Annotated in this window: 339 protein-coding genes, 2 tRNA genes, 11 pseudogenes and 1 riboswitch; of the genes and pseudogenes, 155 read left to right on the forward strand and 197 right to left on the reverse strand. The window is 32.7% G+C overall.

Going from position 1 to position 392,610, the window contains the following annotated elements; translation table 11 throughout:
• Positions 1 to 522: 522 nt before the first annotated feature.
• From LQ673_RS04130 to LQ673_RS04140, 3 genes are all read right to left on the reverse strand, one after another.
• On the reverse strand, positions 523 to 1,461 hold the full coding sequence (locus tag LQ673_RS04130; protein WP_025907316.1) for a mechanosensitive ion channel: 939 nt from the start codon (positions 1,459 to 1,461) through the stop codon (positions 523 to 525).
• Between the two features lie 196 nt (positions 1,462 to 1,657).
• The gene (locus LQ673_RS04135) at positions 1,658 to 2,143 is read right to left on the reverse strand and encodes a GNAT family N-acetyltransferase (RefSeq protein WP_037590176.1); all 486 of its coding nucleotides are present in this window, start codon (positions 2,141 to 2,143) and stop codon (positions 1,658 to 1,660) included.
• Between the two features lie 112 nt (positions 2,144 to 2,255).
• Positions 2,256 to 2,585, reverse strand: a complete 330-nt coding sequence (locus LQ673_RS04140; protein ID WP_025907313.1) for a DUF4889 domain-containing protein — start codon at positions 2,583 to 2,585, stop codon at positions 2,256 to 2,258.
• Between the two features lie 191 nt (positions 2,586 to 2,776).
• Here LQ673_RS04140 and LQ673_RS04145 point away from each other — a divergent pair, with 191 nt between their 5' ends.
• The gene (locus LQ673_RS04145; RefSeq protein WP_159315980.1) at positions 2,777 to 3,667 is read left to right on the forward strand and encodes a fructose bisphosphate aldolase; all 891 of its coding nucleotides are present in this window, start codon (positions 2,777 to 2,779) and stop codon (positions 3,665 to 3,667) included.
• A gap of 76 nt (positions 3,668 to 3,743) precedes the next feature.
• Here the strand turns inward: LQ673_RS04145 and LQ673_RS04150 are convergent, their stop codons facing one another.
• Positions 3,744 to 5,195, reverse strand: coding sequence for a SulP family inorganic anion transporter (locus tag LQ673_RS04150; protein WP_239705851.1), 1,452 nt, complete (start codon positions 5,193 to 5,195; stop codon positions 3,744 to 3,746).
• 94 nt (positions 5,196 to 5,289) lie between these two features.
• On the opposite strand from LQ673_RS04150, the gene LQ673_RS04155 reads away from it, so the two are divergent.
• Positions 5,290 to 5,832: a recombinase family protein gene (locus tag LQ673_RS04155; RefSeq protein ID WP_191836303.1), complete on the forward strand. Its 543-nt coding sequence runs from the start codon at positions 5,290 to 5,292 to the stop codon at positions 5,830 to 5,832.
• A 535-nt stretch (positions 5,833 to 6,367) separates the two neighbouring features.
• Here LQ673_RS04155 and betA read toward each other — a convergent pair.
• Together betA and betB are read right to left on the reverse strand one after the other, a co-directional pair.
• Positions 6,368 to 8,050 carry a choline dehydrogenase gene (betA, locus tag LQ673_RS04160; protein ID WP_159315997.1) on the reverse strand — a complete coding sequence of 561 codons (1,683 nt, stop codon included), beginning with the start codon at positions 8,048 to 8,050 and terminating at the stop codon, positions 6,368 to 6,370.
• Positions 8,051 to 8,089: 39 nt separating this feature from the next.
• On the reverse strand, positions 8,090 to 9,580 hold the full coding sequence (gene betB, locus LQ673_RS04165; RefSeq protein WP_191836302.1) for a betaine-aldehyde dehydrogenase: 1,491 nt from the start codon (positions 9,578 to 9,580) through the stop codon (positions 8,090 to 8,092).
• A gap of 208 nt (positions 9,581 to 9,788) precedes the next feature.
• On the opposite strand from betB, the gene cudC reads away from it, so the two are divergent.
• Complete coding sequence (gene cudC, locus LQ673_RS04170; protein WP_037590187.1) at positions 9,789 to 10,343, forward strand: choline uptake/conversion transcriptional regulator CudC; 555 nt, start codon at positions 9,789 to 9,791, stop codon at positions 10,341 to 10,343.
• 507 nt (positions 10,344 to 10,850) lie between these two features.
• Here cudC and cysC read toward each other — a convergent pair.
• The 16 genes from cysC to LQ673_RS04250 all read right to left on the reverse strand — a co-directional run bounded on the left by cysC (position 10,851) and on the right by LQ673_RS04250 (position 28,053).
• Positions 10,851 to 11,450 (reverse strand): adenylyl-sulfate kinase, encoded by a 600-nt coding sequence (gene cysC, locus LQ673_RS04175; protein WP_037590188.1) that lies wholly within the window; start codon positions 11,448 to 11,450, stop codon positions 10,851 to 10,853.
• 19 nt (positions 11,451 to 11,469) lie between these two features.
• Positions 11,470 to 12,648 (reverse strand): sulfate adenylyltransferase, encoded by a 1,179-nt coding sequence (sat, locus tag LQ673_RS04180; protein WP_159316000.1) that lies wholly within the window; start codon positions 12,646 to 12,648, stop codon positions 11,470 to 11,472.
• Positions 12,649 to 12,663: 15 nt separating this feature from the next.
• Positions 12,664 to 13,572: a sulfite exporter TauE/SafE family protein gene (locus tag LQ673_RS04185; RefSeq protein WP_025907279.1), complete on the reverse strand. Its 909-nt coding sequence runs from the start codon at positions 13,570 to 13,572 to the stop codon at positions 12,664 to 12,666.
• 21 nt (positions 13,573 to 13,593) lie between these two features.
• Positions 13,594 to 14,208 carry an NAD(P)-binding protein gene (locus LQ673_RS04190; protein WP_191836301.1) on the reverse strand — a complete coding sequence of 205 codons (615 nt, stop codon included), beginning with the start codon at positions 14,206 to 14,208 and terminating at the stop codon, positions 13,594 to 13,596.
• A gap of 25 nt (positions 14,209 to 14,233) precedes the next feature.
• On the reverse strand, positions 14,234 to 14,974 hold the full coding sequence (locus tag LQ673_RS04195; protein WP_191836300.1) for a sirohydrochlorin chelatase: 741 nt from the start codon (positions 14,972 to 14,974) through the stop codon (positions 14,234 to 14,236).
• Positions 14,975 to 14,989: 15 nt separating this feature from the next.
• Positions 14,990 to 15,760 (reverse strand): uroporphyrinogen-III C-methyltransferase, encoded by a 771-nt coding sequence (cobA, locus tag LQ673_RS04200; protein WP_191836299.1) that lies wholly within the window; start codon positions 15,758 to 15,760, stop codon positions 14,990 to 14,992.
• 20 nt (positions 15,761 to 15,780) lie between these two features.
• Entirely contained in the window at positions 15,781 to 17,484 is a 1,704-nt protein-coding gene (cysI, locus tag LQ673_RS04205) for an assimilatory sulfite reductase (NADPH) hemoprotein subunit (RefSeq protein ID WP_374199839.1), read from the reverse strand.
• Between the two features lie 14 nt (positions 17,485 to 17,498).
• Entirely contained in the window at positions 17,499 to 19,319 is a 1,821-nt protein-coding gene (locus LQ673_RS04210) for an assimilatory sulfite reductase (NADPH) flavoprotein subunit (RefSeq protein WP_126477974.1), read from the reverse strand.
• A 102-nt stretch (positions 19,320 to 19,421) separates the two neighbouring features.
• Positions 19,422 to 20,153 (reverse strand): phosphoadenylyl-sulfate reductase, encoded by a 732-nt coding sequence (locus LQ673_RS04215; RefSeq protein WP_037590199.1) that lies wholly within the window; start codon positions 20,151 to 20,153, stop codon positions 19,422 to 19,424.
• 657 nt (positions 20,154 to 20,810) lie between these two features.
• The gene (locus tag LQ673_RS04220; RefSeq protein ID WP_126477972.1) at positions 20,811 to 22,433 is read right to left on the reverse strand and encodes a BCCT family transporter; all 1,623 of its coding nucleotides are present in this window, start codon (positions 22,431 to 22,433) and stop codon (positions 20,811 to 20,813) included.
• Between the two features lie 339 nt (positions 22,434 to 22,772).
• Positions 22,773 to 23,462: an LrgB family protein gene (locus LQ673_RS04225; RefSeq protein ID WP_037590201.1), complete on the reverse strand. Its 690-nt coding sequence runs from the start codon at positions 23,460 to 23,462 to the stop codon at positions 22,773 to 22,775.
• A complete protein-coding gene (locus LQ673_RS04230) occupies positions 23,459 to 23,794 on the reverse strand; it encodes a CidA/LrgA family protein (protein WP_191836305.1) in 336 nt (111 codons plus the stop codon). Before LQ673_RS04230 ends, LQ673_RS04225 begins: the two co-directional genes overlap by 4 nt.
• A 196-nt stretch (positions 23,795 to 23,990) precedes the next feature.
• A complete protein-coding gene (gene cidR, locus LQ673_RS04235) occupies positions 23,991 to 24,887 on the reverse strand; it encodes a cidABC operon transcriptional activator CidR (protein WP_191836298.1) in 897 nt (298 codons plus the stop codon).
• A gap of 35 nt (positions 24,888 to 24,922) precedes the next feature.
• Entirely contained in the window at positions 24,923 to 26,257 is a 1,335-nt protein-coding gene (locus LQ673_RS04240) for a sodium-dependent transporter (RefSeq protein WP_191836297.1), read from the reverse strand.
• Positions 26,258 to 26,327: 70 nt separating this feature from the next.
• Entirely contained in the window at positions 26,328 to 27,473 is a 1,146-nt protein-coding gene (locus tag LQ673_RS04245; RefSeq protein WP_410250517.1) for an FAD-dependent oxidoreductase, read from the reverse strand.
• A 16-nt stretch (positions 27,474 to 27,489) separates the two neighbouring features.
• Entirely contained in the window at positions 27,490 to 28,053 is a 564-nt protein-coding gene (locus tag LQ673_RS04250; protein WP_103361078.1) for a PadR family transcriptional regulator, read from the reverse strand.
• A gap of 214 nt (positions 28,054 to 28,267) precedes the next feature.
• On the opposite strand from LQ673_RS04250, the gene scdA reads away from it, so the two are divergent.
• From scdA to LQ673_RS04270, 4 genes are all read left to right on the forward strand, one after another.
• Positions 28,268 to 28,951 (forward strand): iron-sulfur cluster repair di-iron protein ScdA, encoded by a 684-nt coding sequence (gene scdA, locus LQ673_RS04255; RefSeq protein WP_159316013.1) that lies wholly within the window; start codon positions 28,268 to 28,270, stop codon positions 28,949 to 28,951.
• Positions 28,952 to 28,976: 25 nt separating this feature from the next.
• On the forward strand, positions 28,977 to 29,732 hold the full coding sequence (locus LQ673_RS04260; protein WP_191836295.1) for a class I SAM-dependent methyltransferase: 756 nt from the start codon (positions 28,977 to 28,979) through the stop codon (positions 29,730 to 29,732).
• Positions 29,733 to 29,790: 58 nt separating this feature from the next.
• The gene (locus tag LQ673_RS04265) at positions 29,791 to 30,228 is read left to right on the forward strand and encodes a VOC family protein (RefSeq protein ID WP_191836294.1); all 438 of its coding nucleotides are present in this window, start codon (positions 29,791 to 29,793) and stop codon (positions 30,226 to 30,228) included.
• Between the two features lie 111 nt (positions 30,229 to 30,339).
• Complete coding sequence (locus tag LQ673_RS04270) at positions 30,340 to 31,206, forward strand: nuclease-related domain-containing protein (RefSeq protein ID WP_191836293.1); 867 nt, start codon at positions 30,340 to 30,342, stop codon at positions 31,204 to 31,206.
• A gap of 869 nt (positions 31,207 to 32,075) precedes the next feature.
• On the opposite strand, the gene LQ673_RS04275 is transcribed toward LQ673_RS04270, so the two are convergent.
• The 9 genes from LQ673_RS04275 to LQ673_RS04315 form a co-directional block, all read right to left on the reverse strand.
• Positions 32,076 to 33,044: a sugar phosphate isomerase/epimerase family protein gene (locus LQ673_RS04275; protein WP_191836076.1), complete on the reverse strand. Its 969-nt coding sequence runs from the start codon at positions 33,042 to 33,044 to the stop codon at positions 32,076 to 32,078.
• Positions 33,045 to 33,056: 12 nt separating this feature from the next.
• Positions 33,057 to 34,097 (reverse strand): Gfo/Idh/MocA family protein, encoded by a 1,041-nt coding sequence (locus tag LQ673_RS04280; protein WP_239705852.1) that lies wholly within the window; start codon positions 34,095 to 34,097, stop codon positions 33,057 to 33,059.
• 17 nt (positions 34,098 to 34,114) lie between these two features.
• On the reverse strand, positions 34,115 to 34,831 hold the full coding sequence (locus tag LQ673_RS04285; protein WP_196308199.1) for a ThuA domain-containing protein: 717 nt from the start codon (positions 34,829 to 34,831) through the stop codon (positions 34,115 to 34,117).
• A 15-nt stretch (positions 34,832 to 34,846) separates the two neighbouring features.
• A complete protein-coding gene (locus LQ673_RS04290; RefSeq protein ID WP_129407440.1) occupies positions 34,847 to 35,923 on the reverse strand; it encodes a Gfo/Idh/MocA family protein in 1,077 nt (358 codons plus the stop codon).
• A 237-nt stretch (positions 35,924 to 36,160) separates the two neighbouring features.
• Positions 36,161 to 37,813, reverse strand: coding sequence for a Na/Pi cotransporter family protein (locus LQ673_RS04295; protein WP_037589238.1), 1,653 nt, complete (start codon positions 37,811 to 37,813; stop codon positions 36,161 to 36,163).
• Between the two features lie 151 nt (positions 37,814 to 37,964).
• On the reverse strand, positions 37,965 to 38,330 hold the full coding sequence (locus LQ673_RS04300; protein WP_037589237.1) for a Na-translocating system protein MpsC family protein: 366 nt from the start codon (positions 38,328 to 38,330) through the stop codon (positions 37,965 to 37,967).
• 29 nt (positions 38,331 to 38,359) lie between these two features.
• A complete protein-coding gene (locus tag LQ673_RS04305) occupies positions 38,360 to 38,842 on the reverse strand; it encodes a carbonic anhydrase (protein WP_107590451.1) in 483 nt (160 codons plus the stop codon).
• A gap of 51 nt (positions 38,843 to 38,893) precedes the next feature.
• Positions 38,894 to 41,443, reverse strand: coding sequence for a DUF2309 domain-containing protein (locus LQ673_RS04310; protein ID WP_239705853.1), 2,550 nt, complete (start codon positions 41,441 to 41,443; stop codon positions 38,894 to 38,896).
• On the reverse strand, positions 41,427 to 42,956 hold the full coding sequence (locus LQ673_RS04315; RefSeq protein ID WP_196308196.1) for an NADH dehydrogenase subunit 5: 1,530 nt from the start codon (positions 42,954 to 42,956) through the stop codon (positions 41,427 to 41,429). Before LQ673_RS04315 ends, LQ673_RS04310 begins: the two co-directional genes overlap by 17 nt.
• Positions 42,957 to 43,343: 387 nt before the next feature.
• Here LQ673_RS04315 and mbcS point away from each other — a divergent pair, with 387 nt between their 5' ends.
• Positions 43,344 to 44,930, forward strand: coding sequence for an acyl-CoA synthetase MbcS (gene mbcS, locus LQ673_RS04320; RefSeq protein ID WP_196308195.1), 1,587 nt, complete (start codon positions 43,344 to 43,346; stop codon positions 44,928 to 44,930).
• Positions 44,931 to 45,673: 743 nt separating this feature from the next.
• Here mbcS and LQ673_RS04325 read toward each other — a convergent pair.
• The 11 genes from LQ673_RS04325 to opp4A all read right to left on the reverse strand — a co-directional run bounded on the left by LQ673_RS04325 (position 45,674) and on the right by opp4A (position 61,893).
• Entirely contained in the window at positions 45,674 to 46,861 is a 1,188-nt protein-coding gene (locus LQ673_RS04325; RefSeq protein WP_107576754.1) for a thiolase family protein, read from the reverse strand.
• Positions 46,862 to 46,892: 31 nt separating this feature from the next.
• A complete protein-coding gene (gene fadB, locus LQ673_RS04330; protein ID WP_196308336.1) occupies positions 46,893 to 49,151 on the reverse strand; it encodes a 3-hydroxyacyl-CoA dehydrogenase/crotonase FadB in 2,259 nt (752 codons plus the stop codon).
• 54 nt (positions 49,152 to 49,205) lie between these two features.
• Positions 49,206 to 50,411 carry an acyl-CoA dehydrogenase FadE gene (gene fadE, locus LQ673_RS04335; RefSeq protein WP_037589231.1) on the reverse strand — a complete coding sequence of 402 codons (1,206 nt, stop codon included), beginning with the start codon at positions 50,409 to 50,411 and terminating at the stop codon, positions 49,206 to 49,208.
• Between the two features lie 81 nt (positions 50,412 to 50,492).
• Positions 50,493 to 51,992, reverse strand: a complete 1,500-nt coding sequence (fadD, locus tag LQ673_RS04340; RefSeq protein ID WP_239705854.1) for a long-chain-fatty-acid--CoA ligase FadD — start codon at positions 51,990 to 51,992, stop codon at positions 50,493 to 50,495.
• Between the two features lie 14 nt (positions 51,993 to 52,006).
• Positions 52,007 to 53,584, reverse strand: coding sequence for a fatty acid degradation protein FadX (fadX, locus tag LQ673_RS04345; RefSeq protein WP_239705855.1), 1,578 nt, complete (start codon positions 53,582 to 53,584; stop codon positions 52,007 to 52,009).
• An 889-nt stretch (positions 53,585 to 54,473) separates the two neighbouring features.
• Entirely contained in the window at positions 54,474 to 55,958 is a 1,485-nt protein-coding gene (mqo, locus tag LQ673_RS04350) for a malate dehydrogenase (quinone) (protein ID WP_025907630.1), read from the reverse strand.
• A 217-nt stretch (positions 55,959 to 56,175) separates the two neighbouring features.
• The gene (opp4C, locus tag LQ673_RS04355; protein ID WP_037589228.1) at positions 56,176 to 57,069 is read right to left on the reverse strand and encodes an oligopeptide ABC transporter permease; all 894 of its coding nucleotides are present in this window, start codon (positions 57,067 to 57,069) and stop codon (positions 56,176 to 56,178) included.
• Positions 57,070 to 57,080: 11 nt separating this feature from the next.
• The gene (gene opp4B / locus LQ673_RS04360; RefSeq protein WP_239705856.1) at positions 57,081 to 58,043 is read right to left on the reverse strand and encodes an oligopeptide ABC transporter permease; all 963 of its coding nucleotides are present in this window, start codon (positions 58,041 to 58,043) and stop codon (positions 57,081 to 57,083) included.
• Positions 58,024 to 59,028, reverse strand: coding sequence for an ABC transporter ATP-binding protein (locus LQ673_RS04365; RefSeq protein ID WP_037589226.1), 1,005 nt, complete (start codon positions 59,026 to 59,028; stop codon positions 58,024 to 58,026). The genes opp4B and LQ673_RS04365 overlap by 20 nt, the downstream gene beginning before the upstream one ends.
• Complete coding sequence (locus LQ673_RS04370; RefSeq protein WP_196308347.1) at positions 59,021 to 60,031, reverse strand: ABC transporter ATP-binding protein; 1,011 nt, start codon at positions 60,029 to 60,031, stop codon at positions 59,021 to 59,023. The genes LQ673_RS04365 and LQ673_RS04370 overlap by 8 nt, the downstream gene beginning before the upstream one ends.
• A gap of 128 nt (positions 60,032 to 60,159) precedes the next feature.
• On the reverse strand, positions 60,160 to 61,893 hold the full coding sequence (gene opp4A, locus LQ673_RS04375; protein WP_037589224.1) for an oligopeptide ABC transporter substrate-binding protein: 1,734 nt from the start codon (positions 61,891 to 61,893) through the stop codon (positions 60,160 to 60,162).
• A gap of 257 nt (positions 61,894 to 62,150) precedes the next feature.
• Between opp4A and LQ673_RS04380 the strand changes: the two genes are divergently transcribed.
• Positions 62,151 to 62,453, forward strand: a complete 303-nt coding sequence (locus tag LQ673_RS04380; RefSeq protein ID WP_239705857.1) for a hypothetical protein — start codon at positions 62,151 to 62,153, stop codon at positions 62,451 to 62,453.
• Between the two features lie 741 nt (positions 62,454 to 63,194).
• Positions 63,195 to 64,997 (forward strand): acyltransferase family protein, encoded by a 1,803-nt coding sequence (locus LQ673_RS04385; RefSeq protein ID WP_196308454.1) that lies wholly within the window; start codon positions 63,195 to 63,197, stop codon positions 64,995 to 64,997.
• Between the two features lie 185 nt (positions 64,998 to 65,182).
• On the opposite strand, the gene LQ673_RS04390 is transcribed toward LQ673_RS04385, so the two are convergent.
• The 5 genes from LQ673_RS04390 to LQ673_RS04410 all read right to left on the reverse strand — a co-directional run bounded on the left by LQ673_RS04390 (position 65,183) and on the right by LQ673_RS04410 (position 69,515).
• Positions 65,183 to 66,148, reverse strand: coding sequence for an LLM class flavin-dependent oxidoreductase (locus LQ673_RS04390; protein WP_196308455.1), 966 nt, complete (start codon positions 66,146 to 66,148; stop codon positions 65,183 to 65,185).
• 5 nt (positions 66,149 to 66,153) lie between these two features.
• Positions 66,154 to 66,450, reverse strand: a complete 297-nt coding sequence (locus tag LQ673_RS04395) for a DUF3219 family protein (protein ID WP_159316029.1) — start codon at positions 66,448 to 66,450, stop codon at positions 66,154 to 66,156.
• Between the two features lie 134 nt (positions 66,451 to 66,584).
• Positions 66,585 to 66,785: a hypothetical protein gene (locus LQ673_RS04400; protein ID WP_126477634.1), complete on the reverse strand. Its 201-nt coding sequence runs from the start codon at positions 66,783 to 66,785 to the stop codon at positions 66,585 to 66,587.
• 147 nt (positions 66,786 to 66,932) lie between these two features.
• Positions 66,933 to 67,274 carry a transcriptional regulator, SarA/Rot family gene (locus LQ673_RS04405; protein ID WP_037589219.1) on the reverse strand — a complete coding sequence of 114 codons (342 nt, stop codon included), beginning with the start codon at positions 67,272 to 67,274 and terminating at the stop codon, positions 66,933 to 66,935.
• Positions 67,275 to 67,613: 339 nt separating this feature from the next.
• Positions 67,614 to 69,515: a YSIRK-type signal peptide-containing protein gene (locus LQ673_RS04410; RefSeq protein WP_239745003.1), complete on the reverse strand. Its 1,902-nt coding sequence runs from the start codon at positions 69,513 to 69,515 to the stop codon at positions 67,614 to 67,616.
• 517 nt (positions 69,516 to 70,032) lie between these two features.
• On the opposite strand from LQ673_RS04410, the gene LQ673_RS04415 reads away from it, so the two are divergent.
• The 3 genes and pseudogenes from LQ673_RS04415 to LQ673_RS14865 all read left to right on the forward strand — a co-directional run.
• Positions 70,033 to 71,904, forward strand: coding sequence for a BglG family transcription antiterminator (locus LQ673_RS04415; protein ID WP_239705521.1), 1,872 nt, complete (start codon positions 70,033 to 70,035; stop codon positions 71,902 to 71,904).
• 79 nt (positions 71,905 to 71,983) lie between these two features.
• A pseudogene (locus LQ673_RS04420) lies at positions 71,984 to 73,439 on the forward strand (PTS fructose transporter subunit IIC); the annotation flags it as partial.
• 71 nt (positions 73,440 to 73,510) lie between these two features.
• Positions 73,511 to 73,945 (forward strand): annotated as a pseudogene (locus tag LQ673_RS14865) (PTS sugar transporter subunit IIA); the annotation flags it as partial.
• A 52-nt stretch (positions 73,946 to 73,997) separates the two neighbouring features.
• On the opposite strand, the gene LQ673_RS04425 reads toward LQ673_RS14865, so the two are convergent.
• The gene (locus LQ673_RS04425) at positions 73,998 to 75,146 is read right to left on the reverse strand and encodes an NAD(P)-binding domain-containing protein (protein ID WP_196308037.1); all 1,149 of its coding nucleotides are present in this window, start codon (positions 75,144 to 75,146) and stop codon (positions 73,998 to 74,000) included.
• Positions 75,147 to 75,281: 135 nt separating this feature from the next.
• Positions 75,282 to 75,383: riboswitch (TPP riboswitch) on the forward strand.
• 109 nt (positions 75,384 to 75,492) lie between these two features.
• Between LQ673_RS04425 and LQ673_RS04430 the strand changes: the two genes are divergently transcribed.
• Positions 75,493 to 76,245: a 3-oxoacyl-ACP reductase gene (locus LQ673_RS04430; RefSeq protein WP_196308036.1), complete on the forward strand. Its 753-nt coding sequence runs from the start codon at positions 75,493 to 75,495 to the stop codon at positions 76,243 to 76,245.
• 30 nt (positions 76,246 to 76,275) lie between these two features.
• Entirely contained in the window at positions 76,276 to 77,583 is a 1,308-nt protein-coding gene (locus LQ673_RS04435; protein WP_196308035.1) for an NtaA/DmoA family FMN-dependent monooxygenase, read from the forward strand.
• Here LQ673_RS04435 and LQ673_RS04440 read toward each other — a convergent pair.
• The gene (locus tag LQ673_RS04440) at positions 77,580 to 78,503 is read right to left on the reverse strand and encodes an AEC family transporter (protein ID WP_025907587.1); all 924 of its coding nucleotides are present in this window, start codon (positions 78,501 to 78,503) and stop codon (positions 77,580 to 77,582) included. The genes LQ673_RS04435 and LQ673_RS04440 overlap by 4 nt on opposite strands.
• 1,042 nt (positions 78,504 to 79,545) lie before the next feature.
• Between LQ673_RS04440 and LQ673_RS04445 the strand changes: the two genes are divergently transcribed.
• Positions 79,546 to 80,790: a Glu/Leu/Phe/Val family dehydrogenase gene (locus LQ673_RS04445; protein ID WP_107576772.1), complete on the forward strand. Its 1,245-nt coding sequence runs from the start codon at positions 79,546 to 79,548 to the stop codon at positions 80,788 to 80,790.
• 187 nt (positions 80,791 to 80,977) lie between these two features.
• On the opposite strand, the gene LQ673_RS04450 is transcribed toward LQ673_RS04445, so the two are convergent.
• The gene (locus LQ673_RS04450) at positions 80,978 to 81,889 is read right to left on the reverse strand and encodes an osmoprotectant ABC transporter substrate-binding protein (RefSeq protein WP_285369635.1); all 912 of its coding nucleotides are present in this window, start codon (positions 81,887 to 81,889) and stop codon (positions 80,978 to 80,980) included.
• 200 nt (positions 81,890 to 82,089) lie between these two features.
• Between LQ673_RS04450 and fni the strand changes: the two genes are divergently transcribed.
• The 5 genes from fni to LQ673_RS04475 all read left to right on the forward strand — a co-directional run bounded on the left by fni (position 82,090) and on the right by LQ673_RS04475 (position 87,428).
• Positions 82,090 to 83,136, forward strand: a complete 1,047-nt coding sequence (fni, locus tag LQ673_RS04455) for a type 2 isopentenyl-diphosphate Delta-isomerase (protein ID WP_239745005.1) — start codon at positions 82,090 to 82,092, stop codon at positions 83,134 to 83,136.
• Between the two features lie 198 nt (positions 83,137 to 83,334).
• Positions 83,335 to 84,309, forward strand: a complete 975-nt coding sequence (locus LQ673_RS04460) for an SMP-30/gluconolactonase/LRE family protein (RefSeq protein WP_037589209.1) — start codon at positions 83,335 to 83,337, stop codon at positions 84,307 to 84,309.
• Positions 84,310 to 84,426: 117 nt separating this feature from the next.
• A complete protein-coding gene (gene mvk / locus LQ673_RS04465) occupies positions 84,427 to 85,350 on the forward strand; it encodes a mevalonate kinase (RefSeq protein ID WP_025907576.1) in 924 nt (307 codons plus the stop codon).
• A 5-nt stretch (positions 85,351 to 85,355) separates the two neighbouring features.
• Positions 85,356 to 86,339 (forward strand): diphosphomevalonate decarboxylase, encoded by a 984-nt coding sequence (gene mvaD, locus LQ673_RS04470; RefSeq protein ID WP_126477642.1) that lies wholly within the window; start codon positions 85,356 to 85,358, stop codon positions 86,337 to 86,339.
• A gap of 12 nt (positions 86,340 to 86,351) precedes the next feature.
• A complete protein-coding gene (locus LQ673_RS04475) occupies positions 86,352 to 87,428 on the forward strand; it encodes a phosphomevalonate kinase (protein ID WP_037589206.1) in 1,077 nt (358 codons plus the stop codon).
• 911 nt (positions 87,429 to 88,339) lie between these two features.
• Here the strand turns inward: LQ673_RS04475 and LQ673_RS04480 are convergent.
• Complete coding sequence (locus LQ673_RS04480; protein WP_239705527.1) at positions 88,340 to 88,810, reverse strand: peptide-methionine (S)-S-oxide reductase; 471 nt, start codon at positions 88,808 to 88,810, stop codon at positions 88,340 to 88,342.
• A gap of 25 nt (positions 88,811 to 88,835) precedes the next feature.
• Positions 88,836 to 89,660: a class I SAM-dependent methyltransferase gene (locus tag LQ673_RS04485; protein WP_239705530.1), complete on the reverse strand. Its 825-nt coding sequence runs from the start codon at positions 89,658 to 89,660 to the stop codon at positions 88,836 to 88,838.
• Positions 89,661 to 89,831: 171 nt separating this feature from the next.
• Between LQ673_RS04485 and LQ673_RS04490 the strand changes: the two genes are divergently transcribed.
• The 4 genes from LQ673_RS04490 (at position 89,832) to trhO (ending at position 92,615) form a co-directional block, all read left to right on the forward strand.
• The gene (locus tag LQ673_RS04490; RefSeq protein WP_196307684.1) at positions 89,832 to 90,323 is read left to right on the forward strand and encodes a GNAT family N-acetyltransferase; all 492 of its coding nucleotides are present in this window, start codon (positions 89,832 to 89,834) and stop codon (positions 90,321 to 90,323) included.
• A gap of 96 nt (positions 90,324 to 90,419) precedes the next feature.
• Positions 90,420 to 90,752 carry an SPIN family peroxidase inhibitor gene (gene spn, locus LQ673_RS04495; RefSeq protein WP_126476562.1) on the forward strand — a complete coding sequence of 111 codons (333 nt, stop codon included), beginning with the start codon at positions 90,420 to 90,422 and terminating at the stop codon, positions 90,750 to 90,752.
• A gap of 199 nt (positions 90,753 to 90,951) precedes the next feature.
• Complete coding sequence (locus tag LQ673_RS04500; protein WP_037589193.1) at positions 90,952 to 91,428, forward strand: MarR family winged helix-turn-helix transcriptional regulator; 477 nt, start codon at positions 90,952 to 90,954, stop codon at positions 91,426 to 91,428.
• A gap of 239 nt (positions 91,429 to 91,667) precedes the next feature.
• Positions 91,668 to 92,615 (forward strand): oxygen-dependent tRNA uridine(34) hydroxylase TrhO, encoded by a 948-nt coding sequence (gene trhO / locus LQ673_RS04505; protein ID WP_037589192.1) that lies wholly within the window; start codon positions 91,668 to 91,670, stop codon positions 92,613 to 92,615.
• 149 nt (positions 92,616 to 92,764) lie between these two features.
• Here the strand turns inward: trhO and LQ673_RS04510 are convergent, their stop codons facing one another.
• The 7 genes from LQ673_RS04510 to LQ673_RS04540 all read right to left on the reverse strand — a co-directional run bounded on the left by LQ673_RS04510 (position 92,765) and on the right by LQ673_RS04540 (position 102,167).
• Positions 92,765 to 94,333, reverse strand: a complete 1,569-nt coding sequence (locus LQ673_RS04510; protein ID WP_239705532.1) for a hypothetical protein — start codon at positions 94,331 to 94,333, stop codon at positions 92,765 to 92,767.
• 173 nt (positions 94,334 to 94,506) lie between these two features.
• On the reverse strand, positions 94,507 to 95,814 hold the full coding sequence (locus LQ673_RS04515) for a CitMHS family transporter (RefSeq protein ID WP_037589187.1): 1,308 nt from the start codon (positions 95,812 to 95,814) through the stop codon (positions 94,507 to 94,509).
• Between the two features lie 150 nt (positions 95,815 to 95,964).
• Positions 95,965 to 97,209, reverse strand: a complete 1,245-nt coding sequence (locus LQ673_RS04520; RefSeq protein WP_196307686.1) for a peptidoglycan bridge formation glycyltransferase FemA/FemB family protein — start codon at positions 97,207 to 97,209, stop codon at positions 95,965 to 95,967.
• A 168-nt stretch (positions 97,210 to 97,377) separates the two neighbouring features.
• Entirely contained in the window at positions 97,378 to 97,890 is a 513-nt protein-coding gene (locus LQ673_RS04525; RefSeq protein ID WP_196307687.1) for a YfiT family bacillithiol transferase, read from the reverse strand.
• A 150-nt stretch (positions 97,891 to 98,040) separates the two neighbouring features.
• Positions 98,041 to 100,377 (reverse strand): immune inhibitor A domain-containing protein, encoded by a 2,337-nt coding sequence (locus LQ673_RS04530; RefSeq protein WP_239705728.1) that lies wholly within the window; start codon positions 100,375 to 100,377, stop codon positions 98,041 to 98,043.
• Positions 100,378 to 100,555: 178 nt separating this feature from the next.
• Complete coding sequence (locus tag LQ673_RS04535) at positions 100,556 to 101,074, reverse strand: transcription repressor NadR (RefSeq protein ID WP_037589185.1); 519 nt, start codon at positions 101,072 to 101,074, stop codon at positions 100,556 to 100,558.
• A gap of 1 nt (position 101,075) precedes the next feature.
• Positions 101,076 to 102,167 (reverse strand): cysteine desulfurase family protein, encoded by a 1,092-nt coding sequence (locus LQ673_RS04540; protein WP_196307688.1) that lies wholly within the window; start codon positions 102,165 to 102,167, stop codon positions 101,076 to 101,078.
• Between the two features lie 87 nt (positions 102,168 to 102,254).
• On the opposite strand from LQ673_RS04540, the gene LQ673_RS04545 reads away from it, so the two are divergent.
• Genes LQ673_RS04545 through nadA form a run of 3 tightly spaced genes read left to right on the forward strand, consistent with a single transcriptional unit; the run spans position 102,255 to position 105,714 of the window.
• On the forward strand, positions 102,255 to 103,829 hold the full coding sequence (locus LQ673_RS04545; protein ID WP_196307689.1) for an L-aspartate oxidase: 1,575 nt from the start codon (positions 102,255 to 102,257) through the stop codon (positions 103,827 to 103,829).
• The gene (gene nadC, locus LQ673_RS04550) at positions 103,780 to 104,613 is read left to right on the forward strand and encodes a carboxylating nicotinate-nucleotide diphosphorylase (RefSeq protein WP_196307690.1); all 834 of its coding nucleotides are present in this window, start codon (positions 103,780 to 103,782) and stop codon (positions 104,611 to 104,613) included. The genes LQ673_RS04545 and nadC overlap by 50 nt, the downstream gene beginning before the upstream one ends.
• Positions 104,614 to 105,714: a quinolinate synthase NadA gene (gene nadA / locus LQ673_RS04555; RefSeq protein ID WP_196307691.1), complete on the forward strand. Its 1,101-nt coding sequence runs from the start codon at positions 104,614 to 104,616 to the stop codon at positions 105,712 to 105,714.
• A 49-nt stretch (positions 105,715 to 105,763) separates the two neighbouring features.
• On the opposite strand, the gene fadH is transcribed toward nadA, so the two are convergent.
• The 4 genes from fadH to LQ673_RS04575 form a co-directional block, all read right to left on the reverse strand.
• Positions 105,764 to 106,528, reverse strand: a complete 765-nt coding sequence (gene fadH, locus LQ673_RS04560) for a 2,4-dienoyl-CoA reductase (protein ID WP_239705534.1) — start codon at positions 106,526 to 106,528, stop codon at positions 105,764 to 105,766.
• Between the two features lie 185 nt (positions 106,529 to 106,713).
• Entirely contained in the window at positions 106,714 to 107,619 is a 906-nt protein-coding gene (locus tag LQ673_RS04565; protein WP_410250515.1) for a hypothetical protein, read from the reverse strand.
• 160 nt (positions 107,620 to 107,779) lie between these two features.
• Positions 107,780 to 108,853: a YkvI family membrane protein gene (locus LQ673_RS04570; RefSeq protein ID WP_126476572.1), complete on the reverse strand. Its 1,074-nt coding sequence runs from the start codon at positions 108,851 to 108,853 to the stop codon at positions 107,780 to 107,782.
• 12 nt (positions 108,854 to 108,865) lie between these two features.
• Positions 108,866 to 110,203 (reverse strand): aspartate aminotransferase family protein, encoded by a 1,338-nt coding sequence (locus LQ673_RS04575; RefSeq protein WP_037589175.1) that lies wholly within the window; start codon positions 110,201 to 110,203, stop codon positions 108,866 to 108,868.
• Between the two features lie 618 nt (positions 110,204 to 110,821).
• Here LQ673_RS04575 and mecA1 point away from each other — a divergent pair.
• Positions 110,822 to 112,822 (forward strand): PBP2a family beta-lactam-resistant peptidoglycan transpeptidase MecA1, encoded by a 2,001-nt coding sequence (gene mecA1 / locus LQ673_RS04580; RefSeq protein ID WP_196307693.1) that lies wholly within the window; start codon positions 110,822 to 110,824, stop codon positions 112,820 to 112,822.
• A gap of 49 nt (positions 112,823 to 112,871) precedes the next feature.
• Here mecA1 and LQ673_RS04585 read toward each other — a convergent pair whose 3' ends face one another.
• A complete protein-coding gene (locus LQ673_RS04585) occupies positions 112,872 to 113,057 on the reverse strand; it encodes a hypothetical protein (protein ID WP_037589173.1) in 186 nt (61 codons plus the stop codon).
• Positions 113,058 to 113,252: 195 nt separating this feature from the next.
• On the opposite strand from LQ673_RS04585, the gene LQ673_RS04590 reads away from it, so the two are divergent.
• The 3 genes from LQ673_RS04590 to uhpT all read left to right on the forward strand — a co-directional run bounded on the left by LQ673_RS04590 (position 113,253) and on the right by uhpT (position 116,602).
• A complete protein-coding gene (locus tag LQ673_RS04590) occupies positions 113,253 to 113,690 on the forward strand; it encodes a MarR family transcriptional regulator (RefSeq protein ID WP_037589172.1) in 438 nt (145 codons plus the stop codon).
• A 20-nt stretch (positions 113,691 to 113,710) separates the two neighbouring features.
• The gene (locus LQ673_RS04595; RefSeq protein WP_196307694.1) at positions 113,711 to 115,054 is read left to right on the forward strand and encodes a dihydrolipoyl dehydrogenase family protein; all 1,344 of its coding nucleotides are present in this window, start codon (positions 113,711 to 113,713) and stop codon (positions 115,052 to 115,054) included.
• Positions 115,055 to 115,222: 168 nt separating this feature from the next.
• On the forward strand, positions 115,223 to 116,602 hold the full coding sequence (gene uhpT / locus LQ673_RS04600; RefSeq protein WP_037589170.1) for a hexose-6-phosphate:phosphate antiporter: 1,380 nt from the start codon (positions 115,223 to 115,225) through the stop codon (positions 116,600 to 116,602).
• 34 nt (positions 116,603 to 116,636) lie between these two features.
• On the opposite strand, the gene LQ673_RS04605 is transcribed toward uhpT, so the two are convergent.
• The 4 genes from LQ673_RS04605 to LQ673_RS04620 form a co-directional block, all read right to left on the reverse strand.
• Positions 116,637 to 117,371 (reverse strand): response regulator transcription factor, encoded by a 735-nt coding sequence (locus tag LQ673_RS04605; RefSeq protein ID WP_037589169.1) that lies wholly within the window; start codon positions 117,369 to 117,371, stop codon positions 116,637 to 116,639.
• 5 nt (positions 117,372 to 117,376) lie between these two features.
• Positions 117,377 to 118,918 carry a sensor histidine kinase gene (locus LQ673_RS04610; RefSeq protein WP_196307695.1) on the reverse strand — a complete coding sequence of 514 codons (1,542 nt, stop codon included), beginning with the start codon at positions 118,916 to 118,918 and terminating at the stop codon, positions 117,377 to 117,379.
• Positions 118,915 to 119,868: an extracellular solute-binding protein gene (locus LQ673_RS04615; protein ID WP_196307696.1), complete on the reverse strand. Its 954-nt coding sequence runs from the start codon at positions 119,866 to 119,868 to the stop codon at positions 118,915 to 118,917. The genes LQ673_RS04610 and LQ673_RS04615 overlap by 4 nt, the downstream gene beginning before the upstream one ends.
• 162 nt (positions 119,869 to 120,030) lie before the next feature.
• Positions 120,031 to 120,774, reverse strand: coding sequence for a glycerophosphoryl diester phosphodiesterase (locus LQ673_RS04620; protein WP_126476579.1), 744 nt, complete (start codon positions 120,772 to 120,774; stop codon positions 120,031 to 120,033).
• Positions 120,775 to 120,936: 162 nt separating this feature from the next.
• Here LQ673_RS04620 and LQ673_RS04625 point away from each other — a divergent pair, with 162 nt between their 5' ends.
• Positions 120,937 to 122,334: an MFS transporter gene (locus LQ673_RS04625; RefSeq protein ID WP_196307697.1), complete on the forward strand. Its 1,398-nt coding sequence runs from the start codon at positions 120,937 to 120,939 to the stop codon at positions 122,332 to 122,334.
• Between the two features lie 45 nt (positions 122,335 to 122,379).
• On the opposite strand, the gene LQ673_RS04630 is transcribed toward LQ673_RS04625, so the two are convergent.
• Positions 122,380 to 123,549 (reverse strand): hydroxymethylglutaryl-CoA synthase, encoded by a 1,170-nt coding sequence (locus LQ673_RS04630; protein WP_196307698.1) that lies wholly within the window; start codon positions 123,547 to 123,549, stop codon positions 122,380 to 122,382.
• 102 nt (positions 123,550 to 123,651) lie between these two features.
• On the opposite strand from LQ673_RS04630, the gene LQ673_RS04635 reads away from it, so the two are divergent.
• From LQ673_RS04635 to brnQ, 3 genes are all read left to right on the forward strand, one after another.
• Positions 123,652 to 124,809: a thiolase family protein gene (locus LQ673_RS04635; RefSeq protein WP_196307699.1), complete on the forward strand. Its 1,158-nt coding sequence runs from the start codon at positions 123,652 to 123,654 to the stop codon at positions 124,807 to 124,809.
• The gene (locus tag LQ673_RS04640; protein ID WP_196307700.1) at positions 124,809 to 126,086 is read left to right on the forward strand and encodes a hydroxymethylglutaryl-CoA reductase, degradative; all 1,278 of its coding nucleotides are present in this window, start codon (positions 124,809 to 124,811) and stop codon (positions 126,084 to 126,086) included. The genes LQ673_RS04635 and LQ673_RS04640 overlap by 1 nt, the downstream gene beginning before the upstream one ends.
• Before the next feature lie 499 nt (positions 126,087 to 126,585).
• Complete coding sequence (brnQ, locus tag LQ673_RS04645; protein WP_196308364.1) at positions 126,586 to 127,944, forward strand: branched-chain amino acid transport system II carrier protein; 1,359 nt, start codon at positions 126,586 to 126,588, stop codon at positions 127,942 to 127,944.
• 57 nt (positions 127,945 to 128,001) lie between these two features.
• Here brnQ and LQ673_RS04650 read toward each other — a convergent pair whose 3' ends face one another.
• The 4 genes from LQ673_RS04650 to pgaC are packed head-to-tail and all read right to left on the reverse strand — an operon-like array spanning position 128,002 to position 131,401.
• Positions 128,002 to 129,042, reverse strand: coding sequence for an acyltransferase family protein (locus LQ673_RS04650; RefSeq protein ID WP_196308363.1), 1,041 nt, complete (start codon positions 129,040 to 129,042; stop codon positions 128,002 to 128,004).
• The gene (gene icaB, locus LQ673_RS04655) at positions 129,035 to 129,901 is read right to left on the reverse strand and encodes an intercellular adhesin biosynthesis polysaccharide N-deacetylase (protein WP_239705543.1); all 867 of its coding nucleotides are present in this window, start codon (positions 129,899 to 129,901) and stop codon (positions 129,035 to 129,037) included. The genes LQ673_RS04650 and icaB overlap by 8 nt, the downstream gene beginning before the upstream one ends.
• Complete coding sequence (icaD, locus tag LQ673_RS04660; protein WP_078099638.1) at positions 129,888 to 130,205, reverse strand: intracellular adhesion protein IcaD; 318 nt, start codon at positions 130,203 to 130,205, stop codon at positions 129,888 to 129,890. Before icaD ends, icaB begins: the two co-directional genes overlap by 14 nt.
• A complete protein-coding gene (gene pgaC / locus LQ673_RS04665) occupies positions 130,169 to 131,401 on the reverse strand; it encodes a poly-beta-1,6-N-acetyl-D-glucosamine synthase (RefSeq protein WP_037589158.1) in 1,233 nt (410 codons plus the stop codon). The genes icaD and pgaC overlap by 37 nt, the downstream gene beginning before the upstream one ends.
• 161 nt (positions 131,402 to 131,562) lie before the next feature.
• On the opposite strand from pgaC, the gene LQ673_RS04670 reads away from it, so the two are divergent.
• Together LQ673_RS04670 and LQ673_RS04675 are read left to right on the forward strand one after the other, a co-directional pair.
• Positions 131,563 to 132,135 carry a TetR/AcrR family transcriptional regulator gene (locus LQ673_RS04670; protein ID WP_239705544.1) on the forward strand — a complete coding sequence of 191 codons (573 nt, stop codon included), beginning with the start codon at positions 131,563 to 131,565 and terminating at the stop codon, positions 132,133 to 132,135.
• A gap of 263 nt (positions 132,136 to 132,398) precedes the next feature.
• The gene (locus LQ673_RS04675) at positions 132,399 to 132,566 is read left to right on the forward strand and encodes a hypothetical protein (RefSeq protein WP_185805772.1); all 168 of its coding nucleotides are present in this window, start codon (positions 132,399 to 132,401) and stop codon (positions 132,564 to 132,566) included.
• 151 nt (positions 132,567 to 132,717) lie between these two features.
• On the opposite strand, the gene LQ673_RS04680 is transcribed toward LQ673_RS04675, so the two are convergent.
• The gene (locus tag LQ673_RS04680) at positions 132,718 to 133,209 is read right to left on the reverse strand and encodes a TspO/MBR family protein (RefSeq protein ID WP_126476588.1); all 492 of its coding nucleotides are present in this window, start codon (positions 133,207 to 133,209) and stop codon (positions 132,718 to 132,720) included.
• Positions 133,210 to 133,302: 93 nt separating this feature from the next.
• Here LQ673_RS04680 and LQ673_RS04685 point away from each other — a divergent pair, with 93 nt between their 5' ends.
• Positions 133,303 to 133,923 (forward strand): NAD(P)-dependent oxidoreductase, encoded by a 621-nt coding sequence (locus LQ673_RS04685; RefSeq protein ID WP_206166599.1) that lies wholly within the window; start codon positions 133,303 to 133,305, stop codon positions 133,921 to 133,923.
• Positions 133,924 to 134,471: 548 nt separating this feature from the next.
• The gene (locus LQ673_RS04690; RefSeq protein WP_239745008.1) at positions 134,472 to 136,283 is read left to right on the forward strand and encodes a trypsin-like serine protease; all 1,812 of its coding nucleotides are present in this window, start codon (positions 134,472 to 134,474) and stop codon (positions 136,281 to 136,283) included.
• Between the two features lie 42 nt (positions 136,284 to 136,325).
• Here LQ673_RS04690 and LQ673_RS04695 read toward each other — a convergent pair whose 3' ends face one another.
• Positions 136,326 to 137,714 (reverse strand): DHA2 family efflux MFS transporter permease subunit, encoded by a 1,389-nt coding sequence (locus tag LQ673_RS04695; protein WP_239739836.1) that lies wholly within the window; start codon positions 137,712 to 137,714, stop codon positions 136,326 to 136,328.
• Between the two features lie 178 nt (positions 137,715 to 137,892).
• Complete coding sequence (locus LQ673_RS04700) at positions 137,893 to 138,351, reverse strand: MarR family transcriptional regulator (protein ID WP_206166597.1); 459 nt, start codon at positions 138,349 to 138,351, stop codon at positions 137,893 to 137,895.
• A gap of 274 nt (positions 138,352 to 138,625) precedes the next feature.
• Here LQ673_RS04700 and LQ673_RS04705 point away from each other — a divergent pair, with 274 nt between their 5' ends.
• The 8 genes from LQ673_RS04705 to LQ673_RS04740 all read left to right on the forward strand — a co-directional run bounded on the left by LQ673_RS04705 (position 138,626) and on the right by LQ673_RS04740 (position 147,152).
• Positions 138,626 to 140,188: an IucA/IucC family protein gene (locus tag LQ673_RS04705; RefSeq protein WP_239705561.1), complete on the forward strand. Its 1,563-nt coding sequence runs from the start codon at positions 138,626 to 138,628 to the stop codon at positions 140,186 to 140,188.
• 1 nt (position 140,189) lies between these two features.
• Positions 140,190 to 141,209 carry an IucA/IucC family protein gene (locus LQ673_RS04710; protein ID WP_239705571.1) on the forward strand — a complete coding sequence of 340 codons (1,020 nt, stop codon included), beginning with the start codon at positions 140,190 to 140,192 and terminating at the stop codon, positions 141,207 to 141,209.
• Positions 141,210 to 141,266: 57 nt separating this feature from the next.
• Positions 141,267 to 141,875 (forward strand): ferric iron reductase, encoded by a 609-nt coding sequence (locus LQ673_RS04715; RefSeq protein WP_239705581.1) that lies wholly within the window; start codon positions 141,267 to 141,269, stop codon positions 141,873 to 141,875.
• Positions 141,856 to 143,025, forward strand: coding sequence for an MFS transporter (locus tag LQ673_RS04720; RefSeq protein WP_239705583.1), 1,170 nt, complete (start codon positions 141,856 to 141,858; stop codon positions 143,023 to 143,025). The genes LQ673_RS04715 and LQ673_RS04720 overlap by 20 nt, the downstream gene beginning before the upstream one ends.
• Entirely contained in the window at positions 143,012 to 144,136 is a 1,125-nt protein-coding gene (locus tag LQ673_RS04725; protein ID WP_239705585.1) for an alanine racemase, read from the forward strand. The genes LQ673_RS04720 and LQ673_RS04725 overlap by 14 nt, the downstream gene beginning before the upstream one ends.
• Positions 144,137 to 144,254: 118 nt before the next feature.
• Positions 144,255 to 145,184 carry an ABC transporter substrate-binding protein gene (locus LQ673_RS04730; RefSeq protein ID WP_239705588.1) on the forward strand — a complete coding sequence of 310 codons (930 nt, stop codon included), beginning with the start codon at positions 144,255 to 144,257 and terminating at the stop codon, positions 145,182 to 145,184.
• A complete protein-coding gene (locus LQ673_RS04735) occupies positions 145,174 to 146,172 on the forward strand; it encodes a FecCD family ABC transporter permease (protein ID WP_239705591.1) in 999 nt (332 codons plus the stop codon). The genes LQ673_RS04730 and LQ673_RS04735 overlap by 11 nt, the downstream gene beginning before the upstream one ends.
• A complete protein-coding gene (locus LQ673_RS04740) occupies positions 146,169 to 147,152 on the forward strand; it encodes a FecCD family ABC transporter permease (RefSeq protein WP_239705594.1) in 984 nt (327 codons plus the stop codon). The genes LQ673_RS04735 and LQ673_RS04740 overlap by 4 nt, the downstream gene beginning before the upstream one ends.
• Before the next feature lie 645 nt (positions 147,153 to 147,797).
• Here LQ673_RS04740 and LQ673_RS04745 read toward each other — a convergent pair.
• The 6 genes from LQ673_RS04745 to dcuS all read right to left on the reverse strand — a co-directional run bounded on the left by LQ673_RS04745 (position 147,798) and on the right by dcuS (position 154,163).
• A complete protein-coding gene (locus LQ673_RS04745; RefSeq protein WP_239705597.1) occupies positions 147,798 to 148,334 on the reverse strand; it encodes a putative immunity protein in 537 nt (178 codons plus the stop codon).
• Positions 148,335 to 148,422: 88 nt separating this feature from the next.
• Positions 148,423 to 149,022 carry a hypothetical protein gene (locus LQ673_RS04750; protein WP_239705599.1) on the reverse strand — a complete coding sequence of 200 codons (600 nt, stop codon included), beginning with the start codon at positions 149,020 to 149,022 and terminating at the stop codon, positions 148,423 to 148,425.
• A 138-nt stretch (positions 149,023 to 149,160) separates the two neighbouring features.
• Entirely contained in the window at positions 149,161 to 150,342 is a 1,182-nt protein-coding gene (locus tag LQ673_RS04755) for an NAD(P)-dependent malic enzyme (protein ID WP_239705601.1), read from the reverse strand.
• 27 nt (positions 150,343 to 150,369) lie between these two features.
• Positions 150,370 to 151,713, reverse strand: a complete 1,344-nt coding sequence (locus LQ673_RS04760) for a 2-hydroxycarboxylate transporter family protein (protein WP_239705603.1) — start codon at positions 151,711 to 151,713, stop codon at positions 150,370 to 150,372.
• 135 nt (positions 151,714 to 151,848) lie between these two features.
• On the reverse strand, positions 151,849 to 152,562 hold the full coding sequence (locus LQ673_RS04765; RefSeq protein WP_239705606.1) for a response regulator: 714 nt from the start codon (positions 152,560 to 152,562) through the stop codon (positions 151,849 to 151,851).
• Positions 152,556 to 154,163 carry a DcuS/MalK family sensor histidine kinase gene (dcuS, locus tag LQ673_RS04770; RefSeq protein ID WP_239705608.1) on the reverse strand — a complete coding sequence of 536 codons (1,608 nt, stop codon included), beginning with the start codon at positions 154,161 to 154,163 and terminating at the stop codon, positions 152,556 to 152,558. Before dcuS ends, LQ673_RS04765 begins: the two co-directional genes overlap by 7 nt.
• Positions 154,164 to 154,359: 196 nt before the next feature.
• Between dcuS and LQ673_RS04775 the strand changes: the two genes are divergently transcribed.
• Positions 154,360 to 154,752: a (deoxy)nucleoside triphosphate pyrophosphohydrolase gene (locus tag LQ673_RS04775; protein WP_025905399.1), complete on the forward strand. Its 393-nt coding sequence runs from the start codon at positions 154,360 to 154,362 to the stop codon at positions 154,750 to 154,752.
• A gap of 2 nt (positions 154,753 to 154,754) precedes the next feature.
• On the forward strand, positions 154,755 to 157,637 hold the full coding sequence (locus LQ673_RS04780; RefSeq protein WP_239705610.1) for a DEAD/DEAH box helicase: 2,883 nt from the start codon (positions 154,755 to 154,757) through the stop codon (positions 157,635 to 157,637).
• A gap of 135 nt (positions 157,638 to 157,772) precedes the next feature.
• On the opposite strand, the gene LQ673_RS04785 is transcribed toward LQ673_RS04780, so the two are convergent.
• The 5 genes from LQ673_RS04785 to LQ673_RS04805 all read right to left on the reverse strand — a co-directional run bounded on the left by LQ673_RS04785 (position 157,773) and on the right by LQ673_RS04805 (position 165,821).
• Entirely contained in the window at positions 157,773 to 159,821 is a 2,049-nt protein-coding gene (locus LQ673_RS04785) for an AlwI family type II restriction endonuclease (RefSeq protein ID WP_239705612.1), read from the reverse strand.
• Between the two features lie 165 nt (positions 159,822 to 159,986).
• Positions 159,987 to 162,113 (reverse strand): Dam family site-specific DNA-(adenine-N6)-methyltransferase, encoded by a 2,127-nt coding sequence (locus LQ673_RS04790; RefSeq protein ID WP_239705614.1) that lies wholly within the window; start codon positions 162,111 to 162,113, stop codon positions 159,987 to 159,989.
• Positions 162,114 to 162,309: 196 nt separating this feature from the next.
• Entirely contained in the window at positions 162,310 to 164,112 is a 1,803-nt protein-coding gene (locus LQ673_RS04795; protein ID WP_239705616.1) for an AAA family ATPase, read from the reverse strand.
• Between the two features lie 269 nt (positions 164,113 to 164,381).
• Entirely contained in the window at positions 164,382 to 165,194 is an 813-nt protein-coding gene (locus LQ673_RS04800) for a CBS domain-containing protein (RefSeq protein ID WP_239705629.1), read from the reverse strand.
• Positions 165,195 to 165,347: 153 nt separating this feature from the next.
• Entirely contained in the window at positions 165,348 to 165,821 is a 474-nt protein-coding gene (locus LQ673_RS04805; RefSeq protein WP_239705630.1) for a GNAT family N-acetyltransferase, read from the reverse strand.
• Between the two features lie 242 nt (positions 165,822 to 166,063).
• Between LQ673_RS04805 and LQ673_RS04810 the strand changes: the two genes are divergently transcribed.
• Positions 166,064 to 166,174: a putative holin-like toxin gene (locus tag LQ673_RS04810; protein ID WP_239705633.1), complete on the forward strand. Its 111-nt coding sequence runs from the start codon at positions 166,064 to 166,066 to the stop codon at positions 166,172 to 166,174.
• 538 nt (positions 166,175 to 166,712) lie between these two features.
• On the opposite strand, the gene LQ673_RS04815 is transcribed toward LQ673_RS04810, so the two are convergent.
• The gene (locus LQ673_RS04815; protein WP_204253195.1) at positions 166,713 to 167,624 is read right to left on the reverse strand and encodes a LysR family transcriptional regulator; all 912 of its coding nucleotides are present in this window, start codon (positions 167,622 to 167,624) and stop codon (positions 166,713 to 166,715) included.
• A 182-nt stretch (positions 167,625 to 167,806) separates the two neighbouring features.
• On the opposite strand from LQ673_RS04815, the gene LQ673_RS04820 reads away from it, so the two are divergent.
• The 4 genes from LQ673_RS04820 (at position 167,807) to LQ673_RS04835 (ending at position 171,471) form a co-directional block, all read left to right on the forward strand.
• Positions 167,807 to 169,126, forward strand: a complete 1,320-nt coding sequence (locus LQ673_RS04820) for a GntP family permease (RefSeq protein WP_239705635.1) — start codon at positions 167,807 to 167,809, stop codon at positions 169,124 to 169,126.
• A gap of 17 nt (positions 169,127 to 169,143) precedes the next feature.
• Positions 169,144 to 169,899, forward strand: coding sequence for an SDR family NAD(P)-dependent oxidoreductase (locus LQ673_RS04825; RefSeq protein WP_037589131.1), 756 nt, complete (start codon positions 169,144 to 169,146; stop codon positions 169,897 to 169,899).
• A gap of 36 nt (positions 169,900 to 169,935) precedes the next feature.
• Positions 169,936 to 170,358 (forward strand): lipocalin-like domain-containing protein, encoded by a 423-nt coding sequence (locus LQ673_RS04830; protein WP_037589130.1) that lies wholly within the window; start codon positions 169,936 to 169,938, stop codon positions 170,356 to 170,358.
• Between the two features lie 699 nt (positions 170,359 to 171,057).
• Positions 171,058 to 171,471 carry a DUF7679 family protein gene (locus tag LQ673_RS04835; RefSeq protein ID WP_285387146.1) on the forward strand — a complete coding sequence of 138 codons (414 nt, stop codon included), beginning with the start codon at positions 171,058 to 171,060 and terminating at the stop codon, positions 171,469 to 171,471.
• A 45-nt stretch (positions 171,472 to 171,516) separates the two neighbouring features.
• On the opposite strand, the gene LQ673_RS04840 is transcribed toward LQ673_RS04835, so the two are convergent.
• From LQ673_RS04840 to LQ673_RS04880, 7 genes are all read right to left on the reverse strand, one after another.
• Positions 171,517 to 173,334, reverse strand: coding sequence for a solute:sodium symporter family transporter (locus LQ673_RS04840; RefSeq protein ID WP_239705651.1), 1,818 nt, complete (start codon positions 173,332 to 173,334; stop codon positions 171,517 to 171,519).
• Positions 173,335 to 173,386: 52 nt separating this feature from the next.
• On the reverse strand, positions 173,387 to 174,694 hold the full coding sequence (locus LQ673_RS04845; protein ID WP_239705653.1) for an LLM class flavin-dependent oxidoreductase: 1,308 nt from the start codon (positions 174,692 to 174,694) through the stop codon (positions 173,387 to 173,389).
• A gap of 370 nt (positions 174,695 to 175,064) precedes the next feature.
• Positions 175,065 to 175,613 (reverse strand): TetR/AcrR family transcriptional regulator, encoded by a 549-nt coding sequence (locus tag LQ673_RS14785; RefSeq protein WP_204253184.1) that lies wholly within the window; start codon positions 175,611 to 175,613, stop codon positions 175,065 to 175,067.
• A gap of 32 nt (positions 175,614 to 175,645) precedes the next feature.
• A complete protein-coding gene (locus LQ673_RS04855; protein WP_239705656.1) occupies positions 175,646 to 177,982 on the reverse strand; it encodes an MMPL family transporter in 2,337 nt (778 codons plus the stop codon).
• Positions 177,983 to 178,189: 207 nt separating this feature from the next.
• The gene (gene gtfB, locus LQ673_RS04860; RefSeq protein ID WP_239705659.1) at positions 178,190 to 179,509 is read right to left on the reverse strand and encodes an accessory Sec system glycosylation chaperone GtfB; all 1,320 of its coding nucleotides are present in this window, start codon (positions 179,507 to 179,509) and stop codon (positions 178,190 to 178,192) included.
• Positions 179,502 to 181,007: an accessory Sec system glycosyltransferase GtfA gene (gtfA, locus tag LQ673_RS04865; RefSeq protein ID WP_239705662.1), complete on the reverse strand. Its 1,506-nt coding sequence runs from the start codon at positions 181,005 to 181,007 to the stop codon at positions 179,502 to 179,504. Before gtfA ends, gtfB begins: the two co-directional genes overlap by 8 nt.
• Positions 181,008 to 181,150: 143 nt before the next feature.
• Positions 181,151 to 185,362 (reverse strand): MucBP domain-containing protein, encoded by a 4,212-nt coding sequence (locus LQ673_RS04880; RefSeq protein ID WP_275584071.1) that lies wholly within the window; start codon positions 185,360 to 185,362, stop codon positions 181,151 to 181,153.
• Positions 185,363 to 185,689: 327 nt separating this feature from the next.
• Between LQ673_RS04880 and LQ673_RS04885 the strand changes: the two genes are divergently transcribed.
• From LQ673_RS04885 to LQ673_RS04895, 3 genes are all read left to right on the forward strand, one after another.
• The gene (locus LQ673_RS04885) at positions 185,690 to 186,433 is read left to right on the forward strand and encodes an amidohydrolase family protein (RefSeq protein ID WP_239705669.1); all 744 of its coding nucleotides are present in this window, start codon (positions 185,690 to 185,692) and stop codon (positions 186,431 to 186,433) included.
• A 660-nt stretch (positions 186,434 to 187,093) separates the two neighbouring features.
• Entirely contained in the window at positions 187,094 to 188,245 is a 1,152-nt protein-coding gene (locus tag LQ673_RS04890) for an ArgE/DapE family deacylase (protein WP_239705670.1), read from the forward strand.
• A gap of 24 nt (positions 188,246 to 188,269) precedes the next feature.
• Complete coding sequence (locus LQ673_RS04895; RefSeq protein ID WP_239705671.1) at positions 188,270 to 188,998, forward strand: NAD-dependent protein deacylase; 729 nt, start codon at positions 188,270 to 188,272, stop codon at positions 188,996 to 188,998.
• Positions 188,999 to 189,513: 515 nt separating this feature from the next.
• Here the strand turns inward: LQ673_RS04895 and LQ673_RS04900 are convergent.
• Positions 189,514 to 190,785, reverse strand: a complete 1,272-nt coding sequence (locus tag LQ673_RS04900; RefSeq protein ID WP_239705672.1) for an SLC13 family permease — start codon at positions 190,783 to 190,785, stop codon at positions 189,514 to 189,516.
• Positions 190,786 to 190,803: 18 nt separating this feature from the next.
• Complete coding sequence (purB, locus tag LQ673_RS04905) at positions 190,804 to 192,162, reverse strand: adenylosuccinate lyase (protein ID WP_037590262.1); 1,359 nt, start codon at positions 192,160 to 192,162, stop codon at positions 190,804 to 190,806.
• Positions 192,163 to 192,343: 181 nt separating this feature from the next.
• On the opposite strand from purB, the gene LQ673_RS04910 reads away from it, so the two are divergent.
• Positions 192,344 to 193,345: a LacI family DNA-binding transcriptional regulator gene (locus LQ673_RS04910; protein WP_037590263.1), complete on the forward strand. Its 1,002-nt coding sequence runs from the start codon at positions 192,344 to 192,346 to the stop codon at positions 193,343 to 193,345.
• Between the two features lie 115 nt (positions 193,346 to 193,460).
• Here LQ673_RS04910 and LQ673_RS04915 read toward each other — a convergent pair whose 3' ends face one another.
• Together LQ673_RS04915 and LQ673_RS04920 are read right to left on the reverse strand one after the other, a co-directional pair.
• On the reverse strand, positions 193,461 to 194,951 hold the full coding sequence (locus LQ673_RS04915) for an MFS transporter (protein WP_239705673.1): 1,491 nt from the start codon (positions 194,949 to 194,951) through the stop codon (positions 193,461 to 193,463).
• Between the two features lie 500 nt (positions 194,952 to 195,451).
• The gene (locus LQ673_RS04920) at positions 195,452 to 196,390 is read right to left on the reverse strand and encodes a TDT family transporter (protein ID WP_196307742.1); all 939 of its coding nucleotides are present in this window, start codon (positions 196,388 to 196,390) and stop codon (positions 195,452 to 195,454) included.
• Positions 196,391 to 196,611: 221 nt separating this feature from the next.
• On the opposite strand from LQ673_RS04920, the gene LQ673_RS04925 reads away from it, so the two are divergent.
• Positions 196,612 to 197,838: a pyridoxal-phosphate-dependent aminotransferase family protein gene (locus tag LQ673_RS04925; RefSeq protein ID WP_126477163.1), complete on the forward strand. Its 1,227-nt coding sequence runs from the start codon at positions 196,612 to 196,614 to the stop codon at positions 197,836 to 197,838.
• Positions 197,839 to 197,916: 78 nt separating this feature from the next.
• Here the strand turns inward: LQ673_RS04925 and LQ673_RS04930 are convergent, their stop codons facing one another.
• Both LQ673_RS04930 and LQ673_RS04935 read right to left on the reverse strand, forming a co-directional pair.
• Positions 197,917 to 199,131 (reverse strand): CynX/NimT family MFS transporter, encoded by a 1,215-nt coding sequence (locus LQ673_RS04930; RefSeq protein ID WP_126477162.1) that lies wholly within the window; start codon positions 199,129 to 199,131, stop codon positions 197,917 to 197,919.
• A gap of 523 nt (positions 199,132 to 199,654) precedes the next feature.
• Positions 199,655 to 200,992, reverse strand: a complete 1,338-nt coding sequence (locus LQ673_RS04935) for a trypsin-like serine peptidase (protein ID WP_196307741.1) — start codon at positions 200,990 to 200,992, stop codon at positions 199,655 to 199,657.
• Positions 200,993 to 201,256: 264 nt separating this feature from the next.
• On the opposite strand from LQ673_RS04935, the gene LQ673_RS04940 reads away from it, so the two are divergent.
• Genes LQ673_RS04940 through cobA (LQ673_RS04960) form a run of 5 tightly spaced genes read left to right on the forward strand, consistent with a single transcriptional unit; the run spans position 201,257 to position 206,098 of the window.
• Positions 201,257 to 201,997, forward strand: coding sequence for a sirohydrochlorin chelatase (locus tag LQ673_RS04940; protein ID WP_196307740.1), 741 nt, complete (start codon positions 201,257 to 201,259; stop codon positions 201,995 to 201,997).
• On the forward strand, positions 201,978 to 202,439 hold the full coding sequence (locus tag LQ673_RS04945) for a precorrin-2 dehydrogenase/sirohydrochlorin ferrochelatase family protein (RefSeq protein ID WP_196307739.1): 462 nt from the start codon (positions 201,978 to 201,980) through the stop codon (positions 202,437 to 202,439). The genes LQ673_RS04940 and LQ673_RS04945 overlap by 20 nt, the downstream gene beginning before the upstream one ends.
• Positions 202,432 to 204,837: a nitrite reductase large subunit NirB gene (gene nirB, locus LQ673_RS04950; protein ID WP_196307738.1), complete on the forward strand. Its 2,406-nt coding sequence runs from the start codon at positions 202,432 to 202,434 to the stop codon at positions 204,835 to 204,837. Before LQ673_RS04945 ends, nirB begins: the two co-directional genes overlap by 8 nt.
• Positions 204,838 to 204,839: 2 nt before the next feature.
• The gene (nirD, locus tag LQ673_RS04955) at positions 204,840 to 205,157 is read left to right on the forward strand and encodes a nitrite reductase small subunit NirD (RefSeq protein WP_037590293.1); all 318 of its coding nucleotides are present in this window, start codon (positions 204,840 to 204,842) and stop codon (positions 205,155 to 205,157) included.
• On the forward strand, positions 205,148 to 206,098 hold the full coding sequence (gene cobA, locus LQ673_RS04960; RefSeq protein WP_196307737.1) for a uroporphyrinogen-III C-methyltransferase: 951 nt from the start codon (positions 205,148 to 205,150) through the stop codon (positions 206,096 to 206,098). Before nirD ends, cobA (LQ673_RS04960) begins: the two co-directional genes overlap by 10 nt.
• 314 nt (positions 206,099 to 206,412) lie before the next feature.
• Here cobA (LQ673_RS04960) and LQ673_RS04965 read toward each other — a convergent pair whose 3' ends face one another.
• The 8 genes from LQ673_RS04965 to LQ673_RS05000 form a co-directional block, all read right to left on the reverse strand.
• Positions 206,413 to 207,855 carry an ABC transporter ATP-binding protein gene (locus tag LQ673_RS04965; RefSeq protein ID WP_196307736.1) on the reverse strand — a complete coding sequence of 481 codons (1,443 nt, stop codon included), beginning with the start codon at positions 207,853 to 207,855 and terminating at the stop codon, positions 206,413 to 206,415.
• Positions 207,856 to 207,859: 4 nt separating this feature from the next.
• Positions 207,860 to 208,594 carry an energy-coupling factor transporter transmembrane component T gene (locus LQ673_RS04970; protein ID WP_239705674.1) on the reverse strand — a complete coding sequence of 245 codons (735 nt, stop codon included), beginning with the start codon at positions 208,592 to 208,594 and terminating at the stop codon, positions 207,860 to 207,862.
• Positions 208,591 to 209,169: an MptD family putative ECF transporter S component gene (locus LQ673_RS04975; protein WP_196307735.1), complete on the reverse strand. Its 579-nt coding sequence runs from the start codon at positions 209,167 to 209,169 to the stop codon at positions 208,591 to 208,593. Before LQ673_RS04975 ends, LQ673_RS04970 begins: the two co-directional genes overlap by 4 nt.
• Before the next feature lie 76 nt (positions 209,170 to 209,245).
• Entirely contained in the window at positions 209,246 to 210,988 is a 1,743-nt protein-coding gene (locus tag LQ673_RS04980) for an ABC transporter ATP-binding protein (protein WP_196307734.1), read from the reverse strand.
• Positions 210,985 to 212,802, reverse strand: coding sequence for an ABC transporter ATP-binding protein (locus tag LQ673_RS04985; RefSeq protein WP_239705675.1), 1,818 nt, complete (start codon positions 212,800 to 212,802; stop codon positions 210,985 to 210,987). The genes LQ673_RS04980 and LQ673_RS04985 overlap by 4 nt, the downstream gene beginning before the upstream one ends.
• A gap of 347 nt (positions 212,803 to 213,149) precedes the next feature.
• Positions 213,150 to 213,908: an SDR family NAD(P)-dependent oxidoreductase gene (locus LQ673_RS04990; protein WP_126477139.1), complete on the reverse strand. Its 759-nt coding sequence runs from the start codon at positions 213,906 to 213,908 to the stop codon at positions 213,150 to 213,152.
• A 164-nt stretch (positions 213,909 to 214,072) separates the two neighbouring features.
• Positions 214,073 to 215,080, reverse strand: coding sequence for a YheC/YheD family protein (locus tag LQ673_RS04995; protein WP_239705676.1), 1,008 nt, complete (start codon positions 215,078 to 215,080; stop codon positions 214,073 to 214,075).
• Positions 215,081 to 215,095: 15 nt separating this feature from the next.
• Entirely contained in the window at positions 215,096 to 216,871 is a 1,776-nt protein-coding gene (locus LQ673_RS05000; protein WP_239705677.1) for a CapA family protein, read from the reverse strand.
• Between the two features lie 452 nt (positions 216,872 to 217,323).
• Between LQ673_RS05000 and LQ673_RS05005 the strand changes: the two genes are divergently transcribed.
• The 14 genes from LQ673_RS05005 (at position 217,324) to LQ673_RS05070 (ending at position 227,667) form a co-directional block, all read left to right on the forward strand.
• Positions 217,324 to 218,193, forward strand: a complete 870-nt coding sequence (locus LQ673_RS05005; protein ID WP_196307731.1) for a hypothetical protein — start codon at positions 217,324 to 217,326, stop codon at positions 218,191 to 218,193.
• Positions 218,194 to 218,196: 3 nt separating this feature from the next.
• Positions 218,197 to 218,538, forward strand: a complete 342-nt coding sequence (locus LQ673_RS05010; protein ID WP_239705678.1) for a hypothetical protein — start codon at positions 218,197 to 218,199, stop codon at positions 218,536 to 218,538.
• A 15-nt stretch (positions 218,539 to 218,553) separates the two neighbouring features.
• A complete protein-coding gene (locus LQ673_RS05015; protein WP_224658848.1) occupies positions 218,554 to 219,096 on the forward strand; it encodes a hypothetical protein in 543 nt (180 codons plus the stop codon).
• A gap of 2 nt (positions 219,097 to 219,098) precedes the next feature.
• A complete protein-coding gene (locus LQ673_RS05020) occupies positions 219,099 to 219,494 on the forward strand; it encodes a hypothetical protein (RefSeq protein WP_196307729.1) in 396 nt (131 codons plus the stop codon).
• An 81-nt stretch (positions 219,495 to 219,575) separates the two neighbouring features.
• Positions 219,576 to 220,205: a hypothetical protein gene (locus LQ673_RS05025; RefSeq protein WP_239745010.1), complete on the forward strand. Its 630-nt coding sequence runs from the start codon at positions 219,576 to 219,578 to the stop codon at positions 220,203 to 220,205.
• Positions 220,206 to 220,442: 237 nt separating this feature from the next.
• Positions 220,443 to 221,411 carry a hypothetical protein gene (locus LQ673_RS05030; protein WP_239705680.1) on the forward strand — a complete coding sequence of 323 codons (969 nt, stop codon included), beginning with the start codon at positions 220,443 to 220,445 and terminating at the stop codon, positions 221,409 to 221,411.
• A gap of 280 nt (positions 221,412 to 221,691) precedes the next feature.
• Complete coding sequence (locus LQ673_RS05035; protein ID WP_196307744.1) at positions 221,692 to 221,883, forward strand: hypothetical protein; 192 nt, start codon at positions 221,692 to 221,694, stop codon at positions 221,881 to 221,883.
• A gap of 671 nt (positions 221,884 to 222,554) precedes the next feature.
• Positions 222,555 to 222,845, forward strand: coding sequence for an LptF/LptG permease family protein (locus LQ673_RS05040; RefSeq protein ID WP_204188515.1), 291 nt, complete (start codon positions 222,555 to 222,557; stop codon positions 222,843 to 222,845).
• A gap of 19 nt (positions 222,846 to 222,864) precedes the next feature.
• Positions 222,865 to 223,449 (forward strand): hypothetical protein, encoded by a 585-nt coding sequence (locus tag LQ673_RS05045; protein WP_204188516.1) that lies wholly within the window; start codon positions 222,865 to 222,867, stop codon positions 223,447 to 223,449.
• Between the two features lie 16 nt (positions 223,450 to 223,465).
• Positions 223,466 to 224,377, forward strand: coding sequence for a hypothetical protein (locus tag LQ673_RS05050; protein ID WP_239705681.1), 912 nt, complete (start codon positions 223,466 to 223,468; stop codon positions 224,375 to 224,377).
• 401 nt (positions 224,378 to 224,778) lie between these two features.
• On the forward strand, positions 224,779 to 225,138 hold the full coding sequence (locus LQ673_RS05055; protein WP_196307723.1) for a hypothetical protein: 360 nt from the start codon (positions 224,779 to 224,781) through the stop codon (positions 225,136 to 225,138).
• Positions 225,139 to 225,288: 150 nt separating this feature from the next.
• Positions 225,289 to 225,762 carry a GNAT family N-acetyltransferase gene (locus LQ673_RS05060; protein ID WP_196307722.1) on the forward strand — a complete coding sequence of 158 codons (474 nt, stop codon included), beginning with the start codon at positions 225,289 to 225,291 and terminating at the stop codon, positions 225,760 to 225,762.
• Between the two features lie 169 nt (positions 225,763 to 225,931).
• A complete protein-coding gene (locus tag LQ673_RS05065) occupies positions 225,932 to 226,786 on the forward strand; it encodes an ABC transporter permease family protein (protein ID WP_239705682.1) in 855 nt (284 codons plus the stop codon).
• Positions 226,783 to 227,667 (forward strand): ABC transporter permease subunit, encoded by an 885-nt coding sequence (locus LQ673_RS05070; RefSeq protein ID WP_239705683.1) that lies wholly within the window; start codon positions 226,783 to 226,785, stop codon positions 227,665 to 227,667. The genes LQ673_RS05065 and LQ673_RS05070 overlap by 4 nt, the downstream gene beginning before the upstream one ends.
• A gap of 64 nt (positions 227,668 to 227,731) precedes the next feature.
• Here the strand turns inward: LQ673_RS05070 and relB are convergent, their stop codons facing one another.
• From relB to LQ673_RS05130, 12 genes are all read right to left on the reverse strand, one after another.
• Positions 227,732 to 227,962 (reverse strand): type II toxin-antitoxin system RelB family antitoxin, encoded by a 231-nt coding sequence (relB, locus tag LQ673_RS05075; protein WP_239705684.1) that lies wholly within the window; start codon positions 227,960 to 227,962, stop codon positions 227,732 to 227,734.
• 92 nt (positions 227,963 to 228,054) lie between these two features.
• Positions 228,055 to 228,321: a Txe/YoeB family addiction module toxin gene (locus LQ673_RS05080; protein WP_206180012.1), complete on the reverse strand. Its 267-nt coding sequence runs from the start codon at positions 228,319 to 228,321 to the stop codon at positions 228,055 to 228,057.
• Positions 228,314 to 228,568 carry a type II toxin-antitoxin system Phd/YefM family antitoxin gene (locus LQ673_RS05085; protein WP_196307717.1) on the reverse strand — a complete coding sequence of 85 codons (255 nt, stop codon included), beginning with the start codon at positions 228,566 to 228,568 and terminating at the stop codon, positions 228,314 to 228,316. Before LQ673_RS05085 ends, LQ673_RS05080 begins: the two co-directional genes overlap by 8 nt.
• Positions 228,569 to 228,789: 221 nt before the next feature.
• Positions 228,790 to 229,419: an ABC transporter ATP-binding protein gene (locus LQ673_RS05090; protein WP_239705685.1), complete on the reverse strand. Its 630-nt coding sequence runs from the start codon at positions 229,417 to 229,419 to the stop codon at positions 228,790 to 228,792.
• Positions 229,412 to 230,179, reverse strand: coding sequence for an ATP-binding cassette domain-containing protein (locus LQ673_RS05095; RefSeq protein WP_239705730.1), 768 nt, complete (start codon positions 230,177 to 230,179; stop codon positions 229,412 to 229,414). Before LQ673_RS05095 ends, LQ673_RS05090 begins: the two co-directional genes overlap by 8 nt.
• A complete protein-coding gene (locus LQ673_RS05100) occupies positions 230,146 to 230,913 on the reverse strand; it encodes an ABC transporter permease (protein ID WP_239705686.1) in 768 nt (255 codons plus the stop codon). Before LQ673_RS05100 ends, LQ673_RS05095 begins: the two co-directional genes overlap by 34 nt.
• On the reverse strand, positions 230,910 to 231,860 hold the full coding sequence (locus LQ673_RS05105; RefSeq protein WP_239745020.1) for an ABC transporter permease: 951 nt from the start codon (positions 231,858 to 231,860) through the stop codon (positions 230,910 to 230,912). The genes LQ673_RS05100 and LQ673_RS05105 overlap by 4 nt, the downstream gene beginning before the upstream one ends.
• A complete protein-coding gene (locus LQ673_RS05110; protein ID WP_239705687.1) occupies positions 231,860 to 233,416 on the reverse strand; it encodes an ABC transporter substrate-binding protein in 1,557 nt (518 codons plus the stop codon). Before LQ673_RS05110 ends, LQ673_RS05105 begins: the two co-directional genes overlap by 1 nt.
• Positions 233,416 to 234,105 carry a class I SAM-dependent methyltransferase gene (locus LQ673_RS05115; RefSeq protein WP_239705688.1) on the reverse strand — a complete coding sequence of 230 codons (690 nt, stop codon included), beginning with the start codon at positions 234,103 to 234,105 and terminating at the stop codon, positions 233,416 to 233,418. The genes LQ673_RS05110 and LQ673_RS05115 overlap by 1 nt, the downstream gene beginning before the upstream one ends.
• 478 nt (positions 234,106 to 234,583) lie before the next feature.
• Positions 234,584 to 235,279, reverse strand: coding sequence for a type 1 glutamine amidotransferase domain-containing protein (locus tag LQ673_RS05120; RefSeq protein ID WP_239705689.1), 696 nt, complete (start codon positions 235,277 to 235,279; stop codon positions 234,584 to 234,586).
• Position 235,280: 1 nt separating this feature from the next.
• Positions 235,281 to 236,204: an NAD-dependent epimerase/dehydratase family protein gene (locus tag LQ673_RS05125; RefSeq protein ID WP_239705690.1), complete on the reverse strand. Its 924-nt coding sequence runs from the start codon at positions 236,202 to 236,204 to the stop codon at positions 235,281 to 235,283.
• A gap of 69 nt (positions 236,205 to 236,273) precedes the next feature.
• Positions 236,274 to 236,591: an ArsR/SmtB family transcription factor gene (locus tag LQ673_RS05130; protein WP_037589651.1), complete on the reverse strand. Its 318-nt coding sequence runs from the start codon at positions 236,589 to 236,591 to the stop codon at positions 236,274 to 236,276.
• 137 nt (positions 236,592 to 236,728) lie between these two features.
• Between LQ673_RS05130 and bla the strand changes: the two genes are divergently transcribed.
• Positions 236,729 to 237,583, forward strand: a complete 855-nt coding sequence (bla, locus tag LQ673_RS05135) for a BlaZ-like penicillin-hydrolyzing class A beta-lactamase (RefSeq protein ID WP_239705691.1) — start codon at positions 236,729 to 236,731, stop codon at positions 237,581 to 237,583.
• Positions 237,584 to 237,741: 158 nt separating this feature from the next.
• Here the strand turns inward: bla and LQ673_RS05140 are convergent, their stop codons facing one another.
• From LQ673_RS05140 to LQ673_RS05185, 10 genes and pseudogenes are all read right to left on the reverse strand, one after another.
• Positions 237,742 to 238,281 carry a hypothetical protein gene (locus tag LQ673_RS05140; protein ID WP_239705692.1) on the reverse strand — a complete coding sequence of 180 codons (540 nt, stop codon included), beginning with the start codon at positions 238,279 to 238,281 and terminating at the stop codon, positions 237,742 to 237,744.
• Positions 238,282 to 238,435: 154 nt separating this feature from the next.
• On the reverse strand, positions 238,436 to 239,920 hold the full coding sequence (locus tag LQ673_RS05145) for an ATP-binding protein (RefSeq protein ID WP_239705693.1): 1,485 nt from the start codon (positions 239,918 to 239,920) through the stop codon (positions 238,436 to 238,438).
• Positions 239,921 to 240,035: 115 nt separating this feature from the next.
• Positions 240,036 to 241,226 carry a restriction endonuclease subunit S gene (locus tag LQ673_RS05150; protein WP_239705694.1) on the reverse strand — a complete coding sequence of 397 codons (1,191 nt, stop codon included), beginning with the start codon at positions 241,224 to 241,226 and terminating at the stop codon, positions 240,036 to 240,038.
• A pseudogene (locus LQ673_RS05155) lies at positions 241,219 to 242,774 on the reverse strand (type I restriction-modification system subunit M). Before LQ673_RS05155 ends, LQ673_RS05150 begins: the two are co-directional and overlap by 8 nt.
• Before the next feature lie 110 nt (positions 242,775 to 242,884).
• Complete coding sequence (locus LQ673_RS05160; protein ID WP_239705695.1) at positions 242,885 to 245,677, reverse strand: type I restriction endonuclease subunit R; 2,793 nt, start codon at positions 245,675 to 245,677, stop codon at positions 242,885 to 242,887.
• Between the two features lie 260 nt (positions 245,678 to 245,937).
• Positions 245,938 to 247,068, reverse strand: coding sequence for a hypothetical protein (locus LQ673_RS05165; RefSeq protein WP_239705696.1), 1,131 nt, complete (start codon positions 247,066 to 247,068; stop codon positions 245,938 to 245,940).
• Positions 247,069 to 247,272: 204 nt separating this feature from the next.
• On the reverse strand, positions 247,273 to 247,500 hold the full coding sequence (locus LQ673_RS05170; RefSeq protein WP_204188534.1) for a MerR family transcriptional regulator: 228 nt from the start codon (positions 247,498 to 247,500) through the stop codon (positions 247,273 to 247,275).
• Between the two features lie 83 nt (positions 247,501 to 247,583).
• Positions 247,584 to 248,453: an alpha/beta hydrolase gene (locus LQ673_RS05175; protein ID WP_239705697.1), complete on the reverse strand. Its 870-nt coding sequence runs from the start codon at positions 248,451 to 248,453 to the stop codon at positions 247,584 to 247,586.
• A gap of 78 nt (positions 248,454 to 248,531) precedes the next feature.
• Positions 248,532 to 249,149 (reverse strand): DUF6036 family nucleotidyltransferase, encoded by a 618-nt coding sequence (locus LQ673_RS05180; RefSeq protein WP_239705698.1) that lies wholly within the window; start codon positions 249,147 to 249,149, stop codon positions 248,532 to 248,534.
• Between the two features lie 2 nt (positions 249,150 to 249,151).
• The gene (locus tag LQ673_RS05185) at positions 249,152 to 249,328 is read right to left on the reverse strand and encodes a hypothetical protein (RefSeq protein WP_239705699.1); all 177 of its coding nucleotides are present in this window, start codon (positions 249,326 to 249,328) and stop codon (positions 249,152 to 249,154) included.
• Positions 249,329 to 249,545: 217 nt separating this feature from the next.
• Between LQ673_RS05185 and LQ673_RS05190 the strand changes: the two genes are divergently transcribed.
• Positions 249,546 to 249,746 carry a hypothetical protein gene (locus tag LQ673_RS05190; protein WP_239705700.1) on the forward strand — a complete coding sequence of 67 codons (201 nt, stop codon included), beginning with the start codon at positions 249,546 to 249,548 and terminating at the stop codon, positions 249,744 to 249,746.
• A gap of 81 nt (positions 249,747 to 249,827) precedes the next feature.
• Here LQ673_RS05190 and LQ673_RS05195 read toward each other — a convergent pair whose 3' ends face one another.
• Positions 249,828 to 251,225 (reverse strand): MDR family MFS transporter, encoded by a 1,398-nt coding sequence (locus LQ673_RS05195; RefSeq protein ID WP_239705701.1) that lies wholly within the window; start codon positions 251,223 to 251,225, stop codon positions 249,828 to 249,830.
• 220 nt (positions 251,226 to 251,445) lie between these two features.
• Between LQ673_RS05195 and LQ673_RS05200 the strand changes: the two genes are divergently transcribed.
• A complete protein-coding gene (locus LQ673_RS05200; protein WP_196307560.1) occupies positions 251,446 to 252,426 on the forward strand; it encodes a tRNA dihydrouridine synthase in 981 nt (326 codons plus the stop codon).
• A gap of 58 nt (positions 252,427 to 252,484) precedes the next feature.
• Here LQ673_RS05200 and LQ673_RS05205 read toward each other — a convergent pair whose 3' ends face one another.
• Positions 252,485 to 253,525, reverse strand: coding sequence for an NAD(P)-dependent alcohol dehydrogenase (locus tag LQ673_RS05205; protein ID WP_239705732.1), 1,041 nt, complete (start codon positions 253,523 to 253,525; stop codon positions 252,485 to 252,487).
• Between the two features lie 308 nt (positions 253,526 to 253,833).
• Between LQ673_RS05205 and LQ673_RS05210 the strand changes: the two genes are divergently transcribed.
• Positions 253,834 to 255,693, forward strand: a complete 1,860-nt coding sequence (locus LQ673_RS05210; protein WP_239745012.1) for a fibronectin-binding protein FnbA — start codon at positions 253,834 to 253,836, stop codon at positions 255,691 to 255,693.
• 81 nt (positions 255,694 to 255,774) lie between these two features.
• Here LQ673_RS05210 and LQ673_RS05215 read toward each other — a convergent pair whose 3' ends face one another.
• Complete coding sequence (locus LQ673_RS05215) at positions 255,775 to 256,608, reverse strand: trypsin-like serine peptidase (protein WP_196307558.1); 834 nt, start codon at positions 256,606 to 256,608, stop codon at positions 255,775 to 255,777.
• Positions 256,609 to 256,751: 143 nt separating this feature from the next.
• Entirely contained in the window at positions 256,752 to 257,261 is a 510-nt protein-coding gene (locus LQ673_RS05220; RefSeq protein ID WP_239705703.1) for a phage tail protein, read from the reverse strand.
• A 347-nt stretch (positions 257,262 to 257,608) separates the two neighbouring features.
• Between LQ673_RS05220 and LQ673_RS05225 the strand changes: the two genes are divergently transcribed.
• A complete protein-coding gene (locus tag LQ673_RS05225; RefSeq protein WP_239705704.1) occupies positions 257,609 to 260,638 on the forward strand; it encodes a YhgE/Pip domain-containing protein in 3,030 nt (1,009 codons plus the stop codon).
• A gap of 74 nt (positions 260,639 to 260,712) precedes the next feature.
• Here LQ673_RS05225 and LQ673_RS05230 read toward each other — a convergent pair whose 3' ends face one another.
• Positions 260,713 to 261,123, reverse strand: a complete 411-nt coding sequence (locus LQ673_RS05230; protein WP_239705705.1) for a carboxymuconolactone decarboxylase family protein — start codon at positions 261,121 to 261,123, stop codon at positions 260,713 to 260,715.
• Positions 261,124 to 261,255: 132 nt separating this feature from the next.
• Positions 261,256 to 262,137 (reverse strand): LysR family transcriptional regulator, encoded by an 882-nt coding sequence (locus tag LQ673_RS05235; RefSeq protein ID WP_107577492.1) that lies wholly within the window; start codon positions 262,135 to 262,137, stop codon positions 261,256 to 261,258.
• A 116-nt stretch (positions 262,138 to 262,253) separates the two neighbouring features.
• Here LQ673_RS05235 and LQ673_RS05240 point away from each other — a divergent pair, with 116 nt between their 5' ends.
• Complete coding sequence (locus LQ673_RS05240) at positions 262,254 to 263,030, forward strand: 3-hydroxybutyrate dehydrogenase (RefSeq protein ID WP_204977073.1); 777 nt, start codon at positions 262,254 to 262,256, stop codon at positions 263,028 to 263,030.
• Between the two features lie 53 nt (positions 263,031 to 263,083).
• Here LQ673_RS05240 and LQ673_RS05245 read toward each other — a convergent pair whose 3' ends face one another.
• The gene (locus LQ673_RS05245; protein ID WP_239705706.1) at positions 263,084 to 263,608 is read right to left on the reverse strand and encodes a TetR/AcrR family transcriptional regulator; all 525 of its coding nucleotides are present in this window, start codon (positions 263,606 to 263,608) and stop codon (positions 263,084 to 263,086) included.
• Positions 263,609 to 263,730: 122 nt separating this feature from the next.
• Between LQ673_RS05245 and LQ673_RS05250 the strand changes: the two genes are divergently transcribed.
• On the forward strand, positions 263,731 to 264,201 hold the full coding sequence (locus LQ673_RS05250; RefSeq protein WP_239705707.1) for a carboxymuconolactone decarboxylase family protein: 471 nt from the start codon (positions 263,731 to 263,733) through the stop codon (positions 264,199 to 264,201).
• A gap of 214 nt (positions 264,202 to 264,415) precedes the next feature.
• Here the strand turns inward: LQ673_RS05250 and LQ673_RS05255 are convergent, their stop codons facing one another.
• Positions 264,416 to 264,769, reverse strand: coding sequence for an 8-oxo-dGTP diphosphatase (locus tag LQ673_RS05255; protein WP_206180511.1), 354 nt, complete (start codon positions 264,767 to 264,769; stop codon positions 264,416 to 264,418).
• Between the two features lie 113 nt (positions 264,770 to 264,882).
• Between LQ673_RS05255 and LQ673_RS05260 the strand changes: the two genes are divergently transcribed.
• Positions 264,883 to 266,187, forward strand: a complete 1,305-nt coding sequence (locus LQ673_RS05260; RefSeq protein WP_239705708.1) for a TrkH family potassium uptake protein — start codon at positions 264,883 to 264,885, stop codon at positions 266,185 to 266,187.
• A 56-nt stretch (positions 266,188 to 266,243) separates the two neighbouring features.
• Here the strand turns inward: LQ673_RS05260 and LQ673_RS05265 are convergent, their stop codons facing one another.
• Together LQ673_RS05265 and LQ673_RS05270 are read right to left on the reverse strand one after the other, a co-directional pair.
• Positions 266,244 to 266,741, reverse strand: a complete 498-nt coding sequence (locus LQ673_RS05265) for an SRPBCC family protein (protein WP_239705709.1) — start codon at positions 266,739 to 266,741, stop codon at positions 266,244 to 266,246.
• Positions 266,742 to 266,848: 107 nt separating this feature from the next.
• Positions 266,849 to 267,187 (reverse strand): winged helix-turn-helix transcriptional regulator, encoded by a 339-nt coding sequence (locus LQ673_RS05270; RefSeq protein WP_196307551.1) that lies wholly within the window; start codon positions 267,185 to 267,187, stop codon positions 266,849 to 266,851.
• Between the two features lie 219 nt (positions 267,188 to 267,406).
• Between LQ673_RS05270 and LQ673_RS05275 the strand changes: the two genes are divergently transcribed.
• Complete coding sequence (locus LQ673_RS05275; protein WP_232152089.1) at positions 267,407 to 267,847, forward strand: antibiotic biosynthesis monooxygenase family protein; 441 nt, start codon at positions 267,407 to 267,409, stop codon at positions 267,845 to 267,847.
• 52 nt (positions 267,848 to 267,899) lie between these two features.
• Positions 267,900 to 268,058, forward strand: a complete 159-nt coding sequence (locus LQ673_RS05280; RefSeq protein ID WP_232180884.1) for a hypothetical protein — start codon at positions 267,900 to 267,902, stop codon at positions 268,056 to 268,058.
• Positions 268,059 to 268,096: 38 nt separating this feature from the next.
• Here the strand turns inward: LQ673_RS05280 and LQ673_RS05285 are convergent, their stop codons facing one another.
• Positions 268,097 to 269,479, reverse strand: coding sequence for a cryptochrome/photolyase family protein (locus LQ673_RS05285; protein WP_232193991.1), 1,383 nt, complete (start codon positions 269,477 to 269,479; stop codon positions 268,097 to 268,099).
• Between the two features lie 183 nt (positions 269,480 to 269,662).
• Between LQ673_RS05285 and LQ673_RS05290 the strand changes: the two genes are divergently transcribed.
• Positions 269,663 to 270,088, forward strand: coding sequence for a pyridoxamine 5'-phosphate oxidase family protein (locus LQ673_RS05290; protein WP_025907133.1), 426 nt, complete (start codon positions 269,663 to 269,665; stop codon positions 270,086 to 270,088).
• A 48-nt stretch (positions 270,089 to 270,136) separates the two neighbouring features.
• Here the strand turns inward: LQ673_RS05290 and LQ673_RS05295 are convergent, their stop codons facing one another.
• The 7 genes from LQ673_RS05295 to LQ673_RS05325 all read right to left on the reverse strand — a co-directional run bounded on the left by LQ673_RS05295 (position 270,137) and on the right by LQ673_RS05325 (position 278,195).
• Positions 270,137 to 271,642 (reverse strand): phytoene desaturase family protein, encoded by a 1,506-nt coding sequence (locus tag LQ673_RS05295; RefSeq protein WP_025907135.1) that lies wholly within the window; start codon positions 271,640 to 271,642, stop codon positions 270,137 to 270,139.
• Positions 271,639 to 272,520, reverse strand: a complete 882-nt coding sequence (locus tag LQ673_RS05300) for a phytoene/squalene synthase family protein (protein ID WP_239705710.1) — start codon at positions 272,518 to 272,520, stop codon at positions 271,639 to 271,641. Before LQ673_RS05300 ends, LQ673_RS05295 begins: the two co-directional genes overlap by 4 nt.
• Before the next feature lie 55 nt (positions 272,521 to 272,575).
• The gene (locus LQ673_RS05305; protein WP_058611749.1) at positions 272,576 to 273,619 is read right to left on the reverse strand and encodes a glycosyltransferase family 2 protein; all 1,044 of its coding nucleotides are present in this window, start codon (positions 273,617 to 273,619) and stop codon (positions 272,576 to 272,578) included.
• 60 nt (positions 273,620 to 273,679) lie between these two features.
• Positions 273,680 to 275,176: a phytoene desaturase family protein gene (locus LQ673_RS05310; RefSeq protein ID WP_239705711.1), complete on the reverse strand. Its 1,497-nt coding sequence runs from the start codon at positions 275,174 to 275,176 to the stop codon at positions 273,680 to 273,682.
• A complete protein-coding gene (locus tag LQ673_RS05315) occupies positions 275,177 to 275,650 on the reverse strand; it encodes a glycosyl-4,4'-diaponeurosporenoate acyltransferase CrtO family protein (RefSeq protein ID WP_037560298.1) in 474 nt (157 codons plus the stop codon).
• Positions 275,651 to 275,654: 4 nt separating this feature from the next.
• Entirely contained in the window at positions 275,655 to 276,155 is a 501-nt protein-coding gene (locus LQ673_RS05320; RefSeq protein ID WP_025907145.1) for a TspO/MBR family protein, read from the reverse strand.
• A gap of 645 nt (positions 276,156 to 276,800) precedes the next feature.
• The gene (locus LQ673_RS05325) at positions 276,801 to 278,195 is read right to left on the reverse strand and encodes an NAD(P)H-binding protein (RefSeq protein WP_058611747.1); all 1,395 of its coding nucleotides are present in this window, start codon (positions 278,193 to 278,195) and stop codon (positions 276,801 to 276,803) included.
• 678 nt (positions 278,196 to 278,873) lie between these two features.
• Between LQ673_RS05325 and LQ673_RS05330 the strand changes: the two genes are divergently transcribed.
• The 4 genes and pseudogenes from LQ673_RS05330 (at position 278,874) to LQ673_RS05345 (ending at position 282,455) form a co-directional block, all read left to right on the forward strand.
• Positions 278,874 to 279,188 carry an ArsR/SmtB family transcription factor gene (locus LQ673_RS05330; protein ID WP_058611746.1) on the forward strand — a complete coding sequence of 105 codons (315 nt, stop codon included), beginning with the start codon at positions 278,874 to 278,876 and terminating at the stop codon, positions 279,186 to 279,188.
• On the forward strand, positions 279,188 to 280,477 hold the full coding sequence (gene arsB / locus LQ673_RS05335) for an arsenite efflux transporter membrane subunit ArsB (protein ID WP_239705712.1): 1,290 nt from the start codon (positions 279,188 to 279,190) through the stop codon (positions 280,475 to 280,477). The genes LQ673_RS05330 and arsB overlap by 1 nt, the downstream gene beginning before the upstream one ends.
• A 21-nt stretch (positions 280,478 to 280,498) precedes the next feature.
• Positions 280,499 to 280,891 (forward strand): arsenate reductase (thioredoxin), encoded by a 393-nt coding sequence (gene arsC, locus LQ673_RS05340; RefSeq protein ID WP_285369629.1) that lies wholly within the window; start codon positions 280,499 to 280,501, stop codon positions 280,889 to 280,891.
• Positions 280,892 to 281,219: 328 nt separating this feature from the next.
• A pseudogene (locus LQ673_RS05345) lies at positions 281,220 to 282,455 on the forward strand (IS256 family transposase).
• A gap of 106 nt (positions 282,456 to 282,561) precedes the next feature.
• On the opposite strand, the gene LQ673_RS05350 reads toward LQ673_RS05345, so the two are convergent.
• The 4 genes from LQ673_RS05350 to chrA all read right to left on the reverse strand — a co-directional run bounded on the left by LQ673_RS05350 (position 282,562) and on the right by chrA (position 286,902).
• The gene (locus LQ673_RS05350; protein ID WP_204201141.1) at positions 282,562 to 283,713 is read right to left on the reverse strand and encodes a zinc-dependent alcohol dehydrogenase; all 1,152 of its coding nucleotides are present in this window, start codon (positions 283,711 to 283,713) and stop codon (positions 282,562 to 282,564) included.
• A 182-nt stretch (positions 283,714 to 283,895) separates the two neighbouring features.
• Complete coding sequence (locus LQ673_RS05355; protein WP_239705714.1) at positions 283,896 to 284,411, reverse strand: type 1 glutamine amidotransferase domain-containing protein; 516 nt, start codon at positions 284,409 to 284,411, stop codon at positions 283,896 to 283,898.
• Positions 284,412 to 284,592: 181 nt separating this feature from the next.
• Positions 284,593 to 285,630, reverse strand: a complete 1,038-nt coding sequence (locus LQ673_RS05360; RefSeq protein WP_037590606.1) for a 2,3-butanediol dehydrogenase — start codon at positions 285,628 to 285,630, stop codon at positions 284,593 to 284,595.
• Between the two features lie 108 nt (positions 285,631 to 285,738).
• Positions 285,739 to 286,902 carry a chromate efflux transporter gene (gene chrA / locus LQ673_RS05365; protein WP_239705715.1) on the reverse strand — a complete coding sequence of 388 codons (1,164 nt, stop codon included), beginning with the start codon at positions 286,900 to 286,902 and terminating at the stop codon, positions 285,739 to 285,741.
• Positions 286,903 to 287,162: 260 nt separating this feature from the next.
• On the opposite strand from chrA, the gene LQ673_RS05370 reads away from it, so the two are divergent.
• Together LQ673_RS05370 and LQ673_RS14790 are read left to right on the forward strand one after the other, a co-directional pair.
• On the forward strand, positions 287,163 to 287,702 hold the full coding sequence (locus tag LQ673_RS05370) for a hypothetical protein (RefSeq protein WP_239705716.1): 540 nt from the start codon (positions 287,163 to 287,165) through the stop codon (positions 287,700 to 287,702).
• A 78-nt stretch (positions 287,703 to 287,780) separates the two neighbouring features.
• Positions 287,781 to 287,915: a hypothetical protein gene (locus LQ673_RS14790; protein WP_275584074.1), complete on the forward strand. Its 135-nt coding sequence runs from the start codon at positions 287,781 to 287,783 to the stop codon at positions 287,913 to 287,915.
• A gap of 885 nt (positions 287,916 to 288,800) precedes the next feature.
• Here LQ673_RS14790 and LQ673_RS05375 read toward each other — a convergent pair.
• The 15 genes and pseudogenes from LQ673_RS05375 to LQ673_RS05445 form a co-directional block, all read right to left on the reverse strand.
• Positions 288,801 to 288,998 (reverse strand): annotated as a pseudogene (locus LQ673_RS05375) (protein rep); the annotation flags it as partial.
• A 379-nt stretch (positions 288,999 to 289,377) separates the two neighbouring features.
• Positions 289,378 to 289,866 (reverse strand): hypothetical protein, encoded by a 489-nt coding sequence (locus tag LQ673_RS05380; RefSeq protein WP_232180870.1) that lies wholly within the window; start codon positions 289,864 to 289,866, stop codon positions 289,378 to 289,380.
• Between the two features lie 15 nt (positions 289,867 to 289,881).
• Positions 289,882 to 290,169: a hypothetical protein gene (locus LQ673_RS05385; RefSeq protein WP_239705717.1), complete on the reverse strand. Its 288-nt coding sequence runs from the start codon at positions 290,167 to 290,169 to the stop codon at positions 289,882 to 289,884.
• Positions 290,170 to 290,193: 24 nt separating this feature from the next.
• Positions 290,194 to 291,009: a WYL domain-containing protein gene (locus tag LQ673_RS05390; protein WP_239705718.1), complete on the reverse strand. Its 816-nt coding sequence runs from the start codon at positions 291,007 to 291,009 to the stop codon at positions 290,194 to 290,196.
• A gap of 277 nt (positions 291,010 to 291,286) precedes the next feature.
• Positions 291,287 to 291,577, reverse strand: a complete 291-nt coding sequence (locus LQ673_RS05395; protein WP_239705719.1) for a JAB domain-containing protein — start codon at positions 291,575 to 291,577, stop codon at positions 291,287 to 291,289.
• 5 nt (positions 291,578 to 291,582) lie between these two features.
• The gene (locus LQ673_RS05400; protein WP_239705720.1) at positions 291,583 to 291,732 is read right to left on the reverse strand and encodes a hypothetical protein; all 150 of its coding nucleotides are present in this window, start codon (positions 291,730 to 291,732) and stop codon (positions 291,583 to 291,585) included.
• Positions 291,725 to 291,931 (reverse strand): hypothetical protein, encoded by a 207-nt coding sequence (locus LQ673_RS05405; protein ID WP_107386527.1) that lies wholly within the window; start codon positions 291,929 to 291,931, stop codon positions 291,725 to 291,727. Before LQ673_RS05405 ends, LQ673_RS05400 begins: the two co-directional genes overlap by 8 nt.
• Before the next feature lies 1 nt (position 291,932).
• Positions 291,933 to 292,454 carry a DUF1643 domain-containing protein gene (locus LQ673_RS05410; protein WP_239705721.1) on the reverse strand — a complete coding sequence of 174 codons (522 nt, stop codon included), beginning with the start codon at positions 292,452 to 292,454 and terminating at the stop codon, positions 291,933 to 291,935.
• 20 nt (positions 292,455 to 292,474) lie between these two features.
• Positions 292,475 to 292,786, reverse strand: coding sequence for a DUF960 family protein (locus LQ673_RS05415; RefSeq protein ID WP_239705722.1), 312 nt, complete (start codon positions 292,784 to 292,786; stop codon positions 292,475 to 292,477).
• Between the two features lie 84 nt (positions 292,787 to 292,870).
• Positions 292,871 to 293,221 carry an SAUGI family uracil-DNA glycosylase inhibitor gene (locus LQ673_RS05420; protein ID WP_239705723.1) on the reverse strand — a complete coding sequence of 117 codons (351 nt, stop codon included), beginning with the start codon at positions 293,219 to 293,221 and terminating at the stop codon, positions 292,871 to 292,873.
• Positions 293,222 to 293,326: 105 nt separating this feature from the next.
• Positions 293,327 to 295,003 (reverse strand): cassette chromosome recombinase CcrC, encoded by a 1,677-nt coding sequence (gene ccrC / locus LQ673_RS05425; RefSeq protein WP_239705724.1) that lies wholly within the window; start codon positions 295,001 to 295,003, stop codon positions 293,327 to 293,329.
• A 273-nt stretch (positions 295,004 to 295,276) separates the two neighbouring features.
• Positions 295,277 to 296,953 (reverse strand): cassette chromosome replicative helicase, encoded by a 1,677-nt coding sequence (gene cch1, locus LQ673_RS05430; protein ID WP_239705725.1) that lies wholly within the window; start codon positions 296,951 to 296,953, stop codon positions 295,277 to 295,279.
• Between the two features lie 42 nt (positions 296,954 to 296,995).
• Positions 296,996 to 297,247, reverse strand: coding sequence for a hypothetical protein (locus tag LQ673_RS05435; RefSeq protein ID WP_233664265.1), 252 nt, complete (start codon positions 297,245 to 297,247; stop codon positions 296,996 to 296,998).
• A gap of 5 nt (positions 297,248 to 297,252) precedes the next feature.
• Positions 297,253 to 297,573 carry a hypothetical protein gene (locus tag LQ673_RS05440; protein WP_239745013.1) on the reverse strand — a complete coding sequence of 107 codons (321 nt, stop codon included), beginning with the start codon at positions 297,571 to 297,573 and terminating at the stop codon, positions 297,253 to 297,255.
• Positions 297,574 to 297,594: 21 nt separating this feature from the next.
• Entirely contained in the window at positions 297,595 to 297,951 is a 357-nt protein-coding gene (locus LQ673_RS05445; RefSeq protein ID WP_107590411.1) for a hypothetical protein, read from the reverse strand.
• Between the two features lie 145 nt (positions 297,952 to 298,096).
• Between LQ673_RS05445 and LQ673_RS05450 the strand changes: the two genes are divergently transcribed.
• The 4 genes from LQ673_RS05450 to LQ673_RS05465 all read left to right on the forward strand — a co-directional run bounded on the left by LQ673_RS05450 (position 298,097) and on the right by LQ673_RS05465 (position 302,481).
• Positions 298,097 to 299,665, forward strand: a complete 1,569-nt coding sequence (locus tag LQ673_RS05450; RefSeq protein WP_239705727.1) for a hypothetical protein — start codon at positions 298,097 to 298,099, stop codon at positions 299,663 to 299,665.
• Positions 299,666 to 300,038: 373 nt separating this feature from the next.
• On the forward strand, positions 300,039 to 300,713 hold the full coding sequence (locus tag LQ673_RS05455) for an IS6-like element IS257 family transposase (RefSeq protein ID WP_239745014.1): 675 nt from the start codon (positions 300,039 to 300,041) through the stop codon (positions 300,711 to 300,713).
• A gap of 102 nt (positions 300,714 to 300,815) precedes the next feature.
• Positions 300,816 to 301,703 carry a DNA/RNA non-specific endonuclease gene (locus LQ673_RS05460; protein ID WP_239705903.1) on the forward strand — a complete coding sequence of 296 codons (888 nt, stop codon included), beginning with the start codon at positions 300,816 to 300,818 and terminating at the stop codon, positions 301,701 to 301,703.
• 424 nt (positions 301,704 to 302,127) lie between these two features.
• Positions 302,128 to 302,481 (forward strand): hypothetical protein, encoded by a 354-nt coding sequence (locus LQ673_RS05465; protein WP_239745015.1) that lies wholly within the window; start codon positions 302,128 to 302,130, stop codon positions 302,479 to 302,481.
• Between the two features lie 229 nt (positions 302,482 to 302,710).
• Here LQ673_RS05465 and LQ673_RS05470 read toward each other — a convergent pair whose 3' ends face one another.
• The 5 genes and pseudogenes from LQ673_RS05470 to LQ673_RS05490 form a co-directional block, all read right to left on the reverse strand.
• Positions 302,711 to 302,965 carry a helix-turn-helix domain-containing protein gene (locus LQ673_RS05470; protein ID WP_239705905.1) on the reverse strand — a complete coding sequence of 85 codons (255 nt, stop codon included), beginning with the start codon at positions 302,963 to 302,965 and terminating at the stop codon, positions 302,711 to 302,713.
• Between the two features lie 401 nt (positions 302,966 to 303,366).
• A pseudogene (gene isaB, locus LQ673_RS05475) lies at positions 303,367 to 303,837 on the reverse strand (immunodominant staphylococcal antigen IsaB family protein).
• A 378-nt stretch (positions 303,838 to 304,215) separates the two neighbouring features.
• A pseudogene (locus tag LQ673_RS14835) lies at positions 304,216 to 304,363 on the reverse strand (NADP-dependent oxidoreductase); the annotation flags it as partial.
• Between the two features lie 45 nt (positions 304,364 to 304,408).
• Complete coding sequence (locus LQ673_RS05485) at positions 304,409 to 305,074, reverse strand: SDR family oxidoreductase (RefSeq protein ID WP_239705906.1); 666 nt, start codon at positions 305,072 to 305,074, stop codon at positions 304,409 to 304,411.
• A 21-nt stretch (positions 305,075 to 305,095) separates the two neighbouring features.
• Entirely contained in the window at positions 305,096 to 305,779 is a 684-nt protein-coding gene (locus LQ673_RS05490; protein WP_239705907.1) for a type 1 glutamine amidotransferase domain-containing protein, read from the reverse strand.
• Positions 305,780 to 305,856: 77 nt separating this feature from the next.
• Here LQ673_RS05490 and LQ673_RS05495 point away from each other — a divergent pair, with 77 nt between their 5' ends.
• A complete protein-coding gene (locus LQ673_RS05495; RefSeq protein ID WP_239705908.1) occupies positions 305,857 to 306,204 on the forward strand; it encodes a MerR family transcriptional regulator in 348 nt (115 codons plus the stop codon).
• A gap of 508 nt (positions 306,205 to 306,712) precedes the next feature.
• On the opposite strand, the gene LQ673_RS05500 is transcribed toward LQ673_RS05495, so the two are convergent.
• The 3 genes from LQ673_RS05500 to LQ673_RS05510 form a co-directional block, all read right to left on the reverse strand.
• On the reverse strand, positions 306,713 to 308,329 hold the full coding sequence (locus tag LQ673_RS05500) for a poly(glycerol-phosphate) alpha-glucosyltransferase (protein ID WP_071562374.1): 1,617 nt from the start codon (positions 308,327 to 308,329) through the stop codon (positions 306,713 to 306,715).
• Between the two features lie 141 nt (positions 308,330 to 308,470).
• Positions 308,471 to 311,518 (reverse strand): SdrD B-like domain-containing protein, encoded by a 3,048-nt coding sequence (locus LQ673_RS05505; protein ID WP_239745016.1) that lies wholly within the window; start codon positions 311,516 to 311,518, stop codon positions 308,471 to 308,473.
• A 1,399-nt stretch (positions 311,519 to 312,917) separates the two neighbouring features.
• Positions 312,918 to 313,967 carry an ACP synthase gene (locus LQ673_RS05510; protein ID WP_164961584.1) on the reverse strand — a complete coding sequence of 350 codons (1,050 nt, stop codon included), beginning with the start codon at positions 313,965 to 313,967 and terminating at the stop codon, positions 312,918 to 312,920.
• Between the two features lie 136 nt (positions 313,968 to 314,103).
• On the opposite strand from LQ673_RS05510, the gene ssb (LQ673_RS05515) reads away from it, so the two are divergent.
• The 16 genes and pseudogenes from ssb (LQ673_RS05515) (at position 314,104) to LQ673_RS05585 (ending at position 328,188) form a co-directional block, all read left to right on the forward strand.
• The gene (gene ssb / locus LQ673_RS05515) at positions 314,104 to 314,388 is read left to right on the forward strand and encodes a cassette chromosome ssDNA-binding protein (protein ID WP_206181276.1); all 285 of its coding nucleotides are present in this window, start codon (positions 314,104 to 314,106) and stop codon (positions 314,386 to 314,388) included.
• Positions 314,388 to 316,175 carry a cassette chromosome replicative helicase gene (gene cch1 / locus LQ673_RS05520; RefSeq protein WP_239705861.1) on the forward strand — a complete coding sequence of 596 codons (1,788 nt, stop codon included), beginning with the start codon at positions 314,388 to 314,390 and terminating at the stop codon, positions 316,173 to 316,175. Before ssb (LQ673_RS05515) ends, cch1 (LQ673_RS05520) begins: the two co-directional genes overlap by 1 nt.
• Before the next feature lie 89 nt (positions 316,176 to 316,264).
• The gene (locus LQ673_RS05525; protein WP_001791132.1) at positions 316,265 to 316,540 is read left to right on the forward strand and encodes a hypothetical protein; all 276 of its coding nucleotides are present in this window, start codon (positions 316,265 to 316,267) and stop codon (positions 316,538 to 316,540) included.
• 192 nt (positions 316,541 to 316,732) lie between these two features.
• Entirely contained in the window at positions 316,733 to 318,079 is a 1,347-nt protein-coding gene (ccrA, locus tag LQ673_RS05530; protein ID WP_000816499.1) for a cassette chromosome recombinase CcrA, read from the forward strand.
• A gap of 20 nt (positions 318,080 to 318,099) precedes the next feature.
• A complete protein-coding gene (gene ccrB / locus LQ673_RS05535; RefSeq protein WP_001186596.1) occupies positions 318,100 to 319,728 on the forward strand; it encodes a cassette chromosome recombinase CcrB in 1,629 nt (542 codons plus the stop codon).
• A gap of 470 nt (positions 319,729 to 320,198) precedes the next feature.
• The gene (locus LQ673_RS05540) at positions 320,199 to 320,549 is read left to right on the forward strand and encodes an SAUGI family uracil-DNA glycosylase inhibitor (RefSeq protein WP_239705862.1); all 351 of its coding nucleotides are present in this window, start codon (positions 320,199 to 320,201) and stop codon (positions 320,547 to 320,549) included.
• Positions 320,550 to 320,633: 84 nt separating this feature from the next.
• Positions 320,634 to 320,945 (forward strand): DUF960 family protein, encoded by a 312-nt coding sequence (locus tag LQ673_RS05545; protein WP_000833212.1) that lies wholly within the window; start codon positions 320,634 to 320,636, stop codon positions 320,943 to 320,945.
• A gap of 18 nt (positions 320,946 to 320,963) precedes the next feature.
• Entirely contained in the window at positions 320,964 to 321,485 is a 522-nt protein-coding gene (locus LQ673_RS05550; protein WP_000836008.1) for a DUF1643 domain-containing protein, read from the forward strand.
• A gap of 1 nt (position 321,486) precedes the next feature.
• Positions 321,487 to 321,693: a hypothetical protein gene (locus tag LQ673_RS05555; protein ID WP_001077283.1), complete on the forward strand. Its 207-nt coding sequence runs from the start codon at positions 321,487 to 321,489 to the stop codon at positions 321,691 to 321,693.
• A complete protein-coding gene (locus LQ673_RS05560) occupies positions 321,686 to 322,009 on the forward strand; it encodes a JAB domain-containing protein (protein WP_000088091.1) in 324 nt (107 codons plus the stop codon). Before LQ673_RS05555 ends, LQ673_RS05560 begins: the two co-directional genes overlap by 8 nt.
• 118 nt (positions 322,010 to 322,127) lie before the next feature.
• Positions 322,128 to 322,208 (forward strand): annotated as a pseudogene (locus tag LQ673_RS14870) (site-specific integrase); the annotation flags it as partial.
• Entirely contained in the window at positions 322,204 to 324,096 is a 1,893-nt protein-coding gene (locus tag LQ673_RS05565; RefSeq protein WP_002485298.1) for a site-specific integrase, read from the forward strand. The pseudogene LQ673_RS14870 and the gene LQ673_RS05565, both read left to right, overlap by 5 nt.
• A gap of 6 nt (positions 324,097 to 324,102) precedes the next feature.
• Positions 324,103 to 324,480: a DUF6262 family protein gene (locus tag LQ673_RS05570; protein WP_001041908.1), complete on the forward strand. Its 378-nt coding sequence runs from the start codon at positions 324,103 to 324,105 to the stop codon at positions 324,478 to 324,480.
• Between the two features lie 237 nt (positions 324,481 to 324,717).
• Positions 324,718 to 325,083, forward strand: coding sequence for an ArsR/SmtB family transcription factor (locus LQ673_RS05575; RefSeq protein ID WP_000159127.1), 366 nt, complete (start codon positions 324,718 to 324,720; stop codon positions 325,081 to 325,083).
• Complete coding sequence (locus LQ673_RS05580) at positions 325,076 to 327,490, forward strand: cadmium-translocating P-type ATPase CadA (RefSeq protein ID WP_000378485.1); 2,415 nt, start codon at positions 325,076 to 325,078, stop codon at positions 327,488 to 327,490. The genes LQ673_RS05575 and LQ673_RS05580 overlap by 8 nt, the downstream gene beginning before the upstream one ends.
• An 80-nt stretch (positions 327,491 to 327,570) precedes the next feature.
• Complete coding sequence (locus LQ673_RS05585) at positions 327,571 to 328,188, forward strand: CadD family cadmium resistance transporter (protein ID WP_239705863.1); 618 nt, start codon at positions 327,571 to 327,573, stop codon at positions 328,186 to 328,188.
• A 273-nt stretch (positions 328,189 to 328,461) separates the two neighbouring features.
• On the opposite strand, the pseudogene LQ673_RS05595 reads toward LQ673_RS05585, so the two are convergent.
• A pseudogene (locus LQ673_RS05595) lies at positions 328,462 to 329,100 on the reverse strand (sulfite exporter TauE/SafE family protein); the annotation flags it as partial.
• A complete protein-coding gene (gene cstR / locus LQ673_RS05600; protein ID WP_000220507.1) occupies positions 329,100 to 329,360 on the reverse strand; it encodes a persulfide-sensing transcriptional repressor CstR in 261 nt (86 codons plus the stop codon). The pseudogene LQ673_RS05595 and the gene cstR, both read right to left, overlap by 1 nt.
• A 135-nt stretch (positions 329,361 to 329,495) precedes the next feature.
• On the opposite strand from cstR, the gene LQ673_RS05605 reads away from it, so the two are divergent.
• Together LQ673_RS05605 and cstB are read left to right on the forward strand one after the other, a co-directional pair.
• Positions 329,496 to 330,560, forward strand: coding sequence for a DsrE/DsrF/DrsH-like family protein (locus LQ673_RS05605; RefSeq protein WP_000438836.1), 1,065 nt, complete (start codon positions 329,496 to 329,498; stop codon positions 330,558 to 330,560).
• Positions 330,561 to 330,592: 32 nt separating this feature from the next.
• Positions 330,593 to 331,927: pseudogene (gene cstB, locus LQ673_RS05610) on the forward strand (persulfide dioxygenase-sulfurtransferase CstB).
• A gap of 113 nt (positions 331,928 to 332,040) precedes the next feature.
• Here cstB and LQ673_RS05615 read toward each other — a convergent pair.
• Complete coding sequence (locus tag LQ673_RS05615) at positions 332,041 to 333,189, reverse strand: ROK family transcriptional regulator (RefSeq protein ID WP_000427807.1); 1,149 nt, start codon at positions 333,187 to 333,189, stop codon at positions 332,041 to 332,043.
• 319 nt (positions 333,190 to 333,508) lie between these two features.
• Between LQ673_RS05615 and psm-mec the strand changes: the two genes are divergently transcribed.
• The gene (gene psm-mec / locus LQ673_RS05620) at positions 333,509 to 333,577 is read left to right on the forward strand and encodes a phenol-soluble modulin PSM-mec (RefSeq protein ID WP_014532405.1); all 69 of its coding nucleotides are present in this window, start codon (positions 333,509 to 333,511) and stop codon (positions 333,575 to 333,577) included.
• A gap of 84 nt (positions 333,578 to 333,661) precedes the next feature.
• Here psm-mec and mecI read toward each other — a convergent pair whose 3' ends face one another.
• Positions 333,662 to 334,033 carry a mecA-type methicillin resistance repressor MecI gene (mecI, locus tag LQ673_RS05625; protein WP_000369214.1) on the reverse strand — a complete coding sequence of 124 codons (372 nt, stop codon included), beginning with the start codon at positions 334,031 to 334,033 and terminating at the stop codon, positions 333,662 to 333,664.
• A complete protein-coding gene (gene mecR1, locus LQ673_RS05630) occupies positions 334,033 to 335,790 on the reverse strand; it encodes a beta-lactam sensor/signal transducer MecR1 (protein WP_000952923.1) in 1,758 nt (585 codons plus the stop codon). The genes mecI and mecR1 overlap by 1 nt, the downstream gene beginning before the upstream one ends.
• Before the next feature lie 96 nt (positions 335,791 to 335,886).
• Here mecR1 and mecA point away from each other — a divergent pair, with 96 nt between their 5' ends.
• Complete coding sequence (mecA, locus tag LQ673_RS05635; RefSeq protein ID WP_063852655.1) at positions 335,887 to 337,896, forward strand: PBP2a family beta-lactam-resistant peptidoglycan transpeptidase MecA; 2,010 nt, start codon at positions 335,887 to 335,889, stop codon at positions 337,894 to 337,896.
• 45 nt (positions 337,897 to 337,941) lie between these two features.
• Here mecA and LQ673_RS05640 read toward each other — a convergent pair.
• A pseudogene (locus LQ673_RS05640) lies at positions 337,942 to 338,154 on the reverse strand (MaoC/PaaZ C-terminal domain-containing protein); the annotation flags it as partial.
• Positions 338,155 to 338,522: 368 nt separating this feature from the next.
• Between LQ673_RS05640 and LQ673_RS05645 the strand changes: the two are divergent.
• The 20 genes from LQ673_RS05645 (at position 338,523) to LQ673_RS05745 (ending at position 360,368) form a co-directional block, all read left to right on the forward strand.
• Positions 338,523 to 339,713 carry an IS256-like element ISLgar5 family transposase gene (locus LQ673_RS05645; RefSeq protein ID WP_000997694.1) on the forward strand — a complete coding sequence of 397 codons (1,191 nt, stop codon included), beginning with the start codon at positions 338,523 to 338,525 and terminating at the stop codon, positions 339,711 to 339,713.
• A gap of 133 nt (positions 339,714 to 339,846) precedes the next feature.
• Positions 339,847 to 342,036 (forward strand): ATP-dependent nuclease, encoded by a 2,190-nt coding sequence (locus LQ673_RS05650; protein ID WP_000470931.1) that lies wholly within the window; start codon positions 339,847 to 339,849, stop codon positions 342,034 to 342,036.
• Positions 342,033 to 343,826, forward strand: coding sequence for an ATP-dependent helicase (locus LQ673_RS05655; protein ID WP_000181735.1), 1,794 nt, complete (start codon positions 342,033 to 342,035; stop codon positions 343,824 to 343,826). The genes LQ673_RS05650 and LQ673_RS05655 overlap by 4 nt, the downstream gene beginning before the upstream one ends.
• Before the next feature lie 199 nt (positions 343,827 to 344,025).
• Positions 344,026 to 344,340 (forward strand): YdcP family protein, encoded by a 315-nt coding sequence (locus LQ673_RS05660; protein ID WP_000421279.1) that lies wholly within the window; start codon positions 344,026 to 344,028, stop codon positions 344,338 to 344,340.
• 20 nt (positions 344,341 to 344,360) lie between these two features.
• Positions 344,361 to 344,738, forward strand: a complete 378-nt coding sequence (locus LQ673_RS05665) for a YdcP family protein (protein WP_001234191.1) — start codon at positions 344,361 to 344,363, stop codon at positions 344,736 to 344,738.
• A gap of 9 nt (positions 344,739 to 344,747) precedes the next feature.
• Positions 344,748 to 345,521 (forward strand): Mom family adenine methylcarbamoylation protein, encoded by a 774-nt coding sequence (locus tag LQ673_RS05670; protein WP_000185761.1) that lies wholly within the window; start codon positions 344,748 to 344,750, stop codon positions 345,519 to 345,521.
• A gap of 21 nt (positions 345,522 to 345,542) precedes the next feature.
• Positions 345,543 to 346,946 carry an FtsK/SpoIIIE domain-containing protein gene (locus tag LQ673_RS05675; protein ID WP_001130244.1) on the forward strand — a complete coding sequence of 468 codons (1,404 nt, stop codon included), beginning with the start codon at positions 345,543 to 345,545 and terminating at the stop codon, positions 346,944 to 346,946.
• Positions 346,947 to 347,127: 181 nt separating this feature from the next.
• Complete coding sequence (gene mobT / locus LQ673_RS05680) at positions 347,128 to 348,312, forward strand: MobT family relaxase (protein ID WP_000426689.1); 1,185 nt, start codon at positions 347,128 to 347,130, stop codon at positions 348,310 to 348,312.
• Between the two features lie 283 nt (positions 348,313 to 348,595).
• Positions 348,596 to 348,817: a hypothetical protein gene (locus LQ673_RS05690; protein ID WP_001009054.1), complete on the forward strand. Its 222-nt coding sequence runs from the start codon at positions 348,596 to 348,598 to the stop codon at positions 348,815 to 348,817.
• A 59-nt stretch (positions 348,818 to 348,876) separates the two neighbouring features.
• Positions 348,877 to 349,638: an abortive infection family protein gene (locus LQ673_RS05695; RefSeq protein ID WP_001565981.1), complete on the forward strand. Its 762-nt coding sequence runs from the start codon at positions 348,877 to 348,879 to the stop codon at positions 349,636 to 349,638.
• A gap of 60 nt (positions 349,639 to 349,698) precedes the next feature.
• Positions 349,699 to 350,199, forward strand: a complete 501-nt coding sequence (locus LQ673_RS05700) for an antirestriction protein ArdA (RefSeq protein WP_000425404.1) — start codon at positions 349,699 to 349,701, stop codon at positions 350,197 to 350,199.
• A gap of 55 nt (positions 350,200 to 350,254) precedes the next feature.
• Positions 350,255 to 350,893 (forward strand): DUF6037 family protein, encoded by a 639-nt coding sequence (locus LQ673_RS05705; protein WP_000248477.1) that lies wholly within the window; start codon positions 350,255 to 350,257, stop codon positions 350,891 to 350,893.
• A 71-nt stretch (positions 350,894 to 350,964) separates the two neighbouring features.
• Positions 350,965 to 351,360 carry a conjugal transfer protein gene (locus LQ673_RS05710; protein WP_000723887.1) on the forward strand — a complete coding sequence of 132 codons (396 nt, stop codon included), beginning with the start codon at positions 350,965 to 350,967 and terminating at the stop codon, positions 351,358 to 351,360.
• Positions 351,344 to 353,797, forward strand: a complete 2,454-nt coding sequence (gene tcpF / locus LQ673_RS05715) for a conjugal transfer ATPase TcpF (protein ID WP_239705864.1) — start codon at positions 351,344 to 351,346, stop codon at positions 353,795 to 353,797. The genes LQ673_RS05710 and tcpF overlap by 17 nt, the downstream gene beginning before the upstream one ends.
• Positions 353,794 to 355,821, forward strand: a complete 2,028-nt coding sequence (locus tag LQ673_RS05720; RefSeq protein ID WP_239705865.1) for a CD3337/EF1877 family mobilome membrane protein — start codon at positions 353,794 to 353,796, stop codon at positions 355,819 to 355,821. The genes tcpF and LQ673_RS05720 overlap by 4 nt, the downstream gene beginning before the upstream one ends.
• Positions 355,818 to 356,840 (forward strand): bifunctional lytic transglycosylase/C40 family peptidase, encoded by a 1,023-nt coding sequence (locus tag LQ673_RS05725; protein WP_000768373.1) that lies wholly within the window; start codon positions 355,818 to 355,820, stop codon positions 356,838 to 356,840. The genes LQ673_RS05720 and LQ673_RS05725 overlap by 4 nt, the downstream gene beginning before the upstream one ends.
• Before the next feature lie 16 nt (positions 356,841 to 356,856).
• On the forward strand, positions 356,857 to 357,786 hold the full coding sequence (locus LQ673_RS05730) for a conjugal transfer protein (RefSeq protein WP_000584387.1): 930 nt from the start codon (positions 356,857 to 356,859) through the stop codon (positions 357,784 to 357,786).
• A 274-nt stretch (positions 357,787 to 358,060) separates the two neighbouring features.
• Positions 358,061 to 358,147: a tetracycline resistance determinant leader peptide gene (locus LQ673_RS05735; RefSeq protein ID WP_011058339.1), complete on the forward strand. Its 87-nt coding sequence runs from the start codon at positions 358,061 to 358,063 to the stop codon at positions 358,145 to 358,147.
• 15 nt (positions 358,148 to 358,162) lie between these two features.
• Positions 358,163 to 360,082 (forward strand): tetracycline resistance ribosomal protection protein Tet(M), encoded by a 1,920-nt coding sequence (tet(M), locus tag LQ673_RS05740; RefSeq protein WP_000691737.1) that lies wholly within the window; start codon positions 358,163 to 358,165, stop codon positions 360,080 to 360,082.
• A 118-nt stretch (positions 360,083 to 360,200) separates the two neighbouring features.
• Positions 360,201 to 360,368 carry a cysteine-rich KTR domain-containing protein gene (locus LQ673_RS05745; protein ID WP_001803271.1) on the forward strand — a complete coding sequence of 56 codons (168 nt, stop codon included), beginning with the start codon at positions 360,201 to 360,203 and terminating at the stop codon, positions 360,366 to 360,368.
• A gap of 57 nt (positions 360,369 to 360,425) precedes the next feature.
• On the opposite strand, the gene LQ673_RS05750 is transcribed toward LQ673_RS05745, so the two are convergent.
• A complete protein-coding gene (locus LQ673_RS05750; protein WP_239705868.1) occupies positions 360,426 to 360,791 on the reverse strand; it encodes a helix-turn-helix domain-containing protein in 366 nt (121 codons plus the stop codon).
• Positions 360,792 to 360,880: 89 nt separating this feature from the next.
• Here LQ673_RS05750 and LQ673_RS05755 point away from each other — a divergent pair, with 89 nt between their 5' ends.
• Entirely contained in the window at positions 360,881 to 361,882 is a 1,002-nt protein-coding gene (locus LQ673_RS05755; protein WP_239705866.1) for an IS30 family transposase, read from the forward strand.
• A gap of 55 nt (positions 361,883 to 361,937) precedes the next feature.
• Here the strand turns inward: LQ673_RS05755 and LQ673_RS05760 are convergent, their stop codons facing one another.
• From LQ673_RS05760 to LQ673_RS05770, 3 genes are all read right to left on the reverse strand, one after another.
• Positions 361,938 to 363,290 carry an IS1182 family transposase gene (locus LQ673_RS05760; protein WP_239745017.1) on the reverse strand — a complete coding sequence of 451 codons (1,353 nt, stop codon included), beginning with the start codon at positions 363,288 to 363,290 and terminating at the stop codon, positions 361,938 to 361,940.
• A gap of 640 nt (positions 363,291 to 363,930) precedes the next feature.
• A protein-coding gene (locus LQ673_RS05765) for an IS3 family transposase (RefSeq protein WP_239705796.1) occupies positions 363,931 to 365,072 on the reverse strand; the annotation gives its coding sequence in 2 pieces (ribosomal slippage) (positions 363,931 to 364,802 and positions 364,802 to 365,072; 1,143 coding nt in all).
• A gap of 180 nt (positions 365,073 to 365,252) precedes the next feature.
• Entirely contained in the window at positions 365,253 to 366,416 is a 1,164-nt protein-coding gene (locus tag LQ673_RS05770; protein ID WP_239705797.1) for an AlbA family DNA-binding domain-containing protein, read from the reverse strand.
• Between the two features lie 109 nt (positions 366,417 to 366,525).
• Here LQ673_RS05770 and LQ673_RS05775 point away from each other — a divergent pair, with 109 nt between their 5' ends.
• The 10 genes from LQ673_RS05775 to LQ673_RS05820 all read left to right on the forward strand — a co-directional run bounded on the left by LQ673_RS05775 (position 366,526) and on the right by LQ673_RS05820 (position 376,512).
• Positions 366,526 to 368,064 (forward strand): hypothetical protein, encoded by a 1,539-nt coding sequence (locus LQ673_RS05775; protein WP_204186964.1) that lies wholly within the window; start codon positions 366,526 to 366,528, stop codon positions 368,062 to 368,064.
• Between the two features lie 202 nt (positions 368,065 to 368,266).
• On the forward strand, positions 368,267 to 368,503 hold the full coding sequence (ssb, locus tag LQ673_RS05780) for a cassette chromosome ssDNA-binding protein (RefSeq protein WP_070373490.1): 237 nt from the start codon (positions 368,267 to 368,269) through the stop codon (positions 368,501 to 368,503).
• Position 368,504: 1 nt separating this feature from the next.
• Positions 368,505 to 370,292, forward strand: coding sequence for a cassette chromosome replicative helicase (gene cch1 / locus LQ673_RS05785; RefSeq protein ID WP_070373489.1), 1,788 nt, complete (start codon positions 368,505 to 368,507; stop codon positions 370,290 to 370,292).
• Between the two features lie 89 nt (positions 370,293 to 370,381).
• Positions 370,382 to 370,660: a recombinase family protein gene (locus tag LQ673_RS05790; protein ID WP_070373498.1), complete on the forward strand. Its 279-nt coding sequence runs from the start codon at positions 370,382 to 370,384 to the stop codon at positions 370,658 to 370,660.
• Positions 370,661 to 370,848: 188 nt separating this feature from the next.
• Positions 370,849 to 372,198: a cassette chromosome recombinase CcrA gene (gene ccrA, locus LQ673_RS05795; RefSeq protein WP_210124230.1), complete on the forward strand. Its 1,350-nt coding sequence runs from the start codon at positions 370,849 to 370,851 to the stop codon at positions 372,196 to 372,198.
• A 21-nt stretch (positions 372,199 to 372,219) separates the two neighbouring features.
• The gene (gene ccrB / locus LQ673_RS05800) at positions 372,220 to 373,848 is read left to right on the forward strand and encodes a cassette chromosome recombinase CcrB (RefSeq protein ID WP_198054455.1); all 1,629 of its coding nucleotides are present in this window, start codon (positions 372,220 to 372,222) and stop codon (positions 373,846 to 373,848) included.
• A gap of 87 nt (positions 373,849 to 373,935) precedes the next feature.
• Positions 373,936 to 374,670: a glucose 1-dehydrogenase gene (locus LQ673_RS05805; RefSeq protein ID WP_044291471.1), complete on the forward strand. Its 735-nt coding sequence runs from the start codon at positions 373,936 to 373,938 to the stop codon at positions 374,668 to 374,670.
• 566 nt (positions 374,671 to 375,236) lie between these two features.
• A complete protein-coding gene (locus LQ673_RS05810; RefSeq protein WP_204168848.1) occupies positions 375,237 to 375,587 on the forward strand; it encodes an SAUGI family uracil-DNA glycosylase inhibitor in 351 nt (116 codons plus the stop codon).
• 84 nt (positions 375,588 to 375,671) lie between these two features.
• Positions 375,672 to 375,980: a DUF960 family protein gene (locus tag LQ673_RS05815; RefSeq protein WP_204168849.1), complete on the forward strand. Its 309-nt coding sequence runs from the start codon at positions 375,672 to 375,674 to the stop codon at positions 375,978 to 375,980.
• A gap of 19 nt (positions 375,981 to 375,999) precedes the next feature.
• Positions 376,000 to 376,512: a DUF1643 domain-containing protein gene (locus LQ673_RS05820; protein ID WP_113342713.1), complete on the forward strand. Its 513-nt coding sequence runs from the start codon at positions 376,000 to 376,002 to the stop codon at positions 376,510 to 376,512.
• Between the two features lie 195 nt (positions 376,513 to 376,707).
• On the opposite strand, the gene LQ673_RS05825 is transcribed toward LQ673_RS05820, so the two are convergent.
• Genes LQ673_RS05825 through LQ673_RS05835 form a run of 3 tightly spaced genes read right to left on the reverse strand, consistent with a single transcriptional unit; the run spans position 376,708 to position 382,625 of the window.
• Positions 376,708 to 379,830, reverse strand: coding sequence for a type I restriction endonuclease subunit R (locus tag LQ673_RS05825; protein WP_239705798.1), 3,123 nt, complete (start codon positions 379,828 to 379,830; stop codon positions 376,708 to 376,710).
• Positions 379,814 to 381,121, reverse strand: coding sequence for a restriction endonuclease subunit S (locus LQ673_RS05830; RefSeq protein ID WP_239705799.1), 1,308 nt, complete (start codon positions 381,119 to 381,121; stop codon positions 379,814 to 379,816). The genes LQ673_RS05825 and LQ673_RS05830 overlap by 17 nt, the downstream gene beginning before the upstream one ends.
• Positions 381,111 to 382,625: a class I SAM-dependent DNA methyltransferase gene (locus LQ673_RS05835; RefSeq protein ID WP_065381411.1), complete on the reverse strand. Its 1,515-nt coding sequence runs from the start codon at positions 382,623 to 382,625 to the stop codon at positions 381,111 to 381,113. The genes LQ673_RS05830 and LQ673_RS05835 overlap by 11 nt, the downstream gene beginning before the upstream one ends.
• Positions 382,626 to 382,809: 184 nt before the next feature.
• Between LQ673_RS05835 and LQ673_RS05840 the strand changes: the two genes are divergently transcribed.
• Entirely contained in the window at positions 382,810 to 383,784 is a 975-nt protein-coding gene (locus LQ673_RS05840; protein ID WP_239745018.1) for a nucleotidyltransferase domain-containing protein, read from the forward strand.
• Positions 383,777 to 384,325: a Cap15 family cyclic dinucleotide receptor domain-containing protein gene (locus tag LQ673_RS05845; protein ID WP_065381409.1), complete on the forward strand. Its 549-nt coding sequence runs from the start codon at positions 383,777 to 383,779 to the stop codon at positions 384,323 to 384,325. Before LQ673_RS05840 ends, LQ673_RS05845 begins: the two co-directional genes overlap by 8 nt.
• A gap of 184 nt (positions 384,326 to 384,509) precedes the next feature.
• Here the strand turns inward: LQ673_RS05845 and rlmH are convergent, their stop codons facing one another.
• The 8 genes from rlmH to LQ673_RS05885 all read right to left on the reverse strand — a co-directional run bounded on the left by rlmH (position 384,510) and on the right by LQ673_RS05885 (position 391,097).
• Complete coding sequence (gene rlmH / locus LQ673_RS05850) at positions 384,510 to 384,989, reverse strand: 23S rRNA (pseudouridine(1915)-N(3))-methyltransferase RlmH (protein ID WP_239705801.1); 480 nt, start codon at positions 384,987 to 384,989, stop codon at positions 384,510 to 384,512.
• Between the two features lie 293 nt (positions 384,990 to 385,282).
• On the reverse strand, positions 385,283 to 386,065 hold the full coding sequence (locus LQ673_RS05855) for an MBL fold metallo-hydrolase (RefSeq protein ID WP_025906269.1): 783 nt from the start codon (positions 386,063 to 386,065) through the stop codon (positions 385,283 to 385,285).
• Positions 386,066 to 386,105: 40 nt separating this feature from the next.
• Positions 386,106 to 386,897, reverse strand: coding sequence for a two-component system regulatory protein YycI (locus LQ673_RS05860; protein WP_204188935.1), 792 nt, complete (start codon positions 386,895 to 386,897; stop codon positions 386,106 to 386,108).
• Entirely contained in the window at positions 386,897 to 388,237 is a 1,341-nt protein-coding gene (locus tag LQ673_RS05865) for a YycH family regulatory protein (protein WP_239745019.1), read from the reverse strand. The genes LQ673_RS05860 and LQ673_RS05865 overlap by 1 nt, the downstream gene beginning before the upstream one ends.
• Complete coding sequence (gene walK / locus LQ673_RS05870) at positions 388,212 to 390,053, reverse strand: cell wall metabolism sensor histidine kinase WalK (RefSeq protein ID WP_037589684.1); 1,842 nt, start codon at positions 390,051 to 390,053, stop codon at positions 388,212 to 388,214. Before walK ends, LQ673_RS05865 begins: the two co-directional genes overlap by 26 nt.
• A gap of 9 nt (positions 390,054 to 390,062) precedes the next feature.
• Positions 390,063 to 390,764, reverse strand: a complete 702-nt coding sequence (gene yycF / locus LQ673_RS05875) for a response regulator YycF (protein ID WP_025906262.1) — start codon at positions 390,762 to 390,764, stop codon at positions 390,063 to 390,065.
• A gap of 167 nt (positions 390,765 to 390,931) precedes the next feature.
• Positions 390,932 to 391,004, reverse strand: a tRNA-Asp gene (locus tag LQ673_RS05880).
• Between the two features lie 18 nt (positions 391,005 to 391,022).
• Positions 391,023 to 391,097: transfer RNA gene (locus tag LQ673_RS05885), tRNA-Glu, on the reverse strand.
• A gap of 107 nt (positions 391,098 to 391,204) precedes the next feature.
• Between LQ673_RS05885 and LQ673_RS05890 the strand changes: the two genes are divergently transcribed.
• Entirely contained in the window at positions 391,205 to 392,089 is an 885-nt protein-coding gene (locus LQ673_RS05890) for a YitT family protein (RefSeq protein WP_025906261.1), read from the forward strand.
• Positions 392,090 to 392,610 lie beyond the last annotated feature (521 nt).

The raw sequence follows: 392,610 nt of genomic DNA on the forward strand, positions 1-392,610 counted from the left end.
TTTATTCAGCACTTAAGCCAAGACTTGAGCTATCTCTTGGCTTTATTCAGCACTTAAGCCATGACTTCAGCTTTCTCTTGGCTTTATTCAGCACTTAAGCCATGACTTCAGCTTTCTCTTGGCTTTATTCAGGCGTTAAGCCATGACTTGAGCTATCTCTTAGCTTTATTCAGGACTTAAGCCATGACTTCAGCCATCTCTTGGCTTTATTCACTACTTAAGCCAAGACTTTGACGATCTCTTGGCTTTATTCAGGACTTAAGCTATGACTTCAACGATCTCTTGGCTTTATTCAGGACTTAAGCCAAGACTTGGACTATCTCTTGGCTTTATTCAGGACTTAAGCCACGACTTGGACTATCTCTTGGCTTTATTCAGGACTTAAGCCACGACTTGGACTATCTCTTGGCTTTATTCACTACTTAAGCCATGACTTGACTCATCGCTTACCTTCACTCACCCATTATATATATCCACAAAAAAAGCTGAGACACGGATGTCTCAGCTTTTTCGAATCATCTTTTATTTGTCATTTGATTCAGCTTTACGTTCAATTTTTGATAATGTTTTTTCTGCAAATGACTTACCACCGATACCGAATGAGATAGCAAATGCTACTGCTACAGCACCTAAGATTAGTAAGAATGCTACATTAACAATGCTTTGAGCAAAGTTTAATTGATCTAATGTCATAAATACTGAAACGATGATTACTAAATATTTAACGATTTCAGATACGAATACGTTACCTGTAGATTTTTTAATTAATTTAGATAGTAAGTTACCACCAATGAAACCAATTAATAAGATAATTGCTGCTGAAATTACTAATGGTAAGTATCCAATAATTGCTTCACCAATTGTATTTAACACTTCTAAATTAACTGTATTTAATGATTCAACAACAAAGAATAAACCAATGATTGTTGAAATTACCCAGCCTGCAGCTGAAGGAATATCAATACTTTCTTTATTCTCACCAAAGTTTACATAGTGATTATATTTACTAACATTTAAATTTGTTAATAAGTTTTTAACTAATGTACCCAATACTTTTGCGATAAATAAACCAACAACTAATATAACAATCGCAACAATAATTCTAGGTAAGAAGTCTAATACACTACCCATCATGTTCTTAATTGGTGTTGATACAGAAGTCATATTTAATGCATCAAACACTGATGGTAAGAATAGTAAGAATATAATGAAGTAAGCTAATTTACCAAATGTCTGAATTAAGCCTTCAGACCCTGATTTGCCACTTCCTGATTCAGTTAGCCCCTTTTTCTCTAGCCATTTTTCAAAACCAACTGCGTTTAAACCTTTCACAATAACTGTTTTAACAATTACTGCAATTAACCAAGCGACAATTAATAAGATAATTGCACTAATTAAGTTTGGTATGAATGCTATAATGCTATCTAAAGCATTTAAGAATGAATCTGTTATTTTACTCATATTTAATTCCTCCTTTCTTGATATGTTACCCTAGTATAATAATACTAATCATATTTTTTAGAATAATTTTTGATTTGTTTAAAAATCTATTCTGAAAACCTAAATAAATTGAATAAGTAATTAATATTTCTAAAAAAATAAACGAGCAGATGACCAAACATCTGCCCGTTTCACGTAAAACACAATTCCATATGTATCATATTCTTTTCATCATTCTTACTTCTTTTAATTCTTTACTAACATCGCTTATTTCAGATTTACCATCTTTTTTAAAGCCATGTTTTTCATAAAATTTAATCGTAGGATGATTATCTTCAAAAACCCAAAGACTTAATTCATCATATTTATCCTTCATTTGTTTTTCCGCTTCTTGCATCAAACGTGTGCCTATTCCTTGGTGTTGATATGCTTCAAGTAAGTAAATGACCATAATTTCACCACATGTATCACTTGTATCTTCATCTTTGTCATTACCATACATTAGAAATCCAATCACTTCTCCATCAACCTCTGCAACTATACACGGCGCATTAAATTTATGGTGTCTTTCAATATATGACGCTAACGTTAATTGATCCAAATAACTATCTGGAACAATTCCTCTATATGTCGTTAACCAAGACTCATAATGAACCTTAGCAATCGCTTCAACATCTGATTCTTGTTTATTTCTGATTAACATCACTTTAACCACCCACATTCTATAGAAGTTAAATGTAATTTTACTATATGTATCTATTAAATAAAATAGTAAAAGTCCGAGACATTAGCATTTGCCTCAGACTTTATATTTCTTACATTTCCATATCATGTATTTTCATCATTAAACCATGTGGTATGTCATCATGTTTGACGACTTCTTTTTTATAAAATGTTTTGCCGTTATCGTTTGAAATTAATTTTACAAAATCACCTTTTTTAGGTTTGAAATCACTTGTTGATTCGATTTTGATATTTTCCGTAACTTCATTATTTTTCTCACTGACTACTTTTTCTGCAGTTGTACTATTCTCCATATACCCGTAGTATGTACTTTTTTGCGTTGAAAATAATAATAAAGCTGCGACTGCTAAAGCTACAATAGCTAAGCCACCTATTAATAATATTGCTGATTTTTTATTCATTGAGAATCCTCCCTAATGTACATCATAATGCGTATAAGCTTTTTATGAAATAATCATGCGTCAATCTTCTTAAATTCGACATATTTATTGAGCATTTTCTCTCTTAAAAAAACCATTAAAAGTTGAATAACTTGCGATAAATGGTAAAAATCATCATACTATAAGTGAAAATATCTAAAGGAGTGGAAAAAATGAACCAAGAACAATTTGAAAAAATAAAAAATGGTAAAGGTTTTATAGCTGCACTAGATCAAAGTGGTGGTAGTACTCCAAAAGCTCTTAAAGATTATGGTATTGATGAAAATCAATATAGCAATGAAGATGAAATGTTTACACTTGTTCATGAAATGAGAACTCGTATCGTAACATCTCCAGCCTTTACTTCTGAAAAAATATTAGGTGCTATTTTATTTGAACAAACGATGGATCGTGAAGTTGAAGGTCAATATACTTCTGACTACTTAGCTTCAAAAGGTATCGTTCCTTTCTTAAAAGTAGACAAAGGTTTAGCAGATGAAGAAAATGGCGTTCAGTTAATGAAAGTCATTCCTGGTTTAGATGAGTTATTACAACGTGCAAAAGAACGTAATGTATTCGGTACAAAAATGCGTTCAAATATTCTTGAAGCAAATCAAGAAGCTATTGCTAAAGTTGTAGAACAACAATTTGAAATTGGTAAACAAATTATCGAAGCAGGATTAGTTCCAATTATCGAACCAGAAGTGAACATTAATGCTAAAGATAAAGAAGAAATTGAAGATATCTTAAAAGAAGAAATCGCGAAAGAATTAGATAAATTAAACGACGATCAATACGTTATGTTGAAATTAACAATTCCAACAAAAGCAAACCAATATAAATCATTAATCGAACACCCTAACGTTGTTCGTGTCGTTGCATTATCAGGCGGTTACTCAAGAGAAAAAGCAAATGAATTACTTAAAGAAAATGACGGACTTATCGCAAGTTTCTCACGTGCATTAGTAACTGACCTATTCGCTGGACAATCAGCAGAAGAATTTAATAGCGGACTACAAGACGCAGTAGATTCAATCTATGACGCATCAGTCAATAAAAATTAATAACAAAACAAAAGGCTTGGACAATTTATTAGTGTCCGAGCCTTTTTTGTATTGGGGTTAAATAAAATTTCCAATCTTATGTTAAATGTGTTTCATTGAGCTGACTTAGTTCGGAAATAATTTTCCTACTATCTGTATTTAATTGTTTAACAAATACTGTATTGTTTTTATCTTCGAATTTTTTCACCATTGAATCGATTGCATTGACTGCTGAGTCATCCCATAAATGTGCGTGTGTAAAGTCTAATTCAATCTGACTATTTTCAATTGAAAAGTCTAGCTGATTCATCATTGAATCTATTGAAACAAAGAATATTTGTCCGGTGAATGCATATTTATAAAAATGATTTTCTATTGTTTGATGAACATGAACATTTGATATTTTAGTAGCAAAGAATAAAGAACTAAATATAACACCGACAATAACGCCTATTGCTAAGTTATGTGTAAATAACACGATGATCACTGTCAAAATCATAACGACAGCATCTGTTCTTGGCGCTTGCTTAACGTACTTAAATGATTTCCAATCAAATGTACTAATAGATACCATCACCATAATACCCGCTAAAATTGGCATAGGGATTTGTACAACTATATCTCCTAATAATAGGATGAGAATGATTAAGAAGACACCCGCTGTAAATGTTGATAATCTACTTGTTGCACCTGATTTTACATTGATGACAGATTGACCAATCATGGCACAGCCACCCATTCCTCCAAATAGCCCAGTGATAATATTGGCAATACCTTGACCTCTAGATTCTTTATTTTTATTACTATGAGAATCTGTTGCTTCATCGACAATTTTAGCCGTTAATAAACTTTCTACTAATCCTACAATTGCCATTGATAAAGAATACGGCAAAATGATAGTTAATGTCTCTAAGTTAAAAGGAACTTGTGGTATTAAGAAATTCGGAAATGCTCTCGTTATCGTACCTAAATCGCCAACTGTTCTTACGTTAGAACCTGTTACCATATATAGCGTTGTTAATAAAATAATTGCGATAAGTGGTGCAGGAATGGCTTTGAAATATTTTGGTACAATATAAACAATAAGTAATGTAATAGCTATATAAATATATGTACTTATTGAAATACCAAATATATGCTCAAGTTGAGACATAAAAATCATAATCGCTAAGGCATTTACAAATCCAATCATGACTGACCTTGGTATAAACTTCATGAGTCTACCAATTTTGAGAATTCCTAATAATAACTGTATAATACCCATGAGTATCGTTGCTGCAAATAAATAATCGACACCGTGTTCTCTAACTAAAGGTGTTACAATAAGCGCAACAGCTCCTGCAGCTCCAGATATCATAGCAGGTCTACCACCTACTATTGAAGTTGTCGTAGCAATAATAAAAGCAGCGTACAATCCTACCATTGGATCTACTCCTGCAATTATAGAAAATGCAATGGCTTCAGGAATAAGTACTAGCGCTACAACAATACCAGCTAGTAAATTTTTCCCTGGATTAGAAAGCCATTCTTCTATATAAGATTTAAACATTATACATACTCCTATTTTATATATTTTCAATAGTGCTATTATAAACAAAAGAGTTTCATATGTATACATTTATGAAACTATTGAGGTGAAATTTATGAATTATGGTTATATTAGACCAATCGAATTATATGATACAGTCGCTGAACAACATTCAAAGTTAAGCAAATTTTCGTTAACAATTATTGAAGAATCTCATGCACAAACTGAAATCAGAAAAGAATTAAATACTTTATTTTATAGTAAATTACAAAGCGGGGATAAATTATACATAACTGATTTATGTATTCTTGCAGATACCTCATACCAATTAGAAGAACTCATTACAATTGCCCAGGAAATCAATGTGGACATTCATATTATTAATGCTCAAATAACAATTAGTCAGCACGAACAAATGAATTTTAATAAATTTTTAAATCTACTTAATCAGTTTCAAAGCGATATGATTAAGTTCAGAACTAAGTCTGGTATCGCAAAAGCCAAAACAGAAGGTAAGACTATCGGAAGACCAAAGCGAAATGATCTTAATTTAAAAAATGCCATCGAGATGTACCATTCTAAGAAATATACTTTAGAAGAAATTAAAGAAGCGACAAACATTAGCAGAGCAACATTATATAGACACTTAAATAAATAACAATTAGGACAGAATTCGGGGAAATGTCCGTAAGCGGTGCTGTTAGAGACACAATTCGGAATAATGTCCCTTAGACACACTGTTAGGGACACAATTCTGAGTAATGTCCCTTAGACACGCTGTTAGAGACACAATTCGGAATAATGTCCTTTAGACATGCTGTTAGAGACACAATTCGGAATAATGTCCTTTAGACATGCTGTTAGAGACACAATTCGGAATAATGTCCCTTAGATACTCATCTCTTATTACCACTTTTCGGAATTATGGTCGTTAGCGACTTCTTATTACCATTATTCGGAATTATGGTAGTTAGAGCTTTCTTATTACCACTATTCCGAATTATGGTAGTTAGCGTGTTCTTATTACCACTTTTCAGAATTATGGCAGTTAGAGCTTTCTTATTACCACTATTCCGAATTATGGTAGTTAGCGCGTTCTTATTACCACTATTCAGAATTATGGTAGCTAGCGCATCCCCATATAACAACTAAAGGCTGAGACAATTTCTGTCTCAGCCTTCTTATTTTTCCTATTATTTCACAACACCTGCGTCTTTAGGGTGGACGCCGTGTTTATAGTAATCTATTTCTTCTGGTTCTAATGGTTTTTTACCACGAATGATGTCTGCTGCTTTTTCTGCTAGCATCAATACTGGTGCATGTATATTACCGTTTGTTGTACGTGGCATTGCTGATGCATCAACTACTCTCAAGTTCTCCATACCGTGTACTTTCATTGTTAATGGGTCAACTACAGCCATTGGATCTGATGCTGGTCCCATTTTCGCACTACATGATGGGTGAAGTGCTGTTTCTGCATCTTTTTTAACCCACTCTAAAATTTCTTCATCTGTTTGTACTGAAGGTCCTGGAGATATTTCTCCATCGTTGTATGGTGCTAAAGCTGGTTGTTTCAAGATATTTCTTGCAACTCTAATTGCTTCTACCCATTCTTGTTCGTCTTCTTTTGTAGATAAATAATTAAAGACAAATTTAGGTTTTTCAAATGGATCTTTAGATTTAATCTTCAAGCTACCTCTAGAGTTAGAATACATTGGTCCGATATGTACTTGGAAACCATGTTTTGTATCTGCTTTTTGACCATCATAACGTACTGCTAATGGTAAGAAGTGGAACATTAAGTTTGGATAATCAACTTTATCATTAGATCTTACAAATCCTCCACCTTCAAAGTGGTTACTTGCTGCTGGTCCTTTTCTACCGAAGATCCATTGTAATCCGATAAAAGGCATTCTAAATTTATTTAAACTTGGCTGCTCAGATACTGGTTTAGAAGATGCATGTTGTACATATACTTCTAAGTGGTCTTCAAAGTTTTCACCTACACCTGGCAAGTGTACACGTGTCTCTATACCTAATGAATTTAAATGTTCAGAGTCACCAATTCCAGAAAGTTGAAGTAATTGTGGCGTATTGAACGCACCACCTGATAGAATAACTTCTCCTGCAGCAACTGTATGTGTCTTACCATTTTTCTTGAATGTTACACCCGTTGCTCGTCTACCTTCATAATTGATTTCTGTAACAAAAGCTCTTGTTTGAACAGTTAAGTTCTTACGTTTCATAGCTGGTCTTAAATAAGCAATTGATGCTGAAACACGTCGACCATTATGAATTTGGCTATCAAATGGTCCAAATCCTTCTTGTCTAAAACCATTTACATCAGGTGTCTTATTGTATCCAGCTTGAACACCCGCTTCAAAGAAAGCTTGGAATAATGGATTTGTTGCTGGTCCTCTTCTCAATTTAATCGGACCATTGTGACCACGATATTGATCTGATTTATCTGCTCCAAAAGTTTTTTCTAATCGTTTAAAGTATGGTAAACAATTCGCAAACTTCCATGTTTCCATGCCTTCAGGTTCTCCCCAACCTTCATAGTCCATTGGGTTTCCTCGTTGATAAATCATACCATTGATTGAACTTGAACCACCGAGTACTTTACCTCTTGTATGTGCTACTTTTCTACCGCCCATATGAGGTTCGCCATCTGTTTCATATTTCCAGTCATAGAAACGATTACCCGATGGATACATAAGTGCTGCTGGCATTTGAATTAACAAATCCCATGGATAGTCACTTCTACCCGCTTCTAATACTAATACGGTCTTATCTTTATCTTCACTTAAACGATTACCTAATACAGATCCGGCACTTCCGCCTCCAATAATTATATAATCATAAGATTGCTTCATCTCAAAATCCTCCTATATACTCGTTCTTCTTTGTTGTATTTATTTACTAAACCAATTCACTGGCTCAGGTTGAATATTTGTATAAATATGTTTAGAAATTAAATATTCTTCTAATCCTTCTTTACCTAACTCTCTACCAATACCAGATTGTTTATATCCACCCCATGGTGCTTGTGCAAAATATGGATGGAAGTCATTAATCCAAACTGTACCCATTTTCAATTTATTAGCCACACGATTAGCTTTAGCGATATCTTGTGTAAATACGCCGCCCGCGAGTCCATAAATAGAATCATTTGCTAATTCAATCGCTTCTTGTTCATTAGAGAATCCTTCAATTGTTACGACAGGTCCAAATACTTCTTCTTGTACAATTCTCATAGATGTATCACAGTTTGTAATGACAGTTGGTTCAAAGAAGAAACCATCTTGTAAGTCTGCTCTGTCTGGTCGTTTACCACCAGCAGCAATTGTCGTACCTTCTTCTTTCGCAACTTCTATATATTTTTCAACTTTATCGCGGTGTTCTCCTGAAATTAATGGTCCCATCTCAGTTGTTTCATCAAAACCATTACCGATTTTAATTTTATTAACACGTTCAACTAAAGCTTTTTCAAATTTATCTTTAATATCGTTATGGACGATAATTCGAGATCCAGCTGAACAAACTTGACCGGCATGGAAATAGCCACCATTTAATGCTTGATCAATCGCTAAATCAAAATCTGCATCATCGAAAATAATATTCGGATTCTTGCCACCTAGTTCTAAAGCAATATTCGTTACATTGTCTGCTGCACGTTTCATAATATGCTTACCTGTTTGAATACCACCTGTAAATGAAACGAGATCGACTTCTTTATGAGATGCTAATACTTCACCAACTTCAGAACCTTTACCTAGTACAAGGTTGATGACACCGTTAGGAAATCCAACTTGTTCCATTAATTCAAATACACGAATTGTAGTTAATGGCGTAATTTCACTTGGTTTCATAACTAACGAACAACCTGTTACAAGAGCAGGTGCTATTTTCCATGAAGCTTGAAGTAACGGATAATTCCACGGCGTAATTTGCGTTACAACGCCTACAGGTTCTTTTACTAATTTACTTTCTGAATGAGGTATTGGGGAATCAATAATTTCACCACCATCATGTCCTGCTAAACCTGCAAAATACATAAATACATTATGAATATCATCCATATCTGCATATGATTCTTCTAATGTCTTACCAGTATCTAATGTTTCAAGTTCCGCTAGTTCTTCTTTATGTTCTTTAATTAAATCTGCAATTTCTCTAACTTTACGACTTCTATTTTCAGTCGTCTCACCTGACCATTCACCAGCTTCAAATGACTGTCTAGCTGCTAAAATTGCTTTTTCAGCATCTTCTTCTGTACCTTCTGCTACTGAAATCACAACTTCTTGATTATATGGATTCACAATGTCGCGAGTCGCTTTATTAGAAGCTTCTACCCACTCACCATTTATAAATTGACGTCTAGATAAATGCTCTATATATCCCATTCAAAATACCTCCGTTAACTTTGTTAAATTTTTATTTAACGAACTTTACAGATTTTATGTTAGCATAGAATTATGAAAGGCGTCAAATTTCCAAAGTTCATTTATGATTTGTTTTTAATAGGTATTTCAAATAGACAAGTAATGGAAAAGCAACTACAATGTAAAAGGATTCATGGTACAATTAAGGTAACTATTGGAGGTGTATGTAGTGGTACGTTCAGATAACTACAAAAAACAACTAGACCAAGCTAAAGACATCGTGATTAACGGTATTGGAGAAACGATGGATTTATATGGTATTAATCGAAGTGTTGGAAATTTATACGGGACGATGGTATTTGAAGGTAGTATGACACTAGATGAAATGCGTGAGCAACTTCAAATGAGCAAACCAAGCATGAGTGCTGGTGTTAAGAAACTACAAGAATTTGATATCGTCAAACAACAATTTACAAGAGGAAGTAGAAAACAACATTTCATCGCTGAAAAAGACTTCTTTATCTTCTTTAATAACTTTTTCTCAAGAAAATGGGATCGAGAAATTTCTATTAATATGGATTCTGTTAAAGACGCAGAAATCTTGCTACAAAAAATCATAGACGCAGATGATGTCGATGAAGAAACTAAAGAAGAAGCAATCGCCATTCATACACAATTAGAAGAATCAAAAGTATATTATGAATGGTTAGCAAATATCAGTAACGCTATTAAAACTGGAGAGATATATAAGTATTTCCCAATACCAAGTCAAGAAGACAAATAAACAAAAGCGCGAGGTAGCAATGCATACCCCGCGCTTTTGTTATTTTTAGTTGGCACCAGTATTTACACCTTTGGCCAAAACTGCTAATAACGGTATCAGTATTTGCACCTTTGGACAGAACTGCTAATAACAGTATCAGTATTTGCACCTTTGGCCAGAACTGCTAATAACGGTATCAGTATTTGCACTTTTAGCCAGAACTGCTAATAACAGTATCAGTATTTGCACCTTTGCCCAGAACTGCTAATAACAGTATCAGTATTTGCACCTTTGGCCAAAACTGCTAATAACGGTATCAGTATTTGCACCTTTGACCAGAACTGCTAATAACGACTGCTTTATTTACAAAACTCGTAAAAATTGTAAATACTGACGCTCTTATGAACACTTCTCACTAAACTTGTTCGTAACAACACCCTTATGAACACTTCTCAACAAACTTGTTCGTAAGCACTCCACCACAATACAAAAAGCTCACAACACTAGCTAGCGTTGTGAGCTTCTTCTTTATAAATATTGATTTTCTTTTAAGTATGCAACGATTTTCTCTACAGATTCTTCTACACTTTCGTTTTCTGTATCGATGACAATTTCAGGGTTTGATGGTTCTTCATATGGAGCATTTATGCCAGTGAATTCTTTGATTTCACCGCTTCTTGCTTTCTTATACAGTCCTTTTGGATCTCTTGATTCACACTCGTCTAAACTACATTTAGTGAAGACTTCGATGAATTCACCGTCTTCAAGTATTTCTCTAACTGTATTACGGTCTTCTTCATATGGTGAGATGAATGCTGTCATTGTAACAACACCAGCATCTACCATTAATTTACCGACTTCACCGATACGACGGATATTTTCTTTTCGATCTTCTGGACTGAATCCAAGGTTTTGGTTTAATCCATGACGAATGTTATCTCCATCTAAACGATATGACGTGATATTTTGTTCAAATAATGCTTTTTCTAATGCTACAGATATTGTTGATTTACCTGATCCTGATAATCCAGTAAACCAAATTACAACACTTTTATGACCGTTACGTTCTTGTCTTTGTGCTTTTGTTACTTCAGAATCATGCCATGTAATATTTGTTGACGCGCTCATTATTCCACTCCTAAAGAAATTAATTTTGTCTTAAACCTTTAATTAATACTTCTGCTACTTCTGGTCTTGAGAATTCTTTTGGTAATTGTTCACCGTTACGAAGTTTCTCTCTCACTTTTGTTCCACTTAAATGAACATGATTTGATTTATCATGAGGACATGTCTTAGCTGTTGTCATGTTGTCACAAACCGTACAGAAGAATGCATGTTCAAATTTAAAGATTTGAATGCCAATTTCATCTTCATATTGTGAAATTAATTCTTGTGCGTCATATGTACCATAGTAATCACCTACACCTGCATGGTCACGACCGACGATAAAGTGTGTACAGCCATAATTCTTACGTACTAATGCATGTAAAATGGCTTCACGTGGGCCAGCATATCTCATTGCTGCTGGATAAATAACAAGACGTGTTCTTTCTTCAGGATAATAATGTTTCAAGATAACTTGATAACTTTCCATTCTTATTTCAGCTGAAATATCATCAGACTTCGTTTCACCAACTAAAGGATTTAATAATAATCCATCAACTGATTCAAGTGCTATTTTTTGAATATATTCATGCGCACGATGAACTGGGTTTCTCGTTTGGAAACCTACAACTGTTTTCCATCCTAATTCTTTAAATAATTCACGTGTTTCACTTGGATCTAAATGGAAATCACTAAATTCATCATGTTTTGGTCGATCAACTAATTGAATTGGACCAGCTAAATAAACATTACCTTTTTCATATACACGTTTCACACCTGGGTGATCTACATCTGTTGTGCCGTATACATTTTGAGCTTCTTTAGCTTTATCATACGTATATTTCTCTTCAAGCTTTAACACACCATATAAATGATTGTCTTCTCCATATAAAGCGATATCTGAACCTATTTCATAGTTGTTTGCTTCTTCTTCAGTAACAGGTAATGTAATTGGAATACTCCATACAAGTCCATTTTCTAGACGTAGATTTTCAACGACACTGATATAATCTTTCTCCCCTAAAAATCCTGTCAGTGGACTGAAACCACCAATTGCAATTAATTCTAAATCTGATAGACTCCAAGGATTTAATGTTAATTTAGGATATGATTGTGCCGCTTCAATAAGTTCTGCTCTTTCTTGACCTGTTACTTGGCGATTAATTAATTCTCCACCATGAGCTTCGATTGTTTCTTTAGTCTTTTGAGTTGCTGATACCATCAATATTCACTCCTATTAATTAATTTGATCTACTTCTTTTGATTTTTGATTTTGAATATTAAAAGGAAATTTATTATGTTGGTAGAGTGTGAATAGTACTAGACCTAACCAAGCAAGGATAATAACACCTTTTATAATATTGACTGTTGCTTCACTGCTAATTAAAGTACCTAATAAAACGCTACTATTTGTAAATATGATTAGACCACCGACAAGTACTGCTAGAACATACACTGGTAAAGTCTTCACTAACCATGCTGAGAACGGTGCTGCTACGACGCCACCAAATGCTAACGCAACGACAAGCAAAATGTTGATTTGACTCCAACCTAAGAAGATAATAAATCCTAATGAAGTTGAAATTGTTACAAAGAACTCACTCGCTGAAACTGTTCCGATAACATATCTTGGTTCAATTTTATTTCTTGATAGTAATAATGGTGTATTAACTGGACCCCAGCCACCACCACCAATTGCATCTAAGAATCCTGCAATTGCACCTTGTGGAACAAGTAATAAAGCTGAAAATCTGCCGTCTTTCACTTGCTGGTTTTGTTGTTTTTTAAATACAAATTGATAAATAATATAAATTCCCATTGATAATAAGAATAATGCGATGAATGGTTTAATAAAATCACTGTGCAAGTTACTCAATACACCTGCACCGATAAATCCAGTTATCGCACCTGGTAAAGCAAGCTTTAAAATGATGGACTTATCAACATTTTTAAACTTTAAGTGTGAAAGTCCGGATGCTGCTGTTGTGGCCACTTCTGAAAAATGAATGGTTGCAGATGCGATTGCTGGTGCCACTCCAAAAGTTAATAGTAATGATGAAGAGGTTGCACCAAATCCCATCCCAAGAGAACCGTCTATAAGTTGTGCTAAAAAACCTACTAATGCAAATATCGTTAACTTTCGCATAAGCTACTCCTCTCTGGCTTTCTATTTAAGTTGTCGTTTCAACCAATTGATGAATTTATTTTGCTCATCCGTATCAAAATATTGATGAGACAAAATGGTCTCTAATAATTGGTTTTTTTCTGTTTGATCTATTTCTAGTGATTTAATGATTGTGCGACATTCATATAAAAAATCTACATATTCTGTATAATCCACTGAATATTGTTGTTCTAAATCTTTCAAAATATTACGCACTAACTTTGGGCTTGCACCATTTGATGTGACGCTTATCTGCAACTTACCTCTATTTAATGTCCCAGGAAATATCACATTGCCATCTTGTGCATCACCGACCATGTTGATTAGACAATGTTTAGGGGCATTATCTTTAATGACATCGGTTATTTCTGGTGAGTTCGTGGCATTTATAATAAAATCAACATATTCTATATCAGATATTTCAAAGTCCTTTTTGTGCCATTTCAATTTCCCTTCAATTTCATACTGCTTTAATTTGTCAGTAAGTTCTGGTGAAATAACGTGAATCAACGCTCCACTATTTATCAGTGTGTTCACTCTGCGTTCAGCAATTTTACCGCCACCAATAACTTTGACGATTTTATCTTGTAAATCTAAATTGATTGGAATGTATGCCACAATAAATCATCCTTTAATCTGATATTTAAACTGTTTGAGTCGTTAGTGTTTCTAACACGCGATCTTTCAATGCTTCTTGTATGGATCGATGATGACCTAAATGTTCGCATACGATGATGTCGCTTTTCGTATTATGTTCCGCTACTGTTTGCTCTATATGACGCTCTAAGACACCTGTAAACCAAAGATACGGTGCAATGAATACTTGTGAATATTCTTCATGTAATGCATCTTGCAAAGCTTCTTCAAAAGATGGCTCACAAGCAGCTAAGTAACACACTTCTACATTTTTAAATGCTGTCGTTTCGTATAAGGATTGACCTATAGCTGTAATATCTATCTTCGTTTGTGGATTGTAACTGCCTCTTCCAACAACAAGTAATTTAGCATCTTCTTGAATCGCAACTTTCGTTTCTTCAATACGTTCTTTAAGAATGGCTGTTAATCTTGGTTGAACACCTAAAGGCTCTCCATAAGTAAAAGTTACTTCTGGATATTGTGTCTTAATTTCATTTATCTCTTTCGGTATATCTTTAAAATAATGACCTGCACTTAGTAACAATACGGGTATAACGGATATCTCGGTTGCACCTTTCGCTATAAGCTTTTCAACGCCTTGATGAATATCTGGTTGTGCTAATTCTAAGAAACAAATTTCTTGTAACGGTATATCAATAGACTGTTTCACTGATTCAATAAAAGAAATTGCCTCATCTGTCGCTTCTTTAATTCTGCTACCGTGACTGACATATAACACGCCTATCATTGTATCCCTCCAGTATTAATAAATAAGTTGTGGAACGTTCTGTTCTGATGCCACTTCTTCAAACCAGCTCATGCGTTCTCTCAGTTTGACGACTTCTCCAATAACAATCATTGCAGGGTTTGTAATTTGATGTGATTTCTCTACAATGTCTTCTAAAGTCCCTGTCACTGTGACTTGTTTCTGTGAAGTTCCACAATGAATTAATGCTACTGGTGTTTGAATATCTTTACCGTGTTTCACTAATAATTTTTGAATGTCAGGTAACTTCTTTACACCCATATAAATACAAAGTGTTTCTGGTCCTAGTGCTAAGTGTTTCCAATATTCATCTTCATCAACACTGTCTTTCATAACACCTGTTATAAAGGCAACAGATGAACTATAATCTCTATGTGTCACTGGAATACCAGCATAAGCTGGTGCCGCAACACCAGCAGTAATACCTGGAACTACTTCGAACGGAATATCATAGTTCTTTAATGTTTCTGCTTCCTCGCCACCACGACCAAAGATAAATGGATCGCCACCTTTAAGTCTTGTTATGGTGTAACCTTCTAGAGAAAGTTTTACGAGCAATTCATTAATTTCATCTTGAGTTAAAGAATGCTTATTCGGACTTTTACCACAATAAATCATTCTCGTGTCTTCAGTTGCATAATCTAATAATGCTTTATTAACGAGTCGGTCATATAATATGACATTAGACTGTTTAATGGCTTTAATACCTTTAACTGTTATTAAATCTGGATCGCCCGGTCCAGCACCAACCAAGAATACTTTCCCCATTCTTACACCCCATTTTCTGATTAACTATGGAAGTCTTGCCCTGATTGCACTTCTTTAATTATGCCTTTACGGATAACAAAGTCTCCAAAGTGTTCTCCATCATTTTTTTCTTTACCGTATTGAATCAGAATTGGTTTTAAGCTTTCTAAAATCTCATCTTCACCAATATTTTCTTTAAATAATTTATTTAAACGATTTCCAGTGAATCCGCCGCCAAGGTACATATTATATTTACCTGGCGCTTTACCGATAAATGCAATTTCAGCTAATGCTGGTCTTGCACATCCATTTGGACAACCTGTCATTCGAATCGTAATTTCTTCTTCATTTAAACCTGCTTCATCTAAAAGTCCTTCAATTTTATTGATCAATGTTGGAAGGTAACGTTCTGATTCAGCCATTGCTAAACCACACGTTGGAAATGCTACACATGCCATTGAATTTCTTCTAAGTCCTGTATAATGTTCACCATCTGTTATGCCATATTGATCAATAATTTTTTGAATTTGTTGTTTTTTACTTTTGGCAACATTGGCAATAATTAAGTTCTGGTTAGGCGTTAAACGGAAGTCACCTGTATGAATTTCAGCTATTTCTCTCAAGGCTGTCTTCAATTTGTAATCAGAAGTATCTTTGACACGTCCATTTTGGATAAATAATGTAAAGTGCCATTTTCCGCTTCCTTCAGTCCAACCGTATCGGTCACCATTATGTTTAAATTCAAATGGTTTCGCCTCTTCAATTTCCCAACCTAAACGTTTATTCAATTCTTCACGAATAAAATCAACACCTAGACGATCAACAGTATATTTAAATCGTGCGTTCTTTCTGTTTTCTCTATTACCATAATCACGTTGGATAGTTAAAATCTTCTCACAAACATCTACCGCTTCTTCTTTAGGGAAGTAGCCTAATAGACGTCCTACTTGAGGGTATGTCTTCGTATCACCGTGTGTCATACCCATACCGCCACCGACTGTCACATTAAATCCGACTAATTGATCATCTTCAATAACTGCAATCAATCCGATATCTTGTGAATAAACATCAATATCATTTGATGGTGGTACAGCGATACCGATTTTGAATTTTCTTGGCAAGTATGTCTTACCGTACATTGGTTCAACTTCTTCTTTTGTATCGACTATTTTTTCATCGTCTAACCAAATCTCATGATACGCACCAGTTTGAGGTGATAAATGATCACTTATTTTTGTAGCAAGTGTATCTACTTCTTTGTGCACGCCTGATTGATAAGGATTTGGATTACACATGACGTTTCTGTTAACGTCACCACATGCTGCTAATGAATCCATAACAGCATGGTGGATACTTTGCATTGAGCTTTTTAAGTTTCTTTTTAAGATGCCGTGGAATTGAAATGCTTGTCTTGTTGTCAATTTGATTGTGTTGTTAGCGTATTCTGTTGAAATATCATCCATCGCAATCCATTGATCAGCAGTAGCCGTACCACCTGGAACTCTTACTCTAATCATGAAACTATATGCTGGTTCTAACTTTTGTTTACGACGCTCATCACGAATATCCCTATCATCTTGCATATAACTACCATGGAATTTAAGTAATTTAGTATCGTCTTCAGCTATTGCTCCAGTTATTTCATCTGCTAAACCTTCTTTAATTGTTCCTCTTAAATAATTACTTCTATTCTTAATGTGTTCCATTTCATCTAATTTGTCGGATAAATTAGTTTGAGTGCTCACAATATTGCCCCCTCTTAATAAATATCTCTTTGATATCTTCTCTCTTTTTTCAATTCAGTTAAAAATGCTTCTGCTTCTTCTTCGTTATAATGTCCTTCTTTTTGAATGACATTTAAAATGGATTGATGCACATCTTTAGCCATATGTTTTTCATCTCCACATACATAGATAGCTGCACCTTCTTGAATCCATTGATAAAATTCTTTACTGTTTTCTTCAATTCTATGTTGTACATATACTTTTTCTTCTGAATCTCTCGAGAACGCGACACTTAATTTATCAAGCACGCCATCTTTCAACCAACCTTGCCATTCTGTTTGGTATAAAAAGTCTGTCGTAAAGTGTTGTTCGCCGAAGAATAACCAAGCTTTATTAGTAAGCTCTAATTCTTCTTTTTCTTGAATATATGATCTAAATGGTGCAACACCTGTACCTGGACCAATCATAATGACAGGCGTTTCACTTGTTTTAGGGAACTTAAAGTTCGGATTCTTCTTCAAGTAAATTGGTACTGTATCACCAGGTTGTAATCGTTCTGCAAATTGTACTGAGCAAACACCTTTTCTATCTCTATCATGAGAATGGTAACGAACTGCTCCAATCGTTAGATGTACTTCATCAGGTGCTGCTTGATGACTACTTGCGATTGAATATTCACGAGCTGGCAATTTTCTCAATATTTGATGTAAAGCATCTGGTTGTAAATCTTCAGGTGGAAAATCGTTTAATAAATCTATAAAATCGCGACCTTCAACGTAACCGTATATCCATCTATCTTTTTTAACCTTTTCAGATAACACGCCATTACCAAAGATATTCGCAGCTTTTGTAACGATTGGTTTAGTTAATTTAGTAATTTCGAAATGATTAGTTAATGCATCACGTAAAGTTAACGTATCTCCTGAATCATTAATTGGTACGATTTCTTCAGGATCCCAAACGAGTGTTTCAATTAACTCTGATACAATTTCAGGATCATTTTTCGGGAATATGCCGATACAATCACCTGGTTCAAATGAATCATTGAAACCTTCTAAAGAAAGTTCGATATGTCTAACTTCTTTATTTGAACCTCTACCGTTCAAGTTAATATTTTCTAAAATTTCTGCTTCGTATGGATTCGAGCGTGAATACGTTTGAGTAGCTGATAAATCTTCAGCTTCTAATTTAACGGGTTCTTCTGCTGTTTGACCTGATACTTGGCCAATTGAATTTAAAATGTCTTCCATCCATTTTTCAGCAGGTTCATCAAAGTCTAAATCACAATCTACTCTTGGATGTATTCTCTCTGCACCTAACTCTTCTAATCTCTTATCAAAATCTTTACCAGTCTGACAGAAGAATTCATACGATTCATCTCCAAGTGCTAGCACTGAGAATCTTACATCATTCAACTTAGGTGCCTTACGACTATGTAAAAACTCATGGAACGTTATTGCATTATCTGGTGGATCTCCTTCTCCATGAGTCGCTGTGATAATAAATAAGTCTTCTACTTTCTTTAAATCTTTTGTCTTAAAATCTTCCATACATGCAAGATTGACATTGAATGATTTTTCTTTTAATTTACTTTCTAACGTTTCAGCTAAACCTTGAGCATTACCAGTTTCAGAACCAAACAATACTGTAATATCTCTCTTCTTAAACTTAGGTTCACTGCTCACTGCTGTAGATTGCTCAACAACAGGCGCACTTGCTTGACCACCTTGTACGACTGACGCCGATAAGTAACCACTCAACCAAATCTTTTGTTCATTTGTAAGTGTTGCAAATACTTGATTTAACTTTTCTGACTGCTCTTGATTAAAAGGGCTATTTGTTACTGATAATTCCAAAGATGTCACCTCATCCTGTCCAATTATTTAAGTTTTAAATACTATTCTTATGGGAATAGTCTGATTTATGCTAAAAAAAGATTAATAAATCTCTTAATTAGATTACTTAGGTTTATTATTTACTGTATGCAAACCACATTCAGTTTTGTTGAAATTCGTCCATCTTCCTTCTCGTGAATCACCTGACGAAGATACTTGAGCTGTACAAGGAATACATCCAATACTTGGATAATTAAAGTCATGAAGTTCATTGTAGGTTAAATCGTGGCGTTCGATATATGCCCATACATCGTCCCAAGTCCAATAAATTAAAGGACAAACTTTTATAGATTTAAATCTTTCATCTTTATTAATAAAATCGGTATTTTGTCTACTTGGAGATTGTTCTCTTCTTAATCCTGAGACCCAAGCAGTAGCGCCCGATAATACTTCTTCTAACGGTTTAATCTTTCTGATATAACAACATTGATTCGGGTCACTTGTCCATAGTGCCGGTTCATATTGATCTGCTTGTTGCTCTAGCGTTAAATCTGGCTTTTTAAGTTCAATATTTAATGTTGGATATCTTTCTTTCACACGGTCAATCAAATCGTATGTTTCTTGAAAATGTAAGTCAGTATCTAAGAATACAATTTTGGCATCTGGCTTAACTTTTGATATTAAATCTATCAAAATCATACCCTCTGCCCCAAAACTACATGAATATACGATAGAATCTCCATAATGTTCATACGCCCATTTAATTATTTGATATGCACCTTTAGTTTCATCGTCAATATCAATATCTTTAAAAGGATCAGTGTCAAAACGTTCATATGTTAACACTTCGGTCATGATATATAACGTCCTCCTTATGCTTATTTCTACAAGCTTTTTAAGTTTAAAATCAATGTTTTTAACAGAATTTATTTTAAACAGATAAGTTTACTAAGAAATAATAAATTATGATGATTAGCATACCCGATACAACATATGATGTCAACTGTTCTTTTTAAATTTTCAGTCAATTTAATGAAGAAATTATTCACTCAAAATGATAGCCGTTGCGAACACTTCAGTGTTAGTTTGTTTTAACTGAGGGGCTTAGTTACAAAACTTCTTGGATTTGTTACTAACACCCTCCTTAGTTACAAAACTTCTTGGATTTGTTACTAACGGCACCCTTAGTTACAAAACTCCTTGAAATTGTTACTAACGGCACCCTTATTTACAAAACTCCTTGAATTTGTTACTAACGGCGCCCTTATTTACAAAACTTCTTAGAATTGTTACTAACGGTCTCCTTAGTTACAAAACTCCATAGAATTGTTACTAACGGCCTCCTTAGTTACAAAACTCCTTGAAATTGTTACTAACGGCCTCCTTAGTTACAAAACTACTCAAATTTGTAACTACTCGTGTCGTTATTCACACTTCTCACCAAAACTGCTATAAACAAAATAATGATATAAAAATTTCCAACAAAATCATGTGATTTTGTTGGAATTTTCTTTATAAGTTATCGTCTTCTTTTTCTGCTCGTACTTGAACGATTCTTAATGATCGTCGTTCAACTGCTTTTAATTTTTCAGCTCGTTCTTCTAATTTAATTCGATCTCCGCCTAGTGTCCGGATAAATGAAACCATCATCATCACAAATATAACAGTTAGTGGCACACTTGCTAATATGGATGCTGTCTTCAAGACGTCTAACGCGCGTTCTCCACCTACTAACATTAATGAAAATGGCAATAAGCATAATGCAAACGCCCAGAATAAACGATTTGCTTTTAATGGTTCGTCTATGACTTCTTTTTGAGTTGCTGCTGCTAATATATATGATCCTGAATCAAATGTTGTTGCTAAATATAAGAATGCTGAGATTAAGAATAGGACAATCATTACTTTTGGAAATGGTAATTGATGCATCACTTCTATTATAGTGGCTTCAGCGCTATGTTGATTCAAGAATTGAATGACATCAAATTGTCCTGAAATTTGTAAGAACACTGCATAGTTACCAAAGATACCAAAGAATAATACACACCCTAAAGTCCCATAAATAATTGTACCTAATACGACTTCTTTTAACGTACGACCTTTGGAAATTCTGGCAATAAATAAGCCAATAAATGGTGCATATACTAACCACCAAGACCAATAGAATATCGTCCAATCTTGAGGGAAGTTTGTTTCTTTTCTATCACCAATACCGCCAAATGGTTCTAACCATGTAGCCATTCTAAAGAAATTCTTCAACATATTTCCTAATCCTGATACAGTCGTTTCCATAATAAATATCGTTGGTCCGACAATCAGTACGATTCCTAAAATTAAGAATGTTAGCCAAACGTTAATATCGCTTAATTTTTGTATACCTTTTTTCAGACCTGTATAAGAACTAAATGCAAAGATGACCGTAATGATGAGCAAGATAATACTTCTCATAACCATATTCTCACCATCTAGTCCTGTGAGTCGCTCTATCCCTGCAGAAATCATTGGCACACCTAGTGCTAATGATGTCGCTGCACCACCTAACAATCCAAAAATAAATAAAATATCTACAATTTTGCCGAGTAATTTATCCGTTTGACCTTTTAAAATTGGTCTACATGCTTGGCTGATTTTATAGATTGGTTTCTTCTTAACAAATACTAAATAACCAATTGGCAATGCAGGTAACACATAAATCGCCCAAGCTATTGGGCCCCAATGAAACATGCCATACATTGTTGCATACTCGAGTGCTTCATCTGTCATACTACCTGCACCATACGGCGGTACTTGATAATAGTATGCCCATTCGATGACACCCCAGTATAAAATGTCTGAACCGATACCCGCACAAAACAGCATCGAAATCCAACTAAAATTATTAAATTCAGGTTTATCACTTGCTTTACCTAAAGTGACATTCCCGTATTTCCCAAACGCTATGTATAATACAAATGCAAAAACAATCAATCCAAGTAATAGATACCATGCACCTAATGAATCCGAAATAATATCATTGATACTTGTGATGACTTCTTGACTAGCTTTAGGGAATACCATCATCGGTATAACAGCGATAAGTAATACTGCAACCGTCCCATAAAATGTCCACCAGTCCATTACTTTATGTTTCTTCACTTCTGAACACTCCTCGTTGTCGATTAATGTACATCGTTAAATAATCATTTTTAATGAACACGATGATTTAAATCACAATGAAGACGATATAGAAGTTTTAATAAAAATGCAAATTACATACAATGAAAAGCATCATTACTTATGAATAAATATATATAATACGCATTTTATAATCATTATAAATATTGCTACAACGGTTGTGTTAAGTTAAAATTTAACGAACATAACAAATCTAACGTACTTTTATTATGTATTTTTATACATGTTTTATGAATATAAATTTATATAAAAAAGAAGGAAATATGACATGAATTTTGCCATATCTCCTTCTATATCTCATTAAATATAAGTGGTCATTAAATAAAGTACTGGTAACATAATCGCACTGAGTACAGCTGTTAAAATCATACCAATTGTACTAAACGCACCTGCTTCAATATTAGATTCCAAAGCTTTTGCTGTACCAAACGCATGTGAAGCATTACCATACGTTAAACCTTTTGCTAAATCACTTGTAAACTTCGCTTTACTAATATAAAAATTACCTAAAATACTACCAATTAAGCCTGTTGCTATAATAAACATTACCGTTATTGTATCTGTTCCACCCATTTGGTGAGACACTTCAATACCTACTGCTGCTGTCATCGATCTAGGTAAAATTGTGACAATCGTTGAACTCGGATATCCCATTATATATAGAACGCCATAAATGAGGACAAAGTTAACCATGATACCAGCTAATACACTTGAAATAATAATTTTGAAGTTCGCAACAATCAACTTTCTATATTTATATAACGGATAAGCTAAACTCACAACTGAACAATCTAAAAATTGATGAATCCATGAACCACCTACCATGTAGTCTTTGTAATTCATACCTAACACTAATAAAATTGTGACAATCATAATTGAAGCAATCAGTGCTGGATTGAGTATAGGATGTTTATATTTAATTTGTAGTTTCTTAGCGATGATAAAACAAGCTAATGTTAAAAGTACCATCAATAAAGATTGTATAATCATGATGCATTCTCCTTATCCGTTTTATTAATATTTAAAAACTTCTCACAAACATAACCAGATGACAGTGCTACCAAACTTGTACTCACAATGAGTAACACGACCATAATGATATAACCTGGTCCAATCTGATCTGCAATATCCATTATGCCTACAATTGAAGGCACAAAGAATAGAATCATAACATTAATTAATTTATTAGCACCGACTTCTATCCATCGTTCAGGTAAAATACCTGTTAGAAGTAATAAAAATAATAATGCTAGTCCAACAATACTACCTGCAATTGGTATATGTAATATTTCTTGAAGCCATTTACCAATTTGAGTAATCATATATATGAGAGATACTTGAAATAGTATCTTTATAAACAATTTAATCAAATGCGCTCATCCTTTTAATAAGACTTATAGACAATATTATAGGACGGTTCAAAGTATTAATAAAATACATATTATCGATTTAACATATTCCGTATTGGAATAGTTTAAACCTATCATTACTGCTCAAAGCAAGAAACAGGCTAGAACATTATGTTCCGGCCTGTTTCTTGATTAGTGATTCTTTTAGAAATAATATCCATTCTTTCGTAACTCTGTTAACATAGGCACCTTTTTTCCAAATTAATCCGAGATGCCAATATATCTTTTCACCTTCAAGTTCAATCATTGTTACATCATCACTCATTTGTTCAGCAATACTTTGTGGCACAATAGATAGACCAAGTCCTCTTTCTATCATATTGCTGATAAAGGTAAGCTGTGATATTTTAGCAACTGTCTTTGGATAGAAACCTTCTTTTCGACAGTTCTCAATAATCATATCTCTTAAATAATAGTCATCGTGAAACAAGACAAATTCTTCATCTTTTAATTCACTGATTGATACTTGACATCTTTCGGCAAGTTGATGTGATTTATTCACTACTAAAAACAATTCCTCTTTATAAAGTGGCACACTGTTATATTTAGATGAGTCTACAGGTAATGTCGTCACACCAATATCTACTTCATCTTTATTAATATAATGTTCTACCGCTTTACCGCCACCTTCAGTAACTTCGTATGTGACGTTAGAATATTTACCATGAAAATTCTCAAGACTATCTGTTATAAGATCCACTTTAATCATAGGTGATAACCCTAATCTAATGTGTCCACGTTGCACTTCAAAGATATCATTCAATTCGAGCGTCAAATGATCGAATAATGTTAAGAATTCTACCGCTTTATCGTAAAATACTTCGCCAGTATCTGTTAGTTTAATGTGTTTTTGTGAACGATCAAATAGTGTGACATCAAATTCATTTTCAAGATTTTTCACAGCTTTACTAATTGTAGATTGCGCGACAAATAAATGTTCTGCCGCTTGGGTCATACCACCATTTCTAACAATTTCCACAAAATATTTTAACTGTTTAAACTCCATTTGCTATACCTCATTTCATGAATTTCATGACAGAATTAAAGCGAACATATAAATACGATAAGTATAATAATTGGAATGATATATCTCATTAAGAACTTCCATAATTTAAACCATTTTAAAGACAGTTGATTCCCCATTTGGAATTCTCTTTTTACAATAGCTTGATCCATTCTAAACGAAATAAATATAGCAATTAGCAAACAGCCAATTGGCAATAATATATTGCTCACTAAATAATCTGTAGCATCAAATATAGACTTCCCAAAAATCGAAACATCTGCAAGAACACCATATGACAGTGATGATGGAATACAAGCGATAAATGTCAGTAATCCTAATATCCACACTATTTTCGAACGTGATCTTTTGCCTTCTTTTTCGAAAGCTGAAATGATAATTTCAAATTGACTAAATGAAGAAGTCAATGTCGCAAATAAGAATAACAGTAAAAATAACGTTAAGAATAATGAACCAAATGCCATTTGGCCAAATACATTAGGTAATACGATAAATAATAATCCAGGACCTTCAGTAGGTTCTAATGAAAAAGCAAATACAACTGGGAATATCGCCATTCCCGCTAATATAGACACGATAATATTCATAATCGATACTGACATAGCTGACGTTGGTAAGCTTTCCTTTTTACTTAAATACGAACTATAAGTAACCATACATGAGAATCCAACAGCTAACGCGAAGAATGACTGACCTAACGCATACAATACACCTTCAGCTGAGAAATCTTCAAAGTTGAAACTAAAGAAGAACGATAATCCTTCAGACGCGCCTTCTAAAGTTACTGCTCTAACAACAAGAATAATAAAGAATATAAATAATAAAGGCATTAATACATTATTGGCACGTTCAATACCTTTTTTAATACCGAAGTTTAACACAACAACATTCATTAAAATAAAGACAAACACACCGATTAATACAGTAAATGGCTCTCCTATAATTTGTTCAAAGACTTTACCGTAGTTTGTACCATCAGATATAAGATTGCCTGTTAATCCCAATGCTGTATAGATTGTAATCCAACCACCTACAACACTGTAAAAGGATAATAATAAGAAACATCCAATAACACCAAGTCTGCCCGTTATTCTCCATGGTGATTTTGGTGCTAGCGTATCATAGGCTGCAACAGCTTCTTTGTTTGTTGCACGTCCAATGATAAATTCCGAAATCAACATTGGTAAGCCAATAAATAATGTAAATATAATAAATAACAATAAGAAGGCGCCACCACCGAATTGACCTGCAACATAAGGAAACTTCCATATTGCGCCAATACCGATTGCAGCACCTGCTGATGCCATAATAAATCCTATCTTAGATGACCATTGATCTCTTTGTTTGACCATGTTATCACTCCATTCAGTTCTTCCTTAATTGAAGTATAACGTAAATTAATCATCTACACAGTAAGAATTTTTATGACATTAGTTCTACATTTGTAAATATACTGCCCATTTTTTCAGCAGCATTATCCGAAAACATTAAATCTAAATTATCTTGAGATTCTTGTGCATGTTCTTCAGAAGCTTTGTACATTTCATCTTCGTAAGCTGTTATCACATCTTCTAAATTGTCATGATTTTTAAATGCGCGTGCTAATAAATACGCATCATATAGTGCTGTATTAACACCTTCACCAGCGAATGGACTCATAACGTGAGCCGCATCACCTAACAATGTCACATTCGATTGACGATTCCATTTGAAACCAATTGGCAATTTATAAATTCTTCTAAATAAAGCTTGATCATCAGCGTATGAAATGTATTTTAAAAGCTCTTTATCCCAATCTTTAAAATCTTGTAATAAACGTGATTTTAGTTGGTCAGGAGACAAAGCTTTATACTTATCTAGATCTTTATATGGCATGCGATAAGTGACATAAACTTTAATCGATCCATCACCATTCAATTGCCCGAGTATAGCTTGATCACCGCCAAGCGCCATGATTTTACCATTCTTATTAAAAGCAGCTAAATCTGGAAATTGTTGTTTCACATCAGAAACGTTTAGTTCGACCATTGAAATACCTGTATAGCTGATTTCTTGCTCTGTTATAAATGGTCTCACTTTAGAAAATGATCCATCTGCACCGACTACAACATCAAAGATTTCACTCACATTATGATTAAAAGTGACTTTAACTTTATGATTATCTAACGTTTCGATTGCTTTAAATTCATAATGATAACGGATGTTTTCTGGATTGATTTCGTTAAGAAGCATATCGCAAAGTTCACCACGGTCAATCTCTGGTCTTCCACCTTCACCTTCTGCATCATCTTCAAAATACAATGTGCCATCTGGTCCTAGAATTTTTGTATCTTCGCCTTCAAATCTTGCCATACTTTTAAATGTTTCAATAAGACCAGCTTCTTTAATCGGCAATTGTCCGGATTCTTCGTGAATGTCTAACGAACCCCCTCTATTGCCATTAATATTGCGCTCACCTTTTTCAAATATCGTAAATGGAATCCCTTGTTTCTGTAATAACAAACCGAGCATTAAGCCACCAGGACCTCCACCTATAATTGCGACTTTATTATTTTTATTGCTATTCAACATGTTTACCTTCTTTTTAATTTTTATATAAGTTTTTTGCTTTTTCTTTTGTTTCATTTATAAATGATTCGAATTTCGCTTTTTTCTCATCATCTTCTACTGCTTCTCTTCCCGCTAACATAATTTCTTTAAATAAATCTCTAAGTTGATTTCGTGCATCTTCCATTGCTTTAATATCAACATTTTGGAATCCTTCTAATCGTTTCGTAAATTCATCTTGATCGATGTTTTCATTTAAAAATGTTTCACCCTCATCTGTAATTGTATAAACTTTTTTATTACCATCTTTAGAAATTGATACAAAGTCTCTATCTTCTAACATTTGCAAAATTGGATAAACAGAACCTGGGCTTGGTGCATAGAATCCTTTGAATCTTTCTTCTAAATCTTTAATGACTTGATAACCATGTTTTGGTTCTTCTTTTAACATTTTTAAAATAATAAATTGTAAGTTCCCTTTCTTAAAGAAACGATCTCTTCCCGGATGTCCGCCAAAACCTCTGCCAAAATCAAAGCCATCACGATTCATCATATGACCTCTGTGATTGTTAAATCTTCCCTCAAAATTTCTTCTAAACATATAATCACCTTTCTTCTTTTCGATATATCGTTATATTATCCGATATATCGAAAATAGTCAAGCGATATATCGGAATGAATTTTATCGACATCTTTTCATACCATATTTTTTACAATTTTATGTAATTTTCATGGAATTCCCTAATACTGAGAATGTTTCTCATATAATATAATTGAGATATATAGAAGGTAAATATTTTAAAGGAGGTCATTACATGATTACTAAAGAGCGTCATGTTGCTGATGTCGTAACAGATATTCCAAAGTCTGCTGATATTTTTCGTAAATACGGTATCGACTTTTGTTGTGGAGGTGATGTATCCATTGATGAAGCCGTGTCTAATAATAAAAAGGTCGATTTAGAAACATTGTTAAATCAACTCAATAGCATACCTGCCGATCAACAAAATGGCGGAATTGATATTAAATATTTAGATGCTGCTTCACTTATTCAGTACATTCAATCTCGATATCATGAAGGATTGAGAACTGAGTTCCAAAACTTAACACCTTATGTTACAAAGTTGGCTAAAGTTCACGGTCCAAGTCATCCATATTTATTAGAACTAAAGGACTTATATACTAAATTGAAGTCTGCATTATTAGAACATATTGACGAAGAAGATCATCAGTCGTTCCCTAAACTTTTAGATGTATCAGCAGGTAAACAAGTTGATCAATTAAACGAAACGATTACATCTTTAGTTGATGAACATGATGAAGCTGGACAATTATTACGAGAAATACGTGCCATCACAAACGATTACCAACCACCTTTAGAAGCATGTGGTACATGGAGACTTGTCTATCAACGTTTAGAACAATTAGAACGCGACACACATGAACATGTTCATTTAGAAAACCACGTATTATTTAAGAAATACAAACATCTACTTTAAAAACTTTTTAAAGGAATGATTCATTATGAAAAAAGAAGCTGGACATACATTTTTAGCGAAGTTAGGTAAGAAACGATTAAGACCTGGTGGAAAAATTGCGACAGATTGGCTTATTAAAAAAGGGCATTTCACGAGAGATAAATATGTATTAGAAGTTGGATGCAATATGTGTACAACAGCTATGCAAATTGCGAAAACTTACGGATGTAGAATTGAAGGTGTCGACTTAAATGCTAAAGCTTTAGAAAAAGGTATTAAAAATGTATCATCTGCAAACTTATCTCATTTAATAAATGTTCAAAAAGCTAATGCCATGAACTTACCTTTTGAAGATGAACAATTTGATATCGTATTAAATGAAGCGATGCTTACAATGTTGCCGATTAAAGCGAAAGAACAAGCATTAAAAGAATATTACCGCGTCTTGAAACCAGGTGGCATCGTATTAACACATGATATCGCCATTATTAATGTTAAATCTAAAGATGAAATTATCCATCATTTAAGTGATGCCATTAACGTTAAAGTAACCCCATTACCAACAGCAGAATGGTACAAACTTTATCAAGATGCTGGTTTCAAACAAATAGAATCGTATATTGGGGCGTTAACACTGATGACGCCAGCTGGCATGATACGAGATGAAGGTGTATTAGGTACGCTTAAAATTATAAAAAATGCCTTAAAAAAAGAAAATCGATCTATGTTCTTTAATATGTTTAGAACAATGAAACGATATAAAAAAGATATGAATTATATTGTTCATGCTGTTAGGAAATAACCGTCTCAAAAGATATAATAGTTATAATATAACTATTAACTGAATTGGAGATGTAAACATGAAATTAAATAAAATGGACCATGTAGGTATAATCGTTGAAGATTTGGAATCTGTTAAAGCATTTTTTAGTACGTTAGGATTGGAACTGATTGGAGAACAAAATATTAACGGTGAATGGATCGGTAATATTTATGGTGTAGATGCTTTAGAAGCAAGCATTGCTATGATGAAAGTTCCTCACGATGAAACAGCTATAGAACTCATACAATTTCGTGACCAATCATCAATGACCAACAAATCTATACATTTCCCAAGAAATGTAGGTGCTAGTCATTTTGCATTTTCAGTTCAAAATATTGAACAAGTTGTAGAACAATTGGCCACAACATCCTCTCAAGTGATCGGAGAAATTACGCAATTCGAAGACATCTACAAATTGTGTTATATCAAAGGTCCAGAAGGTATTTATATCGAATTAGCAGAAAAACTCAAATAAGTTATAATAAAAACATTTTGGAAATCAAGATAATCGGTTTCTAAAATGTTTTTATTTGTATTTTAGTGGAATATTATATATAATAAATGTAAAAAAATAGGAGGTTGATAGATGGAACTCACACGATATAACAAGGCAATCTTTGGTCGAATAGATGCCAATCAAGACACCCAAGAAATTTATCGACAAATCCAAGGAGAAGAAGGTGAACAAATTGTACAACAAATGTTAGATAAAGAACTTAAGTTAAATTATGTACATAACATTGAATTAAATATAAAGAACCAAATTCAACTCGATTTCCTCATTGTAGATGATGATAAGATGATTAATTTAGAAGTCAAACATTATAAAGGCGACTATTATATCATCGATAATCAAATGAAAAATAGTTACGGGAACATATTCCAAACCCCCTTTTCACAAATGAAAAGAGCCGAATATGAACTTGAATTGATTAAATCACATCTAAATATTAAACGAGATATTATATCTTATCTCGTATTTACAAACCCCACATTTACACTTCACTCTGACATACCTAATCGTAAACAGGTACTGTTACCAACAGAGTTACACAAAATTCCTAAGTTATTTAATAATTTTAAAGTAGACGAAAATAGAGCCATCCTCAATAAAATCAAAACACTTAAGCAAGATTTTTCGAAGACCTACCCTAGACATATAATTCCATTCGAACAAATCAAACCAGGCTTAAGATGCCCACATTGCCGTAAAATCAACCAAATACAATTAGATAAACGAATGCGATTCGGTCATTGTATGTATTGCTCAAGACATATACAGAGACAGTTACTCTACTTAGAAAATTTAAAAGAATTATACGTATTAAAGAATGGGCCATTTACTTTAAAAGAAGCAGAATTGTGGTGTGGTGGGGATGCGCATGCTATCAGAAGAGTGTGCAAACGTCATTTTAAGAAGAAGGGAAAACATAAAAGTTATTTTTATTTATAGAATAATGCCTTCTAAAGTAAGGAATTTGGGCTCTTCTTGGCTTTATTCCTGCTTTAAGCCAAGACTTGGGGGATCTCTTGGCTTTACTCCTGCTTTAAGCCAAGACTTGCGGGATCTCTTGGCTTTACTTCCTCTTTAAGCCAAGACTTGGGGGATTTCTTGGCTTTACTCCTGCTTTAAGCCAAGACTTGGGGGATTTCTTGGCTTTACTCCTGCTTTAAGCCAAGACTTGGGAGATCTCTTGGCTTTACTCCTGCTTTAAGCCAAGACTTGAGGGATCTCTTGGCTTTACTCCTGCTTTAAGCCAAGACTTGGGCAATCTCTTGGCTTTACTTCCTCTTTAAGCCAAGACTTGGGCAATCTCTTGGCTTTACTTCCTCTTTAAGCCAAGACTTGGGAAATCTCTTGGCTTTACTTCCTCTTTAAGCCAAGACTTGGGGGATCTCTTGGCTTTACTTCCTCTTTAAGCCAAGACTTGGGGGATCTCTTGGCTTTACTCCTGCTTTAAGCCAAGACTTGGGGAATCTCTTGGCTTTACTCCTGCTTTAAGCCAAGACTTGGGGAATCTCTTGGCTTTACTCCTGCTTTAAGCCAAGACTTGAGCCATCTCTTGGCTTTACTCCTGCTTTAAGCCAAGACTTAGACAATCTCTTGGCTTTACTTCCTCTTTAAGCCAAGACTTGGGGGATTTCTTGGCTTTACTCCTGCTTTAAGCCAAGACTTGAGCCCAAATTTATAAAATGACTGTATATTTTTGTATATTTCTAATTTTTAAAAGTGAATCTACTTATCCCCATCCCCCTAGATTCACCCCCCTCTCAAAAATAAAAACCATGGTATCAGCCCTCAAGCTGAAACCATGGTTTTCTTCATGCCCACCATATATTATCTAATGATTCGTTTATATTTACTGCTTGTAAATTATGTGCTGCTTTTTGGAATCCTTCTTCTACTGACATGATTGGGTCTTCATGTTCTATACTCACGACATAATCATATCCGTTGATTCTCAATGCGCTTATAATATCTCCCCATACTTGTGGGCTATGTCCATAACCGACTGTTCTGAATGTCCAAGCTCTTGTTTGAACTGAACTATACGGCTGCATATCTGTTAATCCGTACATATTGACATTTTCTTGGTCGATATAAGTATCTTTTGCATGAAAATGATGAATCGCACCAGCTTTACCTAAAATTTTAATGGCTGCTATCGGATCAATGCCTTGCCACCATAAATGACTCGGATCTAAGTTCGCACCAATCGCATCGTTTGTCGCTTCTCTAAGTTTTAAAAGTGTATGTGGTGTATGTACTGAGAATCCAGCGTGTAGTTCAATACCTATTTTAACGTTGTGGTCTTTAGCAAACTGCGCCGCTTCTTTCCAATAAGGTATCAACTTCTTCTCCCATTGCCACTCTAATATTTCTGAGTAAGCTGTTGGCCACGGTGTTACTGGCCAGTTTGGATGTTTAGCGTCTTCATCTGACCCCGGTATACCTGAAAATGTATTAACAACTGGGACACCTAGAATCGAAGCTAATTTCACCGATTTAATAAATGTCTCATGTGCTTGTTTAGCACGTTCTTTATCTGGTGAAACAGGATTGTCATGACAACTGAATGCACTGATTTCTAATCCGCGTTTCTTGATAGCGTCCATAAATGCTTGTCTTTTACTTTCATCTTCTAACAATTCATCTACATTACAAAAATGGTTACCCGGATTCCCACCTGTACCGATTTCGACCATTTTCAATCCAGATTCTGCAACATGATCTAACATTTCTTCAAACGTTTTATCTTGAAAAAGTACTGTAAATACACCAATTTTCATATGTAACACCCCTTATTTTATTTTAACACTCGTTCCTTGTTCACTACTTTTATAAATTGCATCTATTAATGCACTCACGCGTCTAGCTTCTTCAGGTTTCACGACCAGCGACTCTAGTCCTAAACAACAATTCACAAAGTTTAAAGTCTGACGTTCTGCAGCAATATTTTCATTATGTTCAGCATATGCTTGTTCGTTGAAAAATGTACCAAATCGAGGTTGATAAATTTCAAATGGATAAAGGTTAATACCCCCATCTACACCAGACATACTTAAGTGAATTTTATCTTCTTTAATATTCGCAGACCATGAGCATTCGAACTGCATCGTTGAACCGTCTTCAAATGTTATAAATGAAGATACATGGTCATCTACTTCAAACGTTTCATGATCAAACGTTCCCCAATCATTGATTTGATTAGGTGTCTTACTCAAACGATTGTACGTCTTACCTAATACTTCGACTGGTTTCGCATCCGTTTGTAACCATAAAGCAAGGTCTAATAAATGGCATCCATAATCAATTAGACTGCCGCCACCTTGAAGTTGTTTATTTGTAAACACACCCCAGCCCGGAACTTTTCTTCGACGCAATGCTTGTACTCTCGTTACAAGCGCATCGCCTACAACACCTTCATCAATTGCACGACGAGCTGTTATTGCAGCATCTGTAAAGCGGTAATGATAGCCTATTGCGAGCACTTTACCGGATTGATTTGCCGCTTCAATCATTGCATCACATTCTTTGCGATTCATAGCCATTGGTTTCTCACAAAATACATGTACACCTGCATTTAGCGCTGCAACTGTTATTTCTGCATGAAATTTATTTGGTGTACATATGACGACCGCATCTACACTTTTAAACATCTCCTCATATTCTGAAAAGACATTTGGAATTTGAAATTGTGATGACACTTTTTTAGCGAGTTCTTCATTAATATCTTGTACGCCAACAATTTCAACTAAGTGATTTAATTTTTGTAAAGCTGGTATATGTCTGTTTTGTGCGATACCGCCGACACCTATAACACCTAGTTTAAGTTTATCCATAAATATAATCTCCTATTTTATTTCTCACTAATTTCTTCTAAAGGTTGTGCATTACCATATTGATGTTTTGGTGTGCGATCATTTTTCGCCCACTTAACAGCATTTTTAATAACTTGTTGAATTTCTTCATTATAATAAGTAGGGTAACTTTCGTGTCCCGGTCTAAAATAAAAAATCTTTCCGTTTCCGCGCTTAAATGTTGCACCACTTCTAAACACTTCTCCACCTTCAAACCAACTAATAAATATTGTTTCATCTGGTGCCGGTATATCAAAGTGTTCGCCGTACATTTCTTCTTTTTCTAATTCAATATATTGCCCTAATCCATCTGTAATTGGATGTGTTGGATCAACTACCCAAAGTCGCTCTCTATCATCTGCTTCGCGCCATTTTAAATCACATGTCGTACCCATCAAACTTTTGAATATTTTAGAGAAATGTCCAGAATGTAACACGATAAGACCCATACCATCTAGTACACGTGCTTTTACTTTTTCGACGATTTCATCTTTCACTTCATCATGTGCTTTATGACCCCACCATAACAAAACATCAGTCTCAGCTAATACTTCATCTGTTAATCCGTGTTCTGCTTCATCTAATGTTGCTGTTTTAACGTCGTGTTCTTCACTTAAAAATTCAGCAATAACATTGTGAATACCATTAGGATAAACTGCTTTAATTTCTTCACTTTCTACTTCGTGTCTATATTCATTCCATACTGTTATGTTCATTAATAAAACCCCTTCTTAGTCAAAATATACTGCTTTACCAGTCTTAGCTGATTCATAAAGTGCTTCTAATATTTGTGTAATCACAATTGCTTGTTCTGGTTTCACAACAGGCTCTGTATCATTAAGAATGCTGTCAATCCAACTACGTGCCTCTACTTCAGCTTCATCTACTTTTTCACCTTCATAAAAATCAACGCCTTTATTTTCAAGTTCTACTTGCGTTGTATATAAAGAACCAAAGTCTTCTCCGTGGATTCTTAAGCCATCTTTCATATCGGCACCACCTTCAGTACCAGATAATGAACATTTTGCTTCATCTACTTCTAAAGAGTTTAACGCCCAACTTGATTCAAGCATGATTGTCGCACCATTTTTCATCTTAATAAAACCGAAAGCTGAGTCCTCTACTTTGAACTTTTCAGGATCCCATGGTCCCCATGCATTAGCTGCATTTTCTTTCTTACCTAACTTATGAAAAGTTGAACCCATTACTGATTCTGGTTCGTAATTATCCATCATCCATAACGTTAAATCGAGTGCATGTGTCCCAATATCAATTAAAGGACCGCCACCTTGTTGTTCTTCATCTAAGAAGACACCCCAAGTCGGCACTGCTCTACGACGAATAGCGTGTGCTTTTCCGAAATAAATATCCCCTAAGTCACCACGCTCTGTCGCTTTATGTAAATATTGACTGTCAGGTCTAAATCTATTTTGATAACCAATCGTAAGTTTCTTGCCATTACGTTTAGCCGCTTCAATCATTTCTTGCGCTTCTTCTGTCGTCTTAGCCATAGGTTTTTCACACATAACATGTTTACCTGCATCTAATGACGCAACCGTTAATTCCTTATGAGAACTGTTCGGTGTACATACATGAATGACATCAATAGCATCATCCTTTAAAAGTGATTGGTAATCTTCGTAAACTTTCGCATTCTCCGTACCGTATTCCTTAGCTGCTGCTTGTGCTTTATCAATATCAATATCACAAAAAGCAACAATGTTCACTTCGCTTATTTTTTGTAAACTCGGTAAATGCTTACCATTCGCAATACCACCACAACCAATAATTCCTACATTCAAACTCATATGTACAACCCCTTTTATGTATTTATGCGACAGTTAATAATATTAAGCAATCGCTTACATTTTTGTTTATATAACTATGTTAAAATAAAAAACAATAAACACCAACGAATAACACTTGTAAAGACACTTATATTTTACATCTGAATATATTTTCATAAGTTAAAAATATTTTCAGTATGATAAATAGAAAAATGGGACAATTAACACATGTATACATGCATAAATTGTCCCATTTATTTATATTTTCACTTCAGTTGTTTGTGTGTATGAATGCTCTCCGAGGTTAATCATAGATTCTGATATATTTCGTGAGTGGTAACCAATTCTTTCGAGGATTGATATCATGTCGATATATACAAGGCTACCTTCTGGTGAACATTCTCCAGAGCTTAATCTCTTGATATGTTTTTTACGTAAGTCATGCTCTAGTACATATGAATCTTGGCTTCGTTTCACAACTTCGTCTTTTTTTAGATTGTCATAAACGTCAAATACTTCAAACGTTTTTTCATATGAAATTTTTACGTGTTCATATAACCGTTCGATGCTTTCTTCTGCTTTTGATGAAATTTGAATATCAGCTGATTGTTTCTTCTGCAATTCTTCTAAGTATGATTCTGTTAATGTAGATACTTTCAATATTGTTCTATTAACATCATATAAAACAGATAGCCTTTCAGCATCTTTAGCTGATAGTTTCTTCTCAGATAATTTATTTAAATATTGACGTACATTATCATACATATTATCTACTGCAAGGTGTTTATCTTTATGCTTTTTAATTGCTTTTTCATCAATATTTTCAACATTATTCAACATTGAAACAGTCATTTTACCGATATTTTGAATTTCATCTTGAGCCTCTTGAAGCGCGATACTAGGTGCTCGATTAATTAAATTATTATCAAGATATTTCGGTTTATATTTTTCATTTACATCTTCACCTGGAATGATTTTCGTTACAATCCAAGCTAATGCGAAGATGAATGGTAGTTGTATAAGTGTATTTGTTACATTGAATGTTCCGTGTGCAAATGCTATAACCATTTTTGGATTTAAATTCATAGCGTGTTGAATCCATTCCATCGTCATTTCGTAGAATGGTAATATTAATAGAAATACTGCTGCACCGATAACATTAAACATAACATGCGCCATCGCAACACGCTTAGCAGCGATAGAGCCTGCTAAACTTGCTAATACAGCTGTAATCGTCGTTCCAATATTGTCACCTAATAAGATAGGTAATGCACCATGTAATGAAACTAAATCATTGGCATAGAAACCTTGTAAAATACCAATCGTTGCACTTGAACTTTGAACGATTAACGTCACAAATGTACCTGCAAGTACACCTAATATCGGAGTAGAAGACATATCTAACATAATTTGTTTAAAGCCTTCTAAATTAGCAAGTGGTTTCACCGCACCACTCATTAATTCTAGACCGTAGAATAGTGATCCAAATCCGAAGAAAATCATACCGATATTTTTAACTTTTCTTTTTTGAATGAAGAAAATTAAAAATGCACCTAATGCTAGTATTGGTAAAGCATATTCACCAATGTTAATCCCAATAATAAACGCTGTGACCGTCGTACCGATATTGGCACCCATAACAACGCCTATTGCTTGTCGCATCGTCATAAATCCAGCACTTACGAGTCCGATTGTGATAACCGTTGTTCCTGAACTACTTTGTATTAAAATTGTCACGATCATACCTGCAAGTACACCCATAATAGGATTACTTGTAAATCTATTTAATATACCTCTTAATCTGTCGCCTGCTGCTGCTTGTAAGCCATCGCCCATTTGTTTAATCCCGTATAGGAAGATACCTAAACCACCGATGAATGTAAAAATCATTTGTAATGCCGAGAGTTCCATAACACACCTCTTTAAAGTTATTGTAACCATTGTGAATAATAAACTATAATTGTTAAGCTAATGTAAATTTTTAATTAACTTTTATTAAAATTATGATTATCTTTCTATTTTTTAATTTTAAAGGATTTTCATTATCGATTTATGGCAATTATTAATTAAAAAGTTCTTCAATATTATGATGCATTTTAAAGATCATCATACGTTCACCAGTTCTTGAACTTAAATCTGTATGGAAACTTTTGACGTCTTGTTGGGTAATATCAAATATCATTTGGTATAAATGATCCATGTCTGATTCTACTAATTTTGAACGTGTACGTTTTATACTCAATAAACCTTCTTGTGTTTCACATACGCTATATTCTGCAGGTGTAAGGACACCTTGTAAATCAACAATAATCATATCTCTTAAAATATCTGTCTTAACAGATAGAGAGCCTCTACCTAGATATTCTTTTTCCCATTGCGTAATGGCTTTACTAATTTTTGATTCACATGCTCCTTTAGTCATTTCCATATTTGTCTCTCCTTAATGCTAATTTTGCTTTATGTTAAATGTTCAGCAATTGTTTCAATATTGTTTTGATTGATGGTCATACCGTTTATTGTAATACCAGATGGTATAAGTGGATGATTAGACACTTGATGAATGCTTTGTTTAATACTTTGATGAATATCACTTTCACCATTTAACCATTCATGAATATTGTCACTACTAAACTCAGGCTTACAATTTTCAAATAAGTAATCAAGTGTTTTAATTTTTTCTGTATGACTTTTGACACTTTCAGGTAATGCGATTACTTGTTTATCATCTGACTTTCTAATGATATATACATGCTCTATATCATATTCGTAAATCGCGATAATAATAGATCGCATCACATCACCATATGCATGCGCAATTTCTGCCTGAAAGCTTTGTATCGACATGACATGATTTGGGTTGAAATTTAAAGATTCAACAAGTTGGCTTTCTAGATGTGTATTTAAATCAGATAGTATGAGTATATTTTTTTCATCATTCATATTATACATCCTCTCGAGTCTTGGACATAAATTGTTGTCCTGCTCATTTATTTACCATTTATGCCATTCACCATTTTCATCTATACTTGATAGCAATAACCAATCATTTTTAACTTTCGTGTTAAGCGCAGTATTTTCTTTAAGTAATTTACGAATGTAATCATTCGGCGCTTGTATCACAACTAATAATCGAATCGGTGCATGATAATATTCCCCATCAGCTTTCATAACTGATTGCCAAGGTAAACCTGTCAGTAAATCACTACCGTTTCCTTGCATAACACCTATGCCGCTCGTCACCGTTTGTGTGATTTTATTGCCGCTTCCGTAATAGTAAGGTGCTACTGTTGAAGCATAATATTGTAAGTTAATCCATTGAGCAACTGTCGCCGGCCCACTTAAAATCGTATTTAAAATTTCACCGTCATGATCTTTCGTCCAGTCATAATTATGCAAGAACGCGCGACCATTTAATTGAGATTGCTCTGTTAATGTTCTCTTACCAATAACAAATGTTGCATTTCTAGCTAATCCCCATTCTGGTCGGATTTCACTCCAGTCACTTGCCAACTGTTCTGCTTTAGTTGTGGATTGTTCGTTTGAATGTTCCATACCTGGAATATCTTTAAGTCTTAAACGATTCGCTTCATGCCCAGCTTTAGGCAAAGCTGATTTTAATTTTTCTAAAGCACGCTCAGCTTGATTTGAAAGTTGTGGCACATATAGCCATTCTAATTGATCAGTTGTCGTGCTATGTTGAGCTGCAACAAATACGGTTTCTTCAGGAATTATAATGTGATTGCTTTTGAGACCTTCTCTAACTTCAGGCAAATTACATAAAGTCGCTAATACTTTCGCATTGAAACCACTCGCTGAACCACCACACGCGCCACAATCTAATGAAGCTGCATAAGGGTTGTTTGCACTATGACTACCGTGTCCGCATATGACCACTAACGGCGCAAAATCTTCCGTTAAATCCATTAATTTCAATGCTTCTCGTGCGTAAGTAAGCTGTTCTTGTTTCGTAAACCCAATAGGTAAATCACCAAACCGATTGGGCGCATAATCTATAGAAAGTTTCGTATCCGGTTTATTCATAAGATTTTTATTGAATCGATTGACCAAATCTCCCGTACGTTTAGGCATAAAGCTTCTCGCAATCGTTTGTACACTTAGCCATGAGCCTGTTAATTCTGGAAGTAATAGACTTGGTAATACATTTTGTTTCATTTTTTTAAATGTATAAAATATTGACGAAACACTTTTTTTCTTTTCAACGTAATGATTGGATTGATGTGCATCTTCGTATTCATAAATCTTATGTTGCGGTTTATTCATTACTGGTAAAGCATTATGTGTATGTTGATGTCCGAGTTCACACTTTTCAATTGGTAGTCCAAAGAATCCTGCAATACCAATTGTTTCGAAAGGACCTTCCATTTCTAATTGTCTTCTAAAAGGTTCCGAACGCGTATCTATACAAAAAGCGAGCTGTGCCTCGACAAATGATTTATCATCTTCATGATGGATATGAGATTGAATTTCACTTTGTAATTGTGCCTCATACGTATCTTCCCAAGCTTCTAGCAATAATTTATGTTGTGTAATGCGATCAAATTGATGTGCAAATGCTATATAATCTTCTCGTTCACCTTGAGATAATGCGAACCAATTTTCCAACGTTAAAATGCCAGTTTCAAACCAAGTTCGTACTTGAGAAATGTCTTGTTCAGTATGTTGTTGTTCTAGAGCATGTTCACTCATCAATGTCCATTCCAAAGCCAATCTTATAGCTAAATAATCCGTCAGCAAGTTTAAACGTTCGTCTTTCCAAAGCATCATACCTGCCCATCCTGGTAAAGCCAACAAGTGTATTTCAAGATATGATTGTACCTGTGCTTCTGATATACCAAGTTTGTCTAAACAGCTTTCTATTGTTTCAATAGATGTTGATGGTAGCATTTTTATTTTACGTCTCTCTGCCTTCGATAAAGCTGGATCCAAATGAGCTAACCTCTTCCAGTTTTTATAGAAACCTTTACCATCTTTATGGATTGCCCATCCTGATTGATTATCATCAAGATATAATTTACTCCACTTAATCATTTGTGCATTCAACTTATCTAAATAAGCCTGTCCAGAATATTGTTCAATACGTGTACTTAATATAACGTCATCATCTTGTTGATTATTCAGTGCAACATTTTCTAATGATTTTCTTAATTGTTGTAGATCTTGTTCAGTAAGATTTACTTTGTGAGTTCTATTAAACAATATACTTTCAGCATATTCTCTTAACATCTCTTTATTTAATGGCCTATTATCGTTCGATAGCCATACTGATAATCGTTCTTCTATATATTCCTGTTTAATTTCTCCATTTTCAATTGCAGCAAATAATAAACTTTTGTTCGGATACAAATCGACATTCTGTACCTTTTGAAACCATCTCGCGACATCTTCAAAAGTACGATCTTCTAAACCCGCCCAAGGATGTCTCGCTGCAAATATATTAATAGGAGAAAGTGGTGTTATGACACTACTTGCCTCTTTAATTGAATATGTGATGTCATTTTGTAGTTCAATTGTTTGCGTCATGTTGATAACCTCCTTTAAACGTATGATTTTTCAAATAGCGTGGATGTGTTTCAATATTTTGCACTTTCGATTCACCTAAATGTACAATCCATAAATATATAATCGTGACGATTTTAGATGAATGATTTCTTGCAACCCACAAGTTCAGTGCACTTCCTATTAACAGCAATACAATCATGATAATGACTGCAAATATAGGCGTATGATTCACATTTGTTGCGTACTGATGTAACAAATCATGGAATAAATGATGTACACCAAAGTAAGATAAACCAACAATTAATAATGCTAATAATCCAATGATTCTACCTAACTTACCCTCACCATATGCGACCAGTTGCGTCCATGAAACAGACAATGACCAAGCTAAAATAAGCGCACTAATAATTTGGTAACTACTTGTCGGATCCATTAGCCAAAAGATAATACCAATCATAATGGATAATAATCGACCAACTAGAACCCATATATATGACACACTTTCATTCATTCTTGAAGGCATATCAAAAGTTCTTACAGCAGAACCAGAACGTAAAAATAATGTCGCTTTAAATAATCCATGTAACATCAGATGAACGATAGCTGCTGAATAAACACCTAAAGCACATTGGATAAGCATAAAGCCCATCTGTCCAATCGTTGAACCTACTAACTGCCTTTTGTAATCCACATGTACTAAACTAATGCCAGCTCCCATCAATACTGAAATCGTTGCGATAATGATGAGCAATCCAATTATCCATTCATTTGTAAAAATCGGTGCAAATCTCGTTAAAATCACACCACCAACATTGACTATACCGGCATGCATAATCGCTGAAACAGGTGTTGGAGCCGCTACAGATTCTATTAACCATCTGTGAAATGGCCACTGAGCTGCTGGAATGATGACCGATATGACTAACATCAACTGAATAACCACACCTTGCCATGAATCAAATTGGTCACGATGACCATTACTAAAAATAGTAGACTGTTGCCATTCACCCGTTACATTGTATGTCAGCAAAATCGCGATTACTAAAGCAATCCAACTAATAATAAAGATCGTGCTAGTACTTTTCGCTAAACGTTTCGTAATGTGCCATTGTTTGTTTAAACCGATTAAACGCGTTAAACAAAATAACGTTAACCCCCATAATATCGCCATTAATCTTAAATCATTACTTAACCAAGCAACTGAAGCAAACACCGTTAGAAATGTAAATAATGAAAAATATTTACGATACTGTGCATCTCCATCTAAATAGCGTACAGAAAATCTTTGAATAATAAGACCTATACTCAAAATAAAGAGTGCGAGCAACCATGACAATTTATCTAAATGCCAAAATCCTATATATACATTTCCACTTGTTATACATAAGCCAATTAATGCGATAAGCACTGGTATAAATGCGATTATTAAGTGAACATTAATATATGTCTTTGCCACTTTTGGTGCTAAATATATGATGCTACTTATAAGCGCTAATCCAATTGAAATAAAAAATAATACTAATAAAGCTGTCATGTCGGTTGCTCCTTTTCTGTTAAAAGCAATAAAAAAAGCCGACAATTTAAAACAAACCTCTCGTGTAGATTTGCTTTAATTGTCGGCTTCAATCAAACTAACGCTTACCGTTATTTTAATTGCTTCCTTATTATTTATATGTAATCTTTTTGAAATTTTTAATCGTAAGTCATTGCACCGTTTTTACTTTTTCAATTAACCAATATCGATTAGCCACTTGCTAAAGTTTAGATGCTATGAAATTTTATATACTTTAATAACATATATTTATTTTCAACAAATGTCAATAGTTTGACTATTTAAAATATTCTATAGTTTCATTTATTCGTATTAATGATTATTCACTGTTAGAATAAAACAATATATTAAACAAACGAGGAGATTAACATGAATAGATCAGACTTAATAGCACCAGAAACATACAATATTGTTAATGAAATCGAAAGACATGCAGCAGATGAAACGAAAGAAGCCATTATATTCGAAGATGTCGATGGCAACGTAGAAACGATTACGTACGCTAAACTTATACAAAATTCAAATAAAGTGGGCAACATCTTTAAAGCACAAGGTCTTCAAAAAGGCGACAAAGTACTTATTATGCTGCCACGCTCCATTAAAACATATGAAGTTTACATTGCTGCACTTAAACTTGGCCTTATTATCATTCCAAGTTCAGAAATGTTAAGAACTAAAGACATACAACATCGCATTACGCATGGAGAAGTCAATGCAGTCGTAGTCATTGATCAATGTACAGGCGAATTTGAAAATATACAAGAATATGATCAACTCACTAAATTTATTGTAGGCTCTAAACAACAAGATTGGATTTCTATCGATGAAGCTATACAAACTGCAAGCTCAGAACTTACAGTCGATGAAACAAAACGTGATGATATCGCAATTTTATCATATACATCTGGAACTACTGGATTACCAAAAGCTGTTATACATACACATGGATGGGGATTTGCGCACATCCAAACAGCGCCAAAACATTGGTTAAGTATTACAGACAAAGATACTGTATGGGCAACTGCAGCACCAGGATGGCAAAAATGGATTTGGAGTCCATTCCTTTCAATATTAGGATCTGGCGCCATCGCATTTGTTTATAATGGTAAATTTAATGCAGCTAAATATTTGGACTTACTCGAAAAACATCAAATTAACGCATTATGTTGTACACCTACTGAATACCGATTAATGGCTAAACTGCCTAATCTTTCAGACTATACATTGAAACATCTACACAGTGCTGTATCAGCTGGCGAACCATTAAATAAAGAAGTCATCGAACAATTCAATCATAACTTCAACATTAAAGTAAGAGATGGATATGGCCAAACTGAGAATACATTACTTATCGCATTTTTAAAAGATACAGAAAGCAGACCAGGTGCTATGGGTAAAGCAATACCAGGTAGTTATGTAACCGTGATAGACCAAGATGGTGACCCAATAACTAACGGTGCCACAGGAGACATTGCCGTTTCATTAGATTCACCATCATTATTCCAAGGCTATTTTAAAGACGAAGAACGTACCGAAAAATCAAAACGTGGAAACTATTATGTAACTGGAGACCGCGCAAGATTAGACGAAGATGGCTACTTCTGGTTTAAAGGTAGAGAAGATGACATAATCATTAGCTCAGGTTATACAATCGGACCGTTCGAAGTAGAAGATTCACTCACTAAACATCCGAAAGTACAAGAATGCGCAGTCGTTGCTAGCCCAGATGAAATCAGAGGTAATATCGTCAAAGCATTTGTCATCTTACAAAATGATATCGTAGGCGACGAAGCACTCGTCAAAGAATTACAAACTTACGTAAAAAGTGACGTCGCACCATATAAATATCCAAGAGCAATCGAATTTGTATCCGAATTACCAAAAACAAATTCAGGCAAAATACGCCGCGTTGAATTAAGAGAAGCTGAAAAAGAAAAATATAATAAACAATCATAGGAAAAGAAGTAATGATTGGAGGGGAGCGGGACAGAAATCTAATTTGTATAAAAAGATTTCGTAGTCCCGCCCCGACAAGGATGACTAGAGTTGAATAAGCTTGAAACAAGCTTATTTCAATTCAGTCATCTACTTCCAAGATACTAAAACTGGCTGAGACATACTTTATGTCTCAGCCTCTTTTTTATTTGAGATGAGATTTGGAGAGATGTCTTGGCTTTATTCAGGATTTAAGCCACGACTTGGGCCATCTCTTGGCTTTACTCTGTACTTAAGCCACGACTTGGACCATCTCTTGGCTTTACTCTGTACTTAAGCCATGACTTGGGCCATCTCTTGGCTTTACTCTGTACTTAAGCCAAGACTTTCACTATCTCTTGGCTTTATTCTGTACTTAAGCCAAGACTTGGGCTATCTCTTGGCTTTATTCTGTACTTAAGCCACGACTTCATCCATCTCTTGGCTTTATTCTGTACTTAAGCCACGACTTTCACTATCTCTTGGCTTTATTCTGTACTTAAGCCACGACTTGGGCCATCTCTTGGCTTTACTCTGTATTTAAGCCACGACTTGGGCCATCTCTTGGCTTTACTCTGTACTTAAGCCACGACTTCACCCATCTCTTGGCTTTACTCAACCATTAAGCCAAGAATACCCCACCTCTCCCCCAAATCTCTAACACACTCACCCCCTCACACCAACAAAAAAAGCATTCGACCGTATGATCGAATGCTTTACATATATTATCTTACATATTCAAATATGCCTGCTGCTCCCATTCCGACGCCGATACACATTGTTACCATACCGTATTTGGAGTCTGGGCGTTTACTCATTTCTGACAATAGTTTACCTGTTAACATAGCACCTGTTGCACCGAGTGGGTGACCGAGCGCTATTGCACCACCGTTAACGTTTGTCTTATTAATATCTAACCCTGCTTCGTTAATAGATGCTACTGTTTGTGATGCGAATGCTTCATTGAGTTCTACTAAGTCGATATCATCTACTGATAAATTCGTTAATTCTAATACTTCTGGTATTGCATAAGCTGGTCCTATGCCCATTAATTTAGGATCTACACCTACCGCTTTAAATCCTACAAATTTAGCAATTGGTTTAACGCCTAATTCTTTTACTTTATCGCCTGACATCAATACAACAAATCCTGCTCCGTCTGTAAGTGGAGCCGATGTGCCTGCTGTAACTGTGCCGTCAGCTTTAAATACTGTTCTTAATTTAGATAATGTTTCTAAATCTGTTTCTGGACGAATGAGTTCATCTTGTTTAAATATTTCTTTCGTCACATTTGGACCGTTCTCATCGTATTTAACTTTATGCACTTCAATTGGTATAATTTCATCTTCAAACTTACCTGATTTTTGTGCTTCTGATGCTCTTTTATGACTTTCAACTGCATAAGCATCTTGTTCTTCTCTTGAAACTTTGTATTCTTCAGCAACCATTTCTGCCGTTAGTCCCATTGGATAAGAAACACCTGTATCCGCTTCTTGTAACTCCGGATTATTCGTTGGCTCATTACCACCCATTGGTACGGCACTCATTAATTCAACGCCACCTGCTACAAGCACATCTGCCTGCTCAGACATAATTTCATTTGCTGCTATCGCAATAGTTTGCAAGCCTGAAGAACAATAACGATTAACCGTTTGTCCAGGAACTTCATTTGGTAATCCAGCAAGTAATGCTATTGAACGTGCGATATTTTGACCTTGTAATCCTTCTGGAAAAGAGTTCCCCACGATAACATCTTGAACCATACTACCATCAAATGTACCACCTACACGATTGAGTACACCTTTTAATACTTGAGCTGCAACTTCATCAGGTCTTTCATGAAATAATGCACCACCTGGTTTAGCTTTACCTGCTGCAGAACGTCCGTATGCTACTATATATGCCTCTTGCATTGATATCCATCCTCTCTTATTCAACACTTCATTAGTTACGTAATGGTTTACCTTTTTCTAACATATGCGTAATACGATCATATGTTTTTTCATTTTTGAGTAGAGATAAAAAGCCTTCTCGTTCAAGCTTTTGAATATATCGTTGATTAATATACGTATTACGAGGTAAATCTCCACCTGCAAGTATATGTGCAACTTTTAAAGTAATTTCGTAATCATAATCACTAATGAAGTGACCAATTCTTTGCGCATCTAGTTCAGCTTGTGCTAAAGCTTTAAAATCTCTGCCTAGCGCTGGATATTGAGTTTTAGGTTTAGGAATATAGTTTGCTTCAGATTCATATCTCGCTTTATTTAAAGCAACTTCAACACGTCTTTCTTTGTTGAAAATGATTGTATCGATATCTCTTAAATAACCATATCTCTTAGCTTCGTATGCATTTGTAGATACTTTAGCTAAGCCTACATTCATTAATACTTTCGTAATCGATGCTTGTTTGTCATCATTTTTATGATTTGTTCTAAGCACTCTATCTGCAAACTCTGCTAATCCACCACCTGAAGGTAATAGACCTACACCAGTTTCAACTAGTCCAATATACGTTTCACTCGCAGCAACGATAAATGGTGAATGTAAGACAACTTCACAACCGCCACCTAAAGCTCTACCGTGAACTGCAGTTACAATAGGTTTAAGTGAATATTTCATTCTTCCGAAACTTTCATGTAATTTATCAATTGCTGGACCTACTAATTCATCTACTTTCTGACTTTCATGTGCTTGTTTCATTAAGAACAAGTTTGCACCGACACTGAAATTATTGCCATCTGCATATATAACCATGCTTGTATAATCTTCTTGTTCTAATAAATCAATAGATTCAATTAAGTCGTTCGCAAAGCCGTCAGATATAATATTATTTTTACTTTGAATTTTAAGTAATAATTGATCTTTGTTTGCTACTGATAAATTAGAATCTTCTCTATTCCAAACTTCACGGTCAATAAAAGCTGATGTCGGTGTGACACGCTCTATTGATTCGCCTTCTTTATAGAAGCCACCGCTTTGTTGTTCGATCCATTCAGGTAATTCACCCAGTTCTTGTTTCATTCTATCTTTAACACGGTCAAAGCCCATTAAGTCCCAAAGTTGGAACGGTCCTTTTTTCCAGTTAAATCCCCATACAAGCGCACGGTCTACATCTTTAAAGTCAGATGCAGCTTTAGGAACATTAATCGCTGAATAATAGAAATTATTTCTTAATGTTTCCCATAAGAATTTACCTGCATCATCTTCAGCATTAAAAATGACATCTAAATTGGATTTTAAGTCTTTACTAAATTTAGTAAGAATTTCGAATTTAGGCGGTTCAGGTTGTACGTACGAATCGCTTTCTATATCGTAAACAAGTCTTGTCTTTTTATCTTTTTTATAGAAACCTTGTTTCGTTTTTCTACCTAACGAGCCATTTTTCACAAGTGTATCGGCAACTTTAGTATCTTTGAAATACGGTTGCTCTTCAGGCACTTGTTGGAGTCCTCTCGTAACGGTAACGGCTATATCTAAACCAACTAAGTCAGATAAACCATATGTTCCAGTACTCGGTCTACCAATTGCTCTACCCGTTAAAGCATCTACTTCAATAATTGAAAATCCTTGTTCTTCGCCGCGATACATAATGTCATTCATCGTTTGTGTACCGACTCTGTTCGCTACAAATCCAGGCACGTCATTCGCAACGACAACACCTTTACCAAGTACTTCTTCAGCAAATACTTGTGTTCTTTCAACGATCGCATCTGACGTATTACGATTCGGAATGACCTCTACAAGTTTCATAATGCGAGGTGGATTAAAGAAATGTAATCCTAAAAATCTTTCTTTATCTTGATCACTAAATGCTTTAGATATTGCTTCAATTGGAATACCTGAAGTATTCGTTGCAAATATCGCATTATCTTTCGCAACTTGAGTAACTTGTTTCCAAACTTGATGTTTAATATCTAATTCTTCTTTAACCGCTTCAATATAAATATCAGCATCATCTTCACCTGTTAAATCATCTTGAAAATTACCGTAAGATAAATTAGATGCAAACTCTAAATCGAATAATAAAGGTCTTTTAGCATCTGTAATCACATCATATGCTTTTTTAGAAATTTTATTCGGGTCTTTTTCATCGATTACTATATCTAATAATTTTACTTTTAAACCTGCATTCACTAATAGTGCAGCAATTTGACTACCCATTGTACCTGCACCTAGAACGGTCGCTTTACTTATCGTCATAAAAAGTCCTCCAAATTCATATATTCTGAGTGTGTTTCGTCTTGCTCAGTTAGCTTAAATAAATGCTGAATCTCCAGTTAATGCACGTCCAATTAACAGTGCATTGATCTCGTGTGTACCTTCATATGTGTATACTGCTTCTGCATCTGAGAAGAATCTCGCAATATCATATTCAGCTAAAATACCGTTACCACCTGTGATACCTCGACCCATTGCTACAGATTCTCTTAATCTAAGTGAATTCATCATCTTAGCAGTTGAAGTGGCAACTTCGTCATACTCACCATTTTCTTGCATTCTAGCAAGTTGGGCACATATAGACATTGAATGTGCTAAATTTCCTTGCATCATAGCTAATTTTTCTTGGATTAATTGATATTTACTAATTTCTTTACCGAACTGTTTACGTTCTGTTACATAATCAAGCGTTGCGCGTAAAGCACCTGCTAAAGCACCCGTTGCCATATATGCAACTCCTGCACGTGTAGAATAAAGTACTTTCGCAATATCTTTAAAGCCATTTATATTTTGAAGTCTTTGATCTTCTTCAACTTCTACATTGTCTAATTTAATAATTGTATTAGGAATAATTCTTAAAGCGATTTTATTTTCAATCACTTCAATATCTACACCTGCTTGTTCTGGTCTAATAATAAAGCCTTTAGGTTTACCTGTTTCAACATCAACAGCATATACCGGAATAACATCTGCTAAATTCGCGCCGCCTATCCATTTCTTTTCACCATTTAAAATCCATTTATCGCCTTCACGTTTTGCAGTTGTTTCAAGTCCACCTGCAACATCTGATCCGTGTTCTGGTTCTGTTAACGCAAAGCATGTTCTTAATTCATGTGATTGTAATTTAGGGATGTAGTAAGCAATTTGTTCTTTACTACCACCAAATAAGAATGAATTATGTCCCAATCCTTGATGGACACCTAATAATGTCACTAAAGATACATCGAATCGTGCTACAACATAAGACATGAAAAATTGGAATAATTGACTAGGTGTCTTAGCACCTTCACGCCCTTCAAATAATAATGGGTTTTGGAAATAGTTGAGTTTACCCATATCATCGAAGAAGTCTTCTGGCACTGTTGCATTCACCCAATGTTCGTTGATTGTTGGACGATATTTTTCTTCTAATAAATCATCAAGTTGTTTTAAGAACTTCACTTCACCATCTGTTAATTGTTTCGAAATATTCAGTACATCCTCTGGAAATAATGCTTTTAATGTTTCTAATTTTGTTGACATATATATGACCTCCAAATATTATTAAAGCGCTTACATTTACATCTAAAAAAAATTTAGTATTCATGTTAGCGTCATCTTTGTTTATTGTTGAAACTTTCTCTTCATCATAGCTTTCACTTCTAACTTATCTGGTTTAGCAGTTGAAGTTAATGGCATTTTCGTTACGGATAGATAATTCTTAGGTACTTTATAACTCGCTAAGTTCTCACGCATATAAGCATCTAATTTCTCTACGAAATCTGGGTCTTGTTCATTGAGTAACACAGCAGCCGCTACAGTTTCTCCAAATTTTTCATTTTCATAACCTACGACAACACATTGTGCTACGAGTGGATGACCAGCTAGAACAATTTCAACTTCAGATGGCAAGACGTTCTCTCCACCTGTAATAATCAGTTCTTTCTTTCTATCTACGATAAATATATCGCCATCTTCATCTATACGTGCTAAATCACCTGTTAAGAAGTAGCCATCATGGAAAGATTTATCCGTTTCTTCTTGTTTTTGCCAATAACCAGGTGTAACTTGTTTACCTTTAATCGCTAATTCACCAATTTCACCTATAGGTACGTCATTAAAATCTTCATCAAATAATCTTGATTCTACGTACATGACAGGCTTCCCTATACTCATTGGCTTTTTAAGTGAATTAGTAGGTGTATTTATCATCGCTAATGGTGCTTCTGTTAAGCCATAACCATTAATAATATTTAACCCCATGCTTGCAAATTTTTTCTGAACACCAGGTAACGGTGCTGAACCACCTTGAATAAGAAAATCAATATTGTCAAAATTCTTCACATCAAAGTTAGGTGCTACTAACATGGCGTAATACATTGTTGGAATAAGCGATAAGTAATTCGGTTTATATTTAGCCATTAAATCATTGAGTTGTTCACCTTCGAAGTAACGATGTAATACGAGTGAGCCACCTGCCATCAACAATGGAATGACTAAATCATTAAATCCAAATACATGGAACATTGGTAACGAAATAATAGATGAAAATCCTGAATTCACTTTATAAGTGAGTATCGTATTAATCGCATTCGATGTGAATGAGTCATAAGTGAACATGACACCCTTTGGTAATCCTGTTGTACCACTTGTGTACATTAATGCCGCTAAATCATCACGACCTACATCTACTGTCTTGAATGGTTTATGATTTTTAGGATTTACAAGTTCATCATATTCAGGTGAATCTATATCCATGTGTAAATAGTCATCTGCAATCCCTTGTAAACTACTTAAATGACGATTTGCATAGAATATAAACTTCACACCTGAATCTTCAATAACACTTTCAATTTCGTTCGGTTTGAGTCTCCAGTTCATTGGGAAGTATACTGCGCCAATCTTAAATGAAGCGAATAGTAAGTCAATCACCGCTACATCATTTGGTGCAAATATCCCAACGACATCTCCCTTTTTAATACCTTGTTCTTCAAGATGGTTGGCTAAGTTCTCAGCACGAATATTTAAATCTTGATAAGTCCATTCTGTTCCTTTTAGTGGATCGGTAACTGCCGCCTTTTCTTCGTCATATTGCGCTCTCGTTTTAATCCAATCGTAATTCATATTAAACTACCCCCTTAATAGTTTGAACCATTGTCTTTAATACATTGTTGCAATCCTCCCCAATTTTCTTGATAAATTTGCTGATCCGTTACTTTAAGTTCTTCAGCAATTATCGGTTGAAATGCTATATTGGATAGAATATCATTCTCTAAATCTAATCCAGCTGCAATTTCAATTAATTTGACACCTTCATCGGTTAATTGGAATACAGCGCGTTCCGTTACATAATAGACCTCTTGATTTAACGACTTAGCATATGATGCATTGAAGTCCATATTATGCACTTGTTCAACAAATTTCTGAGCATGACCTTCTTTTTCAACAACTAAACCTTTATCATTCCAAGTAGTCTTACTTCCTACTACCATTGTTCCTGAGAAAATAATTTTTTGGACCGTTTGACTAATATCTATGAATCCCCCACAACCATTCATTCTATCGCCATATTTTGAAACATTGACATTACCAAACTGATCCACTTCAGCAAAGCTTAAATAAGCTACATCTATGCCTCCGCTATAAATAAAGTCCCATGTCATTTCATGTCGCATCTTCGCATCTAAATTGTAATTTAATCCGAAGTTTTGACCACTTCCTATCATTCCACCAAATACACCTGTATCTATATTCAGTTGAACTAAATCTTCAGCTTTTTCCTCAACCAATAAATTCGATAATTCATTGTTAATACCAAACCCTATACTCACAACATTACCTACATTTAAAAATTGGGCAGCTCGTCGTAAAATCACTTTACGTGTACTCAATTCATTAACTGGTTCAGGCATACTAAGCACTTTATATTCACCCGAAATAGCTGGGTCATAATAATTTTGAATGGTCTGTCTATGATGTTTTGGGTCATCATTTACACATACATAATCCACAAGCTCTCCAGGAATAAAGACTTCTGTCGGTTTAAAGCTACCATGTTGTACAATTTCTTTAACTTGTACAATAACTTTTCCGCCATTTTGATGCGCCGCTAAAGCAGCACCATAGCCCTCTCCCAAATGTGCTTCATGATGCATATAAATGTTCCCCTCGCTATCAGCGTATGTACCACGAAGCAATGCAATATCAACTTTAGGAAATTTATATTGTAAATATTCCTCATTATTAATTTCTAATAAAGAAACGATATCTTCCTTAGTCACATCATTGACTTTTCCGCCATCAAATCTAGGATCCACGGAAGTGTGTAAACCTATTTTAGAAATCATATCTGGAAATTTGGCTAACGAATTACGATAATGTGTAGCTAACAATCCTTGCGGTACAAAATATGCTTCTACATCATTATTCTTTATCGCTTCTATCGTTTTAGGTGAACCAATGATAATACTCATAATGAGCCTTTTAACCATACCTCTACTCACAAATGAATCTAAATCATAACCATCACCACGATAATCACTAATATCATTCGCAACCATAAAAGTTAAATCATTAAGATTTCCATAATCATCATGAGCTTTAACCAAATGCTTTAAGACACTCACAGGTAAATTACTCACTGATAAAGCTGCCAGTGAAATAACATCTCCACTTTTGACAATGTCTTTCAAATCTTCGAACGAAATAATTTGCATACGATTATCCCCTATCTTTCATAATTACAATCATTCCATAAAAGACCTCCCCAATAAAATGTAAGCCCTTACATTAGTAAATATAACATAGTGTAAATATGAAAGAAAAGTAAAAAGGTATACGACAATATCTTTTTAATTACAAATTCGCAATAATTGCAACTAACACTTAGTACCTCCTCACATACCGTAGCTATAATATTTTTCAAAATAATTATCTATCGTTTAGAACCTTATTATCTACTGTTACTTATTACATCTATAAAAATATAAGTTATATAAATAAAATATTAAGACTATTAAATTACTCATGCATCGTATATATACAATCATTGAAATACCAATCACCAAGCTAAAAAATCACATCTCACACTAAAATAATTTGAAATTTTATTGTTTGATAAATGAAATAATAATACACAAGCAAATAATAAGAAGGAATAGTTGGAGTGGACAATTCTAAAAGTAGGATTTCTTAAGAATTGAACGATTCATTTATACGCGCACGATATTTCTTAGTCTTCGTGCGTTACACCCTGATTTTATACCTTAGCGCACGATATCTCTCAGTCTTCGTGCGTTATGCCCTGATTTCGTACCTCAGCGCACGATATTTCTTAGTCTTCGTGCGTTATGCCCTGATTTTATACCTCAGCGCACGATATTTCTTAGTCTTCGTGCGTTACACCCTGATTTTATACCTCAGCGCACGATATCTCTCAGTCTTCGTGCGTTACACCCTGATTTCGTACCTCAGCGCACGATATCTTCCAGTCTTCGTGCGTTACACCCTGATTTTATACCTTAGCGCACGATATCTCTTAGTCTTCGTGCGTTTAAACATAAAAAAGCCATTCCGACTTAACGGAATGGCTTCTGTTGTTCAACATTATTTGTTTAATTCTAAAGCTTCTGCTGTTTGTTTACGAGTTTTCTTCAATAAAGCAGTATCTTCGATTAAAGATTCACCATATGAAGGGATGATTTCTTTAATTTTAGATTCCCATTTATCCATATATTGAGGGAAGTTCTTCTCGATTACTTCTAAAGCTACAGATACTGATGTTGATGCTCCTGGTGATTCACCTAATAAAGCAATTACAGTATGGTCTTCTGAATTTACAACTTCTGTACCGAATTGAATAAATCCACGGCCATGTTCTTCTGTATCTTTAATAACTTGTACACGTTTACCAGCGATATGAATATCCCAATCTTCGTCTTTTGCATCTGGTACAAATCGACGCAATTCTTTCATACGATCTTCTTTACGTTGTAATACTTGTTGAATTGAATATTTTACAAGTGATAAGTTTTTAACACCTGAAGATAACATTGTCACAACATTACTTGTATTAATAGATTTAAATAAATCTAAGTTAGATCCGTTTTTCAAGAATTTTGGACCGATTGCTGCGAATGGACCAAATAGTAAACTTTCTTTTCCTTGAATATAACGTCTGTCTAAGTGAGGTACAGTCATTGGTGGTGTGCCAGGTGGCTCTTTACCATAAACTTTGGCATTATGTTCACTTACAACTTTAGGGTTGTTACATACTAAGAATGCACCACTAATTGGGAATCCTCCAAGATGTCTACTTTCAGGAATTTTTGTTTTTTGTAGTAATGGAATGGCATGTCCACCTGCACCGATAAAGATATAATCAGCAACATGCGTTTCTACTTTACCAGTTTCTAAGTTACGAACTTTAACTTCCCATTTACTATTAGAAAGTTGTTTAAAGTCTACTACTTCATGACGGAAATGAACTTGTGCATTTTCGTGTTTTTCGATATTTTTAACTAATTTACGTGTTAATTCACCGAAGTTAACATCTGTACCTTCGTCAATTTTACTTGCTGCAAGGGGTTCGTTTGAATTACGACCTTTCATCATTAAAGGCATCCACTCAGCTAATACTTTATGATCTTCTGTATAAGTTAAGCCTTCAAACATTGGTAGAGATTTTAATGCATCATAACGACGTTTTAAGAAATCTACATTTCGAATACCCATTACGAAACTAATGTGAGGTAATGGTCTAATGAATTCTTGTGGATTCTCGATAGCTTTACTCTTAACTAAGTATGACCAAAATTGCTTAGAAATTTCGAATTGCTCGTTAATTTCTTTCGCTCTTTCAACATCAATTGAACCGTCCTCTTGCTCAACTGTGTAGTTTAATTCGCATAGCGCAGCATGACCTGTACCAGCATTATTTTTTTCATTTGAACTTTCAATAGCTGGTTGTTCTAATCTTTCGAATAACTTAATATTCCAATCTGGTTCAATATTTTTCAAAAAAGAACCAAATGTCGTACTTAAAATACCAGCACCAATGAGAATAACGTCTTTTGGTTGGTTATTATCCATTTTGATCACCTTTCTAAAATTTAAGATGTATTATATTCATGAATTGGGTATACATAAATATAAAAGTCTGAAAGAATTGCAACTTTCTTTAAGAGATATCTTAATTCTTTATATACCAATTCTAAATCAATATTGTGTAAAAGTAAATCATAAGGTGTGCAGGTCACATGATGTGTTGTAAAAATACATTAAAAATTTTTATCTGAGCTTTCTGTACTTAACGAACTGATTTTGGATTCAGTGCATCTTTTAAACCTTCACCTATAAAGTTAATACATAAAATCGTAACCGTAATGATGATCGCTGGCGGCATCCAAATCCATGGTTTACTTCTCAAAATATCTCCTTCTTGCGCATCAGTTAGCATATTACCCCATGTCGGAACAGTCTTATCAATACCAAATCCTAAAAAGCTTAATCCCGCTTCTGCTACAATTTGGACTGCAAATACTAATGTTGCTTGTACAATAATAACGCTCAGTATATTAGGTAATAAATGCTTTAACAAAATTTTATAAACAGGTGTTCCAATTGATTGAGCTGCTAAAAAATATTCATTTTCTTTTTCTTGCAATACTTTACCGCGAACAATACGTGCAATACCAACCCATGACAATGCAATCAGTACGATTGCAAGTATTAAAGCAGATCCATATTTGTTTTCAATTTTACCGCTAAAAGTCGCATTCAATACAACAGCGAATGGTATAAAAGGAAAGAGCATCACAAACTCTGTGAAACGCATAAGTATTGTATCAACCCATCCTCCATAATATCCTGAAAGCATGCCGACTAATATTCCAATTAACATTAATCCTACAGTCGTAACGAGACCGAAAATGAGTGAAACTCTACCAGAATACAATAATCTACTCAGTATGTCTCTACCACCTGAATCTGTCCCCAACCAATGCTCAGTTGTCATTTCACCTTTAATCATGACTAAATTTTGCAAGTTTGGATCATATGGTGCTATGAGAGGTGATATTATAGATACAAAGAATATTAAAGATAATATTAAGGTCGCAAACATAGCTGGTTTGTTACGTATAAATTTGTTTCTTGCAATTGTCAAAGGCGATTTGTTTTTGATTTTATCTTGCTTACTCATATTATCCCCCCTTAGTTACTCTTGATTCGTGGATCTACTAAACTATATGAAATATCCGAAATTAAATTGGCTAATAACCCTAAAAATGAAAAGAATAATAATAACGACATCATGAGTGGATAATCTTTACCACCAATAGATTCAATCAGCAACTTCCCAATTCCAGGATAAGAAAAGATTGATTCAGTTATAACTGCTCCACCAAATACAGATAATACGTCAGATCCAAAAAATGTAACAATCGGAATGATTGAATTTCTTAAAATATGTTTATTATAAATTTTAGATTCCGATAACCCTTTCGAACGTGCTGTACGTATATAATCTTTTCTCGATACTTCGATAATGTCATTTCGTAAGAATTGTATATAACTTGCAGTTGATAATAACCCCAATATCATTCCTGGTAAAATAGCGTGATATAACTTACTTATATAATATGCCAAACTACCTTGTTCAAGTCCTATTTCAACAGATCCTGAAAATGGAAACCAGCCTAATTGAAATGCAAATACATATATTGCAAACACACCAGCTACAAATGAAGGTATGGCTAACATAAGATAATTCAACACTTGTATACTATAATCGTATAAACTATATGGTTTCCTACCCGAAATTATGCCAAGTGGAAATGCAATCATATATGTAATGACTAAACTGATAACACCTAATAAAATCGTATTAGGCATACGTTCTTTTACTAAATCCATAACTGGTCTTTTATATCTAATTGAATCACCTAATTCTCCATGAAGTATTTTATTCCCCCATGTAAGATACTGTTTATAGAGCGGATCATTAAGTCCTAATTTTTCTCTTTGTTCTTCATAATATTTCGAACTAACATTAGGTAGCTTTTGACCAGTAAACGTATCTCCTGGTTGCATTTTAGCTAAACCAAAAATAACAATAGAAATTAAAAATAGTAATGGAACCATGAGTAATAATCTTCTAATAATTAGAGTTGTCATTTACTTTCACCTCATCTTCTAGCAGAATACATGCAGCATAATGTTCGTCTCCAACTTTACGATAGCTCGGTTTTTCAACTGAACATTCTTTTCTCACATAAGGACATCTTGTATGGAATGGACAACCTTTTGGCGGATTACTCGGTGATGGTAAATCACCTTCTAATAAAATTCTCTTCTTCCGCTTCGAAGGATCTATTTCCGGAATAGCTGAAATTAACGATTGTGTATAAGGATGTCTAGGATTTTCATATATTAAATCAGCAGGTCCTTTTTCTACGATATGTCCTAAATACATCACACATATATAATCACTTACATGTTTAACAACGCTTAAATCATGCGCAATAAATAAGTAACTCAGTCCAAATTCTTTTTGTAAGTCTGCCATGATATTTAATACTTGAGATTGTACAGATACGTCTAATGCACTTACTGGTTCATCCGCAATAATCAATTTAGGTTTTAACGCGAGCGCTCTAGCGATACCTACACGTTGCCTTTGTCCTCCAGAAAATTCATGCGCATATTTATAGTAAGCTTCTTCGTTAAGTCCAACTTTTTCTAGAAGTTCCATCACTTCTGATTTCACTTCTTCTTGAGATTTCTTGTAATAATTTCTAATTGGCTCTCCAATAATATCTCCAATCATCTGCATTGGATTCAACGAAGCATAAGGATCTTGGAATACCATTTGGAATCCTTTTCTCACTTGTCTTAAAGACTTTCCTTTTAATTTTGTAATGTCTTGATCACAAAATATAATTTCTCCAGATGTTGCCTTTTGTAATTGTAAAATGGTTCTACCAGCTGAAGATTTACCACATCCTGATTCACCAACAAGTCCGACAGTTTGTCCAGCTTTAATATTGAAAGAAATACCATCGACTGCTTTTACTTCTCCAACTTTACGCTGAAAAACACCACCTTTAATTGGGTAGTACTGTTTAAGATTTTTAACTTCTAATACATACTCATTAGACATGTAATGGACCCCCTTTTTCTGATATCGATTCATCATATAAATGACACGTTACTTTATGTTGTTCATTTATAGAGATATCTTTTAAATTTGTCGTTGCACAGGCGTCCATAGCAAATGGGCATCTATCATAAAAGTTACATCCAACACTCGGTATTTTATCTATTGAAGGTACAGAACCTTTAATCGTTTCTAATTTATCTTGTTTGATATCTAATCTTGGTATCGTTTTTAATAGTAATTTCGTATATGGATGTTTAGGATTATTAAATATTTCTTCCACTGAAGCACGTTCAACAATTTTACCTGCATACATAACTGCGACAGTATCACATATTTCTGCAATAACTCCTAAGTCATGTGAAATAAAGATAACGCCCATATCAGTTTCATCTTGAACATTCTTCAATAAATCTAATATTTGCGCTTGAACAGTTACATCTAGTGCTGTTGTAGGCTCATCTGCAATAAGTAATTTAGGGTAGCAAGAAATCGACATAGCAATCATGACTCTTTGCCTCATACCTCCAGATAATTGGTGAGGGTACTCGTTAATAACTTGCTGTGCTCTTGGTATACCTACCTTTTTCAATAGATCTATCGCTCTTTCTTTAGCTTCTTTCTTAGAAATATTTAAGTGTAATAACATCATTTCAATTAATTGATTACCTATTGTAAATACTGGATTAAGTGATGTCATCGGTTCTTGGAAAATCATAGCAAGTTCTTTTCCTCTAATATTATTTAATTGTTCATTTGTATATTGATCAATACGTTCACCCATGTATTTGATCTCGCCTGAATTAATTTTCGCAATTTTTTCAGGTAATAATTTTAAAATCGACATACTTAACACCGATTTCCCAGAACCAGATTCTCCTACAATCCCCAAGATTTCACCTTTCTCTAAAGTTAAATTAACATTAGAAATCGCATTGTAGTTCTTACCGTTTATATCAAATCCCGTACTTAAATTATGTATTTCTAATAAATGATTACCATGCATATTATCCCCCCGTTAGTTAGTAAGTCCTTCACCTTTTATAAAGGTTCAAATGTTACACTAATAGATATGATAAGAGTCTGGAACATTAGTACTCGTCCCAGACTCAAAAAATTAACGCACTAAAATATTTATTTATCTTCTTCTACAGCCCATTCGTAGATTGGATTTGCACCTTTTAATGAAACTTCATAATTTTTAACTCTTTTATTTACAGCTGTTGTATCAATTAATTCAGTAAGTGGAATTGCTGGAATTTCTTCTGCCCAGATTTTTTGCCACTCTAGATATTTCTTCTTACGCTTATCTTGGTCTTCACCTACAATTTTTACGTCTAAAGCTTCATCTAATAATTTGTCTGCTTTTTCATTTTTATACCTTGTTTCATTCCAAAGTGCTGTTGATTTATACATTTCTGATGGATCTGGGTCTGCTCCTTGAATCCAAGTACGGAAGTATACTTCCATATCTTTAGAGCCTTTCTCTAAATCATCATTATATTTACCAAATTCAACCATTTCTACTTTTGTTTTTAGACCAATTTTTTCCCAATATCCTTTAAGTGCTGCTGTACGAGGTTCAAATGTTGGGTTTGTTCCTGCATAGTGCTTAAGATTGATTTCAAACTTTTTACCATCTGGATCTTCTCTAAAGCCATCACCATCTTTATCTTTGTATCCTGCTTTATCTAATAATTTTTCTGCCTTTTTAACATCATATTTGTATTCTGTTACTTCACCTTTTTTAGCACCACTCCAGTGTGATGATGGAATTAAACCATTTAACGGTTTACCATAACCATGATAGAATGCTTTAATCCATTCATCACGATTGATCGCATATGCCATAGCTTGTCTTAATTCCTTAGATTGATATTTAGGACGTGCTTTACCGATTTCATTCTTCTCTTTATCGTAATCATTCAACACAAAACCAATAATTGCATAAGATGTTGACGGTGATTCTAATAATTTAACGTTTTCAGATTTACTATCTTTAATTTCTTTAGCAATCGGTGGTGAAACAGAAGATATATCAATTTCCCCTTTTTCTAAAGCTTGTGCAATTGAAGTTTGTTCTACAACTCTTAAATTAATTTTGTCTAACTTAGGTTCACCTTGCCAATAATCTTTATTCTTAACAAATTCTACTGATTCTCCATCAACAATATTTTTAACTTTGAAAGGACCTATACCTATAGGATTTTTACGAACTGCATCAGATTTAGCCATCTCTTTTACAGGAATATCTTTAAATACTTTTTCACTAATAAGTGATCCAGTCCATAAAGCATATAAATTGTTTGCTTTTTCTTTCTTAAATGTAATTTCTACAGTGTAGTCATCTATTTTCTTAATACCTTCTACTTTGTCTGCTTTACCAGCATGTTTCTCTTCGGCACCTTTAATAAGCTCAACACCACTATAACGTGGACCATCATAGTCTTTATTAGCTAATGTTTCTAAAGTAAAAATCCAATCGTTAATAGTAAGTGGATTGCCATCATGCCACTTAATGCCTTTTTTCATTTTGAAAGTATAAGTTAAATTGTCTCCATCTTTTTTATCCCATGACAAAATATGTGGCTTTATTTGTAAATGATCATCGAAATCAACTAATCCATCGTTGAAATAACCGATAACTTCAGAATCACCTGCTGTACCAGCAAAAATACTTTGGAAGTTACCTTCAGGTGCATCGCCGATACCAACTTTCAAAGTGCCACCTTTAGCATCACTTTTTCCAGTTTTATTTTCCATAGCTGATTCCTTTTTAGAATCCTTATCTTCCCCTTTGCCACATGCTGCTAATACAAGCATTAAACTTAAACATACTAATAAAAAAGTTTTCCAATATGGTTTCATATTTATACCCCCTTGTGTTGTTAAAGTATGTATATATAGTAAATATTTTAATTATTCTGTAAACTTTGTCAATAACTGGTAAAAATATTATAATTTAATAAATCTACAATTATTACGTATGTAAAATATTTTGTTTTTTTATCTGAGCTTTCTATTTGTAATTTCTCTCGTGTAATAATACACTATTGTTAAATAGATATTTGTCTCTTGCTTTGAATTTTGGATATTCATTATGAGTAATCAAGGAGGTTTTTCAAATGACTGTTGAAGGTAAAAAACTTATAAAAGTGAACCGGCAGAATGAACAAAGATCTTCAGAGATTTCAGTTATGATTGAAGAAGGTGGTTTAGGCGCTGATAATTACTATCAAATTATTAAGCCAAACGCGAGCCATAGAGAAACAGAAGAAAACATTTTCCAATTCGAAGATGAAGTTAGTCAAAAAAGTGATTCTGATTTAATTGACTTACTTATTGTAAATGCACAGGAACATACTGCAGAGAATTACAAAGAAGCACAAAATATTATTAAAGCTGAGTTATTGAAACGAATGTGTTAAGAGGATATACAATATGAGGCTGGACCATGGTTGATATGGTCCAGTTTTTTATATTTTACTGGCTAACGATCTTGTTTTCGAGTCTTGATTGTTAGCCCATTATTTTTTTGAGTTTTTCCGTATATGTTGCCCGCTAACGATCTTGTTTCGGTTTCTTGAACGTTACAATTTCTAACAATCTTGTTTTCGAGTCTTGATCGTTAGTCCATTATTTTTTTGAGTTTTTCCGTATATTTTACTGGCTAACGATCTTGTTTCAGTTTCTTGAACGTTAAAATTTCTAACGATCTTGTTTTTGAGTCTTGATCGTTAGCCCATTATATTTTTGAGTTTTTGCGTATAAAATGCCCACTAACGATCTTGTTTCGGTTTCTTGAACGTTAGAATTTCTAACGATCTTGTTTTCGAGTCTTGATCGTTAGCCCATTATTTTTTTGAGTTTTTCCGTATTTTTTGCCCGCTAACGATCTTGTTTCAGTTTCTTGGACGTTAGAATTTCTAACGATCTTGTTTTCGAGTCTTGATCGTTAGCCCATTATTTTTTTGAGTTTTTCCGTATATGTTGCCCGCTAACGATCTTGTTTCAGTTTCTTGAACGTTACAATTTCTAACGAGCTTGTTTTTGAGTCTTGATCGTTAGCCCCTTTCTCTCCACTATCCTTTTTTTGTATATCTTTGGTAAATTATGGTACAATATTTCTTATTGGAAATTTTTACAATTTATTGAGGAGACAATGAGAAATGAATGGTCAAATGAAAGAGATAAAGTCACATCCAATTCGTTATTTATATGGTCTAGATGGCTTAAGGGCAATTGCGGTTATAGCTATCATTATTTATCACCTTAATCCTAAGTGGTTATCGGGTGGTTTTTTAGGTGTAGATACTTTTTTTATCATTTCTGGCTATTTAATTACGAGCTTATTAATCCATGAATATCAACATACTGGCACGATTGACCTCTTACATTTTTGGAAGAAACGTATTAAAAGGTTACTGCCGGCAGTCTTATTTTTATTAAGTATTGTACTCATATATACCTTATTATTTGAACCGAGTATTATTAAAAGTGTAAAACAAGATACGTTTGCTGCTTTATTTTATGTATCAAATTGGTGGTATATTTTTCATCATGTTAGTTATTTTGATAGTTTCAAAGTGATGCCACTTAAACATTTATGGAGTCTAGCGATTGAGGAACAATTTTACGTATTTTGGCCAATTTTATTAATGATATTACTTCGCATTAAAAAGTTAAAAAGGCATTTTGTTTTAGTTGTATTTATAGCTTCTCTTATTTCATTATTGTTAATGATTTTAATTGCTGAACCGAATGTTGATAATTCAAGAGTATATTTCGGAACAGACACTAGATTACAAACTTTGCTATTAGGTGTAATACTAGCATACATATGGCCGCCTTTTAGATTGAAACAGCATATTATAACGCCGTTAAAGATTGGAATTGAAACGATAGGTTGTATTTCAATTGCGCTATTAATTTATTTTATGTTGACTGTTTCATCCAGTGACAATTGGTTATACTTTGGTGGTATTTATCTTATATCTTTAGGTTCTTTACCTGTTATCGCGAGTGCTGTTCATCCTAGCACGTTATTATCTAAAGTATTAGGTAATCGATTATTGTTATGGATTGGACAGAGATCTTATAGTTTATATTTATGGCATTACCCTGTCATAACATTTATCAATAAACATTTCGTTCAAGGGCAAATCCCTTTTTACATGATATTGATAGAAATCATATTAACGTTACTGTTAGCTGAATGTTCATATCGTTATGTTGAAGTACCTATTAGAATACACGGGCTAGCGTATTTCAAACCTGGAAAAGCTCAATTAAAATCACTTATTGCTAAGAGTAGCATTACTTTAGTATTAATTGGTCTTACGTTAACAATACTTTCAGGACATTTTGATTATTTACAACAAACGCAAAAACATCATGCCAAGACGACTTTTAAAGTTTCAAATCACGACCATAAAAATAGTTTGATCTTACCTATTCCTAAAATTAATGTTAATAGCGAACAAACCCATAATCATAAAGGGAAGCATCAAGATAAAATGTTATTTATCGGTGATTCCGTCATGGTTGATATCGGGGAAGAAATACATAAAGCATATCCAGATGCAATAATAGATGGTAAAGTCGGTCGTAATTTAAATGACGCTATTCCACTCGTTCAAGAAAAATACAGTACATTTAATAAAGCCAATCAACAAGTCGTACTTGAACTTGGTACGAATGGAGATTTTTCTTATGATGATTTGACAAAGCTCATTAAAATGTTTGGTAATGCGCATGTATATGTCGTTAATACACACGTACCAAGAGATTGGGAACAAAGTGTCAACAAGAAACTTTCAAAAGCAGCAGATTCACATAAGAATGTTCAATTAGTCAATTGGTATCAAAAAGCAAAAGACCATTCAGAATACTTCGCCTATGACGGCGTGCATTTAGAATATAAAGGCGTACAAGCACTCGTATCCGAAATAAATAAACACATCAAGTCATAATATTTGAAATTAACAAAAAACAGTCTAGAACCCTATTTTGTTCTAGACTGTTTTTTTCGTTTAGCTCGTATTGTTTCTTCTATAATTGAACCGACTATGAGACCGACTGAGATGATGATTTTTCCTATTAATAAAATCATACGAAATCACCTTTTAATATCATATTTGAGTTCTGAAACAAGTATTTATATTTGTGCTAATAATCTATAAGATTGCATTCTATCCTCATGCGTTATTGTATTTGTACTGACCATGATTTCATCACATTGATATTCAGTTCGAATTGTTTGAAGTCTTGATTGAACGGTTTCAACATCACCAATAATCATATTGTCTTTCATGTCATTAAGCATTTCTTTTTCACGATCACTTAACGCATCAAATGTTTGTACTTTTTCTTTTTTATCTTCACCTTGTGCTTTAGGTATTAAACTTTCTATAGCAAGTGCTTCCGCTTCTTGATTATTCTCAGCACATATGACAGATACCGTTACAATCACTTTAGGTGTTTCTTGATTTCTTTGTTCAAAATGTTCACGGTAACAATCCACAATTGCACGACCATTTTGATCACTCATAAAAGCACCAAACACATATGGTATGCCATTTTTAGCAGCAAGTAAAGCACTTTTCTCACTTGTTCCTAATAACCACGGTGTTGGTGGTACATCAGGTTGTGGTAACACATTTACTTTATGATATTCGTGATCTACAGGAAATTGCCCTTCCAAGAACATCAATAATTCTTCTAACAGTTCTGGAAAAGCCCACACTTGTTTCAAAAAATGCTTCGATAACGCATTAGTTGCTTCAGCTGAGCCACCGGGTGCTCTTCCTATACCTAAATCTACTCTATTTGGAAATAAAGTAGCCAAAGTATTAAACTGCTCGGCAACTTTATACGGTCTATAATGTGGTAACAAGATAGCACCCGCACCAATTCTAATACGGTTTGTATGCGCACCAATATAAGAAAGTAATACCTCTGGCGCTGAACTTGCAAGGTTGGACAAACCGTGATGTTCAGTTAGCCAATACCTTTCATAACCTAAAGCCTCTCCTAATTGCGCTAATGCCAACGAATCTTTAAAAGCATCACTCGCTGTTTGACCAGGTGCAATCGGTGATTGATCAAGTATACTCAATTTCATACCGTTCATCCCTTTTGGTCCTCTCGTATTTCTTTAAGCACAAGACGGTACACCGCAACTTGATTGTCCTCATATAAATTTGTTAAAGACGTTGAATAATTATAGATTTCACCTTTAAACTTCTTATCTTTATCCGGAACTTCAACATCAAAACGCCCTCTATATAACAAAACTGCAATATCGTGATACGCTTCACTCGTTACATTAAATTCAATTGTTACTTTATATAAACCATCTACAGTTTCGTCTTCAAAAAATGTTAATGGAATTTTCATTTCATCTAAATATATATTTTCAACCAATTACGTCACCTTCAAAGTTTATATTTATTATCTAAGTTCAGTATAATATGTCGAAAGATATAATACATGCATTCTGTTTATAGTAAGTGAGCATTATGATGAGCTCAAGTATAATTGATATGTAACTTGTAGCCTTATTTTTCTAATGCTTTTTGGTACTCATATAACGCAATAACCGTTTCAAATTTAAGCTTATTTATATCGTGTATACCTTGTCTAATTTGTTTAATAGTAGTCGCTGCAATTCCGATATCTTTATTGATTCTATATGCGCTAATATCCTTGTTGTCTATTAACTTTTGTACCGTTGATATAACTTCTTGAATTGGTTCCATTTTCATTACTCCTTATATAATTTACTTATTTTCTAACATTTATTATTTACACTAATATTACCTTATTACCCAATTAATTTAAACATCAGTTATGTGCAGAACCGCCTTTAAAAAAATAACCTCCTACCTATTAAGTAGGAGATTTATTTAAAATTTTAAATCTTTTTCGTCTAACGTTTCTTCAATAAAGTCTAACGTATCTCTTATTGCTTCTAAATCAATATCAAATAATATTATTTTTCTTTCATCTTGAACATCTCGTTTTTTCTTAAAATACCCTAATGATTCAAGATTTTTTAAAGATGATGCAATTTCAGATGAAGAAGTGTTGTACATAAGTTTCCTCAGACGTCGCACATAAATTTTTGTAGCATTCATTTCATTTATATAAAACAACGTTATAATGTCTATTTTCTTTAACTTCTTCTTATCATGTATTTGATTCAAAACATCTTTTCTATGTAATTCATATTGTATAATGCCTTTCATACTAACCTCTCCTAACCTTTAAAAGCACTCAACTAAATATATTATTGAAACTCAAATACAATAAACATATTTTTCAATTCATTAGCTGCTATGGAATATACTAATAAATGAATACTCTATAATTTAAATATATGAGCCTTTTCTACACTAAGAAAAGGCTCATTATTTTTGGATTCAATAAACATCTATCCTCAGTCCTACACTAAATAAGAAGAATAAACTTACTTCATCTTCTCTATATTTAGAAATGACCAAATCTTAAACAATATTTAGTTCTTTATCGTTCAAACTTATACAAACATCACTTTTAACTAACCTTTTAAATTACATATCTTCTTTTTATTTAGTTACTTTTCTTCTCTTGAATAAGAGGAAGCTAGCACCAAATATACCTATTAAACTACCAATTAAACCTTTATCAACATTAGCTTCACCCGTATTCGGAAGCATATGACTTTTATGATCTTTGTCACTATGCGTGTTCATATTTATTTTTCCAGAAGACATATTATTTCCATTATCATTATTTTGGTTATTCATATTTTCAGATTTAAGAGGAACCATCGTTTTATCTTTATTTCCTGGATTGTTAGCTTTAATTGGTTCCATTGGCTTCATTGGTTCCATTGGTTCCATTGGTTGTTCTGGTTGTTCCGGTTGCTCCGGTTGCTCCGGTTGTTCTGGTTGCTCCGGTTGTTCTGGCTGCTCTGGTTGTTCTGGTTGTTCTGGTTGTTCTGGTTGCTCTGGTTGTTCTGGTTGCTCTGGTTGTTCCGGTTGTTCTGGCTCTTCTGGTTGCTCTGGTTGTTCCGGTTGCTCTGGTTGTTCCGGTTGCTCTGGTTGCTCCGGTTGTTCCGGTTGTTCTGGCTCTTCTGGCTTCACAGGTTTGTTACCATTACCGTCACCTTTTTGCCAATCATATTTTAAAAGTTTTTTACCAGACCATGTAGTACCTTCTGGTGCAGTTGAATTGTTTGAAAAATAAAATTCATCCATACTTTGTTGTTGTTTAATATTATCTGCAAGTAAAACTGGGACTGCTACTGTATAACCATAACCTTGCTCTACATCCATAGAAACTGTAACTTTCCCTTTAGAGCAAACGACTTTTATGTTGTATTTATCCGCATCTTTAATTGTATTTACGAGCGTATAGTTATTTTTAGCAACACCATAGTGTAAATTTAATCCATACTTTTCGATTGCTTCACAGTTATAATATGCATCTGGATAATTTTCAGAAATGAATTCTACAGTATGTCTGCCTGACTCTTTAAATTGAGGCGTTGAATACATATGTAAAATATCACTTACTCCTTCTTTATATTCTTGAACTGGCGTAAGAGATTCTGTATATCCAGAATATGTGCTTACTTTAAGATTTAAAGTATTATTTGTTGATACAAAATTATCATTGATCAATAATCCAACTTCTCGAGAAGTGTTGTTTTCCCAAATTGGTGAAGTTGCTTTTGTAACAATATTTAAGTTTGCATTTATGTCAGTATGTGTATCAAAGTAATTATCAGCAGTAAATATTAATTTGTTGTTCTCATAATTAACATTTCCTAATAATTCCCCTTCTTTATCATAAACATCTAACATCTTTGATCCACTATACTTATTCATATAATCTGGTAGCTTTATTTCAAACTTATCTCCAGGCTTTGCATTAGGATTAAATGTCATATTTAAAGCTAGATTAATATTTGTATTGTAATCAATAGTACTTCCATTCTCAGGAGATAACATCTTAACACTAATGTCTTGAATAATTGATTGATTGTCTGTTTCTGCTGAAGTTGCAGTCATTCTATCTGTATTTTCATTACGTTCATTATTTGAATCTGTATTTGCAGTTTCATTTGGTTGAGTGATATTTGATTCCATGTTTTCTTCTGTTGTATTTGAAGTTTGATTGCTGTTTGGCTGTCTTTCTTCTGTTGTTGCTTCATTTACACTTTCTGATTCTGTATTTTTATCATCATTTTGCAAGCTTTCTTTATTTTCCGCTTCGTTAGTGTTAGTGTCTGTGTTTTCCGTCATGTTGTTTGCGTTATTTATAGGATTTTCTTCACTCATTGTACTTTCTTCGGTCATAACATTTTCAGTAGCTTGATCATTCTCAGCTGCTTGCGCTTCTTGATTGACCCCTAAAAATATTAGTACCCCTAATAATACTGATCCTGTGCCAATAGAGTACTTTCTAATACTAAACCTTTGTTTATTAATTTTCCTTTCCACCTTAACTTCCCCATCCTTTTATCAAAACGTAAAATATGAAGTTTGCTTTGTAAATGATGTAAATATACACAATAAACTTCAGAAAAATTATACAATACATTTTGTAAAATTTTCAAGTACTTTTTATATAATTTTATAAGAATTCGATATTTTATTTAATATTTACGTTACAGTTGTTTTATTTATAAATAATTGTATGAATAAAAAATGTTAACAATGTAAAAACAAATATTTCCGTATATTAATTTAGTTTTATTCAAAGAATCTTGCTTATACACTATTTATTTTTATCGCATTAATTTAGCTTTATTAATATAGTTCTTATATTATTTTCCTACTATCCTTAACTACAAAATTAACAGTATAAGATTATTTTTTTAGTTTTTTAAAATAGTTATTTAAAGTGGAATTAAAGAACACTCACAACTAATTGGACACTCTAGAATTATCGTTATTTGTCACCCATTCATTAAACGCTTACAATATAATATGAATCTAAATGTGAACTTGAAATGTGGTGGGATTATTGTTAGAAAGACATGTGAAATTAATGAGGCTATTACTTTTAAATCGTGATAGTTATTTAAACGGGACTGAAATAGCTGACTATTTGAATGTTTCAAATAGAACGGTAAGAAGCGATATTAAATATATTAATAGTGAAATTAAAGATGTCATTATCAGTATTAAAGGGCGTGGTTATCAATTAAATCACGAGTTGTATCAAACTGAAGAGATAGAATCCATATTGAATCAATATACGGAAAAGAACGGCCAAACACTCATCAAGATGGCTTATCAATTATTAATGTATAAACAATCTGTTACGCTTGAACAATTATCTGAAGACTATGCTTTAACGAAGAATGAACTCATCGATCATTTAAACCAAATTCAAGCTTGGTGTGAATCTTATGACGTTGCGATTAAACTTGTTAAAAGAAAAGGTGTTACGGTAAGTGGCAATGAAATGGATATTCGCAACGCTATTCTTCATTTAAACCAACTCTCTACAAACAATGTTAAGGTAGAGGACTTCATTTTGAATGAAATCCCAAAAGCGCATAGCGAATTAATGATGCATATTATGGAACAACATTTAGAGCATAACCATATACAAACTTCAAAAGTACATATTAAACAGTTGCTCGTACACCTAATCATTATTTTCAAAAGAATCCACGATACAACAGAACAATGGGATATTAATCAAGAGGCATTGGCCATTTCCCGGGCAATTTTAGAAGACATTAATAGACAGCTTAAATACACTTTAAGCGATGAAACAGCGAAGTTATTTTCATTTTTTATTAGCTATTATTTTGATAAATATGATCTTGGCTTCAAACAAATATTTATTCAAAGTTATATTGAACGTTTAATTTATCAAATGAATGCCAAAGTCGGTATAGATTTTATGCAAGATACTGTACTTCGTGAAAATGTTTATTCACATTTCAGCAGAACATATTTGCGTATCGTTAAGAACGTTTATATTAACAATCCGCTTACAGAGGATATTAAACAGCAATACCCGTTTGTGTTCAACGCATTATATGAAACGGTTCATTTATTGGAAGAAGATGCACAACTTAATTTAAGTGAAGATGAGATAGCCTTTTTAGCGTTACATTTTCAATCATCAATAGATCGTAATGTACAAGATCAATTTAATGTTGTCATCACTTGTTATTATGGACTGGGCATTTCTAGCTTATTAGAAGCAAAAATTCAAAAGTTAAACCATAAAATTAATATTACGGATACGATTAAACTTGAAGACGTTTCAACTTACCCATTTTCTAATACGGATATACTCGTTACAACACACGAAATTGATATGAAACATATCCCTAGTAACGTACAAGTTGTTCAAGTATCGCCTTTATTTTCAGAAGAAGATGCACATAAATTTCAAACCATTTTAAATCAAAAGCAAAACCCTGTTTTAAATAACGACGCATTATTGCCTATCGACTTTCTATCGGTACCAATCGAAACAGACATACATTCTACTGTTGATATATTCCAACATGCGGAACGTTTGCTTAATCAACAACATGCAATATCAAGTGGGTATATTGAAAGTGCATTAGAAAGAGAGAAGTTCTCATCAACTTATATAGGAAACGGCATCGCTATTCCACATGGAGACCCTACTAAAGTCTTTAAGTCACATGTACTAATGTTTAGACTCCGCCAAGATATAGCATGGAAACAACATAAAGTTCATTTAGTATTCTTCTTATCTATTGCAGACAAAGATAAACAAGTAATGAAGAAAATCATACACAGTATTGCTGCATTAACAGAACAAGATGTTAAACATCTACTAAAATTAGAAGATGAACCATTCAAACAATATATCATTGATCGTTTTAAAGAATAATTGCCACTACTAACGGCAATTATTCTTTTTTATGTTTCAGTGAATGCGTTTACAATTGAATTAAGAAGGAGCTGACGTTATGAAAATTTTAGCAATTACATCTTGTCCAAACGGGATTGCACATACTTATATGGCTCAAGAAAAATTAGAACAAGCCGCAAAAGAAATGGGCATAGATATTAAAGTAGAAACACAAGGTGGTGTCGGTGCAGAAAATGTTCTGACATCAAAAGAAATTAGAGAAGCGGATGGTATTATTATCGCTGCTGACAGACAAGTCGATTTATCAAGATTTGACGGGAAACGATTAATTAACGAAAGTGTTAGAGAAGGTATTCACAACCCTAAATTATTAATTCAACGCATCATCGATCAAGATGCACATATCCATCATGAAAAAGGTGGCAATAAACAAACGCATGATGACGAAGAACAAAAAAGTGGTCTACAAATGGTCTATCAACATTTAATGAATGGTGTCTCATTCATGGTGCCATTTATCGTAGTTGGTGGTTTATTAATGGCCATTGCTTTAACTTTAGGTGGCCATACAACACCTGAAGGGCTTAAAATTCCTGATGATTCATTCTGGAAATCTATTGAAAATATCGGTAGTTTAGCATTTAGTTTTATGGTGCCAATTCTAGCTGGTTACATTGCAGTTAGTATTGCTGATAAACCAGGTTTAGTACCAGGTATGATTGGTGGCGCAATTGCTGCTGATGGTAGCTTTTACGGAAGTGAAGCTGGTGCAGGATTCCTTGGTGGTATTGTCGCTGGTTTCTTAGCAGGATATATAGCTAAATGGATTAAAAACATTAAAATTCCTAAAGCAATGGCACCGATTATGCCAATTATCATTATTCCTATTATTTCTTCAATTATTGTAGGACTTATTTTCATATTTGTTATCGGTGCGCCGATTGCGAGTATTTTTGAAGGCTTAACAACATGGTTAAAAGGTATGCAAGGTACAAATAGTATTATCTTAGCGCTTATTATCGGAGCTATGATTGCATTCGATATGGGTGGTCCAGTAAACAAAGTTGCTTTCTTATTCGGATCAGCTTTAATTGCTGAAGGAAACTATGCCGTTATGGGTATGGTTGCAGTAGCTGTATGTACACCACCTATTGGTTTAGGTCTTGCTACTTTTATCAATAGACGTAAATTTAATAAAGGTGAAATTGAAATGGGTAAAGCATCATTTACGATGGGCTTATTCGGTATTACTGAAGGTGCTATTCCATTCGCCGCACAAGACCCATTACGTATTATTCCTGCAAATATGATTGGTGCAATGGTTGCAGCAGCTATTGCAGCTATAGGTGGCGTTGGAGATAGAGTTGCACATGGTGGTCCAATTGTAGCTGTACTTGGTGGTATCGATAAAATACTATGGTTCTTTATTGCTGTCATCATCGGAAGTAGTGTTACAATGCTTGTCACACTTTTATTAAAGAAAAAAGAAGCAACAGTTGCAACACCTGAAATGGAATCATCTAATAGCGGTATCACAACATCATTTATGGGATTAGATGAAGATGATAACGATCAAAAAGAAACAACCACTTCAAATGATGAAACTCAGAAAGAATCAGAACAAGTCTTTCACGAAAAAGTCATCACAATAGAAGACGCTGAAATGTCTCGAGATGACGCAATCGATAAACTAATTCACAATTTAAAACATCACAACTTTATAGACGATGAAAAAGCGTTAAAAGAAGCTGTATTGAAACGCGAATCAGAATCAACAACAGCAATTGGCATGAATGTAGCCATCCCGCATGCTAAATCAAACGTTGTCAAACAGCCTGTCGTAGCTGTTCTAAATAACAAACATGGTGTTGAATGGGAAAGTTTAGATGAAACACAACCTAAGATCATCTTCTTAATTGCTGTACCAAATGATAGTAGTGACACACACTTGAAGTTATTACAAAGACTGTCACGTACGCTTATGGACGATGATACTAGAGAAAAATTAATCAACGCTGAAAGCACAGAAGCTATTTATAACATTTTGAAAGAAATTTAATTTAAAAATCCTGGAACGAATTTGTTCCAGGATTTTTTTATGTCTGATATACCTAACTGCATTGCTCTATTTCGTGATACTTCTCACCTATCTTGCGTGCCGCTTCTCTTCCACCCATAATATTTCTAGCGAAAGGTCCCAATTCTAAATCAGCTAATCCACCTGATACGAATAAATTCGGCAGCCATTCTAAATGTTTGCTAATTTCAGGATACCCACATTTATTGAGTGGTGCTTTATATTCATGAATTAAACGATTTAATATTGGTTGTGTTAATAAAGTATTATCAAATCCTGTTGCCAATAATATATGGTCATAATCCATATGTTTCCCATCAACTGTTATGATTTGATGATTGTTAATATAATCTAATTCATTGAGATGTATCGTAAGTCTGCCTTTTTTCACATATTTCTTTAATCTAATGAATAACTCTTGTGGCATCGAACCTTTATGACGTTCTTTTAAGACAATATCCATCTTCTCTTCTGGATCTATTACTTTTGAAAAGCTTGCCATATTTTTAGGTCCTAACCACCCTGGATCAGCATCAAAATCATGAATTTCTAACGGCTTGTTCGTCCATAAATGCACATGCTTTTCATCATCATGATAAATTAATTTTAATGCTAAATGTGCAGCCGATATCCCACTTCCAACAACATGAGAACTTTCATTAAATTGAATATTTGCATCTTCAAAAATATGTTGTACATCTGGTGCATGCTCATACATTTTTGGAATCTTTGGCTTATGGTTACAACCAGATGCGATGATGACATTCTGTGTATATATCATCTCCCCTGATTCTAATACGACACACCAATTATCTCGATATTTCTTTATATCTACTGCAGTATCTTTAACATGACATTCATGTAATCGGTAGTATTCAACTTGTTCTGCTGTATGGTCCATAAACATATCTCTTTTCGGTCTCTTATACTTACCATAAATGCCACCTGCATAATCCATTTTCTTAAAATATTGTTTTAAATGAAAAGGATTTGGGTGAACATGGTGTACGATTGGAGATCTTAAATAAGGCATACTAATATTCTGTGTTCGATGATCAAATTGATGACAGAACACATCGTGCGGGTCAATAATTGTTAAGTCTTTATTTTTTAATCCTTTAACTTTTAATTCTAATGCTATCGTTATCGCGTGGATACCACCACCTACTATCGTCCACTTCATCTTATCACCTTTATTCTTTTTTAAATCGTAATCAGTACGTTTTATATCATAACCGATTTTACCTATCGTTTGCAACTGAACATTTATACAAACTTGACATCGATTATTAAAAACTATACATTGATAGTAATTAAATAGATGCACTAGGGGTGTTTTTTTAACTGAGATGAGTATGAACTCGAACCCTTTGAACCTGAACTAGATCGTACTAGCGTAGGAAAGTGTTTGTGAAAAGAATTTATAGGGATGACTATGCCCTTTTTATAAATATCTTTGTTTTTACACAACTTTCTTACGAGAAGGTTGTGTATTTTTTTATTTAAAATTCTATATGGGAGTGTTACATATGACAAAGACAATTTTAGTAACAGGTAGTAGTAGAGGATTAGGCGCAACAATCGCACGTACATTAGCATCTGAAGGACATCAAGTCATCATTAATTATCATAATAGTAAAGCGTTAGCAGAACAGTTAGTTGCTGAAATCGGTGCAGAACAAGCGATTGCTATTCAAGCGGATGTGACGAATCGCTCTGAAGTTGATCAGTTAATTGATGAAGGTACGAAACATTTTGGAAAAATTGATGTCGTTGTCAATAATGCCTTAGTTAACTTTAAATTTGATCCAGTAAAACAAAAAGCATTCGTCGATCTTGCATGGGAAGACTATCAACAACAAATCGATGGCACATTAAAAGCTGCATTTAATATTGTGCAAAGTGTTGCACCACAATTTATAGAAAGAAAACAAGGTGCTGTCATTAGCATCGGTACGAACTTATTCCAAAATCCTGTCGTACCTTATCATGAATATACAACGGCGAAAGCTGGTTTAATTGGTTTCACGCGTAATATCGCTGCTGAATTAGGTCAATACGGCATTACAGCCAATGTCGTTTCAGGTGGATTACTCAAAACGACCGATGCCAGCTCTGTAACAACACCTGAAGTATTCGACTTAATTGCTCAATCAACACCTCTTAAAAAAGTTACTTCACCACAAGATGTCGCAAATATGGTAAGCTTCCTTGCTTCTGATAAAGCAAGTGGTATAACTGGTCAAAATTATACTGTAGATGGCGGCTTAACAATGAACTAGAATTCTAAAAGAGAGATAAGGAGAATAGAAATGCGTAATTTAAGAAGTGATCAACTCAATATTGGTGTCTTATTATATGGCTGTGGCCACCATCAAGCTGCATGGCTTATGGAAGACTCCTCTATCGAACAGATTGGTGATATCTCTTATTATCAATCATTAGCACAACTATCAGAAAGAGGTTTATTAGATGCCGTATTCTTTGCAGATAATCAATCATTCCCTGCAAAGTCAGATAGCGAATTACCTGCATTCTGGTTAGATCCAATTGTGAATTTAACTGCTATATCACAAGTGACACAACATATTGGTCTAGTTTCAACAATATCAAGTTCATTTTCAAACCCTTATACTGCTGCTAGGCAAATTTTAACGCTCGATCATGCGACGAATGGTCGTGTTGGTTGGAACTTAGTAACATCTATGACAGATATAGAAGCTCAAAATCATAGCATGAAAGCTTTACCTCAGCATGATGCTAGATATCATAAAGCACAAGAATTTGCTGAATTGATGGACAAACTATTTACATCTTGGCATAAAGAAGACTTCGTTCATGACCGTCATAACAATAAAGTGATTAATCATGAGCATGTGCATGCTTTTCATCATTCTGGCGATTATTTCCAAGTAAATGGACCGTTATCGACACCAAGTAGCCCACAAGGCAAACCTGTCGCTATGCAAGCTGGCGCATCCAAACAAGGTATTGCGTTAGCTGTCAAACATGCAGATGCGGTTTATTCAGTATCATGGAATTTGAAACAAGCGAAAGCTTATAGAAATAAATTAAATACTGCTATTAGAGAAAGTGATACACCCGAGAAATACATTAAAGTCTTCCCAGGATTAGTCACTTATGTTGGAGAATCACGTGAAGAAGCCCTTCTTAAAAAAGAAAAGTTAGATAAAGCTTTACCAATTGAAAATGCCATCAAACAATTAAGTACGTTTGTTAGACAAGATTGTTCGAAATGGGCATTGGATGAGCCTGTCCCAGAACTGCCACCTGTAGAAGCGTTCGATGGTCCAGTAGGTAGATATGAAACAATTTTAGAAATTATAGAAGATACCAAACCTACAGTGAGAGAATTATTAGGATATCTCAATGCAGGTGGTGGGCATCTCACATTAATAGGAACACCTGAAGAAATAGTAGATGAAATGGAGCTTTGGTTTAAGTCTGGTGTTGCAGATGGCTTTAATTTAATGCCACCTACTTTACCACATAGTCTTGAAGATTTTGTAACATACATCGTTCCAGAATTACAACGACGCGGACTGTATAGAGAAGCTTATTCAAGTCAGACATTTAAAGAACTTTTAAATGTACGTTAAAAAATTAAATAAGATAAATAAATGACAACCACAACAGAAATAGAACTAAACAACGTAGACATGAAGACTAATTCTGCAGCTAAAGCTGGATAATTATCATATTCTTGCGCAATAACTGAACTGTTCACAGATGTTGGCATCGCTGAAGCAATAAATAGTGTTTGTGCGATAATGCCATCTAACCCCATGCATTTTATAATGACTAATGCGATAGCTGGTCCAACAACTAATCTTATAAAGATATAAATATAAGAAGATGACCATTTAAAATTAAGTTTAATATTGGCAATTTGAGCACCGAGAAGAATTAAAGCAATCGCAATCATAGCATCAGACAAATAACTGACAGTCGTCCACATGAACTCAGGAATTGGAATATGATTATAATTTAAAATAATAGCAAGAACGAGTGCATATATAATAGGCATCTTAAAGTAATTGAGTAATGCTTTAAGTTTACCTAATTGAACAGATTGAATTGCGAAGACACCATATGTAAACGTGAAGACATTTTGTAGCGTTAATACAATGACTTGTGCAGACATTGCAAGTGGATCACTTTTAAATACAATATCATTTAACGGTGCACCGTAGTTACCAGAGTTAAAGAAGAGCACACTGTTTGTTAAAGTCGTCTCTTTACCTTTATCTAAATTTTGCATTTTGGCGATAGCAAAAGCGACGATATATAAAGCAATTATGTATATAACGAAGAACACGATGATTAATAATAATAAATTTACTGCTAACTCAGCTTTGTAAAACTTCGCAAAAATAAATCCAGGCACAAACACATTGATATTTAATTTTGCGAGCGTACGTAAATCAAGTTTCACACGCTTTTGAAGCACATAACCTAACGCCGTCATTAGAAAAATCGGTACAACAACCGTTAGTAAAATATTGAGCATTTCAGACAAAAAGACACCCCCACGATGTATAAGATAAGTTTTTGATAGTAATATCATAACATTCTTAGAAAATTGTTGGGGGCGTCTTTTTAATATTGCAAATAATCGTGCGCTATATGTGAGAGAATAATACAGGATTTGAATCATGTTAGGGCTGGGATGTGGGATAGAATTAGGTTTTTGTGGAACTTGTGAGTTTATTTTGACTTTAACTCACATCTTCAGCTATCTCGTGTGTTTACTACCTCTTTAACTCACATCTTTGACGATCTCGTGTGTTTACTACCTCTTTAACTCACATCTTCGGCAATCTCGTGTGTTTACTACGCCTTTAACTCACATCTTCGGCAATCTCGTGTGTTTACTACGCCTTTAACTCACATCTTCGGCAATCTCGTGAGTTTACTACCTCTTTAACTCACATCTTCGGCAATCTCGTGTGTTTACTACCTCTTTAACTCACATCTTTTGCGATCTTGTGTGTTTACTACACCTTTAACTCACATCTTTTGCGATCTTGTGTGTTTACTACACCTTTAACTCATATCTTCGGCAATCTCATGAGTTTATTCCGACTTTAACTCACGTCTTATGCAATCACGTGTGTTTACTCCGACTTTAACTCACATCTTTTGCGATCTTGTGAGTTTACTGCCTCTTTAACTCACATCCCAGCCAATATTCTCATTCCACTCATTACTCAATTTATAAAATATACACTATGATTTCATGAATCTCTTTTCTACACCTCTTCATTTATATAAAAAGAAGAATCTTGGACAAAAATTCATTTGTCCAAGATTCATTCACACTAGTAAATATAATGGTTTCATTATATTTGTATATGCTCGTAATTGAATTATATCATGTCTTCCAATTACTACCAACTACTTACACTCACTACATTAAAATACAACAAATTTTATCATTATACATATTTGAATTTTTAGTAAATTCAGTTTATTTTATTGAAAACCATTTTCATTTGTATTATGATTTTATTTAATATGTTTTTTTAGACATTATTTTAATCAACAAAGGAGCGTCAATCATGAGTGAAAATAGCAATCTTGTAACTTCTACACAAAATATAATTGAACAAGCTTTATATAAATTAGGGTACGATGAAGGTCTTTTTGAATTGATTAAAGAACCTGCTAGATTTTTAAGAGTTCGTATTCCAGTTAAAATGGACGATGGATCCGTAAAAACTTTTACAGGATATCGCTCTCAACATAATAGTTCAGTGGGACCTACTAAAGGTGGCGTCCGCTTCCACCCTGATGTAGATGAAAATGAAGTAAAAGCATTATCTATGTGGATGACTTTAAAATGTGGTCTCGTTAACTTACCTTATGGTGGTGGTAAAGGAGCAATTCAATGTGACCCTCATAGTATGAGTCAAAATGAATTAGAAAGATTGTCACGTGGATATGTTAGAGCAATTGCTCAAATCGTTGGACCTACTAAAGATATCCCTGCACCAGATGTATATACAGATGCTCAAATCATGTCTTGGATGATGGATGAATATAGTATTATGCATAAAGTTAACGCGCCAAATTTCATTACTGGTAAACCCATTTCTTTAGGCGGTTCACTAGGTCGCGAACAAGCAACAGCTTTAGGTGCTGTAATTACGATTGAAGAAGCGGCTAAACGTAAGCATATTAATATCGAAGGTTCAAAAGTTGTTATACAAGGATTTGGTAATGCTGGTAGCTTTATCGCTAAAATCCTCCATGATAAAGGTGCAAAAATTGTATGTATCTCAGAAAGTCGTGGTGCTTTATATGATCCTGAAGGTTTAGATATTGATCATTTATTAGAGCTTCGTAAAGAACACGGTAGAATCACACCTTTATTTGATAACATTATTCCGAACGAAGATATATTTGGAATCGATTGTGACATTTTAGTACCAGCAGCTTTAGCAAACCAAATCACCGCACAAAATGCAGGAGACATTAAAGCGAGTATAGTAGCAGAAGCGGCTAACGGTCCTACAACACAAGAAGCAACTCGTATTCTGACAGAAAATGATGTACTTTTAATTCCGGATGTACTAGCTAGTGCTGGGGGTGTAACTGTTTCATACTTTGAATGGGTACAGAACAATCAAGGACTTTATTGGTCTGAAGAAGAAGTGAATCAGTTATTAAAAACTAAGATTGTCGAAGCTTTTGACAAAGTATATGACATTTCACAAAAGAGAAAACTAGACATGAGATTATCAGCTTACGTTGTAGGTGTTAGACGTACAGCAGAAGCAACACGATTCAGAGGATGGGCTTAATAAATAGAGTATTAATGAAAATAGTGAAAGTCTTGGCTTTACTCGGTACTTAAGCCACGACTTTAGCCATCTCTTGGCTTAACGACTCTATTAAGCCAAAAATCACCTATCTCACTTATATTTCACCCTCAATATGTATCAAAAAAGCAGGAACCTCACTTGTGGTTCCTGCTTTTTACTATATTAACTATTCAAAGTAGTGATGTGCTTTAAGGAATTTTTCTGCGATTATGGCGGGCTCTTCTTTTTGGCCGTCTGCTTGATAATTCAATTCTTGCATTTTTTCAGTGGATACTTTCCCAACCAATTTTTCTATTGATTTTTTAGCTTTTGGATTATGTTTCAAATATTCATTTGTTGCTAATGGGCTGGCGTCATATGGTGGGAAGAAGTGACGATCATCTTCTAGTGTCACTAAATCATAAGCAGCTATTCTTCCATCTGTTGTATACCCAAGTGCGGCATCAATGCTTTTATTCTTCAATGCATCATATACGAGTCCGATTTGCATTGTTCTAATATCTTTAAATTCAAATCCGTACGCTTTTGAAAAAGCTGGATAGCCGTCCCCTTTTCGTTTAATCCATGTAGGGTCACTGGCTACTCTTAGTTCGTCTTTATGCTTTGCTAAATCTGAAACTTTTTTTAAATTGTACTTTTTAGCTGTATCTTTAGTAACTGTAAATGCAAAGGTATTTTCAAATCCATATGAGTCAAAAAATGTTTGATCAAATTTCTTTTGAAAACCTGTTTTAACAGCTTTCTCAGCTTTTTTAGTATTTGTAATGGGTTCAGAGTTTAAAGCACCTACTAAATCAGTACCTGTATATCTTGTCGCAGATATTTGCGCATTATCATTTAATATCGCGTTATGTTCAATTACCGCAGAACCAAGATTATTTACAATTATCGGTTTTACTTGCCCTTTTGTATCATGCTCTATTTGTAAGCGAATCATATGCGCCATGATTTGAGACTCGCTTGTAGCAAGCGCCGTAATTTTCACTGAATCAGACGATGCGCCACCTAAGCCTGGTAAAGTACAACCGCTTAATAATAATGTACAAATTAAAATTAAAGTAAGTTTTTTAAATTTGATAACGATTCTCCTCCATTTTATGTATATTTGTATAGTATTATATTAGCATAAATTGATTGCCTTATTTTTCTACCATTTGGAAAAAGATTTTGAAGCGGAATGTATAACAATGTTTAGTTTATATTCAATTATACAACTGGTATAATGTGTATTAAGATAAAATATATCATTAAACATATAGACGCACGGAGGATAAATGAATGGACGACTCATTAAGAAGCAAAAGGAAGAATGAACATATTCAGCTGGCATTAGATACGTATTCACCAGTTAGTACTGATTTTGATAAAGTACAGCTTATACATCAATCCATTCCTTCTATTAATAAAAATCAAATTGATTTATCAGTAAAATTTCCGCATTTCACGTTTAAATACCCTATTTATATCAATGCGATGACGGGTGGAAGTGAAAGAGCAGCAACTATTAACAAAGAGTTAGCTCAAATCGCTAAAGCTTGTAACATACCTATGGCAGTAGGTTCTACACATTCAGCCCTAAAAGACCCTAACGCTGAATCAAGTTTCACAGTAGTACGTGACGAAAATCCTGAAGGTCTAATATTCAGTAATGTCGGAGCAGATATTGAATATGCAAAAGCTAAGAAATCTATAGAACTTCTAAATGCTGACGCCCTACAAATTCACGTCAATGCACCTCAAGAACTGATAATGCCTGAAGGTGATACTGAATTTGAAAATTGGCTAACAAACATTCAAGAAATTCAAGATAATATTGATATACCTGTGATCATCAAAGAAGTTGGTTTCGGTATGAGTGCTGAAACGATTCAAAAAGTTAAAGATATTGGTATTCAATATGTAGATGTTAGTGGTAGAGGCGGTACGAATTTTGCGGACATTGAAAATCAAAGAAGACCATTAAAAGATATGGCATTCTTAAATCAATGGGGACAAAGTACTGTTCAAAGCTTATTAGAAGCACAATTATTAAATGCAGATATTCACATATTAGCTAGTGGTGGCGTTAAAAACCCACTCGATGCCATTAAGTCTCTTGTACTAGGTGCAGAAGCTGTTGGCTTATCTGGATATGTTCTCAAATATTTAGATGCATATGGTGTAGAAGATACAATTGAACATATGAAACAATTTATCGAACAAATGCATGTCATTGCTAATTTATTGAATGCATCAAACTTATCTGATTTAAAATCAGTCAGCTATGTATTGTCTCCAGAATTACAGACATATGTAGAACAACGCGCGAAATCAATTAAAGCTTAATCAGAAAAACAGCTTTTCCACTTCTCGAAAAGCTGTTTTTTATATGTTTATAATAGCTTTACAACATTCATATTTTTCGCAATTTAATATTCATTTTCATTGTAAGTTAAAAGTGATAATATTAAAGATATATATTAAACACATCTTTAAAGTACATGTGTACTTTTCTATATTGTACAACTTAAAGGAGAGATTATTATGGCTGATCAACATATACCATCTTTATATTATACGGAAGCTTCAAAAAGTGCTGTCCCACTACTTGCGCATGAACAACACTTGCAAACTGTAACAGCTGAACCTTGGCTCAAAATTTCTGATGAAGGTCTTCAATTAGAAGGTTTATGCTTTGATAGAAATCATAATCTATTCTTATGCGAAGTATTTGGCGGGACCATTTTCCGCGTTGATTTACCTGAGAAAAAAGTTAATACAGTATTTAAATCTGAGAAAACTAACCCGGCTTCTGTTAAAATACATAAAGACGGACGATTATATATGTCTTATTTAGGTGACTTCAAAAGTTCTGGAGGTATTTTTGCGACTGATGCAGACGGCAAAAATCCACAAAGTATCGTTTCAGATATCGATACAGAATATTGCGTTGATGATTTAGTATTTGATAGTAAAGGTGGATTCTACTTTACTGATTTTAGAGGATACTCTACAAATCCACTTGGTGGCGTATATTATGTTTCACCTGATCATCAAACAATTACACCTATTATTCAAAATATCGCAGTAGCAAATGGGATTGCATTAAGTACAGATGAACGTGTACTATGGGTAACTGAAACAAATGCGAATAGATTGCATCGTATTTCATTAGAAGAAGACGGTGTGACAATCGAACCATTTGGTGCATCTATTCCATATCATTTTACAGGTCATGAAGGTCCTGATTCTTGTTGTATTGATAGTGACGATAACCTTTATGTTGCTATGTATGGCCAAGGTAGAGTCCTTGTCTTTAACAAAAGTGGTTACCCTATCGGACAAATATTAATGCCAGGTCGTGACCAAGGGCATATGTTAAGATCGACACATCCTGCATTTATACCAGGTACAAATCAATTAATCATTTGCGCCAATGATATAGAACGTGGTGGCGATTCTTGGTTATTTACAGCGAAAGGCTTTGCAAAAGGTCATAATAGCTATCAATTTCATTAAAAATTGTAATAATTACACATTAATTAGTTAAAGTTTTTGAATATATGGTGACAGAGCTTTATAATAATAAAGTGTTTAACAAAAATAAAATAAGAAATACTAAAGGTGATTGAAAATATGGCACAAATAGGATACGGGGAAGCAAATGGGAAAGTTATTTTAATAGGAGAACATGCTGTTACTTTTGGACAACCAGCAATAGCGATTCCATTTACAACAGGTAAAGTGAAAGTAACGATCCAGTCTCTTAACGCTGGTGATACTTCATATATTAATAGTGATGTATATGAAGGAACGTTACAATCAGCTCCTGAACATATTAAATCTGTTATTTCAAGATTTATCGATAAACATCATATCGAAGAGCCTATAAATGTTAAATTCGAAACAAATCTTCCCCCTTCAAGAGGATTAGGTTCCAGTGCTGCTATGGCTATCGCCTTTGTAAGAGCAAGTTATGATTATATAGGAGAGCCTCTTTCTGACGAATTATTAATAGAAGAAGCGAATTGGGCAGAACAAATCGCGCATGGCAAACCGAGTGGCATCGATACACAAACGATTGTCTCTAATAAACCAGTATGGTTCCAACAAGGAAAAGTAACAACTTTGAAACCACTATCCATAAACGGCTATATGGTCGTGATAGATACAGGTGTTCAAGGTTCTACTAAACAAGCAGTCGAAGATGTCCACCAATTATGTGATCATAATGAACAATATATGCAATATATAGAGCATATTGGTACGCTCGTATATGATGCTAATGAAGCAATCGAACATCATGATTTCACAAAATTAGCACACGTATTTGAACGTGCACAAGAAAATTTACGCAAGTTAACAGTTAGTCATGACAATATTGAAGCATTACTTGAAATAAGTAAATTACAAGGTGCAACTGCTGGTAAACTAACAGGCGGCGGCCGTGGTGGTAGCATGATTGTACTCGCTCAAAATCTCGACATTGCTGAAAAAATTGCAACAAGTGCTGAAAAATTCGGTGCTCATCATACTTGGATTGAAAATTTAGGAGGTTAACGAGATTGAATATGAGTGGTAAAGCCCGCGCGCACACAAATATTGCTTTAATTAAATATTGGGGAAAAGCTGATGAATCACTGATCATCCCCATGAATAATAGCTTATCCGTTACGCTTGATAAATTTTATACAGAAACAAAAGTGACATTTAGTCCTGAATATACAAAAGATATACTCGTTCTAAATGGTGAAGAAGTAAACGAAGAACAATCGAAGAAAATTTATCAGTTTATGAACCTTGTAAGAGAACGTAGTCATACTTCACACTATGCTTATATTGAAAGTGTCAATTATGTTCCTACAGCAGCAGGTCTTGCTTCATCGGCAAGCGCATTTGCAGCCCTTGCTGCAGCTTGTAACGAAGCACTTAACTTGAATATGTCTGATAAAGATTTATCAAGATTAGCTAGAAGAGGTTCAGGCTCAGCTTCTAGAAGTATTTTTGGTGGATTTGCTGAATGGGAAAAAGGTCATGACGACGAAACGTCATATGCACACGCAATCGATGCACAAGGTTGGGAAGAAGATTTATCAATGGTATTTGTTGTCATCAATAACCAATCTAAAAAAGTATCTAGTCGTTCAGGTATGTCCCATACGAGAGACACATCTCGCTTCTACCAATATTGGTTAGATCATGTTGATGAAGATATTGCATCAGTTAAAGAAGCCATACGTAATAAAGACTTCAAACATTTAGGTGAAGTCATCGAAGAAAATGGCTTACGCATGCACGCTACTAATTTAGGTGCACAGCCACCTTTCACATACTTAGTACCAGAAAGTTATGAAGTTATGGATATTGTACATCAATGTAGAAAAGCTGGATATCCGTGCTATTTTACAATGGATGCAGGTCCAAATGTTAAAATATTAGTCGAAAAGAAAAACCAGCAATTTATAATAGACGCTTTACTTAAATCTTTTAATAAAGAACAAGTTATTGCGAGTGATATTACAAACACAGGAATTGAAATTATTGAGTAAGGAAGAGATATAATGATTCAAGTCAAAGCGCCAGGAAAGCTGTATATTGCTGGAGAATATGCAGTAACAGAGCCTGGATATAAATCTGTCTTAATTGCAGTTGATCGATTTGTGACAGCAACAATTGAAGATACGAATTCATCATCAGGATTTATCCATTCTAAGACTTTACATCATGAGCCGATTACATTTACAAGAGAACAAGACAAAATCATCATTTCTGATAATGATGCTGCAGATCAGCTTAAATATATTACACAAGCTATAGAAGTATTTGAACAATTTGCTAAAAGTTCCAATGTCACATTAAGACATTATAACTTAACAATTGATAGTAACCTTGATGATGCATCTGGCCATAAATATGGTTTAGGTTCTAGTGCAGCAGTATTAGTATCTGTTATCAAAGCTCTAAACGAATTCTATAACTTACAATTATCAAATTTATTTATTTATAAGTTAGCTGTTATCGCTAATATGAAATTACAAAGTTTAAGTTCTTGCGGTGATATCGCAGTAAGTGTTTATACAGGTTGGTTAGTCTATAGTACTTTTGATCACGTTTGGGTCAAACAACAAATAGAAGAAACATCTGTAATGGACGTCCTTTATAAAAACTGGCCAGGCTTACACATCGAACCACTTCAAGCACCAGAGCATATGGAAGTATTAATCGGTTGGACAGGCTCACCCGCTTCTTCACATCATTTAGTAAGTGAAGTCAAACGCTTAAAAGCAGACCCAACAATATATACGCAGTTTTTAGATCAATCACAGAAATATGTCGAACAACTTATTAAAGCATTTAAGACAAACAATATACAAGGTGTTCAAGATACAATTAGAAAGAATCGTACTGTCATTCAATATTTAGATTCATTCGCTACAATTGATATCGAAACACCACATCTAAAAAAATTATGCGATATCGGAGAATCATACGGTGGCGCAAGTAAAACATCAGGAGCTGGCGGCGGCGACTGCGGTATCACAATTGTAGAAAACGATAGAAATAAACAAAAAATATACAATGAGTGGTCAAGCAATGGTATTAAGCCACTGAACTTTAGTATTTATCACGGACAATAAAATGAGAAAAGCTAGGACTTTGAACAAGTCCTAGCTTTTTTGTGGAATAGTATATGGGGAACCGTGGCGAATGTTGCTAGTCACGGACGTCTTGCAATATTCGAGAGCTCTATGTTGCTAGTCATGGCCGTCTTGCAATTTTCGGCGGCCCTATGTTGCTAGTTAGGGCTGTCTTGCAATATTCGGCGCCTCTATGTTGCTAGTTAGGGCTGTCTTGCAATTTTCGGCGCCCCTATGTTGCTAGTTAGGGCTTTCTTGCTATTTTCAGGGCTTCTATGTTTCTAGTCATGGCCGTCTTGCAATATTCGGCGGCCCTATGTTGCTAGTCATGGCGGTCTTGCAATATTCGGCGGCCCTATGTTGCTAGTCAGCGGCGTCTTGCAATATTCGACGCTTCTATGTTGCTAGTTATGGTCGTCTTGCAATATTCAAGGCCTCTATGTTGCTAGTTAGGGCTGTCTTGCAATATTCGGCGCCTCTATGTTGCTAGTTAGGGCTGTCTTGCAATATTCGGCGCCCCTATTTATCTAGATTGATCAGTCTTGATAAATACAATGCTCATATTTATCTTGTTTGGTCTGTCTTGATAAATACAATGCTCATATTTATCTTGTTTGGTCTGTCTTGATAAATACAACGTCTCTATTTATCTTGTTTCGCCTGTCTTGATAAATACAACGCCCCTATTTATCTTGTTTCGCCTGTCTTGATAAATACAACGCCTCTATTTATCTTGTTTGGTCTGTCTTGATAAATACGGACCTCCTATTTATCTTGTTTGATCAGTCTTGATAAATACAGACCTTCTATTTATCTTGTTTGGTCAATCTTGATAAATACAACGCCTCTATTTATCTTGTTTCACCTGTCTTGATAAATACAACTTCTCTGCCCCCATCTCACATATCTCTTTATTTATATTTATTCATCATTTCTTGGGAAATGTGGCAATAATCGTCTGGGCATTTTGCTAAACGGTCTTGGTGTTCTTCTGCGCTTCGTACATAATTCTCTAATGCTTTAACCTCAACTGCAATTCGTTCTGCATCACTTCTATTTGCTATAAATTGGCGTGCAGCTTCTAAATGATGGTCTTCTTCACTATAGACACCTGTTCGATATTTCAACCCAACGTCTTCACCTTGTTTGTTCACACTATATGGGTCTATAATTTCAAACAAGTATGCCATCAAATCTTCTACACTAACGATTGCAGGATCAAATACAGTCTTTACACATTCTGCATAACCATCGTAATCACCTTCAAGCGAACGACTACTTCCATTCGCCCTACCCGCTTCTGTCTCAATTACGCCAGGTAACGTCTTTACAAAAGCTTGTACGCCCCATAAACAACCGCCTGCTAAATATATCGTTTCCATAGCCAACTCCCACTACACTTTTATATTAAGTGTTTTTGATTATTACAATTTTATTATTAAATCGATTTTTAAGATAGACTATATACTTAAACCATTTCAAATAGCGCCATCTATGTGAATATCTATCAAAGTAATTATATTCTTTAACAACTTTCCAACTTCCTGGCAAAATATCTTTTAACTCTGCGACATTATTATAACCAAACTTAAATAATGGTTTACTAGAAAGTTTAGAGACAGATGGATGATTATTAGTATGTTTAGTCATAAACTTTGAACAAAATTCAGAAGCAATTACTAAATGATGCTTATCAAACGACTGAGCAATCTCTTTATACAAAGCTTCAACTTCTACTTTCTCAAAATACATTAACACACCTTCAAATATTATTAAAATATCACTATCTTCTTTAAAATGTTCATTACGTTTAACATCATCAATCCAAGTATAATCAAACATAGACTTATTAATCATTTTATAAAAATATGTTTCATTAAAAAATCGTCTTCTAAGATTTATACTTTCAGGTACATCAATATCAATCCATGGTATCTTGTTCAATTTCAATCGACTGAGACGCGTATCCAATCCGCATCCAATATTAATAATAAATGGATGATTAGAATCTTTAATAAAATTAATCACTATTTCATCTAAAATTTCTGTCCTAATACTAATACCAAGCTGCGTTAGCCAATCCACATATGTATCAAGCACAGGATTGTCTATTTCTTTTATTATTTTAACAGATAAAGGATCATTAATAATTGGCATATCACTTAAAGTCTCTTTTGCCTTAACAGCAATCGGTATTAGCATAGATTCTGGTATCCCTTTCAACTCCGACATATCTTATCCCCCACTAGAATTTTAAATTTATTATTACACATTGTAAAAAAATGTCAATTTAAACTTTGTTTTCTTTTGAAAAAGGTTATTTAAATTATGATAAAATACAAACAATAATTTAACAGACATAAAAGAGTTATTTTAATTTAGAAATCAAATTGGAGGTTTACTATGAAATTAATTGCATATAACGACAATTATTATGATAAAGTGCAGTCATATCAAATGGATCATTCACAACTTCAGTTTACAAAAACACCGAAAGAAAATATTGAACTGCCAGCACAAAATAAAAATAGACATTGCATATTGGGATTATCAGAAGATGACAAACTGGCTGTATTCTTCGTCTTGCATGAACATAGCGAATTTACAAAGTACTTTTCAACACCAGATGAATCCACAATTTTTGTAAGATCATTATCAACAGATAAACGCTATTTAAGACAAGGCTATGCAAAACAAAGCTTGCAACAACTCAATCATTACTTATTAGAACATATGCCACATATAAAACACATTGCACTCTTAGTAGATATTCCAAATCAAATTGCATATGAGCTATATATTAAATTAGGCTTTGTAGATACCGGCGTAGAAATAAATAACGATGGTGACTTAACAAAATTAATGGAGAAGGATTTATTCTCCCCTAATTCTTAACTCATTCTTAACTATCATTAAATAACTTTTAACTGCCTATTTTTTTGAAATTTATATATTATAATCAACTTATCAAATGATTGGAGATGGTTATATATGAAATTCAAAAAATTAATTCCTGTTACTTTATCTGCTGTTATTCTAGGTTTTGGTGCGGTTAGTGTTACTGATTCTCATCATGCTGATGCTAAAACACATTCTCAAAATGGATTAACGCTTCATGATGATACGCGATTACCTTTCCACACTGATCAAGATTTAGCTGTTCTACTTAATAAAGATACTGACACATTAACTAAACAGCAACTTATTGATTATTTTAAATTATTAGGCTTTAAAAATGTAGGACAAGTTATTAAAACGGCAGAAAAACAAAATATCGATGTTTCAGCTTTTCATAAGTACAGAAACCATAAAGGCTGGAAATAATAATATCAGAAGTTGAATTTGGGAATGATTAAATTCCCTTTCAACTTCTTTTTGTTTTTGAATAACATTAATACTCAAAAACAATTAATTGTACATAACAACTAAACATTGCCATACAATTTGAGAAATTTTACTTTTTTATTTAATCAAAGTTTGATAAAATCTTAATGCATAAATTAATTTAATGGAGGAATACAATATGGAAAATATAGAGAGACAAGAGTTATTACAAGATTTTAAAACTAAGCTTTTACGATTAAATACTAATTTTAAATTTCTATGTGGACATGTTGCTAATAACAATGGTTACTCATTAAATTACCTGAACTTATTGTATTTTATTAGTGAAAATGAAGGTATGACATTAGCTGGACTTGCTGAGTCTCAAGACATGGATAAAGGGAATTTAAGTCGTTTGTTAAATGGTCAAATTAAAGAAGGCTTCGTAGAAAAGAAAATGGACAAGGAAGACAATAGAAAGATTCATGTATTTATAACAGAAGTTGGTCGTGAAAAAATTAAAGAACTAAACAACATATGTATTAGCAATTTAGATCACTTACTAAAAATAATACCTGATGATGAATTTACAAGTTTCATTTCAACTTTAGATAAATTAGACAACCATTTCGGTAATTACGCGAAAGAAATTAAAGAAGGCGAATTACAAATTTAACTTTCTCAAAAAATAACAGTCAACACAACTCCATTTCCACCTCGAACTCACATTAAACGGTAGATAAAAACGATTTCATATTATTTTACAAAATCAAACAATTGAAAAATGCAACTTTTTTGATACAATATAATGAGGATAAAAATGTGCATTCATATCAAAATTGTTCCATATCAACTAGATACATTCAAATTGACATATCATATAAATAAAAAAAGAGAATTAGAGGAGATAAGAAAATGGATTATAGAGTACTATTGTTTTATAAATATACAACAATTACTGACCCCGAAACTTTTGCAGCAGAGCATTTAGAATTTTGTAAAGACCTTGAACTTAAAGGACGTATTTTAGTAGCAACTGAAGGTATTAACGGTACACTTTCAGGTACGAAAGCTGACACAGATAAATACATGGAACAAATGAAAGCAGACGAAAGATTTGAAGGCATTACATTCAAAATCGACGAAGCAGAAGGACATACTTTCAAAAAAATGCACGTGCGTCCAAGACCAGAAATCGTAGCGTTAGACTTAGAAGAAGATGTAGATCCTAGAGAATTAACTGGTAACTACTTATCACCAAAAGAATTTAGAGAAGCTTTATTAGAAGAAGATACAATCGTCATTGATGCAAGAAATGATTACGAATATGACTTAGGACACTTCCGCGGTGCAATTCGTCCAGATATTACAAGATTCAGAGATTTACCAGACTGGATTAAAGAGAATAAAGAACAATTTATGGATAAGAAAATTGTCACTTATTGCACAGGTGGTATCCGTTGCGAAAAATTCTCAGGCTTCTTATTAAAAGAAGGTTTCGAAGATGTTAGCCAATTAGAAGGCGGAATCGCAACTTACGGTAAAGATCCAGAAACTAAAGGTGAATTCTGGGACGGTAAAATGTACGTATTCGATGAAAGAATTAGCGTAGACGTAAACCAAGTTGAAAAAACAGTAGTCGGTAAAGAATGGTTCGACGGCACACCATGTGAAAGATACATTAACTGTAGTAACCCAGAATGTAACCGTCAATTCTTAGTTACAGAAGAAAACGAACACAAATATCTAGGTGCATGCTCACACGAATGTGCATCACACGAAAGAAACCGTTACGTAAAAGCACACAACATTAGCGAAGAAGAAAAAGCAAACCGCTTAGAAAACTTTAAAGCATTAGTATAAAATAACCGTCACTAAATAAACCCCCTTACTAGTCACGTAGTAAGGGGGTTTGGTGATGCCTATGGAAATTATGTTATGCATTTATTATATGCATCATTCCATAATTTGTAAATAAAATAGTTTATAAATAGACTTCTGTTACTTTCAAATTATTTCCCTTTTACAAACACTACTTTTCGTTTACTCCGCTTCATTTTCCCGTTTTGATCTACAAATTGATAATTTGTGAGTACAGTATTTGTCGTTTTGACCAGTTTAATATTATTAATGGTTGAAACTTTTTCTGTAATGGCAAAGAAGTTAAACATATATTTATACTTGCCTGAATCGTTTTTAAATTTCATATATCTTTTTTTATTTTTATTTACTTTATATACCGCAACGACTCTGCCATCACAAGGATGTATGCCGATAATATAATTGACCTTTTTAGCTACTTTTTCACTGATTTCTAATCGTGTAACGATTTCTTTTTTTATAGTTTTTGAAGTTGTTGAATACGTTAATGAAGCTGGTATGTTATTTTCTTTACTATCTATGCGCAACTTTACAATGAGTATGTTATAGTGCCCTAGTTCATTAATATCAATATATTGAATATCTGTATGATGTTGGATTGTATTGAAATCTCCATATATTTTTGCATTAATTTCATCGTTGTCCACTTGAAATCCATTTGTATAATTATACATTTGATTATAGGATACAACCCCTCCATAATTGACTGGACTAAATACTGTATATTGATTGAGCATTGTCTTTACAGTGATTTGTGCTTCTCTTTCTGTTATATCCGTCATAAATACGACTGGTGTGATATGTGATGAATTTTCAATATATGCCTTTGATTGTTTATGACTATTGATGACAGGAATCTTATCAATATCCTGTGTAGTCAAATTTCCTTGGTGATACCCTATGTATAAAAGCGCATTTTGTTCATTATCCAGTAGTCCATATACGTAATACTGACTAAATGCTTTAATATTCTCCATTTGCAGTAGTATTTCATTGTCTTTATCACTTTGAATGTTAAGTTTCTCAGGTACTTTAAAATTTTCATATAATGTTTCTGAAAAATCATCTTCATACTTCTGATAATATAATGAATCAAATCTCTCTAATAGCTTTATCCCGGAATTTCGTACATATACAACTGACTTTCTCGTATGCTCATATAATTCACTTGCAAGTAAATTTTGTACATAAAGTGACCTTAAAATTTTCTGTGTATATTTATCTATATCTTTTACTTCGATAAAAATTTTTCCTTCATTAATTTCTTGTTCAAATGTTACTTTATGTTTAAAGTGCTTATAATCTCCTTTAGGAATTTTGACTAATATTTTACTTCTATGATGTGGTATAGATCTAACTGATTTTAGTACAAAATAATGATGATAACTAAAATAAGTCCAAGCCGCACTTTTTAAATATTGTTTGATGCTATTCATCATACTTTCCACATCTCTATAGCGATCATAATAAACGCTATAAAGTGACTTAAGTGTCCCTTTTCTTTTATGATCACTAATACGAAATGTAATCCATTGATGTGATTCTGTATTGAGCAATGTTACATAATACGAATGCTTATTACTTGAGAATGTTAAAGATAATAATATCTCATCCGGTTTCAGCAAATTTTTAATTTCTGTTTCAAGAATTTTTGAAAATTCTTTGCTATGTGTATTAACAAAATCTTTACCGTATAACATATAAACCATCCCTCGTTTTAAACAATTATATATTAAGATTTTATTATTTCTTTATTTATATATCATAGCAAAATTTTTATATTAAATGTATGAATATTTATACTTTATTCCATAAACAAACTCAGAAATCCATAAATTAGATTTCTGAGTTTGTTCAATCTTAGATCATTCTATTAAAACGAAATAACGCCTATTATCCCAGCAACAAATATCATAAATACTGAGGAACCTATTGCCCATTTCATAACAACTTTTTGGTTTGTACCATAATCTATGCCTAACATACCTACTAATAAATAACCGGCAGCGTATAGTGGACTTAATACGTGTAATGGTTGTCCGAGTATTGAAGCTCTTGCCATTTCAGCTTTTGCGACACCGAATTGTTGGGCAGATTCTGCTAAGATTGGTAAAATACCATAATAAAATGGATCATTAGCCATAAAGTATGTGAATGGCATACTTAATATTGCGGTAATAAGTGCAAAATGATTACCCATTGATTCAGGAATAACATTTACTAATGCTTTTGCCATCTCATCTACCATTTCTGTACCATTCATAACCCCTGTGAAAATTCCAGACGCAAACACTAATCCAACAACTGCTAATACATTCCCTGCATGACGTTTAATTAATTCAGATTGCACTTCAAGGCTTGGATAATTGATTAGTAATGCAGTCGCAAAACCAATCATGAATAATACTGGAATTGGTAAGAAACCTGTAATCAATGCGATTAGTAATAATATAGTTAAAAGTGCATTAACAATAACAATTTTTGGTCTTAATAATGCTTTTTCATCTTCATCTGTACCGTTAGAATTATGCATTTCATCAAGTGTTAAACTTAAATGATTTTTAATACCGACTCTTCTTCTTTCTTTAACACCTAATACGTAAGCTGCAAATACAGCGAATAATATACCAGCTATCATTACTGGAATAATCGGTGTAAATACTTCTTCAGTCGTTAACTGTAGAGAAGAAATCGCTCTTGCAGTTGGACCACCCCATGGCGTCATATTCATAACACCAATAGATAGCAATGCTAACGTTGATAATATGTATAAGTTCATGCCCATTTTCTTATATAAAGGAAGCATAGCCGTAACTGTAATAATAAAAGTTGTCGTGCCATCTCCATCTAACGCAACTAGTGATGCTAAAGCAACTGTTCCAATTGTAATCTTAACTGGATCACCTTTAACAGCTTTCATAATTGCTTCAATAACAGGATTAAATAATCCTGCGTCAATCATAACCCCAAAGTATAAAATTGCGAATACGAGCATAATACCCGTTGGTGCCACTGTTAATAGTCCATCCACCATATATTCGCCTAATTTAGAATAGAATCCCCCAATCAGTCCAAAAACTGTTGGCACTATAATTAATGCTGCTAAAGCTGACATCTTTTTGCTCATAATAAGAATCATAAAAATGATAACCATTATAAATCCAAGTATTGCCAAATTCATGTTGTAGTACCCCCTCTATTGTATTTTATAATTGTAAGCGTTTTTATAAATATTCGCAATAGACTATTTTAAAAATTTTCAGAATATTAATAACCTTATTCTAATATACAAAAAACCGTCCAATTTTTTGGACGGCTTCTTTGCTAGATTTTACGATTTATTCAAAAGTTTATATAATTTATAAAATACTGGTCGGATAGGCTTAATAAAATCACCAATTAATTCTTCTACATGCCCATTAAATCCACTTTTGAATTTAATAACACCCGCATCTTCTGCGTTTTCTGTAAAATCACCCGTAATACCATAAAAGTTATAACGGTCTATATGGTGTTCTTTAGCAAATTTAATCATTTCCCATTGAAGTTTGTATGCTCCCATAAATCTATTAAATTTAGGATTAGATCCGCTAGATAAATAGTACACTTCATGGTCATTATAAATATAGAGTGCTGCTGCTAAATTAAGTATGTCACCTTCTATACCTCTTAAAATTTCGCTTTCTTTTATTTTTCCTTCAATACTATTTAGCTTTTTCTCATTTTCTTGCTTTCTCGTCTTATTCTTTTTAGAATTTGGACTTTCTTTTAAAGCTTCTTCGATACTTGTTCTTTCTATATTTAATTTTTCTTTCTCAAAAATCAAATTACTAATATAATCATTCAAGTCTATATAAGCAAGCTTTATACATGATTTACCTTTGTACATTTCTAGCATTTTTTTGAAATACGCTTCATCTCTAAAAGAAAAGCCGTGTTTTTCTTCTGCCATTTGAAATAAACTGTAAAATAAACTCACTTCTGAACTAGGTAACTCTCGTACTTTAACACCCATCTCTTCAGTCTTCTTAATATTTCTTCTCGTCTTATATTCCATATCATTTAAGACGTCATCTAGAGATTTATTTTTAAGATCTAATACCGAAATCCATCTAATTTGTCGTTTATCTGAATAACCTATACTATATCCTTCATGCTTGTAACCGAGTTTATCCAAATTATGAATCAAAGCCCGATTATTATTCGACTTCAAAATTTCTCCACTATGATTTCTAATATTCTCAATAACATATGGATCTACAAGTACAAATAAACAATTTCTTTTTCTTAAATATTTAGTTAAATTCTCAAAGAAAAAATTAACAAGCTCTATATTGTTGTAATCCATTACCGGACCTCTATGACTATAGAAATATTTAAAGAACTTTAAAGACTGTGCTTCTGTTAATAAACATGCAGCAATGATATTTTGCTGACTGTCTTTTACCCCAACTAAATGACAGTCGGCATTTGTAAGATTTCGATAATTATATTGTTCAGCCGATTGCGTATAATGCGAAAAATGCCCCTTCACAAATAAATCAAATTCCTCAACTTCCAAATTTACAAATTCCACAACAAATCCCCCCATAATTGTATATCTAATTACAATAATACACCAATTATGGAATTAAATGTAACTTATAATAAGATTATTCCACTTTAATATGTTTGATAAAAAAATCTAAACACAATTGTATTTTTTATAAAAAACCGCCCAAATATTATTTGGGCGGTAATGTGATTAATTATTTAAAGCTAATTTAATATGTGCTAAATGATGTTCTTCATGCCATGATAATTTCGCGATTTTAAAAGCTACTGTTGTTTCACCATTATCTTCATGAATGAATGCGCGTTTCAGCTGTTCTTCAGACAAACTTCGTCCTACTACAACAATCCGTTCGTTTATACCTTCTAACATTCTAATAGAACATTCGATAGGTAATTCATTATCTGGTAATTCAATCCATTTTTCTTGATCAAATCCAACTATTGTCGGCTTTCTATCATCGGTTAAAGCAATCTTCAAACGTTGATACATATTCAATTGAGAATCGGCTATATGATGGACAAGCTGTCTAACTGTCCAACTACCTTCTCTATACTTTTTCTTTAATGCTTCGTCGTTTAATCCATCAACAACTTTTCTTAATCGATTTGCGTAGTTACCAATCTCATCTAACCACTGATTAATATCATTCATTGTTACTTTTTCAGGTAATTCTAATTCTCCAATCGGAAATCTTACATCCACAATAATCACCCTTTTCATTAGATTAAATTCACCTTTATTATAGGTTATATTTACTATGAATGAAAATTAAACAGGTTGAGTGGTTAAGTAATTGATTAATTTTCAAAAAAACAGGAACACCCCTTGGCGTTCCTGTTATAAGATTCATATTTATTTTGTGATTTTCACTTTACCGACTGAGTTGTCTTTACTTTTTGCTGATACTTCAAATTTCAAGCCATTATTCGGTAATAATACACCTGCATCTTTTTGTCCTTGGTTTGAGTAATCTTGACTGTCATCGAATACAGGATTTTTCTTCGTTTTATTATCATGAAGTTTATAGCCGTCTTCGTTTTTCAATTTTAATTTAGGTTGGTGATCTAAACTAAATGCTGCGTCTCTAATTTGGAATTGTGTTGTTGCTGGATCATCAGCTACACCTTTTTTCTTCCAATTCAATGCATTTTGGTCAGCATCTACAACGCTTATGAAACCTTGTCCTTGGTGTGAACTTACGTTGTTATCTGAGAAACTCTTATCAACATACCAAACTGTTAAACCTTTGTTGTAAGACATTGTTCCGCCACCGCGTTTAATGTGTTGTAATCCTTTATCTGGTCCTGTAAAGTTTCTCCATTGTAATAAATAGTAGTTCTCATCATATCTATTGCCATCACTTTGTTCAAAGCCTTGTAAATCAAATTTCGCTTTATTTTCTGCATTATCACTGAAGATTTTTTGTCCATCTTCTGAAGTTACTCTAACTTTATCGACAAACCAACCTGGGTTTGTTTCAAATTTATCTGTTACATATAAGAATCTTAATTTTACTTTTTTGCCATCGTATTTTGATAAATCAAATTTAGCATTTACATATCCTTCAGACTGACCATCAATACCATTTCCTTGGTTCTGACCACTCTCTGATGGATCATCATTGTTCGTAATATTACCTGCCACGTTTTCCCAATTTTGACCATCATCTGTAGATACTTGAACATAACCATAATCAAATCCTTGTTCTATATCATACCAAGTCTTAAATTTTAACTTACTTGATTTAGCAGAACTTAAATCTAATGCTGTTTCCATTGAATATTGTGAATCATCATCTGCGCCACTCCAGTATGCTTTCTTACCTTGAAATGGCTTTTGAATTAATGTGGATTTGTCAGGGAGTTTAACTTTAATTGCATCATTGTTTGTCCCTTTAGTAGACGCTTCATCTATAAGCTCTGACGTTTCACCTTTAAATTCAGATGCGTTGATTTCATTACCTGTTTGCCAATTACCACCGTGTAATTGTTGAAGCATTTCTTTCATGTATGGATCAAATCCAGTCGGTTCAGTACCTGGAACAGTACCTGCCCAACTACCTGATGACATAATAGACCAGAATGATACGGGTTCACCTTTACCTGAATACTCAGTATCATATTCATCTGGTAATCCTAAATCATGTCCGAATTCATGAGAGAACACACCTGCTGCACCATCTTCAGGTTGAACTGTGTAATCAATTGCTGCTAATTTCCCATCAAATTGATCAAGCCCTGAATCAGTGCCTGGAATAGTATAAGGTTCGCCTTTATCATCAATATCAAGTGACCATCTATGTGACCAAATAGCATCTGTTCCTAATTTACCGCCACCTGATTCTTCACCAGGTCCTGCATGTACAATCATAATGTGATCAATGATGCCATCTTTCTCATCATAAACACCGTCACCATCAATATCATCACGATCCCATTGATCATAATCGCTTAAATTAATATCTGGATCTTTCGCTGCTTGTTCTAGCGCTTCTTTAATCAATTCTTTCGGTTTACCATCACTGCCGCTCTCATCTGGCACATTTCCACCATAATAACTTGCAGGATGTTTAGCTTTATACCAACCGTGCACTTTTCCATCTATATCATAACTACCACCAGATTGGTTTTTGTAATACTGTTTCATACTCATTAAATTCTCGCCATTTGGACCTTTATAACCATTTTCTCCAAATACCATATCTTGAAAATGCGAAACTGTATAATCATCATAGTACATATCTGTTTCATCTTTTTTAATTGAATTGTGTGGATAGTCTGGAAATTCCATCGCTAGTACTAACACTTTATCTTGTCGTACTTTACCTTTATATTTCTCTTCTTGAACATTATCAACACGTTTACCGTTGTTTTTCTTTTTATACATTTCTTTTTGATTCTTATTCATCTGTCCTTGACGCTTACCATTATTCCCCTTGTTGTACTTCTTATCAAAAAGTCCTTTATTCGGTATGTATTTTTGGTGATATTGTTCACCTTTGCCATCCATATACTCTCTGATTTTTTCATTTTTCTGTTCAGGTGTTTCGGTTGATTCAATGACGCCTTCTTTTTCTAATGTTTCGAGTAACCTGTCTTCATTTGGTGCGACACTATTTGCAGATGCTTGAGTAGCAAATGCAGGTAGTGCAATCAGAGCACTTAATGAAGCAACTGATAACTTTTTCATAAATAAATTCACTTTTAAAAATCCCCCTTATTTATCTAATCTATATACATTATATACATATTCCCATAAAATAGTAGTAAGAATTCAAAAAATTCTAATTTTTCTTTTTAATATATCTAAATAATTTACCTCCGTATAATTTTACTTTATGAAAAATTATACGGAGGTATATTGTTAGTTATTCTATAATAAAATGATGTTCTTTCAAGTCCCTTACAGCATTGTCTAAAATCTTTTCAGTGTGTGCAGAAATTGTATGTAAATGAAGGTTATCTGTTAAATGTGCTAACATTTGTCCTTCAAACTTTTCCATTTCGCTTATAAATTTAGATAAATCTTCGTACGTTTCAATCATTAGATCCGCTTTAATACTGCCATACACTGGATGATCAATCGCAACATCATCAATCATTGCCCCGTTATCCAATATTAACTTTAACTCTTCTTCCATTCGGTCATTATCATGTTGGCAAACAATGACACGTTTATATCTTTTACCGCATTGTACATTATTAACAACATAACCACGACTTGTTGAATCAATATTATAATTTTGTGATTTCAATATAGAAATATCTTTCACAATAATCTGTCTCGAAACATCGAATTGTTGACTCAGTTGTTTACCGCTAATCGGTTCATCTGAAGATTCGAGTAATTGTAAAATTTGTTCTCTTCTTTTAAAAGGGTTATTCATTTCACTGATCTCCTCTTATAGCTGTTTTTAAATGGTGCAAACAAGTATCTATGTCATTTCTAGTCGTAAATTTTCCAATAGATAAACGTATATATTGGTCATACGTTTTCTCAGGTATTGAATCTATTTTAACTTGTAAACCACTACTTAACAATGCGCCATGACCACATGCAGTGCCTGTTGAAACACATATATTTCTATTCGACAAATATTGCATAATATATTGTCCTTCATATATCGGTGTTAATACTGCAATAATATGTGGTGCTTGCGCTTTGTAAACAATTGGTGTAAACGATAAGTCACTTAATTGTTCGATGAAGTATTGTTGTAAAGTATGCATCTCGTCAATACTAGGTGACATTGATAATGCTTTTGTCATCGCGATAATACTTGGTGAATCTATTGTACCATTTTGTGTATACATTTCATGAAAATAATGTTGATTTAACGGCTTTACATATTCATGATTCATCATTAACACACCTGAACCTTTTGTACCGTGAAACTTATGACCTGAAAACGCATATGAACTGAAGCATTTTATATTAATATCATTTAATTTATGAACGGCTTGTACGCCATCAACATGTATTGGAATATTGTAATCCTGTGCAATTTGACTCAATGCTTCAACAGGTAATATGTATCCAGTCTCAGAATTAACATGTTGTGCAATGATGAGCACGACATCATCTGTCATGAAGTCAGTCGTATGTTCTAAATCTATTTCTCCATTATTGTCTAAAGGCAACATAATCATTTCAAATTTATCTTGATAAACTTCTAAAGCGGCATGTATAGATGGATGTTCATAAGGTGAAACGAGTACTTTACCACCCTCCATCTCTTTCAAAAAACTATGTATCGCAATTTCATTTGCATGAGAACCGCTTCTTGTATAAATCACTTCTTTATCTGTTGAAAAGTAATCCTTTATAAATTGTTTACACTCATCCAACAACTGTCTAGTATGTATACCACCTATATGTAAACTTTCGCTATTGTAATATGCTTCGCACTGTATATCTTGATAGACATCCATCACTTGGCTATCAATCCTCGTAGTTGATGCATTATCTAAATAAATCAATTATAATCCCCCCTTGTTATTTACGTTTCATTGTGTCAATATATTGTATATAAAATGATAACACATATGTAAAGTAAGGTGTAAACTTTGAGAAAAGTCATTGTAGTAGGTTCTGGCATCGCTGCATTAGCAGCTATACAGTCATTTAATGAGCAAACTGAAATTTATTGCATTACGAAAGACAAACTAAATCAACATAACAGTTCACTAGCACAAGGCGGGATTTGTTGTTCTCAATACGAACATGACAATGGCCATGCGCATATTGTAGATACATATAAAGCTGGCAATGAACTTGGAGATATTGATGTCATACAATCCATCATCCAACATAGTCATTGTTATATCGAGCAACTCATTCAAAATGGATTGAATTTTGATACAGTTACAAATCAACAAGATTTAGATTTCGCGATGGAAGGTGCGCACACTCGACCACGCATATTACATATTGGTGGAGATCAAACGGGTAAATATTTAACGCACCATTTGATGAATCAATTATCATCCAAGCATATTAAGATTTATGAAGAAACTGAAGTAATCGATTTGTTGAAAGATACAGAACATGCTGTTTGTGGTGTACGTGCACTTGATAAACATGGACAACAACTTGATATCATAGCCCATGATGTCATTTTGGCTACAGGTGGTTACAGCAATTTATTCCCTACGCATTCCAGTGCGTCCAGTTCAATAAGTTCAGGTCATGTTATCGCGCATCATCACGGCATTCCGTTAAGACATATGGAAATGATTCAATTTCATCCGACTTTACTCGGTAAGCCCGGACAAACATACGGTTTAGTTTCAGAAGCAGTAAGAGGTCATGGCGGTATTTTAGTCAATAGCCTTGGGGAGCATTTTATGAAAGATAAACACCCTTTAGGCAGTCTCGCCCCTAGAGATGTGACAAGTAGAACCATCTTTCAGCAACAACAACTTGGTCATCAATGCTTTATCAATATTGAAAAAGTTGAAGCATTTTCTAATAGATTTCCAACGATTTATCAAAATGTCATTGAACACTTTCCAGATGAATATGCGCATCATCTCATTCCTATTACACCTGGTGCTCACTATACAATGGGTGGCGTAAAAACAGACATTTATGGTCGAACGAACTTGAGCCACTTTTACGTTATAGGAGAAGCGAGTAATACAAATTTTCATGGTGCAAATCGTTTAGCCAGTAATTCCTTACTTGAAGCTCTTGTTATGGGACATCTTTGCGGAGAAGCTATTCATCAATCTGAAATAAGAGATATTCATGTTAGCGAATATGAGCAACGACTGATTCCTAAAATAAGTGATGAAGACTTACAAGGTCTTCGTCACCAAACATTTAAAGTGTTAGGTATAGAGCGTAATGGTCCAGACATCACAGCTTACTTAAATTCAATACAAGATTGTCTAAGCAATGCGATGACTTTAGCTGAATGGACTCAATCAGATTGGCAGAAATATATAGAAGTAAAGACTTTAGAAATGATCTCAATATCAGCTTTAAGTCGTTCAGAATCACGCGGTGTCCACTACAGATTAGATTATCCAAATACTGAACCAACACTACAACATACTGATATCGAAATACTAATGGAGGATTCAATTCATGCTAAACAAGTTATACGTCCAAGAAAAACTCAAACAATTTTACCTTGAAGATAACCATTATGGTGATTTATCTTCAAGCTTATTCGATGCCACTCAACAAGGTACATTAACACTTTTAAGTAAATCAGAAGGCATATTTTGTGGTGAAATGATCATTCAAGAAAGTTTTAAACTGATTGATGATGCTATAACGACCACTTTGTTCGTTCAAGACGGTACATTCATAGAGAAAGGTCAGAAGCTCGCTGTTATTGAAGGTAGCATTTCGACCCTCTTGACGATGGAACGCATCACTTTAAATTTAATTCAAAGAATGTCCGGTATCGCTACAGCTACACATGAAATCGTCCAAAAAGTTCACCATACAAACGTCAAAATTGTAGATACGAGAAAGACAACGCCAGGATTAGGTATGTTCGAGAAACATTCAGTACTTATTGGTGGTGGCTATAATCACCGTCGAACGCTTAATGACGGATTAATGTTAAAAGACAACCATATTAGTTTCAGTTCATCGATTCGTGAACTTGTTGCTAAAGCTAAACAACATATCGGACCAATGGATAAGATCGAAATAGAAATTGAAGATGAACAAGCTTTAGATGAAGCCATTTTATCCAATGTGAATATCATTATGTTTGATAATTGCAAACCAGAATGGATAAAAGCACATATTGCGAAAGTGCCTGAACATATACAAACTGAAGCATCCGGTAACATCAATATTAAAAATGTTGTCGATTACGCTGAAACGGGTGTCGATTATATTTCTATAGGTTCGTTATTTTATGAGCAACATGCATTAGATATCTCTGCAAAGGTGGTTATATAAATGTTTAATCTTACAATTGAGAATGCCCAATCTATTCCTGAAAAGTACATAAAAATGTCTCATCAAGAACTTGAAGACAAAATCAAATCCATTAAAGCTTCATTAGGTGATCGTTTATTTATGCCAACGCATCACTATCAAAAAAATGAAGTTGCTCAATTTGCTGATATTATGGGTGACTCTCTTGAACTTGCACGTATTTGTAAAGAGAATACAAAGGCTCAATATTTCGTCTTTAATGGTGTGCATTTTATGGCTGAAACTGCCGACATCTTGACTGACGATAATCAAGATATTTACTTACCTGATTTATCTGCAGGTTGCTCTATGGCAGATATGGCGAATATTGAACAAGCGCTTCATGGCTATGACATATTAACGAAACGTTTAGGTGATAATATTCTCCCGCTTACTTATGTGAATTCGACTGCTGCAATCAAAAAATTCGTCGGAGAAAATGGTGGTTCTTGTGTGACAAGTGGTAATGCTGACAGCGTGATTCAATGGGCTTTAGATCAAGATAAACGTATATTATTTTTACCTGATCAACATTTAGGTCGTAATACTGCTTATAAATTAGGTATTAAACTTGAGGAAATGGCTGTCTGGGATCCAATACAAAAGAAACTAGACTTCGATGGTCGTGATGATGATATTAGAATCATCTTATGGAAGGGACATTGCTCTGTTCATGAAAAGTTCTACCCCATTCACATAGATCAAGCGCGACAAAAAGACCCAGACGTGAATGTTATTGTACATCCAGAGTGTCAATTTGATATTGTACAAATGGCAGACTATGCAGGTTCAACTAAATATATAATCGACAAAATAAAAAATGCGGCGAAAGGTTCTCATTGGGTGATTGGTACTGAGATGAACCTCGTACAACGTTTAAAAGAGACTTATACAGATATTACAATTGAATCACTTAATCCACTTATGTGTTCATGCTTAACTATGAATAGAATTGACTTACCTCATCTCGCATGGTGCTTAGATAAAATCATTGCCGGAGATCGATCAAACATTATTAAAGTCGATAAAGAAACATCGCATTTTGCGAAACAATCTTTAGAACGCATGTTAAGTATCGTATAAAAAATAACCTTTCACCTACAATATAATCGAGGTGAAAGGTTATTTAATATTAAAATGGATTTCGATTGAGCCACTGACCGCCATCCATTGTGATACAATCGCCATTGATATAAGCCGCTTCATCTGAGAATAGAAATCTTGCTAATCCTGCAATTTCTTCAGGTTGGCCCATTCTACCTACAGGAACACTATCTAATGTTTGTTGTCTGGCATCTTCAGATAACGTTAACTTCTTAGCACCACCTGTATTATCAATTGGTCCAGGTGCAATGGCATTAACCGTAATTCCGTATTTAGTTCCCCATTCAACTGCTAATGTTCTCGTCATAGCAAGTACACCTGCTTTGGCACTTGCTGAATGTATCACACCAGCACCAGCTGTCCAAGAATATGTTGCTACAATATTCAATATACGTCCTTTATGACCACTCTTAATCCATTCTTTACCTACTGCTTGCGAACAATAGAAAGTCCCATTTAACACAATATCTATAACTGAATTCCAACCGTTATACGATAAATCTTCTGCTGCACAAATGAAATTTCCTGCTGCATTATTGACTAATCCGTCTACTTTACCAAATGTTTTAATTGTTTCATCAACAGTATACTGAACACGTTCTGGATCACGTACGTCCATATCAATACATAATACTTGTCCTTCTTCTTGTTCCATATCCTTTTTCGCTTCTTCAAGTCTTTCAAGTGAGCGTCCAGTTATGACAACTTTTGCACCATCTGCTGCAAATCTCGTTGCCATCGCTTTACCCATACCACTGCTACCACCCGTTACAATGATCACTTTATCCTTCATATATATTCTCCTCATATTTACTATATTAAAATACTTGTATTTAGTAAGCGCTTACATATAGTGTACAATAAGTTGCAATAAAGGACAATTAAACAGAAGTTATACGCTACATCAAGCTTTAAAAACATTTATTAGTATAATAAATAGACCTTTGAACTTTATAAGCTCAAAGGTCTTTCAATATATTAATATCCTGAACCAACTTCTTCTCCATTTTCATCATACTCAGTCACTTTACCATCATCATCTATAATATAAGAACCTGCTAAATTGCCATCTTTATCTTCAAATGAGAAGCCCCATTTACCTTCGTCTGTCTTCTCAGGTTCTTTATACGTATACTTATCTGTATCTAACAGTGAACCTTCATATGATTCTACTTTATCAATAACATTGTCACGTGTTACTTTTTCAGAACTACTGTCATCATCTGAATCAGAACCATCATTCATAGAAGTTGATCCATTAAACATTTTCACAGTTTTTGCTATTTGTTCATCAGACGCATCATAAAGCTTAACGACTTTCGGATTATTTAAAATCTTTTCAGACTCTTGTTGAGAGTACTCATCATCTTCTAACCATCTTCTATCTTGGAAATGTGAAGGTACGTTATAAATAGAAATCGTACCATCTCCATTATTCTTATACACAACTTGTCCAGCAGCAGTAGGCGAACCTGCTAAAAGATACATACCTTTAGGATATTTCACAGTATTTGCTTTATTATATGGATTCAAATACTCACCCTCAAGATTATGAAATTGAAGATCTGCATTCATTTCACTTTCATCCATATTTCGATAGCTCGGTAAAGCCGTTAACCATACTTTCGCATAATATTCATCACTATTCGTATTCTCGTTAGAAGTGTTGTTGTCTTGATTAGATTCATGATGATTACTATCATTAGATTCATCTTTATTCGAGTTATTATTTTCTGAACCATTAGACTGATTATCCTGTGATTCACTCTTTTGTGCATTTTCAGATGACTTGTCATCATTTGAATCTCCACCAATACTAATCGTACAACCACTCAACAACACAACCGACATAAGTACAAGACCAGAGAACAGTTGCTTCTTCAAAAGAATCACTCCTTTATTAATTTATAATATATTCGCTAAATAATTTAAAATAAGTTATATACATGTTCTTTACTATTGTAACAAATACGTTGTAAATTGAAATGTATACGGAGATATTTCACTTAAAAGAATGTGTTCCCAAAAGCCTTTTTATTTATGATTAAGCCTTCTTAAATTTATTAAATGCTGTATGTGCAATAATGATGACTGTAATCAATATTCCTACATATCCTACAAATGGATAAATGGTTGCAACTAATGAACCAAATGGCAATGTACCACCTAGTATAAAGATAATGCCTAATACTATTGTAACGATGATATCAAATCTATTATTGATATAGCGCATCACTTCATTTTTAACGAGCCAATACATTGGCGCAGTTGTTGAGAATATACCTAATACAATACAAATTGCGAAGAAGAGCGCAACGATTGCATGGATTGTACCACCTATATACAATACTGGCACTTCTAATTTAATGACATCATTATAATAAACGAGCATCGCAACAACCATCATAATAACCGTTAACATTAAACCAGATCCTCCACAAATTGCTGCAGCCACCGCTTCTTTTTTACTATTTGCTTCACTACCTAATTGTGTGAAAAATACTGTACCTGCTAGCATGTTATAACAGAAGAAGAGTATTGCCGATTGCCAAAAATGACTAGTCGGTTGTAAGTCTTTAGCTGCTTGAGGTAAATGATCAAATGATGGTATATTTCCAACTTGTGTAATAAACACATATCCACATATAAAGACAGTTAATACAACGATGACAGGACCGATTAAACCAATAATATCTATCAATTTATTTAAACCTAGAATAACTGTAATCATTGCTAGTATACCCATTCCTAAAAATCCTACTGAAGAAGGTAATTTAAAGTGTTCAGACACAACTGCCCCTGTGCCAGAAATCATAATCACCACAATACTAAATATGAATAATAAAGCGAAATACTCTATAATTCTTCCGAAAAAGTTACCACAATAAACTTTAAAAATATCGCCAGGCTGACTTAATTTCAACTCGTGACCTTTAACCATAATCATTGAACCTAATAAGCAAAATAGTACTGCAGAAATCAATGCACCAACTATCCCTACTGGTCCATATGACGCAAAAAATTGCATAACTTCCTGACCTGTTGCAAACCCAGAACCAATTAAATAAGCTATATATGCACCACTTAATTTAATAACATTTTTCCAACTGAATTCCATCTATATCACTCCTTACCATCCTTGGCCTTCGACCTTGTAATTGTTAAGTTGTCCTCGTTCTAATTCTTCAATTGTTTCTTCTAATATATTTAATGCTGTATTTAATTCTTCATCCGTAATCACTAATGGTGGTTGGAATCTGAGCACACTACCTGCTATAGCGATAATGACTACACCACGGTCAAAGCATCTATTACAAATTTTTAATGCGGCTTCAGAATCCTTTGTCTTGGATGATTTATCAGAAACAATATCAATTCCAATTGATAACCCTTTGCCACGTACATCTCCTACACAATCAAATCTTGTTGCCCATTCTTTCATGCGCTTCTTGGCAATTTCACCTTTTCTTTCAGTTTCTTGAATTAATTGCTCTTCTTCTAAAATTTCAATCGTGGCAAGTGCCGCCTCACAACAAACTGGATTAGCGCCAGTTGTAAATAAGTGAGCTGGCGCATCTAGTGCTTCCATAATCTCTTTTCGACCTACAATGGCTGACATCGGCATACCACCTGCAATTGATTTGCCATATGCAATAAGATCCGCTTCAATATTAAAATGTTCAATTGAACTAAACTTCCCAGTACGACCGAACCCTTGTTGAATATCATCTAAAGCAATTAAAATACCATGTTCTTTACACAAATCAGACAATGCTTCAAAATATCCTGGCACCGGCTCTAACAAACCGCCATCCCCTTGAAATGTTTCAATCATAATACAAGCTACTTCTTCTGGAGGCACATATTTTTCAAACATTTCTTTCAACGGTGCAAGATATCCTTCAACAGTCTTCGGTTCATTTTCTTTGTACATACCACGGTAATTATCCGGATAAGGAATATGATAGAACCCTGGTAATAATGGACCAATTTTACGTCTCATATTCAAAGAAATAGTTGAAGCTGTAATCGAACCATATGTAGATCCATGATATGCATTTTCAAAACTAATAATATATGGACGTCCCGTATAGCCTCTTGCAAATTTAATCATTCCATCACAAGCATCAGAACCAGTTAAACCAAACAGAACTTGTTTCTCAAAATTACCTGGAGATAATTTACATAGCTTTTCAGATAACTTTGTAAGTGGTTCATGGTGCATATACGCTGGTGTGTAATGAACCATTTTAGAAGCCTGTCTTTGAATAGCTTCAACTACTTTTTTAGGCGTATGTCCTACATTTTGTGAACTAGCACTCGATAATAAATCAATATATTTCTTTCCTTCTACATCAATCAAAGTAGAGCCATGTGCTTCTTCAATGACTAATGGATAATAAGGAATACGCCCAGCTTTAGCAAAATATTGTTTATCCCTATTCATAACATCTTGTACTTTTCCCACAAAAATTCCCCTTTCCTTAAATAAAAATTCTTATTATTTAAGCATATTACCAATTAGAAACATCAAAGTAAATAAACATTTCGGAATTTTCTGACTTTTGTGTTAAAAAAAGGAGTAAATATACAATTTCAGCCACTTTAACATTACTTTTTCTTTTGAATAGTTATGTTTCCAAACTGTTTAAATCTCTTCACATTCCCTAAGTGACGGGTTTTTGTGCATATTTGTACGTTGTTTTTTAACTGATTAACAGTTATGTATGATTTTTTGCTTTATAGGGAATTTTTAACATAAATGGGTTAAGTTTATTTATACTTAATGTATCTTAAAAGGAAAGAGGTTTTGCAAATGGATATCGCTGGTGTTATTACAAGCATTATTGATTTAATCAAGACTTGCATTCAAACTTTCGGTTAATTTCAGTTTTATTGCATTAAAAAGGCAGAGGAAATATTCAATCTTTTGATTGTTTCCTCTGCTTTTTTAAATATATAGTTGTAAAATACAAATGATTTTAGTTTAATGTTCTAATTTGAAAAGGTATTATTGATATAACTATATTCTTTCAATAGAATAAATGAAACACTCATTCTTAGTCCTAATTCTGGGAGGATTCTTATGAAAAAATTAATCATAGCCATCGTGATAGTAATCATCGCTGTTGGTTCAGGCGTATTCTTTTATGCATCTAAAGATAAGAAAATAAACGAAACAATTGATGCCATTGAAGATAAAAACGTTAAGCAAGTCTTCAAAAATAGTACTTACCAATCTAAAAACGATAATGGTGAAGTAGAAATGACAGACCGTCCTATTAAGATTTATGACAGTCTCGGTGTCAAAGATATCAACATTAAAGATCGTGATATCAAAAAGGTTTCAAAAAACAAAAAACAAGTCACAGCAAAATATGAACTTCAAACGAATTACGGCAAAATTAATCGCGACGTTAAATTAAACTTTATTAAAGAAGATAAAGATTGGAAATTGGATTGGAATCAAAGTGTCATTATTCCAGGCATGAAGAAAAATCAATCCATCAATATTGAACCATTGAAATCAGAACGAGGTAAGATTTTAGACCGAAACAATGTAGAGTTAGCCACTACAGGAACAGCACATGAAGTTGGCATTGTTCCTAATAATGTTTCGACAAATGATTATAAAGCAATCGCTGAAAAATTAGACCTTTCAGAATCGTACATTAAACAACAAACAGAACAGGACTGGGTTAAAGATGATACATTCGTCCCTCTTAAGACTGTTCAAAATATGAATCAAGATACAAAGAATTTTGTTGAGAAGTATCATCTCACAACACAAGAAACAGAAAGTCGACAATATCCGCTTGAAGAAGCAACGACGCACTTGCTTGGTTATGTTGGTCCTATTAATTCAGAAGAATTGAAGCAAAAAACATTTAAAGGTTATAAAAAAGATGCCATCGTCGGAAAAAAAGGGATCGAAAAACTTTACGATAAAGAACTTCAAAATAAAGACGGGTATCGTGTCACAATTATTGATGATAATAATAAAGTGATAGATACATTGATTAAGAAAAAGAAAAAAGATGGCAAAGATATTAAATTAACCATTGATGCCAGAGTTCAAAAAAGTATTTATAACAACATGAAAGATGACTACGGTTCAGGGACTGCTATTCATCCACAAACAGGCGAATTGTTAGCACTTGTCAGCACGCCATCTTATGATGTTTATCCATTTATGAACGGTATGAGCAATGAAGATTATAAGAAATTAACAGAAGATGATAAAGAGCCACTTCTTAATAAGTTCCAAATCACGACCTCACCAGGTTCTACTCAAAAAATATTAACAGCTATGATTGGCTTAAATAATAAGACGTTAGACGACAAAACAAGTTATAAAATTAACGGAAAAGGCTGGCAAAAAGATAAATCTTGGGGTGATTACAACGTCACAAGATATGAAGTTGTTAATGGTGATATCGACTTAAAACAAGCTATTGAATCATCGGATAATATCTTCTTTGCGAGAGTTGCACTTGAATTAGGAAGTAAAAAATTCGAAGAAGGTATGAAACGTCTAGGTGTTGGTGAAGATATCCCGAGTGATTATCCATTCTACAATGCACAAATTTCAAATAAGAACTTAGATAATGAAATATTGTTAGCTGATTCAGGTTATGGCCAAGGTGAAATATTGATTAATCCTGTTCAAATTCTTTCAATATATAGCGCATTAGAGAATAAAGGTAATGTGAATGCACCACATGTACTGAAAGATACGAAAAATAAAGTCTGGAAAAAGGACATCATTTCCCAGGAAAATATTAAATTGTTAACAGACGGTATGCAACAAGTCGTCAACAAAACACATAGAGAAGATATTTATAGATCATATGCTAACTTAGTTGGTAAATCAGGTACAGCTGAACTCAAGATGAAACAAGGTGAAACAGGACAACAAATAGGCTGGTTCATTTCATATGATAAAGATAATCCAAATATGATGATGGCTATTAATGTGAAAGATGTACAAGATAAAGGTATGGCAAGTTACAATGCCAAAATATCAGGAAAAGTGTATGACGATTTATATGATAACGGCAAGAAAACGTATCGTATTGATAAATAAACAAACAGAGCAGCATCCGTAATTGGATGCTGCTCTGTTTGTTATATCTTTAAAATATATTCATAAGAATTCTTGATATATATAGTAATGCGAGGATTAAACTACATATAAATACCATGCTCATATATTTTTTCTTTTTAGGCTTTGCTGCTTCTATTTCGTCTTTATTCTCTAGATATTCTAGCAATTCTTTCTCTATTTCCTCGTTAATATCTTTGTCATGATTTTCACTCACAACTATCCCTCCACGACTACATGTTCATCTTTAAATTTATATTATTACAATTTCTGTAAAAGGACAATCTTTACTTTTGTTATTTATAAGTTATCAACATTAGTATCTTTTTTCAATTTGTGAGCACCTTCTTTGATTAATCGCGCGCGATAGTTTAATATATAATCAATCGCACACGATAGAAAGGAGTATTTTATGGATCACAATATGAAGCTAGCCAATCAAGTATGTTTCTCAGCATATAATGTAAGTCGATTATTTGCTCAATTTTATGAAAAAGAACTTAAGTCATTTGGTTTAACTTACTCACAATATTTAGTCTTACTTTCATTATGGGAAGAAAATCCTCAAACATTACATTCGATTGGTCAGAAATTGGACCTTTCAAGCAACACGCTTACCCCACTTCTTAAAAGATTAGAACAATCAGGATGGGTTACTCGACAAAAATCAGACCAAGACAAAAGACAATTAATTGTTTCATTAACTCAAAAAGGAAAAGAACAAAAACAACCTATTTATGATGCCATCTCTAAATGTGTATCAGAAGAAATGGATTTAGAATTATACAAACAAACGAAAGACATTATGGATCAATTAGAAACAACTTTAAGAAAGCAATTAAATAAATAATATATAAAGGATGATAAACTATGAAAAAATTTGATGTTGTATTTATAGGTAGTGGCCATGCTGCATGGCATGCTGCGTTAACGTTAAAACATGCAGGCAAATCTGTAGCTATTATAGAAAAAGACACGATAGCTGGTACATGTACGAATTATGGCTGTAATGCCAAGATCTTACTTGAAGGACCTTATGAAGTGCTAGAAGAAGCTAGTCACTATCCTCAAATTATTGAATCTGACCAATTACATGTAAACTGGGAGAACTTGATGCAATATAAGAAAGCTGTCATTAATCCTCTTTCTAATACGCTTAAATCTATGTTTGAACAACAAGGTATTGAAGTGATCATGGGTGCCGGTAAATTAATAGATGCTCATACAATTGATGTTGAAGGTACACCTATTCAAGCTGAGAACATCGTCATTGCAACAGGTCAACATAGTAATAAACTTGATATAGAAGGTAGTGCATTAACACATGATAGTCGTGACTTCTTATCTTTAGATAAAATGCCAAATAGCATCACATTTATTGGTGCCGGTATCATTAGCATCGAATTCGCTTCAATCGCAATTAAATCAGGTGCTGAAGTTCACGTTATCCACCATACAGACAAACCATTAGATGGATTTAATGAAAAGCACATCGCAAAATTAATTCATAAACTTGAATCAGAAGGCGTACAATTCCATTTCAATGAAAATGTTCAATCAGTCCAACAATCTGGTAACAGTTACAACGTTACAACAGAATCAGGACTTAGCATCAACACTGAATATGTACTAGACGCAACAGGACGTAAACCAAATGTACAAAATATAGGATTAGATGAATTAGGCATTGAATATAGTGAAAAAGGCATTCAAGTTGATGATCATTTAAGAACAAACATACACAACATATATGCAAGTGGAGATGTATTAGATAAAACAATTCCTAAATTAACACCAACAGCAACATTTGAATCTAACTACATCGCGTCTCACATATTGGGCATCAATCCAAACCCTATTCAATATCCAGCAATACCATCAGTACTATACTCATTACCAAGACTTTCACAAATCGGTGTTACTGTTAAAGAAGCAGAAGATAACGAAGCATATACAATAAAAGACATACCGTTCGGTAAACAAATGGTATTTGAATATAAAAATGAAACAGAAGCAGAAATGACAATTATATTAAACGCAGACAAACAACTCGTAGGCGCAGAAATATACGCAGACGACGCAGCAAACTTAATCAACCTACTCACATTTATCGTTAACCAAAAACTAACAGCCAAAGAACTCAATCAACTCATCTTTGCATTCCCAGGCTCATCAAGCGGCGTGCTAGATTTATTAAAAGTAGCTATGATGTAGGATATAAAAAGCAGAGGTAAGACTACCGTCACTAATACGGAAGACTTACCTCTGTTTTTGTTTTGGAAAATCACTTCACTTTTTTGGATAAAATGACATTTATTCGTATATAAAGCGCTTACACAAATTGCTAAGATTTTTATATACAAAACTACACGGGGTGATTACATGCAATTTTTTGAAATTAACAAAATTCCTAACAAAGGAATTCCACTTTCAACTCAAAGAAAGTTATGGCTTCGACACTTTATGAAAGCTTTCTTTGTAGTATTCTTTACATATATGGCAATGTATTTAATTAGAAATAACTTTAAAGCTGCTCAGCCATTACTAAAAGAAGAAGTCGGTCTGACTACTTTAGAATTAGGATATATCGGGTTAGCGTTTAGTATTACATATGGGCTTGGTAAATCATTACTCGGCTATTTTATAGATGGTAAGAACACTAAGAAAGTTATTTCATTCTTACTTGTTTTAGCAGCACTTGCTGTTTTAATAATGGGCTTTACACTTAGTTACTTTGGTTCTATTTTAGGACTATTCATTGTTTTATGGGGATTAAACGGTGTGTTCCAATCAGTTGGTGGTCCAGCTAGTTATTCGACAATCTCAAGATGGGCACCACGTTCGAAAAGAGGACGTTACCTTGGATTTTGGAATACTTCACATAATATCGGTGGTGCAATAGCCGGTGGACTTGCTTTATGGGGTGCACATACATTCTTTAATGGTAGTGTTGTTGGTATGTTCATCTTCCCTTCAGTCATTGCTTTAATTATAGGTATTGCAGGTTTATTCATTGGTAAAGACGATCCTGAAGAATTAGGTTGGAATCGTGCTGAAGAAATATGGGAAGAACCAATTGAGCAAGAAAATATTGATTCAGTTCATATGTCAAAATGGGAAATTTTCAAAACTTACATATTAAAAAATCCTGTTATTTGGATTTTATGTATTTCAAACGTATTTGTTTATATAGTACGTATAGGTATAGATAACTGGGCACCTTTATACGTATCTGAGCATTTAGGATTCGGTCAATCTGATGCTATCAATACCATATTCTATTTTGAGATAGGTGCACTTGTTGCGAGTTTATTATGGGGATATGTTTCCGATTTACTAAAAGGACGTCGTGCTGTCGTAGCAGTTGGTTGTATGTTTATCATTACATTTGTAGTTATACTTTATACAAATGCTACAAGTGTTGCTATGGTTAATATCGCTTTATTTGCATTAGGTGCATTAATCTTTGGACCTCAACTATTGATTGGTGTTTCATTAACAGGATTTGTACCAAAACGAGCAATCAGCGTTGCTAACGGTATGACAGGATCATTCGCTTATTTATTCGGTGATTCAATGGCCAAAGTAGGACTTGCTGCAATTGCAGACCCTAAATCAAAAGGATTAAATGTATTTGGATACACACTTAGCGGTTGGACAGATGTCTTTATCGTCTTCTACTTCGCTTTATTCATTGGTATCATTTTATTATGTATCGTTGCATATTATGAAGAAAAGAAAATACGCTCATTAAATATTTAATATAAAAAAGGAATGGATTTTAACCCATTCCTTTTTATTTTTTCATATAATCACTTGGTGATACTTCTAAATATTTTTTGAATTGATAACTAAACACTTTATATTCTGAAAATCCTACCATGTCAGCTACTTCATAATGTTTATAATGGTGTTCTAGTAGATGAAGGGATTTAAATACTCTATATCTATTTAAGTAATCTAATATTGTAATACCTACTTCTTGTTTAAAAATCCTCATAAGATAGCTTTCACTTGCGTCAAATTGACTAAGCATTTCTTTCACTGATTGTTTATCATGATAATGTTTACGGATATATTGAATGATTTTATTTACATAATAGTCATCATAATCAACCTCTTTTAAAGGTTTGAACACTTCTATATCTACTTTTTCTTCTTGATCATCATACTTTTCATAAATCTTATTGAGTATTTGTTTTAATTCTTGTTGATTAATAGGTTTAAGTAAATAATCTGTTACTTTATGCTGAATGCCTGCTTTCATATATTCGTAATCGTCATAACTAGATAAAATAATTTTCTCACAAGAAATGTCTTTAATGTTCTCTAGTAATTGTATACCATTCATCTTAGGCATTCTAATATCAATAATTACGAGTAGTGGATGATTGAGATGTATTAATTCCAGTGCCTCTTCTCCGTCTTTTGCTAACAATACTTCATTGAAATTATAATCAGACCATTGTATAGAAGACTTCAAACCTTCTCTTATAATTCTTTCATCATCACAAATAATAACTGTATGCATAATACTCACCTACCTTTAGGAATTCTTAGAGCAATCATTGTGCCTTTATTTTCAATTGAATAAATTTTTATTTTTGATCTTAAACCATACTTCAATATTAATTTATGATTTAAATGGTTTAATCCTAAATGTGTTGTTTCATAAACAGAAAGATTTAAATTTTCTCGCGTTAATCTTAGTTGTTCTTTTGACATGCCATCCCCATCATCTTTAACAATAATAAGAAGATGATGCGCGTTTTCTCTTATTCGAATATTAATTGTTAAATCATGTTCACGTTCATTATGTTTGATCGCATTTTCTATAAATGGAAATATACACATTTTATCGATTTTCATTTCTTTAATATCAGAAGGTACATCGATTAATAATTTTATTTTGTCGTCAAATCTTACATTTTGAATAGAGATATATTTCTTTATATATAGGAGTTCATCTTTAACAAGTACATTATCAGACTTAACTCTTAATGAATATCTCAGCATTTCTGATAATTGTTGCAAAATTTCTTCCGCCTTGTTCGGAGAAGTACTTACAAGATATTGTATCGTTTGCATTGTATTGAATAAAAAATGCGGGTGAAATTGTCTTTCTATTTCTTTAAGTTGAATTTCTCTCAATGATTTTTCTGTATCTTCAATTGAATGAATTAATGCTTCATTGGATTCAAACAAATCATAAACATACTTATTAATTTCTTCTAGTTCACTTGTACGTGATAAAGGTTCATATGTACCTAGTTTTCTTTCTTTTGCGTATTTAATTCGCTTAATAATTGATTCTATATCTCGCGTTTGAACTTGAGAAATTTTACTAGAAGAAATGTAACCAAATATAGTTAAAATGACGAATGTTAACAACATAATTGATAATAATTTAAAACCGTCATTCAATATTTCATGTATATCTTTTAATAAAACAATGTGTGCATTTAACTCAGGTATATATTCACTTTTATAAACATAGCCAAATTTAGATAATGTGACTTTATAGTTTGACGGGATCTTTTCATAATTTGAATACAAGACATTATCATAACTATCTACTAATAATAAATGTTGATTATTTTTATAATGCAATTGATTCAAATAAGGTTGTTCTTCTATGTATATTGAAAGTTTATAATAACCATTGTTAAACTGTATATTTTGACTCTTTATGCGAAGTAAATTCGATAAATTTTTATCTTCATAATTATTCGTCATTTTTATATCATGATTTTCTAATATATAAATCATAGAAGCATCTTTTATGTGAATCGAGTCATTAATGAGACGACGTATTTCTGTTTTATCTTGATCATTCTTAGGATTTAAAGATTCAAATTTGTGTTTATCATTCTTAATGGCTTTTGTAACTTTTTGATTTAATGACGTGACAATATCTTTACTTTCAACTATATTATGCTTCAAACTATTCATTTCAAGTATTCTGTATACGCCTAAAAATGTTGCAAACCCTATTAATATAATTAAAAATGCCGGTAGTATAGTAGTGATAAATAAAGATTTTCTAATCATACGTTGATAAGGTTTAGTTGGTATCATTGAATCAACTCCAAAAATTGCTTTCTAGTTAGATGACTAATATCTTCATCTTTAATAACAGGTATTTCCCTGAACTTTGCTGCAACTTGCTTATTTTGATTAAAAACATCTTTTCTACCGGACTGAATTTTATACTCATCTGCAATTTTTTGTTGAACCTTTTTACTTTGTAAATAATTAATCAGTTTTTTACTTTTCGGATTAATATTTTCTTTTTTTACAAGTGCGATGCCGTCATGATTCAACATTGTACCTTCACTTGGATAAATCATTTTCAAAGGATAACCTTTATTAATATAAGCTTTAGCATCCGATTCATAACTTAAACCAGCATAATATTTACCTTTTGCTACTTCTTGAATAACTTTAGAAGATTTATCGACTTTATTTGCAGAAGACATAAAATCTTTTACGTCATCAACATCATGGTTGATACTTTCAATAGCTTTCATATGCTGATATCCCGTCGTTGTTTCTAGAGGATTAGAATAGACCACTTTACCTTTCAATTCATCTGCATGTAAGTCTTTATAACCTCTAACTTTAATATTTCCTATTAAGTCTTCGTTCACAACAATCGTAGTTGGCATTAATATGAAATCTGATACATACGGAACTTTTTGTTTAGCATATTTCATATACTTCTGATTTTTCGATTCGTATACTTCAAAATCATCTGGATGTTCAATCATTTCTGACAAAACACCACCAACCACAATATCCCCTAGTTCATCTTCATCTGATTGATGTATTTCCCTTAATAATACTTGTGTAGAACCCTGCTTTAGTTCAACTTTAACATTTTCAGTTTGCTCAAAGTCATTTAATAAAGAACGTATTAATTCTCTAGGATACGGAGAATAAACAGTTATCGTTTCTTGATGATTGTTTAATTTCTCACAGCCAGAAACAATCAATAATAAGCAAACTAAAACAAAAAAATTTTTCATACTTTTTCTCCCGTTTATTGTTTTTCATTTACTACTCTTGAAATTATTTTATCATTTGGAATAAATTATCAATATGCTTTTTTACATATTACAAACAAAAAACACTAGGTTATTCTATTTGAACAACCTAGTGTTTAAAAGATTATATTTTTATAGTCTCTCCTACTCAGACAAATGCACCATTTTATCTGCGCTGTCTGTGAATATGCCATCAACGCCCCAGTTTGCTAATTGGTTTGCGCGTGCTGGTTTGTTTACGGTCCAAACGTTTAATTCATAACCCGCTTCTTTGACCATTCTTACTTTTGCTTTTGTGAGTTTGGCATCTTCTGTATTCACTATCTTCGCATTGCAATAGTCTAACAATGTTCTCCAGTCTTCTTTGAATCCTGTTGTATGGAAGATGACGGCTCTTTTATATTCTGGCATGATTTCTTCTGCTAGTTTAACGAGTACAACGTTAAAACTTGATATGAGTACTTCTTGATTTTGATTTAAGTTTGCTAATTTTTCTTTAACTTGTTTTACCATACTTTTAGATAGGGCCAGTCCATTCGGTCCAGTGACGCCTTTTAATTCTACGTTTAAGTTCATGTTATATTCATTCGCTATTTCTATAACATCATCGAATGTTGGTAAGTGTTCATCTTTAAATTTTTCACCATACCATGATCCTGCTGATGCTTCTTTTAATTCTTCATAGTTTAATGCTGTTATTTCCCCGGACATACTTGTTGTACGGTCTAAATAGTCATCATGAATGATGATTAATTGTTCATCTTTTGTAATACCTACATCTAATTCTAGCCAATTTACGCCTTCTATTTCTGAAGCCGCTTTAAAAGATGCTATTGTATTTTCTGGAGCTTTACTAGGTAATCCTCTATGTCCATATATTGTTAACATATTACCTCTCCTTGCGTTTTTTATTTTTAATTTGTTAATTTTTTGATTCTTAGGGTATATATTTACAACAAACATCCGTAGAATCAGCATAACTGTATTATCACATTAATGGTCTGTTTATTGCCAACAAAATGTGTAACTTATTTTTAGGAGGGTATGGTTATGGCTAGTGAAACAATTACAATACATACGAAACAGGATATTATCGATTATGTGAACGAACGGAAGACGACAAAGCGTACGTCACTATTATTGATTATCGTATTAGGTACAATATTTTTAGATGCTTATGATTTAACAATATTAGGTACAGCGACTGATCAACTTACGCAAGAATTCAAACTTTCTCCAACTTACTTATCATTTATTATGACAGCAATGCCATTCGGTGCATTATTTGGTGCTGCGATTGGTGGATTTTACGCCGATAAATTAGGTCGTAAATTGATTCTATCTATCTCACTTATCTCTTTAATCATCGGGGCGATTGGTGCCGCGTTATCACCTGCACCAGCTATTTTATTATGTTTCAGATTATTAATGGGCTTTGCGATTGGTATGGATAGCCCAGTTGCTTTTACATTTATAGCAGAAATCAGTAATAAAAAAGATAAAGGCCGTAACGTCAACTATTGGCAAGTTGTTTGGTATATCGCCGTTGTATCTTCGGCACTTATCGTTATTTTGTTATATTCTCTTGGAACTGGTGCTTGGTTATGGCGTTATTCTGTAGCTCTCGGTGCATTGTTCGCAACGATTATACTCGTATTAAGATTATTTTATTTAAGCGAAAGTCCATCATGGTCAATGAAAAATAAAACTTTAACAGAAGCGAGTAAAGAACTCGAGAAGAACTACAACATCAATGTGAATATCGAGCCCAATAAAGGTGAAAATGAATCATTTAGTAAAACAGAAGTTAAAAATCCTTTACGTACGTTATTTAATAAACGCTATCGAAAAAGAACAATATTAGCGACTTCCATTGCGACATTACAAGGTATGCAGTACTACGCAATCGGGCTGTATATTCCTTTAATCGCAATTTATATTATTGGAGAGAACAAAATCGAATCTCTATCAGGTACTGCACTCATTAATATCGCGGGTATCATTGGTGGTTTAACTGGTGCATTACTCACAACAAAATACGGTGCACGTAAGTTAACAATCGCTGGGTTTAGTATTGTCGGTACAGCCATGATTATTATAGGTTTATTTTATGGACATACCTATACATGGTTAATTGCGTTAATGGTGGCATTCTTCTTATTTGGACATTCAGGTGGACCAGGAACTCAAGGGAAAGCAATTGCCGCCCTATCATACCCTACAATCCTACGAGGTAAAGGAACAGGCTTTGTAGAATCCGTAAGTAGATTTGGTAGTATGTTTGGTACATTTATTTTCCCAATTATATTAGCTAATTTAGGATTGAATAAGACAATGCTGCTATTAGCATTAGTACCTATAATTGGACTTATCATTACAACTTATATTAAGTGGGAACCAGTCGGTAAAGATGTCGAACACGAAGATCAATATATTGAAAAAGTTTAATACAAAATTCAAAAGCCTAGGACGTCTTGTCCTAGGCTTCATTCATTATTCTTCTGTTTTATATGTTCTAATGTGATCTGCGATACTGTGTAAGTATACTTTTGAATATGGGTCTTGTCTAAGTTCGCGATCGAAGTCGAATTCTTGGTTATCAAATCTATTAAAGAATGTTTCGTATTCTTCTACAGATAATTGTTCTCTTGATGCAAGCATGTCTAAGTGTTTTTCTTTATCTAGTGCTTTATCATAACCTTCTACGATTGAACCACTAAATATTTCACCTACTGCGCCTGAACCATAACTAAATAGACATACTTTTTGTCCTGCTTGGAATGTATGGTTTTGTAATAAAGAGATTAAACTTAAATACAATGAGCCTGTATAAATATTTCCTACGTCTCTATTCCATAATACAGAATCTTGATATGCATCCATTAATCTGTTTTTAATTGAATCTTCTACGTTTTCGTTTAAAATAGTCTTGAAGGCTTTTTCGCCCATTTTAGTAAATGGAACGTGGAAACAGAATGATTCAAAATCATTTACTTCATGACCTGTACGTTTAGCGTATTCATTCCATACTGTGTTGAATGATTCAATGTATGCATCTTTAGATAAAGCACCATCTACGACAGGATATTTTTCAGATGTTGGTCTCCAGAAATCATATACGTTATTAGTATATGCAACGCTATCGTCATTTAATTCTAAAATTCTAGGATTATGACTTAATAATAAAGCGACTGCTCCTGCACCTTGTGTAGGTTCGCCACCTGAATTTAATCCGTAACGTGCGATATCAGATGCAATTACAAGTACTTTCTTGTTTGGGTTGTTTGATAAGAAATCTTTAGCAAGTTGGATAGCTGCTGTAGCTGAGTAACAAGCTTCTTTCATTTCAATACAACGTGCAAATGGTTGAATATTTAATTGGTTATGAATCTCTATTGATGCTGCTTTAGAGTGATCAACGCCCGATTCAGTCGCTACGATCACCATGTCGATATCTTTTTTATCTTGTTCAGATAAAATATCTTGAGCTGCGTTAATACCCATTGATATAATATCTTGGCTCACTGGATTAACGGCCATTTTATTTTGTCCGATACCAATTTTAAATTTATTTGGATCTACTCCACGAGCATTTGCCAAATCTTCCATACTTACATAAAAACTTGGGATGTAAAAATCTAATTTATCAATACCTATTGCCATAATAATTTCCTCTCAATATGTTATTTTATATATTGAATGATATCAAACTACATTAAATATTGACAATTATTAATAAATAAATTTTTAAGGAGAACATTAAATATGAATAAAGTTGTAATCGTAAGTGCTCAAAGAACACCTGTAGGAAAATTCAGAGGAAGGTTGAGTAACTACTCTGCAGTAGAATTAGGGACTGCTGCTTTAAAATCTGCAATTAATAAAATTCAACTAGATCCTAAAGATATCGAGAATGTTATTTTCGGTAACGTTGTTCAAGCAGGTACGGGACAAAATGCTGCTAGACAAATTGCTGTAAATGCTGGTTTACCATACGAAACACCTGGTATGACAGTAAACGAAGTTTGTGGATCAGGACTTAAATCTATCATCTTAGGGAAACAACTTATTCAACTTGGTGAAGCAAATGTTGTTGCTGTTGGTGGCGTTGAAAGTATGACAAACACACCAGACCTTATTCTTAAAAAAGGCGACGCACCTGTTAAAAGTTTCATGCATGATGGTTTAACAGACGTCTTTCATAATATGGCGATGGGCCTAACTGCAGAAGCAATTGCAACTAAATATGATGTAACACGTGAAGAACAAGATGCGTTTGCTTTAAATTCACACTTAAAATCTGATAAAGCAACTAAAGCTGGTAAATTTAACGAAGAAATCGTTTCATTAGAAGATGTTAATGGTGAAACAATGACTTCAGATGAATTAATTAGACCAGAAAGTACAATGGAAGACCTTGCAACATTAAAAACTATTTTCAAAGAAGATGGTACAGTGACTGCGGGTAACGCTTCAGCTTTAAGTGACGGTGGTTCTGCTTTAATTTTAATGAGCGAATCATATGCGAAAGAACACGGCTACACAATCTTAGCAACTGTCGGACAACACGCTGAAATCGGCTGTGATCCATTATACATGGGTTATGCACCTTTCTATGCTGTAGAATCACTATTAAACAAGACTGGAAAGACAATTCAAGATATCGATTTAGTTGAGATGACAGAAGCATTCTCAGCACAAAGTATTCCTGTTAAAAAGAATCTGAACATTCCAGATGAGAAATTTAACATTTATGGTGGCGCGATTGCTTTAGGTCATCCACTAGGCTCAACTGGCTCAAGATTAGTTACAACGCTTGCACATGCCTTAAAACAAGAAGATAAGCAAACAGGTATCGCGACTGCTTGTATCGGTGGTGGCTTAGGCATAGCATTAATGATAGAAAAAGGAGTAGGACTTTAATGAAACCTTTAACGAAAGACTTCAGACATTTATCACGACCTGAGAAAATTCAACAATTAAAAGATCATGGTTGGATTAAAGAAGAATCTGAGCAAATATTACTCAATAATTCAGAAATAGATAAAGAACTTTTAGAGAATTTAATCGAAAATGTCATTGGTCAAGGTACCCTACCAGTAGGTGTCTTACCTGAAATTATAGTAGAAGATAAAGCATACGCTGTACCTATGATGGTTGAAGAGCCTTCAGTAGTCGCAGCAGCAAGTTTCGGTTCTAAACTTTTCAACAAATCTGGTGGTCTTAAAGTCGTTCAAAGTGACAATATTAAATTAGGTCAAATCGTATTTGATAATGTTACAGATACTGCTCAACTATCTAAGGATATATTAAATTTAGAATCAGATATTCACCAAGTAGCCGATCAAGTCTACCCTTCTATCCTTAAAAGAGGTGGCGGTTACCGTAAAATCGAAACGGATGAATTTCCTGAAGAAGGCATGCTTTCTTTAAAAGTTCATATCGATACTCGAGATGCAATGGGTGCTAATATTATCAATACGATTCTTGAAGGTATTGCGCATTATTTAGAAACGCAATTAAGTGATACAAACGTATTAATGAGTATCCTTTCAAACTATTCAACAACATCTGTGATTCGCATTGAAGGTAAAATTGCCGTTTCAGATTTGGATAAAGGTGATGTAAGTGGTGCAGAAGTCGCACACCGTATGGAAAGAGCATCTGTATTAGCGCACATCGACCCATATAGAGCAGTCACGCATAACAAAGGTGTTATGAATGGTATTAGCTCCGTTGTATTAGCTTCAGGCAATGATACAAGAAGCGTAGAAGCAGGTGCTCATGCTTATGCGAGTAAAGACGGACAATATAGAAGTTTAACAACTTGGAAATATGATAGAGATAACCAATTCTTAATAGGTGCTATAGAATTACCATTAACACTTGGCATTATTGGCGGAAGCATAGACCTCTTACCTATATCTAAAGTTACGTTAGACTTACTAGGCGTTAAAACAGCACAAGAATTAGCACACATTGTAGCAGCAGTCGGACTAGCACAGAACTTTTCAGCATGTCGTGCACTCGTATCAGAAGGCATACAGCAAGGTCATATGAATCTACACTATAAATCATTAGCAATTAAAATCGGTGCAAAAGGTAATGAAATCCAACTTATAACAGAAGCACTAAAAAATATGGATAAGCCAAACCTAGAAGCAGCACAAGGATTACTGTATGAGATGAGAAATAGCTAGAAATTTGGTGAGATTGGGTGGATTTCGGTGGAGTTCGGTGGGCTAACGATCTAGTTTCACTTTCTTGAACGTTAGAATTTCTAACGATCTTGTTTTTGAGTCTTGATCGTTAGATAGCTCATTTAGAGTAAAATCACTATTTCCACCTATGATTCAGTGCGCTAACGATCTTGTTTCACTTTCTTGAACGTTAGAATTTCTAACGATCTTGTTTTCGAGTCTTGATCGTTAGATATCTCATTTAGTGTAAAATCACTATATTTCACCTATGATTCAGTCCGCTAACGATCTTGTTTCACTTTCTTGAACGTTAGAATTTCTAACGATCTTGTTTTTGAGTCTTGATCGTTAGCGCCACAATAAAATCATAAAAGAGCCTAGAACAACATTCATCGTTGTTCTAGGCTCTTTCTTTGTTTATCCCGAATACCCATTTGACATCTTCTTACAATACGCATTAAGATAGTGAAGTTGATTAAAAAAATAGGAGAAATTTATCATCATGAAAAACAAACTGACTTTTAAAGAAAATATATATATTGGATCCTTACTTTTTGGCTTATTTTTTGGAGCGGGTAATTTAATCTTCCCTATTCATTTAGGTCAATTGGCGGGATCGAATGTTTTAACGGCCAATATTGGTTTCTTAATTACTGCGATTGGTTTACCGTTCTTAGGTATTATCGCAATTGGTATTTCTAAAACGAATGGAATTTTCGAGGTAACGACACGTGTGAATCGCAAATACGCTTATATCTTCACAATATTACTTTATCTTGTAATCGGACCGTTCTATGCGTTACCTAGACTTGCGACGACATCGTTTGAAATTGCATTTACACCGTTTATTTCAGATTCATCTGTCACATTATATTTATCGATATTTAGTATTTTATTCTTCTTAGTTGCTTGGTTTTTCTCAAAAAAACCTTCAAAAATTCTAGAATATATCGGTAAATTTTTAAATCCTGTATTTTTAGTCCTTTTAGGCTTATTGATTTTATTAGCGTTTATTAATCCAATTGGACAAGTATCAAATGCTAATATAAGTCCTGATTATGAAAATAGCGCGTTATTAAAAGGTTTCATTGATGGTTATAATACGTTAGATGCTTTAGCTGCACTGGCATTCGGTATTATCATCGTATCAACTATTAAAAAGTTAGGAATTACAAACCCAAATCATATTGCGAAAGAAACATTTAAATCAGGTACGATTAGCATTATTTTAATGGGTATTATTTATAGTTTATTAGCATTTATGGGTACGATGAGTTTAGGTCATTTCAAAGCGAGTGAAAATGGTGGCATAGCTTTAGCTCAAATCGCACGATATTATTTAGGTGATTACGGCATCATATTACTATCTCTAATCATTATCGTAGCTTGTTTAAAGACTGCTATAGGCTTAATCACAGCCTTTTCAGAAACATTTACTGAACTATTTCCAAAGCAAAACTATTTAATGTTTGCAACAGTTGTAAGTATTATTTCATGTATATTTGCTAATGTTGGTTTAACAAAAATCATTGAATACTCTACACCAGTATTAATGTTTTTATATCCATTAGCAATAACAATTATTTTGCTAACATTATTCAGTTCATTCTTTAATCATTCAAAAATTGTTTATCAATTTACGACATACTTTACAATGATTGCTTCATTTGTTGATGGTATTAAAGCAAGTCCTGAATTCATCGCAAATACAAGTTTTGCACATGCAGTTATCACTTTTGGCGAAAAATTCTTACCGTTCTTCACGATTGGAATGGGTTGGGTATTACCAGCCGTTGTCGGATTTATTATAGGTTTCATCGTATATCAATTTAAGAAATCATCATACAAAACAGCATAATATAAATAAAAGCAAGTTACCTCGTTTATGAGATAACTTGCTTTTTTATTTAAATATTTATTTGTTATAAGGTTGTCTGCCCATTACGTATTTAAAAATTTGAAATTCTCTTAATAAAATTCCAATCCCGAGACAACATCCCACAATAAACAGTAAAGATATTGGAATAAAGATGAATGTTTGTTCTTCAAATATACTTGTATATTGGAACATATATTCCAATATAATCGGATGTAGTAAATAAACAAAAAATGAATATCTACTAATCAATTCAACAGAACTAAACATAAATTCATCAAACTGTGTGCTAAAGTTAATTAAAATTAAAAATGCAAAAGTAATATATAATAAAATACGATAGTCCATACTACTAACCATCCAATAATCATGTTCTCCTACAAATACAAAAGCTATGTATGCAGCGATAGCTAAAAATACAATTAAAGCGATGTATTTCGATACGAAAGCTTTAATAGCTTGATAATTATGACCTACGTAAGAACCTAAAAAGTAATAAAATAACCAACCAATTATAAATGTTTCAGGACTAAATGGATAATAGTGACTTATAAATTCTCTAACAGGTCCAACATTTTGGTAGCTATACAAATAGATTGTATTGATCATAAACGAAATGATAAGACTCCATTTTGAAAAAAGTATTTTTGCGTTTATTCGATAGATAATCCAATTTAACAAGAAGAACTGAATAATGATTACAATAAAGTATCCATACCAATTACCTTGAATAACATTTTCTGTGTATTGCGTTAAGAATGAATCATTTAATTTAAGTGATTCAGAATAACTATAGAAAGCACCCATAATTAAGTATGGTAATAATATATATTTTAGCCTTGTTCTTAAATAGCCTGTTTTTAATTTATCATTATAATTTAGTGTCGTTAATAGTTGAGACAATATAATAAATGAAGGTGTCCCGATAATTAAGATCATTCTGATCCAATATAAGACTTGTAATTGTAAATTATCAGGTTCATTTGTATTTGTAAACTCGGTAAAAACATGTGTTAGTACAATTAATAAACATAAAAATGTTCTTAAATATATAAATTCAATATATCTTCCTTTACTCATGATTAAATCCTTCCCATTTCTTAACAAGCTTGTTAAAAGCGTCATCACTTACCATAACTCTTGGAATGTAAAAATTATCACTATCTGGAACAACTGCTTTTTCTTCCAATGTAAATCCATACTTGATTGATGTATCGTGATCAAGTTGTTTAATTAATTTATCGTTTGCTTGACCGTACGGATATGCGATCGCTTGTTCATTTCCATCTAGTTCATCTTTAATATAGTTCGTACTTTTATCGATATCCTGTTTAATGTTCCCCTTTTCAGCATATGATACAAATTTTGATTTTTCTTTTTTCATAGTATGCATATCATGTGTATGCGATGCAAAATCCCATAGACCACTATTCTTCATTTTGAGTAATTCTTTTTTAGGTGACATACGAATATTATGAAAATCAGGGTCCCCTACATGATCCGTTATTACAAAGCCCGTTCCTTGGACATCGTATTTTTTCATTATTGGAAAGGCATTTTCATAAATACTTTGATCCATATCATCAAAATTTAACCACACACAATTTTTAGGGAACTTACCTTTTTCTTTGTAATGAATGAATTCATCTAAAGATAAAAATTGAGCATTCTTTTCTTTTAACCATTTAATATGAGATTCGAATTGCGTGTCAGTGACACTATAAATTTTCAATTCTTTACTATTTGAGAATGCTGATAGCAATTTATCTATCCATGTGTCTTCTCGTACGCGGTGATAGTTTAATGCAAGACATCCATTTTTCTCCCCACCAAGTGTTTTTTGTTTCTTAGCAAGTGCTGCTTGATCACTAGAAATGAACATGAATAATATCAAAGCTATCATCATCGACCACTTAAGACTCATCTTAATAATTCTCATGTGGTACAGCTCTCTTTCTTCTAACGTTGAATAGAAACGTAATCATCAGATATACTGCAATAATGATTGACCCAATCACAAAATAATTAAAAATCGAGACAATATCACCTTTCTCAAGATTCAATATTACTCTTACAATTTGTATAAAATGATTGTCTATCGGTAATAACGAACCTACCATTACAAATAATACTGTTATGCAATATAGCCATAATATTGATGATGCTATAAATACGATTGACTCTCTAAAAATATTTAAATTTGATTCTACTCTTTTATGTTCCCTCTGTCTGGACTTGTCCATGTAGCAAACGCTCCTTTTTTTCTTTTAAGTGCTTTTGGAAATGCAACTACGACGACAATCGCATTGATTAACCAATAAAAAGTTGGATACCAACTTAAAAATATAAGAAATAAATTATTTTTTCTTTCATATCTACTATCAATTAATAAAGAAATAGTAAATTGAATAATGTTAATAAACGTCAGTAAGAATGCTGATATTAAGAAGATATTTAATTGATAATTATAGAAGTAGTAATCCAAGAAGTTTAATCGAAGTAGTGTGTAACATAAGATAACAACTATGCCATATACCCATATTACAGAAAGAATTTGTTCAATAAATAACAACCATAATGAAACGTTTCTTACTTTAAACATGTTCTTAAAATCTCTTAAAATCACTTCATGTCCACCTTGGGACCATCTTACCCTTTGTTTCCATAACCCCTTAAATGTTTCAGGCACAAGCATCCAACATAACGCTCTCGGTTCATATTTTATTTTGTATCCTGATAAATGAAACTTCCATGACACGGCAATATCTTCAGTAATCATGTCCGTATCCCAATATTGATTCTTCTCTAGTGCTTGTTTATTAAATAACGTAAACACACCAGATATCGTATTAACAAATCCGTTAATCGTTTGTGCTCTCTTAATACTGCCTATCATGCTTGCATATTCGATTGTTTGAATTTTCCCTAGTAAAGTAGATTTATTTCTAATACGTGGGTTCCCTGTTACTGCTCCAATTGTTGGATCATCAACCAAACTTTCCACCATATAGTACGGTGCATCATCGTCGATAATCGTATCTGCATCCACACACATCAAATATGGATATTGAGCATATTGAGCTGCAATATTTAACGCATTTGCTTTACCCCTATTTTCCTCTAAATTAATAAACTTAATTTTGTACGCTTGTTTAAGTCTTAATAATTCTGCCTTTGTATTATCCGAGCTCCCATCATTAACAGCAATAATCTCTTTGATCGGATATGAGAGGTCATTTAAATTCTTAATCGTTTCTGCAATGGTACTCGCTTCGTTGTAACAAGCGATAATAAATGAAATCCCTTCTTGTGGTTGATAATTAATATGCTTAGCTTTCAACTTTCTTTCAATAAAAACATAGTAAATCAAAGTCCCGATTATCCAAAAAATCGACATAGCAATTGGATAAACGATAAAAAATAACAATAAAAGTTCCATAATCCCTCTCCCTAACGAACGGTAGTTTGTAAAAATAGTATATCATTTTCAGAGAAAAAGGCAATGCGTAATTTATTGTGTGAAATGTAAACGTTTTTACGAGTGATTTTTAGTGTATTTTCCTGTATAGTTATTCATAGGAAGTAAAGGAGGCAAATGAAGTGAATAATACATCTGAGAAACTCATTCAAATAAGTATGAGAACCTTTTCTGAAATGGGCTATTATGGAACATCACTAAATAATATTGCCAATGAATTAGGTATTAAAAAAGCAAGTTTATATAACTATTTCAAAAGTAAAGATGAATTGTATGAACAATGTATTGAAAGATGTATGAATAAAGGTATGAAATTAATCAAAAGTATTGATACACAACCTCATAATGCTCATGAAGAACTCACAAAGTTTTTTCAAGAATATATTTATGATTCAGAGTACTTAGTAAAATTCTACATTCAATTATCATTTGCACCATCCAACTTTACAGAGATGATTTTAGAGCATAATAAAGAACTTGCAGTCGTATTTAACAGTAAATTAGTAGATATCCATAAAAATAGTGAATTCAATATAAATCGTGAAGATTTTATTCTATTTATTAATATGTTTGTATACGGATGGCTTTATAGAAAATCATTTGTACAAAATAACGTTACACCTGAGAATATCATTAAAGAATTTGATCAACATATTAAAATATTAATGAATCAGTCCAATGCTGATAATTCATAAAAACTTATAATAACGCGCCATATCAATTAGGATATGGTGTGTTTTTTTTATTGGTTAATCATTTACAAAAAGTTCCGCAAAACCAAAAAACACATTAACTTTAATTGATTTTCAAAACCATTCTTTTTGTGTATAATTTGTTTCAGAAAGTAAACAAATTAATTATTATTTTGTATTTCCAATAATTAAATTACTTTTTTTGTTATTATTTTATATTTTCTGGGTATTACATATATAGCTATACTAGAGAAAGAGGTAGAACCATGGTTAACAACAACGGGAAAGGCTATTATGAAGATATTAGTGATGATTTGTTATATGTTTCACAGTCTATTAGCCAAAAAATCTCATCTGAAGAGTTTAATTTATCAGATGAGAAAGAAATTATTAAAGGCATCCTAGAAAAGTTGGAAGCTCAATCTTCAGAATAATTCGCTATATACCGTCATAACGACTGCTCAGACAATCAAGGCAATCGTTATGATTTTATTTTTTATACAGACATATTTTAAGCGGGTACTCTATTGAGTAATCCCGCTTAAAATATATGCTTAATTGTATTTTTCCTACTAGGTGTATTCCCTATTTCTCCGTATATCTCGGGTTATCTTTATTAAGTGCCCAATTACCTGTTGTTAAATATGAGGCATAAGCAGACCAGCAAACATACGGGATTAATAATAATCCTGCTGTCTTATTCACTTTATAAAATTGAACAGTTGTTAATATGACTGCGCTCAATAATACATAACTTTCAATCAGCGCTGTGCCTCTTAATTTATATTTGAAATACAGTATTGACCATAAGTAATTTAAACCTAATTGACTATAATAAGCTGTCTGTGTTGATTTAGCTGCGCGTTCTTTCGTTATAATCGAATGTGCGATACCCATGCTTAAATATAATATCGGCCATACAATTGGGAATATATAACCCGGTGGTGAAAATGGTGGTTTTTTATTTTTAGAATAATCTTTACGTGCATTTTGAACAGCATATTTACCGATTAGTCTACCACCAACTAACGGTGCTGAAATGATACCAACGTATTTTAATATTTTACTTATTTTCATACAGAACCACCTTTTCAAAAGTTTGATGTCTAGTATATATACCCGAAATTGTCTATCATTAAAATAAGAACTTTTTTAAAAGGAGCAATACAAATGAAAATATTAATTTTAGGTGCTACAGGCAGAGTTGGACAAGAAGTATTAACACATGCACTATCGGACGGTCATGACGTAACCGTACTCGTTCGTGATAAAAATAAATTAAATGTCGATCATCAATCTGTGAGACTAATCGAAGGAAATGTATTAAATCCAAATGATATTCAAAAAGCAGCTGAAGGTAATGACATTAGTGTAAGTGCATTAAGTACAGATGGCTCCACTACATTATCAGAAGCTATGCCATTAATTATAGATACAATGTCACAACAAGGCATTAAACGCATCATTACAGTAGGTACTGCTGGTATATTACAAAGCCGAACTGACAAGAATTTATTGCGCTATCAATCAAACGAATCAAAAAGACGAACAACCCGCGCAGCAGAAGAACATCATAAAGTTTATACAATACTTAAAGATTCAGATTTAGATTGGACAATCGTATGTCCAACCTATTTACCAGATGGCGAAAGAATCGGAGAATACAGAGTCGAACGAAACTACTTACCAGAGAATGCTGTAAAAATATCTGTCCCAGACACAGCAGACTTCGTTTACAATCAAATATCGTCTGACGAATATATCCAATCACGCGTTGGAATAGGATATTGAAATAGAGTGTAAAAATGCCCCAAATGTTGCTAGATATCCTCGTCTTGCAATATTCGGAGGTTCTATGTTGCTAGTCATGCCCGTCTTGCAATATTCGGGGCTTCTATGTTGCTAGTCAGTCGTGTCTTGCAATATTCGCAGCTCCTATGTTGCTAGTCATGCTCGTCTTGCAATATTCGCAGCTCCTATGTTGCTAGTCGTGCCCGTCTTGCAATATTCACAGCTTCTATGTTGCTAGTCATACGCGTCTTGCAATATTCACGGCTTCTATGTTGCTAGACATCCTCGTCTTGCAATATTCGCGCCTTCTATGTTGCTAGACATCCTCGTCTTGCAATATTCGGGCCTCCTATGTTGCTAGTCATACGCGTCTTGCAATATTCGGGGGTTCTATGTTGCTAGTTATACCTTTCTTTCACACCTCTCCTACCTTCATTCACAAATTTGTAAAATATTTCTAAAATAATTGAGAATAATAATCATTTCGTATTGCGCTAGCATGGAAATTTTTGTATATTATGGGTATCATCCAAGAAAGGAAGTTTTACATGAATAAAAACTTTATCAACTTTAGAACGGGATTAGTAAAGTTACCTGTTATTATCGCAGGTGTATTTTTCTTATCTCATCCAACTGTCACTCATGCCAGCGAGAACAATGCATCAACTGAGTCAAACGCAGCTGTAGCTCATGAAGAAACACATACTTCAAATGAATCAAATAATATAGAGAATAAAGACAATTCAACAAATACAAATGAAGCGACAAATTCAGTTGAAGCAAACAAAGAAACAGATAGTAATGCTGCTAACGAAGCTAATAGTGAGCCAACAGCATCACCTTCTGAGCATAATGTAACTGAAAATACTACAAGTAATACAACATCAAGTACTAAAGAAGATACAACTCAACCTGCACCTACTTCAACAGAAAATAATGCAACAGCACAACCTACTCCGACAGCACTTACTGCCGAAGAAGAAAAAGAAGATGCATATTTCACAGATCCTAATTTCCGATATGATACTTCAAAAGACCCTCACTTTGATGAGGATGGTGCTTTAATTGATACTCGTAGAAAATTAGAAAACTATGAGGTCCGTAACAGAACTGCTTATATTTATGTGGAAAATGGTAATTATAAAGGTCAAATCGAAAACTTAAAACATGCTAATGGTACTGGATTAGTTATTGGAGAAAATTATATCCTAACAGCAGGTCATGTTATTTATAGTAATAATTACCCAAGAGGATATTTAACTGGTGGGTATGTTTCACCAGGTAGACATGGTGAATTTGAAAAGTTTGGTCGCTACAAAATTAAAGCAATGCATGTTATGCCACAATACATTGAATCTCCATTGCAACGTTATGATATCGGAATTATTGAAGTAGAACCACATAATGATATGCCAGAATCTATAAGTGAAATAAACCCTTATAACATTAAACCATTTAAGAAAGAAATGCTTGGTAAAAAGATAGAATCACAAGGTTATCCAGTTGATTTAAATGAAGAATCAATAGACCAATATTGGGTTGATGGTACTATCATTCAAAAACAACCTAAAGGAACAGTTGAATTATCGATGTACGGATATTCTGGACAATCTGGAAGTCCTATTATTCTTGAAGGTACTGACGATGTTATTGGTGTATTTAGTTATGATACAACAGGCAATGAATATGGAACTTTAATGACTCCTATAACACATGAAATTTATAACTGGATACAGTCTATTATTAATAAAGACGGTAAAGTAGAAGATCCAACTCAACCAGCTGAGCAACCTAAAGCGGATGAACCTACTAAGCCAGCTGAGCAACCTAAAGCGGATGAACCTACTAAACCGGCTGAGCAACATAAAGTCGACGACACTTCTAAACCGGCTGAACAACCTAAAGTAGACGATACTTCTAAACCGGCGGAACAACCTAAAGTAGACGATACTTCTAAACCGGCGGAACAACCTAAAGTAGATGAGCCTACTCAACCTGCTGAGCAACCTAAAGTAGACGAGCCTACTAAATCGGCGGAACAACCTAAAGTAGACGACACTACTAAACCGGCTGAGCAACCTAAAGTAGACGAACCTGCTAAGCCAGCTGAACAACCTAAAGTAGACGACACTAAACAAGCAGTAAAAGCTACTCAAATAAATAATACTGAAAAGAAAGTAACTGCTACTCAAGTATCTACATCTCATGCTCAGAACAAAACTCAATCAAATGCTAAGCATGATAAGAAACAATTACCAAATACAGGTGAAAATGAAGTGATAACTACAACATTATTCGGTACATTATTCGCAGTATTAGGTAGTTTATTATTCTTCAGAAAACGTAAAACTGATAAATAATAAGATATCCCCTAAGAGATGTTTCATATGAAACATCTCTTTTTATGCTTTCACACTTTTTGAAGGAATCGTCGCCCAACATATAAGCAATAATATAAATACAATTGCTGGGACTAGAAACCCAATGTGAAATGCCATTATATGATTGTGTATAGATATTGTTGCGACGACTGTAGCGATCAATGCGGAACCGAAGCTAGATCCAATATTTTCTACAATATTAATCGTAATACCTGCTTGTGGTAATTGTTCGTCTTTTAAATCTGCATAAGTATTTGTCGTAAATGGTAGTAGTATCCCACCAACACTTATACCTCGTAATAAAAGTAGCATACTCAATATAATGATTGATGTGTTGCCGTCTACAAATACAAATGGTATTGAAGCAACAATCGATAATATTAAACTTACCAATATCACTTTTTTAGCACCATAATGATCTGTTAATTTACCAATCAAAGGTCTCGCTAATAACATACCAATTCCTTGAGGCATTAATGCAATAGCCGCTTCAATCGTATTAAAACCTTTAAAATTCTGAAAGAACAGTGGGAAAATAATCATCGGTCCCATAATCGCTAAATTGGCTAGAAATAAGCCGCTACTTGAAGCTGCATAGTTACGATTTTTAAACAAATTAGTTGGTAATACGGTTTGATAATCCTGAACTCGATTGTATATCAAATAAATCATGATAAGTATAATACTCGCCAATAGCACGAGCACAGTTTCAATATTTGTAAATGAAGCTGTTTCAGTAGCATGTGTAATGCCGTAAATTAACGTAATACTGATTAAAGATAAATTAATTATGCCAAACCAATCTAGTTTCTTACCTTTATTAAAAGGTTCATATGATGGTAATCGTTTAATCATAACTGGTGTGATAATGATCATGACAATGATATTCAAATAAAATATCCATTGCCATGAGACATAATGAATAATAAACCCACCAACTACTGGACCTAATATAGGACCAAGTATCATAGGAATACTTACAATAGCCATAACTCTACCAATTTTATCTTGGCCGGTTGTCTTAACAAGCAGTGTAGCCATCAGCGTTGAAATGATACCTGCACTAAATCCTTGAATGAGTCTAAATAGAATAAAGCAAAAGATATTTGGACTTAATCCAGTTAATACTGAAATGATTCCAAACGTAACGACAGCACTAATATATACTCGTTTACCATCAAAATGGTCCATTAACCAACCAGAAAACGGCACAGCAACTGCCATAGCAAGAATATATCCCGTAACACCCCATTGAATAAAATTAAGGGATGTATCAAAGTATTTCGTTAAATCATCAATCGCAATATTAATCATTGTTGAATCGAGCATGGGCATAATAGCACCTAAAGCAATGGCCCATGCCGCTATCATTGTGCTTTTAGGAATGCGTTCTAATTGTTGAGAAGACATAAATTAACTCCTTTATATTTTGTTTCCACAGAAACATTATAAGAGTGTTTTGTTTCCTAGTCAACAAAAATGATATAAGCAGAAATTTTGTTAGAGACAGAATCCCGAATAATGTCCCTTAGAGATGCCATTCAAAAAAGCTGAGACATGGATGTCTCAGCTTTTATCTACATTCTATTCAAGCTTTTTCTTTCTCAATGACTTGATCTAAGTAGTCACTATATTTATCAAAAAATCGATTCAATGTTTCAAATTCTTCTTCTGTTATATCATCAAAGAATGGTTTGTCTCTTTCTAAAAATTGATCATGCAATGCTAAATGACTGTTATATATTCGGTTTCCTTCTGCTGTTAACTCAAAGTATATTTCTTTTTTATTGTCATCTTTTTGATATACCGTAATCGCATTTTTCTTAATGAGTTTTTTCGTTAATTTACTTATTGCGCCTCGTGTCATAAATAAGTCATCTGATATTTTTTTAACATTTGGATTTTCTATATTATGGATAGCTTCTATACAATGAACTTCTGAGGACGTATATCCAGATAAAGCTTTTTCCATTTTAGGTTTATTTAGCCAGACAATTCTATTTTGTACATGACCCATTTTTTGCATTAAAGACTTTACTTTATTCATCGCTAAATCCCCTTATATTCAATCTCATATATGATAATTCACTTTACACATACTTTTCTTCATAGTAACAGAAATGATAAAAAATCAATAGTTCATTCAATTGTCTTTATCATATTCTAATCTTTTTAGACTAACTAAAGTATTAAAATAATAATTTTATATAATTTATCGTGATTTTTTATTATTATGTTCTATCATTGACAAACCGTTCAAACCTCCTATAATTGAGAATGATTCTCACTATATAAATTATTTGAAAAGGAAGTTGATCTTTTTGGAAATCGTATATAACGAACAGATACAAGAAATACGTCAATATTTTCAAGATTTTTCTGAAGAAGAAATAACTACTTTATACGAGAAAGCATACCGTGAAATCACACGACGTATTGATCAATTATCAAATTTTGAAGATATTGATCAAGATGTCATTTATGATGATGAACGCTTAGTACACGAAATTCAAGACTCTATTCGTAATCTCACTTTGAGCTATATTCAATTCGAACGTGATCATCAACAATATGGTCACCGTTATCAAAATATTTTTGAGTTTGTTGAACAAGAGAATATATCGGATGTCTTTTTTGAACAAAGTGTTACTGAGGGACATCCTTTTCATCCCATGACTAAGACAAAATTAGGATTCTCTATTGATGATGTTATTAAGTTTTCACCAGAATTTAGACAAACGGTGAATGTCATTCCTCTATTGTGCAATAAAGATTTTATAGATGAAATTAATATCTATCAATCACCTGCATTAGAAACTTTTAAAGAGAAAGTTGATACATATTGTAAAGCACATGGCATTAAATTTGAAAACTATGCATTACTGTTTATTCATGAATGGCAATTGAAACATTTTCTGTTACCACAGTTTGAAACATGTTTCGAACAACAGTTCATGATTCCGTTATTCGATTTAGCAGTTGAAAGTAATCCATTATTATCTTTTAGAACTTTAGAAGCACAAGAATTAAATTGCATCGTTAAGACTGCTGTCAATGCACAAGCGACAAGTGCAGTAAGAAATGTGTCACCCGCTTCTATACGTAACGGTATTATTCTCAGTGATGTTGTGGAAGGCATTTATCGTTCAAATGGTTATGATAATAGCTATATTCAAAAAGATTTAGCAGGCAGTTATTTAAACATCAATCAGGCACACGCTAATAAATGTAGCTTTATGTTAAGAAGTCGTATACCTGAACAGAAAGGTGCTCACCAATTAGTAAGTGGCAGTCTGATTACTGATAGCTTTGTTTCAAGAAAACCTATACTCATTGAATGTATTGAAACAATTATGCAAACACAAGACATGTCATTTAATTCTGCAACTCAATTATTCTTAACAGAGTATACACATAATTTATTAGAAGCTACTTATAGATTATTGCTTGAAGAAGGTATTAGTTTAGAAGCACATATGCAAAATAGCACTGTCATTATTAAAGACGGCATGCCTATCTCTATTTATATAAGAGACTTTGGTGGCGTGAGATTATACGAAAGAAATATAGATATCGATGATTCAACAGGTTTGATTACTGACTCATTTGAAGATTTGTTATCTGTATTCTCTCATGCAGTCTTATACAATCATCTGTTCCAGCTTATACAAGTGTTGGCTACTTATGGCTATGACAGCACAAAAGGTTATCAAATCATTCGAAATATGATAGCCGATCATCACGTTCATAGTGCACCTGACATCAATATTTTAAAACAACCAACCTTTAACATTAAATCATTGTTAAAAATGAGAATCTTCGCTGAAGGTTACGATTATCAATATACAAATATCAATAACCCGTTATATATGGAGGCCAAATAAAATGAGTTGGACTAAAGAGGTATATCAACATACAGATAAATATGAACATCACTATATCGAGCAATGTATTCAAGACAGTATTCAAACAACATTTAAGAAATTATTAACATGCTTATATGAAGAAGTAACACCTCCTATACATCATGTAGAATCCATTAAAACAATCACTACTTTATATATTACCGATTCTATATTTATCACTTATGATAAAGCGAACCATCGCGTACAAATTACAGATGATACAACAACTCGCTTTGTTCAAGATCCACTTGAATTAATAGATTGGCTTAATCATTTTAGCGATGAACATCACGATTACCACAAATTGCGTGTTGAAATTGAAAATCATCTCATCAACCAAGCCATTAGCTTTATTCATTGTTCTTATACATCTAAAAGTGACCACCCATTATTACATAGTGAGCAATATGTGATTACAGGACATAACATTCATCCATGCGCTAAGACAAAGTTAGGATTGTCTTTCAAAGAAGTTATGCAATATTCACCTGAATATAATCATGCATTCAAATTAAACTGGTTATTCGTGAAAAAAGGCTTTCTCTATAATAATTTAGAAGCTTCTGAGATAAAAACATTGGCTAACTTTAGTGGTTATTTAGGAGAAATTCCTGAAGATTATGATTTGATACCCGTTCATCCGTTTCAATTCGAACATGTTATACCACAAGTTTATGCAGAAGAGATTCAATCTCAAAATATTATACCGCTTCAACATACTGGTGGACTCGTAAAAAGTACTTCATCATTTAGAACCGTTTGTCCTTTAGATACGATAACACCGATTATCAAATTGCCCGTCAATTCACAAATGACGTCAACAATACGTTCTATTAGTAACAACAGTATTATTAACTCTAAAAATATTGGTGAATATTTCAAATATATTTATAAGACTGACGACCGTCTTAATGAAATCAGCTTACCTGTTTTAGAATATGGCGGAATGACTTACATTCATGACGAAGTAGATAAACAGCGTAACCTGTCATTCATATAGCGAGAAAATAATACACAATATAAACCTGCTCATGCATCACTTTATACAGCGACATGTTTGTTTGAGTTAAATGAACATCACCAAAAAATTTACGTCGATATGATTGAAACAGCTCGAGCAACAGCAACGCCGATTGCTTGGTTTGACCAATATGTTTCATTACTCGTTGAAACCGTGTTAACACTTATGACGAAATACGGTGTCGGCTTAGAAGCACATCTACAAAATATGTCATTTGAATTTATGAACGGTATGCCTACACGACTGCACGTACGTGACTTTGGCGGATTACGAATTGATGCTTCTCGCGTTCCTGAATGGTTAGAACTTAGCAACGCTTTAACAAATGCAACGACTGAAGGTATGTATGAGAAAGTACAAAACACATTAATGAGTAATCACCTCAATACACTTGTGCATCATTTTAGCGAAGATTATGCATATGATCCAAACATGCTATGGCTACGTATTAACCGTACATTTAAAGCCGTATTCGAAGATTTATTATCACAAGACATAGAACATACAGAGGCAGATATTAAAGCCTTTTACAAAGAGACTATAAACGAGAAAGCGTTATTAACGATGCGCGTATCTAATAAAGATCAAGATATTTATATCCAAAAAGCCAACCCACTTCTCATTAATGATGAAGTTAAAGTTTAATCCTTATCATCGTTTTGTCAGTTCTCAGTTTATAGCTCGAACAATCGATTGGGTAGATATTATCGCATTAAATTGGATAACGTTACAAATGACCGGCAGTACTGTTTATATTGCATATATTAATTTTGCACGGTTAATGCCGCAGTTAGCTTTTGCTTTTGTAATCGGTAAAATCATCGATACAGTCAGCTCTACCAAACTCATGTACATCATCCATTGTGCAAATATGTTATGCACAGTATGTGTCGTCTATGCTTTTTGGCAAAAATGGAATATCTACCTCATCCTTTCAATTATTATGGTGCGTTCATTTTTCCAAGCAATCGATACAATTCAAAGAAATGCACTTATACAAAGTTTTGTAACACCAGACAAGCTACATAAAGCAATCAGTTTAAATGCTTTAATTTTAAATATAGCTAGATTAACTGGACCATTTATAGGTGGGATATTATTAGCTCAACTGAATTCTAATATCGTATTATCCCTACCTATTATAGGGAGTTTGATGGTTATGTTATTCAATCAAACTTTGCCAGAGGTCCATCATGAGAAGAAGACACGTCATAAAATATGGTCTTACTTAAGACAACAACCTGTTATTGTCATGCTCATGTTGTCTAGTGTCTTATCGATGCTTTTTGGATTTTCGTATACGATTATTTTGCCAAGCATTGTAGATGAACAATTTGGCAGCCGTACGATGATTTATTCACTCTTTACTGCCATGATTGCAGCTGGTTCTATTATGATTTTAGTCATGTTTATGCGCACTAAAAATATGAACACGATGAAAAGTTTGAAACGATGGGCAATGATATTTACGTTAACCATCATATTATTAATGTTTATTCATGATACATATTTATATGCAGCTGTCTTATTAATAATGGGATTGGCATCACAAGCGTTTAGAACGACCAATCGAATACTTGTTCAACAGCTTGTTGAAGCTAAATATAGAGGGTCTGTATTATCCATTTCAATGATGGACAAAGGTTTCATTCCACTTGGTGGTATATTACTAAGCTTTATCTTTGAACAGTTCAATTTACAAATTGTATATATAACAATGGTTGTTGGACTGCTCATCATGGTCATCTGTGTCATGTTTATGATAAATAAGGAGAATCAATATGGAAAGAATTAAAGAAGTGTTAACAGACAGTAATCACGATTATTATATATATGATTTAACCGAACTAAAACAGCGCATCAATTGGATTAGATCTGTCACGAAACACGATATTTTCTATGCAGTGAAAGCCAACTCTAATATAAAAATTTTAGAAACACTCGCACCTTTTGTTTCTGGATTTGAAGTTGCTTCTACTGGAGAAATTGAAAAGGTTCGATCTATTTCAAAAGAAATTCCAATCATTTACGGCGGACCTGTAAAGACGAAACAACATTTAGAATATGCTTTAGATGAACAAGTGAAATCTATTCAAGTAGAGAGCCTCTTTGAGTTAGATGCATTGCAAGCATTGCTTCAAGACAAACAACAAACAATCGAAGTGATGATTCGCATTAATTTAAGTAACATTCAATCAACAGCTAAATTAAAAATGGCTGGTGTCGCGACACAATTTGGTATGCCCTACAACGATCTAGATGAAGCCATTCAAATCTGTCACGACACAGAAGAAATTACTTTAACAGGTTTCCACTTTCATGCTATGAGCAATAATTTAGATGAGGATGCGCATGTCACATTCATAGAAAGTGCCCTTAAATTTACGCAACAATATCAATCACATTTACCGGAAGACTATGCGATTAATGTTGGTGGCGGTATAGGGATCGACTACGATGATCAAACATGTTTTGATTTTGATTATTTTGCAACACGTATCCATCACCTACCACGCTTAACTTTTGAACTTGGTCGTTTTATTACAGGTCCAATAGGTTATTATGCCGCTCATGTTTACGATATTAAATCTATGCATGATCAAACATTCGTCTTATTAAACGGTGGCACAAATCATTTTAGATTTCCAAAAGCGTGGCAACATCATCAACCTTTTGAAGTCATTCATTCGCATTCAACATCTAACAGAATAAAGTCCATTAATAATGATACGGTCGTATTAGCCGGAAAATTATGTACACCTAATGATGTATTTGGTCTCCCCTATGATATTGAAAGCATACAAACGGGTGACTGGGTCGTCTTTAAATATGCCGGAAGTTACGGATATGACATTAGCCATTTACAATTTTTATCTCATGAACTGCCAGTTATTGAGTATATTTAAATATATTTTATTTAAACTGAAAGTATATTCCAAAAATATATTGACAAAAAAAGGTAATATTTTATAATTGAAAATGAAAATCATTATCATAATTCAACTTGAGAAAGAGGTTAAAGAAATGAGAAAGCTTTTATCAGTTATAGTAGTACTTGTTGTAATGCTTGCAGCTTGTGGTAATAAACAAGAGGCGTCTTCAGACAAAGATACGCATGAAGTGAAACATGCGATGGGAACGACTAAAGTACCTAACAATCCTAAACGTGTTGTTGTATTAACTAATGAAGGTACAGAAGCACTCGTTTCAATGGGCGTTAAACCTGTTGGTGCTGCTAATTCATATGCTGGTGATCCGTGGTATAAGCATTTAGAGAAAAAGTATAAAAACATTGAACCTGTTGGTGGAGAAAGTGAAATCAACTTAGAAAAAATTGCGAAACTTAAACCAGATTTAATTATCGGTAATAAATTCAGACAAGAAGCACAATACAAGAAACTTTCTGAAATCGCACCTACTGTATTCTCTAAAGAACTACGTGGTGACTGGAAAAACAACTTTAAATTATACGCGAAAGCTGTAAATAAAGAAGATAAAGGGAATGAAGTCTTAAAGAATTACGATAATCATGTTAAAAAAGCAAAAGAAGAAATTGGAGATAAAGCAAACTCAGAAGTATCAATGGTTCGCTTTATGCCAGGTGATGTAAGAATTTATCATAAAGATACATTCTCAGGTGTTATCTTAGACGAACTTGGTATTAAACGTCCTAAAGGTCAAGATAAGAATGACTTTGCAGAAAAAGGTGTTACAAAAGAACGTATTGATGCGATGGACGGAGATTACATCTTCTACTTTACTTTCCAAGAAGATGATAAGAAAGTTTCAGCATTAGAAAAAGAATGGGTAAATGATCCAGCCTTTAAAGAATTAAATGCATCTAAAAAAGGTCATGTTTATAAAGTAGATGATGCTGTTTGGAACACTTCAGGTGGTGTATTATCTGCCAATATGATGATTGATGATTTAAAGGAAAAATTGAATGAAAAATAAATATCTTTGGTTATTCCTCCTATTTTCAGGTATGTTTGTCGTGCTATTCATATTAAGTATGATGCTTGGTTATAAACATTTTACCTTTTCAGATATATGGCAACATTATATCCATGGAGAAACAATTAAAGATCAACGTGTACTGACACAATTAAGACTACCTCGCGCAATTTTGGGCGGGGTTGTCGGTGTTTTAATGGGTATTAGTGGTGTAATGATCCAAACCATTACACGAAACCCCTTCGCAAGTCCTGGTATTATGGGTGTTAATAGTGGTGCTAGTTTAATGGTTGTAATTGCGACTGTTGGATTTGGTATGAACGGTGCATTTCAACAAACCGTTATGGCTTTTATCGGTACCATCATCATTGCAACTTTAATTATATTAGCCACAACATTACCATTTAAGCCATTCAATGCGATGGAATTAACTTTATTCGGAGCAAGTATTAGTGCTTTTTGTATGGCTATCACTCAAGGTCTACTTATTTATAATGAATCAGCTATAGAAGAATTAATATATTGGTTAAATGGTTCGGTAGCGAATAAACATATTAATATTTTAATGTACATATGGCCATTTATTATCGTTGGTTTAATCATATCTATTTACATGGCCAAGCCGCTTAATCTTTATATGCTAAGTGATGACGCATTAAAAGGACTTGGAGCTAAAATATTATCCATTAAAGTATTCACGATGATTGCTGTTGTTCTATTAAGTGGATCTGCCGTGGCATTAGCTGGTCCCATCGCCTTTATAGGACTGATTACACCTCATGTTGCGAAATTGTTATGTAAATCTCATAACCATTTTATCGTCATACCTTTATCAGGTGTTCTAGGTGGTTGTCTTCTATTATTAAGCGACATTTTAAGCAGATATTTATTAATGCCGAGAGAATTGCCAGTCGGTATTACAACAGCTCTTATTGGTGCACCAATATTCATTTATTTAATTCTTAATCGTAAGGAGTTAACAGAATGAAGAAATTTATCATACTTATTATCATGCTCATGTTAACGACTTTACTCACACTCATGTTAGGTGATAGCTTTATCGCACCTCAAAATGTATTAAGTGGCTTATTTAAACTTGGTGATCCTTATACAAACTTAGTCATTAATACTTTAAGACTGCCGAGAGTCTTATTAGCAATTGTAACGGGTGCAGCACTTGGCATTGCAGGATGTGTCTTACAATTTATTACGAAGAATCCACTAGCTTCTCCTGATGTGATTGGTATATCACAAGGTGCTAATGTTGGTTCATTAGTATTTCTCATTGTCTTAACAACAAGTACCGAAGCTTTATTATTACCAATAGCTTATCAGCCAATCTTTTCAATGCTTGGCGCGATAATTGTTACGGCATTATTATATTTTTTAGCAATGCGAAAAAGTTACAAACGAGATCGTCTCATATTAATTGGTATAAGCTTTAATATACTTTGCCAAGCAATTGTAATGTTCCTAATATTAACTTCAAATAAACGAAGTGCTCAAGCTCAAATTTGGATTACAGGATCTGTTCATCAAGCAGAATATCAACAAGTCATGATAGTAGGAAGCATCTTACTTATCGTTATGTTTGTTCTGACATATTATGCACGTTCATTTGATATTCATTACTTAGGTAGAAATTTATCATTAGCATTAGGAAATCCTTATCAACACATATCTGTCATTGCATTAATATCAATGAGTATCCTAATTGGGATATCTATGAGTTATGTAGGTGGCATACAATTTGTAGGGTTAATCGCACCACACATCGCACTTAAACTCGGTGCACATCAATTTAGAAATCGAATATTTTATAGTGCCATAATCGGCGCCATCATACTATTATTAAGTGATTTAATCGGTAGAACACTCTTCTTGCCAAAAGAAATCCCAGCAGGAATCTTTACCGCACTCATCGGCTCACCATTCTTTATGTATTTATTAATCAAGAGTAGGAAATGATATATTAATAACACAAAAAGGACTAGAAAATTTTCTAGTCCTTTTTGTTATCTATCTTGATATGACGATTCGTTGTCTCTTGGCTTTACTTAGGTCTTAAGCCATGACTTTTGCGATCTCTTGGCTTTACTTATGTCTTAAGCCATGACTTTTGCGATCTCTTGGCTTTACTCATCACTTAAGCCATGACTTTTGCGATCTCTTGGCTTTACTCAGCACTTAAGCCATGACTTGGGCGATCTCTTGGCTTTATTCAGTACTTAAGCCATGACTTGGGCGATCTCTTGGCTTTACTCATCACTTAAGCCATGACTTGGGCGATCTCTTGGCTTTACTCATCACTTAAGCCATGACTTGGGCAATCTCTTGGCTTTACTCATCACTTAAGCCATGACTTCGACGATCTCTTGGCTTTATTCAGTACTTAAGCCACGACTTTCGCAATCTCTTGGCTTTATTCATCACTTAAGCCATGACTTCGACGATCTCTTGGCTTTACTCAGGTCTTAAGCCACGACTTGGGCGATCTCTTGGCTTTACTCAGGTCTTAAGCCATGACTTGGGCGATCTCTTGGCTTTACTCACACATTAAGCCACGACTTCAGCGATCTCTTGGCTTTACTAAATCCTCAAATCAAACAATACTCATCTTGCCATGATATCTTTTGCTATATGGATTTGTTTATTTCTTTCTTCAGTCACTAACTTTAAATCATTGTTAGATATTACATTCATCACTTTAACAGCATAATCTGATGATACAATTGCATGTCCTCTCATATGTCCTGTTGCGATTGCTTGTGCGTATACACGTGCTGCAAATTTACTTTGTTCTGTTAGTGATCTTTGTGATAATTGATTCGCTAAAAATCCAGCTTGTCTGAGTTCATAAGCACTAATTTGCCCTTCTTTTCTAAGTTTTAATTTGTGTTCAGTTTCTGAAATAATTGTATATTTTTCTTCGTCATTGCCTATATCTATATCATCAATAAATCTTTTCGCATTTGTAATCGCCCACTCGACAAGTTCTTTCTGTGTCATTTCTTCTAACAATGTCTCTAAAGTTATTCGTTTTTCAATATCATCTTTAATTTTCACTTTATATTTAGAAGGTATTTCAACTTTATGCGCTTTCTTAAGCTCTCTTTCATGCTCATTCCATGCATATTCCTCTAGATCCATAACATGTCCTCCTTAGTATGACGAATGTTTATATGCTTTCAATTAAATTTATAAAAACACCAGCTACATCATCATAGCTGGCATTATATTATCTTTGTATTTGATCGGCATTTTCTATGGCTGTTATTTTACCATTCTTTGTCGTTATCAATATTGAGAAGGAATTGTTTGGGTTATCATCATATACTAACCCATCGTTATTTTCTATAGTTGGTGTTCCGTGAACGGATTTAAATGCTTCTACTGTTACATTTGTTGGTGCTACGTATATATGTTCTGCTTTATCTTTACTATTATATTTTACAGCTACGTTGCCATATTTTTCAGCGTGAGATTGTCCAGCTTCTATACGGCCATCTGACTTCCCGAATTTCTTTTCAACGGCATCTCGCGACAATCCAATACCTACTCCATAAAATCCGCTTCTTACATCAGAATTCATAAAGCCTTGGCTAAATTGAGTCGTTTGGACATCGATGCTTGGTGGATCGCCTTCTGGTTCCTCAGAATCATCACTGGATTCTTTGTCATGACTTTCCTCACTACTCGGTTCTTTATCAGCTGTTTGTTGATTACTAGAAAATTCAATACGATTATCACCAGCAATAAATTGATACGCAATGAAACCAAATACACCAACGATTAAAAGTAGTAATACTAATATCATTCCCGAAAATATCTGTTTCAAATTCCTTCCTCCGAACTGTAATTTTCATAAAAAAGTTTATAAATGTATTGTAATTCATATCAAAATGACTTTCTATAGTAACCTAAATAAAAAAAGAATAGATTTCTCTATTCTTTTTGAACTATTTCTAAATATACCTTATACCAACACTTCTGTTTTATTTTCTACGCATTGTTGGACTGATGCTGCTACTTGATCGACGACTCTTTTTTCTAATGAATTTGGTATGACATAATTCGCATTGAGTTCGTCTTTATGAATGGTTGCTGCTATGGCTTTTGCTGCTGCTATTTTCATTTCAGTTGTGATATGTTGTGTCTTGGCATCTAATACACCTCTAAATATACCCGGGAATGCTAACAGATTATTAATTTGATTTGGATAGTCTGAACGACCTGTTCCAACGATTGCTGCACCCGCTTCATACGCTTCTTCCGGATAAATTTCTGGTGTTGGATTCGCTAATGCAAAGATAATTGGATCGTTGTTCATTGATTGTACATGTTCTTTTGATAATGCTTTTGGACCTGATACGCCGATAAACACATCTGCATCTTTAATGACATCTTCTAAAGTTCCTTGGATATTATCAAGGTTTGTATATTCAGCAATTTCTCTTTGTGCATCATTCAACCATTCTTCTGATTTATTTAAGACACCTTCTAGACTGACGAGCGTAATGTTTTGATAACCCGCTTCTAACAATAATTTCGCAATCGCAATACCTGCTGAACCTGCACCATTTATAATGATTTTGGCATCTTTATCCGCTTTATCTACAACTTTAAGTGCATTGATAAGTGCTGCAAGTACGACAATCGCTGTTCCGTGTTGATCGTCATGAAATACAGGTATATCTAATTCTTCTATTAAACGCTTCTCTATTTCAAAGCAACGAGGTGCTGAAATATCTTCTAAATTGATACCTGAAAAATTAGGTTGTAACGCTTTAATGATTGAGATAATTTCTTCAGTATCTTTCGTGTCTAATGAAATTGGAAAAGCATCAACATTCGCAAGTTTTTTAAAGAGAATACTCTTACCTTCCATAACAGGAATGGCTGCTTTTGGACCGATATCACCTAAACCTAGTACTGCTGTCCCATCTGTAATAACTGCAATCATGTTACCTCTTGCAGTTAATGTATTTACTTTTGTTTCATCTTCAGCAATTGCTCTACATACTGCCGAAACACCTGGTGTATAGACAACACTTAAGTCTTCTTCTGAAGTCACATCTACTTTGCTCGTAATTTCAATTTTACCTGCGCGTTCTTGATGTAAATTTATAGATTCACCGTATTCATTACTTTCTGTCATTTTTAATTTCTCCTTATTTATTTATATTTAGCTTAATAATTTTAATAAAAGTGATGCTAAGATTACGGTAGATACACCACCGATTCTAGTAGCCACTTGTGCAAACGGCATTAATGCCATACGTTTAGATGCTGATAATATCGCAACATCTCCTGTACCACCTAAACCACTATGACAACCTGTTACGATTGCTGCATCAACAGGATACATCTTCATTAATTTTCCTACGAAATATCCAGATAACATCATGACAAATACAACTGACGCACATACGATAACGTATGCTGGAGTTACAATCTTCACAACATCTTCTAACGGAATATAAAGCATACCGAGACCGACCATTAGCGGCCAAGTTAAACTTGTTGAAATAAATTTGTATAAATTATGTGCACCATCTTCCATTTTGTGTGGCATCACTTTAAGACACTTAATTAATGTTGCAAATAAAATCATAATAACCGGTCCTGGGACACCAATGAATTTCTGACCAAGCGTACCAACAATAAAGAATGTACAAGCAATAAGTAAACCTGCACCCATTAGTGAGAAATCAATGACTTTCTCTTTCTCTTCATGAACTTCATTACCATCTTCAGATTTTACTAACTTCCCATTTCCTGAAAGATGCTTTTTCTTTTCACCTAAACGCATCATAAGTCCCGCACTAACAACTGCAAAAATATTCCCAATAACAGCTGCTGGAATCATTTGAGATACAAATGATTCTGCTGATCCACCTAAAATAGATGAATATGCAATAGATAATGGAAGTATCCCTTCACCAATACCGCCACCGATAATTGGAACAACGATATAGAAGAAAGTATGTTGTAAATCATATCCAAACAATAATCCAACTAACATACCTGCTACGACAGCTAATACTGTACCCACTATTAAAGGCACAAACATGCGTGTGAAACCTTGAATTAACATTTTTCTATTCATGCCTAAAATACTACCGACTACTAAACAAGAAATATAGAAATACAAGAAATTAGACGTCTTCATCAAAGTCGTAACGGCTTCCATTGAAGATGTATTAATCACATTTAAAAATACTAAAATAGAAGGTACAAGCAATGCTAATATAGCTGGTCCACCTATTTCTTTTAATATAGGAATTCTCTGCCCTAAATCGCCGAGCAATATTCCTAAAATCATAATGACAGCAAATCCACCAATCATATCTGCTGGTAAAGTATTATATACAGATGCTGTTAATATAATTGCAGCTAAGACAATGTATAACGGTAATGGTAATACACCAATTTTAGCTTTCATTAATTTTTCCCATAAGCTTTTTATATTATTTTGGATAGGTAACTCACTCTCGGTAACCGCTTCCAAATTGGTCTTCGTATTCATTTTTATCCCCCTTAATTGATATAAACTCATTTTATGAAAACGCAACCAAAAATTATAGCTTATGAAATTTTAATTATCTTTTTGTAATTAAAAAAACCAAACGAACCGAATCGTTTGGTTTTAAATTTAGATATATCATGACATATATCCTTGTAAATATTTTAAGTTGTCTTTGTTTAACTTGTAGAAGTATATCGGTCGGCCAATACCATATGTTAAAGACTCTTCCAGCACTTCAATATCGGTTAAGAATTTTAAATACTTTCTGACTGATACTCTTGAAATATTAACTGCTTTAGAAATATCATCTGTTGAAAATGCATGATCTTCAAAGTCATTCATCTTCTCAATGATGCTTTGTAACGTTTCTTTTGTGACACCTTTTGGCAATTTCAGTTCTGAATCATCTGTAACAACTTGTTTATTCAAGAACTCTGCATCAATATCTGCTTGTTTAATTTGCTGATTGCCTTTAAAGAAAGTCTGTCCTTGTTTGTATTTAAGTAAAGACTGCTTAAATCGTTCAAATTCAAATGGTTTAATTAAATAATCTACCGCGCCATATCTGAACGCTGTCTTAATATCTTCAGCATCAGTAGCAGCTGTTATCAGTATCGCATCTACTTGATAACCTTGCTCTCTTACATATTTCAAAAAAGTTAAGCCATTTTCTTCTGGCATGTATATATCTAACAATAATAAATCGATTGTCTTTGACTGAATGACTTCCATTGCTTCTGTTACATTCTGTGCAAAATCAACTAACGCTTCAGGATCTACTTTTTCTATAAATTGACGATTGATTTGCGCAACCATTGGGTCATCTTCAACTATAAGTATATTTAACATTTATCTTCGTCCTTTTTCGGATAGTTTATAACAACTGAGAACTGTACATTTCCTGCTTCATGCGCATCTATTGATATTTGACCATCAAGCTTTTCAACACTTTGTTGAACAAGGTGTAAACCATACCCTCTATTCTCTCCTTTAGAAGAAAAGCCTTTTTCAAATATATGTTCATCTAGTTCATGATTGAGCCCTACGCCTGAATCTATTACATCTATCATTAACTGATCTTGTTTATAGTTTAAGTGTACATCAATTGTTTTCTTTTTAAGTGATGATGATACTAATGAGTCTATACTATTATCTATTAAATTACCGATAATGGTAATCACTTCATGTGTAATATGTGAATCTTTCGGTTCTGGTATCGTAGCATGATTCACAATAGAAAGCTTGATTTGTTGTTCGCGTGCCAGACTGAGTTTACCAATTAAGAAACCAGCTAGTGCAGCATCTTTAACTTTCGATGTGATATCTCCACTTTCTTGACTACCTAGTTCTACAATTTCACGTATGTACTGTTTTAAATCATCGTAATGTTCCATCTGCAACATACCAGAAATCACATGCAATCTATTACTAAATTCATGCGATTGAGCTCTTAACGTATCTGCATACGTCCGAACACCTACCAACTGCTCTGATAATTTATGCACTTCTGTCTTATCTCTAAACGTTGATATCGCACCTACTATGTCATGATTCACAATCAATGGTACTCTATTCACCAATATCTTCACGCCATTAATATCTTGCTCTTTATCAAGTTCAGGCTTTCCAAACTCAACAATCTTAGGCAATTGTGTCGAAGCCATATAATCATTAATTGGCATACCTATAGGATCACCTTTAAGACCTGCTTTTTTAAAAATATCCATCGCGGACTTATTAACCAGATTAATTTTACCTTCTTTATCCACTGCCACAATCCCTTCATGAACAGACTGTAACATCGTATTACGTTCACCTAGAATTTTCGCGATGTGAGAAGGTTCAAGTCCTAACAAAATACGTTTAATATAAATCGATAATAAATACGCACCGATAGCACCTACAATTAAACCAATCACAGATCCAATAATAATTTTCTTATTGCCATCTGCCAAAGCTTCATACACCGTCTGCATAGGCACACCAACCGATACCGCACCAACTTGCTTACCATCAGCATATATAGGTGTAAAAGCTCGCATCGTTAAACCAAGCGTACCTCTTGCAATAGACGTACCAGGTTTACCATGTAAGACGTCCCCTTCATCGCCACCTTTAAAATGCTTACCAATCAACTTCTCATTAGGATGAGACTTTCTAATGCCATTCATATCCATCACAACAATAAAACTCACGTCCGTTGTTTTTTGAATCTTAGACGTATAATCTTGGATTTTATGATCATCGCTATCCTCAGCCAAAGACTTCTGCACAACCTCAGAACCCGCAATCGCCTTACCAATAACCTCCGCCTTCTCCTTTGTCGTACTATGAATCGTATCCTTAATCGTATTACTGATCAATAAACACGTAATTAATAAAGAAAATAACACCACAATACAAACCACAATAATCACAAGCGTACTCAACTTCAATCTTTGCTTCTTCAAAACATAACCGCCTTTAGTAAACATTACAAATGTTATTAATTATTAAGAATATATCATATTCTTAGTTTTCATATAATAAATCATTGGAAATTATCTAAAGTTGAATTTTTATGGATCGTAATTTTACATTTTATTAACCTTGAGAACAATTTTTGATAAAATATAGACAAATATCATAATTTTTGGAGGTAATATTTTGAAAAAACAAATCGAAGTTGTAGGTGCAATTATCTTTAATGATGATAAGGTACTTTGTGCACAAAGAAATGAAAATATGAGTTTACCTCTTATGTGGGAATTCCCTGGTGGTAAAATAGAAAAAGGTGAATCTGAAATAGAAGCTTTAAAACGTGAGATCAGTGAAGAGATGTTATGTGATCTTGAAGTTGGTGATAAAGTTACTTCTACTTCTTATGAATATGACTTTGGAATTGTTAACCTTCATACATATAAATGTAAATTGAAAGAAAAAATGCCTACACTTACTGAACATAAAAGTATTCAATGGCTTGATGTTAAAGATCTTGAAACTTTAGAATGGGCCCCAGCCGATATACCTGCTGTCAAAATCATTGTAGATGAGGTATAAATATGAACAATTTATTAGAAGACTTTAATCAGTCGCTACACAAAGGGTTTATAGATCGTACAATTTCACATAAAGGTAATTTCATGCCTAAATTATTGGTCAATAATAATGAAGAAAATGTACTTTCAACTATTATTAATGAACTACATAAATGTAAGACATTCACGATTTCAGTCGCTTTTATCACAGAAGGTGGATTAGCAAGTTTAAAATCGCATCTATATGATTTAGACAAAAAAGGTGTTCGAGGTAAAATTATTACTTCGAATTATTTAGGGTTCAACACGCCTAAAATGTATAAAGAACTATTAAAGCTTAAAAATGTAGATGTAAAATTAACTGGTGTTAGTGGATTTCACGCAAAAGGATATGTATTTGACCATGAACATTATTCGTCCATGATTGTCGGAAGTTCTAATTTAACTTCTAATGCTTTAAAAGTTAACTACGAACATAATATCTTGCTTTCTACTCAAAAGAATGGCGATCTCGTTTATAATGTTAAAGCTCAATTTGATGAACTATGGCATAATAGTACACCTCTTTCTGATAAATGGATTCAAGATTATGAGAAGACATATGATGCGCGTAATTTAAAAGAAGCCTATCGTATCACCGAGCAACAAAATGAAATCCAAAGAAATATTGATGAAGCAGTTAGAATCGAACCTAACATTATGCAAAAAGAAGCATTACATTCATTAGCTGAACTCAGAAAAGAGCATAAAGATAAAGCACTGATTATTTCAGCTACTGGTACAGGAAAAACAATTCTCTCTGCATTAGATGTGAGAAGTTACAATCCTAATCAATTTCTTTTTATCGTTCATAATGAAGGCATTCTAAAAAGAGCTATTCAAGAATTTAAAAAAGTACTGCCATTCGCACAAGATGAAGACTTTGGCTTACTAACAGGGAAACAAAAGAATACTAATGCTAAATATTTATTTGCAACGATTCAAACATTATCTAAAGAAGATGTTTTTAGGCAGTTTGATGAAAAATACTTTGATTATATCGTTTACGATGAAGCACATCGATCTGCTGCCTCATCATATCAAAAGGTATTCAATTACTTTACACCTGATTTTGTACTCGGGATGACCGCAACACCTGAAAGAACCGATAATTTAAATATATTTGAAATGTTCGATTACAACATTGCTTATGAAATTAGATTACAAAAAGCGCTAGAAAGTGAAATACTCTGTCCCTTCCATTATTTCGGTGTCACAGATTATGTGCTTAATGGTCAATCTACAGATGATTACAGTAGTTTAGCAGATTTAACTTCTGATGAAAGAGTTAAACATATTCTAGAAAAAACTCAATACTATGGTTATTCTGGTGATACGCTTAAAGGACTTATTTTCGTAAGTAGAAAAGACGAAGCATGGGAACTCGCTAAAAAATTAACAGCTCTTAACGTACCTTCGCTTGCATTAACTGGTGAAGATAATATGGATAAACGACAAGAAGCAATCGAACAACTAAAATCAGGAGAAATCAATTACATTATTACCGTTAACTTATTTAACGAAGGTATTGATATCGCACCTGTAAATCAGATTGTCATGTTAAGGGAGACAGAATCAAGTATTATCTTTATTCAACAGCTTGGTAGAGGTTTAAGAAAAGCGGAAAACAAAGAATATTTAACGGTTATTGATTTCATAGGTAACTATAAGAAAAACTACCTCATTCCAGTCGCATTATCTGGTGATCAATCACAAAACAAAGATAATTATAGAAGATTTATAGCGGATAATACTGCATTAACAGGTGTTTCTACTATCAACTTTGAAGAAGTAGCTAAGAAACAAATATATGATTCACTGAAACAAGTCAATTTAAGTTCAGCAGCTCACATTAAACAGGCTTTTAATGAAGTTGAACAAAGAATTGGTCGAACGCCATTATTAATGGATTTCATTAGACAGAACTCTATAGATCCTAGCGTGATATATTCTAGTGACAGTACTTATAATAACTATCATGAATTCCTAGTCAGATTCAAGAAAATTGAAGACACATTAACTAAAAATGAAAGTCTCAACTTAACGTTCTTGTCACGAGAAATTGCACCAGGCTTAAAAAATGTTGATTATACAATTTTAGAAACTATTATGAGAAGACCTCATAAAATACATGAGCTACTACCAATCGCACAACAAATTGATTCAAACGTTACAAACGATGACATTCAGACAACCTTGAAAATTTTAGACCATCGTTTCTTTAGCGTTACAATAAACAAAACGTATGGTAGCCCTATTATCAACATAATCGATGATGAGGTTAGACTGACTGATACATTTTCAGAAGCACTAGAAAAAACAGTGTTCAAAACATACGTTGATGACATTATCGAATTAGCTAAATACAATAATATGGTTCATCACGGTAACCAAAACGGCCTACTACTGTATAACAAATATACAAGAAAAGACTTCGTTAAATTACTAAACTGGAAATCTGATGAGTCTGGAACAATTAACGGCTATAAATTCGGAAATAATACTTTACCAATTTTCATTACATATCATAAACAAGATGATATTAGTGATAATACAAAGTACGAAGATGAATTCCTAAGCCCTGACGAACTCAAATGGTTTACAAGAAGTAATCGTACATTAGAATCAAAAGAAGTCCAAAAAATCTTAGCACATCAAGAAAATAAGGTAGATATGTATATCTTTGTAAAGAAAGAAGATGTGGCAGACGGGAAAGAATTTTATTACCTGGGAAAAGCCCACTATATTAAAGATTCAGCAGAACAAACAATCATGCCAAACGCTAAACAACAAAATATCGTCACAATGACATTATCTATGGAATCACCTGTAAAAGACGAAATATATAGATATATCATAGAGGCGTAGGATATGAAAAAAAGTGCAAACTCATCATGAGAATGCACTTTTTTCGTTTCAATAACATATCTAGTTAAAATTTATATGGATTTTCAAGATCTTAATAATTTCAGTATAGAGTATTTAGTAGTACATCCATTTAAATTATTCTAAATAAAACATTTTTTCAATAATAGCTGTTCTCCAGCCACTTTTTATTCTAGTTGGTTCTTTTTCAAGATTATTATTTATTATTTCTATAATCTGTTCTGCAGAAACAGAATTGTTCATTAATGAAATTAACTCTGCAATGGTAATTGGAAATATGTTTATACCTTCTATACATCCTTTATGTATAGTACCAAATAAATCAACATGTTTAAGTGCTCTAAAAATATTTGATACATTATTGTCAATTTCATTTGCGATGAGTAAAGTTTGAATAATATTATAATTATTTTCTATTGCAAAGTTTGTTGAATGTCTTATAACTGGTTCAAGTTCCCCTCTTTTTTGTGAATTAGTATCCATCAATGTAGCTTCCATAAGAATTGCTTTATCATTATATTTTATTTCTAAATCACCCATACCTCCTGGTGCATGTCGCAAAGGCAAAAAGTTACCATCTAATGTTAAATTATATGATTTTAATAAAGAAAAACTCTCATTTGAAATATGGTACCACGCAATAACAAGTAACCATTCTAAAATTGTAGGTATAGTTGCTTCCTCAGTTACTTGAGATTGAACATAATCGTCATTTCTTTTAACTATTTCTTCAAGTAGATTAATAACCTTCTGCTTAGTAAATTTATTATTAACCATTTTTTTAAAATCTCTCTCATTATTACTCTGAATAATCTCTTGCAAGTTGCTAATGTCTTCTATTTCATACTTTTTAGATACACTGGTCATTAATTCAATTAATTCATCTTTGTTTAATCCTAATATTTCTATAGTGCTTATATCTTTAAAGAATATACTATTATTATCTTTTTCATACTCACTATAATTATCTTCACCGAATAAAGAATACTTTTTACTGCCTTCTAAAATACTTAACAGTGGTGTAATTAACCAAGGATTAGCCAAATTAACCAAATTATTATCAAAATTAAACATACCTGATACATTAAATACTCTTTTACACATATCTTGATATTCCCGTATTAAGTCATATTTTTTACTTAACAAAAATGTTCTGTAAATTTCAAAAAAATCACCACTTAATAACAGGTTGTCAATGTTATTATCAATAAAATCAGAAACAGTTTCATCCTTTATGAATTTAAAAGGAGTTTTATTAAAACCAAATGCTTTTTTTATTTTCTTATGCATTGATAATTTTCTTATATCATTGAATGATTCTTCAGATGAATTTTTTGTTAAATCCAGTAATGCAATGACAAACTTATTATATAGTGGAAATGAAGCTTCTTTACTCTTACCATTACTAAAGAGCTTTTTCATGATTTCTTTAGATATCTCATTATTTTTGGCAACTTGTTTAGCTAACTCTTCTTCTTCTTCATTAATAAGATCGTCTTTAAAAACATTATAATAAAATTCATCAAATAAAACTTCACCATTTTGTACACCATTATAATCGTTGAGAATATTCTTAATTCTTTCACCTGCTACATCTGGTTTAATAGATTCAATAATCTTAAAAAAATCATTAGAAGGAACATTATTATATTTAGACAAAAACTTTAAAGCAAATCTAAAATTATAAAAATATTTATTAGATTTGTGGGAATAAATTCTTAGTTTAAGTAACTGCCTTAGATAAACAATATTATCTTGATTAATATTTAATAACTTCTCTAGTTCATCACACTTTTTATTTTCATTTAATCTATATAATTCTCCAACTTCAGTAAGATCTCTTTTATAGTTAATGAAACCAATTTTTACTATATGATTAGTATTCGTTCTACCTCTAAATCCTTTTTTAGAGCTTTCTTTGTAATCTTCTATTCTCGAGAATTTATCAAATAATTTAATATTTTCAATTTTTTCAATTTCTACTACCTTACTTATAAACATTTTATAGTAGAGCTCTTGTCCATCTAAATTCTTTTCCCAAATATTACCTTGAACCTTAAATTCATGCAATACATCTAGAATTAATTTGTTTATATCCAATACTCTCTTAACTCTGAGACTCGTGTCACCCATATTAAACAAACTCTTTGAACTACTTAATTTCATAGTATCCCAACCCAATTGTTATTTTAAAGAAAATACTAGTTTAATACCATAATAATCATATGATTATATTAATTCAATATTTTTAATATAGTTTTATAACTCAATATATTTATAATTAAAGAAATTATCATGTTACATTAGAACAAAATAAAAAAACTAACTAAATTAATAGTTAGTTATTAGTACTTCATGAGTTATTTTATTTTTGGCACTAGATTGGTAATTCGAATTATTATAATTATGATTTAAATAATGAATATTATATTTGTCTGCCCATTTTAAAAGATGTTCATTAACTATTCCTTTATGCTGAATTACATTAGATAATGCAAACTTAATTCCATTTTTATCGCATTGATCCAAATAGGTAAATAATTCTTCATCATCATTTTTACTCCACCCATTGTTTTCAGTATAAGTTGCTGTTGTTATAGAATAAGGTGGATCAGCATAAATAAATGTATTTTCAGAAAATGGAATAACATCCCTAAAATCATCAGAAGAAAAAATTATATCTTTTTCATGTAGTACCTTCATAAATTTTTTCAATTTTAAAACCATATTATCGTTAAAGTCTCTTTTACCAACAGGAAGATTAAATTCTCCTTTTTTATTAAACCTAATCTGATTATTGAATCCAAAAACACTTAATAAATATAATGCTATATTTTCAAGATGACTCCCATTAAATTCATTGGCATTATAATCAGCTCTTAATTTTGTATATCCAGGCCTATTATAATCCCCTAGCCCTTTTGAAGAATTCATTTCATAAAAATCATATCCAAAATCACTAGATTTAGATAAATGATATTTATCTATTAATTCATTTATATTCTTTAGTACATCATCAATTTCAGAAATTGATAAATATCTATACAAATTAATTAAAGGTTTCATACTATCATTAATAAGTATTTTGTTTTTGGGGTTACTATTTATGGCAACACAAGAACCACCAGCAAATAAATCTATGAAATCGTCATATGTTTCAGGGAATAAAGGAATTATTTGATTTAACAATTTATATTTCGAACCGGTATAGTTAATAGCAGAAGTAGTATATTCAATTTTCTTTTTTTTTATTTTACTATTAACTTCGCATAAATACAGTATTTCCTTATGATCTTCAATTTTGCTTTTTCCAGTTGTATAAGATTGAAATTTAGTTTCAAAAATTTTAACTTTCCCTTTTCTTTTAAGTATATTAATAATTTCTTCGTTAGATATTTTAGCATTTGATCTACCATTTCCCTTATTAGCCATGTTATTATACGAAACCAATATATACTTAGCATTAATATTTTGAATTAAATCTTCGAATGCTAGAGGTGCTTTATTTGTAGAATAATCAGATTTAGTTTTAGATCTATCTATCATTTTTCTAGCTACACCTGTAACTTCTGGTTTTTCCCATTCTACGATATTTTCCAATAGATGGTAAGCGTCACCATATTGTCTAGAATTATATGGTGTATCGATATAGACAAGTGAGGCATGAATGTTTTTTACTAACTCATTGGCGTCTGTACAATAAATTTCATTATCTCTGTTTAAATTAACTTTAGGCATCTTCAAATATATTTTATTAGTCATATCTATATTTTTTCGATATGCATCATAATGACCTACTGTATTAGCTACTTTGTCCATTGCATATATAAGTGATGTAATTAAAAAAGCTTTTTCCCTATCATTCAAACCACTCATTTTTTCTATGGCTTCACGAATAGATCCAATTTTACGAGCATTTTCCATACTGAAATATTTATCCCCAAATTCTTTAGAAACATAATTGTCTGTTCCTTCAATTTCATTTAAGTAATTTAGGCATTTCTGTACTTTAGTTTTATTTATTTTTTCATTTCCAAACCATGTTTTATATGTTACATAATTAGATTGTAAAATGTCATTAATGATAATTTTATGACCTTTATTTCTAAATAGTTCAGATACTACCCCGGTTCCTCCAAAGATATCAGCAACTGTATTTACATTCTTTGTATTATTTGACACTACCTCTTCTATAAAAGATAATAATCTTCTTTTGGACCCTAAATATCTTCTATTATATATATTTAAATCTTCTTCATTACTTTCGTTTACTTCTTGTACAGCTTTCCTTTTCTTTTCAGCAATTAATTTTTCAATTTCTAATATATTACTTTCGCTCCATATATACCATCCACGCCAGTCTTTATTTGGCATTGATATAGATTTAGTGTTAATCCAATTCATTAATGTTTGTCTTGATACATTATATCTTTCCATAATTTGTTTTGTATTTATCATATTCATTCACCTCAAACTCACCCTTAATGCATCTAATGCATCTAATTACTTTTACAATAAACCAGATGTACATCTAATTCAATAATATGTGTAAAAATAACCTTAATTTATTTAAACATTATTCCCTTTTTTAAATAGTTTTTCTTTTATAATCTTTAAAAAAGCAGTTATTCATAAAAATGAATAACTGTTTTTTTCACATTGTTATAGTCAGAAAATCTGATATCATTTCTGTAAATTCATACTTTACATCCCCATTATTATTTGTATATTTCTCCATTTCTTTAATCTGTTCAAATGTCATTTTTGGCCAAAATTTTTCTAATACTTTTGATGCTGCTACTCCAGTAATTTGGTTAATAATTTTTTTTGCATCATCAGTTTCACTAAAACTAACGCTTTGTTCAAAACAATCTTTATGTATATAATTTTCAGGCTCTCTTCTTCTAGTCAAATACGCTTTTATTCCTTCAGATTTCAACTTATTTATAATTTTTACATTTCTATTTTCATCTTGAGTTTCTTTATCTGAATCTAATAGCACACACCATGGAAGTTGAAATTGTTCAACTACTTTTATAGTTCTCCAAGCTTTTAAATTTGTACAACCTCCTGTTGGTAAAATTGCAAAACCTTTTTCTTGTAATGTATAGTCTATTGAGCCACCTTCTTTTAGCTTATTGCATAAGTGATTTATAAATATTACATCTCCTTTTCCCTCCACTAATAAAATTGCTTTGGTGTTATTAGTAAAAGGTTCCGGTAATAAACCTAATGTTTCTGCAATCTCTTCATATACTTCTTCATTGTTTGATTTTACTATTCTATGTTTCCCTTCCTTAGTTACGAATCTTAAACTTTCCAAAGGCAATAGTCCAGCTAACGAAGGTGTATGAGTTGTCAATATAACTTGAGAATTTGTATTATTTGCCAAATCCAAAAATGACTTTATCAACATTTCTTGATGTTTAGGATGTTGAGAAGTTTCTGGTTCTTCAAATGCATAAATTACATTCTGCGATGTTTCATCAATTAATTTTCTTTCGACCTCTGCTCTAAAGAAGTTTAGTAATATAAGTCTTCTGACACCGCTACCACGTTTATTAACAGAGATACCATCGTCTGCTTGAATCGTTAACTTAAATTGAGACTCAAATTTAGGATCTGTTTTAAATTCTGGAGTTAATGCAGTAGCTAGTTCACTGTCCATTTCTTGTAACTTTTCTAATGTCCTATTTGCAGTCTCTAGAGCTTTGTCTTTTACTGCTATTTTTATTTTCTCAATTTCTGACTCTAATTCTTTTAATGCTTCCTTAATAGCTATTGACATTGGGTCTACTACTTCTTTATCATTGTCCCTGCTTGATCTATCTGATTGAAATAGTGAAAAAATGGGCAAATATTTTTCTAATACTTCATAAACTTTTTTTGAATCTTCATAGTCTACTGCTACGTCTTGTGTATCTAAATCAAGGTTATCTGCTTCATTAAAAATTGCACCTCTTATACTTACATTACTATTTGCATTATATAATTCTTCTGGAACCTTCAATTCCTTAGCAGTAGTTCTAAGTTCAGACCTTTTCATATTTATTAATTTATTATATGGTGAAACAGTTGGATAATTACAAACAATATAAATCTTTGATTTAGGTTTTCCAACACTGGCTTTAAATACTTTTTTTATTTCTAAATCTCCATCAGTATTTAACAAAAATTCTTTTTTTAATGTAGTCTTTGATGTACTATCTAAAGTTATTTCATCAGGTAAATCTTCGAAAACGCATGATATTTCTATATTTTCACTATCTGCATTGATACTTAAATCTTCTTTTTCACAAACTACTAATGAATTATTAAAGAATATTTCTAATGCTTCTAGAATAGTTGATTTACCAGCATCATTTTTACCAATAAATGCTGTTATATCATTAAAATTTATTTCGGTTAAGTTTTTATATCCTCTAAAATTTCTAATTTTCATATATTTTAATTTCATAATTCCCATTCCCTCCCAAAAATTTTATATATAAATTTAATTTTCTCCATACTATGTTTGGAAAATATTTATTTTATTCAATTATACAAAATTAACTTAATCAAAACCATATATAATTATAAAAAGATTTTTGAGAAACATATATTTTGTAATTATTATGTATATTTAGTAATTGAAGATTTCTAATTCATCCTATAACTACAAAAAAGTAAGCAACTCGGTCTTTGAGTTACTTACTTGAAATTACAATATTATTTTTGATTTAAACATTATGTTTTACTATCTAGAAAAATCATTATCTCTGAAATATCTGCCGGAGTAAAAATTCCCACCAGATCTTCTTTTGATCTAAATATTTTATTACCTGATTTACTGATAAGAATATACTTGTTAATCGATTCTACATCTGCGAAACAATCAATTACTTGATATAATTCATCCTCTATATAGAGTATTTCATAGGATTTTTTATTTTCTTCTAAGTCCAAATTACTTTCTATTAAATCCGAAATTTTTTCTTCTTCGAATAAAATACCACCTGTTTCATTTTTATTAGCTATAAAATTGGTAATACCATTATCAGATATCATTCCCATAAGTTCATTACTGTTAAAAACCGGAAACTGAGATATTCTATATTTGGATATGTAATTTAACATTTCACTTAACCTAGTTTCGGGATATAAGATAATTGGTTGTATTGCTTTCTTTTCATTAATATAATTTTTTATGCTTATTGGTTTCACAAATCTTTTAAATAAAACATCCATAATTTTCATAGTATTGTCAGATGGTTCAGCAATATCGTAAAACTTATTTGTAGAATCATGAATAATTGTATTCCTTAAATTGTTAACTAGATATAATTCATCAATATATCTAGAAAGATCTCTGTATTTTTTATTTTTATATGCCTTTATTGTTTTTATGCAATCATTAAAAGTTAAGTCGTAGGTAGGTTTTCTATCTTTTCCAATATCAGCCGATAGAAAATCGCTTTTCAGCTTTTCATTTAAGACTTTATGTAATTCATTAAATGTATTTATAAATGCTTCTTGTTTCTGAGTCATTTTATTAATCATTATCCAAGCTCCTTTATATCTTTAATTTAAACATTATGTTAATTTTACACTTTTTTATTATAGTTTTAAACAATTCTACTATATTGAAAATATTATAAAATTCGTTCAAAAAGCCACCTTTAAAATCATTAAAGGTGGCTTTCCAAGTTTTCTCTACAAATATTTCTCCAACACTATCTCATCTCGAATTGGAATCCCGTTTTCTGCAAATAGTGGGATAGATGGCTTTTGCTTTCTTGCTTTTTCTACTGCATTTGGAATAACTTTTGCGATGCTATATCCTCTTTTTTGATAGAACTTCAAAGCATTTAAGTTATCATTTGTTGTTATGACTGAAATGTTTGTTATCTCCTTTTCCTCAGATATTTCTTCTAACTTTTTCAACAATTGACTTCCTATTCCTACATTCTCTCTAAAACTATCTAATGAAATAATTTCTATTTGATCATTTCTTATTATATATGTAATCACACCAATTATTTCCGCTTCATCGAATGCAACAAATCCTGGTAAATCTGATAATTGATAAGTTCCTGAAGAGACAACCATTTCATCATCACCCCAGTTATCAATAAACAAATCGATGAGTACTTGTTTATTGATGTCCTTAGTATGAATCATTTTCATTGTTTATCACCCGCTTCTTGTACTTTAACTAAATTCTATTAAATACTCTTTAATTTGTGCTATGAGCATTAAATTATTACAAAAAAATAACCATTCCCAACTATTAATCAAGTTTACGGAATGATTGATATTATCTTTATATTAATATAAGCAAGTTCAAGTGATAGTGATTAACTCTTAGTATTAAATAACTTAACGCTTATGAAAGTATCTACAAAATCTTTAGAAAGGAGCAGCCTTTTGTGATTCCAATTGTCGATGCAATTAGGCTGATAATGGATTTCGGTACTTTTATCGTTGTTATCTTAATCGGCTTAGTCATTACAATTGTGAAGTTAAACACTAAAAAATAACCACCTCTAACTTTGACCTGTTAAATGGTTACTTTTTTAATCAACAAACTAACCACCATCTCTCGAACCTGCTCAATGGCCAACGTGTTCGCGCACGTTGTTATTTTATAGTTATATTATACAATAATACATAATATTATGTCTATAACAACCAAAAAATATGTTACAAATACTGGTAATTTGGTATAATATAACAGAGCAAGTTGGATTGATGGTGGCTAATCTCTATTTAAGGGGTGATGCCTATGATGTTGGTTTTTGCTCCTGGAAAGGAGTAGAATGACTGATTATGAAATTCTAATGGTTGTCATATCAATCATTGGTTTAATATTAATTAGCAACAATCAAAAAAAGTAACCATTCCAACTTTTGACGGAGTTCTGGAATGATTACTTATTATTGTTCTAAAAACTTCAGTCACCGTCTTTCGAACGGGCTCATTGGGCAACGTGTTCGCGCACGTTGTCCTTTTTCATTTACATAATATCATAATTTGGTATATTTTGTCTATTTTCTATGTTCTTTTAGTTCTTAACACCTATCTCTCTTTAAATCGCATTATTGCTAAATTTAAAAAGACACTTGCTGCTTTTGAGATATCATAATGTTTATTATATGCAATTGCTACTGTGTTCTTATAAACGAACTCATTTAATTTGAAGTACTTTACGTTTTGATGTGATGATTTCATTTTCACACTTGCTGGCACGACTGTTATACCTAATCCTTCGTTTACTAAGTAAAGTGCATTATCTACATTAATAGTTTCTACTATTGTTTGTGGTTTCAAATCATGATCTTCAAAAAATGTATCTGTCACTCTGCGTAATGTCATATTGTTCTTAAGCAGTATAAATTTTTCTCGATTCAATTTGTTAATCGCAAATGGTAATTTATGCTCTGAAGATTGTACATATTTTGCTAATGGATTCTGGTCTGGGATGGCTAAGTACAATGCTTCTGTATATAACGTCTCGTAGTCTATTTCTTCATTATTGATTGGTAATATGGTAATGCAAATATCTATTTTATGTTCTGCAAGTAACACTTCTATTTGATTCGCGCTGTCTTCTATTAATTCAACTTCGATACCTGGATAGTTCTTTATAAATTCAGGCAAAATATTATATAAAGTATGTGATGCTAGAAATGGGTTCACCCCTATTTTTAAGCGTCCTTTTTCTAAATTGGCGATTTCTTGTAATTCATAAGCCATTTTTTGAGAGATGTTCTCCATTTCTTCTGCATAAGCTAAATAACGTTCTCCTGCGTAAGTTAATGTTAAAGGATTACTTTCTCTATCAATGAGTTTAACCCCTACTTCTGATTCTATATCTTTCAAAAATTTACTTAAATAAGGCTGTGAAACGTATAAATGTTTAGCTGCATGAGAAATGTTTCCAAATCTCACAATAGCCTCTAAATATGATTTAGCATGTAATTTGTTCATAGGTTCATGTCCCCTTTATGTCTATCTTTATAAGCGTAACCCCTTATGATACTTGCTTTCATACACCTCTATAACTAATTAGTTATCACGCTAATAACTAAACAAGTCTTTTACTTCAGGCGATTTCAGGCGAATAATAGTATATGTAATCACATAAATCGTAATTGTTATAGGGGGATTTTATGGAAACAATAGGTACGATTGGCATCATTATAGGTATCCTCTTCATTATTTATTTATCAATGAAAGGTTATTCTATTTTGGTTATAGGGCCAATAGCTTCAATCATTGTTATTCTAACAAATGGCTTACCGTTCTTTAATTCTTTAGTCGGTACCGAAGAATCGTATATGACTGGTCTCGCCGGTTTTATTATTAGTTTCTTTGGTGTATTCATTCTAGGTTCACTACTTGCGAAGTATATGGACCAAAGTGGTGCAGCACAATCTATCGCTGAAAAAATCATTAGCAAAGTTGGTACAAACAATCCATATTCTATATTAGTAGCAATCTTCTTAATTACTGCTATTTTAACATATGGTGGCATTAGCCTGTTTGTTGTTGTCTTTGTTATTGTGCCTTTAGCTAAACCATTATTCAAGCAATTAAATATCGCTTGGAACTTAATTGGGATTCCAATCATGTTAGGTTTAGGTACATTCACGATGACGATGCTCCCTGGTACACCGTCAGTACAAAACGTTGTCCCTACTAAATATTTAGGTACAACTTTAACAGCGGCACCTTTACTAGGTATTATCGGGGCAGTTGTCGCAATAGTATTTGGGTTATGGTATATGAAATATGCATTAAATAAAAGTCTTAAAAAAGGTGAAACATTCGATGACTTTAATGTCGAACAAGACGATTCTGATCAATCTAAAAATAAAACACCGAACTTTTATTTGAGTATTTTACCAATTATCGTGTTAATAGTAATCAATATTGTGGGTAGTATATTAAGAGTAGAAAATGTTATTCTGATTGGTTTAGCAGTGTCCATTATCTTATCAGCTATACTATTTTATCAATATATACCTAAACAAAAAGCAATTATTAATGATGGTGCAGTAAGTTCTATCTTACCAATGTTCTTAACCGCTTCAGCTATCGCATTTGGTACTGTTGTCACATTAGCACCAGGATTTGATGGTATTAAGACTTTCATCTTAAATATACCAGGTAATCCATTAATCAGTTTATCAATCGCATCTGCATTATTCGGTGTGATAACTGGATCTGCATCTGGTTCACTAGGTATCGTGATGCAAGCATTCGGTAAACAATATGTTGATATGGGACTCGATCCAGATGCTATTCACAGAGTAGCTACAATGTCTTCATCAATATTCACAGTTATGCCTCACACAGGCGTTGTATTAACATTCTTCGCTTTAACAGGCTTAACACACAAAAACGGCTTTAAATATTTATTCATTACAAACACAGGTGCAAACTTACTCGCACTTATCGTTGTTATTTTAGCATCAATTATTCTATAAAATTCAGGAGGTTTTACATTATGAGAAACGTAATCGTAACAGGATCAGGACAAGGTATTGGATATGCAATCGCACAAGCTTTTGATAAAGAAGGTGACCGTGTATTTATTTTTGATATGAGTAAAGAAGTAGCGGATAAAGCAGCACAATCTTTAAACAACGGTGTCGCTTATCAAGTAGACGTAACAGATGAACCAACTATTGAAAAATCAATTAAAGAAATCACTGAACAATATGGTCCAATAGATGTACTTGTTAACAATGCAGGTATTCAATTTATTTCTAAAGTAGAAGACTTCCCATTAGAAAAATGGAACCAAGTTATCGGTGTTATTCAAACAGGTACATTCTTAATGACTAAACACGTATTACCAAGCATGAAACAACAGAAAAAAGGTCGTATCGTTACAATTTCATCAGCACATGGTGAAATGGCAGACCCATTCAAATCAGCTTACGTTGCTTCTAAATTCGCTCAAATTGGATTTGCTAAAACAGTAGCACTTGAAGTTGTAGCAGATGGTATTACTTCAAACGCTGTATTACCAGGACCAGTTCGTACTGCTTTAATTGAAAATCAACTTGCACACTTAGCAGAACAAGACAATTCTACTGAACAAGAAGCAATGGAAAAATACATTACAGGTAAAATGCCAATGAACCGTTTATTAGAACCATCAGAAATTGCAGATACTGTCATATTCTTAGCATCAGACGGTGCTTCAGCAATTACTGGTGAAACAATCAGTGTATCAGGCGGTTCTAACGCATAATTTATAAATAAACAAATTATCTAAGGAAGTGTTCAAATGGCTAATTTAAAAGATCAATTAATTGGAACTTGGAAATTAGTAAGATATCAAGATGAAACTGAAAACGGAGAAATCTTTTTCCCATTAGGTAAAGATGCAACAGGATTTATCATGTATAACCCAGACGGCTATATGTCAGCACAATTAATGCAACAAGGCCGTCCAGCATATGAATCAGGAGATTTACACACAGGTACACAAGATGAAATGGCTACAGCAGCACACGGATACGTAGCATACTCAGGTAAATTTGAATTAGATGAAGAAAATTCAACAGTGTACCACACAATGGAAGTAAGTATGAACCCAACATGGTTAGGAGAAACACAACCAAGAATCTTCACATTAGAAGGCGATACACTAAGTATCATAAACGGTAACGTTCCCAACCAAAAACTCGTTTGGGAACGTGTGAAATAATTAAATAATAATGATGAGAAAACCGGGACTAGCATGCAAGTCCCGGTTTTTTTCTGTTTTGAGATGGGGGATTGGGGATGGAAGGTGGAGTGCCTGGTGGTTCTTTTTTTGGGGTGGCTGATGGATCTGGGGAGGATTGGCGGGTTGGCGGATGGAATTAGGAAAAGTGAGCGCTATGTTGCTAGATTGGGGTGTCTTGCAACATACGGAGGTTCTATGTTGCTTGTTTAGGGTGTCTTGCAACATACAGGCGTTCTATGTTGCTTGTTTGTGGTGTCTTGCAATATACGGATGTTCTATGTTGCTTGTTTAGGGTGTCTTGCAACATACGGAGCGCTTATTTATCTTGTTTGGGCAGTCTTGATAAATACAAGCCCGCTATTTATCTTGTTTCGCCAGTCTTGATAAATATAAGGTCCTGAACATTGCCAGTCACACTCCACTTGCAATATTCACACCTCCAACATTGCTAGTCAGACCTCACTTGCAATATTCAGACCTCCAACATTGCTAGTCACACTCCACTTGCAATATTCAGACCTCCAACATTGCTAGTCACACTCCACTTGCAATATTCAGACCTCCAACACCCCCATTCCGCCCTGCCCACCTTACATTCTCGTTAGACCTTCCATACATTTCTATTGTATAATTATGGTATTAATTTTCGCTCGGAGGTAATTTTCATCTGTGTCTAAAATGTATTTTTATGTAAAAGTTAAGCGCTTGGATGGACGTGTTCTGAACTATCAATTGCCTAATGATTTACAGGAAGCGATGCGTATATATCGACAAGAAAATCCGAAGACTTGGACTAAGATGTTCAAACATGCTTTAATCAACATTCCTTTAGAACCATATAGCGCAAAGAATCATTATCGACCATTAATTGGTGTCGGCTTAATTAAAAATGTATTCTATCTCAATAAACCAAAAGCACTGCGAACAAGAGGTCAGTTTCTAACATTTGATAATTGGTCAAAGAAAGGTTGGAAACACTTTTGGAGAAGCTCTGCTTTTTTAAGACACGATCATAAATTGAAGTCTAAGATTAATATCATGTATCAATACTACCAATGGAAAAAATGGTATAAGAATAAGGCTAGGACATAATGTAATGTCCCAGCCTTATTCTGTTGATCAATCCACTATCTCCTATCATTTCACCGACTGTTCTAAGCTATTCGTAATAACATTTCCTTGTTGTTCTATATTTAATTCTTCTTTGAGTTGTTTATTGTACTGCTGCTTTAAGGTTGATTCATATTTATGTGACCATTGTTTTAGACTGACGTAATACAGAACGCCCACTACTATGACGAGCGCTACGACCACTGGCCAAAACAATGGTGAAACGATATTCTCCTGTGAGGCTAATCCTATCGGCGAGAACAATACGAATGTAAAGATCATTGACCCAAATAAGACTACTGTCACTGGAATGGTATATTTCCATGGTGTCATATCTACTTTAGGATTTGGTTTGAATTGATAAGGTGTACTTAATGGCTTAATTGCTCCAATCATAATCATTAAAAGTACTTCAATGACAAACAATAATCCTTGTATGTAAATAAAGTTTATCGTCATCTCATAATGGAAAAACATCGGCAATCCCCATATGAGTAAATAGTAAACAATGACATGTGAAATAATCACGATTTTAGGTCCGATAGCTGGAATTCTTTTTGAAAATATCCCTACCAGTACGATTGCGATGATAGGTATATTGAAGAATCCTGTAAACTGACGAATGATTGTCCATAAGCCTTGTGGTGCATTCATTAACATGGGTGAAATAAAGAATGTAATAAGCGCCAAGATGACGCCGAACCATTGACTCACTCTGATCATTTGTCTATCAGTCGCTTCTTTATTGATGAGTACTTTATAAATATCGTAAACAAACAATGTTGATGCACTATTGAGCAACGCATTAAAGCTTGAGAATACTGCACCTAATAGTACAGCTAAAAAGAAACCATTTAAAAATGTCGGAAAGACATCTTTAGTTAAAGTTGGATAAGCTAAATCCATATTCTTTAATCCTGAACCGTATAAATGATATGCGATAACGCCTGGTATCATCATTAAAAATGGTACAAGAATCTTAAGAAAGCCTGTAAATAACGCACCTTTTTGACCTTCTGCTAAACTTTTCGCTCCGAGTGTTCTTTGAATCACATATTGATTCGTACCCCAGTAGAATAAATTAGCAAAAATCATACCTGTAAAAATCGAACCAAAGGGCACGTCATCTTGTTGTGATCCGATTGAATTAAGCTTTTCTGGATGTTCTGTAGCAATTGTCTTCATGCCAGCTAACATACTGCCATCACCAAGTGCAATAAATCCAAGTATCGGTACTAGTATTCCAACAATCAACAATCCGATACCATTTAATGTATCTGAAATTGCAATTGCTTTTAATCCACCAAGAACTGCATACAGCATTCCGATAATGCCGATCACCCAAACGATGATCCAGATTGATTGTTCGTACGTAATGCCAAACATATTTGGTATATCAAAAATTTGTATCACAGCTAATGAGCCTGAATACAGTACTGAAGGAATGGTAATGAAACCATAACCCACCATAAATAACACGACAATTAATAGTCTCGTTTGATGGTCAAAACGCGTATTTATAAATTCAGGAAGCGTCGTAAAGGCGCCTCCTAAATATTTGGGTAATAGAATGGTTGCTAATATAATGACTGAAAATCCAGCAGTTACTTCCCATCCCATACTTGATAAGTTATTCTGATAACCTTGTCCGTTTAATCCTATTAATTGCTCGGCAGATAAATTAGTAAGAATTAAAGCACCTGCGATAAATCCGCCGGTTAACCCTCTGCCACCTAAGAAAAATCCGCCAGAACTATTTACTGTACTCTTCGTCTTATAGTAAGAATACCAAGCGACAATACCGATAAAGAATGCACATGAAACAAGTGTAAAAGCTACATACATATTGATGACCACCTCTTCAGAAGAATAACAGCTTTAACTGTTTTAATCGTTCTTAACTATGTTGCTTTGCATAACTTAATCCAATTTTTTCTCGCAATGTTCCTTCGTTATAATCTTCTTGTACTAATCCTCTATCTTTTAATATTGGAACCACTTTATCTACAAATAATTGGAATTGTGTAGGATTGAGTGGTGCCATAATATTAAAGCCATCTGCAGCACCTTTCGTAAACCATTCTTCCATTCTATCTGCAACATCTTCAGTCGTCCCAACGATAATATGATGACCTCTTGCACCAGCTACATGTTTCATAACATCTTCAAGTGTAGAATGATGTTTCTTAGCTGTTTCTTTAATCAAATCAACACGACTTTGAATATTGTTTCCTTGATCGATTTCAACATCCTCAAATGGTGTATCTAATTCATATCCACTTAAATCTGTATCACCTAAATAAGAAGATAGTAATTCTAATCCCATTTCTTTCGGAATCAAATCTTGCAACTCATTATAATTCTTTTCCGCCGCTTCTTTCGTTTCACCAATAAACGGGAATATTCCAGGCATAATCACAACATCTTGGTGATCGCCTCTTTTTTCTTTAACTTTACGTTTTAAATTTTCAGCAAAACGCACAGCTGCATCCACATCATTTTGAGCAGTAAATACAACTTCTGCATACTTAGCCGCAAAATCAATGCCTTTCTTAGAAGAGCCAGCTTGCACAAGTAAAGGATGACCTTGAGGAGGTTGTTCAATATTTAACGGCCCTTTAACGCTGTAAAATCGTCCTTTATAATCAATTGTCTTAGGTTGATAATCAGGCAATAATCTACCTTCATCGTGTAACTTTTCAGGATTCACATCTTCCCATGAATGCCATAACTGTTTAGAAACTTCTACAAATTCATCCGCTTGCTCATACCTTAAATCATGATCCACATTATTTGTTCCATTAAAATTCGATGCAGTCGCATTAATTCCAGAAGTAACAATGTTCCAACCAGCTCTACCATTACTATAATGATCTAAAGAAGCAAAGATTCTTGCTAGATTGAACGGTTCAGAATATGTCGTTGAACCCGTTACAATTAGACCCAAATGCTTCGTTTCTCTAGCTACAATAGACATGAGTGATAAAGGTTCGAAAAATGAAAACATATCAGGATGTGTCTTCTTATCTACATACAAACTGTCTGATACAAACAAGAAATCAAACTTAGCCTTTTCCAAAATCTTTGCCTGTTCAATCGTCTTCTCTAAATTCATACCACCCTTTTTGATAGACTCAGGATGTCTACTACTCGCAACATGATGTCCAAAACCTGTTAAAAAATATCCTAATTTCATTCTTTTCATCTTTGTTCCCCCTCCATTATTTATTATTCCGATTGGATTAATAAGAAATATCTTACCATTGTCTATTTATCGAGTCAATTTACAATTTTCAAAAAATTTATTTTAGAATTAAAAAAACCTACCAACATCAAATATTGGTAGGTCTAGATAAATTCAATTTATATAAAAAGTCGAAAACTTATTTTTTCTTCTTTTTCTCTTCCATAATAGCAAGAATAATAAAGCCAACAATGAATACAGGAATGAATGCAGCAATAAACATCATTTGAAACACCTCTTATCTTAATATTCTTTATATCATGCTTATCATACCAAGAAATAAGATAAGGTCATAGTAAACAAGTGTGGTGGGATGGTAAATTAATATTTACTAAGACGCAAACATTCTAGATAAGGTGTTAAGTATGTTATCTAAATCTTTTTCATTGATTTCAATGTCTTCGGCTACGTAATTTTCTAATATAGAGAGTACTGAAGCGACATATGCTGCGATGATAATATCAATATGTGATGAATCATATATATGCCCTGATTCTTTAATATGTTGTTTGATACCTTCTGACATATTCTTTTTTAATATATTTTGTATAGATGCTTTCTTATTAGATATCACTTGAGAAAATGCATCTTTATATTTATCTACAATTTTTATCAATTCTTTTAAACATTTCTCTGGCGAGAGTGTTATATCTGTAAAAACTGCTTCATGTTCTATGATGTAATCTAAGCATGAGGACAACAAATGATATTTGTCTTCAAAATGGGCATAAAATGTTGTTCTGTGTACCATTGCTTCATCACAAATTGCCTGTACTGTTATTTCATCGAAACTTTGTTTTTCTAACAATGTGATAAGTGATGTGTGCAATAGTTTGTATGTCTTTTGTACTCTTAAATCCCATTTATTATATGATTTCATTTGTAAATCCTCCTTTTTATTCGTTCTGGCATTTATGATTTTTTAATGAGTTCTGCCAAAATTTTATTAATGCTTTCAATATTTTTACTTTGTTGTTTCAATATATCCAAAATTTCTTCTTTATTTTGTTCATCCACTTCAATATGCTGATCTATTAATGGACTATTGATATGCATATTTGTTTCGGATGTAGGTTGATGATATGTTTGATTTTGCTTAGCTGTATGTTCTAAATCACGACCTTCGATATCAATATGAGGAATCAGTTTGCTTAACCACGCTGGAACAAACCATGTTGCTTTTCCTAATAAAGTTGTAAGTGCCGGAATTAATGTTAATCGTACTATAAATGCATCAAACAATACACCTAAAGCTAATGACAGACCCATTGATTTAATAATTGGATCTTCTTGGAATACAAATGCGATAAATACTGAGAACATAATCAATGCTGCTGCAACGATAACTGGACCACTCTTTTTAATACCTAATTTTACTGCTAGTTTATTATCTTTAGTCTTATTATATTCTTCATGTATTCTCGACATTAAAAATACTTCGTAGTCCATTGCTAGTCCAAATAATAAACTGATGAGAATAACAGGTAACATCGCAAATAATGGACCTGGTGTATCAATACCAAATAGTTCTGACATGACACCATCTTGCATGATAAGTGTTGTGACACCCATACTTGCTAATAACGATAGTATAAATCCTAATACAGCTTTTAGAGGTACAAGTATAGATCTAAATACAACCATTAATAAAATGAATGCTAGTGCGACTATGACGCTCGCAAATAGTGGAATACTTTTATTGATTTTCTCTGCCATATCAATGTTGATTACACTTTGACTTGATACTTCCGTTTTGAAGTTATAATCTTTTTTAGCATCATCATTATAGTCTCTTAAATCATGTACTAATTGATTCGTCGTTTCGTCATTTGGTCCTTTTTCTGGAACGATAATTACTAAAGCATAATCTTTATTCTCGCTCATCATAGGCGGTAAGACAGTATCAACATTTTTGATGTCTTTTACATCTTTCGTTAAACTTTGTAAATCTTGTTGAAGTGCCTGCATATCATCTTTTTTATTTTTGACATTAACAAGCATCGCGATTTGACCGTTATAACCTTCACCGAATTTATCAGAAATAATGTTGTATGCTTTATGTTGTGTCGTATGGCTAGGATTCATGCCATCATCAGGAATACCTAAACGCATATCTTTTACTGGAATAATCGCTAATACAATGATGATTAAACCTACAAGAATAGCCAATAACGGCTTATTAACAACGAATTTTGACCAGAATGAATCTGCATCATTTTTATTTTGAACGTTCTGTTTATTAGGTTTAATATGCTTATGGAATATACCCACTAATACAGGTACTAACGTAATCGCTGTTAACATAGCAAATATGACGCTAATAGCTGCAACTAAACCTGTAGTCGTTAAGAAATCGATGCCTAACACTGATAAACCTAATACAGCAATTAAGACTGTAACACCTGCAAATACGACTGCACTACCAGCAGTTCCCGTTGCTAAACCGATTGCTTTTATTGTGTCAGGTTCATCTCGTTTAATTTCTTTATACCTCGAAAGAATAAACAATGCATAATCAATGCTTAAAGCTAAGCCAATCATAACAGCAAGCGTTAACGTTACATTTGGGATATCGAATGCTAATGTAAATAGCGATATAATGCTCACACTTGTACCTAATCCTATAATTGCACTGAGAATTGGTAAACCTGCAGCGATTAATGACCCAAATGTTATTAATAGCACGATAAACGCTACTGCTACACCTACTATTTCAGAAGTAGCACCTACATCTGTAGTCTTCATACCTGTTCCAGTATATTCAACTTGAACATTATATTTATCTTCTAAATCATTAAATTTATCTTGTACTTTATCTCTTGAATCATCTGATAATGCCGTTGCAGATACATCATAATAAACTTCTGCTATAGCTGTTGTCTTATCAGAACTAATTTGTTTCATTTCATATGGATCAGATATTCTATCAACTTTTTTGTCATCATCTTTAATACTCTTCAATAAATCTTGAATATCCTTTGAAATATCAGGCTTAACAATGCCCTCTTTATCCTCTGATTTTATAACGACACGAATTTGTGCCTTATCACTATCTTGATTAAAATGATCTTTAATTTTATTATTCGTATCGACTGATTTTAAATCATTCATCGTTAAATCATTATCAAACTTAGGGTTCGTAAGTAACATTGGTACTAATACTGATAAAAGTATAACCAACCAAATAGTAGCCCCCCAACCTTTATGTTTAGCCATAAAAGTCCCTATTTTATACAATACATTTGCCATAATCTTCCTCCTAATTTCGATTGTAGTTTAAACTATATTGACATAACTACAAGATAATGGAGTACTCATTTAAATAGTAGAGATAATTAAGGGCAAAATGTAAGATAAACTACATTAGAGCATGTAATGTAGTTTTAAATTTAAAAAAACAGCCAAAGCATGTGGTATGCCTTGGCTGTTACTCTCTATTCTTTATTTACACATTTATTATTCAAACAGTGCTTCAAATTCTTGCGCTTGTATTGAACTTGCATGCTTCAATTGATTTTCTCGTTTAGTATCAGCTAATGAAGGGTCCGCTTCTATCTCTTTTAACGCATTGATTAATTGATCTTTATGTTCTAACGAGAATTGATTTTCTTTCGCAATATAATCTGCATTATGCACTGTTTCTTTATATCCTAAAATCAATAACTGGTGCTCAAATGCTACTTTAATAGCATCCAGAATCTCATTACCTTTGTTAATATCTAAATAAATGTCGCATGTTTCATACAAAGTATGAATTTTCTCTTTAGTTGCTACAGGATATAGCGTGACATTATGATATTTATTAAGTTGTAGTAACTTTTGAGACATCTCAGTAATAGCAACAATATGAAATTGATATTGCGGGTGAGCTTTAACGATATCTTCAATATGTGGAATCTGATCAGAGTTCGTTAATGTGAGTACATTGCGCGCTTCTTTATGATTATTTTTAAACTCGTATACATAACCTGCTTTCGCAATTCTACTTTGATGTTCAGATTCTACAAGTTCACGTACTTTATTGTATTCCTCGTTACTTGGTACTAAAATTTTACTACCTCTTGTCTTATCAGCTAACATAAGCTTCATATTTCCCGGTAAATCATCTTTCATTTGTTCTTGCCAATACAAATAGTCGTGTCCTTCTTCTTTTAAATCATGAAGGACTGCATAAGGTATAGCTAAAGAATTGATTAAAAAGCTTTCTAAAGGCATTTCACTCATTTTCAAATAAAATATGACAAACTGTACTTTTGATTGAAAGATATACTCTTTATCGTTCCATTTCAACATAATATCATTCGTTACAAAATTCTCGCTTATAATTTCTTCATTTCGATCATTAAACCATCGTTTAACAATGCGTTTTTGATTATCATCAACCATTAATTGCGCATACTTTAACCCTTTATTATTATAATAATCAATGACTTGCGTCCTACCTTGTTTGTTCAACCATTCAATTCGCTCAACTATTCTAAAACCGTAGTTCTTCTTATAAATAATTCTACCTTTTACTTCGCCCATATTTTTAATTTCTGCTGAATTATTATTACCTTCAATTTCCCAAAATCTTGGCAATGGCACTTGGTTAAAGAATAAAGGTTTTGAAGCATGATCATCATTATTTGCGAAAAACTGATAAGGTGTTATGACATTTGAAGGTAAGAAACCATCTTCTTCAATGACAATGGTCTGTACATTCACCTTTGCGTTCTCAAATGTTTTATAAAGTCTTTGTGTTCGTATATCGAAAGATTCAAATAGATTAATCATGTAGCACCTCTTCAATTAAGTGAAACCACTTTTGTTTAATATTGTCAGTCTTGTATTGTTCAGCAAGTTCATAAGATTTCTCATGAAATGATGAAGTATCATTTTTGAAAAATTGAACAACTGCATTGGCTAAATTATCGACGATTTCTTGTTCTGATTGGTGACTTTTATCGAATGGAATTAAATAACCATTTTCATGATGACTGATAAATGTTGTGTTTCCATAATCGACATCAAATCCTATCATCCCTAAACCAGAGCCGACAGCTTCCATCAATGTTAACCCGAAACCTTCACTTGTTGAACCTGCGAAAAACAATTCATAATTCGCATATACATCTTGTAACTTCACATGTCCTAAAAGTTTGATATAGTCATTTGCTTCATTTTCATCGATTAATTTTTGAAGCATGCTTCTTTCAGCGCCTTCTCCGTATATATCAAATATCAAATCTGGAATAGATTGTTTTGCTTTGACAACGGCTTTTACTAACCAATCTATATGTTTTTCACTGGCTAATCTTGATGCCGTTATGACTGAATAAGGCTTTCTACTATCCGGTATAATCACATCATGAATACTACCAACAGGCACTGTATATATCTTTGGAAGGTTTCCGTAATATTGATTAAATTGATGACTCAGAACTGTTTTTTGTCGGTCTGTTGCTGCAATATAAAAATCAATTTCTCTTGAATGAGAAAATACATATTCATAATAATTATTCCATAGAATATAATCATCAGTTGTTGAATTTTCACTATAATGTTCAGCATGAATGACAACACCTAATTGAGCCTCGCCTTTATTTTGAATAACAGGTTGAGCCATTCCTTTAGACCGGTCAATAAGCACAATATCCCTTGATGTTAAATGCAGACATTTCATGAAATAAGCTACAAATTCCTCTTTAGAATAGAAAATTTGATCCTTAAACATATATAACTTACCGTTATTATTTAAATACTCGTTATAAGCAATAGAACCATCTTCATTATAGAATTGTCTCATATAAACTTTCGCTCTATTTTCATGTGGCGCGTAATATTCCGAGAATGTTCTAGTGTAAGTATAGAAATCTTTCCTGATTAACTTCCCTCGAGAAACAAACTCTGCTCTATCCACATATGGCTTACCTTGTTCCTTTAGAAAGCATGTCACGTATGTTTGATTCGTTTCACTAAACAACTTTACTATTTTTTTATTTTCTTCTCGACGTGTTATTTTCATATCAAGCGTATCAATTAAATTATTTATGGTATAAGTAGTAGGTGCAATTTTAATATCTGTAAAATATTGATATATCCAAATAATTTCATGATCATAATATCCCATATGACTTGTTAAAGTTTGAATGTTCTCACGTGTCATAAAGTCTAAAAATACAAATTTCAAACTTTCCTTTTGTTCACGTAGCATCTTAGCTCTATAAAATTGGGCATATTCGATGCCGCTACTTGCCCAACCAATACTATAATTAATATTATATATTGTCATAATAAGTCCCGTCCTTACAAATTATCATAATTATAAAAATTACAAACAAACTAACCTTCCGCAATTCTCTTTTTAAATAATTATATAATATTTGCATTTAATAAAACAAGCTAAGAGTGCATTCTCTTAGCTTGTTTTTAAAATTACTGATTATCATGATTATTTTTACGGCGACTTCTAAATAACAAAGCACCACCAAAGACTGCAAGTAAGCCACTCATCAAACCAGAATTCTGTTTAGTTTCACCTGTATCAGGTAACTTTTCATCATCAGAAGACTGATCACCATTATGATCCTTAATTTCATTAGAATCTGCATCTTCTTCAATATGATTATTTAAAGTATTTACTTCATAATTATCATCTTGAACAACATTGTTCATATTAGTATCAACTTTATTTGAAGTCTCATCTATATTCATAGCGTCGCTTTCATTTCCGCTCATTGAGTCACTCATGCTTTCTGATGTACTTTCACTTGTTGATTCACTTGTACTTTCTGAATCGCTCTCACTTGTTGACTCACTCATACTTTCTGATTCACTCTCACTTGTTGATTCACTTGTACTTTCTGAACCGCTGTCACTCATTGAGTCACTCATACTTTCAGAACTGCTGTCGCTTGTTGACTCACTCGTGCTCTCTGAGTCACTTTCGCTTGTTGACTCACTTGTACTTTCTGAATCACTTTCACTTGTTGATTCACTTGTGCTTTCTGAATCACTTTCACTTGTTGACTCGCTCGTGCTCTCTGAATCACTTTCACTTGTTGAATCACTTGTACTTTCTGAGTCACTTTCGCTTGTTGATTCACTAGATGATTCTGAAGTTATTTCTTCATATACATAAACTACAGTTTGCGGATCTCTAGTATAAACACCTGATTCACTACCATTAACTTCTTTGAGTTTATAATTACCAATTTGCTCTGGATGTGTCGAACTATAGTCTTCTCCTACTTTGCCATTCAATACTGTATCTGGTTGTATTGAATTACCTTCTTCATCCACATACCTTACCGTTACATGACCGTCTGCTTTTTGATACACGTACGTCACTGTTTGATTATCTCTTGAATATTCTCCCTCTGGGTTGCCTTCTGTTTCTAGATAATTGTATTCATTGATTCGTTCTGGATGTGTTGAAGTGTAGTCTTCTCCTACTTTGCCATTCAATACTGTATCTGGTTGTACCGAATTACCATTCTCATCTACATATCTTACCGTTACATGACCGTCTGCTTTTTGATACACGTACGTCACTGTTTGATTGTCTCTCGAATATTTACCCTCTGGGGTACCTTCTGTTTCTAGATAATTGTATTCATTAATCTGAGTTGGATGTGTCGAACTATAGTCTTCTCCTACTTTTCCATTTAAAGTTGTTGGATTTTGAATTTCAGTGCCTTCTTCATCCACATATCTTACTGTTACATGACCGTCTGCTTTTTGATACACATATGTCACTGTTTGATTATCTCTTGAATATTTACCCTCTGGGGTACCTTCTGTTTCTAGATAATTGTATTCATTGATTTGCTCTGGATGTGTTGAACTATAATCTTCTCCCACTTTGCCATTCAAAGTTGTTGGTTCTTGAATTTTGTTTCCATTCTCATCCACATATCTTACCGTTACATGACCGTCTGCTTTTTGATACACATACGTCACTGTTTGATTATCTCTTGAATATTCTCCCGTTGGGTTGCCTTCTGTTTCTAGATAATTGTATTCATTGATTTGCTCTGGATGTGTTGAACTATAATCTTCTCCCACTTTGCCATTCAATACTGTATCTGGTTGTACCGAATTACCATTCTCATCTACATATCTCACTGTTACATGACCGTCTGCTTTTTGATACACATATGTCACTGTTTGGTTGTCTCTTGAATATTCTCCCGTCGGGTTACCTTCTGTTCCTAGATAATTGTATTCATTGATTTGTTCTGGATGTGTCGAACTATAATCTTCTCCTACTTTGCCTTTTAAGATTGTTGGATCTTGAATTTTGTTTCCATTCTCATCCACATATCTCACTGTTACATGACCGTCTGCTTTTTTATACACATATGTCACTGTTTGATTATCTCTTGAATATTTACCCTCTGGGGTACCTTCTGTTTCTAGATAATTGTATTCATTGATTCGCTCTGGATGTGTTGAAGTGTAGTCTTCTCCTACTTTGCCATTTAAAGTTGTTGGATTTTGAATTTCAGTGCCTTCTTCATCCACATATCTTACTGTTACATGACCGTCTGCTTTTTGATATACATATGTCACTGTTTGGTTATCTCTTAAATATTCTCCCGTTGGGTTACCTTCTGTACCTAGATAATTGTATTCATTGATTCGTTCTGGATGTGTCGAACTATAGTCTTCTCCTACTTTGCCTTTTAAAGTTGTTGGTTCTTGAATTTTGTTTCCATTCTCATCCACATATCTTACCGTTACATGACCGTCTGCTTTTTGATACACGTACGTCACTGTTTGATTGTCTCTCGAATATTTACCCTCTGGGTTACCTTCTGTTTCTAGATAATTGTATTCATTAATCTGAGTTGGATGTGTCGAACTATAGTCTTCTCCTACTTTGCCATTCAAAGTTGTTGGTTCTTGAATTTTGTTTCCATTCTCATCTACATACTTAGAAATAACTTGTCCGTTTGCTTTAACAAAGTAATATACAATATTTTGACCACTTGTTGTAAACGTTACTGTATCTGTTTGTCTATCAAATTGAGTTTCATACGATGCTGTCACATTTACAAAATCATACCCCTGATTATATAAAGCATTCTTTTTATTATCTATTGTTGCTTTCCCTTTAATATCACCTTCATACTCAATCGCAGGTGCTATTTCTTTTCCTGTATCTTTATCTACATATTTCACATTAGCAACACCTCTTGCTACATATGTAAATTCGGTAATTTGGAATTCTTGTCTGTTTGTGTATGCACCTGTAGACCCTGATAAAGCTAGCGTATAACTTTGATTAGGATCGATATATTCAGTCATATCTTTAATGAAATCGTAAGATTTATTTTGAGTATCTGTATACGTAATTTTCATTATTTTTGTTTTACCGTCATATTCAACTAATATATCAGTAAATTTATTTTGAATTGGTCCACCAACAAATTGCATTGTATCTTCATCTGTAACTGCCATGTTGTTTTTATCTGTAGATACGAATGCTCCCATTGTTTTTGTACGATTTTCACCAAATGCTGCAGGGTCTGGTACAAATGTAGCTTCTCCCGATCCGTTATACCAAGTATCTAACTTAAATCCAAATGCTTTAGGCAGTCCGCCGATACCAAGTCCTCCACCATATGAACCAATATCGTTAATCGAATTTGGATGGAATACGATACCGATTCCATCTGCGCCTTTATTAGCTGCATTCTTATTCCCTAAATTTACTTTCCCTTTTAATTTAAAGCTTTGGGACATATCAATTTTACTATTTAAAGAAAAACTACCTTTTTTACTTGGTTCATCTGTAGTTAGAGTTACTATGCCAGTATTTTTATCGTACTTTGCATCCCCGTTTAACTTGAAATAATCTGTGAAATTATCTTTTGTTACTGTTGATGTGTTAGATTTATCTGCGTTTGTAGCAGCTACATTAGCTACTTTCATACTTTGCGTATTCGCTTTAACACTTGCGACCTTTTTAGTAGTCTTCGTTTCTGTCACTTCAGGTTGAGTTGTATTGCTTACTTGAGTGTTTGTTTCTGATTTTGTTGGTTTTGTTGTTTCAGAAACTTTTTGTTCTTTACTTACTGTTGTTTCTGATTGCTTTTGTTTAGGTTCTTGTACTTCTTGTTTATTACTTACTTGAGATGAATTTTGTTGTTCTGTTCCCTGTTTTGTATCTGTAATTATTTCTTTTATTTCAGTTCCCTTTGGTTCTGACACTTCTGTTTCTTCATTAAGCGTCTCTTTTGGTTCTTGTTCTTTTGGTGCTTCTTGTTTTTCATTAACATCTGTCGTTTCTATTTCTTTAGTAGCAGCCGTTTCAACTTGCTGTGATTCTTCTGTTTCTTGCGACTCTTCTGCTACCGGTTCTTGAAATTCAGATTCTTGCACTTCTGGTACTTCTTTTGTTTCTGCTTGTTCTGTATCTTGTAACGTTTGTTCATTTCCCTGTTTTGTTCCCGTTACTTCTTCTTGTTTACTTTCTTGTTGCTCTGTACCCTTAATTGTCGTTTGGCTTTCGTTCGTAAGTTTAGCTGCTTCTACTTCTCCATTACTAGAGATTAAAAATATCGCCCCGATTGCAACTGAACCAATACCTACTTTGAACTTTCTAATAGAAAATTTAAGATCCCGTTTTATTTTTCTCATCTTTCTTTTTCCCTTCACTATTTATAAATATTCTGTTGTTTATTATGTTTCACTCAAGTTTACATATTATACTATTTATACCTAACTAATGGTAGTTATTTTTGAAAAAATTTTAAAATATTTTTTAAAATGTTATCATTACTAGTTTTGTCAAACTTATTTTATAAACGTTTTTATTTACAAATTAACTTCTTTAATGATTTTATATTTTAAAAACAACAATTGTGATGTTTTTCTATAACGTTTCCAAATAACCTATCATAATGAATTGATATTATTTAACTTGTTTCTCGTATAGTATAGTGATTTTAAAAGGGGGAATTTTTGATGAAAATTTTTGATGCACATTTTCATATTATTGATTTTAATTATGAAGTAAAAGAGAATAACGGCTATATGCCACCGAGTTATCTAACTGAGGATTATCAAGAAGAAACACAAAATATGAATATTGCTGGTGGTGCAATTGTATCCGGTTCTTTTCAAGGGTTTGATCAACAATATTTACTTAAAGCACTAAGTGACTTAGGACCTGAATTCTGTGGTGTGACCCAATTGCCTTATAACGTTTCAGATGAAGAAATTGTTTCTTTGAATGACAAAGGCGTTCGTGCTTTAAGATTTAATGTTAAACGTGGTGGATCAGAGGACTTAGCACATTTGAGTGATTTTGCGAAGCGTGTTCACGACTTAGTAGGATGGCACAGTGAATTGTATATTGATTCAAAGAATTTACCAGATATTGAAGAAACGATATTATCTTTACCAGCCGTATCCATTGATCACCTCGGTCTGTCTAAGGAAGGTCTTCCAAATCTGTTAAGATTAGTCGACAAAGGCGTTCATGTAAAAGCAACTGGTTTCAGTAGAGTTGATTTAAATGTACAAGATACATTGAAAGAAATTTATCAGGCAAATCCAGATGCACTTATGTTTGGTACAGATTTACCATCAACACGTGCACCTAAACGCTTTACTTCTGAAGATATCCAACTCGTTCAAGATACTTTTGACGAAGCCGCAGCTCATAAAATATTTTATCAAAATGCTAAAGAATGGTATCGAAAGTAAGATGATGCTGATAGTAATGTAATAATTCAGTTTGTCTAGAAGTTTATATTTGGGAAAGATGTGAGTTTGTTCAGTCTTTAACTCACATCTTCTTCAATCTCTTGGCTTTACTCACACATTAAGCCACGACTTCACTCATCTCTTGGCTTTACTCACACATTAAGCCATGACTTTCACTATCTCTTGGCTTTACTCTGCACTTAAGCCACGACTTCAGCCATCTCTTGGCTTTACTCACACATTAAGCCACGACTTCACTCATCTCTTGGCTTTACTCAACCATTAAGCCATGACTTCAGCTTTCTCTTGGCTTTATTCAATATTTAAGCCATGACTTTCGCTATCTCTTGGCTTTACTCAACCATTAAGCCACGACTTCGCCTATCTCTTGGCTTTACTCACACATTAAGCCACAACTTCAGCCATCTTTTGGCTTTACTCAATACTTAAGCCATGACTTTCGCTATCTCTTGGCTTTATTCAATATTTAAGCCATGACTTTCGCTATCTCTTGGCTTTACTCTGCACTTAAGCCACGACTTTCATCAAATCCTTCACTCACATATCTCCATCTCCTCAATGTGTTTAATTTCAAAGTACAAGATTTCAGCTATATAATAGTAATTGAGATAAAAACTATATAGAAATGGAGTTTTGGTTATGAGTATATTTACTGATCAAGAGAAAGTAGACATTTTAGGAGATATAGTAAGTATTCGATCTGTTAATGAAAATGAAATTGAAGTATGTGAGTACTTGCAGAAATTATTAGCAGACCATAACATCGAGTCCGAAATCATTAAAATTAGTGAAACGCGTGCAAATCTAGTTGCTGAAATTGGTGAAGATGGTCCAATTTTAGGTGTTTCTGGTCATATGGATGTCGTTTCTGCTGGTGATGAAAGTAAATGGACATATGATCCGTTTAAACTGACTGAAGTAGATGGTCAGTTATTTGGTCGTGGCTCTGCTGATATGAAGTCTGGATTAGCTGCGCTTGTTATCAGCATGATAGACATACATGATCAAGGTTTATTAAAGCATGGTAGAATCCGTCTACTTGCAACGGCTGGTGAAGAAATTGCTGGTGAAGGTGCCAAAGCATTTCACGACAAAGGTTATATGGATGATGTTGAAGCACTCGTTATCGCTGAACCTTCCCAAGATAGAATTATTTATGCACATAAAGGCTCAATGGATATTCGCATCACTTCTCGAGGAAAAGCATCACACAGTTCAATGCCACATCTTGGATTTAATGCCATTTCACCGCTTGTAAAATTTATTTATAAAGCAGATGAAGGCTTTACGAAATTCAATCAAACAAATAAACTACTTGGCGAACCAATTATGAATGCGACTATTTTCAATGGTGGTAACCAAGTTAACTCTATCCCTGAACACGCAGAGTCGGAATTCAATATTCGTACGATTCCTGAACATGATAATGATCAGTTCATTTCATATTTCAATGAAATTTTAAAACAAATAGAAACCGATAAGACAGATATTGAAATTGATACGTATATGTCTAGACCACCCGTTTACACAACAGGTCAAAATTCTTTAATCGAGTTAGCTGTGAAAATGGGCGAAAAACATTTAAACACAACGCTTCCAACTGAAGCATCACCAGGTGTTACAGACGCATCTGATTTATTAGTTTCTAAAGATGAGAACTTCTCATTTATAATATATGGACCTGGTACAGTAGACCAAGCGCATCAAGTAGATGAACATGTATCTAAAGATGCCTATCTTAAATTTATTGATTTATATACAGAATTCTTCCCTAAATACTTAGAAAAGTAATTCATTATAACCGGAGTGATAAACGTGAATACACAAATTCAACAACTTAAAAACATCATTGATTCATCTCAAGACATTACATTTTTTACGGGAGCAGGTATTTCGGTTGCTAGTGGTATACCTGACTTCCGCTCACTCGGTGGATTATATGATCAAATCTCAGAAAATGGCTATTCCCCAGAATATTTATTAAGCACTGATTATTTACAAAGTGACCCAGAAGGATTCATGGACTTTTGTTTTCAATATTTACTCTTCACCGATAAACAACCGAATATCGTACATCAATGGATAGCCCAACTCGAAAAAGACCATCGTTCACTCGGTGTCATCACACAGAATATAGATGGTCTTCATAGCAATGCCGGCAGTCTAAAAACAGATGAATTACACGGCACTTTAAATCGATTTTATTGTACAAAATGCCATCAAACATATACTAAATCTTATGTTATTGATAACCACTTACACCATTGCGAATCATGTGGTCATACCATTAGACCAGACATCGTTTTATACGGTGAAATGCTCGATCAAGACACAATATTCAAAGCATTAAACAAAATAAGAGAAGCAGACACACTCGTAGTACTCGGTTCATCCCTACTCGTACAACCCGCAGCAGGACTGATCTCAAACTTCGAAGGACAAAATCTCGTCATTATAAACAAAGACGAAACACCTTATGATGCTACAGCAAACATCGTTATACATGATGACATGGTAGCTGTTGTACAGGAGTTGTTGGGGTAAGCGAAACAAATAATATGACATCTAAGTGTCACCTTTTATTCTTGATAACAAAATACACTCATGATATTATTTAAGTATTAAAAAACACTCAGCAACTTTGGACGGGTCACTGAGTGTAAAAATTAAGGCGTATAGTCAATGCTATATTTCACCATGGCTTATTGAATTTAGTCGTTTGTGTTGTAGCACAAGCGACTATTTTTTACTGTCTTTTTTAAGCAATAAATAAATGGTAATAGGAAGTATTACCGTGTAAGTAATCTTGAATGTTAAATATATCTCTAGTTGCATACTTACATCTAAGCCCATATAATCACCTTCTTTCACCACGATCTAATAAGGCACGGTGAACATATAGGCAATCAATAAGCACGTTAATTTTTATGTACTAATTATAGCATGGTATCAAGGCTCTCAACATTTCAATACCTTATTTTTTGAGTAATAACATAAAAAGAGTCACAAGAATCTGGCAATCAAGTTCTTGTGACTCTTTTCCTAATATATATTGATATCTAACTAAATGGCCAAACTAATGGAATGAGTACTAAACATATAATCAATTGAATGATTAAAAATGGTAGTCCACATTTTACGTAATCCATAAATTTATAATTTCCTGGGATATAAATCATCGTATTTGGTGGTGTTCCTATTGGTGTCGCATATGCTGCTGATGCACCTACTGCTACTGTCATAAGTACAGCTTTTGGATCGATGCCCATATTATTCGATATGACGAGTGCTATAGGCGCCATCAAGGCTGCTGCAGCGGTATTAGACATTACTGAAGTTAAGATTGTGGTAATACTGAAAATGATACCTACTAAAATATATGGACCACTATTAGTACTTACAAAACCTACAACATAATCAGCTATCATTTTTGCTGCTCCTGTTTTTTCTAAAGCTGTAGCCATTGGCATCATTGAAGCTACAAGAATAATAGTAGATAAATCTAGAGATTTGTATGCTTGTTTTTCTGTTAAAGTTCTTGTTACGACAAGTATCAATGCTCCAATTATCGATACTATATGTAATGGAACACCAATTTGTTCTTCAAAGACCATGAATATAATGGCACCTAACAATACTAATACAGCTATAATCTGCTTGATAGAAGTTTGATTATCTTTATTTTCTTCATTATCTGTATATTCATCGTCACCTACTACTAAACCTCTATCTGGAATGAGTTTGTATCCTATTGTTAACATATATAAAATACCTACGATTGTTAAAGGTATACCAATCCAAGCAAATTCAAAAAAACCAAACTCTTTAACACCCGCATTGTTCATAACACTTTGCACCGCTAAATTCCCATTAGTTCCAACCAGTGTGATCATGCCACCTAGTGATGTTGCATATGCTAATGGCATAAGCAACTTAGATCTTGAAAAGTTCCCTTTATCCGCTAGCATTATAACAACTGGCAACAAGACTGCTGTCGTACTTGTATTAGATAAAAATGCTGAAAGTCCAGCAGCAATAAGCATGACAACTAATAACAATTGACGCTCAGTTTTTGCATATTTCGAAATATAGTTACCCACCTTCTTAGCAACACCTGTTTCAAACAAAGCGCCACCAATCACAAACATACCTGTGATTAATATAACAACTTCATTTGTATATCCTGAGAATAGCGTCTTACTATCGATAATCCCCGTTACAAAAAGCAATATAGATGTTAAAAGTGCTGTAATCGCTATTGGTAATTTTTCAGTTATAAATAATACTATTGCTACTACTAATATAATAATTGTCAAAACTGCAGATGACATATTTGACACCTCTCATTTTTAGAATGTAATATCAGTCCATCTTTCTTGTACTTTTTTAATAAATGGTTCACTTAAACCAATATATGAATATGGTTCTAAATGTTTCGTAACTTCATCTTCTGACATATGTTGCGTAATTGTATTATTTTTCAAAGCAATATTTAATAACTTTTCATCTTTTTCAAAAGCTTCCATCGAGATATCATAAATGACATCATGTGCTTTTTGTCTACCTATATATTTACCGAGCTCTAACATTAAGTTTTCAGATACGATGAGTCCTTTTAGTAAATATAGATTTCGTTCCATTTTATCTTCATGAACAATCATGTTGGAAAGTATTTTATGCATTTTATCAACTTGACTGCTTGTATAAATGCAAATTTGTGGGATATAGCTCCATTCAGTCGTCCAGAATGTCATATCTCTTTCATGTTCTTGTACCATTGCATCAAGACCTAAAGTTGCATTTCTTTGGACCAATCTTGTAAGACCAACCACATATTCACAAATCATAGGATTACGTTTATGTGGCATTGTACTACTCCCAATTTGACCATCTACATGTCCTTCTTCAATTTCACCAATTTCAGATCTTTGTAAATTAATAATTTCGTTCGCAATTTTACCTAAAGTACTAGAAATCATCGCGACGATATTAGAGAATTCAGCAAAGCCACTTCTTTGTACATGCCATGTTACAAGTGGTTCATATAATCCTAGATTTTCACAATATTTACGACGAACATCAAAACCAATTTCTCCTAATGATGCTAATGTACCAGCAGCACCACCAAATGAACCTAGTAAATATCGTTTCTTACCTTCATTTAACCTTGTTAGATGTTCACCAATTTCATCAGCCCAGATTGCGATTTTATATCCTAACGTCACGGGTAAGGCATGCTGGCCATGTGTTCTACCAGGCATTACAACATCTTTATATTTTTCAGCTAACTTTAGAAGTAATCTAAGAAAATCATGTATTTGTTTTTCTAATATGTCTTGGGCACTTTTAATTTGTAGAACTACAGCTGTGTCCATAATATCTTGAGTTGTCGCACCCCAATGAATATATCCACCCGCTTCAGGTGATAACAATTTCTCAAACTCTCTTATTTGAACAATTAAAGGATGTGTTGTATCAATAATGCCATTACTAATTACATCCATATCAAATAAAGAATAATCTGCTTTTTCTTTAATTTGTTTAGAAATGCCTTCAGGTATAACTTTTAATGATTCCTCTGCTTCTGCTAATGAAACCCAAGAATCCAACCATTTTTGAAGAAGCGATTCATCAGAAAATACCTCTTTCATTTCATCCGTTGTATATAATTGACCGTATAATTTTGAATCTATAGGATTTGATGCCATAAATTTATCCCCCTTTTAATTAAAACGTTTTTCTTTTATAAAGCTTATATAACTATATTTAATAAGGAAAACGTTTTCCTTAAGTTACATATTATAATTGTAAGCGTTTTTAGTCAAGTAAATTTTAATATCTACAAAAAATCATATATAATATAATTACTAAATAAAGCTAGGTGAAATGATGGCAACTTTAAAGGAAATTTCTCAAATAGTCGGTGTTCACCCGTCCGTTATATCACGGGTGTTAAATGATGATCAGACTTTAAAAATTAAAGATTCAACTAGAAAGAAAATATTGCAAACGGTTAAAGAACTCAATTATCAACCTAATAGAATGGCTAGAAATTTAAAAATGAATAAGACAAATATGTTAGGAATCGTTATACCTGACATTGGTAATCCAGTGTATTCAGACATTATTAAAGGTGCTGAATCAGAAGCAAATGCTAATGGGTATAGTTTGTTAATTTATAGTGAGCATAATAAGAAGAAAAATGAATTTTTGAAATTAATTAAAGATAATCATGTAGATGGTCTACTAATTGCATCACATGAACTTGAACACGAGATTATTTTAGAACTAGAATCATCAAAAAAACCATTCGTAATCGTTAATGGAAAACACTCTAGTTCCGATAACTATGTTGTATTAGATGATAAAGCAGCTGGAAAATTAGCCACAGAACATCTTATTGAACTTGGGCATAAACATATCACTCATATATCTGGTCCTATTTATGCTGATAGTGCAATTCAGCGATTGCAAGGATATCGAGAAGCACTGCATCAAAACAATTATGACTTCAAATCTGCAAATGTAATTGAGAGTCAATATACAATTGATTCAGGTTATGAAGCAATGAAAGAAATCATTAAAAATCATACTTTGCCAACAGCAATTTTTGCAGCAAATATACTTATCGCACTTGGTGCATTAAAGGCAATGAAAGAACATGAAATAAAAGTACCTGACGATATTTCAATAATTGGATTACACGATACTTACTTTACATCAATACTCTCACCAAGCCTAACAACTATCCAAATGCCATTATTTGAATTAGGCGTAAACTCAGTTAAAAGTATTCTCCAAAACATCGAAGATAAACAAGCATCACCAGGTAAAATAATCCATGGCGCATCATTAATTAAGCGTGAAAGTACAGCAGAATTTAAAATTTAATTATATTAGTAAAGTCATATGATAAATTAACCAAATTATCTCTGCACGTAATTCCACTTCAACACTAAAAAAGACTACTTATCCCTCTATTTTCTGGGAAATAAGTAGTCTTTTTTTATGTTATTTTCTTATGTGTTTCTGCTAATATTCTCCACAATAATAGGATAATTGCAGCGATAATTGTGATTGTTATGATTAGGATTAATGAATATGCATGATCAAATGCATTTGTACCCAATTCTAGTAATTTACTTTTTAAAAGACCATTTGAATTTTCTGCTACGATCATTGTTTCTTCAAAACTGCCTTTTGCTTTTGCTGGTATTTCTGCTATCGACATTGAGCGTTCCATTAAGTAAGTATAAGTAAATGAAAATATGCCACCAAGTGCGGCTATTCCTATTGAGCCACCGAGTTCATATGACACTTCTTCTACTGATGCTGCCATACCTGCTTTATCATCATCAACGTTTGTCATGATTGCATTTGATGCTACAGTCATTGCACCGCCTAACCCTAATCCTGCAATGCTAAGGAACAGTATTTGAATCCATAAATCATTGTGTAGAAATGCTGTGAATCCTACAATACCGATTAAAGAAATGATTAAATTATAAATAAGTATTTTGATGCTATCAAATCGTGTTAAGATGCTTCCCTGTACAATTGCCCCTATAAAAGCAGCTGCTGCCATCGACATTAAGACTAACCCTGCTTTTAAAGGTGTTAGATTTAAAATTAATTGTAATCTTTGAGATAAAATCATTTCAAAGCCAATTAATATGGATGCTGATGTAAATGCAGCTATCACACCTGATAAAAAGTATTTATTTTTAAATATATCTAAACTAATTAAAGGATTTAATAGACGTTTTTGTCGACTAATAAATAATTTCAACGACCATAATCCAATCACTAATGTCAGTATAATCAGTACAATTGAAGGATTTTCTTTTGTGATTTCTTTTATAGCGTAGACAGTACCTATAAGCCCTATCATAATCAGAATTGAACTTGTGATGTCCCATTTTTTATCTTTGTTTCCTTTAATATTAGGAATTTGTATAAAAGCAACGACAATCACAAGTATCGTAATAGGAACATTAATTAAGAATACTGATCCCCACCAAAATTTAGTTAATAATAAACCACCTATTAAAGGTCCTAAACCAGCACCTGCTGATGCAATAGAAGACCAGATACCTAGCGCAAGTGCTCTATCTTTTTTGTCATCAAAGACTTGTTTAATAATAGCAAGTGTTGACGGCATCATTGTTGCTGCACCAATAGCTAATATAACTCTAGCCATAATTAAAGTGCCTGATGTTGGAGAAAAAGCTGCGATAACTGATGCTAAAGTAAAGATTACTAAACCAGATAAAAACATATTCTTATGCCCTACTTTATCACCCAACGTACCTAAACCAGGTAAGAGCCCTGCAACAACTAACGGATACGCATTTACAATCCATAATTTTTGAAACGCAGTCGCTTCTAATTCATACGTTATCGTAGGTAAAGCAGTATATAAAACTGTCATATCTATAACAATCAAAAATAACGCACTAGAAACCAATATTAACGAGAACCATTTATTAAATTTCATGATAAATCCTCCTTACTCAAATAATGGTAAGGTGTATAGTTACTATATAGTCAAACACAAACTTTTTAATTGGCTATTTAAGAGTTTACGAGCGAATTATCGGTACAGAAATACGAAATATGGACCGATAAATTTTTTTTATCGGTACAGAAACGCGAAATATGGACCGTTAAATTTTTTTATCGGTACAGAAACACCAAATATGGACCGATAATTATTTTTATCGGTACAGAAACGCGAAATATGGACCGTTAATCTTTTTTATCGGTACAGAAATACGAAATATGGACCGATAATTATTTTTTATCGGTACAGAAACGCTAAATGAGTCTGGGACATAATGTAATGTCTCAGACTTTTCTAGTATCTTGGCAGTAGATGCCTGAATTGAAAATGCGCTTGTACCAAGCTTTTTTCAACTCTAGTCATCCTTGCCGGGGCGGGACTACGAAATCTTTTTTATACAAATTAGATTTCTGTCCCGCTCCCATTTCTACATCCTAACTATATTCGACGTCTTTTGTTACTAGGAATACGACATATTGATATAACACATAGCATACGATGATTGCTGCCCATGTGATTTCAATTACAGAAAATATTGTTCCGAATGTAATGATGCTACTACTTGCGTGACTGTGTTGAGTGACATTATAAAGTGATGCGGCTGTTGTTACCCATGGGAATGTCATTGCTGAAAAGGATACTTTGAAATCTCTTTGTAGTATTTTCGGTAAGAATATTAATGTAAATACAAATAACACTTGGGAAAGTATTAATAAGACGATGACATATACATTTGAATAACTTGTATTGTTTAAGATATAACCATTTAAACAAAGTGCTGCTGGTGCACTCATAATAATCACCATCGGAAATTGTTCTTGGTTATATGTTTGCCATGACTTGCTGATTAGTACATACGCTAAAATCAACACTAGGCATACCGTTCCAAAAATTGTTGATACATGTCCGAGTGTTTCATTAAATGCCGATGATGTTTCACTTATAACCCCTGTTCCGACAAACATTACAAACCAACTTGTGTTTGGCCATGATTTAAAATTTCTAAATGCATAGCGACTTATAAAAATAATAATCAAACTTATATGTAATAAAATGGCTGCATACCATAGCACGTTTAACAACTGAGATTGTAAGGCAAATTCCTGTTTTATAATGGATGCAAATATCATCAAAGTCATAGGAAATGTTGGTGATATCGCAAATGTATGGATATTTTTAAGTTCTTTCAGAAACATACTAGGATAAATGATCCATTTCATAATAAATAATAAAATGATTGCACAGGAAATAATAAAGCTACATAGGCCGAGCGTCTTAAAATTAATATGATAAAATACATTACTCAATGCCATGATGCCTAATGCCAATCCGCTTATTGCGATTGGCGTTCTTTTTAAAGCTATTTTTAACATTTTCAAAAGCCCTTCTATCTATGTAATATTCGTTCATTAATCATACCATTGTTTTTGATTTAATTTAATATTGTCTTACAAGTGTATACTAAATACATAGCGTTTTTTTGTAATATTCTGACAAAAAGTAATAAAATAATCAGCATTTTTGACGAATAATTGTATGAAAATCTAAGATATAATGTATAATGACAAAATTTATAGAAAAAGAGGTTAGCAATGTGGATACTTTAAAAGTGAACAAACGATTAATTATGACACCTGGACCTGTAAGTGTAGATCCACGTGTTTCTCAAGCAATGTCGAATTCTATACTCGGTCAATTCGATTATGAATTTGTAAATATCATGAATGAAACAATGTCATTAATTCGTCAGTCATTCTTAACAGAAAATAAATGGGCTTTTCCAATTGATGGAACGAGCCGTGCTGGCTTAGAAGCCGTTATATCAAATATCGTGAAACCTGGTGATGAAGTACTCGTACCTGTAATTGGTCGATTTGGTTATTTATTTACTGAACTCGTAACACGTGCAGGAGGTATCGTCCACAATATACATAAACCGATGGGCGAAGTGTTTGATCAAGCAGAAATTATTGAAGCTTTAGATGAATATAAACCTAAAGTACTTGCGATTGTACATGGTGAAACATCAACAGGAAGATTGCAACCTATCGATCAATTAGGACGTGCTTGTAAAGAAAGAGGCATCTTTTCAGTAGTAGATGCGGTCGCAACTTATCAAGGTATGGTTATTCCTGTAGATGAATGGGAACTAGATGCAGTCGTTGGTGGCGCTCAAAAATGTCTATCTATTCCTTCAGGTATTACACCGATTACGTTTAACGAGCGTTTCAGTGAAGAAATTAATAAACGCAAACGTGTAGAATTAGGGATTCGCTCAAATGAATCTACCGAAAAAGAACACTTCATTAGCAGTAACTATTTAGATTTAACACAGTTACAAGACTACTGGAGCCCTAAACGTCTCAATCATCACACAGAATCTACAACATCTGTTTATGCATTATATACTGGATTAAAATTAGCACTATCAGAAGGCATTGAAGCACGTGCTAAAAGACATAGCTATCATCAAGAAGCTTTAAAAACAGCTTTAAAAGCACTTGGTTTAGAAATTTATGGTGACGAATCTAACGAGATGAAAATGGTCATTTGCGTTAAAATTCCAGAAGGCATCGATGATAATGCATTTAGAAATGGCTTATTACAAAATTACGGTGTAGAAATTGCCGGATCATTTGGAGACTTACAAGGACAAATATGGAGAATTGGTATTATGGGTTACGGCGTTCAAAAACAAAACATTCTAACATTCTTATCAATATTCTCAACATATTTAGTATCACATGACAGCCAGCAACACCTTAATGTCGCAGAGTCTATCAAGACATTATTAGACTATTATGAACAAAATGAAATCTAGTATTTCTTGAATGATATATTAGTACAAAGACTAAAAAAGTCTGAGACAGCAACTTTGTCTCAGACTTTTTTGTAATTATTATATCGTTTCATCTTCTACGACTCTATTTTTAGATGCTGGATAGCCTACTATAAAGAACAAAATAGACATAACGATTAAGGCGATGATGCCAGATATCCAACTGTCTGTCGCATCGTGTAAATAACCAATAAAGAATGGTCCGATGGCAGCTATTAAATAGCCAATAGATTGCCCGAATCCTGATAATGCGATACTTCCGTCACTTGTACGTGCACGTATAGAGAAGAATGTCATACATAAGCTAAAGCATGCACCCATACCTAAACCTGCAATAATAATACCGATTACGAGTAATACTAATGATTGCGTAAAGAATAACCCAAATCCAACTAAGAATAGCATTGTGATGATCACAACTAATATACGTTGGTCTTTTAATTTAGACGCAATAATCGGGAATGTAAATGTCATTGGCACTTGTGAAAATTGGTTAAGCATGAGTAAATAACCTGCAGTTGACGGGTCTAGACCTCTATCTACTAATATAGAAGGCACCCAAGCAACAACTGTATAGAATACCATTGATTGGAATCCCATCGTTAAGGCTACTAACCATGCTAATTTAGACTTCGTAATGTTCAATTTTGTATGTTGATTCTGTGCTTCTGATAGTTTATCTTGGCGTTCTAGTTTAGCACCTTTACTTGCTTTTGGAATCCATAAAATTAATGCGATAATTCCTAGTACAATCCAAAAAGCAAGGGACAGTCTGAATCCTAATGGAGATTGAGACATTGGGAAACTTAGTCCCCCACCTAATCCAGCAGTAAAGTTCATTGTCCCACTATAAATACCTGTTGCTAATCCAATTTGTAATGGAAAATACCATTTCACATAACTCGGTAATACAACATTACCAAATGCGATCGCAATACCTAGTAGAACTGTACCAATAATAAATAAATTAAAACCACCAGCAACACGTATGTACAAAGCAATAATTACTAATATCGTTGATAGTACAATTGTATTAGACATCGTCAAACGTTTAGTTACTTTAGATACTAATGGCGAAACGACTGCAAATATAATGAGTGGTATTGTTGTTAAAAAACCAGCAAGGCTGTTATTAATTTGCATAACATCTTTAATTTCATCAACTACCGGACCTACTGATGTTAGTGGTGCACGTAGCGTAGATGCGATAAATACAATCGCAATTATGATACCCCAATTTCTTTGAATTCTATGTGTATTATAGGGTTCAATCATCTTATACCACCTTATTTCTAAAAATTTTCTTATAAAACATCAACGCAACATTAGTATAGTTCATTCATATTGAAGTGTATATAACACGATAGTCTGGAACAACACTTTGTCCCAGACTTTTTTAATAGTATATCAGAGATATGATTGAGTGCAATGCTGCTAAAATGAGTGACTTGATCGTTATGAGGTGCTGTATTTATCTTGTTTAGTCAGTCTTGCAACATTCGAGGCTTCAACATTGCTTGTCACGCCTCTCTTGCAACATTCGAGGCTCCAACATTGCTTGTCGCGTCTCACTTGCAACATTCGAGCTCTCAACATTGCTTGTCACGCCTCACTTGCAACATTCAAGGCACCAACATTGCTTGTCACACTCCACTTGCAACATTCGAGGCACTATATATGTTTAATTTCAATAAGAAAAAAGTTATTCATACAAATTAGAAAATAAAAACATTTCATTCTGTTATGACAAAAAATGATCGAATTACCTTTTATGAAGACAATTCGATCATTTACTATATTAAATCATATATTTTAATAATGCTTTTCGTAATTTGCCTCTTAATTCAGCCATTGTATTTAAGTTGTATTTCTTGTAGTCTCCTGAATTGATTCTAAATGCATGCACACCGATGACTTCATTTTTACTATTTAATACTGCACCGCCTGAGGAACCTGGTTCAGCCATCATTTGATAATAACCTATTGGATTTACATTTCGTGCCATTAGTGAATACTTCCCTTTTGAATGATACATTGTGCCCATTGGATCTTTTTTATATTTTCCTGTAGGCAAACCATAATGGTACATATGAATAGGTGTACGAGCTTTCATATTGGTGATAGATTTTTCAGAAGCAATTTTACGTATTTTCATATACTTAGAAATATCTTCATTTGTATATAATAAAGCCACGTCACCTTGCTGCAACATTCTTACACCAATTACTCTAAGTGTTCTTAAATTTTTAGAGCCATTTTGTAATAAGCTTATTCTTAAATTTTCAACCTTTGAAGGTGTCAATGGCTTATGCGCTTGTTGATTATTGACGACATGATTTGCAGTCATAATTGTATACTTACCAATTGCAGTACCTGTGCCATAAGTTAATGCTTTCGCTGTTGGGTTCCAATTAAATACCATCGCAATATTAGCAGCTTTTCCACTAGTATGATTAATTGACACACCTTTATTACCAGAAGCTTTCATAATTTTTAAAGCATCATTAATACCTGATGCTTTAGTCGTTTGACCAAAGTCACGGACATTGTCACTTCCAGGTATTTTTGAAGACCAAGCTTTTGGTGCTTGGTTATAATAATTGCTTTTTGTTGGTTGTTTCTTACTCGTCTTTACAACAGCTTTCACCTTTTTAGGTGTGCTCTTTTTAGGTGCTACTTTCTTTGTCGCCACTTTAGTATTCTTCTTTACAATCGGCTTCGTTGTTTTAGTATTCTTCTTTGCAACTGGTTTAACTGTTTTTGCTTTAGGTGTGATCTTTGTTACTTTTTTAGGAGGTGTTGTGACAACCTTTACTGGTTTCTTAGGTGGTGTCACAACTTTCACCGTTTGTTTAACTTCTTTTGTACCTGCCACTTTTGGTAAAGTTTGTACTTTTGGCACAGTGTTTACGTTATCTTTCACTGTTACATTAGGCGTTGATTGAACTGTTTCTTCCTTTGCTATTTGATTTACTTGTATGTTAGTATCTTGAACTATATGAGTAGTTGCTTTCGTTTCTTGTTGAATATGTGTTTGACTATTGGCTGCAACCGTTTCTGCTGCTTCCACTTTACTCATTTGAAAAATTAAAGAAATACATATGACTATGATCATACTTGTTATAAATTTATCCATCCTTAACCCTTTGTTCACTTAATTCGTCCCCTTCTTTCCCCATGTAAAAAGTAATCATTACATTATTTCTTCAATATTATATACTTGTAAAACGATTTAGTGCAATACATTTTTAGTTTTATTGTTTTAATTATTTTCATTAATTTGCTTGAATCATGTACCATTGATTATTATATAGGGAATTCCCTATTTTTCTTCTTTTTGAGAAAAAATTCACAAACTTTCGTTATATTGTTTTAGAATAAAGATGTAGGAGGGATTGTCATGCGAAAGACGATTTTAGTTGTTCATGGTATGAGAAAGGGAAAGTTAAATGAAACGTTATTAAATTTTATTCATCAAACTTTTAATAGTGATGAGATTGATTATGAGGTGGCCTTTTTAGAAAGTGAAGAAATCTTATTAGATGAAGTGATTCAACAAACGGTCGATGCTGGTTATTCACGTATTCATCTTGTGCCGTTATTATTGTTTACCGCTTCTCATTATTACGAAGATATCGAAGCTTTATATGAAACATTTCAAGAAAATAACCCGAACGTGCAGTTTATATTAAGTAAACCTTTAGGCACACACCCGATTATGACAAACTGGGTTGCTTCTCAACTTGAAGCTTACAAAGACGACATTGATGATGAAACTGGCATTGTCATACTTGCTCACGGTAATGCACGCTTTGATGAACCGGATGTTGCACTTACACGCATTTGTCGCGAACTCTCAACAGATCAAAATCCATGTTACCCAAGTATGGTCTATGGTGAACTTCGCTTTAAAGAAACGTTACCGAAAATTGCTAAAAAGCATCGTAAATTATTAATTATTCCATTTTTCTTCTATGATGGTTTCCTTGTAAACAAGTCGAAACGTCAAATAGAATCACTCGGTTTACCGAATCCTATCACATATACGACGGCTATTAATTTTCATCCTTTATTAAAAGACATCGTACATTTAAGAATTGCTGAATGTGAGGCGGTGCCGGATGTATCCAGTTCAACTTAACCTTAAAGGTAAACATGTCGTAATCATTGGTGGCGGCAAAATTGCATGGAGAAAGTTCTCTAAACTGAAATCAGAGCCTTGCTCAATCGATGTTATCGCACGTGAATTTCATGAGCACTTTGATACGATTCAACCAACGAAACATATTCGCCTTATACAAGCGGACTATCAACGAGAACATATTGCCCATGCAGATTTAATTATTATCGCAACGAACCATCCCGAAACGAATGACCAAGTTGCTCAAGACGCCCTACCCTCTCAATGGGTCAATCATACCGGGGATCGCAAACAATCCGACTTTTATAACACCTTAGATATTGAACATAATGGCCTAACAATCAGCATTAGCTCACACGGCCAAGATATTCAACGAACACAACACTATGCAGCGAAAATTAAAGCATGGTTAGATTCAACGAAGGAGGATATGCATGAGTAAAACAAAACTTTTAATGATCGGTAATGGTATGGCTGGTGTCCGTACAATTGAAGAAATTCTAGAACGTGATCCAGACCGCTTTGAAATCACAATCATCGGTAAAGAACCTTATCCAAACTATAACCGCATCATGTTATCAAACATTCTTCAAAATAAAATGACAAAAGAAGAAACAATTATGAACCCTTATGAATGGTATGAAGAACATAACATTCGATTAATAACAGGAGATAAAGTTGTAAAAATTGATCGTGAACTGAAACAAGTCGAAACAGAACATGGCGTGAAAGTATCATATGACCAAATGATTATTGCGACTGGTTCTGATTCATTCATACTACCAATTGATGGTTCTCGTCTAGAAGGTGTTGTCGGTTTCAGAACCATCGATGACACTGAAAAGATGTTAGAAACAGCTAAGACTAAAAAACGTGCCATCGTTATAGGTGGCGGTTTACTCGGACTAGAATGCGCACGTGGTCTTGTAGATCAAGGTATGGACGTCACAGTCGTACATTTAGCAGAATGGTTGATGGAAGTTCAACTGGATCGTAAAGCAGGAGAACTTTTAAAAGCAGACCTTGAAAAGCAAGGTATTAAATTTGAATTACAAGCCAATACACAAGAAATCATTGGTGAACATCATGTTGAAGGTATCCGTTTATCAGATGGACGTGTCATCGCAACAGACATGGTCGTGATGGCAGTTGGTATTCGCCCAGTAACGAAAGAAGCACGTGCAGCTGGATTAGAAATTGGACGCGGTATCGTAGTAGACGATTTCATGCGTACGAGTGACCCAGATATTTACGCAGTTGGAGAATGTGCAGAACACCGTTCAAAAGTATACGGTCTTGTTGCCCCACTATATGACCAAGGTAAAGTCCTGGCAGATCATATTACGGGCATTCCAACTGAAGGTTACAAAGGTTCAACGACCTTTACTTCTTTAAAAGTATCAGGCTGTGATTTATTTAGTGCTGGTTGGATTACTGAAAGTGAAGGTGTCCGTGGTATTGAAACTTTTAACGGTGTCGATAACATTTATAAGAAAATTTTCATCAAAGATAAGACGATTGTCGGCGCAGTGCTTTATGGTGATACAGAAGAAGGCAATCGCTTTTATAATATGATGAAAAAAGGCGATACAATTGATGAATATACACTCGTTTCAATTCTTCATAAAGCAGGAGAAGTTGATGCGATTAGCGTTGCTGAAATGGATAACGATGAAACAATTTGTGGATGTAACGGTATTTCTAAAGGTGTCATCGTAGAAGCGATTAAAGACCAAGGTTTAACGTCTGTAGCTGATGTCACACGTGTGACGAAAGCTGGTAACTCATGTGGTAAGTGTAAAGGTCAAATCGCCGAGCTTTTAGAATATACACTTGGTGACGACTTTGTTGCTGCAGCGCCAACAGGTATTTGTGCATGTACGAGCCTTACGAGAGACCAAATCGTTACTCAAATTCGAGCGAAAGGTTTAAAAACATCTAAAGAAGTTCGACACGTATTGGACTTTAAAGATAAAGGTGGATGTCCAAAATGTCGCCCTGCTATTAACTACTATTTAAACATGGTATACCCTCATGACCACGAAGATGAAAAAGCTTCACGCTTTGCGAACGAACGTTACCATGCCAATATCCAAAAAGACGGCACATTCTCTGTCATCCCTCAAATGCGCGGCGGTGTAACAGATGCCGATCAACTGATTCGACTTGGTGAAGTAGCGAAGAAATACAACATCCCATTAGTCAAAATCACGGGTGCTCAGCGTATCGGTTTATACGGTGTTAAAAAAGAAGAATTACCGCAAATTTGGAAAGATTTAGATATGCGTTCAGCATCTGCTTATGGTAAGAAGACACGTTCAGTTAAAAGTTGTGTCGGTAAAGAATTCTGTCGATTCGGTACACAATTCACAACTAAATTAGGTATCCGCTTAGAGAAAACATTTGAATATATCGACACACCACATAAATTCAAAATGGGTGTTTCAGGTTGTCCACGTAGCTGTGTAGAATCAGGTGTTAAAGACTTCGGAGTCATCGGTGTAGAAAATGGCTTCCAAATTTATATTGGAGGTAATGGTGGTACAGATGTTGTCGCAGGTGAATTACTAACAACTGTTGAAACTGAAGATGACGTTGTCAAACTATGTGGTGCATACATGCAATACTATCGTGAAACAGGCATTTATGCAGAACGTACAGCACCATGGCTCAAAAGACTTGGCTTTGATCAAGTGAAATCAGTTGTACTTGATCCTGAAAAACAAGATGAACTATACGCACGCATAATGGATGCGAAACGCGCCTATGATACAGAGCCATGGCATGAAGTTGTGCTCAATAAAGATAAACGTCACATTTTTGAAGTGGAGAAGGTGTAACTATGACATTAACAAATGAAAAAGTAAGAGTCGCGCATATTTCAGACCTTGAACCATTAATCGGTAAGAAAGTTATCGTTGGAGATACGCAAATTGGTTTATTTTTAACTGAAGAAGGTAACATTCGTGCAATTAATAATGTTTGTCCTCATAAACAAGGTCCATTATCAGAAGGTACAGTGAGTGGAGATTATGTATATTGTCCGCTTCATGATCAAAAAATCGACTTATCAACTGGCCAAGTTCAAGAACCAGATGAAGGATGTGTCGCAACTTATCCTGTAGAAGTGGTCGATGGAGACATATACGTATGTCTATAATCGAACAACCTCAAGTTTATTTAGTCGGTGCAGGTCCAGGAAATCCTTTATTACTATCTAAAAAAGCAGAGCGATGTATCAAGCGGGCAGATGTTATTTTATACGATCAACTCGTAAATCCGTTTGTATTACAATTTTCATCTCCAGAAACGGAATGGATTCATGTTGGTAAACGACCTTATCACAAATCTATGAAACAAGAAGATATTAACCAATTACTTGTCGAAAAATCACGCACAAATAAGACGGTCGTTCGTCTAAAAGGCGGTGATCCTGCAATATTTGGACGCCTTGCAGAAGAAGTTTCTACATTAAAATCACACAATATTACATTTGAAGTCATACCTGGTATAACAGCCGCTTCAGCTGCTATGAGCGAACTCAATCGAGGGTTAACAGAACGCTATGTTTCAACTAATATTACTTTTACAACAGGCCACTTCAAAGATAATGAAGAACAATCCATTGATATCACAACACTCAAAAATGGTGGCACCCTCGCCATTTATATGGGTGTTAAGAGATTACCAACTTTAGTTAAAGAAATTAAAGCAGAAATAATAGACGATATACCAGTAGCCGTTATCTTCAGTGCAACACGACCAGAACAAACAGTCATCGCAGGTAATGTATCTAATATCGTCGATAAAGTACAATCACTCTCACAAATACCAGGACCCGGCATCACAATCGTAGGTCATGTTGTTAGAGAATTATTTGAAGATATATCAAGTAAAGAAGAAGTCGAGTACGTAAAGTTTATAGGTGATCGACAGAATATAATAGATGATGCATTAGAAGTGTATGAAACAGGCGGATGGGCAATCATAGATGACCGCAATCACCCCAACCTACACCCAACACAACATACCATCCTCACCGAGCTCATCAATCAAACAACATTCACAAAAGTTGTAGATACAGAAGTCGTGAATGTGTAGGATGGTAGAGTTTGGTGAGTGAACACGGTGAAGTGAAGGCGCACGAAGACTACAAGATATCGTGCGTTAGGCCCTGAAATAATGCCCTGGCGCACGAAGACTGCGAGATATCGTGCGTTATGCCCTAAAATAATGCCCTGGCGCACGAAGACTTCGAGATATCGTGCGTTATGCCCTGAAATAGTGCACTGGCGCACGAAGACTTTGAGATATCGTGCATTCCCAAATTAAAACCAGTAGCATTCCACATATGGGATGCTACTGGTTTTTCTTATTTATTAAGCTTTTACTTAAGTTGTACTTCTATAAGCAAATTATTGATTATATTTAGTACAAGGTAGTACAAAATCTACTAATTGAAATATCATTTCCATATCATGTGTCACTATAAAAATAATATTATCTGGCGAAGATAGTGACTTTATCTCATTACAAAATTGATCTAATGAGTTTCTATCGAGCCCTGAAGTTGGTTCATCAAATACGATGATTTTTTTATCAGATAGCAATGCAGATGCTACGGCTGTACGTTGTTTTTCTCCTCCCGAGAGAGAAGCAGGATGCCGCGTCTCTAAATGAGACAAACCTAATTGCTTTAAGATTTGTTGTACTTGTTCTTCTGTTGCATCTGTACCTAAACGAACTTCATTTAAAAGTGTATTTGAGAACAATTGTTGATTTACGTCCTGCATGACCATAAATCCTTGTTTATTCAACATTTTCTTCTTTAATATCTGTTTATTTTCTTTGATAGCACCTTTATACTTGGTAAATCCTAATAATGTATTTATAAATGTCGTTTTTCCTGCACCATTCTCTCCAATAACACCGATAATACTGCCACCTGAAAATTGAAGGTGAGGAATACAAAACACAGTCTTATCGTGATAAGATACTTCTACTTCTTCAAGTTCAATAGATAGTGAGGAATCTTCGTCAACATTTCTTTGAATTTGACATAATTCCCATGATTTTTCATTTGTTAGTTGGTTCAATTTTTTAGATAAAGAATCAACATTCATACTTCTGAGACCCATTGTAGACAACTCTTGTTCACTTTTAACATATAGTTCATCAAATGTATAAGTTGCTTGATGTTGTCCGGATTTCAAATATATAAATCTATCTGCTAAGTCTTTTAACCAATAAAGGCGATGCTCAGATAATAGAATCGTATAGCCAAGTTTCTTCAAACTAGTCAGTAATATCTTTAATAATTCAATTGATTCATAATCTAAATTAGCAGTAGGTTCATCAAGAAGTAGTATTTTGGGCTTCATAGAAATAATAGAGCCACAAGCAACACGTTGTTTTTCTCCACCAGAAAGTTCAAATATGCTTCGATTAATTAGATTTTTTAAGTTTAAATCAGTTATTGTCTCTTCTGTTCTCTCTAGAATTTCTTTTCGTGTTAAATTTAAATTTTCACATCCGAAAATCAATTCATTAGAAGTATCTAAATTGAAAAATTGAGATTTTGGATTTTGAAATACAGAACCAACATTTTTAGCTATATCACTAATAGTCTGGCCGTTAATTGATGCACCAAAGTGCTTTACTTCACCTTCCAAACTTAAGGTATCGTAAAATTCAGGTATTAACCCATTTATTACCCGGGTAATCGTTGTTTTGCCACAACCACTTTCTCCGCATAAAACGACACACTCACCTTGTGCTACTTGTAATGAAAACTCATCAATAATTTTAGTAGTATCAGATGTTGTCACGCTAATCTTTTGAAGATCTATCGCATTCATACGTTCATCCCCCTTTAAAAATAATGACGAGTGCAATAGCTATAAATATCACAAGATAATCTACAATATTTAGTCGGAATTTGATGATGGTCGTACGCTTTCTTCCGACATCTAATCCACGTGTCATTGCAGCTGCCGAGAGTTCTTCCATCACTTTACCGGATGAAATCAACATCGGAACTACCAATCGTTCTATGGATAAGATTGGATGTTTCAAAAAGTAAATTGGACCGATATTAATATTTCTAAAAACCAATGCTTGTCGTATATTCTTTAAATGCTCTAATAATGTTGGAATAAAACGTAACATTACTACAAAAGCGACTGCAAAAGCATCTGGAATATGTAAGATTTTAAACATTGCCAAATATTCACTAGTAGTTGTTTTTTCTGCTAAAATATAAAACATTGCAATCGCTGGTAAAAATACTCTAACAACATTAAATATTATAAAAATAAAAGAAAAGTTTTGACTTAAATGAACTAATTCAGCAATTCCTTCTAAAGCAATCGTCCCAAAGAATATCACGACAAACAGATAACACTTCATCATTTCTTTAGTATTCAATAAAAATAATGATGTTAGTCCTCCTACAATACATTCTCCCAGTATCGATCCACTTCGCATCATTATTATAGATGAAATAATAAAAACGATAATTTTTGTAATAGGTGAAATATCTACGAAAGCATCTTTTTTAAAATGCAATGGCACGTTTACAGTGTTCATCATGTTCATACAATGCCGGCCTTCACAAAATGTTTTTTATTTAATTTATTACCTATAATTGCTCCAATGATACCGCCAATAATAGCAAGAGCTACTATTACGAGGATAATCCAATTTGGTGTGAGTGCAGAAAATTGTTCAACATAATCTTTTCCATAATAATATTCCGAAGACTTCATAAATTGATCCCGAGCAAATATTAGCATTGTAAAAGGACCAACTACAATAATATTAAAGATGCTATAAGCAACTATATTTTTGAGCTTAGTATATTTACTTCTGTCTTTTAATACAATTTCAGCTAATATACCTGCGACAATAGCAATAAATAAAGGTGCAATAGTAGAAGATGACAATGTTAATCCAGATAATATAGCCAAAATAAACACCGCACCTCTCTTCGGAACTTTAGAAATATAAAGTATAAATACTGGTCCTAAAATAATTCCAGCTATTAAAGGTGTTAATAAGAACGTAACCGGATTAAGACCAAAAAGCATGCCAGTGGCCACTAAGATGACAATATATATTGCAGCAAAAGCACCGGCAAAAATATAATCTTTCGTATTCATTTTTTTCTTCATTTTACTCACTCTTTTCGTTTCAACTAGTCGTTATTTGACTCAGTTTTATTGTTATAAAAATTAATTAATTTTATGTTTATACTTCATTTACTTGCCAATCACCACTTTTACGTTGAAGGGATACAAGATGATGGTATAAATGCTCATTTGCCATCAATTGTTCATGTTTACCTTTTTCTTCTATTCTTCCTTCTTTAAGTACTACAATTTGATCACAGTGTTCAATCGTTTTAAGACGATGTGCAATTACCATGACGGTTTTATCTTTAATTAATTCACTTATAGCATTTTGAATCAATATTTCATTTTCAGGATCGAGTGATGCAGTCGCTTCATCCAACAACACGATTGGTGCTTGTTTTAAGAAAGCTCTCGCAATCGATAAACGTTGACGCTCACCTCCAGATAGAGTTTGTCCATTCTCTCCAATTACGGTTTCAAATCCATCTGGTAAACGTGTAATAAAGTCCGTACAATTTGCCATTGCGGCAGCTTGATAAACTTCCTCATCCGTTGCATTACTATTACCAACCTTTATGTTATTAAATACTGTATCGTTAAAAAGGATGACATCTTGGAATACAATGGAATAGTAAGATAATAATTTTTCTGGATGAATTTCATTAATATTATGACCATCAATTAAAATTTCTCCACTATGGGTATCCCAAAAGCGTGCTGACAATTTAGCCAATGTACTCTTACCACAACCAGATGGACCGACTAAAGCCGTGATTTCACCTTGCTTTGCAGTAAAAGAAACGCCATGGATAACTTCTTTATCGTTATAACCAAAAGCAACATTTCGGAACTCGATATCAAATTTTGTTAATTCAACATTTGAAGAACCACCTTGTTCTTCAATCTCAAAGATATTTTTAATGCGCCTTGCACTAACAAGTGAATAAATAAATTCACCAATTTTGTATAACGAATTCGTTAAGGGGTCATAAATACGTACTGCTACAAAGATAAATAGTATAAATCCAAGTACCGTCAACTGTTGTTGTACTAATAGATAAGTTCCAAGTAGAACAACGATACCTAAACCAACTCTTAAAATGTTATAAGAGATAGAGATAAAGATCCCTACTAGAACTTCATATAGGACTGCCCATGGAATTACAGATTTAATTGTATGTGTTAATTTTTGAATATATTGTTCTTTTTGACTGGAAGATTTAATCACTTTGATATTCTCAAAGAACTCTTGCAAACTTTCAGAAATATTTAGTTTGAGTTGTCTATTTTTCTTATTAGTTGGTGTTGTAACAAATTTCGAAAGTATAATAAAAAGTAAAGAAACAGGCATACATAGGAAGAGTGCTAAAGCCATCTGCCAATTATAAAATGCCAATATCACTGTAATAAAACCACTAGATAGAATACCAGACACTAAGTTTGCAAAATCACTTGTTAACTGTTTCTCTATAACAGAAACATCATCCATCAATGTACTTGTAAAATCACTTAAATCTTTTTCTCCTAAATATGATAGTGGCAATTTACGAAACTTCTCGGCCATTCTCAATCGCATTTTCGCTGATTCTGTCCCAGAATTAATATACATTTGTTGGTACGTTACTAAATAAATAACAAAGATTATGGCTAATAGGATAATACAAGCAATTAAATAGCCCCAAAGTAGAATGGGTTCTTCTTGTGACTCTTGAATGTGTTTAATCATATCCTCAGCCAACATGACTAATAAAATAACGGGCAACACAACTGAGATTTGATGTAATGTTGTTAAGAACGTCGTTTTATATAAGTCTTTCTTACCTTGTTGAGTTAATGAAAATAATTGCTGAATATTCATCCTGTCACTCCTATCTTCCAGCTCACACTTTCTTGATAATTTCGATACATCTTGGCATAGACGCCATCTAGTGCAATCAGCTCATCATGTTTTCCTCTTTCGACAAGAGATCCAGCATCCATTACTAATATTTGATCCGCATGAGTTATTGTGGATAGTCGATGCGCAATCATTAATACCGTCTTACCTTTCATTACTGAATTTAATGCTTTTTGTATTTTGTATTCATTTTCTGCATCACTAAAAGCGGTAGCTTCATCTAATAGTACAATTGGAGCATCTTTTAATATTGCACGAGCAATTGCAATACGTTGAATTTCTCCTCCTGAAAGGTATACACCTTTCGTTCCAAATACTGTCTCTAAACCTTGAGGCATTTTGTTTATAATTTCACGACACTGTGCTTGATCTACTGCACGTTCTACCTCTTCAATACTTGCATCAGGTCGATAAAATCTAATGTTTTCAAGCAAACTCATCTTAAATAATTTTGTTTCTTGAAATACATAACTAATATTTGACATTAAATCATCATATTCTAAATCACGTACATCAATACCACCAATGGTTACGTTGCCTTCGTCTATATCATAAAATCGTGTAATCAAATTAAATACTGTTGATTTTCCACTTCCAGAGGGTCCAACTATAGCTGTGACAGAGTTTGAAGGGCTTTTAAATGTTAATTCATGAATGGCTTGATTAGTCATACCTTCATAAGTAAATGTTACATTTTCAAATTTTACGTCGTAGTTTTCGTCTATTCTTAAGCTATTACGTGTAGGTAGAGGTTGTGCGCTATAAATAGTTGATTCTAAATTATCCATTGCATTAAAAATAATCATTGCTTTATACGAACTTTCCATAATTCTCATCAACATAAATGCGACTAAAGGTGTGAAAATCGCAAAGAATATATAACTTAATAACATATCAACTTGACTATCTTTATAATTAAAGAAGATAATTGCAGCTGGAATTAAGAATGCAAATATTCCATAAACACAAACAATATAACCACTCATCGCATTTCTCATTGAAAGTGCGTATTTTATAGTAAAATCTCGATAATTCTCTATAGCCTTGTTAAAGACTTTAAATGAAAATACTGTTTGTCCAAATACTTTTACAACAGAAATACCTCGAACATATTCCACAACATCATTACCCATACTAGTAGATGCTACTTGATATTGTTCCAGGAATTTTTCACTTTCTCCACCCATCATAAAGCGTAGCAACATAAATCCAATGATGACCGGTATGAGACAAACAAGTGATAATCTCCAATCAAAAATAAAAATAAGTACTAAAAACGCTATAGGTGTCGTAAGTGCTTGTGCCATATCAGGCACTTGATGGGCTATGTAATGTTCAACTTCTTCTGTATTTTTTTCTACAAGTTTTCTCAATTTACCAGTTTGATGCTTTTGAAAATATCCTAACGGTAATGATTTCATGTGATAAATGAGTTGAATTCTATATTTCGCTACTGTGTTAAAAGCAACTATATGTGACAATAAAAGTGCAAGACCATATAAACCAAAAGCTATCGACACATATAATACTGCATTCCAACCATACTGCGTCATATTGTCAACAACTGGCTCAGTTAATCCATTTTTAGCAGTCAACATTTCCTTCACTACATAATAAACATTCAAATAAGCGCCAAGACTCACTACACTTGAAATGATAGATATTGCGATAGAAGCATAAAACAGATAAACATAATTCCCCATGATCTTTGTAAGTTTAGTTAGATTTTTATTCTTCATAGTCTCAGTATGTAACTTAGTTAATAAATTACACATCCTCCTTTCCTGTTAATAGATATACCGTTTATTCCGGCTGTTCGTACTAGCACAGCCATATCTTAATATCGATGCTATTAAACTAATCAAAAGCACAATCATTACGATTTAAAAAGTAAATAATTCACCTCTTTTTATATAACATTTCATTACTACAATGAATATATTTATCTTTTTAATGTTATTATTAAATTTTTATAGAAACTTACAATAATATAATAACCTAGTTGATAATCATTATCAATGACATTATGTAAAAAATTTACAGTAGAACAAGACTTTCTATCCACAAAAAAAGAAGCCTCTTAACGAGACTTCTGTCATTTAATCAATATATTCAACTTCATTTAGTGTGCTGTTTGTCCGCCGTCTGCGAGATAAACTTGGGCTGTCATAAATTTGGCTGCGTCAGAAGATAGGAATAATACCATTTCTGCGATATCTTCTGGTTGTGCTGCTTTAGCCATTGGCACACCTGATATCATTTGTTGCCATTTCTCTGGATCGTCTTTCCAAGATTTCGTCATTTCTGTTTCTGTTAGACCTGGTGCAATTGCATTAATTCTAACGCCACTTTCACCGTAATCGAATCCTGCTGATTTTGTCATACCTACTACAGCATGTTTAGCTGCAACATATGGTCCCATTTCTGGGTCTGCAATCAATCCTGCTACAGAAGCTGTGTTTACAATTGTTCCACCGTTTTCAAGCATTTGTGGAATTTCATATTTCATAGATAAGAAGACACCTTTAACGTCTACATCTAATACTTTATCAAAAGTTTCAACATCGATATCAGCAAATTTATTTGGTTTATTTAGAATACCCGCATTATTAAATGCATGATCTAAACTGCCAAATGTTTCAACTGCTTTATCGACTAAATTTTTCACTTGATCAGGTTGTGAAACATCTGTTTTTACGAAAATGGCATTACTATTTTTGTCTTTGATTTCTTGAACCGTTTGTTCAGAACGTTCATCGACATCACCAATCACAATATTGGCACCATTTTCAGCAAATTTTAAAGCAGTAGCCTTACCAATACCCGAAGACGCACCCGTAATCAGAACCGTTTTGCCTTCAAATTCACTATACTTAATCATCCGAATCACTCCTATAATATTTATACTTATATTTTAACAAGTAATTTTACATAATTGTTGCAAAGTAACTCGGGTGAAATATGAATTTTTCTAAATTATTTATTTTAAATCTTTATCTCTTAATTAATGGAAAAATATTGCCTGGGAAATGAATTGAAGTTGTATTATTTTTTGTTTTTTAAACCTAATAAATATCTATAATATGCTACTCTCACTTCAGAATCTCTAGCATAGAAGAAATGCTGTCCTGGGAACGTATTAACCTCAAACAGCCATATTTTTCCGTCAGGTTCTATACCAATATCTATACCTAATGCATCAATATCAAAATTATAAAGCTTCTCAAAATTGAGCGGAATCGTTTTACATAAATTATTGAGTTCAATCCTTATATCTTTCCAATTCTTCTCGAAATTATGTTCTAAAAATGGTGTTAACATTGCTACACCACCGCCTTGACTTACATTTGATGTGATATTTTTACCTACACCTATGCGTGGATAGATCTCAACTTTTTCCCATTGACCCTTTTGGTTTTTTCTCACATGAAGACGGATATCAAATGGGTTATTTTCAATTGTTTGTGATTTTATGAAAGGTTGCGCAACATACTTCTCTTCGCTTATATTCTCATTATAAAAAGTTTGTAACTCATCAATTTCAATTGTCCAATTTTTATCATCGTTTAGAACATCGATTTTTTCATCGCTTTGATTTAGAACAAATATATTTCTACCTTTACTGCCAAGAGTCGGCTTTAATACAATTTTTTTATACTTTTGTAGATGATTTTTTAAATCATCATAAGAAGCCACTTCATCAGTTGGAATAATTAAATCTTCAAATCTTTTACTTTCTTGCATCTTATTAAAAATAAATGATTTAGACCCTAAACCTGGTGTTGTAAATATAGCTTTCTTCTTTAAAGCTTTAAATATTTCAGGATATTTTCGTTTATCCATCGGTACATTATCCACTATATCTGGAAATTCTGTACGCTTTTTTACCCATTGTCCATCTTCAAAAAATAAACCATCAATTGTCTCATTTTCAAGATCAACATCATCATAAGTAAATACAAAAAAGTCTATATTATAAAAATTACTTATATATGTTAGTGTTCTTCCAAGTACACCTTTTTTATGCTTTTCTCGTAATAATCCTACTTTCATAAACAAAATCCTCTCTTAATTAATTTTTATTTCAAATGCTCGATTTTCCCAGTCTGTTTCAATATATTCTTTACCTTCAGCAATAAATTCTACTATTTCTTTAAATTGTTCATCATTCACATAATCCGGACACCAAAAAGTATCCAAATTATTTGCATAGAATGGCACTAATCTAAGTTTAATTTCATCATTTTCAAGAAACTTCAATTTAGTTAAGAAACCATATGGTAATGCATCATGTTTATCAAATTCACCGTTACTATTAAAAATCCCATTTCCCATACTATAAACAATCACCGTGTTGTTATATCTTCTTAATTTTTGAATCGTATGAGGACCGTGCCCAAGTATTAAATCACAGCCACTATGAATCAATTGTTCTGCATTCTCAACTTGATACGGTAAAATTTGTTTAAAATCAACGCCCCAATGTGGTTGTACGATGATAAAACAATTAGGATCTTCTTGTTTCTTTCTTCGAATTTCTTCATTTATTAAATATAATGGTGCCACACCTGCATCATGACCAATAGCGTAAAAATCAAATTTACGATATGCAATTTTGCGATACCAATAGCCATTATAAATATATACATTTCTATTATTTATATTTAAATGTATCGGTGCTAAAGCTTCTTTAGAGTTCAGACCAGCACCAAATACTTTTAAATCGTTATTTTTAAAGCCTTCAATAGTCTGTTTTAAACGATTAAGTCCGAAATCCATCGCATGATTGTTTCCTAAAGAAACAGCATTTAAATTTAATAATCTTAATGCATTTAATGTTTTTTCTTCATTTGCCCATAATAAAAATGGTTTCGCACCTTCTAAATTTGATACTTCACCTTCTTCAGTAAATACTGCTTCAAAATTGATAATGTTATATCCATTTGGATCAAAGAATGTCTTTAAATGCTTCAATGAATGATCATAACCATAACGCATTAATGCATCTTCTTGATTGCGCTTTTTTCGACGTTCTGTATAAAATTCTCCAAAGTATGTATCACCTAAAAAATTAATTTCTTTTTCTCCTGTGAATGTTTCAACTTCTAATTTAGGCGCTTTAATATCGAATTGAATTTCGTCCATTGCTTCTTTCAGTAAGAAATCTCTATGAAACGCGTTATCTGCACCCATTATAGCCAATAACACACGCTCATTATTAATGTTAGTTAAGACAATCCCGCTGTTATCATGTGACCCAAATAAGTAGTTGCATACGACACGATCATCAGTATCTATGAAACTTGGATTTTCATAAACAGTGCCACGATAATCAACTAATGAACTATTATATAATTTAAAATCTTTTTCATATTGGCCAAACATTTTTTCTCCAATCTTCAAAAGATCTTCTATCGTATAAGATTGAGGCTTATTTTTCATCTTTCTACCACTAATATTTATAGCAACCTGCTTTTCTAAATCATACTCATCCCGCTTCACTTTCACTTTGATAGCAGGATTATTTCTAGTAGGATCTAGATGTTCTGCGATAGCCAATACAGCTGCATTACAATTAAGATTAATGACTAATTGTAATAACTTATATATCGTAATTTCTTTCCCTTCTTCTAAAAACACTTTATCTTTTCTAGAAGTTTTAGAAATAAATTCACTAATTTTCACACTTGCTTGTAGTTTAATCTTTTTATATTTAAGCAAATCTAAAACATAATTTAAAAATAGAGCATTACCCAATCCATAATCATTTTTGTCTTTATTGCCCTTTTCATATAGTACTTTTTTATCATTCAGACGCATCGCCACGACTTTATAATTATTCATACACTTAACTCCTTTAAAATTAATAGAAAGAATCTATAATCACTTTTTGAACTTACTAAATTGAATAGTGTAAAAGATAAAGAATTTAAATTAAATATACCAAATAAAAATAATATTACACTACTTTCATGTTAATCCTCTTTTAAGCATTTTTACATTTACATTTTATTACAATTATTAGACCTTTACTATATTAATTACATGTTATTTTACGAACTAAAATGTTCGGATATTGTTTTGTTTTAATAATATTTTACATTTTATATATATTAAAAACTTTCTCTATCCTCATAATATTCACTTTTTCAGCTTGCACATTTAATATAATAATTATATAAACTTTATATACCAATATAAATAAATAAAAATAGAAGTGAATTTTGAATAAAGTTGAAAAATGGACTTATAATGTCCATTTAAATATATATATTATACATCAGGAGTTGATTAAGTTGGACAAAGCCACTCGTGTATTATCATTACTCACGCGTCTATTAAACGGGGATGTTGTGAACAAGTCAGAGTTTAGCAATATTGCTAATGTTGGAGAAAAATCGATACAAAGGGATATTAATGATTTAAATATGTTTTTCTATGAGAGCGATTATTGGAATAACAAGAATACTAAAATCGTTTATAGTCGTTCACTAGATGGATACGTTCTTTCAAATGGTTCATATTCAGCCGATAGCTTAGCACTGTTAAGTCTATTAATTAAAATCAAAAGCTTAACACCTATGTTGCACAAAAGTGTTTATAACCTTTTTTTAGATAATATTTCGCTTAACCGTATTGAAGATAAATACATTCTAAAAAGTGTTTTGAATCACTTTAATTTACGTTCCGAACCACTACCAGGTATTCATTTAATGAATTTGCAAGAATGTATTACGAAAGGGTTAAAAGTTCGTATTGAATTAGATAAAAAGTTGGTTGTAAAGCCATTGTCTCTTATGTATATGCACTATGATTACTGGTTAACTTATGAGTATGAAGCTAAAATTCATACCGTTAAAGTTCAAGATATTAAGTCAGTATATATTTTAGAAGCTTCTACATATGAAAATGTACCCAACTTACAACCTGTTAAATTTGAAATAGACGTATCTATTTGGGATCAGTTTAAACAGCAATTTTCAATCAAAGAAATCTTAGAATACAAAGATAATAAAATTATCGTCTTAGTATCGTGTACAGAACTAGACTCCTATTACATAGCATATCAACTAGCACCACTCGCACGCATGTTAGGTCCACAAGCTTATATCGATGCCTTTATAAACCGTTTAGACAAAATAAAACACACATACAAAGGAGAATGATTTATGAAGAATTTATTAGGCGTTTGTTTAGTATTAGTTCTATTATTAGCAGCATGCGGAAAGAATGTAGACGGTACATATTCGAATAAAGACATTAGTATTACAGCAAATAGCGAGACTGGAGAAGCAACATTACATATGGATGCACTAGAATCAGGCGGACTATTTGGCATAGGTGCAAATGACGGAACCTTAGACGGAAAAGTCAACTCAGATGATAAAGTCATGACATTTAAAACAGAAGACGGTCAAGATTTACAACTTAACTATAAAGTCAAAGGAGACAAACTCATCATTGATAGCCCAGGGAATGGCGATGAAGAAGTAGAGTTGACTAAAGAATAGGAGTAGAGAATATAAATGGACATATTCAAAAAATATTTTAATACACCGAAAGTACCTATTACTTTTTACTACACACCTTATATCTATGTATTCTTGACGAAGTTTATTTATATGACGTTTGATGGCTCGTATAGCTTAATGAGTTGGATTTACAATATAATACTGTTTCTTCTAGGTAGCTATACTTTCGCATGGATGAGTGATTACGTCTTACAATTTAAAAGTAATGTTTTTCTAAGGTACTTCTTTATGAGAAGCGTCATTTTTAGAAGAGACTTCGGTACGCTTGCTCGAATGTCGTATGATTATAATCGTCAAACAATGCCTACTAGTAAATTACATGTTCAAGGCAATAAATGGACTTGGCGTGAAGCTCATGAAACTTATATCAAACGTGTTTTCTTTGGATTTATTATAAATATAATTGCTAAGTATATTTTAGCTTGGATGTTTTTATTCGTATTTACGATTTCAATATTCCTACATCCTATCGTTATGAAGAAATACTACAAAAGAATTAAAGAATTAGAAGATATTGAACCTTGGGAAGAGGTATAAAGGTGTTTGACGATAGAGGTAAAATCTTTGGTTATGTACACAGACCCGTGGAAGAAGAAACGCCATGTGGTTGTATTTTAGGAATGTTAGGTACATTTACATTTTTAATGTTTTTAGGCGCACTTAGTGCACTAGGCGGTGATACTGAAGCTGCAAATTGGTTTAAAGACATTGGTGCTGGATTATATAAAATCTATCGAGTCATATTTACGCCAATATTCCTTATCATGTCATTCTTTATAGTGAAGTACATTTTCATTTCATCACTATATTTGGGAGAAAAATTCTACAAAGAAACGCCAACAAAATCCCGAAAAATGATAATCACTATCATAATGACATGTATTATAACTATATTTTTATTATATAAACTCGCAATGTTCATACGTTTAATTTAACTAGAACACCGAATTAATAACTTAAATGGGAGATTTAACATGAAAAAATTATTAAGCATTTGTTTAGGGGTAATTATTTTATTGGCTGCTTGTGGTTCTGATAGTAAAAGTGATGAAAAGTCTAAAGAAAATAACACTTCTAATTCACAACAAGAAAAGAAAAATAATTCGGAATCAAATAGTAAAGTCAGCAGTATAGATAAAGAACTGGAAAAGGAACTGCAAGAAAATGAAAACAAAGTAGATTCATCTTCAGAAGACGATGAAGATGAAGAATTCAACAAATTTGAATATGATCTAAATTATGTAGTATCTAAGAAAGAAGAAGAACAATTGGAAAAATTGTTATATAAAGACACGAATGCTTATGGAAAGATTACTGACATTGACCACATATGGCAATATGGTCAAGAAGACAGACATGATCAAACATTCACTATTGATGGACAGAGTATTATTTATGACGGGAAAAATAAAGATTTATATAAAGACAAGGAGAGTGAAATGTATCAGGTTAAAAAAATCGATGATCATTCTGTTGAAGGTGTTATAGCAAAAACACCAAAATCTCAACTTAAAGAAGTAAGTAACCCTGTACTTAAAAATAGTAAACTGATAATAACGTATATTGACGATAATACAATCAAAATTAAAAAAGATGACTACCCAGAAGAAACGTTACATGCATCTATTAATAATGACGGAGAATAAATGATACATTATTGCCTGGGAAATGACTCAAATGATTAAGATAGTAGCTTTCATATGATGATAACAACCTGAACTTATTTACTTAAGTTCAGGTTGTTTTAATTTTATCTTCTATAATTTGGAAAATTTAGGGTTTATTACAACATACTCTTTTTGCTAAAATAGTTATACATAATATAGATAACTTTATTCTTTTCATTTTAGGTAACCCACTCAAACAAAGGAGGATTATTCAACATGAAGAAATTAATGGTCGTAACAAGTATTTTAGTACTATTATGTGCCGCGTGTAGTAGTGATAAAGAAAAATCAACTGCACATCAAAAGGATGAAAGTACTAAAACTGAAAGTAAGCAGAATGATAGTTCTAAAAATGAGCGTACGCAAAAAGATAAAGATAGCTCTAAGTCTGATTCACAAGAAAATGAAAATAACCAATCAAAGAATGAAAATAAAGCTCATGAAGATAAACCTAAACAAGTTGAAAATGTAAAATCAGATGTTAATGAAGTTTCAGATAAGACAAAGTTAGCTTTAGCCTTTTTTGCTGATAAAAATGGAGAATATATCGTAACGAAAGATGAAGTATTAACTGGTGTTTTTGAACAATTTTCTCAAGGTGAAAAACAAAAAAAGAAACTACATAAACTATTGTTAATAGAAGAAAAAAATATCCAAGACGCACCAAATGGTATGAAATTCTATACTGTATATCCAGCCAAAGGTAGCTTTGCAACTGTAGTTGGTTTGAGTAAAGATAAATTATATGTCGGTGGAACTCAAGCTGTATTAATATACAAAGATTTATTGAAAACAGGTAATGAATATAACCTACAAGACTTATACGATAAAAATAAAAATTATACATCACTTGAAGAAGTCGCAAATAAAATTGAAATAAAAAAAGAACATCCAGACCATAAAACAATAGAAGCCTTTGAAGATCAAGAAAACCCAGGAACAGAAGCACACTTTAGATCACAAGTATATGGCATGATTTCTGATTTTGAAGGAGAACCAATAGGAAAAAGTAAATATTTAATAGATATCGTGAGAAAGGACGATAACGGTAATTGGTACGTTAACTATCGTAATGAACACGGTGAAATACTTGGTACATACACAACGAAAGGCGAAGATATCGTTAAAAAAGATGCTGAAGGCAATATTATTGAGCAAAAACATATAGAAAATAGACATCAATAAACGGAAGAAATTTTTATGGAGGTACATTATTGTGCTAAAGTTTGATAAAAAAAAGAATGGTTTTATGAAGTGGTTTTTGTTCACTATACAAATGATTCTAGCTATTTTATTAGCAGTTTTCGCTTATAAACAAATGAATCAAGATCATTTAGATACTTCGTTTACTATCTTTACAGTACTTTTTTTAATCTTTGTATTTTGGAATACTAAACATTATCACACTGATTAAATAAAACAATAAATCTTAGTAGTCTAATTAAAAAAACAAGGAGGAACGATTATGAAAAAAGAGAACAGTTTAAATAATGATTTTACTATGGCAACGGTGTTAAATATTATTCTTCTATTCGCTATAATTTTTACAATGCCAATAGAAAGTTTAACTTTGTCTATCGTATTAGCTATAATAGCAGGAGTAAATGCGATATATTTACTTGTTAAAGTTTTAAAAATGAAAAATAAATATCAATAACCAACTACTCAAAAACACCCTAGTTCATTAGGGTGTTTTTTGAACTTATTTTTTCTCTTAGGTGGACTATTTAATAAAAATAAAGAAACGATACTTACTGAAATCCCTAAACAGAAAGAATAAATAATAATCCCAAGAGTACTTTCTGGGTAAGGGAAAATATATCTAAACGTACAAATGATTAAAAATGAAATTAATCCTATTTTAAATATGTATATGATTCTATCCATATTCATCACCTATTCCTTCTTATTTTTAGCCATCATTATAGTTGGTAATACTATACAAAAAATAAGAACAATTACAAAAACACCAACATTCATAAGAGTTCCTCCTCTATTCATTACTTTATTTATATATCGAAAAGTACTCTTAATTTTCATCCTCATTATTTGGAAAAATTAAATTTAAAGCCCTCTCTCATATAATCCGCCTTTTTCTATATTTTACAAATGTTTCTTTATTCATTTTTTATTTTATCAAACTACAGATTCATATTCTAATTTATGTCTAATAACAAAAGTATTTATAATATAAAAAGTGTCATTAAAAAATATTCTAATATAAAAATAATCAAAAAAATAAAGTATTGAGTGTAAAAAGACATCTATGGTAGCATTACATTGTAAAAAATCTTTTAATATTTATATGTTATATAGGAGATGAAAAAAATGAAAAAATTATTAATACCTATACTATTGTTCGCCTTAATTTTATCAGCTTGTGGAAGTACAAAAGATAAAATTCAAGGTAATTGGGAGGATACTAAAAATGAAGGTTATCAAGTAGAAATAAAGGACAATGTTTTTGAAATTACACAAAGTGGTCTAACTTTAAAAGGTAAAATTGAAGAAGATAAAGATGGCAATTTAAAAGCGGATATTGATGGAGAAAAAGCTAAAGTAGATTATCAAGACGATAAGCTCATTATTGATAATATGAAGTTCAAAAAAATCGATTAGTGAAATGGAGATTATTGAATTGTTAATTGTGGATTTCTTTACAAATGATTTATATGGGTTTTATAACATCATTATTGTTCTTCTAATTATTATAGTAATACTTACTATAATAGCTTTTAAATTTTTGAAGTTTTTATACCAAATTAATAAAGAAATGGATTTCAATGAGAATGACGAACTTAATGAAACATTTAATGAACAATTTGAAGATGTGGAACCTCCTAGTGAATCAGCTGTTGATAAAAAAGTAGTGGAAGTATTAAGAGGGTACTCAGAAATTGATAGTCTTAAAGGGCTAAAAACTTTTAACGGATATGATGCTTATGATTTAGTAAAATCAATTAATGATTTTATATATAACAGTGATAAATTAGGAAATCAATTAAAAAATATCATTAATGACCCTATACCAATCGATTTAAACGTAAGTACACATTATTGTAACTGTGAAATAACCGATTTAAAATCCGGTGACTGTAAAGTAAGTATAAATTATACTAACTATTTTCAAATGAATGTAAACGATTTTTATTCTATCAATAGTTTTAATGACTTAGAAAAATATATTAAAGGCAATCTTATTTTGCATAGTGAAGCATATTAACATGGGGGACTTTAGGATGAAGAAAATATTAACAGTAATTGGATTATTAGTATTTACATTAGCTGGTTGCGGAAAGGCTACTGAGGAAAAAGAAGTCAAATTCAGCGATGTTATGAATGACAAAAAAGAGACTATTTCATACTTAGTGGAAAATAGTTCTGACGATTCAGCAGAGTTAGGAAAAGACTCTAAAATCACAAAATTCATAGTAAGTAAAGACGGTAAAATTGCAGTATATAGTGATTATAGCGATGAAGATTCTGATAGCTATGAGTATGCTACTGATGTAGGAAAAATGATAAAAATGGATGACGATAAAAAACTTGATTATATTAAAAAAATGGATAAAAAAAGCTTTAATGCAGAAAAAGATTATAAAATAAAGGAAACTAAAGATAAAATTGAATCTGTCGAAGATAGCCTAGATAATGCTAAAAAAAGAGCTAAAGAAGATGATTATGATCCTGAAAGATATGAAATTGAAGGCGTACCAGAAGTTGAATTTTACTCAAAACAACTTACTAATTTAACAAAGGAATTAAAGAAAATATCAAATATTAAATATAAAGAACCTACTTTTAATAAATTAAAAATAAATATAACAACTGATGGTTCAGGAAATAATACGAAATCCGAATTTATAAATATTGGTTCTCAAACGTTTGATGAAGATAGCAAAAATGGTATTTATAGATATTCAAAGGAATCTTCTAAGAACTATGGAGTAAATTTATCAAACGTTGTTAGCCCTACTGAAATATATGACAAAAAAATAGCAGGATTATGTAACATTGATTTAATTGAAGAAGATAATGATTATGATGAACCAGCATATAGTGACTATGAGTACCTAATAACAGAAGTTGGAGATAAAACACAAAAATTCAAATTAGATCAACCAGATGATAAAGGTGTTAAAGAAAAATAAATACTTCTAATAATCCTGAACACAGATAGTCGTGTTCAGGATATTTTTATAGAGATATGTATTATGAGTAAATCCGAAAATTTTAAAAGATATTCTTTTTAAAATAGGTTTACACTTTTTAAGACTTATGGTTAATATAGGTAATATAGGAAAAAAAAGGAGAAAGAATATGAAATATTTCGACTTTACATTTAGTTTTAGCATATCAATGATTTTATATTTTGTAGCAGTAATGGTTGGTTTTCAGGAAGGTTATATAAGTTTATTACTATTTGCAATTCCAACTCTTTTATTAACGGTCTCATTGTTTATACTAGGAGGATATTATCGATTAGATGATAAAAATAAGTAAACTAACAAACTATTAAAAATTCAAAAATCTTATTTGGGTGTGGTACGAGATGATCGAGTTATTGGTTGTAATGGGTATTATTTTAATCAATATCATTTATGATGTAATTGTCTATGTGACACATAACGATATTTCATATATGATATTCCTTGTTTTAATTAGTGCCGGTTTATATTCAATCTATCATACTCACGAGAGTAAAAAACATAAAACACAAAGACAAAGGATCAAAGAGTTATTTATAAATATTACGATATACATGAGTATGACTTTAGGTTATATTCTGTTAAATGCAGTTGGTTGGGCAAATATTTATACAACGATAATTTATTATTTTGTAATAGTTGGCGTTATCATTCTGTATATAAATAGAAGAAATGCTCAAGTACGCAAAAGCCGTGACAAATAACGTCACGGCTTTTTTGTCGTCTTGATATTTAGGTATTCCCACTAATAATTGGGCAAAATGATTGGGTTCATATATAATGAGTCCTAATATTATTTCAAATAAATTAACCTAATATAGTTCTGATTATGCCCAAAACGAAGGAGTTCTTTTATGATTATTCGAGAGATGAAACAAGAAGATAACACAAAAGTAAAAGAAATTATACAAGATTCATTAGAATCACTTGGCCTTGCGATTCCTGGGTCAGCTTATTATGATCCTCAACTTAATGATCTTCACCAATATTATGCTAATTTAAACCATGCGAACTATTGGGTAGCTGAAATTGACGGAGAAATTGTTGGTGGCGTTGGAATAGCACCGTTTAACGAAAATGATAAAATTTGCGAATTACAAAAGTTATATTTAATTCCAAAAGCACAGGGTCTAGGACTTTCTAAGAAACTTATGGAAACAGCACTATCCTTTGCCTTTGAACATTATGAACAATGTTATTTAGAAACAATGCATGAACTAAAAGCAGCATGTATCCTATATGAGAAATTTGGATTTAAACTGTTAAACGATCCACTCCCAGGTTCTGACCACTCCGCTATGGATGCGTGGTATATAAAGTCTAAATAGGATTAGTAAAAGCCATGACAAATTACGTCATGGCTTTTATTTCATTTTCCCAGCAACAATACTTTCTATACACCCTTGTAAATACCTTCAAAAATATGTAAATTAAATATAAGTATCATTTTACACTAGAAGTAATACATATTATCTTTAGAAAGTAGGTAAATGCCTTATGAGAAAATTATTCAATTTCATCATGACGATTGTTGCATTCTTATTATTAGCGTGTTTACCAGCTTTATTTGATGATCAACGCTTTAGTTTCTTGAATTATCTTAATGCCTTGAAGTCGACGTTTTTATACATATTTCATCCTCAAGATATTATATTTACAAATAAAATATCACATGTTGAACGTAGTTTATTTCCATTCTTTATTGAACCTTGGATAAATACTATTGTGATTTTGTTTGCAGCACTTTTGTTAGCTTTTATCGTATCTTTATTATTTACATACCTTCTATATGTTAATGATCATATTAAGAAATGGTATTTAAAAATTAATACAGTTCTATCTATTATTCCGGATATTTTTTACATACCTTTTTCTATTTCATTGGTGATATTATTTTATCGATATACAGATATTCTATTGTTTAATGTAGCGAATAGTTCCGAAGATAAAGCTTTAATATTCCCTATTTTGGTGCTATCGATTATACCTTTAGTGAGTAGTGTGACATTTTTAAGTAGTATTCTAGATGATGTATCTCGTGCAGATTATATTGAGTTTTCTAGAGCGAAGGGTTTATCAAATGTAGAGTTATATTTTAAACACATATTAAGGAATTTGTTTGCATCATATTTAATCAATTTTAAACATATTATTTGGATCACGCTTTCAAGTTTATTACTTTTGGAAAGAATCTTTAACATGCACGGTTTGTCATCATTTATATTTGATTATGGCTCTCCAGAAGTATTATTTGTCACGTTTATATTGATTTATGTACCTGTATCTCTCGCCATATTTATGAGTCATAAAGTATTATTTACCTTCACTGGCGTACGGGGAGGGTTATCATGAAGAAATTTTATATACTATTAACGTTACTTATCTTACCTGCCCTAGTTGGTGTGATTTATTTTGATTTACTAAACATCACGCCTAAACCTATGAATTTTCTATACAATTCTAATGGGGATATTATGAAAAGCTCTCCATTTGCACCTAGCTTTAAAGCATTATTTGGTGTGGATGCCGCTTCTAAAAACATGTTATTTGAAGTGTTATCCGGATATCGTATCACTTTACTGATTATCATCGTCATATCAAGTTTATCGGTTCTTTGTTCAGTTGTAATTGGAACTTATTTAGCATTTAATCGCAAGACAACAAGTATTTACAGTGTCTTTTCTAATGCATTATTTTATATTCCTCAATCTATTTTGGCGTATATCTTATTGCAACCTTTGCTATATGAAACAATAGATGGCTTTACGACTACTATGCAATTTAGAATGACTTACAATATCATTATTCTGACAATATTAATGATACCGACGACAACTATGCTGATAAAAGAATCAACTCAGTATATATTAAATCAAGATTATATCGAAGCTGCATATACCATTAGTCCTAACGATAAGCATATATTCATCAAACATGTATTACCTAACATACAAACTCAATATTTGATCATATTTTTGAGAATATGTTTTCAAACCTTGCTAGTTATGACACACCTAGCCTTCTTCAAAATATTCTTCGGAGGTACGAAGGTTTGCTATGGACCTGCATGTGAAATTATAGAGCGACCAAGCATCAATGACTTAAGCAGTTTATTAGGCTTTCACTCTAATGAGCTAACAACAAACTGGTGGACATTCTACGCACCATTAGTTGGCATATTATATATATTTATCATTATTAATTTGATGTCGAATGTATTGAAGAGAGGATAAATAAACCTAAGTAATTTAATATGGAATGATAAGAAAGAGAATTTACATGAGATGATGCTACTATTTATAACCCTAATATTTTATCTACTTCTTCAACTGAATAAGTAGTGTCATCTTTTTCATAAGCTTTCATCGCTTTGTTATAAAGTTCGATATCCATTTCATGTTGAATCTTTTCTATAGCAGACTGTCTTAATAATTCTGAAGTTGTGACACCATGTATTTTTGAAAAATACTCTATTAATTCTTTCTCTTCAGTACTCACTTGTACTGTAATTGTCTGAGTCATTGCCATATGAATCATCTCCTTTATTTTAAATTTTAGCATGCGATTTATAATTCTAAAGTATTGAAAAAAAAAGACTCTAAAATAAACTAGAGTCTTTTTTAATAATGATATCTACATCCTATAATGATAATGTGATTTTCTTTAACCATATAAACGAGTCTGTGTTCATGATTAATACGTCTACTACAGTAGCCTTGTAAATTTCCTTTTAGTGGTTCAGGTTTACCTTCTCCTTCTAATAGGCCATCGCGCTGAATACTTTTTATTAGCCTGTTAATCTTCTTTAATAACTTTTTATCTTGTTCTAGCCAATACTCATAATCTTCAAAAGCAGAAGGCGTAAATGTAATATTTCGTTTACTCATAGGAATCTATATCTATCTCAACTGTATTATTTCTTTCCGCTTCTTCAATAGATTTTGCCAAGTGTTTAGCATTAGCAGGTGATTGTTGTAAATACAGCGTCTCCATAATTGAATTATAATCATCTTCACCCATTAAAACAGCATTACTTTCATTAGTAGTAATCGTTACAGTATCACTATCATTATTTACTTTATCAATCAATTTCCTAAAATTTTTACGAGCGTTTGAATAACTTATTACAGTCATACTAAAACCTCCTTTAACACATTAATTGTACCACATGCTGTACAATTACCCAAGCTGGAAAACTAATTTGGAGTCTTCGTGCACTTAAGCCCTTGTTGACCCCTAACTGCACGATATCTCTCAGTCTTCGTGCGCTCAAGCCCTTTTTCAGCCCTAACTGCACGATATCTCTCAGTCTTCGTGCGCCTGGCACTATCTATTAACATCTACTTAAGAATCAACTATTCTCCATCTAACTTAAGTTCCATACCTTCAAAGGAATTCAGTACGTATGGATCGTGAGATATGATGATAAGTTGTACTTGTTCTAATGTCTTTAACATTTGGATAATGGTTTCTTCACTCATAACATCTAAGTTCGTCGTGGCTTCGTCTAATATAAGTACTTCAGGTTCTACGATTAAAGCTTTTGCTATCCATACTCGTTGGAATTGCCCGCCACTTAATGTACTCATGCGCTGCTTCAAAATACTTTTAGGTAGTAAACATCGCTCCAGTACGGTTTCAATTTTATGCCCATAATCCTCTTTATCAACACGATAATTTCTCAATGGCTCTCTTAAAATATATTCAACTGTCTTACGTGGATTTAATGTATCTCGTTGATATTGTGGTACATATTGAATCGTCTTCATCCACTGTTTCAGAGGTATGCTTTCTTGCGGTCGATGATTAAACTTGATTGAACCTGTATAGTTTGAATCTAATCCTGCTATCATTTTAGCGAGCGTTGATTTCCCGCTTCCGCTCTTCCCACTAATCAATAAATTCTGATCTTCAATAGTAAGCGACAAACCATTTATAATATGCCGTTGATTGATCATTTTAGTTAAGTTCTCTATTTCAAGCATACTTTTCTCTCCTACGTGCGATAGACATTAACTTTCTAGCATACTCATGCTTCGGATGATTTAACAACGTTTCTTTATCGCCACTCTCAATGATTTGACCATCCTTCATAATACTAATATGTGTCGCATATGCTTTTACTAAATTAATATCATGTGTCACAAAGATGACTGTCATTTCATTTTGTCGATACATATCGCCTAAGTATTGCATTAAGTTGTGACAGTTTTCTTTGTCTAATGCCGTTGTAGGTTCATCAAGTATTAAACACTTCGGACGTCTTATAAGTGCCATAATAAATGCTACTCGTTGTGCCATACCACCACTCAGTTCGAACGGATAACAATTCCATAACGCCTCACCATTTTCTAAACCAAATGCTTTCATCATCTTTAGAATTTCTTCGTACTGTTCTTCAGCTGATAATTTAGACCGACTAGCCTCAAATAAATATTTAAATTGTTTCGCCAAAGTTATATTTTGAAACATGTTACTATGCACATCTTGGAATACTGCATCCGTCTTATTTAAATCGATATCAATATTTCCCAGGTAATGAAGTTTACGGTGTTTCATATTTAATATTGTCCTTGTCAGCAATGATTTGCCACTACCACTCTCACCGATTATGCAATGAAAATCACCTTGATTTACCGATAGTGAAATAGATTGAATCAACGGATGCTCACCATCAAAAACACTCACATCTTGAACATTTAAAATGCGTTTTACTGAGTTATTTTTTTGTTCAACATTTGAAATAATAATGCATAACCTCCTATCAACATACCTGGGAAGAAGAATAGCCACGGTGCACTGTTAAAATAACCTTTGCCATCAAATAATATTGTTCCAAGTTCTGGTATAGGTGGCTTAATGCCTAAACCAAGAAAAGCTAAACCTGAAATACTTAAAATAATTTTGCCGATATCTGCAGTTATTAAAGCCAATATATTACTCATTAAATGAGGCATTGTATGAGTAATGGTCGTTTGTACGGTTGAATTACCACTTAACACCGCATAAGAAATAAACGGGCGCTTTTGAATATCACGTGTTAAATTTCTAAAGTAACGTAAATAGCGCCCTACCCATGCGATGGTTAACGCCAATATAAGACCAACTGTTGAATTGCTAATTAAACTTAAGACGACGAGCGCGATAATAAAGCTTGGAATCGCTAAAATCATATCTGCGATAAACATGAGTGCTTTATCCATCCACTTTCTCTCGATACCAGCAATCATACCGAGTGTTAATCCAATACTTACACTTATAATCATCACAACTGCTGATAAAGATAACGTAACACCAGACCCTAGTATTAACCTATTAAAGAGATCTCTACCTAGTTGATCAGTACCTAAGAAATGTTTAAGGCTAGGTGATTGTAGTGGTGCATCCGTTTCACTGCCATGCATTTGAACATAAATACCGCATAACAACAGAACACCTACTGCTAGACTAACCGCTATTATTAATCGTTTATTTGTCATGATGAACGCCTCTTTTCACGAGACATTACGCGCTGTATATGTAATCTCGGTTCACTTTTCAAAATAATTAAATCTCCCCAATAGTTAATCAACATAATAAAGACCATAATAATCACAACAATACCTTGAATTAATGGATAATCACGTTGATTAATGGCGGTAATCAGCAACTTGCCGATACCAGACATACTAAATATCACTTCTAATATAACGGCTTTACCGATTAAGTGAATCATACTATTCACTGATATCGTCATTAATGGCGCAAATATTTCTTTTATTTGTATATAAATACGTGCACGTAACTTCACTTTTCTTAATACTGTAAGTTGATATGCATCGCTTTCTAACGTTTGTTCAATAAGATGCGCTGTCATTAATAACACATGACACCCTTCAATTATGACGATTGTTATAATCGGTAATAGAAAATGTTGCCAAGAGTCACTGCCTACAAATGGTACTAATCGCCATCGTACACCTGCATAATAAATGAGTAAGATCGCTATCCAATACTCGGGCATGGACGTCATAACTTGAGCAAATCCACGAATTACTCGAGCATATTTTGTTTCTGCATGTGATCCGATCATATATCCGATAGAATAGCCAAACAATAATAATATACATGCTGATACAGCTATTAATATCAATGTCGGACTTAATGACGCTAAGATGACATCTGTAACAGGTTCATTCGAACTGAATGTATATCCGAGATGTCCCGTTAGTGCATGACCAAGCCAGTCTATATATCTCAAGAATATATTTTGTCCTAGTCCTAATTTATGCTCTGCTAATTCGATATGCTCTTGTGTAATGGTCGTGTAACCGTGTCGTTGTAAATAAAGTATGGCCGGATTACCTGCTGTCTTCTCAACTAACACATAGATGATAAACGAACTGATTACTAAATAAGATAGTAATTTCAGTGTTCGCTTTATGATCATTGTTCATTCACTTTCAGCGATTTATAGTCAACTGGTGCATCTGTTAATCCTGTGAATTTAAATGATTTAACTTTATCACTTACGACAAATGTTTCATTTGGATAAGCAATCGGCACACCAAAGTATTGTTGATTAAAATGTTTAAAGATATCATCAAATGCGCGTTGTTGTTCATCTCTTGAAATCTTCGTTGTATAATCATCTAATTGTTTTGTTAAAGTATCATCGTTTGCTAACACACCAGACTTACCGTCAACATTTTCGAATACTGAACTCATAAAGTTATAAGGCATTAATGCATCAGAATATGTTCTATAGAAGATTAAGTCATAATCTTTTTTCGTCCATAACGTATCATAATAAGTTTGTGCATCTAACGTTTTTATATTTACTTTAATGCCGGCTTTCTTCAAATCTTGTTGTACTTGTTCAGACTTATCTTTCCAGTTCGGGAACTCTGCCGTTTGGATAACTAAATTAAATGATAAGACTTTGCCGTCTTTTTCAAACATGCCGTCACTATTTTTAATATATCCTTCATCTTTTAATAACTTTTCAGCAGATTTAACATCGTATTCATGTGTTTGTTGATTATCATCATTTACAAATTGAACATTTTTCTGGAATATACCTTTCATTTCTTTATCAGATAAAGCTTTCGTATTGATACTTTTACTGATTGCTTCACGTATCGCACGTTCTTTCAATAATTTATGATTCGGGTTAAATGCCATAAAGTGACTGACAGTGCTCGGTTTATCTTCAATCGTTAATGCTTTATTCTTTTTATCTTCTTTAATTTGTTGGTCTGTCAGCATACCTAAAGCACCGCCTGATATATCTACAGTGCCACTTTGTACTGCTGAATTTCTAGAATCGCCATCTTCAATTGTTTGAAAGGCTAAATTATATTTAACAGGATGCTCATTGTTGAAATGTTTATTAGGTTTCAATGTTGTCTTTTCTTTACCGTTCTTATCAACGACAAATGCACCTGTACCAATTGCTTCTTTGAACTTACCGTCGACTTTTTCACCTTCAACAGCATGTGGACTCATCATACGTAATGGACGTACTTGTGTTAATTCGTTCAATACCTGGTTAGATGGTGACTTTAATTTAATTTGAACGGTATGGTCATCTTTCACTACGACTTGATCTAATTTCTTTAATGTTTCAACTGTCGAATCTTTATTGATTGCTTTTGCACGTTCGATTGAGAACTTCACTGCTTCAGCATTAAAAGGAGAACCATCCGAAAATTTAATACCCTTCTTCAAATGGAATTCATAAACTTTACCTTCATTATCTACTTCCCATTTTTCAGCTAATCCTGCTGTTACGCCTTTATCCTTATCATACTTTACTAAAGGTTCATAGACTGCACTATAAACAGGCATTGCCGCTTCATATCCTTGTGCATCTAACTTATCTGCCTTCGCTTCTGTTGGTAGTGATAACGTCACTTGCTTACTATCTTTCTGTTCATTTGAACATCCCGCTAATGTCAGTAAAGCACTTGCTGACAATACCATTAATAACCGCTTCTTCATTACTTCGTGCCTTCTTTCAATGTTGCTTTTACTAAAAATGATTCATGGAATAATGTTTGTAAATAATCATTTGGTGATAAATAAAAGTCATCATAATGCGTTAAATCAATCACATTAGGAACAGGTTCCTTAATAACAGCCACTTCAAATCCTTCAGCTACAAAGCTATCTACTATATGTTTTAAAGAATGATTTTGAGACGGTGTCGCACCGTATTTATTTATCACGTCTTCCATAAATTGCTGACTTGGATTGTTTGTTAAATCTGAGAATGTCGCATAGTAGACACCATTTGGTTTAAGTACAGCTTTCAAATCACGTGCATGTTGAGGTATATCCTCAATTAAATAAAGTACAGATGTACTAATTGCTGTGTCATATGTTCTGTTTGTATCTTGAGGTTTATCTGTTAACACATATTCTAATGGGCGATCGCCTTTTAATTCTTTCGCTTTCTCAAGTGATAACTTCGCTAAATCCATTCCTACGCCATATTCAAATGGAACGGTGTCAAATAATCTACGTAGAAAGCCACCTTGATTACATCCGAAATCTAATATTGTCTTACCTCTAACATCAGATTCATCCATCAATTGAATCGTTCTATCCCATCCATCAACATGATCATTTGCCATGTCATCATCTGTTTCTTGTCCCTTCTGCCACCATACATCGTATTCTTTCACCATTTATTTTCCCTCAACTTCCTAAATCGTAATATTTACGTTTTATATGTTATATCAAGTATTTAAGAAAAGCAATAAGAATTTTGTGGAGGTATGGGGTGGAAGTAGTACGTCAAAATAAACAAATAAATCCAGATACAAAAAAGCCGAGACACGTTGAATGTCTCAGCTTATTTTGTATTATAAGCGCACGATATCTTTGGAGTCTTCGTGCGATATGGCCTGATTTTACCCTTTAGCGCACGATATCTCGCAGTCTTCGTGCGATAGAGCCTAATTTTACCCCTTAGCGCACGATATCTCGCAGTCTTCGTGCGATACGGCCTGATTTTACCCCTTAGCGCACGATATCTCGCAGTCTTCGTGCGATACAGCCTGATTTTACCCCTTAGCGCACGATATCTCGCGGTCTTCGTGCGCTTTTGCCACTGAACCATGGTCAACAACTACACACTCATACACTAACCTCAGTCTTCCTGCGCTACTTTACTTCTCCACTCAATATGCGTGCAACGGCTTGTGCGACTTGTTTTGGTGATTGTGGATTTTGTCCTGTAACGAGTCTGTTGTCTACTTGTACATATGGTCTGAATGGTACTTTTGCTTTACTGTATTTGGCATCTCGGATTTTAAGTTCACTTTCTAACATAAACGGAACTAGACGCTTACGATTGGCTAATATTTCTTCTGCATTTGAAAATCCTGTAATCTGTTTACGATCGATAAAGTACCTGCCGTTTTCATCTTTCACATTTAATAATGCTGCGATGCCATGACACACTGCTGCGACAACGCCACCGTGACGATATACTTCATTAACAGCATCTTGAATGTACGTATTATGCGGAAAATCAAACATCACACCATGTCCGCCGGTAAAGTAAATGACATCATATACTTCAGGATTTGCTTCACTTATAGATGGACTATTTTTAAGCTTCTCCATAAAAGTATGATCGTTATAATAAGACTTTGTTAGATTATCTAACATTAGTGGATTAAGACTTACCGGATCAATAGGTGTTTCACCACCGTTTATATTAAATAAATCGATTTGATAATCCTCTGTATTAAAATAATCATAAAAATGAACAAGTTCACCTAGCCACAGTCCTGTTGGTTTACGTGTTCCTTCATAATAATCTACGCTTGTATTAACTATCATGATTTTCTTCATATTACGATTCTCCTTTTAAGATGTTTTTAATGCCTTCTTCATAAGTTGTCACTTTAAAATCAGGAAATCTTTCTTTAAATTTATCGGACTTAAAGACGTTATCATATTTATATCTTGGTAATAATTCAGTAAGTTCTTTAACTTGTTGATTAAATAGACTACCTAATTTAAATACCCACATTGGTACTGTCATATACTTAATCTTCTTATTTAAGACTTTCTCTGCTTTTTTCAAAATATCTTTATAAGACACACTACCGTCTGTTGGTAAATGCCAAGTTTCTCCATAAGCATCAGGTGTATTACCGAGCAATGCTAAGGCACGACTTGCATCAGGTGTCCATATAAGTGTACGTAACACAGATGCATTAACCGGTACTAATACACGTTTGCCTGCTTTCACACGATTAAATACTAATGAATTGGTAAAGCTTTGCGTTAATCCTGGTCCATAAAATTCAGGAGCGCGGCCAATAACAGCATGAATAGATTGATCTTTCATAGCTGATAACAACATTTCAGCTAAATCCGCACGTACTTGTGATTTACGTCCTTTTGGTACAAATGGACTATCTTCAACCTGTACGTTATCGTTTTTCTCATACATATACGTATTATCAAAGAATGCGAGTTTCGTATTTGTTTCTTGGCACGCTTTAATGACATTCTCCATAATAACTGGAAAGCGTTCTTCCCACATTTCTGAATTTGCGGGTAACCCAACAGCAAAATAGACTATTTCACTACCTTTCACTGCTTTAAGTGTATCTTCGTATTTCATTAAATCAGCAGCTACTAACTCGTCTGTATCATGAATTTTCTTAGGCTTTCTACCTACTAATCGTATATCTTTCGTATAATTTCTATAAATTTCTTTAGCAATTTCTTGCCCAATTTGTCCGTTACTTCCTAAAATTGTTTGCATATCGAATGCTCCTTTTTTCATTTTTTATTTCAATAGGTTTAAACATATAAACATAGTGACTAAAATTTTTTAAGCTTTTTCTTTATTTTTAATATTTTCTTCTAAAGAAGCTGTCAGTTCTTTCAACCACAGTAATGCATCGTCTAAATCAGAACGATAATATCTTTCCAACCCAACTTGCTCGACACTCAACAAGCCCACTTCATACATTAATTTCAAATGGTGCGATACAGCAGGTCGTGAAATCGTAAGTCGTTCAGTAATTTGATTAACCGTTAGTTGTTCTTCTCTACATAACAGAACAAGAATTTGTTGACGCTTCTCGTCTTGAAGAATATTTAATAACTTCGAACCTCTCTTAAATACCTCCATCGTCTTGTCTTCCATGTCGTCTCTCCTTAACAAATCGTTTCAATGATTATTATATACCACGTATTGCATGTGTAAGTCAAAAGAGAAGATTGAAAACACAATCATATTATTAATATGATAGTATATATACCAAGTCTAAGGAGGTATACGTAATGAAGAAATTGATATTAATGATCGCATCTATATTGTTGCTCAGTGCCTGCAGTACCGCTGATGCAACAACGCAAGACTTGAAGAAGGTTGAAGATAAATATGATGCTAATGTAGGTGTTTATGCTTTAAATACTGCAACTGATGAAGAAATTACCTTTAATGATGATAAGAGATTTGCCTATGCTTCAACTTTCAAAGCCGTAAGTAGTGCGATGTTACTTGAAAAGACACCTCACAATGAATTAAATAAGAAAGTTCATGTTAGTAAAGAAGATATTGTGCCATATTCACCTGTACTAGAAAAATTTATCAATAAAGACATCACTATCAAAAAATTAATAGAAGCAACGATGTTATACAGTGACAATACTGCTAATAATATGATTATTGAAGAATTAGGTGGCTATAAAGAAGTTAATAAAAGGCTAAAGTCATTAGATGATAAGACTACTAAACCTTCTAGAATGGAACCTGAATTAAACAATTATGATCCAAAGAGTAATAAAGATACATCAACACCAAAAGCTTTTGGAAAAACACTCAATAAACTGATCAATGATGGTCATTTATCAAAAGAAAATAAAGCATTCTTAATTGATTTAATGATCAATAATAAAAGTGGCGATACTTTAATCAAAAAAGGTGCACCAAAGAACTTTAAAGTAGCAGATAAGAGCGGACAAGCGATTACTTATGCATCAAGAAATGATGTTGCTCTTGTATACCCTAAAGGTGAATCAAAACCAATTGTTCTAGTTATATTCACAAACAAAGAAGGCAAGACAGATAAACCAAACGACAAAGTAGTCAGTGAAACAGCTAAAGTCGTATTAGAAAAATTTAATGATAAGTAGGAATAGAATATAAAAAACAGCCTAAGGTCATGAAACCTTAGGCTGTATATTTTGAGTTATAATGGATGTTCTGTTTTTTATAATGCATTTACCAGTCTTTCAAATTCATCTTTATTAATGTTAATACCTTCAAGATCAACATCTGCTAAATTAGGGTGTTACCCACTTGTTAAGACATATACTTCAATATGTGGACATGTTTCATTAACGATAGGCATTATTTCTTCATCGAACCGCTTCGGTCCATTGTTTTCACTGTAAATCACAACATGAAATTTAATATCATCAGCTATATTCATAGGAATTCTGTCTTCTCTCTTTCTAGACAATACACACTGTTTTCCTACAATATTTGAAATCCACTCTTCTTTCTTTTGGCAATAATTTATAAAATCTTTCCTTTGATATCCTAAATCCATTTTAACTTCGAGTATATTCTTAATTACATTATCTTCACAAATTAATAAATCCGGATATCTTGTACTTAAAGATTTATCAATCATAGATAAAGGCTGATCAATAAAGATTTGGACACCTTCCAATCTACTAATCAAATAAGCACCCAGCAAGTCTTCTCCAATACCTGATATACTATGATTACGTCCTCGATATAAATTTTCATGAGGGTAAGTAGGCTTCCCTGCTTCCTTATATGCCTTTACAAGATGTTCGATAACTTTTACTTCTGTAAATTTCATACTCAATCACCCTATCTATAGATACTCTATATTTCATCACACAAAGTATATCACACGTCTGAAAGTACAAATACAAAAACCCTCCTAATAATTAAGAGGGTTTGACTAGTAGTTTATAAATAATATGCGGATTTATTAAAGATAGGCATGACATCTAATCCATTACTAAAGAATACTCTTTTGTAACGATTTTCATTAGATTCTTATATAAATTCATATTACCTACAATAATAAATTTTAGTTTTTTCCTTGTTCTTGTTATATTTTGAAATACCATCTGTACTGGATCGTAGTGATAATATCCACCATTGTATTGAAGGGATTTATTCTTAATTTCGAAACTTCCATCTAAAATAACAGCGACATTATCAAACTCTTGTCCGATAATTCTATGTGAATTTACTTCTTGATTTAGCTGTGAATATTTTTCAAATGATGCATTGTCGAACTTAGATGTCGTCAATGATAAATACGTCCATGAATTATTCTCAAGGTATTGTATATACTCTTCGAAATTACTTTTACTACCTATATATTCAATTTCGATATTATTATAATCGATATTATTTTTCTTATCATTATTGAATAGTTCCTTTATAAAACAAGCAATTTCATGATTTGTTCTGATTTTATCTGTCAGTGTGTCATGTTTAATACTTGTATATGTCTCTTTAATATAATCAATGTTATTATATTTACTTTCTTTTTCATTCAGGTACTGACGAGGATCTAAACTAAAGATTAATTTACAATCATGTTCTTTAGCTTTTTCCATAATATTTCTTAATTGAGCAGGATACATTCTTTGTACTTCATCTATAAAAATAACGTCTATTTGAGCAAATTCATCATCTTCAATGCCCTTCTTAACTTCTCTTATGTCCCAACCTTCTTCATTTAATCGGTCATGTCCACTATTCAGCAAACCACAATGTATCATTACAGTATTTTTCCCCTGTTTAATAAGTTTGTTAGCTGCATCATAAATAACTAATGATTTTCCTGTTCCTGCCTTACCTTCTACAATATGATCATCTTTTAATTTTATTATACTATTTACTATAATTTGCTGATGCTGTGTCAGTATATATTTTTGTTTAAGAAATTTGTCAGTATTATTAAATGGTGATATTAAATAATTTGTAGGTACAAATACATCATCTAAATGTGTTGGTTCTATTGTTTTATATTTAGATAGTATATCAACCACTTCACTCGTATCGATTATAGATGTTGATTTATTATTTTTGTCATATTTATAAAATATATTCTCTTCACTTACATATGTAATAATATCTAGTTCATGAGTAACAGCTTGTAAATAGAAATAGTTTTTACACTGTTGTTTTAATACTCTTTCTTTATCTGCTTTACTCTTAAGTTCAATATTTAAAATGCCTTCTTTAGTATATTTTAAAAGGTCAAACTCTGGATTAATTTGTTTGATTTTATAGTTTAAATAAAATCCATCAAAATAAGAAACACTATTATCATATAAATGAAGTTCTTCTACAAGATCGACAATACCTTCTTTCTCAACCTCTTTAATGTCATCCAAATTATATCGCTTTTTGATCAACATTAAAGAAGATTGGTCCAAGCAAGTATTTGCTAAGGTTTTTAGATTAATTGTATTCATATAGTACTAGCTCCTCATCAAATTATTTATTGAAACCATTAAATTTTTTAATAAACTATAATTCTCATAAATTATTGCTAGTTCTTTTTCGTTATATAGTAGTGTGTTGGTAAAATTAAATGAACATTTTTTGTAATAGTCCTTGTTTGCGTTGTTTTAAAAATCCAACTTTATTAGATTGTTTTTCAATTAATGAATCTATTCTTTCTAAAAATACACCTATTTTCTGTTGTTCTTCTTTAACAGGCAATTTAATTTTAGTATTTAGTATATTTTTATTGTATAACCTTTTTATTGTAGTTCCTTCGATACCATTCCATTTTACAATTAAATAAAAATACTTTAAAAAAACATTTAATACTTCATTATTATGTTGTAGCCAAACTATATTAGAGTCCTGATAATATGCTTCTTCACCGTCATATTCAACTGTTCTTCCAATACTACCTGAAGCTGAAATTAATATATCTCCTTTATTTGGATATGGATATTTTTCTTTATATTCTTCAAATTTTTCCCTAGAAATGAAAGTTTCAGCTTTTTTTCCAAAGGTACCAATTTTATAAAAAGGTATTTCACCATGATTTGTAGTTTCATTCTTATAAATTCTTTTATTCATGGCAACACTACCAATATCTCCTAAAGTCTTCTCTTCCCACTCCGGATACTCATTCCCATTCTCATCTTTAAATCGCAGTTCTTGTGAGAAAATCTTTTGCATATATCCCTTTTTCTGTTCTTCTAATTTCGCTAACTTTTGTTCCTCTAATTCAATTTGTCGGTCAAGTTTTCTGAAAAATTCCCCGATTTTTTGTTGTTCCTGTTGTTCGGGATAATTAATTTCTACTTTAGCTATTTCATTCTTGTTAATTTTTTTTGGAAATGCTATATGCAATGTTTTTCTCCATAATTCATTTTGAACTGATTGAGAACGAATTAATGATTCTAGAAAATAAGAATTTAATTTCTTTGGTTTTAATAATGCTAAACTTACATAGTAGGCTAAATGTTCGTTTGTTTCTACAACATTTGGTGTCCCAACATCTCCTATACGAGTCATTAAAACATCACCGAATTCCGGACGAATTTTAAATTCCTTTTCAAATGCTTCTTTAGAAATAAATTTATTAGAATTTAAGGTTTTTATATTTTCAACTGATAGAAATTTAATACCTTCACTTGTATATTTCGGTGTTTGATGAGTTCCATCATAAACATTAGCAACAGTTCCTAATTTACTATTTTCCCACTCCCCGTCAAACTCTGGGAATCTTAATTCTGGTACATTTTTTGTTTGATTAGTCATGTGTCACCACTCCTAATTCTTTTAAGTAGCTTTCTATTTCTTGTTCTACTTCTTTTATTTCCGCTTCTATCGTTTTCAAATCTGTTTGTACATGCTCTAAGTCTACTGGTTCTTCTTCTTCAAATGTATCGACATATCTTGGTATGTTAAGGTTATAGTCATTTTCTGCGATTTCTTCTAGGCTTGCTGTATGACTATATTTATCTATTGCTTCTCTGTTTGAATAAGTATTGATAATTTTTTCTACGTGTTCATCATTTAGACTATTTTGGTTTTTACCTTTTTCGAACTCATTTGATGCGTCTATAAATAACACGTCTTGATCTAATTTACGGCATTTTTTAAATACTAGAATACATGTTGGTATACTTGTCCGTAGAAGATGTTTGCTGGCAAACCGATTACTGCGTCTAAATAGTTCTTCTCTTCTATTAAGTATTTACGTATTACGCCTTCTGCTGCGCCACGGAATAAGACACCATGCGGTAAGACTACTGCCATTGTTCCTTCATCGTCTAAATAATGCACCATATGTTGGATAAAGGCGAAGTCTGCTTTTGATTTAGGTGCTAGTTTACCGTAATTACTAAATCTCTCGTCATCATCGAATTTACTATCCGCACTCCATTTTGCACTGTATGGTGGGTTTGCTACTACTGCATCGAATTTCTCATCTAAGAACGCTGGAGCTTCTAATGTGTCACCGTTATGAATATCAAAGTTCTCAAAGCGAACATCATGTAGTAACATGTTCATTCTAGCTAAGTTATATGTTGTATTGTTTCTTTCTTGACCATAGTAACGATATACTGTTGTTTCTTTACCTACACGTAATAGTAATGAACCTGACCCACATGTTGGATCATATACATTTCTCAGTTTATCTTTGCCCAATGTTACGATTTTAGATAAGATTTTAGAAACTTGTTGAGGTGTGTAGAATTCTCCTGCTTTCTTACCAGCGTTTGCAGCAAATCGTCCGATTAAGAATTCATAAGCATCACCTAACATATCTATTTCCATGTCACTATGTAAGAACGGTAAATCTTCTAAATTAACCATTACTTTGCTCAATAAAGCAGTTCGATCTTTAACTGTATTACCTAATCTTGTAGAACTTAAATCCATATCACTGAATAGTCCGATAAAGTCTTCTTCACTTTCTTCTCCAAGTGTAGATGTTTCTACTTTTCTAATTGCTTGTGCTAAATGTTCAATATCAAATCTTTGGTTTTCAATTTCTTTAACCATATTGCCAAATAAGTCTTTTGGCTCTATATAATAACCAACATTTTCTAAAAGTTCTGCTTGTAAGTCTTCACGATATTCTTCATCTTCCCATGCTTCTTCATAAGTTAGATCTTCACCAGATAATGCTTCAGCAACTTCTGATTCTGCTTTTTCTGATAGAAAGCGATAGAAGATTAATCCTAGTATGTAATTACGGAATTCACTTGCATCCATATTTCCTCTTAAATCATTTGCTATAGACCATAAACGTTTATGTAATTCTGCTTGCTGTTGGCGTTGCTTTTCTGTAATTGACATTTTATTTCCTCCGTTAATTTGGTACATTTTAGTTTTATTTTACTTATTTGAGTTTGTAAAAGCATATCAAAACCTCTGCAATATACTATTACAAAGGTTTTAATTACTATCTAAAAACTATATTTTGATGTCACTTCTTCAATAAATGATGCAATTGCTTTTTTAGTTTGTCGTTTTTCTCTAAGTTTCTTATCTCCGACAAGGTCCTTTAATTCATCTTGATTAACGATACCACTAAATTCAAACTCTCCCGTAATTGCCTTAAGTATTTCTTCATCTACTGCTTGTTGATGAGCAAACTTTTTAAACTCTTCTTCCCGTTTTGCATTTTCAAACTTGAGATAAACTTCATCTATATCATCTTCTTCAGACAACTTAGGCACTACTTCATCTATAAACTCACGTATTAAATCACGTTTAAGTCGAAGCGTTGGGTCATCTGCATTGTCTAATATACGTCTAATTTGTTCACGATTTCGTTGTTGTTCTTCTTTGTCTTTCAAATCGATCTTACGTACGAGTTCCATGATATATGACACATTAATCAAGTCATTACGCAGAATTTCTATTTCAAAATCTATATCATTTAATATCGTTACTTTTTCACTTTCGCCGTGTTTATTCTTAACTTCATCATATATCGCGAAGTATTTACTCTTGTAATCTTCAAACTCTTGTTCACCCATACCTATATTTTCATTAGTAAAGTTGAATTCTTCGAAAGTTTTCAGTCTTAGCACTAATTTAGAAACGAGACGGAACGCTTCAACAAATGATTTTTTATCATTTTCATCAAAGACATTATCCATATCTTCTGGATTTTGAGCGATTGTTTTTAATTCAGCTAACGCATCTACAAACTCAGATAAATACTCTTCATAACTTCTCATTAATATACGATCTGTATCCTCTGTTTGTGAAAATAGCTTTAACGCCTCATCTGTTTGACGTTTCAAATTACGATAATTAACAATTTTTCCGAATGGTTTTGTTTCTTTTTCCACTCGATTAGTTCTTGAGTAAGCTTGAATTAAGTCATGATGTTTTAAGTTTCTATCTACATATAACGTGTTCAACACTTTACTATCAAATCCGGTTAAGAACATATTCACAACGATTAGGACGTCTATTTTGCTATCTTTAACACCCTTTTTAACACTATTTGAAATATGATTGAAGTACCCTTGGAACGTATCTGTAGAAAAGTTTGTACCAAATGTTGCATTGTAATCCGCTATTATTTCATCTAATGAATCTCTAGAATGTTTTTCCTTTACATTACCTTCTGTACTTTCTTCATTTGGTGAATAAGAATACACTCCTGCGATATTGAGCGGTTTATCATAATCTTTACTAATCTCTTTAAACACATTATAAAATTTAATAAGTGCTGGGATACTTTGAACAGTTAAGATTGCTGAATACTGTCTATTTCTAGTATATTTATCATGATTTTCAACTATATGTCTTGCGATGAGTCTAATTCGATCATCTGCCAGCCATACTTCATCTTTATTGATACCTTCAACCAATTCTTCTGAATCTAGATCTATATTTTTGGCTTTTATTGTATTAATATAATCCACTGAAAAGCCTAATACATTACCGTCATGAATAGCATTCTTAATTAAATAAGTGTGTAAACATCTACCGAAGATATCTGCTGTACTTCTTCCATCTTGACTTTTATTTTCTTCAAAGCGAGGTGTTCCTGTAAAACCAAAGTACTGAGCATTATTGAAATGTTGACGAACAATACGATGCATATCACCAAATTGACTACGATGACACTCATCAATAATAAATACGACTTTATTGGTCTTATATTGCTCTAATGCTTTAGGGTTACTTTGAATAGCTTTCGACATTTTTTGTATAGTCGTAACAATAAGCGGTAAGCTTCTATCGTTTAACTGCCTAACAAGTTGAGAAGTATTATTTGTTTTATCTACTACACCTTTAGCAAATTTATTAAACTCTTCTTCTGTCTGACTGTCTAAATCTTTACGGTCAACTAGGAATATTACTTTTTGGATGTCATCTTGTTCTGATAATATTTGACTCGCTTTAAACGAAGTTAATGTTTTACCGCTTCCAGTCGTATGCCAAATATAACCGTTATTGTTTGTTTCAGTTGCTTGATTGATTAATGCCTCAACAGCATGTACTTGATAAGGACGCATCGCCATGAGAATATGATCAGTCTCATTGATTATCATATAGCGTGAAATCATTTTAGCTAATTGGCATGGTCTTAAAAATGAATTAGTAAAGTCACTCAAATTATTAATACGCTTGTTATCTTTATCACTCCAATAAAACATATGGCTTTTTAATATATCACCATCATTATTAGATAGATAACGCGTTTCTACGCCATTACTTATAACGAATAATTGTATGTATCGAAATAGTCCTGTGTAGTTTTGTTTACGGTAACGTATAACTTGGTTAAATGCTTCATTAATATCGACACCACGACGCTTAAGTTCAATTTGAACTAGTGGCAACCCGTTCACTAAAATAGTGACATCATATCTTGCTTTATATTTATCGTTTACCGACACTTGATTTGTAATTTGGAATTTGTTTTTACACCAATTTTTTGTATCTAAAAATGATAAATATTCTTCAGTTTCATCATCACGCTTTAAAGGCAACTTGTCGCGTAGAATACGTGCACTTTCAAAAATACTTTTCCCATTAATCATCGTTAATAAGCGTTGAAACTCTTTATCTGTTAATGGTTGGTCTTTAAATTTATCAGCATGACGTTCATTGAGAATAGCACGGAAATTATCCAATAATTGTTGTTCATTTCTAATCGTTACAGTTTCATAGCCATTTGATTCTAACTGTTCCATCATTTCATTTTCTAGAGCAAACTCACTTTGGTATACCATAACATCCCCTACCTTTGTTTCTATTACAATTAATTATAATATATAACTCATTTTATGTGGTGTAAATTTTAAGATTATAGAATATATTTACCAATTATTTCGTTTTTGATATGAAGAAACTTTTTTATAGAAAAAACACTTACGTTAAATTCATTTAATTATGAAATCAACGAAAGTGTTTTTATTTTACTCCTACTCATTGAGGTTAGTGTAACAGCTACATTGTAGATCTTTTACATTTAGTATACGATTGATGAATATTAATGATACATAGCGATAACATTATCTAGATACTCCTCAAATTCTTTCAATCTAATTTCTTCGCTTAGTTCATCAACTATTTTATTGATTTCCTGTTTATATCTTTCTGATAAGTCTTCATTCTTTAATTTTGAATTATTCTTTTTCTTCTTTACAGGATATAAATTTTTATACGATATTGCTCCACTTGTACCCAATTCAAATAATCTTGGTTCAATTTCTTGTGAATAATTTACATCTTTAGAAGCACATTCTTTCTTAAATAAACCTTCCCATTTTCCTCTACTTCTTAAAATAACTATAGATTCTTTATCAGTAAGTAATTTTCCCAAAATAACTTTTGCACTAAGTATACTACTTTCTTGTTTCTTACTAAATCCAATATCATTAGATTCAGATGTTCTATATGGAATTAATTCTATATTAGTTATTTTTAATTTTATTAATGCTTCCTCAAATTTTTGTTCAACTTCACTATCATAGCGTTTGGCTTTATTCATCTTTTCAAAAATTGAACTATAATGCTTCATACATCTGACATATCCAGGGCCACTTCCATGAAATACATGTGAATAATACTGTCCTAAATAATATGCTACTGCTTTAAACCTCTTTGAATGACCACTTTGCAAATAAAGTTTGAATTCTTGTTCGTTCTCACAATAGATTTTATATAATTTTTTTAATTCTTGTGATATTACATTTTCCTTAGACAAAATATGATTATAGTAAAAATCATGAAGCATACTAATTTCAACGTCATTTGTTTCATATACTTCTTTAGAATCAAACTCAACTCCATCAACAATATTTTTTTCAAGAGATACTTCACTTTGAATATATTCTCCGACTGTTGAACATTCTTCAGATGTTGTTTTATTCATATGTGTTCCCGGGTTAAATAATCCAATAATAAATTTAGAATTATCTATATCTCCTAGTATATGATTTGGTATACCCCACATCGCTGCTTTAGAGATTTTATTTAGTTTCTCCTTTTTATTTACCCATGAAAAATCATTATCAATTTCTTCTGGATTTTCATATAATTCTTGATATCTCTCAGCTTTTTCTTTAATTTCATCTTCATCCCAAAATTGAATGAATTCGTCCCATAATTTTTCGCTCATACAATTCTCTCCATTCAGTATTTATAATATTAATATACTTATTTAAATGGACATTAATTGTCTATTTATCTATATACTAAGAGTAATATGTATAATCATAGCATAGAAGTTTTTGCTCTTTTTTATTAAATTAAAGTACATTCAAATTAAAAAAACTGTGCAAGTAGTATTCATCTTCTCTACTTACACAGTTTATTTTTTTAACTATTCTTCTAGCTTTTTCATTACTTTCTTAGTAATATCATCTATCATTTTATCCATAGTTTTATTCTTATTTCTACTTCTATTTAAATTATCAATATGATAAGTAGATATTGTAAAGTAACGATATTGATTCGTATCTCTCGGAATTGTTAGTAAACCTACTTTTTCATAATACCTAATTTGTGATTTAGTAATGTTTAAACTTTTGGAAACATCGTCAATTCTCATACAATATACCTCCTTCATTTAAAACCTATCATTAAACCACACTTTAAGGTCAAATACTTTTTCGATTTACTTATTCAATCTCCCTACCTCCTCCACAGAAACGCTACAATTTCATTCGCGACTTGTTTGTTTTCATGTAGTTCGCTGTGCTGGGCTGTTTTGCCTTCGTATTTGGATTCTTTATAGCTTTTTGGACTATTTCCTAGTAAATATTTTAAAGACTTTGATGAGCTGTTGGATACGCGGCCGTCTGAGTTGGTGCCGTCTTGTAAGTCACCATATATGTTTAATACTTCTATTTCTTGCCCTTTATAGATGTCTTTCAATTGTTGAAGTTCTGGATATGGTGGGTTCATGCGACTTGGTTTACCGCTTCTATCCACACTAATTTCATTTACTTGTTCATTCATATTTAATACACCGTTAAACGTTCCGGCAATGTTCACTTCTTTATTTAACTGAGGTAATGTTTCATCATTCCCGTATTTCAACATATATTTAGCAAATGATAAATTCCCCATTGAATGTCCGACAAAGTTAAATTTCTTAATACCGTATTCACTTTGTAATTTCTCTAGTACGTTTTTAAACCATTCTGCATTGAGATCTAGATCGCCTTGTTTATTATTTTCTAATTCTATTTGTACAATAGGATTAGTCACATCTTTTTTAAGTTTGCCTTTTAATTCAACTTCTCCATCTTCAGATACATATGCTGTGATGACTTCTTTTGTGACACCTTTTTTCTTCGCTTGTTGAACCATATATTTCTCTGAATTCGCACTTCCTGCATAACCATGTAGAAATAATGTCGGTATTTGGCTATTTATATAAGTTGAGTCTGTTGATTTAACTGTTGTTGAATGATGTTCATTAGATGGTTTCGTCATAATCATGATTCCAACGATCATTAGAATAATGATACCCATCCCCAAAATCCATAACTTCTTCACTACGATAACCTCTATTCTGTTATTTTGATTTAAGTATAAAGTAATCAGTTTTTCTAACCAATAAAAAGAACCATAAATTTAATTATGGCTCTCTTTATCTTTATTTAAATAATCTCTTGCTCTTTTATTCCACTCATCAAATATTTCTAATGTTTCCGGATCTTCTCTTTTGAGTATTTTCCGTATATATTCTTTATCAATTTCATCATACCTATTTATCAAAATATAATTTATATATTTTTCGTTATCAGCATAAGCATAATCTAATGTCCTATCAATAATGATATCTTCAGGTGATATAACATATATATAATTATCCTCATCAATTTGTAATGTATTAATCTGCTTATAACCTTCTAATGGTTCTAATGATGAACTCACCACATCAACATATATCTCTAAAGGTTTATATAAATACATTCTTGAGTCTTTAATAAATCCCAATTCTTCCAAAATATAATTCAATTCTTTACTTGCACTTGTAACAAAATCAATATCTCTAGTTGTATAATCACTGTCTGTGTATATCTCGACACTTAATCCTCCAACAACTATTGGCTTATTATATATATTTGTTGTTTTTGAATCTATTAATCTAGTTATTATACTTGCAACCTTAATCATTCTATAATATAAAATCTCAGATTTAGAAATATTTTTCAAATCTTTCTGTGCTTGTTCTAACGTATAACTCATAATTACTTTCTTCCATATCTCAATACTGCTTTTTGTTTTTTAGGGTTTTTACGAGGTTTATCAAAATCTCTTTTCCCTAAATAGAAATCTGGATCATAGTTTTTTCTAATAAACTCAATATTCCTACTTTTATTTTTTTTATTATCTTTCTGTAAATCCTTCAAATATATAGTACTCATAGATTTTCACCATCCTCTATCCCTATTATATTAATTATATTTTACAGTAACGAGGATAATTTTACAATAATATACTTCTGGTCTATAGGGTCAGTCTGAGGGTTGTCTGATGTCATACTGCTCGCCTGCTAATTATACGATATAATCTTCGCATTTCTTTATTTCATTATGTACAAATTACATAACGTTAGAGATAATTTGTCTGAGGTGATTGCTAATGGAATCTTTAAATAAAGAGAACAATTTTCAACTTAATAGTTTGGAGGATTTAGAAAAATTCAAAGTAATGATGGATCGCTCAAATCTAAAAATCAACAAGAGTCAATTAGCTAGAGAATTTGGAGTAGATAGAAGAACGATTGATAAATATTTAAATGGTTATAAACGTAAAAACAAAAAGAATACTAGCTCTAAATAAACATTATATATTCTAATATTATAAAAATAAGCATATCACTTTCAAACTGTGGTTGTCAGTTCAGTGAAATGCTTCATTTCGCTATGCTTCTTTATAGCCTTTTTTAGATGTTGGGTTGATAATCGCTAATATTAATCCGAGTATTGCTACGATACAGATAACAACGTATGCTACGCGTACGCCGTGTACTAATCCTTCTATTCCATATTCATGTGGGTTTAAGATGGCTGTGTTCATAACTGTTACTAATATTGCTGAACCCATTGCTGCGCCGACTTGTCGCATTGTATTATTCATTGATGTTCCATGTGGTACTAATTCACGTGATAAATTGTTTAATGCTGCTGTTGTTAATGGATTGAAGACCATCGCATTTGCAGCGAGTGAAATGGCGAAGAATATTGTGACATAAGCGAATGATGTGTGTGCATCAAGTTGTGTAAAAGCAAATGATGTTATCACGACAATTGAAACGCCTATGATGGATAATAACTTACCACCGTATTTATCGAATATTTTACCTGTAAATGGTGAAAGTAGACCTGTTATAATTCCACCTGGCATGAGTGCTAATCCTGACATCAATGGTGAATATCCGTGTAGATTTTGTAAGTAGAATGACAACACTGTTTGACTTCCTATAAATGAAACAAAGACGATACAGACAATAATCATATTGATCGTAAAGGATTTATAAGTGAAGACGCGTACGTTAAGAAACGGCTCAGTCATACTTAATTGTTTCACGATAAACATTGTTAAGATGACAATACCTGCAATGATCATTGAATACACTAAAGGATGATGCCAGCCTAAATTACCCGCTTCACTAAAGCCAATTAACAATGCCGCAAAGCCTAATGTCGACAATGTAACAGATAGTTTATTAAGCTTCGGTTTCGTAACATCTGTTACATTCTTAACGAACTTCATCGCAAATAATAAATCTACAATAGCTACAACTAATAGAATGTAGAATATTACTTTCCAACTATATTGAGATACGACCCAACCTGATAATGTTGGACCGATTGCTGGTGCGAAACCAACGACTAATCCAAACATCCCCATTGCTTGTCCTCTTTTATCTGCTGGATAAACGAGGAATAACACTGTTTGCATTAAAGGCATCATTATACCAGCACCCATAGCTTGAACTGCACGTCCTGCGAGTATGACTGTGAATTGATCCGTTATAACACAAATGATAGAACCTACTATAAAGAATGTTAAAGCTGCAAAGTATAACGTTCTAGTTGTAAATCGCTGTGTTAAATATGCCGTAATCGGAATCATAATACCATTCACTAACATAAATATAGACGTTAGCCATTGAACCGTACTGCTCGTTAAATGCATTTCTTTCATAATACTTGGTAAGGCTGTAGTCATGAGTGTCTGGTTCAAAATGGCAACAAATGACCCTACCATCAAAATCGTAATAAGCAAAGTCTTATCCCGGTGTTTCAACTCTTCCACGACGACATCTCCTCGAAATCTTTCTCTAATATCATCATGTTATACAAAGGCATATGAGAAAGTCAAAATGCATGCTTTACGTCTCAAAATGTTTAGATGTTTCGATAGATAATTTGAATTAATATGAGTAAATATCCTTTTGTATAAGTTGCACTTTTATGGTAATATCATCATGGATAAATATTTAATAAATTAATAAATAAGAAGGTTAAAATATATTATGAAAGAAAATTTTTGGAGTGAATTGCCACGTCCATTTTTTATTTTGGCACCTATGGAAGACGTTACGGATATCGTCTTTCGTCACGTAGTCAGTGAAGCAGCGAGACCAGATGTCTTTTTCACTGAGTTTACAAATACGGAAAGTTTTTGTCACCCTGAAGGTATACACAGTGTTCGCGGACGCTTAACTTTTAGTGAAGATGAACAACCTATCGTTGCACATATATGGGGCGACAAGCCAGATCATTTCCGAGAAATGAGTATCGGAATGGCAGAAATGGGCTTTAAAGGTATTGATTTGAATATGGGATGTCCTGTAGCAAATGTTGCAGGTAAAGGTAAAGGTTCTGGCTTAATTTTAAGACCTGAACGTGCCGCTGAAATTATTCAAGCAGCTAAAGCTGGTGGTCTACCGGTAAGTGTTAAGACACGCCTTGGTTACTATGACATTGAAGAATGGAGAGATTGGTTAAAGCACGTCTTTGAACAAGATATCGCAAATTTATCTATTCATCTTCGTACACGTAAAGAAATGAGTAAAGTAGATGCACACTGGGAATTAATCGAAGCGATCAAGAATTTGCGTGATGAAATCGCACCAAATACATTGTTAACGATTAATGGTGATATTCCTGATAGACAGACAGGTCTTGAACTTGCTGAAAAATACGGCATCGATGGTGTTATGATCGGTAGAGGTATCTTCAATAATCCATTCGCATTTGAGAAAGAGCCTCGCGAACATACAAGTAAAGAACTATTAGACTTACTCAGATTACATCTCACATTATTCGATAAATACGCAACGAGTGAAACACGACAATTCAAAAGCTTACGTAGATTCTTCAAAATATACGTACGTAGCATGAGAGGCGCTAGCGAATTAAGACATCAATTAATGAGTACAGAAACAACAGACGAAGTACGCGCATTACTAGATGAATTCGAAGCCCAAATGGAAGACGTCGTAGAATCTTAAAGTAAATCAATAAAGGAATCCCCTGTTAACGTTGGAGTTAGCAGGGGATTTTTTATTATTACATAGTACTTGTATCTATTACGAAACGATATTTAACGTTTGATGATAAGACTCTTTCATATGCTTCGTCTATTTGATCTGCTGAAATTAGTTCGATTTGTGGTCTAATGTTATGTTCTGAACAGAAGTCTAACATTTCTTGTGTTTCTTTTATACCACCTATTGCTGAACCTGCAAATGATCTTCGGTGACCGATTAAGTTTGCTACGCGTAATGATACGGGTTCTGCTGGTGCACCTACGTTTACAAGTGTACCGTCTAATCTTAATAATCTAAGATAATCATCTATTGGTAAATTAGCACTTACGGTATTAATGATTAAATCAAATGAGTTCGCTAGTTCTTCAAATGTTGACTCATCACTTGTTGCATAATAATGAGAAGCACCTAATTTCAAGCCGTCTTCTTTTTTATTTAATGTACGTGATAATACTGTTACGTCAGCGCCCATTGCATGTGCAATTTGAACGGCCATATGACCAAGTCCACCCATACCGATAACAGCTACATTTTTACCTTCGTATGCTTTCCAGTGATTTAAAGGTGAATACGTTGTAATACCTGCACATAGTAAAGGTGCCGCTTCATCTAAAGGAATGTTATCTGGAATACGTAGTACGAAATCTTCATGTACGACGATATGTGTTGAATAACCACCTTGAGTAGGTTCTCCATATCTGTCAGTACCTGCATATGTACCAACCATTCCTTTTACGCAGTATTGTTCTTCGCCATTTTGACAATGTTCACATTCACCGCATGAATCAACCATACAACCAACACCAACACGGTCATCTACTTGATATTTACTCACATCAGAACCAACTTCTTTAACAATACCCGCAATCTCATGACCCGGTACTAAAGGATAGTTCACTGGTCCCCATTCTCCATGTGCAGTGTGAATATCTGAATGGCATATTCCTGCATATTTAATTTCTATCAAAATATCATGTTTATCTAAATCTCTTCTCGTAATTTCTGTCGCAAAAAAATTAGAATCCGGACTACTTACTGCTCTCGCTTTAGCATTTAGCATCATAAATTCCTCCGTTACTTACTAGATAGAATACTATATTTGTATTCTTCTTTGCTTATATTAGACTCGTGTGGAATTATCGTCAATTCATATGACTTACGCACTTTATTGCATATTATGCATCGTTATAAATATTAAAAATTACTTTAAAACAAAAATGTTTGTTATATATATAAACTTTATTTTTCAATATTTTGTAAACAGTTACATATTTATGAAAAAACCTATTGTTTTATTAATATCCGTGAGGTATAAATATATTAGATAGATGTAATATGTAACATAATACGGGATGGAGTTGAATTTTAATGCAAAGGAACACTTATCAAAGATTTTCATTAAGGAAGTTCAAAATCGGGACGGGATCTATTTTATTGGGAACTTTATTAGTCATGGGTATTCAACATGAAGCACAAGCGAGTGAAAATAGCGCAGTAGAAACAGACAATACAAACATCAATAGTGAAACTACAAATACAGATTCAGAGAATACTGCTGTGGAACAACCAAGCGATGCTACACAACCAGAAGCGACTAATGAATCGAACGAGAACACAGACGTTACAACAAATGAAGCAAGTGAGACACCTGAAGATAATAACGATGAAGCTACTTCTTATGCTGCAAAGCAATATCCTGATCAAGACACAAATTCTATTGCAGTAAACAATGATGCTGATGCTAAAAAGGATACAGATAAAGATGGTGCTTTGACGTATTTCAATGCGCAAAATGGTTATGTGCCTGAACAAACACAAACTGTTAAAAACGGCGTGAAAACAAGCGAGCATTGTACAGCTGATGAAGTGACAACTGAATATACAAATAAAGTTAATCTTAATGCTAAAAGTGTTATGGATACAAATTTAGATGACTATTCTAACAATGGTTTTCAAGAAAAAGTGAAAAATCCAAATAACCATCCAAATGCAACTGACGCTCATAATTATGGCCCGGGAAATTTAGAAGTTCATCATTGGCAAAGTGGTCCAAATGAAGCAACAACAGCACAAAATTGGAGAATTGTTTTTGCGACTGACTATGCAATTGATAATGCTGTTATGCGTGTGACGTTGCCTTATGATAATGTCACAACTTCTGATGCGTCTGATTGGTTAGTGAATAGATATTATCCTGCTGTTTCAAAGGATGGTAAGAGTTCATATACGAATATCATTACACCTGAAAACATCACATTTGATGGTAATATCGCAATCATTAACTTAGGTAACGTAGTAGCAAATAGTGCTTATGGTATTGTATTTAATAAACAATTTGATACACCACAAGACTTTAGTGGCGGACCGCTTACTACAAGTGTCAATGTTAGTGGAGAGTGTAACGAAGAAGACTTACGCAGACAATTAGAACTTAAAAAAGAATCTATGCGTGCACAAGGTATGTCTGAAGAAGAGATTAATAAAGCAGAATTAGATTATATCAAATCAAGTTTAACACCTAAACAAGTAGAATATATCAATGAAGTATGTGAAATTCCAGACAACCCAGATAATCCTGATAACCCGGATAATCCGGATAACCCAGACAACCCGGACAATCCGGACAACCCAGATAATCCGGATAACCCGGACAATCCGGACAACCCGGACAACCCAGATAACCCAGATAACCCAGACAACCCGGATAACCCGGACAACCCGGACAACCCGGATAACCCAGACAACCCGGACAACCCGGATAACCCGGACAACCCGGATAACCCGGATAACCCAGACAACCCGGATAACCCGGACAACCCTGATAATCCAGACAATCCAGACAATCCAGACAATCCAGACAATCCAGACAATCCAGACAATCCAGACAACCCGAGCAACCCAGATAATCCAAGCAACCCAGATAATCCAAGCAACCCAGATAATCCAAGCAACCCAGATAATCCGAGCAACATGGATAAAACTGGCCATTCAAACAATGTTGTCCCAGTTAAATCAGACAACTCAGTTAGCTCAATCAACATAGTGAAACTAAATAATAATAATCAAGCGCACACTTCTAAAGATACTAATCATAAAGATACTCATAAATTACCAGATACAGGTGAATCTAAAGTAGAACATACTACATTATTTGGTACACTTATCGCTATGTTAGGATCAGCATTCCTATTATTTAGACGCAAAAAGACATCAGAAGATAAAGAATAATTAATAAGATAATACACGATTAAAGCTACACAAAATAACAGAGCATCTCTCAATAATTGAGGGATGCTCTGTTTGTATATGTTATCGATTATGTTTAAGTATAAACGCTCTTGGATTTCCGTAAATTGATTCTCCTCCAGCTACTTCTTGTTTAGCATACTGGTAGCCTGAATTACCTCTCAAATTATACCCATACGTTCTTAATGCATATACTTCAAAATTACCATTTACCATTGGAGAACCTGAATCTCCCGCTCTAAACTTATCTTTCGTCATTAATTCTGCTTTATTAGAAGACTCTTGTAAAAATTTCAACTTATTCCAATAAGCGTATGTATTATTTCCATTAACGACTGGATAGCCTAATGAGTATAAATTATCATTGAATTTCAATGATTTGATTTGTTTATTAGTTGCTAGTTTTAAAGGTTGAACTTTTGCCTTTTGAACCATATTTTCTTTCGTTTCTACGACGACCATATCATAAGCAGGAACCTTATAAATTTTTTTAGCTTGGAATTGATAAGGTATTTTTTTGCCATCTCGATTTAATTGGAATTTTATTTTTTTAGGATCCGTTTGTCTACCATTTGCTCTTTCAACAACATGTGCATTCGTAACAAATGTATGGTTACCTACTACAAAGCCTGTTCCCATACTATCTTTACCCGGACCTTTCCAGCCATCCATATTAGAAACACGACCAACCGCTTTATATTTATTCTTATGCGCATAATCATAACGCTTCATGATAATATCTTTATTATTTATTTTTTGGGCTTTCTTATATGCAGAATTAGCATTCCAGCTTTCCATACCATTATAATAATAATTTCCAACCGCATCCGCTTTGTTAACTGCAAACAATAATAGTAAAAGCCCTAAAATCAATGTAACGACCTTTTTTGAATACATATTCTATCCTCCTAAAGTTAATAAAATGCTACTTATCTTTAGTTAAATACAATACATGGACATATAATGACCATTTAATAAATTTAATATATTTTTTTGATTGTCTATTAGAGTACAAAAAAGCGAAGCATATTTACACTTCGCTAATCTAATATTTCATAAAAAACATCTATAAACTCTTTAAAATCCAATTTTATATTGCTAATCATATCTTTCAAGCTGCTTATAATATCTATAACATCGTTACTAATATAGATTATATTTTGCTTATTATAGAATATGATATAAGGTTGAATCATACCTTTTTGGATATATAAACAATAATTAATGATTTCATCATTTTTTAAGTTCTCTGTAGTTACTATTATATATTCTTCATTTGAAGTGTGTAGTTCTTCTTTCCAGTTTGTAATTTTGAAGAAACGACCCAATCGTGTTTTTTCTCTAAATTTAACAGGATATTTATACTCTGATAAAAACGAACACTTTGTTTTAGTTTGGTTGGTAAATAATTGATTAATAATATTGGAAAGTTGCTTCTTGTTTACGTATTCTACATCAAAACGCACTCTATTTTCATTAGATACTTGAAAAAAAGGCGTTTCACTTTCTAGATCAAAGTTTATGTTCATTTCTTCGAGGTTAATAATCATTTTTAATCTCCTATTCACTTTCTATTAATACTGCAATATAAAATATTATTCCTATTATCTAATATTTCACATATCGATTCAATTACCAATAGACATTCACTCCACCCTCTTTCAATGCAGACATTACATCTGCAGTCTTTGAAAGAAGGCTTTTTTGTCGATATCCAAAAATAGAAATATTTTCTATTTTAATATACTGATATATCTATAACATGGCATTTCGGTCATATATTAACCTTTATAAATATACTGATATAACAAAATGGGATTGAATTGATTTTAAACATGGGGTATGATAGCGGTATTGATATTTATAGTACATGTCATGTACTAATGGATAAGGAGTTATGATTTTGAAGAAACCATTTGAAATTTTTATTGAAGATATTAAAAATATCAAACGTGTGCCGTTTGTGATTATATTATTATTAGGTCTTTCGATTTTGCCATCATTCTATGCATGGTTTAATTTAAGTTCTACGTGGGATCCTTACAACAATACGCAAGGTATTAAAATTGCGGTTGTGAATGAAGATAAGGGTGCTAAGGTTGAAGGTAAAGAAATTAATGTTGGTGACCAATTAGTTGAACAGTTGAAGAAGAACGATAAGTTTGGATGGGAATTTGTGAATCGTAAGAAGGCTGACGATGGTGTTGAAAAAGGTGATTATTATGCCTCTATATATTTACATAAGACTTTTTCTGATGAAGTCACGAGCATCTATCATAAGAAACCAAAGAAAGCTGTCATTGATTACAAAGTAAACGAGAAATTAAATGCGATTGCACCTAAAATGACAAACGCTGGTGCATCATCCATTGTAGATTCTTTAAATAAAGAATTTGGCGAGAATGCAACGAAAGCATTATTAAAAGAAGCAAACCAAGTCGGTTTAGACCTTGAAAATGAATTACCTACTTTAAGCAAAATTAAAAACGCTGTATATACTGCTGAAGACAATCTTCCTAAAATAGAAGAATTCAAAGAAAAAGTCATAGAAATTGATGAACATCAAGATGATATTACGAAGTATAAAGATGAATTCGAAGCACTTGGAAATTATAAAGGCGACATTAATGAAGGCGTTAAGAAAATTAATGAAGTAAATAGTAAAATGGGTGACATTAATCAAGTAGCTCAATTAATTACGAAATTGAATGCTAAAATGCCTGAAATTGAAAGTGCATTAGCAAAAGCGAATAAAGTACAACAACAATTTCCTAAAATCAATAAAGGCGTGCCTCAAGGTATTGAAGCAACCGAAAAAGCATTAGCAGCTATCAATAAAGCAGAGCAATATTTACCTGAATTAAATCGTAAATTAGATCAGTATGAAGCAGATGCTAAAAAAGCTCAGGAAAAAACCGAAAAAGCGAACGAAAAGCTGAAATCAGAACAAGAGAAAGACAAGAAAGACAGTAAAGATAACAAAGCGAAACCTGAACAAAGTACAAAAGAACCTCAGCAATTGTCAGAAGAAGAAAACAAAGACGATAATAATAAGGAACAAAATGCTGAAGAACAAGAAAGTGATAAAGAACAATCAGATGATGCTTCTAAAGAAGAAACTGAAGAACAAGCATCAACTGAAGAACAAGAGAAAGATAATGATATCGTAACAACGCAACAAGCTTATGAAGAAGAAAGTGATAATAACGAAAATAATGACCAAGCTTCTAAAAATGTATTAACTGATCAAGAATTAAATGAAATGAAATCTGCACTAAGTGAATCTTTAACAGCACTCGCAGACTATAGTAACGAACAAGCAACTATGAACAAAAAAGATTTAGAAAGTATGCAAGCCATTAACCAAAGTATCTTAATGAGCCAAGACAGTAAACAACTTGCAGACACTGTGAAAAACAATCAATCACGATTACAACAAGGTGTAGCTTTTAATAATTCTATGATTGATATTTTAAAGGAACTTCAGAAATCTGAAGGTATTGATACTTCATCAGCTATTTCACAATTTGAATCAGCTAACAAAGATTTACAAAGTGTTATTAAAGGCCAAAGCAACCTGATTAATGCTTTAAATAACGGTAAATCTGGCAAAGAAGAAGTCTTAGCATTAGATAAATTAATTGATTCTAATCTCGTATCTTTAGACAATTTATTAAAATATACAAGCAGTGATTTTAAGACGACTTTAATGGAAGGCGTTAATCAAATCGATCAAGCGTTAACTAAAGGTATCGATGATATCTCGAAAATTAGAAGTTCCATGAACATGATAGATAATGTAATTCAAACTGGGAAAAGTTCCTTACAAAATGGTCATGATTTATTAGTCAGCATTAATAATGAATTACCAGAACTTGAAAGAAAGTTTAATAATATTAATGAAGTAGCTCAAACAAACTTCCCTAAATTTAAAGAACAAGTTGGTAAAGGTGCTTATTACGTTGAAAATGAACTACCAAATGTTCAATCAGAAGTTAAAAAGCTCGCACAGTTTTCAAATAATGATTTACCAGCAATGATTGATAAATACGATCGTGCTGTTCAATTGATAGATGACAACTTACCAGAAGCTCAAAAAGAAATTCATGACTTAGCAGAATTTGCGCGAAATGATTTACCAGGTATTGAAGAAGATATTAAGAAAGCAGCGAAGAAAGTTAGAGAAATAGATAAAGATGATACAGTTCATGAATTAATAAAATTATTGAAAAATGATTTAAAGAAACAAGCAGATATTATCGCACATCCAATAGAATTAAAAGAAGAATCATTATTTAGTGTGCCAAACTATGGAACAGCAAGTACACCATTCTATACATCTTTAGCAATTTGGGTAGGTGCTTTACTATTATCTAACTTATTAACAACAGATATTAAAAATCCAGAAATTAAGCAGAAATATTCATTGAGAGAAACATTCGTTGGAAAGAGCTTTATATTCATTATTATAGGTATTATACAGTCCATTATCGTGTCACTAGGAGATATGTTTATATTAGGCGCAGCAATCGATAATAGATTATTATTTATACTATTAGCCGTACTCGTTTCAATCGTATTTATATGTATCGTCTATACATTAGTGTCCCTATTCGGTAACGTAGGTAAAGCATTAGCAATTGTCATTATGGTACTACAAATAGCAGGAGGAGGTGGGACATTCCCAATACAAGTCACACCAAAATTCTTCCAAGCCATACATCCGTACTTGCCATTTACTTATGCCGTAGATGCTTTAAGAGAAGCGGTCGGAGGCGTCGTACCAGAAATACTCATATACAATCTCATATGTCTCGTATTATTCGGTGTCGTCATATTCACAATAGGATTTATCGTTAAACCAATACTAGACCCATGGAAAAAGAAAACAATCAAACGCGCCGAAGACAGTTACTTAATGGAATAATTAAATTACGTATAAAAAAACAACCGCCCGATTCGTAGCAGTGAGCTACAGGATCGGGCGGTTTTTTGGGTTTATTATTGTTCTACTTTAGACAAATCTACTTTTATCTCTCTATCTTCGAATACTTTTTGAGCTACTGTTAACGCATTTAATACACGTGGGAAACCAGTATAAGGTATTAAATGTGTAATTGTTTCTATGATTTCCTCAGGAGTCACACCTGAAGTTAATGCTGTATTGATGTGTAATTCCAATTGAGGTTCTGTTCCTTGTGTTACAAGTGAAGAAACCGTTATTAAAGCACGTTGTTGATTTGTTAAACCTTTACGTGAATATATGTCTCCATAAGCAAATTCAATAATATATTTTGAAACGTCAGGTGCTATATCTTTAAGATTGTCAGCTATTTTTAAATGTGTTGAACCTGTCTCTGCAGTATATTCCATAAGTTTATCCATACCTTGTTGGTATTTAGTTTGATCCATAATAAATCTCTCCCTATTCGTAATTGCTAGCTTTAAAATTTTTTCCTATGAACAATTACTAATATAGTCCTGATACGATTATTTGTTAAATATATAAATATCATAATTTCTATAACTAAAAGTTATAACTAACTAAATACCATTCTCTAATATATAATCAATTAGTGCTCTTGTTGCATGTGAACGATATCTATCTTTTTTAACGATAAGACCGACTTCCCAGTAAATATACGGTTCTGTTATAGGTACTGCAGTGATTTTATCATAATCGATTTTGCGTTTTAATGATTCTGGAAAGAACGTAACGCCTAAATTATTTTCTACCATATCTTTAATAAAATCCCATTGTGCACTTTGATACGCAATATTTGGCTTAAATCCAAATTTATCACACTCTTGAATAATACGATCATGCATCGTAAAATCTTCCGTAAATAAAATAGTCGGTTCATGCTTAATATCCGTTAAAGCAACTTCCGAACGTTGTGCTAATGGATGTGACTTTTGTAGATATAACATCAATTTATCTTTCGTCAATTGATAGACGTCGAATTTTGTTTCATCTACTGGTAACATAACGATGCCACAATCTATCTCACCTTCATCCACTAAACGTATAACTTTATGAGTACCTTCTTCTATTAATTCTGTTGTTAAATGTGGATACGCCGAAGAGAAGCCTTTTATCATGCTAGGAAAGAACATAATGCCAATTAGTGAAGGTAACCCAATCTTTATATTTCCACTTTTTAATGAACTATTATCGTTCAAATTCGATGTTAAAGAATTTAATGTATCAAAGATTTTGAGCCCGTGATTATAAACAATTTCACCTGAATCTGTAAGTTTAACTTGTCTGTCTGAACGGTCTAATAACTCGACATTCAGTTCAGATTCAAATGCTTTGATTGTCTTACTAAGCGCTGGTTGAGAAACATGTAAATGTTGTGAAGCCTTAGTGAAACTGCCCAGTTTAGCTACTGTCATAAAATAATTAAATTGACGGATTTCCAAATTAATCCCCCTTTCCTTATAACTTTAAGTTATAGATTTCATTATTAATATTCATTTTACTTATCAATATTGTAGAAGTAAACTAAATATATAGAGAAAAATATGGAGGGATTTCGATGTTAAAAGATAAAGTTACGATTATTTCAGGTTCTGCTAGTGGTATTGGTTTAGAAATCGCTAAAGAATTTTTAAACCAAGGTGCAAAAGTAGTATTCACAGACATTAATAAAGCTAATTTAGACAACGTCGTGCGTGACTTTAAAGATAAAGGGTTTGACTGTATCGGTATTCCAGCAGATGTTTCGAATGAAGATGATGTCATAAACCTTGTCGATGAAACTGAAAAACATTACGGTCGTATAGATGTTTTGGTAAATAACGCAGGCTTACAACATGTTTCAAATATTGAGGATTTCCCAACAGCTAAATTCAAACAAATGATTGATATTATGTTAGTGGGTACATTCATCATGACGAAACATGTATTACCTATTATGAAAAAACAACAATTTGGTCGCATCTTAAATATGTCTTCTATTAATGGCGTTATCGGATTTTCAGGAAAATCTGCATATAACAGTGCCAAACATGGCATTATCGGTTTAACAAAAGTCACTGCTTTAGAAACTGCAGAAGACGGTATCACGGTAAATGCCATATGCCCAGGTTACATTGATACACCACTTGTACGTGGTCAAATGGAAGACTTAGCCAAAACACGAAACGTAAGTGTTGATCAAGTACTTGATGAAGTATTATTCCCAATGATTCCTCAAAAACGACTCGTCGACATTCAAGACGTTGCAGACTATTCCGTATTCATTGCCAGTGACAAAGCCAAAAGCGTAACTGGTCAATCTATCTTAATAGACGGCGGATATACAGCACAATAATAAAAAACTCAGGCTAGGACATAATGTATGTCTTAACCTGAGTTTTTCTCATTTCATATGTTATAGAATAACTTGATTTCTTGAAAACCTTTTAAAAATTCTTCCTCGCTATAATTATTTTCTATAGCATAAAGCAACATGTTCCATAATCCACCGACATTAAAAGATAAAGATAACTTCATATATTCATCGTTTAAATTATGCTGAAATTTTTCTCTTGTTGATTGATGTACATTTAAAATATGACGATTAAACTCGTTTAGTAAGAACAGTTGCATATTTTGTTTCTGAAGCATTAATATAAATGACTTGTATTTTATCCAAAATTGATAAAAATAGACTACAACATCATCCATATTCACTTTTCCAAGCTCATTAAGTTCATGAATATATATTTGAACGAGTTGATTAGATTTCCAACGTAATAAATCATCCTTTGATTTAAACTTCCTATAAAAAGTAGAACGATTGACCCCTGCTTCCTGACAAATCTGCAGTATTGTTACTTTTTCATAATCATCATTTTCTAACAGCATTACTAAAGCTTTATATAGTTTTTCTTCAGTCTTTTTCTTCATTTTAAACACCTCTGCAACAGATTAACAAATGTGTTGTATTTACTTAAATTTGTTTGTAGGGCATAAATTTAATCTATACAATTAATTATACATTAATTAGTAATCTCGAAGGAGGCGTTATTATGTTATCTAAATTTATGTCTAAAATTGCGAGCTTTTTAAAAATGAATAACCGCTTCAACTACTTTAAAATCAATCAAAAATACATGGCATTAATACTCGATTTAGAAAGAGTAGTGAATAAAACATCCATTGATAAAGGCTTACGAGAACTTATTAAACTCAGATGCTCCCAAATTAATGGTTGCACTTATTGTCAAAAGTTACATCAAAAGAAAAGCGAAAAATTTAAAATAGATTCAAATAAAATACAAGATCTCGCTAATTTTAACGAAAGTAAACTATATAACGAAAAAGAAAAAGCAGCATTACAACTAGCTGAAAAATTAACATACTTGAATTCAAAAATAAACGATAAAGATTATGAAGCAGTATTAAAGTATTATACACAAGAAGAATACTTTGAGATCGTTATGATAATCAATCAAGTCAACCTTTGGAATAGAATCTCAATAGCATCAGGAAATAAATAGAACTATTTTAATTAATAGTTCTATTAAAATTTTCTTTACTGATCAACTTGGGATTAATATTTTACTCCCTCATCATAGGCCTTATACCGTTGATTAAACGCTGGTTTTTATCTATAAAATTAGTAATCTAGTTGAGATGAAAGTTCCATTCTTCATTATCTTTGAAATAAAAAAATTCACTTAAATTATTTTCTTGAAATATTCTTAACATCTCTTACATGTCTAATGATAATTGTAAATTAGTAAGATTTGAAATTTGTTCCCACCTAACTTCTCCTTCATCAGAACTAACTAATTCACCAGAATAATTATTTGTTCTATATAAAAATATTACATATCTTATCTCATCATCCATCCAATTTTTTACTCCACATAATTCAAGATTACTTATATCTAAACCCGTTTCTTCTTTGATTTCTCTGATTGTTGAATTAGTGAATGATTCTCCATGCTCAACTTTTCCACCTGGAAAAGAAATACCTGGCCAATCATCTTTTTTACGATCAATTACCACTACTCTTTCGGCATCATATATCATACACATATTATAAAAAATGGCTTTCTCCATTTACAAATCACCTGATATGCAAGCTAATGTTTTCTATTTTATTTATAAATTTATTGCTATTTTTTATTAATAGGACTATTATCTTTATATCTTATAATGCAGGTGATAAAAAAATGAATACTATATTCAAAGTTACTATGATTTATCTGACACTATTTTTAACGACTACAATCATAGGTTCGATATTACTCTACTTGCCAGTTACTGGACGAAAACCTATTGATTTTGTTGATGCTTTTTTTATCGCTACAAGTGCATTTACAGTAACAGGGCTTTCAACTGTTGATATACCTAACCAGTTCAATGAATTAGGATATTTGGTAATACTTTTACTGATTCAAATTGGTGGGTTAGGTATTGTTACTTTAATGATTTTTATAATGATTTTCACTAGAAAAAACATTTCGTACAAAAATAGAGAACTATTAAAGTATACGTGGAGTCTTGATAATGATTCAGGATTACTAAATATAACTATACGTCTTGTATTATTCAGCTTTATTATCGAGATTTTGGGGGCTATTTTTTTATCCATGGTTTTCATTCCAGATCACGGTATTGTTAGAGGTGGGTTCATCAGTATATTTACTTCTATATCATCATTCAATAACGCTGGTTTTTCTTTATTTTCAGATAATCTGATGAGTTACAGTGATAACTTAATTGTTAACGTCATTGTTCCATTGTTAATTGTAATTGGTGGTATAGGTTATATTGTTATATTAGATTTGTGGAAAGCTAATCGCTTGAGTAAATTAAGTCTACATTCAAAAATCGTTTTAACTACTACAGCCATATTAATCGCGATTGGATCACTTTCATTCTGGTTATTAGAAGCAAATAACGTATTAAAAAACGATAATTGGATTGTTCAAATGTTTAAATCTGTTTTTCAATCAATATCAACTAGAACTGCTGGATTCAATACCGTTGACATAGGTCAATTACACGACTCTACACTATTTATATTTGATTTATTAATGTTTATTGGTGCCGCACCTATGAGTACCGGTGGCGGTATAAAAGTTACGACCTTTGCTATCATTATCGTATATTTATATTCTTTATTAAAAGGTCAGACACATCCACATATATTTAAGAAAAGTATTATGACGGAACAAATAAACAAAGCAATAACTGTATGTTTTTTATCAAGTTCTTTAATTTTTATCTCAACATTGAGTATTTTAATTCAAAATCCAAAACTTGATACAACAAAGGTATTATTTGAAACGATTTCAGCTTTTGCAACGGTTGGACTTTCAACTGGCATAACTGCTGATTTAAATTCAATGTCTAAAATTATACTCATTTTGTTAATGATAGTTGGTAAAATAGGCGTACTCATTATCATTTCGATATTTGTACACCCCAAAAAAGAGTTGTATTTTTACTCAACAGAAAAGATTCATTTATAATTCTATAAAATAATCGCCCGATCCGTAGCAGTGAGCTGCCAGATCGGGCGAATTTGTTATTGTGAAAATTTTGCGAGGCAGTCTAACCAGTCTTGATGTCCATTAATCATAGGGTGCTTCTCGTCTTTTGCCATTTGTTGTGCTGGTATGCCAATTTGTGATTCTTGCGTTAAAATTCTTAATCTATTTTGTGGTAATTTTTCGATCAGCCATGCATGATAGACGTCTAAGAAGTCATCTCCTGTAGAATTGTTCCAACCATGCCAAGCGATACGCGCAACATCTTCATTGATGATAAGTTCTTCAACTTTCGCTTCTATATCAAATCCAAATGTTTTAAATTTGAAACGTGTATCTTGTTGTAATTTAGACGATGTTTGATGATACATATGAATATCACTACTATTTTTATAATATTGTTCCCATTTTGAAGTATCGATAAGATTTTCTATAACAGTTTCAAAACTTAAATCTTTTACTATTATTTCATTAGAAGCAAAATTATCAGTAGTACCTGGTAACCATTTTTGTGGCCAAATAATTTCATTTAACATATTATCTCTCCTATTTATTAAAGTAGAGATAAATATATCACCGTTTAATTTCCTTGAGAAGACTGCACTTTTTTGTAAGTTAGTACCCAAAAAGTAACTATACCCGTTTAATAATTGCTATGTTGAATAATAGAATCTCCCATATATTCTTCTCCCCAGTTACACATTTCATTTAAAATAGTTTCTAAAGTCTTACCATACTCTGTGATGTAATATTCTGTCTTAGGAGGCACTTCTGGATAAATCACTTTTTCAATAAATCCATCTTGTTGTAACTCTTTCAATTGTTGGCTTAACATCTTAGCTGTGGCTTGAGGTAATCGCTTTTGTAATTCATTAAATCTTAATTTACCATCCAACAAATACCATAGAATAATCGGTTTATATTTACCTCCTATTAAACTTATAATCGCTTCAACAGGACAATTAAACAATCTTTCTTTCATATTTAACCTCTCCTTTCCCCCACCTACTTATGATAACTTTCCCCTAATTAGTGATTTTGCTAAAATAAAGTCCAATTTAAAATTTAAATAAATAGACCTCATCATATTTTTAGTAAAATAATAAAAATTTTAAACTGCTAATACTATCTATTATAATGGTTTGGTTTTATAAACAATGTTACAATAAGTATATTATTAGATGGAATAGAGAGGTTAATAATGGTTATTTTTAATTCGAATCAATCTTATGTGATCCATGAAAAAAACAATTCAATACAAATTATCAAAAATAATTGTCAAAAATCATATAGTATTTTAGAGAAAGATGGTAATTTAAACAATAATTATTTCTGTGTTATGAACCATTTATATGTAAATAGCAATAGACAAAATAATTTTAAAGAAAAATTTTTAAATAGATTCAAAAGACTAAATACGGTAACTGGTTATAAAGCTTTAAGGTTTTTAGAACCACACAATGAAAATGAGCACTATATAATATTAACTTTATGGTTAGATAGGCAAGATTTTTATAACTGGCAACATTCTAATCAATACAAAGCAACCCATTTAAACAGAGGCACAAATAAAGGGGTTGACCAACATATAGTAAATAGAAATTTATCTTATAATATACGTTTTGAATTAGCTAATAATTAATGAAATATTTGTTACAAATATATAGGATAGATAAATTATAGGAGTTGATTTTGTGAATATTAATAAGCATTTAAAAGATACTGGATGGACTGAAGAAGAGATTCACAAAAGATTAGATTCAATTTCTGAAGATATTGAAGATATTGAAAACATTGAAAGTAATGAAGAATTTAAACTTTCAAATGAAAATGATTTAAAAATTGAAGAATAAAAACACTCCTATCTTTTATTTATGGAGTGTTTTTCAAATTAATATTTATTTATAGATTTAAATTTTTCTAAAACATATTTTCTGCTTTCATTATGATTTACGATTGAATTAGGATAGTCTTTATCAAATTCAATATTATATTTTTCATAAAGCTCACTCCGATATAGAGTAGGATTATGTATAAAATGTGTCGGTACTTCTTTAAATAATTCAATTTCAGATTTAATAAAATAGCCATTAGAATCAAATTTTTCACTTTGTCGGATAGGATTAAACATTCTAAAATAAGGCACTGCATCTGTCCCAGTTGATGCCGACCACTGCCATCCATGTACATTAGATGCATTATCATAATCTATCAAATTCTGTCTAAAGTAATTCTCACCCCAAGTCCAATCAATAAATAAATTTTTCGTTAAAAATTGAGATACGATCATTCTCAAGCGATTATGCATATACCCTGTACGATTCAACTTTTTCATTGCAGCATCAACGATTGGATAGCCAGTTTGTCCTTTTTTCCATGCTTCAAAATGTGCTTTATTATAAGACCATTTCATGTTGCGATATTTCTCAGAAAAAGATTTAGTGGCAGCTTCTGGATATTGTGTCATTAACACATAATAAAATTCACGGAATATAACCTCTCTTATAAAACCTTCATAATTTGTTTCATCACTATCGTAACCTTCAAGTAAATCATTTATAATTTCACGAATATCAAGTAGACCATATGCTAAATATTTACCTAATCCACTTACAAAATCCTGCGATACATCGTCAATCAATTTATCATAATGAGCTATGTCACCATTTAAAAATTCACCCCATCTTTTGCGCGCTAACTGTTCTAAATCTTTATTATTTTTAAAATTTAAGTCACTTTGATTTAAACCCTTTTCAGCAATTTGGGCCAAGTGCTTAAATTGATAATTTTTTTTAGGTGTATGTACTAAATCTTTACGATTTGCTTTATAAAAACTAGTAAACACTTTATAAGGCTGTTGCTGTTTATTAAAAGTCTTTGTTGGCTCAAAATAATGATTCACGCGCTGTCCAATTACTGTAACTTGGTGATTTTCAAAAGCCTTTTTTACATGAGGATAGTCATATATTTCTTTGTGATAACTCATAATATCTTTTGCTACTAATACGTGAGATAACGCCAATGTTTCGGCTAATTCACCTAGCTTTTCATATGTGACAATATGAGGTTGTATATCATGCTTATCTAAAGCATTTACAAATCCTTTTACAACTTTATGGTAATAGTCACGTTTTACTTCTGATGCGTCAGTTAAATCTTCTAAAGGTAAGATAAAATACAATTTATCTATCTCATTTTGATGCTTCACTATATATTGAAAAAGTGGATTATATTTCGTTCTAAAAACTCTGTTAAGTATGACTCCTAAATGCATTTTATTGCCTCCCATTTTGTTTTCTACAAATTCACTTTATAATTGTCCTTTAACTTAAGATTGTGTTTTCAATCATATACCCGTTTTAACTTTTGTATAATTCCCTAAAAAATAAAATAAATTTTTATACCTTACATATTATAGGCAACTTCAGGGTATATTATTATCAGAGGTGATTAAATTATGAATAACGAACAATTACAAAATGAAATTGAAAATATATTAAATACATCAAAAATAGGTGTCCTATCTACTGCACATAACAATACACCTAATAGTAGATACATGGTATTTTATAATTATGGACACACACTTTATACTAAGACAAGTATAGAGTCTAAAAAAATTGCTGAATTTAAAGATAATCCCAAAGCTCATGTACTTATAGGTTACGATGAAACGAATAATCATAGTTTTCTGGAAATTGATGCGACTGTTGAAATACTGAAAGATCAAGAGACTATTGATTGGATTTGGAACAAACAAGATAAGTCCTTTTTTGACTCTAAGGATGATCCAAACTTGTGTGTAATTAGAGTAATACCAAAATCCATAAAAATTATGAACGATAAAATATTAGACACACCACAAACCATTACGTTCGATTAGTTAAAAAGGCGCTTAAAATCACATTATTAAAAAGTGATTTTAAGCGTTTTATATACCATTATTAATATCTTCTAACATAGCATCAACTGTAATTTTAGCACTCGTCAGTACAATTGGCACTCCTGCTCCTGGATGAACACTAGCTCCAGCAAAATACAAATTTTTGTAATCTCTGCTCACATTAGGCGGTCTGTAATAGTTACTTTGCGCTAAAGTAGGCATTAAACCAAAGGCTGCTCCAAATTTAGCATTATAATCTCCTTCAAAATCCTTAGGCGTATAAATAATTTCTGTCACAACTTGCTTTTTCAAATCTTCTAACGCTTTAATCGTAGAAAGCTTATTGTAAATAATATCCTTCACTTGTGTGATTGTTGACTCATCAGACCAATCCGTATCACCTGTTTTCAATTCTGAAACGGGCATCAGCACATAAATACCTGTTTGACCTTCTGGCGCTAAAGATTGATCTTCCACGCTAGGAGCGTATACATATATTGATGGATCTTGGGATATTTCCCCGGAAAATATTTCATTGATATTATTATCAAAATCCTTTGAAAATATAACATTATGTAACAAGATATCTTCAGATAAATCTTTATCAACCCCTATGTACATTAAAAAGGCTGAGCAAGAGTAGTCCATATTATCAATTTTCTGTGTCGTATACTTCTTAGGATGATGTTCATTTTTAATTAAAGATGAAGTAGCATATGGAAAATCAGCAGTACAAATTATTTTGTCATACTTTTCTATATGTCCGTTTATTTTTAGTCCCTCCGCACGCTTATACCTACTATCAATGATAATTTCTTCAACGTTTGCGTTGGTATGAATTTGAGTACCTAATTCTTCATTTAGCGTTTGAAGCGCTCTGACAAAGCTATACATACCACCTTTTATAAAGTGAACACCAAACATTAACTCTATCATGGGTATAATTGAATACAATGACGGGCTTCGTTTAGGGTCGATACCTATATATAAAGTTTGAAACGCTAAAATCTTTTGGATTTTTTCATTATCAACATATTTTTCAATTAAATTATCTGCTTTATCAAATGTTTTGAGTTTCATACCTTGATATATAGTAAAAGGATTATAAAAATCCGTAGGTTTCCTAAACGTACGTTCTAGAAAATATTTTCGTGCTATTTCGTATCTTTCGTATATATCTGTTAAAAAGGACATAAAACCATGTGTAGAGTTAGGTTCAATACCTTCAAGCATATCTCTTAATTGAGCAAGATCTGTAGGAACGCGAATTTGATCTGTTTCACTAAAATAAACATCATATATATGTGATAATTGTTTAATTACCAAGTAATCATTCATATTTTTTTGAGCGTAATTAAAAACGTCTCGATAAATCTCAGGCATCATAACGATGGTTGGTCCCATATCAAATGTAAAGCCATCTTGCTTGATCTGATTCATCCTGCCACCTATTTGTTGGTTCTTTTCATATAAATCTACTTGGTGACCGTTTGCAGCTAATCTTGTAGCTGCAGCTAAACCTGAAACACCGCCGCCTATAACTGCAATCTTCATAATGTTTCACTCCTATTATATTTCGCACTAAGTTCACGATAAATTTTCATTTTTTTCAATTTGCTTACATATACTTTCTTATGCAACGTATAGTTTGCCTTCCTTACTTCCACAAGTATTTCATGATAAGCTATCGCAGCTAATTCGATAATGTAACGTACCTCTTCGTCAAAATAATTAATACCGTTTAATGCAATATCATATAACCTAACTGCCTCTGTAGCGTAACTTTCCCACAGTTCTATATAATTTCGCGTAACTCCTTCATAATATATAGAATGTAGATTAACTCGATATTGAGCTAATTTTTCTACACTTAGATAAATTCTTCCATTTTGAAAATCTTCGCCGACATCTCTTAAAATATTAGTTATTTGCATTGCCTTACCTAAAGCAATCGCAGCTTCTTTAGCTTGCTCGAAATTATTTTCATTTGATGAATTTAATATAGGAATTAACAATTCACCGACAGTACCTGCCACACCATAGCAATAGTCATATAAATCTGAATCAGTTTTCATTTCTTTTAAAACTAAATCTTCCTTCACATATTGAATTAAAGATTCAAAAGGTTTTTTAGGTATTGAATATGCATTCAATGTATTACTTAAAGCATTCATAATAGCTGCATCACTTTGATACGCTTGAATATGATCACAATCGCTATAAATCACATCTAAATCTCTAGATATGCCGTCTAATTGCTCAAGGTCTTTGTATTTATCAATACTGTCATCTATAATTCTGCAAACTGCATAAATAGCCCAAATTGCTTTTTTCCTTTTTAAATCCAAAAAATCAAAGGCATATGAGAACGTTTTTGAATGTTCTTTCATTATATTGTGACAATGGTTATAATCTCTCTCTAATTGATTCATTTATTGGCCTCCTCAGTAAGCATAGAACTTCTTGACATTTGTATAAAAAACTAAGCTATAAATCTATTCTACGGCCTTTCCAATATATACGTTTGAATACATTGATATCTAACCATGATTTAAAAAATATCACGACAAAGCATATGAAGAGCAGTGGATGACATAAACTCGCAACGATATTAAAATTTCCTGTTCTTCGAATAAATATATGAAATTGTATCGCATATATAAAATATAGAGTAATAGCTAATAATATATATAACGAGCCTAAATTAATTGAAAAAATTATCGCTAAAACTGTTGTAAGTGAACCAAATAGCCATAAAAATACAAACGTAAGCGTAGACTTTTTAGTTACTTGAGAGCCAAGTGCAAAGTGTTTACTCCAACCCTCTAATAGCGCTTTATATCCTTGAGAATACATTCTAAAATTCACTACACCTTGGCCTTCATGCAAACTAACTGGCAAACCTTGCTGATTATATGCTTTACTTATTGCAAAACCTTCAATGATTTGATTTTTAGCTTTCAAATGTCCTTGTGTCAATTTATAATCTTGCTTATTTGTCACAAGGACTGGTCCAAACGCGCCTTGCTCATTATTTGCTGATTTCGTGATTGAAAATTGATTCATACCTACGATTGTCATTAAATTAAAAATCGCCGATATATTTTCGTATAGCTTTTTTATCTTGTGATAAGGTTGTATTGATAACAAACCTTTACCACCTTGTAAATCATATTGATTGGCTATATTTTGAATACTATCATCACAAGCAAACTGAACATCAGCATCAACAAACATCAATAAATCATGCGTTGCATATTTGCTACCTTGCCAACAAGCATGTGACTTACCTTGCCATGTAGTATCATTTTCAACAGTATATACGCTCGCACCGTAATATCTAGCAACAACTTGTGTCTCATCAGTTGAACCATCATCCATAACAATTACTTCTATTTCTTGCTCTTTACTTATACTGTTAATTAATTTAGGTAAGTTCTCCGCTTCATTTCTAGCAGGTACAATAACACTGACGGCTGTCTGACCTCTTTCTTTTCCTGAGTTATTTATAATCGCTCGACGCGCATACATACACATTCCACTTATTAGTGATAGCATCGTCAATACTATTGCTATTATATAAAATATCATTTAATCTCCACTACTTTCTCCATTAAGAATAGCTTCTGCTACTTGCATACCACTCAAAGTGACCATAGGCATACCAGCGCCAGGATTTACAGAACCACCTACAAAGTACAAATTTTTGAAGTACTGACTTTTTTTAGGAAATTTAAAACCTTTATTTTTCTTCTTATTGGATACTACGCCATATATAGCTCCTTTATTAGAATTGTATGTATTTTCAATGTCATGTGGCGTCCATATGTCCTCATATACAATGTGCTTTCTCAAATCTTTCAAGCCCATGGACTCTAATTTATCCAATATACGTTCTCGGAATTGCAGATATTCTGCTTCACTAAATGACTTATTCTGAATGTATGGTATGTGTGGCAATATTTTTATATTCTCGTGTCCTTCTGGCGCCTGTGTCTTATCTGTTTTATTTGTATTCACTACATAAATAGTCGGATCTTCAGGCAAAACATACTGGTGAAAAACTTGATCATAATTAACTTTAGAATTACTTGAAAAGAAAAAGTTATGATGTTGAAGCTCTGGATAACTTTTGTCCACACCAAGATGCATGACATAACCTGAACTAGCTGGCTCAAATTTACGTTCCAATTTGTTTATTTGATTTGCATCAAAATTCAATAAATATTTATAAACAGGGATTACTTCCATATTAGATATAATGTAATCTGCATATATTTCCTCATTATTTTCTATTGTAATCCCTGTCACCTTATTTTGACTATTATAATTGATACGTTTTACAGGGGTGTTAAAATGTATGCCCACACCTAATTTTCTCGCTAATTGTTCCATCGCTTCCGCTAAATTATGAATGCCACCATCTACGTACCACAAACCTTCCTCATGTTGCATTTGAGGTAATAAACTCAATACAGCCGGAGCATCATAAGATGAGGAGCCTACATATTTTATGAAATAACCTAGCATTTCTCTTAAATATGGGTTATCCACCCTTTTATTAATGGCCTGTTGCATTGTATGAAAATAATCGAATTGCTTTAAAGCTGAAAACGGACCATGATAACGAATAATTGCAAACATCGAATCTAATCCCTTATCAAAGTAGCTTTTTTCAGCAACTTGATGTATCTTTTGTGCGTAACTAAAAAACGAAGAAAGTTGCTCTATATCTTTATTTGTTAACGATTCATTATTTGTTAATATATCTTCCATGGATTCATATAAATCTAAAATTTGGCCATCTGGATAAACGTTTCTAATCTGTAAACTTAACTTACGAATACTAACATAATCTTCTAGCCTTTCATCACATCGTTGAAATAAGCGTTGAAATACTTTAGGCATGGTTAAAATTGATGGACCGAGATCAAATCCATAGTCATCTATGTCCAACCTATTTACCTTTCCACCGATATGCTTATTTTGTTCATATAAATCCACTTGATAGCCTGCTTGAGCCATACAAATTGCGCTAGCAATCCCTCCCAAGCCACCTCCTATGACAACCACTTTCTTATTTCCCATTTAATCACCTTTTCTTTTTTGTAATTTATTATAAATACGTATTAACTTAGGGCGATTATAGCGCTGAACAATCATACAAGGCACATTAGCTATAATGACATATACGAAATTAATAATTTTAACGCTTTTTGACGCTTTAAAAAACGCAATAACAGGAAATATGGATAGCAAATGAACCATCTCTGCACGTCTAGTTTCTAATATAAATCGCTGTATATCATTCATATTTTTAGATATATCGAAAGTCGCTTTACTACTGATATTAGGGTTAAGATTTTGACCGTCTGGCAAATGATCTTTCCAATATTGCACTTTAACTAATTGTTGCCATAATTGACCCTCTTGTTCAAAATTCCAACTTCGAAAATACTTATTATCCTTTTCTAAGAACTTATAACTAATACGAGTACCAAGTTGAGCTATAATCATTTGAACTATAAACCAATATAGCGCAATATATATAATCTTTTTCATCAATTTAATTCTCAGATTTCTCTGTATAGCTTGGGTTATCTTTATTTAAATACCAATTACCAGCTGTTAAATAAGTAGCAAAAGCGCTCCAAAGCATATATGGAACTAGTAAAATGCCAGCAACTTTTTTTACATTGAAAAATTTCACAGTTGTTGTAACTACTGCGCCCAGTAATACAACACTCTCTATCAACGCACTAAATCGTAATTTATATTTGAAGTATAATATCGACCATAGATAATTCAGGCTTAATTGCGTGTAATAAGCACCTTTTAAATCCTTACTAGTAGATTTATTAGTCACTAATGCATAAGCTACGCCCATCGTTGTATAAAATATTGGCCACACAATTGGAAAGACATAGCCGGGGGGTGAAAAAGGTGGTCTAACATTATTTTTATAATCTTTTCTCGCGTTTTTCACTGCAAATTTACCTATAAATTTACCACCGATAATTGGTGTTATCACTTTTATGATTGTTTTTATTGTTTCAATTACATTCATATTTATTCTCCTTTTTTAGAGTAACTTGCTTTTATCTCTAGAGGTTGCACATCTCTATTAGTCATGTTATTCTTCTATCAAAAACATTTTCAATATATAATTTAAAGTCTATTCCCATTTAAATATTAATATAGTATTTTATGTAAAAAATAGGCTGATTTTATTTAAATTTATCTTTTTTTGATATATAATATATTTAGGTTGAATGTTTTATATCTGTTATCTATTCAACACATATTTAGAAAATCCTTTTCACCTCACTGATTAGTGGGGTGTTATTTTATTGAAAACTGTTTTTTTAAATTAAAACACTTTAAATAGATTTTTTATATTAAAGTCCGCTAAATAAGTAATTTTCATTTATTTAGTTTTATAAAAAGCGAGCAAGGAATTAATCCTTCAACTCGCTTTCACTTATTATGACAAGAGCTCTAGTCTCTTAATCCTATATTACCTTTTAATAACAACTTTAAACATAGTATTAGCTTAATTTTTTTTATATTTGATCAAAACGTAAGATACTATTCCGCATATAGTCCAATAAAATTTTAAAAATTGTTTTATAAAAAACCTTAAAATTTTTAAGAATGTAATATAGATTTTCATGTATATACCCCCTTGAATATTTACTATGATTCAAAGATATTAAATCTTATCTAAATTCAATTTATTAACTTTATATTCTATTGATTTTAGATGTATATTGTATAAAGTCATAACGTATAAGTGTATTCTTGCTTGCGTTAGTTTATAAATAATCCATGGAAGTGTAGGTTCATATTCATGAATAGCTACTATACATTCATTTTTATTTAGTACTCTACGAAACTCCATTCTCGCTCTACCTTTATTTTTATTTTTTGAAAATCCTCCCCCAGTTATATAGAGAAGTTGCCTATTTACATCTGAACGGGAGTCCGACTTTTCTAATATTAATATAGGGTTCTTTATAGGAAAAAGTGAAATCATGTATCTACCGTTAATGTATTTAGTAGAGATTATTTTATTATTAAGATTATTTAACCATTCCATATAATCATTTGCTATATCTTCTATAGTCATATGAGTAGGTATTCGAAACCTTTGAACAGATTTCACATTTTTTATCGTTTTACTTTTGTTTTTCTTTTTCTTACTCGATGATTCATTTTTTAATGCTAATTTAACACTTTCTTTAAATGTAGTTTTCCCATCGGATATTCCTTCTATATAATTTTTATTATCCATTCTCATATTATGAACTAAACTGTCCATAAGAGGATACACAATTTCTTTCTTTTCACCGCTAATAAGTCTTATCCAGTATTTAGAGAGAATCAAAGGTATAATCGGCAAATTAAACATTGGCATTTTTTTATTTAAAACACTAGCCGTTTGCTTAAATAAATCCTTATATGTCAACTCATCTGGACCACCAACATCAATTGATTCATTTAGTTTAGGCCTTCTTGATACGACTTTAGTAATTGAATTTATGACATCATCAATATAGATAGGATGTGTAATATTATTTGCCCATTTAGGTAACAACAATAATGGTAATCGTTGTGTCAATTTTTTTAAAATTGGATATGAAGAGCCGTTCGATCCAACTATTAAACCTGCTCTAAGTGTACTGACTGGCACTCCATATGAACCAAGTACTTTTTCACATTCTAATCGACTCTCTAAATGTCGAGAAAGATTATCCTCTTTTGGTATTAGACCACTCATATAAATAATGTGCTTAACACCTTCTTTTTTAGCAGCTCTTCCAAAATTATCAGCTAATAAAAAATCCATATCTTCAAATTTAGCTTGTGTAAGCTTAGAATTCGGCATCATTGAATGGACTAAGTAAATAGCAATATCAATATCTTTCATAACATTTTCAACATCAATTAATGAAAATATATCTGCTTTCTTCCAAGTTACATTTTTCTCATCTACTTTATTTTCTATATTTCTTGAAATAGCAATTATTTCATTTTCAACTTTTAATTTTTTCATCAAATTACTTCCAATGTATCCAGAAGCACCCGTTAATAATATACGCGCCATAACATTCATTCCTTTCAACTTTTAAATTATAGTTCTTACTTTAAATAGTTTGGGTTATTCTTATTAAATCATTGATTTTCTACATATTTATTTTTTTCTCTTTTTCATACTATAGAGTAAATACCCTTTTTAAATATTCGCTAACAAATATTTAGGTAATAGCATTTAAGCTTATAAATTAATTAAAACGATTCCATTTTTTAACTTAATGTCAGTTTCAGTCTTACTCAAACAAATAAAATTTATAATGATTCGTTAGAGCTAAAAGATTTCACTATTACTGCACATAGTGATTGGAATAGTATCTAATTTAATCATTATTTTTTAAATTAACTTTATAATACCTGAGAAATGTTATGCTTATCATTAACTAACTTTATGCGTTTTTTCTAATTTCAAATAATCATATTATTTTATTTTTTTATAATAAATTTATTATGTATCTATTTGTGTTCAGCCATATCTTCGGATACAAGATTTTCTTGAATATATTATGGAACTCTTTTTATATTTCTTTAGTTATCTCATTTTTCTAATAGATATATACAATGGTTTTGTTAATTAAGTTGTGGTGCGGCATATTATCTCATTTTCAAACTCTATTTAGCCACTAGAATATATTACATAGGCAAAAGTCAATATAGATGATAGTCTATGTAATGTCTAGGAGGTATATTTATGTCTTATAAAGAACTATCATCAATATTCAAAATTTTCTCTGATCCAAGTAGATTGGAAATACTAGATTTATTATCTTGTGGTGAGTTATGTGCTTGTGAGTTGTTAGAACACTTTCAATTCTCACAACCTACCCTCAGTCATCACATGAAGTCATTAATAGATAACAATTTAGTTACTACTCGAAAAAATGGTAATAAACACATGTATCAACTTAATCACGCTATTTTAGATGATATTACTCAAAATTTAAAAGTTATTAATACATCTAATCAACGTTGCCTGTGTAAAAGTATGAAATCAGGTGAATGTTAATGACAATTTTTGCTATTGCTATTTTTCTTTTAACTTTAACCTTTGTAATTTGGCAACCAAAAGGTTTAGATATTGGTATTACAGCTTTAATTGGAGCTGTCGTTGCGATTATTATAGGGGTCGTAAGTTTTTCAGATGTAATAGAAGTAACAGGCATTGTTTGGAATGCTACTTTAACCTTTGTAGCTGTTATTCTTATTTCATTAATATTAGATGAAATTGGATTTTTTGAATGGTCCGCGATACATATGGTCAAAGCGTCAAACGGTAACGGCTTAAAAATGTTTGTTTTTATTATGTTATTAGGGTCAGTTGTAGCAGCATTTTTCGCCAATGATGGTGCAGCTTTAATCTTAACGCCCATTGTATTAGCGATGGTAAGGAATCTAGGATTTAATAAAAAAATGATTTTCCCCTTTATTATTGCCTGTGGTTTTATTGCAGATACTACATCACTGCCCTTAATTGTAAGTAACTTAGTTAATATTGTTTCTGCAGATTACTTTGATATTGGATTTGTTGATTATTTTAGTCGAATGATTATACCTAATATATTCTCTCTGATTGCTAGTATCCTTGTTTTATGGTTATATTTCAGAAAATCTATACCTAAAAGGTTCGATACAGAAAATCTTTCAGACCCTAAAAATGCAATTAAAGACCCTAAATTATTTAAGCTTTCATGGATTGTATTAGCATTACTACTTGTGGGTTATCTTGTTAGTGAGTTTATTCAAATACCTGTGTCAATCATTGCTGGTATTATTGCTCTTATCTTTGTAATATTAGCTCGTAAATCTAAAGCAGTTCATACAAAACAAGTCATTAAAGGAGCACCATGGAATATTGTTGTATTCTCTATTGGTATGTACCTTGTTGTGTTTGGACTAAAAAATGTAGGTATTACAACGATTCTTGGGGATATCCTAACAAATATTTCAAGTTATGGGTTGTTCAGCAGTATTATGGGTATGGGCTTTATAGCTGCTTTCTTATCTTCAATCATGAACAACATGCCAACTGTTTTAATAGATGCAATAGCGATTGGTCAAACCAGTGCTACAGGTATATTAAAAGAAGGTATGATTTATGCGAATGTCATAGGTTCTGATTTAGGACCTAAAATAACACCGATTGGTTCTTTAGCAACATTGTTGTGGCTACATGTCTTAACACAAAAAGGTGTGAAGATTTCTTGGGGAACATACTTTAAAACTGGAATTATCATTACTATTCCAGTACTATTTGTAACACTCTTAGGTTTATACCTTTCACTAATCATATTTTAAGAAAAGAGGATTTAATTATGGATAAAAAAAACAATTTATTTTATATGTACAGGAAACTCTTGTCGTAGCCAAATGGCTGAAGGATGGGGAAAGGAAATATTGGGTGAAGATTGGCATGTCTATTCTGCTGGTATTGAAACACATGGTGTTAATCCTAAAGCAATAGAAGCTATGAATGAAGTGGAGATTGATATATCAAACCATACGTCAGACTTGATTGATAATAATATTTTAAAACAATCAGATTTGGTCGTAACGTTATGTAGTGATGCAGACGATAATTGTCCAATTTTACCACCAAACGTTAAAAAAGAGCATTGGGGTTTTGATGATCCAGCAGGTAAAGAATGGTCAGAATTCCAGCGTGTTAGAGACGAGATTAAATTAGCTATAGAAAAGTTTAAATTGAGATAATAATAAACACCTCTTATTAACTAAATAAGGGGTGTTTTGCCATTTAAAAAACAAAATTTGTGCCATATAACTCCAAAAATGACAGCCGAACAAAAACTTACAGGTGAGGAAATCGCAAAAAAAAAAACAGGGAGTGTAAAATAAACTGTGTAAGTAGAGAACGTACGACTCTACTTCACAGTTTATTTTTTATATAATCTAGCGCGCTATCGCTTACTATATTCGTAAAAAGTGTTGGTTAAAACTCAAACCAACCACTTTTTACGGATACCAAGCTAAATACTATGCATAGTGTTAAAATACACTTAATAAAACTTGGAGGTTTGTTATGGCTAGAAAAAAACGAGATCCTAAATCTGTCGAACTTACTAATAAAATTATTGCTGAGTATGAACCTGAATCTGTTGAAGATATGGAAAATGCACTAAAAGATGTTTTTGGACCTATGTTTGAAGCTATGTTACAAGGTGAAATGAATAACCACTTAGGATATTCTTCGAATGATAAATCTGACAAAACTACCGAAAATAGACGCAATGGATATGGAAATTAAACACTTAATACCACTAAAGGTAACATTGAAATCAATGTCCCAAGAGATAGAGATGCCTCATTTGAACCACAGTTAATAAAGAAACGTCAGCGTGATGTTTCTGAAATCGAAGATAAAGCAATTTCTATGTATGCCAAGGGCATGTCACAACGTGATATTTCTTCAACAATAGAAGATATCTATGGTTTCTCTGTATCTCATGAAATGATCTCTGATATTACTGATGCTGTTATTCCTGAAATGGAAGAATGGCAAGCTAGACCGTTGGAAAAGTGCTATACATTTGTATTTGTGGATTGTTTATATACTAAAATTAGAACTGATTATGAAATTAAAGAATATGCAGTATACACTATTCTAGGGTACACGATTGATGGAAAGAAACAAATACTTGGTTTATGGCTTATTGAAATAGAAAGCAAGCATAAGTGGATGCAAATATTTGATGAAATAAAGGCTCGTGGTGTCGAAGACATCTTCTTTTTATCTATGGATGGTGTTTCTGGCTTAGAATCCGGAGTTAAGGCTATTTTTCCTAAAACAATTGTTCAAAGATGTATTGTACATTTAGTTAGAAATTCTATTAAATACTTACCAAGTAAAGACTATAAAGCTTTTACTTCTTTATTAAGAAAGGTTTATGGGGCAACATCACTTAAAGCTTGTCATACTGATTTTGAAGCATTTAAACAACAATGGTCTCAATATCCTGGTGCGGTTGAAGTTTGGAAACGTAACTTCACTCACGTTGAACAGCTGTTTGATTATGGTAGTAATATTCGTAAAATCATGTATACAACTAACGCGGTAGAAAGTATTCATTCTAGTTAACGAAAGGTTACAAAAAAAGGTGCATTCCCAAATGAGAATGCACTCTTAAAATTACTCTTTATTCGAACGAAAGAACTTCAAAAGAAATGGTCCACTGGTTACATTCCAAACTGGTCTATGGTTATGAACCAGCTTCTTTTACATGATCAAATTAAGGATAGAGTTATTAAGTATCCTTGAATAACTTACACACTTAATTTAACAAAGCCCCTTTTTTTAATGAGATAAACTATCTCCTCTAACAATATCCAATAATTTAATAGTCGAGAACAAAAGTTTTTATAGTCTATTCTGGTTTAAATACAACCTTGATGTTGTTATCCTTCTTCTGATCAAATACTTTGTAAGCTTCGTCTGCCTCTTCAAGTGGAAATGTATGAGTAATAATTTCTGTAGGATCAAATACTTCATCTTTAATCATCTCGTAAAGTTTAGGCATTAGATGAATAACAGGAGCCTGTCCACTTCTTACTGTAATATCACGGTTAAATATTAAATCTATAGGGAAATTATCAGCAGGTGATCCATATATACCGGTAAGCTGTATTGTCCCAAACTTTCTTACTGATTCAGTAGCAGTAAGTATAGGACTTATTGTTCCACGTTGTTGAGAATGCTCAGATAGCTCCTGTTCTGGACTCGATTGCTGTCCATCCATTCCTACACAATCAATAACAACATCTGCGCCACCTCGCGTTTTTTCTTTAAGAAGTTTACCTATTTCTTGTTCTTCATCAAAGTTATACACTTCAGCACCATTGTACTTTTTAGCGTGATTGAGACGATGCTGTACATTGTCAATCGCAATCACTCTCTCTGCACCTTTTAGTTTCGCAAACTTCTGTGCCATTAAACCTATAGGACCACAACCTAATACAATAACTGTATCTCCGGGTTTAACGCCTGAGTGTTCTACACTCCAGTAAGCAGTAGGTACAACGTCTGATAAGAATAAAACTTGCTCATCTTTTAGATTGTTATCAGGAACCTTAAATGAAGAAAAGTCAGCATGAGGTACTCTTAAGTATTCTGCCTGTCCGCCCCAGTGATTACCATGAAGATTACCAAAACCGAATAGTCCACCATTATCTAACTTCCAGTTCGCTGGTGTTTCATTAGAATTGTCACACTGAGATTCCATGTCGTTATTGCAGTAGAAACAATCCCCGCACCCAATATTAAAAGGTATTACCACACGATCTCCTTTCTTTAGTTTTTTTACATCTTTTCCTATCTCTTCAACAATACCCATCGGTTCATGTCCAATGACAAAACCAGGTTCCATGAATAAATCACCTTGATGATATAAATGTAAATCTGAACCACAAATCCCAGATGCTGTTATCTTTATAATTGCATCAGTTGATTCAATAATCTTAGCATCTTCAACTTTTTCCATCTTCATCTTCTTATGTCCTTGATAAGTGACTGCTTTCATAAAATAACACTCCATTCTAAATATTATTTACAAGCATGCTAAACTATACCTCTTACCTTACCTTATAAACATAAACCTTTATAGAATCTATCATCTTACTAAGAATATCTTCATTTGTGTTAATGATGACTATTTTATATAAAACTAAAGAGAAGACTGATAGTCTCCTCTTTAAAAAATAATTATTTTAATAAATTTACAGATTCACGGTTAAAGTCTTCTAAATCATCAGGTGTACGTGAAGTGACGATATTATCAGAAACTACAACTGATTCATCTACTACTGTTGCACCAGCGTTTTCTAAATCTTTACGAACTGATAAGAAACTTGTTAATTTTTTACCTTTTAATAAGTCTGTATCGATTAATAACTGTGGTCCATGACAAATCGCAAATACAGGCTTTTCATTTTGAACGAAATGTTTTGTGAATTCTCCAAAACGACCTTCTTCATCTCCACGTAACATATCTGGTGAGAATCCCCCTGGGATAAGTAATGCGTCAAAATCTTCAGGTTTTATATCGCTAATCGCTCTCTCTACTGTTACTTCAGTATCTTCAGACTTACCTTTTACTGTACCTGTTTCTTTTCCTATTACAGTAATGTCATGTCCTTCGTTTTTTAAAGCCTCAACTGGACTTGTATATTCAACGTCTTCAAAATAATTATCTATTACAACAGCAATTTTTTTTGCCATAAATAAATTCCTCCTAAAATTATCAATAGTAATATATACCCACTCCATAGACATTAAAACATATAAAGGTCCTAACAGTCTTATTTCAGGATTGAAAGATTGCTAAACACGTAGTAGTCAGTTGATCTATTATATATTGATAAAATTTGGGTAGCAAATTTATTAGTTGTTATAACCTATATTATAATTTAACAAGAATTTTAGATTGTGATTTATCATTTACAAGTTGTTCAAACCCTGATTCTACAATGTCATTTAACTCAATTTCATCAGTGACGACATCTTTTACTTTTAAATTACCTTCATTAATCAAATCTATCGTTTGTTGAAATGTAGTAGGCGTATAAGCGATTGTTGAAGTAAGTTTTACACCTGTATTCGTTAATTGCATTGGGTTCCATTCAATAGGATGGCCGAATATAGAAACTATAACAACAATACCTCTTGCTTTAGTAACATCTATTGCTGATTTAAGTGTTTGGGCTACACCAGCTATCTCAAATGATACATCAACACCGTTATCAGTATATTTACTAATAATATCACTTGGATCTGATTCCCCAGAATTTATAGTATGAGTGGCACCTACTGCTTTAGCTTTATTAAGTCGTTCTTCTGATAAATCGAAAACAAATATTTTGCTAGCACCAGCTGCTTTGGCCGCTATTATTGTTAATAAACCAATTGGTCCGGCACCAAAAATAGCAACTGTATCGCCAAATAGAACTTCCCCTTCTTTAATTGCTTGAACTGCAACAGCTGTTGGTTCTACGAGAGCCCCTTCTTTATCTGAAACATTATCGGGTAATTCATAAACATTCTCTTCTGGGACATTTGTGAATTCTGCAAACCCACCATCAGAACCTAAGCCTATAAATGAATAACCATCATAAAGATCAATATTTTCTTCTTTTTCACGATTTGAAACTGTAGGGTTAATGACAACACGATCGCCTTTATTAAATTTTGTAACTTTAGAACCAATATCATCTACTATGCCTGCAAATTCGTGTCCCAATGTAACAGGAGCTTTTTGACCAAGAAATGGGTCTGGTTTATCAGTTGAAATAAATATAGGACCTTCTAAGTATTCATGTAAATCTGTACCACAAATTCCAGCCCAAGTCACTTTAACTTTGACTTCGTTGTCTTTTAAATCTTTAGATTTTCGCTCTTCAACTCGTACATCTTTCTTACCATACCAAACTGCTGCTCTCATTAATAAAACCTCCTTAGTTAATCTAATTTAATAGTATGCTTTTTTAAAGTGGTTTTCAAATAAATACCTTTTAATACTGTACTTCTAAATTATTTTATTTAAATTAGACTAATAAAATAGAATACCTAAAATAATACCTATTAAAACAATAGACCAAGAAGGAAATTTAAAATACATTAATAATACGAACAATAGACTACCTAAAGCAAAATCTAATTCTGATTTAATCGTTGACGTCCAAATTGGATTATAAAAAGCAGCAATAAGAATGCCGACTACGCCCGAACTTATACCTTTTAAAAAGCCTTCAGCATATATATTAGACTTAATATTATCCCAGAATGGCAAAATTCCAAATAGCAAAAGAAACGCAGGTAGAAAAATAGCAATAGTAGCCAAAATTCCTCCTGAAATTCCTTCTATAGACATACCAATATAGGAAGCAAACGTAAATAATGGACCGGGCACAGCTTGAGCAGCAGCATAACCAGTTAGGAAGTTATCGGGTGATATTAAACCTGATGGTACAAACTCATTTTTCAATAAAGGTAAGACAACATGTCCTCCCCCAAAAACTAAAGAACCCGATCTATAAAAACTATCAAACATTTTTACCCATAGATTATTGGTTATAGAACTAGCTATAGGTAATATAGTTAAGAGTAAAAAGAATAATGATAAAGAAACTAAACCTAATTTTTTAGGTAAGTTAAATGTTTTGTTTTTTATTTTATTTCTAGATGTTGTATCTTTTCTTAGAAAGATAAGACCATATAAACCAGTTATTAATAGTGCAATAACTTGTATATAAAGATTATTTATTACTAATGCTAATATAAGTACAAATAATGCTAATGTAATAGTGGTTTTAGTATTTGTTAATTTTTTACCCATACCAATAATAGCTTGAGCTACAATAGCAACAGCTACTAGTTTTAAACCTTGTATCCAAGTGAAATTCGCATCACTATTTGTAAATAGCATTGAAAATATCATTAGCATAATTACAGAAGGAAGAGTAAATCCTATAAATGAGATAATACCTCCTATGATTCCTCCTCTCATAGTTCCAATACCAATGCCTACTTGGCTACTTGCAGGACCAGGTAAAAACTGGCATAGTGCTACTAAATCAGAGTACTCTTTTTCATCAAGCCACTTTCTTTTCTTCACATATTCATCATAAAAATAACCTAAATGAGCAGTAGGTCCACCGAATGATAATAAACCAAGTTTTAATGCTACCAAAAAAATGTTTATATATTTATTCATAAAGGGCTCCTTATATTTCGTTGGCTAACTCTTTTAATTTTTAACCATACAATTGTGTAAATTCTTTATATGTACTACAGAAAAACTAGTTAGATAATCTTCATCATAATAATTATTGATGATTTTCTGATTTATAACTTTATTTTTAAGCCTGAATTACTAAAATAACAACTCAATTATACATCATTTATTTTATATTATTAACTATAGCTTGTATTATATAGATAGAGTAGAACTAATTTATTATAAGGAGGAATTTAATGTTAAATATTTTACAAGTAATTGGTTCAATTGGAACATTTATTATGGCGATTTTATATTTCGTTTCAGTAATGATACAAATAAGACAAATCAAGATTTCTTTTATACCATTCTTGGCTTTCGATCAGATTATTATTGAACAAACTCAACGTTTGAAATTGAAGAATTTAACTGAATCTGATACTGACTATGTAAATACTGCTTTTAAACTACAAAATTTAGGTGGTGGGACTGCTAAAAATATTGATATAAAAGTTTATTTAGATGAAGATGAAAATGAAGTTTTACAAGAAAAACATATAAATATTTTGCCTAGTAATAAATTTTATTTAATGCCTATTAATAAAAAAGCCTTTGAAGAGTTTGAAGATACAATTAAGAATAATGGCTATACAACTAACATGTATATAAATATAAAATATTTTAGCCAAATCTCTAAAAGGCAAAATAGTATCACATATAGAGTAAATATTGAGGAGTTTGTTAATTTAGATGATAAAGATTTGTATGAAATGACATTTGAGACTTTTAATTCATAAACCATAGTGAATTTCAAACGATAAGTATTTAATATTTCGGCAAAAACGAGTGAAATATCATACTAAGGAGAACAAATCATGAAAATTAGTAAACCACTTAAAGAAACAGGTTGGACTGAAGATGAGATTCATAAAAGACTAGATTCTATTATTGAAGAAGATAATGTCGATGTGACAGAGATTGAAGATATAGACGAAATAATAGAGGAATAAAAAAGCCCATTATGGGGCTTTTTTATTAAAACATAATTGAAAAAATGATAGTACATAATCTAACATCTAGCATTCATTTAAAAGTTTTTTTCATACAAAAACCACTCTAGTTATTAGGAAGAGATCTAGAGTGGTAAAGCGAAATAGATCATTTAACTACAAGGAAAGATAAATTGGATGTTAAGCCCTTCCTCGTATAACCAAACTACCAAACAATTCTAAATATAGCAATATAAAATTGAAAAACTTACCCTATCATTTTTAATGATAGGGTAAGTTAATGGATTATTGTATATGAAATTAAGTACATAAAATGTACTTATATATAGTAATACTACATCTTTATATATTAATCAATAAAAAAACCTCCACATCATGGCATTGTGTAGAGGTTAAGTGTTTTAGGGTAACACACTTTCATCTAATTACTATATCATATCTTTATCCTATAAACAATAACACCTCACTAATTAGTGAGGTGAAAAAGGTATTACCAAATATGAGTTTAAATCTAAAACAGAGATATAGGTTTAAACTATTTTAATTATATCACTTTGGGCACTCTAATCAAAATAAAAGTCTACTCAAATAATCGAGTAGACTCGCCGCATAATTGTGTTTAATATGTCTACATACATATTAACATATAAATTCTTTTAAATATATACTCCGCTAGTAATGAACATGTTTCTAAAATCATTGAACTTTGTCATTTATTAAACAAACACACCCCACATTAGTGAGGTGTATGATAGAGACTTATTTATAATTTGATTAAATCAGGGGAAGTAACCAAATCTAATAAGATTATAGCATAAGTTATAATAAAAATTAACTCTACCTAGATTACTTCTATATATTCTTCATTATGTTTGATTATCTAAATTTAATATATTTCATCATCAACGATAAACCCAGCGCATTTTTTCTCGCCTTACGCAATGCACAAATTGGACAAAATCGATTTTTACAAGAGTTCGCTTTATATAATTTTTGTTTTTTAGGTATTATCAGCAACAAAAGACAAAAATTTATTATAGCCCCTCACATAATCCATCTGATTTTCCCCAATATATCTTGAATGAATTTTTGAAATACTTGATTTCTACATTTTTTAGGCTTAAAGCCATGTAGGACAAGTGATTAAGGGTAAAATAGAAGTATTAAAAGAACGTAATAAAGATTATTACAGAAAATGTTTATTTGATTCTGAGAATGGCCTATTATGTAAACCAATATTGAATGAAAAGATTTTATGGTTAAACAATATTATTTACAGGATTAAATTTTGATGAAGTAATAGGAATTAATCAAAGAAGCAGCTGTTGAAAATCCAAAGAACGTAAAAAAGGCAATTTTACAATTATTTTTATTAAAAATGCAAACAACAAACAAGCAAAAAAAATAAAATTTTAAGAGCATTTCCTACTATAAAAAGTAGGAAATGCTCTTATTTAGTATATTATGACTTAATTTCTATAGGTTTCCCCAATCTGTTTTCTATAATTTGTGCAATTTCTTTTCCTAATGGTCCTTTGATTACAAGTGTTCGTCGTGCAACTGATGTCAATATTCCAAATACGGCCCCCATTGCTAAGATACCTCCACCTGAAGCCAATGCAATTAAAGAACCTATTGCAATTTTACCTAATTGTTTGAATGGTTTTTTATCGAAAATGACTGTTAAACCAAAAATATTAGGGAGATTGGTTTCTCCTACGATAATTAAATAATTACTTTTATGATTTTTAAAATGATAAGTTGTAATCTGTGCATTGTTTTTAAATATTTTTAATAGGTCACGTTCATGACCACTCGATTTTTCAAGAATCTCATCTTCTTTAAGAACTTCGGTTTCCTTACTGAATTGATAATTTTTATTTAAAGCAAGTACTTTTAAGTCATTTTCAAAAGCATTTAAATCTTTAGTTTTATAATAAGTAAATTCCATTTATTATACCTCTCATTATTTTTCCCACTTGTTAGTCTCGTTATTGTAAGTATACTTTCTTTCTTCTAATAAGGATTTAGTCGCAACATAGATGTCATAATCTCCATCGTCTTTGTGTTTTTCATACAATTCTATTAATTCTTGATCAGAACTATCTTTGAACATATCTCTCATCACACCTCTATCTCCTGTTGTTTCCCAAATTGCACTAACTGCCGCACCAACGGTAGTCAGTGTGACATTTGCTGCTCCTCCAATTCCTTTTCCGATTCCCTTGCCAATAGTTTTTATAATTTTATTCATAATTTCCATTCCCTTCATCATCGTTTATTTTTGAATACGTTGCTTTAGATATGTTGACTGTAATGTAAGTAATTCATCAATCACTTGGTCTTTCAAATCTGGTGGTGAAATGATACGAATATTGGATCGATACATAAAACAGAGTTGAATTGCCTCAAGTTTTGTCATTTTAAAAGTGGCTATTAGAGTATATTCATCAAGTTTTTCGATGACATGTGCTCTATAATATTTGTGAATTTTCAACCAAATATCTTTAGATACTTCCAAAGTAATGTAAGTTTGTATATTAGGCATTTGTTTAATATTTACGTCTTTGTCCGTTATGCATAAATTCATCTTATTTATATCATAAATATAAACCTCATTCCCCATCTGATAGACTAAGTAGAATGTATTTAATTGATAGAATATTGAAAGTGGTATTATTAATTTTTGATTGTCTACGAGGTATTTATTTTCATTTAATGCTTTAATCGATAATGCCAAAGGTGTTAATTGATTTTTGAATTCATCAACAGTAAATTTATTGAGATACTTTAATAGGGACTTCTGATTGATAGGATAAAGTTCCATAATTAAATTTTTAAGATATTGATAGAAGCTAGGATTTAATGTTGGTGAAGTCACAAACAAGCTTGCTAACAACTCATACATGAAATGTACATTTTCTACTTTATTATTTGATAGACGATAACTTTCATATTTATAATCATATGAAATTTCGTTTTCAACCCCCATCCAGTTTTTAGATTCATACAAGAAATTTCTGATATCATCTATATCTCTTTGGATTGTTCGAGGGCTCGTATTCAATTCAAGTGATAAAGATTTTTTATTCACCTCTTTGTTTTGCAGTAGTCGGTTATATAGTTAGTATCCTAAATGCTCGATCCAAATCGTCACCCCCTTTAATTTATATATTACAAAATAGGTTTGCCATAATAAGTCAATATCAGGTTTTTTTAAGAAAGTATATTGAATAATTTGTAAATGGATAGTGACTGTTTTTATAGCTTTTCGATAATGCAGATTTGTTTATTTTTTGTGAGGATGACAAAATATGACTATTTTAATATTTTGTATAGACATTTATATTTACGAACTCATAAAGTGATATCTAATCATCTAAGTCATTTTTCATAATTGAATGATGATTATTTTCTGAAAATATTATGTGGTCATATAATATAATGCCCATCATTTCACTAATCTCTTTTATTCTCTGAGTTATTTTAATATCTTCTGGAGAAGGTGTGATATCTCCACTTGGGTGGTTATGGCCAATAATCATACCTGTTGCATTACTTAATATAACTGTTTTAAATATTTCTCGAGGATGGATAACCGCAAAATTAATGGTTCCTATTGAGACGGTTTCAATATGTGTAGGTTCATTTTTGCTATTCAAGCAAATTAAAATGAAGTGTTCTCGGTCAGCATTCCTATGAAGTCACGCATAATATCAGCAGCATCTTTTGGTTCTTCAATACGTCTTTTTAAATACCAAAGTGTATCTTCTTTGACTATTTGGACTTTGACAACATCTATTCTTTTTTTACTCATTATGGATAACCTCTATACTTTCTATTAAGTCAGGGTGAACGATGGATGTGATAGAATCATCATTCATATAAATGGAATATAGCTCATCTAATTCTGAATTATTTTTTATGTTTGATGAAAAGGCGATAATGCCTTTAATAACATCGATGTGTGGTTGATGCATTAAATATTGGTATACTTCTTTCCATGTTTGATTCATTCTATTTAGTCTCCTTTAATGGTTTAATTGTCCATGCCTTTCTAGCGTATGGATTTAATGGATGCATGATTTCATTTGTTTGAGGATTTGTTAATATATTGATTTTGTTACTGTGAGGTTTCAACATGTCTAATACATCATTCACTCGTTTTTCCACAAGGGGTTTCTTTCCGTAGGAACCCCAAGCCAATAAAACACTATCGGCTTCTTTGACTGCTTTCATAATATGAATATCTGTATGCTTGTCATGGCTGTTTTCGATATGTTTTAAATTAATGGGAGTATCAATATTTGAAAACAGGTTAATAAAATTAACGCCACCATATTCATCTTTTTCAGATACTTTATTGATAATAAGTTGTGTTGTAAGGTCAACATTAATAATGCCATCATAATGAGGGTACATCGTTATAATTGTGAGTACTTCTTTATCAATATCCCAAGTTTTCTTGAGAAGATAACGATGCATTTTATCATCACTAAATATCGCTTCGGTTTCTAATACACTTTTGATAGATTTCATTTTTTATCTAACTCCTTTATTTAGTATTCTTCTTGTAATAACATGACGTAATAAGAAAGGTCTACATCGTCTTCTCGGATAATGTAGACCTTATTAATATTGATAGCTTTTGAATAATTTGCATTATGAATTTTTACGTACTCTGGACGTTCTTGCTTATGTTTGATATATAATTGACTATTATGCATATTGAACTGGAATATATGAAAGTAATCAATCTCTTCTAGTTCCTTGAATTGTTCGTTTTCGCGTTGCGCTACAAGTTTCCATAACTGTTGTTGTAATGTTTCGGGTAAGTTAGTGGCAATACCTCTCGTAATATAACATTCCATCATGATTGCTCCTTTTCTATATCTTTCATCATTGATATCACTTCGGTAATAACAGTGATACTGATTTCTGCGATATAAATCCATTTATTCATTATTGTGATTCTCCTTTTCAAGTAAGTGTCTTTGATCTAGTAGTGGCATAACTGTGTTATGAAGATATAAGAAGTCCATATCGTTTGTTTCATCAATATAACCAATCGCAATGAGTCGATTCTGATAGTAGAGAATAAAGGGATATATATGTCTTTCGTGAAGTGCCTCCGAATAATAAGTGTATGTCTGTAGTATTTTATTACTTAATGGACCAAGTCTTACGTATTGTTCAGGAAGCACATTATCAGCTGTTTCATCAATTGCTTCACAGTCCCATACCTCGTCTTTGGGTAATTTGAATAGATTCGTAATATAGTTTTTGAGTTGTTGTTCCAATGTCATAATTATGACCTCCTTGTGTATTTGATTGATGCATACATTTATCACATCATTTTGATAATATATATCTGATATTCAGTTCATTTCTCTTACTTTCATCACTCGTGATTAAGTGGAAAAAGTGGTAATTTTGTCGATAGAATATTTCTGTGTACCGTAAATAATAAAGTGAATTTTGGGCATAAAAAAAGACCCCCAATCTTTTTTCAAAGATTGAGGGATAAGACTTTCATCAATTTTATACCGCACGAGCTTCACCTTTTTATCTGTAGTAATTTCAACAGAATCAATCAACAACTTCATAAGCTGATTTTTTGCTTCAGGATTTGCTTCTTTTAAATAAACACTAAAACGACTAATTATCAAAGTTAAACGACTCTTCAACCTATCAAAGTCTGGTACTTTTGTTTGTTCTAGATTAGATTGTTGAGACGTTTTGATTTGTTCTTCAAGAGCCTGAAGTCGATGATTCAATTGATGCTGTTTTTCTTTCAACATTTCACTATTCATTTGGTCATCTAAAAACAATTCCAATAAACGTTCTTGTTGTCCTTTAAGTTTAGCTTTTTGTTTTTCTAAACTATTAATATCAATGATAATGTTACTTTTATTGTTATGTTTTCGTTTCAACTCTTCTATAACATTAGTCGCAATTTGTTTAATGACTTTTGGTTGAGATAAAATACGATTGAGGTGAACGTTAATAACATGTTCTACAACTTCCGCATTAATCGCATTACTATGACATGCAGAACTACCAGAACGATTGAATAATGAACAAATGTAATAACGTTTAATTGTACGTTCTTTTGATTTTTTCGTGTTGTAATAACTACGCCTACATACCATATTATTGCCGCACTCTGGGCACTTGATAAGTCCACGTAAATAGAAGTCTCCACCAATTGGTCGTCCTGGTTTAAAACTTTTAGATACTAATTTATCATGTACTTGATCAAACATTTCCTCACTTATAATTGCCTCATGCTTGCCTTTCACCAAAATCATGTCTTTTTCGTCACTTTTGCCACTTCGACGTTCAACTGACCAATTTTGATAGTTATTAAATCTCACAAACCCCTTATATACAGGATTATTCAAAATATATTTAACTCCAAACACTGAGAATGGCTTTTGGTTAATCGTGCGATGACCTTTTTGATTCAATATTGTTGTTATGGCTTTAAGTCCTTTATTATGATTCAAATACAAATCAAATATTTCTCTGACAATATTAGCTTCATTTTCATCGATAACCAAATCATTTTTCTGTGTCAGTGGATTAAGTGATAGTTTGTAGCCTAAAACTCTTCCTGTTATAGCTTCTCCACTGCGTGCTTTTGCATTCATAGACATCTTAACATTAGATATCAAGCTCTGTCTTTCTATAGAACCTATCAAACCAAACATTGTGACTAAAACTTCACCAGACGCATTTGAAGTATCAATGTTTTCTGAAATTGATTTATATCCTACACCATGTTCTTTAAGCTCATAAATAATATTAAATACATCACGCATTGAACGAGAAATACGATTCAATTTCCAACTTAGTACCATCTCTACTTTATTGTCTTTGACATCCTTTAATAATCTTTTCATTGCAGGACGATCTTCAATATTCTTTCCTGATATCCCTGAATCAATATAAGTTTCATAGTCATAACCTGGATAGTTTTTAACAACTTCTTTGATGAGGACTTGTTCTTGTTCATGAATAGAATATCCACGCTCAGACTGTTCTGTCGTACTCACCCTTGAGTATAGTGCAATTTTTCTTTCCATAATATTTCGCTCCTTTTACTTAGTTGTCGTTATATACCTTGGCATATAACATCAATGTAATAATATATATTTGTAAATTTGTTTCACTTCTACCAAATAAAAATATGTGTACTACAGGTTACAACCTGTAGTACGTAATTAGATTATTTACCTTTATTAATACGTTCTTCCATTATAGGAACAAGCACTTCTATAAATGCTTCAACTTGTTCATTATTCATACTATTCAACGCCTTTCTTGGTTTGTTTCTACAGACAAATTGTTATCAATAATCATGTAATATACATATTTAAATCCAACGTTTCAGCAAATGCTCTATCAATTTTTATGTGATAAAAGACTATTGATTCCAATTCATCATTACCATTCTTCACTTTTCTTTGATTTGTTTTTCTGTCTTTATCTGTAACTAATTTATTGTCTCTATCCAATGCTTTGATTACATTTTTTGTATCCTCAAACCCATTATCCTTTAACATACGTTCGAAGATAGAACGTACAATCTTTACTTCAACATAATCATTTTGAATTATTATAGTTCCATTGTTTTCAATCATATTAGATAATGATCCATCTTTGATAAACTTCCCTTTATTTACTGCGACATATTGAATAATAGCTGTCATTGCTTTTTCAGTTAAAGAGCGCTCTGATATTGTATTTTTATGATATTCTAAAAGATATTTTTTCATACCTTCTTTATTCAATGTCAAATCTAAAGCACGTTCAAATACAGTTGCTGAAGTTAAAATTACAGCATACCTACTTATCATTCGCATTCCTGTGTTGCTTTCTTCATTTGCTAATTCAACTTCAAACCACTGTCTATGTTTTTCATAAATAGAGACCAATTCCTCTTCATTATTTAATAAATACTCGGATATTATTGGCAAGATATGACCATAATTTTTTCTTACAACTTTTTTAATAGCATCCGAATTCGAAGATGATGATGTTATGGCATCATTAATCTCAATGATACGTACCCTTAATCCATCATTTTTTGCTGAATTATTAAAAATACTATATTCACCCGTTGAAATAATTGAAGTACCTGAATTGAATTTTTCCCTTGTGTTACCATTTTTATCTGCTCGTTCTCTTCCTTGCCCTTCGCTTACAGAATATAACAAGTTGGTTAGATTACTAATAGTTGAAGTCGATAATTCATCGAATATCACTGGAACCCCGAAGTTTGAACTCACGATATTTTCAATACCTACTTTAGTCGCATTCCAACTACAAAATAAAGTATTATCTCCTTTATTAGGATTACCTGCTACTGATGCTGCTAACATAGCTGCTGTAGTTTTGCCACTAGATGACTGTCCTGTCAATGAATATATTATTCCTGTAAACTCAATTTCATTTAGCAAGAATAAATATCTTGTAACTAATGAACTTACTCCAAAGATGGTAATTAGTTCTAATACAACATTGCCATTCACTTGCTGCTGAAACATTTTAAGCCATTCATCTAATTTACCTTTAGGCGATAAATCATATTTATTATCACAAATCACTTGATTCATATCTTCCTCAGTCATTGAAGGACTGAAATGGATATCATCAAGTACAACAACTGTTCCTTTATTTGTAGGTAAAACACCCACACCTTTATAAAACCTACTTTTCACCGTACTATCTCTGTACTCCTGTAAAGCATTACTCAATTCTTTAATGCGATTTTCATTAATAGTAAATCCCATTTCTATTAATTTAAACAAATTACGTGAACTTAATATGCTTGAATCTAAAATGTATTCCTCACCATCTATATCTTGTATGATAAGCTGTTCCTTTTTATATACTCGATCTTTATACTTAGCAACTATAAAAATTGGAGAAGCTAGTTTAACTAGCTTCTCACCTTCTCCATCATTGGTACCTTTCATTTTCTTAAAGCAACCATTTGAATTTATTAAATAATTATCATTTTCAAATTTCATTACTTCTTTACCTCCATGCATAATCTTATTTACAAATACTACTTAAATATCATCGAAACCGTAAAAATCCGTAAGTCTTACGAAAATAAGTTGATTTTTATTGCAAAACATTTCAAAATGTACAGACTCATTCAACATTACATAATATCGAAACCGATTTTCGACATTTTCTACTAACTTTGTTGTTGGATCCTTTGCACCTGTATCTATTAGCAAATTTTTCACAGTAAATTTTTCATTTGCTCTCTTACTTAACGCTTCTTCTAGACATTTCAAGAACCATTCTCTGCCCATGTTACCTAACCTCTTCTCAGTCGAATGAAACTTTCATCATCCAATTCATACATATAACTGCACCCTTTAAATTCATAAAAGAATAAATGAAACAACATATCGACTAATTTATATTCTATTTGACTATTAAATTCATGTAGTAAATCTAAACCCAATTCTATTTCACAACCTTCGAATGAAAACATTTCATGATCGGGCATATTTATTCCTACTGAGATTAATTGATATAAAACATCAATAGCATGTTGACTTAATTCAGTTTGAATTGATAAAAAATTACTATTGCCATCCATTGATATTAAAAAATTATTTGCTTTTATTTCCATTTCCTTTACCTCCTAGATTAATTACCTTTGAAAAATCTTAACTATTATATTTTCTGCTTCGCCTTCTTGTAACTGGCATAGCTTGAAATGTTCTTCAAAATACATTTCAAGTAAAATGTTAATAGCATATACTTCCTCATCGTAAATGTCGCCATAAACATCTTCACCAACCATATCCAACAAGTCGTATATTGAAAATTCAGTTTTACTTGGCAACATCAAAGCCTGACCAATCAAAAGAGTAATTAAATTTTTACAATCACTTGTTATTGTGAATTGTGTAGTATACTTAAATTGCTCTCCTTTTATTGCTTCAATTTCTATGTGATGAACTTTCTCATCAAGGGTATAAACATCTTTCATTACATATGTTTTCATTATAAAAACCTCCTAAGATTTATACTCAAGAAATAACTTAAGTTAGCTATAATATACATCCTTATAGGAAAGGCAGTTTCCATTTAAAAAATAATAAATGGAATTGCTTTGAGCAAAATAATTGACAAAATTCGAGGTGTTTGATATGGAGTTTAAAATTAAGCAAGTTGCCGATAATAACTATATATTTCTAGGATATGTATTAGACTACTGTAGGGCATCATTAAAAACATTGGATATTGATAAATCTTTAACTATTTCTATAAAGCAATTAAATAAGGGTGAGAGTTTTAGTGAGTATACTTTAAATGGGATTGTAATATATATTTATGACGAAGATATTGAATCAATAATTAGATGTAGTAGTTCAAAGGTTGCTTATAAATTATTAATCCGCCGTGTTTTAGATTCACTTTATGATGCTTTAGAAGCTGATTTAAATAAAGAAACTAAAATGAATCTTTGGAATAACTTCGAACGATCAACACTCGATTTTTTCAAACATAAACTTTTTGACAGCGAAATAGTAACTCTTCCTAGAATGATGTTTGAATATGATTATATGAATAAGCATTCAATGAAAGATATTGAGAGTAAAAAAGAACGAATCCATAAGATTGATTTAGTCAATAGGGTTATTGGAGATGTTAATACTCCTGCATATTTTGACTTTTCAGATCAAACAGTTAAAGATGTAGAAAAAAATGAAGATGATATTATTGAAATTATTGAAGAGCTTATTAAAAGTAATATACAAAAGATAACGGAACTGGAATTACCCGAGCCTATTAAGTTAATAAATTCTAATTTAGAAGATATAAACCCATCAAAATACAAACCTGAATCTATTTTCGCTTTAAATAATATTATGCATTATATTGATAAAAGCTTTTATGAAATCGTCGGTGATGATATGCACTTCCAATTAGCTGATGTTAAAAACTTTGCAGCAGATAATATTCATTCTTCTAATCAAGAGTCTATGGGAAAGGGAACTATTTATAATAAATTTACTCCTAGAACATTTAATTTTCACGAATTCGTAATTATTTCAGCTATAGCTACTTTTTACAAAAACCCATACATAAAAATGATGGATTTAGGAAAGTTTTCATCTCTCAAAGCTGATGATTATAAAACACTTAAGAAAGATTTAATTAATATACCTGTACTAATGAGCAACTTCATTATAGATAAAAAAATTGTATTTGCTGATGACTTAACTGATTTCATATGGACAAAAATTGAGGGAGTAATTGATATTAATAAACAAAACGAAGTTGCAAGTCTAATTGATAATATTTTTAGATTAACTTTCACTCCTTTAAACACAAAGAAACATTATAATGCCGTTCAAACAACATTTGATATTACGGATAGATTAACTTATATCATTAGCAACACTTCTAAATATAATAATTTCATAAATTATGAGGATTTAATAAACAGTATAATAAACTCAATTAATAATTGGATAAAGTATCACAACAACTTCGTCCAACAAATGGAAAGTGATGTAGCATCATTAAACTTTGTATCAGATAAATATTACTTAGACATATTTGAAGCTAAAGAGCTAGACAATGATTTTAATGATGATGATAGCCTACTTAATTCAGTGACTTCTTTTAAGTCATTATTAGATAATCTAACTAATAAAGTAGATGAAAAGCTAGTTTGTACTCTAATTACAAAAACAATTAAGAAACTTTAATAATCAACTTTGTGTAAACCACGAAACCTCTTAAAAATAATTAATTAACTTATTAAAATGAGACTTATTGAAATAGTAAAGTATGTCTTAATTTATAATTATTTAATTATGTGGTTTTGTGGTTTGAAATCTAGTTATCTTTTATTTATTTCATCTCCGTACTCAGACTTTAAATATGTACCTTCCAATGTATATTTCATACATTAACTCTCTTTTTTAAGGAGTATTAAGTATTTTTGTTACTATTTATGTTGGAATGTCAACAGTTTCTTAGACACTTTTCATGTATAAATTTTCAAACGCCAAAGGCGTTAAATGGTGCTGTTGCAAAGTTGAATTTATAGTATAATTTTAACAAAAAGGAGTCTTCTGTATGAACTATTTCAGATATAAACAATTTAACAAGGATGTTATCACTGTAGCCGTTGGCTACTATCTAAGATATGCATTGAGTTATCGTGATATATCTGAAATATTAAGGGAACGTGGTGTAAACGTTCATCATTCAACGGTCTACCGTTGGGTTCAAGAATATGCCCCAATTTTATATCAAATTTGGAAGAAAAAGCATAAAAAAGCTTATTACAAATGGCGTATTGATGAGACGTACATCAAAATAAAAGGAAAATGGAGTTATTTATATCGTGCCATTGATGCAGAGGGACATACATTAGATATTTGGTTGCGTAAGCAACGAGATAATCATTCAGCATATGCGTTTATCAAACGTCTCATTAAACAATTTGGTAAACCTCAAAAGGTAATTACAAATCAGGCACCTTCAACGAAGGTAGCAATGGCTAAAGTAATTAAAGCTTTTAAACTTAAACCTGACTGTCATTGTACATCGAAATATCTGAATAACCTCATTGAGCAAGATCACCGTCATATTAAAGTAAGAAAGACAAGGTATCAAAGTATCAATACAGCAAAGAATACTTTAAAAGGTATTGAATGTATTTACGCTCTATATAAAAAGAACCGCAGGTCTCTTCAGATCTACGGATTTTCGCCATGCCACGAAATTAGCATCATGCTAGCAAGTTAAGCGAACACTGACATGATAAATTAGTGGTTAGCTATATTTTTTTACTTTGCAACAGAACCCTATTGGCTATCTCTCAATTTAACGAGAAAGGTTGAGTTTTAAATGAAATACATCAAGATTATACTTACAACGCTACTAATGATTACACTGTTAGCTGGGTGTGATTTAGAGCAGGATATAAAAAGAGAGCTTAAACAAGAAGCAAATAACCAAATTGACAAAGGCTTGAATAAATTAAAGTCGAAAGCCTTTGATAAAAAATCAACGGTAAAAACAAGTGAAGAAGATAAAGCACTTATTAAGGTACAGACTAACGAAGAAAATTACGCTTTATTAAATGACAATAAAACAACACTCATAGATTATGATCATAAACTTATTAATCAAAATGGAAACGATAAATTTTGGGCTAACTATTCAGATTTAGACAATTTAGGGCGTGGCGGAAGAGTTACAGCGCTTGTGACTAAGGAAGCAGTGGATAGTCATTCATCTAAAGCGCAAGAACGCCCCTCTTTTGATTCAGTAGTTAGACTTGCAGGCGAATTTAAAGACGGTATTTACGATCCACTTGAAAAAAGATGGAAAGGCAATGAAAGTAATAATCAAATATTACAGTTAGATGGCTATAGAGGTTATATCTATAACAAATCTCATTCATTAGCATGGTCATTGGGTGGAGATATGGAAACACATAATTTAACACTCGGTACAAGAGCGCAAAATGTTGGTAGTAATAGAGCTAGTGAAGGTGGCGGTATGGGTTATCCTGAAACTCAAGTGAGAAATGCGATATATAATCACCCTGAAGCTAAGATTTATTATGATGTACGCCCTGTGTACAATAATGATGAATTATTACCACGTGGTTCACATGTAAGAGCTTATTCTATTAATGACAACGGTCAGACTGTTAACTTAAACGTTTGGGTATCTAATACTCAAAAAGGTGTATCGATTAATTATAAAGATGGTACTTATGAATATTGAAATAGTTAGGGGATATTATGGAATTTATTGTAAAACATGCAAGTAAAATAAGAATGATAGTTATTGTTATTTTTATAGCTATTATTAATTTGATTGGAGATAATATATATTCTCCTTATTACTATATACCGTTAACTATCTTATTTATGACAATACATTTTTGGTTAATCGGCATTCGAAACAAGAGACAAGCTTTAAGTATCAAAGCTTTTAGGGTAAATATGATATTAAATATTATCCTTTTTATACTATGTTTTATAGGTGTGTATATATTTAGTGTAGACAATCAATGGATTAACAATCCTTTTATTGTACTATCTTACATTTTTATTATAGTAATAATAGCAATTTATATATATCGCAGGGAAAGTAAAAATAATGAAGTATCATAAAGGAGAAAAAAATGGATTTTATTATTAAGCATATGATTAAAATAAGAGTTTTACTTATTCTAACATTCTTGTTTCTGACTATTGTTATTGCTGAAGCAGGCAAAACATATTCTTATTATCTAGTGTTTATCATAGCTTTTACTTGTATCAACCTTTTTTTAACAGCATTAGAAAATAAACCTAAAGCAAAAGATATGAAGACTTTTAAAATTAATATGTTATTGCGATTCATTCATATAACTATCTTTCTTGCGATTGGTTATATATTAACGATTCAAACACATCTATTTGAAACGGTTTGGATTGGTCTAGGATTTATTGCAGTTGTCGCTTTAACAGGTATATATATTGATAAAAGAGACAAGGAAAATACAATTTCAGATTAGTAAAATGGAGTCGATTGTATGATCAACCTTGATAAATATCAAGGTGTAATACATGTAATAAGGTATATGAAATTAGGAAAGAAAAACCTCACAAATACTTGATTGTAAAATATCAATGACAAATATAAAAACCACAACAATTATAGCGACTTGTTGTGGTTTTAACGTTCATATGACATAGTGTTGGTTTATTAGTGTATGATTAAATGCTCCCGTAATTAGCAACCCATCAGTTTACTATACAATATTTTACATATGAATAGTTTTTATTATCTTTTTTAATAATATTGTCACTTCCTATAATGAGATAGTCTGTACTAACAGAAAATAATTGTGACAATTGCATAAGCATATTTAAGTCTGGCTCTGAAATACCTTGTTCCCATTTAGAAATTGTTTGTCTTGAAGTATTTAATTTTTCAGCTAGATCTTCTTGTGTATAATTATGTTGCTTGCGTAAATCCTTTATTTGTTTACTAATCATAATGTAAGTCATCTCCTAGCTTCATTTTAAAGTGATTGATGCTATCAATTTGTCCTCAAATTGTAGCATTCTGGAACTATATTGTTGCAATTTGATTATGAGTATTTACATTTTAGTTTACAAAGCTATAGTTTAGCACTATTGTAGGTTAACTACATTTTATGGGGATACCATATACTTAATCAATTTCAAAATAAATTATACGCAACTTATTTTTTAGTTTTATTTGTGATATGCTTCTGCGTATCGGTTAATGATGCGGTTTTTTATATTGTTTTATCGTCAATCTTAAACATGTAAAATAACTTTTGAATTAAATGCAGTATAAATTAATTTAGGGAGCGAGACTACGATTCAAAATGAATTTTATCCCACTTCTCATATATGCTTAGTATCTCATTTTATTCACTAATGATTTGTCCTTTGATGACATAATCCTTTTGGTTAACAAAAAATCTCACATCTTTATCTTCAATTTTATAGATATATTCTTTACCTCAGGCTGATGTAGATGTATACTTTGCTTCAACGTAATGATTCAAAAATTCTTTTTTGCTCACTGACTTACGGTCTAATAAGAAGAAAACACCATTCGCTTTATGTTTAGAAACCCCGTAATATGTTGGATCGTATAAGTCTTTATTATTTTTAGTAATCTTGTAATTATTAATCTTGAAGTTAACAGCTTTTAGAGATGTTTTAAATTTCTTATCTAGAATAAAGTTACTTTGATGTGCTGTCTAACCTCTATAATTAAAAGAAGGTTTCACAGATTCTTGTGCATGTGCTTGAGTGACATTAAATAATTCGGGCGTTACAGAAAAGCTCAAAACTAAACTACTATCTAAAATAAATTTAGAAACTTTTTTCATAAAAACCCTCCTCATATTTGTCTTACAGGCCACATTATTACATTAATATTACAATGCCACAAAATAATTATATAAAAATATAAATTTTTTACTTCTTTTTACATTCATACACGCAATTTAACTTTTGATTTTCTTAGTTTAGAGACTTATCACTATAGACAAATTACAAAGTAAATGTTTGATATAATCATAATTAAATAAAGAGCGCATATACATTGCCATGCCCCATGTTGAGAATCATTTGATATACATTGATTTTAAGTGTAAATATAAAAAAATCGCTTGGAACAAAACGTAATGTTCCAGGCGTTGCTATGATAAGTCTTATAATAGTTTCGCGAGTGCGAACATGACAAATTGTAATTGCTCATCCACTTAGAAAGGTTGAATATTGCTTTTTGTATCATTCATTCTACCTCTCATGTAAGGATCTATAGATAAATAAATGGAGTCTACTTGAACTTCACCTACTTAAGGTTCTCGTGCTTCTATTGTTTCAAATCTAAATACAACGGTCTTGAGGGATACCTTATGGTAGTTTTGCAAGTACAACTTGTTGATTATTCATTTATTATTCCTCCAGATATTTAGTCGTTGCGTCTGGTAATGACAAATCACCATTGATGATTTGGAATTCGTGACCTTGTAATGCTTCATCAGTTAATACAGAAACAAGCACTTCTGCTACATCTTCTCTTGTAATAGACGGATTTTGTACATTTTCAAATTGCGCACTCATATTGAATTGTTGCGTTTCATGTTCGTTTGTTAAAGCGCCTAGATGCACAATGGTATATTTTAAATTTGCATGTCTTAAGTAGTCATCCGCATAATGTTTAGCAATGGTATATGGTTTCAAGTCGCCTGACGCATCAAAAGCTTCTCGACGTGAGTCGTACGTTGATACCATAACAAAGTGTTGACGACCGACGTGTTCACTTGCTTTAATTGCTTTCACTGCACCGTCTAAATCTACTATGATTGTTTGATCGTCACCTGTCCTTCCACCAGAACCGACGGAAAAAAGGATTTGATCATACGGTTTAAATAATTCTATTAATTCATCAATAGATTGTTTTGCAACATCAATGTAAGTTGCATCAATACCATCTGCTTTTAAAACTTCAACTTGTTCTTCTTTTCTAACACCGGCAGTAAAGTCAACGTTTCGTGCTTTGAGTTTGCGTACGAGATGTTGACCAACGCCACCATGAGCGCCAATTATTAATGATTTCATGTGTATCGCTCCTTTTTAAAATTATTGATTAGCTAAGATTTTTAAAGCATGTTCAGCAACTGCATGTCCTGATTGAGGATTTTGACCAGTGACAATGCGACCATCTACGACTGCGAAATTACTCCAGTCATCCTCTTTTTTAAAATGTGCACCGTTACTAATAAATTCGTCTTCTAATAAATATGGCATGTATTCAGTTGTACCATTTGCTTGTTCTTCACTATTTGTAAAACCAGTCACGTCTTTATGACGAACGAGGTAATCGCCATTTTCTTTAATGTCGAGTAGACCAGCCGCACCATGACATACAGAAGAGAGAACGCCTTGGTTATTGTAAATACTTAACGCAATGTCGTTAAGTTCTTTGTTATTTCTAAAACCCCAAATCGCACCATGTCCACCTGCAAAGTAAATGGCTTGATAGTCGCTAGGATTAACCTCTTTTGGAGATAATGTTTGTCCAAATTTATTCATATAATCATGATCCGTGTAGTATTCCCAGTCCTCAGCTCCCATCATTTCAGGGTTAAGACTGATAGGATCAAGAGGCACATATCCACCGTTCGGACTTACGAAATCAACATCATAACCTGCGTCATAGAAATCTTTCGCAAAGTGTGTAACCTCTGAGAACCACGCACCCGTAGGTCTGTCTAAATTATCGTATTTCGCAATGTTTGTTACAACAATTAAAGCCTTTTTCATTGTCTTTCCTCCTCATTCATGTTTGTATAGATTACAATATCAGTTAAACCTTGGTTTAAGAGAAAGGATATGCTTATATGAAACAATATTACATTGAATATGTCTCAGATAATTGCAATATACCTAAAAGCAAACTGCGTTATTACGAGAAAAAGAATATCTTGAAACACATCGACAGAGATAGCAATAACAAGCGTTTATACACAGACGACGATATCGAAATGATTAAATTTATCCAGTGCCTAAGCAATTTGAATATGCCATTAAAAGAAATACGAAAAAACACAGACATGCTTTATCAAAACAAAATAGATGTCTCAAGCGTTTTACGCGCACACCTAGAATTCTTGAATGAACAACGGAATTTGGTCAGTAAACATATCGACTTAATTGAACAAAAATTACAAACTGCCATGACCGAGTGACGAGGGAAAGGTATATGTGAATTAAAATAACGATGCTAACAAGTCATAGACTATACACAAATCTAATCCTATTATATGTAAATCATGCTCCACTATTAAGTGAATGTACAGAAAATAGAAATTATATCAGAGAAATTCGAAGATATGTTTGGCAAGATGATTTTGATATAATAGAAGATTTAAGGCTTATAGATTCAATTAAAAAACATATAAACTAAGGGGGCAAACAGTAAAAACACGATTTGGTGATGCAAAAGAACAGCATAGTAAGAGATGGGCAAGATATAAAGGTAGTAAAAAAGTTCCATAGACACCACCGCTTATTTGCGCTGCCATAAATCATAAAAAGTTGGCAATGTATCTCGTTAAAGAGCCACAAATAGCTATGATAAAACGTAATTTAATCATGATTTTAGTGAAAATTATTAGTTTATACTAAAAACAAACTGAACTTATAAATTTAAGTTCAGTTTGTCCATAGTCTGAAATGAGGCATATGTCTCTTTTTTTATACTTTATAAACATTTTTTCTAAACACTTCTTGATATTGAACATACCCTGATAAATAGTGTTCAATATCATCAATTCTTACTCTATAGCCATGATGTTTAATGAAGAATGAATTCACAATGCGTGCTGGATTTTTGAAATACATAGCAATTTCAGGATAAAAGTAGCCTGTTCTTTCATAATCAGCTCTTAAATGTATAGTATTAATAAATTTTTCTTCATCTAAATAAGTTTCAACAAGTTCAACATAGCCTGTCTTTTTAGCTTTTTCTACTAAGTGATACGTCGCCATTAACATTTCTAAAAATGTTGGGAATGTCGTTTCCCTTTGTTGCATATAATCTAAATAACTCGATACGTTCTGAATGCCAAATTTATAATATTTCTCTTGTGGATCAATTTGTACTAATTCATTTGTACAATATCCTAACCAGTGATCATGATACTTCCAATATTTTTTCTCTATAAACATTTCAAATAACATTTTGATTGTATTCAACCATTCTTCATTATGATCAATTTGATAAAGTCTTAATAATGCTAAAGCAGCTTCACCATCATAATATACAATTCTGAATTGTTCTTTTATCGTTAAATCAGGATAATTTAATACGTGAATCGTTTGTTGTTGATCATCAATCATCGTCAATATCCCTTTTGCAACTTTCTGTGCAGCTTCTAAATATTGATTTTTCTCAGGTACATGCTTTAAATATTCACAAATCGCGAAGATAAATGCAGCATTTTGACCTAATTTTATTTCATTCATACCTTCTGTATCATCAAATATATATCCTGCGCCATCAACTTCATATAAATAATGCTTGATTAAATAATCAATCGCCTTTTCTACAATTGTGACATCTTCATTTAAATAACTCAGACCTTCTATTAATGCATATGTTGAAGATGAATGACGTAAATTATTATAAAATCCTATTTCTTTATCGAAATGTGGAAAATAACCATAAATATACTTTCCGTTATCTTGAATTTGATTTTTCAAAAAGTGAGTACTTGTCTCAATTAGTCGATCGATTTCTTCATTAATATTATCAATTTTTCTTAGACCTTTACGATATCCCTTTTCTTCTAATTCAATAAGTTGATCTTTTTCAATAAAATAGCTTTTCGTGTAGAACTTATAAACATCTTCATTTTCATAATTACGATGTGTGAAATATTTTCTTATTCTTTTGTATTTTTTAATATAGTTGTTAATATTCTTCTCAGACATGAAAAGCTCTTTACTATTAGGTTCTGGTCTTATAAATGCATTGGTATTAATTTCTTCAGGTAAGAATGCTAACTCCCAATTATTATCTAATGAAAAGCCATATTCTACATAATTTCTACGAGTATGAGTTAAATCATGCTTTAATTGTTCATATTTAATTTTTTCAATTGATGTAACGAAATCTATTTTGATCCATTCAGCATTTTTACCAGTATTTTTTCGAAATGATTCGATATATTTTTTAATATTTCGTTCAGCATTATTAGCTTTAAACATTTTTACTATAGCCTTTTGGGAAGGATGACCAACACTAACAAATATTTTTTCTACATCAGAATTACTATTGAATAAATTCTTTAGTTGATTAGATATCTCCATACATTACATACCTTTCTGTATTAACTTTTATAAAAATAAGCCTAAATCTGTTTTATTAATGAAAATTATGAAACTACCCTAAAAATCATAGAGGCTGGGACAAAAAATTTGCCCCAGCCATAAAATTTCATTTATATAATTCTAGTTATTTTCTTTGTTGTCTTTTTTGCGACGACCAAGTAAGAATAATGATCCAATTCCAGCAAATAAACCGCCGAATAAAGCACCGTTATTTATTGGTTGTTCACCAGTGTCTGGTAATTTCTTATCATTATTTGATTTATCATGATCATCTGTAGTTGCAGCTTTTGCAATGCCGTTTCCACCATTGTTGTTTGAATCAGTTGAACCCATTCCCATATCTGAATCAGAGTCTGCATCTGAATCTGAGTCTGCGTCTGAATCACTGTCTGCATCTGAATCTGAGTCTGCATCTGAGTCAGAATCCGCATCTGAGTCAGAGTCTGAGTCAGAATCTGCATCTGAGTCTGCGTCTGAATCAGAGTCTGCATCTGAGTCAGAATCCGCATCTGAATCTGAGTCTGCGTCTGAATCAGAGTCTGCATCTGAGTCAGAATCTGCATCTGAGTCAGAATCTGCATCTGAATCAGAGTCTGCATCTGAGTCAGAATCTGCATCTGAATCAGAGTCTGCATCTGAGTCAGAATCTGCATCTGAGTCTGAGTCCGCATCTGAATCTGAGTCTGCATCTGAGTCAGAGTCTGCATCTGAATCTGCGTCTGAATCACTGTCTGCGTCTGAATCACTGTCTGCATCTGAGTCAGAGTCTGCATCTGAGTCAGAGTCTGCATCTGAATCTGAGTCTGCGTCTGAATCACTGTCTGCGTCTGAATCACTGTCTGCATCTGAGTCAGAGTCTGCATCTGAATCGCTATCCGCATCTGAGTCAGAATCTGCATCTGAGTCAGAATCTGCGTCTGAATCAGAGTCTGCATCTGAGTCAGAATCCGCATCTGAATCTGAGTCTGCATCTGAATCGCTGTCTGCGTCTGAATCGCTGTCTGCATCTGAATCGCTATCCGCATCTGAATCGCTGTCCGCATCTGAATCACTATCTGCATCTGAGTCAGAATCTGCATCTGAATCAGAGTCATCTAATTCATAATAACCTTTATCGACACTCATGTTATCTGCGCCATCAATTGTTGCTTTTGTGATTCTTGTATTTGAATCTGTTTCTTCATTTTCACCTTGTTCTGTTGGCGTTTCTTCGAAACCTTCTGGTGTTATAAATTCAACTTCATAGTTCCCATTCTCTAATCCATCAAATTCGTAATAACCTGTTTCATCTGTTTTTGTTCTACCTATTTCTTTACCATTTTCGTCTCGTAAAATTACTTCTACATTTGAAATTGGTTTCTCATTTTCATCTGTTCCTTGTACACCATCTCGGTCAATATCATGCCATACATAATTACCTAATTTATATTTCTGTCTATTATCTCCATCCGCTCCACCATCACCAGTGCGAATTATGTTCTCATTATCCCAATAGTAAGACTTTTTGCTTCCACCATAAATGTCACTATTTGTTTCAGTTACTCTTGTCTTCACGTTTTCTCCGCTATCATCATACTGACCATCTACAGTTATAATGTAAGTTTCATTGATATCACCAAAATTAAATGTGATAGTGTTATCACCATTATCGTAGATATATGGTAAAACATCATTAGTAACATCAATATAATTAGAGCTATTAGGATCAATATAATAACTGTCAGTTACTTTTGCACCATCAGCTAATTTATACACTTTAAATTTAGTAACATCTTTATTTAGAACTGTACTACTTGTATTAGGATCATTATGATAACCCTGCAAAGTCACAGTAGTGTCTCTTAAATTATTATTTTTAGAGTTTACATATATAGTTTGTTTATAAGTTCGTTCTCCTGAAGATTTATCTATTTTTGTAATAAATGACGAAACATTTGCTCCATCTTCACCTGGAAGTCCCATCGACGGATCACCATAATCAATATCTATATTAGAATTAAATTTTTCATTAGCTATATCAAATTGAACATCATAGTTCCCTGAATAAGGAGTAATTTTTCTATCAGTCCATAGTGGTAATTCAAAAAATCCGTTAATATTTTCTTTACCATTTACATAATTAGTAAAAATATATCTACCAGTTTTAGAAAGTACATTATATTCACCTTTTGCAACAATATCTCCATTAGCATTTTTAATATCCACTAATTTCATAGAGTTATCCGTTTTTGAATAATCAATATCTCCGTCAATCGTTAAATTATTTGGAATAACAAATGTGAAATAATCCCCTTCTTTTACAGGACCATCAACACTAAATTTGGCGCTCATATTTGAGTATCCAGAATTATTTGGATATAAAGTTTTATTATCAAAGTTAAACTCACCAACTTTTATTTGATCATTAACATCATTCTCAGAAATAGCTGCGAAAGAATATTCTTCTTTATCTTCATTCTCTTTTAAAGAAGAAACTACACTCTCATTATTTTCACTAGATTCGTTACTATTTGCAGAAGTCTCTGGCTTAACTGTTTCTTCACTTGCTGGTGTTGCTTCTTCTGTTTCTACTTTGTCTGTTTCTTCTGCTGTTGGTGTCTCTTCTGTTTCTACTTTATTTGTTTCTTCTGCTGTTGGTGTCTCTTCTGTTTCTACTTTGTTTGTTTCTTCTGCTGTTGGTGTCTCTTCTGTTTCTACTTTGTTTGTTTCTTCTGCTGTTGGCTCTTCTTCTGTTTCTACTTTGCTTGCTTCTTCAGCTTTTGGCGCTTCTTCTGTTTCTGCTTTGTTTGATTCTTCAGATGTTGCTGCTTCTTCTGTTTCTACTTTGTTTGATTCTTCAGATGTTGCTGCTTCTTCTGTTTGTTCTTCTTTAGCGACCTCTTGTTCATTAGTTGCAATTTCTTCTGTGCTCTCTTGATCTACAATTTGTTTTTCTGTTGATGTTTGTTTTTCTATAGCCTCTTCAGATTGACCATCATCATTTAAATTGTTTGACTGTGATTGTACAGAATTATTTTGTTGTTCATTCGCTTTTGCTTCTTCACCTATCCCGAAAAGTAAAGTAGCTCCGACTAAAATAGAAGCAGTTCCTACCGTAAATTTTCTAATAGAATACTTATTAAGTCTATTAGGGATAAAATCTAATTTCACACCTCTTTTTTTCTTCATAACGCCTTGTCTGTCTCCCTTCAATATTATAAAAATTGATATGACACATATACAGCTAGTCCTATCAACCTCATTTTAATATATGGAAATTTAATTTTCAATAATTAAAAAATTTAAACAATCATAAAAATTATATCATTGTTTTATACAACTAAATATCATACATTTAATTGCATATAAATTTATATAAAATGGTATGTATCACTAGGATTTATTATAATATCTAGCAATGACAATAAAATACTTGTATATTGTAAAATTTTTGTAATTTTTTTTGTGAAATCCATTATTTACTTATAAGTAAAGACAATATGACAAAACCAAAAATCCTAACTTCATTTTCATGAGTAAAAAATAATAATTCTCTCACTATATCTCTTTGTGTAAATAGATTTTCCCTTAAAACAATTACTTGTTATAACCTTTTATTCTTTATATATTTTATAAATAAAATATCAATGATTTCATATTTTGATATTTGCGAAAAAATTTCTATTTAAATTTTGTTTAACTATATATAATCTTTGATTATATGTGTAGACTCCTTTTAATGTATAAACCTTTTATATTTTATTCTCATTTCGAAAGCTATATATCTTAAAATTTTAAGAAAATCACTTTACCTTTAGGATTTTTTACAGATTAAAAACTTATAAATGACATATAACATTTATTCGATATTTGGATGATTAGGGTGACAAGTATTCCATAATCCATCAGTATTCAATGTTTCTGAATAATCAACTTTTACTTTCATAAGGTGTCTTCTTTAATTAAGAGTAGAATAGTACTTAATAAAAATTTCAATACAATTTATCTATTAAGTAGGACTATATGAGCAGCTAGTCTGTTCCTGTCTAAAAATATCATGAAGTACAAAGGAGATGTTTCACAAATTTTACTATTGTGAATAAATTGTTAATGTAGTAATACTATTTTAAAATTTAAATACTGTCTCTGATTCATTTAGTTTTTAATTTTGCATTACTATAGTACTACTTATCTAATTTAAAATTGATTAAATTATAATTTGAAAGATATTGTTTAATGTATAAACAAAGACGAAGTGCTAAGGTGCACTTCGTCAAGAGGATAGTTATTAAAAAGTACCTACTTCTTTATTGAATTTTATTGTGACGTAAAGCTTTTTTATTGTTGTCTTCATGAATATCAATGTACTCAATAATGCTTAGATATAATGCTCAAAACTATTTTTATAGATTCTACTTTCCTAAGTATATGGGAAAATGGTTTCTATTTGAATTTCGTCATACAACGATTAATCTATTTTTTCTTTAGATTACTTCATACAATTTTTGTGTAGTTAAGAATCATTAATCCTGGTCTAACTTAACATTTTTTAAAGTTAATTATATTTATAAATATTGTCAGTGAAAAACTATTTCTTTAAAGCATCTACAGCTTTAAAAAACAATGATACATTATATTCAATATTGTTATGCTTTGTTTTTTTTCTAGGATAGTAGTATTCCTTATAATAATCAATTTTAGCTTCTAGCATATTCTGTTCAATAGACAAAGTCGCGATTGATAATTCTTCTTTCAACGCATTTTCAAATCTTTCAATCTGTTCTTTTACATATCTGTACTTTTTAATGGATTCCTCTATCAGTTTAATTCTTTTTTGATTATCTGATTCTTTTTCGCATTCATCCACAATACGCCTAATAATATATAACCTAACAGTCGGTAATCTTATATCTATAAGTAAAATAATGACATATGATTGAATAAATGCGTTCAATCCTTCTTCAAATTCATGGCCAGTTTTCTTTTGTCCTTTAAATGCCTTCAAATATAATTCTATTAAATAAAATAATTCATTTAAAAAAGCCCATGCATATTCCATTTCTAAAGCAACATAACTAATTAATTGATTAGTAAGATTATAATACTGAATCTCATTATGTAAATATTCCCAATGCTTCTCCATCTTTGTATATGATATTTTTCCTCCTAACCGTACATACTCATTTTCTTTTTTGGATCGATTATAGAGAATATTTGGCTTTGTAACCAATCTTTTTTGCGTCTTGTTTATATCTGCTAATGCTTTTGAGGTAATAGATGGGTCATAACTCAAATGTTCATCTACTTTCTTTATCGCAAGTAGTGATTTTAATTGTTCTTCATTTATAAATGGTTTAAGTTTAAATTCATTGTTTTGACTATTGATATACGTCATAGTATTTAAATTTCTATAAATTTTATTCATACTTCTAAATTCTGAGTCATCTAACAAATAATCAAAATTAGAGTTAAAGTGTTTTTGTATAAATGATACTCTATGCATCTTTTGGTGTTCATTTAAATCGCTTAAACTTCTTAATAACAATAAATCTTCATAAACCTCACCTGATATATCCAACTGCAGACAATCTACTAAACTGCCATACTTGTCAATAATCTCTTCTATCGTAGGTATCATATATACCCCCCTCCCTATTTTTTGTTCCGCGTCTAATTAAAATGCTTCATTTATGCTTATTATAGCAATCAACCATTGAGGTGTTAAGCATCTACAGTATTGATTGACTAATAAGACTTATTTGGAGGAACTTATGATGAAAGAAAAAGAATTTTATACACTAAAACGTGCTGTTACAAGCATCGCATTTAATTTACCTGTAGGCACCCTGTTTATGTATCACGATTTGAATGTGAGGGCTAATGTTTTGTGCTCGACTGAAATTCAACAAGATGTTGGTCGTTGGTTTGCACATTTTGTAAAATATACACCTAACCTTCCATTCATTGTAGTTGGAAAAAAAGGTTCATCTTTGCTCTACCTTAAGACTGCACCAAATCCGATGAATCATCAAAATAACTGGAAAGGTGGTAACAACTAATGACTAACATCATCTTTAGTGAATATCCATACTGGCTTACTGAAGATTCATGGTATGAAGTTATACCACCGAAAGGTAAAAATGATCAGCAAAAGTCAATACGCTTATCTAGTCCAATTTTAATTAAAAGCAAGTTTCTTGACCCCAATTCTGGGGTTGAGAAACTTGTTATTTCCAACGGACAAAATATTGAACGTATTGAAACTTCAGATATTTTAACATCGCAAAGGTTACCTTCACTAATCATGTATGGCTTTAGCATCAATGAGAAGTACATTAAATCATTAAGCAATGCACTACAATTAATGCGCCAATCACTGCCTATGTCACCGTTGTATACGGGTGTCGGTGTGTTAAATACTGATAATGATATCGTCATTTCATTAGATCAACCATATCTTTTAAAAGGAATTACACAGTTGCAGGCGGATGAAATCATTTGTGAAACACAGTACGATCTACAACCTAAAGGCACTTTTGAAGGCTGGTGGCAAATGTATCTTGATGAAGTAAAAGGGAACTTGTTACTCGAACTTGCTGTAGTGTTTGGTGTTTCTTCACTAGTAACTGCGTTTTTAAAAACAAAACATGAGGTTGAATTCGCAGGTACGATTTTCTCATTTACGGGAAATTCAAGCACGGGTAAATCAACTGCAGCGGCTTTAGGAGTCTCAATAGCCGGCAACCCTACTAAAGGTAGTAATACGCTGTTTAGATCTTGGAATGGCACTAGAAACGCGCTTGAAGGATATTTAAGTAATAACTATGGTGTACCTATTGTATTAGATGAATTATCTGCTGCTACATTTCGTAATACAACAGGCCTACTCTACTCAATTGCTGAAGGACAAGCTCGACAACGTTCTCGTATAGATGGCAGTGTCAAAGACCTCAAAAATTGGGGCACTTCAGTAATAAGTACTGCTGAACACAGTATTTTCAATAATAGTGCACGTAATGATGGTTTGAATGTACGTACGATTGAAATATCTGAAGCTTTTACAACTAACGCTGACAACGCAGATACTATTAAAAAAGCAACATCAGCTAATTACGGTCATATCATGCCATTAGTAGCTAAATATCTGCTCAATCGTGAACAAGAAGTCATTAAATGGTTCAACGCTGAACATAAGTGGTTCAACACTCAACTAGAAAAAGAAACCAGCAATACAGGAATTCGGATGTTCAAACGCTATGCAACCATTACAACATCAGCACGTATATTGGAACGTGTCATTGCCACACCTGTTGATTTGAATGCTGTAAGGGACTATCTTATTAACTATCATTTAGATTCTGTTAGTGAGCGAAGCCTAGCTGATAAAGCAATTGAAGTCATTGTCCAATTTGTAGCACAAAATCGTGGTAAGTTTTCTGACGACACTAGGTTATCAACGCTTATTGAAAATTATGGAATGATTTCACTTGAAGATGATCATATCCAGGTGAAAATGATTGCCTCGGTTTTTAAAAATATGTTAAAAGAACATAATTTCCAAGATACAAATAATGTCATTGATGCACTGAGGGATAAAGATTACATCCAGTCAGACGCCAATCGTAAAACAACAAAACGTAGTGTCAAAGACAAAGAAGGCAAACCAAAAACCATCGTATTTTATCATCTTAAGCTTGATAAATCATACGCTCCTATTTTTGGTCTATCTGAAAAAAGTAAATTCAATATACCCTTATCATTTATCTCTGAACACCAACATCCAATACTACGAGACATGATTTCAAAAGCAAGAGAATGGGATAAAAACGGTGATATTGACTTTTAAAGCTTAAAATATGTTATTAAATAAATTTGCTACAACACCTATTTAAAGGTGTTGTAGCACAAATATTAAATCAATGGAGGAATTGTACTATGAATACAGTAGCACTAGCTCACGAAATTGAAGATGAAAGATTTGAATACTTAGAAAGCACACCCCTAGATACTGTGAAGGAATGCTGTAAACAAGAAGGTCGTCAAATAAGTAACACTTACACTGAGGAGTACAAGTTAATAAATGACATTTTGGAGAAAGTAATCAAACCTACGTCCATTGTTGCATATGGAGAATATGAAGATTACATTCATTTAAAAAAATTTGCTCAAAGAAGAATATCGAATTCGTTACTACTTTTGAGATGCAACTAAAGAATTGTTGTTAATACTATGAATAATGAGGTGATATACATGGACGAATTAATCATACTATTAGCCGATCTGGTTATTGAAGAAATCAATCACGCTGATGACTAATAATACCGCCCAACACCCGACTGGTGTTGGGCTTATCTATAATTTCGTTCATAAATATATATTATCTCTTTGAAAGGAGGAAATACTATGAAACGAGCCATTGGTTATTTGCGCCAAAGTACAACGAAACAACAATCACTCCCAGCTCAAAAGCAAGCAATAGAATTATTAGCTCCAAAGCACAATATTCAAAATATCCAATACATTAGTGATAAGCAATCAGGCAGAACAGATAATCGAACAGGCTATCAACAAGTCACCGAACGCATCCAACAAAGACAATGTGACGTATTATGTTGTTATCGCTTGAATCGACTTCATCGCAACTTGAAAAATGCATTAAAACTCATGAAACTCTGTCAAAAATATCATGTTCATATTCTAAGTGTTCATGATGGCTATTTTGATATGGATAAAGCGTTTGATCGCCTAAAACTCAATATATTCATGAGTCTGGCTGAACTTGAATCCGATAATATTGGAGAACAAGTCAAAAATGGACTTAGAGAAAAGGCAAAACAAGGTAAACTCATAACGACCCATGCGCCTTTCGGTTATCACTATCAAAATGGTACTTTCATCATTAATAATGATGAATCACCTACCGTCAAAGCTGTATTCAATTATTATCTTCAAGGATATGGCTACAAGAAGATTGCACAATATTTAGAAGACGATAATAAACTTATTACCCGCAAGCCTTATCAGGTACGAAATATAATTATGAACCCAAATTATTGTGGTCGTGTCATCAATCAATATGGTCAATATAACAATATGGTACCACCTATTGTTTCGGCAACGAAATATGAACATGCTCAAGCAATCCGTAATAAGAAGCAACTTCACTGTATACCTTCAGAGAATCAGCTGAAACAAAAGATCAAATGTCCTTGTTGTGACTCAACACTGACAAATATGACAATAAGAAAAAAACATACATTGCGATATTATATTTGTCCTAAAAATATGAATGAATCTCGCTTTGTCTGTTCATTCAAAGGAATAAATGCACAAAAATTAGAAGTTCAAGTCTTAGCTACATGTCAGAACTTCTTTCAAAACCAACAGCTCTATTCAAAAATTAATAATGCAATTCATCAACGCCTCAAAAAACAAAGAGTGATAGAAGCTAAAAGTACGCTAACTCAAGAACAACTGATAGATAAACTTGCCAAAGGTATGATTGATGCTGAATCATTCAGAAAACAGACTCATTTGATGAATCAAAAGCACAAAACCATATCCTCCATAAGTGATAATCAGTTACAAACATCACTACAAAAGGTTATACAGAAAAGTTTCACGTTAAACATGCTGCATCCCTATATTGATGAAATTCGCATTACAAAAAATAAAGCCCTTGTTGGGATCTATTTCAAAAATGAACCATTGAACATTGTGAACCAAACCTCGCAATCATCGATTGCTTAATCAGAAAGGATGAAAAAATCATGCAACAACTCAAACAAAAACGTGTCGGTATCTATGTTCGTGTATCAACGGAAATCCAAAGTACTGAAGGCTATAGTATCGATGGACAAATCAATCAAATTCGAGAATATTGTGATTTCAATAACTTTGTTGTTGTAGATGTATACGCGGATAGAGGTATCTCTGGAAAATCTATGAACCGACCAGAACTACAACGTTTGTTAAAAGATGCGAACGAAGGTCAGATTGATTCTGTTATGGTCTACAAAACAAACCGACTAGCACGTAACACTTCTGACTTACTCAAAATTGTTGAAGACCTTCATCGTCAAAATGTCGAATTCTTCAGCTTATCTGAGCGTATGGAAGTCAATACAAGCAGTGGTAAATTGATGCTACAAATTCTAGCGAGTTTTTCAGAATTTGAAAGAAATAATATTGTCGAAAATGTATTCATGGGTCAAACCCGACGCGCTCAAGAAGGCTATTATCAAGGCAATTTGCCGCTGGGCTATGACAAAATACCGGATAGCAAGCATGAACTCATGATAAACCAACATGAAGCGAATATTGTCAAATATATATTTGAGTCATATGCTAAAGGCCACGGATATCGTAAAATTGCGAATGCACTCAATCACAAAGGATACGTGACTAAAAAAGGAAAGCCTTTCAGTATTGGTTCAGTGACCTATATCTTATCTAATCCATTCTATGTTGGTAAAATTCAATTCGCAAAGTACAAAGATTGGAATGAAAAGCGTCGTAAAGGGCTGAATGATAAACCAATAATAGCTGAAGGTAAGCATTCCCCTATTATTATTCAAGACTTATGGGATAAAGTCCAATTACGTAAAAAACAAGTCAGTCAAAAACCTCAAGTCCACGGTAAAGGAACTAATCTATTAACAGGTATCGTTCATTGTCCACAATGTGGTGCACCAATGGCAGCTAGTAACACAACGAACACATTGAAAGATGGTACCAAGAAGCGAATACGTTATTATTCTTGCAGTAACTTCCGAAACAAAGGCTCAAAAGTATGTTCTGCGAATAGCGTTAGAGCTGATGTGATTGAGAAATACGTCATGGATCAAATACTCGAAATTGTCAAAAGTGATAAAGTCATTAACCAAGTCTTAGAACGTGTCAATCAAGAAAATAAAGTCGATATTGGTGCATTGAACCACGATATCGCTTATAAACAACAACAATACGATGAAGTCAGCGGGAAACTCCATAATTTAGTTAAAACCATTGAAGATAATCCGGACCTAACATCTGCATTGAAAGCAACTATTCATCAATATGAAACACAACTCAATGACATTACAAATCAAATGAATCAACTCAAACAGCAACAAAATCAAGAGAAACTATCTTATGATACGAAACAAATCGCTGCCCTATTACAACGAATATTTCAAAATATAGAATCAATGGATAAAGCACAACTCAAAGCATTATATCTTACAGTCATTGACCGTATTGATATTCGTAAAGACGGTAATCATAAAAAACAGTTCTACGTTACACTAAAACTCAATAATGAAATTATTAAACAACTTTTCAATAATACCCCTCTCGACGAAGTGCTCCTCAGCACTTCGTCTTTATTTTTGCCTCAAACGCTCTTTCTTCAAATCTAATATCTATGTACTGTCCTTTCGTCATTCAATAACACCCATCTAACGAATCTTTTCAACATACTAACAAGTCACAACTCAATGTGAAGCTTATATTGTATGACGAAAGAACATCCCAAAATAAAATATGAACGGGATAGCAATGGGATTTGATAAATACATGTAGGATAAGGATTACGCAAGCGTAATCCCGAAATCCCATTATTATTTATAAATAAATAATATAAAAAGAAAAAGTAAGTCGTACTGACACCACCAAATCCAAATGATATATAAATATATCGCTATATTTCCTGAGAAATGAGCGGGATAATGGGATTTCCTTGTCATATCAACAATTGTGATAATTTTCTATTGGGATATTTTCTTAATAACAATGGGATTCACAAACGAAACAAAATTTTTTTGAAGCATATATTATCTATATGGTGTATTACATGTATACATCAAAAACATTATAGGAGGTCATAACCATGACACTAGAAAAACAACTCAAAGAGTATATAACTAACTTATTCAATCTGCCAAAGGACGAAAAATGGGAATGTGAATCTATCGATGAAGTGGCAGATAATATCCTTCCTGATCAATATATCAGACTTGGTCCGCTTACCAACAAAATCCTTCATACGTATACTTACTACTCTGACACACTTCATGAAAGGCATATATACCCCTTTATCCTCTACTATCAAAAACAACTTATTGCGATTGGTTATATTGATGAAACAAACGATATGGACTTCTTATATCTTCATAACACAGTTATGCCACTACTAGATCAAAGACACTTACTTGAAAAGGAGAATTATAATAATGAATAAATGGATACACATAGCTCAGATAAGCGTCACAGTCATTACAGAAGTTATTACAATAATGAAAGATATAGAAAAGGAGAAATGAGCATGAAACGTTATATTACACGTAGTATTGCCAATTACTTGCCAGCAATGTTGCAGCAACAGTTATGGAAACTTGTAGCGCAACGCGAAAACGAACAATTCAAGGAACTAGAAGAGATTGATTACTTTCATATATTCCAGTTCAATATGCATAATAGTCAATTATATATCAAACATAAGCAAGAACGTCCAGAGTACGTAAAAATTCATAAGGCAAATTATTCAAAAGCTATCAATATTAATAAGGTCTACATTATCCGAGAAGATGATGTAGACCTTTCTTATTACGTCATGTTGTTACCTGAAGAATATTAAATAAAGGAGTTAGATAAAATGAAATCAATCAAAAGTGTATTAGAAACTGAAGCGATATTTAGTCAGGATAAAATGCATCGTTATCTTCTCAAGAAAACTTGGGATATTGATAAAGAAGTACTTACAATTATAACGATGTATCCTCATTATGATGGTGTTATCAACGTTGACCTTACAACACAACTTATTGTCAATAAAGTAGCTGAAAAAGATGAATATGGTGGCGTTAATTTTATAAATCTTTTTTCAAATATTGATACCCCCATTAATTTAAAACATATCGAAAACAGCCATGACAAGCACACGGATATTCACATTATGAAAGCTGTCAAAGAAGCCGATAGTGTTTTATTGGCTTGGGGTTCCTACGGAAAAAAACCTCTTGTGGAAAATCGAGTGAATGAAGTATTAGACATGTTAAAACCTCACAGTAAGAAAATCAGTATATTAACAAATCCTCAAACAAATGAAATCATGCATCCATTAAATCCATACGCTAGAAAGGCATGGACAATTAAACCATTAAAGGAGACTAAATAGAATGAATCAAACATGGAAAGAAGTATACCAATATTTAATGCATCAACCACACATCGATGTTATTAAAGGCATTATCGCCTTTTCATCAAACAAAAAAAATAATTCAGAATTAGATGAGCTATATTCCATTTATATGAATGATGATTCTATCACATCCATTGTTCACCCTGACTTAATAGAAAGTATAGAGCTTATCCATAATGAGTAGAAAAAGAATAGATGTTGTCAAAGTCCAAATGGTTAAAGAAGATACACTTTGGTATTTAAAAAGACGTATTGAAGAACCAAAAGACGCTGCTGATATTATGCGTGACTTCATAGGAAATGCTGACCGAGAACACTTCATTTTAATTTGCTTGAATAGCAAAAATGAACCTACACATATTGAAACCGTCTCTATAGGAACCATTAATTTTGCGGTTATACATCCTCGAGAAATATTTAAAACAGCCATATTAAGTAACGCAACGGGTATGATTATTGGCCATAACCACCCAAGTGGAGACATATTAACCATAGTATAATAAATAATAGTAGTTAAAGTAGTTCAGGAGGAGATGTTAAAGGGAGATTTTACTTTAAATAAAAATTAACAAGGTTTATAATTTGTAGTACTTAAAGTGTTTAAAGAGGGGGGCGCGTGTGAGGGTTCAAAGGATAGAAGTGGAGAATAAGCCGTATCCATTGTATTTATTACTAGATAAAGAATACCAGCTAAATGAATGCTTCTAGTAAAAGGAAAATTATCAGTCAGAGTGAGATCAGCAAAAAAATAGCTGTAATGAATGAAGAAATGCAAGGGTTTTGGGCTAATAATAGTTGGGATATAAGAAAATGTCCACATCCTTCTGCCATAGAATTAAGTAAGAATCCTGCTTTAAGAAATCGTTGGGTTCGTTTTGAACGTGTTAAAAATCTGTGGTTAAGAACAGAATTGAAATATTTTTATTTTTACCATTTAAACAATGGAATATGGAATGCAAAAACTGTCTGGATTAGAAAAGGAACAGTAATTAATAAAATGTTGGATTTTTTAGATTTAAAGTATCCCAGCATTACTTCAATTACTGAAGTTCCTATTGATAAAGCAATGACGGAGTATAGAACATATTTGACAAAACAGGGTGTTAGAATTACCACCACTAATTATAAGATTACTGCTAATCAAGAAAAAACACCTGTAAAAGCTAATTCTTACTATGTTACTAATCTTAAACAATTTATTGAGTTTTATGAGGATTTTTATTTTGATGGAGAGGAGTGGGATAAAGACGTTTGGGATAGACGAAACTTACCTTTGCCAGATGATAAGGTTAACCCAACACAATATGAATATACAATTAACTTTAAAGGGTTTCGGAATACATATTTTAAACAGCTTGTAAAAAGATATTGTAAGTTAAGATTGAACATGGATAGCTTTTCCTATGTAAGTGATATTGCCCAAAAACTTAAAGAGTTCTTTAATTTTCTGGACATAAAGTTTAAACACGTTCAGAGAGTACACCAATTAACGAGAGTGGAAATTGAAGCATATTTAAGTGAACTAAACATGATGGGGATAAAACCTAGTACAATAACTGGGAGGATCTCTATATTGGAAGGACTATTTAGTACCCTTCATAGGCTAGAATGGGATGATGTTCCTTCCAAATTATTAATTTATCCCGAGGACTATCCGAAAATACCAAGAGCAAAACCTCGCTTTATAGACGAATTCGTTCTAGAGCAATTGAACAGTCATCTTGATAAATTACCCGAATATATAGCTACGATGACTATGATTGTTCAAGAATGTGGAATGAGGATAAGTGAATTGTGCACCTTGAAAAAAGGCTGTTTATTAGAGGACAAAGATGGAGATTACTTTTTAAAGTATTATCAATGGAAAATGAAAAAGGAGCATATAGTTCCAATATCTAAAGAGGTAGTTTTACTTATTAAAGTTCGGGAAGATAAAGTTTCAGAGGAATTTCCAGATAGTGAATACCTCTTTCCAAGAAAAGATGGATCGCCATTAAAACAAGAAACATTTAGAGGCGAATTAAATAAATTAGCTTATGAGCAAAATATAGTGGATAAATTAGGCGAGATTTATAGATTCCATGCCCATGCCTTTCGCCATTCAGTAGGAACAAGAATGATTAACAACGGGGTGCCCCAGCATATTGTGCAGAAATTTTTGGGACATGAAAGCCCAGAAATGACAAGCAGATACGCTCATATCTTTGATGAAACTCTAAAAAATGAATTTACTAAATTTCAAGAAAAACTGGTTACCAATAATGGAGATGTGCTCAATCTAGATGATGATAGTGAAGTCGATGATGTAGAGCTTCAATGGTTCAAGAAAAATATAAATGCACAAGTGCTTCCAAATGGTTATTGTAGATTGCCAGTAATAGCAGGTGGTTGTCCACATGCGAATGCATGCTTAGATTGCACTCACTTCTGTACCAGTAAGCAATTCTTACCACAGCACGAAGAACAGTTAGAGCGTACAGAAGAGTTATTAACCATAGCAAAGGATAAACAATGGCAAAGACAAATAGAGACTAATAGCCGTGTTAAAGAGCGTTTAGAACAAATCATTGGAAGTTTAACGGGGTAATTATCAATGAATAAACAAGTTAGAAATACAACAGAAATTGTACGTTTGGCGAAGCAGAAATCACAAAAGACAAGAGAAAAAGTAGACAAAGCGATTTCTAAATTTTCGATTGAAGGTAAAGCTATTAATTTTAATTCAATAGCAAAGGAAGCTAATGTTTCTAAATCATGGCTTTATAAGGAACACGATATTAGGCAAAGAATCGAATCCCTTCGTGAGCGTCAAATAACATCAAATGTAGTCTCAAAACCCAAGAAAAGTTCTCGTTCGGAGGAAATCCTTATAAAAACCTTAAAAAGAAGAGTTATGGAATTAGAAAAAGAAAATAAAAAATTACAGAACCAAATTCAAAAATTATATGGAGATCTGTATAATAAAGAGTAGTTTTTATTATTAATCTGTAGACAGATTGTGAAAGGATGCACTTAAACTAACGGGGCAGTTATGTTTAAGATACTTTAAAATTTGGTTAAAATCTCCGAAAGGATTGGTTTCTAACATTAGAAACCAATCCTTTTTAATATTAATTATATATCATTCAAACAATCATTTGACTATTTGTTTATAGTGGGATATATTATAATCATCAAACAAACAGTCATTTGAATAAGGAGGGTAATTATGACAAAAGATATGTGTGAAGTTACCTATATTCATGAAGATAAGGTAAACAGGGCTAAAAAAGACCTTGCTAAACAGAATCCTATGGATGTAGCGAAAGTTTTTAAGGCTCTATCAGATGATACAAGAGTTAAAATTGCTTATGTTTTGTCTTTAGAGGGAGAGTTATGTGTTTGTGATGTAGCTAATATCATTGAATCTTCAACGGCTACGGCATCCCATCATTTAAGATTATTGAAAAATTTAGGTATAGCAAAATACCGTAAAGAAGGAAAATTAGTCTATTATTCACTAGATGATGAGCATGTTAAACAGCTTGTAGAAAAAGCTTTCTTGCATCAAAGGGAGGTTGCTAGTATTGGATAGTTCAACAAAAACATTAACAGAAGATAAACAGGTTTACCGTGTGGAGGGTTTCTCGTGTGCGAATTGTGCTGGGAAGTTTGAAAAAAATGTAAAAGAACTATCAGGGGTGCATGATGCTAAAGTCAATTTCGGAGCTTCCAAAATTGATGTCTTTGGCAGTGCAACCGTTGAAGATCTGGAAAAGGCTGGTGCTTTCGAGAATCTTAAAGTGGCACCAGAGAAGGCTAGAAGAAGGGTCGAACCAGTGGTAACAGAAGATAAAAATGTTTACCGTGTGGAGGGATTTTCTTGCGCAAACTGTGCTGGGAAGTTTGAAAAAAATGTAAAACAACTAGCTGGAGTTCAGGATGCAAAAGTGAACTTTGGCGCTTCTAAAATTGATGTATATGGAAACGCATCGGTTGAAGAGCTTGAAAAAGCAGGTGCTTTCGAGAATCTTAAGGTAATTCCTGAAAAACTGGCGAATCCATCGATACAAGCGGTCAAAGAAGACACTAAGGCTCCTAAAGAAGAGAAAATACCGTTTTATAAAAAACACAGCACATTGCTGTTTGCCACATTACTGATTGCTTTTGGTTACCTTTCTCACTTTGTAAATGGAGAAGATAACCTTGTAACGTCCATGTTATTTGTAAGTTCGATTGTAATTGGCGGATATTCACTATTTAAAGTTGGTTTTCAAAATTTGATACGCTTTGATTTCGACATGAAAACCCTGATGACCGTTGCAGTTATTGGAGCTGCCATCATTGGTGAATGGGCAGAGGCATCCATTGTTGTCATTCTCTTTGCAATCAGTGAAGCACTTGAACGTTTTTCTATGGATAGAGCAAGACAGTCCATTCGTTCATTGATGGATATTGCCCCAAAAGAAGCACTTGTTAGGCGGAATGGTCAGGAAATAATGATCCATGTGGACGATATTGCCGTGGGTGATATTATGATCGTCAAACCAGGGGAGAAAATTGCCATGGATGGGATCATTATAAATGGTGTGTCGGCTGTCAACCAGGCTGCTATAACAGGAGAATCTGTCCCTGTTGCCAAAACGGTAGATGATGAAGTATTTGCAGGCACGCTTAACGAAGAGGGACTACTTGAAGTAAAAATCACCAAATACGTAGAGGATACAACTATCTCCAAGATTATTCATCTGGTTGAGGAAGCACAAGGGGAGCGCGCTCCAGCGCAAGCATTCGTAGATAAATTTGCGAAATATTATACGCCGATCATTATGGTTATTGCGGCGCTCGTTGCAGTCGTTCCACCTTTATTCTTTGGTGGAAGTTGGGATACTTGGGTTTATCAAGGATTAGCGGTACTTGTAGTTGGATGTCCGTGTGCATTAGTTATTACTACTCCAATCTCGATTGTCTCGGCAATTGGAAATGCAGCTAAAAAAGGTGTGTTGATTAAAGGCGGTGTCTATCTAGAGGAATTAGGAGCCATTAAGGCAATCGCATTTGATAAAACAGGAACACTGACAAAAGGTGTACCAGTGGTAACAGATTTTAAAGTGTTAAATGATCAAGTGGAAGAAAAAGAGCTGTTTTCCATTATTACAGCTTTAGAATATCGATCACAACATCCACTTGCTTCAGCAATAATGAAGAAAGCAGAGCAAGATAATATTACTTATTCCGATGTTAGAGTGAAGGACTTCACTTCTATTACAGGTCGGGGCATTCAAGGGAATATAGATGGAACAACCTATTACATTGGCAGTCCAAGGCTTTTTAAAGAATTAAATGTTTCCGATTTTAGCCTTGAGTTTGAAAATAAAGTGAAAGTTTTACAAAACCAAGGGAAAACGGCCATGATTATTGGAACGGACCAAACAATCCTCGGCGTGATTGCTGTAGCAGATGAGGTCCGCGAAACAAGTAAAAATGTGATTCTAAAACTTCATCAGTTAGGAATCAAGCAAACAATTATGCTGACAGGTGATAATCAAGGTACCGCAGAAGCAATCGGTGCTCATGTAGGCGTTTCTGATATTCAGTCCGAATTGTTGCCACAGGATAAGTTGGACTATATTAAAAAAATGAAAGCCGAGCATGGTAATGTAGCTATGATTGGCGATGGCGTCAATGATGCTCCTGCACTTGCTGCATCCACTGTTGGCATTGCAATGGGCGGTGCTGGAACAGATACTGCCATCGAGACAGCTGATATTGCATTAATGGGAGATGATTTAAGTAAGCTTCCATTTGCAGTAAGACTTAGCAGGAAAACGCTAAATATCATCAAAGCGAACATCACGTTTGCCATCGGAATTAAGATAATTGCCTTACTATTGGTTATTCCAGGCTGGCTAACCCTTTGGATTGCGATTCTTTCCGATATGGGAGCCACTATTTTGGTAGCATTAAATAGTTTGCGACTGATGAGAGTGAAGGATAAATAGGTACTATATGTGTGCAATTTACGGAAGGACTTTTCATTTTGAAGAAAAGTCCTATCCCTAAAATATTTGGAGATGATAAAATGATCGCGACGATACTGACGGCTACTGCGGTATATGTAGCAACAGGAATTGATTATCTCGTCATATTAATTCTTTTGTTTTCGCAAGTAAAAAAAGGTCAGGTAAAACATATTTGGATAGGACAATATATAGGGACTGCAATTGTGATAGGAGCAAGTCTTTTAGTTGCACAGGGGGTTGTAAATTTAATTCCTCAGCAATGGGTTATCGGACTACTTGGACTTTTACCACTTTACCTAGGCGTGAAAATATGGATTAAAGGAGAAGAGGATGAAGATGAAAGTAGCATTTTATCTTTATTCTCCTCTGGAACATTTAATCAGTTATTTTTGACGATGATTTTCATCGTATTGGCTTCCAGTGCGGATGACTTTTCCATTTATATACCGTACTTCACGACCTTAAGTATGTCTGAAATCTTTATTGTCACTATTGTCTTTCTAATTATGGTTGGAGTTTTGTGCTATGTCAGTTACCGTCTAGCTTCCTTCGATTTTATATCGGAAACAATTGAGAAATATGAACGTTGGATTGTACCAATTGTATTCATTGGGCTAGGTATTTATATATTGTTTGAAAATGGAACATTCAATGCTCTGATTTCATTTCTTCTTTGAAGTGGCGAATCCAAACCATAAAGTAAAGTATAAAGAGGTTATCCTATTGATTGGGATAACCTTTTTATATTTAACTAATTATCATTTACGTTAAACACATGTACTTAAAGTAAGAACATTGATTTAAACCATTTTTTTCATAATTTACTCTTGATAAGATCCGACACCTTCTCCAGGAGATATCAAAATAACTCAGAGAATAAAAGAGATTAGTGAAATGATGGGCATTATATTATATGACCACATAATATTTTCAGAAAATGATCATCATTCAATTATCAAAAAAATTGCACTTTCTACTGGTATATATCCTTGCATTAATTTTATAAAAAATGCCCCTACTGAAGATATAAAAGCAATTGCTATGCTATTGTTCACTACCGTATTCATTGGTAATTTAAATAATGCTAATAATACAGGAATGATGATAAATGCTCCACCTGCACCCACAATTCCCGAAATTACACCAATTCCAAATCCAACTATAATAAATAGCAAAGGTTTAGATTTCGTCTCTTGTGTAGTAGGTTTAACTTTAATAAGCATCAATATTAAAGCAAGTATGGCGATTATTACATATACCGTATTTACAAAAGTAGCATTAAACAAACTAGCTAAAATTGCCCCTAACATGCTTCCAATCAACATACCCCCTCCCATATATATAACAAGTTTAGGAGAGAAAGCTGGTTGTTTTCTTGCATTTAATGATCCACTAAGTGTACTGAAAAATACTTGACTAGAGGTAAGTCCCGAAGCAATATATGCACTATACGCAGGTATACCTATTAATGGTGGCAATATAAGAATAGCTGGGTAAATAATAATTGCGCCCCCAATACCTATTAATCCAGATATAAATCCACCCAGTACGCCAATTAGCAACATAATAGTCATATTTGCTATATCCATTATTTACTTTTAACTAATAAATTAACTGCTTCATTAATTAATTCTTGAGAACTTTCATTATTTTCTTCTGCTGTTTTAACGCATTCTATTAAATTTTCACTAATTATAATCCCCATTAAACGTTGTATAGAACCTTTAGATGCACTAAGTTGCGTAATTATATCTTTGCAATCTTTTTCTTCTTCCATCATTTTTACGACACCATTTAATTGACCTTGTATTCTATTTATACGATTAATCATTTTTTTATCATAAGTCATATTCATTTCCTCCACATAAATTGATTAAGTTAATAATAATAAATTAAAACAAAATTGTCAAATACCCCTATAGGTATTTGGCAAATGATTCTATCCGTTTTATTATACCCTCATAGGTATTTATAGGAGGTAAGTATGGAACAATACAAAGAAGTACACATTAATTCATTAAACAAAGAAGAATTAGAAAAATTGGCAAAAATGGGTCAATTGATTGATGTTAGAACAAAAGAAGAATATGAATTAGGACACATTAACGGTTCAACTTTACACCCAGTAGAAGAGATTAAATCATTCAATAAGAATAGCAACAAAACGTATTATATACATTGTAAAAGCGGTAACCGAAGCACTAAAGCTTGCGATTATTTAGCCAAACAAGGTTATGATGTCGTGAATTTAAAGGGTGGATATAAAGATTATGAAGCAAAGAACTTCAATAGTGCTCCTTTAATAGAAAAAGATATTGAAATCAAAGAGAATCGTAAACAATTTGATTTTAGAGGTCTTCAGTGCCCTGGACCTATTGTTAATATCAGTAAAGAAATTAACAATATTTCAACGGGTGAGCAAATCGAGGTAACAGTTACAGATCCTGGTTTCAATAGTGATATTAAAAGTTGGGCGAAACAAACAGGGAATACCCTTGTAAATCTTACTGAAGAAGCAAATGTAATTAATGCAATTATTCAAAAAGAAAAGCCAAAAGAATTTGAAATCAATGACACTGCTACAGGTACAACAATTGTTTTATTTAGCGGTGAGTTAGATAAGGCAGTAGCAGCAATGATCATCGCAAATGGCGCTAAAGCAGCAGGTAAAGATGTAACTATTTTCTTTACTTTTTGGGGCCTCAACGCATTAAAAAAAGCGCAATCAACTCGCGTTAAAAAGAAAGGTATTTCCAAAATGTTTGACCTTATGTTACCTAAGGATCCAATACATATGCCATTATCAAAAATGAATATGTTTGGACTAGGTAATATTATGATGCGTTATGTAATGAACAAGAAAAATGTTGATTCTTTATACTCACTTATCGATCAAGCAATCGATCAAGATATAAAGTTAATTGCTTGTACCATGAGTATGGATGTTATGGGAATTTCAAAAGAAGAATTAAGAGATGAAGTCGATTATGGTGGCGTAGGTACTTATATTGGACATACTGAGCAAGCAAATCATAACTTATTTATCTAATCAATAAAATCTATTTTAAAAAGGAGTTTTTTTTGTTTTTCAAACAATTTTATGAAGACAATTTTTCACAAGCATCTTATTTAATTGGATGTCAACGTACAGGAGAAGCAATGATTATTGACCCTATACGAGATTTAACAAAATATTTAAAAGTTGCAGATAAAGAAGGATTCACAATTACTAAAGCTGCAGAAACACATATTCATGCTGATTTTGCTTCAGGTATTAGAGATGTGGCAAATAAATTGAATGCAAGTATATACGTATCTGATGAAGGTAAAGATGAATTTAATTATAAAAATATGCCTAAACAAACACATTTCGTTAAGCATCAAGATATTATCTATTTAGGAAAGATTAAATTAGAAGTCTTACACACTCCAGGCCATCCCCCTGAGAGTATTAGTTTTTTACTTACTGACGAAGGTGGGGGTTCCAGTATACCAATGGGATTATTTAGCGGTGACTTCATCTTTGTTGGTGATGTAGGTAGACCAGATCTATTAGAAAAAGCTGTAAATGTTGAAGGTTCTACAAAAATCGGAGCAAAACAAATGTATCAGTCCATACAATTTGCTGCAACATTACCAGACTATATTCAAATTTGGCCAGGTCATGGTGCAGGGAGTCCTTGTGGTAAAGCGCTAGGTTCATTACCTACAACTACTTTGGGTTATGAGAAAATAAACAACTGGGCTTTTAATGTTAAAGATGAAACTTCATTTATCGAAACTTTAACACTCAATCAGCCAGCTCCACCACACCATTTTTCACAAATGAAAAAAATAAATCAATTTGGTATGCAAATGTACCAACCATATAATGTTTACCCTAGTTCAAGCAATACACAAACTGCTTTTGATCTTCGAAGTAAAGAAGCATTCCATGGTGGTCATATGCATGGAACTATCAATATTCCTTTTAATAAAACTTTTATAAATCAAATTGGTTGGTATTTAGATTATGACTAAGATATTGAATTAATTGGCGATAAATCTACCGTTCAACAAGCTATTCATGCTTTACAATTAATTGGTTTTGAAAATGTAAAAAGTTACCGTTTGCCACAAACAAATATCGTCACATCATCTATTCATAGTTCTGAAATGACTGGTGAAGAACATAATGTATTAGATGTTCGTAATGATGATGAATGGCGTAAAGGTCATTTAAAACAAGCAATTCATATTCCTCACGGTAAACTTTTAAATGAAGATATACCTTTCGATAAAAATGACCTAATTTATGTACATTGTCAATCAGGTGTTAGAAGTTCAATAGCGGTAGGAATATTAGAATATAAAGGATTTACGAATATTGTTAACGTTAGAGGTGGCTATCAACATTTACCAGCATTTTTAAAATAGTTTTCTTCTGCAATAGAACTATAAAAATCCCTCAATCCGAAAATTCAATTCGGATTGAGGGATTTTTTTATAAAGACAATTACGAACTTTGATTATTCATTTGAATTAGTTTTTTATGCTTTTATATCTAAGTAAATATCATTAATCTGTAGTACTTTTTGGATAATTGCTAATGTACCACCTAGCAAAGTTGCAAATTTGACATTAGATGTTAACTTTATTTGAATTTCGTTACGTGAATATTGTTTGAACTGGTTCTTAATTGCTTCTAATATTTCAGGCATTTCATTGAACAATGGACAGTTAATGTAAATTGCATTCGGATTAAACTGGGTGTTTAAATTATGTATTAAAACAGCAATTTTATTTATAAATTGTTCCATTTCTTCAACTACGACTGGATTTTTTTCATTATAAAATTGAATTAATTTGCTAAGCGTCATCTTCTCATTTAGTTGATTACTTAAATTATGCAGTAAAGCTTCTTGTGAAAAAATATCTTCAATCTTATGAAAGATCTCCACATTATCGCTAACTTTTGAGACAAGTGTTTTTCCAATTTCACCCGCTTCCCCATTTGCACCACGATACAATTGATTATTAATAATAAGCCCAGCACCAATACCTTTATGTATACTTAAAGCAATAAGATTATTGTAGGATAAATTATGATTAAAATTACGTTCATATAACGCTGAAAGATTCGCTTCATTTTCAACTACGACTGGAACATTAGTAATTTCTTTTATTTTCTTAGCAATTGAAATTCCTTCAGTTTCATGGAATGGTAAATATGTCACATGCTGCTCATTATCCACAACTCCATGTATAGAAACAGACACACCTAATAGTCCGTTATAAGTATCAAGTTTCTCCTGAATATCAATATGTTTTTTTATTATGCTTAATATACTACTAACCTTTTCATCAGGTAAATCATAAGATTCATGCTTAATGACATTACCATCAAAATAATTGTACATCACTTCAACAGAACTATAAGTTAAATCCAAAGAAATAAAATAACCATAAAGATGATTAACCTTCAGAAGAATAGGTTTTCTACCACCACTCTTCGTGCTATCACCCTCACCAACCTCATTAACAAGAGATTTATACTTTAACTTATTCAAAATACTAGAAATCGTTGCCTTATTAATCTCAAGATTTTTAGATATTTGAGTACGCGAAATATTATGATGGTTATAAATTTCCCTTAGCACTCTTTTTTCATTATCATTTATATTTAAAATATTTTCCATAATTGCCTACCCCATAAGTTATTTTGAATTTAGTTTATAGTTTATCATGTATTTTTATACCAACTATTTTAACATAAATTAAATTAAACCTTAGAACAACTTAAAACCTCACTTAGGTTATCATCTTCGTTCTTTTATTTTTTTTATTATTTCAATAAATTACGTATTTCCAATATGACGATTTTTTATGCAAAGTCGTTGTATGTTTTTCAAATTTTTGACATTTATGCAATCTAAATAGCCAATTAGGGAATTTTTAACATTTTTTATTTGTTTGATATTATACTTAATGTATCTTAAATAGAAAGAGGGTATGCATATGGATTTCACTGGTGTTATTACAAGCATTATTGATTTAATCAAGACTTGCATTCAGGCTTTCGGTTAATTTTTTCAACTAAAAAACAGAGGAAATATTCAACGACTTGATTGTTTCCTCTGTTTTCTATGTATTGTTGTAAACACAACAATTTTATTTTTTATTCAATATATTTCTCAATTCTTCTATTTCATCTTGTGATAGATCTTCTTTTTCTACAAAGTTTAAGACAAGTGAATTGAAACCGCCTTTGTATACTTTATTGATAAAGTTTTTAGATGTTTTATATTTTATATCACTTTCTTCTACAAGAGAGTAATATTGAAAAATTTTATTGTCTTTTTTACGATCTATAAATCCCTTTTTATACAATCTCGTTATAAGTGTACGAATGGTTTTTGGACTCCAGTCCTTTTGCATTTGTATTTCTTCTATTATATTATTCGCACTTGCATATTTTTTCATCCAAATGATATTCATAACTTCCCATTCTGCAGATGATATTTCATACGTTTTATTATCCATTATATTAACTCCATTTCTTTTAAAATACGCTCAGAAATTTGTTGTGCTTTTTCGCCATTCGCATTGTCTTCGCCTTTTAAATGTGTAGCAAAATAATACGTATTATCTTTCGTTTCAACATAACCTACGAACCATCCATTTGCTTCTTTGTGATTCACGATTCCTGTTCCAGTTTTACCTACATATTTATAAGTATCTTTTTGTTTCAAAGTCATACTATTTTCAACTTTTTCAATAGCCTTATTATCAAAATGCATGTTATGTTGTTTCATATTTTTCAACAAATTAACCTGTTCTATTGCAGAAATTTTTAATGAAGATTCATTCCAATAATTTTCATTCCCTGATATTTCTTCATTACCATATTCAATTAGATCTAAATAAGATTTAACCTCATCTTGTCTTAAATGTTTGTTTAAATTTTCGTAATACCAATTTACTGAATATTTCATTGAAGAATTTAAATTTTGATCTTGGTTCCATTCTTTAAATGGATATTGATGTTTATCCCATTGTTGTTCAGTATGATTTAATGAGAGTAAATTTTGGTCGAATGCCATTAACGCTAAATAAATTTTGTAAGTAGAATTAGGTGAATATCGTTGTTTACTTTCTGGTTCATTATAAATAGAATAAGCTTGCTCCCGTTCATTATAAAGCACAAAACTTCCATCAAATCCTTTGAAATACGGAGCTAGTTGATTTAATTTTTTATATGATACATTTGTTTCATATTTGTCTTGTTGAACATGTGCAGATAGTAACGGTGCTTGTATTAAAAGCGATATACTACATACAATATACGCAACAATACGCTTGTTTCGATTAGGTTTAGGCATTGAATCATAAAGTGCAATATACTTAACACGTTCTTTAATATTTGAATTAAAACCTAGTAAATATTGTGCTGCCACATTATTTATGTGCTGAGATTTTAAAATAGAGCATTTTAATATCGATTCACCATAACGTATATGTTCATGGCGATTCAAAATTTTTAAAACGTTTCTATCACATACTTTTTCACAGTCATTGTCCATCATTGTTTTACTTATATATAGTGCAGGATTAAACCAGAATATCATTTTAAAAACAACATAAAGCTGGTTGAATATTAAGTCATGACTTTTCACATGTGATAGTTCATGTAGAATAATATATTCAATTTCTTTGTCATTCATGGTTTCGACTACGACAGTTGGTAGTACAATTTGGGATTTCACTAAACCAAATACCATCGGATTATCAATGTTTGAACTATAACTAATTGTTATATGCTTTTTGTAGAACTGCATCTTACTTTGACATACTTTAAGTCGTTCATTAAGATATGACGATTCCAATGACGAACTTTTAATAACATCAATTTGTCGGAATGCCTTAATCATATAAAATAAGCACAACAAACTACCAAATACCCATATCAAAAGAATCATATACGTTATATTTGAGGTCTCAAACTGATTAACATTAATTGCTAAGTCTTTCGTAACAGATGATTGTTGACCATCTAACATATGACTAACCGAAGAAGTCGTGTCAGATACATTTCGATTCATCATATCTTTTGAAAATGTAAAATTCGATATTTTGTAAAATGGTATTAATGGAATTAACGTGGAGACGAGCACTAATAACCAAATCTTATGTGACATAATATTTTGAGTATATTTTATATAGAGCATTCTCACTAAAAAAATTACACATATCGTGAGCAATGAACTGATTATACTTAACATTAAAAAAGATGATAACACCTTCTACACCTCCATATCACAAAAATTATAACATTATTTTGACATAAATACTACATTTGTAATATACTACAAATGTAGTCTTATATAAGGAGGATATTGATGAAAAAGATAAAAATTGTTCCACTTATTTTAATAGTTGTAGTTGTCGGGTTTGGTATATATTTTTATGCTTCAAAAGATAAAGAAATTAATAATACTATTGATGCAATTGAAGATAAAAATTTCAAACAAGTTTATAAAGATAGCAGTTATATTTCTAAAAGCGATAATGGTGAAGTAGAAATGACTGAACGTCCGATAAAAATATATAATAGTTTAGGCGTTAAAGATATAAACATTCAGGATCGTAAAATAAAAAAAGTATCTAAAAATAAAAAACGAGTAGATGCTCAATATAAAATTAAAACAAACTACGGTAACATTGATCGCAACGTTCAATTTAATTTTGTTAAAGAAGATGGTATGTGGAAGTTAGATTGGGATCATAGCGTCATTATTCCAGGAATGCAGAAAGACCAAAGCATACATATTGAAAATTTAAAATCAGAACGTGGTAAAATTTTAGACCGAAACAATGTGGAATTGGCCAATACAGGAACAGCATATGAGATAGGCATCGTTCCAAAGAATGTATCTAAAAAAGATTATAAAGCAATCGCTAAAGAACTAAGTATTTCTGAAGACTATATCAAACAACAAATGGATCAAAATTGGGTACAAGATGATACCTTCGTTCCACTTAAAACCGTTAAAAAAATGGATGAATATTTAAGTGATTTCGCAAAAAAATTTCATCTTACAACTAATGAAACAGAAAGTCGTAACTATCCTCTAGAAAAAGCGACTTCACATCTATTAGGTTATGTTGGTCCCATTAACTCTGAAGAATTAAAACAAAAAGAATATAAAGGCTATAAAGATGATGCAGTTATTGGTAAAAAGGGACTCGAAAAACTTTACGATAAAAAGCTCCAACATGAAGATGGCTATCGTGTCACAATCGTTGACGATAATAGCAATACAATCGCACATACATTAATAGAGAAAAAGAAAAAAGATGGCAAAGATATTCAACTAACTATTGATGCTAAAGTTCAAAAGAGTATTTATAACAACATGAAAAATGATTATGGCTCAGGTACTGCTATCCACCCTCAAACAGGTGAATTATTAGCACTTGTAAGCACACCTTCATATGACGTCTATCCATTTATGTATGGCATGAGTAACGAAGAATATAATAAATTAACCGAAGATAAAAAAGAACCTCTGCTCAACAAGTTCCAGATTACAACTTCACCAGGTTCAACTCAAAAAATATTAACAGCAATGATTGGGTTAAATAACAAAACATTAGACGATAAAACAAGTTATAAAATCGATGGTAAAGGTTGGCAAAAAGATAAATCTTGGGGTGGTTACAACGTTACAAGATATGAAGTGGTAAATGGTAATATCGACTTAAAACAAGCAATAGAATCATCAGATAACATTTTCTTTGCTAGAGTAGCACTCGAATTAGGCAGTAAGAAATTTGAAAAAGGCATGAAAAAACTAGGTGTTGGTGAAGATATACCAAGTGATTATCCATTTTATAATGCTCAAATTTCAAACAAAAATTTAGATAATGAAATATTATTAGCTGATTCAGGTTACGGACAAGGTGAAATACTGATTAACCCAGTACAGATCCTTTCAATCTATAGCGCATTAGAAAATAATGGCAATATTAACGCACCTCACTTATTAAAAGACACGAAAAACAAAGTTTGGAAGAAAAATATTATTTCCAAAGAAAATATCAATCTATTAACTGATGGTATGCAACAAGTCGTAAATAAAACACATAAAGAAGATATTTATAGATCTTATGCAAACTTAATTGGCAAATCCGGTACTGCAGAACTCAAAATGAAACAAGGAGAAACTGGCAGACAAATTGGGTGGTTTATATCATATGATAAAGATAATCCAAACATGATGATGGCTATTAATGTTAAAGATGTACAAGATAAAGGAATGGCTAGCTACAATGCCAAAATCTCAGGTAAAGTGTATGATGAGCTATATGAGAACGGTAATAAAAAATACGATATAGATGAATAACAAAACAGTGAAGCAATCCGTAACGATGGTTGCTTCACTGTTTTATTATGAATTATTAATAAGTGCTGTTACTTCTCCCTTAAATACAATTTCTTCATTTTCATTGTATGTTGAAAGTGACACTGTAACGAGTCCATTTTCTTTTTTTATGGATTTCTTATTTGTAATTTCAGCGATAACGTACAATGTATTACCTGGGTATACAGGTTTAATAAATTTAACGTTATTCATTTGTGTTCCTGCTACAACTTCTTCTCTGTTTTCAACGTAAAGTGTATAAAACAGAATGCGATACTATCAAGGGAGTTAAAACAATATACAGAACAGTAAAACACTATAAATAAAAATAAAAGTGCAATAAAAGTGCAATTTTTGCACCTAATCATACTCTGTTTATATATGAAAACTAGATTCTGAATCCAATATTTGGTTAACGAGAGGCGTTCGAATTTGAACGTCTTTTATATATTACTTTCAAATAAATATGAGGTAGAATACTATCTATTTTCTTTTTAACCCAATTGTTATAATGGAGAGTGTAAAATATTTTGTGTAAATAGAAAAAAGGAAGTCCCTTCTGTAGAATAGAGTTACCACAACACATTCACAGAAGAGAGGACTTCCCTATGAACGATTTTACTACAGAAATTCTAAAGACTCTAGCGAACAAAGGCGATTTGAATGAATTATTCCGTGTCCATTTGGAGAAAGCAGTCAATACGCTTCTCAAAACGGAGTTAACGGCTTTCCTAGATTACGAAAAGTATGATCGCATTGGTTTTAACACGGGTAATTCTCGTAACGGCTCCTATGACCGTACGGTCAAGACCGAGTATGGGGAACTTCATCTCCAGATTCCGCGCGACCGCAATGGTGAGTTCAAGCAACAGACTGTTCCTGCTTATAGACGGACGAATGACACGTTAGAGGAGACCGTCATTCACCTCTTCCGAAAAGGTATTACCATGTCGGAAATCGCAGACTTGATTGAGAAAATGTATGGGCATTACTACACGCCCCAAACCATGTCCAATATAACAAAATCATTTACAGAAGAGGTAACGGCGTTTAATGGGCGGGAGCTTCATGACCGTTATGCTGCTATTTATATGGACGCAACGTATATTCCGTTAAAGCGGAAAACCGTCGCCAAGGAAGCTATTCATATCGCAGTTGGCATTCGCCCGGACGGATCAAAGGAAGTATTGAGCTATGCGATTGCACCGACTGAATCCATCACGATTTGGGAGGAAATTTTATTGGACCTTCAAGAGCGCGGTTTGAAAAATGTCCTCCTGTTCATCACGGATGGCTTAAAGGGGATGGTAGGAGCGATTAGTCGGTTCTATCCCAAAGCTCGTTTTCAACATTGTTGTGTACACGTTTCCCGTAATATCAGTCATAAAGTGCGTGTCGATGATCGTAAGGAAGTCTGTGATGATTTTAAAATGGTGTATCAAGCCTCATCTAAAGAGGTGGCGTTGGAAGCACGTGGTACTTTTGCGGAAAAATGGAAAACCAGCTATCCAAAAGTGGTTGAATCGATTCTTTCGAACGATCACTTGCTCACTTTCTATGATTTCCCCTTGGCCATACGCAAGAGTATTTATTCTACGAACTTGATTGAATCCTTTAATAAACAAATCAAGAAATACAGCCACCGCAAGGAACAGTTCCAAAATGAAGAGTCGATGGAACGTTTCTTAGTCTCGTCTTTTGATACTTACAACCAAAAATTCCTAGGTCGCAGTCATAAAGGTTTCCAACAGGCCGAAGGCGAGCTCGAACAAATGCTAAGCCAACTGATTGAGAATTAGAAACAATCTGCAGTAGGGAAGAATCATTTACACAAAATTATTGACGCTCCCTTATAATGAGAACTTTTACTAACATAATTTATGATAAACTTACTATATAATCATATTAATTAAATAGTTAGGAGATCTGCTTATGTTTATATCTACTCTTCAAATTCGAAATTTTAGAAATTATGAATCCGAAATCTTTCGATTCGATAATGAGACAAATACTATTATAGGTGAGAATGATTCAGGGAAAACCAATGCTCTTACTGCATTGAGAATCTTATTAGATGATAGTTATTACTATAGTAGTAAAACACTAAAAGAATCAGATTTTTTTCATGGAATTCAAAATGGGTGGCAAGGGCATTGGATTATTATCTCTGCGACATTTGAAGGAATCAGCGAAGAAGAATTTGACAATGAGATTTGTGCTTCCATTTCTTTAAATTCTGAAAGTCAAACAATCTTAGAAGAATTGATTTCAAATGCAGATAAAGGTGTAGGTAGTATTTCTCTATTTATTAGACCTAACAAAGCTATTAGAAAGCAATTATTTGATATTTCCACTGAATTAGACTCTCATCAATTTAACGAATTTAGAAATTCTATTCGTCTATCCGACTATGAATTTTACTACACATCTAAATCAAATCTAAATTTCTGTATCAATGAAAATTATGATAAATTGGTAGGAAGACTCAATGACAATATAGCTAGTAATCCTGAAGAAGACGATGAAGCTCTGTTGGGCTCAAGAATTGACATGTCAGATATTTTCAAGCATATTTCGGTTGTTTATGTTGACGCTCTTCGAGATGTTCTTAGAGAAATGAAAAACAATCGAAACCCAGTCAAAAGAATCATGGAAACAATTGAATCAAAAATATCATCAGATAATGTTGAGTCATTAAAAACAATTATACAGCAATTAAATGAGACTATTACCAGTGTTCCTGAAATTAGGAAAATTGGCGAAAATATTAATCGGCAACTAAATAGCATAATTGGTTCAGTGTATTCTCCTAATCTTCTTCTTTCCTCAACTATGTCAGATGATATGGGTTCTTTAGCAAAATTTCTTTCAATGAAGCCAGAACAAAATATCGACTTAGACTTACTAGGGTTAGGACATCTAAATATGATTTATTTAGCTTTGAAAATAGTCGAATTTGAAGCGTGTCGTTCAAGAGAACTACTTAATATTATGTTGATTGAAGAACCAGAAGCTCATATTCATCATCATATTCAAAAAACTCTGTTCGAAGGATTAAATCTTCAAAAAAACTATACTCAGATTCTCATGACCACACATTCTGTACATTTAGCTGAAGTGTCTGAAATATCTCGGATGAATGTATTAAAATCGTTTAATGGCAAATCTATCGTTATGAATCCAGCAAATAATCTGAACTCATTTGCTAAAGAAAAGTTAAAAAAGAACAATCTAAATCTAATAAACGCAGTAGAGAGATATTTAGATGTTAAAAGAAATGGATTGCTTTTTTCTAAAGGTGTTATCTTAGTTGAAGGAGATGCTGAAGAAATACTTATTCCTCAAATAGTAAAAAAATTATTTGGTATAAACTTAGACGAACTTGGAATAGGTTTGATTAATGTTGGTAGTACTTCGTTTGAATATATCGCTAGCTTGTTTGACGATGATAGAATACAGAGAAAGTGTGCTATTGTAACTGATTTAGATGAACAGGCAATCCCATCAGAACATCGATTGTATAAAAGCACTGCACAAGAGAAAGGTCAAGCAAGAAAAGAAAAATTATCCTCCCTTTTTAATGAAAACAATTGGGTTAATTGTTTTTATGCTAATACAACATTTGAAATTGAGTTTTTAGATGTGAATAAAGAAAATATTCTAACTTATGTCAGTCCAATTATAGATGACGCATTCAAAGATAAAAAAACAATAACTGCTTATAAAGAAGAAATACAAAGTGAACAATATTTAGAAAGAAATTTAGCGATGTTAAAACTAGCCAATCATGTTGGTAAGGGGTGGTTTGCAATTGAGTTAGGTGAAAAAATTGACTTTTTAATCAAAATTCCTAAGTATATTCTTAATGCTATTGCTTTTGCATGTCAGGAAATAGTAGATCTCTCAATTTATAAAAAAATTCTACTCCATACAATCGACTTGTACGAGGAAACTACAGAATTGTCAGCTTTATCAGCTAGTTTAAAAACAAGTGATACAGCTGATTTGAATATAGCAATAATTTCTTTATTAGAGTACTTTGGTAAAGATGAGGATGTTGTGTATCTAATCAATCAGATAGAAAATTACACAAAAATACTTTATGCTGAGGTTTCAAAATGACAAATATCTTCGAAAAAATCGTAAATGATTTAAATTTAGAACAAAAAGATGTTGTGGAAAGTGAAGATAACCTTTATGTAAATGCATGTCCTGGGAGTGGGAAAACAAGGGTACTTACAAGGAAAATTGCTTACCAAGCAATTAAACACGATGGATCACTAAAAAGAATAATTGCTATCACATACACTAATAGAGCTGCTGAAGAAATTAAGGAACGCCTAAGTTTACTTAGTATAGATGATGATATTAATATTTGGGTGGGGACAATACATCAGTTTTGTCTTGAATTTATTATTTATCCTTTTAAAATGAATCTCTCAAGAGTATCAAAAGGATTTACAATTATTGATGATTATACTCAAAGAGCTTACGTCAGCCAAATTAATAATATGCTGAATTTAAATCTCAAAACGTATGAACTGAACAAAATTGATTTGTCACTTTCTCATGATTTTAAAATTAATGAAGTTCAGTATACTCAAGTTTCTGAAATGTATCACACTATGTTGGAAAAAAATAAAGAAATTGATTTTGATATGATTTTACTAGTAGCGTATAAAATTTTAACTGTAAACAGTAACGTTGCACGTAATATTGCTAGTAATATAAGGGCGATTTATGTGGATGAATTTCAAGATACTAGAGAATTACAATACAATGTAATAGCTAAATTACTTCAAAACAACCCTCAAATTCAGTCAATGTTTGTTGGAGATATTGACCAAGCAATTTATGGATCATTAGATGGTATAGCTAAATCAGTTGAAGAACTAGAAATGCTAACTAGTCACACTTTTCAATCAAAGACGCTACATGGCTGTTACAGGTCTAATCAGAGATTAGTAGACTTCTACTCTAATTTTCAGAGTTGTCCTTACGAGATTGAAAGCAGAGGGAATAATAAAAACGACCGTGGTTTTATAAGTTATGATTGCAAAGTTACTAAGGAGGATTTACCCAACATAATAAAAAATATAATAAAGGAAAAGATTGAAAGCGGCATTCATGAAAAAGATATTTGTGTACTTGCTCCTCAACACTATCCTCTGTTTTCACTGGGTGAGTATTTAAAGAAAGAATTACCGTATTGCAATTTTGATGCTATAAATATATCACCAATTAAGGTAAATAATCATAGTTTATTTTTCAAGTTAGCAATTTTGTACTTTACTGAATCAGGTGAAAAGGTTCGAAGAAGAAAGCTAATTGCAAACGATATTTTAATTATATTAAAAAATGAATTTGGAATAGAAGTTAAAGATTATTTTATTGACTTAGATTTATTACAGCTAATAAACAGTGTGAAAAGAATGTATAGTGGAGACGACAACGGTGTTGATTTATACAAATTTGTTACCAAACATATATTTGTTAATCTTAATATTGACGAGAAAAATTACCCGTCTATTTTTAAGCACTATCTATTTTTTATTAACGAAGTAGAAGATCGGATAAAAAATAATTCATTATCTAGTAGTGTATCTAGTTTTAAGAAGATGTTTAAATCTCGAGATGGTATCACACTTACTACAGCACATAAAGTTAAAGGAAATGAGTATGATACTGTTATCGCTATTAATCTTCTAAACGGGAAAATTCCTCATTGGAATGAAATTTTTAATGTTTCTGATAAAGGAATTAGTTCAGCGAGAAAACTACTATACGTAATTTGTTCAAGAGCAAAAAATAATTTATTTCTTTTCTCAGAGGTGGGTTATTTTACGAGTAAAGGAGACTTGCTTTATCCCACTCAATTATTAGATAAAATAGAATTTGATTATAATATTTAAAATACCTAGGTAGTCGTTGTTTTAAATATAGTAGGAATCGGACGCTCAGTACGGAGCGTCTATTTTTTTACCCAATTTTGAAAGGAAGTGAACTTATGAAAATAAAAAATCAAGAATCAAAAGGTCGCTCTCCCCCCTTTAAAACCATCACACAAATAAGATTCATTCAAACATAAAAACAGAAAGGATAGGTAAAAATATGGAACTTAAATATGTCATTCCCAATATGGAAAAAACATTTGGACAATTAGAATATGCTGGTGAAGGGAACATTGAACAACGTCGAATAAATGGCAGACCAACCATTCTCTCTCGTAGTTACAATTTATACTCAACGATTCAACGAGCAGATGATATTGTTGTCATTCTTCCCTCCGAAGCTGGCGAGAAACATTTTGAATCCGACGAAAAAGTCAAACTCATCAACCCACATATTACCGCAGAAGGTTATAAAATTGGCAATCGAGGATTTACCAATTACATTATGCACGCAGACGATATGGTGAAAGCATAAGAAAGGAAAGGTGAAAAAATATGAGATTAGCAGAAGGTATTGTGATTGAAAAAGACCAGACATTTGGCACATTGAAATTTTCCGCCTTGCGTCGTGAGGTTCGTATCCAGAATGAAGATGGTACGGTTTCCGAAGAAATTAAAGAACGTACCTATGACTTAAAATCAAAAGGACAAGGACGCATGATACAAGTCAGTATCCCCGCTTCTGTTCCTTTGAAAGAATTTGACTACAACGCAGAAGTGGAATTAATCAATCCTGTGGCAGATACCGTAGCGACGGCTACTTTTCGAGGGGCAGACGTTGATTGGTACGTGAAAGCAGACGATCTTGTATTAAAAGGACAGACAAAACCTCATCAGAAATATAAAAAAGAAGCGTCCGAAAGTGAAAAATAGGTGTTGCTTATGACAAACACACCATTGATTTTGAAAGAAATTCCGAAGGATGAAGCCATTTCTTTTATTCGGCAATACCATTATTCAAAGATACTCCCTAGATTGTGTAAATACTTTCTAGGGATTTTTTCAGAAGAAAAATTATTAGGCGTTGTGGAATTAGGCTGGGGTACGCAACCCCTACAAACCATACGCAAACTCTTTCCCGACAGTTCCCTTCAAACCACAGATTATTTAGAAATTGGAAAGATGTGTTTTCTTCCAGAAATGAATCAAACCAATTATTTTGGCAGTCAAGCTCTTTCAGCTCTAATTAAGTGGTTGAAAGAACATACGGACTGTCATTTTTTATATACACTGGCAGATGGAATTGAGGGAAAATGTGGCTATGTCTATCAAGCGTCCAACTTCTTTTACTGCGGGTATTTCAAGACAAGTGTCTATCGTGATAAGCAGTCATGGGAAAAGATACACCCTCGAAGTGCTCGCCTTTTATTAGAGGAAAATGCTCGCTTTGAACAGGTAGAGAAAAAGCATTGGCTTTCCCAGGCATTTTGCGAATACAAAGGGATTGAGAAAATCAATGGACGCATGTTTCGCTATCTCTATCCGTTGACAAAAGAAGCGAAAAAACTGTTAGGACACACTCTCTATCGACGTCATTATTATCCGAAAGAAAAAAATTTACGCTTTGAAAAGCGAATCGCTTATCAGAAATATGAAGCCATTTCTCAACCAACTTTTGATAAACAGGCTCGTATCTACAATACACAATTATTTTGATAGGTGGAAAGGAGGATTTTTATGCCATTGCTTCATGACAGAGGAGAGCGAATCAAAGCCAACGATAAGCACTTGGTCTATCATTTTGTACTAATTTCATTGCTGGTAGTTTTTCTAGTCGTCCTACTCCCTTTTCATTGGAGAGCGTTACAATCGGTGAACTGGCAAGCAGTTCAGTTAGATACATTTTTCTATCAACTTCATACGCCATACTTTTGGAGCAGTATTCTCACTGCTCTTTTTGTATGCGGACTTATCAGCTGGCTTTATTATCACTATCGTATAGATTCTATAAAACAGTTAGAGCACCGTCAAAAGTTAGCTCGTATGATTTTAGAAAATCATTGGTATGAAGCCGAAGAAACTCAATCAGAGGGATTCTTTAAAGATTTACCCAGCAAGAAAACCAAACAACGAATCCGCCATTTTCCTAAAATATATTATCGAATGAAAGATGGACTAATCCATATTCATGTAGAAATCACCTTAGGGAAATATCAAGATCAGCTTTTGCACCTAGAAAACAAACTAGAAACAGGATTGTATTGTGAATTAGTGGAAAAAACGTTGAAAGATTCTTATGTAGAGTATGTCCTACTTTATGATACTATTGGCAATCGAATTGGCATTGAAGACGTGGTAGCTCAAGATGGACGTGTCAAATTGATGGAATCGGTCTATTGGGAGTTCGATTCTCTCCCTCACATGTTAATTGCTGGGGGCACTGGTAGTGGAAAATCCTATTTTATTCTCACATTGATTGAATCTCTCCTGCATACAAATGCAAAGCTTTATATTCTTGACCCTAAAAATGCTGATTTGGCAGACTTAGGGGCGGTCATGAATAATGTCTATTACCGTAAAGAAGATATGTTGGCATGTATCAATCAATTTTACGAAGATATGATTGATCGCAGTGAAACCATGAAACAACACCCTAACTATAAAACAGGAGAAAATTATGCTTATCTTGGTTTGTCTGCCAATTTTCTTATTTTTGATGAATATGTGGCAATGATGGATATGCTAGGTCGTGAAAGTACCACCGTTATTCATAAACTCAAACAAATTGTAATGTTAGGACGACAAGCAGGCTTCTTTTTAATTCTTGCCTGTCAACGTCCAGACGCAAAATATTTTAGTGATGGGATTCGGGACAACTTTAACTTCCGTGTGGCTTTGGGTCGTATGTCTGAAATGGGCTTTGGTATGATGTTCGGAAGCGATACACAAAAACAATTTTTCTTAAAACCCATCAAGGGAAGAGGTTACGTGGATACAGGAAAAAGTGTGATTAGTGAGTTTTATACACCCCTTGTACCAAAAAGGTACGATTTCTTAGGAGAAATAGGAAAAGTCATTCAAAAAAAGCAATCTGAGCCTGTACCGCACGAAGTGAAAGGTACAGGTTCAGACTTGCTTTGATTGGTGTGGCGTTAGCCACGCCAATCCTTTAGCCCCCTCTATCTAACAGGGGGGCACAAATACAACTGAAAACAGGCAATTCTCATCAACCAATGTTGATGGTACAAAGGATTGCGGAAAATATGAAAGGTGTAAACTCAAGGGTCATAGTTTACATCTTTTTTAGATTGGAGGTTTGCGAATGGAAAACGAAAAAATTTGGATTAAGGAATTGAAAGAAAAGCGACTGGCTTATGGCGTTTCTCAAAATAAACTGGCGGTTGCTTCTCATATTACCAGACCTTACCTATCGGATATTGAAACAGGCAAGGCAGTCCCTACTCAACAGGTGAAAGAAGATTTACTGAACGCTTTGGAACGCTTCAATCCCGATAACCCATTGGAGATGTTATTCGACTATGTACGGATTCGATTCCCTACCAATGATGTGGCTCAAATTATCGGTGAGGTTTTACGTTTGAATATGGATTATATGCTACACGAAGACTTTGGCTATTATTCTTATCCCGAACACTATCGTTTCGGTGATATTGTTGTCCTAGTCTCTCATGATGTAAGTAAAGGTGTTTTATTAGAACTGAAAGGAAAAGGCTGTCGGCAATTTGAAAACTTTCTATTGGCTCAACATCGGAGCTGGTATGATTTCTTTCAAGATTGCATGGAACATAAAGGTATTTTCAAACGCTTGGATTTAGCTATCAACGATAAAACAGGGATTTTGAATATTCCAGATTTGGCAAAGAAATGTAAACAGGAAGAATGCATTTCCGTCTTTCGAAGCTTTAAAAATTATCGCAGTGGTGAATTGGTTCACCGTGATGAAAAACCATACATGGGAAACACACTTTATATTGGCTCATTAAAAAGTGAAGTCTATTTCTGTATATATGAGAAAGATTATGAGCAATACGTGAAAAATGATGTTCCCTTAGAAGACGCAGAAGTAAAGAATCGGTTTGAAATTCGGTTAAAAAATGACCGAGCCACCCAAGCCATGAAAGATTTATTGGCACATCAACAGGCGGAAAAAACAGCCTTTGAAATTATCAATCGCTATATCCGCTTTGCAGATAAAGACGACACTAAACGTCGGAGTGATTGGAAAACTAATGAACGTTGGGAATGGTTTATCGGTAAAAATCGTGGAGCATTACGCCTAACCACACAGCCAGAGCCTTATTCTTTTGAACGAACATTGAACTGGTTACATCATCAAGTCGCCCCTACATTAAAAATCGCAAGCATTTTAGATGTTCTCAACGGTACAACCATTATCTCCACCATGATTCAGGAAGCCAAACTGACAGAAAAACATGAGAAATTAATTGAACAACAACATCTAGCCATGGAGGATTTGATTACATGAGCCTTTTAACAAAAGAATTAAAGAAGTTAGGGTTTCAGTGTGGCATTGAGTTTCAAGCGTATATACAAAATACAGGGAAATATACGTCTCTCATTATTGAGGGAAAACGGCAAGCTGGTGATACCATCTATACCTATGATTTTTACAAGGTGAGATTTTATAATAATTATACCAATCGAGTAACCGTCTATGGAGAGCATTTAACCCCTTTTCAATTATTAAGGCGTGTAAAAAGCTATATCTATTATCGAGAAAAATATCTTAAGGAAAGGAGGACAATCACATGAATTTTGGGCAGAATTTGTACAACTGGTTCTTGGATAATGCACAGTCATTGGTATTGTTAGCGATTGTTGTCATTGGACTGTTTTTAGGTTTTAAACGAGAATTTTCAAAACTCATTGGCTTCTTGATTATTGCTCTAATCGCCGTCGGACTTGTGTTCAATGCAGCTGGCGTGAAAGATGTGTTATTAAACTTATTTAACCGAATCATTGGTGCTTAACAGATATTTTTCATGATAAAATAGGAAGTATATATTTTGTTATGAAAGGATTTATGAATATGTTTACAAATGATCAATTTAAATCTCTTTTAATTAAAACATTAGAAAGAAAGAGCTCTTCAAATTATTATGAAGGAGGTAACGAGATTGTTTCTAAAATGAAAATATCAGAGGTAACTTTAGATGAGACTGACGATTTTACTTATTATAAAGGATATAAAAAGGGCTGGAATACGCTTTGCACATATCTTAAAATAAGAGTTCCTTTTGATGATTTAGACTTTTTTGAAAGTCATAAAGATTTGATTACCCAGACAGCAAGCTCCATATATGATAAACAAGGTGATAATGTATTAGTGGATACTATTTTAGTACCACTTCCAGAGAATTACGAAGTAATTAACTTTAGTCAGTTGAAAATTAGTGATGTGGTTTCACAAGCTATTGAAGACGCTGAGTCTTTTATGAGTAATGGTGAATATCAACGTGCCTTTGACAGAGTTCACACTGCTTTTCATGGATATTTAATTGAAATACTAAAAAAATATGAAATTACAGTTCCTAGAGACGAAAATCTATCTAAATTATATAGTAGGATACAACAATTAATTGAAAAAGAAATTCAACCTACTGAACTTGCTGATATAGTGAAGACAACGATAAGGTCATCAAATGGAATGATTAGCTCTCTTAATGAAGCAAGAAATAGGCATTCACTTGCACACCCTAATACAAATATTATTGGAAAGAGAGAAGCAAAACTAATAATAGGTATTTCAAGTACAGTTACAGATTATATTAGCGGATACCTTGATAAGTAGCGTCATTAACTGATTGCTACTTTTTTTATGACTATTTTTATAAAAAGGATGTGATAAGAATTGGAAATGAAAGTCTATGTGGCAAATTTAGGACGGTATAATGAAGGTGAATTAGTCGGAGCATGGTTTACTCCACCAATTGATGAGGAAGAAATGGCAGAAAGAATCGGTTTAAATGAGGACTACGAAGAATATGCAATACATGATTTTGAGCTTCCTTTTGATGTGGACGAATACACGCCGATTAGTGAAATCAACCGTCTATGTGAAGCCATTCAAGAAATCGAAGGTACACCTATTTATAATGAACTCAAAGAAATTCAAGGCATGTGGTTTAGTAGCTTGGAAGAATTACTGGAAAACAAAGAGGATATTCATTGTTATAGTGATTGTGATTCGATGGAAGATGTCGCCCGTTATTACGTGGAAGAAACAGGACAGCTTGGTGAAGTCCCTTCCAATTTACAAAATTATATTGACTACCAATCTTTGGGACGTGATATGGAAATAGAGGGTAATTACCTAGTTACCTCTCATGGGGTATTTGAATATTGTCAGTAAGTTTAACAATCCGTGTTATAATTAAATTAATAAATAGCACGGAGAGGTATAAATTATGGTAAATGTATTTGAAAATCTTAAACTATTAAAACTAGACATGAAAGATAAAGGCTGGGTGATAGATTCCTTTTACTTTCGTTACAAACAGCAAAATTATATTGTACTTGTTAAGCTATTTGAAAAAGAGGAAAAAGTTCCAGAATATGCTCTGTTAAAACTAGAATTTTTAAAGGAAAACGATTTTTCAGATATGCTAGCTGTCTATGCTAATTCGGTAAAATTATATACAGACACGAAAACAATAAGAGAATATTTTGGTATCGAATACAGTAGTAACTTGGGAGATGTTTTATTTCAATTTAGCCAAACTCTTGCTCGATTTATTCCGACAGAAGTTAGTGAGAAGAAAAATGAAGACCAAAAAGAAGCCATGTGTTTCTCATTAAGTCAAAGTGATTCAGAAGATCCCAGAAAAAAATATTGTTTTTCAGTTAGAAGAAATCCTTTAAAGGGAAATGGTGAGCTGGGAAAACGAAGTCCTTTTAATGACAATAAAACGAGATTGTATAGACCCAGCTTATATGAACGATTAGGGTCAGATACCAATTTAAGTTTCAGATATTCAATGAATCCAGATGATGAAGAAACTGATGAAGGTATTATTGCAAAATGGACAAAAAATAAAATTGAATAGTTAAAGCATTGAAAGAGCAATCACCTATTTTGATTGTTCTTTTTCTATTTTTACGGAAAGGACGTGAAGACATGAAAAAAATAAGAAGTTACACCAGTATTTGGTCAGTAGAAAAAGTGATTTATGCGATTAATGATTTACAACTCCCTTTCCCAATTACCTTTACGCAAATGACATGGTTTATCGTTTCTTTGTTTGTCGTCATACTCTTTGGCAGTTTACCACCACTTTCTCTGATTGACGGAGCACTACTCAAATACTTAGGGATTCCCATTGTTCTCACTGGGTTCATGTGCCAAAAGACCTTTGACGGAAAGAAACCCTATGGATTTCTAAAGTCTATCATTACCTATGCTCTACGCCCTAAAGTAACCTACGCTGGCAAACAAATACGATTAAAAAAAGAAACAATGAATGAATCGATTACGATTGTAAGGAGTGAACAACTAGATGGCATATCCGATTAAATATATGGAAGATAATCTCGTATTTAATCATGATGGCGAAGTATTCGCTTGTTATGAATTAATTCCCTATAATTACAGTTTTTTAAGTTCCGATGAAAAAATTCAAGTTCATGATAATTTCTGTCAATTGATTGCCCAAAATCGTGATGGCAAGATTCATGCTCTGCAACTAGCAACCGAATCAAGTATTCGAGCCACACAGGAACAATCGAAAAAAGAAATCACTGGACGATTAAAAGAGATAGCTTACGAAAAAATAGATGAACAGACCGAAGCGTTAATTTCTATGATTGGTGACAATCAAGTAGACTATCGCTTTTTTATTGGTTTTAAACTCTACCTCAATGAACAGGAAGTATCCGTAAAAAATGTTGGGAAAGAAATTCAAAAAGCATTTGCGGAATTCTTTCATGGTGTGAATCACAAATTAATGGGCGATTTTGTTTCTATGCCTATGGCGGAAATCGAACGCTTTTCTAAGATGGAACAGTTGTTAGAAAGTAAATTATCCAGACGCTTTCAGATTCGTAAATTGGAGAAAGATGATTTTGGTTATATTATTGAACATCTTTACGGGCAAACAGGTGTCCCTTTTGATGACTACGACTACCATTTACCGAAACGATACGAAGATAAAAAAGTGTTGGTAAAGAAATACGATATTCTCAAACCCACTCGCTGTTTAATCGAAGAAAATCAACGCTATTTACGGATTGAACAGGAAGATACCACTACTTATGTGGCGTATTTTACAATTAATAGTATTGTTGGTGAATTGGATTTCCCTAATAGTGAAATTTTTTATTACCAGCAACAGCAGTTTACTTTCCCCGTTGATACCAGTATGAATGTTGAAATTGTCGCCAATAAAAAAGCCTTATCTACCGTTCGCAATAAAAAGAAAGAACTGAAAGATTTAGATAGCCACGCATGGGAAAGCGACAACGAAACCAGTACTAATGTGGTGGACGCTTTAGAATCTGTCGATGAATTAGAAAGTAATTTAGACCAAACCAAAGAATCTATGTACAAACTAAGCTATGTGGTACGGGTATCAGCAAAGAATTTGGACGAGCTGAAACAACGTTGTGATGAAGTAAAAGATTTTTATGATGATCTGTCTATCAAATTAGTACGACCTTTTGGCGATATGCTAGGCTTGCATAATGAATTTATTCCCTCAAGCAAGCGATATATCAATGACTATATTCAATATGTCACGTCGGATTTTTTGGCTGGTCTTGGTTTCGGTGCTACACAAATGATTGGTGAAAATTCTGGTATTTACGTCGGTTACAATCTCGATACAGGCAGAAATATTTATCTCCAACCTAGCCTTGCAAGTCAAGGAATTAAAGGCTCTGTAACAAATGCATTAGCGTCCGCTTTTATTGGTTCATTAGGTGGCGGAAAATCATTCTCTAACAATATGCTGGTCTATTATTCAGTACTCTTTGGCGGACAGGCAACCATTGTTGACCCAAAAGCTGAACGTGGTGAATGGAAAGAAACCTTACCTGATATTGCCCATGAAATCAATATTGTTAATCTCACGAGTGAGAACGACAATAAAGGGTTACTTGACCCTTATGTGATTTTAAAACTCCCGAAAGATTCAGAAAGCCTTGCCATTGATATTCTCACGTTCTTAACAGGTATTTCCAGCCGAGATAGCGAGAAGTTTCCTGTCCTGCGTAAAGCTATTCGGAGTGTAACTCAAAGCAAACAACGAGGGTTGTTATTGGTGATTGATGAATTGCGAAAAGAAGATACGCCCATCAGCAATAGTATTGCTGACCATATCGAAAGCTTTGTCGATTATGATTTTGCCCATCTGTTATTCAGTGATGGCAGTGTCACCCAATCCATTAGCTTGGAAAAACAACTCAATATTATTCAAGTGGCAGATTTGGTCTTACCCGATTCCAATAGCTCTTTTGAAGAATACACTACCATGGAATTATTAAGTGTGGCAATGCTGATTGTCATTAGTACCTTTGCTTTAGACTTTATCCACTCTGACCGTTCCATTTTTAAAATTGTTGACCTTGATGAGGCTTGGAGTTTTTTACAAGTGGCACAAGGAAAAGCTCTATCTATGCGATTGGTTCGAGCAGGACGTGCCATGAATGCAGGGGTCTATTTCGTTACTCAAAACGCGGACGATTTACTAGATGAAAAGATGAAGAATAATATTGGCTTGAAATTTGCCTTTCGTTCCACTGACCTAGTGGAAATCAAAAAGACCTTAGAATTTTTTGGTGTGGACAAGGAAGATGAAAACAATCAGAAACGCTTACGTGAATTAGAAAATGGACAATGTTTAGTTTCAGACATCTATGGTCGTGTAGGGGTTATGCAGTTTCACCCGATTTTTGAAGAGTTGCTTCATGCCTTTGATACCAGACCGCCTGTGCGAAATGAGGTGGAAGAATGACACAAAAACAAAAGAAATTTCTTCACTATAGTTGGATAACGCTCCTTTGTGTGGGCGTTATTTTACTTTTATTAGGCACGCTGGGCAATGCAGTACAAGCGACAGGCTTAGTTGATGAAACCATTGATACAAGCAATGAATACTCCAAGTATGGTTTGAATCAATATCAGCTTGATTATTATGTGGACAATAGCTGGGGCTGGCTTCCATGGAATTGGAGTGATGGCATAGGACAATCGGTGATGTATGGATTGTATGCCATTACTAATTTTATTTGGACAATTTCTCTTTATCTATCGAACGCCACAGGTTATTTGGTGAAAGAAGCCTATGCCTTAGATTTCATTAGTCAAACATCCCAAGCAATTGGCGAAAACATGCAGACGATTGCAGGCATTACACCGAATGGCTTTTCCAGTTCAGGGTTTTATGTCGGTTTCCTCCTTCTTTTTATTCTCATTGTTGGAATCTATGTTGCCTATACAGGATTGGTTAAGCGAGAAACGACGAAAGTGATACGAGCTGTTTTAAACTTTGTCGTGGTGTTTATTCTATCGGCTTCCTTTATTGCGTATGCACCCGATTATATTGCGAAAATCAATGATTTTTCCAAAGATGTCAGTACCGCCAGTCTGAATATTGGGACAAAAATTGTTCTTCCTAACACGGATAGTCAAGGGAAAGACAGTGTGGACATGATACGTGACAGCTTATTCTCTGTTCAAGTAAAGCAACCATGGCTATTGCTTCAATATGGCTCCACTGATGTAGAAGCGTTAGGGGAAGAACGTGTGGAAAGTTTATTGTCTACCAGTCCAGATACAAACAATGGTGAAGATAGAGAAAATGTAGTGATTGAAGAAATTGAAGATCATGACAATACCTATTTAACCCTACCGAAGACGATTTCCAGATTAGGAACAGTCTTCTTTTTGTTTGTATTCAATATTGGTATCTCGATTTTTGTTTTCCTTCTAACAGGAATCATGATTTTTTCGCAAGTGCTATTTATTATTTTCGCTATGTTTTTGCCAATCAGTTTCCTATTAAGTATGTTGCCGAGTTTTGATGGCATGGGCAGGCATGCCATTACCAAGTTATTTAATGTGATTATGACAAGGGCTGGTATTACCTTGATTATTACCGTTGCCTTTAGTATTTCCACTATGCTTTATTCGCTGTCAGCAAGTTCTCCCTTTTTCATGATTATGTTTTTACAAATTGTGACCTTTGCAGGGATTTATTTTAAACTGGGCGATTTAATGAGCCTATTCACTTTACAAAGCAACGACTCTCAAAACATGGGCAGACAAGTGTTTCGCAGACCTCGTCAAATGATGAATCGACAAACCAGAAGATTTCAACGCAGTATGAGTAAGATTTTTCGTGGAAAAGCAGGGTCAACGAAGCAAAAGACAATGACAACAAAGCAGAATCAAACCAATAAAGCTAACCATACTCGTCAAAATGAACGGACTACACCAAAGAAAGAAACAGCACTTTCCAATGTGAAAAAGCAACAAGGCGGTATCGGGCAACGATTAGGTAAAAAGACAGCCCATGTATTGGACACGAAAAATCGTCTAGTCAATAAAAGAAAGCAGGCAAAACAACAGATACAGGCGACACCAACCCATGTCAAATATGCCCTTCATCAAGGAAAAGAGAATGTCACTCATAATGTAACAGACTTTAAACAATCTATGGCAGATACCAAAGCTCAACGCAAACAACAGCGTATGAACCAGCAGGAGCAAAAACGAAAGAACATTGCTCAAAAGCGTTTGGAGCTGGATAAAGCAAAAGAAAAAAGACGAAAAGAAAACCCATCATCTCCTGTTCAGAATAACCAGCAGCATGTTCGCAAGCGTCAGCAAACCGTCACGCCTGTTTTGTCACAAAACACTAAACGTGAAAATCATCAGCGACCATTGAAAAAAGAGCAAAAACAAAAGACACCACCGAAGCAATTCAATCAGAGGAAGCTAAATAAAAGAACGGATAAGCGAGGACAACAAACATGAAGCTAAAAATAACAGTGATTTGTAGTGTGGTCTTCTCTCTCTTCTTTTTTCTCTTATTATTCCTAGTCATTTTCTTTGCAGATGATACGGACAGTGGCGAAAACAACAAGGATTCTTCTATTCCACAAGGCGGTGTGACCGTTTCACCAGAAGTGTTGGCACACCGTCCGTTGATTGAAAAATATGGTAAGGAATATGGGATTGAAGACTATGTTTCTTATATCTTAGCCATTATGCAAGTGGAATCGGGCGGTACAGCAGAAGATGTTATGCAAAGTTCCGAATCTTTGGGTTTACCGCCCAACAGTTTGAGTACCGAAGAGTCCATCAAACAAGGGGTTAAATATTTCAGTGAATTATTAACCAGTGCAGAACAACAAGGAGTGGATATAGATTCTGTTATCCAATCTTATAATTATGGCGGTGGCTTTTTAAATTATGTGAGGAGTCATGGGAAAAAATATACCTATGAATTAGCCGAACAGTTTTCTAAAGAGAAGTCGGGTGGTCAAAAAGCAGACTATCCCAATCCTATAGCCATACCTGTGAATGGTGGTTGGCGATATAACTATGGAAATCAGTTTTATGTTCAGTTGGTTTCACAATACCTAACCGACACTTCCCCAACAGAATTTGATGATGAAACCGTGCAAGTCATTATGGACGAAGCCTTGAAATACGAAGGGTTTCCCTATGTCTTTGGAGGGGCGTCGCCTACCACCTCTTTTGATTGTAGTGGCTTAATACAATGGGTGTATGACAAAGCTGGCATTTCTCTCCCTCGTGTCGCCCAAGATCAGTATGACGCTACGCAAGAAATCTCTATGGAAGAAGCCCAAGCAGGCGACCTTATCTTCTTTCATTCAACCTATAATGCAGGCACATATGTGACTCATGTGGCGATATATTTAGAGGGAAATCGCTTTTATCATGCAGGCGACCCAATCGGTTATGGCGACTTAAGCAGTCGTTATTGGCAAGACCATCTGATTGGGGCTAGACGTGTTATTCATAACTAAGAAAGGAATGAATCAAATGATTATAAAAATCGAGCGAAAAGAAAAGAAGGAGAAACCAAAGAAATCTAAAAAACCGAGCAAGCAAAGAAAAGTTCCGATGATTAAAGTTGGCACGCATAAGAAATTAACCTTTGTTTTATGGGTTTTATTGATTGGTAGTGTCGGATTTGGAATCTATAAAAATTTTACTGCCATTGACACTCATACTGTCCGTGAAACAGAAATCATTAAACAGCAGATTGTCGATACCAACCAAGTAGAAAGTTTTGTGAAATCCTTTGCGAAAGACTACTTTTCGTGGCAACAATCCCAAGAAGCCATTGATAAACGAAATGAAAAATTGACCCATTATTTGACGGAAGAATTGCAGGTATTAAATGAAGAAATGATTCGTAAGGATATTCCTACTAGTTCTAGTGTGAACGATATACAGGTGTGGCAGGTTTCTCAAGTGAATGAGAACACCTTTGAGGTACTGTTTTCTGTTGAACAAGTTATTACCGAAGACAAAGACAAGGAAACTATATCGTCTAGCTTTCATGTGGTTGTCCATATAGATGAATCAGATAATATGGTTATTATCAAAAATCCGACAATGAGTAAGAAACCTCAAAAATCGGACTACCAACCCAAACAGCTAGAAAGTGACCATACAGTAGATACAGAAACGATGGACGAAATCACTAGCTTTTTAGAAACGTTCTTCCAGCTCTATCCTACCGCCACAGAAAAAGAATTGACTTACTATGTAAGTAATCATGTGTTACCTATGATTAACAAGGAATATGTTTTCGAGGAATTGGTGAATCCTATCTTTACCAGAAAAGATAACCAAGTAATCGTGAATGTCGCTGTGAAATATTTAGATCAAGAAACAAAGGCAACCCAAATCTCGCAATTTGAGTTGATATTAGAAAAACAAGATAATTGGAAGATTGTAAAATAACAAATATTGGTACATGATTACAGATACTTTGTAATCATGTACTCTTTTTGATAAAAAATTGGATATTCCTTTACAAATATGCTCTTACGTGCTATTATTTAAGTGACTATTTAAAAGGAGTTAATAAATATGCGGCAAGGTATTCTTAAATAAACTGTCAATTTGATAGCGGGAACAAATAATTAGATGTCCTTTTTTAGGAGGGCTTAGTTTTTTGTACCCAGTTTAAGAATACCTTTATCATGTGATTCTAAAGTATCCAGAGAATATCTGTATGCTTTGTATACCTATGGTTATGCATAAAAATCCCAGTGATAAAAGTATTTATCACTGGGATTTTTATGCCCTTTTGGGTTTTTGAATGGAGGAAAATCACATGAAAATTATTAATATTGGAGTTTTAGCTCATGTTGATGCAGGAAAAACTACCTTAACAGAAAGCTTATTATATAACAGTGGAGCGATTACAGAATTAGGAAGCGTGGACAAAGGTACAACGAGGACGGATAATACGCTTTTAGAACGTCAGAGAGGAATTACAATTCAGACAGGAATAACCTCTTTTCAGTGGGAAAATACGAAGGTGAACATCATAGACACGCCAGGACATATGGATTTCTTAGCAGAAGTATATCGTTCATTATCAGTTTTAGATGGGGCAATTCTACTGATTTCTGCAAAAGATGGCGTACAAGCACAAACTCGTATATTATTTCATGCACTTAGGAAAATGGGGATTCCCACAATCTTTTTTATCAATAAGATTGACCAAAATGGAATTGATTTATCAACGGTTTATCAGGATATTAAAGAGAAACTTTCTGCCGAAATTGTAATCAAACAGAAGGTAGAACTGTATCCTAATATGTGTGTGACGAACTTTACCGAATCTGAACAATGGGATACGGTAATAGAGGGAAACGATGACCTTTTAGAGAAATATATGTCCGGTAAATCATTAGAAGCATTGGAACTCGAACAAGAGGAAAGCATAAGATTTCAGAATTGTTCTCTGTTCCCTCTTTATCATGGAAGTGCAAAAAGTAATATAGGGATTGATAACCTTATAGAAGTTATTACTAATAAATTTTATTCATCAACACATCGAGGTCCGTCTGAACTTTGCGGAAATGTTTTCAAAATTGAATATACAAAAAAAAGACAACGTCTTGCATATATACGCCTTTATAGTGGAGTACTACATTTACGAGATTCGGTTAGAGTATCAGAAAAAGAAAAAATAAAAGTTACAGAAATGTATACTTCAATAAATGGTGAATTATGTAAGATTGATAGAGCTTATTCTGGAGAAATTGTTATTTTGCAAAATGAGTTTTTGAAGTTAAATAGTGTTCTTGGAGATACAAAACTATTGCCACAGAGAAAAAAGATTGAAAATCCGCACCCTCTACTACAAACAACTGTTGAACCGAGTAAACCTGAACAGAGAGAAATGTTGCTTGATGCCCTTTTGGAAATCTCAGATAGTGATCCGCTTCTACGATATTACGTGGATTCTACGACACATGAAATTATACTTTCTTTCTTAGGGAAAGTACAAATGGAAGTGATTAGTGCACTGTTGCAAGAAAAGTATCATGTGGAGATAGAACTAAAAGAGCCTACAGTCATTTATATGGAGAGACCGTTAAAAAATGCAGAATATACCATTCACATCGAAGTGCCGCCAAATCCTTTCTGGGCTTCCATTGGTTTATCTGTATCACCGCTTCCGTTGGGAAGTGGAATGCAGTATGAGAGCTCGGTTTCTCTTGGATACTTAAATCAATCATTTCAAAATGCAGTTATGGAAGGGATACGCTATGGTTGCGAACAAGGATTATATGGTTGGAATGTGACGGATTGTAAAATCTGTTTTAAGTACGGTTTATACTATAGCCCTGTTAGTACTCCAGCAGATTTTCGGATGCTTACTCCTATTGTACTGGAGCAAGCCTTTAGAAAAGCTGGAACAGAATTGTTAGAGCCATATCTTAGTTTTAAAGTTTATGCACCACAGGAATATCTTTCACGGGCATATAACGATGCTCCCAAATATTGTGCAAATATCGTAAATACTCAACTGAAAAATAATGAGGTCATTATTATTGGAGAAATTCCTGCTCGATGTATTCAAGATTATCGCAATGATTTAACTTTTTTTACAAATGGGCTTAGTGTTTGTTTAGCAGAGCTAAAAGGATATCAGGTTACCACTGGCGAACCTGTTTGCCAGACCCGTCGTCTAAATAGTCGGATAGATAAAGTAAGATATATGTTCAATAAAATAACTTAGTGCGTTTTATGTTGTTATATAAATATGGTTTCTTATTAAATAAGATGAAATATTCTTTAATATAGATTTGAATTAAAGTGGAAAGGAGGAGATTGTTATTATAAACTACAAGTGGATATTGTGTCCTATTTGTGGAAATAAAACAAGACTACGAATACGAGTGGATACTATACTTAAAAATTTCCCTTTATACTGCCCCAAATGTAAGAACGAAACTTTAATTAATGTTCAAAAAATGAATATAATAACAATCAAAGAGCCAGACGCCAAGACGCAGAGCCGATAATTTGAGAAATGAAACTCTCATCTTATCGGCTCTTTTTGTTTATCTGAATTTTACTGACTAGCCTTCAATATTTCTTGCTTCATTGATACCTTTTGCTAGTGCTTCCATTAAGGATAGTTCTTTGTCTGTAAAGCTATCCATGTATTTTTCTATCTGTAGCCTTCGAGTGCTTTTTATCAAATTATCTGTAGGTAAGAAAAATTCATCAATAGACACATGGAGTAATGATACAAGATCATAAAGCACCTGTGTACTTGGGTGTTGCCCTTTATTTTCTATATTTGTTAAATAACGTGGGTCAATTTCAATGATTGTTCCTACTTGTTCACGGGTGAGACCACGTTTTATTCGAGCCTCTTTAATCGCTAGACCAACGGCTCTAAAATCGTATTTATCTTCTTTTTTACGCGACGAATTTACAATTTAAGTGCAACAACAATAATAAAATAAAAAAAGATCCACAGTTTTCCTATAAAATAGATGTACCAACAAACTATTAGAAGGAGAAAGCTATGAATCCATACACACATCTTACCATGAATGAGCGAGAAACAATATTCCTAATGTATGAACAAGGCGAAACTATCGGGCATATATCCGAGACCCTGGACCGTTCTAAATCGACTATCTCAAGAGAATTACATCGTAATTCAAACAAGGATGGCAGTTATTCGCCGTCAACTGCTCATGGAGAGTATAAACGTAGAAAACAACTATGTGGCAGACATCGCACGCTAGATAAAGACTCTATTTTCCAGTTGGTCAAACGACTATTTCTCAACGAACAATGGTCTCCAGAACAAATTTCTGGTCGTTTGAACTTTGAAAATTCCAAAAATAAAATCAGTTATAATACTATATATCGTGCAATTTATCGTGGCGACTTCGATGAGCCTGGTTTATCAACCGGTAATCGAGGCGCTATCCGTAAATTAAGACACAGAGGTAAAACACGCCATTCTAAAAATCACGTAGAGAGAAGAGGAAAGATCCCTATCTCCAATACGATTCATGAACGACCAGATAGCGCTAATGAACGAACTGAGATTGGTCATTGGGAAGCAGATACAGTTGCAGGTCAAACTGGTAAAGCGTGCTTAGTAACGCTAGTTGATAGAAAATCTAGGTTATTACTAATCGGTAAATCTGAGAAGAAAGCTTCTAAGCCGGTAGTTGACCAAATGATTAAATTACTACAAGGTATTGATTCTAATTTTTGTAAAACCATTACACCTGACCGTGGTAAAGAATTCAGTCAACACGCCCGATTGACTGAGGAATTAAATAATACGCAAATTTATTTTCCAGATCCTCATGCCCCTTGGCAAAGAGGATCTAATGAGAATACAAATGGACTCCTTAGAGAGTACTCACCGAAAGGTGTTGATTTGACAGATGCAACTGATGAAGAGATACAAGGTTGGGCAACGAAATTAAATACACGTCCCAAAAAATGTTTGAATTGGAAAACACCTTATGAAATCTTTTATAAAACTGTGTTGCACTTAATTTGACAATTTAAGATGGATTAATATTTTCCACTAAAATCATGATTAAACTACGTTTAATCTAGGATATTTGTGGCTCTTTTACGAGCCACATTGCCAACTTTTTAAGATTCATGGCAACACAAATAAGCGTGGTGTCCATGGAAACTTTTTTAATTCCTCTATATCTAGTCCATCTCATACCATGCTGTTCTTTTGCATCACCAAATCGTCTTTCTACTGTTTGACTTCTTAGTTTATATGCTTTTTTTATTGTATCTACAAACCTTAAATCTTCGATTATATCTAAATCATCTTGCCATACATGTCTTCGAATTTCTCTAGTAAAACTTCTATTTTCTGTACATTCATTTAGTAGTGGACATGATTTACATATAATAGGATTAGATTTGTATAATCTATGCCCTGTTGGCATAGTTCTTTTAAAAGTTAGTAATTTATCATTTGGACATATATAACTATCGTAATATTCATCATAAATAAAATCTTTAGTTTTAAATATTCCTGGCTTTCCTTTTGGTCTTGTATAGGGCATTGCAGGTACTATCGATTTCTCTAGTAAATAATGCGCATTGAATGGCGTTTTGTATCCGGAGTCTACTGCTAGTGTGATTGGCAACATATTTTTTTCTTCTAATCTTTCAACCATAGGTTTCAACTGTGTACTATCGTGAACATTTCCAGGTGTAACATGTTGATCAATTATAAAACCATTTTTATCTACACAACTATGTAAGCTATACGCAAATTGTTTCTCTCTTTCACCTTTAACATAGTAGCCAGCTTCTTGGTCAGTAGTACTGACTTTCTTATTTTTATATTCCTCCTTTTTCTTATTTTTTATGGGCTTTTTTCCTTGTGCTAACCTCTGTTGATTAATTTCATTATTAAGTTCTTCTTGGAAGTGTAATGTATCTTTTTTAACAACTCGGTTAATATATTTATTTTTGTTCGCATTAGCTTTTATATGTGTTGAATCAATGAATAACGTTGAGTGATCAATTAAATTATTCTTAATCGCAATTTGTAATATTCTTTCGAATATTTGTTCAAACAAGTCAGTATCATGGAACCGTCTTGTATAATTTTTACTGAATGTACCATAATGAGGGACTTTATCAAGAAAGCTAAACCCTAAATACCAACGGTAAGCTACGTTAGTCTCAATTTCTTTAATAGTTTGTCTCATTGATTTTATGCCAAATAGTCTTTGAATAAGTAAAATCTTAACTAAGATAACTGGATCAATAGAAGGACGTCCGTTATCTAAACAGTATTTATCTTCAACAAGTTCATAAACGAAGTTTAAATCTAATACCTTATCTACTTTTCTCAACAAATGATCTTTAGGGACCAATTCTGAAACAGAAATCATTTCATATTGGTCACGTTTATCTTCAGCTTTATTTAACATAGAATCAACTCCTAAATAAAATTTCATCTATATTATAAAATAGTTTGTTAATATTTGGTATTTTTTTAGCGCTGACTCCTGCGGGAACAGCATGATTCGAAGACTACAGGCTGAGAACATGCCCGCGGAAAGCATGCGCATAAAAAAATGCCGGCAAAGTCTAAGACTTTGTCGACACTCTGAGATGACATATATTGTCATCACAATTCAACTCTCTTTTATAATCTTCAAATATAATTCTTTGCTTGTGAGTTTTAAATTCGTCTTTGTACCAAATCACTTCAGATTCAACAATTACATTCTTAGCTACTCCACCAACATTTTTTAAATATATAAAATTTTTATTTTTTCCTATATAATGTGCTTTAGCTTTATCATTTGTTACTAATGATGATTCATTGCTAAAGTTAAATATATCTATCTGTATACTATTCTTTATAAAGTCTTTATTTAGCTCATATGAGTATTTAGTGCTATCAAACAAAAATAGTGGAGTATTAGAAATTCTTTTATGTTATTCGGCTTTACCGTTATAATACATATTCGTTAAAAACGTAAGTAAGGTGATCACTAAAGAAAAGCCGGATATATACTTTGGCACTGCACCCTTACTAAGGGAGCTCAATAAAAACACTATTTTCTAGGCTGCTAATTCCCTATATTCTATAGGGGATAAGTAGCCTAGTTTTTGTTGAATTCTAACTTTATTATAGTTTTCAATGTAATTTTCGACAATATCTATTACAATGGTATTAGAGCTTCTAAGCTCACTGTTTAAGTAGAATGTTTCACACTTTATAGAGGCATGAAAACATTCTATTGGGGCATTATCAGCTGGCGTTCCCTTACGGGACATGCTTCTGGTAATGCCTTTTTCTGTACATAGGGCATAGTATTCATAAGAAGTATACACACTTCCTTGATCACTATGTAATATAGTACCTGGTTCCAATTGAAGTTGTTTTAATGTCTCATTTACTAATTCTTGATTTTGTTTATTACCGATTTTATATGCCACAATTTCACCATTGTAAGCATCCATGATAGATGAAAGATACAACATTGTATTCCCGAAGGGTAAATAAGTGATATCTGTTAAAAGTACTTCTAAAGGTTTCTCTGCTTTGAAGTTTCTATTTAATAGATTATGTGTCTTATAATATGCATTCCCTGGTCTTTTCGATTTCTTCATTCGTACTTTACAATTTAAATTATGTTTTTGCATAATCCTTTGTACTTTTTTGTGATTAATTGGTTTATTATTTTTTCTATTTAATAAGGCAGTTATTTTTCTATAGCCATACGTAAAACGATGTTTCTTACATAATTCTATAATTTCACGTTCATCCTCAGATATACTGAAATCTTTGTTTTTCCATCTGTAATAATTTGATTTTGGAATATCTAAAGTTTCTAAAATGAGTTTTACTGTATATTTAGATTTTAATTCATTTACTAATTCAACAACTACTTCTGGGACCACTTCCTTTCCAATTCCTTGTACTTTTTTAAAATTTCATTTTCTACTTCTTTGCGCTTTAATTGAAATTTGAGCGATTCAACAGTACTTAACTCTTCTATACCTTTTCCATAGGAATATTGTTTACCCACTTGTTGATTAAACCTATGTGTTTCACCATCTCTATACCATTTCCACCACTTATTAACTTGAGATTCATTTTTAATATTTAAAGTATCCATTATTTCTCTTGTGCTAAATCCTTTGAGTTTCATTTCTACTACTTTATATTTTGTTTCAACTGAATATGCCACTCTTTTCATAGAAAAAACACCTCCGTATAAATTCATTTTAATATGAATTCAACGAAAGTGTTTTTATTTTACTCCCACATCCTGGGGTTAGTGCACTTTGCTGTTTCTGTCTTAATAAGCATGAAAATTATTAATAAGATTAAAAATATAATGACAGTGTATATAAATTTTTACATTTTCTACTCCTTATTAACTATTAATTTGTCTAAACTTTTCAAGTTCATCTTTTAAAACTTTAACTGTTTTTATTTTTTTAGTGATATCTTCTTTTGCACGTTGTGACAAATGTTCAGTTCCAAATACACGTTTATTATTTTCATTAATTGACTGATTAACTTTATCCCAATTATCTAATATATAATTTTCAAAAAGTTCCTTTTCTACATCACTTTTATAAACCAAAACACATTCTACAAATTTATCCATTGCAAATTTCTCTTCCATCGAATCACCTTTATACATAAAAAGATGAATATTATAAAGCATCGTCTCTTCAATGAAATAACGATAATAAATAGTATCATCTCTATGCATATTAAAATTTATCGCACCTGGCTCAGGTACTGGTGTTGTGTAGATACCTGAATCCAAAGAGATACACTGCCTACTATATAAAACTGTACTATGATATTTGAATTCATAATATGAATATAAAGTGTTACTATTTGTTTGTTTATACGCGTAGAATGGACTTATTAAATTAAAATAATCTTCTTTTTCAGCCACTTCTTCATTTTCATATACCATATACTCTGGTGCTTCACTATAAAAATACCCAGTTGAGTTCTTCATCCAATTTTCATAATTTAGTAAATATTTTTCTAGCCTTTTTAAAGGAGATGGATATAAACCAAAATGTATTTTCCATAATATTTCAGTATCTAATGGACTAGCTGTAGCATCAATAGGGGTGTTTTTATCTTCTACTCTTGTATAAATACTACCTGCATAGACAGTTTTATTTTTATTACCTTTTTTAGCAGTTAGTGATTTTTCTAAATAGTATGGTGCATATTGTTTTGGATTTATTACAATAACGTCTATTTCTTTTTGTTCATATATAAATGTAACTATTGATATGTGTGGATATCTACCCCTAGCAAACTTTTTACCAGAAATAAAGGATATTAATTCTTCTTGAGTTTTTCGGTTTGGATCATTATTGACTCCAAGTAAATCTCCTTTATCTGATACTCCTAGAATTAAATAAGCTTCATTATTTAACAAATTGTTCGATAAACAGATGATATCATGTAGTAATTCAACTTTATTTTCATGATATTTGGCTTTAAAGTCCCAGTATTCTCCTTCCCTCTTACTGTCTATCAAACTTTTTATTTTATTGTTTAACATCTATGTCATCACCCCATTTTATTTACTAATTATAGCTTATATTTGTTAGAAAATATAAGCTATAATTAGTAAACAATACATAAAATCAATATATGGGAGTGCTTAAAACATGGAAAAAGAATTATGGCAATTCGAACTTTGGTACAATAGTTTCTCTGTCTTTATACAAAAAATTAACAATGAATTTAAACATCCTAAAATAGAATGTGTTGACTTCAATATGTTACAAGGGAAATTTGAGCCAAACAAAAAAATTTATCTATACTACAACGTAAACAATGAGCAACAAAATTTTTTACAACGAACTTTGACAACAGATAGTAGTGGTTATTTTAAAGATAAAATACCTAGTGAATTTGTATCCGAACTGGATTTAAAACACATCACTTATAGCCGCTGGACTAATATGCGTAACATTTATTCTTTGGAATATAAGTTACATATAGAAACAGATACATCTATTGCTATAGAAGAAATACTAAATGATTATATAAATAATGCAGTTGATATAGTAAAAAACTTTGATACCGAAGATATAAAAGCACACTTCGATAATTTCCTTAATCGAATTAAAGATTTTTCAGACGTAGCTATAGAATACGCAGATACAGCTTTCGAAGAAATTTTAAAAGATATGGAATTGAAACAAGCAATTCTAAAAGAAGATTTACGTAATGCCAACTCAATAATACAATCACAAGAGTTTTTTCAACTCAAGGAATCAATTTCTAATATTCATCCGTTATTAGATTGCGAAAAATACGACGACTTCTATGATGCTAATTTTTTTACCAAATATATAATATATAAAGTAAAGCAAGATGAATATCAAAGTAAAAAGCCAAGTATGAATAAAACAAAATATTTTACTCATTTAGTAACTGAAGGTCTAATTAAAGAGAGAAGAAGTAATTCTCAATATTTTGAGATTGCCAATGCTATAAAACCTTCTGAACATAAAGAAAAGACTTTAAATCAGTCAGATGAATTAAATACTTTTAACCAATCAGCAATTGGTATATCACTATACTTATATGATAAGAACGATAAATACTTTAAATTTATGCAAAGTATTTTTGATAAAAAGAAAAAGATAAAGAAAATTATTACAGTTGATGATGTAATCTCATCAAAAAATCTCATTAACGAGTTTATGGAAAAGCAAGGACTACTTAATTCTAATGAACTATACTATGAAACTACTTTGGAAGATACTTTTCACTTCACACATTTTACAGCAATCTCTAAATTAATGAATACTATTATCGATGTTACTAGTGGTATTACCCAAAAATCTGCTAATAACGATATCTTAGTTGGATTATATATATTAGAATCCTTAACTAAAGAAATTCCAAATATAATTAATGAATATGACAAGAAGTACAATAAGTTTGTATCCCTTATGGATTCCTTTTCAAGAAATACAGAGATGAAAAATGTAGTTGACTCGGTAATTAAGAAACAGCCAAATCTTGTATCAAAAATCGAAAACGATTTAATGGCATTATTAAAAAGTTATGATATTACAAACTTTTATAAGATATATGGCTCAGACGATAAATTTAATTCAACATTGTTAATCAATATGATGAACCAATTTTATGAAACCCGTTTTAATGAATTCGAAAACATAATGATGACTTAGTCATAATATGTGTTATTTAATCGATTTCAATGTATGAAAAACATTGAAATCGATTTTTTTATTAAAATACAACTAATAATAATCGCTTAGTATCAATGTCCTAAAATTTTAGTTATTTTTTTTACTAACATAATCCAATCAATGAATTATTATAAGCACACATCATTTATTAATGATGACTAAACTAGGAGGTAACAATAAAATGAACAACGAAAACAGATATTACAAAGCAACTATTGCTGCAGCTTTTAATTTACCAGTGGGAACAACATTTACTTTCCGTGATTTATCGAAGTACATTTATTTTTCTTGTAGTACAAATGATCAACGACTAGCAGGCCAACGTTTTGCATATTTAGTTAAGCATGCAAACGTGCCCTTCATAATCATTGATCCAGTTTCACCTATCGTATATCAAAGAATTCAAGGGGGGAATTAATATGGATGAAGTATTATTTACTAGTGGACCATTCCGTCTTACAAAAGACGGGTGGTTTAAGGAGGTTCCTCCTACATCAGATAATGGCAAGTGGAAAACGCTTATCTTAGGCGGTTTTATCAATATTACAGAACGATTTGTTGATTCAGGCACGGGTAAACAACGTATCATTTTAGAAAATGGTCATGGTAATACAGTAATTAGAGATGCTGACATACTTTCCTCTCAAAAGTTACCTTCACTCATGGCTTATGGCTTCAATATTAATCAAAAATACATTAATGATTTAGGTTACGCTTTACAGCTTCAACAAAGCCAATTGCCTATGTCTGAACTGTATCAAGGCTCTGGTGTCATTAAAACAAAAAAAGACATCATGATTAGCTTGGATGATTTATATTTATCTGACTCATATAGAGATTCGAACGTATTAAGTGAACATAACTATGATTTAAAACCAGCGGGAACATATGAAGCGTGGAAAAAAATGTTTGATGATGAAGTTAAAGGAAATCTAATGTTAGAAATGGCAGTCACAATGGGTGTTAGTGCCCTAGTGACTAGTTACCTTTACCATCAAGATTGGATTGATTTCAGTGGGATTATTTATAGTCTAAAAGGGCAGAGCTCTACAGGTAAAAGCTCGGCTGCAATGCTTAGTATCTCTGTGGCGGGAAATCCAAATAAAAATTCCAATGATGAAACTTATACGTTATTTAAAGGATGGAATGCGACTCAGAACGCTTTGGAAAGTTACATTTGTAACAATATGGGTATTCCTGTCACATTCGACGAACTATCAACTGCAAGATTCAACGATATGACTGGCCTACTCTATTCCTTAGTAGAAGGATCCGGCAGACAAAGAGCTAACATAAATGGAGATGCCAAACAAACAAAGAACTGGGCTACTTCAATCATATCGACTTCTGAATATAGTATATTTCAGAAATCAGCAAAGAACGACGGATTACGCGTACGTACAATTGAACTCGATGAAACATTCACGACTAGTTCTGACAATGCCGAAGCTATAAAGCTGGGTGTAAGAAGAAATTATGGACATATACTACCCGCAATCGCACCATTTTTACTCAATGAATCTGATGAAGTTGAGACTATGTTTTTAAGCAACCGTAAACATTTTAAAAATGCATTAAATGAAGAACGTCAAAAAACTGGCATTCGTATGATTGATCGCTATGCGGCATTCATGACTGCGGCAGATATTCTAAACGAGGTGCTAAAGCTAGGTATATCTACAGAGGATATGAAGCAATATCTAATCAGTTACCACCATGATACTGTCTCAGAACGTTCATTAGCAGATAAAGCGATTGAAATTATCGTTCAATTTGTAGCAAAAAACCGTGGTAAGTTCTCTGAAAACGGTAAATTAGCGAATATGCTTGAAAACTACGGATTAATTGCACTCAAAGAAGATCATGTAGAAGTGAAAATTATAGCTAGTGTCTTTAAAGACATGCTTAAAGATAATGACTTTGAAGATGAAAAAAATGTCATTAATGCGTTAAGTGACAAAGGATACGTTCGCTTTGATAAGGACCGCAAATCCACAAAACGTGATGTCAAAAAAAATGGCAAAAGTTCTAGAATTGTTTTTTATCACCTACTACTAGACAGGGAGTATGCATCTATCTTGGATTTATCTGATAAAAACGTGGAAAATGTTCCTTCACCATTTAGGCAGGATAAACAACATCCTTTACTTGGAGAAATGATTGCACAAGCAAATGAATGGGATAAGAACGGAGATATTGACCTGTAATAGTTACAATATGTTACACAATAAATTCGCTACAACACCTACCTAAAGGTGTTGTAGCACAAATATTAAATCACACGGAGGAATTAAATATGAATGTAATTACATTAGTACATGAAATTAAAGACGAAAGACCTGATTTTTTAGAAAGCATGCCAATCGATGACGTTAAAAGTTTCTGCAAGGCAAATGGTTATAAAATTACTAAGGTCTATGATGACGATGGTCAATTAATAAATGACATTAAACTTAAGAAAATCAGACCTAAACGTATAGTCTTTTGGGGTACCTATGAAGATTACCCTGAATTAGACAGACTCTGCAATAAGCTAGGTATTAATCTTATTACAATATTTCCAATGTTGGTGTAGAAAGCATCTTAATTTAATAATTAAGGAGGAAAAACATGGACGAATTAATCACATTGTTGGCCGATTTAGTTATTGAAGAAATTAATCGTGCTGATGACTAATTATAACGCCCAACACCTTATTGGTGTTGGGCTCATCTATAAATTCGTTCATAAATATATATTATCACTATGAAAGGAGGACACGCGATGAAACAATCAATTGGTTATTTACGCCAAAGTACACACAAACAACAATCACTCGCGGCACAAAAATTAACGATTAAAGCATTAGCTGAAAGGTATCATATTCAGCATATTACCTTCTATAGTGACAAACAGTCTGGGCGTACAGACAAGCGTGATGGATACAAACAGATTACCGAACTTATCCAACAGGGTAACTGTGACATATTGTGTTGTTACCGACTAAATAGACTACATCGTAATTTGAAAAACGCATTAACACTCATTAAGTTATGTCAAAAACACCATGTTCATATATTGAGTGTACATGATGGCTATTTTGATATGGATAAATCCTTTGATCGTCTAAAACTCAATATTTTCATGAGTCTGGCTGAACTTGAATCCGATAATATTGGTGAACAAGTCAAAAATGGTCTTAGAGAAAAGGCAAAACAAGGTAAACTCATAACGACCCATGCGCCTTTCGGTTATCACTATCAAAATGGTACTTTCATCATTAATAACGATGAATCACCTACCGTCAAAGCTGTATTCAATTATTATCTTCAAGGATATGGCTACAAGAAGATTGCACAATATTTAGAAGACGATAATAAACTTATTACCCGCAAGCCTTATCAGGTACGAAATATTATTATGAACCCAAATTATTGTGGTCGTGTCATCAATCAATATGGTCAATATAACAATATGGTTCCACCTATTGTTTCGACAACAATATATGAACATGCTCAAGCAATCCGTAATAAGAAACAATTTCACTGTATACCGTCAGAGAATAAACTGAAACAAAAAATCAAATGTCCTTATTGTGGTTCAACCCTTACCAACATGACCATTAGAAAAACCAATCATTCATTACGTTATTATGTCTGTCCTAAAAACATGAATGCATCACGTTTTGTATGTGACTTTAAAGGCATAAACGCTGAAAACCTAGAAAAACAGGTCTTAGAATCTTGCCAAAAATTCTTTCGAGACCAACAGCTCTATTCGAAAATTAAACATGCTATTGAGAAACAGCTCAAAAAACAAATGATGTATGATACTAGTAACACATTAACTCATGAAAAGATCATTGAAAAATTAGCTCAAGGAACAATTGATGTAGAAACATTCAGAGAACAATCTCAATCAATAAACCTACAGAATAAACCTATACAACCAATAAGTGATATTGGGATAAAAGCATCACTACAAAAGGTTATACAGAAAAGTTTCACGTTAAACATGTTATATCCCTTTATTGATGTCATTCATATTACTAAAAATAAAGAACTAAGCGGCATCTATTTAAAAGATGAGCCACTAAACATTGTTAATCAAGCGGTACAATCATCAACTGCCTAAACAAGAAAGGATGAATCATCTATGCAACAACTCAAACAAAAACGTGTCGGTATTTATGTACGTGTATCAACAGAAATGCAAAGTACAGAAGGTTATAGTATTGATGGTCAAATCAATCAGATTAGAGAATACTGTCAATTTCATCATTTTGAAGTCACAGATATTTACGCTGATCGTGGTATCTCAGGAAAGTCTATGAACCGTCCTGCACTACAACGTATGTTGAAGGATGCGAATGAAGGTCATATCGATTGTGTCATGGTGTACAAAACAAACCGACTGGCACGTAATACATCAGACTTACTCAAAATTGTAGAAGATTTGCATAAACAAAATGTTGAATTTTTCAGTCTATCAGAACGTATGGAAGTTAATACGAGTAGCGGTAAGCTTATGTTACAAATACTTGCAAGCTTTTCTGAATTCGAACGCAATAACATTGTCGAGAACGTATTCATGGGTCAAACCAGACGTGCACAAGAAGGATATTACCAAGGCAATATTCCACTTGGCTATGAGAAAATTCCAGACAATAAACACGAACTCATGATAAACCAACATGAAGCGAATATCGTCAAATATATATTTGAGTCATATGCTAAAGGTCATGGATATCGGAAAATGGCTAACGCACTTAATCATAAAGGCTATGTCACTAAGAAAGGTAATCCATTCAGTACATCAGCTATAGCTTATATTCTTTCCAATCCCTTCTACATTGGTAAAATACAATTTGCGAAATATAAGGATTGGAATGAAAAACGACGTAAAGGCCTTAATGATAATCCTGTAGTAGCTGACGGGAAGCATTCACCTATCATTAGTCAAGAACTATGGGATAAAGTACATTCACGTATGAAGCAAGTTAGTCAAAAACCTCAAGTTCATGGAAAAGGAACCAATCTATTAACAGGTATTATTCACTGCCCACAATGTGGTGCACCAATGGCAGCTAGTAACACAACGAACACATTGAAAGATGGTACCAAGAAGCGAATACGCTATTATTCTTGTAGTAACTTTCGAAACAAAGGCTCAAAAGTATGTTCTGCGAATAGCGTTAGAGCTGACGTGATTGAGAAATACGTCATGAATCAAATACTCGAAATTGTCAAAAGTGATAAAGTCATTAATAAAGTCTTAGAACGTGTCAATCAAGAGAATAAAGTCGATATTGGTGCATTGAACCATGATATCGCTTATAAACAACAACAATACGATGAAGTCCATGCGAAACTAGACAACTTGATTAAAACAATCGAAGATAATCCAGACTTAACAACAATACTCAAAGAAACAATCCATAAATATGAAACACAACTGAATGACATTACGAATCAAATTAATCAACTGAAGCAACAACAAAATCAAGAGAAAACATCATATAATACGAAACAACTATCCGCTGTTTTACGTCGCATATTTCAAAACGTAGAATCCATGGATAAATCACAACTCAAAGCGTTATATCTCACAGTCATTGACCGAATAGATATTCGTAAAGACGAACATCGTAAAAAGCAATTCTATGTCACATTAAAACTCAATCATGAAATCACTAAACAACTCTTCCATAATACCCCTATCGACGAAGTGCGCCTCAGCACTTCGTCTTTATTTTTATCTCAAACACTCTATATTCATATATAAGTATAAGTGACTTTTTTAGCTTCTTGATTGAGTTAGGTATACAATAAAATTATGAACAATATTAATTTAGAGGAAGGATGTTTTAAAATGGGAAAATTACAAGATAAAGTCGTCGTTATTACAGGTGGTGCACAAGGTATGGGAAAACTTCATGCCAAAAAAGCGATAGCTGAAGGCGCAAAAGTCGTGATAACTGATATTAATGATGAATTAGGTCAAAAAACAGCTAATTCTCTTGGAGACGATGTTTTATTTATCAAACATGATGTATCTAAAGAAACGGATTGGAATCATGTCATTCAAGAAGTTATGAACAAATGGAATCGAATTGATGTATTGGTTAATAATGCAGGAATCACATACAATAAAACAATTGACCAAATATCATTAGAAGATTATATGAAGATTGTAAATATTAATCAAGTATCTGTATTTTTAGGCATCAAAACTGTATCAAAAATTATGAAAAGTCAAAAACAAGGGTCAATCATCAATATTTCTTCAATGAATGGTCTTGTTGGTGGTGCAATTGGCTATACAGATACAAAATTTGCGGTCAGAGGTATGACAAAAGCTGCGGCTAAAGAATTGTCTCCATACAATATTCGAGTTAATTCAGTACACCCAGGTGTTATAAAAACACCAATGTTAGAACAAGACGATGTTAAAGAAGCCGTTAAAGAATTCGAAAAAACAATTCCAATGCGAAGAGTTGCGCAACCCGAAGAAGTATCTAACCTTGTATGTTTCTTAGGGTCTGACGATGCTTCTTATTCTACAGGATCAGAATTTGTTATAGATGGTGGTATTACTGCACTATAAATGATAAATCAATTAAAATATAAATTGTTCTCTTGAATAAATTTTAGGCGAAGTGCTGAGGAGCACTTCGCCTTTATTTTTTCCTTAAACAAGCTAAATTTATACTTGTTGTCCTTTTGTCATACAATAACACTTTTCTAACTTATAAATTCAGTTTACATATAAGTACAACTCAATGTGAAGCTTATATTGATATGACAAAAGAACATCCCTAAATAATAAACCAACGGGATGACAATGGGATTTGATAAATACAAGTACGAGAAGGATTACGCATGCGTAATCCCGAAATCCCATTATTATTTATAAATAAATAATATAAAAAGGGAAAGTAAGTCACAATTACACCTACAAATCTAAATTATATAAATATATGGCTATATTTCCTGAGAAATAAGCGGGATAGCGGGATTTCCTTGTCATATCAACCTTTCTCACAAATAGTGCTTGGGATATTTTCTTAATAACAATGGGATTCATAAACGAAACAAACTTTTTTTGAAGCATATATTATCTATATGGTGTATTACATGTATACATCAAAAACATTATAGGAGGTCATTACTATGACACTAGAAAAACAACTCAAGCATTATATTACAGATTTATTTAGTCTAACCCAAAATGAAGTATGGGAATGTGAAGCCATTGATGAAGTCTCTGACAATATACTACCTGATCAATATGTAAGACTTGGCCCACTCACCAACAAAATACTTCATACGTATACTTACTACTCTGACACACTTCATGAAAAACATATATACCCCTTTATCCTCTACTATCAGAAACAACTCATTGCTATTGGTTATATTGATGAAACAAACGATATGGACTTCTTATATCTTCATAATACAGTTATGCCACTACTAGACCAAAGACACCTACTTGAAAAGGAGCAGCACAATAATGAATAAATGGATTTATATCGCAGAAATCAGTATCACCGTCATTACCGAAGTGATATCAATGATGAAAGATATAGAAAAGGAGCAATCATGATGGAACGTTATATTACAAGAGGTATTGCCTCTAACTTACCAGAAGCGTTACAACAACAATTATGGAAAATTGTCTCATATAGAGAGGATGAACAAACTAAAGAGCAGGAAGCAGATTATTTTCATATCTTCCAATTTAATATGTATAGTGACCAACTTTACATCAAACATAAACAAGAATGTCCTGATTATGTCAAAATTCATAAAGCAAATTATAAACACTCTCTCAATATCAATAAAGTCTACGTTATCCGTGAAGATGATGTAGGCTTTTCCTATTATGTCATGTTATTACCTGAAGAATATTAAATAAAGGAGTTAGATAAAAATGAAATCAATCAAAAGTGTATTAGAAACCGAAGCGATATTTAGTGAGGATAAAATGCATCGTTATCTTCTCAAGAAAACTTGGGATATTGATAAAGAAGTACTCACAATTATAACGATGTATCCTCATTATGATGGTGTTATCAATGTTGACCTTACAACACAACTTATTATCAATAAAGTAGCTGAAAAAGATGAATATGGTGGCGTTAATTTTATTAACCTTTTTTCAAATATTGATACACCTATTAATTTAAAACATATCGAAAACAGCCATGACAAGCATACGGATATTCATATTATGAAAGCTGTCAAAGAAGCCGATAGTGTTTTATTGGCTTGGGGCTCCTACGGAAAGAAACCTCTTGTGGAAAATAGAGTGAATGATGTATTAGACATGTTAAAACCACACAGTAAGAAAATCAATATATTAACAAATCCTCAAACAAATGAAATCATGCATCCTTTAAATCCTTATGCACGAAAAGATTGGACAATAAAACCACTAGATTGAATACGAGTACACATATTGATAATTTTTTAGTAATAGAATTGTCTTAATTATTTTCATTATATTAGAAGTAAACGATCCTAATAAAAAAGAAGATTTTAAAGTATCATTTACTTTTAAATTATTAAAATAGAAGTATAAATATAGTTAAAAATACGAGCATCTTCCGCTTTACTTGGAAGATGCTCAATTATTTTTTTATTGCTGACTTGCCATTAATTCTGCTTGTTCTACTACTTGTTCTACTGCTATTTTCTGAAGATCTGGTGGATAGCCATATTTCTTTAATAATCTACGAACTTGTACTCTCATTTTAGCTTTTGCACTATCACGTTTAGACCAATCCACACTCATGTTATCCTTAACGGTTTTAGTTAATTCATGTGCAATGGCTCTTAATTCTTTATCGCCCATTGCCTCTTTTGCCGTTTCATGTGAAGCTAATGCATCATAAAATGCAATTTCTTCAGTACTTAAACCTAAGTCATTACCTCGTTTTTGTTCTTGCTTAATTTCTTTAGCCATTTGAATTAATTCTTCTATTACTTTTGAAGCTTCAATAGAACGATTATTGTATTTTTGTATTGATTTACTTAGCATCTCAGAAAACCTCTTAGACACTGTAGCGTTTGTTTTCATTAATGACTTAACTTGTCCTTTAAGTAATTTGTTCAACAACTCAACTGCAACATTTTTTTGCTGTAATCCTTCTACATCTTTTAAGAAATCATCTGACAATATTGAGATATCTGGATTTTCAATTCCAAGTGTTTGATAAATATCTACAACTTCTTCAGTTACAACTGACTTTGAAATCAATTGATTGATTTCTGCTTCTATTTCAGCAGATGTCTTTTTACGGTTGCTTCCTTCACTAGGTGGAGCTAACAATTTAACAAGTCCCGATTTTACTGCTTTTAAAAACGCAATTTCACTATTCAGTTCTTGAGCAGCTTCCTCAGTTGCACATAATGCAAATGCCTTAGAAAGCTCTGTCACTGTTGTCACAAATCGCTCTCTTTCTTTCTCACCTAATCCAATGATATAATCCATCGTATTTGAGATAGCATTATAGCGATTTAATTGATCTTCTGACTCAAAGTCAGAATAGTCATGGTTATATAGCATATCTTGAATGATATCGTATTTCATTAACATTAGTTCTAGCGCTTTATCTGTATCTATACCTGTTTGTTCTCTATCAGAGTCCGTATACTCTTTTAGTGCTTCCTTCAGACTTTCAGCAATACCTACATAGTCAACGATTAATCCGCCCGGTTTATCTTTAAATACTCTATTAACACGTGCAATAGCTTGCATTAAATTGTGACCTTTCATCGGTTTATCTATGTACATTGTATGCATTGAAGGTACATCAAATCCTGTTAACCACATGTCTCGCACAATTACGAGTTGCAATTCATCATTAACATCTTTCATACGATTCTCTAAAAGGTTTCTTCGCTTTTTCGGACCTATATGTTTTTGGAAGTTTTGCGGATCACTTGATGAACCTGTCATAACGACTTTGATAACACCTTTGTCATCATCATCAGAATGCCATTCGGGTTTAAGTCTAACAATTTCATCATATAAATCGACTGCAATACGACGACTCATTGTGACAATCATACCCTTACCCTTCATTGCCTTCTGTCTTGTTTCAAAGTGATTAATAATATCAGTCGCTAAAGCATGTACACGTTGTTCTGCACCAGATAGAGCTTCTATACGTGACCATTTAGATTTCAATCGAGATTTAGTATCTTCTTCTTGGCCAGAAGTAATGACATCATATGCTTCATCAATATCTAAATCGGTTGGTAAATTTAATGGAATAATACGACTTTCATAGTATATTTTAACCGTACTACCGTCTTCTACAGATTGTGTCATATCATATACATCAATATAATTACCAAATACCATTTGCGTATTCTTATCTGTAGAAGATACAGGTGTTCCAGTAAAACCAACGAACGAAGCGTTAGGTAGAGCATCTCTTAAATATTTTGCATATCCATATTTAATACCCTCACCTTTTTCATCGTAAGTTGCTTTAAAACCATATTGTGTGCGGTGTGCTTCGTCTGCCATAACGACTACATTTTTACGTTCTGTTAAAGTATCCATTGTCACTTGACCTTCTTCAGGTTCGAATTTCTGCATAGTTGTAAATACGATACCACCTGATTCTACAGATAATAGTTCTTTCAATTCTTTTCGTGATTCTGCTTGTTTAGGTGTTTGTCTGAGTAATCCTTTACCTGAACGTCCTTTGGACTTAACAAAAGTACCATACAACTGATTGTCTAAGTCATTACGGTCTGTTACGACCACTAATGTTGGATTATTTAATTTTTGAATTAACTTTCCTGAGAAAAAAACCATTGTCAAACTCTTACCAGAACCTTGTGTGTGCCATATAACACCACCTTTACCATCACCATGTTCAGATGTTGCTTCCATAGCACGATCAACAGCTTTATTGACTGCATAATATTGATGATATGCAGCTAATATTTTAACTATATTTCCTTTACCATCATCTTGGAACAAAACAAAATGACGTATTAAATCTAATAGTACCTCTTTATTTAACATACCGTGAATCAATATATCTAAACTACGAAACGTTGATGAATCTTCAGTTTTTCCATCTTTAGTACGCCAAGTCATAAAACGATCATAATCAGCTGTTAAAGAACCAGCTTTTGTATTTATACCATCACTCGTAACTAATACTGCATTATGATTAAATAATTGTGGAATTCTCAATTTATAAGTTTCTAACTGATGATACCCATCTTCAATACCAACAGATTCATTTGTAGAATTTTTCAGTTCTATTACCACTACAGGTAATCCATTTAAGAATAACACAATATCAGGTCGCTTTTTATAATCTCCATTTACAACAGTTAACTGATTAACCGCTAAAAAATCATTATTTCCCGGGTTATCAAAGTCAAATACATAGACCAAATCATTAATCGTTTCACCATCATCATTATAGTGTTCAACCTCAATACCATTTGTAATCATTTCATGGAAAGAACGGTTATTCTCTAATAAACTAGGAGACTTCTCAATAGAAATTTCACGGATAGCCTGTTCAATTGCACTATTATTTAGTTCAGGATTAATACGTCTTAAAGCCGCTTCTAAACGATCATCAAGCACAACATCTTTGTCGCTCTCCCGTTCATTCATAATCCCATTTTCACTACTATCTCGACCATTCTTAACAGAATAGCCAAGACCCTCAAACCACTTCAATGCAACCTGTTCTAAATCATCTTCACTAAATTGAAAGCTCATCTTCATTCACCTCGATGTCATCAGGTATCTCAATTTCACCTGACATTAATTTTGGCAGTAATGTGTCACGTAGTTGGGTTAATTGTTGTATTTCTTTTTGTATATTCAAAATCATTTTGAAATTAGGACTTACTAATTTATCATACTTATATAATATTTCATTTATTGGTTTAACCAACTTGATTTTTGAAAACTGAGTTTTATTTAAATTCAATGTAGCACTACCACCACTTCCTAAATCACGAATATAATCTTTCATACCTTTCAATTTAAAGTATAAGTAGTATAGTGCATTTTCATTAGGCGTAAAGCTATTAATTTGCTGATTAGTTAATGTATCATTAGCGATTATACTTATAAGCCCAGGAGTAGCAATACAACTTATTGATAGTGAATTTTTAGGTAATACTTTTTTTGATAATTTTTCAATACCTAGTTCACTAATGTATCTTTCGGTATTTAATGCAAATATATCATTATGCATGTCTGGAATCGTTAAAAAAGGAATTCCTGTTTCAGAATAATTTTCTCTTATTTTTGTACTAGGTGTTTTACCTGTAATAACATTATTATTTGCAAAATCATTTATAGTAATAATTTCCCATCCTTTGGGTATCATCCCTAATTCACTTTCAAGCATCTCTCCGCCGCTTGATTTATATGGATTTCCATTTTCATCAGGAAATTCAAAATCAACAAACCAACGTTTAAATAGTGTTTGAGAAAGTTCTTCAAGATTTGCTATAATCTGGTTGTTAATTTTTATTTTTTCCTCAATATTCATTATAATTTTAATGATATAACTTTGGTAATAAATAGGAGGATACATTATTTCAATTTGTTGCAAATCTCTAATTGGTAAATGATTTTGTACTGAACCACTTATGAATTCTTTGAACTTATTTTGCATATATGGACTTCTTAAAAAAATATATAAATATTCATCTAAAAATTTTTTATCATTATTTCTCAAAATAATCATACCTGAATTAATACGTATATGATTCATTTGAATCTTAGAGTGATAAAATCCAACATTTCCCACACTTCCTCGAGTTGATAGTACAATATCATTTCTACAAAGTTTCCCTTTTTTTAAAGAATCAGATTTATCTTCAGTTATAAAGTTTCCAAAAGAATCATCCAAAAAGTTTTTTGCAATATTTTTGTTATTTAAAAATAAAGTGTGCCCACTATCCATCATTTCATGATTTTTCGGATAATTTTTCCCTCTATCCCCATCAATGAGTTCAATATTTGTATCTTTAATTTTTATTGAATTAAACTCCATAACCTAATCCCTCCAATGATTTTCGGATTTGGTCTTCGAGTTCTTTTGATTTAGCAAATTGTTCACTTAAATCTGCTGTGATTCTTTCCATTTTCTGTTCAAATGGTTCTGAATCTTCTTCTACTTCTGCTAATCCTACATAACGTCCTGGCGTTAAGATGTATTCGTTATCTTTTATTTCTTCTGTCTTTGCTACTTTACAGAAACCTGCTTTATCTTCATATTGATTATCGTTTGTACCCCGCCATGAGTGATAAACATTTGCTATATCTTTTATTTCATCATCTGAGAATTCTTTTAATGTTCTTGATACCATACTTCCAATATTTCTAGCGTCTATAAATAGTACTTCTCCACGTCGTTCATTCTTACCATTTTTAGCTTTATTTTTTGTCACGAACCACAAACATACTGGAATTTGAGTTGAATAGAATAATTGCCCTGGTAATGTGACAATACACTCAACTAAGTCTTGTTCAATTAAGTTTTTACGTATCTCTAATTCATCTTTACCACTTGTAGACATTGAACCATTCGCTAATACAAATCCTGCTGTACCACTTGGTGCAAGTTTAGAAATCATATGTTCAATCCATGCATAGTTGGCATTGCCTTTAGGAGGAATACCAAATTTCCAACGGTAATCATCTAATAACTTTTCTTGTCCCCAATCACTTGCATTGAATGGTGGGTTAGCCAATATAAAGTCAGCTTTCAAATCTTTATGTAAATCATTATGAAATGTGTCCGCATGATGATCACCTAAATCACTATCTATCCCTCGAATAGCCAAATTCATTTTTGCTAATTTCCAAGTAGTTGGATTAGATTCTTGACCATAAACAGCAATATCACCTATACGACCTTGATGGCGTTCAATAAAATGCTCACTTTGTACAAACATACCACCCGAACCACAACAAGGGTCATAAATTCTACCTTGATAAGGTTCAATCATTTCAACAAGTAATTTAACGATTGAAGCTGGCGTATAGAATTCCCCAGCATTCTTACCCTCAGCGCTTGCAAATTTTGCGATAAAGTATTCATAAACACGACCTAAAATATCTTGCTTCTTACTTTCAGAATCTCCAACTTTGAATGTAAATAGGTCAATAATATCGCCTAATTTTTCTTTATCTAATGCAGGTCTTGCGTAATCTTTAGGTAACACGCCTTTTAATGATTCATTTTCTTTTTCAATTGCTATCATTGCTTTATCAATAATTTGACCAATTTCTGGTTTTTTAGAATTATCGTTAATATATTGCCAACGTGCTTCTTTAGGAACCCAGAAAATATTCTCTGCTAAATACTCATCTTTATCCTCTTCATCAGCATATTCATCATTTAACAGTTCCTCGTACTTCTCTTCAAAAGAATCAGATACATATTTCAAAAATATAATACCTAACGCTACATTTTTATATTCTGCAGCATCCATACTGCCACGTAACTTATCTGCTGCTTGCCATAACTTTTCTTCAAATCCAATTGTCGCCATTTATATTCCACCTCTATATTATCCTTTACACAAATATAGCAAATATCGAGGAATTATGTGACTTTTCTTATGATTTTCTTTGTGAAAAATATTGTTTGTTATATTATTTAAGTAAGATTAAGTAGCCAATTATAAAAGTATAGATTATTATGTAGTTAAATTGAGTACGAATGGGGGAGCAAGTTTGTTATTTACTGAAGAACAATTAAAATCATATTCTAAACCTTTATCAGAATCTGAAAAAGAAAAGTGTGAAAATTCAATAAGAATTATCCAAGAATCTCTGGAATCATTGGGATATGAAACAAAAAATGGTATACACAGAAACAATGAAGATACACTATCATATCAAATTAAAATGACTAATTCATCGAAAGATTATGAACTAAGTATATTTGTGAAAGGTTCGTATGCAACAAATACCAATGTAAGACAAAATAGTGATGTTGATATTGCAGTGGTAAAAGAAAATGAATTTTTTGGTAAATATAGGGAAGGTAAAACTAGAGAAAATTATAAATTTGTTTCTAGTAATAAGCCTCCGTATCATTTTAAAGATGAAGTAGAAGAAGCTTTGATTAAAAGATTTGGAAGAAGTGAGGTAAGAAGAGGTAATAAAGCAATTAGAATCAATGGCAACACTTACCGTAAAGAAACAGATTGTGTACCTTGTTTTAGATATAGAGATTATAGTAATGATTATATAGATGATCCAAATAATTTCATTGGAGGAATCACAATTTATTCAGATAAAGGTGAACGAATTATAAATTATCCGGAACAGCATATAAAAAATAGTGTTATAAAAAATAAAAATACAAATTATAGATACAAAAAGATGGTTAGAATAATAAAGGAAATAAGATATCAATTAATAGATAGTAAAAATGAAAATGCGGAACAAACTTCTTCATTTGGAGTTGAAGGTTTGTTTTGGAACATACCGGATTACAAATATAGCAGTGGTCTGACTTTAGGAGATACATTTAATGCATTAATTACATTTTTAATAGACAATATTGATAAATTAAGTGAATTTAAAGAACCTAATGATATTCTATATTTATGCGATTCTCAAGAAAAAAATAGTGCTTATAAAAATTTTATTCTAGATGTAAAGAATTATTTTGAATATAGTGGTGAGAAAAAATATGAATGACAAATTAAATCATTTGATTAAAATAAATGGGATCTTTACAGTAATTATTGGATTATTATTAATTATAATATCATGTATTATATGGCATATAGACTGGATAGATATCATAAGTTACACTATAACAATATCAACATTTCTCACTATAGGATTTGAAAGGTTTATGTGGAAGTGTAAATTCTTTCGTATATTTAATAAGCAGCTCGATATATCAGGAGTCTATGAAGCAATTATCAGATATACTCATGGAAAAGGTGGAGTTAAAAAAGTTGAAGTGAAAATAAAGCAAACATTTTTAACTGTAAATATTGAATTAAAAAGTGATGAAATTACTAGTAATAGTATTACCGCAGAAATTATTAATGAAAATGGTAAAAACATTTTGTATTATACTTATATAACAAGTCCGAAAGCTGAATACGAAGAGAATAATCCTATTAATCGTGGAACAACAAGATTAATTGTTGAGGAAACCGAATTAACTGGAAATTATTGGACTGGAGTAAAAACTACAGGCGATTTAACACTAAAAAAATTATATTAGAAAATTGATACCAAAATAAATTAAATTTATTTTGGTATTTCTAGCAATATTACTTATAAGGGGAACCTTATCAAAAACCGCATCATTTATGATAACTCTCACAAAAACATAACAGCAATTCTCATAAACCTCATACGTTCCGATACGTTCAAAATCCCTTTATGAAGCGGCTGAAAAAACCGCATCATTTATGATATGCTTCCCCACGCATGATCTTAAATGCGCGATACACTTGTTCCATCAGGATGACTTTCATCATTTGGTGTGGGAAGGTCATTTTGCTGAATGATAGGGCGTAGTTGCTGCGTTGTAATACTTTTTGATGCAGTCCGTTTGATCCGCCGATGATAAATGTGATGTGTGAATTGCCTCTTGTCATGAGGTTATCGATTTCTTTACTGAGTCCTGCGCTTGTTAACATTTTGCCTTGTATTTCCAGGGTAATAACGTAACTGTCTTGTTTGATTTTAGACATGATTCTGTCCGCTTCTTTTTCCTTCACTATCTCTATATCTTTATCGCTCATATTATCGGGTGCTTTTTCGTCTGCTACTTCGATGAGTTCTGTCTTTGTATATGCACCTAAGCGTTTGTTATATTCATCTACGGCTTGTTTCCAGTATTTCTCTTTTAGTTTACCTACCGTTATGATTGTTATCTTCATTTTTATCCACCTTTATTCATCTTGTTAAAAGTTATCCACATGTTATTAACTTATGCACAGTTTTCTCTATTATTATATCAACAATTTTAATTTTTTGTACGTTTTCTAAATATTAAGTCGTTTATTTTTATACATTTTATTATGATTTATCCACGGATTTATATACATTGTGGATAATTTCGTGGATAACCACCTATATTATTCACAGTTTGTGGACATTTGTGTATAACTGTGGGTATATGTGTGCACAAACTAAAAAGATATCCCCAACTCTATAATTGGGGATATCTTTTTTAAATGTAGTATATGGGTGTTGCTTTTTCTTTATCTGTATCACATAAAATGACTTCTTTATTTGTATCAATATCATGTTCGTTTAATACTTGCCCAACGCTCATTCTTGCTAAATCTTTCATGTTGTTGTCTTGGCTTAAGTGTGACAGATAGATACGTTTCGTGCTACCTGTTATTACATCACACATTGCATGTGCTGCATCTTCGTTAGATACGTGACCCATGTCGCTTAATATACGTTGTTTCGTCTTCCATGGATATTTGCCCATTCTTAACATATCCACATCGTGATTACTTTCGAATACAAAGGCATCACTTCCGTGTATCATACCTTTCATGCGGTCTGACACGTAGCCTGTATCTGTAATCATCGTTAACTTTTTATAGTCGTTGTTAAAGATATAGAACTGTGGGTCTATTGCGTCATGTGACACACTAAATGATTCGATATCCATACCTGCTAAAGTCTTTGTTTCATATGGTTCGAAATGGAACTTTTGATCTAGTGGTATGTTTTTATCTTTAGCTTCTATCATTTGCCATGTCTTCTTGTTCGCATAGATAGGTAGTTTATACTTTCTTGCGAGTACACCTAACCCTTTTATGTGATCGATATGTTCGTGGGTTACTAAGATACCTTCTAAGTCGCTGATGTTACGGTCAATTTGTTGAAAGAGACCTTCTATTTTCTTTCCTGTTAAGCCAGCATCGACAAGTAGGCTTCCTTTATCTGATTCTATATAAGTGGCATTTCCTGTACTGCCACTTGCGAGTACGCTCATTGCGATCACAAGTGTTCATCTCCTTTAATTACTGCTTCTCTTACGATTCTTCTAAGACGGTAGATTCTGGTTTAATGGCATCGATATACAATGTCTTCGTTTCTGTTTTACCGTCTTTTTCGGATTTTATTTTAACTTCCCATGACGGTACAAGTACTTGTCCGCCTATTTCTTTAACGACACTGTAATAGCCTAACCTTACAGACTCTACTTTATCACCTTTTTTAAGGTACGTGTTGTAATACAATGTCTCTAAAGCTGTCTTAGCATCTGCTATCGTACGTTTATTGTTGTTGTCGCCATTACCTGGTTTAAGTTTATCTAAATACGTTTGTGTATACGACTTAGCTTTACCATTATCCATATCTATGACAATTTGTCCTTTGTTGTTGTTGAGTATTGGTAAACCTTCATAGTTTTGTTCATAGACGACTTTGTTTTTATCTGTGTTATTCTTTTTATATTCATAATCTTTACCTTTAAAAGCATCTTTGTTAATGAAGCTCTTAAATGATGACTGTTTACTATCTTTATCTAAATCTGCATCAATATCTTTATTGATTTTCGTGTCTTTTTCACTTAATGAATAAACACCTTCAAGCTCATCTGAATCGAACGATTTACTACTACCTGTTATGGCTTGCATCTTCTTATCTCGATATTCTGGTAACTGCGGGATGTCTATGCCTTCTTTAGCAAAATTAACATCTGATTGTGCGTTTGATTCTTGAACGATAGAATTATTTACTTTATTAAAGTAGACAACGACCAATCCTATATTAATGAGAATAAACACAATGATGAAGAGTGACTTAGCATGTTTCCAATCCATTAAGAAAGCCCTCCATTCTCGTACCTTTTCCATTCACCGTCATATTTCACATACCATTTCGGTGTAAATTCAATCGTGTCTTGTAAGTTATTAATTTCGTCTTTTGGTAATGATAAATCATAGCCAATTGCTATATTCGTAACTTTGTTAAAATCAATCGAACCATTAGAAGCTAGGCTAAATCTGACTTCTTCTGATGAAGGTAATTTATCCGCTTCTTTTTTAGACGGTACGGCTACTCCTGTTGTAATAAGACCGCGATTGTATTCATTAATCGTATCTCTACCCCACACCGCTTCTATAGATGATAACTTATCATCATTAAACACTGGGTAATTATTTAAGAACATTTGATAGTCTATTTTACCAGACTTTTGATCTGTACTAAACAGACGGAATTCATCTGTATAACCTGCATGTTCATTAATAAATTTAAATGAATTTGTAATTGATTTTGCCATATCTTTTTGACGATTTTCATCTTCTGATAAATTCGTATAACGATATGTTTGTTTCGCTTCGTTCACGGTAGAAATCCCCGTATTGTTGTTATACGTCGAAACGTTATGTTCATTACTACGCGCAATCACCGAATCACCGAGAATAACATCATTTAATTCAGATACGGATATTTTGTTAGAAACGTAACGGTAAATATTCATATTATCTGCATTCTCTGGTGCATAAATTTGGTAGATTTCATTCGTAGTCGTTTCATTTGTAATCATGCCTGTATAAGGCTTCAAATCTGGTGCTGCTTCTTTATTCACCTTATCAAATTGCGTGCTTTTAATATTGGTCTGTAGTTTAACAGCCTTTTGCTTATTCTCACTTAAAAGATACACAACAGCTTCTTTCGTTGATTTCGTATCTACAAGAATTCGATCAAAATTAATATTAGGATAATAGTTCATATTCATACCTAATACTTGGTTTAAGTACATTTCACTCGGGATGCTATCAGGGAAGTCTAAAATCGTATATCGTTCAGATAAATCTTCAAGTTGAACGACTGACTCACTGCTTAGAATATCAACTTTCTTCACTTCTTTACTCAACAATTGGTCAGTAATCTTCTTGATGTCTTTCACGTTAGACGTCCCTTTCACGTCCGTGCCATTTCGATTAATCATTCTAAACGGCATAATCACACTATCAATAGGCTTACTAATTTTAGGTCCAATAGAAGGTGTTTCTGTATTCACATCTGTTTCTAAATCTGTTAGTTCAGGTGTAAATGTCCATACGCGGTATGTCATAAACACACTGATAAGCACAAGGATTATGAGGATAGCAGATTTAATCAGTTCTCTATTACGCATCCCAATCACCAAACTCATCTTCCATGACTTCACATGGCAATGTTATATAGATGGATGTACCTTGACCTTCTTTACTGCTTGCCCATATTCTACCTTTATGTGCTTCTACGATTTCTTTAGTGATGGCTAAACCTAAACCTGTACCACCCATTTTACGTGCTCTCGCTTTATCTACTCTGTAGAAACGATCAAAGATTTTATCTACTTTATTCACTGGAATACCGATACCATTATCTTTAATTTGTATTGTCATTCGATTATATAAAGTATTTTGTTTCACATGAAACTCTACACGTTTATGAGATTCTTGTGAGTATTTAATCGCATTTGTAATAACGTTATCAAACACTTGTGTCATCTTATCTGGATCAATTTCAACGAATAAACCTTTAACAGGTATATCTCTAATGAATGTCACGTTCTTACCTTGCGACATTTCGTGTCTGTTAATGATTTTGTTAATAAACATATTAAAATCAATCAATTCAGAGTTCATTTGATCGCTTGAACTGTCCATTTTAGAAAGTTGTAATAAGTCATTCACAAGACGAATCATACGGTCTGTTTCTTCACGTGTAACATTTAAGAATGTCGGTGCAACTTCAGGATCACGCCAAGCACCTTCTTCTAATGCTTCTATATAACTTCTCATAGATGTTAACGGCGTACGCAATTCATGTGAAACATTCGCAACGAATTCGCGACGTTCATTTTCTAAAATGTGCTGCTCTGTAACATCATGTAATACGGCAATATAACCATTAATAAAGCCTGTATCTTGAATAATTGTACTGAAGTTAACACGTGCAATAATGCCTTCTTCACTATTAATATCAATAATGAAACTATCATTATTCTCTTGTAAGTCATCTAATGAATAATCATCGTCAATATTTAGAATATCTAGTATATGTTTCGCTTCTACATCAGCACGTTCTAGACCTAACATTTTAAGGGCCATTTCATTAATAATACGTACGCGACCACGTCTATCAGTGGCAAGGACACCATCGCTCATATGCGTGATAACCGAGTCTAGACGACGCTTTTCACTTTCCGTATTCGCTTGTGCTTCTTGTACACGTTTAGATAAGTTGTTAAATGACAGCGCAAGTTCACCGATTTCGTCATTTCCGTATATCTTAACGCGCTGCGTATAGTTACCTTTAGACATCTCTAACGTTTGGTTACGCATGTCTGATATAGGTTTCGTAATCGTTCTCGCAATGAAGAAACCGAGCACGATTGTGATCAATAATGAGATTGCTGTACCGATGATGAAGATTTGGTTAATGTTGTTTAACTGCTCGTAAACAGAATCAATATCTGATTCAACATATATATCTCCGACAACTTCACCTTCGTATTCAACAGGTTTATTTTTGATCCATACTCTATTACTATCGGATGAATCATTTTTTAATACGATTTTATCATTAGCTTTTCCTAATGATAACGCCTTTTGTACAGAGCTATCGTTTACTTTTTGATTGACGGTATTTTGATTCGTAGCTTTAGATGTCGCCACAATAATTTGATCTTGATCAATAAACTTAATCTCATCAATTTCAGTTCTATTGGCATAATCATCTAATATATTTTGTATTTCTTTTTGGAAGTTCCGATTTGGATCTTCTGAGTTGTACGTTTTCTTTATGTTGTAATTAATCTGTTTCACGTGTTGTTCAATATTTGTCTTGAAGTTACGTGTCAGTTCTTTCTCAAGACTATTTGTAAAATATAATCCAATAATTTGCATACCAATTATGATTAATAAAACATAAATAACGACAAGTTTAATGTGTAAGGACTGAAACTTCTTTAGCCAATTCATAATATCAGCCTACTCTTGTGTTTGTAGGAAATAACCCACACCTCTACGCGTCACAATATATTCTGGGTGTGATGCATCGTCTTCGATTTTCTCACGTAGACGACGTATCGTAACATCGACTGTACGTACATCTCCAAAATAATCATAACCCCATACAGTTTGGAGTAAGTGTTCACGCGTCATAACTTGTCCAATATGTTTTGCTAAATAATGAAACAATTCAAATTCACGGTGTGTCAATTCGATATCGACACCACGTTTTTTAATTGAATATGCATCAGGGTATACCGTAATATCTTTAATGACGATTTCATTTGTTTCTTCGTCTTCTGTTTGTGTTGGTTGAGAATAATGTCTACGTAAGTTTGCTTTCACACGCGCGATTAATTCACGTGTTGAAAAAGGCTTCGTCACATAATCATCTGCACCTAACTCTAACCCTAGAACTTTATCAATTTCTGAGTCTTTAGCTGTTAACATAATGATTGGCATTTCAAATTTCTTACGAACCTCTCTACATACTTCCATACCATCTCTACCAGGTAGCATAATATCTAATAATACGATGTCTGGTTCTTCTGCATATATCAAATCTACTGCGTCATTACCGTCATATGCGCAATAAACATCATAACCTTCTTTTTTTAAATTAAATTCAAGTATATCTGCAATTGGTTTTTCATCATCAACGACTACTATTTTTCTAGCCATACATTTACCTCATTTCTTTTTGAAAATAAGTATCTCTAAGCACACAATTGTGCATGATATCCTATACTATAATTTAACACTATTTGTCTATTAATTCTATTGTTTGACGTTAATCTATGATTGAACAACAAAAAAATGCTTATCGTTATAACGATAAGCATTAAAAGCGGTCCCGACGGGAATCGAACCCGCGATCTCCTGCGTGACAGGCAGGCATGTTAACCGCTACACCACGGGACCTTATGTATAAAATTGAGATGGTGACCCCTACGGGATTCGAACCCGTGTTACCGCCGTGAAAGGGCGGTGTCTTAACCGCTTGACCAAGGGGCCTCTGTTTAACACAAGATTGATTATAGCATGACTAATATACAGAAGACAAGATTTTATTTTAAATTTTTTATATAATAAATATAGAAGTACTAAAAAGGGATGATAATATGGAACAAGCACAAGTTATTAGAAAAGGACATCGTAAATTACGTAAAGGAGAAATCCTCAAACGATTCATATTTATCACCATCGGCAGTATATTAATGGGGGTAGGGTTAGAATTATTTTTAGTTCCTAACAATTTACTAGATGGTGGCATTGTCGGTATCGCAATTATTTTGAGTCATCTCACCAATTTAAAGCTTGGATTATTTATCTTTCTACTAAATATTCCGTTTTTCTTTTTAGGATACAAGCAGATTGGTAAGACATTCACGATTTCTACAATTTACGCAATTACAATATTATCTATTACAACAGCCTACTTACATCATTTTGATCCTTTTATTAAAGAAGCATTTTTAGTAACGATCTTTGGAGGCGCAATTATTGGTTTAGGTGTAGGTCTCGTAATACGATATGGCGGATCTTTAGACGGATCTGAAATCAGTGCTATCTTAATCAGCAGTAAAGCACCATTTTCAGTAGGCGAAATCGTCATGTTGATTAACTTCTTCATATTTACAGCTGCAGGATTTGTATTCAATTGGGAATCAGCGATGTTTTCCGTTATTGCTTATTTTATAGCTGCTAAGATGATTGACGTAACCGTTCAAGGATTTGATGAATCTAAAGCCGTATGGATCATCAGCGATACATATAGAGATATCGGAGAAGCCATCAATGACCGACTCGGTAGAGGTGTGACATATCTGAATGGAGAAGGCGCATATACAGGCGAAGATAAAAAAGTCGTATTCTGTGTCATCACACGATTAGAAGAATCCAAACTAAAAGATATCGTAACAGAAATAGATAACACCGCATTCCTATCAATCGGTGACGTGAGCGAAGTAAAAGGCGGACGATTTAAGAAAAGAGAAATACATTAATCAATCACAGTAACATGCATAAGAATTTATGATTTCAAAGTACAGATAGACGTCTATGATTGCGGACAGTCTTAATTAGGAAGCCTGATTAAGTTAGAGTTGAGAGCGCAGTTGGTAGACAACCTTGAAATGATAAGTTTTTATGCTTTTTTTGTTGGGGTGTGGTGGGGATGGTGTGAGTTTGATGAGGGTGTCCGCGGATGTATGGGGGTGAGGATCGTTGAGGATGGGGGTGAGGATCGGGTTCAAGATGGGGTTGATAGGTGATCTCTTGGCTTTATTCAGGACTTAAGCCATGACTTGGGACATCTCTTGGCTTTATTTGGTAGTTAAGCCAAGACTCGGGCGATCTCTTGGCTTTATTCAGGACTTAAGCCATGACTCGGCCAATCTCTTGGCTTTATTCAGACGTTAAGCTAAGACTTAGACAATCTCTTGGCTTTATTCAGGACTTAAGCCATGACTCGGCCAATCTCTTGGCTTTATTCAGACGTTAAGCTAAGACTTAGACAATCTCTTGG

Origin of the sequence: Mammaliicoccus sp. O-M54 (assembly GCF_022386035.1) — a bacterium.
Lineage (GTDB): Bacteria > Bacillota > Bacilli > Staphylococcales > Staphylococcaceae > Mammaliicoccus > Mammaliicoccus sciuri_A.

Coding starts and splice junctions, on each gene's coding strand:
- LQ673_RS04130 (WP_025907316.1), bottom strand. CDS start 1,461: ATGAGTAAAATAACAGATTCATTCTTAAATGCTTTAGATAGCATTATA.
- LQ673_RS04135 (WP_037590176.1), bottom strand. CDS start 2,143: ATGTTAATCAGAAATAAACAAGAATCAGATGTTGAAGCGATTGCTAAG.
- LQ673_RS04140 (WP_025907313.1), bottom strand. CDS start 2,585: ATGAATAAAAAATCAGCAATATTATTAATAGGTGGCTTAGCTATTGTA.
- LQ673_RS04145 (WP_159315980.1), top strand. CDS start 2,777: ATGAACCAAGAACAATTTGAAAAAATAAAAAATGGTAAAGGTTTTATA.
- LQ673_RS04150 (WP_239705851.1), bottom strand. CDS start 5,195: ATGTTTAAATCTTATATAGAAGAATGGCTTTCTAATCCAGGGAAAAAT.
- LQ673_RS04155 (WP_191836303.1), top strand. CDS start 5,290: ATGAATTATGGTTATATTAGACCAATCGAATTATATGATACAGTCGCT.
- betA (WP_159315997.1), bottom strand. CDS start 8,050: ATGAAGCAATCTTATGATTATATAATTATTGGAGGCGGAAGTGCCGGA.
- betB (WP_191836302.1), bottom strand. CDS start 9,580: ATGGGATATATAGAGCATTTATCTAGACGTCAATTTATAAATGGTGAG.
- cysC (WP_037590188.1), bottom strand. CDS start 11,450: ATGAGCGCGTCAACAAATATTACATGGCATGATTCTGAAGTAACAAAA.
- sat (WP_159316000.1), bottom strand. CDS start 12,648: ATGGTATCAGCAACTCAAAAGACTAAAGAAACAATCGAAGCTCATGGT.
- LQ673_RS04185 (WP_025907279.1), bottom strand. CDS start 13,572: ATGCGAAAGTTAACGATATTTGCATTAGTAGGTTTTTTAGCACAACTT.
- LQ673_RS04195 (WP_191836300.1), bottom strand. CDS start 14,974: ATGATAGGCGTGTTATATGTCAGTCACGGTAGCAGAATTAAAGAAGCG.
- cobA (WP_191836299.1), bottom strand. CDS start 15,760: ATGGGGAAAGTATTCTTGGTTGGTGCTGGACCGGGCGATCCAGATTTA.
- LQ673_RS04215 (WP_037590199.1), bottom strand. CDS start 20,153: ATGACCGAAGTGTTAACATATGAACGTTTTGACACTGATCCTTTTAAA.
- LQ673_RS04225 (WP_037590201.1), bottom strand. CDS start 23,462: ATGATTATACAATCTTTATTGATGGTACTTTTAACATTAGCTTGTTTT.
- LQ673_RS04230 (WP_191836305.1), bottom strand. CDS start 23,794: ATGATTACTCAAATTGGTAAATGGCTTCAAGAAATATTACATATACCA.
- cidR (WP_191836298.1), bottom strand. CDS start 24,887: ATGGAGTTTAAACAGTTAAAATATTTTGTGGAAATTGTTAGAAATGGT.
- LQ673_RS04240 (WP_191836297.1), bottom strand. CDS start 26,257: ATGGTCAAACAAAGAGATCAATGGTCATCTAAGATAGGATTTATTATG.
- LQ673_RS04250 (WP_103361078.1), bottom strand. CDS start 28,053: ATGTTTAGAAGAAATTTTGAGGGAAGATTTAACAATCACAGAGGTCAT.
- scdA (WP_159316013.1), top strand. CDS start 28,268: ATGATTACTAAAGAGCGTCATGTTGCTGATGTCGTAACAGATATTCCA.
- LQ673_RS04260 (WP_191836295.1), top strand. CDS start 28,977: ATGAAAAAAGAAGCTGGACATACATTTTTAGCGAAGTTAGGTAAGAAA.
- LQ673_RS04265 (WP_191836294.1), top strand. CDS start 29,791: ATGAAATTAAATAAAATGGACCATGTAGGTATAATCGTTGAAGATTTG.
- LQ673_RS04270 (WP_191836293.1), top strand. CDS start 30,340: ATGGAACTCACACGATATAACAAGGCAATCTTTGGTCGAATAGATGCC.
- LQ673_RS04275 (WP_191836076.1), bottom strand. CDS start 33,044: ATGAAAATTGGTGTATTTACAGTACTTTTTCAAGATAAAACGTTTGAA.
- LQ673_RS04280 (WP_239705852.1), bottom strand. CDS start 34,097: ATGGATAAACTTAAACTAGGTGTTATAGGTGTCGGCGGTATCGCACAA.
- LQ673_RS04285 (WP_196308199.1), bottom strand. CDS start 34,831: ATGAACATAACAGTATGGAATGAATATAGACACGAAGTAGAAAGTGAA.
- LQ673_RS04290 (WP_129407440.1), bottom strand. CDS start 35,923: ATGAGTTTGAATGTAGGAATTATTGGTTGTGGTGGTATTGCGAATGGT.
- LQ673_RS04295 (WP_037589238.1), bottom strand. CDS start 37,813: ATGGAACTCTCGGCATTACAAATGATTTTTACATTCATCGGTGGTTTA.
- LQ673_RS04300 (WP_037589237.1), bottom strand. CDS start 38,330: ATGGAAATGACTAAAGGAGCATGTGAATCAAAAATTAGTAAAGCCATT.
- LQ673_RS04305 (WP_107590451.1), bottom strand. CDS start 38,842: ATGAATGATGAAAAAAATATACTCATACTATCTGATTTAAATACACAT.
- LQ673_RS04310 (WP_239705853.1), bottom strand. CDS start 41,443: ATGACGCAAACAATTGAACTACAAAATGACATCACATATTCAATTAAA.
- LQ673_RS04315 (WP_196308196.1), bottom strand. CDS start 42,956: ATGACAGCTTTATTAGTATTATTTTTTATTTCAATTGGATTAGCGCTT.
- mbcS (WP_196308195.1), top strand. CDS start 43,344: ATGAATAGATCAGACTTAATAGCACCAGAAACATACAATATTGTTAAT.
- LQ673_RS04325 (WP_107576754.1), bottom strand. CDS start 46,861: ATGCAAGAGGCATATATAGTAGCATACGGACGTTCTGCAGCAGGTAAA.
- fadB (WP_196308336.1), bottom strand. CDS start 49,151: ATGACGATAAGTAAAGCGACCGTTCTAGGTGCAGGTACAATGGGTAGT.
- fadE (WP_037589231.1), bottom strand. CDS start 50,411: ATGTCAACAAAATTAGAAACATTAAAAGCATTATTTCCAGAGGATGTA.
- fadD (WP_239705854.1), bottom strand. CDS start 51,992: ATGAATTACGATTGGATTAAAACGAGAGCGCAATATGACGAAGAAAAG.
- fadX (WP_239705855.1), bottom strand. CDS start 53,584: ATGCAAATTATTTCGTTCGAAGATTTGAAAGACATTGTCAAAAGTGGA.
- mqo (WP_025907630.1), bottom strand. CDS start 55,958: ATGGATAATAACCAACCAAAAGACGTTATTCTCATTGGTGCTGGTATT.
- opp4C (WP_037589228.1), bottom strand. CDS start 57,069: ATGAGTAAGCAAGATAAAATCAAAAACAAATCGCCTTTGACAATTGCA.
- opp4B (WP_239705856.1), bottom strand. CDS start 58,043: ATGACAACTCTAATTATTAGAAGATTATTACTCATGGTTCCATTACTA.
- LQ673_RS04365 (WP_037589226.1), bottom strand. CDS start 59,028: ATGTCTAATGAGTATGTATTAGAAGTTAAAAATCTTAAACAGTACTAC.
- LQ673_RS04370 (WP_196308347.1), bottom strand. CDS start 60,031: ATGCATGGTAATCATTTATTAGAAATACATAATTTAAGTACGGGATTT.
- opp4A (WP_037589224.1), bottom strand. CDS start 61,893: ATGAAACCATATTGGAAAACTTTTTTATTAGTATGTTTAAGTTTAATG.
- LQ673_RS04380 (WP_239705857.1), top strand. CDS start 62,151: ATGACTGTTGAAGGTAAAAAACTTATAAAAGTGAACCGGCAGAATGAA.
- LQ673_RS04385 (WP_196308454.1), top strand. CDS start 63,195: ATGAATGGTCAAATGAAAGAGATAAAGTCACATCCAATTCGTTATTTA.
- LQ673_RS04390 (WP_196308455.1), bottom strand. CDS start 66,148: ATGAAATTGAGTATACTTGATCAATCACCGATTGCACCTGGTCAAACA.
- LQ673_RS04400 (WP_126477634.1), bottom strand. CDS start 66,785: ATGGAACCAATTCAAGAAGTTATATCAACGGTACAAAAGTTAATAGAC.
- LQ673_RS04405 (WP_037589219.1), bottom strand. CDS start 67,274: ATGAAAGGCATTATACAATATGAATTACATAGAAAAGATGTTTTGAAT.
- LQ673_RS04425 (WP_196308037.1), bottom strand. CDS start 75,146: ATGAAGTGGACGATAGTAGGTGGTGGTATCCACGCGATAACGATAGCA.
- LQ673_RS04430 (WP_196308036.1), top strand. CDS start 75,493: ATGACAAAGACAATTTTAGTAACAGGTAGTAGTAGAGGATTAGGCGCA.
- LQ673_RS04435 (WP_196308035.1), top strand. CDS start 76,276: ATGCGTAATTTAAGAAGTGATCAACTCAATATTGGTGTCTTATTATAT.
- LQ673_RS04445 (WP_107576772.1), top strand. CDS start 79,546: ATGAGTGAAAATAGCAATCTTGTAACTTCTACACAAAATATAATTGAA.
- fni (WP_239745005.1), top strand. CDS start 82,090: ATGGACGACTCATTAAGAAGCAAAAGGAAGAATGAACATATTCAGCTG.
- LQ673_RS04460 (WP_037589209.1), top strand. CDS start 83,335: ATGGCTGATCAACATATACCATCTTTATATTATACGGAAGCTTCAAAA.
- mvk (WP_025907576.1), top strand. CDS start 84,427: ATGGCACAAATAGGATACGGGGAAGCAAATGGGAAAGTTATTTTAATA.
- LQ673_RS04475 (WP_037589206.1), top strand. CDS start 86,352: ATGATTCAAGTCAAAGCGCCAGGAAAGCTGTATATTGCTGGAGAATAT.
- LQ673_RS04480 (WP_239705527.1), bottom strand. CDS start 88,810: ATGGAAACGATATATTTAGCAGGCGGTTGTTTATGGGGCGTACAAGCT.
- LQ673_RS04485 (WP_239705530.1), bottom strand. CDS start 89,660: ATGTCGGAGTTGAAAGGGATACCAGAATCTATGCTAATACCGATTGCT.
- LQ673_RS04490 (WP_196307684.1), top strand. CDS start 89,832: ATGAAATTAATTGCATATAACGACAATTATTATGATAAAGTGCAGTCA.
- spn (WP_126476562.1), top strand. CDS start 90,420: ATGAAATTCAAAAAATTAATTCCTGTTACTTTATCTGCTGTTATTCTA.
- LQ673_RS04500 (WP_037589193.1), top strand. CDS start 90,952: ATGGAAAATATAGAGAGACAAGAGTTATTACAAGATTTTAAAACTAAG.
- trhO (WP_037589192.1), top strand. CDS start 91,668: ATGGATTATAGAGTACTATTGTTTTATAAATATACAACAATTACTGAC.
- LQ673_RS04510 (WP_239705532.1), bottom strand. CDS start 94,333: ATGTTATACGGTAAAGATTTTGTTAATACACATAGCAAAGAATTTTCA.
- LQ673_RS04515 (WP_037589187.1), bottom strand. CDS start 95,814: ATGAATTTGGCAATACTTGGATTTATAATGGTTATCATTTTTATGATT.
- LQ673_RS04530 (WP_239705728.1), bottom strand. CDS start 100,377: ATGAAAAAGTTATCAGTTGCTTCATTAAGTGCTCTGATTGCACTACCT.
- LQ673_RS04535 (WP_037589185.1), bottom strand. CDS start 101,074: ATGAATAACCCTTTTAAAAGAAGAGAACAAATTTTACAATTACTCGAA.
- nadC (WP_196307690.1), top strand. CDS start 103,780: ATGCTAAACAAGTTATACGTCCAAGAAAAACTCAAACAATTTTACCTT.
- nadA (WP_196307691.1), top strand. CDS start 104,614: ATGTTTAATCTTACAATTGAGAATGCCCAATCTATTCCTGAAAAGTAC.
- fadH (WP_239705534.1), bottom strand. CDS start 106,528: ATGAAGGATAAAGTGATCATTGTAACGGGTGGTAGCAGTGGTATGGGT.
- LQ673_RS04570 (WP_126476572.1), bottom strand. CDS start 108,853: ATGGAATTCAGTTGGAAAAATGTTATTAAATTAAGTGGTGCATATATA.
- mecA1 (WP_196307693.1), top strand. CDS start 110,822: ATGAAAAAATTAATCATAGCCATCGTGATAGTAATCATCGCTGTTGGT.
- LQ673_RS04590 (WP_037589172.1), top strand. CDS start 113,253: ATGGATCACAATATGAAGCTAGCCAATCAAGTATGTTTCTCAGCATAT.
- LQ673_RS04595 (WP_196307694.1), top strand. CDS start 113,711: ATGAAAAAATTTGATGTTGTATTTATAGGTAGTGGCCATGCTGCATGG.
- uhpT (WP_037589170.1), top strand. CDS start 115,223: ATGCAATTTTTTGAAATTAACAAAATTCCTAACAAAGGAATTCCACTT.
- LQ673_RS04605 (WP_037589169.1), bottom strand. CDS start 117,371: ATGCATACAGTTATTATTTGTGATGATGAAAGAATTATAAGAGAAGGT.
- LQ673_RS04610 (WP_196307695.1), bottom strand. CDS start 118,918: ATGATACCAACTAAACCTTATCAACGTATGATTAGAAAATCTTTATTT.
- LQ673_RS04615 (WP_196307696.1), bottom strand. CDS start 119,868: ATGAAAAATTTTTTTGTTTTAGTTTGCTTATTATTGATTGTTTCTGGC.
- LQ673_RS04620 (WP_126476579.1), bottom strand. CDS start 120,774: ATGTTAACAATATATGGACATAGAGGATTACCTAGTAAAGCTCCAGAA.
- LQ673_RS04625 (WP_196307697.1), top strand. CDS start 120,937: ATGGCTAGTGAAACAATTACAATACATACGAAACAGGATATTATCGAT.
- LQ673_RS04630 (WP_196307698.1), bottom strand. CDS start 123,549: ATGGCAATAGGTATTGATAAATTAGATTTTTACATCCCAAGTTTTTAT.
- LQ673_RS04635 (WP_196307699.1), top strand. CDS start 123,652: ATGAATAAAGTTGTAATCGTAAGTGCTCAAAGAACACCTGTAGGAAAA.
- LQ673_RS04640 (WP_196307700.1), top strand. CDS start 124,809: ATGAAACCTTTAACGAAAGACTTCAGACATTTATCACGACCTGAGAAA.
- LQ673_RS04650 (WP_196308363.1), bottom strand. CDS start 129,042: ATGAGTAAAGGAAGATATATTGAATTTATATATTTAAGAACATTTTTA.
- icaB (WP_239705543.1), bottom strand. CDS start 129,901: ATGAGAATTATTAAGATGAGTCTTAAGTGGTCGATGATGATAGCTTTG.
- icaD (WP_078099638.1), bottom strand. CDS start 130,205: ATGGACAAGTCCAGACAGAGGGAACATAAAAGAGTAGAATCAAATTTA.
- pgaC (WP_037589158.1), bottom strand. CDS start 131,401: ATGGAACTTTTATTGTTATTTTTTATCGTTTATCCAATTGCTATGTCG.
- LQ673_RS04675 (WP_185805772.1), top strand. CDS start 132,399: ATGGTTAACAACAACGGGAAAGGCTATTATGAAGATATTAGTGATGAT.
- LQ673_RS04680 (WP_126476588.1), bottom strand. CDS start 133,209: ATGAAAATAAGTAAAATATTAAAATACGTTGGTATCATTTCAGCACCG.
- LQ673_RS04685 (WP_206166599.1), top strand. CDS start 133,303: ATGAAAATATTAATTTTAGGTGCTACAGGCAGAGTTGGACAAGAAGTA.
- LQ673_RS04690 (WP_239745008.1), top strand. CDS start 134,472: ATGAATAAAAACTTTATCAACTTTAGAACGGGATTAGTAAAGTTACCT.
- LQ673_RS04695 (WP_239739836.1), bottom strand. CDS start 137,714: ATGTCTTCTCAACAATTAGAACGCATTCCTAAAAGCACAATGATAGCG.
- LQ673_RS04700 (WP_206166597.1), bottom strand. CDS start 138,351: ATGAATAAAGTAAAGTCTTTAATGCAAAAAATGGGTCATGTACAAAAT.
- LQ673_RS04710 (WP_239705571.1), top strand. CDS start 140,190: ATGAGTTGGACTAAAGAGGTATATCAACATACAGATAAATATGAACAT.
- LQ673_RS04720 (WP_239705583.1), top strand. CDS start 141,856: ATGATGAAGTTAAAGTTTAATCCTTATCATCGTTTTGTCAGTTCTCAG.
- LQ673_RS04725 (WP_239705585.1), top strand. CDS start 143,012: ATGGAAAGAATTAAAGAAGTGTTAACAGACAGTAATCACGATTATTAT.
- LQ673_RS04730 (WP_239705588.1), top strand. CDS start 144,255: ATGAGAAAGCTTTTATCAGTTATAGTAGTACTTGTTGTAATGCTTGCA.
- LQ673_RS04735 (WP_239705591.1), top strand. CDS start 145,174: ATGAAAAATAAATATCTTTGGTTATTCCTCCTATTTTCAGGTATGTTT.
- LQ673_RS04740 (WP_239705594.1), top strand. CDS start 146,169: ATGAAGAAATTTATCATACTTATTATCATGCTCATGTTAACGACTTTA.
- LQ673_RS04745 (WP_239705597.1), bottom strand. CDS start 148,334: ATGGATCTAGAGGAATATGCATGGAATGAGCATGAAAGAGAGCTTAAG.
- LQ673_RS04755 (WP_239705601.1), bottom strand. CDS start 150,342: ATGACAGAAAGTAATGAATACGGTGAATCTATAAATTTACATCAAGAA.
- LQ673_RS04760 (WP_239705603.1), bottom strand. CDS start 151,713: ATGAATACGAAGACCAATTTGGAAGCGGTTACCGAGAGTGAGTTACCT.
- LQ673_RS04765 (WP_239705606.1), bottom strand. CDS start 152,562: ATGTTAAATATACTTATAGTTGAAGATGACCCAATGGTTGCGCAAATC.
- LQ673_RS04780 (WP_239705610.1), top strand. CDS start 154,755: ATGAACAATTTATTAGAAGACTTTAATCAGTCGCTACACAAAGGGTTT.
- LQ673_RS04785 (WP_239705612.1), bottom strand. CDS start 159,821: ATGAAATTAAGTAGTTCAAAGAGTTTGTTTAATATGGGTGACACGAGT.
- LQ673_RS04790 (WP_239705614.1), bottom strand. CDS start 162,113: ATGATAAATACAAAACAAATTATGGAAAGATATAATGTATCAAGACAA.
- LQ673_RS04795 (WP_239705616.1), bottom strand. CDS start 164,112: ATGAAATTAAAATATATGAAAATTAGAAATTTTAGAGGATATAAAAAC.
- LQ673_RS04800 (WP_239705629.1), bottom strand. CDS start 165,194: ATGATTAATAAAATGACTCAGAAACAAGAAGCATTTATAAATACATTT.
- LQ673_RS04805 (WP_239705630.1), bottom strand. CDS start 165,821: ATGAAAATGATTCATACTAAGGACATCAATAAACAAGTACTCATCGAT.
- LQ673_RS04815 (WP_204253195.1), bottom strand. CDS start 167,624: ATGAACAAATTACATGCTAAATCATATTTAGAGGCTATTGTGAGATTT.
- LQ673_RS04820 (WP_239705635.1), top strand. CDS start 167,807: ATGGAAACAATAGGTACGATTGGCATCATTATAGGTATCCTCTTCATT.
- LQ673_RS04830 (WP_037589130.1), top strand. CDS start 169,936: ATGGCTAATTTAAAAGATCAATTAATTGGAACTTGGAAATTAGTAAGA.
- LQ673_RS04835 (WP_285387146.1), top strand. CDS start 171,058: ATGTATTTTTATGTAAAAGTTAAGCGCTTGGATGGACGTGTTCTGAAC.
- LQ673_RS04840 (WP_239705651.1), bottom strand. CDS start 173,334: ATGTATGTAGCTTTTACACTTGTTTCATGTGCATTCTTTATCGGTATT.
- LQ673_RS04845 (WP_239705653.1), bottom strand. CDS start 174,694: ATGAAAAGAATGAAATTAGGATATTTTTTAACAGGTTTTGGACATCAT.
- LQ673_RS14785 (WP_204253184.1), bottom strand. CDS start 175,613: ATGAAATCATATAATAAATGGGATTTAAGAGTACAAAAGACATACAAA.
- LQ673_RS04855 (WP_239705656.1), bottom strand. CDS start 177,982: ATGGCAAATGTATTGTATAAAATAGGGACTTTTATGGCTAAACATAAA.
- gtfB (WP_239705659.1), bottom strand. CDS start 179,509: ATGATTAATCTATTTGAATCTTTCGATATACGAACACAAAGACTTTAT.
- gtfA (WP_239705662.1), bottom strand. CDS start 181,007: ATGACAATATATAATATTAATTATAGTATTGGTTGGGCAAGTAGCGGC.
- LQ673_RS04880 (WP_275584071.1), bottom strand. CDS start 185,362: ATGAGAAAAATAAAACGGGATCTTAAATTTTCTATTAGAAAGTTCAAA.
- LQ673_RS04885 (WP_239705669.1), top strand. CDS start 185,690: ATGAAAATTTTTGATGCACATTTTCATATTATTGATTTTAATTATGAA.
- LQ673_RS04890 (WP_239705670.1), top strand. CDS start 187,094: ATGAGTATATTTACTGATCAAGAGAAAGTAGACATTTTAGGAGATATA.
- LQ673_RS04900 (WP_239705672.1), bottom strand. CDS start 190,785: ATGTCATCTGCAGTTTTGACAATTATTATATTAGTAGTAGCAATAGTA.
- purB (WP_037590262.1), bottom strand. CDS start 192,162: ATGGCATCAAATCCTATAGATTCAAAATTATACGGTCAATTATATACA.
- LQ673_RS04910 (WP_037590263.1), top strand. CDS start 192,344: ATGGCAACTTTAAAGGAAATTTCTCAAATAGTCGGTGTTCACCCGTCC.
- LQ673_RS04915 (WP_239705673.1), bottom strand. CDS start 194,951: ATGAAATTTAATAAATGGTTCTCGTTAATATTGGTTTCTAGTGCGTTA.
- LQ673_RS04920 (WP_196307742.1), bottom strand. CDS start 196,390: ATGTTAAAAATAGCTTTAAAAAGAACGCCAATCGCAATAAGCGGATTG.
- LQ673_RS04930 (WP_126477162.1), bottom strand. CDS start 199,131: ATGATTGAACCCTATAATACACATAGAATTCAAAGAAATTGGGGTATC.
- LQ673_RS04935 (WP_196307741.1), bottom strand. CDS start 200,992: ATGGATAAATTTATAACAAGTATGATCATAGTCATATGTATTTCTTTA.
- LQ673_RS04940 (WP_196307740.1), top strand. CDS start 201,257: ATGCGAAAGACGATTTTAGTTGTTCATGGTATGAGAAAGGGAAAGTTA.
- LQ673_RS04945 (WP_196307739.1), top strand. CDS start 201,978: ATGTATCCAGTTCAACTTAACCTTAAAGGTAAACATGTCGTAATCATT.
- nirB (WP_196307738.1), top strand. CDS start 202,432: ATGAGTAAAACAAAACTTTTAATGATCGGTAATGGTATGGCTGGTGTC.
- nirD (WP_037590293.1), top strand. CDS start 204,840: ATGACATTAACAAATGAAAAAGTAAGAGTCGCGCATATTTCAGACCTT.
- cobA (WP_196307737.1), top strand. CDS start 205,148: ATGTCTATAATCGAACAACCTCAAGTTTATTTAGTCGGTGCAGGTCCA.
- LQ673_RS04965 (WP_196307736.1), bottom strand. CDS start 207,855: ATGAATGCGATAGATCTTCAAAAGATTAGCGTGACAACATCTGATACT.
- LQ673_RS04970 (WP_239705674.1), bottom strand. CDS start 208,594: ATGAACATGATGAACACTGTAAACGTGCCATTGCATTTTAAAAAAGAT.
- LQ673_RS04975 (WP_196307735.1), bottom strand. CDS start 209,169: ATGAAGAAAAAAATGAATACGAAAGATTATATTTTTGCCGGTGCTTTT.
- LQ673_RS04980 (WP_196307734.1), bottom strand. CDS start 210,988: ATGAATATTCAGCAATTATTTTCATTAACTCAACAAGGTAAGAAAGAC.
- LQ673_RS04985 (WP_239705675.1), bottom strand. CDS start 212,802: ATGTGTAATTTATTAACTAAGTTACATACTGAGACTATGAAGAATAAA.
- LQ673_RS04990 (WP_126477139.1), bottom strand. CDS start 213,908: ATGATTAAGTATAGTGAATTTGAAGGCAAAACGGTTCTGATTACGGGT.
- LQ673_RS04995 (WP_239705676.1), bottom strand. CDS start 215,080: ATGAAAGTAGGATTATTACGAGAAAAGCATAAAAAAGGTGTACTTGGA.
- LQ673_RS05000 (WP_239705677.1), bottom strand. CDS start 216,871: ATGAATAATTATAAAGTCGTGGCGATGCGTCTGAATGATAAAAAAGTA.
- LQ673_RS05010 (WP_239705678.1), top strand. CDS start 218,197: ATGAAGAATTTATTAGGCGTTTGTTTAGTATTAGTTCTATTATTAGCA.
- LQ673_RS05015 (WP_224658848.1), top strand. CDS start 218,554: ATGGACATATTCAAAAAATATTTTAATACACCGAAAGTACCTATTACT.
- LQ673_RS05030 (WP_239705680.1), top strand. CDS start 220,443: ATGAAGAAATTAATGGTCGTAACAAGTATTTTAGTACTATTATGTGCC.
- LQ673_RS05035 (WP_196307744.1), top strand. CDS start 221,692: ATGAAAAAAGAGAACAGTTTAAATAATGATTTTACTATGGCAACGGTG.
- LQ673_RS05040 (WP_204188515.1), top strand. CDS start 222,555: ATGAAAAAATTATTAATACCTATACTATTGTTCGCCTTAATTTTATCA.
- LQ673_RS05050 (WP_239705681.1), top strand. CDS start 223,466: ATGAAGAAAATATTAACAGTAATTGGATTATTAGTATTTACATTAGCT.
- LQ673_RS05055 (WP_196307723.1), top strand. CDS start 224,779: ATGATCGAGTTATTGGTTGTAATGGGTATTATTTTAATCAATATCATT.
- LQ673_RS05060 (WP_196307722.1), top strand. CDS start 225,289: ATGATTATTCGAGAGATGAAACAAGAAGATAACACAAAAGTAAAAGAA.
- LQ673_RS05065 (WP_239705682.1), top strand. CDS start 225,932: ATGAGAAAATTATTCAATTTCATCATGACGATTGTTGCATTCTTATTA.
- LQ673_RS05070 (WP_239705683.1), top strand. CDS start 226,783: ATGAAGAAATTTTATATACTATTAACGTTACTTATCTTACCTGCCCTA.
- relB (WP_239705684.1), bottom strand. CDS start 227,962: ATGGCAATGACTCAGACAATTACAGTACAAGTGAGTACTGAAGAGAAA.
- LQ673_RS05080 (WP_206180012.1), bottom strand. CDS start 228,321: ATGAGTAAACGAAATATTACATTTACGCCTTCTGCTTTTGAAGATTAT.
- LQ673_RS05085 (WP_196307717.1), bottom strand. CDS start 228,568: ATGACTGTAATAAGTTATTCAAACGCTCGTAAAAATTTTAGGAAATTG.
- LQ673_RS05090 (WP_239705685.1), bottom strand. CDS start 229,419: ATGCTTGAAATAGAGAACTTAACTAAAATGATCAATCAACGGCATATT.
- LQ673_RS05100 (WP_239705686.1), bottom strand. CDS start 230,913: ATGACAAATAAACGATTAATAATAGCGGTTAGTCTAGCAGTAGGTGTT.
- LQ673_RS05110 (WP_239705687.1), bottom strand. CDS start 233,416: ATGAAGAAGCGGTTATTAATGGTATTGTCAGCAAGTGCTTTACTGACA.
- LQ673_RS05115 (WP_239705688.1), bottom strand. CDS start 234,105: ATGGTGAAAGAATACGATGTATGGTGGCAGAAGGGACAAGAAACAGAT.
- LQ673_RS05120 (WP_239705689.1), bottom strand. CDS start 235,279: ATGAAGAAAATCATGATAGTTAATACAAGCGTAGATTATTATGAAGGA.
- LQ673_RS05125 (WP_239705690.1), bottom strand. CDS start 236,204: ATGCAAACAATTTTAGGAAGTAACGGACAAATTGGGCAAGAAATTGCT.
- LQ673_RS05130 (WP_037589651.1), bottom strand. CDS start 236,591: ATGGAAGACAAGACGATGGAGGTATTTAAGAGAGGTTCGAAGTTATTA.
- bla (WP_239705691.1), top strand. CDS start 236,729: ATGAAGAAATTGATATTAATGATCGCATCTATATTGTTGCTCAGTGCC.
- LQ673_RS05140 (WP_239705692.1), bottom strand. CDS start 238,281: ATGAAATTTACAGAAGTAAAAGTTATCGAACATCTTGTAAAGGCATAT.
- LQ673_RS05145 (WP_239705693.1), bottom strand. CDS start 239,920: ATGAATACAATTAATCTAAAAACCTTAGCAAATACTTGCTTGGACCAA.
- LQ673_RS05150 (WP_239705694.1), bottom strand. CDS start 241,226: ATGACTAATCAAACAAAAAATGTACCAGAATTAAGATTCCCAGAGTTT.
- LQ673_RS05160 (WP_239705695.1), bottom strand. CDS start 245,677: ATGGTATACCAAAGTGAGTTTGCTCTAGAAAATGAAATGATGGAACAG.
- LQ673_RS05165 (WP_239705696.1), bottom strand. CDS start 247,068: ATGAGCGAAAAATTATGGGACGAATTCATTCAATTTTGGGATGAAGAT.
- LQ673_RS05170 (WP_204188534.1), bottom strand. CDS start 247,500: ATGAGAATTGACGATGTTTCCAAAAGTTTAAACATTACTAAATCACAA.
- LQ673_RS05180 (WP_239705698.1), bottom strand. CDS start 249,149: ATGAGTTATACGTTAGAACAAGCACAGAAAGATTTGAAAAATATTTCT.
- LQ673_RS05185 (WP_239705699.1), bottom strand. CDS start 249,328: ATGAGTACTATATATTTGAAGGATTTACAGAAAGATAATAAAAAAAAT.
- LQ673_RS05190 (WP_239705700.1), top strand. CDS start 249,546: ATGGAATCTTTAAATAAAGAGAACAATTTTCAACTTAATAGTTTGGAG.
- LQ673_RS05200 (WP_196307560.1), top strand. CDS start 251,446: ATGAAAGAAAATTTTTGGAGTGAATTGCCACGTCCATTTTTTATTTTG.
- LQ673_RS05205 (WP_239705732.1), bottom strand. CDS start 253,525: ATGCTAAATGCTAAAGCGAGAGCAGTAAGTAGTCCGGATTCTAATTTT.
- LQ673_RS05210 (WP_239745012.1), top strand. CDS start 253,834: ATGCAAAGGAACACTTATCAAAGATTTTCATTAAGGAAGTTCAAAATC.
- LQ673_RS05215 (WP_196307558.1), bottom strand. CDS start 256,608: ATGTATTCAAAAAAGGTCGTTACATTGATTTTAGGGCTTTTACTATTA.
- LQ673_RS05220 (WP_239705703.1), bottom strand. CDS start 257,261: ATGATTATTAACCTCGAAGAAATGAACATAAACTTTGATCTAGAAAGT.
- LQ673_RS05225 (WP_239705704.1), top strand. CDS start 257,609: ATGATTTTGAAGAAACCATTTGAAATTTTTATTGAAGATATTAAAAAT.
- LQ673_RS05230 (WP_239705705.1), bottom strand. CDS start 261,123: ATGGATCAAACTAAATACCAACAAGGTATGGATAAACTTATGGAATAT.
- LQ673_RS05240 (WP_204977073.1), top strand. CDS start 262,254: ATGTTAAAAGATAAAGTTACGATTATTTCAGGTTCTGCTAGTGGTATT.
- LQ673_RS05245 (WP_239705706.1), bottom strand. CDS start 263,608: ATGAAGAAAAAGACTGAAGAAAAACTATATAAAGCTTTAGTAATGCTG.
- LQ673_RS05250 (WP_239705707.1), top strand. CDS start 263,731: ATGTTATCTAAATTTATGTCTAAAATTGCGAGCTTTTTAAAAATGAAT.
- LQ673_RS05255 (WP_206180511.1), bottom strand. CDS start 264,769: ATGGAGAAAGCCATTTTTTATAATATGTGTATGATATATGATGCCGAA.
- LQ673_RS05260 (WP_239705708.1), top strand. CDS start 264,883: ATGAATACTATATTCAAAGTTACTATGATTTATCTGACACTATTTTTA.
- LQ673_RS05265 (WP_239705709.1), bottom strand. CDS start 266,741: ATGTTAAATGAAATTATTTGGCCACAAAAATGGTTACCAGGTACTACT.
- LQ673_RS05270 (WP_196307551.1), bottom strand. CDS start 267,187: ATGAAAGAAAGATTGTTTAATTGTCCTGTTGAAGCGATTATAAGTTTA.
- LQ673_RS05275 (WP_232152089.1), top strand. CDS start 267,407: ATGGTTATTTTTAATTCGAATCAATCTTATGTGATCCATGAAAAAAAC.
- LQ673_RS05285 (WP_232193991.1), bottom strand. CDS start 269,479: ATGCATTTAGGAGTCATACTTAACAGAGTTTTTAGAACGAAATATAAT.
- LQ673_RS05290 (WP_025907133.1), top strand. CDS start 269,663: ATGAATAACGAACAATTACAAAATGAAATTGAAAATATATTAAATACA.
- LQ673_RS05295 (WP_025907135.1), bottom strand. CDS start 271,642: ATGAAGATTGCAGTTATAGGCGGCGGTGTTTCAGGTTTAGCTGCAGCT.
- LQ673_RS05300 (WP_239705710.1), bottom strand. CDS start 272,520: ATGAATCAATTAGAGAGAGATTATAACCATTGTCACAATATAATGAAA.
- LQ673_RS05305 (WP_058611749.1), bottom strand. CDS start 273,619: ATGTATGCGCGTCGAGCGATTATAAATAACTCAGGAAAAGAAAGAGGT.
- LQ673_RS05310 (WP_239705711.1), bottom strand. CDS start 275,176: ATGGGAAATAAGAAAGTGGTTGTCATAGGAGGTGGCTTGGGAGGGATT.
- LQ673_RS05315 (WP_037560298.1), bottom strand. CDS start 275,650: ATGAAAAAGATTATATATATTGCGCTATATTGGTTTATAGTTCAAATG.
- LQ673_RS05320 (WP_025907145.1), bottom strand. CDS start 276,155: ATGAATGTAATTGAAACAATAAAAACAATCATAAAAGTGATAACACCA.
- LQ673_RS05325 (WP_058611747.1), bottom strand. CDS start 278,195: ATGGCGCGTATATTATTAACGGGTGCTTCTGGATACATTGGAAGTAAT.
- LQ673_RS05330 (WP_058611746.1), top strand. CDS start 278,874: ATGTCTTATAAAGAACTATCATCAATATTCAAAATTTTCTCTGATCCA.
- arsB (WP_239705712.1), top strand. CDS start 279,188: ATGACAATTTTTGCTATTGCTATTTTTCTTTTAACTTTAACCTTTGTA.
- LQ673_RS05350 (WP_204201141.1), bottom strand. CDS start 283,713: ATGAAAGCAGTCACTTATCAAGGACATAAGAAGATGAAGATGGAAAAA.
- LQ673_RS05355 (WP_239705714.1), bottom strand. CDS start 284,411: ATGGCAAAAAAAATTGCTGTTGTAATAGATAATTATTTTGAAGACGTT.
- LQ673_RS05360 (WP_037590606.1), bottom strand. CDS start 285,630: ATGAGAGCAGCAGTTTGGTATGGTAAGAAAGATGTACGAGTTGAAGAG.
- chrA (WP_239705715.1), bottom strand. CDS start 286,902: ATGAATAAATATATAAACATTTTTTTGGTAGCATTAAAACTTGGTTTA.
- LQ673_RS05370 (WP_239705716.1), top strand. CDS start 287,163: ATGTTAAATATTTTACAAGTAATTGGTTCAATTGGAACATTTATTATG.
- LQ673_RS14790 (WP_275584074.1), top strand. CDS start 287,781: ATGAAAATTAGTAAACCACTTAAAGAAACAGGTTGGACTGAAGATGAG.
- LQ673_RS05380 (WP_232180870.1), bottom strand. CDS start 289,866: ATGGAATTTACTTATTATAAAACTAAAGATTTAAATGCTTTTGAAAAT.
- LQ673_RS05385 (WP_239705717.1), bottom strand. CDS start 290,169: ATGAATAAAATTATAAAAACTATTGGCAAGGGAATCGGAAAAGGAATT.
- LQ673_RS05400 (WP_239705720.1), bottom strand. CDS start 291,732: ATGAGTAAAAAAAGAATAGATGTTGTCAAAGTCCAAATAGTCAAAGAA.
- LQ673_RS05405 (WP_107386527.1), bottom strand. CDS start 291,931: ATGAATCAAACATGGAAAGAAGTATACCAATATTTAATGCATCAACCA.
- LQ673_RS05410 (WP_239705721.1), bottom strand. CDS start 292,454: ATGAAATCTATCAAAAGTGTATTAGAAACCGAAGCGATATTTAGTGAT.
- LQ673_RS05415 (WP_239705722.1), bottom strand. CDS start 292,786: ATGGAATGTTATATTACGAGAGGTATTGCCACTAACTTACCCGAAACA.
- LQ673_RS05420 (WP_239705723.1), bottom strand. CDS start 293,221: ATGACATTGGAACAACAACTCAAAAACTATATTACGAATCTATTCAAA.
- ccrC (WP_239705724.1), bottom strand. CDS start 295,003: ATGGAAAGAAAAATTGCACTATACTCAAGGGTGAGTACGACAGAACAG.
- cch1 (WP_239705725.1), bottom strand. CDS start 296,953: ATGAAATTTGAAAATGATAATTATTTAATAAATTCAAATGGTTGCTTT.
- LQ673_RS05435 (WP_233664265.1), bottom strand. CDS start 297,247: ATGGGCAGAGAATGGTTCTTGAAATGTCTAGAAGAAGCGTTAAGTAAG.
- LQ673_RS05440 (WP_239745013.1), bottom strand. CDS start 297,573: ATGGAAATAAAAGCAAATAATTTTTTAATATCAATGGATGGCAATAGT.
- LQ673_RS05445 (WP_107590411.1), bottom strand. CDS start 297,951: ATGAAAACATATGTAATGAAAGATGTTTATACCCTTGATGAGAAAGTT.
- LQ673_RS05450 (WP_239705727.1), top strand. CDS start 298,097: ATGGAGTTTAAAATTAAGCAAGTTGCCGATAATAACTATATATTTCTA.
- LQ673_RS05455 (WP_239745014.1), top strand. CDS start 300,039: ATGAACTATTTCAGATATAAACAATTTAACAAGGATGTTATCACTGTA.
- LQ673_RS05460 (WP_239705903.1), top strand. CDS start 300,816: ATGAAATACATCAAGATTATACTTACAACGCTACTAATGATTACACTG.
- LQ673_RS05465 (WP_239745015.1), top strand. CDS start 302,128: ATGATTAAAATAAGAGTTTTACTTATTCTAACATTCTTGTTTCTGACT.
- LQ673_RS05470 (WP_239705905.1), bottom strand. CDS start 302,965: ATGATTAGTAAACAAATAAAGGATTTACGCAAGCAACATAATTATACA.
- LQ673_RS05485 (WP_239705906.1), bottom strand. CDS start 305,074: ATGAAATCATTAATAATTGGCGCTCATGGTGGCGTTGGTCAACATCTC.
- LQ673_RS05490 (WP_239705907.1), bottom strand. CDS start 305,779: ATGAAAAAGGCTTTAATTGTTGTAACAAACATTGCGAAATACGATAAT.
- LQ673_RS05495 (WP_239705908.1), top strand. CDS start 305,857: ATGAAACAATATTACATTGAATATGTCTCAGATAATTGCAATATACCT.
- LQ673_RS05500 (WP_071562374.1), bottom strand. CDS start 308,329: ATGGAGATATCTAATCAACTAAAGAATTTATTCAATAGTAATTCTGAT.
- LQ673_RS05505 (WP_239745016.1), bottom strand. CDS start 311,518: ATGAAGAAAAAAAGAGGTGTGAAATTAGATTTTATCCCTAATAGACTT.
- LQ673_RS05510 (WP_164961584.1), bottom strand. CDS start 313,967: ATGATACCTACGATAGAAGAGATTATTGACAAGTATGGCAGTTTAGTA.
- ssb (WP_206181276.1), top strand. CDS start 314,104: ATGAAAGAAAAAGAATTTTATACACTAAAACGTGCTGTTACAAGCATC.
- cch1 (WP_239705861.1), top strand. CDS start 314,388: ATGACTAACATCATCTTTAGTGAATATCCATACTGGCTTACTGAAGAT.
- LQ673_RS05525 (WP_001791132.1), top strand. CDS start 316,265: ATGAATACAGTAGCACTAGCTCACGAAATTGAAGATGAAAGATTTGAA.
- ccrA (WP_000816499.1), top strand. CDS start 316,733: ATGAAACGAGCCATTGGTTATTTGCGCCAAAGTACAACGAAACAACAA.
- ccrB (WP_001186596.1), top strand. CDS start 318,100: ATGCAACAACTCAAACAAAAACGTGTCGGTATCTATGTTCGTGTATCA.
- LQ673_RS05540 (WP_239705862.1), top strand. CDS start 320,199: ATGACACTAGAAAAACAACTCAAAGAGTATATAACTAACTTATTCAAT.
- LQ673_RS05545 (WP_000833212.1), top strand. CDS start 320,634: ATGAAACGTTATATTACACGTAGTATTGCCAATTACTTGCCAGCAATG.
- LQ673_RS05550 (WP_000836008.1), top strand. CDS start 320,964: ATGAAATCAATCAAAAGTGTATTAGAAACTGAAGCGATATTTAGTCAG.
- LQ673_RS05555 (WP_001077283.1), top strand. CDS start 321,487: ATGAATCAAACATGGAAAGAAGTATACCAATATTTAATGCATCAACCA.
- LQ673_RS05560 (WP_000088091.1), top strand. CDS start 321,686: ATGAGTAGAAAAAGAATAGATGTTGTCAAAGTCCAAATGGTTAAAGAA.
- LQ673_RS05565 (WP_002485298.1), top strand. CDS start 322,204: ATGAATGCTTCTAGTAAAAGGAAAATTATCAGTCAGAGTGAGATCAGC.
- LQ673_RS05570 (WP_001041908.1), top strand. CDS start 324,103: ATGAATAAACAAGTTAGAAATACAACAGAAATTGTACGTTTGGCGAAG.
- LQ673_RS05575 (WP_000159127.1), top strand. CDS start 324,718: ATGACAAAAGATATGTGTGAAGTTACCTATATTCATGAAGATAAGGTA.
- LQ673_RS05585 (WP_239705863.1), top strand. CDS start 327,571: ATGATCGCGACGATACTGACGGCTACTGCGGTATATGTAGCAACAGGA.
- cstR (WP_000220507.1), bottom strand. CDS start 329,360: ATGACTTATGATAAAAAAATGATTAATCGTATAAATAGAATACAAGGT.
- LQ673_RS05605 (WP_000438836.1), top strand. CDS start 329,496: ATGGAACAATACAAAGAAGTACACATTAATTCATTAAACAAAGAAGAA.
- LQ673_RS05615 (WP_000427807.1), bottom strand. CDS start 333,189: ATGGAAAATATTTTAAATATAAATGATAATGAAAAAAGAGTGCTAAGG.
- mecI (WP_000369214.1), bottom strand. CDS start 334,033: ATGGATAATAAAACGTATGAAATATCATCTGCAGAATGGGAAGTTATG.
- LQ673_RS05645 (WP_000997694.1), top strand. CDS start 338,523: ATGAACGATTTTACTACAGAAATTCTAAAGACTCTAGCGAACAAAGGC.
- LQ673_RS05650 (WP_000470931.1), top strand. CDS start 339,847: ATGTTTATATCTACTCTTCAAATTCGAAATTTTAGAAATTATGAATCC.
- LQ673_RS05655 (WP_000181735.1), top strand. CDS start 342,033: ATGACAAATATCTTCGAAAAAATCGTAAATGATTTAAATTTAGAACAA.
- LQ673_RS05660 (WP_000421279.1), top strand. CDS start 344,026: ATGGAACTTAAATATGTCATTCCCAATATGGAAAAAACATTTGGACAA.
- LQ673_RS05665 (WP_001234191.1), top strand. CDS start 344,361: ATGAGATTAGCAGAAGGTATTGTGATTGAAAAAGACCAGACATTTGGC.
- LQ673_RS05670 (WP_000185761.1), top strand. CDS start 344,748: ATGACAAACACACCATTGATTTTGAAAGAAATTCCGAAGGATGAAGCC.
- LQ673_RS05675 (WP_001130244.1), top strand. CDS start 345,543: ATGCCATTGCTTCATGACAGAGGAGAGCGAATCAAAGCCAACGATAAG.
- mobT (WP_000426689.1), top strand. CDS start 347,128: ATGGAAAACGAAAAAATTTGGATTAAGGAATTGAAAGAAAAGCGACTG.
- LQ673_RS05690 (WP_001009054.1), top strand. CDS start 348,596: ATGAATTTTGGGCAGAATTTGTACAACTGGTTCTTGGATAATGCACAG.
- LQ673_RS05695 (WP_001565981.1), top strand. CDS start 348,877: ATGTTTACAAATGATCAATTTAAATCTCTTTTAATTAAAACATTAGAA.
- LQ673_RS05705 (WP_000248477.1), top strand. CDS start 350,255: ATGGTAAATGTATTTGAAAATCTTAAACTATTAAAACTAGACATGAAA.
- LQ673_RS05710 (WP_000723887.1), top strand. CDS start 350,965: ATGAAAAAAATAAGAAGTTACACCAGTATTTGGTCAGTAGAAAAAGTG.
- tcpF (WP_239705864.1), top strand. CDS start 351,344: ATGGCATATCCGATTAAATATATGGAAGATAATCTCGTATTTAATCAT.
- LQ673_RS05720 (WP_239705865.1), top strand. CDS start 353,794: ATGACACAAAAACAAAAGAAATTTCTTCACTATAGTTGGATAACGCTC.
- LQ673_RS05725 (WP_000768373.1), top strand. CDS start 355,818: ATGAAGCTAAAAATAACAGTGATTTGTAGTGTGGTCTTCTCTCTCTTC.
- LQ673_RS05730 (WP_000584387.1), top strand. CDS start 356,857: ATGATTATAAAAATCGAGCGAAAAGAAAAGAAGGAGAAACCAAAGAAA.
- LQ673_RS05735 (WP_011058339.1), top strand. CDS start 358,061: ATGCTTTGTATACCTATGGTTATGCATAAAAATCCCAGTGATAAAAGT.
- LQ673_RS05755 (WP_239705866.1), top strand. CDS start 360,881: ATGAATCCATACACACATCTTACCATGAATGAGCGAGAAACAATATTC.
- LQ673_RS05760 (WP_239745017.1), bottom strand. CDS start 363,290: ATGTTAAATAAAGCTGAAGATAAACGTGACCAATATGAAATGATTTCT.
- LQ673_RS05770 (WP_239705797.1), bottom strand. CDS start 366,416: ATGTTAAACAATAAAATAAAAAGTTTGATAGACAGTAAGAGGGAAGGA.
- LQ673_RS05775 (WP_204186964.1), top strand. CDS start 366,526: ATGGAAAAAGAATTATGGCAATTCGAACTTTGGTACAATAGTTTCTCT.
- ssb (WP_070373490.1), top strand. CDS start 368,267: ATGAACAACGAAAACAGATATTACAAAGCAACTATTGCTGCAGCTTTT.
- cch1 (WP_070373489.1), top strand. CDS start 368,505: ATGGATGAAGTATTATTTACTAGTGGACCATTCCGTCTTACAAAAGAC.
- LQ673_RS05790 (WP_070373498.1), top strand. CDS start 370,382: ATGAATGTAATTACATTAGTACATGAAATTAAAGACGAAAGACCTGAT.
- ccrA (WP_210124230.1), top strand. CDS start 370,849: ATGAAACAATCAATTGGTTATTTACGCCAAAGTACACACAAACAACAA.
- ccrB (WP_198054455.1), top strand. CDS start 372,220: ATGCAACAACTCAAACAAAAACGTGTCGGTATTTATGTACGTGTATCA.
- LQ673_RS05805 (WP_044291471.1), top strand. CDS start 373,936: ATGGGAAAATTACAAGATAAAGTCGTCGTTATTACAGGTGGTGCACAA.
- LQ673_RS05810 (WP_204168848.1), top strand. CDS start 375,237: ATGACACTAGAAAAACAACTCAAGCATTATATTACAGATTTATTTAGT.
- LQ673_RS05815 (WP_204168849.1), top strand. CDS start 375,672: ATGGAACGTTATATTACAAGAGGTATTGCCTCTAACTTACCAGAAGCG.
- LQ673_RS05820 (WP_113342713.1), top strand. CDS start 376,000: ATGAAATCAATCAAAAGTGTATTAGAAACCGAAGCGATATTTAGTGAG.
- LQ673_RS05825 (WP_239705798.1), bottom strand. CDS start 379,830: ATGAGCTTTCAATTTAGTGAAGATGATTTAGAACAGGTTGCATTGAAG.
- LQ673_RS05830 (WP_239705799.1), bottom strand. CDS start 381,121: ATGGAGTTTAATTCAATAAAAATTAAAGATACAAATATTGAACTCATT.
- LQ673_RS05835 (WP_065381411.1), bottom strand. CDS start 382,625: ATGGCGACAATTGGATTTGAAGAAAAGTTATGGCAAGCAGCAGATAAG.
- LQ673_RS05845 (WP_065381409.1), top strand. CDS start 383,777: ATGAATGACAAATTAAATCATTTGATTAAAATAAATGGGATCTTTACA.
- rlmH (WP_239705801.1), bottom strand. CDS start 384,989: ATGAAGATAACAATCATAACGGTAGGTAAACTAAAAGAGAAATACTGG.
- LQ673_RS05855 (WP_025906269.1), bottom strand. CDS start 386,065: ATGAGCGTACTCGCAAGTGGCAGTACAGGAAATGCCACTTATATAGAA.
- LQ673_RS05860 (WP_204188935.1), bottom strand. CDS start 386,897: ATGGATTGGAAACATGCTAAGTCACTCTTCATCATTGTGTTTATTCTC.
- LQ673_RS05865 (WP_239745019.1), bottom strand. CDS start 388,237: ATGAGTTTGGTGATTGGGATGCGTAATAGAGAACTGATTAAATCTGCT.
- walK (WP_037589684.1), bottom strand. CDS start 390,053: ATGAATTGGCTAAAGAAGTTTCAGTCCTTACACATTAAACTTGTCGTT.
- yycF (WP_025906262.1), bottom strand. CDS start 390,764: ATGGCTAGAAAAATAGTAGTCGTTGATGATGAAAAACCAATTGCAGAT.
- LQ673_RS05890 (WP_025906261.1), top strand. CDS start 391,205: ATGGAACAAGCACAAGTTATTAGAAAAGGACATCGTAAATTACGTAAA.